Origin of the sequence: Rhizobium sp. WSM1274, from assembly GCF_025200775.1 — a bacterium.
Classification (GTDB): domain Bacteria; phylum Pseudomonadota; class Alphaproteobacteria; order Rhizobiales; family Rhizobiaceae; genus Rhizobium; species Rhizobium leguminosarum_I.
Window position 1 is genome coordinate 745359 of sequence record NZ_CP104139.1, and the last position, 434754, is coordinate 1180112.

The 434754-nt window shown below is 60.4% G+C and carries 390 protein-coding genes and 34 pseudogenes (1 of these 424 cut by a window edge); 233 read left to right on the forward strand and 191 right to left on the reverse strand.

Annotated features, from left to right (window positions below; all coding sequences use genetic code 11):
* Both N2600_RS27680 and N2600_RS27685 read left to right on the forward strand, forming a co-directional pair.
* On the forward strand, positions 1-408 hold the 3' portion of the coding sequence (locus N2600_RS27680) for an alpha/beta fold hydrolase (protein WP_222281984.1). The gene continues 351 nt to the left of window position 1, outside the view; only the last 408 of its 759 coding nucleotides appear in the window; its start codon lies beyond the left edge, outside the window; the stop codon is at positions 406-408.
* Positions 409-720: 312 nt separating this feature from the next.
* The gene (locus N2600_RS27685) at positions 721-1110 is read left to right on the forward strand and encodes a RidA family protein (protein WP_260298970.1); all 390 of its coding nucleotides are present in this window, start codon (positions 721-723) and stop codon (positions 1108-1110) included.
* 394 nt (positions 1111-1504) lie between these two features.
* Here the strand turns inward: N2600_RS27685 and N2600_RS27690 are convergent, their stop codons facing one another.
* Complete coding sequence (locus N2600_RS27690) at positions 1505-2533, reverse strand: SDR family oxidoreductase (protein WP_260298971.1); 1029 nt, start codon at positions 2531-2533, stop codon at positions 1505-1507.
* Positions 2534-2684: 151 nt separating this feature from the next.
* On the opposite strand from N2600_RS27690, the gene N2600_RS27695 reads away from it, so the two are divergent.
* Positions 2685-3245, forward strand: coding sequence for a cupin domain-containing protein (locus N2600_RS27695; protein ID WP_260299462.1), 561 nt, complete (start codon positions 2685-2687; stop codon positions 3243-3245).
* A pseudogene (locus tag N2600_RS27700) lies at positions 3191-3477 on the forward strand (glycosyl hydrolase family 5); the annotation flags it as partial. The gene N2600_RS27695 and the pseudogene N2600_RS27700, both read left to right, overlap by 55 nt.
* A 78-nt stretch (positions 3478-3555) precedes the next feature.
* On the opposite strand, the gene N2600_RS27705 reads toward N2600_RS27700, so the two are convergent.
* The 5 genes from N2600_RS27705 to N2600_RS34675 form a co-directional block, all read right to left on the reverse strand.
* Positions 3556-4842: an ABC transporter substrate-binding protein gene (locus N2600_RS27705; protein ID WP_260298972.1), complete on the reverse strand. Its 1287-nt coding sequence runs from the start codon at positions 4840-4842 to the stop codon at positions 3556-3558.
* Positions 4843-5036: 194 nt separating this feature from the next.
* Positions 5037-5321, reverse strand: coding sequence for a hypothetical protein (locus N2600_RS27710; protein ID WP_260298973.1), 285 nt, complete (start codon positions 5319-5321; stop codon positions 5037-5039).
* Between the two features lie 525 nt (positions 5322-5846).
* On the reverse strand, positions 5847-6209 hold the full coding sequence (locus N2600_RS27715; protein ID WP_260298974.1) for a response regulator: 363 nt from the start codon (positions 6207-6209) through the stop codon (positions 5847-5849).
* A complete protein-coding gene (locus N2600_RS27720; protein ID WP_260298975.1) occupies positions 6206-8605 on the reverse strand; it encodes a PAS domain-containing sensor histidine kinase in 2400 nt (799 codons plus the stop codon). Before N2600_RS27720 ends, N2600_RS27715 begins: the two co-directional genes overlap by 4 nt.
* A 496-nt stretch (positions 8606-9101) precedes the next feature.
* Entirely contained in the window at positions 9102-9437 is a 336-nt protein-coding gene (locus tag N2600_RS34675; RefSeq protein WP_445944946.1) for a hypothetical protein, read from the reverse strand.
* 182 nt (positions 9438-9619) lie between these two features.
* On the opposite strand from N2600_RS34675, the gene N2600_RS27730 reads away from it, so the two are divergent.
* Positions 9620-10300 (forward strand): response regulator transcription factor, encoded by a 681-nt coding sequence (locus tag N2600_RS27730; RefSeq protein WP_260298976.1) that lies wholly within the window; start codon positions 9620-9622, stop codon positions 10298-10300.
* A 533-nt stretch (positions 10301-10833) separates the two neighbouring features.
* Positions 10834-11766, forward strand: coding sequence for a LysR family transcriptional regulator (locus tag N2600_RS27735; RefSeq protein WP_260298977.1), 933 nt, complete (start codon positions 10834-10836; stop codon positions 11764-11766).
* 287 nt (positions 11767-12053) lie between these two features.
* On the opposite strand, the gene N2600_RS27740 is transcribed toward N2600_RS27735, so the two are convergent.
* Complete coding sequence (locus N2600_RS27740; RefSeq protein WP_260299463.1) at positions 12054-12722, reverse strand: VOC family protein; 669 nt, start codon at positions 12720-12722, stop codon at positions 12054-12056.
* Between the two features lie 210 nt (positions 12723-12932).
* Here N2600_RS27740 and N2600_RS27745 point away from each other — a divergent pair, with 210 nt between their 5' ends.
* Genes N2600_RS27745 through N2600_RS27760 form a run of 4 tightly spaced genes read left to right on the forward strand, consistent with a single transcriptional unit; the run spans position 12933 to position 16765 of the window.
* On the forward strand, positions 12933-14219 hold the full coding sequence (locus N2600_RS27745; RefSeq protein WP_260298978.1) for an epoxide hydrolase family protein: 1287 nt from the start codon (positions 12933-12935) through the stop codon (positions 14217-14219).
* Between the two features lie 35 nt (positions 14220-14254).
* Entirely contained in the window at positions 14255-15064 is an 810-nt protein-coding gene (locus tag N2600_RS27750; RefSeq protein ID WP_260298979.1) for an SDR family NAD(P)-dependent oxidoreductase, read from the forward strand.
* A 36-nt stretch (positions 15065-15100) separates the two neighbouring features.
* Positions 15101-16129 (forward strand): D-cysteine desulfhydrase family protein, encoded by a 1029-nt coding sequence (locus N2600_RS27755; protein WP_260298980.1) that lies wholly within the window; start codon positions 15101-15103, stop codon positions 16127-16129.
* A gap of 42 nt (positions 16130-16171) precedes the next feature.
* Entirely contained in the window at positions 16172-16765 is a 594-nt protein-coding gene (locus tag N2600_RS27760; protein WP_260298981.1) for an NADPH-dependent FMN reductase, read from the forward strand.
* 73 nt (positions 16766-16838) lie between these two features.
* Here the strand turns inward: N2600_RS27760 and N2600_RS27765 are convergent, their stop codons facing one another.
* The 6 genes from N2600_RS27765 to N2600_RS27790 all read right to left on the reverse strand — a co-directional run bounded on the left by N2600_RS27765 (position 16839) and on the right by N2600_RS27790 (position 22166).
* The gene (locus N2600_RS27765) at positions 16839-18368 is read right to left on the reverse strand and encodes an aldehyde dehydrogenase (NADP(+)) (RefSeq protein ID WP_260298982.1); all 1530 of its coding nucleotides are present in this window, start codon (positions 18366-18368) and stop codon (positions 16839-16841) included.
* Positions 18369-18580: 212 nt separating this feature from the next.
* Positions 18581-19216 (reverse strand): isochorismatase family cysteine hydrolase, encoded by a 636-nt coding sequence (locus N2600_RS27770; protein ID WP_260298983.1) that lies wholly within the window; start codon positions 19214-19216, stop codon positions 18581-18583.
* Between the two features lie 18 nt (positions 19217-19234).
* On the reverse strand, positions 19235-19783 hold the full coding sequence (locus N2600_RS27775; protein WP_170256084.1) for a hypothetical protein: 549 nt from the start codon (positions 19781-19783) through the stop codon (positions 19235-19237).
* Between the two features lie 148 nt (positions 19784-19931).
* Positions 19932-20936: an enoyl-CoA hydratase/isomerase family protein gene (locus N2600_RS27780; RefSeq protein ID WP_260298984.1), complete on the reverse strand. Its 1005-nt coding sequence runs from the start codon at positions 20934-20936 to the stop codon at positions 19932-19934.
* A 40-nt stretch (positions 20937-20976) separates the two neighbouring features.
* Positions 20977-21447 carry a RidA family protein gene (locus tag N2600_RS27785; RefSeq protein ID WP_170256086.1) on the reverse strand — a complete coding sequence of 157 codons (471 nt, stop codon included), beginning with the start codon at positions 21445-21447 and terminating at the stop codon, positions 20977-20979.
* The gene (locus N2600_RS27790; RefSeq protein WP_170258123.1) at positions 21441-22166 is read right to left on the reverse strand and encodes an SDR family NAD(P)-dependent oxidoreductase; all 726 of its coding nucleotides are present in this window, start codon (positions 22164-22166) and stop codon (positions 21441-21443) included. The genes N2600_RS27785 and N2600_RS27790 overlap by 7 nt, the downstream gene beginning before the upstream one ends.
* A 287-nt stretch (positions 22167-22453) precedes the next feature.
* Between N2600_RS27790 and N2600_RS27795 the strand changes: the two genes are divergently transcribed.
* From N2600_RS27795 to N2600_RS27805, 3 genes are all read left to right on the forward strand, one after another.
* Entirely contained in the window at positions 22454-23539 is a 1086-nt protein-coding gene (locus N2600_RS27795; RefSeq protein ID WP_222282244.1) for an NAD(P)H-dependent flavin oxidoreductase, read from the forward strand.
* Between the two features lie 152 nt (positions 23540-23691).
* Positions 23692-24918 (forward strand): YbfB/YjiJ family MFS transporter, encoded by a 1227-nt coding sequence (locus N2600_RS27800; RefSeq protein ID WP_260298985.1) that lies wholly within the window; start codon positions 23692-23694, stop codon positions 24916-24918.
* 210 nt (positions 24919-25128) lie between these two features.
* Positions 25129-25590, forward strand: a complete 462-nt coding sequence (locus N2600_RS27805) for a YybH family protein (RefSeq protein WP_130680085.1) — start codon at positions 25129-25131, stop codon at positions 25588-25590.
* Between the two features lie 49 nt (positions 25591-25639).
* Here the strand turns inward: N2600_RS27805 and N2600_RS27810 are convergent, their stop codons facing one another.
* Positions 25640-26677 (reverse strand): LLM class flavin-dependent oxidoreductase, encoded by a 1038-nt coding sequence (locus N2600_RS27810; protein WP_222282243.1) that lies wholly within the window; start codon positions 26675-26677, stop codon positions 25640-25642.
* A gap of 184 nt (positions 26678-26861) precedes the next feature.
* Positions 26862-27898: pseudogene (locus N2600_RS27815) on the reverse strand (alpha/beta fold hydrolase).
* A 1186-nt stretch (positions 27899-29084) separates the two neighbouring features.
* Here N2600_RS27815 and N2600_RS27820 point away from each other — a divergent pair.
* The 3 genes from N2600_RS27820 (at position 29085) to N2600_RS27830 (ending at position 30774) form a co-directional block, all read left to right on the forward strand.
* Entirely contained in the window at positions 29085-29795 is a 711-nt protein-coding gene (locus N2600_RS27820; RefSeq protein WP_025398041.1) for an SDR family NAD(P)-dependent oxidoreductase, read from the forward strand.
* Positions 29796-29868: 73 nt separating this feature from the next.
* Positions 29869-30501, forward strand: coding sequence for a DsbA family protein (locus tag N2600_RS27825; protein WP_170276954.1), 633 nt, complete (start codon positions 29869-29871; stop codon positions 30499-30501).
* Positions 30502-30537: 36 nt separating this feature from the next.
* On the forward strand, positions 30538-30774 hold the full coding sequence (locus tag N2600_RS27830; RefSeq protein WP_170256093.1) for a tautomerase family protein: 237 nt from the start codon (positions 30538-30540) through the stop codon (positions 30772-30774).
* Between the two features lie 122 nt (positions 30775-30896).
* Here N2600_RS27830 and N2600_RS27835 read toward each other — a convergent pair whose 3' ends face one another.
* The 3 genes from N2600_RS27835 to N2600_RS27845 all read right to left on the reverse strand — a co-directional run bounded on the left by N2600_RS27835 (position 30897) and on the right by N2600_RS27845 (position 34717).
* Positions 30897-33005: an ATP-binding protein gene (locus N2600_RS27835; protein WP_260298987.1), complete on the reverse strand. Its 2109-nt coding sequence runs from the start codon at positions 33003-33005 to the stop codon at positions 30897-30899.
* A 433-nt stretch (positions 33006-33438) separates the two neighbouring features.
* Positions 33439-33651: a hypothetical protein gene (locus N2600_RS27840; protein ID WP_222282240.1), complete on the reverse strand. Its 213-nt coding sequence runs from the start codon at positions 33649-33651 to the stop codon at positions 33439-33441.
* Positions 33652-34087: 436 nt separating this feature from the next.
* Positions 34088-34717, reverse strand: a complete 630-nt coding sequence (locus N2600_RS27845; RefSeq protein ID WP_222282239.1) for a hypothetical protein — start codon at positions 34715-34717, stop codon at positions 34088-34090.
* Between the two features lie 332 nt (positions 34718-35049).
* Here N2600_RS27845 and N2600_RS27850 point away from each other — a divergent pair, with 332 nt between their 5' ends.
* The 3 genes from N2600_RS27850 to N2600_RS27860 all read left to right on the forward strand — a co-directional run bounded on the left by N2600_RS27850 (position 35050) and on the right by N2600_RS27860 (position 38503).
* Positions 35050-37389 carry a PAS domain-containing sensor histidine kinase gene (locus N2600_RS27850; RefSeq protein ID WP_260298988.1) on the forward strand — a complete coding sequence of 780 codons (2340 nt, stop codon included), beginning with the start codon at positions 35050-35052 and terminating at the stop codon, positions 37387-37389.
* Positions 37370-38026 carry a response regulator transcription factor gene (locus tag N2600_RS27855; RefSeq protein WP_170256097.1) on the forward strand — a complete coding sequence of 219 codons (657 nt, stop codon included), beginning with the start codon at positions 37370-37372 and terminating at the stop codon, positions 38024-38026. Before N2600_RS27850 ends, N2600_RS27855 begins: the two co-directional genes overlap by 20 nt.
* An 81-nt stretch (positions 38027-38107) precedes the next feature.
* Positions 38108-38503, forward strand: coding sequence for a response regulator transcription factor (locus N2600_RS27860; RefSeq protein WP_222295886.1), 396 nt, complete (start codon positions 38108-38110; stop codon positions 38501-38503).
* A gap of 851 nt (positions 38504-39354) precedes the next feature.
* On the opposite strand, the gene N2600_RS27865 is transcribed toward N2600_RS27860, so the two are convergent.
* Both N2600_RS27865 and N2600_RS27870 read right to left on the reverse strand, forming a co-directional pair.
* Positions 39355-40128, reverse strand: coding sequence for an alpha/beta fold hydrolase (locus N2600_RS27865; protein WP_222282236.1), 774 nt, complete (start codon positions 40126-40128; stop codon positions 39355-39357).
* 253 nt (positions 40129-40381) lie between these two features.
* Positions 40382-41194 (reverse strand): response regulator, encoded by an 813-nt coding sequence (locus N2600_RS27870; RefSeq protein ID WP_260298989.1) that lies wholly within the window; start codon positions 41192-41194, stop codon positions 40382-40384.
* Positions 41195-41562: 368 nt separating this feature from the next.
* Here N2600_RS27870 and N2600_RS27875 point away from each other — a divergent pair, with 368 nt between their 5' ends.
* The 4 genes and pseudogenes from N2600_RS27875 (at position 41563) to N2600_RS27890 (ending at position 44787) form a co-directional block, all read left to right on the forward strand.
* A complete protein-coding gene (locus tag N2600_RS27875) occupies positions 41563-42552 on the forward strand; it encodes an alpha/beta fold hydrolase (protein ID WP_260298990.1) in 990 nt (329 codons plus the stop codon).
* A gap of 79 nt (positions 42553-42631) precedes the next feature.
* Positions 42632-43599: pseudogene (locus N2600_RS27880) on the forward strand (MBL fold metallo-hydrolase).
* A gap of 56 nt (positions 43600-43655) precedes the next feature.
* Positions 43656-44288: a pyridoxamine 5'-phosphate oxidase family protein gene (locus N2600_RS27885; protein WP_260298991.1), complete on the forward strand. Its 633-nt coding sequence runs from the start codon at positions 43656-43658 to the stop codon at positions 44286-44288.
* Positions 44289-44322: 34 nt separating this feature from the next.
* A complete protein-coding gene (locus N2600_RS27890) occupies positions 44323-44787 on the forward strand; it encodes a nuclear transport factor 2 family protein (protein WP_260298992.1) in 465 nt (154 codons plus the stop codon).
* 108 nt (positions 44788-44895) lie between these two features.
* On the opposite strand, the gene N2600_RS27895 is transcribed toward N2600_RS27890, so the two are convergent.
* Positions 44896-47214 (reverse strand): PAS domain S-box protein, encoded by a 2319-nt coding sequence (locus tag N2600_RS27895; protein WP_260298993.1) that lies wholly within the window; start codon positions 47212-47214, stop codon positions 44896-44898.
* A gap of 291 nt (positions 47215-47505) precedes the next feature.
* Here N2600_RS27895 and N2600_RS27900 point away from each other — a divergent pair, with 291 nt between their 5' ends.
* From N2600_RS27900 to N2600_RS27935, 7 genes and pseudogenes are all read left to right on the forward strand, one after another.
* Complete coding sequence (locus N2600_RS27900; protein WP_222282230.1) at positions 47506-48258, forward strand: SDR family NAD(P)-dependent oxidoreductase; 753 nt, start codon at positions 47506-47508, stop codon at positions 48256-48258.
* A gap of 329 nt (positions 48259-48587) precedes the next feature.
* Positions 48588-48788 (forward strand): annotated as a pseudogene (locus N2600_RS27910) (SMC-Scp complex subunit ScpB); the annotation flags it as partial.
* 90 nt (positions 48789-48878) lie between these two features.
* A protein-coding gene (locus N2600_RS27915) for an IS630 family transposase (protein WP_260298995.1) occupies positions 48879-49827 on the forward strand; the annotation gives its coding sequence in 2 pieces (ribosomal slippage) (positions 48879-49220 and positions 49222-49827; 948 coding nt in all).
* Positions 49828-50110: 283 nt separating this feature from the next.
* Positions 50111-50725: a methyl-accepting chemotaxis protein gene (locus N2600_RS27920; RefSeq protein ID WP_445944947.1), complete on the forward strand. Its 615-nt coding sequence runs from the start codon at positions 50111-50113 to the stop codon at positions 50723-50725.
* A gap of 240 nt (positions 50726-50965) precedes the next feature.
* Positions 50966-51436 (forward strand): DUF1515 domain-containing protein, encoded by a 471-nt coding sequence (locus N2600_RS27925; RefSeq protein ID WP_260298996.1) that lies wholly within the window; start codon positions 50966-50968, stop codon positions 51434-51436.
* Between the two features lie 459 nt (positions 51437-51895).
* A complete protein-coding gene (locus tag N2600_RS27930; RefSeq protein ID WP_260298997.1) occupies positions 51896-52048 on the forward strand; it encodes a hypothetical protein in 153 nt (50 codons plus the stop codon).
* Positions 52049-52065: 17 nt separating this feature from the next.
* Positions 52066-52242, forward strand: coding sequence for a DUF2934 domain-containing protein (locus N2600_RS27935; protein ID WP_222282133.1), 177 nt, complete (start codon positions 52066-52068; stop codon positions 52240-52242).
* 38 nt (positions 52243-52280) lie between these two features.
* Here the strand turns inward: N2600_RS27935 and N2600_RS27940 are convergent.
* The 4 genes and pseudogenes from N2600_RS27940 to N2600_RS27955 all read right to left on the reverse strand — a co-directional run bounded on the left by N2600_RS27940 (position 52281) and on the right by N2600_RS27955 (position 54278).
* A pseudogene (locus N2600_RS27940) lies at positions 52281-52646 on the reverse strand (thermonuclease family protein).
* A gap of 16 nt (positions 52647-52662) precedes the next feature.
* Positions 52663-53433, reverse strand: a complete 771-nt coding sequence (locus N2600_RS27945; RefSeq protein WP_260299464.1) for an SOS response-associated peptidase — start codon at positions 53431-53433, stop codon at positions 52663-52665.
* 321 nt (positions 53434-53754) lie between these two features.
* Positions 53755-54075, reverse strand: a complete 321-nt coding sequence (locus N2600_RS27950) for a hypothetical protein (RefSeq protein WP_222282134.1) — start codon at positions 54073-54075, stop codon at positions 53755-53757.
* Between the two features lie 2 nt (positions 54076-54077).
* Entirely contained in the window at positions 54078-54278 is a 201-nt protein-coding gene (locus tag N2600_RS27955; protein WP_222282135.1) for a hypothetical protein, read from the reverse strand.
* A gap of 133 nt (positions 54279-54411) precedes the next feature.
* Between N2600_RS27955 and N2600_RS27960 the strand changes: the two are divergent.
* A pseudogene (locus tag N2600_RS27960) lies at positions 54412-54966 on the forward strand (ATP-dependent DNA ligase); the annotation flags it as partial.
* 1208 nt (positions 54967-56174) lie between these two features.
* Here the strand turns inward: N2600_RS27960 and N2600_RS27965 are convergent.
* Together N2600_RS27965 and N2600_RS27970 are read right to left on the reverse strand one after the other, a co-directional pair.
* Positions 56175-56475 (reverse strand): annotated as a pseudogene (locus N2600_RS27965) (acetylxylan esterase); the annotation flags it as partial.
* Positions 56476-56563: 88 nt separating this feature from the next.
* Positions 56564-57184: an NAD(P)H-dependent oxidoreductase gene (locus N2600_RS27970; RefSeq protein WP_222282136.1), complete on the reverse strand. Its 621-nt coding sequence runs from the start codon at positions 57182-57184 to the stop codon at positions 56564-56566.
* Between the two features lie 93 nt (positions 57185-57277).
* Between N2600_RS27970 and N2600_RS27975 the strand changes: the two genes are divergently transcribed.
* From N2600_RS27975 to N2600_RS34525, 3 genes and pseudogenes are all read left to right on the forward strand, one after another.
* Positions 57278-57943, forward strand: a complete 666-nt coding sequence (locus N2600_RS27975) for a TetR/AcrR family transcriptional regulator (RefSeq protein WP_222282137.1) — start codon at positions 57278-57280, stop codon at positions 57941-57943.
* 9 nt (positions 57944-57952) lie between these two features.
* A pseudogene (locus tag N2600_RS34520) lies at positions 57953-58135 on the forward strand (isochorismatase family protein); the annotation flags it as partial.
* Positions 58124-58375 (forward strand): twin-arginine translocation signal domain-containing protein, encoded by a 252-nt coding sequence (locus tag N2600_RS34525; protein ID WP_311319309.1) that lies wholly within the window; start codon positions 58124-58126, stop codon positions 58373-58375. The pseudogene N2600_RS34520 and the gene N2600_RS34525, both read left to right, overlap by 12 nt.
* A gap of 22 nt (positions 58376-58397) precedes the next feature.
* Here N2600_RS34525 and N2600_RS27985 read toward each other — a convergent pair.
* Positions 58398-58639, reverse strand: a pseudogene (locus N2600_RS27985) (integrase core domain-containing protein); the annotation flags it as partial.
* Between the two features lie 722 nt (positions 58640-59361).
* Here N2600_RS27985 and N2600_RS27990 point away from each other — a divergent pair.
* Together N2600_RS27990 and N2600_RS27995 are read left to right on the forward strand one after the other, a co-directional pair.
* On the forward strand, positions 59362-59670 hold the full coding sequence (locus N2600_RS27990) for a type II toxin-antitoxin system RelB/DinJ family antitoxin (RefSeq protein ID WP_130728018.1): 309 nt from the start codon (positions 59362-59364) through the stop codon (positions 59668-59670).
* Positions 59667-59969: pseudogene (locus N2600_RS27995) on the forward strand (type II toxin-antitoxin system RelE/ParE family toxin). The gene N2600_RS27990 and the pseudogene N2600_RS27995 overlap by 4 nt, the downstream one beginning before the upstream one ends.
* Positions 59970-60534: 565 nt before the next feature.
* On the opposite strand, the gene N2600_RS28000 reads toward N2600_RS27995, so the two are convergent.
* The 6 genes from N2600_RS28000 to N2600_RS28025 all read right to left on the reverse strand — a co-directional run bounded on the left by N2600_RS28000 (position 60535) and on the right by N2600_RS28025 (position 65696).
* Complete coding sequence (locus N2600_RS28000) at positions 60535-61017, reverse strand: MarR family winged helix-turn-helix transcriptional regulator (RefSeq protein ID WP_260299465.1); 483 nt, start codon at positions 61015-61017, stop codon at positions 60535-60537.
* A 128-nt stretch (positions 61018-61145) separates the two neighbouring features.
* Positions 61146-62180 carry a hypothetical protein gene (locus N2600_RS28005; RefSeq protein ID WP_012759952.1) on the reverse strand — a complete coding sequence of 345 codons (1035 nt, stop codon included), beginning with the start codon at positions 62178-62180 and terminating at the stop codon, positions 61146-61148.
* A 45-nt stretch (positions 62181-62225) separates the two neighbouring features.
* The gene (locus N2600_RS28010; RefSeq protein ID WP_164023532.1) at positions 62226-62867 is read right to left on the reverse strand and encodes an N-carbamoylsarcosine amidohydrolase; all 642 of its coding nucleotides are present in this window, start codon (positions 62865-62867) and stop codon (positions 62226-62228) included.
* 55 nt (positions 62868-62922) lie between these two features.
* Positions 62923-63675, reverse strand: a complete 753-nt coding sequence (locus N2600_RS28015) for a maleate cis-trans isomerase family protein (RefSeq protein WP_311319304.1) — start codon at positions 63673-63675, stop codon at positions 62923-62925.
* Between the two features lie 90 nt (positions 63676-63765).
* Complete coding sequence (locus N2600_RS28020; RefSeq protein ID WP_222282138.1) at positions 63766-64563, reverse strand: alpha/beta fold hydrolase; 798 nt, start codon at positions 64561-64563, stop codon at positions 63766-63768.
* The gene (locus N2600_RS28025; RefSeq protein ID WP_222282139.1) at positions 64560-65696 is read right to left on the reverse strand and encodes an FAD-dependent monooxygenase; all 1137 of its coding nucleotides are present in this window, start codon (positions 65694-65696) and stop codon (positions 64560-64562) included. Before N2600_RS28025 ends, N2600_RS28020 begins: the two co-directional genes overlap by 4 nt.
* 352 nt (positions 65697-66048) lie before the next feature.
* On the opposite strand from N2600_RS28025, the gene N2600_RS28030 reads away from it, so the two are divergent.
* From N2600_RS28030 to N2600_RS28110, 17 genes and pseudogenes are all read left to right on the forward strand, one after another.
* The gene (locus N2600_RS28030) at positions 66049-66573 is read left to right on the forward strand and encodes a (2Fe-2S)-binding protein (RefSeq protein ID WP_222282140.1); all 525 of its coding nucleotides are present in this window, start codon (positions 66049-66051) and stop codon (positions 66571-66573) included.
* Entirely contained in the window at positions 66570-70109 is a 3540-nt protein-coding gene (locus N2600_RS28035) for a molybdopterin cofactor-binding domain-containing protein (RefSeq protein WP_222282141.1), read from the forward strand. Before N2600_RS28030 ends, N2600_RS28035 begins: the two co-directional genes overlap by 4 nt.
* Before the next feature lie 11 nt (positions 70110-70120).
* Positions 70121-72805, forward strand: a complete 2685-nt coding sequence (locus N2600_RS28040; RefSeq protein ID WP_222282142.1) for a carbohydrate-binding protein — start codon at positions 70121-70123, stop codon at positions 72803-72805.
* Positions 72806-72822: 17 nt separating this feature from the next.
* On the forward strand, positions 72823-75060 hold the full coding sequence (locus tag N2600_RS28045; RefSeq protein ID WP_222282143.1) for an MGH1-like glycoside hydrolase domain-containing protein: 2238 nt from the start codon (positions 72823-72825) through the stop codon (positions 75058-75060).
* Positions 75061-75424: 364 nt separating this feature from the next.
* Positions 75425-76501: an ABC transporter substrate-binding protein gene (locus tag N2600_RS28050; protein ID WP_222282144.1), complete on the forward strand. Its 1077-nt coding sequence runs from the start codon at positions 75425-75427 to the stop codon at positions 76499-76501.
* Complete coding sequence (locus N2600_RS28055) at positions 76491-77405, forward strand: ABC transporter permease (RefSeq protein ID WP_222282145.1); 915 nt, start codon at positions 76491-76493, stop codon at positions 77403-77405. Before N2600_RS28050 ends, N2600_RS28055 begins: the two co-directional genes overlap by 11 nt.
* A gap of 10 nt (positions 77406-77415) precedes the next feature.
* Positions 77416-78195 (forward strand): ABC transporter permease, encoded by a 780-nt coding sequence (locus N2600_RS28060; RefSeq protein WP_170282501.1) that lies wholly within the window; start codon positions 77416-77418, stop codon positions 78193-78195.
* Entirely contained in the window at positions 78182-79231 is a 1050-nt protein-coding gene (locus N2600_RS28065) for an ABC transporter ATP-binding protein (protein WP_170282502.1), read from the forward strand. Before N2600_RS28060 ends, N2600_RS28065 begins: the two co-directional genes overlap by 14 nt.
* Positions 79231-79830 (forward strand): cysteine hydrolase family protein, encoded by a 600-nt coding sequence (locus tag N2600_RS28070; protein WP_222282146.1) that lies wholly within the window; start codon positions 79231-79233, stop codon positions 79828-79830. Before N2600_RS28065 ends, N2600_RS28070 begins: the two co-directional genes overlap by 1 nt.
* Before the next feature lie 54 nt (positions 79831-79884).
* Positions 79885-80364, forward strand: a complete 480-nt coding sequence (locus N2600_RS28075) for a MarR family winged helix-turn-helix transcriptional regulator (RefSeq protein WP_170282504.1) — start codon at positions 79885-79887, stop codon at positions 80362-80364.
* A gap of 31 nt (positions 80365-80395) precedes the next feature.
* The gene (locus N2600_RS28080) at positions 80396-82738 is read left to right on the forward strand and encodes a beta-glucosidase family protein (RefSeq protein ID WP_222282147.1); all 2343 of its coding nucleotides are present in this window, start codon (positions 80396-80398) and stop codon (positions 82736-82738) included.
* Between the two features lie 16 nt (positions 82739-82754).
* The gene (locus N2600_RS28085) at positions 82755-83084 is read left to right on the forward strand and encodes an XdhC family protein (RefSeq protein ID WP_170282506.1); all 330 of its coding nucleotides are present in this window, start codon (positions 82755-82757) and stop codon (positions 83082-83084) included.
* Positions 83084-83779, forward strand: coding sequence for an XdhC family protein (locus N2600_RS28090; RefSeq protein ID WP_260298999.1), 696 nt, complete (start codon positions 83084-83086; stop codon positions 83777-83779). Before N2600_RS28085 ends, N2600_RS28090 begins: the two co-directional genes overlap by 1 nt.
* Before the next feature lie 189 nt (positions 83780-83968).
* Positions 83969-84592 carry a nucleotidyltransferase family protein gene (locus N2600_RS28095; protein WP_260299000.1) on the forward strand — a complete coding sequence of 208 codons (624 nt, stop codon included), beginning with the start codon at positions 83969-83971 and terminating at the stop codon, positions 84590-84592.
* 194 nt (positions 84593-84786) lie between these two features.
* Positions 84787-85152: pseudogene (locus N2600_RS28100) on the forward strand (Fic/DOC family N-terminal domain-containing protein); the annotation flags it as partial.
* Positions 85134-85256 (forward strand): annotated as a pseudogene (locus N2600_RS28105) (NADP-dependent oxidoreductase); the annotation flags it as partial. The pseudogenes N2600_RS28100 and N2600_RS28105, both read left to right, overlap by 19 nt.
* A gap of 121 nt (positions 85257-85377) precedes the next feature.
* Positions 85378-85835 (forward strand): annotated as a pseudogene (locus tag N2600_RS28110) (autotransporter outer membrane beta-barrel domain-containing protein); the annotation flags it as partial.
* Positions 85836-86052: 217 nt separating this feature from the next.
* On the opposite strand, the gene N2600_RS28115 reads toward N2600_RS28110, so the two are convergent.
* Positions 86053-86256: a cold-shock protein gene (locus tag N2600_RS28115; RefSeq protein ID WP_260299001.1), complete on the reverse strand. Its 204-nt coding sequence runs from the start codon at positions 86254-86256 to the stop codon at positions 86053-86055.
* Between the two features lie 444 nt (positions 86257-86700).
* Here N2600_RS28115 and N2600_RS28120 point away from each other — a divergent pair, with 444 nt between their 5' ends.
* Positions 86701-87363, forward strand: a complete 663-nt coding sequence (locus N2600_RS28120; protein ID WP_260299002.1) for an adenylate/guanylate cyclase domain-containing protein — start codon at positions 86701-86703, stop codon at positions 87361-87363.
* Between the two features lie 16 nt (positions 87364-87379).
* Positions 87380-87616 (forward strand): hypothetical protein, encoded by a 237-nt coding sequence (locus N2600_RS28125; RefSeq protein WP_260299003.1) that lies wholly within the window; start codon positions 87380-87382, stop codon positions 87614-87616.
* Positions 87617-88383: 767 nt separating this feature from the next.
* On the opposite strand, the gene N2600_RS28130 is transcribed toward N2600_RS28125, so the two are convergent.
* From N2600_RS28130 to N2600_RS28140, 3 genes are all read right to left on the reverse strand, one after another.
* Positions 88384-88722, reverse strand: coding sequence for a hypothetical protein (locus N2600_RS28130; protein ID WP_260299004.1), 339 nt, complete (start codon positions 88720-88722; stop codon positions 88384-88386).
* A gap of 94 nt (positions 88723-88816) precedes the next feature.
* On the reverse strand, positions 88817-89059 hold the full coding sequence (locus N2600_RS28135; RefSeq protein ID WP_260299005.1) for a hypothetical protein: 243 nt from the start codon (positions 89057-89059) through the stop codon (positions 88817-88819).
* Positions 89060-89651: 592 nt separating this feature from the next.
* Complete coding sequence (locus tag N2600_RS28140) at positions 89652-90014, reverse strand: hypothetical protein (protein WP_260299006.1); 363 nt, start codon at positions 90012-90014, stop codon at positions 89652-89654.
* Positions 90015-90155: 141 nt separating this feature from the next.
* Between N2600_RS28140 and N2600_RS28145 the strand changes: the two genes are divergently transcribed.
* Complete coding sequence (locus tag N2600_RS28145; protein ID WP_260299007.1) at positions 90156-90677, forward strand: CYTH domain-containing protein; 522 nt, start codon at positions 90156-90158, stop codon at positions 90675-90677.
* A 105-nt stretch (positions 90678-90782) separates the two neighbouring features.
* Here the strand turns inward: N2600_RS28145 and N2600_RS28150 are convergent.
* Positions 90783-91160, reverse strand: a pseudogene (locus N2600_RS28150) (transposase); the annotation flags it as partial.
* Positions 91161-91373: 213 nt separating this feature from the next.
* Between N2600_RS28150 and N2600_RS28155 the strand changes: the two are divergent.
* Positions 91374-92252 (forward strand): SDR family NAD(P)-dependent oxidoreductase, encoded by an 879-nt coding sequence (locus N2600_RS28155; protein WP_260299008.1) that lies wholly within the window; start codon positions 91374-91376, stop codon positions 92250-92252.
* Between the two features lie 179 nt (positions 92253-92431).
* On the opposite strand, the gene N2600_RS28160 is transcribed toward N2600_RS28155, so the two are convergent.
* From N2600_RS28160 to N2600_RS28175, 4 genes are all read right to left on the reverse strand, one after another.
* On the reverse strand, positions 92432-92890 hold the full coding sequence (locus N2600_RS28160; protein WP_260299009.1) for a DUF305 domain-containing protein: 459 nt from the start codon (positions 92888-92890) through the stop codon (positions 92432-92434).
* Between the two features lie 289 nt (positions 92891-93179).
* Positions 93180-93599 carry a GNAT family N-acetyltransferase gene (locus N2600_RS28165; RefSeq protein WP_260299010.1) on the reverse strand — a complete coding sequence of 140 codons (420 nt, stop codon included), beginning with the start codon at positions 93597-93599 and terminating at the stop codon, positions 93180-93182.
* Between the two features lie 493 nt (positions 93600-94092).
* The gene (locus N2600_RS28170) at positions 94093-95016 is read right to left on the reverse strand and encodes a helix-turn-helix transcriptional regulator (protein WP_260299011.1); all 924 of its coding nucleotides are present in this window, start codon (positions 95014-95016) and stop codon (positions 94093-94095) included.
* The gene (locus N2600_RS28175) at positions 95013-95240 is read right to left on the reverse strand and encodes a CopG family transcriptional regulator (protein WP_206120837.1); all 228 of its coding nucleotides are present in this window, start codon (positions 95238-95240) and stop codon (positions 95013-95015) included. Before N2600_RS28175 ends, N2600_RS28170 begins: the two co-directional genes overlap by 4 nt.
* 275 nt (positions 95241-95515) lie before the next feature.
* On the opposite strand from N2600_RS28175, the gene N2600_RS28180 reads away from it, so the two are divergent.
* Positions 95516-95770, forward strand: a complete 255-nt coding sequence (locus N2600_RS28180; RefSeq protein WP_170283097.1) for a FitA-like ribbon-helix-helix domain-containing protein — start codon at positions 95516-95518, stop codon at positions 95768-95770.
* On the forward strand, positions 95767-96186 hold the full coding sequence (locus N2600_RS28185; RefSeq protein WP_260299012.1) for a type II toxin-antitoxin system VapC family toxin: 420 nt from the start codon (positions 95767-95769) through the stop codon (positions 96184-96186). The genes N2600_RS28180 and N2600_RS28185 overlap by 4 nt, the downstream gene beginning before the upstream one ends.
* A 427-nt stretch (positions 96187-96613) precedes the next feature.
* On the opposite strand, the pseudogene N2600_RS28190 reads toward N2600_RS28185, so the two are convergent.
* Positions 96614-96742, reverse strand: a pseudogene (locus N2600_RS28190) (IS256 family transposase); the annotation flags it as partial.
* A gap of 371 nt (positions 96743-97113) precedes the next feature.
* On the opposite strand from N2600_RS28190, the gene N2600_RS28195 reads away from it, so the two are divergent.
* The gene (locus N2600_RS28195; RefSeq protein WP_260299013.1) at positions 97114-98262 is read left to right on the forward strand and encodes a hypothetical protein; all 1149 of its coding nucleotides are present in this window, start codon (positions 97114-97116) and stop codon (positions 98260-98262) included.
* Between the two features lie 300 nt (positions 98263-98562).
* Here the strand turns inward: N2600_RS28195 and N2600_RS28200 are convergent, their stop codons facing one another.
* The gene (locus N2600_RS28200) at positions 98563-99819 is read right to left on the reverse strand and encodes a cation:proton antiporter (protein ID WP_170283095.1); all 1257 of its coding nucleotides are present in this window, start codon (positions 99817-99819) and stop codon (positions 98563-98565) included.
* Positions 99820-99869: 50 nt separating this feature from the next.
* Positions 99870-101771: a potassium transporter Kup gene (locus tag N2600_RS28205; protein ID WP_260299014.1), complete on the reverse strand. Its 1902-nt coding sequence runs from the start codon at positions 101769-101771 to the stop codon at positions 99870-99872.
* A gap of 241 nt (positions 101772-102012) precedes the next feature.
* Here N2600_RS28205 and N2600_RS28210 point away from each other — a divergent pair.
* A pseudogene (locus N2600_RS28210) lies at positions 102013-102219 on the forward strand (hypothetical protein).
* A gap of 29 nt (positions 102220-102248) precedes the next feature.
* Here N2600_RS28210 and N2600_RS28215 read toward each other — a convergent pair.
* On the reverse strand, positions 102249-103013 hold the full coding sequence (locus tag N2600_RS28215; RefSeq protein ID WP_260299015.1) for a Crp/Fnr family transcriptional regulator: 765 nt from the start codon (positions 103011-103013) through the stop codon (positions 102249-102251).
* Positions 103014-103122: 109 nt separating this feature from the next.
* Positions 103123-103353, reverse strand: a complete 231-nt coding sequence (locus N2600_RS28220) for a DUF6894 family protein (protein ID WP_445944948.1) — start codon at positions 103351-103353, stop codon at positions 103123-103125.
* A 592-nt stretch (positions 103354-103945) separates the two neighbouring features.
* On the opposite strand from N2600_RS28220, the pseudogene N2600_RS28225 reads away from it, so the two are divergent.
* The 3 genes and pseudogenes from N2600_RS28225 to N2600_RS28235 form a co-directional block, all read left to right on the forward strand.
* Positions 103946-104125, forward strand: a pseudogene (locus N2600_RS28225) (DUF1515 domain-containing protein); the annotation flags it as partial.
* A gap of 561 nt (positions 104126-104686) precedes the next feature.
* Entirely contained in the window at positions 104687-105088 is a 402-nt protein-coding gene (locus tag N2600_RS28230) for a hypothetical protein (protein ID WP_409518817.1), read from the forward strand.
* 143 nt (positions 105089-105231) lie between these two features.
* Entirely contained in the window at positions 105232-105426 is a 195-nt protein-coding gene (locus N2600_RS28235; RefSeq protein WP_260299495.1) for a hypothetical protein, read from the forward strand.
* A gap of 104 nt (positions 105427-105530) precedes the next feature.
* On the opposite strand, the pseudogene N2600_RS28240 reads toward N2600_RS28235, so the two are convergent.
* Positions 105531-105952: pseudogene (locus tag N2600_RS28240) on the reverse strand (transposase); the annotation flags it as partial.
* A 327-nt stretch (positions 105953-106279) separates the two neighbouring features.
* On the opposite strand from N2600_RS28240, the gene N2600_RS28245 reads away from it, so the two are divergent.
* The 3 genes from N2600_RS28245 to N2600_RS28255 all read left to right on the forward strand — a co-directional run bounded on the left by N2600_RS28245 (position 106280) and on the right by N2600_RS28255 (position 109572).
* A complete protein-coding gene (locus tag N2600_RS28245) occupies positions 106280-106576 on the forward strand; it encodes a type II toxin-antitoxin system TacA family antitoxin (protein WP_222282267.1) in 297 nt (98 codons plus the stop codon).
* Positions 106573-107070: a GNAT family N-acetyltransferase gene (locus N2600_RS28250; protein ID WP_222351353.1), complete on the forward strand. Its 498-nt coding sequence runs from the start codon at positions 106573-106575 to the stop codon at positions 107068-107070. The genes N2600_RS28245 and N2600_RS28250 overlap by 4 nt, the downstream gene beginning before the upstream one ends.
* 333 nt (positions 107071-107403) lie before the next feature.
* A complete protein-coding gene (locus N2600_RS28255; protein WP_260299016.1) occupies positions 107404-109572 on the forward strand; it encodes a putative bifunctional diguanylate cyclase/phosphodiesterase in 2169 nt (722 codons plus the stop codon).
* A gap of 812 nt (positions 109573-110384) precedes the next feature.
* Here N2600_RS28255 and N2600_RS28260 read toward each other — a convergent pair.
* Positions 110385-110612, reverse strand: coding sequence for a hypothetical protein (locus N2600_RS28260; RefSeq protein ID WP_260299017.1), 228 nt, complete (start codon positions 110610-110612; stop codon positions 110385-110387).
* A gap of 314 nt (positions 110613-110926) precedes the next feature.
* Between N2600_RS28260 and N2600_RS28265 the strand changes: the two are divergent.
* Positions 110927-111144 (forward strand): annotated as a pseudogene (locus N2600_RS28265) (helix-turn-helix domain-containing protein).
* 295 nt (positions 111145-111439) lie between these two features.
* Here the strand turns inward: N2600_RS28265 and N2600_RS28270 are convergent.
* Both N2600_RS28270 and N2600_RS28275 read right to left on the reverse strand, forming a co-directional pair.
* A pseudogene (locus tag N2600_RS28270) lies at positions 111440-111747 on the reverse strand (hypothetical protein).
* A gap of 329 nt (positions 111748-112076) precedes the next feature.
* Positions 112077-112979, reverse strand: a complete 903-nt coding sequence (locus N2600_RS28275; protein ID WP_260299018.1) for a LysR family transcriptional regulator — start codon at positions 112977-112979, stop codon at positions 112077-112079.
* 91 nt (positions 112980-113070) lie between these two features.
* Between N2600_RS28275 and N2600_RS28280 the strand changes: the two genes are divergently transcribed.
* The 5 genes and pseudogenes from N2600_RS28280 to N2600_RS28300 all read left to right on the forward strand — a co-directional run.
* Positions 113071-114087, forward strand: a complete 1017-nt coding sequence (locus N2600_RS28280) for an NADP-dependent oxidoreductase (RefSeq protein ID WP_260299019.1) — start codon at positions 113071-113073, stop codon at positions 114085-114087.
* A gap of 72 nt (positions 114088-114159) precedes the next feature.
* The gene (locus tag N2600_RS28285) at positions 114160-114462 is read left to right on the forward strand and encodes a putative quinol monooxygenase (RefSeq protein ID WP_260299020.1); all 303 of its coding nucleotides are present in this window, start codon (positions 114160-114162) and stop codon (positions 114460-114462) included.
* Positions 114463-114652: 190 nt separating this feature from the next.
* The gene (locus N2600_RS28290) at positions 114653-115357 is read left to right on the forward strand and encodes a carbonic anhydrase (RefSeq protein WP_026154458.1); all 705 of its coding nucleotides are present in this window, start codon (positions 114653-114655) and stop codon (positions 115355-115357) included.
* A 4-nt stretch (positions 115358-115361) separates the two neighbouring features.
* Positions 115362-116888 carry a SulP family inorganic anion transporter gene (locus N2600_RS28295; RefSeq protein WP_260299021.1) on the forward strand — a complete coding sequence of 509 codons (1527 nt, stop codon included), beginning with the start codon at positions 115362-115364 and terminating at the stop codon, positions 116886-116888.
* Between the two features lie 262 nt (positions 116889-117150).
* Positions 117151-117395: pseudogene (locus tag N2600_RS28300) on the forward strand (DUF983 domain-containing protein); the annotation flags it as partial.
* A 235-nt stretch (positions 117396-117630) separates the two neighbouring features.
* On the opposite strand, the gene N2600_RS28305 reads toward N2600_RS28300, so the two are convergent.
* The 3 genes from N2600_RS28305 to N2600_RS28315 all read right to left on the reverse strand — a co-directional run bounded on the left by N2600_RS28305 (position 117631) and on the right by N2600_RS28315 (position 119496).
* On the reverse strand, positions 117631-118590 hold the full coding sequence (locus tag N2600_RS28305) for an EamA family transporter (protein ID WP_260299022.1): 960 nt from the start codon (positions 118588-118590) through the stop codon (positions 117631-117633).
* 238 nt (positions 118591-118828) lie between these two features.
* Positions 118829-119272, reverse strand: a complete 444-nt coding sequence (locus N2600_RS28310; protein WP_025397970.1) for a TA system VapC family ribonuclease toxin — start codon at positions 119270-119272, stop codon at positions 118829-118831.
* Complete coding sequence (locus N2600_RS28315; protein ID WP_206120837.1) at positions 119269-119496, reverse strand: CopG family transcriptional regulator; 228 nt, start codon at positions 119494-119496, stop codon at positions 119269-119271. The genes N2600_RS28310 and N2600_RS28315 overlap by 4 nt, the downstream gene beginning before the upstream one ends.
* 357 nt (positions 119497-119853) lie before the next feature.
* Here N2600_RS28315 and N2600_RS28320 point away from each other — a divergent pair, with 357 nt between their 5' ends.
* From N2600_RS28320 to N2600_RS28345, 6 genes are all read left to right on the forward strand, one after another.
* The gene (locus N2600_RS28320; protein WP_222350819.1) at positions 119854-120825 is read left to right on the forward strand and encodes an AraC family transcriptional regulator; all 972 of its coding nucleotides are present in this window, start codon (positions 119854-119856) and stop codon (positions 120823-120825) included.
* 95 nt (positions 120826-120920) lie between these two features.
* Positions 120921-121574: a nitroreductase family protein gene (locus N2600_RS28325; protein WP_260299023.1), complete on the forward strand. Its 654-nt coding sequence runs from the start codon at positions 120921-120923 to the stop codon at positions 121572-121574.
* A gap of 32 nt (positions 121575-121606) precedes the next feature.
* On the forward strand, positions 121607-122152 hold the full coding sequence (locus tag N2600_RS28330; RefSeq protein ID WP_128439468.1) for a carboxymuconolactone decarboxylase family protein: 546 nt from the start codon (positions 121607-121609) through the stop codon (positions 122150-122152).
* 42 nt (positions 122153-122194) lie between these two features.
* Positions 122195-122902 (forward strand): FMN-dependent NADH-azoreductase, encoded by a 708-nt coding sequence (locus tag N2600_RS28335; RefSeq protein WP_170283067.1) that lies wholly within the window; start codon positions 122195-122197, stop codon positions 122900-122902.
* A gap of 74 nt (positions 122903-122976) precedes the next feature.
* The gene (locus N2600_RS28340; protein WP_260299466.1) at positions 122977-123444 is read left to right on the forward strand and encodes a DUF3788 domain-containing protein; all 468 of its coding nucleotides are present in this window, start codon (positions 122977-122979) and stop codon (positions 123442-123444) included.
* Positions 123445-123603: 159 nt separating this feature from the next.
* Positions 123604-124521 (forward strand): NADP-dependent oxidoreductase, encoded by a 918-nt coding sequence (locus N2600_RS28345; protein ID WP_260299024.1) that lies wholly within the window; start codon positions 123604-123606, stop codon positions 124519-124521.
* Between the two features lie 296 nt (positions 124522-124817).
* On the opposite strand, the pseudogene N2600_RS28350 reads toward N2600_RS28345, so the two are convergent.
* The 3 genes and pseudogenes from N2600_RS28350 to N2600_RS28360 all read right to left on the reverse strand — a co-directional run.
* Positions 124818-124949, reverse strand: a pseudogene (locus tag N2600_RS28350) (type II toxin-antitoxin system VapC family toxin); the annotation flags it as partial.
* Entirely contained in the window at positions 124946-125146 is a 201-nt protein-coding gene (locus N2600_RS28355; protein WP_162116190.1) for a type II toxin-antitoxin system VapB family antitoxin, read from the reverse strand. The pseudogene N2600_RS28350 and the gene N2600_RS28355, both read right to left, overlap by 4 nt.
* 6 nt (positions 125147-125152) lie before the next feature.
* Positions 125153-125323, reverse strand: coding sequence for a hypothetical protein (locus N2600_RS28360; RefSeq protein ID WP_168724709.1), 171 nt, complete (start codon positions 125321-125323; stop codon positions 125153-125155).
* 381 nt (positions 125324-125704) lie between these two features.
* Here N2600_RS28360 and N2600_RS28365 point away from each other — a divergent pair, with 381 nt between their 5' ends.
* The 3 genes from N2600_RS28365 to N2600_RS28375 all read left to right on the forward strand — a co-directional run bounded on the left by N2600_RS28365 (position 125705) and on the right by N2600_RS28375 (position 128666).
* A complete protein-coding gene (locus N2600_RS28365; protein WP_222350953.1) occupies positions 125705-126355 on the forward strand; it encodes a transcriptional regulator in 651 nt (216 codons plus the stop codon).
* A gap of 131 nt (positions 126356-126486) precedes the next feature.
* The gene (locus N2600_RS28370) at positions 126487-127029 is read left to right on the forward strand and encodes a hypothetical protein (RefSeq protein ID WP_260299025.1); all 543 of its coding nucleotides are present in this window, start codon (positions 126487-126489) and stop codon (positions 127027-127029) included.
* Positions 127030-127745: 716 nt separating this feature from the next.
* Complete coding sequence (locus N2600_RS28375; protein WP_162116192.1) at positions 127746-128666, forward strand: ArdC family protein; 921 nt, start codon at positions 127746-127748, stop codon at positions 128664-128666.
* 241 nt (positions 128667-128907) lie between these two features.
* Here N2600_RS28375 and N2600_RS28380 read toward each other — a convergent pair whose 3' ends face one another.
* The gene (locus tag N2600_RS28380; protein ID WP_170283132.1) at positions 128908-130098 is read right to left on the reverse strand and encodes a DUF1173 domain-containing protein; all 1191 of its coding nucleotides are present in this window, start codon (positions 130096-130098) and stop codon (positions 128908-128910) included.
* A 148-nt stretch (positions 130099-130246) separates the two neighbouring features.
* Between N2600_RS28380 and N2600_RS28385 the strand changes: the two are divergent.
* Positions 130247-130369: pseudogene (locus tag N2600_RS28385) on the forward strand (DNA primase); the annotation flags it as partial.
* A gap of 449 nt (positions 130370-130818) precedes the next feature.
* Here N2600_RS28385 and N2600_RS28390 read toward each other — a convergent pair.
* Entirely contained in the window at positions 130819-131103 is a 285-nt protein-coding gene (locus N2600_RS28390) for a WGR domain-containing protein (protein ID WP_260299027.1), read from the reverse strand.
* A gap of 630 nt (positions 131104-131733) precedes the next feature.
* On the opposite strand from N2600_RS28390, the gene N2600_RS28395 reads away from it, so the two are divergent.
* The 5 genes and pseudogenes from N2600_RS28395 to N2600_RS28415 form a co-directional block, all read left to right on the forward strand.
* Positions 131734-132057: a DUF736 domain-containing protein gene (locus tag N2600_RS28395; protein WP_162116195.1), complete on the forward strand. Its 324-nt coding sequence runs from the start codon at positions 131734-131736 to the stop codon at positions 132055-132057.
* Positions 132058-132397: 340 nt separating this feature from the next.
* The gene (locus N2600_RS28400) at positions 132398-132565 is read left to right on the forward strand and encodes a hypothetical protein (protein ID WP_170281847.1); all 168 of its coding nucleotides are present in this window, start codon (positions 132398-132400) and stop codon (positions 132563-132565) included.
* A 318-nt stretch (positions 132566-132883) separates the two neighbouring features.
* A complete protein-coding gene (locus N2600_RS28405; RefSeq protein WP_260299028.1) occupies positions 132884-133366 on the forward strand; it encodes a hypothetical protein in 483 nt (160 codons plus the stop codon).
* A gap of 132 nt (positions 133367-133498) precedes the next feature.
* On the forward strand, positions 133499-133768 hold the full coding sequence (locus N2600_RS28410) for a type II toxin-antitoxin system prevent-host-death family antitoxin (RefSeq protein ID WP_162116387.1): 270 nt from the start codon (positions 133499-133501) through the stop codon (positions 133766-133768).
* Positions 133765-134165 (forward strand): annotated as a pseudogene (locus N2600_RS28415) (hypothetical protein); the annotation flags it as partial. The gene N2600_RS28410 and the pseudogene N2600_RS28415, both read left to right, overlap by 4 nt.
* 210 nt (positions 134166-134375) lie before the next feature.
* On the opposite strand, the gene traG reads toward N2600_RS28415, so the two are convergent.
* From traG to N2600_RS28430, 3 genes are read right to left on the reverse strand one after another with little or no spacing between them, the layout of a single operon-like run.
* Positions 134376-136295, reverse strand: coding sequence for a Ti-type conjugative transfer system protein TraG (gene traG, locus N2600_RS28420; protein WP_260299029.1), 1920 nt, complete (start codon positions 136293-136295; stop codon positions 134376-134378).
* A complete protein-coding gene (locus N2600_RS28425) occupies positions 136286-136525 on the reverse strand; it encodes a conjugal transfer protein TraD (protein ID WP_162116198.1) in 240 nt (79 codons plus the stop codon). Before N2600_RS28425 ends, traG begins: the two co-directional genes overlap by 10 nt.
* The gene (locus tag N2600_RS28430; protein ID WP_162116199.1) at positions 136515-136802 is read right to left on the reverse strand and encodes a TraC family protein; all 288 of its coding nucleotides are present in this window, start codon (positions 136800-136802) and stop codon (positions 136515-136517) included. Before N2600_RS28430 ends, N2600_RS28425 begins: the two co-directional genes overlap by 11 nt.
* A gap of 223 nt (positions 136803-137025) precedes the next feature.
* Here N2600_RS28430 and traA point away from each other — a divergent pair, with 223 nt between their 5' ends.
* Entirely contained in the window at positions 137026-141657 is a 4632-nt protein-coding gene (gene traA / locus N2600_RS28435) for a Ti-type conjugative transfer relaxase TraA (protein WP_260299030.1), read from the forward strand.
* Here the strand turns inward: traA and N2600_RS28440 are convergent.
* Positions 141635-141949: pseudogene (locus N2600_RS28440) on the reverse strand (hypothetical protein). The gene traA and the pseudogene N2600_RS28440 sit on opposite strands and share 23 nt — an antisense overlap.
* Positions 141924-142166, reverse strand: coding sequence for a hypothetical protein (locus N2600_RS28445; RefSeq protein ID WP_246709652.1), 243 nt, complete (start codon positions 142164-142166; stop codon positions 141924-141926). The pseudogene N2600_RS28440 and the gene N2600_RS28445 overlap by 26 nt, the downstream one beginning before the upstream one ends.
* 308 nt (positions 142167-142474) lie before the next feature.
* On the opposite strand from N2600_RS28445, the gene N2600_RS28450 reads away from it, so the two are divergent.
* Together N2600_RS28450 and N2600_RS28455 are read left to right on the forward strand one after the other, a co-directional pair.
* The gene (locus N2600_RS28450; protein ID WP_162116202.1) at positions 142475-143158 is read left to right on the forward strand and encodes a winged helix-turn-helix transcriptional regulator; all 684 of its coding nucleotides are present in this window, start codon (positions 142475-142477) and stop codon (positions 143156-143158) included.
* A 123-nt stretch (positions 143159-143281) separates the two neighbouring features.
* Positions 143282-144523: an 8-amino-7-oxononanoate synthase family protein gene (locus N2600_RS28455; RefSeq protein WP_260299031.1), complete on the forward strand. Its 1242-nt coding sequence runs from the start codon at positions 143282-143284 to the stop codon at positions 144521-144523.
* 48 nt (positions 144524-144571) lie between these two features.
* Here N2600_RS28455 and N2600_RS28460 read toward each other — a convergent pair whose 3' ends face one another.
* The 4 genes from N2600_RS28460 to N2600_RS28475 all read right to left on the reverse strand — a co-directional run bounded on the left by N2600_RS28460 (position 144572) and on the right by N2600_RS28475 (position 148522).
* Positions 144572-145627 (reverse strand): extracellular solute-binding protein, encoded by a 1056-nt coding sequence (locus N2600_RS28460; protein ID WP_260299467.1) that lies wholly within the window; start codon positions 145625-145627, stop codon positions 144572-144574.
* A gap of 34 nt (positions 145628-145661) precedes the next feature.
* Positions 145662-146432, reverse strand: coding sequence for an ABC transporter permease (locus tag N2600_RS28465; RefSeq protein WP_260299468.1), 771 nt, complete (start codon positions 146430-146432; stop codon positions 145662-145664).
* A gap of 70 nt (positions 146433-146502) precedes the next feature.
* On the reverse strand, positions 146503-147411 hold the full coding sequence (locus tag N2600_RS28470; RefSeq protein ID WP_162116204.1) for an ABC transporter permease: 909 nt from the start codon (positions 147409-147411) through the stop codon (positions 146503-146505).
* A 1-nt stretch (position 147412) separates the two neighbouring features.
* A complete protein-coding gene (locus tag N2600_RS28475; protein WP_222281698.1) occupies positions 147413-148522 on the reverse strand; it encodes an ABC transporter ATP-binding protein in 1110 nt (369 codons plus the stop codon).
* Positions 148523-148764: 242 nt separating this feature from the next.
* On the opposite strand from N2600_RS28475, the gene N2600_RS28480 reads away from it, so the two are divergent.
* From N2600_RS28480 to N2600_RS28500, 5 genes are all read left to right on the forward strand, one after another.
* Positions 148765-149463, forward strand: a complete 699-nt coding sequence (locus N2600_RS28480) for a GntR family transcriptional regulator (protein ID WP_260299032.1) — start codon at positions 148765-148767, stop codon at positions 149461-149463.
* A gap of 106 nt (positions 149464-149569) precedes the next feature.
* Complete coding sequence (locus N2600_RS28485) at positions 149570-150931, forward strand: aspartate aminotransferase family protein (protein WP_162116390.1); 1362 nt, start codon at positions 149570-149572, stop codon at positions 150929-150931.
* A 2-nt stretch (positions 150932-150933) separates the two neighbouring features.
* The gene (locus N2600_RS28490) at positions 150934-152643 is read left to right on the forward strand and encodes an acetolactate synthase catalytic subunit (RefSeq protein ID WP_260299033.1); all 1710 of its coding nucleotides are present in this window, start codon (positions 150934-150936) and stop codon (positions 152641-152643) included.
* On the forward strand, positions 152640-153416 hold the full coding sequence (gene fabG, locus N2600_RS28495; RefSeq protein WP_222350832.1) for a 3-oxoacyl-ACP reductase FabG: 777 nt from the start codon (positions 152640-152642) through the stop codon (positions 153414-153416). Before N2600_RS28490 ends, fabG begins: the two co-directional genes overlap by 4 nt.
* A 35-nt stretch (positions 153417-153451) precedes the next feature.
* The gene (locus N2600_RS28500) at positions 153452-154123 is read left to right on the forward strand and encodes a winged helix-turn-helix transcriptional regulator (RefSeq protein ID WP_260299034.1); all 672 of its coding nucleotides are present in this window, start codon (positions 153452-153454) and stop codon (positions 154121-154123) included.
* Between the two features lie 12 nt (positions 154124-154135).
* Here the strand turns inward: N2600_RS28500 and N2600_RS28505 are convergent.
* From N2600_RS28505 to N2600_RS28565, 13 genes and pseudogenes are all read right to left on the reverse strand, one after another.
* Positions 154136-154344 (reverse strand): annotated as a pseudogene (locus tag N2600_RS28505) (transposase); the annotation flags it as partial.
* A 141-nt stretch (positions 154345-154485) separates the two neighbouring features.
* Positions 154486-155199 carry an RNA polymerase sigma factor gene (locus N2600_RS28510; RefSeq protein WP_170279547.1) on the reverse strand — a complete coding sequence of 238 codons (714 nt, stop codon included), beginning with the start codon at positions 155197-155199 and terminating at the stop codon, positions 154486-154488.
* Positions 155200-155243: 44 nt separating this feature from the next.
* Positions 155244-155564 (reverse strand): cupredoxin domain-containing protein, encoded by a 321-nt coding sequence (locus N2600_RS28515; protein WP_260299035.1) that lies wholly within the window; start codon positions 155562-155564, stop codon positions 155244-155246.
* A 9-nt stretch (positions 155565-155573) separates the two neighbouring features.
* Positions 155574-156095, reverse strand: coding sequence for a DUF4142 domain-containing protein (locus tag N2600_RS28520; protein WP_162116211.1), 522 nt, complete (start codon positions 156093-156095; stop codon positions 155574-155576).
* Between the two features lie 152 nt (positions 156096-156247).
* A complete protein-coding gene (locus tag N2600_RS28525; RefSeq protein ID WP_162116391.1) occupies positions 156248-156595 on the reverse strand; it encodes a DUF488 domain-containing protein in 348 nt (115 codons plus the stop codon).
* A 248-nt stretch (positions 156596-156843) separates the two neighbouring features.
* Complete coding sequence (locus tag N2600_RS28530) at positions 156844-158289, reverse strand: aldehyde dehydrogenase (protein WP_162116212.1); 1446 nt, start codon at positions 158287-158289, stop codon at positions 156844-156846.
* 23 nt (positions 158290-158312) lie between these two features.
* Complete coding sequence (locus tag N2600_RS28535) at positions 158313-159098, reverse strand: coniferyl-alcohol dehydrogenase (RefSeq protein WP_222350834.1); 786 nt, start codon at positions 159096-159098, stop codon at positions 158313-158315.
* 40 nt (positions 159099-159138) lie between these two features.
* The gene (locus N2600_RS28540; RefSeq protein ID WP_170279551.1) at positions 159139-160176 is read right to left on the reverse strand and encodes a branched-chain amino acid ABC transporter permease; all 1038 of its coding nucleotides are present in this window, start codon (positions 160174-160176) and stop codon (positions 159139-159141) included.
* Positions 160173-161087: a branched-chain amino acid ABC transporter permease gene (locus N2600_RS28545; RefSeq protein WP_162116215.1), complete on the reverse strand. Its 915-nt coding sequence runs from the start codon at positions 161085-161087 to the stop codon at positions 160173-160175. The genes N2600_RS28540 and N2600_RS28545 overlap by 4 nt, the downstream gene beginning before the upstream one ends.
* Entirely contained in the window at positions 161084-161812 is a 729-nt protein-coding gene (locus tag N2600_RS28550) for an ABC transporter ATP-binding protein (protein ID WP_170279552.1), read from the reverse strand. Before N2600_RS28550 ends, N2600_RS28545 begins: the two co-directional genes overlap by 4 nt.
* Entirely contained in the window at positions 161809-162564 is a 756-nt protein-coding gene (locus tag N2600_RS28555; protein WP_170279553.1) for an ABC transporter ATP-binding protein, read from the reverse strand. Before N2600_RS28555 ends, N2600_RS28550 begins: the two co-directional genes overlap by 4 nt.
* 6 nt (positions 162565-162570) lie before the next feature.
* Positions 162571-163887 carry an ABC transporter substrate-binding protein gene (locus N2600_RS28560; protein ID WP_222281709.1) on the reverse strand — a complete coding sequence of 439 codons (1317 nt, stop codon included), beginning with the start codon at positions 163885-163887 and terminating at the stop codon, positions 162571-162573.
* Positions 163888-163953: 66 nt separating this feature from the next.
* The gene (locus N2600_RS28565) at positions 163954-165417 is read right to left on the reverse strand and encodes an aldehyde dehydrogenase (RefSeq protein WP_260299469.1); all 1464 of its coding nucleotides are present in this window, start codon (positions 165415-165417) and stop codon (positions 163954-163956) included.
* 262 nt (positions 165418-165679) lie between these two features.
* On the opposite strand from N2600_RS28565, the gene N2600_RS28570 reads away from it, so the two are divergent.
* On the forward strand, positions 165680-166579 hold the full coding sequence (locus tag N2600_RS28570; RefSeq protein ID WP_170279555.1) for a helix-turn-helix transcriptional regulator: 900 nt from the start codon (positions 165680-165682) through the stop codon (positions 166577-166579).
* 321 nt (positions 166580-166900) lie between these two features.
* Here the strand turns inward: N2600_RS28570 and N2600_RS28575 are convergent, their stop codons facing one another.
* Together N2600_RS28575 and N2600_RS28580 are read right to left on the reverse strand one after the other, a co-directional pair.
* Complete coding sequence (locus tag N2600_RS28575; RefSeq protein ID WP_018486467.1) at positions 166901-167524, reverse strand: response regulator transcription factor; 624 nt, start codon at positions 167522-167524, stop codon at positions 166901-166903.
* A complete protein-coding gene (locus tag N2600_RS28580) occupies positions 167514-169421 on the reverse strand; it encodes a PAS domain-containing sensor histidine kinase (RefSeq protein ID WP_260299036.1) in 1908 nt (635 codons plus the stop codon). The genes N2600_RS28575 and N2600_RS28580 overlap by 11 nt, the downstream gene beginning before the upstream one ends.
* A gap of 444 nt (positions 169422-169865) precedes the next feature.
* Here N2600_RS28580 and N2600_RS28585 point away from each other — a divergent pair, with 444 nt between their 5' ends.
* The 4 genes and pseudogenes from N2600_RS28585 (at position 169866) to N2600_RS28600 (ending at position 172695) form a co-directional block, all read left to right on the forward strand.
* The gene (locus tag N2600_RS28585; RefSeq protein WP_170279727.1) at positions 169866-170840 is read left to right on the forward strand and encodes an alpha/beta fold hydrolase; all 975 of its coding nucleotides are present in this window, start codon (positions 169866-169868) and stop codon (positions 170838-170840) included.
* 98 nt (positions 170841-170938) lie between these two features.
* On the forward strand, positions 170939-171565 hold the full coding sequence (locus N2600_RS28590; protein WP_260299037.1) for a pyridoxamine 5'-phosphate oxidase family protein: 627 nt from the start codon (positions 170939-170941) through the stop codon (positions 171563-171565).
* A 34-nt stretch (positions 171566-171599) separates the two neighbouring features.
* Positions 171600-171827, forward strand: coding sequence for a DUF1348 family protein (locus tag N2600_RS34680; protein WP_441005723.1), 228 nt, complete (start codon positions 171600-171602; stop codon positions 171825-171827).
* 51 nt (positions 171828-171878) lie between these two features.
* Positions 171879-172695 (forward strand): annotated as a pseudogene (locus N2600_RS28600) (GNAT family N-acetyltransferase).
* 390 nt (positions 172696-173085) lie between these two features.
* Here the strand turns inward: N2600_RS28600 and N2600_RS28605 are convergent.
* On the reverse strand, positions 173086-174492 hold the full coding sequence (locus tag N2600_RS28605; protein ID WP_222387470.1) for an adenylate/guanylate cyclase domain-containing protein: 1407 nt from the start codon (positions 174490-174492) through the stop codon (positions 173086-173088).
* A 123-nt stretch (positions 174493-174615) separates the two neighbouring features.
* Positions 174616-175101, reverse strand: a complete 486-nt coding sequence (locus N2600_RS28610) for a MarR family winged helix-turn-helix transcriptional regulator (protein ID WP_162116223.1) — start codon at positions 175099-175101, stop codon at positions 174616-174618.
* 200 nt (positions 175102-175301) lie between these two features.
* On the opposite strand from N2600_RS28610, the gene N2600_RS28615 reads away from it, so the two are divergent.
* The 7 genes from N2600_RS28615 (at position 175302) to N2600_RS28645 (ending at position 185211) form a co-directional block, all read left to right on the forward strand.
* On the forward strand, positions 175302-176888 hold the full coding sequence (locus N2600_RS28615) for an AMP-binding protein (protein WP_260299038.1): 1587 nt from the start codon (positions 175302-175304) through the stop codon (positions 176886-176888).
* Between the two features lie 57 nt (positions 176889-176945).
* A complete protein-coding gene (locus N2600_RS28620; protein WP_162116395.1) occupies positions 176946-177770 on the forward strand; it encodes a p-hydroxycinnamoyl CoA hydratase/lyase in 825 nt (274 codons plus the stop codon).
* Positions 177771-177827: 57 nt separating this feature from the next.
* Positions 177828-178934, forward strand: coding sequence for an NAD(P)-dependent alcohol dehydrogenase (locus N2600_RS28625; protein WP_170259535.1), 1107 nt, complete (start codon positions 177828-177830; stop codon positions 178932-178934).
* Between the two features lie 21 nt (positions 178935-178955).
* Positions 178956-180395 (forward strand): coniferyl aldehyde dehydrogenase, encoded by a 1440-nt coding sequence (locus N2600_RS28630; protein ID WP_260299039.1) that lies wholly within the window; start codon positions 178956-178958, stop codon positions 180393-180395.
* Positions 180396-180626: 231 nt separating this feature from the next.
* Positions 180627-182555, forward strand: coding sequence for a diguanylate cyclase (locus N2600_RS28635; RefSeq protein WP_222350838.1), 1929 nt, complete (start codon positions 180627-180629; stop codon positions 182553-182555).
* An 80-nt stretch (positions 182556-182635) separates the two neighbouring features.
* Positions 182636-184930, forward strand: a complete 2295-nt coding sequence (locus N2600_RS28640) for an FdhF/YdeP family oxidoreductase (protein ID WP_222350839.1) — start codon at positions 182636-182638, stop codon at positions 184928-184930.
* On the forward strand, positions 184927-185211 hold the full coding sequence (locus N2600_RS28645; protein WP_170279563.1) for a hypothetical protein: 285 nt from the start codon (positions 184927-184929) through the stop codon (positions 185209-185211). Before N2600_RS28640 ends, N2600_RS28645 begins: the two co-directional genes overlap by 4 nt.
* A gap of 51 nt (positions 185212-185262) precedes the next feature.
* On the opposite strand, the gene N2600_RS28650 is transcribed toward N2600_RS28645, so the two are convergent.
* From N2600_RS28650 to N2600_RS28675, 6 genes are all read right to left on the reverse strand, one after another.
* Complete coding sequence (locus N2600_RS28650) at positions 185263-186264, reverse strand: AraC family transcriptional regulator (RefSeq protein WP_260111175.1); 1002 nt, start codon at positions 186262-186264, stop codon at positions 185263-185265.
* Positions 186265-187374: 1110 nt separating this feature from the next.
* Positions 187375-188454 carry a quaternary amine ABC transporter ATP-binding protein gene (locus tag N2600_RS28655; protein ID WP_170279565.1) on the reverse strand — a complete coding sequence of 360 codons (1080 nt, stop codon included), beginning with the start codon at positions 188452-188454 and terminating at the stop codon, positions 187375-187377.
* Positions 188447-189334 carry an ABC transporter permease gene (locus tag N2600_RS28660; RefSeq protein ID WP_170256650.1) on the reverse strand — a complete coding sequence of 296 codons (888 nt, stop codon included), beginning with the start codon at positions 189332-189334 and terminating at the stop codon, positions 188447-188449. The genes N2600_RS28655 and N2600_RS28660 overlap by 8 nt, the downstream gene beginning before the upstream one ends.
* A 207-nt stretch (positions 189335-189541) precedes the next feature.
* Entirely contained in the window at positions 189542-190543 is a 1002-nt protein-coding gene (locus N2600_RS28665) for an ABC transporter substrate-binding protein (protein ID WP_170259543.1), read from the reverse strand.
* Positions 190544-190610: 67 nt separating this feature from the next.
* On the reverse strand, positions 190611-191405 hold the full coding sequence (locus N2600_RS28670) for a pyrroline-5-carboxylate reductase family protein (RefSeq protein WP_170276055.1): 795 nt from the start codon (positions 191403-191405) through the stop codon (positions 190611-190613).
* Positions 191406-191416: 11 nt separating this feature from the next.
* The gene (locus tag N2600_RS28675; protein WP_011649280.1) at positions 191417-192046 is read right to left on the reverse strand and encodes a TetR/AcrR family transcriptional regulator; all 630 of its coding nucleotides are present in this window, start codon (positions 192044-192046) and stop codon (positions 191417-191419) included.
* A 146-nt stretch (positions 192047-192192) separates the two neighbouring features.
* Here N2600_RS28675 and N2600_RS28680 point away from each other — a divergent pair, with 146 nt between their 5' ends.
* The 10 genes and pseudogenes from N2600_RS28680 (at position 192193) to N2600_RS28725 (ending at position 201348) form a co-directional block, all read left to right on the forward strand.
* Complete coding sequence (locus tag N2600_RS28680; protein WP_222281721.1) at positions 192193-194229, forward strand: NADH:flavin oxidoreductase; 2037 nt, start codon at positions 192193-192195, stop codon at positions 194227-194229.
* Positions 194230-194277: 48 nt separating this feature from the next.
* On the forward strand, positions 194278-194880 hold the full coding sequence (locus tag N2600_RS28685) for a dimethylsulfoniopropionate lyase (RefSeq protein ID WP_260299040.1): 603 nt from the start codon (positions 194278-194280) through the stop codon (positions 194878-194880).
* Between the two features lie 34 nt (positions 194881-194914).
* Positions 194915-195664, forward strand: a complete 750-nt coding sequence (locus N2600_RS28690; protein WP_260299041.1) for an electron transfer flavoprotein subunit beta/FixA family protein — start codon at positions 194915-194917, stop codon at positions 195662-195664.
* 25 nt (positions 195665-195689) lie between these two features.
* Positions 195690-196619 carry an electron transfer flavoprotein subunit alpha/FixB family protein gene (locus N2600_RS28695; protein ID WP_260299042.1) on the forward strand — a complete coding sequence of 310 codons (930 nt, stop codon included), beginning with the start codon at positions 195690-195692 and terminating at the stop codon, positions 196617-196619.
* A gap of 14 nt (positions 196620-196633) precedes the next feature.
* On the forward strand, positions 196634-197329 hold the full coding sequence (locus N2600_RS28700; protein WP_170259549.1) for a dimethylsulfonioproprionate lyase family protein: 696 nt from the start codon (positions 196634-196636) through the stop codon (positions 197327-197329).
* A gap of 148 nt (positions 197330-197477) precedes the next feature.
* On the forward strand, positions 197478-198605 hold the full coding sequence (locus N2600_RS28705; RefSeq protein WP_222281726.1) for an S-(hydroxymethyl)glutathione dehydrogenase/class III alcohol dehydrogenase: 1128 nt from the start codon (positions 197478-197480) through the stop codon (positions 198603-198605).
* 3 nt (positions 198606-198608) lie between these two features.
* The gene (gene fghA, locus N2600_RS28710; protein ID WP_222281727.1) at positions 198609-199445 is read left to right on the forward strand and encodes an S-formylglutathione hydrolase; all 837 of its coding nucleotides are present in this window, start codon (positions 198609-198611) and stop codon (positions 199443-199445) included.
* A 54-nt stretch (positions 199446-199499) separates the two neighbouring features.
* Complete coding sequence (gene gfa / locus N2600_RS28715; protein WP_222350848.1) at positions 199500-200072, forward strand: S-(hydroxymethyl)glutathione synthase; 573 nt, start codon at positions 199500-199502, stop codon at positions 200070-200072.
* 93 nt (positions 200073-200165) lie between these two features.
* Positions 200166-200324 (forward strand): annotated as a pseudogene (locus N2600_RS28720) (proline racemase family protein); the annotation flags it as partial.
* Positions 200325-200334: 10 nt separating this feature from the next.
* The gene (locus N2600_RS28725) at positions 200335-201348 is read left to right on the forward strand and encodes a GlxA family transcriptional regulator (RefSeq protein WP_260299043.1); all 1014 of its coding nucleotides are present in this window, start codon (positions 200335-200337) and stop codon (positions 201346-201348) included.
* 47 nt (positions 201349-201395) lie between these two features.
* On the opposite strand, the gene N2600_RS28730 is transcribed toward N2600_RS28725, so the two are convergent.
* Complete coding sequence (locus tag N2600_RS28730; protein ID WP_260299044.1) at positions 201396-202466, reverse strand: hybrid-cluster NAD(P)-dependent oxidoreductase; 1071 nt, start codon at positions 202464-202466, stop codon at positions 201396-201398.
* 10 nt (positions 202467-202476) lie between these two features.
* Positions 202477-203730, reverse strand: a complete 1254-nt coding sequence (locus tag N2600_RS28735) for an aromatic ring-hydroxylating oxygenase subunit alpha (protein ID WP_222385510.1) — start codon at positions 203728-203730, stop codon at positions 202477-202479.
* Positions 203731-203840: 110 nt separating this feature from the next.
* On the opposite strand from N2600_RS28735, the gene N2600_RS28740 reads away from it, so the two are divergent.
* Positions 203841-204728, forward strand: a complete 888-nt coding sequence (locus tag N2600_RS28740) for a LysR substrate-binding domain-containing protein (protein WP_222281754.1) — start codon at positions 203841-203843, stop codon at positions 204726-204728.
* Positions 204729-204739: 11 nt separating this feature from the next.
* Here N2600_RS28740 and N2600_RS28745 read toward each other — a convergent pair whose 3' ends face one another.
* Together N2600_RS28745 and N2600_RS28750 are read right to left on the reverse strand one after the other, a co-directional pair.
* Positions 204740-206392: an acyltransferase gene (locus N2600_RS28745; RefSeq protein WP_260299045.1), complete on the reverse strand. Its 1653-nt coding sequence runs from the start codon at positions 206390-206392 to the stop codon at positions 204740-204742.
* Between the two features lie 329 nt (positions 206393-206721).
* A complete protein-coding gene (locus N2600_RS28750; RefSeq protein WP_170279582.1) occupies positions 206722-208719 on the reverse strand; it encodes a putative bifunctional diguanylate cyclase/phosphodiesterase in 1998 nt (665 codons plus the stop codon).
* Positions 208720-208899: 180 nt separating this feature from the next.
* Between N2600_RS28750 and N2600_RS28755 the strand changes: the two genes are divergently transcribed.
* Entirely contained in the window at positions 208900-209937 is a 1038-nt protein-coding gene (locus N2600_RS28755; RefSeq protein ID WP_260299046.1) for a class I SAM-dependent methyltransferase, read from the forward strand.
* 137 nt (positions 209938-210074) lie between these two features.
* On the opposite strand, the gene N2600_RS28760 is transcribed toward N2600_RS28755, so the two are convergent.
* From N2600_RS28760 to N2600_RS28770, 3 genes are read right to left on the reverse strand one after another with little or no spacing between them, the layout of a single operon-like run.
* On the reverse strand, positions 210075-210545 hold the full coding sequence (locus N2600_RS28760; RefSeq protein WP_222281734.1) for a cyclophilin-like fold protein: 471 nt from the start codon (positions 210543-210545) through the stop codon (positions 210075-210077).
* Between the two features lie 13 nt (positions 210546-210558).
* Positions 210559-211305, reverse strand: a complete 747-nt coding sequence (locus N2600_RS28765) for an SDR family oxidoreductase (RefSeq protein ID WP_222295822.1) — start codon at positions 211303-211305, stop codon at positions 210559-210561.
* Between the two features lie 32 nt (positions 211306-211337).
* Positions 211338-212525, reverse strand: coding sequence for an MFS transporter (locus tag N2600_RS28770; RefSeq protein ID WP_222385505.1), 1188 nt, complete (start codon positions 212523-212525; stop codon positions 211338-211340).
* A gap of 94 nt (positions 212526-212619) precedes the next feature.
* Between N2600_RS28770 and N2600_RS28775 the strand changes: the two genes are divergently transcribed.
* Positions 212620-213516, forward strand: coding sequence for a LysR family transcriptional regulator (locus tag N2600_RS28775; protein WP_260299047.1), 897 nt, complete (start codon positions 212620-212622; stop codon positions 213514-213516).
* Positions 213517-213571: 55 nt separating this feature from the next.
* Here the strand turns inward: N2600_RS28775 and N2600_RS28780 are convergent, their stop codons facing one another.
* Positions 213572-214066 (reverse strand): Lrp/AsnC family transcriptional regulator, encoded by a 495-nt coding sequence (locus N2600_RS28780; RefSeq protein ID WP_170256631.1) that lies wholly within the window; start codon positions 214064-214066, stop codon positions 213572-213574.
* Between the two features lie 172 nt (positions 214067-214238).
* Here N2600_RS28780 and N2600_RS28785 point away from each other — a divergent pair, with 172 nt between their 5' ends.
* A complete protein-coding gene (locus N2600_RS28785) occupies positions 214239-214445 on the forward strand; it encodes a hypothetical protein (RefSeq protein ID WP_170279587.1) in 207 nt (68 codons plus the stop codon).
* 27 nt (positions 214446-214472) lie between these two features.
* Positions 214473-218180: a trifunctional transcriptional regulator/proline dehydrogenase/L-glutamate gamma-semialdehyde dehydrogenase gene (putA, locus tag N2600_RS28790; protein ID WP_260299048.1), complete on the forward strand. Its 3708-nt coding sequence runs from the start codon at positions 214473-214475 to the stop codon at positions 218178-218180.
* A 154-nt stretch (positions 218181-218334) separates the two neighbouring features.
* On the opposite strand, the gene N2600_RS28795 is transcribed toward putA, so the two are convergent.
* The 4 genes from N2600_RS28795 to N2600_RS28810 all read right to left on the reverse strand — a co-directional run bounded on the left by N2600_RS28795 (position 218335) and on the right by N2600_RS28810 (position 222910).
* Positions 218335-219534 carry a mandelate racemase/muconate lactonizing enzyme family protein gene (locus tag N2600_RS28795; RefSeq protein ID WP_222295809.1) on the reverse strand — a complete coding sequence of 400 codons (1200 nt, stop codon included), beginning with the start codon at positions 219532-219534 and terminating at the stop codon, positions 218335-218337.
* A 16-nt stretch (positions 219535-219550) separates the two neighbouring features.
* Positions 219551-220912, reverse strand: coding sequence for a mandelate racemase/muconate lactonizing enzyme family protein (locus tag N2600_RS28800; RefSeq protein WP_260299049.1), 1362 nt, complete (start codon positions 220910-220912; stop codon positions 219551-219553).
* 67 nt (positions 220913-220979) lie between these two features.
* Complete coding sequence (locus N2600_RS28805) at positions 220980-222146, reverse strand: mandelate racemase/muconate lactonizing enzyme family protein (protein WP_222350857.1); 1167 nt, start codon at positions 222144-222146, stop codon at positions 220980-220982.
* A 53-nt stretch (positions 222147-222199) separates the two neighbouring features.
* Complete coding sequence (locus tag N2600_RS28810; RefSeq protein WP_026154502.1) at positions 222200-222910, reverse strand: GntR family transcriptional regulator; 711 nt, start codon at positions 222908-222910, stop codon at positions 222200-222202.
* Positions 222911-223116: 206 nt separating this feature from the next.
* Here N2600_RS28810 and N2600_RS28815 point away from each other — a divergent pair, with 206 nt between their 5' ends.
* The 13 genes from N2600_RS28815 (at position 223117) to N2600_RS28875 (ending at position 238889) form a co-directional block, all read left to right on the forward strand.
* Entirely contained in the window at positions 223117-224595 is a 1479-nt protein-coding gene (locus N2600_RS28815) for an ABC transporter substrate-binding protein (protein ID WP_017967552.1), read from the forward strand.
* 73 nt (positions 224596-224668) lie between these two features.
* On the forward strand, positions 224669-225628 hold the full coding sequence (locus N2600_RS28820; protein WP_260299050.1) for a carbohydrate ABC transporter permease: 960 nt from the start codon (positions 224669-224671) through the stop codon (positions 225626-225628).
* Positions 225625-226515 (forward strand): carbohydrate ABC transporter permease, encoded by an 891-nt coding sequence (locus tag N2600_RS28825; protein ID WP_260299051.1) that lies wholly within the window; start codon positions 225625-225627, stop codon positions 226513-226515. Before N2600_RS28820 ends, N2600_RS28825 begins: the two co-directional genes overlap by 4 nt.
* An 11-nt stretch (positions 226516-226526) precedes the next feature.
* Positions 226527-227624, forward strand: a complete 1098-nt coding sequence (locus tag N2600_RS28830) for an ABC transporter ATP-binding protein (protein WP_222350859.1) — start codon at positions 226527-226529, stop codon at positions 227622-227624.
* Between the two features lie 33 nt (positions 227625-227657).
* Positions 227658-228821, forward strand: a complete 1164-nt coding sequence (locus tag N2600_RS28835) for a mandelate racemase/muconate lactonizing enzyme family protein (protein WP_260299052.1) — start codon at positions 227658-227660, stop codon at positions 228819-228821.
* Between the two features lie 21 nt (positions 228822-228842).
* Positions 228843-229592 (forward strand): ribonuclease activity regulator RraA, encoded by a 750-nt coding sequence (locus N2600_RS28840; RefSeq protein WP_170279594.1) that lies wholly within the window; start codon positions 228843-228845, stop codon positions 229590-229592.
* A gap of 182 nt (positions 229593-229774) precedes the next feature.
* Positions 229775-230785 carry a LacI family DNA-binding transcriptional regulator gene (locus N2600_RS28845; RefSeq protein WP_170279595.1) on the forward strand — a complete coding sequence of 337 codons (1011 nt, stop codon included), beginning with the start codon at positions 229775-229777 and terminating at the stop codon, positions 230783-230785.
* Positions 230786-230829: 44 nt separating this feature from the next.
* A complete protein-coding gene (locus N2600_RS28850; protein ID WP_260299470.1) occupies positions 230830-232122 on the forward strand; it encodes an ABC transporter substrate-binding protein in 1293 nt (430 codons plus the stop codon).
* Positions 232123-232193: 71 nt separating this feature from the next.
* Entirely contained in the window at positions 232194-233126 is a 933-nt protein-coding gene (locus N2600_RS28855; RefSeq protein WP_170259581.1) for a carbohydrate ABC transporter permease, read from the forward strand.
* Positions 233119-234012 carry a carbohydrate ABC transporter permease gene (locus N2600_RS28860; RefSeq protein ID WP_033183394.1) on the forward strand — a complete coding sequence of 298 codons (894 nt, stop codon included), beginning with the start codon at positions 233119-233121 and terminating at the stop codon, positions 234010-234012. The genes N2600_RS28855 and N2600_RS28860 overlap by 8 nt, the downstream gene beginning before the upstream one ends.
* A 2-nt stretch (positions 234013-234014) precedes the next feature.
* Positions 234015-235721 (forward strand): glycoside hydrolase family 32 protein, encoded by a 1707-nt coding sequence (locus N2600_RS28865; RefSeq protein WP_260299053.1) that lies wholly within the window; start codon positions 234015-234017, stop codon positions 235719-235721.
* A gap of 13 nt (positions 235722-235734) precedes the next feature.
* Positions 235735-236781 (forward strand): ABC transporter ATP-binding protein, encoded by a 1047-nt coding sequence (locus N2600_RS28870; RefSeq protein WP_260299054.1) that lies wholly within the window; start codon positions 235735-235737, stop codon positions 236779-236781.
* A 401-nt stretch (positions 236782-237182) separates the two neighbouring features.
* Positions 237183-238889: an adenylate/guanylate cyclase domain-containing protein gene (locus N2600_RS28875; protein ID WP_170279598.1), complete on the forward strand. Its 1707-nt coding sequence runs from the start codon at positions 237183-237185 to the stop codon at positions 238887-238889.
* A 488-nt stretch (positions 238890-239377) separates the two neighbouring features.
* On the opposite strand, the gene N2600_RS28880 is transcribed toward N2600_RS28875, so the two are convergent.
* On the reverse strand, positions 239378-240046 hold the full coding sequence (locus N2600_RS28880; protein ID WP_222281748.1) for a hypothetical protein: 669 nt from the start codon (positions 240044-240046) through the stop codon (positions 239378-239380).
* Between the two features lie 24 nt (positions 240047-240070).
* Positions 240071-241471, reverse strand: a complete 1401-nt coding sequence (locus N2600_RS28885; protein WP_260299055.1) for a selenium-binding family protein — start codon at positions 241469-241471, stop codon at positions 240071-240073.
* A 354-nt stretch (positions 241472-241825) separates the two neighbouring features.
* Here N2600_RS28885 and N2600_RS28890 point away from each other — a divergent pair, with 354 nt between their 5' ends.
* Positions 241826-242074: a hypothetical protein gene (locus N2600_RS28890; RefSeq protein ID WP_260299056.1), complete on the forward strand. Its 249-nt coding sequence runs from the start codon at positions 241826-241828 to the stop codon at positions 242072-242074.
* A gap of 485 nt (positions 242075-242559) precedes the next feature.
* Here N2600_RS28890 and zwf read toward each other — a convergent pair whose 3' ends face one another.
* On the reverse strand, positions 242560-244026 hold the full coding sequence (gene zwf, locus N2600_RS28895) for a glucose-6-phosphate dehydrogenase (RefSeq protein WP_170279601.1): 1467 nt from the start codon (positions 244024-244026) through the stop codon (positions 242560-242562).
* Positions 244027-244639: 613 nt separating this feature from the next.
* A complete protein-coding gene (locus N2600_RS28900) occupies positions 244640-245965 on the reverse strand; it encodes an NAD(P)/FAD-dependent oxidoreductase (protein ID WP_170279602.1) in 1326 nt (441 codons plus the stop codon).
* 234 nt (positions 245966-246199) lie between these two features.
* On the opposite strand from N2600_RS28900, the gene N2600_RS28905 reads away from it, so the two are divergent.
* Entirely contained in the window at positions 246200-246676 is a 477-nt protein-coding gene (locus N2600_RS28905) for an Lrp/AsnC family transcriptional regulator (RefSeq protein WP_003562931.1), read from the forward strand.
* A gap of 268 nt (positions 246677-246944) precedes the next feature.
* Here the strand turns inward: N2600_RS28905 and N2600_RS28910 are convergent, their stop codons facing one another.
* From N2600_RS28910 to N2600_RS28960, 11 genes are all read right to left on the reverse strand, one after another.
* Entirely contained in the window at positions 246945-248600 is a 1656-nt protein-coding gene (locus tag N2600_RS28910; protein ID WP_260299057.1) for an ABC transporter ATP-binding protein, read from the reverse strand.
* Entirely contained in the window at positions 248597-249463 is an 867-nt protein-coding gene (locus N2600_RS28915; protein WP_017967530.1) for an ABC transporter permease, read from the reverse strand. The genes N2600_RS28910 and N2600_RS28915 overlap by 4 nt, the downstream gene beginning before the upstream one ends.
* On the reverse strand, positions 249460-250410 hold the full coding sequence (locus N2600_RS28920; protein WP_260299058.1) for an ABC transporter permease: 951 nt from the start codon (positions 250408-250410) through the stop codon (positions 249460-249462). Before N2600_RS28920 ends, N2600_RS28915 begins: the two co-directional genes overlap by 4 nt.
* Positions 250411-250499: 89 nt before the next feature.
* Complete coding sequence (locus N2600_RS28925) at positions 250500-252110, reverse strand: ABC transporter substrate-binding protein (protein ID WP_170259587.1); 1611 nt, start codon at positions 252108-252110, stop codon at positions 250500-250502.
* A gap of 63 nt (positions 252111-252173) precedes the next feature.
* On the reverse strand, positions 252174-252887 hold the full coding sequence (locus N2600_RS28930; RefSeq protein ID WP_260299059.1) for an HAD-IA family hydrolase: 714 nt from the start codon (positions 252885-252887) through the stop codon (positions 252174-252176).
* Positions 252888-253110: 223 nt separating this feature from the next.
* Complete coding sequence (locus N2600_RS28935) at positions 253111-254487, reverse strand: aspartate aminotransferase family protein (protein ID WP_260299060.1); 1377 nt, start codon at positions 254485-254487, stop codon at positions 253111-253113.
* A 13-nt stretch (positions 254488-254500) separates the two neighbouring features.
* The gene (locus N2600_RS28940; RefSeq protein ID WP_260299061.1) at positions 254501-255337 is read right to left on the reverse strand and encodes a GNAT family N-acetyltransferase; all 837 of its coding nucleotides are present in this window, start codon (positions 255335-255337) and stop codon (positions 254501-254503) included.
* Between the two features lie 154 nt (positions 255338-255491).
* On the reverse strand, positions 255492-256772 hold the full coding sequence (otnK, locus tag N2600_RS28945; protein WP_260299062.1) for a 3-oxo-tetronate kinase: 1281 nt from the start codon (positions 256770-256772) through the stop codon (positions 255492-255494).
* A 3-nt stretch (positions 256773-256775) separates the two neighbouring features.
* The gene (gene otnI / locus N2600_RS28950) at positions 256776-257552 is read right to left on the reverse strand and encodes a 2-oxo-tetronate isomerase (RefSeq protein ID WP_222350874.1); all 777 of its coding nucleotides are present in this window, start codon (positions 257550-257552) and stop codon (positions 256776-256778) included.
* A 14-nt stretch (positions 257553-257566) separates the two neighbouring features.
* The gene (gene ltnD / locus N2600_RS28955; protein WP_170259593.1) at positions 257567-258511 is read right to left on the reverse strand and encodes an L-threonate dehydrogenase; all 945 of its coding nucleotides are present in this window, start codon (positions 258509-258511) and stop codon (positions 257567-257569) included.
* 68 nt (positions 258512-258579) lie between these two features.
* Positions 258580-259896 (reverse strand): MFS transporter, encoded by a 1317-nt coding sequence (locus N2600_RS28960; protein WP_260111210.1) that lies wholly within the window; start codon positions 259894-259896, stop codon positions 258580-258582.
* 239 nt (positions 259897-260135) lie between these two features.
* Between N2600_RS28960 and N2600_RS28965 the strand changes: the two genes are divergently transcribed.
* The 4 genes from N2600_RS28965 (at position 260136) to N2600_RS28980 (ending at position 263953) form a co-directional block, all read left to right on the forward strand.
* Positions 260136-261134 (forward strand): LacI family DNA-binding transcriptional regulator, encoded by a 999-nt coding sequence (locus N2600_RS28965; RefSeq protein WP_260299064.1) that lies wholly within the window; start codon positions 260136-260138, stop codon positions 261132-261134.
* 16 nt (positions 261135-261150) lie between these two features.
* Positions 261151-261825, forward strand: coding sequence for a 3-oxo-tetronate 4-phosphate decarboxylase (gene otnC, locus N2600_RS28970; protein WP_260299065.1), 675 nt, complete (start codon positions 261151-261153; stop codon positions 261823-261825).
* A 171-nt stretch (positions 261826-261996) separates the two neighbouring features.
* Complete coding sequence (locus N2600_RS28975) at positions 261997-262665, forward strand: haloacid dehalogenase type II (RefSeq protein WP_260299066.1); 669 nt, start codon at positions 261997-261999, stop codon at positions 262663-262665.
* Between the two features lie 13 nt (positions 262666-262678).
* Positions 262679-263953 (forward strand): NAD(P)/FAD-dependent oxidoreductase, encoded by a 1275-nt coding sequence (locus N2600_RS28980; protein ID WP_260299067.1) that lies wholly within the window; start codon positions 262679-262681, stop codon positions 263951-263953.
* 100 nt (positions 263954-264053) lie between these two features.
* Here the strand turns inward: N2600_RS28980 and N2600_RS28985 are convergent, their stop codons facing one another.
* Positions 264054-264992 carry a LysR family transcriptional regulator gene (locus tag N2600_RS28985; protein ID WP_105008978.1) on the reverse strand — a complete coding sequence of 313 codons (939 nt, stop codon included), beginning with the start codon at positions 264990-264992 and terminating at the stop codon, positions 264054-264056.
* A 127-nt stretch (positions 264993-265119) separates the two neighbouring features.
* On the opposite strand from N2600_RS28985, the gene N2600_RS28990 reads away from it, so the two are divergent.
* The 5 genes from N2600_RS28990 to speB are packed head-to-tail and all read left to right on the forward strand — an operon-like array spanning position 265120 to position 269038.
* Positions 265120-265965, forward strand: a complete 846-nt coding sequence (locus N2600_RS28990; protein WP_260299069.1) for a transporter substrate-binding domain-containing protein — start codon at positions 265120-265122, stop codon at positions 265963-265965.
* Positions 265966-265986: 21 nt separating this feature from the next.
* The gene (locus tag N2600_RS28995; protein WP_105008980.1) at positions 265987-266640 is read left to right on the forward strand and encodes an amino acid ABC transporter permease; all 654 of its coding nucleotides are present in this window, start codon (positions 265987-265989) and stop codon (positions 266638-266640) included.
* On the forward strand, positions 266637-267284 hold the full coding sequence (locus N2600_RS29000; RefSeq protein ID WP_260299070.1) for an amino acid ABC transporter permease: 648 nt from the start codon (positions 266637-266639) through the stop codon (positions 267282-267284). Before N2600_RS28995 ends, N2600_RS29000 begins: the two co-directional genes overlap by 4 nt.
* Position 267285: 1 nt before the next feature.
* Positions 267286-268068: an amino acid ABC transporter ATP-binding protein gene (locus tag N2600_RS29005; RefSeq protein WP_105008982.1), complete on the forward strand. Its 783-nt coding sequence runs from the start codon at positions 267286-267288 to the stop codon at positions 268066-268068.
* Positions 268069-268087: 19 nt separating this feature from the next.
* Positions 268088-269038: an agmatinase gene (speB, locus tag N2600_RS29010; protein WP_105008983.1), complete on the forward strand. Its 951-nt coding sequence runs from the start codon at positions 268088-268090 to the stop codon at positions 269036-269038.
* A 144-nt stretch (positions 269039-269182) separates the two neighbouring features.
* Here speB and N2600_RS29015 read toward each other — a convergent pair whose 3' ends face one another.
* The 6 genes from N2600_RS29015 to argE form a co-directional block, all read right to left on the reverse strand.
* A complete protein-coding gene (locus N2600_RS29015; protein WP_260299071.1) occupies positions 269183-270640 on the reverse strand; it encodes an NAD-dependent succinate-semialdehyde dehydrogenase in 1458 nt (485 codons plus the stop codon).
* Between the two features lie 15 nt (positions 270641-270655).
* The gene (locus N2600_RS29020) at positions 270656-271699 is read right to left on the reverse strand and encodes a tartrate dehydrogenase (protein ID WP_170259599.1); all 1044 of its coding nucleotides are present in this window, start codon (positions 271697-271699) and stop codon (positions 270656-270658) included.
* The gene (locus N2600_RS29025; RefSeq protein ID WP_170259600.1) at positions 271696-273171 is read right to left on the reverse strand and encodes an aldehyde dehydrogenase family protein; all 1476 of its coding nucleotides are present in this window, start codon (positions 273169-273171) and stop codon (positions 271696-271698) included. Before N2600_RS29025 ends, N2600_RS29020 begins: the two co-directional genes overlap by 4 nt.
* Positions 273172-273300: 129 nt before the next feature.
* The gene (locus tag N2600_RS29030) at positions 273301-273654 is read right to left on the reverse strand and encodes a cupin domain-containing protein (RefSeq protein ID WP_170259601.1); all 354 of its coding nucleotides are present in this window, start codon (positions 273652-273654) and stop codon (positions 273301-273303) included.
* 25 nt (positions 273655-273679) lie between these two features.
* Positions 273680-274603, reverse strand: a complete 924-nt coding sequence (locus N2600_RS29035) for a 2-hydroxyacid dehydrogenase (RefSeq protein ID WP_170259602.1) — start codon at positions 274601-274603, stop codon at positions 273680-273682.
* A 21-nt stretch (positions 274604-274624) separates the two neighbouring features.
* Entirely contained in the window at positions 274625-275749 is a 1125-nt protein-coding gene (gene argE, locus N2600_RS29040) for an acetylornithine deacetylase (RefSeq protein ID WP_260299072.1), read from the reverse strand.
* Between the two features lie 260 nt (positions 275750-276009).
* On the opposite strand from argE, the gene N2600_RS29045 reads away from it, so the two are divergent.
* Positions 276010-276930 (forward strand): GNAT family N-acetyltransferase, encoded by a 921-nt coding sequence (locus tag N2600_RS29045; RefSeq protein WP_170259733.1) that lies wholly within the window; start codon positions 276010-276012, stop codon positions 276928-276930.
* Between the two features lie 43 nt (positions 276931-276973).
* Here N2600_RS29045 and N2600_RS29050 read toward each other — a convergent pair.
* A pseudogene (locus N2600_RS29050) lies at positions 276974-277179 on the reverse strand (hypothetical protein).
* Positions 277180-277203: 24 nt separating this feature from the next.
* A complete protein-coding gene (locus tag N2600_RS29055) occupies positions 277204-277908 on the reverse strand; it encodes a 5-formyltetrahydrofolate cyclo-ligase (protein WP_170259604.1) in 705 nt (234 codons plus the stop codon).
* 255 nt (positions 277909-278163) lie between these two features.
* Here N2600_RS29055 and N2600_RS29060 point away from each other — a divergent pair, with 255 nt between their 5' ends.
* Positions 278164-278442, forward strand: a complete 279-nt coding sequence (locus tag N2600_RS29060) for a hypothetical protein (RefSeq protein ID WP_162116293.1) — start codon at positions 278164-278166, stop codon at positions 278440-278442.
* Here N2600_RS29060 and N2600_RS29065 read toward each other — a convergent pair.
* The gene (locus N2600_RS29065) at positions 278415-278726 is read right to left on the reverse strand and encodes a hypothetical protein (protein WP_170259605.1); all 312 of its coding nucleotides are present in this window, start codon (positions 278724-278726) and stop codon (positions 278415-278417) included. The two genes, N2600_RS29060 and N2600_RS29065, sit on opposite strands and share 28 nt — an antisense overlap.
* Before the next feature lie 266 nt (positions 278727-278992).
* Between N2600_RS29065 and N2600_RS29070 the strand changes: the two genes are divergently transcribed.
* Genes N2600_RS29070 through N2600_RS29080 form a run of 3 tightly spaced genes read left to right on the forward strand, consistent with a single transcriptional unit; the run spans position 278993 to position 281398 of the window.
* A complete protein-coding gene (locus N2600_RS29070) occupies positions 278993-279898 on the forward strand; it encodes a LysR family transcriptional regulator (protein WP_170259606.1) in 906 nt (301 codons plus the stop codon).
* A gap of 55 nt (positions 279899-279953) precedes the next feature.
* Entirely contained in the window at positions 279954-281084 is a 1131-nt protein-coding gene (locus N2600_RS29075; RefSeq protein ID WP_170259607.1) for an HPP family protein, read from the forward strand.
* A 35-nt stretch (positions 281085-281119) separates the two neighbouring features.
* Positions 281120-281398 carry a DUF6522 family protein gene (locus tag N2600_RS29080; RefSeq protein ID WP_170279623.1) on the forward strand — a complete coding sequence of 93 codons (279 nt, stop codon included), beginning with the start codon at positions 281120-281122 and terminating at the stop codon, positions 281396-281398.
* A gap of 56 nt (positions 281399-281454) precedes the next feature.
* On the opposite strand, the gene N2600_RS29085 is transcribed toward N2600_RS29080, so the two are convergent.
* The 3 genes from N2600_RS29085 to N2600_RS29095 all read right to left on the reverse strand — a co-directional run bounded on the left by N2600_RS29085 (position 281455) and on the right by N2600_RS29095 (position 283833).
* Positions 281455-281691 carry a hypothetical protein gene (locus N2600_RS29085; protein ID WP_170259609.1) on the reverse strand — a complete coding sequence of 79 codons (237 nt, stop codon included), beginning with the start codon at positions 281689-281691 and terminating at the stop codon, positions 281455-281457.
* Between the two features lie 54 nt (positions 281692-281745).
* Positions 281746-283374 (reverse strand): chaperonin GroEL, encoded by a 1629-nt coding sequence (gene groL / locus N2600_RS29090; protein ID WP_260299073.1) that lies wholly within the window; start codon positions 283372-283374, stop codon positions 281746-281748.
* A 144-nt stretch (positions 283375-283518) separates the two neighbouring features.
* A complete protein-coding gene (locus N2600_RS29095; protein ID WP_170259611.1) occupies positions 283519-283833 on the reverse strand; it encodes a co-chaperone GroES in 315 nt (104 codons plus the stop codon).
* Between the two features lie 324 nt (positions 283834-284157).
* On the opposite strand from N2600_RS29095, the gene N2600_RS29100 reads away from it, so the two are divergent.
* From N2600_RS29100 to N2600_RS29115, 4 genes are all read left to right on the forward strand, one after another.
* Positions 284158-284448, forward strand: a complete 291-nt coding sequence (locus N2600_RS29100; protein ID WP_164578840.1) for a hypothetical protein — start codon at positions 284158-284160, stop codon at positions 284446-284448.
* A 108-nt stretch (positions 284449-284556) separates the two neighbouring features.
* On the forward strand, positions 284557-284913 hold the full coding sequence (locus N2600_RS29105) for a hypothetical protein (protein ID WP_170259612.1): 357 nt from the start codon (positions 284557-284559) through the stop codon (positions 284911-284913).
* A 46-nt stretch (positions 284914-284959) separates the two neighbouring features.
* A complete protein-coding gene (locus tag N2600_RS29110; RefSeq protein WP_170259613.1) occupies positions 284960-285286 on the forward strand; it encodes a DUF2934 domain-containing protein in 327 nt (108 codons plus the stop codon).
* A 5-nt stretch (positions 285287-285291) separates the two neighbouring features.
* Positions 285292-285711, forward strand: coding sequence for an HD domain-containing protein (locus tag N2600_RS29115; RefSeq protein WP_170259734.1), 420 nt, complete (start codon positions 285292-285294; stop codon positions 285709-285711).
* Between the two features lie 128 nt (positions 285712-285839).
* Here the strand turns inward: N2600_RS29115 and N2600_RS29120 are convergent, their stop codons facing one another.
* Positions 285840-286109 (reverse strand): cyclase, encoded by a 270-nt coding sequence (locus N2600_RS29120; RefSeq protein ID WP_170259614.1) that lies wholly within the window; start codon positions 286107-286109, stop codon positions 285840-285842.
* Between the two features lie 44 nt (positions 286110-286153).
* Complete coding sequence (locus tag N2600_RS29125; RefSeq protein ID WP_260299074.1) at positions 286154-286417, reverse strand: hypothetical protein; 264 nt, start codon at positions 286415-286417, stop codon at positions 286154-286156.
* 248 nt (positions 286418-286665) lie between these two features.
* Here N2600_RS29125 and N2600_RS29130 point away from each other — a divergent pair, with 248 nt between their 5' ends.
* Positions 286666-287172, forward strand: a complete 507-nt coding sequence (locus N2600_RS29130) for an HIT family protein (RefSeq protein WP_260299075.1) — start codon at positions 286666-286668, stop codon at positions 287170-287172.
* Between the two features lie 40 nt (positions 287173-287212).
* On the opposite strand, the gene N2600_RS29135 is transcribed toward N2600_RS29130, so the two are convergent.
* The 7 genes from N2600_RS29135 to N2600_RS29165 all read right to left on the reverse strand — a co-directional run bounded on the left by N2600_RS29135 (position 287213) and on the right by N2600_RS29165 (position 295321).
* On the reverse strand, positions 287213-289063 hold the full coding sequence (locus N2600_RS29135) for a DUF2264 domain-containing protein (protein WP_260299076.1): 1851 nt from the start codon (positions 289061-289063) through the stop codon (positions 287213-287215).
* Positions 289064-289139: 76 nt separating this feature from the next.
* A complete protein-coding gene (locus N2600_RS29140) occupies positions 289140-290414 on the reverse strand; it encodes an ABC transporter substrate-binding protein (RefSeq protein ID WP_222350890.1) in 1275 nt (424 codons plus the stop codon).
* Positions 290415-290454: 40 nt separating this feature from the next.
* Entirely contained in the window at positions 290455-291180 is a 726-nt protein-coding gene (locus N2600_RS29145; RefSeq protein ID WP_222350891.1) for a YesL family protein, read from the reverse strand.
* Positions 291181-291200: 20 nt separating this feature from the next.
* Entirely contained in the window at positions 291201-292310 is a 1110-nt protein-coding gene (locus N2600_RS29150) for an ABC transporter ATP-binding protein (protein WP_170279629.1), read from the reverse strand.
* Between the two features lie 15 nt (positions 292311-292325).
* Positions 292326-293498: a glycoside hydrolase family 88 protein gene (locus N2600_RS29155; RefSeq protein WP_170279630.1), complete on the reverse strand. Its 1173-nt coding sequence runs from the start codon at positions 293496-293498 to the stop codon at positions 292326-292328.
* 3 nt (positions 293499-293501) lie between these two features.
* The gene (locus N2600_RS29160; RefSeq protein ID WP_017967489.1) at positions 293502-294338 is read right to left on the reverse strand and encodes a carbohydrate ABC transporter permease; all 837 of its coding nucleotides are present in this window, start codon (positions 294336-294338) and stop codon (positions 293502-293504) included.
* A complete protein-coding gene (locus N2600_RS29165; protein ID WP_260299077.1) occupies positions 294335-295321 on the reverse strand; it encodes a carbohydrate ABC transporter permease in 987 nt (328 codons plus the stop codon). The genes N2600_RS29160 and N2600_RS29165 overlap by 4 nt, the downstream gene beginning before the upstream one ends.
* Positions 295322-295452: 131 nt before the next feature.
* On the opposite strand from N2600_RS29165, the gene N2600_RS29170 reads away from it, so the two are divergent.
* A complete protein-coding gene (locus N2600_RS29170; protein ID WP_260299078.1) occupies positions 295453-297249 on the forward strand; it encodes a heparinase II/III-family protein in 1797 nt (598 codons plus the stop codon).
* A gap of 124 nt (positions 297250-297373) precedes the next feature.
* The gene (locus N2600_RS29175; protein ID WP_170259622.1) at positions 297374-298201 is read left to right on the forward strand and encodes a carbohydrate-binding protein; all 828 of its coding nucleotides are present in this window, start codon (positions 297374-297376) and stop codon (positions 298199-298201) included.
* Here N2600_RS29175 and N2600_RS29180 read toward each other — a convergent pair.
* Both N2600_RS29180 and N2600_RS29185 read right to left on the reverse strand, forming a co-directional pair.
* Positions 298196-299206 carry a GlxA family transcriptional regulator gene (locus N2600_RS29180; protein WP_260299079.1) on the reverse strand — a complete coding sequence of 337 codons (1011 nt, stop codon included), beginning with the start codon at positions 299204-299206 and terminating at the stop codon, positions 298196-298198. The two genes, N2600_RS29175 and N2600_RS29180, sit on opposite strands and share 6 nt — an antisense overlap.
* Entirely contained in the window at positions 299203-299781 is a 579-nt protein-coding gene (locus N2600_RS29185; protein WP_222280728.1) for an isochorismatase family protein, read from the reverse strand. Before N2600_RS29185 ends, N2600_RS29180 begins: the two co-directional genes overlap by 4 nt.
* Before the next feature lie 157 nt (positions 299782-299938).
* Between N2600_RS29185 and N2600_RS29190 the strand changes: the two genes are divergently transcribed.
* Positions 299939-300607, forward strand: a complete 669-nt coding sequence (locus N2600_RS29190; RefSeq protein ID WP_162116311.1) for a response regulator — start codon at positions 299939-299941, stop codon at positions 300605-300607.
* Entirely contained in the window at positions 300597-301997 is a 1401-nt protein-coding gene (locus N2600_RS29195; protein WP_260299080.1) for a sensor histidine kinase, read from the forward strand. Before N2600_RS29190 ends, N2600_RS29195 begins: the two co-directional genes overlap by 11 nt.
* Positions 301998-302191: 194 nt before the next feature.
* Here the strand turns inward: N2600_RS29195 and N2600_RS29200 are convergent, their stop codons facing one another.
* The 5 genes from N2600_RS29200 to N2600_RS29220 form a co-directional block, all read right to left on the reverse strand.
* Positions 302192-303073 (reverse strand): ABC transporter permease, encoded by an 882-nt coding sequence (locus N2600_RS29200; RefSeq protein ID WP_162116313.1) that lies wholly within the window; start codon positions 303071-303073, stop codon positions 302192-302194.
* A gap of 11 nt (positions 303074-303084) precedes the next feature.
* Positions 303085-303900 carry an ABC transporter ATP-binding protein gene (locus N2600_RS29205; protein ID WP_170256585.1) on the reverse strand — a complete coding sequence of 272 codons (816 nt, stop codon included), beginning with the start codon at positions 303898-303900 and terminating at the stop codon, positions 303085-303087.
* A gap of 78 nt (positions 303901-303978) precedes the next feature.
* The gene (locus N2600_RS29210) at positions 303979-304998 is read right to left on the reverse strand and encodes an ABC transporter substrate-binding protein (protein WP_017967479.1); all 1020 of its coding nucleotides are present in this window, start codon (positions 304996-304998) and stop codon (positions 303979-303981) included.
* Between the two features lie 299 nt (positions 304999-305297).
* Positions 305298-306020, reverse strand: a complete 723-nt coding sequence (locus N2600_RS29215; RefSeq protein ID WP_260299081.1) for a FadR/GntR family transcriptional regulator — start codon at positions 306018-306020, stop codon at positions 305298-305300.
* A 414-nt stretch (positions 306021-306434) separates the two neighbouring features.
* Positions 306435-307442, reverse strand: coding sequence for a LacI family DNA-binding transcriptional regulator (locus tag N2600_RS29220; RefSeq protein ID WP_260299082.1), 1008 nt, complete (start codon positions 307440-307442; stop codon positions 306435-306437).
* Between the two features lie 205 nt (positions 307443-307647).
* Here N2600_RS29220 and N2600_RS29225 point away from each other — a divergent pair, with 205 nt between their 5' ends.
* The 6 genes from N2600_RS29225 (at position 307648) to N2600_RS29250 (ending at position 315466) form a co-directional block, all read left to right on the forward strand.
* A complete protein-coding gene (locus tag N2600_RS29225; protein ID WP_260299083.1) occupies positions 307648-308970 on the forward strand; it encodes an alpha-L-fucosidase in 1323 nt (440 codons plus the stop codon).
* A gap of 51 nt (positions 308971-309021) precedes the next feature.
* Complete coding sequence (locus N2600_RS29230; RefSeq protein ID WP_260299084.1) at positions 309022-310245, forward strand: ABC transporter substrate-binding protein; 1224 nt, start codon at positions 309022-309024, stop codon at positions 310243-310245.
* Positions 310246-310326: 81 nt separating this feature from the next.
* Positions 310327-311301 carry a carbohydrate ABC transporter permease gene (locus N2600_RS29235; RefSeq protein WP_260111445.1) on the forward strand — a complete coding sequence of 325 codons (975 nt, stop codon included), beginning with the start codon at positions 310327-310329 and terminating at the stop codon, positions 311299-311301.
* Positions 311291-312175 carry a carbohydrate ABC transporter permease gene (locus N2600_RS29240; RefSeq protein WP_260111239.1) on the forward strand — a complete coding sequence of 295 codons (885 nt, stop codon included), beginning with the start codon at positions 311291-311293 and terminating at the stop codon, positions 312173-312175. Before N2600_RS29235 ends, N2600_RS29240 begins: the two co-directional genes overlap by 11 nt.
* Positions 312176-312375: 200 nt before the next feature.
* Complete coding sequence (locus N2600_RS29245; protein ID WP_170256578.1) at positions 312376-313305, forward strand: substrate-binding domain-containing protein; 930 nt, start codon at positions 312376-312378, stop codon at positions 313303-313305.
* Between the two features lie 16 nt (positions 313306-313321).
* Positions 313322-315466: a methyl-accepting chemotaxis protein gene (locus N2600_RS29250; protein ID WP_260299086.1), complete on the forward strand. Its 2145-nt coding sequence runs from the start codon at positions 313322-313324 to the stop codon at positions 315464-315466.
* Between the two features lie 69 nt (positions 315467-315535).
* On the opposite strand, the gene N2600_RS29255 is transcribed toward N2600_RS29250, so the two are convergent.
* The 3 genes from N2600_RS29255 to N2600_RS29265 all read right to left on the reverse strand — a co-directional run bounded on the left by N2600_RS29255 (position 315536) and on the right by N2600_RS29265 (position 319839).
* A complete protein-coding gene (locus N2600_RS29255; RefSeq protein WP_162116322.1) occupies positions 315536-316798 on the reverse strand; it encodes a DUF3422 domain-containing protein in 1263 nt (420 codons plus the stop codon).
* Positions 316799-316991: 193 nt separating this feature from the next.
* Complete coding sequence (locus tag N2600_RS29260; protein WP_222350902.1) at positions 316992-318353, reverse strand: MFS transporter; 1362 nt, start codon at positions 318351-318353, stop codon at positions 316992-316994.
* A 202-nt stretch (positions 318354-318555) separates the two neighbouring features.
* Positions 318556-319839: an ABC transporter substrate-binding protein gene (locus tag N2600_RS29265; protein WP_170279645.1), complete on the reverse strand. Its 1284-nt coding sequence runs from the start codon at positions 319837-319839 to the stop codon at positions 318556-318558.
* 191 nt (positions 319840-320030) lie between these two features.
* Here N2600_RS29265 and N2600_RS29270 point away from each other — a divergent pair, with 191 nt between their 5' ends.
* Genes N2600_RS29270 through N2600_RS29295 form a run of 6 tightly spaced genes read left to right on the forward strand, consistent with a single transcriptional unit; the run spans position 320031 to position 328165 of the window.
* Positions 320031-322553, forward strand: coding sequence for a hypothetical protein (locus N2600_RS29270; RefSeq protein ID WP_222295488.1), 2523 nt, complete (start codon positions 320031-320033; stop codon positions 322551-322553).
* 16 nt (positions 322554-322569) lie between these two features.
* Complete coding sequence (gene bglB / locus N2600_RS29275; RefSeq protein ID WP_222331881.1) at positions 322570-323664, forward strand: beta-galactosidase BglB; 1095 nt, start codon at positions 322570-322572, stop codon at positions 323662-323664.
* Positions 323661-325025, forward strand: coding sequence for a polygalacturonase PglB (gene pglB, locus N2600_RS29280; protein ID WP_260299087.1), 1365 nt, complete (start codon positions 323661-323663; stop codon positions 325023-325025). The genes bglB and pglB overlap by 4 nt, the downstream gene beginning before the upstream one ends.
* The gene (locus N2600_RS29285; RefSeq protein WP_260111244.1) at positions 325013-326119 is read left to right on the forward strand and encodes an ABC transporter ATP-binding protein; all 1107 of its coding nucleotides are present in this window, start codon (positions 325013-325015) and stop codon (positions 326117-326119) included. Before pglB ends, N2600_RS29285 begins: the two co-directional genes overlap by 13 nt.
* 2 nt (positions 326120-326121) lie before the next feature.
* Positions 326122-327117 (forward strand): carbohydrate ABC transporter permease, encoded by a 996-nt coding sequence (locus N2600_RS29290; RefSeq protein ID WP_260299088.1) that lies wholly within the window; start codon positions 326122-326124, stop codon positions 327115-327117.
* Between the two features lies 1 nt (position 327118).
* A complete protein-coding gene (locus N2600_RS29295; protein WP_260111245.1) occupies positions 327119-328165 on the forward strand; it encodes a carbohydrate ABC transporter permease in 1047 nt (348 codons plus the stop codon).
* 131 nt (positions 328166-328296) lie between these two features.
* On the opposite strand, the gene N2600_RS29300 is transcribed toward N2600_RS29295, so the two are convergent.
* Positions 328297-329448 (reverse strand): ROK family transcriptional regulator, encoded by a 1152-nt coding sequence (locus tag N2600_RS29300; RefSeq protein WP_260111447.1) that lies wholly within the window; start codon positions 329446-329448, stop codon positions 328297-328299.
* A 163-nt stretch (positions 329449-329611) separates the two neighbouring features.
* Between N2600_RS29300 and N2600_RS29305 the strand changes: the two genes are divergently transcribed.
* Entirely contained in the window at positions 329612-330634 is a 1023-nt protein-coding gene (locus N2600_RS29305) for an AraC family transcriptional regulator (protein ID WP_260299089.1), read from the forward strand.
* Positions 330635-330680: 46 nt separating this feature from the next.
* Here N2600_RS29305 and N2600_RS29310 read toward each other — a convergent pair whose 3' ends face one another.
* Complete coding sequence (locus N2600_RS29310) at positions 330681-331760, reverse strand: LacI family DNA-binding transcriptional regulator (protein ID WP_260111246.1); 1080 nt, start codon at positions 331758-331760, stop codon at positions 330681-330683.
* 75 nt (positions 331761-331835) lie between these two features.
* Positions 331836-332522, reverse strand: coding sequence for a TetR/AcrR family transcriptional regulator (locus N2600_RS29315; RefSeq protein WP_260299090.1), 687 nt, complete (start codon positions 332520-332522; stop codon positions 331836-331838).
* A gap of 56 nt (positions 332523-332578) precedes the next feature.
* On the opposite strand from N2600_RS29315, the gene N2600_RS29320 reads away from it, so the two are divergent.
* The 7 genes from N2600_RS29320 to N2600_RS29350 all read left to right on the forward strand — a co-directional run bounded on the left by N2600_RS29320 (position 332579) and on the right by N2600_RS29350 (position 342084).
* Positions 332579-333652, forward strand: a complete 1074-nt coding sequence (locus tag N2600_RS29320) for an efflux RND transporter periplasmic adaptor subunit (protein WP_170279654.1) — start codon at positions 332579-332581, stop codon at positions 333650-333652.
* Positions 333649-334734 carry an efflux RND transporter periplasmic adaptor subunit gene (locus N2600_RS29325; protein WP_162116333.1) on the forward strand — a complete coding sequence of 362 codons (1086 nt, stop codon included), beginning with the start codon at positions 333649-333651 and terminating at the stop codon, positions 334732-334734. Before N2600_RS29320 ends, N2600_RS29325 begins: the two co-directional genes overlap by 4 nt.
* Positions 334731-337805, forward strand: coding sequence for an efflux RND transporter permease subunit (locus N2600_RS29330; RefSeq protein WP_170279655.1), 3075 nt, complete (start codon positions 334731-334733; stop codon positions 337803-337805). Before N2600_RS29325 ends, N2600_RS29330 begins: the two co-directional genes overlap by 4 nt.
* A gap of 271 nt (positions 337806-338076) precedes the next feature.
* Complete coding sequence (locus N2600_RS29335; RefSeq protein ID WP_246709669.1) at positions 338077-339162, forward strand: alpha/beta hydrolase; 1086 nt, start codon at positions 338077-338079, stop codon at positions 339160-339162.
* A 151-nt stretch (positions 339163-339313) separates the two neighbouring features.
* Positions 339314-340765, forward strand: a complete 1452-nt coding sequence (locus tag N2600_RS29340; RefSeq protein WP_222385444.1) for an NCS1 family nucleobase:cation symporter-1 — start codon at positions 339314-339316, stop codon at positions 340763-340765.
* 38 nt (positions 340766-340803) lie between these two features.
* A complete protein-coding gene (locus N2600_RS29345; protein WP_162116336.1) occupies positions 340804-340974 on the forward strand; it encodes a hypothetical protein in 171 nt (56 codons plus the stop codon).
* Positions 340975-341040: 66 nt separating this feature from the next.
* A complete protein-coding gene (locus N2600_RS29350) occupies positions 341041-342084 on the forward strand; it encodes a magnesium and cobalt transport protein CorA (RefSeq protein WP_162116337.1) in 1044 nt (347 codons plus the stop codon).
* 45 nt (positions 342085-342129) lie between these two features.
* Here the strand turns inward: N2600_RS29350 and N2600_RS29355 are convergent, their stop codons facing one another.
* The gene (locus N2600_RS29355) at positions 342130-342900 is read right to left on the reverse strand and encodes a phosphotransferase enzyme family protein (protein WP_260299091.1); all 771 of its coding nucleotides are present in this window, start codon (positions 342898-342900) and stop codon (positions 342130-342132) included.
* A gap of 21 nt (positions 342901-342921) precedes the next feature.
* Positions 342922-343803 (reverse strand): MBL fold metallo-hydrolase, encoded by an 882-nt coding sequence (locus N2600_RS29360; protein WP_162116339.1) that lies wholly within the window; start codon positions 343801-343803, stop codon positions 342922-342924.
* 325 nt (positions 343804-344128) lie between these two features.
* On the opposite strand from N2600_RS29360, the gene N2600_RS29365 reads away from it, so the two are divergent.
* The 3 genes from N2600_RS29365 to glgB are packed head-to-tail and all read left to right on the forward strand — an operon-like array spanning position 344129 to position 352848.
* Positions 344129-347359, forward strand: coding sequence for an alpha-1,4-glucan--maltose-1-phosphate maltosyltransferase (locus tag N2600_RS29365; protein ID WP_260299092.1), 3231 nt, complete (start codon positions 344129-344131; stop codon positions 347357-347359).
* Complete coding sequence (treS, locus tag N2600_RS29370; protein WP_260299093.1) at positions 347360-350641, forward strand: maltose alpha-D-glucosyltransferase; 3282 nt, start codon at positions 347360-347362, stop codon at positions 350639-350641.
* Entirely contained in the window at positions 350638-352848 is a 2211-nt protein-coding gene (gene glgB, locus N2600_RS29375; RefSeq protein WP_260299094.1) for a 1,4-alpha-glucan branching protein GlgB, read from the forward strand. The genes treS and glgB overlap by 4 nt, the downstream gene beginning before the upstream one ends.
* A 19-nt stretch (positions 352849-352867) precedes the next feature.
* Here the strand turns inward: glgB and N2600_RS29380 are convergent, their stop codons facing one another.
* Entirely contained in the window at positions 352868-354496 is a 1629-nt protein-coding gene (locus N2600_RS29380; RefSeq protein ID WP_260299095.1) for a thiamine pyrophosphate-dependent enzyme, read from the reverse strand.
* Positions 354497-354521: 25 nt separating this feature from the next.
* Positions 354522-355700 (reverse strand): amino acid aminotransferase, encoded by a 1179-nt coding sequence (locus N2600_RS29385; protein WP_260299096.1) that lies wholly within the window; start codon positions 355698-355700, stop codon positions 354522-354524.
* A gap of 155 nt (positions 355701-355855) precedes the next feature.
* Here N2600_RS29385 and N2600_RS29390 point away from each other — a divergent pair, with 155 nt between their 5' ends.
* On the forward strand, positions 355856-356323 hold the full coding sequence (locus tag N2600_RS29390) for an Lrp/AsnC family transcriptional regulator (protein WP_017967443.1): 468 nt from the start codon (positions 355856-355858) through the stop codon (positions 356321-356323).
* A gap of 12 nt (positions 356324-356335) precedes the next feature.
* Here the strand turns inward: N2600_RS29390 and N2600_RS29395 are convergent, their stop codons facing one another.
* The 6 genes from N2600_RS29395 to N2600_RS29420 form a co-directional block, all read right to left on the reverse strand.
* Positions 356336-357097, reverse strand: a complete 762-nt coding sequence (locus N2600_RS29395) for an ABC transporter ATP-binding protein (RefSeq protein WP_260299097.1) — start codon at positions 357095-357097, stop codon at positions 356336-356338.
* Complete coding sequence (locus N2600_RS29400; protein WP_260299098.1) at positions 357094-358134, reverse strand: FecCD family ABC transporter permease; 1041 nt, start codon at positions 358132-358134, stop codon at positions 357094-357096. The genes N2600_RS29395 and N2600_RS29400 overlap by 4 nt, the downstream gene beginning before the upstream one ends.
* A complete protein-coding gene (locus N2600_RS29405) occupies positions 358131-359156 on the reverse strand; it encodes an ABC transporter substrate-binding protein (RefSeq protein WP_260299099.1) in 1026 nt (341 codons plus the stop codon). Before N2600_RS29405 ends, N2600_RS29400 begins: the two co-directional genes overlap by 4 nt.
* A 155-nt stretch (positions 359157-359311) precedes the next feature.
* The gene (locus tag N2600_RS29410; RefSeq protein WP_162116348.1) at positions 359312-360175 is read right to left on the reverse strand and encodes an alpha/beta fold hydrolase; all 864 of its coding nucleotides are present in this window, start codon (positions 360173-360175) and stop codon (positions 359312-359314) included.
* Between the two features lie 2 nt (positions 360176-360177).
* Positions 360178-360459, reverse strand: a complete 282-nt coding sequence (locus N2600_RS29415; protein ID WP_162116349.1) for a hypothetical protein — start codon at positions 360457-360459, stop codon at positions 360178-360180.
* A gap of 25 nt (positions 360460-360484) precedes the next feature.
* Entirely contained in the window at positions 360485-360937 is a 453-nt protein-coding gene (locus tag N2600_RS29420) for a hypothetical protein (RefSeq protein ID WP_222385436.1), read from the reverse strand.
* A 167-nt stretch (positions 360938-361104) separates the two neighbouring features.
* Between N2600_RS29420 and N2600_RS29425 the strand changes: the two are divergent.
* The 16 genes and pseudogenes from N2600_RS29425 to N2600_RS29500 form a co-directional block, all read left to right on the forward strand.
* Positions 361105-362083: pseudogene (locus tag N2600_RS29425) on the forward strand (HAMP domain-containing protein); the annotation flags it as partial.
* Position 362084: 1 nt separating this feature from the next.
* Positions 362085-362378 (forward strand): annotated as a pseudogene (locus tag N2600_RS29430) (response regulator); the annotation flags it as partial.
* A gap of 112 nt (positions 362379-362490) precedes the next feature.
* Complete coding sequence (locus N2600_RS29435) at positions 362491-362748, forward strand: type II toxin-antitoxin system ParD family antitoxin (protein ID WP_020486220.1); 258 nt, start codon at positions 362491-362493, stop codon at positions 362746-362748.
* A pseudogene (locus N2600_RS29440) lies at positions 362741-363032 on the forward strand (type II toxin-antitoxin system RelE/ParE family toxin). The gene N2600_RS29435 and the pseudogene N2600_RS29440 overlap by 8 nt, the downstream one beginning before the upstream one ends.
* A 132-nt stretch (positions 363033-363164) precedes the next feature.
* Positions 363165-364925, forward strand: a complete 1761-nt coding sequence (treZ, locus tag N2600_RS29445; RefSeq protein ID WP_260299471.1) for a malto-oligosyltrehalose trehalohydrolase — start codon at positions 363165-363167, stop codon at positions 364923-364925.
* A gap of 29 nt (positions 364926-364954) precedes the next feature.
* Positions 364955-366862, forward strand: a complete 1908-nt coding sequence (gene malQ / locus N2600_RS29450; RefSeq protein WP_260299100.1) for a 4-alpha-glucanotransferase — start codon at positions 364955-364957, stop codon at positions 366860-366862.
* The gene (locus N2600_RS29455) at positions 366859-367074 is read left to right on the forward strand and encodes a hypothetical protein (RefSeq protein ID WP_260299101.1); all 216 of its coding nucleotides are present in this window, start codon (positions 366859-366861) and stop codon (positions 367072-367074) included. The genes malQ and N2600_RS29455 overlap by 4 nt, the downstream gene beginning before the upstream one ends.
* Before the next feature lie 91 nt (positions 367075-367165).
* Positions 367166-367381, forward strand: a complete 216-nt coding sequence (locus N2600_RS29460; protein WP_017967432.1) for a hypothetical protein — start codon at positions 367166-367168, stop codon at positions 367379-367381.
* Positions 367382-367391: 10 nt separating this feature from the next.
* Positions 367392-367577: a hypothetical protein gene (locus N2600_RS29465; RefSeq protein WP_017967431.1), complete on the forward strand. Its 186-nt coding sequence runs from the start codon at positions 367392-367394 to the stop codon at positions 367575-367577.
* 9 nt (positions 367578-367586) lie between these two features.
* Positions 367587-367775 carry a hypothetical protein gene (locus N2600_RS29470; protein ID WP_080635731.1) on the forward strand — a complete coding sequence of 63 codons (189 nt, stop codon included), beginning with the start codon at positions 367587-367589 and terminating at the stop codon, positions 367773-367775.
* 84 nt (positions 367776-367859) lie between these two features.
* Positions 367860-368021, forward strand: coding sequence for a hypothetical protein (locus N2600_RS29475; RefSeq protein WP_017967429.1), 162 nt, complete (start codon positions 367860-367862; stop codon positions 368019-368021).
* Between the two features lie 372 nt (positions 368022-368393).
* A complete protein-coding gene (locus N2600_RS29480) occupies positions 368394-368684 on the forward strand; it encodes a hypothetical protein (RefSeq protein ID WP_026154491.1) in 291 nt (96 codons plus the stop codon).
* Positions 368685-368724: 40 nt separating this feature from the next.
* Complete coding sequence (locus N2600_RS29485; RefSeq protein ID WP_260111450.1) at positions 368725-369147, forward strand: hypothetical protein; 423 nt, start codon at positions 368725-368727, stop codon at positions 369145-369147.
* 63 nt (positions 369148-369210) lie between these two features.
* Positions 369211-369459 (forward strand): hypothetical protein, encoded by a 249-nt coding sequence (locus N2600_RS29490; RefSeq protein WP_026154490.1) that lies wholly within the window; start codon positions 369211-369213, stop codon positions 369457-369459.
* Positions 369460-369637: 178 nt separating this feature from the next.
* Positions 369638-369868: a hypothetical protein gene (locus N2600_RS29495; protein ID WP_222280698.1), complete on the forward strand. Its 231-nt coding sequence runs from the start codon at positions 369638-369640 to the stop codon at positions 369866-369868.
* 134 nt (positions 369869-370002) lie between these two features.
* The gene (locus N2600_RS29500) at positions 370003-370266 is read left to right on the forward strand and encodes a hypothetical protein (protein ID WP_017967425.1); all 264 of its coding nucleotides are present in this window, start codon (positions 370003-370005) and stop codon (positions 370264-370266) included.
* Positions 370267-370274: 8 nt separating this feature from the next.
* Here the strand turns inward: N2600_RS29500 and N2600_RS29505 are convergent, their stop codons facing one another.
* The gene (locus N2600_RS29505) at positions 370275-371345 is read right to left on the reverse strand and encodes a LacI family DNA-binding transcriptional regulator (RefSeq protein ID WP_162116355.1); all 1071 of its coding nucleotides are present in this window, start codon (positions 371343-371345) and stop codon (positions 370275-370277) included.
* Positions 371346-371528: 183 nt separating this feature from the next.
* Here N2600_RS29505 and N2600_RS29510 point away from each other — a divergent pair, with 183 nt between their 5' ends.
* The 4 genes from N2600_RS29510 to N2600_RS29530 all read left to right on the forward strand — a co-directional run bounded on the left by N2600_RS29510 (position 371529) and on the right by N2600_RS29530 (position 375790).
* On the forward strand, positions 371529-372356 hold the full coding sequence (locus tag N2600_RS29510) for an ABC transporter substrate-binding protein (RefSeq protein ID WP_260299102.1): 828 nt from the start codon (positions 371529-371531) through the stop codon (positions 372354-372356).
* Positions 372357-372446: 90 nt separating this feature from the next.
* Complete coding sequence (locus N2600_RS34540; RefSeq protein WP_311319307.1) at positions 372447-373982, forward strand: amino acid ABC transporter permease/ATP-binding protein; 1536 nt, start codon at positions 372447-372449, stop codon at positions 373980-373982.
* Positions 373983-374072: 90 nt separating this feature from the next.
* The gene (locus N2600_RS29525) at positions 374073-375209 is read left to right on the forward strand and encodes an NAD(P)/FAD-dependent oxidoreductase (protein WP_170259668.1); all 1137 of its coding nucleotides are present in this window, start codon (positions 374073-374075) and stop codon (positions 375207-375209) included.
* 74 nt (positions 375210-375283) lie between these two features.
* Positions 375284-375790 carry a hypothetical protein gene (locus tag N2600_RS29530; protein WP_260299103.1) on the forward strand — a complete coding sequence of 169 codons (507 nt, stop codon included), beginning with the start codon at positions 375284-375286 and terminating at the stop codon, positions 375788-375790.
* A gap of 21 nt (positions 375791-375811) precedes the next feature.
* Here the strand turns inward: N2600_RS29530 and N2600_RS29535 are convergent, their stop codons facing one another.
* The gene (locus N2600_RS29535; protein ID WP_170256693.1) at positions 375812-376540 is read right to left on the reverse strand and encodes an endonuclease/exonuclease/phosphatase family protein; all 729 of its coding nucleotides are present in this window, start codon (positions 376538-376540) and stop codon (positions 375812-375814) included.
* A 171-nt stretch (positions 376541-376711) separates the two neighbouring features.
* On the opposite strand from N2600_RS29535, the gene N2600_RS29540 reads away from it, so the two are divergent.
* The gene (locus N2600_RS29540; protein ID WP_162116360.1) at positions 376712-377674 is read left to right on the forward strand and encodes a lysylphosphatidylglycerol synthase domain-containing protein; all 963 of its coding nucleotides are present in this window, start codon (positions 376712-376714) and stop codon (positions 377672-377674) included.
* Here the strand turns inward: N2600_RS29540 and N2600_RS29545 are convergent.
* Positions 377621-379126: a phospholipase D-like domain-containing protein gene (locus N2600_RS29545; RefSeq protein ID WP_260299104.1), complete on the reverse strand. Its 1506-nt coding sequence runs from the start codon at positions 379124-379126 to the stop codon at positions 377621-377623. The genes N2600_RS29540 and N2600_RS29545 overlap by 54 nt on opposite strands.
* Before the next feature lie 115 nt (positions 379127-379241).
* On the opposite strand from N2600_RS29545, the gene N2600_RS29550 reads away from it, so the two are divergent.
* Positions 379242-380492, forward strand: coding sequence for a DUF763 domain-containing protein (locus N2600_RS29550; RefSeq protein ID WP_260299105.1), 1251 nt, complete (start codon positions 379242-379244; stop codon positions 380490-380492).
* Positions 380493-380575: 83 nt separating this feature from the next.
* Here the strand turns inward: N2600_RS29550 and N2600_RS29555 are convergent, their stop codons facing one another.
* Both N2600_RS29555 and N2600_RS29560 read right to left on the reverse strand, forming a co-directional pair.
* Positions 380576-381493, reverse strand: coding sequence for a DMT family transporter (locus N2600_RS29555; protein WP_260299106.1), 918 nt, complete (start codon positions 381491-381493; stop codon positions 380576-380578).
* A gap of 246 nt (positions 381494-381739) precedes the next feature.
* Positions 381740-382441: an SDR family oxidoreductase gene (locus N2600_RS29560; RefSeq protein WP_260299107.1), complete on the reverse strand. Its 702-nt coding sequence runs from the start codon at positions 382439-382441 to the stop codon at positions 381740-381742.
* Between the two features lie 109 nt (positions 382442-382550).
* Between N2600_RS29560 and N2600_RS29565 the strand changes: the two genes are divergently transcribed.
* Positions 382551-383489 carry an AraC family transcriptional regulator gene (locus tag N2600_RS29565; RefSeq protein ID WP_017967413.1) on the forward strand — a complete coding sequence of 313 codons (939 nt, stop codon included), beginning with the start codon at positions 382551-382553 and terminating at the stop codon, positions 383487-383489.
* Between the two features lie 205 nt (positions 383490-383694).
* On the opposite strand, the pseudogene N2600_RS29570 reads toward N2600_RS29565, so the two are convergent.
* A pseudogene (locus N2600_RS29570) lies at positions 383695-384617 on the reverse strand (LysR family transcriptional regulator).
* A 104-nt stretch (positions 384618-384721) separates the two neighbouring features.
* Here N2600_RS29570 and N2600_RS29575 point away from each other — a divergent pair.
* A complete protein-coding gene (locus N2600_RS29575; RefSeq protein WP_260299108.1) occupies positions 384722-385747 on the forward strand; it encodes a YeiH family protein in 1026 nt (341 codons plus the stop codon).
* 119 nt (positions 385748-385866) lie between these two features.
* On the forward strand, positions 385867-386052 hold the full coding sequence (locus N2600_RS29580) for a hypothetical protein (RefSeq protein WP_017967410.1): 186 nt from the start codon (positions 385867-385869) through the stop codon (positions 386050-386052).
* 193 nt (positions 386053-386245) lie between these two features.
* Here N2600_RS29580 and N2600_RS29585 read toward each other — a convergent pair whose 3' ends face one another.
* Positions 386246-386449, reverse strand: coding sequence for a cold-shock protein (locus N2600_RS29585; RefSeq protein ID WP_017967409.1), 204 nt, complete (start codon positions 386447-386449; stop codon positions 386246-386248).
* Between the two features lie 112 nt (positions 386450-386561).
* Positions 386562-387107, reverse strand: coding sequence for a hypothetical protein (locus N2600_RS29590; RefSeq protein WP_246726484.1), 546 nt, complete (start codon positions 387105-387107; stop codon positions 386562-386564).
* A 310-nt stretch (positions 387108-387417) separates the two neighbouring features.
* Here N2600_RS29590 and N2600_RS29595 point away from each other — a divergent pair, with 310 nt between their 5' ends.
* Together N2600_RS29595 and N2600_RS29600 are read left to right on the forward strand one after the other, a co-directional pair.
* Positions 387418-388512, forward strand: coding sequence for a hypothetical protein (locus tag N2600_RS29595; RefSeq protein ID WP_170279675.1), 1095 nt, complete (start codon positions 387418-387420; stop codon positions 388510-388512).
* 289 nt (positions 388513-388801) lie between these two features.
* A complete protein-coding gene (locus tag N2600_RS29600) occupies positions 388802-389248 on the forward strand; it encodes a GNAT family N-acetyltransferase (protein WP_170279676.1) in 447 nt (148 codons plus the stop codon).
* 14 nt (positions 389249-389262) lie between these two features.
* Here the strand turns inward: N2600_RS29600 and N2600_RS29605 are convergent, their stop codons facing one another.
* From N2600_RS29605 to N2600_RS29645, 9 genes are read right to left on the reverse strand one after another with little or no spacing between them, the layout of a single operon-like run.
* The gene (locus N2600_RS29605) at positions 389263-390006 is read right to left on the reverse strand and encodes an ABC transporter ATP-binding protein (RefSeq protein ID WP_170279677.1); all 744 of its coding nucleotides are present in this window, start codon (positions 390004-390006) and stop codon (positions 389263-389265) included.
* Positions 390003-390857 (reverse strand): ABC transporter ATP-binding protein, encoded by an 855-nt coding sequence (locus N2600_RS29610; protein WP_170279678.1) that lies wholly within the window; start codon positions 390855-390857, stop codon positions 390003-390005. The genes N2600_RS29605 and N2600_RS29610 overlap by 4 nt, the downstream gene beginning before the upstream one ends.
* Positions 390854-391789, reverse strand: coding sequence for an ABC transporter permease (locus N2600_RS29615; RefSeq protein WP_260299109.1), 936 nt, complete (start codon positions 391787-391789; stop codon positions 390854-390856). Before N2600_RS29615 ends, N2600_RS29610 begins: the two co-directional genes overlap by 4 nt.
* Before the next feature lie 4 nt (positions 391790-391793).
* A complete protein-coding gene (locus N2600_RS29620; protein ID WP_170279680.1) occupies positions 391794-392891 on the reverse strand; it encodes an ABC transporter permease in 1098 nt (365 codons plus the stop codon).
* Positions 392892-392897: 6 nt separating this feature from the next.
* Positions 392898-394484, reverse strand: a complete 1587-nt coding sequence (locus N2600_RS29625) for an ABC transporter substrate-binding protein (protein WP_260299110.1) — start codon at positions 394482-394484, stop codon at positions 392898-392900.
* 42 nt (positions 394485-394526) lie between these two features.
* Complete coding sequence (locus tag N2600_RS29630; RefSeq protein ID WP_260299111.1) at positions 394527-395477, reverse strand: dihydrodipicolinate synthase family protein; 951 nt, start codon at positions 395475-395477, stop codon at positions 394527-394529.
* 36 nt (positions 395478-395513) lie between these two features.
* On the reverse strand, positions 395514-396389 hold the full coding sequence (locus N2600_RS29635; RefSeq protein ID WP_260299112.1) for an SMP-30/gluconolactonase/LRE family protein: 876 nt from the start codon (positions 396387-396389) through the stop codon (positions 395514-395516).
* On the reverse strand, positions 396386-397216 hold the full coding sequence (locus N2600_RS29640; protein WP_260299113.1) for an NAD-dependent epimerase/dehydratase family protein: 831 nt from the start codon (positions 397214-397216) through the stop codon (positions 396386-396388). Before N2600_RS29640 ends, N2600_RS29635 begins: the two co-directional genes overlap by 4 nt.
* 14 nt (positions 397217-397230) lie before the next feature.
* A complete protein-coding gene (locus tag N2600_RS29645) occupies positions 397231-397950 on the reverse strand; it encodes a FadR/GntR family transcriptional regulator (protein WP_260299114.1) in 720 nt (239 codons plus the stop codon).
* Positions 397951-398251: 301 nt separating this feature from the next.
* Between N2600_RS29645 and N2600_RS29650 the strand changes: the two genes are divergently transcribed.
* The 6 genes from N2600_RS29650 to N2600_RS29675 all read left to right on the forward strand — a co-directional run bounded on the left by N2600_RS29650 (position 398252) and on the right by N2600_RS29675 (position 406569).
* A complete protein-coding gene (locus N2600_RS29650; protein ID WP_260299115.1) occupies positions 398252-400192 on the forward strand; it encodes an ABC transporter substrate-binding protein in 1941 nt (646 codons plus the stop codon).
* A gap of 123 nt (positions 400193-400315) precedes the next feature.
* On the forward strand, positions 400316-401302 hold the full coding sequence (locus N2600_RS29655; RefSeq protein ID WP_017967396.1) for an ABC transporter permease: 987 nt from the start codon (positions 400316-400318) through the stop codon (positions 401300-401302).
* Between the two features lie 8 nt (positions 401303-401310).
* A complete protein-coding gene (locus N2600_RS29660) occupies positions 401311-402432 on the forward strand; it encodes an ABC transporter permease (RefSeq protein ID WP_017967395.1) in 1122 nt (373 codons plus the stop codon).
* 7 nt (positions 402433-402439) lie between these two features.
* Positions 402440-404161: an ABC transporter ATP-binding protein gene (locus N2600_RS29665; protein ID WP_222280689.1), complete on the forward strand. Its 1722-nt coding sequence runs from the start codon at positions 402440-402442 to the stop codon at positions 404159-404161.
* Entirely contained in the window at positions 404158-405369 is a 1212-nt protein-coding gene (locus N2600_RS29670) for a mandelate racemase/muconate lactonizing enzyme family protein (protein ID WP_260299116.1), read from the forward strand. Before N2600_RS29665 ends, N2600_RS29670 begins: the two co-directional genes overlap by 4 nt.
* A 12-nt stretch (positions 405370-405381) precedes the next feature.
* A complete protein-coding gene (locus N2600_RS29675) occupies positions 405382-406569 on the forward strand; it encodes a galactarate dehydratase (RefSeq protein WP_162116379.1) in 1188 nt (395 codons plus the stop codon).
* Between the two features lie 183 nt (positions 406570-406752).
* Here N2600_RS29675 and N2600_RS29680 read toward each other — a convergent pair whose 3' ends face one another.
* Entirely contained in the window at positions 406753-407325 is a 573-nt protein-coding gene (locus N2600_RS29680) for an NADPH-dependent FMN reductase (RefSeq protein ID WP_222280687.1), read from the reverse strand.
* A gap of 85 nt (positions 407326-407410) precedes the next feature.
* The gene (locus N2600_RS29685; RefSeq protein ID WP_162116408.1) at positions 407411-408076 is read right to left on the reverse strand and encodes a nitroreductase; all 666 of its coding nucleotides are present in this window, start codon (positions 408074-408076) and stop codon (positions 407411-407413) included.
* Between the two features lie 448 nt (positions 408077-408524).
* On the opposite strand from N2600_RS29685, the gene istA reads away from it, so the two are divergent.
* Positions 408525-409811: an IS21 family transposase gene (gene istA / locus N2600_RS29690; RefSeq protein WP_260297571.1), complete on the forward strand. Its 1287-nt coding sequence runs from the start codon at positions 408525-408527 to the stop codon at positions 409809-409811.
* Positions 409811-410611: an IS21-like element ISSme2 family helper ATPase IstB gene (gene istB / locus N2600_RS29695; protein ID WP_162119685.1), complete on the forward strand. Its 801-nt coding sequence runs from the start codon at positions 409811-409813 to the stop codon at positions 410609-410611. Before istA ends, istB begins: the two co-directional genes overlap by 1 nt.
* A gap of 89 nt (positions 410612-410700) precedes the next feature.
* On the opposite strand, the gene N2600_RS29700 is transcribed toward istB, so the two are convergent.
* The 5 genes from N2600_RS29700 to N2600_RS29720 all read right to left on the reverse strand — a co-directional run bounded on the left by N2600_RS29700 (position 410701) and on the right by N2600_RS29720 (position 416593).
* Positions 410701-411054 carry an ArsR/SmtB family transcription factor gene (locus N2600_RS29700; RefSeq protein WP_162116409.1) on the reverse strand — a complete coding sequence of 118 codons (354 nt, stop codon included), beginning with the start codon at positions 411052-411054 and terminating at the stop codon, positions 410701-410703.
* Between the two features lie 191 nt (positions 411055-411245).
* A complete protein-coding gene (locus tag N2600_RS29705; protein ID WP_170279689.1) occupies positions 411246-411938 on the reverse strand; it encodes a response regulator transcription factor in 693 nt (230 codons plus the stop codon).
* A 1-nt stretch (position 411939) separates the two neighbouring features.
* A complete protein-coding gene (locus N2600_RS29710) occupies positions 411940-412317 on the reverse strand; it encodes a response regulator (RefSeq protein WP_162116410.1) in 378 nt (125 codons plus the stop codon).
* A 2-nt stretch (positions 412318-412319) separates the two neighbouring features.
* A complete protein-coding gene (locus N2600_RS29715) occupies positions 412320-412961 on the reverse strand; it encodes a response regulator transcription factor (protein ID WP_162116382.1) in 642 nt (213 codons plus the stop codon).
* Positions 412958-416593, reverse strand: coding sequence for a PAS domain-containing protein (locus N2600_RS29720; RefSeq protein WP_170279690.1), 3636 nt, complete (start codon positions 416591-416593; stop codon positions 412958-412960). Before N2600_RS29720 ends, N2600_RS29715 begins: the two co-directional genes overlap by 4 nt.
* A gap of 412 nt (positions 416594-417005) precedes the next feature.
* Between N2600_RS29720 and N2600_RS29725 the strand changes: the two genes are divergently transcribed.
* Positions 417006-417752: an SDR family oxidoreductase gene (locus N2600_RS29725; RefSeq protein ID WP_260299117.1), complete on the forward strand. Its 747-nt coding sequence runs from the start codon at positions 417006-417008 to the stop codon at positions 417750-417752.
* Positions 417753-418065: 313 nt separating this feature from the next.
* Positions 418066-418836: an alpha/beta fold hydrolase gene (locus tag N2600_RS29730; RefSeq protein WP_017967385.1), complete on the forward strand. Its 771-nt coding sequence runs from the start codon at positions 418066-418068 to the stop codon at positions 418834-418836.
* A 134-nt stretch (positions 418837-418970) separates the two neighbouring features.
* Here the strand turns inward: N2600_RS29730 and N2600_RS29735 are convergent.
* Positions 418971-419789: pseudogene (locus N2600_RS29735) on the reverse strand (glycosyl transferase); the annotation flags it as partial.
* A 1253-nt stretch (positions 419790-421042) separates the two neighbouring features.
* Between N2600_RS29735 and N2600_RS29740 the strand changes: the two are divergent.
* Entirely contained in the window at positions 421043-422032 is a 990-nt protein-coding gene (locus N2600_RS29740; protein WP_162115625.1) for a potassium channel beta subunit family protein, read from the forward strand.
* Between the two features lie 188 nt (positions 422033-422220).
* Here N2600_RS29740 and N2600_RS29745 read toward each other — a convergent pair whose 3' ends face one another.
* Positions 422221-423171, reverse strand: coding sequence for a LysR family transcriptional regulator (locus N2600_RS29745; protein ID WP_162115626.1), 951 nt, complete (start codon positions 423169-423171; stop codon positions 422221-422223).
* Positions 423172-423259: 88 nt separating this feature from the next.
* Here N2600_RS29745 and N2600_RS29750 point away from each other — a divergent pair, with 88 nt between their 5' ends.
* Genes N2600_RS29750 through N2600_RS29790 form a run of 9 tightly spaced genes read left to right on the forward strand, consistent with a single transcriptional unit; the run spans position 423260 to position 432632 of the window.
* Positions 423260-424138, forward strand: a complete 879-nt coding sequence (locus tag N2600_RS29750; protein WP_222280684.1) for a dioxygenase family protein — start codon at positions 423260-423262, stop codon at positions 424136-424138.
* Complete coding sequence (locus N2600_RS29755) at positions 424135-425196, forward strand: maleylacetate reductase (RefSeq protein ID WP_170279692.1); 1062 nt, start codon at positions 424135-424137, stop codon at positions 425194-425196. The genes N2600_RS29750 and N2600_RS29755 overlap by 4 nt, the downstream gene beginning before the upstream one ends.
* 56 nt (positions 425197-425252) lie before the next feature.
* Positions 425253-426533, forward strand: coding sequence for an ABC transporter substrate-binding protein (locus tag N2600_RS29760; RefSeq protein WP_170279693.1), 1281 nt, complete (start codon positions 425253-425255; stop codon positions 426531-426533).
* Positions 426534-426587: 54 nt separating this feature from the next.
* Positions 426588-427307 carry an ABC transporter ATP-binding protein gene (locus N2600_RS29765; RefSeq protein ID WP_170279694.1) on the forward strand — a complete coding sequence of 240 codons (720 nt, stop codon included), beginning with the start codon at positions 426588-426590 and terminating at the stop codon, positions 427305-427307.
* Complete coding sequence (locus tag N2600_RS29770) at positions 427307-428032, forward strand: ABC transporter ATP-binding protein (protein ID WP_170279695.1); 726 nt, start codon at positions 427307-427309, stop codon at positions 428030-428032. Before N2600_RS29765 ends, N2600_RS29770 begins: the two co-directional genes overlap by 1 nt.
* Complete coding sequence (locus N2600_RS29775; protein ID WP_260299118.1) at positions 428019-428882, forward strand: branched-chain amino acid ABC transporter permease; 864 nt, start codon at positions 428019-428021, stop codon at positions 428880-428882. The genes N2600_RS29770 and N2600_RS29775 overlap by 14 nt, the downstream gene beginning before the upstream one ends.
* 9 nt (positions 428883-428891) lie before the next feature.
* Positions 428892-429998 carry a branched-chain amino acid ABC transporter permease gene (locus N2600_RS29780; protein WP_222280682.1) on the forward strand — a complete coding sequence of 369 codons (1107 nt, stop codon included), beginning with the start codon at positions 428892-428894 and terminating at the stop codon, positions 429996-429998.
* Positions 429991-431745, forward strand: coding sequence for an FAD-dependent oxidoreductase (locus tag N2600_RS29785; protein WP_260299119.1), 1755 nt, complete (start codon positions 429991-429993; stop codon positions 431743-431745). Before N2600_RS29780 ends, N2600_RS29785 begins: the two co-directional genes overlap by 8 nt.
* An 8-nt stretch (positions 431746-431753) precedes the next feature.
* Positions 431754-432632, forward strand: a complete 879-nt coding sequence (locus N2600_RS29790) for an intradiol ring-cleavage dioxygenase (protein ID WP_260299120.1) — start codon at positions 431754-431756, stop codon at positions 432630-432632.
* Positions 432633-432719: 87 nt separating this feature from the next.
* Here the strand turns inward: N2600_RS29790 and N2600_RS34545 are convergent, their stop codons facing one another.
* Positions 432720-432932, reverse strand: coding sequence for a hypothetical protein (locus N2600_RS34545; protein WP_018493339.1), 213 nt, complete (start codon positions 432930-432932; stop codon positions 432720-432722).
* A 235-nt stretch (positions 432933-433167) separates the two neighbouring features.
* On the opposite strand from N2600_RS34545, the gene N2600_RS29795 reads away from it, so the two are divergent.
* Positions 433168-434481 (forward strand): hypothetical protein, encoded by a 1314-nt coding sequence (locus tag N2600_RS29795; RefSeq protein WP_260299473.1) that lies wholly within the window; start codon positions 433168-433170, stop codon positions 434479-434481.
* The last annotated feature ends 273 nt before the right edge of the window (positions 434482-434754 follow it).

Here is a 434754-nt window from a genome sequence, read left to right on the forward strand (position 1 = left end):
CAACCGGAACAGGGCGAAAGCACCGCACAACTGCTCCAGTCGATGCCTTCACCGACCAATGATATCAAGCCGACCAAAGATGGCTTCCTGCTTATCGACCCGGCAAAGTTCGCAGCTGACTTCGGCGCGGATCTGCCCAAGGATCAAGCCGAGTTCATGGCCCGGTCTCAGATGCCTGTCGCCGTCGTCGCCACCGATGCGCAGGTTTCGGTTGCAGCGTGGCACGAGAAGCCTAGCTACGCAATTGTAGCGAAGGACGATATGACGATAAACCCCGACTTGGAGCGCTGGATGTACAGGCGTGCCGGTGCAACGGTGACAGAGGTAGAGGGCAGCCACGCTATCTACATCTCGCAGGCCGCTGCAGTCGCAAAAGTTATCGAGGAAGCGGCCAAAGCTGCCAAGTAGCTGCGGCATGCATTCTGCCTAAGGCGCCTGTCTCAATGAACTTGCTAGCTGCGTCACTCTGGGAACGTGACGCGGCTATTTTGAGACATGTACCTGAGCTTGGGAACGAGCGTGCAAAACGCCTTGTGAGGTTCGTCACCATTTTGAGCCGCGTGATAAACCCCCGCGATCTTGATGGCAGAGATACAGGTGTCACTCCGGCGGGCTGTCCGACATCGCTGGCCGTTTCAACTTTTTCATCCAGCGGTGCTTGAAAATTCGCGACGCTTGTATCAGTGCCGCTAGCAGCCAGCAACGATTGCGAGGACCACTATGGATCGAGAGATCATCATACCCGACGAGATGCAGGAGATCGTCAGCCGAGCAGGCTATGCTCCCGCGGTTAAAGTTGGAGACACAATTTACGTCGTCGGCCAAGTCGGGCGCACCAAGGATCTGAAAATTATTCACGATCCTTCAGAGCAATTCAGAGCTATGTGGGACAATTTACGGGTTGTCCTCGAAGCCGCTCATTGCACGTTCGATGACATCGTGGAAATGACAAGCTATCACGTCGAAATGTCCAAGCACATGGACGTGTTCCGGACTGTCAAAAACGAGGCGTTCCCGAAGGGAACCTATGCGTGGACCCGGATAGGTGTCTCTGAGCTCGCGCACCAGGGACTCCTCGCTGAGGTGAAATGTGTTGCCGTAAAGCGATGATGGACCCGTGTGTCGCGAACCAACCTTTCCACGCTGAGCATGTATCGGAGGCGGTGGACTTTGGTTCGATTCCCTTCAAGGCGCGCAAGGCTGGCTCGCTTTCTCAAGCGCCAAATTGGAAATGAAGATTAGCTGGCTGAACGTGGGCTTGGCGCCCGTCATGTCGATCGTTCAGGCATTTCGGAACGGGGCGTTAAGCTACCGTTCGCCATGGCGAGCAGATAGAGCCCCCAACGGCGGATTGCGTTGAAAAGTCGGCGTTGCTGTCGGTGGGAAGTTCTGATTCAGTCTTTCCAGAAATTGGGAGGACCTGGCGACGATGGGCGCTCGAGGCTGGCGAGACCGCAGGATGGGTCCGATCCCGTTCCCCCCGTCTCGGGCCATAGGGGCGCTCTCAGACGTTGACTATGCCGACCTCGATCATGCTCCGCGCGGCCGCCTCGATCGCCTCGGCGGGCGGTCGCGGTTGCCATCCCAAAAGACGCCAGGCCTTGGCGCCGCTGGCCGACAGATCAATGCCAAGAAGCGGAAGAAGCGCTCTCACCTTGGCATCGGTCTCGGCTGCGGCCTTCATGTCTGCGTCCGACACCTCTTTGGTGGATACCTTTCGCGCCTGCTCGCCGAGGCGTTCCTTGAGAATCCTGGCTACATCGACGAGCCATAGCGCGTCACCAGAGGTCGCGAGAAAGCGTTCGCCCGCGGCGGCCGGATCAGTCATTGCCAGCAAGTGAAGGTCAGCCACATCGCGAACGTCAACAAAACAGGACTGGATCCGAGGCTGCCCGGGCTGGCCCTCGATCATGCCCTTCAGCATCATCAGCGAATGCGAGGTGTCCGGGCCAAGAGCCGGGCCCATGACGGCGGTCGGATTTATCGTTGCCAGTTCCATCTGACCGCGTCCATCGGAGATGAACTCCCAGGCGGCGCGCTCCGCCAACGTCTTCGATTTCTGATAAGGCGCGATAGGACCGTCGAGATCACTCCAATCTTCCTCGGTGAAGGGGCGGCCGGGACTGGCCTTGCCGGCGCCAATGGCCCCGAAGGCGGAGGTCAGCACCACTCGTTTCACCCCAGCGTCGCGGGCCGCACGGAGCAGCCGAAGGTTGCCGTCGACGGCGGGCCGGATCCAGTCTTCTTCGCTCGCATAGTTTCCTGAGGGCGTGGAGGACGCGCTATGAATGGCATAGACGCAACCTTGCGCGGCGTCGGCCCATCCCTCGTCCTTGAGCAGGTCGGTCTCGACGAAGCTTAGTCGGTCCCCCGACTCGGCGCCGCCATGGGCCAGACAGGCACGGACCTCTTCTTCCCGGTCGAGCGATCGAATCGCGGCCCGTACCCGGAAACCGGCGGCAAGCGCCGCGATGATCGTGTGCTGCCCGATAAATCCGGTTCCCCCGGTGATTAGGACTGTGTCGTCTGCCATAAATGCTCCGAAAGCGGTTAATGTCTTCAACCGTAAAATAGCCGGTCAAGTCGGATTGAGAATGCTTGAACGTCTAAGATACATACGCGATAGTCCAAAGATGACTTCTGACGCACTCTCCGAAATTCTCCATCTCACAACCGTGGAATCGATGGTAACCGGTGGCTTTGACGCAGGGGGGCAATGGGCCCTCCGGTTTCCGGCCCCGAAGTCGATCAAGTTTTTCGCCCTGACTCAGGGCGCATGCTGGACGCAGATCGATGGCGAAGCGCCTGTGCGCTTCGAAGAAGGGGATGTCGGTCTTCTGACGGCGCAGCGCCCCTACACAGTATCGAGCGATCCGTCGGTGACGCCGCTCGACGCGATGGCGCTGTTTTCCGGGCGCGGCCGCTCGTTCGTCACCCTAGGCGATGGAGCGGATTGCAGTTATCTGGGAGGGCATGTCTTGCTCGATCCGACCAGCGGAACGCTTCTGTCGGAAGCCCTGCCGCCGTGGCTGCGCATCGACGGTACGACCGAGCAGGCCGGGCGGTTTCGGTGGTTGCTCCACGAGCTGGTGACCGAGCGAACGCAGCGCCTTCCGGGAAACGCCCTTGTCGCATCACAGCTGGCGCAATTGCTGTTCGTTCAGATTTTGCGGGCACAGATGAATGGCAACAGCCGCATTACGAGCTTGCCTACAAGGAGCACCGGACGTTCTCGGAAGCGCTGAAGCAGGAGTATGATCTCGTCGCGGTTACGGAAAGCCGATCTGGGTGGCGGAGCTCGGCTATGAAGGTGGCGACGCCTATATCAGGCCGTGGATCGAAACTGCCACGTTGAAGCAGAGCGCCTTCCCGAATCTGCAGGAAGTCGTCTATTTCAACGACCGGGATGTGCAAGCATGGCCGTTCGATCTCGGCCGGCCGGATTGGCGCGTGGTCGAAAACCTGGGCAGCAACTGATAGTCTGGAAAACAGAGGCCTGAAAAACAGAGAGGCCCGCCGGGGTGTTGCGGGCCTCTCCTCATGTCGGGCGACCGATCATCCCTTGATCGTTGCCTTACCCTCTTCGATGAGCCGGGTCGCCGCATCGGCGGGCGAAATCCGTTCGAAGGCGAGTTCGTCGCAAATCGGGCGCAGCACGCGCTGGTCGAATTGGGTTGCTCCCATCGGCACCGGCGGCGGATACTCACCGACCTGATCCTTGAGCAGGTTCACGTATTTGACCGTTTCCTGCTCTGTCGGGTTGAGTTGCGGCAGGATGGCTTCGCGTACGGCAGGCGACATTGGCACACCGCGTTCGACACCCAGAATCTTGCCGGCTTCGGGATCGTTGACAAAGAAGCTGATGAATTTCGCAGCAGCTTCGCCCTGCTTGGTCGTGGCGCCCACACTCCAGATCAGTGCCGGACGGTAATAATGGCCGGATGGACCGCCCTTCTTTTCGCGCGGCAGCATTGTGATGCCGAGCTTGTTCTTGATGATCAGCTGATAGCCGATCATCTGGTTGGAATAGGCCATGCCGATCGCCGATTTGCCAAGACCAAAACAATTCTTGTCGATTGTGTTCTGATCGAGCGTTTGCACGTCGGCAGCAATGGTGCCGCCCGCCTTGCGGAGTTTCTCCCAGTAGTCGAACCATTCCCTGGCATCGTCGGCCGTGAAGCCCAGCCCAACGCTCTCCTTCGCAAAGAGGCTTTTGCCGCGCTGGCGCAGCCAGGCATCGAACACATAGGCGTAGCGCGCCGCATAGGGGCCGCCGCCCTTGCCGGAAGACTTGGCGAGTTCGACGGCGAGCTTGGCGTACTCATCCCAGGTGAGGTCGGGCGTCGGCAACGGGATGCTTGCCTTTTCGAATTCGACGGTGTCGAAGAACATCGAGAAGGAGTTGAGGCCGAGGCCAACACCATAGAGCTTGCCGTCTATGGTGGTCAGCTTCAGCATGTCGGCGCCAAAGGACTGAACGTCCAGTGCGGAGGGGACGAATTCATCGAGCGGCAGGCAGGCGCCGCGCTTCGAATAGTCTGAAATCGTTCCCGGCTCGAGTTGGAAGATGTCGGCGATCGAGCGGCCAGCCATCTGCGTTGCGAGCTTCGTCCAGTAACCGTCGCCCGAAATCGATTCACCGACGATAGTGACGCCAGGCGTTTTCGACTGATAGAGCTTGGCAACCTCGAGCGTGCGCTTGGCGCGATCGTTGGATCCCCACCACATGGCGCGCAGTTGAGCCCCTTCGGCAAAGGCCGGAATGGCGCTTCCGGCGCCGAGAGCGAGGCCGGCGGCCGCACCGGCTGAACCCATCAGAAATGAACGGCGATTGACCTGCATGCTAATCCTCCTTGTCCCAATTGCCCGCTGCCATCCTCCAATGGCGTTATCGGGCACTTCGGCAAACAGATTACGCAAAAAAATTCGGTGGAAGCAAATGTAGATTCCCGGAGCAATAGGACGTTAATGGCCACATCCAGAGGCTGGGGAGTATGGTCATGCGCTTTTATGCGTAGCGATGTGATTTCATTGTCTCAAGTCCAATTGCTCGAGACAAGCGGCCGCAGCGGCTTGAATTCCACCGCCTGCACAGCGCCCGACGAGGTTATCATCTTCGCCCGCTTTTTGGCGAGATTCGCCCACCACTTCGAGGTCGTCCGGATCTGATCAATGCCATCAAGTACACGAAGCATGTGCCGGGCTTCCGCAGCCTCCATTGTTACGAGTGGTATGCCATCCAGTCGTGCCGGTGCATCAGTTGCATTGTCGATTATGGCCCAACTGGTATCACTTGCTTTCAAACGATAATTGCTCGCCATTTCGTCCCTCCGGTCGAATGGCAAGATTGATGCAAAATTCCCGATGCGCACATCTGGCAAAAGGGATTGGCTTCACCACCAAAAGGTGAATTCGGCTGTTTGAACGTTAAATCGCCGGTCCAGCAGAGTCGTCTCCGCTATCATTGTCTGGCGACGCCTGCGGCTTTGGAACAGTTGCGAAGAACTCGAATTCGGAGAGAACTGAAATCTCGGAGATCCTTCCGTTCAGACATACAGGGTAAAACCAGACGTCGGAGGTCTCGCGAGTCATGCGTACGCTCCGATCTGAGGCATTTCAAGAACCTCCGCACGGCAATCTTCTGCTGCGGCGCCTGCGGCGCCGGCGGCGCCGCTCTACGGACGCGATCACCTCGATTGGATGCTTCGTCATATGACTACTCCTAGTGTTGCCACTGGACTGGCAGTCAGCAGCCCATCATCGCAATACGGCCTTCACCGTGGGCTTACAGTCCTTCTGATGACGCATCAATTTCAGCAAAGCCGACGCACGGCAGAGGAAAGGCCTTAGTTGAACACCTTCTGCAAAGCTTCCTGAAGCGCCACATCGCTGAATGGCTTGAATAAACAGGCAACCGCTCCGCCTTGAAGAAGCGGCAGTCGTTCATTTTCATCCTTATGCGCCGTGATGAATATGACTGGAATTTTTTCACCCCGTCTGAGCAATTCTTCCTGGAGTTCAGGTCCAGACATCCCTGGCATTGCGATGTCGAGTATCAGGCAATCGGTTTTCGACATCCATTCGGATTCCAGGAACTCGATGGCGGAAGAGAACGCTCGTACCTCGAAGCCAAATATCCGTATCAAGTCAGGGAGCGCCTCCCTGACGGATTCGTCGTCGTCAACGATCGAAATGAGTGCTTTCTTCATGGATGATCTGCCTCGGAAGCGGCAGCGCGGTTATCGCTCGAGTCCTGAATCGGTATTGAAAATCCGAAGATCGCGCCACCCGCAGGATTCGCCTCGGCCCAGATTTCCCCGCCGTGCCCTTCGACGATTGAACGGCTGACGGAGAGGCCGATGCCGATGCCATCGAGTTTTGTCGTATGGAACTCGTCGAACAGCCGTGTAATGTCGCTGGCTTCGAGACCTGCGCCAGTATCCTCCACCGTCAGGCGCACCTCTTTAGTGCCCACGGGCGCTGTGCGCACGACAATGTTTCGCGATGCTTGATGGACGCCGGCCATAGCGTCGATCGAATTGCGTAGCAAGTTCATTATGACTTGCTGAAGTTGTACACGGTCTCCTGCGACAAGGGGCATCGCCGCCGAAAGTTCAACAACTAGAGAGATCCGTCCGCGTTGCATATCGTTCGAAAGAAGGCTGATGACCTCGCGAGCCGCGTCGTTGAGGTTTACCGGTTCAACGGCGGTAACGCCTCGTCTGAATAATCTCCTCAGCCGCGCAATCACCTCAGCGGCACGGTTGGCGTCGCGAATAGTTCGTCTCGCCGTCTCAATCGCTCCTTGGATATTGGGCGGAGTTACGGACAGCATGCGAAGAGATGTGTTGGCATTGGTAATAATTCCGGACAGTGGTTGGTTGACTTCGTGCGCAATGGACGCTGCCATCCTGCCCAGGCTCATGACCCTCGCGAGTTGCGCCAGTTCGGTGCGCAGCTTGTCCCGCGCAAGCTCGGCCACACGCTGTGCCGAAACGTCCTGGATGGCTCCTATGCATTCGGTGGTGTCGTCCAAAAGCCGAACAATTCGACCGACCACCCTGACATATTTGACTTGGCCGTCCACAAACAGCCTGATTTCGTAGTCCGGATTGTCTGCTCCCTGCCGAACGTCGGCTATCTTTTTGGCCAGTAGAGGAAGATCCTCTTCAAAAACCCTCTCCGTGATCTTGTTGAAGTCGACCACCGTATCGGGTTCGAATCCGAATATCCTATTGAGTTCCTCGGAGAAGCTGATTTCGTCAGTATCGACTTTCCAGGAAAACGTCCCCGTACGACTAATCCGCTGCCCTTCCGCCAACAGGACCTCGCTTCGCCGGAGCCGCTCCTCGGCGATCTTCCGGTCGGTTATGTCGGAAACGGCGCCGATGAACTCCGGATCCGCGGGATCCGATCCGATGTTCTGCAGGACGACGTGGACGTATTTCACTTTCCCCTCGGGCATGAGCAGCCGATGCTCAAGTTCCATGTCCTCGCCATCCTGCATGGCCCGCATGACTAGACTGCTTACCAGCGGCAGATCTTCTGGATGGCAACGGCCGAGCATCAAATCAACGGTGGGAGTTTGTGTGGCGGGATGGCCCGCGACACGATAGGCCTCGTCGGACCAGAGGATTTCTTCTGTCGCTGGCCTCCACCATACGCTGCCTGTTTCTGTCAGCCGTTGGCCCTGTGCCAGGAACGCCGCGCTGCGCCGCAAGTCCTCTTCGGCACGCTTGCGATCGTCGATGTCGGTATTGGTTCCGTACCACCGAACAATGGAGGCATCGTTCGTGAAAAGAGGTTTCGCGCGGAAGAGAAACCACCTGTATTCCCCGTCCCATCGGCGTAGGCGGGCTTCGGCTTCGCCTGCTCGTCCCAATGCCAACATTTCAATCCACACCGCCTTCAGACTTTCCGCGTCATCTGGATGAAGGGCAGCGGCCCATCCCCATCCGGACGCTTGCTCGGTCGTAACGCCGAGGTATGACAGGAAGTGCCCATTGAAGAAATCCGCGCTGCCATCTGGAAGAGTGGACCACGCCATCACCGGGATCGCGTCAACAATCCTGTTGTGCGCCTTTACATCCACTCCCGAAGCGTCATCACCAAGCCGAAGTACTTCGTTCAGAACGCCAGCGGCCTGATTCGCGGCTACATGAAGAATGAGTCTGTCCTGCTCGCTCGGAAAGGAGGACTTGCGGGACCCCGCTACGAGTACGCCGATGCAATGATTGATGCCGAGGTGCTGCTGAACGGTGACATAGTCGGCGTTGTCACACCGTAGCTTCGCAGTCTGCGGCCACTCGGAGTCCACGTCGCCCAATAGCTGGGACAGAAAGCCGCTTAGTTCCGCCGTATGGCTGCGGTCTCCGTCGGGGCGGATTCGAGCGATTTCGACTTTCGGCTGGCCGTTCTGCGGTATTATTCTTAGGAAAAGAAAATCAACATCGACGATCTCGGCCAGAACGTTCAGGAGGGAATTGCAGATGTCAATCGCACTCTTTCCTTTCCAGGTTTCTGGAAGAGTTGTGATCGTCAGTAGATCGTCCATGCAGCGTCGGAGTGCGTCGTTCTCCGACGCCGCTTTAAGCAAGTCGGACATGTGAGCCGCTGCCCTTTGCAGTAGGCCTGTTGCTCAACCGCTCCACCAAGTGAGTCGGTCGAATGTGAAACGGGTTTTTCTGTATCGTGTCGCCGGTGGCAACGAGCGGCTGCGTCCGTGTGCCCCCGATGGTATCGCCGCCGAACGTGATCGCGGCCTTGAAGACGAGCAGACGGGTTTCGTAAATCGAGTCCGTGCCGATCCTATCGCAGCCAAGGTGAGGCAGATGGGGTCGAGTTAAGTCGGGGCAGACTAGCGGAGCCAAATTTTTGTAGCACCCGCTGACGTGTCTGGGCCGCCTCGGACCGAGACCCGCTAAGCGGATGTCTTCAAATCGCTCGTTCGTTAACAAATACCATCTCGACAAGGACTGCCCGATTTTGCTGGAGTATCACTGCGATCATCGATCGCAATACGCTGGGCTCACTTGCCCGTCGCGCACGACAATGCCCCATGCACGGCGGTCGGCCTATTGTACTAAGGTGTTGGCAATGGGTTAAAGAAGCCCACGTCGGGGGCGCGAAACCGCCATCGAGGGCAGCTTCACTTTGGCGAGCGAGTGGCCATAACGCTTTATCCACGAACGAAACGCCCGTCGCAGAACACCTTCGCCTGTTCCTACGGCAAAGCGATCGTCCTTAGCGACTTGTTGAAATCGATCAGCTTCGGATACCGTCCAACTTCTCGGCGCCGCACAGATCTCATCTGGAAGGACGCTGATGGCGAGGTTATCTTGACGTTCTTGAACACGAAGAACGCGAGCTTGATCTCCCAGTGAAGACGGGCCGATGAGACGGAAGTGTTCGCAACTCCGGATGGCGTGGTCGATCATCCATTTTGCCTTCAGGTCTGACCGTCGATACCATTGTACAATGGACTTCCAGGAAGTCCGGTGCATTCTCGCTCGGCGGCTCGCCGAAGGACTGGTTGTAAAAAGCGCTGTCGTCGACATTCCGTTCCGGTGGAGCTACGTTTTGGACGACGACTTTGGCGTCTTCTTCGCGGAGGAAGCACATGTATCGGATAATTTCAGCAATGATTGATGCTAGTGCCACATCTCGTGACGCAATCGGGTTACCGACCGTCTTTGTAGTCGACGACGATGTCTCGGTCAGAGAGTCTCTTGAGCTGTTGATCACCTCAGCAGGCTGGCAGCCGCTTTTGTTCGAGTCGGCGCAGTCCTTCCTTGACGCGCCTCCCACATCGGTGCCGAGTTGCCTCGTTCTCGATGTCAACATGCCCGGTTTGAATGGTCTCGACCTCCAGAGCATGATCAGTGTCAGCGGGAAGAAGATGCCAATAATATTCGTTTCCGGGTTCGGAGACGTTCCCATGACCGTCAGAGCTCTTAAAGGCGGCGCATTGGATTTTCTCACGAAACCGATCGACTCCGCCGCGCTTTTGGAAGCCATACGATCTGCGCTCTCACGAAGCGAGGCTCTTTTGCGCGAAGGCGAAGAGTTACGTCGACTGCAGCGTTGTTACGGTGCGCTCACGGGGCGCGAGCGCGATGTGATGAGGCGCGTCGTCAAGGGTCTTTTGAACAAACAAGTCGCCTTCGAACTCAATATCAGCGAGATTACGGTCAAGGCGCATCGCGGCCAGGTCATGCGGAAGATGGCCGCTCGGTCACTTGCGGAGCTTGTGAACATGGCCGCAAGGCTTCGTATTGAGGACGACCCCCAAATCCGCTAGCGCACCTCATGTCGACGACGGCTTCGTTCCGCTGGGAACAGTATGATCATCAATAGGAATATTGTCGCGCCGACGACGAGGGTGCTGGCAATGCCCAGTACCAAAACAACTTCGGCCTCAATGCTGTCTCATGACTCAAAGATCGCTCCGACGGCGGGGCTCCCATGATCTGTCCGATTGCGAACACCGCCGTGAGGATCCCATCTACCGAGCGTGATGGGTGGATCGAATCCTCCTTACCGATCGCGTAGCCAAGCCCGTGCGGGTAGAAGTACGAGAGCTGTTCGTAGGCGTGGGACACGTCGGTGGACAGACGTTCCGGTTCGCAACGGTGGCGAGAAGTGTTCTGCGGACTGACTGGGTTTGCAAGGCGCGATCACCTGATTGGAAACCTGATGTGCCGGAACCTCCCATTCCAGAGGCGCGCGATCTATTACACTAAGGTGTCGCCTGCACCTTTGGACCCTGTCCGGGATTGTCCTGGCGCATGCTGTGAAGGTACTCGGCGACAAGTGGGATTAAGGGAGTGGATGATGGATCGTATCGACGCAATGAAGGTCTTTGTCACGGCCGTGGAGGAAGGAAGCCTTGCAGGCGCCGCGCGTAGGCTTAAACGATCCCCGACTGCGATAAGCCGGGCATTGGGCCTGCTCGAACAACATGTTGGCGTAGAACTCCTTCACCGCACGACGCGAAGTCTGAAGCTTAGCGAAGCAGGCCAGCGGTACGTCGAAGCCTGCCGGAGGGTATTGGTCGATCTCGATGAGGCCGATATGGTCGCGGGTTCAGAGAGATCCTCGCCTCGTGGGATGCTGACCATATCCGCACCGCCCATTTTGGGAGAAGAGGTGCTGCGGCCCATTGTCGACGCCTTCCTAAGGGATCATTCAAGCGTCTCGGTTCGGCTTCTGATGCTCGATCGCTTCGTGAACTTGGTCGATGAAGGCGTGGACGCTGCGCTTCGAATCGGCAACCTCGCGGACTCGTCGCACATCGCCACCCGCATCGGTGGCGATGTGCGACGCGTGGTAGTGGCCGCCCCGCAATACCTGGAAAGTCATCCCGCAATCGATGAGCTTTCCGATCTATCCAAACACGACCTCATCGCCTTCTCAAATTTCGGTCTCGAATCCTGGAGCTTTGCGCCAGCCGAGGGCTCTTCCGTCCCCAGAACCGTCCATTTCGCTCCCCGTTACCTTGTCAACAGTGTTCGGGCCGCCGCGGCATCGGCGGCGGAGGGGATGGGCGTGACGCGGCTCTATTCCTACCATGTCGCCGAATACGTCCGCGCCGGCCATCTAAAGATCATTCTTTCGCACGCCGAGCCACCCGCGCTGCCCGTTCATATCCTGACTCCTCAGGGCCGTGCAGCCGTTCCCAAGGTGCGAACGTTCATTGACTTTGCTGTACCGCGTCTGCGGGCAGAACTTGGACGCATCGCGGCGGAATCCGGCAGCCTTGCGTGACGCGGCGGAATCCGGCAGCCTTGCGTGACTATGCCGAATAGCGGTTGGGTGTCTCCAGGGAAGTGACAATTCTCCATAGCGACGAACGCGTCTAAATCTCTCAACCGCGATGACCTTGTTGTTGGCCGGGTATCGACGTCGACGGCGGACCAAACGAGTGTCGCCGGTAGCGAGCGTCAACGTCGGTCAGATCGGACCGGCGTTCTTGCGCAATTCATGGGCGGGGAGGCGCCTAGGCTTTCAGACCGGCCAAGCAGTCCGAACGCGTCCAGGGGAGCGCTGGGGAATCAGGTCGGTAGGGTTTGGCCCGCCTGCTCCTTGACGAGATAGTCGGCGTACCATTCCGGCCAGTTGTCGTCATGCTTGCCGCCGTCGCGCTTCTCGTGCTCGCCGTGGGCGGCAGCGACCCTGCGCAGGGCGGCCGCAATATCGCTGGCCGACGTGAACGCAGCACCTTTCGCGTCGATACGGCCGGGAAGTCGCGACGTGACCTCCTGCAATAGCCACCCGTTGCCATCGGGATCGGAAAAAGACGCGAACGATCCGTAGCTCGACCGGGATGGATGCGGTCCGGGCAGGCGCTGGTCGGCTCCCTTGTGATGGAAGACGCCGCCGGCATCGTGGAACACGCCGCTCATCTCGGCGCCGCGCGAGCCAAGCGCTGCATGCGCCCGCTCGATGTCCGAGACGACGAGTTGCAGTCCTTGTGCGGAACCAGGTACCGCGGCCGTCACGTTCGATCCGAAGATGACGGCGCAGGGGGAACCGGGCGGAGTGACTTGGACGACGCGGAAGCCGTCCTTCCCGGCTACGTCGGCGTCGAGCCGCCAGCCCAGGCCCGTGTAGAAGGACTTGGCCCGATCCACGTCAGAAACGGGGATGACGACGACTTCGAGCTTCATGTCGATGTGCTCGACGTGCGCGGACGTCGGTGAGTTTGGTTCTTGGACAGCCATCTCGATCTCCCTGAAATTGGAATTCGCGCACGGCAGTTCCACCGCGCTTGGGAACGATGCGCCGTTTCCAAGGTCGGCGTCCATTGTTCGAAGGTGTCGATCCGTCGATCACCCCGCAACTAATCCATAAGTATCGCCGATACCTAAGCACAATATCATTGGCAGCGTTGCCAGGCGATCCCTATGACGAATTCAACCACGGAGGACGTCATGTCAGCAGAAGTCGAAACCAGGGCCGCACTCTCGTCGACGAGGCGCGAACTGCTCGCCGCCACGGCCGCCACAGCGGCCCTAAGCATTCTCCCGAGGTCTGCCCGAGCGGCGACGGCAGGCGACGCGGTGCGTCCGTTCAAATGCGCGATCCCGCAGAGGGACGTCGACGAGCTCCGACGCCGAGTTCGCGCCACCCGCTGGCCCAGCAAGGAAACGGTTGCTGACCGTTCGCAAGGCGCCCAGCTTCTGAAATTGAAGCCGCTCGTCGACTACTGGGGCACCGAATACGATTGGCGACGGGGCGAGAAGAAACTGAACGAGCACGCTCAGTTCATGACCAAAATCGACGGTCTCGACATTCACTTCATCCACGTCAAGTCCAAACACGAAAACGCGCTGCCGCTGATCATGACGCACGGCTGGCCGGGCTCCGTGCTAGAACTCGTCAAGACGATCGGGCCACTTACCGATCCGACTGCGCATGGTGGCGCCGCCGAGGACGCCTTCCACGTCGTCATTCCTTCCATGCCGGGTTACGGTTTTTCCGAAGTCCCGACCGAGACCGGCTGGGGGCCGGACCGCATAGGCCGCGCTTGGCATGTGCTGATGAAGCGGCTTGGCTACAACCGATACGTCTCGCAAGGCGGCGACTGGGGTGCCGTGGTATCCGACAAGATGGCGGCCCAAGCGCCGGAGGGCCTCCTCGGCATTCACACAAACATGCCCGCGACCGTCCCTCCTGATATCGCCAAGGCGCTGGCCGATGGCGAACCTGCTCCGGCCGGGCTCACCGTAGACGAGAAGGCCGCATATGAGCAGATGAACGCTCTCTACACGAAAGGGGCTGGCTACGCCCTGATGATGGTGACGCGGCCGCAGACGTTGGGCTATGCGTTGACGGATTCACCCGTCGGTCTTGCCGCCTGGTACTACGACAAGTTCGCGGACTGGACATATAGCGGCGGAGACCCTGAGAAGTCTTTGACGAAGGACGAGATGCTCGACGACATCTCGCTCTACTGGTTCACCGGAACAGCAACCTCTGGCGCGCGACTCTACTGGGAAAACAACGCCAACAACTTCAACGCGGTCGACATCAAGATTCCTGCGGCGATCACCGTGTTTCCCGGCGAGATCTACCAGGCGCCGAGGAGCTGGGCCGAGAAAGCCTACCACGAGCTCATCTATTACAACAAAGTCGACAAGGGCGGCCATTTCGCCGCCTGGGAAGAGCCGGAACTCTTCACATCGGAGCTGCGTGCGGCGTTCAAGACGCTGCGCTGACGGGCGCTCAATTTCCTCATACAAGGAGCAACACCATGACGAACTTTACACGAGGCACCGCGCTGATCACAGGCGCGTCGTCGGGCATTGGGGCCCTCTATGCCGACAGGCTCGCGCGACGCGGATATGACCTCATACTCGTGGCGCGAAGTCAGGATTCGCTAACCCGTGTCGGCAAGGAAATCGCGCAGGCGACGGGTCGAACCGTGAAGACTGTCCGAGCCGATCTCGGCCAGCGGGACGACCTTATGAAGATCGAAGGAATCCTTCGCAGCGACCCATCGATAACGATGTTGGTCAACAACGCCGGCGTCGGTGCAGTGGAGCCGCTTCTCACGTCGGACGTGGAGGCAATGGAGCGGATGATCCAGGTCAACGTCATCGCGCTCACACGTCTCGTATATGCCGTCGCGCCGTCATTTGTAGCCCGCGAGCACGGCACTATCGTCAACATGGCGTCCGCATTGGGCATCGCGCCCGAAATTCTCAACGGCGTTTACGGCGCGACGAAAGCATTCGTCATCGCCCTGACGTTCTCGCTGCAGAAGGAACTTGCCGAGAAGAACATCCGCATCCAGGCAGTCCTTCCCGGCGCGGTCGAAACTCCGTTCTGGGAAGCGTCGGGAGGTTCGTTGGACCGTCTGCCCGACCAGATCGTCATGAAGGCGGGAGACGCTGTCGATGCAGCGCTCGCCGGTCTCGACATGGGCGAGCTGATCACACTTCCTTCGGTGCCTGACATTGGTGACTGGAACGCCTACGAGGCAGCTCGCCAGAAGCTGATGCCGAACCTTTCGCGCAATGTCCCGGCGGCTCGCTACGGGGTGCCGGCGCTGGCGTCCTGATAAGCCGCACGACAACACACAAAGCGAGATCAGAGAATGTCCCGCAGCGATCTATTGAATCGGTTCCCCCGCGTACGCCTGATGAGCGGGCCGACGCCGGTCCAGCGGCTGAACCGTCTGGAGCGGGTGATCGGCGAGCGACGAAGAGGCGCCTCCATCTGGGTGAAGCGAGACGACCTCATGGAGCTGGGTGGCGGCGGCAACAAGCTCCGCAAGCTTGAGTTTCTGCTCGGGCAGGCGATCGCCGAAGGCTGCGATACCGTAATCGTGACAGGCGGAGTGCAGTCGAACTTCGCCAGATTGGCCGCCGCCGCCTGCGCCAGAACCGGACTTGCGTGCGAACTGGTGCTTACGCAGATGGTCCCCCGCCAGAGCGAGATCTATCAGGGTAACGGCAACGTGCTGCTAGACCGGCTGTTTGGTGCAATCCTTCATGTTCTGACAGAGGGAGACGACGCCGGCAGCTTCGCACACCACCGAGCTTCCGAGATCGCAGCATCGGGCGGAAAGGCGTTCGTTGCCACCCTCGGCGGTTCGACGCCGGTCGGGGCTCTGGGATATGTCGACTGCGCGATCGAGATTGCGGCGCAGTCCGTCGAAATGGGTATCGCGTTCCAGCGGGTCGTCATTCCCAATGGCAGCGGCGGCATGCACGCCGGCCTGGTGGCGGGAGCGGCTGTGGCCGGGAAAGATCCTTCCCGAATAATGGCCTACACCGTCCTGTCGTCAGTGGACGCATGCGTCGCCGCGACGGTCGACAAGATCAACGCGGTCTTCGAGCTCCTTGGGAAAGAAGACCGCGTTCAAGCGGAAGACCTGACGATAAGCGGCACGCAGCTCGGTCGCGGCTACGGCATGCCGACCTCCGAGATGGTCGAAGCGGTCCGGGTCGTCGGCCGGTCGGAAGGCCTGCTGCTCGATCCCGTTTACGGAGGGAAGGCCTTTGCCGGTCTGCTGTCCGATATCGAAAACGAAGTCATCGCGCCAGGATCGAACGTCCTGTTCGTCATGACCGGAGGTTCCCCTGGGCTCTATGCATACGCAGACGCCCTGAACAGCAACTGATCCTCTCTTCCAAGGGTAATCTTATCAACTACGAGGAATACCATGGCTACCAAACCAAAGATCGCCATCATCATCGGCTCCACGCGGCCTACTCGTTTCGCCGACAAGCCGGCGCAGTGGATACTGAAGCAGGCGCAGGCCCGCAACGACATCGACGTCGAAGTGGTCGATCTGCGCGACCATCCCCTGCCGTTCTTCGACGAGGTCGCGTCGAACGCCTATGCGCCCAGCCAGAACGCTGAGGCCGTCCGCTGGCAGGAGACAGTCGGTCGCTACGACGGCTACATCTTCGTCGTTGCGGAGTACAACCGCTCTATCACCGGGGTGCTCAAGAACGCCCTCGACCAGTCCTACACCGAATGGGCTCGCAAGCCGTTCACCGCGATCGCATACGGCACTGCTGGCGGTTCGCGCGCACTCGAACATCTGCGTGGGATCGGGGTCGAACTGCAGATGGTCTCTACCCACGCAGCCGTCCATATCGGCGGTAGCGACTTCTTTACAGTCTTCTCAATGGGCGGCAACAAGGCGATCGAGGAGATCGAAGCCAATCTCTTGCCATCGGCAAAGACTGCGCTCGACGAGCTGGTCTGGTGGGCGAAGGCGACAATGGCCGCCAAGGCTGCAGAGGTCTGACCTCGGCAATTACATGTCGTGGGGGCGTGAAACGCCCCCACGACATCGTTCTTTCTGAGGCGGTCACGGCCGCCTAGAAATTTTTGAGTGGTGCCGGAAGCAGGTCGACCGGAAAGTCCTGATAGGAGACCGGGCGTAGGAAGCGATAGATCGCCAAGGTCCCGACCGAGGTCGATCGTCCGTCCGATGTGGCTGGATAGGGTCCGCCATGGACCATCGCCGGGGATACCTCGACCCCCGTTCCGAAGCCGTTGACGAGAAGTCGGCCGGCCAGAAGCTCCAACTGCGAGATCATCGGCGAGGCGGCCCCGAAATCTCCGGCGTCCACGTGCAGGGCGATGGTCAACTGACCTTCCAGGGACCCCACAACCCTTCGCAACTCCTCATCGTCACGGCAGCGGACGATCAGTCCTGAGGCGCCGAAAACCTCTTCTTGAAATTCCGGATTCGCGAGGAACGCAGCCGCGGTCGTCTCAAAGAGCGCCGCCGCGGCCTGATGGGGCGTCCCCTCCTTTCCAACGGCCACTTGCGAAACGGAAGACGATGACGACAGCCTTGCGACGCCATTGCGATATGCATCACAGATGCCACCAGTCAGCATTGTTTGAGCCTGCGATTCCGAAAGCGCTGCGGCGGCACTCCCGATGAAGGCATCGAGGCCCGCACCCTCGACGGCGATGATCAGGCCAGGATTGGTGCAGAACTGACCAGCGCCGAGGATCAGAGAGGATGCGAACGATTTTCCGATCTCGGCTCCTCTGCTGCGAAGCGCGTTGGGATAGAGGATGACAGGGTTGATGCTGCTCATTTCGGCGTAGACAGGTATCGGCTGCTTCCGCTCCGAGGCAATCTTCATCAGCGCGGTGCCGCCGCGGCGCGAGCCCGTGAAGCCGACGGCGCGTATGCGGTGGTCGGCGACGAGGGTCTGGCCCACCTCGAATCCCGCGTCGAACAAAAGCCCAAACGTCCCCGGCGGAAGGCCGCATGCTGCGACCGCGTCCGCGACGGCTCTGCCGACCAGCTCGGACGTGCCGGGATGGGCGGAGTGCGCCTTGACGATAACCGGGCAGCCGGCGGCGAGGGCGGAGGCGGTGTCACCGCCAGCGACAGAGAAAGCGAGGGGAAAATTCGATGCCCCGAACACCGCGACAGGGCCGAGAGCAACGTTTCGCAGCCGAAGGTCCGGCTTTGCAACTGGCCTGCGCTCCGTATCAGCCGGATCGAAGCGAAGTTCCTGAAACCTGCCGTCGCGAACCTCCTTGGCGAACAGGCGAAGCTGGCCGACGGTCCTGGCGCGCTCTCCCTCGATACGGCCGCGTGGCAGGCCAGTCTCGTCAACCGCTCGCAGGACGAGATCGTCGCCGATTGCGACGACGCCTTCGGCGATCGCTTCCAGGAACCGAGCCCGATCATCGAGCGACGTCTCCTTGTAGATCGGGAAGGCGTCCCACGCCAAACTCGTGGCCGCTTCCACCTGCTCCTTCGTCGCGCCGGCAAAGCGCGGTTCCATCGGGTTGCCGGTGGCGGGATTGATTGCGGAGAATGCGGCGGCCGCGCCGCGCACGTTCGCGCCACCGATAAGAAGGTCGCCGGAGAATGTCATCGTGGATCCTTTCGAAATGTGGAGCCATGACCGTCTTCCCACCTAGAATGAGAAGATCGACGTGAACCGTCGGCGGATGGCTGTCGCGCTGAGATAAGCTTCATCGAAGGGGCATTCCAACCCTTTGCATGCGAAAAGTATTACTTTTCAGCATGAGAATCCGGCAGGCGCGTGGTCGCCCGCCGGATGTTTGTTTCCGATTGGAATCCAGCCTAGGCCGCTTGGGCAAGGGCGATCGCCGCGATCGTTTCCTTTGTGTCGACGATCGCGCTGGCATAGCTCGGAAGGTTTACCTCCAACGCCGCATGCATCATTTCTGGCGAGTAGTCCGCGATCGCGTCCTTCACGACCGTCACGTCGTAACCAAGTTCCGCGGCGTAGCGGACCGTGGCCTCGATGCAGGTGTGGGCGACGAGCCCGATCACGATGACTCTTTGAACCCCATGCCGTTTCAGCTCGAGATCGAGATCGGTGTTGGCAAATCCGCTCGAGCACCAGTGCTCCGAGGCAACGACCTCGCCGGCCACGGGCACGAATTCCGCACGAAACTCACCGCCCCAGGTCCCAAACTCGAAGCTCTTGCGGTGCCAGGCCGCACGCTGGATCGGCGCCACGAACTTCCAGTTCTCGTAGTCGCCCTCCCGATAGCGGTGGTGCATTGCAAAGAAGACCCGAAGCTTCGCCTCGCGAGCGGCGGTCAGCACTTCGAGCATGTGCGGGACGCAGTTGTTCGCCTCCGCGACCTCCTTGATCCGGGGCCAGATCTTGCCGCCCTCGGAAATGAAGTCGTTGTATGCATCGACCACCAGCAAACCTGTGTTGCTTCGATCGAAGGATAGTTCTGTCATGGTGTTCTCCTTCGACGATTAGGCCGCCTTCGTAGCCGTGCTCTGTAGAGCCGCGCGCTCGATGCTCGCCGCGAACAACGGCGTCTCGCCCTTGTTGTGCGCGATGGACATTGGCTGGCGCTGGGTGCGGAAGAGCTCGAACGGAATGCCTTGGCGATCGAGGAACGCCATCATTTCGTCCGTCGCGTAGGACCTGACGCGGTTCGTGAATTCGCAGTGGTTCGCATCGACCTTCTTCACGCTCAGCTCCCAGGTGACATGGATGGTGACGCGGCCGTTCGGCGTGAACACGTCGGAGTCCGAGTCGAGGATCAGATGATCCTTTTCGCCCAAGGTCTCCAGGTAGTGTTGGACCATCAGGCTTCCGCCGATCGTTTCGACGTTGATCGACATCCGGGTACCGTCGGGCGCAGTGGTGAATCCTGCGGCAATGTGCGCCGGTGAGCATCCCTGGTATTCCTTTTCGGGCAGGTTGAAGCACCACTTCGGGATGTCGACCTTCTCGATCGGTGCATTGATAACGGCCGAAAAGCTGGAATCGACGATTTGGTTTTCGAGGCTGTGCATCTGAAGTCTCCATTGTTTGTTTGGTTGGCTGAGGCGACCTTAATCCGTCTTCGAGGAGGAGCGAGAAGGAGCTCCTGAGTGCAGATCGACAGTTCAATGCCCGGTGCCCGCGTGACCTGCCGAGTCACTGCGCGGGCACCGTCTCGGCCTACTTGTCGGCCAGAGTTTGCGTGTAGTGTCCTAGTCTTGCTTCGACGTCCGGGTCTTTCTGCAGGCCCATTTCCATGAGGCGGCCGATATTCTTCTGCGCGACTGGGCGCTGGACCGATGTTATGAAGGCGTCCCATCTTGCGGCGATCTCGGGATCGCTCGGAAGGCTTGCGAAGTCGACGAGGCGTTTGGTGTCGGCGATCGCCTGGCGGTCGAAGCCGGAGATCCGGGCCGCCAGGGCGTCGACGAATGGATCGAGCTTGTCGTCGTCGAACGACCGGTTGACGTAGCCGTACTCCTCCGCGAGATCGCCGTTGATGTCGTCGGATCCAAGGAGGACTTCGAGCGCGCGGCCACGACCCATCAGCCTGGGAAGCCTTGCCATCGGGCCGCCACCAGGGACGAGGGCCGCGCCGACCTCCCATTGCGACAGGATCGCCTTCTGGCGGCTGGCGAACCGCATGTCGCTAGCCAGAGCAAGCTCGCTGCCGACCCCCGTCGCCCGGCCGCGGATCAGGGCGATCGATACGACCGGCGCCTTGCTCAATCGCACCAGCATGTCGGGAAGCGGATGAAGGCCGGTGCGCCCTGAGGGAAGGCTCGTCGACTCCTCCAGAGGCGGCGTGAAATTGTAATGGGTCAGGAAAAAGCCTGGCACGTCGCTGTCGAACACGACGACCCTGAGGTTCGGATCGGTCTCGATGTCGGCGATAACCTTCTCGAGTTGCGGAATGGTCTCCGGACCGAAAATATTGAACGGAGGGTTGTCGAATGTCACCCGCCAATAGGCCGGCGTCCGCCTGTCCACTTTGATCTGGGATTCGTGCGCCGTTTCGGACGCGGGTTTTGCTTGTGCCGTGCTGTCCGGCTTGACCGGCGACTGGCCGGAGAGCGCAAGCGCCGGCAGCATCAGGACCGCCGAGGCTGTCAGAAACGTGGATGACGCGGCGACGACAGAAAGAGCAAGCCGGGACCGCAACCTTTTCGATGATGTCAGTGTCATGATTGTCTCCATGTCTGGGGTTGGTCAGCGAAATCCTTCGCTAGGGCTCGATTTCAAGAATGAGTTCGATTTCGACGGGCATTCCGAGCGGGATGCTGGTGACGCCGAGAACGATGCGCGGCGGAATCCTTTCTGCTCCGAAGATGTCGAGCAGAAGCTCGGAGGCGCCGTCTGCCACCTTCGGATGTTCGCGGAACGTGTGGGATGTCGCGATATAGACGCCGAGCTTGGAAATGCGACGAACGGAGTTCAACGATCCCAGGTGCGACCTCGCGGCCGCGATGCCGCTGAGGCAGGCGGTGCGAGCGGCATCATAGCCTTGAAGGGTCGAAAGCTCCTCGCCGACCCGCCCGAAGTAGACGGGATCGTGGCCGACCACCGGAAGCATGCCGCTCAGGAACAGCAGCGGCCCTGACTGGATCGCCTCGACATAGGCGCCGAAAGGCGTCGGCGGGGGAGGCAGCACGATCCCCAGTTCCTGCAGGCGCCCCTCCGGGTCGCGGCCTACCATTTTCCCAAATGTGCGCCGTTGTCGACGTGCAGCACCTCCCCGGTGATATTCGCTGACTCGGTCAGATAGACGACACCGTCGACGATCTCCTGGACGGCCGTGATCGTTCCCATCGGCGAAAGCGATTTGAGATAATCTTTTGGGTTCGTCGCATGCAGCGGCGTATCGACCACACCCGGCGACACCGCATTGACCCGGATGTTATCTCTGGCAAATTCCAGCGCCAGGCTCTTGGTGATGGCATTGAGGCCGCCTTTCGTGATCATCGGCACGGACGCCGTCACGCCGGCGATCGGATGATCCGTCAACGACGACGTGATGGTGACGACGCTTCCTCCCGACTTCTGGCGAAGCATCTGCCTGACAGCGGACTTGGTGAAGTGAAGGAAGCCTTCGACGTTGGTCGCTGTGAGGCGCCGAAAGTCATCGATCGTGTAGTCGAGGAAAGGCTTGGTGACGAAGATGCCGGCGTTATTGACCAGCGCGTCGATCGACCCGAACCGCTCGACGGCCCGCTGCGCCACACGCTCGGCGGTCTCCGGATCGGCGACATCGCCGTCGATCAACGCCAGCCTGTCATTGCGCTCCAACGCGCTCGTCTCGCTGATGCGTCTCGACGTCCCGACGACATTGTATCCCTTATCGAGGAAGGTCTTCACGAGGCCGGCGCCAATCCCTTGGGATGCGCCGGTGATCACCACTGTCTTGTGCAGGCTCATTTCCGCCTCCGTTCTGGCGACGCGTTAGCGTTCCGCCGCCAAATGGCGAGCGTCGCCCTGGTCTTCGAGTGATGCGTGGGCCGGCCATTGACCGGGAGCTTGTCCGACGGTCGCGCCGTCTTCCGCTCTGCCGAGACCATCGCGCCGAAAAACGAGCAGCGATATTGTACCAAGGTGTCTCCGATACCTTCGGATCGGGTCGTTGCGCCAGCACACTAAGGTCCAATAGACGTGGAGGGTGGCCGGACGTATCAGCATTGCAACGTCAAGCACGATAAGGAGTTCACATGACCCGCTGGCCGGATTGTCGAATTCTCGACCTGTTCGGAATCGAACTTCCCATCATCCAGGCGCCGATGGCCGGCGCGACGACGGTCGACATGGTCGTCGCCTCGGCCAAGGCCGGCGGTCTGGGTTCTCTTCCAAGCGCACAGTTAAACGCCGAGGGACTGCGCCAGGCCTTGACCGAAATTCGGACCGCGACAAAATCTCCGGTCAACGTTAACTTCTTCTCGCATGTTCCACCACCGGGCGACCCGGCTGCCCAGATGCGATGGAGAGCTTTGCTTGCGCCCTATTTTGTAGAGGTAGGACTCGACCCCGCCGCGCCGATCGCGGCGGCAGGGCGCGCACCTTTCGACTCTTCGTTTTGCACGGTGGTGGAGGAGTTGAAGCCCGAGGTCGTGAGCTTTCATTTCGGGCTACCCGAAAAGGCACTGGTCCATCGAGTGAAGGCGACAGGCGCAAGGATCATATCATCCGCGACGACCGTGGCCGAAGCCGTCTGGCTCGAAGCAAACGGTGTCGACGCAGTCATCGCCATGGGTTTCGAAGCCGGTGGACATCGTGGAAACTTTTTGACTCAGGAGATGACAACGCAGGTCGGAACAATGGCGCTCGTTCCCCAGGTGGTCGACGCGGTGCGGGTTCCTGTCATCGCGGCCGGCGGCATCGCCGACGGGCGAGGGGTGGCCGCCGCCCTGATGCTCGGCGCTTCCGCCGTCCAGGTTGGAACGGCATACTTGTTTTGCCCGGAGGCGAAGATTCCCGCAGTTCAGGCCGAGGCGCTAGCTTCTGCACGGGACGATAGCACTGCGATAACGAATGTTTTCACCGGCCATCCGGCGAGGGGCGTCGTGAACCGTCTGATGCGCGAGCTAGGACCGATTTCGGAAAGCGTGCCGGCATTTCCAACTGCCGGAGGAGCTCTCGTTCCCATCAGAGCGATGGCCGAGGCGGAGTCGCGAAACGATTTCACGAACCTCTGGTCGGGTCAGGCCGCCAGTCTCGCCTTGAGGGTTGGGGCCGAGGAACTGACGCGAAAGCTCTATCAATCGGCCTTGGACGTCATCGCACGCCGCAGCGCCACGTAACGGCATCTTCGCCGATCGTTGCGGATTGCGGCGGACAGCCTGTCGCCGGCCAACCGTTCACTGAGACGTCGGCCACCACTATGTGGAGGCTCGATGGCGCGCGCCTCTCTCAGGGTGTCGACATATTTTCCAACTAAACGAAGGACAGCGTGATGTCTAAACACAGCCCTAGTCCCTATGTGGTCGTGCTCGCAGGATCAGCGTCGCTCGCCATCGCCATGGGCGTCGGTCGGTTCGCCTTCACTCCGATCCTGCCGATGATGCTGCACGACAGCGTGCTCGACCTTTCGCGAGCCGGAGAACTCGCCACCGCAAACTACGTCGGCTACTTGGTCGGTGCTGTGACTGCGATGGCAGTACCCAGAAGGTGGGACCATACCTTCGTCATCCGCCTGACACTGGTTTCCACAATCCTGCTCACGGCTCTCATGTCTGCACCCTATGCCGAGGCCTGGGTCGCTCTTCGGTTCCTGGCGGGGGTGGCTTCCGCGGTCGGATTCGTCTTCACCTCCGGGTGGTGTCTTGCTCAGCTTTCGGGAACCGGCAGCTCGATCGGAAGCGCCATATTCACAGGGCCCGGCGCGGGCATCGCAGTATCCGGACTGACCGCCAGCGGAATGACCGTGCTCGGGCTGTGCGGCAGCACGGCCTGGCTGGTATTCGCGGCGATCTCCGCCATCATCAGCGGGATTATCTGGAAAACCTTCGGGAAGAGCTCGAAACCGTCCGACGCCTATTCGGTCGGTGCACCGACAAGCGCCTCCGGCAAGGTGCCGAAATCGGAAATGCCTTTGTTCGCGATCGCCTACGGGCTGGCGGGCTTCGGCTACATCGTCACGGCAACGTATCTCCCGGTGATCGCGAAGAACAGCATCCCTGGCTCGCCTCTCCTCACGGTCTTCTGGCCACTTCTCGGACTGGCGGCTGTCGTCGGATCGCTGCTGGCGGCACGCGTGAAGCACGGCGCCGACGTAAGGCTTCATCTTACCGGCGCGTACTTAGTGCAGGCGGTGGGAGTTGCACTGTCAGTCGTATGGCACGACGCTTTCGGTCTTGCCATTAGCAGCATCCTCGTCGGCCTGCCGTTCACCGCGATCAGCTTCTTCGCGATGAATGAAGTAAGACGGATCAGATCGAGCCACCACTCTCGCTACATGGGGCTGCTGACGGCGGTGTTCGCCATCGGGCAGATCCTGGGGCCGCCGACTGTCGGAGCGATCATGGGTCGCGTGGCCGACGTCGATGCGGGGTTCGATCTTGCTCTCGCCGCTGCCAGTATCGCACTGGTGGTGGGCGCAGCGATATACGTGCTCATGATCCTGCTTTTTCCGGGCGAGCGGAGCGCCAGAAGGGTAGGACGACCGGCCGGTCAAACTTGAAGGGTCACGCGCCTCGATCTTCCGCGATGCGATCGCCTGCATCTGCAAAGATACCGACGACACTATCGTACAATAGAAGCCCTGGTCTCTCTTCAGCATGCTGCCGGGGGTGAAGACGGGCCGTATCAGGTCTGGCCAGCCCGACGAGGGTTACATGCTCTCGCAACGTTAAATCAGGCAGCCTTCGAGCAACGTACGAGGAGAATACCAATGAACCGGCATCTCACAGAAGTGAACGGCGGCGAGAGAAAGCGAGGCGATGGAAGCTCCCTGGATGCGTTGATCGAATTCTACCGGGCCTTCAACGCTGGCGATCTGGCGGGGTTGGAAGAGGTCTGGCTCGGCGGTTCGGAGCCCAGCATGGACAACCCTATCGGTGGCATCCGCCGCGGATGGGACCAGATCGTCGACGGGTATTCGAAACTCTTCAAAGGTCAGGCGAAGGTTCACGTGACCTTCCACGACTTCACGAGCCAGGGCGCCGACGACTGGCATCTGTTCGTCGGTCGCGAACGCGGTGTGTGCAGGACGGCAAAGGAGACGCTCGACGTCGCCTTCCGGACAACCCGGTGGTTCGTGCGCAGAGACGGCGGCTGGCGACAGCTACACCATCACGGGTCGGTCGAGGATCCGAAAATGCTGGCTGACTACCAAAGATTGATCTTCGGATAAAGAGAATGGGCGTCGGCCGCTGCCGGCGCCCACAGCAGAGGTGCTCCCGCTAGTTGCGAAGTTCACGCCGCACCAAAGGCGCAACGTCGGTTCCCAGCAGTTCGATCGAACGTCGCATCGCTTTCGCTTCGAGGGCGGCGGTGCTCATCTGGAAGGTGATGCGAGAGATCCCTCCTAACGACCTGTTAACATGCGATATCTTCGCAGCCACAGTTTGCGGGCTGCCGACCAGAAACGCGCCATCCGGCCCGCACATATGCTCGAACTGAGCTTGCGTCGGTGGCGGCCAGCCGCGCTCCCTTCCGGCGTCTGTGAACATCTGGAACCAGCCGGGGAAGAACGCTTCCTTGGCAGCGTTGTCGGTGTCCCCAACAAAGCCAAGAGCGTGCACGCCGATCCTCTGGTTCTTTGCCGGATGACCGGCGGCAAGCCATGCGCGACGATAGAGTTCGACCAACGGCAGGAAACGCTCGAAACTTCCGCCGATGATGGCGACCATCAGTGGCAGACCGAGCGTTCCGGCGCGGACGAAGGATTCGGGCGTCCCGCCGACGCCCAGCCAGATGGGCAAGACCGGCTGGTGCGGGCGCGGAAAAACACCCTCGCCATTGATCGCAGGGCGAAAACGGCCCGTCCACTTAATGTTGGACTGCGCTCTGACCTTCAGCAACAGGTCCAGCTTCTCCGCAAAGAGCGCATCGTAGTCCCGCAGGTCGAATCCGAACAATGGGTAGGCCTCCACGGAGGAGCCGCGACCAACCACGATTTCCGCGCGTCCGCGGGAAATCAGATCCAGTGTGGCGAACTCCTGGAAGAGCCGCACGGGGTCGGCGGCGCTCAGGACGGCGACGGCGCTCGTCAGCCTGATCGACTTCGTGCGCGCGGCAGCAGCGGCAAGGATCACCGCGGGCGCGGAATCAAGCGCGTTCTCTCGGTGATGTTCACCCATTCCGAAGACATCGAGTCCGACTTGATCCGCCAACTCGACTTCGGCCAGCACGCTCTCAATGCGATCGAGGGCCGACTGAAACCGACCTGTAGCCGGGTCGGTCAGGAGCATTGCAAAACTATCGATACCGATTTCCAATGATCAATCCTTTTGAGGCGACGAAAGCAAACGCGCCTGCGTAGTCGAGCGACGCTGACGAGAACACGCCACCCATCACACGGCTGGCGAGCGCGGCGCCAGCCTGTTTTTTATGATGGATATCATCGAAATATTCGATAATCGTGCAGCGGCGACAGAGCGTTGGTTGACCATTCCTGATCTTTCACGCCCAGGAATCGACATCCCCTACCGCCTTGGCGAAGGTCTCGGGGGCTTCCTGCGGGAGGTTGTGGCCAACTCCGCCAGTTAACAGACGGTGTTCGTACTTCCCTTTGAACTTCCCGGCGTAGGCCTTCGGATCCGGATGGGGGGCTCCGTTTGCGTCACCTTCCATCGTGATCGTGGGAACGTGGATTTCGGGAGCGGAAGCGAGCTTGGTTTCGAACTCGTCGAACCGCGTCTCGCCTTCCGTCAGACCAAGCCGCCAGCGATAGTTATCGACGACGATCGCGACGTGGTCGGGATTGGCAAACGCTGCGGCGCTCCGTTCGAACGTCGGGTCGTCGAACTTCCAACGCGGGGAGGCGAGCTGCCAGATCAGCTTGGCGAAGTCGTTCGTGTATTTTTCATAGCCGTCGCGGCCGCGGTCCGTCGCGAAGTAGAACTGGTACCACCACTGAAGCTCCGCAGAGGGCGGCAAGGGCGCCTTTCCAGCAGTCTGGTTTCCGATCAAATAGCCGCTGACGGACACAAGGCCTTTGCATCGTTCCGGCCACAGCGCGGCGACGATGTCGGCGGTGCGCGCACCCCAGTCGAACCCCGCCAGGGTGGCCTCGTCGATCTTCAGAGCATCCATCAGCTTGACAGCGTCGACGGCAAGAGCCGATTGCTGGCCGTTGCGCAAGGTGCTGTCGGACAGGAACGTCGTGCTGCCGTATCCGCGCAGATGCGGTACGATCACGCGATGACCCTGGTCGGCCAGCAACGGGGCCACCTCGGCAAAGGCGTTGATGTCGTAGGGCCAGCCATGAAAAAGGATGACTGGTGACCCATTGCGGGGACCTAGGTCGGCGTATCCGACATTGAGGTCTCCGGCGTCGATGCGTCCGTCGGCGACCAACCATGGCTGTTCTGGCGAACGGCTTTTTCCCTCTGATCCGCCCCCGCGGTGCGTCCTGCGAGGATTCCGGCGACCGTCAGCCCAAGAGCGACCCCGCCGAGGGACCGACGTGTGAGGTTTCCAGTTTCAAGATTGGGCATGACTGCTTCTCCGGTCATAGACGATGAATGGCTGCCGCTCGAGATCCTCGAGAGTGGCGTTGGCCAGCGAAGTTTGAGACTGGCGGGTCGGATCCGCTAGTGGACTAAGGTGTCGGGCATACGAAGGTATCGTCGATACCTAGGTGCAACAGCCACGGTTTACGGTTCGACATATTGATTTCCTGACCGCGGTGGTGTGCCGACAACGCTTCAGGAGATGACGATGCGTTACAGAGACGACGAGCCGAAGGGCACCATTTTTCCCGGCGTGGTACTCCTTCTCGCGATGGCAGGTCTTGTCGGCGCGTTGGTTTCGATGAGGCAATCGACGGCACCGGTCCGGGTCTGGGTGCCCGTTCAGTCGACGGGCTCCCCCGCAGGGAAGTCTACGGCGACCTGCTCCCCCGCTTGGGCGGTCTGCAATTCGAGGGACTCGATTTGATATCCTGAACCAAAGGCAAAACCGATGAAGCGGCAGGTTGACATGTGCGGGGCGCTACTGTGGCCGGAGGATGTAGCGATGATACGCGGCCTGGTCAGGGAGTACTGTGAAAGCCGACGATGCGAGACACAAGGCGCCGAAGCCGAGGACACGGCCAGGCGCCTCCTACGGTGGTTCCAGAGTGGAGTAACAGATAGGGAAAACCTTCGTCGCCTTCTCCCGCCGATCTGAGTGTCCGGACGCGAACGCCCATCGCCCCGCGTCGTATGAGGGTGTCGCGCGCGGCAAGGACGTCGGACACCACGAAATGCATGCCTCGAGCGGAACTGGGCGCCGCAGTGGTGATGTCCTGGCCGAACAATACAGTGCTTCCGGAGCCGGGCGGGGTTAACTGGAGGATGCGATAGTCGTAGGGCGTGGCGCGGTCCATGTCCGCCGCCAGCCAGGCTTTCATAGAGCTTTCTGGCACGATCCCGGCGGCGGCCTGATGCTACCGAGGGGGGTCAGAACCGATATCGTCCGACGGAACGCCCGAAACCTCGCGTCCGTCCTCGCCTACGATCGGAAATCTTAGGCGAGCGCCGATCGATACGAGCGACAAGACATTATCCCGAAAAACGGTGGAGTGAATACCGCTTCTCAGTAATTCTCCCGATGATCGTGAGCGCTTAAATCCATTGCACCGACGCCGAGGGCGTAGGGCGGCCCGAACAAGGACCGCTGCAATTGAAAGGATGTAATATCATGAGCAATCAGCAGAAGGTCGCCATCATCACCGGTGCGTCTCAGGGCATCGGCGCGGGTCTGGTCCGCGCCTATCGTGAGCGGAACTATCGCGTCGTCGCCACCTCGCGTTCGATCAAACAGGGGTCGGACGACGGCGTGCATGCCGTGGCGGGCGACATCTCCAATTCCGAGACCGCAGAGCGCGTCGTCCGCGAGGCGATTCAACGCTTCGGCCGGATCGACACGTTGGTCAACAACGCGGGCGTATTCACCGCAAAGCCCTTCGTCGACTTCACGCAGGAAGACTACGACCTGAACTTCGGCGTGAACGTTTCGGGCTTCTTCCACATCACGCAGCGGGCTGCGAGGGAAATGCTCAAGCAAGGTTCCGGACACATCGTCAGCATCACGACGAGCCTCGTAGACCAGCCGGTGTCGAGCGTTCCCACGGCTCTCGCTTCGCTCACCAAGGGCGGTCTGAACGCCGTCACGAAGGAACTGGCCATCGAGTTCGCCAAGACGGGCGTCCGCGTCAACGCCGTGTCTCCTGGCGTCATCAAGACCCCGATGCACGCTCCCGAGACTCACGAGTTCCTGTCCGCTCTGCATCCGGTCGGGCACATGGGCGAGATCAGCGACATCGTCGACGCCGTGATCTACCTAGAGAGCGCAAGCTTCGTCACGGGAGAGATCCTACACGTCGACGGTGGCCAGAACGCCGGCCGCTAGTAGGCCTCAAACAGGACGCGGGCTCGTGGCGTGGCTACGCCGCGCGCCCTGCAAGCGAGTGAAAGGAAAGACAATGGAACTTGTACTGGCCGCAGATCCCATGTGCTCGTGGTGTTATGGATTCGGCAAGCAGATGGAGCTGCTGCTTGAGCGGCGTCCGGACGCCTCGTTGAAGATCGTCCTCGGTGGGCTCCGGGCGGGCGCGACGGACATTCTTGACGACGCGGGCAAGCAGTTCAGACTACATCATTGGGCGAAGGTCGAGGAAGCCAGCGGCGTATCGTTCAACCGAGAAGGCCTGCTTGCAAGAACTGGCTTCGTCTATGACACCGAGCCCGTATGCCGTGGGGTCGTGACCGCCCGGATTCTTTATCCGGAAGCGGATCTTCTGAAGGTCTTCCGCGCATTCCAACACGCCTTCTACGTCGATGCGCTCGATACTACGAACGGCCTGGTCTTGGCGGAAGTCGGATCCCGTGCTCTTGAGGAAGTTGGTCATCCCGTCAGCGTTGACGAATTTCTCGAGACCTACAAGAAGCGGAGCACCATCGATGAGGCCGCGACAGACTTCGCGACGTCTCGTCTCATGGGCGTTTCGAGCTTCCCCACGCTGTTCCTTAAGAAGGGTGGAACTCTTCGAAGGGTCGGCGCTGGATATGCGCATGTCGATGAACTTGAGAAGCACCTTGCGGCAATGGCCGCCTAGCAGATCGATCCAGATCTTGAACGAGGAGACTACGAAATGCCCATAGTGACCGTACAGGTAACCCGTGAAGGCACGGCACCTGATCGCAGCTCGGTTACCGCCGAAGAGAAAGCCGCAATCATCGCCGGCGTCAGCAAGGTCATGCTCGACGTCCTCAACAAGCCGCTGGAATCGACTTACGTGGTGATCGAGGAGATCGACCTGGACAACTGGGGCTGGGGCGGCCTTCCAACAGTTCAGTATCGGAAGAAGAAGGCTGAGGGAAAAGCATGACCTCAGGTTAATCCACGAAACCTGCTGGCCTCAGGTGACCACCTGCGGCTTGTGCGTGCGCCAGGCATCGCGTGGTGTGAGAACACCGTTTGGCCGGGGTGGTAATCCTATCGAACTGGAACTTATTGGGGTGGGCTCTGAAGTGGTATCGAAAACGAGACGGTCGCGCCCGGCCCGTCGTTCGGTTCTGCCCACATTATCCCACCGTGGTTTTCGATGATCGAGCGGCTGATAGCGAGACCGATTCCCATGCCGTCCTGCTTTGTGGTGAAGAAAGCTTCGAACATCTGGTCAGCATTCTCCAGCGGAAATCCTATGCCCACATCGGTAATCGACAAGACTGCCGATTCTTCAATGTCCACGTGCGTGCTCACGGTCAGGATTCTTGGTCGCCTTTCGATATCGCCCATTGCGTCCCTCGCGTTCAACAGCATGTTTAGGATGACTTGTTGCAACTGGACGCGATCCCCCATGATCAGAAGTGCTTTGGGCTCTAGTTGAGCGGTCACACTGATCGATTTCTGATGCATATCTCTTGCAGACAAAATGATGACCTCGCGGGCAAGGTCGTTTAGGTCGGTATACTCCATTGTAGATGGCTGGCGCGCGAACATTGCCCGGAGCCGCTTGATTATCTCCGTAGCGCGCATTGTATCGCGAATGGTCCTTCGCGCCGTTTCGGAGGCGGCTTGGATATTGGGGGGGCTGAGGGCCAGCAGGCGCAGACATGCATTGGCATTAGTTAGAATCCCAGCCAATGGCTGGCTGACCTCATGTGCGATCGATGCTGTTAGCGCGCTCATCGTCATGACGCGGGAGACGTAGGCCAAGTCTTCGCGGGCTTTGACTAGAGCTTCCTCTCCGCGCTGAAGTGCTTCCTGTGCGTTTTTGAAATCAGTAATGTCCTGAACGGTCCCCACCAAAACCGGACTATCACCGACGTGATAGGAAATCTTTGCCAACCCTCTTAGGAATTTGAGAGCGGCGTGTGAAGTCACGATCCTGAATGTGACGTCAATGCTTTGCCCAGAAAGCGCGCGCTGTAATTCTCTGTTGAACTTTTCGAGATCGTCGCGATAGACTCGCTTCCGAACGTCGTGGATGTCGGGTTCGAGGGACGGGTCGATATCGAATATCCGGTACAGTTCTTCAGACCACACGCATTCATTTTTCTGGATGTCGAACGTGAAGCTTCCTGTCGAGCTGATGCGTTGGGCAGCAAGAAGCTGAGCTTGACTCCTGCGAACCTGGGTCTCCCGCCTCACCAAAGCTTCTTCGTGACGGGTTCTATCGATCGAGATACCGATGATGTTTGTCGCTCGATCGACCACCTGTTGCTCAAATAGTGAGAAGGCGGCATATCGCTGACGATATATGGTGAAGACACCGGCCGTGTTTCCATACGGAGAAAGTATCGGCTTGGCGTGGCAGACATTGAAGCCGTTGAGGAGCATGAGCCTCCCCTCGGCGGATCCTGCCAGCGCGTCAGAAGCACAGTCGACAACCTCGACGGGACGCCGGCTGGATGCAGCAAGGCCACAAGGTCCGAGTCCGGCGGCGACCTCACTTCCGTCGAAAACACCGTTGAATTCACCCGGCAGCCTAGGTGCTGCACCAAAACGGAAATGTCGGCGATCCAGAGACAGCTCCAGAATGCAGCAAAAGCAATCGTCGATTAGTTCCTCGACGAGACGGCAGACCTTGTCGAAAACCTCCGCTGTTGCCGTCCCTCTCGCGACCATTTCGAGTATCTCGGTCTCACTGGCAATGAGATGGCCGCCCTGCCATGAATCGTCGACCCTTTGCATGATGAAATTGTCGCCAACACGCTTGTTGCGTTCGACGGCAACCCAACAGTATTTGAGAGCGGCACCGTCGTCCCACGTCGAGGCCGACAACGCAAACCAGCAATACTCACCGCTCAACCGTCGAAGCCGCACATCGGTTTTTACGTCTAATCCTTCTCTACGAGCGTTCACGATTTTAACAGGCAGTGTGATCGCATCATCTGGATGCAACGCGTTAAGTCCATCGGAAGCATGACCTTCTGAGCCGAAATAGGCTCTGAAGCGGCTGTTGCCATAAATAGTTAAGCCTGCCTCGTCCGTTGTCCAAACGATTGCAGGAATTTGCTCGCATATCTCTGACAAGCTAAGTTTTGACAGAAATGCTGCCCCATCGAAAGAAAATGTACCGCCTTTAAGTTGCCTCACCTGATAAGTGCTTCCCACTATTCAAGCTCCAGCAGAAAGTACATATCATTCCGGTCATGAAGGCTGAAGAGTTTTTTTGCTCTCTTAGTTCTCGTTGAAGCGCCTTCGCGAGGCGCTCGACTCGATCCTGACCCTGCCGACGATGAAGGCCCGCTGTCGAGGAACCCGCTAACATGACAGGGCGCCGACAGGACGAGACCAGCTCAGTCGAAGTCGCCGATCTTCCCGATCTGGAAGACTACGATGGGATCGCCTTCCTCGCCCACAGGGTGTCCCTCCCGTTTTACGACGAGTGCGCCCGCGTGCGACCTTGCAGCAGCCTTAGCTTCTTCGACGGCCTCCGCCTCTCCTCCGTCGTAGACCGTTTTCCAAGCCCGGACCGGCTATCCGCGATCATCGAGATCGAATGCCAGTATGCTGATGGAAGTGAACGCTCCGGGAATCGGCGAACTCATGCGGTGCCGCGCTGGGGCTTCTCGACCTGCTCGTCGATTTCCGGCTTCACCTTCTTTCGGGCGTCGCCTTCGAACTTCGCGCGGATGCGTTCCGCTTCCTGGTCGGTCGCCTCAATGGGTTGACCGGAATCGTCCGGAAGGCCGGGACCGCTTTGGGCGATGGTGGAATCCTTCGGGCGGTCATTGAGGCCGTCTGTGATCTTGGACATGGGGAACTCCTTTCGGAGCCTAACGACTATGAGGACTGATTGTTCGGTGAATCGCGAAAAGCTTGCCGAAATCCGGTTCGAGGAAGAGAGGTAGACAACTGAAACCGCAGATTCCGCGCTTCACCGGAAGGGCTTCGAACTCATGACCGGGATACCCTCGAACGACGGGCCGGGTGCTCTGCGTTAAGGGCAATAAAAAAGGCCGGGGCGAAACCGCACCGACCTTTCCAACATCGCTCTCAACACCAGTGCCAGTACATCCGTGGTCAAAAGTAAAAAAGCGACTTCGGCAGTCGCGAACGCTCTCGTGGAGCACTCACCAGCAACGCCGATGACCTGAAGATAGTCGACCACTGCGTCCGTTTCAAGGCCCGCCTTACGAAGCGGGCCGGAGATGCCTTGCTGTAGAACCGCTGGATCCCCGCGATCCGCATGCTTAGCGAAGCAATCCGTCGCGTCCGAACTCCTCCCAGCCCGCCAGTTCCGCGCGAGGGGCTTCGTCGTGCCCGGCGAAGTCATCCGCCTTGACGGTCCTGCCCTTCTTCAATGACCGCGTCAGCTTCGCCTTATATGCTGCCCGCCGTCGGTTCTCCGAGGCCGCGGCCGCATCCTCTTCGCGCCATTCTTCGACGGCGCCTCGATCGAGCAGGTCTTCCACGACGCGCGGGTCGAAGACGTGGAACGTGATCTTCCGCGCGCGGCCGCGCAGTTTCACCGTGCGCGTCCCGGCACTCGGCAGGCGACCGTCCTTCAGCCAGCGATGACGCTCGCTCGTCTTGATCGACAGGATATCCTGGATCTCGCGCGGGATTACAGGCAGGCTTTCGATGTCTTGCAGGGTACTGGCGACAACAGACGCCGCGGCATGGAATTCTGCCTTGGCACTCGCAGGCATCGACAGCGTCAGTTCTCCTTGCTCGATATCGAGCGACTTCTTCGAAGCGACCGGGAGACGTGCACGTAGTTCGAGAAGAATTCCCTTCGCCCGGATCGAAGATCCCAGGGTCGCTGCTGGCGGCAGCACCCATGTCCTGACCAGCTCGACGTTCTTTTCGTCTTTCGGCATGCCGCTTAGATGGGGTCACCAGCGTTCCTCGTCAACGAGTAGGAATTCGCAGGAGCCAGGCGCCACCGATCCGTTCTCGCTGCTCACCGAGTTCCTGGGCAAGCCTATTCCCAGAGGCCGCCAGCTCGAATTCCGCACATGCTGCACTACTGCAGTTGATCGTCCGGGCAGAACTGGGCCTACTCCTCGGACGGGCGGTTGAATATGTCGTTGAGCGAATCGTCGCATGGAAGGGGTTGCACCCCATGGGATACGCTTGACCGCGTTCATAACTAGCTTTCGTCGGCCCTCAGGAATAGCATCCCGGCATGTGATCGCGGAGCAGGGCACCGATGAACGACGTCTCGCATACTGAAGCCCTAGGAATGTCGCACATCGATGCCGCCGAAAAGCACGATCTGGAACAGTTCCTGATATCGGCGTTGCACGCGGCTGGAGCGGACAGGACGTTTATAGTGACGGCCGGCGACGATGGCCTTCTAGTCGCCGCCAAGGCCGCAGCAGGAGATGTCTCATCTGTGGCTGTTCACGAACTGGATGAGATCATCATTGGCGAAGTGATCGGCTCCGGGAAACGAAGAGCGATCTCGGGTCCACACCGATCAATCGCATGCGTTCCGATCAGTTTTCCCGACCGTACCAAGGCAGCGGTTTATCTGGAGATCGAGGGAGATCAAGTCTCCGAACGGCGGTTAGAAAATATCGAGTGGATGGCGACGACATTCGCCACCTCGCTCGCAAAGAGAAAGGCCGACGAGGATCTGCGCTCTGTTAGGGAGGAAGCAGCCAGCGTGGTCCGGGAGCTACGGCTGAACCTCGACATGATCCCCGCCCTTACATGGATCGGTGGCCCCGACGGCGAGCTCGAAGATGCGAGCAGGCAGTGGCACGAATACACGGGCATAAAGCGGCAAGACGCCCTCGGGATGGGGTTCCTGGCGTCGTTCCATCCCGACGATGTTCAGAAAGTCATCGCCGCCTGGACCGACCTTCTCATCGCGGGAAAGGCCGGCGGCGTCGACGCCCGCATCCTTCGACACGACGGCGAGGCACGGTATTTCATGCTCAGAGCCGTGCCATTCGTGGGAGACGATGGCAAGGTCCGGAAGTGGTACGGGATCAACACGGATATCGACGATCTGAAACGTGCGGAGTTCGAACTGGCGAAAAGCCAGGCCGTAATGGCCGAAGCGCAACGTATCATCGAGACCGGCAGTTGGTCGTGGGACATGATGTCGGACGTCTTCACCTGCTCGGCCGAGTGCACGAACATCGTCGGCCTCCCGAGTAACGAGATCACCTTCGAAACCCTCATGGAAAGGGTACATCCAGATGATCGTGAAATGGTCGCGGAAGCGCATGGCCGCGCACTTCAGGGCGACGAACTGAACGTCAAGCACCGTTTCGTCCTGCCGGGCGGCACTGTGAAATTCATCCATGCTCGAGGCCGCTTGATCTACGAGAGAAGCCATCCACTTGCCTACATCGGCACGATCGTCGACGTCACCGACGCAAGGCGCGCCGAAGACCGGATACGCAGTTCGCTTGCCGAAGCCCAACGAGCGCAGGCCTCGCTCGCCGAAGCACAAAAGCTCAGCCACGTCGGCAGCTTCCAGCTCAGACCGTCGACCGGCGAGATCATCTGGTCGGAGGAGATGTACAACATCTACGGTCTCGACCCGGCCCAACCATTGACAGCCGAGGCGATCGTTGAGCGCACGCATCCCGATGATCGAGAGCGGATCAATGCAATTCATGCAACGGGGATCCGCGACCGCAGGCCGTGGGAGGCGGAGCACCGGCTTCTGATGCCGGACGGCTCGATCAGGCACGTGCACTGTGTCACTCGCATGGAGACTGACCCAGAAGAGGAACCTGAGGTGTTCGGGGCGATCATCGATCTGACGGATCGTGTGAACAGCGAGGAGGCGCTCAGGAAAGCCCAAGCCGACGTCGTCAGAATGAACCGCCTGACTGCGATGGGCGCCGTGACCGTCAGTATTGCCCACGAAATGAACCAGCCGCTCATGGCCATCGTCATGAACGCGGCCACATGTCTAAGCTGGCTCGACCGTCCGGAACCGGATCTGGGTGAAGCAAAGATGGCGGCCGAACGGATCGTCAAGGAAGGGAGGCGGGCAGGGGACGTTCTGCTGAACGTCAGAAACATGGCGCGCAATTCGCGTCCACCCATCGCGATAGTTCATATCAACGAAGTCGTCGCCGACGTGCTGACGATGATGCGGAGTGAACTTCGCAGCCGCCAGATCAATGCGTCCGTTTCGTTGTCGCCTACCGTAAATCCGGTCCGGGGCGACAAGGTCCAGCTTCAGCAGGTTCTTCTTAACCTCATTCTCAATGCGGCCGAAGCGATGACTGGAAAGGAGGATGGCCGGATCATCAGTGTGATAAGCGAGGACCGCGGCTCCCATTCCGTGGTCGTCCGCGTCGAGGACAACGGCAGTGGTCTCGACCCCATTGCATCAGAACGTATTTTCGAAGCATTCTTCTCCACCAAGCCGGAGGGGACCGGCATGGGTCTGGCGATCTGCAGGTCTATCGTAGAGGCGCATAGCGGGACGCTGTCCGCGCGAACTCGGGCGTCGGGAGGATCGGTCTTCGAATTCGCGATACCATATGCAAGGGGGGCAGATGAACCAGAAGCAGCGTGAGGACACCTCCGCGCAGGTCGTCGTAATCGAGGACGACGCCGGTGTCCGCGAGTCGCTCGTCGGCCTGCTGCGCTCCATGAAGTTTAACGTGACCTCATTTTCCTCGGCGACCGAGTTCTCGTCGAAAGGCCAATTGGGGTCTGTCGGCTGCATGATCCTGGACGTCCGGCTCCCTGGGCAGAGCGGAATCGAATTTTACGAAGAGGCACGGACCCGTGGTTTCCACCGCCCGGTAATCTTCATGAGCGGTCATGCCGACGTCCCGATCGCCGTTCGAGCGATGAAGGCAGGCGCGGTAGAGTTCCTGACGAAACCGGTGCGCGAGCAGGATCTCCTGGACGCTGTCCACGCCGCGATGAAGCGGGAGAGCCGCTCGACGATGAAGGAGGAGGAGGCAGCGAGCGCCCGAGCCGACTTCGAGACGCTGACGAAACGTGAGCAAGAGGTTCTAATTCGGGTGGTGGAGGGCCAGCGCAACAGGCAGATCTCCACAGCCTTAGGGATTACCGAGGCGACGGTGAAGTTGCACCGAGGGAACGTCATGCAGAAGATGCATGTCCACTCCCTTCCGGAGTTGGTTCGTCATTACGATTTGCTGGAGCTGGGCGAGCCGGCTAACACCTCTACCAAAGGCTAGTTTTCATTTGAAATTTTGTGACGTTAGTCGCATTGCGAGCGTGCAACCCCGGTCTTAGAATCACCATGATAGGATCGATTAATGGTTGATGCCTCGAAGACTTCCCTGGTGATTTGCGTCGAGGATGACGAGCCCGTCCGTGATGCGCTGAGAGGACTGCTGCGCGCCAAAGGCATGCGGGTCGCAGCCTTTGCGTCGGCAGAAGAATTCCTCGCTTCCACGGAGTTGCAGACCGCGGCCTGCCTCGTCACCGACATCCAGCTCGGCGGGATTTCGGGACTGGACTTGCTGGACAAGCTTTCCGGTATGAACAGAAGGATTCCGTCAATTCTTATCACCGCCCACTCCGACGTCGCGGTGGGTGACCGTGCCAGGAATTCAGGGGCGTCGCGTATCTTCCTGAAGCCCGTCAGTCCGACGGACTTGCTGGAGGCGATCAGGACGGCTCTGGCGAGTGATTCTGCTCCCACGGCATAGGAGTGCTCGTCACTTGCCGCTCCACCAGACCAAATCGTCGCTCATGACAACTAACTCGACTTCAACCTGATCACGGCCGAGACGGTCATGCTTTTTCGTCCCCGAGAAGAAATAGTTTGAAGGACTCGAGCTCCCAGGGCGATCGCACGCGGAACGGGCCATGCCCGCAGCCTGCCCCTCTCAGGCCGCGATCTCCGGAGAACATCCCCTCGGATTCCGTCGCGAGGGGATGTTCCTTTTGTGCGCAGGGGAGGTTACCATGGGCTTATACCGCAAAGCTCGAACCCGCAGCCGAATAGAATCACTTGGGCTTCACTCGCCGTAGATGCCAATTCCAATGGTGGCAGTGGCGACGTAGACGCAGAATCCAACGGCTACTCCAGCAAAAACTCCAGCAGCCAAGCTTGTCCTCTGGGTGATAACGATGGCGGCCGCAAGTGGTCCAAGCAGCAAACCGAGCGTTTGCGCAACACCTAGCGCTCCATAGTTCATATTGTGGACTGACTGCTGGACAACATAAATCCAGACAAATATGCCGCCGAAGACGATTAAGCCGGCACAGGCTCCCAAAATCCAGCCATGCCGTCTCCAAACATTCCGTAATTCCCAAAGAGCGGGAGGCAGCGCAAACGCCCACGGTATAAGATCACTTATTGTCCACATTTACGAAACTTCACATGAAGATGTTTCTAGTCTGTGAACCAACCGCTCGAAGACATGGCCTGGGAACACCGTTTACGGTGAATGTGTCGACATCGCGAAACCTTGCCCGAGGTCACCTTTATGGCGACACCGGTCTGCATCCGGCTGCTCCTCATGAAAGGGCGCGATTTGAGTTGATGGCTGTGGCGTTATTTGTCAGCGGCGGCCCGCTCGATCATTGCAGACACCAGTTCGGGATGTGAGATCATCACAACATGGGACGCGCCCTTTACGCCGACCGTTTCCTTTGCGCCCGCTCGCTTCGCCATGAACTCATGGAGTTCGCTCGGAATATTCTTGTCGGCGGTGCCGTAGATGAAATGGGAAGGCAGCTTCTTCCAGGATGGATCGCCGGAAGGATCGTTCAGGGCCTCGGCCGTCACCGGACGCTGCTCCGCACCCATGAGTGCCGCCTGCTGCTCCGTGACGTCCGCAGCGAACTGCTTCCAGAACTTGCTCTGCAGGATGTAGAGATCGTGCTTTCCGTCGGGCTGGATGACGGGTGGTGCCAGCGCGTCGCCGAGCGTGCCCGTCGGGAACTTCTTGCCAAGGCTGCCAGCGCTTTCTCCGTTGTCCGGCGCGAGGCCCGCGACGAAGACGAGGGACTTGACGTTGGTTCCTTCGACCGCGACGTCGGTGATAACCGAGCCGCCATATGAATGGCCGACTAGCACGACCGGCCCGTCGATGGACTTTATGACTGCGGAAACATAGTCGGAGTCGTACTTCAGTCCCCGGAGCGGGTTCGCCACCGCGACGACTGGATATCCGTCCTTCACCAGTTTGGCGGCGACTCCGTCCCAGCTCGCCGACTCCGCGAAGGCGCCGTGGACGAGGACGATTGTCGGCTTAGAGGCCGCCATCGCGTTCTGTCCCAGGATTAGCGCTGTGATCAATGCTGAACTAGACAACCAATTACTCATGCGAAGAACCTCACACTGTGGCGCGCCTGACGCTTTGTGCATGCGCGCTCGATTTACGTTCTCCGGAGGCTACTACGCGGCGCCGTCCAAAGGCGTGAGTTGTCGAGAGGGCGTGTGAGATCCAGTTGGCCGCGGATTCTGCGGCCGGTGTCGATCAGGAATATGGAAAAGGTCAAGATCGGCGCCACAACGGATAAAGGCGGCACTCGGGCCGCCTTCCATTAAGCGTCAATGCTCCGTCGCGCCTGTGCGGTTATGCGTTTATTGCCATATCCACCGCGGTTAGCAGATCCTGATGCCGCACCGGCTTTGTCAAAAACTCAAACGCGCCTGCCTTCATGGCCCGGACGGACATCTGAATATCCGCATGACCGCTTATGAAGATGATCGGGTAGCGCATGCCAGTCTTCAGGAGGTCGGCCTGGAAGTCCAAGCCGCTCCTTCCGGGCAGGCAGACGTCGAGGATGAGGCAGTCGGGCTGATCCGCGTGTCCGCTCTCCTGATATTCCTTGACCGATTCAAAAGCGGCGATGTCGAGGCCGACCGATCGTAACAGTGTCGATATCGAGCGCCTAACGCTCTCGTCGTCTTCGATCAGGACGATGTGCGGCGTGGCAGCTTTGGTTGCTACGGAAGTGGCGATCGACCGCATCGCGTCGAACCGCGGCTCGTTTTCGCACACCATGTCGTCCCTGATCAGCATATAGCCTCTCCGGACGATCGTCTTGATCAAGTTGCCGTGGCTGCCCAACGCCCGCCTCAATGATTTGACTTGGAAGCGAAGATTGCATTCCTCGACCACCATCGACGGCCACACTTCGTTCAGGATTTCGTCCTTGCTTACGATCCTTCCCTTGGACTTCAAAAGGACCATCAGAAGGTCGAACGCCCGCCCACCAATCTCTTGCGGTCGCCCATCCAGCAAGAGCTGACGGGAATGCGGAACCGCACGGAAACGCCCAAAGCGTATGGCATCGTCAAAAGATCCACGCGTTGCCTCTCTCGGTGGCGGGTAGGCGTCTGATGAGGTTGGTTGATCGAGCGCGTCGTCGAATTGGACCTGCATGGCTGACTTGCCCCCTCGGCTGCAATTGTTCACCCCACTCCTGAGATCGATTTGTACAAATCTATGCCCAGTGCGAAGTGCGATCTGCAAGTGCGTGCGATTGAGGTGAAAGCCTAGCTCCCTCCATGCACGCAAGCAATCCGACCAATGGTCAGTCCGGCCCCGACAACGTCGTGAAAAACTAGACCAAGGTCTAGGAGTTCGAAGGACTTGGCGAAGTTGCCTGGCATCACGTCTCACGGAAACTCACGGCCCCTTACGACAACTAGCTCGTCGTTTCCGCCCATCGAGCGTAGCAATGATTGGGAAATCAGCGACGCGACGAGCGGTCGCCATCACGTTCCTAATTCATTGAACCGGAGGCTGAAATGAACAGATCGATCATCAGCAAGACTGCATTGGCCATAGCAATCGCATTGTCCGCATCGACGGCCCTGCCGGCCACGTCCTACGCGGCCAAGAAAGTCGCCGCCACGCATAAGCTGGTCGTCCCGCAGGTCACTTATCACACTGTGGACGTCGACGGCACCCAGGTCTTCTACCGCGAAGCGGGTCCCGCCGACGCCCCAGTCGTGCTTCTGCTCCACGGGTTCCCGACGTCATCGCACATGTTCCGGAACCTGATCCCGATCCTGGCCGACAAATATCACGTCATCGCGCCGGACTACCCTGGCTTCGGCCAGAGCGACGCGCCCGACCACACTAAGTTCGCCTACACGTTCCAGCACTACGCGGACATCGTCGACAGCCTTCTCGGCAAGCTGGATGTCAAGCAATACTCGATGTACGTGATGGACTATGGCGCTCCGGTCGGATACCGGCTGGCGCTCAAGCACCCCGACCGCGTTTCGGCGCTGATCGTCCAGAACGGCAACGCCTATGAGGAAGGCCTAAAGGAGTTCTGGGATCCGATCAAGGTATACTGGAAGAGCGACACGCCCGCCAACCGCGAGGCCTTGTCGGTGCTCGTCGCCCCTGAAACGACGAAGTTCCAGTATACCGACGGCATGAGCGATATCGTTCACATCGACCCCGACAACTGGGGCCACGACCAGCCCTTGCTCGACCGTCCCGGCAACAAAGATATCCAGCTCGACCTTTTCCACGACTACGGAACGAACGTCCCTCTCTATCCGAAATTCCAGGAATTCTTCCGGGACCAGAAGCCGCCGACCCTGATCGTTTGGGGGAAGAACGACAAGATCTTCCCGGCCGACGGCGCGTCGCCCTATCTGCGCGACCTACCGCACGCCGAGATGCATCTGCTCGACACTGGCCACTTCGCGCTCGAAGACAAACTGCCGGAGATGGCTCCGATAATTCATGATTTCCTCGATCGAAAACTTAGCCGGAACTAGATCGAGGCGGCCACCACGTACGCCTCCCAGCGTGGTGGCACCCTTTCATCGCGCCTGTCGCAACACGATGGAGCAGGAAATGAACAAGCACGATTACGCGCTCTCGAGACGTGGTTTCTGCCTCTGCTGCCTCGGCGGCGCTACCTTCGCGGCCACGGGCGGCTGGCTGACTCCGGCCGAGGTTTTCGCCGCTGCTAAAAGTCTTGTCGTCCAGATCCGCGAAGCTGCCGCCGCAGCCGACATCACAACGACCAAGTTGCGGGGCGGCGTCAGTGCGTTGTCCGGTTCCGGAGGGAACATGGGCGTCCTGGTCGGCGACGATGGACAGCTTATCGTCGATGCCGGAATTACGGCAACCCGCCCGCGCATCGAGAAGGCGCTCGCGGATCTCGGTCCGCAGCCTGTTGGGCATCTAATCAACTCACATTGGCATTTCGATCATTCAGACGGCAACGAATGGCTGAATTCTGAGGGAGCCATGATCATGGCTCATCCGAACACGCTGAAACATTTGACGGCAGCCACCCGCGTGGAGGACTGGGATTTCGACTTCCCGCCTTCGCCGAAGGGCGCGCTGCCGACGATGCTGATGAAGGACGACGAGGAGACGCTGAAGCTGAACGGCCAGACGATTGCGCTGAAGTACTACGGTCCCGCCCATACGACAGCGACATCTCGGTCTTCTTCCAGGAAGTGAACGTCGTCCATGTGGGCGACACCTTCTGGAACGGCGTCTATCCTTTCATCGACTATTCGACGGGCGGCAGCATCGAAGGGCAGATCAATGCAGCCGAGGCCAATGTCAAGATGGTGGATGACCAGACGATCGTGGTTCCCGGCCACGGCGAAATCGGCAACAAGAAAGACCTCATCGCCTGGCGGGACATGCTTATAGGCATCCGGGAAAACGTCGCCAAGCTGAAAAAGGATGGACGTAGTGCGGAGGATGCGGTCGCCGCCAAGCCCACGGAGCAGTGGGACTCCGTCTTCGGGAAATGGGCGATCTCGCCGGCGCTGTTCACCCGCCTTGTGTACGAAGGCGTCTGAGCGGAAACTCCCCGCGGCGGCGCCGGGCCGCGAATCCATAAGAAGGGCAGGCGACCGTGGATACTCAAAAGCATATTTCGAGCGACGTCGCGTTTTCCTCGTCGGTGAAGGAGATCCAGACAAGGAAGGGCTCGCGCCGGTCCTATGCCCGTGTCGAAGAGCGTGGCGGATGGGCGACGGCGATCACGCCGGATCTGAAGGATTTCATCGAGAAGCAGATCAGTATTTTCATGGCAACCGCCAACAAGAATTGCCAGCCTTATATCCAGCACCGGGGCGGCCCGCCTGGATTCCTCCGCGTCATCGACGAGACCACGTTGGGATTCGCGGACTACGTCGGCAACCGCCAATACATCACTCAGGGAAACCTGGTCGACAACGACAAGGCGCAGCTCTTCCTGATCGACTATGGCAGTCGTTCTCGAGTGAAGATCTGGGGAAGGGCAAGCGTGGTCGAAGGCAATACGGCGCTTATAGATCAGTTGATGCCGAAAGATTACCAGGCCAGGCCCGAGCAGGTCATCCTCTTCCATGTCGAGGCCTGGGACGCCAACTGCCCGCAGCACATTCCGCTGCGGTTCGAGGCTGACGAAGTCTTGAAGTCGATCGAAAGCAGGGACGCGCGGATAAAAGAACTGGAGGCGGAGATCGCGACGCTTAAGTCCGCGAAATCTTCCGTCGTCCAATAGTCTCGCTCAAAGGATTCAAGAAAGGATTCATGACATGACCCGCCCTCCATTGCCTCCCTTCACCTTCCAATCCGCTATCGAGAAAGTACGGCTGGCGGAGGATGGCTGGAATTCGCGCGATCCAGTGAAGGTCGCGCTCGCGTATACCGTCGACAGCCACTGGCGGAACCGTGCGGAGTTCGTCGTCGGGCGCACGGCCATCGAATCCTTCCTTACGCGCAAGTGGGCGAAGGAACTTGACTATCGCTTGATCAAGGAACTGTGGGCGTTTTCCGGGAACCGGATCGCTGTGCGCTTCGCCTACGAGCATCACGACGACAGCGGCACCTGGTTTCGGGCGTATGGCAACGAAAATTGGGAATTCGACGCCGACGGGCTTATGAAATACCGGCACGCGTCAATCAACGAGCACCCCATCAAGCCTGAAGAACGTGCCTTCAATTGGCCGCTCGGAAGAAGGCCAGACGAGCATTGGGGCCTAAGCCACTTCGGATTCTGAGCATTGGTCGCATCATACGCGATCTCACAAGCTCTCATCCGAACTTGCTCGTGTCCGCCGCTAAAGCTGGGATCCATCTCTCCTACACGAGCTTCGAGCCTCGCCCGGCTATTCTTCAGGAGTTGCGGATCGCTCTTGCAAGGACGGTGGAGGCGGCAGGGTAAAGCTGAACGTGCTTCCAATGCCCTTCTCAGTCGTAACCCAGATATGGCCGCCGTGCGCCTCGATGATGGACCGACAGATGGAGAGACCCATGCCTATGCCAGTCGACTTGGTGGTGAAGAACGCCTCGAACGCCCGATCGGCTGTATCGGGATCGAGCCCGATGCCGTTGTCCGACACGCTCACCTGGGTAAGCCCGTCGCTAGACCGTTTAGTGGCGACATGGAGCACCCTCCCGTCTTCCAGCGGCGTCATCGCTTCCGCGCCGTTCATGACCAGGTTGATAAGGACCTGCTGGAGCTGGATGCGATCGCCAGTGACCGCGTCGGCGGCGTTGTCATGAACGGTCTCGACAACGACGCCTCGCTGACGAAGTTCGCTCTTCGTCGACTGCAGAACTTCCTCTATTACGCCCCGGACGTTCAACGGCTCGAACTTCGGGCGAGAATTTCTCGCCAGCGCGAGTATTCCGCTCAGAACCTCTCCCGCGCGATGTCCATCTCGGAGCACCCAGCCGATCGCCTGCGTCGCCTCTTCGATGTTTGGGGGCTTGCCTTCGAGCCAACTCATGGAGGCAGCCGCGTTGGTGACGATCGCCATCAGGGGCTGGTTCATCTCATGTGCGACCGAGACCGCCAGCTCGCCGATTGCAGTCAGACGGCTCATGCGCGCAAGGTCCTCCTTGGATTTGCGCAGGGCGTCTGCCGTTTCGTTTCGCTGGGTCATGTCCCGGAATACCAGGACCGCGCCCTTCATATCGCCACGAGAGTCGATGATGGGCGCGCCCGACACGTCGATTATAAGCTCCGAGCCTGCCTTTGACCGAAGTGCGTATTGGATCCCGATAAGCGGGTCGACTTCCCTTGCGAGGACTTCCGAGACTGGGTCGCCGACGAGCTCACGCGTTTCGTCGATCAACTGAAACACTTCACTGACCGGTTTCTCCGCTGCGTCTATCTGGGTCCAGCCCGTAAGCTTTTCCGCTACCGGATTGATGAACATGAGGCGACCTTTGTCGTCGGTCGATATGACCGCGTCACCAATGCTCGAAAGTGTCGCGGCGTACCGCCTCTCGCTTTCCTGGATTCTGTCCTGCGCCAGCTTTGACTCTGTTATATCTCGCACGGTCCCGACGTATTCGACCACGTTGCCCGCCGGGTCGCGTACGATGCGGGTCCGGCTTTCGACGAAGGTGATGGTCCCGTCAGATACGACGATCCGCATCTCGTTCTGCGTGTCCCCCGGCGATGACTCCGGAGAGGCGTCGGTCGGCTCGATCGCCGTCCTATCGTCCGGGTGCACGCGCTCGAGCATCGCGGCGAAGGTCGGCTGTCGTTCGTTTGGGTCCATGCCGAAGATCCGGGCGCATTCGTCGGACCACGAGAAAGAGTCCGTGCCGGACCGCCAGGACCAGCTGCCGGTCCGGCTCATCTTCTGACCTTCCGCCAGGGCGGCAGCCGTCCTGGCGATTTCCCGCTCGGCGTCCTTCAAATCTTCGACGTCGATGTTGATGCCGTACCACCGAATGACTTTGCCGTTCTCGTCGCGGATCGGAACGGTGCGAATAAGGAAAACGCGGGCCTCGCCATCCGCGCGCATCATTCGCGTCTCGACCTCTCCGGGCACTTCCTGAGAGAGGGACCGCATCCACACGTCCATGACCTTTTGCAGGTCATCGGGATGGAACACCCGCGTATAGCCGAACCCCGATGATTCTTCTTCCGTTAGGCCGAAGTAGCCTGACCATTCCCGATTCACGGCCTCGAGGGTTCCGTCTGGTCTCGTGTGCCAAGCGTGGGCGGGAAGCATGTCCCAGGATAGCCGCAGCTCTCGCTCGGCGAGCCGCGCTCGCTCGCGGGCTTGATCGAGATCCGCCTGCACCCCCGCCCTGTCGATACGTAAGGCGCCGAACCCAGCAAGCGTCTCGAAGTTCTCGCGGTATTGGTCGTCGTCCGCCCGGTGCCCGGCGATTTCAAGATTCAATATGGCAAGGAGGCGGTCGCCACAAGACAATGGCACCAAGAAGCGTGCCGCGTCCGCCGTGGCGCCTGTCGTCATCAAAACCGACTGCTGGTTTCGGCGCAATTCAGACATCGTCTCGGAGGGGACGCCGAGAGCTGAATGTTCATCCGAAGGGAAAACCACCTCGGCGCTGGCTACGCCGACCTGCTGAAGGCACGCTGCAACCAGGGCATCGGCGATCCTGTCGCGGTCCGCATCGAAGGACAGCGCTCGGAGCATTCGCAGGCCTGTCGTTGTGTCCATCGCGAAGCTCCCAAGGAGGTGCGTCCGACCGGCAGAGTAGCAGGCAGCGAGATATCGGCAAGCGGTCCACCGATTTCGTTAAAGTACGATTGCCGCGCATCAGGGATGACGTGCAAGCGGGGCCGGGCGATCGGCCCCGCAACGCCTAGGGGGTTGCCTCTCTGCCATCGCAGTCACACTAGCGGGACTTTCTAACGCAAACTCACAACCTCTTCCTGCAACTCCTTAGCCTGAGATAACGACCAGGAGTACCGTCTGGTCATCATCACGAATTTCACGTTGCCATAGGAGATGAACATGCGCCTCCAAGGAAAAATTGCCGTCGTTACGGGTGCCAACAGCGGCATCGGTCTTGCGACCGCCAAGCGATTTGCGGAGGAGGGCGCTCGTGTCTTCATGACCGGCCGGCGCAGGGAGCAGCTTGACGCCGCCGTCCGCGAAGTTGGCGGGAACGCCCGAGGCGTCCAGGGCGATATCGCAGACCTCGCTGATCTTGATCGTCTCTACGAAATCGTGAAAGCCGAAGCCGGCCATCTGGACATCGTGTTCGCCAATGCAGGGGGCGGGGAGTTCGCACCGCTCGGCGCAATAACCGAGGAGCACTACGATCGAACCTTCGACATCAACGTGAAGGGCACGCTCTTCACCGTCCAGAAGGCCTTGCCGCTCCTTAAGGACGGCGGTTCCGTGATCTTGACGGGTTCGACGGCGGCGTCGACGGGCATTCCTGCCTTCAGTGTCTACGGTGCGACGAAAGCAGCCATCCGCAGTTTCGCCCGCAACTGGATTCTTGATCTCGCACCCCGCGGCATCCGGGTGAATGTTATCGCGCCCGGTGCGACATCGACGCCTGGTTGGCATGATCTGGCGACGTCGGAGGAAATGAAGAAGGAGATGATGCGCCTGACCTTGGCGAGCATCCCCCTTGGGCGCATGGGCGACCCCCGCGAAATCGCCAACGCGGCACTCTTCCTTGCCTCCGACGAAAGCAGTTTCGTCAATGGATGCGAGCTCTTTGCGGACGGCGGATCGGCGCAGATCTAATGCGCGCCGATCTCATTTACTAACTCCTGAAAACGACCGAGGAGTTTCACTCTACACGTCCGACCGCGGTGATTTGACGGCTTTTGCCGACGCTTCCGACGTGGGTGAGCTCGTCGCCATTGCGGTCGGCGACCGCCATATTCTTGGCCATACCAGATGCATATTCGACAATATGTTCTGTCGCATTTCCGGCCACCCAAATAGTCTCTCTGCTTGAAAGTTGCATCGTGAACGAGACCGGAAGGTTTGTTCTCGGATTGACCGCGAGCTGACGGGGGGCGGCCGACGTTCCTGCTCTATGGACCGCAAACAATGGCACGACGCGCGCGATCACCGAATCCATCGTCACCGAACTCGAAGAGCTGCCGCCGGAGCTGCGCTGGCGCGAATGGATGGGGGGCGCGTCGAGGCGGTTAATCTTCTCCTCGTCGGAGCCCGTATCGCGCGAGACGCTGGCACGGCTGGTCTGGCGGAACTGCAGCATTGATCTTTTGATCGACGACATCTGTGCCGAGCTGTGCGATCGTCCCTAGAGCGGTTCATCGCTTCTCGGAATCGCTAGATTCTCGAATCAGCAAATATGTGATTCCTGATGGGTACTGGAAAGGAGGCCAGTATCCATGACACGACCATATTTCAATGATCTTCGTGAAAGAGTTGTCGCTGCAGTTGCGGCCGGTCAGAGCTGCCGGGTGGTGGCGGATCGGTTCGATATAGCTGTTTCCTCTGTGGTGAAGTGGTCGCAGCGTTATCGAACGACGGGCAGCGTTACGCCTGGGAAGATGGGCGGCCATCGCCGGCGGGTGCTGGAGCCGCATCGTGCCTTCATCATCGAGCGGATTGAGCAGACCTCGCATCTGACGCTGCATCGTCTGAAGGACGAACTGGCGGCGCACGGCGTGACAGTCTCCCACAACGCCATCTGGCAGTTCATGCGTCGCGAAGGCTTCAGCTTTAAAAAGAACACTATTCGCCCTTGAGCAAGGCCGTGCCGATATCGCCCGGCACCGCAGGCGCTGGAAAGCCTGGCAAAGCCGTTTCGACCCGAGTCGTTTGGTCTTTATCGACGAAACTTGGATCAGAACCAACATGACGCCGTTGCGGGGCTGGGGGCCAAAGGGCAAAAGGCTGCACGGCTTTGCCCCGCATGGCCGCTGGCGAACGCTGACCTTCCTCGGCGCGCTCCGCTGCGATCGGCTAACCGCGCCCTGCGTCTTCGACGGTCTAATCAACGGCGAGTGCTTCCGCGCCTATGTGAGCCAGCAACTGATTCCGACCCTCAAATCCGGCGACATTGTCATCGCCGACAATCTCGGTTCTCACAAATCCAAAGCAATCCAGGATGCCATCAAGGCGGTCGGGGCAAGGCTGTGGTTCCTGCCGAAATACTCGCCCGACCTCAATCCGATCGAACAGACATTCGCCAAAATCAAGCATTGGATGCGCGAAGCTCAAAAGCGAACCAGCGAGGATACATGGCGCCATCTCGGGCACCTCGTCGAAACCATCAAACCAGACGAATGCGAAAACTACTTCCGCAATGCAGGATACGCTTCAGTCAAAACATGAACCGCTCTAGGAGCTCGTCTCGATTGCCGGCGGCTGGGATCACCGGACTCGCACATCCTTCGCCAACGCGATCCGTACCGTGACGGGCGTCGAGCAGCAGGGACCAATCTGTCGCAGGCCGACCTGCAGTTATGTCGATCGTCGCCGATCACCAGCCGATCACGCGCGGGGAATATCGAAGATCACCAGCTGGAAGTCAGCCGGGACACGATCGCGCACCTCCGCTCTCGGTTTGGTTTCCTCCGGTCCGGGCAGCCTGCAGCCGGGCGGGCCCTACACGCTGGTGACGACCAAGGCCTTCCTGTCGCATCGGTCTCGAGAGCTTGCGCGATCTACCGGGTTTCAACGCGCATCGAGGTGCCGGCTGCTCAGCGAGGGCACCTTCTTTGCCAAAGAAATTGGGAAAGGCTTTGCGGTCGTCGCCCAGGAGGTACGCGAACTTGCGCAGCGTTCTGCTCGCGCTGCCAAGGACATCAAGGATCTCATTACGCGCTCTGGCAGCGAAGTGCAGACCGGCGTGAGACTTGTGACTGCCACAGGCGAAGCACTGAGCCTGATTCAAGGTCAGGTAACAAAGATCAGCGAACACGTTCAGTCGATCGCCACTGCAGCAAAAGAGCAGACGATCGGTCTCTCGGAGGTCAATACGGCAGTCAATCAGATGGATCAGGTCACCCAACAGAATGCGGCGATGGTCGAGGAAGCCACCGCAAGCACCGACCGACTGGCAGAAGAAGTCGTTTCTCTTTCCCGCTTGATTTCGCGGTTCAAGGTGCAGGCAGACGGGCGCCCTGCCATTTCGCTTGCCGGAACTGTCAGCCGTCAGCCGACCTCGCCCTCTCCAGCGCGTGCGCTGCGTGAGACGCTCGCAAACGCGGTGCGCGCCAAGGCCGTCTGACCATGAAGAGCACCAGGAGAGTGTTCGTTGCTTCCGGTCGGCCCGCCGCTTCCACTGCCAGCATTCCTGCAGGGCGAGACCCGTTTAGCCATATGCCAGCGCTAGATGGCATCCGAGGTATTCGATCGACTCAAGGCAGAGCAGAACTGCGGAACCTGAACTGGCGCCGGCCGAAGCGCTGCGCCTAGTCTTCCTCGGCATACTTTTGTCTTGTGAGGTGAGATGTCATGTAGCCCCTGTTTGCTGTTTGCGTTCCGCCTGCGGGCAATTATCTTCGCCTCTTATATGCTGCCATCGAACGAGCTCCTCTTTGGTGCGGGCAAAACCAATCTTTTGCCGGGCTACTTGTTGCCAAGGCGGAACACACCGGAGGATGTCAGCGACGAGAAGGACAACGCTCACGAAAGCCGATCGGTGATCCATCGGCGCTTGGACAAGCAAGCGAGGCAGATCCATCTGCTCGACATGACCGTAACCGTCAGCAGCAACGTCGATAGCCAGATCCGAGAGGAAATCAAAACCCTCAAGGAAACCGTCGACAAGAATCATGATGTGGTTGCCGCCACTCTCGAGGAGTGGAAAAAGATGAAAACCCTCGGCTACGGCATCTCAGGGCTGATCGCATTTGCCGGCCTCACCATCGGCGGGATTGTCGCCTATATGAGCGATGGAGCCGTGCTGTGGGTGAGGCACTGGCTGAAGATCAATTGAGTATCATCCGGAAAAGAGCCCCGCCAAAGGCGAGGCTAGTTGGGGGAAGTTAGCCGCGCGGTGACTGACGTGGCATCATGTTCCGCGCAGCCGATCCTCGTACTCTAAGCTTCCGCGTTTGTTCCCCCCGGGCAGAGAATTGGCTTGCACCGAGCGTTCTGAGGCTTTGAGCTATCTCTGGAATGGCGCGATCAACCGCTACTTCACGCAGGGTTGCGCCCTCTTCGGTGCAAACGGATATTCCGAGCGGGATCCTTGCAATTCTAGATAAAGCGTTCATCACTTCCGAAAGCCAACTTGCCTGCTACGATAAAGTTCCAAAAATATATAATAAGTATTTCTCTTGGATTGTCGCCTGATGGTTTGACTTCCCTGCATTTATGGCGCGCTGTGTCTCAAGTATTACGGCTGAGTAGACGTCTTAATACAAGCCTGCTGCCTGATGATGAGGATGATGAGATGTTGACTACCTACGCACGTCGCTTCCAGTCGGAAAAAATAATTCGCGCCGTCTGCGACTACCCTCTCAAATCCTTTGCGATCAAAATAGCGGTTTTGGCAGGAATGGCAGTCTCGGTAGCCATAGTCATTCATATGTTTATCGGCGCCTAAGACCAGGAGACACGACGATGCAATTCAATGACGAAGAGCAGCTTCGCCGTCGCGCGTACGCGATTTGGGAACGTCAAGGTTGTCCCGAGGGGAAGGACGCCGAGATCTGGGATCTGGCCGTGAAGGAGATGAACGGCCAACAACCGCCGCAATCTCGGAATGTGCCTTCTCGCACACAACAGGGCCAACCTTAGATACATAGAGGATAGCGGCCAAATGATCGGTACTGCGATCAGGCGCACCAGTCGTTTCGCCGCTTCGGGCTCCAAGTCCTGGCGTGGCCTTCCCGAAGAAGTGTCTTTCCGATTTCTTCACCATTCGATGTTGATTAGCGGCCGGTGAGTAGGTGTCTTGTCCACCGCGCCGCTGAACACAACGCGCAAACCTTTTCAGCCAAAAGGTCTTTCAGCCTTCCCTTGGCGATCAGCGCCAGTTTCCGTTCCTTCATGCACTTCGCGTGTGATCCGATCTCCGGCGTATCGATGCCCGAGACGAACGGAACACCTTCTCCCAGCAGTCGCATATTCTGCCCGTCGCATTTCACCGTGTCGCCGTCGACGACGGTAAGAGACGCGCAGATAATCAGTCCAGCTATCATTGAGTTCGATCGACCTTTAAAGCAGCGTTGTTTGCGCCGGCTCCCCGCCCGTGTCGATGATGCTCGAGCCATAGGCCTCGCGCGATATCACCATGATTGCGTCGTTCGGCAGCGGGCGGGCGAGCGCCTTTGCCTCGTCCCAAGGGGCGCGCATCCACACGTCGACTTCCTCTTGCGTCAGCAGCAAGACCGGCATCGCCTTTCCATGGATCGGCTTGACGACGTCGTTCGGATCGGTCGTCAAGAAGGCGTAGAGGTCGTCTGTGGTCAGGCCATCTTTGACTTTCCGGACGCTTTGCCACTGCGGAACGTGCACGCCCGCGAAGAACATCAGTGGTTTGCTTTCGTCGCGGGCGAACCAAGCGTTCGGCGTATTGCCACCCTCTTCCTTGCTGGCAGGGTCAGGCTCGGCAAAACTGGTTACTGGCACGATGCAACGGCTCTGCACACCGAACCATTTCTTCCAGTGGGGAACATTGAGGTTCCGGATGTTGGTAACGCCCTTGTCCGGCTCCATCCGGATGAGCATGTCCATGTCGACGGGCTTGCCCTTCTGCCGCAATTTCTCCGCACGGGCGTCAGCCGCCTGCTTGATCACGAAAAACGGCGACGGCAGCCCCCATCTCGCATGAGCAAGCTGCTTGCGGCCGTCAGCAGTGTTGCGGAGAATTGGCCCCGCCTGGTCAGGGTTCATCTGGTAGGCCGGCATCAAGTTGATCAAACTCTCAACGTCTTGCGCCCACTTGTTGACCCAATCCTTCGCGTCCATGCGATAGAGATTGCACACATCGCCCTCCCTCGGCGTCCACGTACCTTTTCGGCTGACTTCGTCCGTGTCGATAAATTGACCGTTCCACCGATCCCTGAATTGCTGCGCAGCTTCGCGGCTGCTGAAGCAAAAGACAAGATATTCATCCCATTCGATCGAAGCAAAATAGGACTTCGAAGTTTGGTCAAGCGCAAGCGCAGAGGTGAGAACGTCACCCCTTCCCGGGGGGTGTAAGCAGAATCGTCGCTCTGATAGTTGCCCCACCAAATTATGACATGGTGCGGCAGGTGGCTGTCGAGCCGCCAGCGCGCAAGCGGATTCTCGCGTTGATCTGCCATCTTATAAAACCCCGTCTTCCCATATCGGCTTTTTGACCGTGGTAAACCTGACCAGGCGGCGCACTGGAAGCTTGCCGAATTCGGAGCCCCAGATTTGAAGCACTTTTAGGCTCATGTAGTCTCCTCGGTCGCAACGCTCGCAGCGGAAGCGACATGCCAGGCGGTCGAGGCCGACGTTAGTCGTCAGCTTCAGCAGGTCGCTCGGAAAAAAGCGATAAGTCGTTCTGCAGAATTGGCATGTGACCTCCAGCAACTGACCCGCCTCGGCTGCGTCGCGCAGACTCCACCCACGCAACTTCTTGGCATTGTTCATTTCCGGCATTGTCAGTCTCGATCGTAGCTCGGCCGCCAGCCGCGTGCCATGCCGAGGCTCATGGCGCCTTCCGTCAATGCAAGCTGCCGTCGGAGGTGGCGAATATCCTCCAGCGGGGTATCTATTGCTGCGTGGGTATCGCCCCTGTGGTAGGCAATCACCTTGTCACGCTCATCGTCTTCCACGGCTTCGCCGATCGGCTGCTCTCGCATATCCGTGCTCCATGCTTCAGTTTTCAGATTGGCGGCCGCCGCGCCGATGTTCTTATTATGTTCACGTGCCCGATGGAGTCAATAATCAATCTGGGTCAATTGCTTTTTGAGACGTTGCTGATGGGATGGAGGCATGACAAAGCCGCCGAAACCAAAGCCGCTCCTTCAGGATGCTGACAAGCCGGTTCGATCCCGGCCGCGCACGCCGCGAAATCCCGCGCAGCCGAACCTTCCCCTCGACCCAATGCCCGATCGAATAGAGCCCCGCCTCGCTCTCCTGAAGCCGAAGCCGCCCAAAGGCCCACAATGGGCGTTCGAGGTGAAGTGGGACGGATACCGCCTGGCAGTCCACATCGCGCCGTCTAAAGTGCGCATCCTGACGCGCGGCGGTCACGACTGGACCTATCGCTTCCCAGCAATCGCCGCCGAAGCAAGGCGCCTTCCGGTGGCCACAGCCATTCTGGACGGCGAAGCGGTTGTGTTCGACGCGCATGGCCGGTCGGACTTTGGCAGGCTTCAGCAATCGCTCGGCGGCCGCAGTGGCAAGAGGATGTCTCGTGAGGCGGTCCTGATGGCGTTCGACCTCCTCTATTTCGACGGCCGTGACCTTACGGGAACCGAGCTCACGGCCCGGCGCCATCTCCTCGAGGGCTTGGTAACCTGTGGCGGCGAGGAAGCCATCCGGCTACGCGCGTGATACGGCGTGATACAAAATCAAAACTATGGATGTGGGGAACGGCCGCCAGCGTCAGGGTAGCTTCACCATTGGGCATTAAACACGCCAGGCGGCCTCCCAATGCAATCTCGCGGGAACTCAAAGCGCTGATACCAAACGTGCTCTGATCGATACGCGCCTTCTGTTTCGAACTCCAGGCCCCGGGGGTCCGCAACCAGCAACCCGCCGCGTTGAAGAGATTTAAGAAGATGGTCGCCACCCAGTTCAGGTGTGCCGAACCTTCGAAGAACGCGCTTTTAGAGCGTTGATGAGTTCAGCGACCAATCGATTGAAGTCGCCTCGGTAACGGCCCTTTCAAACGCCCCGCGATTCCTTCGCATTCTTCTGCGGAGAGGGAACGGAGGTTCGATCTGATTGCGCTGTAGTCGGACGTTCCGTCCGATGGAGCGGTTGATGACGAAGCACTCCGCTTTTCCGTCATCAAGCACGGTCTCTCGAGCTGCGAGTGGCATATCCATTAAAGCCTCCTTGCATCGTTTCTCGCGCGACGTTCAGGTGTAAATCGGTGTCAGTCCGCAGGGCCGCGAGGGCGTCGACTTCAACGTCCGGCTTGATCCCGTGGCCCTCGAAAGGCCGCATATCCGGGAAGAACTGGCGTTTGGCTCCGACAGTGAACAAAATGTCGGGGTGCGGGCGTTCGACATACGGCTGTCCGCTACTCCCGGCCGTCATTTCTCCAATGATCGTGGCTCGCTAGGTCACAGCAAAAGGCATAATGAAGTCCTCGGTGGCGGACTTCCAGCCGAGATCGACGAGGATCGCGAGCCCGGGATAGGGCTCCTCACACGGTCGCTTCAAACCGGTCGACCACGTTACCGTCGTCCGCGGTGTTTGTCCGATCGGGAACTGGCCTTCGTGACGCCAAATGCTTCGGTGAGCTCTAGTCCCGTGCGGCTGGGGGAAGAATCGATCCAACCCGGATAGGGCCGATCCATCAAGGCTTCGATGAGGGCTTTTGGGGTGTCGCCACCGCCGTTTCCGCGAACATCTATGATCAGATATCTTTTTTTCCAAACCTCCGAACCAATGAGACCGCTTCCCCTTCAAACGAGGGGTCGTCAAAAGCGGGGATGCGGATCAACGCGTGATCCTCGAACTCGGCAGCTGTCACGTTGATTTGCATTCCGCACGAGAGAGGTTGACGGCGAACCTCGAAGCTAACCGTGTCCCACGACGAGGCCGCGCCGCACCTCTCCCTGACGTGGCAGGATGAGCCAGCCACCGATCCTGAATGAACCGGTCGAGATATAGACGAGATCAAGCACATGCCTGTCGGGATGGGCGATCTTGCTCCGCCGCAGCACCGGCTGCGGATCGACCGCCAGCGCCTTGAGATACCGTGGCCTTCCAGAAATCATCGAAGCCGGCAGGCGCCTCGGGCGGCTCGACCGCGAGAAGTTCTTCGAGCTGCATTCCGTAGGTCGGATCGAAATCGAAGGGATGTGTCGTCGGAATACTCATCCAAGCTTGTCTCGTTAAAAAGCCGGCGGCGCAAGACTCTGCCCGCGCCAGCCAGCAAAACCGCGCCGTCGGATCTCGCGCTACATCGTTACGCCGCGTCGGCCGCCTTGCGCTGCCGGGAGGCATCAAAAAGCCTACTGCCGATGACGCGCGCAGCCTCCAGATGAGCGGTAGCAAGGTCCGGTCCGGCTTCGAACAGCACCTCGGATGTCACGACGCGGGCGCCGCAATAGTCGAAGATCCCGTGATCGACCTGCGTCTTCATCGCGCCGAAATAGCCGTGCCGCGTATAGGTCCCCGCATCGGCGCCGCCGAGGCCGACCAGATGCACCGGCAGGCGGCCAAGCAGTTTCACCAGCCCGGCATCCGCGCGATCGTCGTAAGCCCAGCCATTCGTGAACACCCGGTCGACCCATCCCTTGAGCAGCCCCGGCATCGACCACCAGTAGACGGGATAGACGAGCACCAGCGCATCGGCGCGGTCGATCCTTGCCTGCTCGGCGGCAACGTCGGCGGGCAGCACCCCTTTCCTCAGATGCAGAGCGATATCGGCCGCGGTGAACCGGGGATCGAAGCCCTCGGCCGCGAGATAGGCAAACTCGACGGAATGACCGGTATCGGACAGTGTGACACCTTCGGCAAGATGGGCGGCGACGCCGTGGGTGAGCGACTGGGGATCGGGATGCGCGACGACGATGAGCGCGTGCATGCAGAAAACTCCTGTTGAATGATTGCGGACGGAAGTCGCGGGCTGTATACCTTTGGTAAGCTACTTTCAGTAAGTTACTTTTGGTATATAGTGATGTCAAGCGCCGAAGGTCAGCCGACCAATCCGCAACCGCGCCGCCGCCTGTCGCGGCAGGATCGGCATCGCCAGTTGCTCGACGTCGCTTGGCAAATCGCCCGTGACGAAGGAACGGAAGCGCTGACCCTCGGTCGGCTTTCCGAGTTGGCGGGCGTAACGAAACCCGTGGTCTATGATCATTTCGAAACCCGCCCCGGCCTGCTCGCAGCGCTCTACCGCGAATTCGACGCCCGCCAGACGGCTGTGATGGACGCAGCCCTTGCGGCAAGCCAGCCGTCGCTCGCCGACCGGGCCACAGTCATCGCCACCTCCTATGTCGACTGCGTGCTTCTTCAGGGCCGCGAAATCCCCGGTGTGATCGCAGCACTTGCCGGCTCGCCGGAACTCGAAAGGATCAAGCGCGAATACGAAGCGGCCTTCATCGAGAAATGCCGCATTGCCCTTTCGCCCTTCGCCGGCGCCGGCACGATCGCTGCAGCCGGCCTCTGGGCCCTGCTCGGTGCTGCCGAAGCCCTCTCCTATGCCGCTGCGTCAGGCGATATCACTGCCGTCGAGGCGAAGGACGAACTCTTCGAAACCATCGTCGCGATGGTGGCGAGAAGTATGGGCGGCGGCACGCATCCCGATCACCTGCGCAATACGACCGGCCTCGCATCGAGATGATCCGGCGGGAATACCTGTATCGAATCCACCGCCCGCTTCGCCATGGAACTCGGTTATTTCGCGACCTTGGTGAGCGACGCGACGGCCGCCTTCTCTCACCTAATGATGCATGCTGCGCACAAGCTGAACCGCCCGACCTACGCCCATGCTATTCTGACGACGGCCGAACTCATCGAAGTCTTGCCCAAGGCGTCTGCTTCAAGGAGACAATGCCATGACCATGCTCTTCAAAATGCTCACAAGTGCGGCTCGGAATCCCCGAACTGCGACCGGCGCAGGTTCCTGACCACCGCGGCGATCGGGATCGCCGCCGCGGGCGCGACCAGCCTGTTTCCGTCTATCTGGCATCGGCTGCCACGGGAGATGCGATCCGCCGTTTCGCGTCACTCCGGCACGACGACAAACAAGCCGGATTCTGCGACCGCCTGCTAATAAAAATGTAAATCGTTAGCGACTAGCTGTTTAGTCCCGGCATTTGATGGATTGGATTGATGATGAGTCGATCCGGCTCCAAAATCCATCGTTTTGCAGATGAATTCGTAGGGCGTTAGGCCCTTTAGCGTCTTGAGCCTGCGGCCGAAATGTAGGCTTCAATGAAGTCGGCCAGATGCTTTTTCAGTTGTGCGTGATCTCGTAATGGATGCGCTTGACAGTCGCTTCCTTGATCGTCCGGTTCATCCGCTCGACCTGTCCGTTGGGGATGATCTGACACAGTGCAGCGCCGTAAGAGCGGAGCTTGTCCGTGACGATATTCGTGACCTATTGGCACTGCTTATCCCCGTCGGAAATCTCATGGGGCAGGCCGTACAAGACAAACGATATCCTGAGCCAATTGACGAAAAGACTTTCAAGCGGACTTCCAGTCTTTCCTCCGAGCGAACGCTGCCATCGGAAGCGAGCTTGAGGTCCAAGGGCACGTCGCGGGCGGCAGAGTCGATCTCACGTTTCGAGGCATCAGGATCGAGCTCAAATCTGAGCGCTACAAGCGCCTTCTGCCGGATTGCAAACAGTTCGCTGAGCAAGCAGCGAGTTACGCCGTCGGAGGTGGCCGTCGCGTCGCATTGTTGTGCGTGCTGGATTCGAGCGTCAAGTCGCAAGCTCCGTTCCCGGTAACCGACGACTTGACATTTATTAGTGTCGACACTGGGATGGTCCCTGTCTACGTCGTCAGTTGCTTGCTTCAGGGAGGCCTTCCCAGACCCAGCGATTTGTCCCCATGATTAGCAATGGCTACACGAGCAGCGCCCAGTTCCATAAATGAGCTTTACGCCGCACACAACAGATTTAAATTGCGCTCGTCGCTTCAGATACATTCAAGAGCAACCAGAGGAACGAGAACGGGCGAAGGCGGTCCTAAAAACCACTATGGCGTTTGTCATTCATTTGCATTATCATGTCGCCGAAAAGTGGAGAACGCTATGGCTGCAAATGCACTGGTACAAACTCGTATCGATGCCGAGGTTCGGGATCGTGCCTCCGAAGTGCTTGGAAATATGGGGCTGACCGTATCTGATGCGGTTCGTATCTTACTCACCCGAACGGCCAACGAAGGTGCGCTGCCGCTGGAGCTTCTTTCAGGCAGCGAGGCCCATGACGCTTGGTTTCGCACCAAGGTACTTGAAGCGCTGAACGATATTCGACCGGACGTATCAGATGATGAAGTCGAGGCGCATTTCGCTGAACGTCGAGCGGCAGCCCGCCTTAACGCGGGTGCGCGCAAGTCGTGAAGCTTACCTGGTCTGCGTTCGCGTTATCGGATCGCGATGCCTTTTTCACATACATAGAAGCAGAAAATCCGTGAGCCGCCATACTGGTCGACGAGCGGATCGTTGCTGCCGTCCGTCGGTTAGTAGATTTTCCTGCGAGCGGTCGTGTTGGCAGAATTGCCGGCACCCGCGAACTGGTGATTAACGGCACGCCGTACGTCGCGGCATATGCAATTTCCGAAACAGCGGTTCGTATTCTTCGCATCCTCCATGGCGCGCAGGAATGGGCAGACACTTTGCCAAAGCGCGAGGCCTTGTAATCGTGCTGAGTATCAACGGGTCGGTGGTTCGAATCTTTTCAAGGCGAGACATAGGCCGCCCGCAGGCAAATTTTTTTGGCTAGCCAGGGAGCAACAACAGCGGCGATGAGCGGAGCACTGGAACCGCAGTCGGTGATCTGCTCCGACGCCGTCCAGGGGTACCAGAAACTGGCTGAGGCGACAGGCAGCGCCCACCACGTCTTCATTCCGAAAAAACCGACTCCAGAGGAGAAGGCAGTAGGCCTACCAATCGGTCGCGAAGGAGCTTTGGGACTCGGCCGGATCAACTCCTGGCACGAGTTGATGGAGACACGCTTCAATCGAACGCATCGAGGCGTGTCGACCGCTCGCCTCCCCAGCTACCTCACTATGTTAGTCAGCATTCACGGGGAACGACTTCAACCAGAAGGCGCGATGAAACGCGTTATGGAGCGCCTTGTCGCTCCAAAGCAAAGATCGTCACCAACACCTATATGGAATTGAGCCTAAAGTCTTGCCGCGACCATCAGCAACTCCTGAGGCATTTGGGCGACCAGGCCGGTGCATCGGTCGGGCGCCAAGCTCGTCACCGCTCTCCAACCTCATCGTCCGCGATTTTGCGAAGAAGATACAGCAGCGCAATTCTCTCCGCCGGATTGAGGGGAGAGACGGTTTTTTCGCTGATGAGATATGCACGCGGGTACATGTCCTGAAGGAGCGCCTCTCCCTTGGGCAGGAGAGAAATCACGACCTTGCGGGCGTCGGCTTTGTCTTTGGACAAATCGATCAATCCACGTGCTTTCAGACGCTCGACGATGCCGCGGATGGTCGCCTGATCGACCGAGGTGGCCTTCACCAATTCGACCTGCGAGCTCGGGCCGAGATCGTGTAGCGCGCAGAGCGTGACGAACTGGATGGATGTCAGGTCTGGGTCACTGGCGTTGGCCTGGAAGATCGAGAGATGCCGCTGATAGGCTTTGCGCAGCAAGTGGCCCACTTGCTCGGTAACATCATAGACGGTTTCAGACACCGCGGCTTCGCGTGGGCGTTCGGTGTCTTTGACAGTCATGTTAGCGGGTCCATCGGTTGCGGCGTCGAGTGCGTCCATGCAGGAAACACCACAGCATGTTTCACCGGTCAAGGCATACGAGGCTCGAGCTGCTTGGCGTGTTTTCACGCCAAGCAGGTGGGTTGTGATCAGGATTTGACGGTGTGTTTCATTTCCTTGACGGCGATATCGCCGTTCAGGACCATCGGCTCATCGTCGAGAAAGAGCGAGCAATTACGCATCGGGATATCGAGATGGCAGGCCGTGTCGTTCGGGCCGCCCAGTTCATTGTTCGGGCCGGTCGAGAACATGACATTGCCGTAGAACGAGCGGGCTTCCATGCCCATGCCACCCGGAAATTCGCCGGGCACCATGCGATGCCACTTGGCGTTCTGATTAAGACCCCAGCCGACATGGCTCATGCCCATGCCACGCGGATCGTTGAAACCGTCCATGTAGGATTTGACCAGTTCGGCGTCGAGGCCGCCGCGAATGTCGGTGATCCAACCGTTTTCAATGGTGTAGTAGATCGGATCGCGCACGTAAATGTTCTGCGGCAGCAGAATATCGCCCGGAGCAACGACGATCGTACCGTCGACGCCGTCATCGTCACCACCGGTGAAGACAAAACCGGATGGCCAATGATCCCAGCGGCCCGGCTCGTCGGTGCACGCATATTCCGTGACGGCCGGATAGGTGTTGAGTTTGTAGGTGACATCCGTGCCATGGTCCGAGGTGATCCGCATCACCTTCGCCTTGGAGAGCAGGTCTCCGGCAAATTCCACGCGCTCGCGTAGTTCCTTTGTCGGCAACATGCGGGCAAGAATTTCCGGCGGTTCGACGGCGGTCAGGATGCGCGTTCCGGCCGCCTGGATGGCCATCTGTTCCGGGCTGAACAGCAGGAAGATGCAATCGATCAGCATGTCGGCGGCCTTCAGGGCCTCGACCGCGTCAGGCATGGCCGCAAGGCCCGTCTGGCCGACGGCCCATGCACCCGCCGGTGGCACCGGCGGCAAACGCATGTGATACATCTTGGCCCCAAGACGCATGCCCGCCGCCATGAAGGCGTCGGCATAATCGAGGCGCTCGTTGCCCTGGGTCAGGACGATGAGTTTTTCGCCCTCGTGGACGCCCGACATCTTCAACTGATGCAGGCAGATTTCGGTGAAGCTGAATTGATCCATGCTCGTTCCCCTATCTTACGTGAAGGCTTGGCTGTTTTTGCAAAGTTACGGACAGTCGGACTTGATCTTGGCGATTTCGGCGATGGCATCCTCCCTCGAAACGACATCGCCATACTTGCTGTCGATATCGAAGAGGTTGGCATTGTGCGGATCGGGGTGCCGGTCGCCGACGCAATCGCGCACGACGATGGTCCGGAACCCGTGCTGGACGGCATCCACCGCACTTGCGCGAATGCAGCCGCTTGTCGAGCATCCGGCAAGAATGACGGTATCGATACCCTGGGTGTGAAGCAGAGAGGCAAGGCTGGTGCCGAAAAAGGCGCTGGCATATTGCTTGACGATGACCAGCTCGCCCTTTTCCGGCTCGACACCATCGCAGAATTCGGCCAGCACGTTGCCCTCGACCATGGCCTTCATGACCGGAGCCTTCTTCACCCACATGCCGCCATCGGCGCAGTTCTCGGCGAGATAGAGAATGCGGGTGTGGATGACGGGAATGCCTGCGGCGCGCGCCACAGCCAGAAGTGCTGGTGTTTGTGCGACGGCATCGACGACACCCGGCGCATAGAGCGGCGCACCTTCCACCGTGTAGGCCTTCAGGAAGTCGATCACCAGAAGGGCCGGCCGCCGGCCGAAACCGATGCGGTTGCCCCAAACGCCCTGATAGTTGGTTTCAGCACTCTGCATGGGGCACTCCTTGTTTTCCTCCGCCGCAATGCGGCCGGAAACGACAAATTCAGGTTTAATAAGCGCCGGACAGGAGCGCGCCGGCACCCGGCACGACGGCTTCCAGTCCCAGTGATTTCAGCATGCAATAGGTGGTCGCCACGGCGGCGGTGAGCACCGGTTTGCCGGTCATGGCCTCGACCTTGGCGATGACGGGCAGCGACGGCATCTGCACGCAGGCCGAAAGCACGATGACATCGACATCGGAAAGATCGAGCGTCTGGACGATGGCCGGCAGGTTTTCCGGATCGTGGCGGGCAACATCCAGATTGTCGGGAATTTCAAGCGCCCGCCAATCCATCACTTCGAAGCCTTCCTCGCGAATATAGTTCACGACGAGTTCGGTCAGCGGCTTCATATAGGGCGCGACGACGGCGATCTTCTTCGCCTTCATCACCTTCAGGCCCTCGATCAGGGCGCCGGCGCTGGTGACGACCGGGATGTTCGTGTCGTTTTCCTGCGTGCGGCCGGTCAGTCGCTTTTCCGACTGGCGATGGTAGCCGAGGCCCATCGCCATGATGGCGACGAGGCAGGCATATCCCAACACGTCGACGCGGGCATCGGACAGTTCGATGGCGCACCGATCGGATTCGGCGTCCATGGCGGCCAGTTCTTCCTTGACCACCTTCTTCATGCGCATGCGGCTGGAATGGAAGGTGAAGCGCTCCGGGCGGATCAGCTGGCGAGCCATCAGCATCGCCGGAATTTCCGTCTCCATCGTCGTGTTGGAACTTGGCACGATCTGGCCGATAAGATAGGGTTTCTGCACGGACGGCTCCTTTGATGAGTGAGCGGGCGCACGTTGGGCGCTCTCGCTGCGGCAATAAAAAATGGCGGGCCAAAGACCCGCCATTGGCGTTTATCGAGAGAGGAAATCTCCAAGCGCCTCGAAGAAGCCGTCGAGATCGTCCCAAGGGATCATGTGGCCGGCATTCGGGACGCGGCTGATCTCGATAGCGGGATTGAGCCCACGGATTTCCGCTTCATCTTCCGGCGCAATCACCCCGCCACGTCCCGCGACCATCAACATCGACGGCTGCTTCAGTGTGGCGAAATCCGGGAAGATGTCGTCCTTGTGGAAGTCCTCGAAGGCGGTGACGATGGCAGGCTCGAAGCAGGTGTGCAGCCATTCGGCGCGCAACTGCAGCTGGCTTTCCGTCCATGTCGGGCAAAACGCCTTCATGCCCTCGGCATCGATGCCTGCCAGCGCGAGGCGAATGCTATCGACATACCAGGGCAGCTTGCTCGGATAAGGCCGGCGGCCCGGCCCGGAGACTGGGGGATCGATAAGGGCGAGGCGGGAGAACTCGCCCCCGGTATTTGCCGCCCGCATGGCGATGCGCGCACCCATCGAATGGCCAAGCAGCGCAGGAGCGCCAACACCGAGCGCCTGGGCAAGGCCGATGACGTCGGCGGCCATGGCATCGAGACCGTAGTCGAGATCCGGACCGGTCGAGGAGAGGCCGCGGCCCCTGACATCGAGAACGTAGACGTCATGGCGTTCGGCAAGGCGTTCGGCAACGAAGCCCCAGGTGATCGCCGGGCTGGTGATGCCGGGAGTGAGGATGACCGGCCGACCCTTGCCGCCATAGCGGAGGTAATGCTGGCGAATGCCGTTGGCAGAGACATTCGCGCCGTAGAGAAGGGCCGCGCTCATGCGACGCTCTTGTCGAGGATAGGCTCGGCATAGACGTCGTAGCCGTAGACCCATGAAGGATCTTCCTGCGTCTGCAGGAACGTATTGGCGTTGGACACGGTCTGAACCTGCGTCGCGCGATCGCGTCGGCTGGCCTCATAGAGGCGGAAGGCGGTCGCGTAATCCTGCGATCCGGTTTCCTCCAGGCATCGTGCCAGCATGGCCGCATCCTCGATCGCCATGGCGGCACCCTGAGCCATATGCGGCTTCATCGGGTGGCAGGCATCGCCGAGCAGGACCATGCGGCCCTGGCTCCAGAGCGGTAGCGGGTTACGGTTGAACAGCGGCCACTTGGTGACGTCGTCGGTGGCTTCGATCAGCGCCTGGATGACCGGATGGTATCCGGCAAAGGCTTCCGACATTTCTTCGCGGCTGCTCTGCACGAAAGCGCCGTCGAATTCCCAGGCGGGGTGCGGGACGCCGGTCACGTAGTAATATTCGTCGCGGCGGCTGGTGGTGTAATAGACCATCATGTGGCGATCCGGCCCCCACCACTTGACGCAATCCTCGAAGGTCAGGTCGAACTTCTTCAGCTTTTCCGCCGAGATCATCGCGCGATGACCGACCCAGCCGCTATAGTGCGGCTTTTCGGCGCCCAGCAATGTCTCGCGGACGCGCGAATTGATGCCGTCGGCACCGATCACGATCGTGGCACGCGCCGAGGTGCCGTCCTGGAATTCGAGGTAGACATTCGAGCCATTGTCTTCGAGACGGGTCAATCGCTTGTTGAACTGGACGGTGCCGGGAGTCATGGTGTCCATCTGCAAGGCAGAGAGATCGCCGCGATGGACGGTACAATAGGTCGCTCCATAACCTTCGAGCGGAATGCGGGAGAGATAGTCTCCCGTCAGGCCATCCCGGCTGAACCAATAGGCCGGCGTGCTGCTGATATCGATCAGCTTCTGGTCCATGCCGATGCGCTGGAAGATCTTCAGGACATTCGGTCCCATGTGGATGCCGGCGCCGAGGCGGGAAAAGCTCGGGGCCTGTTCAAAGATCTGGACGTTGAAGCCGGCATGCTGGAGCAGCGCCCCCGCTGCCGCGCCGCCGAGACCGGCACCGATGATCGCGATTTTCTCATTTCCCGTGGACATGGCGACCCCTTTTTTCCGTTTTTCAACGTATCGCTCTGGCGATAGGCGAATTGGCTTACTTATAGCGTATACGCTTTAAAATGTAACAGCGAGACAAGCATTCGTGGCCGGCTGGCCTAGATGGATACCCCAGCGTAACGCGTTTTTCCACGTTTGCAACAACGAAATTCGACTTGCCAGCTCTCCATATGAAGCGTATACGCTATTTATATAAAAATGAGGGGCAGTAGATGCGTGATGTCGGTGACAGTCGCATCGTTATGATGCGCACGCGCCGCCAAGGCGCCCGCCGTATAGCGATCCGTCCAGTAGCAAAAGGCTTGGCTATTTGCGCGATGCTGGAGGAGTTCCCGTGAAGCCTCCCGTTTCCGTTTCACTGAATGTCAACGACGCTCTTTGGCGCGTTAGCGCGAAACCGGAAACACCGCTTCTTTACATCTTGCGTAACGACCTGTGCCTGAATGGACCGAAATATGGCTGTGGCCTGGGCGAATGCGGCGCCTGCGCGGTTCTGGTTGACGGCCGTCCGGTGCGGTCTTGTACTGTGCCGCTTGGCGCGATCGGCAAACGACGCGTGATCACGCTCGAGGGGCTGGCGGTGGATGGGCTTCTGCACCCGGTACAGCAGGCTTTCATCGAAGAGGCGGCGGCGCAATGCGGGTATTGCCTCAACGGCATGATCATCGCCACGGTTGGACTGCTTCAGCGAAATACGGATCCCGACGAGAGCGATATTCGCGATGCTCTGCGGCACCATCTCTGCCGGTGCGGAACGCATGTTGAGATACTGGCCGCTGTGCGGCGCGCCGTAACCCTTACCAAAGCCGGCCGGCCAGTCGATTCGATGACCAACGACATGACGGAGGTTTCGCGATGAACCACCGCGAAGCACCCAAGTCCGCCTACATGGCAGCCGCGAGCACGCTTCTGATTGTCAATGACGCGTCGATGGGCGACGCCGCCGAGCTTTATATCGCTGTCGGGGCTGATAGCCGGGTGACAGCGTTCAACGGCCACGTCGATCTCGGGACAGGCATCCGCACGTCGCTGGCGCAAATCGTCGCCGAAGAGCTCAGCGTGCCGTTCGAACAGGTGGACATGGTGCTCGGCACGACGACCGCCGCGCCCAACCAGGGGGCGACCATTGCCAGCGAAACCATCCAGATCACCGCGATACCGCTGCGCCAGGCCGCCGCCACCGCCCGCCACCATCTGCTCGTCAAGGCCGCCGAGAAGGTCGGCGTGCCGATTGAGCGGCTGCGGCTGGAGGACGGCATCATCCGTGCCGACGGCGGCGAGAACTGGCAGCTGAACTTCGGCGATGTTGTCGTCGGCAGCCATGTCAGGCTGTCGATCGAAAGCAATGCGGCGCTGAAGCCGGCGTCGGACTATAAACTGGTTGGCTCGTCGCGCCCGCGCGTCGATATTCCCGAGAAGGCAACCGGGCGCTGGACCTATGTCCACGATGTGCGCGTGCCTGGCATGCTGCATGGCCGCGTTATTCGCCCGCCATATGCCGGATTCGATCACGGTGAGCATGTCGGAAACAGCCTGATCTCGATCGACGAGACCTCGGTCGCGCATATCGACGGGCTGGTCGGCGTCGTCGCCATCGGTGATTTCGTCGGTGTTGTCGCGACCCGCGAGGAAATCGCCATCGAGGCGTCCGGGAGCCTGAAGGTCGTGTGGCGCGCGCCGCCCGAGTGGCCGGATCTGAACATGCCGGAGAAGGCGCTGCGTGCCAATCCGTCGACGCCACGCAAGCTTGCCGATCGCGGCAATGTCGACATGGCATTGGCCGGCAGCGCCCAGCCGATGAACCGCACCTATGTCTGGCCTTACCAGATGCACGGCTCGATCGGGCCGTCCTGCGCGGTGGCCGATTACAATGACGCCGGGCTGACCGTCTGGTCGGGAACCCAGAACCCTTATCCCATGCGCCGCGATCTGGCGCTGCTGCTCGACATGCCGGAAGAGCAGATTAGAGTCGAGCGGCTGGAGGCGGCCGGCTGTTACGGCCGCAACTGCGCCGATGACGTAACAGCCGATGCGGCGCTGCTGTCGCGGGCCGTTAAGGCACCCGTCCGGGTCCAGCTGACGCGCGACCAGGAACATGCCTGGGAGCCGAAGGGCGCCGCCCAGATCATGGATGTGCGCGGCGGTCTCGACCTGGAGGGCGGTCCGTCCGCCTATGATTTCGAAACGCGCTATCCCTCCAATCTGGCGCCAACCCTTCCCCTGATCCTCACCGGCAAGCTGCCGCCCGTTTCCGACGTCGTGCAGATGGGCGATCGTACCGCCATCCCACCCTATGCCTACGGCAACCTGCGCGTAACCGTGCACGACATGCCGCCGATCGCGCGCGCCTCCTGGTTCCGTGGCGTGTCGGCGATGCCGAATACATTCGCCCACGAATGCTACGTCGACGAGCTGGCCGCCGCCGCCGGCGTCGATCCGGTCGAGTACCGGCTCCGTTATCTCCACGACCCACGCGCCGTCGACCTGGTGCACGCGCTTGCCGAACGGGCGAAGTGGGTGCCGCATACGACGTGGGGCACGCTCGGCGGCGAAGGCGATCTGCTCTACGGCCGTGGATTTGCCTATGCCGTCTACGTCCACGGGCCGTTTCCGGGCAAGGCCGCCGCCTGGGCTGCATGGGTTGCCGATGTCGCCGTCAACAAGAAGACCGGCGAGATCGCGGTTACCAAGGTGACATGCGCGCAGGACTCGGGAATGATGATCAATCCCGACGGTGTGCGCCACCAGATCCACGGCAACATCATTCAGTCCACCAGCCGGGTGCTGAAGGAAAAGGTCGAATTTTCCTCGACTGCGGTGCAGTCGAAGGAATGGGGCGGCTATCCGCTGATTACCTTCCCCGAGGTACCTGATATCGACGTGCTGATGGTGCCGCGGCAGGACGAGCCGCCGCTCGGCGTCGGAGAGTCCGCCTCCGTTCCCAGCGCCTCGGCCATCGCCAATGCCGTCTACGATGCCACCGGCATTCGTTTCCGCGAACTGCCGCTGACGCCGGAACTGGTCCTTGCCGCGCTGAACGGCAAGACGGACGAAACGCCGGCCACCCCGGTCGCAAAAAAGCAGAGGTGGTGGAACGTCGGCCTGTCGGCGATCGGTGCCGTCGCCGCTCTGTCCGGTATCGTGACCATGGCATCGCCATGGCGCCCGGCGATCGGCACCATCCAGAAGCCGGACGCCAATGTCTACAGCGCCGCCACCATCGAGCGCGGCCGGCTGGCGGCGGCGGCCGGCGCCTGCAATGTCTGCCATGTCGGAAACGACGGAACACCCTTTGCCGGTGGCCGGCGCTTCGACACGCCATTTGGCGCAGTTTATGCCACCAACATTACGCCCGATGTCCAAAGCGGCATCGGCGCCTGGTCCTACCCGGCCTTCGAACGTGCCATGCGCGAGGGCATCAGCCGCGACGGCCATCACCTCTATCCCGCGCACCCCTACACCTCATTCGCCGGCGCCGAGGATGCCGATCTTCAGGCGCTCTACGCCTACATGATGACGCAGGCGCCGGGCGCCGAAAAGGCGCCTGAGACGAAGCTCAAATTCCCCTACAGCATCCGCGCGATGATGGCGGGCTGGAACGCGCTGTTCCTGAAGGCGCAGCCGTTCAAATATGTCGAGACCCGCGATGCGCAGTGGAACAGGGGGGCCTATCTCGTCGAGACCTTGGGCCACTGCTCGGCCTGCCACACGGACCGAAATGCGCTCGGCGCGGAAAAGAGCGGCAGCGCCCGGCTTTCCGGCGGCTTTGCCGATGGCTGGGAGGCGCCGGCCCTGAATGCGTTCGCCAACGGCCCGGTCGGCTGGACGGCAGACGCCTTCTATGACTACCTGCGCACCGGACATTCGCGCGATCACGGCAGTGCCGCTGGCCCGATGGCGCATGTCGTCGAGGTCATGCAGCCGCTGCCGGACAGCGATATCCGCGCCATGGCCACATATCTCTCAAGCCTCAACGGGGGCCTGGCCGATAGCAAGGCGCAGAGCGAGGCGGCCATTGCCGCGAGTGAAGCGGCCAAGGCTTCCGCCGCGCGCATATCGCCGAAGGGCGAGCGGCTGTTTAGTGGCGCCTGCGCCACATGCCACACTGGAAACACGATCCTGTCGTCGCTGGCGCTCAACAGCAACCTTCATGCGGCGACCCCTGACAATCTTATCCAGGCAATACTGAACGGTGTCGAGGCGCCGGCAATCCTGGCGCAGACGACCGGCCGCCAAGCCCCGGAGGTGATGTCGATGCCGGCTTTCCGCCAGACGCTGAACGACGGCCAGATCAAGGATCTCGCTGATTATCTGAGAGCGCGCTTCGCCCCCGACAAGCCGGCCTGGACGGAAACGACCAAAGCCATGCAACGCGTGACGGCAGCAAGCCACTAGGGAGAGACGAGTTGGAGCAGATCCGAACCGGACAGGATATCGGCGGCCGCGACTTGTTCGAGAACCCGACAGCCGCGTTTCGCCCGTCGGCCTATTGGTTCTGGCATTTGATTCCGACAGAGGATGTTTGCCACGCGCAGCTCGCCGATTTCAAACAGAAGGGGATCGGCACGATCCTGATCCAGGCCCGTCTCGCAATGTCGCGCGATGACTACCTGTCGCCGGCCTATCTGGACGCCTATCGTGTTGCGGCTGAGATTGCCGGCAAGCTGGGCCTGAAGCTCGGAATCTACGACGATTACAACTGGATCAGCGGTCACGCCGGCGGCCGGACGGTCGTGGACCGCGACGACCTGCGCGAGCGCCACCTGTTCTGGTCGTCCTCGGGAGGGGCGCAGGGCGAGATCAGCGGCGTCCATCCGCCGTTCACCCGCAAGATGGGCGCCGATATCGTCGCGTGGCAGTATGAGGGCAGCATCGTCGAGTGGTGCCAGTGGACCGTCGAGGCAGCGCTGCTGCATCCGTCGGTCGGCATCGACAGCCTCGACCAGGTGGTCGACGTCACGGCGCGGACATTCGTCGTCGAAAGCGACCGAACGTCGTGCACCTACCTGTTCGACGGTGTACCCGCCGAGGGGCAGATGCTCACGGTGTTCGTCAGCGCCCGGTCGACGACCTCGCGGCTGATCAATTATCTCCTGCCAGAGGCAGCGGAGCGGTTCATCGAGGTCGGGCTCGACCCGTTGGTCGAGGTGCTCGGTGATCTCGTGCCAGACCCCGTCGGCTTCGTGTTCTACGACCAGCCGGCGGCGGGTTTCTACAAATGGGACCAATTATCAGGTCACCTCGGCAACAGCCTGCTCTTTGCGCCAACCCTGCCGGACGCCGTGTCGCGCGGCACAGGCGAGACCTTCGCCAGGGGCCTGCTGGCTCTAGTGCGTGACGTCGGGCCTGAAACCCTGCGGCTGCGTGCGCAATTCTACGCCGCATATTCGGCGCTGATGAACGAGGCCTTTTCCGGCACGTTGCGCCGATGGGCCGAGGGCAGGGGGATTGTCCTCACCGGGCACGAGATCCTGCCGCATATCAGTTCGTGGTCGCTGAACGGCGGTTTTACCAGCATCGACCCCAGGGTGGCGCTTGCCGTGGATTTCTTCGGCATCGATGCCTACCGGCACGAGACGGTGGTCGATTCCAACAATTTCGTGGCGCAGCTGGCGCCGAAGCTCGGCGATTCCGTTGCCCGTTCGAATGGTCGCAGCCGATGCGTCGTCGAAACCTATGCCAGCGCCGAGCGAACGCCCGTGCGTGCCGCCGGGCAATGGGAACTGACGCTGGAGACGATGCGGGCGCAGGCCATCCGGCTTCACTGCCTCGGGACCCGGCAATTCCTCTGGCACGGCGTCTACCAGACGGACGGGCGCGACAACGATCCGACGCCGTTTTCCAATCCACGTTTCGATTTCGGGCCAGGCATCAATTTCGAGCCATGGTGGAGCTACCACGATCTGTTTGCCGAGGAGACGGCACGGATTTCCGCCTTCATAGAGCCGGCCACGCCCCACACCCCAGTGGCGATCCTTTATCCGCTTCAGACCGCCTTCGCGGAGGGGCCGCGCCACAGCCACGCCACCCATATCGGCGCATGGTGTGAAGGGCTTCTGGCCAGGCGCTCCGACTTCATGTTCGTCAGCGAGGCCGACGTGGCGAAGGCGAGGACCGAGGGCGGCCGCATGCTGGTCTGCGGGCTTGCTTTCGATGCGGTGATCCTGCCATCGGTGACTGTGCTGGAGACAGGGGAAACGCTGCGGGCGCTGGAGGCGTTCCGCGCCGCCGGCGGCGTGGTCTGGTCCTCCGGCGATCGCCTATCGACCGTCTGCGATGCGGCCGATCGCGTGAATGAGGTGGCGTCCACGCATATCGACCGGATGCCGGGCGGCAGCGATATCGACGCGCTGCTGGCGCGGGTTGCGCCGTCTGGCCCTGTCATCACCGGCCAATCCGCCGACAGGCCGTGGCAATGGGTCGGATACGATGCCGATGGCTGGTGGCGGATCGTTCTCTTCAACGATGGGGCAACGCCGCTGGAAAACGAAATTTCCTTCGGTGACGGATTTGACTGCGAAGTGTGGTCCGCCACGACGGGCACGGTGACGGGGGCCGTTGTCTTCAGCCACCTGGCGGTCACGCTCGACCCGCAGGAAGCGCGCTGCATCCGCCTGCGTCAGACGGCGCAGCAGGGCGCGGGAAAGGGCCGTCTCATGACCCGGCCGCCACTTGACGCCGCGCGCGCCGTCCCGCTTGTCGATGGTTGGCGTTTCGCGCCGGGAGCCGATGCGACATTCGTGCCGATCTCGGTCGAGACCGGATGGGAGACGCAGGGATTTGCCGATTTCTCCGGGACCGGTATCTACCGGCTGGCGCTGGAGATCGGCGACGAGGCCGACTGGTTTTTAGAGTTGCCTGAGGTCGCAACCGTGGTCACCGCCCGCCTCGATGGCCGGCAGATCGACCGGCGCGGCTGGCGGCCCTATCGTTTCGCGCTGGGGCGGTTGCGGCCCGGCGTCCATTCGCTGGAGCTGCGCGTCGCCAACACGGCGGCAAACCGCTACTACACCAACACGCCATATCTCGGGGACGCCGCCGACAAGGGCGGCCTGTCCGCCGCACCGAAACTCATCCCGTTGAGACACTGACTGGAAGTTACTGAGCCATGCCACAACATTCGACGATCCCCCTGATGCGTGCCTGGAATAGCTGGTCCAACCGGCCGGCCGAAATGGTCTTCCTGCCGCTCGGCGTGCGGATCACACCGGTTCTCTATTCGACCCGAAGCAAGACGACCTCCGCGATCGAGCCGCGACGCGATATGGTTCGCCTCGGCCGTCACACCATCGACGGCTCGCTGATCGAGCTGGAGACCGAGCTCAGCGGCACGACGATCGCCTTTTCTACGACGAAGACAGACCCCTTCGCCATCCGCGGCAGTTGGAACGGCAAGGTATCGGCCGAGTGGGGACTGCGATTCTGGCTGACGCTGGCAATCTCCTCAGATGGCGGCGAGGTGGTGGTCCATGACGCGGGCCGCAATATTACGCTGCTGAAGGTCGGAACGCGCTTCGTGGCGGTCGCGACCGCCGAGGCGCCGGTGCACGTCACCGGTCATGAGACGATCGAGGCGCTACGGGCCGACTTCGAGGAAAACGGCTATTTTTATACCGCCACCCGCAGGAGCGAAGCGCCGTTGATTGCCCTGCGTTTCAATCTCGAGATGATGCGCCAGGGCGCCTATGCCGCAGGCGTCGCCGACAGTGCCGAACTGGCGATCGCCAAGGCGCAGGCATGCCTTGCCGCCGACGCGCCGGCTGAGATCGCCGATGCGCAGACCGGCGTGTTCGAGGGCGCACTCGACGCGATGCGCGACGTCGTCGCCTGGAACACCATCTGGGACGAAACCAACGCGCGTTCCTACACGGCGGTCACCCGGATCTGGAACCTCGGGAAATTCGCCGTCTGGTTCAACGACCAGATTTTCGCTGCCCTTCTTGCGGGCGTGTTCGACGCCGATCTGGCGCGCGAGAACATGGCGACCGCGATGGCCGGCGCGACCCCGCAGGGCAATATCGCCTGCATCGTCACCTCCAACGATGCCTGGGTCGATCGCACCCAGCTGCCGTTCGGCGCGTTGGTCGTCTGGCAGCTCTACCAGCGGACGGGCGAGCGGTCGATGATCCAGTCAAGTTACGAGGCGCTGGTGCGCAATCGGCGCTGGTGGCAGGACAACCGCGATCCGGACGGTTTCGGCCTGCTGTCCTGCGGCACCTCCGACGTGGGCGAGGGCCTCTACAAGGGGACGGCCTTTGCCGCGCGCAACGAGACCGGAATGGACAATTCCGCGACCCATGACGAGGCGATCTACGATCCCGTCACCCGGACGCTGTCGACCTTCGATCTCGGCCTTAACTGCGCGGCCGCTCTCGATGCCGAGATGCTTTCGAAAATGGCCGCCGTGCTCGGCAAGCATGACGATGCCCGCGAATTCGCCGCTCTGGCCGAGCGTCAGCGGACGCTGATCTCGCAGACGCTCTGGGACGAGAGCCGCGGCATCTTCGCCAATCGCCAGCGGCGCGGCGGTTTCGTGCGCTCGCTGTCGCCGACCAGCTTCTACCCGCTGCTGTGCGGCGCCGCGACGCCGGCGCAGGCGGAGCGTCTGCTCGAGCATCTGAGCGACGACACGACCTTCGGCGGTGATTTCGTGCTGCCGAACGCAACGCGAGACGATCCGGCCTTCGCCGACAACGTATACTGGCGCGGCCGCATCTGGCCGAACGTCAACTACATGGTCTGGCTCGGCCTGCGGCGCTACGGCTTCGTGGCGGCGGCGAGCAAGCTGGCAAGCCAGAGCTACGACCTGTTCATGAAGAATTGGCGCGAGCATCGTATCGCATCCGAAAACTACAATGCCGTCACCGGCGAGGCGATGGACCAGGGCGATACCGATCCATTCTACATCTGGGCCGCCATGCTACCGCTGATGGCTGCCAGTGAGATCGTTGACTTCGATCCGTGGACCGGATGGACGATGCGCCATGCGGGCCGGGATGTGGTGCTCGGACCTATGGTCTCGCCGTCGGGAACGCTCGAGCTGGTCGTCAAGTCCGGAACCCTGGTGATGACATTGAACGGGCGCGCAGCACTGAAGACAGATCTGCACACTACGCTGTCGCGCATCGTCTTCGCCAACGGGCGGGTGGCCTGCACGATTGCTCCGGTCTCCGAGGCAGGTTTCATCGAGTTGCCAGGCTTGGCATTGGGCGATGTTCTTGCCGCCCGTATCAACGGGCAGGACATCAACTATGTGTCGGGCGGCGACGGAATACGCGTCATGATTGCTGACCACGCGGAGGATCGCCGGCTCGACGTCTATTTTTCATCGTCAAGCGCTCACTAAAGCAAGGCAGTGCTTGACAGGTCTCGATTCCTCATCGATAGTTTGTGTACATATAAAATAAAAGACTGATGCTAAAGTCAGAGGGTTGAACGAACAGCTTGCAGGAGATCCGTGGATTCATGCCGGCCGCTCAATGAAGTGATGTGCTTTTCTTACAAAGTGGTGTGCCGCTGCGTCGCAGCGCGCGCTTCATTTCGCCGAGATGTCAGCGCCCCACGGACAATGCCCATCTGCTTTTAGTGTGTATACAAATGATTAAGCGCGCTTTGGCACGTTGTTTGTTTTCAAGCTAGCCGATCCGTTGAGGTCGATGACCGCGGGTCATGATGGTCCATAACTGTGTATCTTCAAGAGGGGTGCCACAATGACTGAACTCACCAGACGCAACACAATGAAGTTGATGTCCGCAGCACTGATTGCTGGCGTCAGCATCTCCACCATGCCGCGCAAAGCCTTTTCGGCCGGATCCATCACGGTCCTCAACTGGCAGGGCTACGGCACCGACGAAGCTTGGTCGCTGAAGGCTTTCACCGAAAAGACGGGCATCACAGTCGTCCATGACTACTACAGCTCGGAATCGGAAATGCTGACCAAGATGCGCACGAATCCGGGCGCCTACGATCTTGTTATCCTCAACGCTGCGCGTTGCGCCCAGGCGGTTGCCGAAGACCTGCTGCAGCCGATCGATTTCAGCAAGGTTCCAAACGCGTCAACAGTCGACGAGACCCTGCGCGCCAACCCGAACTTCAGCAAGGACGGCAAGGGTTATGCCGTTCCGTGGGTCTGGGGCATGACCTCGCTTGCCATCCGTGAAGGCATGACCGTTCCCGACAGTTACGCGGTGCTCGCCGACCCGGCCTATAAGGGCCGTGTTGCCATGGACGACGACGCCATCATCAATGTCGGCGTTGGCGCGCTGATGAGCGGGCAGGACATCAACGATCCCAAGGATCTGGCTGCTGTTAAGGCCGCGCTGAAATCGATCAAGCCGAACGTCAGGTTGCTGTGGTCGACTGAAGATCAGTGGAACAAGTCGTTCGCCGCCAAGGAATTCGACCTGTCGCTGTTCTGGTCGGGCGGCTCGGTGCGATCCAAGCGCGTTTCTAAACTTCCGGTTCAGTTCGTAGTGCCTAAGGAAGGCGGCGTCGGTTGGGTCGATGGTCTCGGTGTTCCGACATCGGCTCCGAATCCAGAAGGTGCTCTTGCATTCGTCAACTGGATGATCGATCCGACATTCTATGTCGAATGGGCAACCAAGATTGGGGCCCCCGCTTCTTCAAATTCGGCAGCCCTTTCAGCACTTCCTGCTGACGATCTCACCCGCCTGGTACACAAGACCGAATATTTGAAGACGACGTCCTTTGTATCGGGCATTCCCGATGACCGGCGCGAAGCCTTCAACAATATCTGGCAGGAAGTGAAAGCCTTCTATGCAGAATGATCGTCTGGCATCAGCGTCAGAGCGCGGACCTTCGGGTCCGCGCAGCCGGCGCCCACTCCCGCCATGGGTTTCGACGACGGCGCTGCTGCTGCCGACCTATGGGTGGCTGACACTTGCCGTCTTTCTGCCGCTGCTGACCATGTTCGTGTTCAGCTTCATGTCGGCGACACCGATGGGCAAGGCCCCGATCGTCTTTACGCTGAAGCAGTACCGCGCGTTCATCGATCAACCCTATCTGGTCGGGATCGGCATCACGTCGCTGCTGATCGGCTTCTGGACGACGCTGTTCTGCGCGGTGCTTGGTTTCCTGGCGGCCGTGGCACTGGTCCGCTCGACCTTCGGCAAGACGCGCGAGATGTTGTTGATCCTCATTCTCCTGCCATTCTGGACCAACGGTCTTGTGCGCGTCTTTTCGTGGACCATGGTGCTGCGCGAAAACGGCTTTCTCGACAGTCTGCTGCATATGATTGCTCCGGACGCGGGTTCCATCGGCTTTCTCTACACGCGCTATGCCGTGGTGGTTGGTCTTGTTCACGGCTACCTGCCGTACATGATCCTGACCTGCTACATAGCGCTGGTGGCCATCGACGACGCGATCATTGAGGCTGCTTCAAGTCTCGGCGCGCGCTGGTGGACCATCCTGTTCAAGATTTTGGTGCCGCTTGCGGCTCCCGGGCTGATCTCCGGCGCCGTTTTGATCTTCATTCCGGTCATCGGTTCATTCATGGAACCGCGCATTCTGGGCGGTCGTGTCGGCGTGACCATGGGAACGGTGATCGAGGATCAGTTCACCCAGGCCTTCAACTGGCCTTTGGGCGCATCGTTGTCCTTTACGCTGCTGGCTGTCGTGCTCGCAATTTTCGCAACCTTCTCCGGTGTCCTGCGCCGCGGAACGGTCGCTTGAGGAAGGGATCATGAAAACGCTCGGTCCAATCTATCTCATCGCCATCCTCATCTTCCTCTACACGCCCATTCTCGTGATGATGGCGATGGGGTTCAACGCTTCGCCACTTTACGAACTGCCATTCCATTTCTCGCTGCAATGGTACAACGCGCTCTGGGACAACAGCATCCTTCTGACGGCGGGCCTGAACAGCCTGGTGATCGCCAGTATCACCGCGGTTCTGGCGACGGCTTTGGGTACCATGGCGTCCGTTGCGCTGTCGCGCCGGACCTTTCGCGGCAGAAGTCTCCTGCAACTGATGCTGCTGCCGCCGATTGCCATTCCCTGGCTGATCACCGGCACGGCCATGCTGATCTTCTTTTATTGGACCGGTATCGGGCGCGGCATGCACGCCCTGTTGATCGGCCACGTGGCGCTCGCCATCCCCTACGTTGTTCTGGTCGTTGGCACGGGCTTCAAGACAATCCGAGCCGACCTTGAAGAAGCCGCGATGAGCCTTGGTTCGACACCGGTTCACGCCTTCTTCTCGGTGACGCTACCGCTGCTTTATCCGAGCATCCTTGGCGCCGCGCTCTTCGCCTTCGCCGTGTCGCTCGACCAGTTCGTGATTTCCTACTTCCTCGCAACGCCCGGATACACCACCCTGCCGGTGCAGATCTACTCCTCGATCCGCAAGGGCTTCACCCCTGAAATCAACGCGATCTCCACCGTGCTTCTGCTCGGCTCGATGACGATCATCCTGATTTTTGCGCGCTTCGCCAAGCCCGGAGACACAAGTGACAAACGTTAAAGTCAATTCCGTCGCCAAGACCTATGGCACGACGCCGGTCCTGTCCGATATCACCACCGAGTTCCCCGAAGGCTCTTTCACCAGCCTTCTCGGCCCATCCGGCTCCGGCAAGACCACTCTCCTGCGCATCATCGCGGGCTTTATCAAGCCGGATCAGGGCGCTGTCACGATCGGCAATAACGATGTCACCCACATCCCGGTCTGGGGCCGCAACATCGGCATGATGTTCCAGTCTTACGCATTGTTCCCGCACATGACGATCGCGCAGAACGTCGCCTTCGGTCTCGAGCGCCGGGGCATCAAGGGCGCCGCCGCCCGCAAGGAAGTCGATCGTGCTCTCGAAATGGTTCGTCTTCCCGGCTTCGGCGACCGCACGCCGAAGCAGTTGTCCGGCGGCCAGCAACAGCGCGTCGCACTGGCCCGCGCCATCGTCATCAAGCCGAGCGTGCTGCTCCTCGACGAGCCGTTGTCGGCGCTCGATCGACGCCTGCGCCAGGAAATGCAGGTCGAGCTTTTGCGCATACAGCGTGAGAGTGGCCTGACCACCATCTTCGTGACGCATGACCAGGAAGAGGCGCTGACGCTGTCCGATAAAGTAGCGATCCTCGACAAGGGCCGCATCGTCCAGATTGGCGAGCCGGAAACCGTCTATGAGCGACCGCTGACGCGCTTTGCCGCCGAATTCCTCGGCGACTCCAACTTCCTCACAGGCACCGTGGAGAACGGCGCTGTGCGTCTCGCCGATGGGACGGTAGTTCAGACCACCGCCACGTTGCCCGCAAGCGGTTCGAACGTCACGCTCGCCGTGCGCCCGGAGAAGATGTCGATCGCATCGGGTCCGACGGACGGCAACGGCCTGACGGCACGCATTACCACCGTCATCTACGCAGGTCCCGTGCTGTCCTATCTGCTGGAAACCGCAGACGGTCTGCCGCTGAAGCTGTTTGCACAGAACCGCGATGGCAAAGTCCTGAGTGATGGCGACACCATCACCCTGACCTGGGCCGCGGAACACACCGTGCCCGTGGCCGACTGATGATGGCACCCGCGCCACTCTCCAGGAATGCGTTGCATGTCGTCATCGACATGCAACGCCTCTTCGCTGAGCAAACGGCGTGGTATACGCCAGCGATTGAAGGCATCCTTGCCAAGGTGGTGGCGCTCAGCAAAGCGCGGCCCGCTGAGACTGTCTTTGCTCGCTTCATGGTGCCCCAAAGTGCCGAAGATGCTACGGGTCGCTGGAAGACCTACTATCGTCGCTGGCCATCGGTGACGCTGGATGAACTCGATATCGCCATGCTGGATCTGGTGGCGCCGCTTACAGCGATTGCCGATCCAGGCTCCATCGTCGACAAGGAGACCTACTCGGTCTTTGGCTCGCCCGGGTTTACTGCGCGTTTGCAAGGATCGGCAACGGACACGCTGATTTTCTCTGGCGTCGAGACCGACGTCTGCGTCTACGCCAGCGTTCTTGATGCGGTCGACGCCGGCTACCGGGTCATTCTGGCCAAGGATGCGGTGGCAAGCGGCGACATGAAGGCACATGCCATGATCATCGAGATCCTGGCGCCAAGGCTTTCGGAGCAGATTGAAATTCTAACGACAGAAGCCATTCTGAATTTATGGCGAGAGTGAATACGGCAGCGCCATGCCGGTCATCACGAGGAACAGGCAGATTTGAGAGATCCGATGGACGTTCCGTTCAAAGAAAAAGACGGTCGACAAAAGACCGCAGCGACCGAAGGGCCCGGCCAGCAGGCCCAGTATACACTTGGCGAGCAGATCGGCTTCTATCTTCGCCAGGCCAACCAGCGGCACGTGGCGATCTTTGCGAGCCTGATGGCGGAGAAGCTGACCACCACCCAATGGGCGGCGCTCGTCAGGCTGAAGGACCTGCAGCCCTGTTCGCAGGGCAATCTCGGCCGCGAGACCGCCATGGATATGGCGACCATCAAGGGCGTTGTCGATCGACTGGTGAAGCGTGGCCTGGTTCACACCGCCCCCGACGCGACCGACGCGCGTCGGCTGGTGCTGACGCTGACGCCGGAAGGCGAGGCGACAGTGGCCCGCAACCTGTCGGTCGCGCTGCAGATCTCGCAGGAAACGCTGAGCACGCTGACGATTGCCGAGCGGATGATGCTGATGGAACTCCTTCAGAAGATCTGTTGACGCACGCCTGATCCCTTAGAGGAGACCATTCATGTTCCAGCCGAGCGACGCCGAAATTCGAGCCCTTGTCGATCAGATGACGCTGGCCGAAAAGGTCGATCTGTTGAGCGGGCGTGGCCTGTGGAAGACGGCATCGATCGAAAGGCTCGGTGTTCCTTCGATCGTCATGACCGATGGGGCCTACGGAGTGCGCTACTCGACCACCCAGATCGACGCTGGCGATAACGACGAAGACAGTCTGCGGGCGTTCCTCGATCTCGTCGGGCAACACGGCGACGAATCGGGCGGCATGTTCGGTGCCACCCGTCCAGCCACATGCTTTCCCAACGGCAATCTGCTCGGCTGTTCCTGGGATATCGATCTTGCCTATCGCATGGGCGCTGCGCTGGCCGCCGAGTGCCAGGATTTCGGGGTTCATCTGCTTTTAGGCCCCGGCATCAACATAAGGCGCACGCCACTGGCTGGGCGGGCCTACGAGTATTATTCCGAGGATCCTGTTATCAGCGGCGACATGGCGGCGGCCGTCATCTGCGGATTGCAGAATAACGGCGTCGGCGCCTCGCTCAAGCACTTCGCCTGCAATAATTCCGAAATCGAGCGAACCACGACCAGTTCCGATGTCGATGAGCGCACCCTGCGCGAAATATACTTGGCAGGCTTCGAGCGGGCCATCGAAAAGAGCGCGCCGTGGACCGTGATGAGCGCTTATAATCCGCTGAACGGCATCCAGGCCGCCGAACATCATTGGCTGTTGCGAACCGTGCTGCGCGATGAATGGGGCTATGACGGGCTTGTCCTGTCAGACTGGCACGCGATCAAGGATCGTGCCGCAGCACTCGATGCCGGCACCGAACTCGACATGCCGGAAAGCAAGCCCCGAAAGGCGCGTCTCCATGCGGCGATCAACGCCGGCGACGTGGCGCCCGAGGTGATCGATGCGGCTTGCGCTAAAGTTCTGGCGTTCGTGCGCAAATGCAAGTCGAGCGAGCGGCGCGGCACGCCGGCGGATTTCGAGGCGCATCATACGCTGGCGCGCGACATCGCGGCGGAATCGATCGTGCTGCTGCGCAATGAGGGCCAGGCGCTGCCGCTCGATCCCGGCCGGCCGGGTGAGCTTCTCATTGTCGGCGACGGCGCCGTCACTCCTGTTATCCAAGGCTCCGGCTCGGCCACCACCAATCCCTATCGCGTCGACAGTCCGTTCGTTCAGATTGCCGCGCGGGCAGGAGACAGCCTGAAGGTCCGGCATCTGCCCTTCTCGCCGGTCGCGCAGCCCGACGTAACGGCGTCGATCGAGGCGATCGTCGAAGCCGCGGAGCGTGCCGATGTCGTTGTCGTGTTTGCGGAAAACGAGAAGAGCCGGCACGGCGAGGGCAACGACCGCGACACACTGAAACTCGCCGCCAGCCACGATGCACTCATCACGGCGTTGGCGGCGACAGGTCGCAAGCTCGTCGTCGTGCTCTCGATGCCAGACACGGTCGAGATGCCATGGATCGGGGATGTCGACGCCGTGCTGGCCAGCTTCTATGCCGGGCAGGGCGGTGGCGAAGCACTGGCCCGCATCCTGTTTGGCGAGCAGAACCCGTGCGGCAAGCTCTCCGCCAGCATGCCGGTTCGCATGCGGGATATTCCGGGCTGGCACACCTATCCGGGCGAGCATGGCCGGCATGTCTATAGCGAGGGCATTTTCGTCGGTTACCGGTTCTACGATCTGAAGGCGATGACGCCAGCCTTTCCGTTCGGACATGGGCTCAGCTACACCACGTTCGCCTATGAGGATCTCAGGCTCGATACGCAGGCGATCACGCCCGGCGCCGGCTGCACCGCCGCCCTTACCATACGCAACACAGGTACGGTTGCCGGCAAGGAAATCGTGCAACTCTATGTCCGGCCGATTAAGCCGGGTCTCAAACGACCAGTCCGTGAGCTTAAGGCCTTCACCAAGCTTCATCTGGCGCCAGGAGAAGCGAAGAGGGTAACGCTTGGGCTGTCGCTGCGAGACTTCCAGTATTTCGACACGTCGCGTTCGGCTTGGGTTCTCGATGCCGAGGCTTTTGTAATCGAAGCGGCTGCATCCTCCAGAGACATCCGCTTGTCGATCACCTTGCCATGCAGGTCGGAGGCTCCGGCCCTGCCGACGATTTCGGCCAACTCTCCGACAGCGCTTGTATTTGCCCACCCGAACACCGAGCCCGCTCTCGTTCGTTTCTTCGTCAGCAGGCTTTCGATCTCCGCCGCCGACGCCATGGCCCTTCTTGCCAAGACAAAGGGCTCCTTTCTCGGCTTCTACGACACTTTGAGCTGGTATGTCGGAGACAGCGTCAAAGAGGCGGATATTGCCGAAGTCTTTTCAGAACTGAACCAACACTAGATTGAGGCCCGCAGGAATGACCATCCAGACGAACCTGACCGACCCGCTGCTGACGGCCGAGCTTTGGATGGAAGCGGGCCGAGCTGTTGCGATTGCGACGGTGATCGAGACGTGGGGTTCGGCGCCGCGTCCGGTTGGCAGTCATCTGGTGGTCGATGGTGATGGCAACTTCGAGGGTTCGGTTTCCGGTGGCTGCGTCGAGGGTGCGGTGATTGCCGCCGCTGCCGAGGTAATTGCCGCCGGCAAGGCGCAGATGCTGGAATTCGGCGTTGCGGACGAGACCGCCTGGCGCGCCGGGCTGTCGTGCGGCGGGCGCATCCGTGTCTTTGTCGAAAGGCTCGGCTGATGCTCCGCGACAGCCTGCAGCGTTTAAACGCCGCGCGCCGGAAACGTCTCGCCGTCGTGCTGCTGACAGATTTTCGGGGAAAAGAGCATATCTTCCTGGACGGGGATCCAGTCGAGCCGCCATTTGCCGCGCTCGTCGAAGGCGCCTTTCGGTCTGGCCGCTCGATGGCTTTCGAAACGATAGATGCCAGCGGCTTCCTCAATGTCTACATACCTGCCCCCCGCATCGCCGTCATCGGCGCCGTCCATATCAGCCAGTATCTGACGCCGATGGCAAGGTCGGCCGGCTTCGATGTGCGCATCATCGATCCGCGCACAGCCTTTGCGACGCGTGATCGCTTTCCCGATGTGCAGATATGCACCGATTGGCCCGTCGATGCATTGATGGCGGATCCACTCGACCGCTATACCGCCTTAGTCGCACTCACCCACGATCCCAAGATCGATGATTTTCCGCTAGCCGAGGCATTGCGCACCGGCTGCTTCTATATCGGCGCGCTCGGCAGCCGAAAGACCCACGCAGCGCGGACGGGCCGCCTTGCCGCATACGGCTTCGGTGCCGATGCGCTTTCAACGATCCACGCGCCGATCGGGCTCGACATCGGCGCATCCAATACAGCTGAGATCTCCGTAGCGATCCTTGCTCAGGTCATCAAAGCGCTTCGCACGAGCAGCCGCCAGACGATGCCTGCGTAGCGCCTACGGAGAGACTCACCCTTCAGGGATGACGCAGATGGAAAATAGCTCGCCTGGACGCTAAGCTGCTGCAAGGCGTCGTTTCGAAAACGCATTGCTGCCGAGGTAAAAGCCGCTGCACGTTCGCGACCTCGCAACCTGGAGTTTGTCGACGGAGGACGCTGCGGCGTTGGTGGGATCGGGAAAGAGATGGGAGCAAAGCCGAATGTATCAATCGTCGTGCTGGCGGCTGGCTTGGCAACGCGCATGGGCTCGAATGGCGGGCACAAGCTGTTGGCCATGTTTGACGGAATGCCGCTCGTGCGTCGCTCGGCTTTGGTCGCCAACGCCAGTGCCGCCCTTTCCATTATCGTCGTCGTCGGCCATCGGCAGGACGATATCCGCGACGTTCTCACAGGCCTGCCCGTGCATCTTATCGTCAATCCAGACTACGGAGCGGGTATGTCGAGTTCACTGGCGACCGGATTTTCCGCTGCTGTAGCCGACGGCGCCGATGGTGTTCTGATTTTGCTTGCCGATATGCCAGGCATTTCTACAGTCAATCTGAATCAGCTGATTGACGCGTTCCAAGTCGCGGACGGCGCCGCAATCGTTTGCGCCGCGTCTGAGGGTATGCGAGGCAACCCGGTAATCTTACCACGGTCCCTTAACGACAGCGTTCTCCGCTTGAGGGGCGATATCGGTGCCCGCGACCTGATCAGAACATCGGGGCTGCAGGTCGTTGAAGTCGAGATAGGAACCGCGGCGCTAACCGATGTCGATACCGCCGAGGCGATTATCGCTGCCGGTGGCATTCCTGTTGAGGACTGCTAGACTATCGGACCGCGCAGCGCCAGTTCCATAAATATGGCTTATCCAACTCGAACCGATGATGAGGTCTGCCAGTCGAATTCTTTGAAGGCGCTCGACTGGGGCGTACGCTTATTTAAGAGCGCTTACCTTACCTGCTTCGTTATTTAAGCGAATGCCCGCTTGCTTAAATAGCAGGTGAAAATCATAATCAGCCCGTGTCTGACTCCGAACTAAATCAGCGATTCGGCCGCTTTGTCGAAACAGCCGTTGCTGGCGAAACCGTGCGGGCATTCGTACCTCCGCCATTGCCGCCTATGCCTGCCATTGATGTTCTTTCACTTCTGGAGCGTCTCAGCTTGGCAGAGCGAGCTCTCGGACGGCTAGATGGTATCACGATGCTTCTCACTCGTCAGGAGCTCTTTCTTTACATGTATGTCAGGAAGGAGGCTGTTCTTTCTTCACAGATCGAAGGAACACAGTCGACGCTCTCCGATCTTCTACGTTTTGAAACGGAAGCGCAGGCGGGACAACCTGTCGACGATACCCGCGAAGTTTCGAACTACGTCGACGCCATGATGTACTGCTGACGAACATCGGCAAGGTTTCAAGTCTGGACGATGCGGTCGCCACCTTCAATTCCACGGAGCGACGCGCGGGAAAGACGGTCATTCGCATTCTCCCGTGAGCACGACACGGCACTCCCTGGAAGGATTCCCCCAGGGGTGCGCATTGCACGGTTTCCTAAGCCTGCCGTTCATCATCGCTTCGGCGGATGGCCAGCTCGGGTGGAATTCCGACTGGCGGCAAGCGCGGAAGCCGGACAGAATATCGCTCTGACGAGCCAATGGTCGCTGACGCCGCAGGCGCAACTCGCCTATTCCTCCGTGCGCTTCGACAGCTTCACCGATGCCTATGGCGCCGATGTCTCGCTTGACGACGGTGACAGCCTGACCGGCCGCCTCGGCGTCTCGGCCGATTTTGACAGCGATTGGAAGGATGCCTCAGGAAAGACCAGCCGCTCTACGCTCTACGGCATCGCCAATCTCTATTACGACTTCCTAGACGGCTCGGATGTCGACGTCTCCGGAACCAGCGTCGTGAGTGAGAACCAGGCGCTTTGGGGCGGTCTGGGCCTGGGCGGTTCACTCAGTTGGTCTGATGAGCGTTATGCAGCCCACGGTGAAGCGTTTGCCCGCACCAGCCTCAAGGACTTCGGCGCCAGCAGCGCCATCGGCGCCAAGTCGGATTCAGTGTGAAGTGGTAGCGGGCTAGAAGTAGCGGTCGCGCAGAGGCGCTGGTGGGAAGTGGACCAATGATCTTGCCTCTGCGCGGCTCCGATAGATCGCCAAGTACCATGGCAATCGGAGAAGTAACTTCTTTCGAAGGCACCAGTTCCGGTGCTGAACCGTACGGAACTGACACCGCCGATTGCCGCTGCATTATCCTGTCAGTTCCGGCCATGGAACTGCTCCCCGGACCCGCTAGATCGCGCGGACGTTTTCCGCCCTCGACCTCCCCGTCCCGCGATCCTGGCCGATCTCGTAGGCCACCTTCTGGCCCTCGCGCAGTAGGGTCGACCCCTCTACGCTGCTCACGTGGACGAACACGTCCTGGCCGCCATCGTCCGGCGTGATGAACCCGAAACCCTTGTCCTGATTGAAAAACTTAACCGTGCCGTTCGCCAATCGAATTCCCCCCGTGTCCTTGTTGGTGACGCCTCGACTCATAGGCAGCGCATCCGCGTTTCGCAACTGCATCCGCTCGGTAGAACGTCAGTGAGGCTGTGCCGAGCAGCGGCCGGTCGCAGCAATCTTCCTGAATGAATTGGAGCACTGTCGTTCGACGCAGAGGCAGCAAGTCGCTGGTCAAGCGGCGCTCTCACATATTGGAAAAATGGCGCTAATCCATCGATTTCACACCGCCATCGCGTACGGCGTGTCTTCTATCTCGTCTACAGGTTCCGTCAGCACGACTTCCTCCGGAAGCGGCGTCATGCCCGTGCGGATTTCTTCCGCGAGCCACCACATCGCAGCTCGTTTCGACAAGGATTTTCGCAGGTTGCTTGGGAAGCGAACGCGAGCGAGAATGCGGCGTTGCTGGGGTCAAATCTTCGGGCCATGGAGGCGGATGTGAGGCAGCGAGAGAATATAGCGAGCGCGCCGGCTACCGTTGCGTTCATAGATATCGCGGGATTCAGCGCGATCTCGGACGTTTACGGAGACGCGGCCGCGCTTGACGTGCTTGAAATATTCGAGAGCATGGTCGGCGACGCGCTCAGCGACTACGAGCCGCCGATCAAATGGATCGGCGACGAGGCAATGCTATCGTTTCCTGAACCGGGTACGGCGATCCAGGTACTCGGACCGCTGCTGCAGGCCTGCCGGAAGGAGCCGCGGCTGCCGCTCACCCGGACCGGGCTGAACCACGGGCCGGTCGTCCGCAGAGCAGGCGATCTCTTTGGATCGACGGTCAACGTTGCAGCACGAATCGCCGCGCTCGCGTCACCCGGCCAGTTGCTCGCCACCCAGCCCGTTGCCGAGGCGGCCGCCGCCAGAGGCATCCTGGTGCGGGATCTCGGAATGGTGGAGCTTAGGTCAGTAGCAGGGGAAGTCGCTCTCTATGAGATCGAGCTTGCTCCGTCTGCGGACCCCGCCTGGATCGACCCGGTGTGCAAGATGCATGCGCCGTACTCGTCGTACAGGCGGGCCGCCCCCGAAGGACCGTGGTTTTGCTCGCCGCAGTGTGAAGAAGCGTATCGCCGCTCGCCGCAGACTTACACGTTGCCGCGGTGACGGTGACATCGTCAACATGGGCGTCGGGAAGGAATTCGTCACCATTTGCCCCATCACCGTCGCGACTCCGGGACTGAAGGCCGAAGTCGAACAGGGGGTCACGCCGGCGGCGGCGGGTCTGGAACTTCGCGAGAACGACATGCATGTCGTGGACCTGGGCCGTTGCGCGAGTCCTCACAAGAAGGCGCTCCTCGCAACAACCCGGCGCGATAGTTTCAGGAACGATTTCTCGCGCTCGCTCTTCAGCGAATAATTCAACAGTCATTTCGATGGCGAGATGATAGGAAGCACATCGTCAGTTGGATAGCGCTCAAACATCAAGACAAGACACGAGGAAACACGTTTCAATTCGCCGGGTCCATCGACCAAGAGCTTCTCCGCTAGACGGCACCTTTCGGATCAGTGCGTGATTGCTTAAAGTTGCGCCGCGGTGATTGGGCGAGCGTCGATGAACGAGAGCGACGAAATTTCCGACATGGGGGAAATGATTTGAACGACACTCAACAACTGTGGGAATGGCGCGAGAAGATCGCAAATCTCTACTACGAGGTACGTTCTAGGCCGGACGTGGTTGCTGCTTGGGGCTTTGGTGCGCCACCCGTTCGACCCTGTTTCGCGACCATCCTCAGTCGCCAATTGACCCGGAGGACCGCAAGGCGTTCGAAGGGCCGACGACATTTTCTTATGATCCCTCGTTGCGCTTGACGATACAGCTTGCAGCTGCAAGGTACTCGGCACCTACACCTATCGCAAGTCCGGGCGGAACTGGCCCCCTCCATGTCACGGTCCATGCTCTTGATGTCGCCGAGATCGACGACGATTTTCCGGAGAGCGCGCAGCGCCGGCGGAAATGGGTGCCTCTGACGGAGGCCGCACGCCATGTCCATCAGCCAGGGCCGAAGGATGTGCTTCGCGACCTTCGCTCGCAGCCAGCGAAACTGCCTTTTGCTTAGAATCCTAGGCGTTGGAGCATGATGTCGGTGGAAAACCGACCATGCTTTTCGTCATCCTGGAAAGGCTCTAGCCGATGTTCTTGTCGGTCGATGGATTGGCGAGCCCGGCCTGCCACATTGTCATCGGCAGCGACCAGAACATTCGCGCCATCGACAGAGACTGGCTCCACAAGATCAACGACAGGCTGGCCGCCGAGAAAACCGCGTTTGTGACATCTGCGGGATCGGCCTGCCAGCTCACTGCATTTTCGGATTGATCTGCGGTTTGACGGGCTTGCGTCGAGGGTTCGACATCGCGGCGCAGGTCTTCTACCAATGTTGCCGCTTCTGCGCGATCGACCACATTCGTTTCTGGAGTCAAAACCGCCTGCTTTGCCGGCGGGGCGCTCTTGCGATCATCTGACATAGCATCTTCCTTTGCTGGTGGACCTTTCGCTTAAGTCCGTCATCGGCAGAAGGTTGCGTGACAGAACAATGAAATTCCATGCCGACGAGGCCCGTCAGTCCTGCAGCTCGTCATCGTTCATGCGCTGGGTGATCGCGAAATTCTGCAGCGCCGTCGCCTTTTCAGGTTCCCGATCGGCGTTAGCGATCAGTGCATAGAACGCAGCCCGGACGATCTCCTTCTTCGTCGCCTCCGGATGCGCTTTTCGCACTGCTTTGATGAGTTGTTTGGGTGTGATATCGGACCGCGTCTCCTTGAGGATCGCCTCGCCCAGTTCTTTGAGATCACTCTCCTTCATCGCTGCTCCCGCTGAATGATTTCTTTTCGAATGGCCGCCTTCAATTCCAGCGAAAGAGGCGGCGGATCTTCGACCTGCGACATACAAAACACCTCACATTCTACATAAAGGACATTTTCATATATTTTTATGGGCGTTTAACATCGGACTTGCCAGAGCGGCCTTGCAGAACTTCTGTGAGCAATCTCGTTGCAGCAGCGTAGCCCTTCCTCCTGGCCTCGCATGATTGTTCATGCGGTCGGCGAGGTGCGTGGGCCGGGAGAGCGGCTTCCGAAGACCATTGACGCTGGGCCGGCCCGCCTTCACCTCCCGCGGGTGATCAGTGGAACCGAATGCCGAGCTTGTCTGCTTTCGAGCCTGGAATGCGCCTGTAGCTGAGAACTCAGCTCTCTCCATCCGACCAGACCCGCTCGACCAGTGCCGGCGAGCAGAAGTTCTGCGGCTACCATTGGATGCTTTTTGATTAACAACACCACCATGCGGGCCAAGGCGGCGACCGCGACCTTCTCGAAACCGCTACGCGCAAATTTACGCGTCGCATAGTTTTCGAGGAAGCTTGCATCCGAAACCGAATCGAGAACGGGCGCGAGCGTCAGTGCGTCGCGCCCCGGCGAGGGCGGCTATGGTCGTCCTCCCGTGCCTTCTTTGGCAGGTGGTCGCGAGCATTGGCTCTGATGACATCCATTGCAGCATCCGTCGCTTCGCTTATCGCAGAACCGGCAATACCGACTGCTCGCTTGCCTTTGCTCGCTCCCTTGCCCGCCGCGCTGGCGACCTCGCCGGGTTCGTCGAGCAGTACGGCTGCTCCGGCACCAGCCGCCGCCGTCAGGGCATTTGCCAATACGCCGCGACCGATATCGCTAGACAGCAATGCTTTCAGCATCGGCGACTTCCGGATTGCTTTCGGAATTTTGTAACCTGCGACCTTCCTGGGAATCCTGTTTTTCTTCGCCATAACTCAAACCTCCTTTAGTGGGGCTTAACATGCGCGCGCGCTCTTGGTTCCGATGGCGGATGCTGCTTGTCGTCCCTGCTGGATTGGAACCTCAAAACCCCTCGAATGTTTCGTCAGAAGTGAGAAAGGGTTCAGGGTAAAATGGCATCCGAGATCGAGCGAAAATTCCTGGTCGTCGATGAAGGCTGGCGGGATAATGTCGGCTCTCGTTTCGAAATCGCTGATCATCTGATCGCGCGTTTCGACAACGGCAAGGCGAGGATTCGCTTCTGCGGTGAACAGCCGATGCTGACGATCAAAGGGGCCAGACGCGGCCTGAAGCGCAGCGAGTATCATATTCCTTTGGCGGACGAGGACGCGCGAGCGATAGTCAAAGAATTCAGCAGCGGCCCAGCGCTGGAAAAGATTCGGAACGAAGTCGATGTCTGCGGTCTCATATGGCAGGTGGATGAATATCTGGGTTTACTTTCTGGCTTGGTCACAGCAGATGTCGAACTACCCGACGAGGACTACCCGCTTGTTCTGCCCGATTGGGCCGGTCCAGAAATTACCGCAGACCCAAGGTTCAGCTCAGGTTTTCTTGCCGATGCTGCTGCATCGGGGGGACTTGCGGCTCGAAATCTTGCTGAGTGCGAGACGGGACGGAATATCTCGAACCACTGATCTCAAGGTGCTGTGAGCTGAAGTCCGCACATGGCCAAGCGGCTGGTCCAAACGGCGGCGGAGAATGATAACGCCTAATGACGGGTCGCCGGTTCAATCCCAACAGAAGTCCTGCCAGGCCGCGCGGCTCTCGCGGCTGGCCATCTTGACGGACAGGATTTGCCGCCGGGCGTCCCAATCGATGCCGACGGCGATCAACACCGCCTGGCTCCTGACGACGCCGGCCTCTCTGACCTTCTCATAACGGGCATCGAGGATAGAAAGGGCTCTTGAAGCGGGCGGCAGGCAAAGGCCTTCACGCTTTCATCGAGCCGCTTGTTGATCGCCGAGATCGATGTGGCCGAGAACGCGTGCCCACACAGTTCTTCGGTGATTGCCTTGACCTTGCGCGTCGACACCCCCTGCACATACATCTCGACTAGCGCGCTCCGAGCGCTGGTAGTGTTCGAACAGCTCGGTGGAGAAGTGCCCCGAGCGGTCCTGTTGTCGCTCTGCGCGAGAACTCAATGGAGCGGGATGTTGATGTGTCATCGATACGGTGCGGGACTGGTGCTCACAGCATCATTGCACCATCCGCAGCCGTTCCAGGTGGATGATGAGGTCCACAAGTTGCGCGAAGACATGAACGTTCGAATTTTCTGGGGAACATCGATAGGACCCGGAGGTTCGACGAGAGTTTCACAAGGAGATCTGATCATGGCTGGAAGACTTGAAGGTAAGGTTGCAATCATCACCGGTGCAGGTGCGGGCATTGGAGAGGCGATCGCCCATAAATTCGCAAGCGAAGGTGCAAGACTCGTTCTTGCCGGGCTGCCGAACGATCCGGTTGAAGACGTCGTTTCTGCCGTTTCGCGGCACAATGGCGAGGCGGTCGCTTGTACCGGCGATCTCTCCGAGGAGGCTCATGCCCGATCCTGCGTCGAGCAGGCGGTGCGGCAATATGGAAAGCTCGACATCCTCGTCAACAATGCCGGTATGTTCCTCGAGGTCGCGGAATGCCAGGACTATTCTATCGAGAATTTCGACCTGACGGTCGCCAACAATATCCGCTCCGTTTTCCTGATGACGAAATTCGCGCTTCCCCACCTGCAGAAAAGTCGCGGCGTGGTCTTGTCGGCCGGCTCTGAGGCTGGCGAAGTCGGTGAGCCGAACAATGCGCCTTATGGCGGCACAAAAGCATTCGTTCATGCCTTCATGCGTGGCGTTGCCTTCGAGCAGGGTAAATACGGTGTCCGAGCCAATTGCGTCTGCCCCGGACCAATCGATACGGCTTGGACCCACAAGGAAACGGGGCCGATGGACGAGCAGATGGAGGAGATGACACTCGCCGGAACGGTTCTTGGCCGTCGCGGCACACCCGAAGAGATCGCCAATGTCTATGCGTTCCTGGCCTCCAACGAGGCAAGTTATGTGACCGGCGCGCTCTGGTTCGTCGACGGCGGGACCACGATCGCAAAAGGCGGGCCCGGCCGGCAGGTGCAGGATTTCGTCAAGGTGCAGCCGACGCCGACGCTCGATCTTTCGCACAGCCACGATGGTCTCAAGAACAAGCAGACCATAAACCGTCTGCAGTGATCTAATTTTGTAAGCGAATGGCGGAGGAATATATGCCTGGAGCCTCGCGACGGTGAGCAAGAAAGTCGAAGAATTCGTCGCGTGGTGGATTAGGACGCCCTGACAATCAATTCAGGAAGCTGCGACCATTATGCCGAAGTCCATCTCTTCATCCAGCCGCTTAGCGCCGCACTGAAGTCTCAGCCCCGATCGTTCAGGCGAGCTTGGATCGCATTCATCTGTTCGATCTCCTCGCGCTGACCACGCGAAATTTGCGAGCAAAGAGCGACGAGTTCCTGATCCTTGAGATCCGCATCCGCGCACATGAGGATCGCGCCTGAATGATGAGGGATCATCGAGGCGAGGAACTGCCTGTCTCCTATGAAAGCCTGGATGCGCGTCGCCGCGAAGCCGGCCGCGAACAGGATCACCAAGCCGACATGTATAAGCGCGTTCAACCTCTTGTTCCGGTACATGCCGCCCATGGTCGCAAGCATGATGATGCCCATCGGCGCAACCATCGTCAGCGCCATATAGCGCATGTTGAGGTTATTTCGGAAGTCGCTCAATCCGTCGATCATCGAGAACATCACGAAGTACATGACAAAGAGGCTGAGGAGCATGTTGACGGCGAACATCGCGTATGGATGCTTGCTCATTCCCTCATGTTCCCTACCGTCGTGATGTTGCATGACTGGCTTGCCTTGGCTTCAGATGCTGCATGATGGGAAAATTTCCGGCGCTGCATCGCTGAAAAATGAGTTCTCTTAACTTTACAGGCGCGGTTTGGTTCCCGGTCGCCGGAGCCGGTCTTCGGCGAATCTCGCGAACTCAGATCGTCATTAGGGGATCTGATGCTTTCCGGCCAACTCCCGGCCATGGGCGGATATCCCTCTCATACACATCAATTTCACCGGGTATTGGCGCCGCGGCACGACGCGGTACTCTTTACAAGTGCTTTGAAAGAAAGATCCGAGAGTGCGCCGCAACTCCGAAGTCTATCCGACCGAATTCTTCATAGCCTTGATTTGCATAAAAGCCCGGCGCCTGAAAACTGCTCGTCTCAACAACAGCGCGGTGGCAGCAGCGCCTCTTGGCCTCCTCTTCCACAACGGCAAGGAGCCGCGCTCCATAGCCACTTCCGCGCAGGCAGTGCGGCAGAAAAAACATGTCGAGAAACAAGAGGCCCAGCTCGGTGCGGCCCCAAAGTCCACCCAAAATCTTTCCGGCAGGATCGCAAACTTCCGCTCCGATCGGAGCGCGATCGTCAATTCCAGTTGCTTCCGTATTGTGCCGATACAGCGCTTCGGCCGCCCAGGCCTTTGCCTGTTGGCTGTGGGAGAGTTTGATTTTAAGATCGCCCGTCATAGGCATCACGAATCCTCAAGCGCCGACAGAAACCCTTTCAGACTGGGGCTTCGCGTTATCGTCCCCATTCAAGGAATGCGAGCTGTTGGCGACGAAAAGCTTCACCGCCGCCTAAGGTGCACAGCCGATCCAAGCACCAGGCTATCGCGCGACAAACCGATATCTGCTGGTTCATATAGGCTGTGTGATGGCGAGTGCCAGATCACCAGATGATCCGTAACTTCCGATGACTGCGCGCCATGTTTGACCAGGTAGCGCACGTTAAGCGCGCGCGCCGCATCCGCGAGCACTACGGGCTTGCTCTTGTAAGCGAAGACAGAATCGCGGGCGATAAAATCGATGCCCGAAAGCTGAGTGTGTCCAGCCGCGGCAGCCGATCGCAGATCTGCGATAACGGAGGGCGTATCGAGAAAGTGCTGCTCAAGCCGGAGTCCGGCCGCTTTGAACGGCTTACATTCCGAAGTTCCCCACCTTGCCGGGAGAGACTCAAGGCTCATCGCTGGAGGGACATGACCGCCTTGACAAGGGTAGCCCGTCGTGAGGCACCAGTCTTGCCGAATATCGAGGACAGATGCGTCTTGACAGTGCTGGGCGCGACTCCCAAAGCGTCCGCCATCTTTGCCACCGAGTCGAGTTCCAGCGTTGCCTGCAGGACCCTCGCTTCTGCAGGCGTGAGCGCGTAAAGCTTGGCGGCGGCTTCAACACTCGATGCTGTTACTGGTTCTACGCGCCGAACGAAAAGGACAGCCTGCGCGGATCGCCCGACCTGACTAAAGGCAGCCTGCGTTTGTGAGTGTAGCTGCAGCGGCATTAGGCAGCCGAGCCATTCGATACCTTCGCTGTCCGTCATCTTGATGAGGGCCGGTGTTGGCGTAAGCAGTTTTTCTGGTTTTTCGCGGGGGGCCGCCAAGCCCTCTCGCAGCAATCGGTCGGCGTTTGGGCCGGCAAGGCCGAGCCCGAGAACGCTGTTGCGAACGAGGTCGCCACGCGCAAGTAGAGTGTTGGCCACGTCATTGGTCCAGAACGGGCGTCCTGTCGCGTCCAGAATAAACACGCCGGCTTCGACCTGATTGAGCGCCGCCTCGAGTGACTGTGATCGCAATCGCTGCCTGTCCATCTCCCGACTAATTAGGACGGCGCGCTGAAGATGCGGGGCCAGGAGTTGCAGCCTGGTGCGCAGTTCGTGATCCACCAGGCCGTAATCCCTTCCGGTGATTATGGTGAAGGCGGCTGCACTTGCATGGTAACGCTGAATGTTAAAGATCGCCGCGTCGAAAAAACCCTGTGGTGCGACCCACTCCCTGAAGAATCCACTGGCTTGACCTCTCGCCGCGAACCATTCGTGCGCATCATCATGGGCTACATGGCCCGGATCGATTAAGGCAATCAGCACATTGACGTCGAGCAGGAAAGTCACGGCACTTCGTCACGCATGGCGTTCACGATTTCGAGCGTCACTGGCGGCGTATCCGGCCGTGTTGACAGGAGAGGAATGCCGTTGCGCTCGCCGCTGCTCGGCGGTCGGCGCAGAGAACGTCTCGCCAGCTCAGAAATGACCTCGCCGACGCTCCGGTGCTGCTGGGTTGCCATCGCTTTTGCTGCGGTCAGCACATCGTCGTCGATTGCCAAGGTCGTTCTCATCTCCGCCTCATCGCGCATCAATCATCACGCATCATATAAAGAAGGTGGTCGGCCTTCTCAAGGTGGGTACCGAAAGAACGCACCACTACGCCAATCTGTTCACCTGCGAAAACGGTTGAAATCACGTTCTCAAATGTGCGCAAATCACGGGTCCGGTTCGAACCTGCTCAAGGCGGGATATCGGGATGTTCGTCCTCGTTAATGAACGTCTTGAAAAGTTGGGTCATTTCTGTATTTTTGATATCAAAGCCATCATTCTTATGGAGGTGATATCAATGCCGGCAGTCACCATTCGAAACCTTTCTGACGAAACACATCGCGCTCTGCGCGTTCGAGCGGCTCATCATGGCCGGAGCACCGAGGCCGAGATCCGCGACATTATTGAAGCCGCTGTCCGTCCTCCTGAACGTATAAAGCTCGGTTCCTTGCTGACTGCCATTGGTCGCGACGCCGGGCTTTCCGACAGCGACGTTGAAGCCATACAGAAAAGTCGCGACAAGACACCTGCTGAACCGATGACCTTCGAATGATCTTGCTGGACACCAACGTTATATCCGAGCCTTGGAAACCGGTACCTGATGAGGCAGTAATCGCCTGGTTGGACGCCCAAGCAATCGAAACGCTTTTCCTTTCCGCAATAACGATTGCTGAACTTCGCTCCGGGATCGCTGCTATGCCTTCAGGGAAACGGCAAACCATCCTTCGCGACCGCCTTGAGGGCGAAGTGCTGCCCCACTTTTCCGAGCGCATCCTGTCCTTCGACCTGGCTGCTTCTCAGTTTTATTCCGAACTGATGGCACGCGCTCGAGTATCTGGGAGAGCGATTGGCACGGCTGATGGCTACATTGCAGCCACAGCGGCAGCAAACGGTCTCGCGATCGCCACACGTGACACAAGCCCATTCGAGGCTGCTAGGCTGAAAGTTATTAATCCCTGGTCCAGATAACTACGTGTGCATGTAGGTGTCGTGAGTTCGGATCCCTTCAAGACCTGCATCTGAACACATGCGCGCACTGGGCCGGCCACTCTATTGATTTCACGTCATAACGGATGATTCCAACCATCGATCAAGCTCCTTCTTGGCGAACCGTGATCCCGCGCGGGCCAAGTTCCATCGCGACCGCATGGGTGAGATTGTTGATCGCCGCCTTCATGTGGAGCCACCTGAGGTTGTGAGAGCCCTTGACGACCTTCGCCCCCGGCACACGCCGCTGGATCAGCTCGCTGGAGGTCGGCTCACACTTGTCGAGGACTTCATCGTTGCCGAATGCGGGATAGTAGTTCGTCTGGTCGAGTACGACCTTGTCCGCGAACTTGTGGGCGGGCAGATGCTCGGAGGCCGCGATCGGGACCGAGAGCGTGATGATGTCGCCAGCACCGGTCGCACTGCCGACCTCCAGCTCCATCAGCCGCTCGGCCGCAAAGCCGATCATCTCACGCAATAAATCTGGATCCGCGCTCTTCTCGACAAGCGAGCGCACCTTCATCATATCGTCGGTCATCGGTGGTCTTTCCATCAGGCTGGTCTTGAACAACCCGACCCTACCGGAAAACACTGGTGACCACCGCTATCGAGCTACACCACTCCCTGTGACGTCATCCCCAGCTCCCCAGCCGGGCCTGCGGACGCTGTTGTCGCGGCTCGAGACCGTTGACATAGAGGTTCGGTTTCGGCAAATCGCTAGCGCTGGTTCTCAAATCCCGACGCGATATTGTGTATCGACATGCGTATCGGGATCAAGCGCCTGCATCAGGCGACCGGCACGTCCAGTCTATGTCACGCATGAGCAGATCGAGGCGATACGCTGGCGACCAAAAAGAGCTGAGCCAAATGCTACCGCAAGTGTGCAAGCGTTTGTGACCGGGTGTATTCATGAACCGAATGATCATTTTCTTGGTTATTGCCCTTGCGACCGGCACCGCGCATGCGAGCGGGCTTCCGTTTTTCCCCAACTCGAATGTTCCAGACTACACCGCGAAGCTGGTTGTGCGCGACACATTAGATGGGAAGGACAACTGGCGGCTCGTGCAGCATCACAACGGCTGGACGCATGTTGAGGAGACACAAGGTGACGAGACACATATCTGGTATGGGCACTTCTTTCAGAATATTTTTTTGTCAACAGTCAAGAAAGATGGAGAGGAGATCAAGCGCTTCAGTATCAGGCAAGTCGAGCCAGCGTATGACTACCTCGGCATCAAGCAAGTCAAGGAAACGAACGATGTGGAGACAGTGGGCGGCGAGGAGTGTCGCTGGCTTCAAATAGTTCGACACGATCCGCCAAGCCCTATTTGGATGACCTGCTTGACCAGCGACGGAATAGAGGTCGCAACCAAGGTTCTCTTTTCCAAGGGTAAATTGATGTCCGAGTCGCGTCTGACCGAGATCAAGCGAGGTCCGGTCCCGGAGGCCGAAGTGTTGCCGCCAAGACAGCTTTTTGACGCAAGCACGTGGCTCAAGCCGCTGCGTACCTACCCGGATCACCCTCCAAGTGCTGTCGACTTCGAGGCGAAGTTGGTTACGAGGGCGTCAGACAATCCGTCGATAGACAAGTCTTCTGAGGTGAGGCTGTTGCGACATTATCCATGGTGGTTTCGTCGGCGTGAGGGCAAGGACGGGTCAATCCGGATCGAGGTTTGGAACGAGCTTGAGAACCAGGGTGTTGTCTATTCGTCGTCGAAGATGGAACGCAGAATTGTCGGTGGTCGCTCTTCGCTGGATGCGAAGCGTCCCTTCTCTCGATTCAGCAGCCAAACAGGAATGGAAAATCTGGGTGAGCAAGGCCAGTTTCTTGGCGAAAATTGCATATGGTATAACCTAACGCCGAATACGGCCAGTTCAAGTCACAAGCAGTGCATCACGTCCGACGGTATTCCGTTGAAGGACGAGCAGTGGTACGGCAGGAGCGCAGTGGAGAGCTTCGACACAGTGTGGTTTACGCGTCGACCCGTCGACATCGGCGAAATGCAGCCGCCTCGCGAATACCTCGATCCCTCAGCGTGGGGATTTGTGCTGCACTAGCGCGGGCAGCAGTAGCCAGGCCAACAGGTACGGCGGCGTCGACATGCCAAAGGATGACTGCGTGCGGCGGCTGGATACCGAATTCCGGGACGGGAAGTGGATGGAGCTGGACCGCAAGGGGGGCCCCATTGGAACCCTCTTACCCCTGAGCATTAAAGTACTCAAAGGTTACTATTCAAACTTGGAAGCCCATCCAAACCTGCTGCCGGGTTGAAGGGCATATGAGCATTTTTCGACGCGAAGAAAGGCCGTTTTTTGCGGGATATTCATTTTGTCGTCCAGTCAAGCTACTGATGTTCTCTACAGTGAAGGGCCGGACGGCCGCAACGAGCGGCTGGCGACTTTCCCGAGCGTCAGTCCCTGCACCACGATCGTGAAGATCACGACGGCATAAGTGGCGGCAAGCAGAGCCGCCTTGAAAGGCGTTTCCGGAAGGGACAGCGCCAAGGCGATCGATATGCCGCCCCTGAGACCCCCCCATACGAGAACGATCACGGTCCCGCGAACGAAGTCGTACTGTCTGCGGAGCAGGGTCACGGGGATAATGGTCGACGCGAAGCGGGCCGCGAGTGCCACAGGTATCGCGGCGAGGGCGAGCGGCAGGATCGACGCCTCGTAGCGAAGAACAAGGACCTCAAGTCCGATTAGGAGGAAGAGCACCGAGTTTAGGATCTGGTCGACCAACGTCCAGAAGCCGAAGAGATATCGCTGCGTTACGTCGCTGAGCGCGTCCTTCGGACCCCTGTTGCCAACCAGGATTCCGGCAACCACGACGGCGATCGGGCCGCTCATATGCAGCGCGGAGGCGAGGGAATAGCATCCCATCGCCAGCGCGATGGAAATCAACACCTCGACGGGATAGTCGTCTATCGCCCTCATCGCCCGGTATGCGGCATAACCAGATATCAGGCCGACCACTGCCCCTCCCAGTGCCTCGACGACGAAGAGTTCCGCGACCTGCGCCGTGCCAACATCGGCGCCGCCGCTCGCCAGCGCCAGCAATGCGGTGAATACGACGACCCCGACGCCGTCGTTGAACAGCGACTCGCCCGCCATGTCGGTCTCGAGCGCTTGCGGAACCTTGATGGCCTTGAGCGTCGAAAGAACCGCCACCGGATCCGTGGGACTGATCAACGCGCCGAACACCAGCGCCCACAGGAATGGCAGCTCCATGCCAAGCAGGGTTGCCAGGCCCCACATCGCGACGCCCACGAGCACCGTTGAAAGGAGCACGCCCATGGTCGCCATCACACCCACGACCGCGACTCGTGAGCGAAGGGCGGAAAAGTCGACGTGGAGCGAGCCGGCAAACAGAAGGAAGGCGAGAAGCCCGTTCATGACGGTCGTCTGAAAGTCGACCTGCCGCACAAGAGCTGCGACGTCCGCGTAGATGGAGACGTCTGGAACGGAAAGCTCCAGCAGGACGAGCAAAGCTGAGGCCGCAAGTCCCATCACGAGGATCCCGATCGAGGGGGGAAGCCTCAAACAGCGATGGTTGACCCAGGAGAACCCCGCTGTGAGAACCAGGAGCAGCGAGATGAGATCGAAGACAGACAAGATCGGAGTTCCTCGCAATATGACGGAAGATCGGCGCTCATCGGCAGCCGTTAGATGGTTGTCTGGAGCCCGAGTTCGACCACTCGCCCCGACGGCAGGCCGAAATAATCTGTCGCATTGCTGGCATTCTGCGCAAGCGAGATGAACAGCCGGTCCTGCCAGAACGGCATGCCGCCTTTCTTCGACGGCAGGATCGTTCGCCGGGACAGAAAGAACGAGGTCGACATGATGTCGAACTTCAGGCCGAGCTTACGGGCGAGGACGAGCGCACGAGGGATGTTGGGCGTCTCCATGTAGCCGAATGTAATCACCAGCCGGCTGAAGTGGCGATTGAAGCTCTCAAGGAAGATTTTCTCATCGTCCGGGACGAACGGCGTCGTCGCGGTCACGACGCTGAGAATAACGTTCTGCTCGTGGAGCACCTTGTAGTGCTTCAGGCTGTGGAGGAGTGCGGTCGGCGCACCTTCGATTTCGCTCGTCAAAAATATTGCCGTGCCAGGCACCGTCGGCGGCTTCTTCCGTGCCAGGTTATCGATGATCGCTGCGAGCGGGATTTCGTCGGCCTTCGTGCGGGCAGCAAGCAACCGACGCCCCGCCGTCCATGTCTGCATGATGAGCGCCATCGTTGTAGCCACCGCAACTGGAACCCATCCGCCATTTGCGAACTTCGCGATGTTGGCGGCTAGAAATCCGGCGTCGATCAGCGCCATCGGTATGATGACGGCAAGAGCCGTCGCCAGCTTCCAGCTCCAGATCCGCCGCATCACGATGAACAGGAGGATTGAAGTGATGAACATTTCGCCTGTCACGGCGATGCCATAGGCAGCGGAAAGGCCGCTCGAGTTTTTGAAGAAGAGCACCAGAGCAGCGACGAAGATGAACAGCAAGTTGTTCACCTTCGGCATGAAGATTTGCCCTGATTGCGTTTCGGAGGTGTGGAGGATGCGCAGGCGCGGAAGCAGGTTGAGGTGCATCGCCTGACGGACGAGGGAATAAGCGCCGGAGATCACGGCCTGGCTGGCGATGACCGTTGCTGCGGTCGCCAGACAGACCATTGGGATTCTCGCCCAGTCCGGATGCATACTGAAAAAGGGCTGGGCCGCCATCTGCGGGTTCGCGAGCACGAAGGCTCCCTGTCCGAAGTAATTCAGAAGCAGACTGGGGAAGACCAGCGAAAACCACGCGGTGACGATCGGGCGGCGTCCGAAATGGCCAAGGTCGACATAGAGGGCCTCGGCGCCGGTCACGGCAAGGAAGACCGCCCCAAGCACGGCGGCGGCCGAGCCAATGTTGTTGGCGACATACCGGATCGCATGGATCGGATTGACCGCGCCTAACACCGACGGGTCGTCAAAGATGTGGATGGCTCCGCTGAGGCCAAGGACGATAAACCACAGAGCTGTTACGGGACCGAACACCGACGCCACACCGCTCGTCCCGAACCGCTGGACAAAAAACAGCACGGCGATAATCGTGAGAGTGATCGGCACGACCCAGTTGGACAACGCCGGTGCGACCACCTCGATGCCCTCGACCGCAGATAGGACTGAGATCGCCGGCGTGATGATCGCGTCACCGAGGAACAGCGAAGCGCCGATCACGCCCAGGATGAGCACCCACTTGGGGCGCCCGGTCAGACTTTCGCGAGCGAGTGTCATGAGAGAAAGCGTGCCGCCTTCGCCCCGGTTGTCCGCCTTCAGCACGAACGTCACGTATTTCAAGGTGACGATGATCGTGAGCGCCCAGACGATCAGCGACAGGATCCCAAGCACATTCGCGTGATGCGCTCCGGATCCACCGGTAGCATGCAGGGCTTCCCTGAAAGCGTAGAGCGGGCTTGTTCCGATGTCGCCATAGACGACGCCGAGGGCAGCTAGAACGAGCGATGGCAGTCCTCGCCGGTTCTGGTGTTCCACTTCCGGATCCGCTGATCGCAGCTTTTCGTAGGTCAAATGGGCTGTCCTATAGTATGCACGGTGAATGCTGGAAGTTGCCACCGGCTCGGTCTGATGGCAACGCGGAGGTATGCTCAGCGGTTGCATCCACCTTTCGAAACACTCGACGACGCGAGCCTCAACTTCCGTAGGCACGCGCGGAAATTGCCGACTCATCGGAACTGTCCGAGGCTCTTCGGAATTACCATGATCGCTGCTTGCCAGCACAAGGAAGCTTCGGCAGAGCCATGAGGACGACATGACAGAGAGAGATGCACTCCGCGGCCAGATTTAGCGGCTTGCCGCGGCGGCCGAGGCCGACCCAGAAACAACGTCGAACTTGAAGTCGCTGGCCGTACAGCTTTGGGCGAATTTCAACGAGTTCACGGTCGAGGAGCTGGAAGATATTCTGAGGGCCGAATGGAGGACGCGCGGCCTGCCGTTCAACGACAACGCAGAAATATAGTGATTGCGCGAGACAACAGAGCTTCCGATCTAGCTTAGGACGATGGCATCATGTCCGTTTAGGCACGCGGCGGGATTGACCGACCGCGGCCCCTCGATCAGCCGCTCGTACTCCTGCTCGGGGACGCCGTAGGAGCCGCCTGCAATTTCGATCAGCTTGTTGCGATCCAGAATGCGAACGTTGCCGCGCGTCGACTTGATGGCGTGCATGCCTTCAAGAATGTGCAGCTCATTGGTTACGCCAGCTCGCCTGATGCCTAGCATCAATGCCAGGAAATCATGCGTCAGCGGCAGATGATTTCCATCGATGCGGACGTGGCACATGAGCAGCCAGCGGGCCAGCCGCTGATGCACGTTGAATTTGGCGGCTGCCAGCGCGCTGTGGGCAAGCTGCAGTTCGCAGGTATGCACATAGCGCAGCAGCAGTTGCCGCACCTCGGGATGGTCAAGGATCGGAAGAAAATCCTCCGTAGCCACCTGAAGCCCGTGACCCGGCACCTGCATGAAGGTCTTGTTCGGCGTTCGGTCGACGCCGAGGACGACTGGGTAGCCGGCTATGCCCTCGCGTCCGATGTGGCGTATCTCGACGCTCTTTCCGTCGGCGCTTTCCGCAACCATCGAGGCGAGGCCGCTCTCGATAAAGCAGACATGCTCGATCGCCTGGCGCGGTCGCACGAGCGAATGGTTGACGGGAAGCTCGATGGGCTGGAGGAGCGGCGCGAGAAGCTCGAAGGCGTCCTCCGGAAATCGCCGCAACAACCTGTTGTTCACCTGCCTCTGCTGCAATTCTGTCATGGGGTCGCCCTCGTCGAACGGGAGATGATATTCCTATCGTTCGGGAGCTTCAGGCTCTGTGCGATTTTGACATTATGGGCTTCTGAGCGCCTGCGCCCAAGGCGCTAGGTCAACTGAACCGCCGACCGGAAGGGAACCTCGCGACCAACGTGGCGTCTTCCGTCATGATCTCAAACACGTCTCCGTCGACGGGATTGCCCATGCGGATCCGCTCCGCGACGATTTCGCGGGCGGCGGCGGTTGCTTCCTCGCGTGCAAGTTCAGGTGAGGCCAGGTCGATGCCCTCCAGATCTTCCTCGAAGACATCGTTTCTGCGGACGTGGAAAAAATACTTCGGCATGATTTGCTCCATAATAAATGGCTGCCCAACCTCCTTGGCGGCGAGTTGTTCCTCCCAGCTCTCGATTCCTTCTTCGCTTGCTTGAGCAACTTCTTCTTCTTCCTAGCGATCAGGTTTGACAGGCCCTACGGTCGGCTCTGCGACCATCGACGGAAATCAATGCTGGTCCGCCGCTTGATCGCTTTTCCACGAGCGGAAGGGCGGCCTCAGGCTGCCTTAGATCTATTCGTAGTAGCGATCCCTCGGACCTGATCGCGTCTCCGAACCGCGCGTCCAAGAACTGCCTTCGTCTCGAGGCGCGAGCACGACCGCGCGTTCGCGCCGTCAAATCAAGCTTCGATATCCTCACAGCTTTCAGTGCTTCATGGCGTTCCGGATGACCAGAATTGGCTTATGGCGGACGGGATCGCCAGGTGAAAAGATGAGGCGCTTCGATCAAAACCACCGCTGAGCTGTTCCCGGTCTCAAAGGCGCGTTGGCGTCTGGCACTACTGCTCGAATACTCCGACGGATGCTTATTAGAGAGTCGTGAAATATGTCGCAAAGTCATGTATGATGTCCAAACGAACTCAGAGATGCGGAATTATGTAGCAATGAGACCGTCGAAAAGTAGCACGGTGCGGTCGCCCCCGCTCTTGAGGAGTGAAAAAATAGATACCCTGGGCTACGGCATCTCAGGGCTCATCGCCTTCGCCGGCTCACGATCGGCGGCATGATTGCTTATGCGACCGACGGCGCAGTGGCGGCGCTTCGGCACTGCCTCAAAATGAACGTCTATATATATATATATATTGCTTCCGCGGCGCTCGATCAAAAAACCCCCGCCGAAGCGGGGGCAAGTTTGTTGACAAAGAAAGGATCGCACAGGAGGAACGTCCGTGCTCTCCTGCCAATATAACAAAAAGGGACTGGTTAGGTTCCAGTTGCGCTTCGCGTGCCGAAATAAACGAGCAATTGTACGTTTTCGCTCTGAAAAACGACTTCAATCTACGGTGACGTTTTGGTATTAGACAGTAAGCCGCTTAGGGATTACTTGCTAGCCCAAGCATATTGTCTCCTGTACGCTGGGCTGCCTCCAATTGCTCGCGATCAGTCACACCAATCATTCCGCCATCTTGGGATCCACCTCCGGGCGAATCCTTCCCGACGCAGCGTCTTTGATGCACTTTCGCTGTGGCATTTGTTCATTCGTGGTTCATTCGGTGGGTGGCACCGTTCGCGCTGTAAATTAACCAGGGAGAGTGTCATGGGTTTCGTTGCATCGACCAAGTCATATAGCACCACGCACAAACTGCTTCTCTCCGCCGCCGGCTCGGTGGTTGCTGCTTTCCTCATGTCGTCGCCGGCGCATGCGTTGACGATGAAAGAGTGCAGCACCAAGTACCAAGCCGCCAAGGCCGACGGCTCCGCCAAAGACGTGAAGTGGAACGATTTCCGCGCAAAGTTCTGTGGCGCCGACGCCGCTGCTGCCGACAAAGCGGACGAAGCGGACGTCACCGCTACCAGCGAGAAGGAACCGGCAAAGCCGACCACCGCGGCGCCGAAGAACGTCAAGTTCCCGAAGGCGATCGATAAGAAATATTCCACTGAAACGCCTGGCAAGGCCCGCTTGCACACATGCGTCGACTCCTACCATGCCGCCAAGGATGCCGGCACGCTCGGCGATCTGAAGTGGATCCAGAAGGGCGGCGGCTATTGGAGCCTCTGCAACACGAGCATTAAGGCTGCAGGCTGAACGAAGCCCCCATAGATCCCAAAAAATACGAAAGGCCGTCCTCAGAGGCGGCTTTCTCGTTTCAGAAGCGAGATGAAAGAGCCGGGCCTGAATTCGCGCACCGTCGCCTCCAACTTCATCAAATGAAGGCAAAGGAGAAACCCATGTCTGAATTCACAGTGACGATCGAACCCTATTACTCCAATTGGCAAGGAAATGGCGAGCGTCCGATTTGGCATACCCACCTAGAGGCGTCATCGACTGACGAAGCGGTCGAATTCGGAAAGAAGTTGCGCGATGCGAACGGACATGCATTGCATCGGGCCGTAAAGATGACAGCCGATCCTCGGTTTATGTGAACTGCGACGAATTTAATACGAAACGGCTTCGCTACGTGAACTGATGAATCGCACCAAACATTTCGTCGCTTCGGGCTCCACGTCTTCGCAAAGCCTTCGCGAAGCAAAGTTTTGCCGACCTCTTGCCCGTTGCGGTAGATGTGTCCAGGCAGAGGAATTGACCCACCATCGATCACGCCCGCAGACGGCGAGGCTTCCCGGCCTTCCAATTCACGCGCCTCCATCACAAGATGATGGTTGATCCGACCCCATAACCCTGTCGCTCGCCATTCATAGAAATAGGACTGCACAGTTGTAAAAGGCGGAAAATAAAATCCTTGGGCATCATCCGCCATTGGCACCCAGTCGTGGCGATGTAAAGCAACGCATTCACGACCTCGCGAAGATCGGTGCTGCGCGGCCTGCCCAGCCGCCTCGGTTCGGGCAGGCAAGGCGAGATCAATCCCCATTCCCGGTCCGTCAGATCGCTTGCATACCGCATTGCGCGTCGGGCATATTGCCGACGGGTGAAATCAGTCCAGCCCATTGTGGTCTCCGTTCGTCCTAAGCAAACAAACAGAATCACGACCGGCTGATTTCACTCAACTCTTTTTCGGCCAGGCTCTGAGTCTGAGAGCCTGACCGAAAAAGAGAATAACTGAACGTATGCGAAATTAGATTGAGTTAGTGGATTTGGTCTGACCGAAGCCCCGCAGAATTTCATCTCTAAATCAGATATCTAATCTGTTGGACTGCGTCGCGACCGGTTCGAGTCCCTTCAAGCGCTGAGAATGAACGCGTAACGACATCATCCTAACGAACTTGTAAAGATGGTGTCGTTACGCTATATGGTCCTACTTGACAGGAGCTTCCCATGCCGACCTCGCACCCAAGCAAACGCCCGGACGCAAGCGTGGCGCTGAATATGCGCATTAAGCCTGCTACGCGCAACTTGATTGACCGCGCCGCTGAAATGCTAGGCAAGACACGCACAGACTTCATGCTGGAAGCTTCCGAGCGCCGTGCCGAGGAAGTTCTACTTGACCGGACGATCTTCACTGTCAGCGCAGAAGTCTACGCAGAGTATCTGGCCCGGCTTGATGCGCCAACACAGCCCAATGAGCGTCTTAAACGCACCATGTCGACCAAAGCGCCGTGGGATGAGGCGTGACCTTAAGCGTACCCGCGCCACTTGCTGACCATCACGAGCTAGCCGAATTCCATTCTGGTGTCCCTGAGCTTGACGATTGGCTGCGTCTCCGCGCCCGCGCCAATCAGGCGAGCGGCGCATCGCGTACCTTCGTCGTGTGTGAGGCCAGCCGCGTCATCGCCTACTACGCCCTCGCTTCCGGCGCGGTAAGACAATCGGAAGCGCCGGGACGTTTCCGGCGGAACATGCCTGATCCGATACCAGTCGCCGTGCTTGGACGCCTTGCCATTGATCAAACTTATCAGGGACGCGGTTTCGGCAGGGCGTTAGTGCGCGACGCAGGTCTGCGCTTGATCAATGCCGCCGAGATACTTGGGATTCGCGGCGTTTTGGTCCATGCGATTTCGGATGACGCACGAGCCTTCTACCAAGCGGTTGGCTTCCTGCCTTCCCCCTCCGACCCCATGATGCTGCTGGTCGGGTTGCATGACCTCAACAACGCGCTGACCTCCTGACCAAGCTGATTGCTAAATCGCTGAAATCAAATCACGGACTTCGGCGCAAGGAATGAGCTGCCGAGGGTTCCGGTCCATTCAAGGCGAACGTTCCCCCCGGAGGAGGGTCTCGCCAGTGGGATCGCCCTTAGAGCCCATGCGGAGATTTGGCCGCATTTCCGTCCACGTAACGGGCAACGGACATTCCCCACCTTTCTCAGCGCCAGCCAGAGGTAAATATGTCAGCAGCAGCGCACCCAAAGCGAATCTGAAAGGAAATGCTAACCAATCCCTTTCCGCGTGCTTTAACGCTCCCTGTTTTACGCTCTGCGAACATAAAAGGACGTAATGCAGATGAACAGGCAGGCGCGGTGGCAATGGGTTTTGAAATGGATTCTCCCGGCAGCCACGTCATTAATCATAGGGTGCGTTCTTTTAGGCACCCTCCACTGGGCCGCAGCAAACACAGATATAGTAGCCCAGACTCGTCAGCGGGATCTCGCCAGGCTGATCGTCTCAAAGATGCAGGTCAGCGTCGCTCATGATCAGGAAAGCGCGACCGTCTGGGACGATGCCGTTCGGAACACTAGCGCGCGGGATTTGGGTTGGCTTAACTCAAACCTCGGCGACTGGATGCACACTTATTTTGGGCATGACGCGGCCATCGTCCTTTCCGCCGACCTTAGCCCGATTTACGAGTTCATAGCGCCCTCGAATTCATCGTCGTCGGACGATATGCGCGTCGCTTACATGCCGCTGGCGGTTGCATTGCAGAAACGACTTGCTGCCAGCGACACCGAAGGCGTCACGGACCGGGTGCTCTCAATCGGCGAAAGCGACCTTGCATACGTCGGGCGACGACCGGCGATTGTGAGCGTCAAGCCAATCGTCTCAGACACCGGCGATATCGAGCAACAGCCAGGCGAGCAAAATCTCCATGTGGCTGTGAGGTTCCTCGACGAAAGTTTCGTATCCGAGATCGGAAAGGAATACCAGTTTGCTGAAATGCAGTTCGCGGAGGACGCTCCAACGGACGCTGAGCACTCATTTGTTCCCTTAACGGATCGTTCAGGCGCGGCGATCGGCTGCTTCACCTGGCGCCCATTTCGTCCCGGTGCGAGCGTGATGAAAGCGACCCTGCCGGCGGTCGGCCTCGCAGCCTTTGCCATTTTCCTCGCGGCGAGCGTGTGTGGGCATGCGATCTGGAGACGTTCAGCTCGGCTCGCCTCAAGTCGTGAGGAGCTCCAGCATCTCGCGTCGCGCGACCCGCTGACTGGCCTTTCCAACCGCGCTCATTTCAACAAGGGACTCACCGCTCGGCTCGGGGCAGCTTCCCAGAACCAGAGCCACTGTGTGCTGTTCATCGACCTCGATCGGTTCAAGGCAGTCAACGATACTTTCGGGCACGCGACGGGAGACAAGCTCATCTCACTCGTGGCCCAGCGGATGAATGAGATCATGCCGGCGGCGCTGATCGGCCGCATCGGGGGTGACGAATTTACCGTCCTGCTCGAAGAAGCCGACGACAAAGTGGCCGCCGCTTGCGCTAAGATCGTGCAGCGCCTGCGGGAGCCTTTCGAGATCAATGGCGCCCATATTGTCATCGGCGCGAGTGTCGGAGCTGCGGTTGCTGCCGGCCCCGCGGATCCGTCGGAACTCACCCGTCAGGCCGACATCGCCCTCTATCACGCGAAGGCTGCGGGTCGAAACACTTTCGCGATCTTCGGCGGCCATATGGACGAGTTGCTGCGCAGCCGTCGGAAGCTTGAACACGACCTTCGGCTGGCGCTCGAAACCAGGTCTCAAATTGAGGTCTTTTATCAGCCGGTGTATTCGGCGGAGCACAAGGGCCTGTCATCGATGGAAGCGCTTGCCCGCTGGAAGCATCCCGAAGAAGGCTTTGTCGCTCCCGACGTTTTTATCCCCATTGCCGAGGAAATCGGCCTTATCCAAGAGGTCGGCGCCATCGTGCTCGAGGATGCCTGCAGTGTCATGGCGGACCTTCCTTCCATCTCTATGGCGATCAACGCGTCGACACTGGAGCTCTGTTCCGACGGTTATCCTCTTCGTGTGTTGTCCAGATTGGCGAAATGGAACATCGATCCAAAGAGACTGGAGATAGAAATCACCGAGTCTTTGGCTTTGGGTGGAGAAGGCCATAGCGATCGGAACATTGCTATGCTCCGAAATGCGGGTGTGCGCATCGCCATCGACGACTTCGGAACCGGATACTCCTCCTTCTCGCGAGTGCAGAACCTCGCGGTCGACAGGATCAAGATCGACAAGTCGTTCATCGATGCAGTGCAGGGAGAGAGCAAGCCCCTCATTGAGGCGATGATCAAAATGGCGCGGGCGAAAGGTCTTAAGACCACGGCTGAAGGGGTGGAAACGGATGAACAGAGCGACGCGCTGGTGGCACTCGGGTGCGACAGCCTCCAAGGGTTCCTGATCTCGCGGCCCCTTGCCCGGGCGGCCGTTGTCGATTTGTACAATGGAGCTGGGAAGCAACCATGCACCGCTTGAAGCGACGCCCCCCAGTCCGCCTGTTTCGCTGAATAAGCATTTGGCTAGATTGGAATTCAGCCGTTTTGCCTTGAAGTCCCAACGGCGCCTTGCTTCCCTCCACCGAGGCTTCGACCGTTGATGGATCATCTGATGGCCTCGTCCCGTGGACATAAAACTTAAAAGGGTCCTGCGACCCGACACTGGCGCCGGCGTGCGGCAAGGCATTCTGCCCCCGGCTTAAGGTTCGATTGATGAGAGGAGTTCTGTCAAAGCTCCAAAGTGCTCTCGCGCCCTCCTTAGGACGTCGGCGCTTGCGATAGGAAGGTCGATGACGGCTTCAAGAGAACGAACCACCCTGCGGGCAGCACCCCGGATTTCACGAGAAGACATGTCGGACCTCAGGATCTCCGTCGCCAGGGTGAATTTGGCGCGATAGCTTAGAGCGTCTTGGGCAGAGAGCTGCCATTGGCGGTACATCTGTTGCATTGCGCGTTAACGCGTCAGCTGCCGAAAGCGTCGCTCATCATCTGCAAACAAAGTGAACAGCATTTTAATTAAAACTTAAGCGTAAGTTAGTGGATCCTTATTAAACCTGTTGCTCTCATGACTGGTGCCCGCGTGCCGAACGCGACCCTTGTCAGGAACAAGCGCTTTAGCTTTGGCGTTGCCGCATCACGGCCTCATCTGGCGCCGTCATTCGATGGCAGCTAGATCGCGCGGACGTTTTCCGTCTTGGGTTTTTCTTGCGATCCTGTCCAACGTCGTAGGAGACCTTCGAACCTCAACGTGCTTTCCGGCTTGCGAAGTCCCCCGGTCCAGATGCCTAGCATTCATTCGGCGGCGTGACGCATAAAGTATTCAGCCGGACGTTCGATCTTTGCGATTATTTCGAAGTCCCCGGGCATGTGGTGCAGGTCCGAGCCGGGTACCATCAACGTCCAAAATTCAGGCTCTTCGCCGAAAATCGCAGAGACTCGAACGACCGTGCTCTTGCCGCCTTCGCCCTTGATGGGCCTGGCCCAATAAAATTCGTCCGGAACTAAACGCTCTACCGACATAGCATCGACTCCCACTCGGAGGGAAAATAGCAGAAATTCTTGATTTTGGAACATTCGTCATGCCGGCATCCCCAAGTGGAAAGTACGGTTGAGAATGCGGTCATGTCGGTCGGTCCTGTTTCCGCTGAACGGGCACTGCCGCAACCAAGGCCATGCACTCCTTCGCCAGGCCAGACCTGTACTCCATCGCATAAACTGATAGAACGAGCGCCCGCGGAAATCGGAGAAATCGTCCGCTGCAGGACGCGGCCGGCAGCGGTGGAACTAGAAAACGGTCTGCACGTTTTCCGGCCGCCAAAAGGAAGCTCAACGACATGAACATGGCCTCGAAGATTGCTAAATCCCCTGCTGTCCCATCCATCGCGCACTTCTCGCCGAGGCCCGCCAGGCTCGCGGCTCTCCGTTGGACGACGTCGCAGAAACCACTGGTCTGACTGTGGCAGAGGTGACAGCTCTGGAGAACGACGCGGATTTCGACGCGTCGCGGATCCGAAGAACAGCAGCCGCTCTAGGGGTTTTAGACAAGATTTGAGACTGGAACCGGCTTTAACGAGCCTTCGGCGAACTCCGGGTGTAGATGCACAAGATTGTCGGCGGGGCGCTGTCGATGCTGGACGGAAGCGGAATGCGGTCTTCGTCTCGCGCTCATGCCGCCGAGAAGGTACATGGCGATCAAGGCGGCCAAATCGACTGCCATTGTTCTGCGCATGTCGTTACGGTCCAAACATCATCCGATAACATGGAGCCTATCCGACTGATAAAAGCTGCTCCAGCCATGAAGGTTCCTTTACACGAGCCGCCGGCCGTCCTGAAATCCCGCGACGAAGCTACCGCGCGACAATGGCATGATTTCCATTAGAGCGCCTAGCAGGATGAACCACCTGCAACCCTTTGCCTTCGATCAGTCGTTCGTATTCCTCCTCCCTGCAACGCCATAGCAGCCACCTGCGATCTCGATCAGCTTGTTGCGGTCCGTGATGTGGACGTTGCCGCGTGTCGATCTGATGGCGTGCATGCTTTCAAGAATGTGCAGCTCATCGGTGACGCCAGCCCGCCGGATGCCCAGCAGCAGCGCTTCTGACTGGAGGATCCGGCAGTTTTTTCCGAGAAGTTCCTCGGCGGTGTAGCCGGTCAGATTGAGAAAGGCGTCATTCGCGAGCACGATGGGCAATCAAGTTCCCGTGCATCTGAGGCTACCATCGGCATCCTTATGCGCTGGAAGGCGAAAGCGGCGAGCTATCTGCGGTCACCATTCCTTGTTTCGTCGCCGCGGCAGGATTGTCGGCATTAATGTCGGATGGTTGTGAACGAGACAATGTTGACCTCAAAACCCTTCGCTAGCGCCGTCCCGAAATTGTTCTGTATGACGGACACAAGGCCCCTGGTGAGTTGGCACAATGCTTCTCGCCGTCGAAGGCGATGGACCAGTCCTGAAGGGTAGCGGCTTCAGACGAGCACCCGCAGCTAGGCCAGTTCGATCAACATGTTCAGGAAGGCGCGAACGGACGGGTTGGTTCGGCGGCTCTCCGGCCAGACGGCCGTAATGTTATGGCGGTCCACTGAAAACTCGGACAGAACCGGGGTCAACTCGCCGCGCTTGATCCACGGCGCAGCCGTAAAACTCGTGCCCATTCCTACGCCTGCGCCCGCAGCAATTGCAGCAATAACAGCTTCGCTTGCATCGACGACAATACCGGAAGAAGGCACGATCTCGATCTCCCGTTCGCCAATCCGGAAAGGCCACCGAAACAGTTGGCCCGTGCTTTGGTAGCGCATATTGACCGTCTCGTGCCCCTCAAGGTCATCGGGATGCTCCGGGGTGCCTCGCGTAGCAAGATATTCGGGCGACGCGTAGCAACAGAGCCGATGCGGCGAAAGCCGGCGTGACAGAAGGCGCGAGTCACCGAGCTCACCGATACGGACAGCCAGATCGATACCCTCTTCGATGAGGTCGACCATTTGGTCGCTCAGCCGCAAATCGATCGTCACCTTCGGGTGCAGTTTCCGGAATGCGGCAAGCGCAGGCGCAATGACATGCAGGCCGATCGGCAGCGACGCTGCAATTCGCAGGGTGCCGGAGGGCTCTGCCCGCGCCGTCTTGGCCACCTGCTCGATCTCTTCCGCATCGCGCAACAGGCGCAAGGCGCGCTCATGCAGGTCGCGCCCCTCGGCGGTCAAGGTCAGCGAGCGCGTCGTCCGCATGAACAGCGAGACGCCGAGATGCTGCTCAAGCCGCTGAACGCTCTTGCTGATCGCCGAGGGAGAGATAGAAAGCGATCGAGCGGCCGCTGTGTAGCTCCCCAGAGACCCTGCTTTCGCGAACGCAATAAGGCCGGCCAGCCTCTCCAAACCCATTTGTTCCTTCATGGCACTATTAAAGCGAACAACACCGCAATTATCAACGGTGTGGCGCGGGGTTATCTTCTGATTGAACAGTGAACCCTAAAGTGAGGCTATGATGACCGAGACGATGAAAGCAATTCAGCTGCACGAGTTTGGTGGCCCGGAAGTCTTGCGCTACCAGAATGCGCCGCGACCCACACCGGCAAGGGGTGAGGTCCTGGTTCGCGTTCATGCGGCAAGCCTCAATCCACCGGATCTCTACCTGCGTGAAGGGTATCGCGCGCTGCCGCCTGAATGGCAACCCGATCCTGTGTTTCCTTTGATCCTTGGTACCGATGTGTCGGGGGTGGTCGCGGCAGTTGGCGAAGACGTCTCGGGATTCAAAGTCGGCGACGAGGTCTTTGCGATGGTGCGTTTCCCGGAAGACGTCATGAAAGGCAGCGGCGCCTATGCTGAGTATGTCCGCGTGTCCGCATCGGAAATGGCAATCAAGCCGTCGGGCATCGAACACATCCAGGCAGCCGGTGCGCCGATGTCCCTGCTCACCGCCTGGCAGTTTCTGGTCGAACTCGGTCACGATGCCCCGAACCCGTTCCAGTCGTTCCCTCATGCGCCAATCCCGCTCGATCGCAAGATCGTTGTGATCAACGGTGCCGGTGGCGGCGTCGGGCACCTGGCGGTTCAGGTCGCGAAGTGGAAAGGGGCGCGCGTGATCGCTGTCGCCTCCGGCAAGCACGAGGCGCTTCTGCGCGAGCTGGGCGCTGATCAGTTCATCGACTACACCACGACGTCCGTTGAGGCGGCCGTACAGGATGTGGATCTCGTAATCGACGCTGTCGGCGGCCCTAACATGGAGCGCTTTTTGAGGGTCCTGAAGCGGGGCGGAGCGCTATATCTCGTCAACCCTCTGGGCTTTTCCGGTCATGAGGAAGCGGCAAGGCGCGAGATAACGGTGTCGTCGACACAGGTTCGCTCGAACGGCGCGCATCTGGCCGAGGCCGGTCGATTGCTCGACGACGGCACCATTCGCGTCGTGATCGACAGCGTCTATCCGTTAGCGGAAGCGTCAGCTGCGCATCAGCGCGCGTCTCACGGAAGAATTCAGGGAAAAATTGTGCTCTCGGTTGTTTAACGAACGCAAGTCCCGCCGGTCAAATCCACATCAGTCGGCTGTCGGAGGGCGGCGGCAGCAGAAGGAGGCGTCATGCTCATTATAGCCGGACACATACACGTCGATCCCGCTGACGTGGTGCAATTTCTCGCCGACCTAAAGCAGCTTGCGATTACCACGCGAAAGCGTCCCGGCAACATTGCTTATGACGCCGCGGTGGACGATCTACAGGCCGGAAGGTTGCTCATATCGGAACGATGGGCAGACCAGACAGCGCTCAGCGCTCATCTCGATGCCGCCGATACCGTCTCGTTTGTTGGTCGGTGGCAGGGCCGCATGCAAGGGGATGTCCGCAAGTTCGACGCTTCGAACGAACGTGGGCTGATGGACAGTTAAGCCTCGCTTCTATAGTCACCCTAGCGGGCGACCGGATCACTTCTCATTCAAAAATTGTTGCGGTGCAAAAATGGCAGACCCTCTTTCATTGGGTTCTCACCAACTCTTATTGTGCACGTGCGAACAGATCGCTTCTGCAACCCGCCGGACGAGAGATATTCCAACGTCCGGCCAGAAAGAGGATCCAGATATGGGTGATCTCCTGAAAGGCATCTCCAGTTTTCGCGGCGCCGTGTTCCCGACCCACTCGGCGCTCTACCGCAAACTCGCGCGCGAAGGCCAGCAGCCCCATGCGCTGATGATATCTTGCGCCGACAGCCGCGTGATGCCGGAAACGATAACGCAGTCCGGCCCCGGCGATCTCTTCGTCTGCCGCAATGCAGGCAATATCGTTCCCCCCTTCTCGACCCTCAACGGCGGCGTCTCGTCCGCAATCGAATACGCCATCCTGGCGCTCGGCGTCAGTGACATTGTCGTCTGCGGTCACTCCGATTGCGGGGCGATGAAAGGGCTGTGCCACCCACAAATGCTGGAACCAATGCCAAACGTCTCAGCCTGGTTGCGGCACAGCCACGCGGCCTATTCGATTGTTTGCCAAGCCTATCCCGACGACCTTTCCGACGCTGAGCGTGTACGTGCGGTAGCGATGGAAAATGTTGTCGTGCAGATTGACCACCTGAAGACCCATCCATCAGTGGCGGCAAAGCTCGCGACCAACGAAATCACACTCCACGGCTGGTTCTTCGACATCGAGACGGGTGAGGTCCAGGTCTATGACGGGGTTCTGGCAAGGTTTACGGAGGTACAGGAGGGGGAGCAGCTGCCGGTGGCCTTCACGGGACGAGGCCATCCGCATGTCATGCCGCGGATTGCCGCAGCGCTCGCAGGGGAGTAGTGCCATGACAAACACCGGCTCTGTTTCACGCGACCTCGCTTCGTCTCTCGTGGTTTTCCTTGTTGCTATTCCGCTTTGCCTCGGCATTGCGATCGCATCGGGGGTGCCCGCGGCCATGGGGCTGATCTCCGGTATCGTAGGTGGCATCGTTGTCGGCCTGCTCGCGGGGTCGCCTCTACAGGTCTCCGGGCCTGCCGCCGGTCTTGCCGTGATCGTCTTCGGCTTCGTCGAACAGCATGGCATTGCCATGCTCGGTCCTGTGCTCCTCGTTGTCGGACTTCTGCAGATCGTGGCGGGTTTCCTGAGAATTGGCTCGTGGTTCAGAGCGATTTCTCCGGCGGTGGTTCATGGCATGCTCGCCGGCATCGGCATTTTGATCATCCTGGGACAGATCCATGTTCTCATGGGTGCCAAACCCGCCGCAGGCGGCATAGAGAATGTCACCGCCATCGACGAGAGCGTCAGCCGGTTAACGGGCACCAGTGTCACCAACGAGGCCATTGCACTGTTGGTCGGCCTTATCGCTCTCCTTGCAATGGTGTGTTGGGAGAAATTCCGCCCGAAATCACTGTCGCTCGTCCCGGGAGCTCTTGTCGGTGTTGCTGCCGCTACAATCTTGACAATCACGCTTGAACTCCCGATCGCCCGCGTGGACGTGCCCGCCTCTCTTATTGACAGCATATCCTTTCCGACGCCCGGGAATTTCGCCCAGCTAGTGCAGCCCGGCATTATTTTAGCGACGTTGATGATTGCCGTCATTGCAAGCGCCGAAACGCTTCTTTCCGCGGCCGCCGTCGACCGAATGCACGATGGAGAACGTACCCGTTTCAACAAGGAACTATTCGCCCAAGGCGTCGGTAATGGCCTTTGTGGATTGCTCGGGGCATTGCCGATCACGGGTGTCATTGTTCGTTCATCGGCCAATATCCAGGCCGGAGCTCGCACGCGCACCTCGGCAATATTACATGGCGTTTGGATCCTGGGGTTGGTTGCGCTTTTGCCGGTGATACTGGCAATGGTGCCCTTGACGGCGCTAGCCGCTGTACTGCTCGTCACGGGCTGGCGGCTGATCAGCCTTCACCATGTCCGCCACTTGTTCGAACACCATGGTTTTGTACCGGTCGGAATCTGGGCAGTGACGGTGGCAATGGTTGTCCTTCAGGATTTGCTGGTTGGCGTGGCGCTCGGCCTTGCGCTGTCGATACTGGAAATTCTCCCCTATCTGCGCCGAAAGCTTGTAATCAGGCATGCTGAGATCGACGACGAAATTCATGTCCGTTTGCGCGGAGCGGTCACCTGCAAAGACGTGCCGGCGCTACTCAGCACTTTCGAAGGGCTACCCGACGGCCGCAAAGTCAATATCATCGGCAAACATCTGTTTTACATGGATCACACCAGCGCTGAGACGATTAGCGAATGGCTCCGGCGCGAGACGAAATCTGGGCGAATCGTTGAGATCCATCCGCCCCGGACCGCCCGTCATCCCCGCCTTAAGCCGCTGTTTGACCGATTCTCAGCCGAAGCCGCCTGAACCTGGGAGGGAGAGCAGCTCCATTGCTCTCCCGTCGCTCGTCTCTAAATGCAAACGTCGTCGCGGGACAAATTGTCGGAGGGTAATTGGATGGTCGCAAACGACGCTGTACATTCTCCTGCGGATATTTGACGGCGGTTCGAACGATGCGGAACCGCTATCGGCAATCACCTGGCGCACTAGAAGTGCCTCCTGGATGCTCCATCATCGGCAAACCCTGGAAGCAGCGCTGGCATCGTAGGCAACGACCGCACCATAAGCCTACTCGTTCGCGGATCCGGCGGACGGGCCAGCGTTCCGTGCCATGAGCATCGTCTCGATTCCCGCGCTTGCCTTTGCTTTATGGCTTCAGTTCACGTTCGACGTTCACCTCTGGGTCCATCTGGTCCCGACGGTTCCACCGACCGGCCGGCATGCATATTGTTGTTGAGGCCCCTGAAAGGATGGCTGGTCTGCTCGCGTTACTTCCACAAAGCTGAAGAGGGTCGAATCAATCGAGGGGGATGAAGGCGAGCACGATCCCGAACTGAAGGGCGCCGTCGCAAGCTCGGAGTGGGCGCTCGCCATCTCCGCAATCCTCCTCATCGCCTTGGCGGGTTGGACCCTACGGAGACTGCACACAGCGGCCGCACCTGCGAACAGGTTCCTTCTGTTCGCCCACCCTGGACATGTCCTGTCACGAGCACTGCCGTGCTCATCGATCTGCTGGCTGGGGAAGACCAAGAGGAAATCGACTACGAGGTCAGCAGTGGCCGGAAGATACTCGATGCTCGCACGAAGATGATAGTTCATCATTCCTGATTGACTTGCCGCGACTGAGCAGGAGCCCGGCTACCGAGGTGATGATCATGGCCGCGCCGGCGAGTACCGGCAATGTCGGGCTTTCACCAAGGAAAGCCCAGCAGAGGAAAACGGCAATGATAGGGTTTACAAAGGTGTAGGTTGCGACCAGTGCGGGCGACACCCGCTTTAGGAGCCATATGTAGGCGGCAAAAGCGATCACGGTACCGGCGAAGGTCAGGTAGGCCCAGCCACCGAGTGAGACGGCGGAGATTTCGGTCAATCGCAAGGTTGTCAGTTCGCCAGACACCGCGCTGATCGCCAGCAAGGCAGCGCCGCCGGCGAGCAACTCAAGGCCGGCGAGGGCCGTCGACGCGAATTCGGCGGAATGACGCTCCGAGACAAATGTTCCGATGGCCCAAGATAGGGACGCCCCAAGCAGGAGAAATAAGTCACCGAGACGTAGCGCGTGCCCGCCGGAAGTCATTTCCTGCCATGCAATGAGTGCGACGCCACCAATGCCGGGGACCAGGAGTGCGATGGCCATGCCTGTTGGACGGTCGCCGCCCGGAACGAGTGACTGCAGGAGCGCGATCCACAGTGGGATCGTCGCCAACATCAGCGCCGCGAGACCCGTGGGAACCCGCTGTTGCGCCTCCGCCAAGACACCATGGCACCCGACAAAGAAGAGCAGGCCGCAAAGCCCCGCGACGGTCCACATTCTGGCTGAGGGCGATGCGGCGCCTCTTATTCTCGCATAGCCATAAAGAATAGCGCCACCGACCAGGCAGCGCACGGACATCAGAAGAAACGGTGGCATGGTTCGCAGTCCAAGCGCAAGAGCAAGATAGGTCGAGCCCCAAATAAGGTAGATCGCTGCAAACCCCGCGCCGATCCCAACATGTGATCTGGAAAGCGTCATGATGGTGATAACCTGCTAGATGTTATAACCACAACATAAAGGGGAATTGGAAGTTCCGTGAACGCAGCCGGGAATTTGAGGGCGAAGACCATCGCGCCAAAGTGGATCTTAGCGATCCGGTTTGAATACCGTAGCGTGGCGCTTGCGCACGGCTGCCAAGACGGCTTCCGAAAGCGCACGCGTTTCTAAGCTGGCAGGCCGCCAGCGAGGTTTGAGATGAACAAGGATCGACGGGAACTCACGATCTACTCGTGGTGATCAGGTGCAAGGCAGAATTGCCCCTTGTAACCGCTGCTGCTGACAGCTTGCGATCGAATGTCGCCAGCTGGCCCCCACGCGCCTTGGCTAGCGCAAGCAGGTAGGTGTCAGTTACCTGCCCCGACGTTAGAATTTTCGTGGGAGCGATATCACCTGACCCGACAAGGCTCACATCGTCCGGCCAAAAACTGTGACCGGGGAGCGACCGCAATTTGCGGACAATTTCCATCACGAGTGACGGTGAACCGGGAGAGTTGGGATATTTGGGGTTGCCGACAATCCGGATGACACCATTTTCGGTAATGGGGCAGCTAGCCCACGCGCTCTGACCTATCGCCGCGAACCATTCGTGCGCATCATCATGGGCTACATGGCCCGGATCGATTAAGGCAATCAGGACATTGACGTCGAGCAGGAAAGTCACGGCACTTCGTCACGCATGGCGTTCACGATTTCGAGCGTCACTGGCGGCGTATCCGGCCGTGTTGACAGGAGAGGAATGCCGTTGCGCTCGCCGCTGCTCGGCGGTCGGCGCAGAGAACGTCTCGCCAGCTCAGAAATGACCTCGCCGACGCTCCGGTGCTGCTGGGTTGCCATCGCTTTTGCTGCGGTCAGCACATCGTCGTCGATTGCCAAGGTCGTTCTCATCTCCGCCTCATCGCGCATCAATCATCACGCATCATATAAAGAAGGTGGTCGGCTTTCTCAAGGTGGGTACCGAAAGAACGCACCACTACGCCAATCTGTTCACCTGCGAAAACGGTTGAAATCACGTTCTCAAATGTGCGCAAATCACGGGTCCGGTTCGAACCTGCTCAAGGCGTGCATCGCTGGTTTTCGCAATGGCGGCTGAAACAATGTCAAACGAAGCCTCTGCACCCTCATTGAGCAGTGACATCACTCTCGCCTTGCCTGAAAGCTGTGATCGGCTGACCAAGCCATGCCGGTAAGTGGAACGAGCGCACAATTGCGGTAAGATGTTTCGTTTCCGGTTCTTGAGGTCCAATGTCTGAAGTCGATTGGTTAAGCCATCTCCTGCAAATCGTCACGGTAACCGGTCAGCTCGAGGTGCGCTGTGCCTATGGTGCGCCGTGGCGTCTGACGTGGGGCCGGGCGGCGGCGAACGAAATTCCCTACCACGTCATCGTCAAGGGCCGGGCCATCTTCGAGGATCCGGAGACGCGAACAGCAAGGGAACTGGTGAGCGGGGATATCGTGCTGCTTCCTCACGGTGCGGCGCACGTGCTTCACGACGGTAGCGGACAAACGCCAATCCCCACCCAGCAGCGCAAAGGCTCTGCCGGATGGATGTTGAGCGAGAACGACAGTCAGGGCGAGCAACTCGATTTGTTGTGTGGGCGATTTTTCATTGCACCGCCCCACGATCGGCTGATCCGCAATTACCTGCCTACGAACCTTGTGGCGCGAACGGGAGACGACGTCGGAAAAGACGGTATCGGATCGGCTGCCGATCAACTGGCCAGCCTGGTGGGACTGATGCGGATGGAGTCTGCCGGCGACCGCGCAGGAGGACGCGCCGTTCTCAACGCCCTTTCTTCGGCCCTGTTCACGCTGGTGCTGCGAGCGGCGAGCGAATCCGACAAAGCTCCCGAAGGCTTGTTAGCCCTGGCCGGCCACCCGCGATTGGCTCCGGCAATTGCCGCCATGCTCGCCGATCCGGCCCAGCCATGGAAACTGCCCGATCTGGCGGACTTGTGTGGCATGTCACGCGCCACATTCATGCGGCACTTTCAGGACAGGTTGGGTTGCTCCGCGCTCGACCTGTTGACCGATCTCCGCATGAGTTTGGCCGCCAACGAGCTAAAGAAGCCAGCAATCAGCACCGAGGCTGTGGCCGAAACGGTCGGCTATCAATCTGTCTCGGCATTCCGTCGTGTATTTACTGAGAGAATGGGAATGACCCCCGGGGAATGGCGCCGACAAGCGCATTCCGGGCGGGCGCGTTCCGGGGAATGATCCTTTCGCGCATTATATTGAGGTAATGCAGTCTCGATATTCTCACTGACGACCGTAAATTGGGCTCCGTAATCACTTGATGAGGGAGCCACCCAATGAACTACATCAGCAACGCAGCCAACGAACTGACGCCGACGAACGCCGTCATCGAAACCATCCTGAGCCGTAGTGCTGCCAAGTACTATGACCGCGCCGCCACCCTGAGCGACGATGAGATCCGCGACCTGGTGCGGATCGGCACGTCCGCACCGACATCGTTCCACCTGCAGAACTGGCGGTTTATCGCCGTCCGTACGCCTGACGCCAAGGCACGGCTCCATCCGATCGCCTGGAAGCAGCCCGCGATCCTCGACGCCGCCGTTACTTTCATCATCGTCGGCCAGTTGGCCGATGCCAGCACGGTCCCCCCGCGCCTGGCGCCGGTCGTGGAAGCCGGCATCATGCCGGCCCATCTGGTGCCGGAATGGGAAATCCCCGCCCGCGGTCTGTATGACCACCAGCCGCAGCGCCAGCGTGACGAGGCGGTGCGCTCCGCTACTTTCGGCGCGGCCGCGATCATCTATGCAGCTCGCTCGCTCGGCCTGGGTTCGACACCGATGATCGGCTTCGACGCCGAGGCGGTGCATCTCGAGTTCGGCCTGGCCGAAGACGAAATCCCGGTGATGCTGCTGACGATAGGGCCGGAGCGGGCCGGCAACTGGCCGCAGAAGCCGCGCATGCCGGTGGCCGACGTCCTGTCCTTCGCCTGATTACCAATCCAATCAAACAATAGGAGATTACAATGTCCAGAACCGTTGTTCTGACGCCGGAACAGGTGCCGGCTGAGTCGAAACAGACGCTCGACACGTTCACCAGGAACATCGGGTTCACGCCGAACATGATGGCGGCTTTCGCGCAGAGCCCCATTGCGTTCAACGCCTGGGCCACCCTGCTCGGCTCCCTGAGCAAAACGCTCGACGTGAGGACACGCGACAGCATCGGCCTCGCGGTTTCCGAAGTGAACGGTTGCAACTATTGCCTGACGGTTCACAGCTTCACCGCCGAACATATGGCCAAACTGCCGGCCGATGACATCATTCTCGCCCGAAGGGGCCATGCCAAAGACCCGAAGCGGGACGCGGCTGTGCAGTTTGCGCGAAACGTCATCGAAACCCGCGGCAACGTCAGCGACGCCCACCTGAAAGAGGTCCGGGATGTCGGCTACACCGACGCCAACATCATCGAGATCATCGCACTGGTGGCGATGTATTCGCTGACGAACTTCTTCAACAACGTCTTCGATCCCGAGAAGGACTTCCCTCTCGTCACTCCAGCTGGCTCGATCTGAGCCTTCGACTGCGCAACCTTTTGAAGCTTTGGGATCATTGACATGAATATTCTCCATATCGATAGCAGCCCGAGGCTGGGATCGCACAGCCGTCAGCTTTCGGCGGCGATCATCGAAAAGCTTCTTGAGGTTGCGCCTGGCGCGAGCATCATTCGACGTGACCTGGGGGCTGAACCCCTGCCACAAACCGAAGCCCTCTACGCCGTTGCGTTGGCGTCGCCGGCAACGTTGGCCGCCCCGCCGATGGGTTCTCTTGATCTTTCCGAAGCGCTTATTCGGGAAGTCGAAGCGGCCGACGTGATTGTCATCGGAACGCCGATGCACAATTTGACGATACCCTCGGTCCTCAAGGCGTGGATCGACCAGATCCTCCGCGTCGGCCGCACGATGAAGTCAACGCCATCAGGCAAGGTTGGAATGCTCCGGGACCGTCCGGTCTATATCGGCGTGGCTTCCGGTGGCTTCTTCACCGGCGAGCGCGCCAACCAGCCGGATTTTCTCACACCCTATCTGTCGCTGGCACTCAGCTCGATTGGGCTGAAAACGCAACAATTTCTCCCGCTTCAAGGGACCGCTTTCCTGGATCGGAGTCAGGCGCCGTTAGCGAGGGACAAAGCGCTCGCCGCTCTCGATCTGACCGCCGCTGAGCATTTTCGAGAATTCCACGATCGTCCTGCAATGCTCACAAGCGGTAGCAGACCGTATCGCGATGTCCTCTCGCTCCGGCAAGCGTCACCAGGAGTGTCCTGAGAGCGCGCCCAAGCTTTTGGCGCCCGCATCCAAACCCCTCCGGCCTCCGCCGGACCATGAACACGAGGCTTCAGATGATTTTACCAAAAAATACTTCCTCCCAAATCGGCGACAGGATCACCAGCAAATCAGCACCGCCTGATGACAGCGCCGTTCGGGATTGGCTCGGACCAGAGGCATTCGGCCATTGGACCGGCTTGCGGACCTGGATTGACGAATTCTATCCGGGAGTTTTCGCGCCAGACTGGCTCTACGGCGGCAAGAACCGCGGTTGGTCCTTGCGCTATAAGAAAACGAAGGCGTTCACTACCTTGGTGCCGGGATACCGACGGTTTTCGGCCATGGTCGTCATGGGCGGAGCAGAGCGAGAGAAGTTCGAGGAGCGGCGTTATATCTGGCGGACGCAACTGGTCAAGCTTTATGATGAAGCCAAAACATATATCGACGGAAAATGGCTGACGCTTGCCATCTCATCAGCAGACGATCTGCATGATGTGAGGGACCTTCTGACGATGAAGCGCCCGCCACCGGCGCGCAGTTGAAGCCGAATAAGCCGGGCTGCCGCGCGGTATCACACAGCAACACGATAACAAGGCCTTCGCGAAAGGCGTCGAGCCCACAAAGAGTTGCGCGAGAGATCGAAAAGACCTCCCACACCTGCAATTTCACCGAACCAACAAATATCCGAGGAGACAATTCCCATGAAAGCGATCGTAGTGACCGACCAGGCTGCGGGAGCAGCCGGAATCAAGCTGCTGGAGCGGCCCGAGCCGCAGGCCGCGATAAACGACGTCGTTGTTGAGGTCCATGCCGCGGGGTTCGTCAACACCGAACTGGATTGGCCTTCGACCTGGACCGATCGGACCTTTCACGATCGGACGCCATCGATCCTCGGCCACGAGCTGGCCGGTGTGATTACCGCGCTCGGCTATGGCACCACGGGGCTGTCGATCGGTCAGCGGGTGTTCGGCCTGTCTGACTGGTATCGCGACGGCACACTCGCCGAGTACGTCGCGGTCGAGGCCCGCAACCTCGCGCCGCTGCCGGGCGACGTCGACTTCACAGTTGGCGCAAGCCTGCCGATATCTGGCCTGACCGCGTGGCAGGGGCTGTTTCAACACGGCCGCTTTCAAGCGGGGCAGAGCGTGCTAGCACACGGCGCGGCTGGCGCCGTCGGCTCAATCGTGACGCAGCTTGCGCGGGAAGCCGGCGCCTATGTCATCGGTACCGGACGCGCAGCTGACCGCCAGAAGGCCCTGGACTTCGGTGCAAATGAATTCGTCGATCTTGGAAACGACACCTTAGAAGACGTGGGTGGCGTCGATCTGGTGTTCGACGTTATCGGCGGCGATGTTCAGAGGCGGTCCGCAGCGCTGATCCGGTCCGGGGGAACGCTTGTGACAGCCGTCGGACCGACGGATATTCGACCTGCCGATGGCCTGGCGATTGACTTCGTCGTCGAGGCTGATCGTGCCCAGCTATCCGAGATTATTCAGCGGGTCCGGGACGGAAGATTGCGGACGAACATCGGCAAGGTTTCAAGCTTGGACGATGCGGTCGCCAACTTCAATTCGACGGAACGGCGCGCGGGAAAGACGGTCATCCGCGTTCTCCCGTGAGCACGCCCCGCGCACTCCTTGGACGGGGGTCCTCCAGGGGGTGCGCATTGCACACAAGCTTCGCATATCGCCTTAGATTCGCTTATGCGCCTTCATTCCGGCCTTTCGGGCAGTGTTGGCGATATCTTAAGCGCTGCCGTTCGTCATCGGTTCCGCGGTTGACCTGATCGGGTGGATTTCCGACTGACGGTAAGCGCGGATCGGTGGTATCTTACTTTACTGCCGAAAAGGCTGTCGGTGATACCACAGCTGGTTAGAGCTATTGGAGACGATTTGCGCCCCCGCGCTCTGACTCAAAGGCTGCTAAGCGCCAGTTCGCCAGCCACAGCCGGATGGCAGAGTAGACGATCGTCCTCAATGATCGTCCGAAGCTCTGCATCAGCATGGCGGAAATGATCAATCCATATAGAAGTGTCTGCCAGTATCACTTGGCAGCTGCGCTTCGGCAACGTGGAGCTGCCTCTGCATCGGGCATGGTTCCGCCGAGCGCGATGAGGCGTTTTCCGGACTCTACTCGGACGAGCATCTCCAACCCCTGGCGGACTAGAGCAGCAGTTTCATTTGTGCCGGTAAGGGACCTGGCCCTTTCCATGAGAGTGTCGTCGAGATTGATAGTCGATCGCATCGTTTCCTATCCTTGTCCCCGTTTTGGCAACGAGGTTGCGTAAGCAGCAGCTTCGCCGGGGTAGGGGAAATCGTCCCCGAGCTGACGGTCCCCATCGTAGACTTTGAAGCTAGGCCCTTCAACTTGAACGATCTTATAGCCATTCACGTATTCGATCTTCGGTGTTTTCCAGCCCATCAAAAGCTCTCCAGTCCAGTCCGAGGGTTGTCTCTGAACATGGCGCCAAAGACCTCATACCCGGGGGTCTATGACCTATCAGGTACCTCACGATTAGCCAACGCTGGTTCGATCCTTTTCAAGGCGGGAATTGACCGTTCGGTTGCTCGATTACTCAGTGGCTCATGCGGCCGCCGCTTATGCCCTCGCGGCTGAATGCGATCTAGCCAGTGCTAGATCGCACGGGTGACCCGTGGCGCAACCGAGCAATCCGGAATCGTGTTCGGGGCCTGGTATCATCAGGGGTATGGACCGCCGGGATGATAGTGGTTATCTGCAGGCCTTGCTGCGATGCTGAAAACGTCGCCGAAACATCACCGCAGACACCCAAGGCTTCTCAAAGTGAAACAAGTGCGGCGCAGCTTTGCCGTCGAATACAAATCTGGACGCCGAAAACTCAGTTCCAATTCGAGTTCGATCTGGGGAGACATGGATCTCAAGTCCGTTGCGAAAGATCTGCAAGACGAGACAATGCCATTTCTTTCGGCAGCGCCTCGCGCTAGCAGCGGCGAGATGCTTCTATCCGGAGAGCAGGCCGGGCCATTGTTGACACTGCCGATGGAGCAGGAGACAAATGCATCGGCTTTACAGGAGACCACAATGGCCGACAAAAACGACACGACGACCAATGCTGACACGCCGGCCGCCGCGGCGCCTGATGTACCGAAGAAGGTGCGCAAACCTCGCGCCAGGAAGGCGGTGCCTGAAACGGCCTCAGCAGGCGTTTCTGTGCAGCCGACAGCGGCTTCGAATGCCACAGCTGGAAGGCAGAAGAGAGGACGCAAGGCAAAGTCCGACGAAGGTGCAGCAAGCGCCACGCGTGCGCCTGTCAAACGTGCTCCGAGGGGGACGACCGTACCGTTGGTGGCGGCAGTTGACGAGTTTGCGGATCTGCTGCAGCTGGAAGAGGAAAACCAAAGACTGCGCAAGCTGCTGGCGGAGAAGCTCCGTGCAGAAAATGCCGATCTGCGAAAGCGACTCAACCTGGCTTGATCGGCAGCAGACGGCCAAGCGCTGGCCGCATTCTCATGCTTATTGATGTGAATATTTTGGCGGCGGTTCGTTCTGCCGCCGACGCTTTTTCTCGCAGTTTCCACACGGGATAGAAGTCGAGGTCGAATAAAATGGCGTCTCCATGGAAACTTCTTGCTCGGCTGGTGTCGCCGCGACGGCGGCAGAGGCAAGAATACGGCTCGACCATTGACGTGAAGCCGGACTTATTGGCCATCGCCAACCCGACTGAAACTGCAGCCAACGAGTCAGACGCCATAGACCGTCCGGCAGACCAAAAGCCAGTTCTCCAGGGTTATTCCTCGGCGGTGTCAGTCGCCCCGGATCGTGCCGAACAGGCAAGCAGTGTTGATGACACGACAGATGTCAAAAGCTCCTCGCTCGAGAAAGCGGCTGATCCGGCCCCCTCCAATGGGGCCGATATAGCTGCGCACGTCGCACAAAAGGCCTTGCAGATTGACAAAGGGGCAGCGCGAAAGCGCAGCAGACAGGCCAAGAAAGCTGTCGATTCGCAACCTTCTCCACGCAGTTCGATCGTTTCTGACGATGTAATCAGCCTGGATGGCGAAATCAGGCTGCTCCGGGATCAGTTGGCGAGGAAGCTCCGACTTCAAAACGCACAATTGAACAGGATGCTGGAACGGTTCGACAGCTAAGATATCCATTTCCCGCATCTCGGGCCAATCTGCCTTAATTCCGAAAGGGTATGCTACGTTGCCGGCGCAGGCATCGTCTATCCGGCCTGCTGCCAAATGAAAGCTAGCAACTGGGTTTGTACGGCTGTGCTCAATGCCGACGCTACTTGCCTCTACTGAGATGCCTTGGCCGTCCCCGTCTCCACCATCAGCCCGACGGAGCGGTTGGCCGTGACATGAAGTCATCCTGGTCAGTTTGCCCGACCAGCCTCGCTCGAACATCGCGCAACGTGACGACAATTGCAAAGCCCAGCTCGTGCTCATCGACGACATCGCTGAGAGATTTGAAGCGACATACCTCCAACTTTGCTTGCCTCGCGGGCGATCGACGGTTGCCAGCCGGCATTTGAGCCCATTCTCGCGCCACGCCCGGGATGTTCACCACTCAGGATGAAGATCTTGATTGCGCGTGTGCATCGCCCACTCCTCATCCGCGACGAGAGGGATGGGATACCGGCTCGCGGATTTGCTATGCCCACCTCCGTCTAACCTTCCACTTGAATTGCGGCCATAGCGTCCTGCCCGGCTTTTGGTCCTGCCAGGCTCGCGCCGCCGGCAACGGCTTTGCCGTCCTCCACTGCGTTGCGGCCCTGCGGGTGCAGGCAGCGCTTGCAGCCCGGCTTTCGGACTGCCGTAGCAGGTCGCGATGGCCGCGACCTCGAAACGGAGGTTCAGACATGAGCACGCAGCAATCCAATCAACGATCCGATATTTACAGCCGCATCACCGCCAGGATCATCGCCGATCTCGAACAGGGCGTGCGGCCATGGACCAAGCCCTGGACGACGGGACATGCGGCAAGTGAAGTCAGCCGGCCACTGCGCCACAACGGCCAACCCTATACCGGGATCAACGTCCTGCTTCTCTGGTCCGAAGCCATCGCCCGCGGCTTTGCCTCGTCGAGGTGGATGACGTTTCGCCAGGCAATCGAACTCGGCGGTGCCGTTCGCAAGGGCGAAACCGGCACGACCGTCGTCTTCGCCAGTTCGTTCATCCGCACCGAGACCACCGAGACGGGCACCGAGGTCGAACAGGACATTCCGTTCCTCAAAGCCTACACGGTGTTCAACACCGATCAGATCGCCGGACTTAATGGCCGCTTTGACGACGTCGCAACTGTCCAGGATCCGATGAGCCGCATCGGCAATGCCGGCCGCTTCTTTGCCAATACCGGCGCGCTGATCCGGCACGGAGGATCGGCGGCCTATTATGCCGCTCAGCGTGACTACATCCAGATGCCGTGCCTGGACGCCTTCAGGGACGACGCCGCCTATGTCGCCGTCCTCAGCCACGAGATGACGCATTGGACCGGCGCACCGCGACGGCTTGATCGCGATCTCAGCCGCTACGCGAAAGACCGGAGCGATCGCGCCCGCGAAGAGCTCATTGCCGAACTCGGCAGCGCGTTTCTCTGCGCCGATCTCGGCATCGTCCCAGAGCTCGAACCACGCCCCGACCACGCACGCTATCTCGATAGCTGGCTGAAGGTTCTGGGCAACGACAAACGCGCCATCTTTTCCGCAGCAGCACATGCGCAGCGCGCCGTCGACTACTTGCATTGCTTGCAGCCGGAACTCGACGAGGAGGAGGCGGCGTGAGCCGTCTCTTCCTTGGCTGATAAAATGCCTGAATGACCAGGCCGTCCCCGGCCTTGCAAGCTCTCCGCAGTGAAAGCCTACGCCGCTCTATGTCGACACAGCACCAAATGGAAAAGTATTATTTGTCACTGCAGCTATGAGCCAAGGCCAGCCACACAATACCGACACGGGCGGAGCTTAGTGAATTGATGATCTCGTTCGATTCGCCCGCATAGGCCAATCGACGCAAAGCTGGTGGCGATCACGGAAGCCGCGGCATTTCCTCCCGCGCGACACGCCAGATCCATGCTGTGATATCCGGTCTTTCTTCGATCATCTCAGCCAGCATTTTGTCGTAGTCTTCGCCGGCGCCGGGAGGCACAATGAACATAGCGACGGGAGCCGGGCGCTGTTCCGGCAGGGTGACCGATACCACCGGCTGCTCTCGGGAGAGATTAAAGCGCAGGCCTTTCACGCTCTTTCTCTTCAGCCTTGAAAGCCGTTCCAGGAGATGTTCCTCATGGATGCTCTCGAACGGAATCCAGTTCTCGTTGACCACCATCATGGCTATTTCCTCGATGGAAGCGATCCCCGCGCCTGATATCCCGAAGGTCGCAATCATGATCAGATGGAAGTCTACTCTTGACCGCCACAGTTCGAGCTCCGTCTCGTATCTGGCACTCAACCGCTTCCATGCCCCTTCCTCGATCATAAACGGGAGGGGAAGGTGACGTATGGCGATTTTCTGGCCGCCGCGGGCCGCCGCGAACTCCTTGACCTCCGCCACGGTCATCATGAGTTTCCGCGCTCCGGCACCGGAAGTATAGGCAGGAGCCAAGGCCGCCGCTCGGCGGATGGCTATTCCCTCCCGGTCCTCCTGATGAAACACTTCCGGCACGAACAGAATGTCGCTCAACGGTCCGCCGCGTACGGTCATCTGCGAGGCCGCGTTCATGAGGCTTGAGCGGACTCGGCCCCAGCCACGTTTGCCGGTCCACGATGAGCGCCATTCCGTCAGTTCCCCTGCTTCCCAGAGATAGTGCAGGACGGCGCGCAACGAGAGCTTCTTTGACTCGCTGCGTAGAGCCGCCTCAGACGCCTCCGTTGATGATGCTATTGTGCTGCGAGCCCCGTTCTTCGTCAGGGGAAAATCGAGCTTCAGGGCGGCCTTTCCACTCTCATCGATCCGGATCCCATTGCCGATCAAGGACCCCAGGCCTGATAATTCGTAGGGCGGTTCGTAGGACGGGCATGCGGGGGCATGGTCCCGTCCGGAAAGCGGCATGCGCTTGATGACATAGAGCTCATCGACGCGCGCAATGTACATGGGAAGCGGCGGGTTTTTGCATCGGCAAAGTGGCCGCAGCTTCTGCGCGTAAGCCTGTTCGAGGCGAGTCGGAAGCTCGGGAGCGTCTTCATCGAACGTCTGCTCGCCAATCAAAAACTGTCGCACATCGCTTCCTTGATCATCTCGCCGGACCGGCTCACCAAATCACGGCAAAAGTAGCACGGGCTTCCACGATTATACTAGCGCAAAATAGGCAGTATGTTGCTGGAGCAGGTGCATCAGACCGGCCTTGGCGTCGCACGCTCGATGCCGAGGCGATCTGCTCGATCTCGTGCGCGAAACCTGCGGGCTGATCGACTTCCGCGACCTCGCCGACGAGGCACAGCATTTCCTCGGTCTTCCTTCAACCGAACCGGCGCAGCCCCGCTCGCGCGGCACCCTTAACCCTCCGCCAGGGGTAGTTTCCTCGAGGGAAATCACGGTGAAGTTGCGGATCGGGAGCTCGATCCGGACATACGAGCTCCTAAAGGTCCTGCCAGATCAGGGATTTGATAGGCTCGATATTGCCGACGCATATCTGATTGCACTTGGAAGGCTTCCGCCCCATCATCGAAATCCGACCATCGCCTCATGGCGCAGGCGGTCGCGGTGGGAGCGCATTTCGTTTCGGAGGACCAGAATGTGCCGCTTTACGGCATGGCGTTGCTGACCTGTTCGGGTCCTTCAACTTCCCGTGGTCCGACTTGGTAATAGATTTGTATGCGCATCCGGCCTATTCGCTGGAATGGGCTCTATTTCGCCCACGAGTGGCTCACTGCGCTGCAGTCTTTGCGTGAGGCGTGACGATCTCTTGCGCGGCAGCGCGCGCCATTACCTGCCCAGTGATCACGTCGGGTCGCGGACGGCAGACGCAACCTTGGTCGGCCTGTAGCCCTTCCGATGCTTCCGGCGAGCAAGATCGAGAACATGCGCGACGGCTTCCTGTTCGGTTCCGAACACGTCGGTCCTCTCGCCGCCACGTCTGCCGATCCGTCCCCAACTGCGCAAGACCGCGGTTTCGCCGAACAACGTCGGCTCGATTGCAAGCGTATAATAGCGCGCCATGTTGCGGCTGGCATCGATGCGCCGGCAGTGGAGGTGGAACGACATTCGGGTCATGCCGGAAATCATTCCCGTGGGGACCGACCCTGTCCAACGAGAGTTTTGAATCCTTTGCAGCCGATGGATTCCGTTTTGTGATGTATTGGCACGTCACGGGCCTGCGAAGAACGCTCGACGAAGCCGGTCTCGGTCGCTCGAGGTTGCCGGTGTGCCAACGACTGGATGTCCGCCGGAACACTGGTCGAATCTGTCAATTGGGTGCCGGGGCGAGTCCGCGAAGGATCACATGTTCGATCCCCGAGCTGGCAGTTCCACCCGACATTCACACGGTTTGCAGTTGCCGATGCGGTCGCCGCGTCGGTCCCGCTGAGCGACAAAGTATGATGGGGCAGCAGTGAGCGACTCTCTTGCAATGGCCAGGAGCGGCGACGTCTTAGCGCCGAATGGTGGCGAGGCATTCCAACAGCCCGTAGTCACATCCCGCGCAGATCCGGACCCGGGGGCCATAATGGTTTGTCCTGCCCTGGGTTGCAATCTGGGGCCGTCCCGTACTTCATGCCGCCTTTTTAAGGGACCGGCCGCCATCAGCGTCAACCCGCAAGGGGTTCCCCTACGCTTGCGCTCCGGTGACGCCTGCGGCTCGGCCCCTTCTTCGGGCGCCATCGGGAATGGTCCCGAGCAACCGAAGGAGACAATACCATGGCCACCACGATCGCAATCCTCACCGCAAAGAGCGACGGCACCCTCGAAGGCATCTTCGCTACCATCCGGGTCAACGCCCCGATCGCCATCGTCCCGAACGCCAGCAAGGCGAGCGAGGAAGCTCCCGACTACCGCATCATCCACCGCAAGACCGGCTTCGAGATCGGCGCGGGCTGGAACCGCATCGCCCGCTTGACCGGCGAGGAATATCTTGCAGTGAAGCTGGAGGCTCCTGAAATCGGCGTGATCTTCGGCAATCTCGCACAAGCCCCCGGCGGCGAGCCGAACCGCAAGGTCATCCTCTGGAACAACCCGAACTGAACGACAGACAGTCGGCCTCGAGCGATCGAGGCCGACTTTCAGAATGCCTCTGCCGCGAGCCTTGTTGCTATTCGAGCCGTCAAGGGCATCGAGCCCGTTGCCGGCTTTTCCGGTGCCATACCGAGAGGGAAGGTCTGCTCAGTCCCTCCGAGGGTGCCATGGCGACATGCAGGCCTCAAGGACGAGCGGTGCCCCCAATTTTGTCTCCGCTCCGGTCCCCTCCGCTTTGGCAAAATCGGCTCCCCCACTCGCCGGCTCCGCCGGTTGCTTCGCAATCCCTGACCCCTGCATACCGCCATGACCGCAGGCGTCGTCTTTCACAAACGTCAAGGAGACGACAATGACCACTTGCATCGACGAAATCATCGCGCTGCTGCAGGCTGAGCTTCGGAACGCCGATACGGCCGAGCGTCGGCAGATCGAGAACGAGCTCGAACTGGCGCTGGCCGAACGTGAGGTGATCTGGGCCGAGCAGGACGGCCGCATCAAGGCTGAGCCTCCGTTCTGACGGAAGCTTAACGCCGTGCCCGTGAGCCACGCCGGCCGGATCGACCGGCCGCCAGGCTATCGTGGGTTTCACCCCTCGACACTCCCCGCCGGCTGATGCCGGAAACGGTCGCGTCCCCTTTGGGGCCGCGGGCCTCTTCTCTCTCTGACGTCCTATTTTACTCCAGCAAATCCGGCGTCAAGGACGGCGCGGTCTCCCCCAATTTTGCCGCAAGCGACAAAATCGGTTCCCCCGCTTGCGAGCCGCGTTCCGCGGTCCTTGACCCCTCTTTGCCGAGGAGTGGCCGATCTCCGTCATCAAGATGAAGGAGATCACATTATGACATCCGACCAGAACCTCATACTCTACAGCAAGCTTGCCGGTTTCCGGCTCGTCGTCCTCGCAAATCGCTTCGGCTGCGACACCGATTTCTCGCGAAAACTTCACGACCGTCTGATTGAAGGACTCGAGGCGGCAATCGCTCGAATCCAGATGATGATGGCATTGGAACGACGTGTTCTCACCGGAAAGGATGAAATCGCCGAATATCAGCTGCAGGGCGAGACGGAGATATTCGGGCGCTTCACCATCAATCTGCTGGACGACCTCGAAATCGATTTCGACACGCATGAATACCGCATCAATGGCAGCGAGTGGATCAACGCTTTGACGGCGGATGACGGCGGGGTCGATATCGCCTATCCGGAGCTGGTCGCGCTGCCCGAGATGCAGCTGAGCTCGCTGGCGCCGATCGTAAAGGAAATCACGCAGGAAACTGGAATTCTGGTTCATGCGGTGCGCGCCGTTCAATCCTCGTGGTAACGGCGCTTCGGATGCAGAGAGGCGGCGGACGCCGCCGCCTCCTACTGCCGATGCTCAGACATTGTGTCCAAAATTGCAGCATTGTTGCAAATATTGTATATTACAACAAATACAGCAAAAAAGGAAAACCACATGTCTAAATCAACTGGTTCCTATTCCACCAGCGATCTCTCGCGTAAGTCTGGCGACATCATCGCCGAGGCCCTGCGCCATCCAGTGACCATCACCCAGCGGAATAAACCCCGGCTGGTTCTCCTGAATATCGAAGACTACCAGCGGCTGATGAAGCAATCGGACCGGCGCACCGTCGGGATCATCGAAACGATGCCCGATGAACTGTTTGCCGAGTTCGAAAACGCCGTCGAGGCCTGCGCCGGCAAGGATGAGGCAGGCCGCTCATGAACTACGAGCTGATCCAGACCGCAAGCGTCATACGCTATCCTTACCTATGGGCGCGACAGGCTGGGCGTGGGGACGCAAGGAGCGGCCGGTCGTCGTGGGTGTGAGAATGCCGCGGCGGGACGGTGATCTGGCTCCCTTCTTTCCCGTCACTACCAAATAGCCGGAGGCGTCGCGGTTTGCTGTGGAAGTGCCAGCGACCGAAAAGCGCCGCGCCGGCCTCGATGCCGATCGCAGGCTTTGGATCATCTTCGATGAGTTCAATACCGACATCGTTGGAAACTCATTCTATCTTGAGCCCGAGCCGCCGACCGGACGCTTCAGCAAAGCCTTCTTCCCGCCGCTGCTGCACGAATTCATCAGTCGCCGCAAGTCGGCCACGGAGGTCAGCCGATTCCGCTGGCCTTTGGCGCGTGATAGCCTCGTTACCGCTTGGCCTGCTGCAGCTGTCGCAAATAGTCTCCGCCGCTCGGCGCGTCGACTTTTCGAGCTTCTCCTACCCGTTGGCTCCGATCCGCCCCAGCTACGCACCAGCGATACCTTCCACTATCGTCGGCAGGATCGATAAAGGCGCCAGCCTGCAAGGACGAGGTGCAGGATCAACCGTCACTCACGGCCCCGGTTTGACGAAACGGTTCGCCTTGGCTGCTGCATTCATGTCCTTCCGCCGGAAGTAGATCGCCCGTCCGCAGCGGATCGGGGGATGGCCCTGCACGATGATGATCTGCTCGTCCTTGCGCATCGATTGGGTGATCTCGTGCGGCATGATCAACGGCCGGCGCTGGAAATTGACACTCTCGGACTTGCGCGTGCCGCCGTTTTTTGTGTCCCAGCCGATGTTGCGGGATCGGCCCTGAACCTCGACGGTCATTTCCCCGCATTGGGCAGAGACGTTCCGGGCGGTATCAAGCGCCTTGATCGCAGCGTAGCTGGCAAAGGCGCAGCCATCGATCCACGAGGTGGCGCCGTCTTTTCCAAAATGCCGCTCCATCTGGCCGACCGATTGATACATCAACATCATCGTGATCCCGTACTTGCGGCCGCGGTCCCGCGCCTCCTCCAGAATGCGCATGTAGCCGAGCAGATCGACCTCATCGAGCATGAAGAGTGCCCGGCGGCTGAAGGCGCCGTCGGCCTGGATCATGGCGTTGATCAGAGAGCCGATGATGACGCGCCCGATGCCCGGATAGGAGCGCAGGATCGATGCCGGGATATTGAGGAATACGTCCGTCCCGCCAGCGACGATATCGCTCGACCTGAAGGCATTGCCGCAGACGAGCGCGGCGTAACTATCCAATGAGAGCCATTGCGTGTCCTTCGACGCCGTCGAATAGACACCCGAGAAGGTCTGTTCGGTCATGTTGGTGAAGACGCCGAGCGTTTCGCGGATGAAGGCAGATTCCGAGTGTTCTTGAATGTCGCGCAGCATGGCGAGCACCGACGGCTCCGGCTCGGAAACGATCTGGCGCAGGCTACGCAGGTTCCGCCGGCCGGCATATTCCGGCGACAACATGACGTGGGCGAGCAGACCGGTCAGGAGATTGTGCGCCTGGTTCTGGAAGTAGGAGCCGGTCGAGGATTCGAAGCGCAGGCTTTCGGATAGAAGCATGTGGGCGATGCCGACGATATCCTCCTCCTTTTGTTTCGATGCCTCGATGCCGTCCAGCACGTTGAAGCCCATGATCGGATTGGTCGGATCGAGCACCATGACCTCGCGTCCGAGGGTGCGGGTGCGGTGTTCGAGCACCATCGGTGCGACTTCGGTGGAAGGGTCGAGGCAGATCAGAGGACCGGTATAACGCAGCGCGGTCGGCAGGACGTTGCTGGTCGTTTTGTATCCGCCCGATCCGGCAAAAAACAGCATATGGGTGGAATCGAAGTCTTGGCTGTAGGTCAGCAACGGCGCCTTGCCGCCCTGTCCCCACGTGTTGCGATCGTTCGGATCGAACGGCAGCTCATGGACGATTTCCTTGTCAACGCGATAGCGTTCGCCGACGACGATTTCGCCATCGGGCGGAAAGAGCTTTGCCACCGCCGACATCGAAAGCCAATCCGCATCGCCGAATGTTCCGCCCTTTGCACGCCTGACCTGCTCGGGCACGACGACAGAGATACGGGCGGCGACCGCCACGGTCATGAAGCCCGCCAGCGCGCCGATGACTGCAACGAAATCCAGATAGGAAAGCGCCCGATCCCATGAGACCGTGCCGCTCTCCACCGATGGCGCGAGACGTCCATATTCCCGCAAAACATAGAAGCTGGACATGACGAGAAAGCACAGGAGACTGGCGACGGCTATCGACCGCCGGCGATGCAGCGGCAACGCCCAGACGATCAGAAGACCAGCGAGCGGCCCGAACAGAAGCGCCGGCACCGGTGCGGCCCGCATGAACCAATATTCGGATTTGCCAGAAAGGCCGTGGGCCAGTGCCGGCCATCGCCACCCGGTGATATAGACAGCTATGGCGGTGACCGCGACCGGCACGAGAACGAGCAGCAGGCCCGGATGCAAGCGGCACTTCAGCGCCATCCGGAGTTCTCCTCGACGCATGGCGAAGAAGGATCGAACAAAGGGGCCTTGAAAGCCTCTTCGCCGATATCGCGCAACCGCCTATGTTCCGCTGAACCCGGTATTACTCTCGCCAGCTCGGTGAGGCCGCCGAGCAGAAATGCCCGGTCGGCCTTTGACAGGCCGGCTTTGACGACGATACCGCCAAGCAGGAATTTCTCGCGCGCTTGCCTCTTCCGGTCAGCCGTCATGTGAAACCTCCGACTGCGTTCCAGTCCCATCATCTGCCGGTCGACGTGTTTGAGGAGGTGCGCCATCAGGCTCTCTCTTTTCCTCTTTGCGAAATCGCGCAGCGATCTCTTCGAAAATCGGGTCGATCTCCTCGTCGGCGATCTCCATTTCCGCCAGCCCGGACTTCATCGCCGCACGGGCAAACCGCTCGGCGGATTTAACGATCAAACTTCTCCTGCGTTCTCTGAGCTTCTCGATCTGGGCATCGAGATCAGAAATCGATGACTTGACGACCACTGTTGGACTCTCCCTTCCTCAAAATCACCTGAGCAATACGATTATACTAACTAGAATTAAGCAGTTAAATAGCCTATTTTGCACCAACCCGAAAATGTCGGGGCTGGAATTCCGGCTGATGATCGTGCCCCGGCAAAAGCGGCATCGGCCTTGGCAGGCCGATCGGTTTGAGGGCGCAATATACGTCGCTGGCGCGACGTGCGCGCATGAGGTGGAGACGGCAGTGGCGATCATGTTCGTCAGAGCGCAGGTGATCGGCAGGGGAGGGGGACGCAGCATCGTCTCGGCTGCCGCCTATCGTCATCGCACTCGGATGATGGACGAACAGGCTGGAACGTCGTTCAGCTATCGGGGCGGGGCGTCCGAGCTGGTGCATGAAGAGCTGGCGCTACCGGACCAGACGCCGGATTGGCTGCGCGCGGCCATCGACGGTCGCACCGTTGCAGCGGCGAGCGAGGCGCTGTGGAACGCAGTCGATGCTTTCGAGAAACGGGCGGACGCGCAGCTCGCTCGCGAGCTGATTATCGCCTTGCCGGAGGAACTGACGCGGGCGGAAAACATCGCACTGGTGCGCGAGTTCGTGAGGGATAATCTCACCTCAAAGGGCATGGTTGCGGACTGGGTGTTTCACGACAAGGACGGCAATCCGCACATCCATCTGATGACGACGCTAAGACCGCTGACGGAAGAGGGATTTGGACGCAAGAAGGTGCCGGTCACCGGCGAAGACGGCACGCCGCTGCGGGTCGTCACGCCGGATCGTCCGAACGGCAGGATCGTCTACAAGCTATGGGCCGGCGACAAGGAAACCATGAAGGCCTGGAAGATCGCCTGGGCGGAAACGGCCAACCGGCATCTGGCGCTTGCCGGCCATGAGATCCGGCTCGACGGACGCTCCTATGCCGAGCAGGGGCTGGACGGCATCGCTCAAAAACATCTCGGTCCGGAAAAGGCAGCATTGGCCAGGAAGGGCAGGGAACTCTACTTCGCGCCGGCCGATCTCGCCCGTCGCCAGGAGATGGCCGACCGGCTGCTGGCCGAACCGGAGCTTCTGCTGAAGCAGCTCGGCAACGAACGCTCCACCTTCGATGAGCGCGATATCGCCAAGGCGCTGCATCGATACGTCGACGATCCCTTGGTCTTCGCCAATATCCGCGCGCGGCTGATGGCATCGGACGATCTCATCATGCTGAAGCCGCAGCAGATCGACGCCGAAACGGGTAAGGCGAGCGAACCCGCCGTCTTCACCACGCGCGAGATCCTGCGCATCGAATATGACATGGCGCGGTCGGCGCAGGTTTTATCGGAACGTCGCGGTTTTGCCGTTTCGTCACGGCATGTCGCGGCCGCCGTCAGACACGTCGAGACCGGCGATCCCGAAAAGCCTTTCAAGCTCGATGCAGAACAGGTCGACGCCATTCGTCATGTCACCGGCGACAATGGCATTGCCGCGGTGGTCGGCCTTGCCGGCGCCGGCAAGTCGACCCTGCTTGCCGGCGCCCGTGTTGCCTGGGAACACGATGGCCGCCGGGTGATCGGTGCAGCACTTGCGGGGAAGGCGGCGGAAGGACTGGAGGATAGTTCCGGCATCAGGTCGCGAACACTCGCCTCCTGGGAACTCATCTGGGCCAATGGACACGAGACGCTTCACCGCGGCGATGTGCTGGTTATCGACGAGGCCGGCATGGTGTCGTCGCAGCAAATGGCGCGTGTGTTGAAGATTGCCGAAGAAGCCGGCACGAAAGTCGTGCTGGTCGGCGATGCGATGCAGCTCCAGCCGATCCAAGCGGGTGCGGCGTTCCGGGCGATCACCGAGCGGATCGGTTTTGCCGAACTCGCCGGCGTGCGCCGCCAGCGCGACGATTGGGCGCGCGAGGCCTCGCGACTGTTCGCCCGTGGCGAGGTCGAGAAAGGTCTCGACGCCTATGCGCAGCAGGGTCACCTTGTCGAGGCGGCGACGCGCGACGAAATCATCGGGCGGATTGTTTCCGACTGGACGGATGCCCGTCGCGCGCTCGTTCGGGAAACTGCCGAAGGCGCAAACACGACCCGCCTTCGCGGCGACGAACTGCTTGTGCTTGCCCATACCAATCAAGACGTGAAGCGTCTGAACGAAGCGCTGCGATTGGTGATGACGGACGAGGGCGCGCTGGGTGAGAGCCGCTCATTCCGGACCGAACGCGGGGCGCGGGAATTTGCCGCCGGCGACCGCATCATCTTCCTGGAGAATGCCCGTTTCCTCGAGCCCCGTGCTCCCCGTCTTGGTCCGCAATATGTCAAGAACGGCATGCTCGGCACGGTCGTGTCCACCGGCGACAAACGTGGCGACACATTGCTTTCGGTGCGTCTCGACAATGGTCGTGATGTCGTCATCAGCGAGAACAGCTATCGCAATGTCGATCATGGCTACGCCGCGACCATCCACAAATCACAAGGGGTCACCGTCGAGCGAACCTTCGTGCTTGCCACCGGCATGATGGACCAACATTTGACCTATGTGTCGATGACCCGCCATCGCGACCGGGCCGATCTCTATGCCGCAAAGGACGACTTTGAAGCGAGGCCGGAATGGGGCAGGAAACCACGTGTCGATCATGCCGCCGGCGTCACCGGTGCGCTTGTCGAAACCGGACAAGCCAAATTCCGACCGAATGATGAGGATGCCGACGACAGTCCCTATGCCGACGTGAAGGCGGATGACGGAACCCTTCATCGTCTCTGGGGTGTGAGCCTGCCGAAGGCGCTCGAAGAAGGTGGGGTCTCGCAAGGCGATACAGTGACCCTGCGCAAGGACGGTGTCGAGAAGGTCAAGGTTCAGGTTCAGATCGTTGACGAGCAAACCGGCCAGAAACGGTTCGAGGAAAAAGAAGTCGATCGCAATGTCTGGACTGCCAAGCAGATCGAAACCGCCGAAGCTCGCCTGGAGCGCATCGAGCGGGAAAGCCATCGGCCGGAAGTGTTCAAACAACTCGTCCTGCGGCTGTCGCGCTCCGGCGCCAAGACGACGACGCTCGATTTTGAGAGCGAGGCCGGTTATCGCGCCCATGCTGACGACTTTGCCCGACGCCGTGGTCTCGATCATCTTTCTCAAGCTGCCGCCGGGATGGAGGAAAGCCTTTCCCGGCAGTGGGCGTGGATTGCGGAAAAGAGGGAGCAGGTGGCTGAGCTCTGGGAGCGGGCCAGCATGGCGCTCGGTTTTGCGATCGAGCGGGAGCGGCGCGTCTCCTACAATGAGGAGCGAATTGAAACGCAAACCGTCTCGGATGCCGATGCTGACCGTGCGCGGCATCTGATCGCGCCCACCACGGTCTTTGCCAGGAGCGTGGAGGAAGACGCTCGGCTGGCACAGCTTTCGTCGCCGGCGTGGAAAGAGCGGGAGGCGATCCTGCGGCCGTTGCTGGAGAAGATCTATCGTGACCCGGATGCGGCGCTGTCAGCGCTGAACGCGCTTTCATCGGATATGAGCATCGAACCTCGCAGGCTTGCCGACGATCTTGCCGCAGCACCGGATCGGCTTGGCCGGCTGCGGGGTTCTGATCTCATCGTCGACGGTCGTGCCGCCCGCGACGAACGAAATGCCGCGATCACCGCCTTGACGGACCTGCTGCCACTCGCACGCGCCCATGCCACCGAGTTCCGAAGAAACGCCGAGCGGTTCGAAAGCCGCGAGCAACAGCGTCGCACCCATATGTCATTGCCGATCCCGGCGCTCTCGAAGACAGCGATGACACGTCTTGCGGAAATCGAGGCGGTGCGCAGGCAAGGTGGTGACGATGCCTACAAGACCGCCTTTGCGCTTGCCGCCGAAGATCGCTCGTTCGTCCAGGAGGTCAAGGCGGTCAGCGAGGCGCTGAGCGCCCGCTTCGGCTGGAGCGCCTTTACCTCGAAGACCGATGCAGTTGCCGAACGCAACATGATCGAGCGCATGCCGGAGGACCTTGCGAGCATCAGCGGCGAGAAGCTGATTCGGTTGTTCGAGGCCGTGAAGCGCTTTGCCGACGAGCAGCATCAGGTCGAGCGGCGGGATCGTTCGAAGATCGTTGCGGCGGCCAGTGCCGATCAGGGGATGGAGGCCGACAAGGAGAATGCCGCCGTGCTGCCCATGCTTGCCGCTATCACCGAGTTCAAGAACCCGCTCGACGAGGAGGCGCGCTCGCGTCTGCTCTCAGACCCTCTCTATCGCCAGCAGCGTGCCGCGCTGGCGGCCGTGGCATCAACGATCTGGCGCGATCCGGCCGACGCTGTCGGCAAGATCGAAGACCTGCTTGCCAAAGGATTTGCTGGCGAGCGCATCGCCGCTGCGGTGACCAATGACCCGGCCGCCTATGGTGCCTTGCGCGGTTCCGATCGCCTGATGGACCGGATGCTGGCCGCCGGCCGCGAGCGGAAAGAGGCGGTGCAGGCCGTGCCTGAAGCCGCCGCCCGCCTGCGCGCGCTCGGTTCGGCCTACGTCAATGTGCTCGATGCCGAACGCCAGGCTGTTGCCGAAGAGCGGCGGCGCATGGCGGTCGCCATTCCCGGCCTGTCGAAGGCGGCCGAAGAGGCGCTCATGCGGCTGACCGCCGAGGCGAGGAACAACGGTCGCAAGCTGAATGCATCGGCCGCTTCTCTCGATCCCGACATTCACCGGGAATTCGCCGCCGTCAGCAGGGCGCTCGATGAGCGCTTCGGCCGCAATGCCATCATTCGCGGCGAGAAGGATCTCATCCACCGCGTGCCACAGATGCAGCGCAATGTCTTCGAGGCGATGCAGGAAAAGTTGAAGGTTCTGCAGCAGGCGGTCCGCAGGGAAAGCAGCGAGCAGATCATCTCAGAACGGCGTCAGCGGGCCGTCAGCCGTGGTCGGGAAATTTAAAGTCCATCGAACGATAGACTATGCGGTCACCTGGAGCTTTGCCGCGAGCACGGGCTCGTAGGCTATCGAAATAGGCGGCATCAACCGGCTCAGTCGTCTCGGTTGAAGGACCTTCAAGCAGGAGATCACGCAAGTGCAGCCGATCTTTGTCATGACGGATCAACTCGCGGACGTATTCCCTGCCCGTGCCATAGCCTCACCCGGCGATCTGCAGCTCGGCGAACTTCTTCAGGTCATCCAGCACGAAATATTCATAGCGGTCACGTTCATTTCCAAGCTTCCTCGATCTCATCGGCGCCCAGAAGTTTGAAAACGCGTACCCAAAAGGTGAAATCACCTGAGCGGCCGTCGTGGCGCGCGCATAGTGCGCACCAGGCGGCCGCCGTTTTCGCATGTTGTCCGTAAAGCGATCGGGTAGCAGTACTGATGTCCCCTACATCTGCATCACTCCAAAAATCCGGTGTCGCCGCAGCGCTGCCGGTTGAGAACCTTTTGAACGTTTCGCGCATTAAAAGCCCCGTTACCGTCCGGAAACAGGCCATCAAATTATGCCGGACGTCGATCCCACTGGGCCACGATCACGTGCCGTCCCTGGCAAATATGCGCTACGGCGCGAGATTCTCGCGCTCTCAACATTATGTTGTAACAAAACAGAAAGGCAAGTTATAAAATACCCGTAATGATAGCGCTCTGCGATTCTGTTGCGCATATTTTACAAGCCGAGGCGTGAGGTTTCAATCAAAATGAGGCAGTTCTCTGGCAGTTTTGTCGTATCAAAATCGATCGCGCTAAGGTCAGCAATTGGCGGGGCGAGACAATGAACGAACTTCTGGCGATCGTATCCCAAGACGCTGACTACTATTTGATGCTGTCATACATCTTGAAGGGCGCCGGATACAGGACGATGCTCGTCGATATTCCGATCGAGGCCGTGGCTACTGCCGAGGAGCGTGACGCTGCAGCCATCATCGTCGACTGCCAGCCGGGTTCACAAATTCTGGCTGATATCGCGTCGGGTCTGAAGGAAAGGGGACTTGCCAGCGACGTCACGCTGATAGCGCTCGTTGCCGAAAAGGCCGCCTATCTCGACATCCTGAAAGCCAACGTGGATGAGAGCTTTACAAGGCCAATGCCGCCGGAACGGCTTCTGTCTTACCTTCACGGTGCAATAGGCAATTCGGCTGCCGAAGCGGCTAGCCGCCTTGCTCCGATATTTGACGATGTGAAGCTTGACGTCAGCAGCCGGCGTGTTTTGGTGCGAGGCACGCCGGTCAATCTGAGCCCGATCGAGTTTCGTCTATTGAGTGCCCTTATGGGTGACGCGGGGCGCGTTCTCAGCCGTGCGGAACTGATAACCGTGGCCTGGCCACAGACAGTATTCGTGGAGCCGCGAACAGTCGATGTTCATATCGGCCGCCTCCGGCGCGCATTGAAGCGGGTCCTTGGCCGCGACGTGATCCGCACCGTGCCAAAGGAGGGATACGCATTCGACATCTCCTAAGGCATGTGAATTTCCGCGCGTTCACATCTTCACCGAAACGTCCCAAAAATTTGCTGTCGCCTTCGTTGCATAAACAATGAGCACGCGCATAGCGTGAAGACCATTGAACATTTGGAGCACAACATGCAAGAGGCAGCTTCGGGCGCCGGATCGGCGAAAGCATCCCACAGAAACACCGCGGGCCTGATCCGCCAAGCCGGTCCCCATTTCGCCGCCGCTCATCTCGACGGCCTGATGGCACTCTATGTCCATCCGTCTGACGGGCGAGCGGTGGAACTGCCGGTTGCAGAGGGCAAATCGGAGCGCGTCATTGACTTCGTTCGCTGCTCGTATCTCGGGCTCGACAATCATCCCTCAATCATCGAAGGCGCAATCGAGACCGTTCGACGCTACGGGACTCTGCATTGGTCGTGTGCCCGCACGAGGCTCAATTTTGCAGCCCTCGGAGACCTCGAAGATGCTCTTTCTGATCTCTTCGGCGCGAGAGTGATTACCTACACAACTGTGCTTGCCGCCAACTTGAGCGCGCTTCCGCTGATTGCGTCGGGAGACCTTACCGGCGGCACAAAACCGGTCATGGTATTCGACCGGCTTGCACATGCGACGCTTGCCTTCAATAAGCCCGTCGTTGCCGAAGAATGCGAGGTCCGCACGATCGGCCACAACGATCTTCAGGCGCTTGAAGATATTTGCCGCCAGAACGTTACGGTTGCCTATGTTTGCGACGGTGTGTATTCCATGGGCGGCTGTGCCCCGATCAAGGAGTTGCGCGAGCTTCAGGCGCGATACGGCATTTTCCTTTACATCGATGATGCTCACGGCATATCGATCTTCGGAGAAAGAGGCGAGGGCTTTGCGCGTTCGCAAATGCCCGAGGGTCTCGGCGAGCGGACGATCATCGCAGCCTCGCTCGGCAAGGGCTTCGGAGCCTCAGGCGGCATGCTGATGGTCTCAACCGAGTTTCAGGAAGAGATCTTCCGGCGCTTTGCTCTCGCGCACGCCTTCTCGGCCTCAATCAATGTTGCCGCGATTGGTGCAGCTCTCGCCTCCCAGATGATCCATCGCACACCGGAGCTAGGCGTGCGGCAAAAGGTGCTCGCAGAACACATTTCTCTTTTCGACGAACTGGTGCCGACCGTACAGGCGGGATCCCGACTGCCGATCAGAACGATCGTGATCGGTGACGAGCTTGCGGCAATCGGCGCTGCCAGACTGGTGCTTGATTCCGGCTACTATACATCGGCCATTTTCTTCCCTACCGTGGCCAAGGGAAGGGCAGGACTGCGAATATGTCCGACTGCCGGCCACACGGCTGCCGAGGTGCACGACGTCGCAATTGCCATCAACCGTGCTCTCAAGAGGTAGAGATCCGTCTCGGCCCCCGGACAGCAGCGCCGGCCCGGGGGCGGATCGTCATCGGATCCAGGCATTCCAACGCTCGAGCATCATCGAGGCGTTGTCGTTGATCCATTTGGCGTCCGGGATGACGATGTAATCCCGGATATCATTCTCGCTGGGAAGTGCCGCGCGTGCAGCCGGAGACATCAAGTCGATCGCCTTCCGGCTCGGTGGCGTGCAAAGGAGTTCCTCGCACACCCTGGCCTGCGCCTCGGGATGATCAAGCCAGTAGGCGATCAACTTCAAGGCGTTCGCGCGATTCGGCGCATCCTTGATAATCGTCAATCGGTCGCCGACGAGGAACGAGGCCTGCTTGGACCAAGCGATCTGACGTCCTTCCGCCTTCAGAGTATTTGCGCGCGTCAGCCAAATCTGCCCAATGCTGTAATCGCCGTTTCGAAAGCCCTGAATGCTCTGGTCACCGGTCTTCCACCAAAGCGATATCGCCGGGCGAATCTCGTCGAGCTTGTTGAGGGCGCGATCGATGTCGAGCGGGAAGAGTCTATCGCGCGGAACACCATCGGCGAGGAGCGCTGCAGCCATCACCCGCCACGGATCGTCGAAATTTGGAAACGAGCGACCACCGGGAAATTTTGTCTGGTTCCACATATCGGCCCAGCTCAACGGATCCCCATCCTTGAAGGCAGTCGGATCGTAGGCCATCAGCGTTGCGGTCGAAAAAAGCCGGGCCCCGGCACTGACGCAGGCATCCTCGACCAGATCTGGCCGGCCCTGGAAAGACGTGCAAAACTCCGTCAGGTCTTCAGATGTCAGCCGATGCGCGTCAGCGCTCGCCTGGATTTCGCCGTCCGGGTACAGGTCCCAGGTCACGTTGCCGGTCTTGACCATGGCCACAGCTTTCGCCCGCATCTCGGCATTCGTTGCGGCGACTGAAATAACCTTGATGCCAGTCTTTTCGGTGAACGGATCGAACCAGAATTTTCTAAGTGCGTTATCGTAGGCGCCCCCGGTGGTCGCAATGATGACCTGCTCCTCGGCTTGCGCCGCCCCCACTCCAGCAAGCATGAGGCAAGCCGCAAGCATTGGCTTGATCTTCGTCCGCTTTTTCATCGCGTGTTCCTTTGTCCCGACGAATGTGGCCACGTTAATCCTCCCCGCGGCCGGTAAGGAGATGAATGGTCCCCATGAGCAGCATCGATACCGCGACGAGCAGCGTCGAAACCGCCGCGATGACTGGCGTGAGATTGAAATCCATGTCCTCGAACATCTTACGGCTGATCGTTTTTCCGCCGGTATCGGAAATGAAGAAGGCAACTGTCGCCTCATCGAACGACGCTAGAAACGCAAAGACTGAAGCCGCAGCCACCGCCGGCGCGATGTTAGGAAGCACAATACTGAAAAAGGCGCGGCTCCGGCTTGCCCCGCAATTCAGTGCGGCAAGCTCGAGTGACGTGTCGAAGCGCTCGAGTGCCGCCGATACTGTGATGATCACGTAGGGAACCGCAATCACGGTGTGGGCGATAAGGAAGCCGAGAAAGTTGCCGGTCAGGCTGAGCGGTGAAAAAACCAGATAAAGGGCAACGCCAAAGACAACATGGGGAACGATCATTGGCCCCAGCGAAAATGCCTGCAGAAGGGTCTTCCCCGGCAGATTGCCGCGAACGAGCCCGATGGCGGCCAATGTCCCGATGACCGTCGAGGCAATTGTTGTCGCCAGCGCAATCTTCAGACTAAATATCGTTGCCGCGCGCCAGTCCGGATCGGATAGAAAGTCGATATACCAGCGAAGCGTGAAGCCCTTCGGCGGGAGCTCGATATAGCTGCTGTCGTTCAGGGAAATCGGGATGACGAGCAGCGTCGGCAGCACCAAAAAGAACAGGATTGCTCCGATAAGGAAACCTCCAATGAGCCGCAATGCCACTTTGCCGTAAGGTCGATGGGTGCTGTTGACACGAGGGGCGGCGAATGGGGCGATGGCTGCGGGTTCAGTTGACACTGTTCATTCCTTTGCTAACGGAAAGCGCCTTGCGGAACACAAGGACAAAGACCAGAGTGGTAGTCAGAAGGACGGTCGCGAGCGCTGCGGCAAATGGCCAGTCAAGCAGGACGGTGGTTTGCTGGCCGATCAGCGTTGCCATCATCAATGCTCCAGGCCCGCCGACGAGTGCCGGCGTGATATAAAAGCCGATCGCCAGGATGAAGCACATGACGCACCCGGCAAAGATTCCAGGCAAGCTGAGCGGCAAGGTCACGCGCAGGAAGGCGCCGATCGGCCCGGCGCCGAGATTGCGAGCGGCTTGGGCGTACTCGGCAGGAATAGTGCGAAGTGCGTTATGGATCGGCAGGATCATGAAGGGCATGAGAACATGCGTCATCGCAAGGATCACTGCACCTTCCGTATAGATGAGCTTCAACGGACTGCTAATGAGGCCGCTCTCGATCAGCAGGCCGTTAACGATGCCGTTTCGCTGCAACAGCACGATCCAGGCGTAGGATCGTACCAGCACCGAGGTCCATAGTGGCACGAAAACCGCGGCCGCTACGATCATCGCGATCTTGCCTTTGGCACGCGCCATGAGAAAGGCAACCGGATATCCAAGCAGCAGGCTCGCCACTGTTACGATTGCGCCCGTCTGCAACGTGCGAAGCAGGACTTCCATGTAGAGTGGCTCGGCGACGATCCGCTCGTAATGCTCCAGCGTGAATCCCGGCGTCATTAGGCTCAAAGAGACGAGCCGCCCGATTGGATAGATGAAGCCGACAGTCAGTAAGAGCATCAACGGCGCAATCAGCAGGAACGTCAGTGCGTGCGAATACTGCCGCGCCGAGTGTGAGAAAAACCAGCTTGCTGGGTGGGTTGGCGCAAGGGGTAAATTGTCGACCGTCATTGTCATTTCATGCCTCCGCGACCGAAAAGAGCCGTAGGCCGTCGCCTTCGGCAATGACGTCCACGAGGCCCCCCATTGCAAAGGGCACCCTCTTTCCATCAGCAGGGATCTGCACTTGAATGATCTCTCCGCTTCCGAAGTCGGAGCGAACGAGATGAAGGTCGAAAGAGCCCGCAAATACCGACGTTTCGATCCGGCCGGGGAGGGCGTTCTGTCCCCCTGCGCCGCGCGGTGCAAGACCAAGGCGCTCCGGCCGTAGCGCGAGCCGAACGCGATCACCTATCTTTGCCGAATCCTTGAAACCATGGGCAGCACCGGGCGCATCAATGAGCACGTTGTCACCCAGTCTGATCGTATAGCGGCCAGCGGCCTCGCCCAGGAATTCTCCGGTCAGGAAGTTCATCTTGCCGATGAAATCGGCGACAAAGGCACTCTGCGGATTACAGTAGAGGTCCGCCGGGGTTCCGAGCTGCGCCAGTTGCCCCTTTGCCATGACAGCAATCCGGTCGGACATCGTCAACGCCTCCTCCTGATCGTGCGTCACATAAATGACCGTGGCACCGAGGCGTCGCTGAAGCTGCTTGATCTCGATCTGCATGGATTCGCGCAGCTTCTTGTCCAGTGCCCCAAGTGGCTCGTCCATCAAGAGAACAGGCGGTTCGGACACGATTGCTCGCGCGACCGCCACCCGCTGCTGCTGGCCGCCGGAAAGTTCATGGGGATAGCGTTTGGCATAGTCCGGAAGTTGGACGAGGTCGAGCGCACGGCCAACCCGCTCTGCTCTAAGGTCCTTGCGGATGCCGCGCATCTTCAGGGGAAACGCAATATTTTCGGCGACGGTCAAATGCGGGAACAAGGCATACCGCTGGAAGACCATCCCGATATTGCGACGATCGGGTGATACGGCGGTGACATCCCGCCCGTCGATGATGATGCGTCCGGCAGACGGGGTTTCGAAACCGGCGATCATTGTCAGAAGCGTCGTCTTACCCGACCCGGACGGACCGAGGACAGACAGGAATTCGCCTGCCGGAACATCCAGGGTCACTGCGCCAACGGCAGTCTGGCTGCCGTAGGTCTTGCCTATGCGATCGATAAAAACAGGCGCACCAATCAAAATGAAATCTCCTTATTTGCGTGCTTTGCCACGCATTGACCCCTCCCGGCTCCGCTCGTGCGGCGCCAGGTGCTTTGAGTGTCATGCCGGCAAGGCCGGCAGGTGTTCGGGCATGGCCTTCTCGGCCAACGCGTTGCTAATATTCGCGATGACGTTATGCTGTCACATTACGTCTCCGGTTTTTACGCAATTCCTTTTTGTTGCAACAAAAATGTGAAGATGTCAACGCACAGGGGTCAAGCTTGAACGAAAATACAACTGAAGAGGAATCGGCGGCGCCGGATTTGCAGTCTGGGCGCCTCAGCGACTTCGCTTATTCATCACTCAAGGAGCAACTCATACGCGGTGTTTACAAGCCCGGTCACAAGCTTCCGATCCGTTCGGTTGCCGAAATGCTGAGCGTTGGTGCTACGCCGGCACGCGAGGCGATCAACCGGCTGGTCTTCGAAGGCGCGCTCGTCATGGTAGGCCCTAAAACCGTCATCGTCCCGCATCTCGATCTTGCGGCGCTCTACGAAGTCACGCAGATGCGGCTTGCGCTTGAAGGCTTGGCGACGGAAAAAGGCGCGCTTCGCGCGACGACTGATGTAATCGATAAGCTATTGGCATTACAGGAGAAAATCACGCTGTCGCTCGGGGAAAAGCGCTACTCCGACGCGCTTCACGATAACAAGGAGTTCCACTTTACGATTTATCGGTTGTGCGAGATGCCACACCTCCTTTCGACCATCGAGGCGCTGTGGTTAAGGGTAGGCGCCTCGTTCCACGACCTCTATCCTGAGTTTGCTGAAGCAAAATACGGCGTCCACAACCATTTGGCCGCAATAGAGGGCCTGGTGGATAAAGACCCATCTGCGGTCAGGGCCGCAATGGAAAACGATATTCGAGACGGCTACCGGCGCCTGAAGAAGGCCGCGCAGGAGCGGTTCAAGCGACAATAGCGGCAACGGCGGATTTTTTTGTTGCAACTTCTTCGAGTTCATGATGTTTGTGATAACAAAATTATGAAGGGTTGCACCGCGACCCGCGTTGGCCGGAGAAGATCAAATGTTTCACCCTAATGTCCTTCGCACCGGCCGGGGATTTTCCCGGTCGAGGTCCGAACACTTCTTTAGAAAGGGTCGCCGCGTGTTTCCAACGGGGATCACGCGCGTCACCGTCGATCACGAGCCCAGCCCGCTCTACATTTCGCGCGGGGAGGGAGCCTATCTCATCGACGTCGACGGCAACCGCCTACTCGACCTAAACAATAATTTCACGACGCTGATACACGGCCACGGCTTCCTTCCAGTAGCCGACGCGGTTGCAGATTTGCTTCATCGCGGAACCTGTTTTTCCAATCCGACCGAGCATGAGATCACGCTGGCAGAGCTATTGATCGAGCGCATTCCGGCGATCGAACATATTCGTTTCGTCAACAGCGGGACCGAGGCGGTGATGTTTGCGATCAAAGCCGCCCGCGCCTTCACCTGCCGACCGGGCATCGCGCGGATAGAAGGCGCCTATCACGGCGCTTACGACTGGGCGGAAACGGGGCAGGCGGTGTCGCCGGCAATATGGAACGACCCACTGCGGTCGCCCGCTGTACCCGCCTACTGCGGAATGCCGTCTTCGGTAGGCGAGGAGGTGACCGTTATCCGCTTCAATGACATCGCGGATCTGGAGCGCCGGATTGCTTCGGCAGCCCCTTCGCTGGCCTGTATCTTAATCGATCCGATGCCGAGCCGAGCCGGGCTGATAGCTCCCGAACCGAGTTTTTTTGCCGCTGTCGAGGCGATTGCGAAGCAATACGGGATTCTCATCGTTGCCGATGAGGTTCTCAATCTGCGGCAGTCGTATACGGGGGCTTCGGCGCGCTATGGCCTGCAGCCTGATCTAATTGCCGCCGGCAAGATCATCGGCGGAGGTTTTCCTGTTGGGGCGATCGGTGGGCGCAAGGAGGTGATGCGTGTCTTCGCAAGTGACAGCGGCAAACCGCTGCTGCCGCAAGGCGGCACGTTTTCCGCAAATCCCGTATCGATGGTCGCTGGCAGGGTCGCTATGGAAGCGATGACGGATGGCGCTTTCGCTTCACTCGAGAGCCTTGGCGATCGCATCCGAGCCGGGCTTAGAAAAGAAATCGAGCGCTATGGTGCAAGCTTCAGTGTGACAGGAGCCGCATCCCTGTTTCGCATCCATCCGAAAGGAAAGCAGCCAACGGACTTCCGCGAGGCGTATCTGGCCCCGGAAGAGGCCGAGTTGATGGGCCGGCTCTCCGGGCACTTCCTCAATTGTGGCATCCTGCTTCCCAATGGCGCTGCGGCGTGCCTTTCGACGGCGATGACAACTGCCGACGGTGACGCGGTCATATCAGCCTTTGCAGACTTCCTTTCAATCCTCGAAGCAAATCCAACCGAAGCAGGCATGTAACCATGGCAACCGACATTTTAACCGTCGCCGGGCGTATCGCCCTTTCCCTCAAGAGGCACGACGTCACCCACATCTTTGCGCAGAGCCTGCCTTCGGCGGTTATCCTTGCGGCCGAAGCAATCGGCATCCGGCAAATCGCCTACCGACAGGAAAATATGGGAGGGACCATGGCAGACGGGTATGCGCGGTTGTCCGGCAAGGTCGGCGTGGTAGCAGCGCAGAACGGACCTGCCGCAACGCTTCTCGTTCCGCCGCTGGCCGAAGCGCTAAAGGCTAGCGTTCCGGTTGTTGCTCTCGTCCAGGATGTCGAACGAGACCAGGCTGATCGCAATGCATTCCAGGAACTCGATCATCTCGTCCTATTTCAATCCTGCACGAAGTGGGTGCGCAAGGTCCTCGTTGCTGAGCGCATCGATGACTATGTCGATGCGGCCTTCACGGCAGCCGCCTCGGGTCGGCCAGGACCGACAGCTCTCCTGCTCCCCGCCGACCTCTTGCGGGAGCAGATAGCACCTTCGCCCTTTCGTCGTGAGGCCGTGCTTGGCCACTGGCCACTCGATCGGTTGCGTCCGCGCGATAGCGACATCGAACGCGCGGCCTCGATGATCGCTGCAGCCCAGGCACCCATCGTCATCGCCGGAGGAGGCGTCCATGCGAGCCATGCCGCCGGCGAGCTTTCGGAGCTACAGGTCGAAGCCTCGCTCCCCGTGCTGACGACCAATATGGGAAAAGGCGCAGTCGACGAATACCACCCGCTGTCAGCTGGCGTTCTCGGTGCACTCGTGGGGCCGCGATCGCTCGGACGGCACACGCTTGCCCTTGTCGAAGAGGCCGATCTCGTCATTTTGGTCGGGACGCGAACCAATCAGAACGGCACTGACAGTTGGCGCCAAATCCCTCGGTCCGCATCAGTCATCCACATCGATGTCGATCCCACCGAAATTGGTCGCACATATGAGGCGCTCAGGTTGACGGGCGACGCGGCCGAGACCATCAGGGCGCTTCGAGGCGCACTTGCCCGACGCGATCTCTCTTACCGCGCATCGCAGTGCGATAAGTTGACGGCCAGGATCGCTGGATTCTGGCGCGCGTTTGACACTGAGCGACGATCTGTCGCTCGCTCGGAGAACAGTCCGATCCGTCCCGAGCGAGTCATGTCCGAGCTGCAGCAAATGCTGACGGCAGATACGACCGTTGTTTCCGATGCGAGCTACTCCTCAATGTGGATAGCCGGCCAGTTGCGGGCCCTTTCTCCCGGTATGCGCTTCCTGTCGCCGCGGGGCCTTGCTGGACTGGGGTGGGGCCTGCCACTCGCGCTCGGTGCGAAGGCGGCAAAACCCGACAAACCAGTTGTTGTCATCGTAGGGGACGGCGGTTTCGCGCATAGCTGGGCGGAGCTCGAGACCATGGTGCGAAGCAAGCTTCCGGTACTGATTATCGTGTTGAACAACGGGATCCTTGGCTTCCAACGTGATGCGGAAACTGTCAAGTTCGGCAGCTTCACGACTGCTTGCAGCTTCGCGGACGTCGATCATCGGCGGATTGCGGAAGCCTGCGGCTGCTCTGCAGTCCGCATCTCCGATCCCGCCGATCTTCCTGAATACCTTGAACGCGGTCTCTCTGGAGAAGGACCCTTGCTGATTGAGGTAATAACAGAGGCGGGCGCCCGTCCTCCCCTTTCGCTGTTTGCTGCTATGGATCACGCGGCATGAGCGCTGACCGCAGCCCACATGTTGCGGTTATCAGCGGTGGCACCACCGGGATCGGTCTTGCCACCGCGTTTCGCCTGCTGAAGGCGGGTCATCGGGTTGCCGTCTTTAGCCATGGTAAGGCAAGCGTCATGGCGGCAGGCGCCGCGCTTGCTGAGGCTTTTGGGCCAGAGCGCTTCCTCGCGAGAAGGGTTGATATCCGCGAACCGCCGGCAATTAGCGCCTTTTTCGGCGAAGTCGCCCGTGACTTGGGCGTGCCTGGAATCCTCGTCTGCAACGCGGGGATATCACCGAAAGGCCCCGAAGGCCCTCGTCACGTCGGCGACCTTCCGATTGAAGAATGGAACGACGTGCTCGCGGTCAACCTGACGGGGACGATGCTGTGTTGCCAGGCGGTTCTGCCAGCCATGAAGGAAATGAGTTATGGACGCGTTATATTCGTCGGTTCTCTTGCCGGCCGGACGAGACCACGGATCGCTGGCGCGAGTTATGCGACGTCTAAAGCAGCACTTTCAGGATTGTCCCGCGTGTTGGTCTCTCAATATGGTCCTTATGGCATAACATCGAATGTCGTGGCGCCAGGTCGCGTCCTGACGCCACTGACAGGCTCCCCGCAAAGCAAGATCAACATCGACGCGCTAGCCCGTATTCCGGCCGGTCGGCTAGGAGCTCCGGACGACGTCGCCGCAGTGATCGCGTTTCTGGCATCGGAGGATGCCGGGTTCGTCAATGGAGCCATTATAGATGTCAACGGTGGCGAGTTCGCGCCGAGCTGAGCTCGGTTCATCAGGCGAGAAAAAAGGCAATCGACATGGCTCCCGTCATTCTGGTTTGCTCGCAGAACGCCGAGCTTTATCTACTCCTTGCGCACATTCTGCGTAGCGAAGGTTTTGAAGCTCGTCTAGCAGCAAGTGACGACGATGTGGCGGGCGCCCGTACATCAGCAGAGCTTTCCGCCGTGATCCTGGATTGTGCGGGCTGGCCGAGCGATGTTGCGCCTCTATGCATGCTCCTGAAGAGCGCAGGGCTACCGGTGGGTGCACTCATCGGCGGCGATATGCGTGCAGAGCACCTGCAATTGATCAAGGCGGGCCTCGAAGCCATCACGCGTCCTTTGTCGCCTTCAAAGCTTCTCGCGTTTCTGCACGGCATAAAACCCCTGCCGCAGGCTGGAACCCTACCAAACTTTGCCGGTGCCGCCGAGATTGCCTTTGGGCCGCACGCGGTCGTGGTTTCAGGCAAGAGGGTAGCGCTTGCGCCTATGGAGATGAGAATCCTCAGGTTTCTGTTAGAAAGGCAGGGGCAGATCAGTACCCGCGAGCAACTCATTGAGGGCGTTTGGCGCGATCCGCACGCTGTAGAAAGTCGGACGGTCGACGTGCATATCGGCCGGCTGCGAAAAGCGTTTGCAGGACTCCGGGGCCTGCGAATTCGCACGATATATGGGGCGGGCTACGCTCTCGAGACCACCAGCATGTCTTAGAGCGGGATTGTTTTAGGTTTGTTCATATCCGGCTTCCTTGAAGTAGTTTTGGCATTCTTTCGGCGAGACGGTTTGAAGGGGAGCTGCCAGCGCGTCGTCGATGGCCTGTCGGGTTCGGGCCTGCGCCTACGCAGCTCGTGCTTGATCTTGGCAAGGAGCTTTTCGATCGGGTTGAGATCCGGAGAGCATTGCGGCAGGAAGAACAATCGGGCGCCGGCCTTCTAGCCTATGACAGGCTACCGCGGGACAGGCGACTGGATCTACAGGCAGGGTCCGAGCGGATCAGCGATAACAGGGAGCTGTCGGTATCTGCACGAATTGTTGCGCTTCCCGGCAAGCCGCATCGACTTTAATATGAGGAATCATAAGATTTTGTGACGAAGCGCAGCGATGACGCGATCGGCCATGAATGCGCAACGGGCACCATCGAATGGGAACAGGGCCGAGAAAGCTCCCGAGAGCTTCTTCTCGATCGACTGGCGCATCATCTTGCGCGCCCGGTGCAGCCGGGTCTTGGCTGTTTCTGGTCTTATGCCGAGATAAGATGCGGCCTCATCCGTACTCATGCCCTCGACGTCCCGCAGCACGAAGACCGCGCGAAAATCGTCCGGAAGTTCGTCGACCGCATTTTCGAGGAGATGCCGCGCCTGGCTCCGAGACAGCTCGCTTTCCGGGTCGGTTGCGGATAGTGAGGATGGAAACTGTAACACTTCGCCACCCGGCGCCATCGTCTGCATGTCGATTTCCTCGAGGCCGGTGGTGTTCTTTCGGGCCCGCACACGGCCGAGCGCCTCGTTGAGCGTAATGCGGGTCAGCCACGTCGAGAGTTGCGCCTCGCCGCGGAATGCCGCGAGATTGGTGAAAGCCTTGGTGTAGGCCGCCTGGACGACATCTTCAGCTTCCCAATCGTTGCGGATGACCGCGCGCGCGGTGCGGAACAGGCGCTGATTGTGCCGCTGCACGATGGTTCGGATGGCGGACTCGTCGCCCATCTTCGCCAGCAGCACCAGATCGGCGTTGGACAATGTCGACGTCTGCGGCCGATGTTGCCCCGCCGGAACTGGAATGGCTGCCATGGAAATTCTCCGCCTGCTCGCCTGTCTTTCGATAGAAGCTCGGCCTACGGCCGAACCTCCAGTTTGCCCGTCATCGCGGGATGAAAACGACAATAGAAATCGATGGCTCCCGCTTCGCCGATCGTCATTCGGCTTTCCGATTTCGGCGGCAGGTCGATATCGAAGCTCTTGTCACGAGCGGTTGCCGTGTGCCGGAATATATCATCGTTTCGCCAGACGATCACGTCGCCGACATGCAGGTCAGCAGTCGGCGAGGCGAATTTCATGCCCGCGATGGTGATCTGATACTCGGTCGCCGAGGCAAACCCGTTGCTAGCCCAAAGCAGCGCGGCCAGCAGCAGGAGCGATTTCATGAGCGAGCCCATCCCTCCTGCCTATTTGATCATCGAAGCCAGATGCTCGGCATGCATCTGATGCTCCTTGAACAGGGTCAGGCCCGTTTCCAGCAGTGATTTGAGCTCTTTATTCTGCGCAGAAGGGATCAAGGTGTTGGCAAGCGCGTCGTTGACCGACTTGTGATAGGCAATTTCGTTTTCGACATAAGCTTTGTCGAATGCTGCACCGTTGAGTGTCTCCAGCGTCTTCAGTTCCTTATTCGCCTGTGTCGACAGGGATTGGCTGACCGGGTTGTCTTCGGGTGTCACTTTCAGCTTCTTGACGAGGGCGAGCGCCTGGTCATTGACGGCCTTGTGGTCGCGCTCCATGGTCTTGGCGAATGCAATCACTTCGGCATTCTTGCTCTTCTTCAACGCCTGCTCTGCGGCGGTGACATCGATCTGCCCTGCCGTATAGGCGATGTGGGCGATCTGAGGATCGGTCGGTTTGGCGTCGGCGGCGATCGAAGCCGTGCCCAGCGACGCCGCCATCAGGGTGGCACCGAGAATTCGTTTGAACATGATCTGTCTCCCTTGTGTCGTGACCGAATGTCCTCCGGTGGCAACGGTGGTGCGCCTTCGGAAGCGAACATTGGATGTAGGTTTGTCGAAAAGGTTCCCGAAATTTCCGACACAAAAAGGCCGCGTGTCATCGATTGCCAGTCGCCGACGCGTCAGCCTTCGCCGACGAAGTGCTGAAGAACGATAGCGTGATTGTGGTGCAGGTCTTTCGCAGCGTAGAGAAGCGTCGCGTCCGCTTGCCCGATCTCGCGTTTCAGTTCCTCGACGGTCGATGGATTCTTTTCCAGTTCGTCTCGATAGCGGCGCTGGAACTCTGTCCATTTGGCGGGGTCGTGGCCGAACCAACGGCGTAGCGCCGGGCTTGGCGCGATATCCTTCAACCAAATATCGACTGCCGCATCCTGTTTGTTCAACCCGCGCGGCCATAGCCTGTCGACCAGGATGCGCATGCCGTCCTTGTCGTCTTTCGGCTCGTAGATTCGTTTGATGTGCAAGGCCATTTGCTCGCCCGCCATAAGATCGAAAGCCATTCGAGAACGAATACGTGTGACAAGTTTTGGTTCCGGACTGGAACCCGAGAACAGGTCCTGGAACCTTTTCAATCAGGCACGGCGCTATTTCGCGGCCCACGCATACCGAAGCACTGAAGCATCTTCCTAAGGGCGGTGCGAAATCCCTTTGCGGTCTGTGCATAGGCCGTGCCACGACCGCAATGGCGTCGTGGCACGATGGCGACTATCAAACCAGCTCAGAAAGGATAGTGCTGGGCGGAATCCTCGACCGTGATCCAGCGCAGGTCGGTGAATTCGGCGATCGCCGCCTTGCCGCCGAAACGGCCATAACCGCTGCCCTTGACGCCGCCGAAGGGCATTTGCGCCTCGTCGTGCACCGTCGGGCCATTGATGTGGCAGATGCCGGATTCGATCCGTGCCGCAACCGCCATTGCCCGCTGGACATTCCGGCTGAAGACGGCCGACGATAGGCCGTATTCGGTGTCATTGGCGATGCGGACGGCTTCTTCCTCGCCGGAGACGCGAATGATCGGCTTGACCGGACCGAACGATTCTTCCGCATAGACGCGCATCTCGGAGGTCACGTGATCGAGCAGCGTCGCCTCGACCACGGTGCCCGAGCGCTTGCCGCCGGCCACGAGTTTTGCCCCCTTGGCCGTCGCATCGGCAATCAGCTCTTCCATTTTCTTCGCTGCGTCGAGGCTGATCAGCGAACCGAGAACGACGTGGCCGCGCGGGTCGCCGGCCGGGAGCTGGCTGGCGCGGGCGGCGAGTTTGGCGACGAACTGATCGGCGATCGTCTCGTCGACGATGATCCGCTCCGTCGACATGCAGATCTGGCCCTGATGCATGAAGGCGCCGAAAATGGCGGCGTCGACGGCACCGTCGATATCCGCATCGTCGAGGATAACCAGCGGCGCCTTGCCGCCGAGTTCGAGAAGGGCAGGCTTGAGATATTTGCCGCAGGTCTCGGCGATGATCTTGCCGACCTTGGTCGAGCCGGTGAAGTTCACGCGCTTGACGGCCGGATGAGCAATCAGCGCGGTGACGACCTCAGGCGCATCCTCCGGCGCGTTGGTGAGGACGTTGATGACGCCAGCCGGTAGGCCGGCCTCGGTCAGCACTGTCGCAATCAGCCGGTGCGTGCCGGGGCATTGTTCGGATGCCTTGAGGACGACGGTATTGCCGCAGGCGATCGGCATGGCGATGGCGCGGGTGGCGAGGATGACCGGCGCATTCCAGGGAGCAATCGCCAAGCAGACGCCCGCGGCCTGGCGAACGCCCATGGCGAGCGTGCCGGGTTTGTCGGAAGGAATGATTTCGCCTGCGATCTGCGTCGTCATAGCGCCGGCCTCGCGCAGGATATTGGCGGCGAGCATGACATTGAAGCCGGCCCAGGGCGCAGTTGCGCCCGTCTCCTCGATCATCAGCCGGGTAAACTCGGCGACTTTCGAATCCATGATATCGGCAGCCTTCATCAGTATCGCGCGGCGCTGCCCGGGGCCGGTCTTCGACCAGGCGCCGAAGGCGGCGGCGGCGGCCTCGACGGCCGCGGCAACATCGTCCAGGCCTGCTGCGGCGGCCCGGCTTGCGAGCTTTTCGGTGAAGGGATCGAGGCGATCAAAGGTTCGGCCGGCCGAGGCTGCGCGGTCGGCGCCGTTGATGAGGAGGGAAATATTCATCGGAGGTCTCCTTGGGACAAGAACTAGAAGCCGAGGACTTCGGCGTTGATGGAAGCTTCGAGGCCGCCGTCGACGGCAAGATTGGCACCGTTGATCCAGCGCGCGCCATCCGAGCAGAGGAAGAGCACGGCAGGCGCAATATCGGCGGCGGTGCCGGCGCGGCCGACGCGGGTGATGTCGCTATCAACCCTGGCATCGCCGAGCACGGCGCGAAATTGCTTGAGGATCGGCGTTTCAACCGGCCCTGGGCTGACGGCATTGACCCGGATGCCGCGGTTCTTGAACAATGGCTGGTGGGCTGCCCGCATCGTCCAGAGCAGCAGCAGCTCCTTGGAGAGCGGGTAACCTTCCTCATCCTTGAGACCGTGTTCGGCGACAACCGCCGCCACGTCGGGAAAGCCTTCGATTGATGTCAGCGACTTTGCCCGCTCGAGATTGGCGCGCCAGCTATAGCCGGCGATCGAGGCGACGTTGACGATGGCGCCGCCTTCACGCAGGCGGGGGGCCACGGCTTCCGACAGGGCGCGAAGCCCGTAGAAATTGACGGCAAGCGTCGAGGCGACGCCCGTGCTGCCGGAAAGGCCGGCAACATTGGCGAGCGCGTCGAGGCGGGCTGGAAGCCGTGCCGCGATCTCGGCAACGCCTGATGCTGTGGAGAGGTCACCCTTGATGAAGGCGACACTTCCACTGGCAGGCTCGCGCACATCGACGCCGATGACCTCGGCGCCCATCTGCCCGGCGAGTTCCGCCGTGCGGGCGCCGATGCCGGAAGCGACGCCGGTCACCAGGATTGTTTTACCAAAAAGCATGAATGTCACCTTTCGCGAGAGAATCCGGAAGCAAGCCGGCTCATTCTTTCCCTTGGATCTTGGTCGGACCGGGCAATTTCAGTCGGTAGCCGACGGGCAGAAGTTGAAAATCGAAGCGGCGCTCGATTTCGCCCCAAAGGCCGCGCGGCAGGTAGAGCGAGAATATCAAAGCCGTGGCGCCGAGCCCGATCAGGTACCAGACGCCGGCAGCGCCGAAGACGGTCTCGATCACGAAGAACAGGATGGCGCCGAGGATCGCGCCTTCGAACTTGCCGATCCCGCCGACCAGCACCATGAAGATCATATAGGCCGTCCATTGAACGCTGAAATAGGTCTTCGGCTGGAAGGTCGTGGCGGTCGCCAGCCACAGGCCGCCGGCGATCGCGATGCCGAAGGCGGCGAGCACGAAGAGCAGCCTCTTGGTTGCGATCACCCGCACGCCGACCGAGGTCGCCGCCTCCTCATTGTCGCGGATCGCCTGCATGGCCGCACCGGCGCGGCTGCGCATCAGCATGAAGAGCGCGCCGAGCAGGGCCGCCATGGCCGTCAAGGCGAGCCAATAGATCGTCGCCCGCCGCGTGCCGCTATCATAGACGTTGAGCGAGATCAGCGAGGTTCCCGTTTCTCCTTGGATGAGCCGGTCGAGGTTGACCAGCAGATGGGCGAGCTCTGATATCACCCACATGCCGATCGCGAACTCGCCGCCCTTCAGGCGCAGCATGAACAGCGAAAGCGGGATCGACAGCGCGCCGGTCACGATCGCAGCGGCAAAGACGGCGACGAAGGGATTGAGCCCTGCATCCGCAAGCCGAATGGTGAAATAGGCGCCGAGGCCGAAGAATACCTGCTGGCCGACCGAGACCAGGCCGCCGAAGCCGGCAAGCGCATTCCACATGGCGGCAAGGATCACATAGATGAACAGCGCAGTCATCCGGTCGATCGCGCCGGCGCCGAGCGCAGCGGGGGCAAACATCAGCAGGGCAAGCACCGCAGCCATGCAGCCAAGCGCCACCCGCGACGACTTCGTCCAGCGTCCTATGGATATTCCGTTGGAGGCAAGGGTAGCGTTGGGGCTCATGTCGGGCTCCGGAGACGGGTGCGCAGTTTGAAACGTGCGCCGAGTTTGTCGAAGATCGGCATTCCGGACCGTGACAGCCTGACGAAAAGCACCAGCAGAAACACGGCATGGCCGCCGATCAGGAAGCCTTGCGGATGCAATTGCGCGCCGAGCGATTGGGCAAGACCGAGAACGATGCCGCCGGCAAGCGTGCCCCATAGTGATCCCGCTCCGCCGATGACGGCCGCCTCGAAGGCGAAGAGAAGCTGCGGGCCGCCGGCATAGGGGCTGAAGGTTGCCCGCATCCCGAGGAACGCACCGGCGATCCCGACCGTTACCATGGTGATCGCGGTGGCGACGGCGTTGACCCTGCGGGCGTCGATGCCGACCAGCCCCGCAGTGTCGGGATCTTCCGCCGTGGCGCGGATCGCGCGGCCAAGCGCAAAGCGGCTCAGGAACAACTGCAGCCCGCCGAGAATAAGGACTGCCGTCACCATCATCATGATGGCAAGCTTTCCGACGTAGATGTGGCCCGGCAGTTGCCATGATGCATAGGACAGGTTGCCGATGAACGGCGCGAGCGAGCGGGTGTCGGCGCCGAACTGCTCGAACAGCAGGTTGTCGATGACGATCGACAGGCCGAAGGTCGTAAGAATCGGCAGGAGCGTGCCCCCGCGGGCGCTGCGTTCTAGAATGAAGCGCTGCAGCAGCCAGCCGGCGGCCGCCATGACCGGCAGCACGATCAGCAGGCCGGCGAAGGGCGGAATGCCGGCTTTGGCGGCCAGCAGCCACAGCCCGTAAGCGGCTGCGACCGCCAGACTGCCATGCGCGAGATTGATGATCCGCATGACCGAGAACATGAAGGACAGTCCACAGGCGATAACGGCGTAGTAGCCGCCGAGCAGAATGCCCTGGAGCAGGGTGTTGATCACGATGCGCTCCTTTCGCCGGCTGCCCGGTGCAATCCGAAATAGGCTTGGGTGACGGCCGCACGCGTGACGTCGGCGGCCGGCCGGTCGAGGACGATACGCCCTTCCAGCATGCAGATGACACGGCTTGCGACGCTCATGGCGCGGGCGAGATCCTGTTCGACGAGCACGATGGTCGTTCCTGAGGTGAGCAAGGCCTGCAATTGGGCGTAGACGCGATCGACGACCAGAGGCGAAAGCCCGAGCGAGACCTCGTCCAGGAGAAGAATATCGGGATTGCTCATCAGCGCCCGGCCGATGGCGGTCGCCTGCTGTTCCCCGCCCGAGAGATGTCCTGTCTTGGCGTGACGGCGGGGTTTCAGGTTCGGAAAGGCGTCGAGGACGCGGTCGATGCTCCACTCGCCCTTGCGGCCGGAGCTCTTTCCGAGGAGCAGATTTTCCTCCACCGTCATCTGCGAAAACAGGCGCCGGCCTTCCGGCACCAGCGCGATGCCCTTGGCGATCCGCTTGTGGGAAGGGATGGCTGCCAGATCTTCGTCGTTGAGAAGGACGCGGCCGGAGGATGGCAGATGGGCGCCGGCGATCGATCTGAGCAGCGTCGTCTTGCCGGCGCCGTTCGCGCCGACCAGCGCCAGCACATCGCCCTTGGCAAGATCGAAACTGACGCCGCGTACCGCCTGGAGCAGGCCGTGGCGGACGTCGAGGTCGCGGATGGAGAGAAGGCTCATGCGGGTGTCCCTCCGAGATAGGCCTTGACCACCTCCGCGTCGTTCATGACCGTTTTCGGTTCGCCATCGGCGATGATCCTGCCGGCATCCATGCAGATCAGCCGCTCCGCCACCTGCAGGAGGATATGAACGATATGCTCGATCCAGACGATGCCGATGCCGCGGCGGCGCAATTCGAGGATGGTCTCCACCAGTTCGCTCGCCTCGCCATCGGTCAGGCCGCCGCCGATCTCGTCGAGCAGCATCAGCCTCGGCTGCGTGGCAAGCGCACGGGCAAGCTCCAGACGTTTGCGATCGAGCAGGCCAAGGGTATCCGCAGGGCGGTTGGCGACTCCAAGCATGCCGCAGAGCGAAAGCGAATCCACCACCCGCTCATAGGCCTCGTCGCGGCTTGCGGCATTGCCGTGCGATGCGGCGACGAAGACATTTTCGAAGGTCGTCATGCCGCCGAAGGGCTTCGGAATTTGATGGGTCCGGACAAGCCCGGAGCGGCAGCGCTCCGCCGCCGTCCGGCGCGTGACGTCAGCACCGTCGAAGGTGATGCTTCCCTCATTCGGCGGGAAGGCGCCAGCGAGCACGCTGAGCAGGGTCGTCTTGCCAGCGCCGTTCGGCCCGACAATGCCGATCGCCTCGCCATCGCCCATGGAAAAATCCAGATTCTCCAGCACCACCAGCGAGCCGAACCGCTTGTGGATCCCCTTGGCCGAGAGAAAGGCTTCCCCTGGCCGTCTTTGAGCTTCCCGCTGCAGCACTGTTCGTTATCCGTTATAAGCGGTGAGCTTGGCGCCGACCGGGACGTTGGGGTCGGTGGCGTTTTCGGTGACGACGTAGTCGAGCGCGAATTTCGAGCCCTCCGGCGCCTTCACCCATTGCGTGCCGATGATCGGCCCGGGAGAGACGTTGGCGACGGGACCGCTGGTGAAATCGACCTTGCCGGCGATCGTGGTGGTCTTCAGCGCGCTGATCGCCTCGGCCACGGCCTCTTTGCTCTTGACGTCCGTGCTGGCCTTCAGCGCATCGAAGCCGGCGTCGAGAAGTGCCAGGCTGGCGCCGAGCTGCTGCGTCCACTGCTTTCCGCTGGCCGTCTCATAACCGTCGGCGAGTTCGGTTCCGGAAACGCCGGTCAGCGTGGATTTGTAGGGGAAGGCCTTGTGCCAGTAGGCGGCGCTGCCGATGTTTAGTCCGAGATCGCCGAGCGCCTCGATGTCGGACGGAAACAGGCCGGTCTTGGCGATCTGGCAGATCTTGATCTGCTGGGTAAGGCCTTGCTGTGCGGCCTGACGCCAGAAGGCGGCGAAGTCAGGCGGTATCGGGAACGAATTGAAGATCTCCACGCCCTCCTGTCTGAAGAGAGCGATCTGCGCGGAAAAGTCGGTGGTTCCAGTTTCATAGGCTCCGGGATCGACGATGGTGAAGCCCTCCTTGGCGAGCGCCGGCGCCAGATGCGTGCGGATCGCATTGCCGTCGGCGTCGTTGGGATACATGACGCCGACCTTCTTGTTGGTCTCGATCAGGTTCCACTGCGAAACATAGGCCTTGTGGAACTCTTCGACGCCGAAGCCGAAATGATAGGTCCACTTGAACGGCGAGGGTGCGCCCGGCTTGGCGCCGCGGCCGAAATACCAGGCTTCCCAGGGCATGACCGTCGAGAGGCAGGGAATGCCGGCCGCTTCGCAGGCGTCGGCCACCGGATTGATGGTCTCGGGCGTCGAGACGGCGAGCATCAGGTCGATCGCCTGGTTGTTGATCAGGTCCTTCGCCAATTGGCCGGCGCGCGAGGGATCGGACTGGGTGTCCTGGTCGAGAATCTCCACCTTCCAGGTCTTGCCGCCCGCCTGCAGGCCGTCCGCCAGCGCCTTGCGCGCCAGTTCGAGCACATAGCCGTCCGTTTCGCCGAAGCCGCCGAGAGGGCCGGTGCGCGGGCTGATAAAGCCGACCTTCAACGTATCGCCGCTTGCAGCGAAGGCCGTGCGGCCGGAAAGCGCTAGCGCCGCGCTGCCCGCCACGGCCGATGCGATGAAAGAGCGGCGGCTCAGCGGTGCCGCGTTGATACCGTTGCGGAAAATGCCGTTCATGAAATCATTCCTCCCTCTTGATCGGGCCTCCCAGCCCGTTCCCAGTGTTCATTTCGGCCGATCTATTCAGATCGGGTAGTGCCGTTTTCCCGAGGCCATGGTGATCCATCTGAGCTCGGTGAATTCATCGATCGCTGCCTTGCCGCCGAAGCGGCCGTAGCCGCTTGATTTGACGCCGCCGAAGGGCATTTGCGGCTCGTCGGAAACTGTCGCCTCGTTGATGTGGCAGATGCCGGATTCGAGCCGCATGGCGACGGCAAGCGCTGCATTGACGTCGGCGCTGAAGACGGCGGCCGACAGCCCGTATTCATTGTCGTTGGCAACCGTGACGGCCTCGTCGACGCTGCCGACCCGGACGATCGCCGCGACCGGTCCAAAGCTCTCCTCGCGGTAGATCCGCATGGCAGGCGTCACGTGATCGATGACGGTCGCGTCCATCAGCGTGCCGTTGGCCTGGCCGCCGCAGACGAGGACTGCGCCCTTCTGCAGGGCATCGTCGATGAGCGATCGGACGCGCCTGATGGCTTCGGTGTTGATCAGCGTGCCGAGCGGCGTGTTGCCGTCCCTGGGATTGCCGGCAATGAGGGTTGCGGCTTTCGTCCGGAACTTGCCGACGAAGCCATCGGCGATCTCGTCCATCAGGATGATCCGTTCGGTCGACATGCAGATCTGACCCTGGTTCATGAAGGCGCCGAAGGCGCCAGCACGTACGGCCTCATCGATATCGGCGTCGGCAAGAACGATGAACGGCGCCTTGCCGCCGAGTTCGAGCAGGCAGCGCTTGAGATGCCTTGCCGCGGATTCGGCAATGATCCGGCCGACACGGGTGGAGCCGGTGAAGTTGATGCGGCGGACGGCCGGATGGGCGATCAGCGCATCTACGACGGCGGCGGCATCGATCGGCGCATTGGAAACGACATTGACGACGCCGCGCGGAAAGCCGGCGTCACACAGGATGTCGCCGATCAGGCCATGGGTCTTCGGGCAAAGTTCTGAGGCCTTGAGGACGACGGTGTTGCCGCAGGCAAGCGGCATGGCGACCGCGCGGGTGCCGAGGATAATTGGCGCATTCCAGGGGGCAATGCCGACGCAGACGCCTGCCGGCTGGCGGACCGCCATGGCGAGGCTTCCCGGAATGCCGGAAGGAATGATCTCGCCGGATATCTGCGTGGTCATCGCCGCCGCCTCGCGAAGAATATCCGCGCCAAGGCCGCAATTGACCGCCGCCCATTGTGTCGTGGCGCCGGTTTCGCCAGTCATGGCGGCAACGAGTTCGGCTGTGCGGGCCTCCAGGATGCCGGCTGCGGCATTCAGAAGCCTGCGCCGTTCGCCCGGGCCGGTCTGCGACCAGTCCGGAAAGGCTGCTGCTGCCGCGTTGGCTGCCCGCGCCATGTCGGCAACGGATCCTGCCGAGGCAATCGTTGCGACGTCGCCGGTCAACGGATCGATGCGTTCGAAGGTGGCCCCTTCGGAGGCATTCATCGCCTGGTTGTTGATCATCAGCTGTGCCGAAAACACTGTTTCACCCAATTCGCCATGTGTTGGTGCCACACATTGGCGCCAGGTGTTGGCGCCGAATGTCGGTTTGCGTTGTTGCCATGGGAGAAGACGAGCGGACGCGGCGCCACGAGGGCTGCCCGACTGTTCCTGCATCTGTTGATGTGCCTCCTCCCAAAGGCTGATGGAGAAAAGGTTACGCCGATCTGGTGCAGATGGAATGCGATTTATTGGGTTAATATTGTAATTATCCGGCGATTGCGGCATTGTTTGACATGGGAGCGGAGGGGAAGCGTTGGCGACGAACGGCGGGATTCATCATTATGCCAGGGGCGAATGGCACGCTCCGTCGCTGTCGCACCGGCGCATCCGTCTTCAAAAAGGGCTGAACACCGATTTCCATCACTTCCTTCTGCTCGGGGAGGGCAGTGGGGAGCTTCACTTCGACAATGGCGAACATCGGCCGCTGCACGGACCGCTGCTTGCCTTCCTGCCGCCGCAGGCGCGGTGCGACCTGTCGATATCAGCCGGAACCGCGGCTCATCTGGTCGGCGCTTCGCCGCAGATCATGGTCGATGCGATTGGCGACAAGGTGGAATCCTATTCGTTGCGCATCTTCACAGAGCAGCGCAAGCTGGTCGAGGCATTGGATCCCTTGGCGGTGGCCGAAATCAGCCCGCTGATTTCTGGCTTCGTGCGGGAACTCAGCGATCCCTCCCGCTCCTCCTGGATGGTCGCATCCGCCTATATCAGGCTCATCTTGATGGCGCTGTGGCGCGGCTCCGATGGCGAGAGAAGCGAGCAGCGCGGGCAGGGCGAAGTGGGATCGATCCTGCAGCGATACCGGCAACTGGTCGAGGCCGGTTTCCGCCAGCACCGGCCGATCAGCGATTATGCCGCGGAATTGGGCGTCACGGCCGACAGGCTGCATTCCACCTGCCAAAGAGCGCTCGGCCGCTCGCCGATCCAGCTCCTGCACGAGCGCGTGGTGCAGGAGGCGAAGCTCAGATTGGAGCGATCGGCCCGCAATATCCAGGAAATCTCCGACAGCCTCGGCTTTCGCGACCCGACCTATTTCAGCCATTTCTTCAAGCGCAAGACCGGGCTTTCACCCGCCGGCTACCGCGAAATCGCCCGCGCTTCGGCCGGCTCGGAAAATAGCATGCTGTCTTCGGGTTATGCGGATTGGCCTTAGATTAGGCTCTGGGCTCGTTGGTCAACGCTAGAATTTGCCGGTCTTGGATCGCGATGATGCTGACATGAAATCCCAAGCTGGCGGAGAACTGCAATGCGCCAATAGCCTTCATTGCGCGCTGCAATCGGCAATGGCCGACATGGGGCCGGTAGCGGACTGGTAGCTCCCGGTGTCCTTCACTTCTGTAGAAGACGGTCAGATCGCAGCGCGAAGTTTTCAGGTCCGGACTATGGCGCACAGGCAAAAGGCTCAATCACCATCGGCCGGTGTGGGACCCTCAGCTCTTGCAAGGGATCGAACGCTTCCTCCAAATCGCTGCTTTCAGCCCTTCAGAATGCCCGCAATCCTAACCAAATCCGCAACTGACGATGCTTGCATTTTTCGCATCATGTGACCGCGGTGAAGCTTCACGGTGGCCTCAGCGAGCTGAACTTCAGCCGCAATTTGTTTGTTCAGCTTCCCGGCGACAACCAATGCCATAATCTGCCGCTCGCGCTCGGTAAGTTTGGAATACATTAGGCGCAATGCCGCCGTTTGACGTGCCTCTTCGCGTCGAGCGCTATCACTTGCCAAAGCCCGATTCACCGCTTCGAGCAGGTCCTGCTCGCGCACAGGCTTGGTAAGAACATCGATAGCACCTGCCTTCATGGCGCGGACAGCCATCGCCACATCGACATGGGCACTGATCAGCACCACCGACCTTGGATGCCGGCTTTTCGCGAGTGCCTCCTGAAACTCCAGGCCGCTTTGACCTGGCAAGCGAATATCAAGCACAATACAGCCGGCACGATCAGGATCATCCGCGGCAAGAAACTCTGCCACCGAACCATGGGTTTCAGCGACAAGTCCGACTGACTGGAACAATCCTCTCAAAGCTTCGCGGACACTTTCGTCGTCATCGATGACAATAACTGTGGGCTGCCCTCTCTTGCGATCATCTATCATGGACGACAGCGCCCTCCGCCATTGGCAACGTGAACGTAAATATGGCCCCGTCCCCGTTCTCCCCCAATGAAGCCCAAATACGGCCACCATGGGCTTCGACGATGGAACGGCATATCGATAAGCCCATTCCGATACCGTCGGCCTTCGTGCTGTAGAATGCTTCGAAAACGCGCTCCAATTCGTGGATAGGTACCCCGCGACCCGTGTCAGAAACGCTCACGCTGACAAGCTGCTCCTCCACAGCGCATCTGATGTTGATGTGTTTTGCTGTTGAAGAAGCTGTCATCGCTTCGGCGCTGTTCATAACCAAGTTGAGAACAACCTGTTGCAGTTGCGTTCGGTCTCCTACGACTTCGATGGGCGTTGCTGCCATATCAAGACTGAGCTCTATTCCACGCCGTTGAAGTTCGCCCGTCAACAGATCCAGCACCTCGCGGACGGCAGGTTTGAAGTCAGTTAGCTCAATCCTGGCAGGCAACTTCTGAGCCATCGCCCGGATACTGGTGATGATATCGCCGGCGCGATGCCCGTCCCGGACGATCCTTTCGGCGGCCACACGCGCCTGCTCCAGGTCGGTGTGGCCCGGCTGTAGCCACCGCAGACATGTGCCGGCATTCGTGACGATTGCCATCAGCGGCTGGTTGACTTCATGGGCAATTGAAACGGCAAGCTCACCTGTGGCCGTCATCCGCGTCACATGCGCGAGGTCACTCTGGCTTTGCCGCAAGGACTCTTCCGCCCGTTTGCGATCCTCGATATCCACGACGACGCCGTACCATCTCACAACATTTCCATCGGGATCCAGAAGGGGGCTTTGTCGAAGGTTGAACCATCGATATTCGCCATCGGCGCGTCTGATGCGGGCGTCTACAGGACGACTTTTTTTTGAGGCTACGATATCGTCCCAAGCCATACGCATCGGCTCGACATCATCAGGATGAAACATACGATAAAAACCGAAGCCGACGATCTCTTCAGAAGGTAGACCAACATAGTCGATCAAGTTTCGATTGAAATATTCAAGCCGGCCATCCGAGGTGCAGGACCAGGCCATGGCGGGTATCGTGTTGATGATAAGATTAAGCTTGTGTTCACTTTCCCTGAGCGCAGCTTCGCTTTCCCGAAGAGCATTCTCCGCACGTTGCAGGTCTTCGATATCGATGTTAACACCGAACCAACGAACGACGCCGTTGGCATCGACCAGCTTTCGCCCTGAGAAGTAAAACCAACGATATTTGCCGTCTGCTCCGCGAATGCGTCCTTTCAAAACAGTGTGGTCGGAATGCTCGAGGTCTCTCTTCCAGATGTCCACCATGCCTGGAATGTCGTCAGGATGGTAAAGGTCCAGAAAGCCCCACTCGAGGATTTGATCAGCAGGACGACCTGCATAGTCCAACCAGCTTTTATTGACAAAATCGGCGCTGCCATCCGGTCGCGCTGACCATACGAGAACAGGCAGCGAATTGATGATAAGGCTGAGGTTTTCCTCGCTGGCCGCAAGCGCAGTCTTCGTTTCCTTCAATGCATTTTCGGCCTGTTTGCGGTCTTCTATATCGAGGACCACACCGTACCACCTGACGACATTTCCTTCGGTATCGAGCCGCGGCTTCTGCCGAAGCGTGCACCAACGATATTGGCCATCTGCGCGCCTGAGCCTGCCCACGACCTCTCTGGCATGTTTCGAGGCCATGATGTCGTGCCATTCCGAAGCGAGATGTGACATGTCGTCGGGATGAAATAGCTTGTAGAATCCCACTCCGGAGATTTCCTCAAGCGGCGCCCCGATAAACTCGAGAAAATGCTGGTTGGCAAAATCCAACATGCCTTCCGACGTTGCGGACCACACCATGGCGGGGATCAGATCGATAATGGGATCGGTTTCCGGCTCTCGTTCCACCGCACCCTCCGTTCAGTGTTTGAGACGTTACAGAGCCCAGACGTACCGACTCCATGTCAGGAAATGTCGAAAGATGGCCGATCGTCCGTCGGAAATAGTTACGGGATTTCTGTGACTTGGGTAAGGGAAAATCGATATACGAAGGTCTATGGTTGCAATGCCATCGTCTAGTTGCGCGTGACCTAGATCGCAATTGAGCGAGGCCATAAACCGGCTTACTCCTAAACATCGAAGTCTTTGATGAACGGTGACCTAACGGATCCCTCGTCGCCTTCACATCGACCATTCACGTGCAACGAATTTCTACATCGCTGCCATTTCCTGACCTGAGGCAACAGCCTCCGGTGAGGTTGTTAACCGCCACGGCGCTTGCGCGGTCCGAACGACCGACAGCAGCCCTCATTCGAAATCATTCCTTTCATCTCAACTTTTAGGGAGACCTTCATGCGTAGCTTGATTATGTGCTTGATGCTGGCGACCGCCAGCATGACTGCAGCAACAGTGGCGTCAGCGCTTCCCGCGCAGGCCACGACGGACGTTCGCGAGGCTCCGGTTCCCGTCCACTACCGAACCGCAAAGATCGAGGGTCTCGATATCTTCTACCGGGAAGCCGGGCCGGCCGACGCTCCGGTCGTGCTGCTGCTTCATGGTTTTCCGACGTCATCCCACATGTTCCGGAATCTGATCCCGCTGCTTGCAGATCGATACCACGTCATCGCGCCGGACTATCCGGGTTACGGGCAAAGCGCATCTCCCGATCATAGCAAATTTGCCTATACGTTTGGCGGGGTCGCCAATATCGTCGACAAGTTGCTGGATCATCTGGCCGTCAAAAGCTACACCATGTACGTCATGGATTATGGTGCACCGGTGGGATACCGCCTGGCGCTGAAACATCCCGAGCGGGTCAGTGCGCTGATCATCCAGAATGGCAATGCCTATGATGAAGGGCTGAAGGAATTCTGGGATCCCATCAAGACCTACTGGTCCGATGGATCGCAGAAGAGCCGTGAGGCGCTCTCCGGTCTGGTCACGCTCGAAACGACCAAGTTTCAGTACACCGACGGGATGGAAGACGTGTCGCGCATCAGCCCCGACAACTGGGTTCACGACCAGGCTCTCCTGGACCGACCAGGGAACAAAGACATCCAGCTCGACATGTTGTATGACTATCGCACCAACGTGCCGCTTTACCCTGACTTCCAAAACTTCTTTCGTGAGCGTAAACCTCCCACGCTCATCGTCTGGGGCAAGAACGACTATATTTTTCCTGAGGCCGGCGCTCATCCTTATCTCAAGGACCTCCCAGATGCCGAAATTCATGTCTTGAATTCGGGTCATTTCCTGCTCGAAGAAAAACTTGACGTCGCTGCTCCTCTAATCAACGACTTCCTGGATCGCCACGTCGCGAAGAAGTGACCATCAGACATGGTCACCGGCGGTGTGACCAAGGTTCCGCAAACCGAGGTCACACCGCTGAACGGCGGTTACTAAATTCCAGATTTTGGAGATCTCCCGTGCCGTACCATTTTTTGGAAGTTGCAATCACTCCGAATGTGCGGCTGGCCCAGACTGAAATGGGTGCCGATCAGATATGGTTGGGCGATCACCATCGAGAGTCGGATAGTTTAACCGACAGCGAGCGCGCCTTCATCGCTGCTCGGGACAGCTTCTATGTTGCGTCTGTGTCGGAAACCGACTGGCCTTATGTGCAGCATCGCGGCGGGCCGCAGGGCTTTCTCAAGATCGTTGACAACAAGACACTGGCATTCGCCGACTACCGGGGTAACCGCCAATACATCAGTACCGGTAACTTCGCCGCAAACGATCGGGCCTGTCTCTTTCTGGTTGATTACCCGCGGCGAGCCCGCCTCAAAATCTACGTGCATGTCGAGAAGCTTGCACTCGATGCCGACCCGGCACTGACCGATCTTGTTTTGGATGCCGGCTACCGAGCAAAGGCTGAGCGGATTTTCCGGCTGCGGCTGGAAGCCTTCGATTGGAATTGCCCTCAGCATATTACACCGCGTTACACCGAACACGAGGTGGAGAAAGCGGTAGCACCGTTGCGTGAACGCTTGGCCGAACTGGAGTCGGAGAATGCGGAATTGCGTACTCGGCTCGAAGCCTGGGGAGGAAAATAATGGACGCCACAAGACCCCCATTGCCGCCCTTTTCATGGGCTTCCGCAACAGAAAAGGTTCAGCTTGCGAAGGATGGCTGGAACAGCCGCAATCCCGAAAGGTAGCGCTGGCCTATAGCCATGACAGCCGGTGGCGCAACCGTTCCGAGTGCATAAACGGCGGCGAGGCGATCATCGCTTTTTCACGCGGAAATCGCCATCGCAATGGCCGACTTCCTGACTTAATCGCGCTCGCAACCTCAGCCTGCTTCCACCGTTGCTGACTTCGCTGCGGTGAAGCCTGTTTGGCTTGTTGATAGCTTAAGGACACTGCCATGGATCGCCCGTCAGCATCGCGCCAAGCGGTGCCGGAAGAAGATATCACCGAAGCGAAAGCATTTATCGGCCTGTTCATGATCGCGCCCCAGACGCTCGCCGACAGGGCTGAGTTTCGCTGCATGCAATTGGCTGCAGGTTGCGCAATATCGCTGCCCAGCGCGCCCGCCATCGGTCTCAATCGCGTGCTCGGCATTGCAGCACTTGAAGATCTTGACCCGGCCTTTGAGTGGATGAGCAAAAAGGCAGGCCGCCGCTACTTGCAAATGAACGCTGCCAGCGCTCCTCAACAGACACACGATTGGATAAGGAAACGGGGTCTTGTTCCCCAAGGTAACGGTTGGGCAAAGCTATGGCGAACAGCGCCTTCTACGCCACTCATTCATTCTGGAGAGGTCGCTACCCGGCAGGTCAAAGTCACCGAGGCCGAAATCTTCGGCGCGATGATGTGCGCCGGATTTAACTTTCCAGCAAACCTGACACCGCTTTGGTCATCGATCGTCGGGAAGGACGGTTGGACCTGCTTTTTCGCGGAATTGGACGGCAGACCGATTGCGACCGGCGCAATGTATGCGGCAGACGGCCGTGCGTGGCTTGATGGTGGCGCGACGGTTCCCGAGTTTCGCAATCGAGGGGCACAGAAGGCCCTCATCACCGCGCGTCTGAATCAAGGCATCAGTCAGAGCGTTTCAGACATTCGTCGTCGAAACGGCCCAGCCTTCTGCCGCGGAGCCAAATATCTCTCACGCCAATCTCATGGCCGGATTCGAGCAGATTTATGCTAGAATGAATTACCGGTTTCCGGACGATTCATAAGGGACACCAGACACCTTAGGTCTGCGACTCGAGCTGTTGCGTTCTTTCCAGTGTCGCGCTTGCCGGATCGGTACCTGAAACTCTTAGAGAATGTCATCTGTTTCTGTGTCAGCCTGCAAACCCACTCCATCCTCCACCACCTATTAATACGCGCGTTGAACGAGGTTCGTCTTCGATCCATCGCCGACGACATCAAGTGGGCCGTGGAAAGCACTATGGCACTCAGCTCTCGCCGATCCCCTGAATGTCCGCTTTCGGGGTGCGGCTAGGATGCGCTCTACGGCCGCCATGGGGCGCAAAGCAGCCATATCCTTCGATAACGAAAAAGTCCGCTCCGGGCCGGCAGTGGAAACCGCTCAAGTTGACTTGACCTCGAAGAGAAGACCAAACTCACGACAGCGCAAAAATCCTTACCTCTCTCCCGATGCCCTGAAGCTCCGCCATTCGGGAAGCCGAGGTGATGCCGCTGTCGCGGAGGATCTCTGAAACTTGGGCATCCCCAACGATCGCTTCCGTTGTCATGATCACATTCGGATCGGCAAGGCCCTGGACGCGGGAGGCGATATTGACGGTTTGGCCGAAATAGTCCTGCCGGTCGTTCAGGTTGACGGCGAGGCATGGTCCCTCATGGATGCCGATCTTCAGCAGAAGATCGTCGCTGCCGTGTTCGGCATTTAGCCGAAGCATCGCCTCGCGCATGCTGAGTGCCGCCGCCACCGCGCGGTCCGGGCTCGGGAAGGTCGCCATCACGGCATCGCCTATGGTCTTGACGACTGCTCCGGCCTCTGTGGCGACGATCTCGTGAAGAACCCGGAAATGCGCTCGCACCAGATCGAAAGCAGCAAGATCTCCGACGCGCTCGTAAAGCGCGGTCGAGCCCCTCAAGTCGGTGAAGAGGAAGGTCAGGCTGGTGATCTTGAGGCGCTGGTCGACGTCGAGTGTGTCTGTCCGATAGATGTCCCGGAAGCTCTGGTTCGTCAGCAGGCGCTTGGCCGTCAGGAAAGGCCGCCTGCGGCCCAAGAGGTCGTGCAGGTCATCGCCTGCGATGCAGACGTTCGGCACCACCCTGCGATCGGTGTGGTTCTCGAGGGTCAGCCGCAGTGAGCCAGGACGCAGGGTCAGCGTTTCGTTCAGCGCATGCGTCCGGCTGATGATCATCGAGAGGTTCTGACGTTCGTCGGTGGGCTCTCCTTGCACGTCGATGAACTGCGCCGAGTGTGTCACCGCATCGAAGATGATGACGAATTGCGCCGGCAGTTGCAGCGAGACGAAGGCCTTCTCGCCCGGATCCAGCTCGATCATCTCCAGCTGGATGCGCGCCAGCCTCGCTTCAAGATCGTCAGGCAGGTCGACGCCGGAGCTGAAGAAGATCTGGCGGTAGTACTCGAGCGGGGACAACCGATCGGGATCGTGGGCGGCAATCCTGCGCACGCGCGGACTGACCGTAAACGTGACCTCGACCATCTCGTCGAGGGTCGGCTCGTATCCGGCCGCGCAAAGCGCGCAATGGTACGTCTCGTGGACGACGGTTTTGAGGGTTGCACCGCTGTCGAGGACGCCGCCGCATCCCGGGCAAAGGACATTCCAGGTCATCTCGAATGCGCCTATGCGGGCTGCATGGAGAAACGCGGCGATGGTTTTTTCTTCATCGAGATGGTGTGTATCGGCGAAAGCGAGCGCATTGATGCGATTGAGCTCGCGATCCGAGCCATTCATGACGACATTTTCGATGCACTCCACCGTCTGCGGGTCAGCCGCCTGTCGCAGGGAGGCAAAAAGGACGTCCACTTCGCTCATGAGACAAGTCTCCGTGTGCAGAACCCACGGCGGACAACGCCAGGACCGGGATCATAACACGGGAGTGTCCCAATAGAAATCTACAGGCTCGGATGCTGCTCGCTTCCCAAGCGAAGGCGGGCTTCAGCTCCCCTTGTATATCCGCTTCAGCGCCGTCAGCAGCGCATCCAGTTCCTCGCGCGAAAACAGCTCGATGAAGCGCTGCTCATGCCTATCGATCAGTTCACGCGCCCGGGCGAGCATTGCGCCTCCCGCCGTCGTCAGATGAAGCTCCTGGCGACGGCGGTCGGCCGCGGAGGGCCGGCGCTCGATCAGGTCGCGGGCGGCCAGCCGATTGACGAGGGCCATCATCGTCGCCCGGTCGGTGCCGAGCGTATTGGCAAGATCGATCTGCGATGCGCCCGGATTGCCGGCGACGAGTTCCATCACCGCCAGCTGCTTCTGCGTCAGCGCCAGAGCCGCCATGGTTTCGGCGAAGTCGCGATAGACTGCGACATGCGCCATGCGCAGATGAAATCCCAGCAGATCGCCAAGCCGGCCGACGTCGAGGCCCGGCGTCGCGGGAGCATCGTCGCCCTCGAAATCGTCCTGCGGTGGTTTGGTGCTCATCGTTCGCTCTCGCCTCATCCATCATCATAACCATCAAAATCAGCAGGTTAGTCAATATCCGTCGTGCGGATTTCCGCGCGCCATTCGAGCGATTCGAATTTGCCTTAAACAGCCTCTTGCATCATGGGAAAAAGATATTAGTATGTGTTACATACAAATTTGATGCCTGCCGCGGGGAGCGGTGGGCATGGGAGGAGAACATGGCGCATTCCTTTTCCGGGGTGGCTTCGTCGGCGGATTGCGGACTGGTGACGGATGATCCGATCCTTTACCGCGCCCGGGTCGCACCGGACCGTCCGGCTCTGTTCGAGATCGCCACCGGCCGGCAGCTCACCTATGCCGAGCTCGATGCGCGGATCGCCCGCTGCGCCGGCTTACTGAGCGATTTGCTCGAAGCGCGCCGCGACGGGGCGCGTGTCGCCATGCTGGCGCGCAACTCCATCGATTCGATCGTGCTTGCCTTTGCCTGCCAGCGTGCCGGCGCCATCTACGTGCCGCTCAACTGGCGCCTCAACGCCGCCGAGCTTCGGCCGATCCTTGCCGATTGCGCGCCGGCTCTGCTCGTTCACGACGAGGAGTTCGCGGCAACCGTCGCCAACGTCACGAGCACCGATCCTGAGATGGCGGTGATATCGACGGCCGACGGTCCGGCCGGGCTGGCCGCGCGGATCGAGGCGAGCCTTCCGGCCGCTCCGGTGACCGCCGATGCCGACGCACCTTGCGTCCTTCTCTACACCTCGGGCACGACGGGACAGCCGAAGGGCGTCGTCATCACCCGCCGCAACGCCTTCTTTGCAGCGATCAATTTTTCGGTCGTCGGAGAAATCGGGCCAAAATCCGTCGCCCTGTGCGACCTGCCGTTCTTCCACACGATCGGGCTGATCGCGGTGGCGCGCACCACATTGATGCTGGGCGGCACGCTCGTCGTCTCCGACCGCTTCACGCCGGCGCGCACACTCGCAGCCCTTGCCGACCGGCAGCGCGCCATCACCCATTATTTCGCCGTGCCGCAGATCGCGCTCGCCTTGCGTGGCGATGCCGCCTATAGCGCCGCGGCGCTCGCCGGCCTGCATGCGCTTTTCGTCGGCGGCGCGCCGCTGACGCAGGCGCTGATCGAAAGTTATCTCGATGACGGCGTGGCGCTGGTCAACGGTTACGGCATGAGCGAGGCGGGAACGGTGCTGCACGTGCCGATCGACCGGCGCGCCGTACAGGACAATCCCGGCAGCGTCGGTCTTCCCGCGCCATTGCTCGACATTCGCATCGTCGGCGAGGACGGCCGGGAGGTTGATGAAGGTGAGATCGGCGAACTCTGGCTGCGCGGGCCGGCAGTGACGCCGGGCTATTGGAACAAGCCTCAGGAAACCGCTTCCGCCTTCACCGACGGCTGGTACCGCACCGGCGATCTCGGCCGGCGTGAAGCGAACGGCTTCTATCGCATCGTCGACCGGCTGAAGGACATGTATATCAGCGGCGGGGAGAATGTTTATCCCGCCGAGATCGAAGCAGCGCTCGCAAGTCATCCCGATATCCTCGACGTCGCGGTCGTCGGCATTCCCGACATCCGATGGGGCGAATGCGGTGTTGCCTATGTGGTGCTGCGGCCGGGTGCCGTGGCAACGGGCGATGAGATCGCCGGCCATTGCGCGGCAAGGCTCGCCGCTTTCAAGCGCCCCGCGCGCATCCTCTTCGTCAAGGCCATTCCCCGCACCGCCTCCGGCAAGGTGCAGAAACATGTCCTGCGCCAGTTCCATTCCGACGAAACCCTTCAACGACAGGCCCTGTGAAGCGGCCCCCGGCACTCACGCCGAAACCCATGGAGTAACCTCATGACTGAAGAGAACATGACTGACAGGCAATCGCCGGTTCTGGTCGAATTCGATAACGGCATCGCCTTCGTCACCCTCAACCGCCCGGAAAAGCGCAATGCGATGAATCCGGCCCTGAATGCTCGGATGCTCGAGGTGCTCGACGAGCTCGAGGGCGACGAACGCTGCGGCGTCCTCGTCCTGCGCGGCGCCGGCGAATCCTGGTCGGCCGGCATGGATCTGAAGGAATATTTCCGCGACAATGACGACAAGCCTCGCAGCGCGACGCTGAAGGCGCGGCGCCAATCCGGCGGCTGGTGGAGCCGGCTGATGTATTTCGAAAAGCCGACGATCGCCATGGTCAACGGCTGGTGCTTCGGCGGCGCCTTCACGCCGCTCGTTTCCTGCGATCTCGCCATCGCTGCCGAGGAGGCGAATTTCGGCCTTTCCGAGATCAACTGGGGCATTCTGCCGGGCGGCAACGTCACCCGCGCGGTCGCCGAAGTGATGCGCCATCGTGACGCTCTCTATTACATCATGACCGGCGAACTGTTCGGCGGGCGCAAGGCCGCCGATATGGGTCTCGTCAACGAGGCCGTGCCGCTGGCGGAACTGGAAACCCGGGTCCGCAAGATCTGCGCCAGCCTGCTCGAAAAAAACCCGGTGACGCTGAAGGCCGCCAAGGACACCTACAAGCGCGTGCGAGACCTGCCTTGGGATCTCGCCGACGATTACATCTACGCCAAGCTGGAACAGATGCTGTTTCTCGACAAGACCAAGGGGCGTGACGAGGGGCTGAAACAGTTCCTCGACGACAAGACCTATCAGCCGGGGCTCGGCGCCTACAAGCGCGGCCGTTGATGGCGAGCCCGGCTCGCCGGGCGGGTTGACGAGCCGATCATCGGGAGGAGGAAAGCAATGAAGATCCATGCTGCGGTGGCGCGTGCGCCGCATACGCCGTTTTCGCTGGAAAGGCTCGATCTGGAGGAGCCGCGCGACGGTGAAATCCTGGTTCGCGTCGTGGCAACAGGGGTTTGCCACACCGATATCGTCATGCGTGACCAGCATCTGCCGGTGCCGCAGCCGGTGGTGCTCGGCCATGAGGGCGCTGGAATCGTCGAGCGTGTCGGACCGGGCGTCGCCAAGGTCAAGCCCGGCGATCACGTGGTCATGACCTTCAATTCCTGCGGTCATTGCCCCAGCTGCAACGATAACGAGGAGACCTATTGCCACGAATTCTTCCCGCGCAATTTCTTCGGTGCGCGCGCCGATGGTTCGAGCGGGCTCTCATGCGAGGGAGAGCGGGTTCACGGCAATATTTTCGGGCAATCCTCCTTCGCCAGCCACGCGCTGTGCCATGAGCGCAATATCGTGAAAGTGCCTGGGGATGTGGATCTGGCGCTGCTCGGGCCGCTTGCCTGCGGTATCCAGACCGGCGCCGGCGCGGTCATGAACGCGCTGAAGGTCGAGCCGGGAAAAGTGCTGGCAGTTTTCGGCATGGGCTCCGTCGGCCTTGCCGCCGTGATGGCGGCGCGGATCGTCGGCGCTTCACGGATCATCGCCGTCGACGTCAACGAGAGGCGGTTGGCGCTTGCAGCGGAACTCGGCGCCACCGACATCGTCAACGGCAAGGCAAGCGACGCGGTTGCCGCGATCATGGCGCTGACCGGCGCCGGCGTCGATTATTCGATCGATGCTTCCGGCGTGCCCGCCGTCATCGACCAGTGCGTGCGGGTGCTGGCGCCGCGCGGCACCTGCGGCATCGTTGGGGCCTCGCCGCATGGTGCGACGCTGACGCTCGACCTCACCCATATCCTGTCCGGCGGGCGCCGGGTCCGCGGCATCGTCGAGGGCGATTCCAATCCCGACGTGCTGATCCCGTTGTTGATCGAGCTGCATCGGCAGGGCCGCTTCCCCTTCGACAGGCTCATCACCTTCTATGATTTCGCCGACATCAACCAGGCGGTGGAGGATTCGGAAAAGGGCATCGTGCTGAAACCGGTCGTGCGTCAGCCGGCCGCCTGAACCCGTTCAAGGGAGGAAACAATGAACACCGTCACCCCAATTGCCACCGATACCAGCCCCGATGTCATGAAGGCGCTGCTTGACCGGCAAAGGGCGTCTTTCCTGAGGGAAGGGCCGCCAGAAATTGAGACCCGCCTCGATCGCATCGACCGCGTCATCGCCCTTCTCGTCGACCATAAGGATGCGATTGCCGCTGCCCTGTCGGACGATTTCGGCAGCCGCAGTGTCGGAGCGAGCCTGCTTCTCGACGTCTTTACCTGCGTCGGATCGCTCAAATATGCCAAGGCCCATCTTGCCGAATGGCTGAAGCCCGAGCAGCACGAGGCATTGTTCCCGGACGCAGTGGCCGAAGTGGTCTATCAGCCGAAGGGGGTTATCGGAATCCTGAGCCCGTGGAATTTTCCTTATCAGCTCGCCCTTGCGCCGCTTGCCGGAATTCTCGCCGCTGGCAACCGCGCCATGATCAAGCCGTCGGAGGTGACGCCGGCCTCGGCCGCCTTGATGGCGGAACTCATCGCCGGCGCTTTCGACGAAACGGAAATATCAGTCGTTCAGGGCGGACCGGCGACGGGCACGGCCTTTACATCACTTGCCTTCGACCATCTGATCTTCACCGGCGGAACCGCGATCGCCCATCATGTCATGCGCGCGGCGGCGGAAAACCTGACGCCGCTGACGCTCGAGCTCGGCGGTAAGTCGCCGGTCATCATCGGCCGCTCGGCCGATCTCGCCGACGCGGCGCGGCGCGTCATGACCGTCAAGACGCTGAATGCCGGCCAGATCTGCCTTGCGCCTGATCATGTTTATGTGCCGGAGGAAAGCGTCGAGGCCTTTGCCGGGCACGCGGTCGCGGCTGTCGGCGCGATGTATCCGGCGCTGAAGGAAAATCCTGATTACACCTCGATCGTCAATGCCCGCCATCACGCCCGCATCCAGGGCCTGATCGACGATGCCAGGGCCAAGGGCGCCCGTGTCGTCGAGATCAACCCGGCGGCAGAGAATTTTTCCCAGCAATCGGCCCACCGCATGCCTCCGACCCTGATCCTCGATCCGACGGAAGAGATGCGCGTGCTGCAGGAGGAAATCTTCGGACCCGTGCTGCCGGTTCTTCCCTATCGGGATGTCGCCGACGTCATCGATCGTATCAATGCCAAGCCGCGCCCGCTGGCGCTCTATTATTTCAGCCAGGATCAGCAAGAGGAGGCCCGCGTCCTCGACAATACGACCTCCGGCGGGGTGACGGTCAACGACTGCATGAGCCACGTCACGGCGGAAGGCCTGCCCTTCGGCGGCGTCGGCCATTCGGGCATGGGAGCCTATCACGGCAAGTTCGGCTTCCTCACCTTCTCGCATCCACGCGCCGTCTATCACCAGAGCCGGATGGTCGAAGCGGAATACATGATGCGGCCGCCTTATGGCGAGGCGATGCGCGGCTTCTTGGCAGCGGCGATCTGCAAGTAGAAGAGAAGTGGCGGACGATGCCGTCGGCAGCGCGGCTGCTGACGGCATGGGTGGCTGCTTGCGAGTGATCTCCTGTCGTCAAATTTGGCAGCAGGGCCTGCGTGCCATATCGTCGCCGCGGACGCCGCTTTCCTATCGCCGTATTGCTGCCGACCGACCTGCAGACGCAACTACTGACGATTATAGGCTGACAGTCCTGCGACTTAACGAAGCTCAAACCAGTATTGCCTTATGATTGGTTCGGATGACGTATTGGAAGGTGGATCCAACGCAGTGAATGGCATCTGGACGCAATTTGGTGGCAACCTGTCATTCGTGTGCCTGGCGATTTCGCTCTGGGCGCATTTCTCGATCCAATTTCAGCGTCGTTCGGTCACACAGGAAAAAATCGCCTTCGGAATTGTGGCCGGCTGCGCTTCCGTCGGATCGATATTGTTGGCCGTCGAAGTCAATCCCGGCATCTATATCGACATGCGCTTCTCGCCGCTTGCTTTGGCAGGCATGTTTGGCGGACCGGTCGCAGCGGCTTTTGCGGCGGCGCTGGCGTTGGCTTTCCGCTTCTGTGTGGGCGGCACGGCAATGATCGATGGCCTGATCGCAATTGCTGTCGCGACCGGGATCGGCCTGGCTGCCAATGTCTGGATCCGGAAGAGATCCCCCGAGCTTATGGACGTTGCGATGCTGAGCCTCGCGCTCGGCGCCGCACTGATCGTCTTGATGGCGGTGCTTCCCACACTGGTGCATGCCCGCGTATTGGCCATCATCGGTCTGCCGATGACGGTATTGAATTGCCTGGCGACGGCGCTGTGTGGTTTCGTTCTGTTGAAGACGCAGCAATGGGAGCTGGAGCGAAGCATATTGGTGACCGCGTTTTCGCAGTCGCCCGACTATCTCTACGTGAAGGACCGAAACAGCCGGTTCATCACCGTCAATGAAAATATGATCCGCCTTTTTCGTTTCAAAACCACGGCGGAGATGACCGGATTGTCGGATTTCAATCTTCTGTCGCGGCCGCGCGCCGAAGAATTTTATTATCTCGAACAGCAGGTCATGGACACCGGGGTGCCCCTGATCGACTCCGTCGAGCGTGTCGAAGACAGATACCTGCTCGCCTCCAAGGTGCCGCTGAAGGATAGGCAGGGACGGGTGATCGGCCTTGCCGGCGTCACGCGTGACGTGACGGAGCGGACTGCTCTGGAGCGGGAATTGCGCAAGAGCAAGAACCTGCTGTCACATGCGATGGCCGGCATGTCCGATGGCATCGCCATGTACGACAGCAAGGGTTTTCTCGTTTTTTGCAACGACCAGTATCGCGCCGCCTTTCCGCTATCCGGAGACGCCCGCGTGGTTGGCGCTCATATCAGCGACATCCTTCGCCGCGTTGCCGAAACCGGCGAGCGCACGGGTATCCCGGATAATGACCGCGAAGAGTGGATCAGGTCCGTCAGTGCTACGTTGCACAGCAACAAGGACGAAGAGGTTCAGCTTCACAATGGCGACTGGCGCAGCATCCGGACAAGGCTAGCGGAAGACGGCACGGCGATGGCGGTTGTCTCAGACATCACAGCGACCAAGCAGGCGGAAATCGCGCTCAGGCTGTCGGCGGAACAGCTGAAGAACCTCGCTGAGACAGATGGGCTCACCGGCATGGTCAATCGCCGGGCCTTCGACGAAGCTTTCGCGCGCGAAACCGCAGGCAGCGCCAGGAAAAACACGCCGTTCAGCCTTCTGATGGTCGATATCGACCGCTTCAAGGCCTATAACGATACCTATGGTCATCCCGCCGGAGACCAATGCCTGCGTGTCGTCAGCAGGTGCCTGCGCCAGTCGGTCAGCCGCCCGGCAGATATCGTCGCGCGCTACGGCGGAGAAGAATTCGTGGTTCTGCTCCCCGCAACCAGTGCGAAAGGCGCAATGATCGTTGCCGAGCAATTCGCGCGTCTCCTCAGCCAGGAGAATATCGTTCATTCCGGCAGCGAATTCGGCCGGGTGACCGCCAGCATCGGCATATCCTGCGCGACGGGGGCCACCTTGAGGATCAACCCGAACCGCCTCCTGACCGAGGCCGATGCCGCGCTCTACGACGCCAAGACGCAAGGCCGCAATCGCATCCTGGCACATTCGCCCGACGAACGGCATGCCATGAAGGACGTCGGTTAGCCAAACCTTTGATAGGTTTTTCCTATCGAACCATCGATCATCCGACCTTGATGTTTCCCCCGCTTCGACAATAAGGGCGCATGGACACAAAATTCATCGGTAAGAAATCGGCGGCAGCCGGTGGCTGGGGCGCTTTGAAGAGCTGCGGCAAGCGTTTGCTGCAAAGCGGCATGCCCATTTCAGGGGCGCGGACGATGCTGAAGGCGAACCAGCCGGATGGATTCGATTGCCCGGGCTGCGCCTGGGGCGATCCGGAGCACGGATCGTCGTTCGAGTTCTGCGAGAACGGCGTAAAGGCCGTCGCCTGGGAGGCAACGGAGAAACGGGCAACTCCGGCCTTCTTCGCGGAGAATACGGTATCGCAGCTTCGCCAGCTGACGGACTATGAACTGGAACTCAACGGCCGCCTCACGCATCCGATGCGCTACGATGCGGCGAGCGACCGTTACCTGCCGGTCGCGTGGGAAGATGCCTTTGCCGAGATCGGCAGTATTCTGACAGGCCTCGATAATCCCAACCGGGCGGAATTCTACACGTCGGGCCGGGCGAGCAACGAGGCCGCCTTCCTCTACCAACTGTTCGTGCGCGTCTACGGCACCAACAATTTTCCCGATTGCTCCAATATGTGCCACGAGGCAAGCGGCATCGCCATGCGCCAGGCGGTCGGTGCGGGCAAGGGTACCGTGCTGCTGGAGGATTTCGAAGAGGCCGACGCGATCTTCGTGATCGGACAGAACCCGGGCACCAACCATCCGAGGATGCTCGGCGACTTGCGCCGGGCGGCGATCCGCGGCGCGCGCGTCGTCGTCTTCAATCCCATCCGCGAACGTGGGCTGGAGCGCTTCTCCGACCCGCAGGACAAGGTCGAGATGCTGCGCGGCGGTTCGACCGATATCGCCAGCCTTTATCTGCAGCCGCAACTCGGCGGCGACATGGCCGCGGTGCGCGGGATGGCAAAGGCCGTTCTGGCCGCGGAAGAAGCAGCCGTCGCCGCCGGCCTGCCTTCCGTTCTCGACCACGCATTTCTCGCCGAACATTGCGATGGTTTTGCAGAATACCGGGCAGCGGTCGAGGCGACTTGCTGGGCTGACATTGAGGACCAATCGGGACTGAGCCGGCAGGACATCGAACGGTCGGCCGATGTCTATATCAACGCCGAGCGGGTCATCTGCACCTGGGCGATGGGCGTGACCCAGCACCTGCATTCCGTCGCGACGATCCGCGAGATCGCCAATTTCATGTTCCTGCGCGGCAATATCGGCAAGCCCGGTGCCGGCCTTTGCCCCGTTCGCGGCCATTCCAACGTGCAGGGCGACCGCACCGTCGGCATCAATGAAAGGCCGGCGGATGATTTCCTCGATGCGCTGGAGGAGCACTTCCGCTTCACCGTTCCCCGCGAACAAGGCCACAATGTCCTTGCCGCGATCGGCGCAATGCTCGACGGCTCGGCGGAAGCCTTCATCGGGCTTGGCGGCAATTTCGCCCGCGCCACGCCCGACAGCGCCCTGGTTGAAAAGGCGCTGCGGCGGCTGAAACTGACGGTGCACATCGCGACCAAACCCAATCATTCGCATCTCATGCCCGGCGAGACGGCCTTCATCCTGCCGTGCCTCGGACGCACCGAGATGGATCTGAACGCGGCGGGCAACTCACAGCTCATAAGCGTCGAGGATTCGATGAGCATGGTGCACGGTTCCGCCGGCATCAATCGCCCGGCCTCGCCGCATCTCCTCTCGGAAGTCGCCATCATTGCCGGCATTGCACAAGCGACGGTCGGCTCCGCCGTGGTCGACTGGTCAGAGCTTGCCGACGACCACGACCGCATCCGCGATCATATCGAGGCGACCATCCCAGGCTTCGAAAATTACAATAGGCGCCTGCGCAAGCCGCGCGGTTTCCACCTGCGCAACCCGGCCGCCCATCGGGAGTGGGATACGCCGACAGGCAAGGCATCATTTTCTTCCGAGGCGCTTCCCGACGAGACGGTGCATCAGCGGGCGCGAAAGGGCGAGGGGCGTTTCGCCCTGCAGACGTTCCGGTCACACGATCAATACAATACGACGGTGTATGGTCTCGATGACCGATACCGCGGCGTCTACGGGGAGCGGCAGGTCATCTTCATTCATCCGGCCGACCTGACGGCGATAAATGCCAAGGCCGGTGACCGGGTCGACGTGGTCGGCGAGCATGAGGACGGTATCGAGCGCATCGCTGAGAATTTCCGCTTTGTGCCCTATGATATTCCGCGGGGAAGCATAGCGGGTTATTATCCCGAACTGAACGTGCTCGTGCCGCTCGGCAGCTCCGGCAGGGAAAGCGATACGCCGACCTCAAAATCCATCATGGTTTCCTTCCGCCGGCGAAAAGCTGCGTGAGCGAGGAGGCGTCAGAGGCCGATCGTTTTCTTGCCCTCGTCGCTGCGGCGCAAGACAGGGATATCAGGCTGACATCCATACAGGCCGGTCTCCTTGTCGCCGCGGAACTCGGGATTGCCCGTGACAGTCGCGCCTTTGCGCGCAAGCTGGGGATCGCGCATTCTCTCGTGCTCAGGGAACTCAACGGCCTGGCGGAGCGCAAAGGCCTGCTGCAGATCGTGAAGCGGGATCCGAGGACCATGAGAGTGCACTACACGTTGCCGCCGCGGGACGAGACATAAATACACTGTGTCAGCGCCGGCCACCTGCGTACTCGCCGCAAGCTGAGGCCATTATCGACCGATCAGGCGTTTCCTGGTGTCGGAGGGGTATTCTCCATATGTGGCTTTATAGACTGCCGAAAACCGGCCGAAATGAAAGAAGCCCCATTTGAGGCAGATGGCCTTCATGGTCTCCTTGCTCTCGGGATCGATGAGATCCTGGCGCGCGGCGCGCAGCCGAAGCGTCAGCAGATAGGCGGCGGGAGAGGTTCCTCTGAATGCACGAAAACCGGTTTCGAGCGCCCGGCTGGATACGCCGGCCGCTTCGGCCACCTTCAGCATTGTGATCGGCTGATCGATATTGGCGTGCATGAATTCGATCGCCCTGCGGACGTGCCGGGGGGCGATCAGGGACGGGCCATTCTCCAGGAAATGCGATAGCCGGTGAGGCACTAGGCGCACGACCAGATCGGCCAGCGCCTGCGTCATATGCGCCATGGCGATCGGCGACTGCAGCAAGGGGCCATCGTCGCGCATGCCTAAGATAATCGTTTCCGTGAGGTTGCCGATCAACCGCCCGGCGGGCTTGGACAGATCCAGTTCCGGCAGTAGGTCGAGGGAGCCGCTGAACGGCATCTCGAATGTCTGGCCGATCGTCTGGAGGATGACAGGCCAGTTGATCAGCAACTCGTCGATGACGTTTGATTGCCCATGCATGATGACGCTGTCGGGTTCGAAATTGTTATAGAGAAGCAATTTTCCTTGCCCGGCCTCGGCGATGCGGGACGATCCATAGGTTACCCCCATGCCGCCGCTGCGCGGCACTACAATCGACAGATACTCCGACGTATCGACGGTCGGCTCGATATTGAACTGAAACTCCGCCTCATGATAACCCGTCAGCAGAACGGCCTTGTCACAGACGGAGAAATCCAGTCCCCAATGGAAGTCCTGGGCGCGGCCGACAGGCTCGGCATCAAAGGCGCCAAAAGCACCCCCCAGCGTTTCGACCATGTTGTCGAAGGACGAACCGCTAAATCGAAATGAGAATGGGGCAGTGCTATTTTCTGTCATGCTGCTCCCATTGTTCGATGTGGCTGTTTCGACATGCCCTTCTTGACCGCTCTGAGATGCCAGTGTGATGCGCGATCCGCGCGGGCGCCGGATCGGCGCGCCTACCTCTGCCAGTCTTGCCGGTCGTCATGCATGCGCCGTCGCGGGACTTCATCAGGGCCAGCAGCCGGTGTGGATGGGCGGAGCTCGCCTGTATATTAGACGATTGTAACTTATAGTGAAGCTGCTTGCCGCGGAGCAGGTGGATTTCCGCATGGTCGGTCTCGGATCAGCGGCTTTCGGCAGCCGATCCAGCCCGAATTCGGGCGTGGCAAGCGTCAGAAAGACCAACCCTTTACATGCACCATCGATCGTTCCGGCAGAGCTCAGATGTTTTTGCGAGACGGCAGGAACTGACAGAACATGCGGCGATTGGCAAGATTTGCGCTACCGGTTATGACGGCAGTCCGCTGGTAAATCGATTGCGCTGAAGACGCGATCTTGCAGCTGCAGCTGCAGCTGCCATGCCACAGGTTCAACTGCCGCGACCTTGCCGAGACGCTCATCATCTGAAGTTTGTAGGAATGTCCATCCGAGAGCCGCGCAGTCGCCTGCCGAAGGTTTTATAGTGGACCGTTTAAGGAGCCTTCGGCAGGCAGACAGGCATGCAAGCATACGCACGGGATGGGGTGCGTATGTATGATCCCTTCCATCCTTCTGGGGGCGACGGATGGACGGGCCTTTTGGCTTAGAGACCGCAAACCATCATGGTCTTGGTCAGGATTGATCTTATTATTCTCCAGCCATGGAGCAATTGTCAGGCGCCGATATTGTCGGCCGATCGGCTTTTCGCTACGCAGTCTGGACTGCTCCTGCGCAAAATGTATACGCAAGCACTCGCCTCAAGCCGTATCTTCCGCGGTGCGGCCTGCCGGCCGCCGCGCTCGGAAGGGATCGGGCGAGAGAATCGTCATCAGTTGCTCATCTTCAGCGAGCTTCCAGGCGGTTGCGCAGCCGCGCCAGCCCTCGTTCAGCCCCAATCATCAGACGGCCGACTCCAGGTTCCGGAGATGGCGACCTGCCAGATATCGGTGTCGCCAACGAAACGGAGAGACAGCCGCAAGCGCAGCTTCAGAGCGCGATCGAGAGGGCGCTATCGCGTTGGGGAGCCACCTCCTGCGAGTTCACCATCGCACCCGCGAGCTGGCGGAAGGTGACAAGGCCCAATGCTTCCCCGGATGGCGAAATCACCCTCGCATCGTTGTCCTGCGCCGATGCCAACATCCGGACGGCCTCTTCGACGGTCGTTCCTGATGCAATCGTCAATCCGCCTGGCACCGCACCGGAATGCAAGGATGTCATGACGGCATCGACCTGGATGACCCGGCCGCGATTGACCTCCTTGACGAAGTTGGCGATGTAGGCGTCGGCCGGACGCAGAACGATGTCCTGGCTGGTGCCCTGCTGGATGACTTCGCCATCGCGCAGGATCGCAATCTGATCGCCCAGCCGAAGGGCTTCGTCGAGATCGTGGGTGATGAAGACGATGGTCTTCTTGATCTCCTTCTGAATGTCGAGAAGGACTGTCTGCATATCCGTACGGATCAAAGGGTCGAGTGCCGAATAGGCTTCGTCCATCAGCAGAACCGGCGCATCGTTCGAGAGGGCTCGTGCCAGCCCGACGCGCTGCTGCATGCCGCCCGATAGCTGGTTGGGATATTTGCTCTCGAAGCCCTTCAGGCCGACCCGCTCCAGCCAGCCCATGGCGACGTCGGCGGCTTTCGAGCGCTCCATGCCCTGCACTTCGAGGCCGAAGATGGTATTGTCGAGAACATTGCGGTGCGGCAGAAGCGCAAACTTCTGAAACACCATTGCCGTCTGGTGCCGGCGAAACGCCCGCAATTCGGTCTCGTTCATTTTCACCACATCGACGCCGTCGACAAGCACTTCTCCGGCGGTTGGATCGATCAGGCGATTGATGTGGCGGATGAGCGTCGACTTGCCCGAACCCGAAAGGCCCATGATGACCTGGATGCGGCCCGAGGGTATCTCGACATTGATATCTTTCAGGCCGAGCACGTGGCCGTGCTTTTCGTTGAGCTCGGTCTTCGACAATCCCTTTTGGACGGCATCGACATGAGCGGCAGGGTTGGGACCGAAGATCTTGTAGAGGTGGCGGATCTTGATGCCGCCGAAACGTTGATCAGCCATGGACGATCTCCCGATGCTTCTGGAGCCGTTTGCCATACGCCTGGCTGACCCGGTCGAAGATGATGGCAATGCCGACAATGGCAAGGCCGTTGAAAATACCCAGGGTGAAGTACTGGTTGGCGATGGCCTTCAGAACCGGCTGGCCAAGGCCCTGGACGCCGATCATCGAGGCAACGACCACCATGGCGAGCGCCATCATGATGGTCTGGTTGATGCCGGCCATGATGGTGGGAAGCGCCAGCGGCAATTGGACCTTGAACAGCTTCTGCGCGCTCGATGTTCCGAAGGCATCGGCTGCCTCGAGCACGTCCTTGTCGACCAGGCGGATGCCGAGGTCGGTCAGCCTTATCATCGGCGGAATGGCGTAGATGACGACGGCGATCAGTCCCGGCACCTTGCCGATGCCGAGCAGCATGACCACAGGGATGAGATAGACGAAGCTCGGCATGGTCTGCATAACGTCGAGGATCGGATTGATAACGCGCTGCAGCCGGTCGGAACGCGCCATCAATATCCCCATCGGGATGCCGATGGCGATGGAGAGCACGGTACAGACGAAGATCATCGACACCGTCCGCATCGTATCGTCCCACATGTCGAAATAGCCGATCAGCAGCAGTGTCACGAGACAGCCGAAGACGATCTTCAGGCTGCGGCTCGCAAACCATGCGATGACAAGGATGATTGCCGTAATGATCGGCCACGGCGTCTGCGTCATGAAGCGGTCGGCGGCGATCAGGAAATGCTGCAGCGGGGAGAAGAGGTTTTCGATCGCGTCGCCATAGCTGCGGGTAAATGCGCGAAAGCCGTCATCGATCGCCTTCTTCAGATTGCGAAGGGCATCGTCATCCATATGCGGGAATTTATAAAACCATTCCATTCGGTTCCCCTTTTTCTTCAAAGAGCCGTGGCAGTCTTTTTGATTTTATCGGCAGCGAAAGGCGGTGCGCATTAAGCGCACCGCAGTTGTCGGCGTTAGAGCATGATGCCGAAAACTGTGAGCGGCTTTCGCAGACATCATGCTCTGACTATTTAATTTAGAACAGCATTCAGATTTTAGGCCGATCCGGCCTGAAATCATCCTGTCCTAGAGCGCAGCTTCGATCTTCGTGGCTGCCTCAGGCGAAACCCACTTGGTCCAGAGGTCCTTGTTTTCTTTGAGGAAGTGCTTGGCACCGTCCTCGCCGGTTGCCTGGTTGTCGGTCATCCACGCCATCAGCTTGTTGACCGTGTCGTTGCTCCAGGAGCGCTTGGTCAGGTAGTCCATCACCTCGGGCCCGGCCTTTTCCGAGAAAGGCTTTGCAACGAGGGTGACGATCTTGTCGACCGGCCATGCGTTCGGCTTCGGATCGGGGCAGTCGGCGACGGTATTGCAGCGCTTCCATTCGGCGGGGTCGTTCGGCACGCCGGCTTCCAGCTTGACCATCTGATACTTGCCGAGCAGCGCGGTCGGCGCCCAGTAGTAGCCGGCCCAGCCTTCCTTGCGTTCGTAAGCCTTGGAGATCGAGCCATCAAGGCCGGCAGCCGAGCCGGTATCAACGAGGGTGAAGCCGGCCTTGTCGGCTTCGAAGGCCTTGTAGAGCTGCGTGGTCACCACGGTGCCGCCCCAGCCCTGCGGTCCGTTGTAGATGGCGCCCTTCTTCGGGTCCTCGGGAGCGGGGAAGAGTTCTGGATGCTTCAGCACGTCGCCGATGGTCTTGATGTCGGGATGGGCGTCGGCCAGATATTTGGGAATCCACCAGCCTTGGACGCCGCCATCGGGCAGCGGAGAGCCGACCTGGACGATCCGGCCTTCTTCCGTTCCCTTCTTGACGACGTCGGGCAGCAGGTCGATCCAGGCTTCCGGCGCGATATCCGGCTGGCCCTTTTCAGCCATCGAGGTGATCGTCGGAACGGTATCGCCGACGGTGATTTCCGCTTGGCAGCCGTAACCTTCGTTCAGGATGAACTTGTCGAGGTTGGAGAGAACCTCGGCACTCTGCCAGTTCATGCTGGCGATGGTGACAGTGCCGCATTCGGCGGCGCTGGCGAAAGACGCCCCGCCGATCAGGCCGAACGTCAGACATGTCGATGCGAGTAGTTTTTTCATTCTCGTTCCCTCTGTTTAGCGGCCGGTTTTGCTAAGCGGGGCGCCGCAGGACCCGCTCCAACGGTTGTCAGGAAGCGTCTCCCATACTCACCGATTTCTTGAATGCCGCCGATAGTCCCTTCGCGACCGAAGCGTCGAACCCGGCAGCGCGCATGGCTTCGATGGCCGCTGCAGTGGTGCCGCGATAGCCGAGAAAGGTTTGAACGACGTCATCGGGACATTCGTCGCGGCGCTCCAGCAGGCGGCCGGCGCCCGTGATCACCGTGTTGACGGCGCGGCGCGCAATCTCCCCCGGCAGGCCGTTTGCGACGGCGTCGCGCATCATGGCGGCGGCGAGCAGCGCAGGGAATGCCGGTCCGGACCCGGAAAGGCCGGTGAGGTAATCGATGTCGCTTTCCCTTGCGACCTCGTCCTCAGATCCGCATGCCTGAAAAATCGCGTGGACGAGCGCCCGGTCGTCTTCGGTGACAGCGCTCGCGCCAATCCACGGCGTATAGGATTTGGCGACTTCGGCGGCGGCGTTCGGCAAAGCGCGGACGACGCGACCGGTGTTGTGGCGCTCGGAAAGTGCGTCCAGGCGGATGCCCGCCATGACCGAGATGACCAGCTTGCCACCGGCATCGACATCAAGAGCATGCCAGTCATCAGGACGGACGGAGAGAAGGATCACGTCCGAACGGTCGGCAAGCGCCTGATTGTCGGTGGTCAGGAAAGAATTCGGGAAGCGGCGCGGCTGCTCGCTGCGATAAGAGAGGGAGAGGTTTCGAGGTTCGACCAGGCCGGCACCAAGGATCGAGCCGGCGATTGCTCCGCCAAGCCAGCCACCGCCACCAATGATCCCGATTCTCAAGAAAGCGCTCATCCCGGCCTTCCCTAACCCGGCCTATAGCCATGCCGGGAGAAGAAGCGATCGAGCTCCCTCTGCTGCGGCACTTCGCCGGTGTAGATCGCGATATATTCGGGAATCCGTTTCATGCGGACGGCGAGTTCCTCCTTGGCTTGCATAGAGATGTATCCGATCTGCACGAGGTACGTTGTTCGCGCTCGGACATCCGATGTCGCTTCTGGTAGCCCGAACCGGATAAACATCCGCTTGAGCGCATCGAGCCGGAGCTGATCGGCTTGCCGGACCTCGGCAAGAATCTCGTCGGACTGCAGCGCCCAGCTGCGCACGGCGAATTCGAACCTGGCGTCGAACAGATCATTGTTGAGCCAGCAATCGAAGACGTTGAGCATCGCCTCGGCGAGCGATTCCGCGTAGGCTTCGGACTGTTTGACGATGTTGCCGGTGTTTTTGTCGCGCCACCGCGCCACGAGCCCGGCCAGCAGTTCCTCCCGGTCCTTGAAGAACCAGTAGAAGCTCGTGCGCGAGAGGTTGAGCTTCTTCGCCAGCGGCAGAATTTTCACCGAATCCACGCCGGAATCCAGCAGCGAGTGGTATGCTGCTTCCAGCCATCCCTCCTGTGATCCGCGCCAGCCTGTATCATTCAAAGCCTGATCCATGGATGATCTCCTATCAGATTATCAAGCCACGCACAAGAAAAATGTACATCAGTGTCTAAATCGACGACCAAGCTGTTTTCAATGTTGACACATATGTACATTGTGCTTAGCGTCTCCTCTGACGTTTTAATCCGGAACCGCCGCCCATGTCGAACGATCCCCTTCTTCAGCCTTACCAGCTCAAGCATTTGACGCTACGCAACCGTATCATCGTGACCTCCCACGAGCCGGCTTATCCGGAGGACGGCATGCCAAAGGAGAGGTATCGCGCCTATACGGTGGAGCGGGCAAAGGGCGGCGTGGCCTTGACGATGACGGCTGGCTCGGCCGCGGTTTCCAGGGACAGCCCGCCGGTCTTCAACAACCTGCTCGCCTATAAGGACGAGATCGTGCCCTGGGTTAGGGAAATGACCGACGCCGTGCATGAAGAGGGTGCGGCGATCATGATCCAGCTCACTCATCTCGGCCGGCGCACGCGCTGGGACAAGGGCGACTGGCTGCCGGTCGTGGCGCCATCGCATCATCGCGAGGCGTCCCACCGCTCCTTCCCGAAGAAGATGGAAGATTGGGACATCGAGCGCATCATCAAGGATTTCGCCGACGCTGCGGAGCGCATGAAGGCAGGCGGCATGGACGGTGTCGAACTGGAAGCCTACGGCCACCTGATCGATCAGTTCACGTCTCCGCTCACCAACGAGCTCGATGGTCCCTATGGCGGCTCCCTCGACAACCGTTTGCGCTTCTGCTTCGATGTCTTCAAGGCGATCCGGCAAAGGGTGGGGAACGACTTCATTCTCGGCGTGCGCTATACTGCCGACGAATGTCTTCCCGGCGGCACCGGCAAGGGCGACGGGATCGAAATTTCCAAGCGCCTGAAGGCAAGTGGCCTGATCGATTACCTCAACGTGATCCGCGGTCACATCGATACCGATGCGGGTCTGACCGACGTGATCCCGATCCAGGGCATGGCGAATTCACCGCATCTCGATTTCGCCGGCGAAATTCGCGCCGCAACCGATTTCCCGACCTTCCATGCGGCGAAAATCCCTGACGTCGCCACCGCGCGCCACGCGATCGCCTCCGGCAAGGTCGACATGATCGGCATGACACGCGCTCACATGACGGACCCCCATATCGTCCGCAAGATCATGGAAAAGCGCGAAGACGATATTCGTCCTTGCGTCGGCGCCAATTACTGTCTCGATCGCATCTACCAGGGCGGGGCCGCCTTCTGTATCCACAATGCCGCCACCGGCCGCGAACTGACCATGCCGCATATCGTGGCGAAGGCCGACGCCAGGAAAAAGGTCGTCATCGTCGGCGCCGGCCCGGCCGGTCTGGAAGCGGCGCGCGTCGCCGGAGAACGCGGCCACCAGGTCGTGGTTTTCGAAGCGGCGAACAATCCCGGCGGTCAGATCCGGCTCACCGCCCAAAGCGAGCGCCGCAGGGAGATGAGCAGCATCATCGACTGGCGCATGAGCCAGTGCGAGAAATACGACGTCACCTTCCACTTCAACACATGGGCGGAAGCGGACACCATCGGAGCCGAGAATCCCGATGTGGTCATCATCGCGACCGGCGGCTTGCCGCATACCGAGGTTCTCGCCAGCGGCAACGAGCTGGTGGTCTCGTCATGGGACATCATCTCCGGCGACGTGAAGCCTGGAACCAACGTGCTGATCTTCGACGATGCCGGCGACCATGCCGGCCTCCAGGCAGCTGAGTTCCTCGCCAAGGCGGGCGCCAAGGTCGAGATCATGACGCCGGACCGCTCCTTCGCGCCCGAGGTCATGGCCATGAACCTGGTGCCCTATATGCGGTCTCTCCAGAAGCACGACGTGACCTTCACCGTCACCTATCGTCTCGAGGCCGTCGAGAAGAGCGGCAACCAGCTCGTCGCCCATGTCGGCAGCGATTACGGCGGGATTGCCAGGCAGCAGAGCTTCGACCAGATCGTCGTCAATCATGGGACCATTCCGCTCGACGAGCTCTATTTCGAACTGAAACCCAGCTCGAGCAATCTCGGCGAAATGTCGCACGACCAGCTTCTTTCCGGAGAGCCGCAGTCCGTGATCCGCAATCCTGATGGCAAGTTTCAGCTGTTCCGGATCGGCGACGCGGTCGCCGCACGCAACACCCATGCCGCCGTCTATGACGGCCTGCGCATCGCGAAAGATATCTAATCGCTACAGTGGACCGCTTGCCGGTCGATCGTCTCGGGAGGTGATGACATGAGGTTACGCAATGAAAGCCTCCAGATCTTCCTGGATGCGGCTTTCGCGGCTTTCGACCAGTTCGCGAAGGCCCCAGAGGCCCGCCGTTCGGTCCGTCAGATTTTTGCGGCGCTGGAGCGCCCAGGGATCGCGCGTACGGGGCCGGGAAGCCGATTGCCCGTGTGTGCTCAGCTTGATGTGGCGCTTTCCTTCGATACGTCCTATCCTTCGCTGACACGTTTGATCGAGGGGTTCAAAGGCGTCGAGCCAATGCTTGAATGGCATCGGCGCACCAAGTATGACCACACGGCCAGCGACAATTTTGTCGATGGGCATGCCAATGCCATGATTATCGGCCCGGGAGGATTGGAAGAGCGGAGCGATCTGTGGATCGGTGTGACGTTGATGGCGCCTCACGTGCGCTATCCGGATCATGATCATGCGCCCGAGGAAGTCTATCTCGTGCTTTCCGATGGAGAGTTCCAGCAAGGAGAGGGAGACTGGTTCTCGCCAGGTATCGGTGGGTCGTTCTACAATGTCCCTGACATCCGACATGCCATGAGGTCGCTCGACACGCCGCTCTTCGCCTTCTGGGCATTGCTTGCCGAACGGCCGAACTGACGGCCAGCAGTTTAGAAATAAAGGGGAGTTGCCCATGAAGATTCTCGTCCCAGTCAAACGGGTTGTCGACTACAACGTGAAGATCCGGGTGAAGCCGGATGACACGGGTGTCGAGCTAACCAATGTGAAGATGTCGATGAACCCGTTCGACGAGATCTCGGTGGAAGAGGCGCTGCGGCTGAGGGAAGCCGGCAAGTGCGAGCAAGTGGTGGTCGTCTCGATCGGTCCGGCCAAGGCCGAGGAGACGCTGAGGACCGCCCTTGCGATGGGCGCCGATCGGGCGATCCTGGTTGAGACCGACGATCAAATCGAGCCGCTCACTGTCGCCAAGATCTTGAAGGCTGTTGCCGATGCCGAACAGCCGGGGCTGATCATCGTTGGCAAGCAGGCGATCGACGACGATTCGAACCAGACCGGCCAGATGCTGGCAGCACTGATGGGAATCGCCCAAGCGACCTTCGCCTCGAAGATCGAGATCGGTGATGGCAAAGCAACTGTCACCCGCGAAGTCGATGGCGGCCTGCAGACGATCGAGATCAAGCTGCCGGCGGTCGTCACATCAGATCTGCGCTTGAACGAACCGCGTTATGCCTCGCTGCCGAATATCATGAAGGCGAAGAAGAAGCCGCTCGACAAGAAGAGCCCTGCCGATTTCGGCGTCTCCACTACGCCGCGCCTCAAAGTGTTGAAGACCGAGGAACCGTCGGGCCGCAAGGCCGGCGTCAAGGTCAAGTCGGTCGCCGAACTGATCGACAAGCTCAAAAACGAAGCCGGCGTGCTGTAATCAGCTGGGAACAGGAGCCATCATCATGACCATTCTTCTTCTGGCTGACCACGACAATGCCAGCCTGTCCGATCAGACCGCCAAGGCGCTGACGGCCGCCACTAAGATCGGCGGCGATGTTCATATTCTCGTCGCCGGCAAGGCTGCCAAGCCCGCTGCCGATGCCGCCGCCAAGCTTGCCGGCGTCTCCAAGGTGCTGCTGGCCGAAAGCGACGAACTCGCCAACAATCTGGCCGAGCCGCTGGCCGATCTGATCGTCTCGCTGGCCGGAAGCTACGACACGATCATCTCGGCTGCCACCTCGGTCGGCAAGAATGTGCTGCCGCGCGTCGCCGCTCTTCTCGACGTCGCCCAGGTCTCCGAAATCATCGAGGTGATCTCGTCCGACACCTTCAAGCGGCCGATCTATGCCGGCAATGCCATCCAGACGGTGCAGGCAACGGACGCCAAGAAGGTGATCACCGTGCGCACCGCATCCTTTGCCTCCGCGCCGGAGGGTGGCTCGGCAACGATCGACGCAATCCCGGCGGTTTCCGACCCGGGGCTGTCGACCTTCATCGGAGACGCGCTGTCGGCCTCAGACCGGCCGGAACTGACCTCGGCGAAGATCATCATCTCCGGCGGCCGGGCACTCGGCTCGGCGGAAAAGTTCAGGGAAGTCATCCTGCCGCTCGCCGACAAGCTCGGTGCTGCCGTCGGCGCATCCAGAGCCGCCGTCGATGCCGGTTATGCGCCGAACGACTGGCAGGTCGGCCAGACCGGCAAGGTGGTGGCGCCGCAGCTCTATATTGCATGTGGCATTTCAGGCGCCATTCAGCATCTGGCCGGCATGAAGGATTCGAAGGTGATCGTCGCCATCAACAAGGACGAGGAGGCGCCGATCTTCCAGGTCGCCGACTACGGATTGGTCGCCGATCTCTTCGATGTCTTACCGGAATTGCAAAAGGCGCTCTAGCGGGGAGACCGAACGTGGCGCGCGTCGTGGGACGTCCAATCAAACCTGGTGCCGACCTTCTTCTCAACGATGACGAGAAGCCGGCATATATACGGCTGCACGACATCGGCAGGGAGAGGCGCTCTCGGCCGCTGCAGGAATTCCTCAATGACATCGGCGGGCTGATGTTGTCGGCCGAGGCTCCTGCCGTCGCCAGTTTCGTCGCGGGCAAGGTCCTCCAGAGGCTGCTCAAGACCGGCAAGGTGCGTCCGGAGGGCGGGCCTCTTCCCGGCGCGCCGGAAGGGCTGGACGACGCCATCGGCCATCTTGCAAAATCGGGACGGAAATACGAGGCGATCGCCAGCCAGTTCCGTAGTCTCGCCGACCAGCTGCTCTGGAGACGCGGCCGCTCGGGTCCGTTTGCAAGCCTGAATTTCGGCGATACGCATTCCCATGCGGTCTTGGTCGGTCCCGGCGGCATGGAGGAGCGCGCCGATCTCAGGGTCGGCGTGATCTACATGGATCGCTATACAAGATTTCCCGATCATGTTCAGACGCAGCCCCGCGCCTTCATTCTGCTTTCGCCGGGTGAAATCCGCCTTGGCGATTCCGAGTGGTTCTCTGCCGCTATCGGGACGGTCTTTGCGAACGACGCCGGCCAATCTTTCGCGATAAGATGCACAGCCCGGCCGCTGCTGGCGGTCTGGTGCCAGATTGAGCGGGAGAGGTGATAGGGTCCTTGGCAACAGCGAGCCTGAGATGAACGAAAAGCCGAACGCGAGAGCGTGAAGTCTCGCGGTGAACCAGCAGCAGATCGGCGAGAGCTGGCCCCTTCGAATATGCAGCATCATAATTCAATTTGACAGGAAGGATATCAAAATGGACGTTCGCGCCGCCGTGGCCACACAGGCCGGAAAACCGCTCGAAGTGATGACCGTGCAGCTGGAGGGGCCGCGAGCCGGCGAAGTGCTGGTCGAGGTCAAGGCGACGGGCATCTGCCACACCGATGATTTCACCCTGTCGGGCGCCGATCCCGAAGGCCTCTTCCCGGCCATCCTCGGCCATGAGGGTGCCGGCATCGTCGTCGATGTCGGCCCCGGCGTCACCTCGGTGAAGAAGGGCGACCACGTCATTCCGCTCTACACCCCGGAATGCCGCGAATGCTATTCCTGCCTTTCCCGCAGGACCAATCTCTGCACCTCGATCCGCGCGACCCAGGGCCAGGGCGTGATGCCGGACGGCACCTCGCGCTTTTCGATCGGCAAGGACAAGATCCATCACTATATGGGTTGCTCGACCTTTTCGAACTTCACCGTGCTGCCGGAGATCGCCCTTGCCAAGGTCAACCCGGACGCCCCCTTCGACAAGATCTGCTACATCGGCTGCGGTGTCACGACCGGCATCGGTGCGGTCATCAACACCGCCAAGGTCGAGATCGGCTCGACGGCGATCGTCTTCGGCCTTGGCGGCATCGGCCTCAACGTGCTCCAGGGTCTGAAGCTTGCTGGTGCCGACATGATCATCGGCGTCGATATCAACCCTGACCGCAAGGCCTGGGGCGAAAAGTTCGGCATGACCCACTTCGTCAATCCGAAGGAGGTCGGCGACGACATCGTGCCCTATCTCGTCAACCTGACGAAGCGCCACGGCGACCTGATCGGCGGCGCCGACTACACCTTCGACTGCACCGGCAACACCAAGGTGATGCGTCAGGCGTTGGAGGCCTCGCATCGCGGCTGGGGCAAGTCGATTATCATCGGCGTTGCCGGCGCCGGCCAGGAAATCTCCACCCGTCCGTTCCAGTTGGTCACCGGCCGCAACTGGATGGGCACCGCTTTCGGCGGCGCGCGCGGCCGCACCGACGTGCCGAAGATCGTCGACTGGTACATGCAAGGCAAGATCCAGATCGATCCGATGATCACCCACACCATGCCGCTCGAAGACATCAACAAGGGCTTCGAGCTGATGCACAAGGGCGAAAGCATCCGCGGCGTGGTCGTGTACTGAGCCATGAAGACCATCTCGACCGAAAAATCTCATGGCGGCACCCAGGGCGTTTACGTCAATCGCTCGGATGTCTGTGACTGCGACATGACCTTTGGGGTATTCCTGCCGCCGCAGGCCAAAGCACGGAAGCTGCCGGTTCTCTGGTACCTGTCCGGCCTGACGTGCACGCACGCCAATGTCATGGACAAGGGCGAATATCGGCGGCTTGCGGCCGAGCTTGGTCTCGTCATCGTCTGCCCCGACACCAGCCCGCGGGGCGAAGCCGTCCCGGACGAACCGGATAATTGGCAGTTTGGCAAGGGCGCCGGCTTTTATGTCGATGCCACCGAGCCGCCGTTTGCACAGAACTATCGGATGTACAGCTACATCGTCGACGAATTGCCGAAGCTTATCGCGGCCGAGTTTCCGGTCGACATGACGCGACAGGGAATCTTCGGTCACTCGATGGGGGGGCATGGCGCGATCACGATCGCGCTCAAGAACCCCGAACGTTTCGGCAGCTGCTCGGCCTTCGCGCCGATCAGCCATCCCACGGTCTCCGGCTGGTCAAAGCCGGCATTCCGAAAATATCTCGGAGCGGATGAAGCGCGCTGGCGGGCGTATGATGCCTGCTCGCTGATCGAAGACGGGCACCGGTTCCCGGAATTCCTCGTCGATCAAGGGACGGCGGATAGCTTCCTGGAGGATGGATTGCGCCCCGACGAGCTCAGGCAAGCCTGTGAGACGGCCGGCATCAGCCTGCGGCTTCGCATGCAGGAAGGCTACGGCCACTCCTACTTCTTCATTTCGACATTCATGGAAGACCATCTGCGCTGGCACGCGCGAAGATTGGGAGACTGATTGCAGAGCTTGGCCGGGCATATCGCAAACGGCCCAGAAGGGGAGGAGAAACCCATGACCAGCATAGCCATACATCCGGCAGTGGATTCAGGCTTTCGGGCGACTGACGCTGCTTTCGCAGGCGGGACGCTCGTCTGCAAGTGCACAAGCAATCCCGTGAAGGTCAGGATCAAAGGTGATATCGCCCACAATCACGCCTGCGGCTGCACGAAGTGCTGGAAGCCCGACGGTGCCGTCTTTTCGGTCGTGGCCGTCGCGCCAACCGAAAGCGTCGAAGTCCAGGAGAATGGCGATAAGCTCGCCGTCGTCGATTCCACAGCCTTGATCCAGCGCCACGCCTGCAAGGAATGCGGCGTTCATATGTATGGGCCGGTCATGCGCGAACATCCGTTCCAGGGATTGTCGTTCGTCCATCCGGAGCGCTTTCAGGAAAGCGGCTGGGCGAAGCCGGGCTTTGCGGCCTTTGTGTCGTCGATCATCGAAAGCGGCTTCGACCCCGCCAAGATGGACGCCGTCAGAGCGCAGCTGAAGGCATCGGGCCTCGAGCCCTACGACTGCCTGAACCCGGGACTTATGGACTATATGGCAACCTGGACCGCGAAGAAGAGCGGCGTCCTGGCCGCGTGACGAGATCGGGGAGCGCCGCAGCGGCGCTCCCCGGCGATATCCGGATATCGGGATATTCCGGATGGCTGCGCACGGCTTTTCGACGGCCAGGTTGGCCGGGTCCAAGCCGAAGCACGCATTGGACCCTACAGCGGCATTCTTCCAAGCATCGGAGGCTGGGCGCGCGTCATCGGCCACAACACCATTTTCGTTGACGATCGTGATCCGCTGGCGCACGGTTTTCAGATTCGTGAATGCATTCAGAAACGGTGATGAGATGACCATGCGACCCGGACAGCATCGGCAGGCAGACGGCGCCGCGAAGCCCGCTGCCCGGCTCAAGGTGGGGTTCGTTCTGGCGCGATCGTTCACGCTGTCCGCCTTCGCGCTCTTCGTGGACACACTGCGGCTTGCCAGCGACGAGCAGGATCGTTCCGGAAGGATTCTTGCCGACTGGCAGGTGATCGGCAGCACGCGGCATCTGATCACCGCGAGCTGCGGCGTCCAGGTCGCTCCGACGTCCGATTTTGTCGATCCGTCACGCTTCGATTACATTGTGGTCGTCGGCGGTCTTCTGACGGTGGAGAACCCTGTCGACCAGGCGACCATCGCTTTTCTCAAGCAGGCGGACGCCAAGAAGGTGCCGCTGATCGGCGTGTGCACGGGCTCGTTCATTCTCGCTGCGGCCGGCCTGATGAAGCGGCATGACTCCTGTGTGAGCTGGCTGCACTACAAGGAGTTCCGGGAGCGGTTTCCTGACCTCAGCGTTCGTTCCGACCGGCTCTTCAATCTCGACCGCCAGCGTGGGTCTTGCGCCGGCGGCAGCAGTTCAGCCGACATGGCGGCGCTGTTGGTCAGGAAATACATCAGCCGCGACGCCGAACGAAACGCGCTGGAGGTGCTGCAGATCGAGAGAGCCCGCGCACCTGCGGACGTCCAGCCCCGGCGTCCGCTTTACGACGATTATGACGATGCCCGCGTCAAGGCGGCGATGATCACGATGGAGCAGTTCGTCGACGGCAGCATGTCGATCGAGAAGCTTGCCGGCACGGTTGGACTCTCGCGACGGCAGTTGGAGAGAATCTTCATCGACAAGACGGGCATGTCTCCTGCCAAGGCCTATAGTCGTGTTCGTATGGAGCGGGCGAAGTCGATCCTTGCCCAATCGAAGGCGCCTCTGATCGAGATCGCGCTTGATGTTGGCTTCGAAAACGCCTCGCAGTTTACGAGAACGTTCAAGCGCACATTCGGGCAAACGCCTTCGCAGCATCGCGCGGCAGCTTTGAGAGCGCACTGAACGCGCAATCCCGCAACATCTTCCTCGGGTGGTGCGGTACCCGGCGTTCAGCGCTCGATGACCAGATCGCTCAGCGGCTTGGAGCAGCAGGGCAGGAAGAAGCCGGCGTCGATTTCCCTCTGGCGGATTCCGCCATTGTGGTTCATGTCGACCGTGCCTGACGTAAGCTTCGACTTGCAGGTGCCGCAGACGCCATTCGCACAGGACGACGGGATCCTGACGCCTGACTTCTTCGCACAAGAAAGCACGCTCTGGTCGCCTGTTACCTCGATGCTGCGGGCCTGCTTCGAGAAGGTGACCTGAAAGACTTTGGCGGCTGCCTCCTGAATCGCAGGGATTTCGGGTTCGTCAATGACCGCTGCGTCGAAGCTTTCTTCCAGATAATTTGAGGCGGGCACGCCGAGTTCGGCTGCAATGCCGCGCGCGGCGGCCATGAACGGTGCGGGGCCGCAGCACATCACGATCCGCTCGGCGATATCGGGAACCGCAAGCCTAATATAGTCTTTCGAAATGCGACCGGTCAGACCGGGCCAGGACGGCTCGCCGGCCACGGTCTCCGGGAGGAAATGCAGGCGAAGGCCTTTCAGCCTGCGGGCGATGCAGGCCAGTTCGTCGCGAAAGATCAGGTCCTGCGGCGTCCGTCCAGCATGCATGAAGACGACGTCGGCAGGTTCGCAACTGTCGGCGAGTTCCCGCAGAATGGACATGACGGGGGTGATGCCGGAGCCGCCCGACAGCAGCAGAAGCTTACGTCGCGACCGCTCGGGCCTGATGAAATGGCCAAGTGGGCCGTTCGCCTTGACGGTCGCCCCGGGAACCAGTGTGTCGTGAAGCCAGTTGGAGATCTTTCCGCCGGGCACGCGCTTCACCGTCACGGAGAAAGCGTTCGTCCGATGCGGCGAGGAGGAGATGCTGTAGCACCTGTTTTCAGCCTCTCCATTGTGTTCCAGGTCGAACAGAAAATACTGGCCGGCCTTGAACGCGAACCGCTTGCCGTCGCGCGAAGCGAAGGTGAAGGTCTTGACGTCATGGGTCTCCTGCTGGACGTCAAGGCAGACGAGCGCGTCGTCTTCTTCCGGGTTCCAGACGTCGTGAAGGGCGGCCCTGGCTACGGGCATCTGCGGGCTCCTAGTATCCATGGGCGCGCATCCGATCGATGTACCAGCTGGCGAACTTGTCGAGGTTCGTCTCGGAAAACCGGGAGTAGGGGCCTGGCTGATATGCTGGGTCGAGAGTGCCGGCATGGGAGCGCGCGACGAGATCGGCGTCCTGGTCCGTCGTCGCGACCCAGACATCCGTCAGCTTGTCGAGATCGTAATCCACGCCTTCGACGGCGTCCTTGTGGACCAGCCACTTGGTCCTCACAAGCGTCTTGCCGGCGGAGAGCGGAATGACGGTTGCCACCACGGCATGGTCGCCCATGAAGTGGTTCCAGCTGTTGTGGCCCCAAAGATGCGTGTCGCCGAGATCCTTGCGGGTCATGTGACCGAGAAGCTTGGAGGATGCGGCGGTGGCGTCGTGGGTCTGGGATTCGCCGGCGCCTGCGATGATCAGCCGCTGGGTGCGGAAGTTGGTGGCGCAATCGGCGAGCTGCTCGACGGCAGCCGAGGGAAAGCCGTCGGACTCCCACGCCTTCGTCCGCTCTTCATACAGCCTGAAATGCTCCTCGGCCTGTTCGCGATCCTCCGGGCTCAGCGTCTCGGGGTCGAAGCCGAAGTCGAGATCGACGAAGGAGACGCAGAGCTCCGGGTGGTTCGCGGAGCAATGGTAGCATTCACGATTGTTTTCCATCGTCAGCTTCCAGTTGCCGTCCTCGATGACATCCGTTTGGAAGGCAACCTTTGCGTTCCGGATATCGTAGGGGGCGAGGCGCTCGGTCATGGCCTGTTCGAGGATGGCAATATCCTCGGGCGGATTGTCGGAAAGACAGACATAAATCAGTCCGCCGATCGACTTGAAAGTGACGGGCTTGAGGCTCCGACACTCCTTGTCGAAGTCCTTGCCCATGTGAGGCGCGTAGCTGAGCTCACCGGTCAGTTCGTATGTCCAGGTGTGATAGGGACAGACGAGTTTCGAGACGATCGTCTTGCCCGGATCGAGAAGGCGGGAGCCGCGATGGCGGCAGACATTGTGCAGGACGCGAATTTCTCCGTCGTCGTCGCGCAGAAGGATCAGGCTCGTCTTGCCGATATCGATGACCGTGGCGTCGCCGGGTTCGGGAACATCGCAATCGAGACCGACACAGATCCAGTGATTGTGGAAGAAGACGTCGATGTCTGCTTCGAACACGTCTTCTCTGACGTAAAGGCCGGCCGGCAGAGAGTGACCGTTGGCACGAGCGTCGAGAAGAGCCGAAATGGACGATGGGAGCTTGTTTAGCATCAGAACCTCTTATGCGAGAGTTTCCCCAGATTGCCCTTGCAGTTCCGATGTTTCAACGGCATAAAAAATTAGCTTCGCATAAGTTTTTATCATGCGATGAGGGTTCTGTGATGCACTTTAGAAGACGGATCCCGTCGCTGACGGCCCTGGTGACCCTGGAGGCGGTGCTCAGAAAGAAGAGCTTCACCACCGCTGCGGCCGAATTGGGCGTCACCCAGGCGGCGGTCAGCAGGCAGATTGCATTGCTGGAGGAGGAATTCGGCCAGCCCTTATTCGTGCGCAAGCATCGAGCGATCGAGCCGACGGCGGCATGCATCAACCTCGGAGCCACCCTGGCCAAGAGCTTTGCCGATATTGCCGAGGGCGTGGAAGCGCTCCAGTCGCGCAGCCAGGACGTGTTGACCATAGGGGCGACCGTTGCGTTCTCCTCTTTCTGGCTGCTGCCGCGGCTGGCCGAATTCCGCCGGGCGAACCCGGGTATTCTGGTGCGGGTGATATCCCAGGACAGCCCGCTCGCTCTCGACGACGGCGAAGTCGATGTGGCAATTCGATATGGTGTGCCTCCGTTCAGCGATAGCACCGTCATCGCCTCGCGCGGCGACGTCATTTGCCCCGTCTGCTCTCCCGACTATCTCAGGCGACGAGGAGATGGTCCGCTCGGCTCCAGTGACGAATTCATCGAGACTGACGTCCTTGATCGATCCTGGTATAGCTGGGCCCAGTGGTTTTCGCTGACCGGCGCCAACCTCAATGTAAAGCCGTCGCTTCGGTTCAACCACTATACCGAAACCATCGCTGCCGCGCGCGCGGGGCAAGGCATTGCCTTGGGATGGCGTATGCTGGTCGGCACCTTTCTGGAGGATGGAACCTTGATGCAGATCGGCGGCGGCGAGCTTGCGGCGGAGGATCGTTACAATGTGATCGTGCCTATCAAATCCAAGCGAAGCAATGCGCGCGACCTTGCCGCTGCTTGGCTGACGGCATCACTGCACGGTTGATCGAAGCGTGGTCACATGCCCAGCCCCACCGTTGCCGTCCGGTGAACGCCTCTAGGGACGAATGCGAAGCAATCTGCCAGTCCTAGGAAGTCGGCCGCCAGGTGAATGACGGAAAGCCACATTTCCGTTCCCTGCAAGCTCGGTTCACCACCGTCGGCAAACGGGAATCCCTCGCCATCCCGCCATCTATCCAACGCCCTCGATATGAGCTTGCGGGCGATCGCCTCCCCGTCGGCCCGCCTGTAGTCGGTCTGCCGGGCAATCAGCAACAGTGGATGAATCGTATCGAGCAGGTTGCACGCATTGTATTTTGCACCAACGAAGCCCTTGTGGTTGCGATAGTTGAGGTGAACCGTTTCGAGTGAGGCATGCGGATGCGGAAGTGCCACGCCGAACTGGGCGTAGGTGCCGCGCGTCAGGCGATAAAAGCCGTTCACCGGTTGAAGCCATCCTTCCGCCGCGGTCGGTTCACCCCAGAGCCCCGAAACGCTGTTGGCATTGTGGCTCAGCCACTCGAAGAGCGCCTGCCGTGAATGCCTGATGCGAAAATACCTCGCGTTGAAGTACATGGCGGTGCCGATCGCATCGACCACGCTTCCGGCGTGCCATGCCCGGGTCGACCAGGGCAGGGCGCTCAGCCATTCTTCCAGCTCCCCGGCGCCGAGCTCGACCGCATGGACAGGTTGGCGTGGACCGGAACCAAGCAGTTCAAGCGCATAGCCAACCGCAAGGACGTTATAGAGCGCCTTTGGATCATCCCTGAGGGGCTTGCCATGCATTCGCGAATGCTCTTCCGGGAAAAGGCCGGTCTCTCGGTCCTGCAGACCTTGGAGAAGCTCGACAGTCTCCGCCGGATGGAGGTCGGGCGGCAGCTGGCCGAAGCCGGCAGCGATCTCGATTGCGTCGCAGAGATGCCGGATCGCCGGTCTGCGGACGCCGTCTGCTTCCAGCGATTGATAGGTCCCTTGCGTTTTCCAGCGTGCCAGAATGTCCGGCCACTGGTCTTTCGCTTTCTGACCGAGCCTGACCAACTGATCTTCGACGTCGCCATTGCCTGTTTTCCGGGGTGCCGAGCCTCGGCTCCGCAGCACCCGGGCGGGCACGCCACCGGCAATCGCCATGGCGGGAATGTCTCCCGTGACCACCGCTCCGGCGGCGATCACCGCACCGTTTCCAATCGTGGCGCCATCGAGGATCACGCAGTTGGCGCCGATCCAGACATCGTCGCCGATCGAAATGCCGATGCTGACGACGCCTTGACGGTGTATGGGAATAGTCGGATCGTCGAAGCCATGATTGAAGCCGACGATCGAGGCATGCGAAGCAATCCGAACGCCATTGCCGCACGTTACCGTGCCGGAAACACAGGCATAGGGATTGATGGTGCAATCGTCGCCGAGAATCACATGGCCACGAACGAGAGCGTGCCCTGCGATCCAGGACCGCTCGCCCATCGTCAGGCTTTCGGTGAAGATTGCGGCTTGCTCGGCGATGTAGGACGTCTCGGCCAGCTCCGCACCGCATGATCGCCGGAGTTCCGCCCTGCGGGCGAGGTGAGCGGGATGACGAAGGTCAGACGCAATGTGTTCCCAGGTCAGGTATTGAAGCCTGCGCGCTTCCCTCTCTTCGTTCACTGACGATTGCGGGCTGCTGGCGTGATCCATCTCGATCCTCATTCTCAGGTCAACCGCCGAATATTCGTCTGCCTTCGGCGATCCGTTGCCTCGCTGCATAAGACGGCCTGATTCGTCCAAAAGCAAGACTTCCGACAATGGCGGCGCAGCCCTCGTTGAAATGGCTCCAATTGCTTTGATCGGGTCCGGCCTCCCGGCGACCGATGTGATCGCAAGTGCCCGTAGGATGGCCCCTCATAGCGGTTTGCCATGCGGGCGGTCGATGCGGCTCCTGTCCGAATTCGCGATTTGCAGAGACGTGATGCACGCGCACCGATTATCGGCCGCGCGCTGAGCCATCTGGAAACCTCGATGTCGAGCTATGCCGCGTTCAGAAGTTCAGCGCTCACCGGCATTCCCATATGAAAGCCCTGGGCGCGGTCGATGCGAAGATCCTTGAGAAGGGAAAACTGTGCTGCCGTTTCGACGCCTTCTACCAGGATCGTATTCCCGCGATTGCGGATGAGAGCAATCATGTCCTGAAGCATCGTCAAACCGCGTGGGTTCGAGCAGTCATGCAGGAAGGTTCTATCGACCTTGACCGTCTGAAACTCGATTGCCCTCAGCCAAGAGAGGCCCGCGAAGCCGGAGCCGAAGTCGTCAAGCCAGATTTCGACGCCGAGTGCGCGCAGATCGGCAATGCATTTGAGCACCTCCGACTGCATATCCATGTCCAGGCCCTCGGTGACTTCCAAGGCTAATCGCGACCCGCAGACCCCGCACCGAATAAGAATATCAGCGACACTAGTGGCAAAGCCGGGGGAGCGCAGCTGTATCGGCGACACGTTGACGCTGACGGTCGCCATGCGATCGGTCATCAGTATATCTCGGCATGCCGTCTCGATCGCCCACCTGCCCAGTTCGAGGATAGCGCCGCTTCGTTCTGCAACCGGGATGAATGTCTTCGGCGAAACCGCCGTGCCATCAGGCATCCTGAGGCGCATCAAAGCCTCGACAGCCCTTGCTTTCCCGTTCGTCACGTCGAAAATCGGTTGGTACACGAGCGAGACCAGTTTGCGATCGATGGCTGCCGCGAGCAGGGGCACGAGTTTACCGGCATAATCGTCGGGGCGAGGCAGCAGCGGATCAAAACTGCGAATGCAGTTTCGGCCGCTTGCTTTGGCATTGTAGAGAGCGAGGTCGGCTTCACGGACTATTCGTTCAACTTTCTCTCCGACTTTCTCGCGGGTGAAGGCGACGCCGATGCTGACGGTTACGGTCGATATATCGTCTGGTCGCTCGTCGTGAGCAATCGCAAGAGACTCGACTTCCATTCTGATCTTCTCGGCGAGAGTCATCGCAACCTTGGGAAGGGCCGCCGGCATGACCACGATAAACTCCTCGCCACCATACCTGCCGATCATGCCATCGGACGACTCTACAACCGCCTTCAGCGCATTGGCGATGACAGTCAGGCATCGGTCTCCTTCCTGATGTCCGTAGCGATCATTGAAGCGTTTGAAAAAGTCGACGTCGATCAGGAACACGGAGAAGTCGCGGCGTTCGTCTTTCCAAGCGGCCCAGCATTCATCGAGCCGCCGATCCAGCGCGCGTCTGTTGCTTATGCCTGTCAGGTAGTCGGTATGTGAAAGCTCGAGCAGTGACCTTCCTCGTTCGGACGCTTCCCAGTGCTGGTGGCGAGCCTCCGCCGCGTTCAGCAACACGTTTCGGCGCTCAACATTCAATCGCCAATTGACGAAAGACGTGAAAGCAAAGCACGAAATGTAGAACAGCCCGAAAGCGAGCTTATAGGTTTGGCTGGAAGGAAAAAGTTCCTCGATCGTAATGAAAAACGCGCAGAGAACGAGCCCGGAGGTGATCACCGAAAGCCGAAACGGAAAACTGAAAAACAGGTTGGCGCCCATCATGAAGATGGCGCCGAATATCATGTAGTAGGACATAGCAGTGACGTCGTGGGTGGCAATCGCCGGGTAAAGCCAGCCTACATAGCCCACAAGCAGTGCAGTGGCGCACGTAATGTCAAGCCAGGCGGTTTTCGCATTTGCCAGCCGCAAGATTTCGAACGCCAGCAGGGCGATCGTCGCGACAGCGAATCGAGCGGCGATCGTCGCAGGCGCAACGTCGGGGATCAGCCAACGGTCGGGAAGTGCGAAGGCCACATAGACGGCAACCGCCATCCAAAGACCGTGCCGCGAGCTCTGCCTTCGGACAGCATCATTTTCAATTTTCAGAGACTTGAGGGCCTCGGCGAATGAAATGCCGGCGGTTGGTTCGTCCCGCTGGACATTATCGCAAGCCGCGATCATGCAACGACGCCGACCCGAAAGCCATCTAAAGTATGTTGAAAAGTAAGCCATACTTCGGCGCCCTCCAAAATCGCATTCGGCAACTTGCAACCGGTTTGTCTTATTGCTTGGCTTTGTTAGAGGGGTAGCATCGGACCCGCAAGAGTAGAATTACCCTTATCCCGTGTAGATTCTAGTCGCATCCTATTCCGAGGTTGATTATGCTTAACGCTATGTCAAGAGGATCTCGAAATGGAACAAAGTCTGGTATTCGACGGTGAAAGTCTTGTTGCGCCTGGCGAAATTCGGCGGGTGGCAAGGAGGGTTGCTGCCCCGGATCCCGGCGATCTTATCGTTGCCCAGGCCGAGCTTGCCCTCAGCCTTGACGTGTCGATCCGTCAGTTCAAATCCGGCGTCGAGCCTCATGTGATCATCGAGCGTCTTACCGATGCCTTGCATCAGATGCGGCGGCGCTTTCATCCAGAGGTGTGGGACGTCATCGTTCCGATCGCGCAATCTCATCCCGTTGCTTACTATCTTCATCAAGATCCATTGACCCGCTGGTCGTTTGAAAAGCCGCGCGGCTATTCCGGCGACGCACGTCTTCTCGATTTCATCTACGGCAGACCTGAGATTGAGGAAGCCGTCGCATCAGCGAGCGACTTGGGACGCTCGATCTACGGCTACACTCGAAATGCTTCGTCATCCGTCGCGGTAAGGGAGCGTCGAGACATTCTGGCTCGCCGCGCAGACGAAATTGCTTCGACCCGACCTGGCGCCACTGAAGTCCTTGCCATCGCCGCCGGGCATCTCCGCGAGGGGCCGTTGTCGCACGCTCTGAGCGCCGGCGCGATCAGACGCTGGGTAGCTTTGGATCAAGACCCGATCAGCGTTGGAACCGTCGCCCGCGATTTCGCCGGCACCTCCGTCGAAGCGGTGAACGGGTCGGTCAAATCCCTGCTCGGTGGAAGGCATGCGTTGGGAATGTTCGATTTCGTCTATGCCGCGGGTCTCTATGACTATTTGCCTGACGCGGTAGCCGTAAGGCTGACCAGGAAGTGCATCAGCATGCTTAAGCCTGGCGGCACATTCCTATTCGCCAACTTCTCTCCGGAGACGGACGTCGATGGCTATATGGAGACATTCATGAACTGGGCCCTGCTGTTGCGGTCGGAACGAGAGATGGGCTTGATCGCCGGCGAAAGCACGACTGGGGCTGATATGAAGGTTTCTGTTTGGTCCGGCTCAAACCGGAGCATTGTCTACTGTGAAATTCAAAGACCGCGTTAGGTCGCACGTTGGCTCGGCCTGAAAAAAAGAGTCCGCCTGGAAAGGGGGCGTTGCTCCTATTTGCGGAAATTTATAATCATTGGGTTCTTCATGCTTGGGAGGAAAGCGATTTCAGGTTTCCACCCAAAACGCCCTTGTCAGATGCGTTCAATGCGGACCGGATACGCGCCGCGCACCAGCAACGGACCGAAGCCATCGTCGAAGCGGCCGAGCCGGATCAACCCGTCCCAGCGGTAATCCGCGTAGAACAGGGCCAGGTTACCCCACGGTTTGAAGTAGCAAAGGTCGCCCGCCTGCTCGTTTCCGAAAGCACCACTGCCTTCTTCGGTCAACTTACGCGGCAGATAGACGATCTTTTCGTTCCTGCCGTAGTCCTCGATCTTGAGGTTTAGGGGCAGCATGGAAGCAAGATCGCGCGCCGACGGATTATCGAAGAGTGTCGCCGTCAGGGGAAGCTTGTTGAAGTCAATCCTGATCCTGACATCTGACACCTTGTGAGTGGTCGAGCTGTGCCCGTCCTGCCCTTGCGCCACGAGAGGGAGGGCGGCGGCCGCCAAGGCTCCGCCCAAAATCGCGCGACGGCTCATGAACGTGGATGTCATCGACATAGCGCGCCTCGCGTCAGACAGGTTGAGCCGTGGGCCGGAACAAGATTTCGTTGATGTCGACATCGTCTGGTTCGTTCACCGCGAAGGCGACCGTTCGGGCGAAGGTGTCCGCGCTGATGGCGATCCTGCTGACGAACTCCTTGGTGCCCGCCTGGATGTCCTTTTCGCTGATGTGTTCGAGCAGTTCGGTACTCACTGCGCCGGGTGAAATGATCGTGGTGCGGATATTGTATGGCTTCACCTCCTTCCGCAGCCCCTCGGAGAGGGCGCGCACGGCGAATTTCGTCGCGCAGTAGACGGTGGCACCCGGATCGACCACATGACCGTAGACGGAGGACACGTTGATGATGTGCCCGGACTTCTGCGCCTTCATGTGCGGAAGCGCTGCTGCGATGCCGTAGAGCACCCCTTTGATATTCACGTCGATCATGCGATCCCACTCGTCGACCTTGAGCCGTTCGAGCGGCGCCAACGGCATCAGGCCGGCATTGTTCAGCATCACGTCGATGCGGCCGAACGCGTTGACGGCGGTGTCGACGAGCTTCTTGACTTGATGTTGATCCGTGACGTCGGTTTGGGCTGCCTTGGCTCTATAGCCTTTGGCGGCCAGCTCCTCAGCCAGCGTAGCGATACGGTCACTACGCCGCGCGCCGAGGACGACGGACGCGCCGCGCTCAGCAAGGTGACGCGCGGTGGCTTCGCCAAGCCCGCTGCTTGCGCCGGTGATGACGACCACTTTGTTTTCGATTCCTTGTGACATGGTGATCTCCATTTTTGAGGTTTCGGAAGGTTTCAGGCGCGGCGGCCGGCGAGTGCGGCGAGGACAGCCGAACCGGCGAGAAGGCAGGCGGCCAGAAGGAAGGTGCTCCACCATCCCGCGGTGTCGAACAGTACGCCGCCAGCGAAAGCGCCGCCGGCAATGGCAAGTTGGATCAGCGCCACCTGCAGCCCACCTGCGGCTTCCAACTCACCGGGGACGATGGCGGCCATCCAGGTGTTCCAGGCAACCGGAATCGGGGTTGAGAAAAATCCCCACATGACGAGCAGGGATGCCGTAACCGCGGCGAACGGCCCGAGAACGATCAGCAGCAGGGCAATGAGCGCAAGAGCACCCGGCAGGCCTACGAGAACGAGGCGGAGGTGCCGCCGGGCGACGAAGCCAATGACGGAGGTTCCAGCCAGTCCACCGACGCCAAGGCCGAGAAGCACCATGGACAGAACATTCAATTCGAGGCCCGTGACGCCTTCGAGGAATGGACGAAGATATATGGACAGCGCGTTCTGGCCGATGAAGGCGAGAGCGGTCGCCGCCATTCCAATCGCGAATGTGCGATTGCGCAGCAGCCCGAATATTCTGGCCACCGAGACGGTTGATGCCGCCGGCATCCTCGGCAGGACGACCAGTTGCCAGACGAGCGCGGCAATTCCGATTGGCACCGTGATGAAGAAGGTTCCGCGCCATCCGATCAACCCGCCAAGAAAACTGCCGAGCGGTGCGGCAAGGACGAGCGCGAATGCGGTGCCACCTTGCAGAAGGGCAATCGCCTTGGGCAGGTCACGGTCCGAAGCCAGGCGTGCCAGAATAGCTGTCGACAGCGACCAGAAGCCGCCGATCGAAACGCCGACCAGGGACCGCCCGACGAGAAAGACTAGGAAGTTGGGTGCAAGGGCAACCGCCAAACTCGATACAACAAGAACTGCCGTATAGAGCAGGACGACAGACTTGCGGTCGATCCTCGCCAGGAATGCATTGCCGAAAAGACTGGTGATAACCGCAAAGACTCCCGACACGGTGATCGCCAATCCGGCTTGCCCCTCTGACACCGAGAGATCCGTGGCGATTGGAGTCAGAAGGCTCACAGGGAGAAATTCCAGCCCCACCAGCAGGAAAGTGAGAAGCGAGAGACAGGTCACAGCAGACCATGAGGTCGCCGTGTCGTCCGTGAGTGAGGTCTCATCCAATGTCAACTCGACGGTCATGCATGTTCTCCTGTCCGTTGCCAGATAGATAGCCGGACTGGTTTTGGGCGACTAGAAGCTATAATCTGAATGTCGTGATGAAGGAGATTCAACAATGCGGCGCGACGAGTTCACGGAAATGCGTGCGTTTCTGGAGGTGGCTCAGGAGCGGAGTTTCACGCGCGCTGCATCAAAATTGGGAGTCACGCGCTCGGCGTTGAGCCATACGATCAGCGCGCTCGAGGCCCGGCTCGGCGTCCGGCTTCTCTCCCGCACGACGCGGGACGTGGCTCCCACGGCGGCTGGTGCGCGTCTCGTGGAAAGCATCCAACCGCATTTCGAGAGCATCGCCGCCGGGATCAGTGCCCTCGGCGCGTTGCGCGACAAGCCCTCAGGCCAGGTCCGCCTCGTATGTCCCGATGATGCCGTGGAGCTGGTCTTCCGTTCGAGGCTGCCGGCATTTTTACGGGATTACCCCGATATCACCGTGGAACTCATCGTCGACAACGGTTTCACAAATATCGTGGAGCGCCAATTCGATGCCGGCGTGCGGCTCGGCGAAGCGATTGCGCGCGACATGGTGGCCGTTCGCATTGGATCCGATATTTCTTACGCCGTGGTCGGATCACCCGAATATTTTGCGGCCCGTCCTGTGCCTTCGACCCCGCATGACTTGACGAACCACAATTGCGTCAACCTGCGTCTGCCGACGTCAGGCGCTCTTTATGCCTGGGAGTTTGAAAAGGATGGTCGCGAGTTCAGCGTTCGCGTGGAAGGCCAGCTCGTGATGAGCAACATCGGGCCGGCGATCAATGCCGCTCTCGATGGGGCGGGGCTATCTTATGTGCCGAGGGAGCTCGTCCGGCAATATTGTGACAGCGGTCAACTGAAGGAAGTGCTGGCGGATTGGGCACCCACGTTCCAAGGATATCATCTCTATTACCCCAGCCGGCGCCATCCGTCCCCGGCTTTTTCCGCCTTCGTCGAAGCCTTTCGCTACCGGCATCGGTAACCAATGATGGACTCTGCGGCAACTCAGCGGCGGGTGGTCACCCCAAGGATCACATTCACGAAAAACTCGAACCGGACCTGTCCCAGCCTTCCTTGACCGTTTCCATCGCGACATTCGTCGATGTGCTGGCGACGTGGGGCAGTGTCGAGATGCGCTCGCCGAGGACGCGGCGGTAGCGGCCGATATCGCGGGTGCGGATCTTCAGGAGATAGTCGAACCTGCCGGCGATCATATGGCATTCTTCGACTTCGCTGATCTTCTTGATGGCATCGTTGAAGCTTTTTAGCGCGTTCTCGCGGGTATCGGAGAGCTTCACCTCGACGAAAGCAATGTGGTCGAGCTGCATTTTCGACGGATTGAGGACGGCCTTGAAGCCTTCGATATAGCCTTCGCTGATCAGCCTTTTGAAGCGGAGCTGGCACGGCGTCTTCGAGAGGCCGACACGCGCCGCGAGATCGGTGATCGACAGTCTGCCGTCCTCGGCAAGAGCCGCGAGGATTTTTCTGTCGAATTGGTCCAATTCACTAAAGATATCGGGTTCGCCAGCCATTTGAACTCTCAAGAGTGCTTTAATAAGTTCATACAGGCTAATATCTGCAAAAATCAAGTGAGATCGAGATCTGCGATCTGTGATACTTTGTGCGTCGGCAATGGGATGGAAGGCGCAGGCGCTGACGGATCGCCAGGATCGCATCGGCGCCGCACGCAAAATGGGGTCATGCATGCGCAAGGAAGAACCGGATGACGATCAGAAGCCGGACCTGCTCGCTCACTACCGACCGGTGGCGATAAGAGCGGTTGCTGAGGCGCTCACCCTCAAGCGCAACAATCCGGATGCGCGTCCGCTTCGCGAGACGGAATATTCCGGCCCGGCCGCCTCGGACGACGCTGATTGGGACGATGAACCCGGCGTCTCATTTATCCGTTAAACTAGATATCGACTGATGGGGACCTTCATGTTGAATGCAGCGATCGAGACTACTCAATCCAAAGACGCCGCCGACGGCGCGCCGTTTTTCGGCTTTGCGCCACCGATCCGACCGCAATCCGAACTTCGCCAGGCCATCACGGCAGCCTATCGCCGGCCGGAAACCGAATGCCTGCCGCCGCTCGTTGCCGCAGCGCGTGTCTCCGAGGCAAAACGTTATGACATTCGCAGTACGGCCCGCAGCCTGATCGAAGCGTTGCGCACCAAGCACAAGGGGACCGGTGTCGAAGGGCTGGTGCAGGAATACTCGCTCTCCAGCCAGGAAGGCGTGGCGCTCATGTGCCTCGCCGAAGCGCTGCTGCGCATTCCCGATACCGAAACGCGGGACGCGCTGATCCGCGACAAGATCGCCGAGGGCAACTGGACCTCCCACATCGGCGGCGGAAAATCCATGTTCGTCAACGCCGCAACCTGGGGCCTCGTCGTTACCGGCAAGCTGACGTCGACGGTCAACGACCGAAGCCTGTCGGCAGCGCTGACGCGGCTGATCGCGCGCGCCGGCGAGCCGGTCATCCGCCGCGGCGTCGATATGGCGATGCGCATGATGGGCGAGCAGTTCGTCACCGGCGAAACGATTGCGGAGGCGCTGAAACGCGCCCGGCCGGTGGAAGCGCGCGGCTTCCGCTATTCCTACGACATGCTGGGCGAGGCCGCCACGACGGGCACCGATGCCGAGCGTTATTACCGGGATTACGAAAAGGCGATCCACGCCATCGGCAAGGCGTCGGAGGGGCGCGGCATCTATGACGGCCCGGGCATATCGATCAAGCTTTCGGCCCTGCATCCGCGTTACGCAAGGTCGCAAGCCGGACGGGTAATGAGCGAGTTGCTGCCGAAGGTGAAGAAGCTCGCCGCTCTCGCCAAGACCTATGATATCGGCCTCAATATCGACGCAGAGGAAGCCGATCGGCTGGAACTTTCGCTCGATCTCCTCGAGGAGCTTTGCTTCGCCGCTGAGCTTGCCGGATGGAATGGGCTCGGCTTCGTCGTACAAGCCTATGGCAAGCGCTGCCCCTTCGTCCTCGACTACATCGTCGATCTCGCGCGCCGTTCCGCGCGCCGGATCATGGTTCGTCTCGTCAAGGGCGCCTACTGGGATGCCGAGATCAAGCGCGCCCAGTTGGATGGTCTCGAGGATTATCCGGTCTATACCCGCAAGATCTACACCGATGTCGCCTACGTTGCCTCCGCGCGCAAGCTGCTCGATGCTCCGGATGCGGTCTTCCCGCAATTTGCCACCCATAACGCGCAGACGCTCGCCACGATCTATCGTCTGGCCGGTCCTGATTTCACCGTCGGCAAATACGAGTTCCAATGCCTGCACGGCATGGGCGAACCGCTCTACGACGAGGTCGTCGGGAAGGAAAAACTGGACCGGCCCTGCCGCATTTATGCGCCTGTGGGAACACATGAGACGCTGCTCGCCTACCTGGTTCGGCGCCTTCTGGAAAATGGCGCCAATTCCTCCTTCGTGCACCGCATCTCCGATCCGAATGTCTCGGTCGAAGCCCTGATCGCCGATCCTGCCGAAATCGTCGCAGCCATGCCTGTCGTTGGCGCGCCCCACGCGCAGATCGCCTCGCCGAAGGCTCTTTACGGCAACGCTCGGGTAAATTCCGATGGTCTCGATCTCTCGAACGAGGCCACCCTTCTGGATTTGGCTGAGGCGCTCACTTCTACGGCTGCTGCGCCGTGGCATGCGCTTCCCATTCTTGCGGATGGCTCTACGGATGGGGTAACACGCGATGTTCTCAATCCTGCCGATCACCGGGATGTCGTCGGCACGGTGACCGAGGTGAAGGTCGAGGACGCCACGCGCATCGTTTGCATGGCTGCGGAGTACGCGCCGCAATGGGCCGCCGTACCGCCGGCCGAGCGCGCGGCCTGCCTGGAACGGGCCGCCGACATCATGCAGGCCCGCATCAAGGTGCTGATGGGCATCGTTATGCGCGAGGCCGGAAAGTCTGCGGCCAATGCCGTCGGCGAAGTGCGTGAGGCGATCGACTTCCTGCGGTATTACGCCGAGCAGGCGCGCAAGACGCTCGGCCCCTCGCATGCGCCTCTCGGCCCGATCGTCTGCATCAGCCCGTGGAATTTCCCGCTGGCGATTTTCACCGGACAGGTCGCCGCAGCCTTGGTGGCCGGCAATCCCGTGCTTGCGAAACCGGCCGGGGTCACGCCCATCATCGCTTCGGAGAGCGTGAAGATCCTTCACGAGGCGGGCGTGCCGGTCGGTGCCTTGCAGTTCGTGCCTGGCAGCGGCCGTCTTGGCGCCGGCATGGTCGGGGCTCAGGAGACGGCAGGCGTCATGTTTACCGGGTCGACAGAAGTTGCCCGCCTGATCCAGGCGCAGCTGGCGGAACGGTTGTCGGCGAGCGGCAAGCCTATTCCGCTGATCGCCGAAACCGGCGGTCAGAACGGCATGATCGTCGACTCCTCGGCATTGGCCGAGCAGGTGGTGGCCGATGTCATTGCCTCTGCCTTCGACAGCGCCGGTCAGCGCTGCTCGGCCCTCAGGGTTCTCTGCCTTCAGGACGATGTCGCCGACAGAACGCTCAATATGCTGAAGGGCGCCTTCCGCGAACTGACGATCGGCCGTACGGATCGACTGAGCGTTGATGTCGGTCCTGTCATCAACGATAGCGCAAAGGCGGAGATCGAGCAGCATATCGAGCATATGAGAGGCTTAGGTCGCAAGGTGGATCAGCTGCCGCTGCCGGAAAGTGCTGCCGCTGGAACCTTCATTTCGCCGACAATCATCGAAATCCAGTCGCTGTCGGACCTGACGAGGGAAGTCTTCGGACCGGTGCTGCATGTCATCCGTTTCAAGCGAAACGGGCTCGACCGACTGATCGACGACATCAACGCATCGGGTTATGGTCTGACATTCGGGCTTCACACCCGGCTGGATGAAACGATCGCGCATGTGACCAGCCGCATCAAGGCTGGAAACCTTTACGTCAACCGGAACATCATCGGCGCCGTCGTCGGCGTGCAGCCGTTCGGCGGCCGAGGCCTGTCGGGAACGGGACCGAAGGCCGGCGGTCCGCTCTATATCGGCCGGCTGGTGCAGCGTGCGCCCGTGCCGCCGCAGCAGGATTCCGTTCATACGGACCTTGCCCTTCGTGACTACATCGTCTGGCTCGACAAGAAGGGTTTATCGGGCGAGGGAGAAGCGGCGCGTGGATATGCAAGCCGCTCGGCGCTCGGTCTCGAACGTGAACTCACCGGTCCGGTCGGCGAGCTCAATCTCTACGCGCTCCATCCCCGCGGCCGTATTCTCATCGTGCCGCAGACGGAAGGCGGGCTTCATCGTCAGATCGCCGCAGCCCTATCGACCGGCAACCACATCGTCGTGGACGCCGGCTCCCTATCGAAGTCAGTCCTGGCGGATCTTCCGGCGGCAGTCGCCAGCCGGATTTCCTGGACATCCGATTGGGAAAAGGACGGGCCGTTTTCCGGTGCCCTCGTCGAAGGGGATCGCGACAGGGTCCTGGCCGTCAATCAGAAGATCGCCCACCTGCCTGGTCCGCTTCTGTTGGTCCAGGCCGCAACGACCGAGGAATTGGCGAGCGATCCCGAAGCCTATTGCCTGAATTGGCTGCTGGAGGAGGTGTCGACGTCGATCAACACTGCAGCTGCCGGCGGCAATGCAAGCCTCATGGCCATCGGCTGAGTAAGTGACGAGGGCGTTGAAAATATGATCATCGTCGGCATCCATCGCCGATCAAACTCAAGATGGGAAGAAGGCCTCTGAGCGCTGCATGACGCGAAGCGTGTCATTCCAGTCATTTGCGTAGACGATTCACGTCATGCCGGTGAAGGGAGGTTCAGTCGAAGAAGCCCGCATCCTCTTCCCTGAGATATCTCCTGGCCGCTTCGGCGTCGATATCGAGGCCCAGCCCCGGCGCGTCCAGCAGGTCCACCATGCTGTCCTTCACGATCTGCGGCGGCAAGCCGACGACCAGATCCTCCCACCAGGGGTCGGTGGCGCTCGGATATTCGAACGCGACGTAATTTGCCGGCAAGGTGGCGCAGACATTGATCAACGCGCCGAGCCCCAGCAGGCCGTTGGCGGTGCCGTGCGGCGCCATCAGGATCGAGTGCATGTAGGCGTGCTCGGCGACCCATTTGAGCTCGGCAATACCGCCAATATCGGCCGGATCAGGGCCGATGACGCGCACCGCCTGCGTCTCGATCAGTTCCTTGAAATTGTGCCGCAGGTAGATCTGCTCACCGGTGTGGATCGGCGTCGAGGTGGAGGTTGTCAGTTCCCGATAGGCTTGCGGATTGACCCACGGCACGTAGTCGCCAGTCAGCATGTCCTCGAGCCACATCAAATTGTACTTCTCGACCGCGCGAGCGAACCTGATCGCATCGGGCAGCATCCAGCCCGGCCCGCAGTCGAGCGCCAGGCTGACTTTGTCACCCAGCACTTCCTTCATCGCGATCACGCAGTCGAGCATGTGATTGAAACCCCGTTCGCTGATTGCGCCCTGATCCATGGCACCGTGATAGCCTGCCTTATTCTGCGTCACGCCGTAGTGGAAGTCCTCGATGGTGTCTTTCATGTTGGAGTGGAACGAGATTCCTTGCTTGACCATGAAGAAGTTCTGCGGCTGCTCCATCATCCATTTGACGTCGGCGGCGTAATCCTCCGGCCGGTCGCCCGTGCGTTTCTGGCGGATCGAGCCGTTGTAGACGCGCACCTTGTCACGCACCTTGCCGCCGAGCAGTTTATAGGCGGGCACGCCCGCGGCCTTGCCGGCAATATCCCACAGCGCATGCTCAATAGCGCTCACCGCCGCGCCGTACGGCTTGAAAGAGCCGCGTTGGCGGATCTTCAGCATCACTCTCTCGACGTCGGTCGGGTCCTCGCCGATCAGCGCCTCGCGGAAATGCAGCACAAAGGGCTTGAGGTAGGTCTTGGTGAATTCGACTTCGCCCAGGCCATAGAGGCCCTCGTCCGTCACGATGCGGACAATCGGGTGTTTGCCGATAACGGCACAGCGGAGATCGGTGATCTTCATCTTCGGTTCTTTCGCCTCAGCTCCAGGTGCGATCCCAGGAATACTCATCGTCCCAGCGATCCGTAGGCTGCCAAATGCCGGTGACGCCCGGCTGCAGGTGCTGCGAGATCACCTCGTCGACGACATCGTCAATCCCCAGGCCGGGCTTGTCCGGAACGGTGATAAAGCCGTCCTTCACGAGTGGCTTGGGAAGGCCGGTGACGATATCGTCCCACCAGTCGACATCGACAGAGTGGTATTCGAGCGCCATGAAGTTTTCAGTCGCGGTCGCGACATGGGCCGCGGCCATGGCGGCGATTGGACTTTCTGCCATGTGGATGGCCATGGCGACGCCATGGTCCTGCGCCATATCGCCGATCTTTTTGGTCTCGAGAATGCCGCCGCTGGTGAGCAGGTCCGGGTGGATAATGGAGAGGCCGCCGCTCTTGAGCAGAGGCCCGAAGCCCTCCTTGAGATATATGTCCTCGCCGGTGCAGATCGGCACCGTAGTGGCGTCCTGCAGTTGTCGGTATTGCTCAGTATACTGCCATGGGATCACATCCTCGAGCCAGGCTGGCACGTATTTTTCAATTCGCCTGGCAAGGCGAATGCCGTTCTGCACTGAGATGTGGCCGATGTGGTCGATGGCGAGCGGAATATCCATGCCGATGACTTCACGGACCTCGGCGATGTATTGTTCAAGGAAGTCGAGACCCTTGTCGGAAAAGTGGAGGCCGGTAAACGGGTGCGGGACGTTATGCAGATCGTACGCAGCGTTGCGGGCACGCCGCTCTTCAATAGTCTTCAGCGGCCCGCGACTGGGACCGTTGCGGTATCCTTCTAGTGAGCCGGCAGGAAACACGACCGCACCGGGCACATCAGCGATCTGCATCAGCCCCAGATCCATCTTGAGGAAGGTGAATCCGAGCTCCATGCGCTGCTTGAGGCGCCTGCCGGTCTCGGTACCGCTCGGCACGTTGGCATCAGTATCGCAGTAGACGCGCACTTTCTCCCGAATCCGGCCGCCGAGCATCTGGTAGATGGGGACGCCATAGGCCTTGCCGGCAAGATCCCACAACGCGATTTCAACCGCCGATACGCCGCCGCCTTGCCGACCGTGCCCGCCGAACTGCTTGATCCGGCGAAACAGGCGGTCGATGTCGCAAGGATTCTCGCCAAGCAACCGGCTCTTCAGCATCAGCGCGTAGGTGGCGCTGGCGCCGTCGCGCACCTCGCCAAGCCCGACGATGCCCTGGTTGGTATAAATCTTGAGCAGTACTGAGGTGAAGGGCGCGCCGATGATTTCGGCGACCCGCATGTCCGTGATGCGAAGGTCGGACGGCCTGGAATGCGTGTTCACTCGATTAAGCGCCTCGTCGGCTCCATCTGCCTCTAGCATGATTTAATCCTCATTCTGATCGGCCGGGTTCGCCGCCGCGCACGCTGGTGGCGGCGTAGATTGTTGGCTAGGCCAGTTCAATCTCGTGATTTTGAAGGTAGTCGCGGTTCATTTCGACGCCGAGACCGGGCTTGGGCGAAAGCTTGAGGCTGCCGTTCGAAACATCGAGTGGTCTGTCGATGAGGTGATCGTATTTGCCCAGGTTCCACTCCGACGTTTCCAGTTTGTAGAAGTTGGGAACGGTCATCATCACCTGCGCTCCCGCAACCACGTTGATCGGCCCTGCGGCGTCATGCGGCGAGACCGGGATGTAGTAGGCCTCGCATAGGGCAGAAATTTTCTTGAGTTCAGTAATGCCGCCGGTCCAGGTAACGTCAGGCATGATGTAGTCGGCGAGCCTGTTTTCGAGCACCGGCACGAAATCCCATTTCGTGTGGCCGCGCTCGCCCCACGAGATAGCGGCGTTGACCTTTTCGCGCACCTGCCTGAGAGCGTTGAGGCTCTCCGGTGGACAAGGCTCCTCGAACCAGTCGATCTGACCGGCTTCCTCGAGGCTCCGACAAAGGCGAATGGCGGTGGGAACGTCGAAGCGGCCGTGCGCATCGATGAGGATGTCGACATCAGAGCCCGCCGTTTCGCGGATCAGAGCCGTAAGTTCGGCGGCTTCGCGCTCGTCCTTGCGGGTCATGCTGCCATCGAGGTAGCCGTCCCGCTGTTCGCGAGGCAGTCCATCGGCGGTGCGGCCTTGGTAGGGGAAAGGATCGAACTTGAGCGCCGTGTGGCCGGACTCGACGATGTCTCGAATTTCCCGGACCACAGCCTCCTTGCTGGTAAATTTGGCCTGGTTGGGATGGGTGTAGAGCGCAATTTCATCGCGGACCGGTCCGCCCAACAGCTCGTAAATTGGCTTGCCCAAGACTTTGCCTCGGATGTCCCAAAGGGCTATGTCAATGGCGCTTACACATTCGACTGCGGCGCCGCGACTGCCCATGTAGGTGAAGCTGCGGAATATCTTGTGCCACAGATATTCGATACGCGCCGGGTCCTCGCCTGTCACCGCAGCGCCGATCTGTCGCAGGATCGTGCAGAGCGCGCGATTGGCGAGCCTTGTCGTGGTGGTGATCTCTCCCCACCCGCTCACCCCCTCATCGGTCGTCACTTCGACGAACAGAAACTCTCCCCAATAAGAAGCATCGGACTTGATCAGCCACGGCCGAACGCTGGTGATTTTCATCTCAACTGCCTTTACTGAAATGGTCGGGATAACGATATTCCAGGCTATCTATTCTATCCTGCCCGAGCGGCATTACGCGCACGCATGTGTTCGAGGATGTGCCGGCCGGAGCCCTCGACATGGCGTGCAATGAGTTCGGCTGCCTCGTTCGCATTTCCCGCTTTTACATGCGCGATGAGCTCGCGATGCTCGTTAAGGATCGCGGCACGCCGGGCGAGCGTGAAGTTGAAACGCCGGCTCACGGCTCGAAGCACTTCGCGATGCTTCCACCAAAGCTCGGCGGCATGGCGGTTGTAGTGCTTTTGGTACATTACGGTGTGAAAGGCGGTGTCCAGCTCGCTGTGCCTGAACGTGTCGTCGAAGTTATTGTCTTCGATCAGGCCTTGGATGCGTTCGAGTTCGGCAATGTCCTCGACGGTGGCCATATTCACGAACCATCGCGTCAGTGCCGGCTCGATCAAGACTCCGATCTCATAGATGTCCCGAACAAAATCCTGATCTATAGGCCGGACGCGCGCTCCGCGGTTGGGAACGAGGGTGACAAAGCCTTCTCCGCGCAACAGTTGCAGAGCCTCGCGCACGGGGTTGGTTGAGGTGCCGTGGCGCCGGGCGAGATCAGTGACCACAAGCCGCTCGTTGGCAGCGAGCCGCCCTTCGATAATGTCATCCCTGATCAGTTGATAAAGCGAGGCGCCCTCGCTGGAGGCCCCGATTGCGTCGATCCCTTCGGGTGGCTTTGCTTTAAAATCGCTTGTTCCGGCCAAGACGGTCCCCAATCAATACACATATTGCTCGGATATCACGCAAGGCTTCCGTAAACAATGTACGATTTCTTTGATTGACAGACAATCTTCAATCTGAAAACGTATGATTAGGTCAAAGGGATACATTTGTGGATAGTCCCGCGACCGGGGAGCAAAGACCGCTCGCCTCGAAGCAGAGCGGCATGGGAGAACCTGGAGGATACCTTATGACGAGGATTTCACTCGGCGGTGCCGTCCTGCGCGGCGCTGTCTCCACTGCTTTGATGGTATCGTTGATGTCCGCATCGGCGCTGGGTGCGCCGGTCGACTTGAGCAAGTGGTCGCCGCAATATGTGCGCTCCATTGCCGGCACAGAGGATTTTGACACGGCGGCCGATTGCGCCAAGGTCACGCCCCTCGACTACAAGGGGCGACTGACGTTCTGGTATCAGGGCGTCTTCGAGGGCGACCCCGACCTCCTGCGTCAGTATTACAAGGAGTTCTTCGAGACCTTCCGCAAGACCTATCCAAATATCCAGCTTGAGGAACAAGCCCTCACCTATAACGACCTGCTGGACAAGTTCCGGACGGCGCTCCTCGGCAATGCAGCGCCCATGGCGGTCCGCCTGCAAATCCTGGGCGGCACCGAGTTCGCCTCAAAGGGCTATTTGCAGCCGCTCAAACCCGAGGATGTAGGGTATTCGACCGAGGATTTCTGGCCCGGCGCAATGAAGGCTGTAACCTGGGACGGCGTGACCTACGGCATTCCCACCAACAACGAGACGATGGCGTTCATCTGGAACGCCGACGTCTTCAAACGTGCAGGCCTCGATCCGGACAAGGCTCCGGCAACCTGGGATGACGTCGTCAAGGATTCCCAGCAGATCCACGACAAGCTCGGCATTGCCGGCTACGGCCTCGTGGCTCGCAAGAATGCCGGCAATACGCCGTACCGCTTCATGCCGCAGCTGTGGGCCTATGGCGGCGGCGTCTTCGACGAAGCGACCGCCAACCCGACCTATAAGCAGGTCGAGCTCAATAGCCCGCAAAGCAAGGCGGCATTGCAAGCCTCCTACGATATGTATGTTCGCGACAAGTCGGTTCCGGTTTCGGCGCTCACCAACCAGCAGGCCGACAACCAGCCCCTCTTCCTCGCTGGTCAGCTCGGCATGATGATCTCGCACCCGTCCGACTACAACGTCATGCTCGACCTGCAGAAGAAGGCGACGGGTACCGACAAGGATAAGGCGCAGACCGTGATCGACAACATGCGCTACGGTCTGATCCCGACTGGCCCCGACGGCAAGCGCGCCGTCGTGTTTGGCGGCTCCAACATTCACATCCTGAAGCCCGAATATGTCGAGGGCGGCAAGGTAGACGAGCCGGCCGCAAAGGCTATCATCTGCATGTGGACGAGCCCTGAATGGTCGCTGAAGATGGCCTATGCCGGCTCGAACCCGGGAAACCTTAACGGCTTCAAGACCAAATGGATGAAGGAACGTCTGGACAACATCAAGTTCCTCGATGTCACAACTTCGATGCTGCCATACGGTATCCCGTTCCCTGCGCTGCCGCAGTCCCCCGAGATCATGAATATCATCATCCCGGACATGCTGCAGAATGCCCTGACCGGAGCCATGACCGTCGACCAAGCAGCGGACGACGCAGCCAAGAAGGTGAAAGACCTGATGGACGGCGGACTCTAGTCCAAGCCTGACGATCTGACCGGCTGCGCCTCGATTGCAGCCGGTTTGTTCCCAAGAACAAGGGCAGGGCACAGTGACGATCTTGACTGGCAAGGCCGAGGCTCGCCGAAGACTGCAACCCGACGGGTCCAGTGTGCTGCGAAAGATTTGGGAGCATCGCGCTGACTACGCGTACGTGCTTCCTGCGATCGCCGTGATGCTCATCGTTATAGCCTATCCGATCTATTATACGATCGAGCTGTCGTTCTTCAATACGCCGCCGGGCCTGCAGCTCCGGGACAAGACTTTCATCGGCCTCGGCAACTACACCGCCATCCTCGCAAGTCCGGTGTTCTGGACAGTCACCTCGAACACTCTTATCTGGACACTGGGATCTACTTTCATCTCATTTGTCCTGGGGTTTGCCAGCGCGCTCGCGCTCCATCGCGACTTTGTCGGCCGTGGCATCTTGCGCGCCGTCCTGATCATTCCCTGGGTCATCAGCGCGGTCGCCGCCTCCTATATCTGGAAGTGGATCTACCATTCGGACTTCGGGATCATCGGCGCGGTGCTGGTCGGCCTCGGATTGGCCGACAGGCCGCCGAATTTCATCGACAGCGTCAGCACTGTGCTGCCTTCCCTGATCGTCGTCAATATCTGGCGGGAGTTTCCGTTTGCCATGATCATGATGATGGCTGGCCTGCAGACAGTCCCGGACCAGTTGCTGCGCGCGGCAAAAGTCGACGGAGCCAATGCATGGCAGCGGTTCTGGCACGTCACCTTCCCGCATTTGAGAAATGTCTCGACGGTGACGATCCTTCTGCTGGCAGTGGCCAACTTCAATTCATTCATCATCCCTTGGATCATGACCGGCGGCGGGCCGTCGAACGCATCGCATATCTGGATCACCCACATCTACGAGCTCGCCTTCGGCCGCCAGCGCTGGGGGGTGGCATCGGCTTATTCGGTGCTGCTGTTCCTGATCCTGATGTCGCTCGGCTACTTCTACGTCCGTGCGCTAAGCGGCAACGAGCGGAAGGATGGGAGCGCATGAGCACGATTGCCGAGCCTGTTTCTCAAGGCAAGGCCGGTCGCCGTATGCGCATCGACGGATGGCGGTGGGGCGGACGCATCTTCCTGGTGTTCATGCTGCTTTACACCGCGTTGCCGATGATCTGGATGCTGATCACCTCGATCAAGTCCGGCTTCGCGGCCATGCAATTCCCGCCGCAATGGTGGCCTGACCAACCCACCCTCGCCAGCTACCAGAAGCTGCTCGATCCGCAAAACAGCGTCGGCCAGGACTTCCTGCGCTTCTTCTGGAACAGCCTTTTCGTCTCCACCGCCACGACCATCCTTTCGGTTATCGTGGCAGTTCCTGCGGCCTACGCGTTTTCGCGCTTCACCTTCCCGGGCCGAAACTTTCTGTTCTTCGCCGTCTTGCTTCGCAACATGTTCCCGGCCGTAATCTTTCTCGTGCCACTCTTCATCCTGATGCGCGCGATCGGGCTGGTGAACACGCATGCGTCGCTCATCCTCACCTACCTCACATTCGGCCTGCCGCTGGCAATCTGGCTCCTCAAGGGCTTCTATGACAACATCCCGGTGCAGCTCGAGCAGGCGGCGCGAATCGACGGGGCAACGCGGTTCCAGGCCTTTGTCCTGATCGTGATGCCGCTCTCGGCGCCAGGAATCATCGCTACGGCGATCTATGCCTTCATCGGCGCGTGGAACGAGTACATCTACGCCTACACCTTCCTCTCCAAGAACGACCAATTGACGCTGCCGGTCGGCATCCAGCGTTTCTTCTCGGAAAATACGACGGACTTTCCGGGCCTGATGGCGGCCAGCTTTATGATGAGCGTGCCTGTCGTGGTCCTGTTCCTCGTCCTGCAACGATACTTCGTCCGCGCCCTTACGGAAGGCGCAGTCAAGCACTAGAGGAGTTACCGGTGGCCCACGTGGTCCTCAAAGATCTGGTCAAGACCTATGGCAGCTTCAAAGCTGTCAACAATGTTTCGCTGACGGTCAATGACGGCGAATTCGTTGCGCTCGTCGGCCCTTCAGGCTGCGGCAAGACGACCACGCTCAATCTTGTGGCGGGGCTGATCCCCATCACATCGGGCGACATCGTCATCGGCGACCGGGTGGTCAACGACCTCGACCCCAAGGACCGGGACATCGCAATGGTGTTCCAGAACTACGCGCTCTATCCGCAGAAATCGGTCTACAAAAACTTGGCGTTCCCGCTGCAGATGCGCAAACTGCCAAAGGACGAGATCGACAGGAAGGTCAAGGAAGCAGCGCGAGTGCTCGACATGACCCAGCTGCTCGAGCGCAAGCCGCGCGAACTTTCGGGCGGGCAACAGCAGCGCGTGGCGCTCGGCCGTGCCCTCGTTCGAGATCCGGCGGTTTTCCTGATGGATGAACCACTCTCCAACCTCGACGCGAAGCTGCGCGTGCAGATGCGCTCAGAGATCAAACGCTTCCACCAGGACCTCAAGGCAACGATCATCTATGTGACGCACGACCAGCTCGAAGCCGTGACCATGGCCGACAGGATGGCGGTGATGAACGGCGGCTACCTGCAGCAATACGATTCACCGGCGCAGGTCTTTGCCCATCCGGTGAACATGTTCGTCGCCAGCTTCGTCGGCAGCCCGGCAATGAGCCTTGTCCCGCTGGAGGCGTCGATTGCAGGCGGCAACACGGTGTTGACCAGCGCGGAGGGCTGGCGCCTCGAGCTCTCGCCAGCCAACGCCCGGAAGGTTGAGAGGGCAACAACCAGGAAAGTGGTGCTCGGCGCACGCCACTCGACGATCAAGCTGCACAAGAGTGCGGTGCCAGGAAGCCTTCCTGCCAAGGCCTACACTGTCGAGCCGACCGGAGACGTCACCTTCGTACAGGCGTTCCTGTCTGGCGCCATCGTCAACGTCAGCGTGCCGCCGACCATTGCCGTCGCGCCCGACGAGCCTATTTGGCTCGAGTTCGACCAGGAGCGGATGCATCTGTTCGACGGCGAAACAGAAATGGCTCTCAGGGCCAACTGAGACAGAGCCGATGCGTCTGGAACGAGGGTGTGGATGACTACGAAGCTTAAAATCACCGCGATCAAGCCCTATCCGGTATGGGTAGGAACCCGCAACCAGATGCTGGTCAAGGTCGAGACCGACAACGGCATCTTCGGATGGGGCGAGAGCGGCTTGAGCGGTCGCGAGAAGGCCGTGGTTGGCGCGATCGAGCACTATCGCGAATTTCTCATCGGCCGCGACCCGATGCAGATTGGTCGGATCTGGCAAGAAGTTTATCGAAGCCAGTACTTCGAAGGCGGGCGCGTTCTGCAGGCGGCGATTTCCGCCATCGACATCGCCCTTCACGACATCAAGGGAAAAGCGCTGGGGGTGCCGGTCTACGACCTGCTGGGCGGCAAGCAGCGCGATCGCATTCCTACCTTCGCCTCGACCGGTGACGAGGCCGAGGGCGACGTTGCGATCGAACGAGCCGGCGAACTACGCGCACAGGGATGGCAGGCGATCCGCTTCTTTCCCATCGGGCAAAACAGCAAGGATATCTTTGAGCCGCGCCAGTCGATCGGCGCGACCGCAGCCATGCTAAACAAGGCGCGCGAGGCGCTGGGCGACGACGTCGTCCTCGGCATCGACTATCACCATCGGCTGTCGGTCGCAGAGGCGGCGAGCTTCTGCAACAAGCTCGGCCGTGGCGTGCTTGATTTCCTCGAGGAGCCGATACGAGACGAGACACCGGAGGCCTACGAATCCCTGCGCACGATGACCGACATCCCGTTCGCCATCGGCGAGGAATTTGCCAGCAAGTGGCAGTTCCTGCCCTACATCGAGCGCGGCATCCATCAGTTCAACCGGCTCGATGTTTGCAATGTTGGCGGGCTAACCGAAGCGATGAAGGTGGCTGGCTGGAGCGAGGCGCACTATGTGGACCTGATGCCGCACAATCCCCTCGGCCCAGTCTGCACGGCCGCGACCATCCATCTCGCCGCCGCGGTACCGAATTTCGCCTGGCTCGAGACCAGGGCGCCCGAAGCAAAGCTCGGCTTCGACAATTCCGACTTCTTCCCCGTGCAACCACGGCTCGACGGCCCCGACTATCCGGTCAGCGATCTACCGGGGCTCGGCATCGAGGTCAACGAAGAGGCGGTCAACGCGGAAAGCTTTCGGTTCTGGGAAGCGCCTCACCTGAAGCGCCGCGACGGTTCTGTTACGAACTGGTAGTCCATCCAACGGAGTCTAAAAATGACGCATACTCCCGACATTATGCGGCCGCCCAAAGATATGATCGACGCGCTGAAGGAAATCGGCGCCGCGACGGTTGCCGGCACGCTTGGCCACATGGGCTTCCGCAATCCCCACATGGTCGGTCCCGTGCCGCAGAACCGCGGGAAGTCGATCGTCGGGCCGGCGCTGACGCTCCAGTTCATGCCACAGCGGCCGGACCTCTTCACCGAGGGAGAATATGCCGATCCGGAGACGCAGTTGCACCGGCACGTGCTCTATCACGCGCAGGAGGGCGATGTGGTCGTGGTTGACGCGCGCGGCGACATGAGCTCGGGCGTCTTTGGCGATATGATGTCGACCTATTTCAAAGGCAGAGGTGGCGCTGGCATCGTAATCGACGGGTGCATGCGCGATCGGCCCAATGTCGAGAAGCTGGATCTGCCCCTATGGCTGCGTGGCTGGACTCCCAACTACCATGTGCAGACCAGCATCTATCCGAACGCCGTCAACGTTCCGATTGCCTGCGGCGGTGTCACGGTCATCCCCGGCGATATCATCGTCGCCGACGACGACGGGGTGGTGGTGCTTCCAGTCGCAATGGCCTCGAAGGTCATCGAAGAGTCGCAAAAGCATCACGATTGGGAGGAGTTCTCGCGAGTGAAGCTTATGGAGGGCGGGTCGTTGCAGCGCTACTATCCGCTGCATGACGATGCCCGCGGAGAGTACGACGAGTGGCGCAAAACAAACCACTTGGGGAGCCGAAGCTAGCCTGTCGATTACCCCAGGCGGGCGGCGACCTGCCGCGCCAATTTGCGCACAGTTGAGAAAGGCGTAGCTGGCGGTCTCCATCAAATGCCAGCGGCAACCTGATTGGCATGTGCAGTGCGTCTAAAATCCCCTTGACAAAACGTGCCCGCTGCCACTATTGGGTAATCGATAACCCAAGGAGGATGGTGAAGATCGTGGCAGTATCACTTTCTGACATCGCGGAACGTGCGGGCGTCTCGGTAAAGACAGTTTCCGGCGCCTTGCACGGCGGCTCCGCCCGCATGTCGGACGATACGCGCCAGAAGATCAAGGCCATTGCGGAAGAATTCGGCTACGTCACCAACCTGGCGGCGCGCGGCGTGCGTCAGGGCTGGCTGCCGCTGGTCGGCGTCGTCTCCGACGGCCTCATCACTTCGCCCTTCGCCACCGAGATCGTGCGTGGCCTCGACGGGGCGGCCCGCAGCGCCGGCATGGCGGTTTTTGCGGTCAACCACAGAAGCGGCCAGTCTATCGGTTCGGTGCTCGACGAGGTGCAGCAGTTCCGGCCGCGCGCCGTTGCATATGCCGCCATGTACCACAAGCATGTCGCCCTGCCGGACAGGTTGGCGGGCGCCGTCGGCGTGATGATCAACTGCCGCGAGGCTGCCGGCCGCGTGACCGCGCTGGTGCCGGACGAAGAGGGCGGCGCGCGGGAGATCGTGCGTTATCTGCTTGTCGCCGGCCGCCGGCGCATTGCCTTCATCAACCTGCCGGGCATTCTCGCCGGCACGCTACGCGAGATGGGGTTTCGTGCGGCGCTTGAGGAGGGGGGCATCGACCCCGTCGGCGTGTTGCCGGCGGTGCGACGCAGCGTCTACAGCGACCGTGCGCCAAGCCTTGTTGCCTCTCATGTGGAGGCGCTTCTGAAATCCGGTCAACGGCCGGACGCCATCCTGTGCGGCAATGACCGCGTGGCGATGGAAGTCTATGCGGCGCTTGCCCGCGCCGGCCTTCGCATTCCGGATGATATCGCGGTGGCAAGCTTCGACAACCAGGTCGAGCTTGCCTCGCGGCTGGACCCGCCGTTGACGACGATGGCCCTGCCGCACCGCGCCATGGGCCGCCTTGCCATGGAGATCCTCCTGGCCGAGCAGCCCCAACCGCCGCATCTGCGGAAATTGCCGTTCCATCTGGTCGAACGGGCATCCGTCTGAAACATCGAGTGTCTAACAGGAGGAGAATATCAATGAGCACTTCAATGGGTAATCGATTACTTTACGCATTCCTGGCTTCCGCCACGCTGGTCGCGACCGCCGGTTTCGCCGAGGCGAAGACCGTCATCCACGTCATGCACCAGGGCGATCCCGGCTGGGTGAAGGCCTATGGCGATGTTGCCGCCCGCTTTGAGGCAGCCAATCCCGATTTCGACATCGAGATGATCTACGCGCCGCACGATGCCTATAACGAAAAGTTCAGCGCCGCCGTCATGGCCAAGCAGCTGCCCGATATCATGGAGCTCGATGCTCCGTTCCTCGCCAATTATGTCTGGTCCGGCTATCTGCAGGCCGTCAAGCCGCTCATTGACAAGGACCTGCTCGATGACATGACGGATTCGAATATTGCCCAGGGCACCTATCCGATCGACAAGGACCTTTATGCGATCGGCCTCACCGACTCCTCGGTCGTGCTCTACGGCAATAAGAAATATCTTGAAGCCATTGGCGCCCGCATTCCGAAATCGGTCGACGATGCCTGGACCCGCGAGGAATTCGAAGGCTATCTCGAAAAGCTTTCCAAGGTTGAAGGCGTGAAGTGGCCGATCGACACCTTCCGGGGTTACGGCATCAAGACCGAGTGGATCACCTATGCCTACGGCCCGCTGCTCGAGAGCGCCGGCTGCGACCTGATCGACCGCAAGACCTGGAAGGCCAGCGGCACGCTTGATGGCGAGGTCTGCGTCAAGGCGCTGACGATGATGCAGGACTGGGTGAAGAAGGGCTGGGTCGTACCGACTTCGTCGGGCACCAACCAGTTCTACGCCGAGGGACAGCCGGCCGCGCTCGCCATGGGCGGACACTGGTTCTACGCGGAGGCATCGGCAGCGATGAAGGACAATATCGTCGTCATGCCGCTGCCCAAGATCGGCGACAAGGGCGTGAGCCCGAACGGAACCTGGATCTGGGGCATTTCCGCGACCTCGGAAAACCCTGAGATCGCCGGCAAGTTCCTGAGCTTCCTGCTGAAGGAGAAGGACTATCGGGAGTACGCCAAGACCCAGTCCGCCTATCCGGGCCTGAAGAGCTTCGCCGCCGCATCCCCGCTCTATGCGGAAGGCGGTCCGCTCGCCATCGCCTTTGAGCAGGCTTCCAAGACCGCGATCGCCCGTCCGCCGCACCCGGCCTATCCGACGATCACCTCGGCCTTCATGCAGGCCGTCGACAAGATCTTCAACGGTGGTGACGCGCAGGAAGCGCTGACGGCCGCTGCCAAGAAGATCGACGAGGATATCGAGGACAACGCCGGCTACCCGCCCTTCGACGAACAGCAGTAGGGGGTGGTTTTGACGGGGCCGGTTCTCCGGCCCTGGACCATCTCGGGAGGATGACCGATGAGGAGGAAACAATGACTTTGCAACAGACCTCCACGCCCGCTTTGCGGCGTCCGGCGAAACGCCGCGACAACAAGCGGCTCTGGCAGGAAATGGCGATGATCGCGCCTGCCTTTCTGCTTATGGCGATATTCCTGATCACGCCGTTCCTCTTGTCCTTCTGGACGGCGATGACCAACCAGCCGCTCGTGCCGCGCCCGACGCCGGTGCGCTTCGTCGGTCTGCTGAATTTCGAGCGCGTCTTCACCGATCCGCTGTTCTGGACCTCGCTGTGGAACGTCACGCGCTTCACCGTCTGGGTGCTGCCGCTGCAGTGCGGCCTCGCCTTCCTGACCGCGCTACTCTTGCATCAGAAGCTGCCGATGCAAAACCTGCTGCGCGGCCTGTTCTTCCTGCCGGCGATCACCTCCATGGTGGTGGTCTGCGTCATCTGGGGCACGCTGTTCCAGTATCCGAGCGGTCCGCTCAACCAGATCGTCGGTTTTCTTTCCGGCGGCGCGATTCAGCCGATCGACTGGCTCGGCGACCCCAACTGGGCGATGTTTTCCATCGTGCTGCTTTCAGCCTGGCAGGCCTATGGGTTTCAGATGATCATCTATCTCGCCGGCCTGCAGGGCATTCCCGAAGAACTTTACGATGCCGCCCGCATCGACGGGGCAAGCGCGCTGCGCCGCTTCTGGCACGTCACCATGCCCGGCCTTCGCCCGACCCATGTCTTCGTGCTGGTCATCACCACTATCCAGGCCTTCAAGCTCTATACGCAGGTGGCGATCCTAACCCAGGGCGGCCCGAACGAAAGCACCGAAACCGTCGTCCACTACATGGTGCGCGCCGGCTTCGAGGAGCAGAAACTCGGCTACGCATCGGCCGTTTCCGTCATCCTCTTCGTCATCGTTCTTCTGATCGCGCTCCTGCAACGCAAACTCCTGAGGCGCTTCGATGTCTGATCTCGCTTTGACCCAGCCCGTCCCGCTGGCAATCGCACGGGGCAACGGCAAGAGAAGCCTGCGCATCGTGCAGAGCCTCTGCATCCTGGTCATCGCGCTGGTGATGATCTCACCGCTGTTCATGCTGCTGATCGCCAGCCTGAAGGACGACCGCTTCCGCATCCTCGCCGACATGGGCAGCTTCCGCGCCTTCTGGGTCAGCGACCCGACGCTGTCGAACTATAAGGAGATCGCCCATTTCTCCGGCGAGCTGGCCTATGGCCGATATCTCTTCAATTCGCTGGCGATCCTCGTCGCCACAGTCGTCTCGGGACTGGTCATCAATTCCATGGCGGGCTTCGTTCTCGCCTGGGGTTCGCTGCGCGGCAAGGCGGCGCTCTTGGCGCTGGTCGTCGCGCTCTATGTCATCCCGCAGGAAAGCATCATCATGCCGCTCGTCGTCATGATGTCGCGGGCTGGGCTGACGGATACATTCGCGGTGCAGATCCTGCCCTGGGTGGCAAGCCCGCTCTATGTTTTCCTTTTCTACCAGTTCTTCGCGCAGCTGCCGAAGGAACTTTATGAAGCGGCGGAAATGGACGGCGCATCGGCCTTCCGCATCTACCGATCGATCTACATGCCGCTCAGCCTGCCGGCACTCGCCACGGTCTCGATCCTCATGGGCATCGAAAGCTGGAACCAGTATCTCTGGCCGACGCTGGTCACCCAGACCGACTATGCTCGGCCGATTGCCGTCGCCATCGCCACCTTCTTCGGACAGGACAGCATCTACTGGGACCGCGCCATGGCCGCCTCGGTGCTGATGATGATCCCGGTCCTCATTCTCTATCTGGCTTTCCAGCGCTGGTTCGTCAGTTCATTCGTCGGCTCCGCCGTGAAAGGTTGATCATGTCTCTGCAGGCAAAATCCGAAACGTCCGCACCTGAAACCATTGAAGCGGAACTGCCCGAAGGCACGGTGCTGCATCTCTGGCTGAAGGCGCGCCATGCCGGCGGCGAGGCGAAGCTCTTCGTCGCCGTTAATGGCAACGACATCGGCGAGCCCTCGACCCGCCGCACGGGGGAATTTGAGTTCTTCGCTGTGACGCTCGCGAAAGGCGGTCGTTCCACGCTGTCCTATGATGCAACAACCACAGCGCTCTCCGTCGCTTACGCCTTCCGGCCGGAAACCGTGATGAAGGAGGGCATCCGCGTCCTGTACAGCGATGCCCGCACCGCCGCCCCCGAGGTGCCCGACAGCTACCATTTCCGCCCGCCCTTCGGCTGGATGAACGATCCGAACGGTTTTGGACGGTTCGGCGGAAACGCTCACCTCTTCTACCAGCATTATCCTCATGAGCCGCGCTGGAACACGATGCACTGGGGACATGCCGTCTCGAAGGATTTCGTCCGCTGGAGGCATCTGCCCATGTTCCTCTTTCCGGCAGCGCATCTGTCGGAAAAGGACGATGGCCGCGGCGGCGCCTTCTCCGGCTCGGCGATCCCCGGCTCCGGCCCGGAAGGCGAGGAGATCCGGGTCTTCTACACCGAGCATGTTCGTGACCGGCAACCGGAAGAGCAAATCCAGCTTTCCGCGGTCAGCCGCGACGGCATCGTCGCCGGGCCATCAGAAATCGTGATGCCGCTGCGCCCGGAAGGCTTGAACCTCACCACCGATTTCCGCGACCCCTATGTCTTCAAAGGCCCGGACGGGCGCTGGAAGATGCTGCTCGGCAGCCGCGACAGGCAGGGCGGCGTCGTACTGCTCTATGAAACTGCAGACGCGCAAGGCGCCGATGGCTGGACCTTCCTCGGCATCCTCCATCGCGAGGACGGTTTCGGCATGACGGCGGCGGAATGCCCCTGCATGGTGCCGCTTTCCGGCAAAAACGCAGAACCCCGCTGGGCGCTGATCTTCGGTCTGCTCACCAGCCGCGACCCGGCCACCGGCCGCCGCAATCTCACCTCCGTGACCGTCGGCGGTTTCGATGGCCGCACCTTCACTGCGGAGTTCGAGCAGGAGTTGGATTTCGGTTCGGATGCCTATGCCTTCCAGGCCTTCGTTGATGGCGACGAGCCGGTCGGCATCGCCTGGCTCGCCAACTGGTCGGATTTTTCCAAGAAGGATGATTTCCCGACGGCCATGACCCTGCCGCGCCGCGTGATTCTCGACGGCGACAGCGTGCTGACCCCGCCGGTCGCAGCCGTCGAAAGCCTGCGCCATCAGTTGCTTGATGACACCGCGCTTGCCGCCGGCAAGACCGTGCCGCTCGGCACCGGCGCCGTCGAGATCCTGCTTGATCTCACCGAGCCTGGCGCCGCCTTCGATCTCACCTTCGATCATCCGGATGTCGATCTAGCCGTGAAACTCGATGCCGATGGTCTGGCGATTGTCTTCGACGCTCGCACCGGTAAAACGCCGCCACGTTACGTCGCCGCGCGCGCAAAACCGTCGAGCCTGCGCATCTTCCTCGATGCCGGTTCCATCGAGGTGTTCGCTGACAACGGCCGCTGGACGGGGTCCAAACGGATTCCGGGCTTTGCCGCCGCACGTTCGGCAACGCTCGCCGGCGCCGGCGCCGTCGCCGCGGCCGGCGTCTGGCAATTGAAACTGTGAGGGAGGACAGACAATGGCATCGGTAGCAATCGATCGGGTTCTGAAGCAATACGGCGCGGCCTCCGTTATCCACGGGGTTTCCGCGGATATCGCAGACGGTGAGTTCGTCACGCTCGTCGGGCCGTCCGGCTGCGGCAAGTCCACGCTTCTGCGCATGCTGGCGGGGCTGGAGGATATCAGCGGCGGTGAAATCCGCATCAACGGCCGCGTCGTCAACGACGTCGCGCCGAAGGAGCGCGATATCGCCATGGTGTTCCAGTCCTACGCGCTCTATCCGCACATGACGGTGCGCGAAAATATGGGCTTTGCCCTGAAGCTGCAGGGGCGCGATAAGGCGACAATCGACAAGCTGGTGAGCGAAGCCGCCGCCATTCTCGCACTCGAACCCCTGCTGGAGCGCCTGCCGAAACAGCTTTCCGGCGGCCAGCGCCAGCGCGTCGCCATGGGCCGCGCCATCGTACGCCATCCGAAAGTGTTCCTCTTTGACGAGCCGCTGTCCAACCTCGACGCCAAGCTGCGGGTGACCATGCGCAGCGAGATCAAGGAGCTGCATCAGCGCCTTGGCACGACCATCGTTTACGTCACTCACGACCAGATCGAGGCGATGACCATGGCCGACAAGATCGTCGTCATGCGCGCCGGCCGCATCGAGCAGATCGGCAAGCCGCTCGATCTCTACGACCGCCCAGATAACACCTTCGTTGCCGCCTTCATCGGCTCGCCGTCGATGAACCTTTTCGAGGGCGGCGTCAGCGACGGCGGCTTCCGTATCGAAGGTGGTGTTTCCCTGCCGCTTCCGCCGCAATTGAGCCAAAGCGCGGCGCGCACCTACGGCATCCGTCCGGAAGACCTCGACATTGCGGAGACGGGCATTCCGGCCACCGTGCTGACTGTTGAGCCGACCGGTGCGGAGACCCATCTTTCGGTGCGTGTCGGCACGCAGACGGCAACCATCGTGCTGCACCGACGGGTGGATTTAAAACCTGACCAGCAAATCCACCTCGCGCCCAAATCCGAGAAAATCCACCTCTTCTCCGCCGAAGGCAATCGGCTGGGCTGATCCCCCGGCGCCTCCCGCTGAGCCGCGTCCGTCATTTGACGGGCGTGGTTCGGTGCCGGTGCCATCCAGGCTTTGCGACATCTTAGTTTTGGGTGTTCGGCCCTTCAGTTGATCGAATTAGCCAATTGCACGGCGATCTGTTGCCACGCGCCTGCCAAACGTGCTCCGCGGGCGGTGCAGGCAGCAGCGACCGGACCGTCCCGCCCATCACCAGACGTTCAAGAACCGTCCGCTTTTCGTGGATACTCATTTCCGTGTCGTCCACCTCGACGCCGTCGGTCACAAAGAAGGATTACGGCTCGATGGAGGTGGAGATCGCCTGGATATTACCTCTTACGATTTGTTGACTTACCTGCGGTTGAACAATAACTTGCTAATTTGGTCATTAGGCTTGTCCTCACATGACGGACCAATCTATTCAGCGTCGCCTTGCCGCCATCGTCGTTGCCGATGTGGTGGGTTATACACGCCTGATGGAGGCTGATGAAGTCGCAACGCTGGCGAACCTCAGAGAACTCCGTTCTGGCGTTATCGAGCCGGCTGTAAAGCGCCACAAGGGTCGCATCTTCAAGGTCATGGGCGACGGATTCTTAATCGAATTCGGTAGCGCGGTCGACGCGGTCGCAGCAGCATTGGAAATGCAACGGGCCACCACTGCTGTTGAGGCTTCCGGAGACCGGCGCCTGCTTTTGCGTATAGGCGTTAATCTGGGAGATGTCATTGACGACGGTTCAGACATCCTCGGCGACGGCGTCAATGTCGCGGCGCGACTCGAGACGCAGGCCGCACCGGGAGGTATATGCATTTCAGCCAAAGTTCACGGCGAGATCGTCGGCAAGATCGGCGACCGGTTCTTTGATGCAGGCGAACGTTACCTAAAGAACCTGACTCGCCCGGTCCGCGTGTGGCATTGGCCGGATGCGCTGCAGAGCACATTGCCGCTGCCCGAATGTCCCTCGATCGCTGTATTGCCGTTCACGAATATGAGTGGGGATGAAGCGGACGCGCCTTTCGTCGACGGCTTGACCGAAGACCTGATCACCGACCTTTCCCGTACGGCTGGCCTGTTCGTCATCGCGCGCAATTCCGTGTATCGCTACAAGGGCAAGCCGGTCGACGTGCGGCTGGTCGCCCAGGAACTCGGCGTCCGCTACGTCCTGGAGGGGAGCGCCAGACGCGCAATGGGCCGTGTCCGCATCAATGCCCAATTGATCGACGCGCTTGGCGGCCAGCACTTGTGGGCCGACCGGTTTGACAGGACGGTGGAAGATGTTTTCGAATTACAGGATGAAGTTAACGCCAAGATTGTTGAAGCCCTCGTCGGCCGGCTGACCATCCCGAAGCAGCGCAATCGGCCGAAGAACCTTGAGGCGTACGATCTGTGTGTGCGCGCTCGCCTCCTGACGGAAGAGTCGCCGCAAACTGAGCGTGAGGCCTATGTGCTGCTCCAACGCGCGGTTAAGCTCGAGCCATCATATGCCGAGGCGCTCGGTCTGCTCGCCTATAACCGTTGGCTTGCCTGGACTCATTTCGGCGAGCCCGAAGATCCTAACCGTCGGATGGCGGTGACGTTCGCGCAGAAGGCGGTCGACCTAGATCCCAACGATGCCGGCTGCCGTTACGTTCTGGGGACCATTTTGGCTTATGAGCGGCGATGGGAGGAATCGGACGCCGCCTTCGCCAAGGCCCTGGAGCTGGACCCCAACCACGCCGACACCTGGGCCGCCATGTCGGACATGTCCGTGCTGGACGGCAGGATTGCCGACGGACTAGCGCAAATCGAAAAAGCTCTGCGGCTCAATCCCCATCCAACCTGCTGGTATCTTTGTCATCTTGGGCAGGCGCAGTACGCCGCGCGTGACTATGAGGCGGCAGCCGCGACACTCCGCAGGGAAGACACGTATCGTACCAACTCACGCAAATTCCTGGCTGCTACGCTTGCGCAGTTGGGCCACCTTGAGGAGGCGCGGCGAGAAGCAGAATTGTTCCTGATCGCTCACCCTCATTTCACGATCGGCCATTGGCTCAGCTCCCAGCCGCTGCGCGATGCATCTGTACGAGACCACTTTGTCGACGGCTTTCGAAAGGCCGGCCTGCCGGAGATGTGACAGCGGGTGGGGACAATCGCGAGGCGTTCGAGGACTTTATCAACGGATATGCGCTGCGCGAGAACGGTGGTCTGGATCGCAGTGCCAAGCTTCGTCAGACGCTCCACCAAACGCGTCAACCAGCCCGAGTCTCGCATGACTTTTCCGCTGGACCGCTTGCATCCGCTAATCATTAGGTCCTGAGCCTAAAGAACTCGAACAGTGAAACGTCTGCTCCGCTCTCTTGTCCAGGAGCCGCTGAACATACGCTTTGCGTTTTGCCGTGATCATCGTGATCTGGCCATTTGAAAAGACCCCTCGCCTAGATTGATCAGCATACGGAGCGCGACCGCAACGAAGGTCGGCCCCCCATAAGTCTGGCGAGAAATAACGATTAATCCTGCAGCTGCCGCCAAGAAAAGGAGGGCTGGCATCAGCGCCTTTTAAGGCGAGGACAACCGCGATCGAAAGCGGAGCAATGCTTGTCGTTACCATCGAGGGCCTCAGGCCTACTGAGTGAATCCGAGACTCGCGATCCCAATTCCCCCCACCAGGATCAGGCTCGCGGCCCACACGATATCGAGATTGAACCAGCTTTGTGAGATGAACTTGGGTCCGAGCCATCGATAGACGGCAAAGGCGATAACGCCGCCACTTACAATCATGGCGGCCGCGTGGACCACGGAGACGGCGGTAGCTGTGATCAGATTACCAGTCATGAGCGTGGCAGCCGCTCGGTGTCCGACATCCGGATCCCCGGCCAAGCACAGGCCCAGATAAATCGGCACCAGCATCAGCGCGGCGCCATGCGCGGTGGCAGCCGCGAAGGACCACAACGCCAGTTGCGCCGGCGGGATACGGGCAAGAACACGCGGGTGGCGCCGGTTGATCAAGAGATAGATTCCGGCTGCGATCACGATCAACCCGGCTGCGATGCGGATCTGTCGTTCCCAGACAATCAGCGTCAGCATCGCGCCGAAGGGCAGCAGGATGCCAATCATCGCCACAAAGTGGCCCATTGCCAAAAGGCCGAGCGCCCGGAACAATTCGCTGGCACGTCTGTCCAACAGTCCGGCCGAGACGGCCAACGGCCAGCCCATGCCGGGGTTGACGCCATGATAAATGCCGCTGGCGATGACGGCCAACCAGAGAGACCCGGCAGTCGTCCACTCGCTCATCGCTTCATTGATCCGAGCAGTCCGTTACACCGATGGATAGCAAAATGAATCCGTTGAGCAATCGCCGCCTTCCAAACGAATCTGGTGCGAGCGATACCCCTCGGGGAACTTGACAAAAAAGTCCTTGTCCAGGGTGATTCCACCGTTCTCGCCGACACTGGCCTTGACCATGGCTGCCCGGATGCCATCGGGATAGAATTGGTCATCCCAGGTCGAATACAGGGAGTTGGTCCAGTAAACGCGTTTGCCGTCGCGGCTGATCTCGACCATCTGCGGTCCGCCCCTGTAGTCGCCGCCGCCGGGATGCTTGGTCTTGCGCGTGATGCCGCCAATATGGACGGACCCTGCAAGCTTAGGCTTCATAGGATCGGTGACGTCATATTGGCGCATCTCACCGGTCCCCCAGCAGGATACGTAGAGGAAGCGGTCATCGAGCGATAGGTCTATGTCGGTTACCAGCGGCGGGACCGCCTCGAAGCCCTGCAAAAGCGGGGGAAGGTCATCTTTCGCGGCTGCCTCGGGCGGGATAGTCGCCGTCTTTTCGCAATGAAATTTGCCGTCCTCGCGCCACCATGTCCAGATCGATCCCTCAAGGTTTGTCGTGTCAACGACCACTCCAAGGAAACCGTATTCTTTTACCGGGTCATGGGCGGGGCGGACTTCCAGTGCCATCTGGTGATTGGCTCCCAGATCAATGGTCTGCACGTTCCTGCGTTCGCGCAAATCCCAGAAATGCACCCGGTGTCCATATTTGTTCGACAGGAGATCTTCCGGGACGATGCCCTTCTCGAACTGCGGCGGAAGTGCCCACTCGCTCGATACCATGTAGTCGCGTGGCAGGTTCCACCAGAAATCATACTGCTTGTCCTGTGGCCCACGATCGATCTCATAGCGCCCGATGACATCGAACGTCTCGCAATCCATGACAAAGATGCCGGGAGGTCCGTCGGTGCCCTCAGGGCCACCGCCCCCAAGCGTCGAGACATAAATACCTTCCGGACCGCAGTGAATCGTATGAGGCCTAGAATAGCCCGTCTTGGCAAACACTTCTTCTGGCTCGATGACCTTGTGGATTTTGGCTTTGGTCGGTCCGCCCTTGGTGTCTATTACGTAGATGCGCGAAGATCGAATACCGGGAATGATCAGAAACCGGCGCTCGAGAAACGGGTGACCGTTCAGCGGCGAAAGGGCCGAAGAGCACGCGTTCCAGCCGAAGTGGTGAAACTCGTCGCCCTTGTTTGGCATTATCACGCTATGGACGACCTTGCCGTAGTCCTTTGACTTCGGGTCTACGTCAACTATTGCTAATCCATCAGGCCGAGAGAAGTCGGGACTCAGCATCAAAGTGTACGCAAAATTTTCGACTGGCGCCTGCATTGCGAGCTTGGCAGTCGCGTGGAAAGTCCGGTCTGGCCGTACAGTCATCGTCGTCCTCCCTTGGCGGGTTAAGCAGCCCGTCAGACAATCAGGGCACGACCTGCGTTTGGACGCCCGCCGAAAACGTCGAGACGCTTTGTTGTTCGCACGCTATTTTCATCCGACTTTGGAGAATCTCACGGATTCTAGAGAACTACAATCTCGTTTGCACCGGAAGAGGAATCAGTGACATGGACTACAGATTCTACGAGGAGCTTGGTTGGCTTCAAAAAATCGATGCCCGGCGGCCATGCGAAGCCATCGTTACGAGTGATACTGTTATCCCAACATTGAGCGGCCGGCGAATTCAGCATTGCCAACATGCGCACACAAGGGTGGCGAGATCATCGAGGTGGCCGCTAGATGAACGCGGATATGATAGCCGCCTGGGCGGTGGAAAATGGTTTCCATGCGATGGATTCGGGGAATTATCGTCGCCATGACAATACAGGCGTGATCACGATCGAGATAAAGAGGATGTCATTCCTCCTCATTGATGAGAGGCAAGGATTGCGGCCGCGCCTCATATCGCGGTTGTTCAAAGGCATATCCCTCACAAGCGGAAGCGGCCGCTTGCAGGGTCTTCTTCGTGACCGCAATCCCAATCATTGAATCCTGACGCGATTACCACAGCCCAGCCAATTTACCCAGGCGGCCGACGGGCGGTATCAAGTTGCCATGCCAATCAGCAAGGCAATAGCGATCCTACGGGACGGGTGGGCATTCGCACGATCCGGCCTGGATCGAAGCTCTGGAGCGAGCACTTGCCAGGACGACGTTGCAGCGGGGTGCATAGCTCGTTCGCCGCTCAGCAAACAGAGGCTGTGATCGGCTGCAATACTGAACCGAACACCCGCCGCGGACGCCCGAAATCCGCTCGCTGCAAGGTACCGACGGCGGCGACGAAATAAACGATGTATCAAAAGACCAAAAACTGCACAAATGCAGGTCCGCGCACCAATGCCACTCCGGAACTGAGCATTAGCGGTCGAAATTCGGTTTCCTGCACATCTCTGCCAACGTCATTTTATTGGGATTTTTCGCAATTGGTCGGCGCCATTCCGACCGCCGACATCGATCCAACTTTTGACCGTCAATCATCCTTTTGCCGCATCCCTCCAGGCGCGTTCGAACGGCAGGCGCCAGGCGTGCGGGGCAATGAGTTGATGGATCGACTTCGGCCCCCAGCCGCCCTGGTCGTAGAGGCGTACGGGCGGCGGGTTATCGAGGAGAGGTTGGGAAACCTCCCAGAGACGCTCAATACCCTCGGCCGTAGTGAAGAGCGTGTGGTCACCGCGCATGGCGTCGAGGATCAGACGCTCGTAGGCCTCCAGAACTTCGCCAATCAGGCCTGTTTCGCTCATGGCGAATTGCAACGAGAGCTTGTCGAGCCGGAAGCCCGGGCCAGGGCGCTTGCCATAGAAGGAAAGCGAGACCTTGGAGGCATCAGCGAGGTCGAAAGTGAGGTGGTCAGGGCCCTGTGCCCCCACGCCAGATCCCGCAGGGAACATCGATTTCGGGGGCTCGCGGAACGCGATCGAAATAATGCGCTGCCCCTCGGCCATGCGCTTGCCTGTACGCAGGTAGAAGGGCACTCCGGCCCAGCGCCAGTTGTCGATGGCGCATTTTAGGGCGATGAAGGTGTCAGTGTCGCTTTCGGGATCGACGCCAGGCTCATTACGGTAGCCAATGTATTGACCGCGCACCACGTCGCGCGGCTCAATCGGCAACATGGAGCGGAACACCTTGTTCTTCTCTTCCGAGATTGGCGCAGGCTCAAGAGCAGTGGGCGGCTCCATCGCCATGAAGCCGAGGATCTGGAAGAGGTGGGTCACCACCATGTCACGATAGGCGCCGGTGGTCTCGTAAAAGGCGGCGCGGGTGGAAAGGCCGAGCGTCTCCGGGACGTCGATCTGCACATGGTCGATGAAGTTCCGGTTCCAGATTGGTTCGAAAAGGCCATTGGCAAATCGGAAGGCCAGGATGTTTTGTGCCGGCTCCTTCCCGAGGAAATGGTCGATGCGGAAGATCTGCTTCTCGTCGAACACTTCGTGCAGCTTCTTGTTTAGTGCAACGGCACTGGCAAGGTCTGTGCCGAAGGGCTTTTCCATAATGATTCGGGAGCGTTCAGTCAGCTCAGCCTGGGCGAGAAGTTGCACGGCCAGAAGGGCGGCACTTGGTGGCACGGATAAATAGTGCACGCGCCGCGTCTCGGCGCCCAGCGCTGCCTCGGCCCTGTCGACCGCTTCCTTGAGAGCATTGGCGCCGGCAGCGAGCGGGACGTAGTCGAGCGATGCGGCAAACGCTTCCCATTCGGACTGCGAGAACTTGCGAGTCAAGAACTTGTCCAGCGAGTCACGGGCAATAGTGCGGAAGGCATCCGCGTCGATGTCGTCGAGCGAGACGCCGATAATGCGGCAGCCTGGAATGAAGCCCGCATTCGTCAGGTGGAACAGCCCGGTCAGTAGCTTGCGTCGTGAGAGATCGCCTGTCGCGCCGACAAGCACAACGACCTGTGGATAGCCGGGGCCAACCCGAGTTGAATTCTTGCGCAAAACACTCATCCTCAAGTCTTCCGTTGTCCCTTGGGGATGGAGGTCGACCCCAGCTCCGAGCTGCCGCGAAGCGGCGATCTTCGTGCGTGATGCCATGACGTTGAAGCTCACCCCTCAAAGGTTAAATAGACGCATGGATTGCGTAGCGGAGCAAGGGGGGCGGCGATACCGTCACGAAGTGCCGCGTCTTAGCGACTTCGGTCGCTCGTTTGGCGACTTTCTCGATACCAAGGTCTTAAGCACCTCATTTTTCCACCAGCCCATTGCAGGTCGGCACCGTTGAACGAAAGAATCTTCCACTTTCAGACCGCCGATATCCGCAAGACATCGCCCGCCGCCCGCCCGCCGATGTCCCTGGTCTCCTGAAGGGATGCTTCGAAATCTCCCCGATGTGCCAGGGAACCTGGGGGCCCCATAAGTTGAGTCGCCATCGATAGAGGTCCTTCGATGCTGATCCGCCCCGATGCCTGTGTGGCTTGGTGAGGAGAGCAGCGCGGACGGATTGGAGGAAGCGCACGGCCGCTGGTTCACGACAACACGGGATGACGGGGCTATGCTGCGATCCGGACAGTAATCATATCTGCGGCAGCCCGAGGTTCGAGTGGGGCTGGCCTAGCCGCACTTAAAAATCGGCAACTTTGCCCCAAGCGGATGTCCCGAAGCGGTCGGGGTGGTAGGGCCTGGGATCGACGATCGGCTCATCGCCGGTGACGATATCGGCGATCAGATGACCGGCGCCCGGCCCGATGCCGAAGCCGTGGCCGCTGAAGCCGGCCGCGAGGATGAAACCGGGCAAGGTGGCTATCTCGCCGATCCCCGGCACGCCGTCGGGCGTGCTATCGACATAGCCCGCCCAGGCCGCGCTGATGGCGGTCTTCTTCAAGGCGGGCAGAAGCTCGAGCGCCCGCGCATGGGTGAGGGCAATGGTGGCCTTGTCGACGGTCGGATCGAGGATACGCATGTGCTCCATCGGCGTCGGCCTGTCGAGCCGCCAACGGGCCAGAGATTCGTGGCCGGAACGAAACCCTTCCAACCCGCCTGGTGCGAGACTGCGCCAGCGCCGGGCGAACATCGGCAGGAACTGCCGCGCGAAGCGGAACTGCTGTGGCGTCGGATCGACGCGGGCGCGGCCGCTGATCGCCAGCGTGTGGCCGCCATCGCGGCGTCGCGTCACCGAAACGGCGGATGTATGCAGCGCATCCGGAAGGCTACCTGCGCCCGCAGATACGGAGAGGATCGAGGAGCGTATCGAGGCTTGCGGAAATCGAATGCCGAGCTGGCGACAGAAGGAGGAGGCCCAGGCGCCACCGGCCAGGATCGCGATTTTCGTGCGGATCGTGCCATGCTCGGTGACGACGCCCGAGAGCCTGCCGCCTTCGACGTCAAGGCCGCGGGCCGCACAGGACTGATGCACCGTGCCGCCGAGTTTGAGGATCGCACGCGCGACGGCCGGCGCAGCGCTCGCCGGGTCGGCGGTGCCGTCGGTCGGCGAAAACACCCCGCCTTTCCAAGAGGTGCCGGTGGCATGCCCGCGTTCGGTTGCCTCGGCGCTGCTCAGCATATGTGTCGTGACGCCAACCGAGCGGGCGAAATCGCGCCAGCGCGCCCAGCCGGACAGTTCCGCGTCGCTATTGCTGAGATAGAAGAGGCCGCAACGACGAAAGCCGGTGTCCTCGCTGGTCTCAGTGGCGAAGCGTTCCCACAGATCGAGGCTCTTCGTCGACATCGGCAGTTCGCGGGCGTCGCGGTTCTGCTGGCGGCACCAGCCCCAGTTGCGGCTCGATTGCTCGGCGCCGATCAGGCCCTTCTCCACGAGGGCGACCTTCAATCCGCGCCTGGTGAGATAATAGGCCGCAAAAACGCCGACGATGCCGCCGCCGATGACCACGGCATCAGCGGTGGAAGGCAGTTCAGGCGTGGTGTCGACGCGATTGAGCGGTGCGGGCATGGGAGAGTCTCCGTTTTAACGGCAGTGTAGCGGATCCGACGCCACGGCTTTGCCGGAGATCGGTTCGTGGCAGCAGAAGATTCCGCGTTGGGGGGATGCCAGCAGCCGTTTGTGCTTCGGCCTATCTCGCAACGCGATCGACAGGCCGACGTCATGTGCTAAGGTTGGTGTTGGGGAACAAGCAGCATAATCTGCTGCGTCATTGGCGATCTCCAACAAGTGAGGGCGTGTGAGATGAAACTCGACCGGATCGACGTAAAAATCCTTTACGAACTGCAGAAGAATGGCCGCGTCACGAATGTGGAACTTGCCGAACTGGTCAATCTCTCGCCGAGCCCCTGCCTGATGCGGGTGAAGAAGCTGCAGTCGGAGGGCTATATCGAAGGCTATTCGGCCCAGATCAACGTCAGCAAACTGGGGCAGACGCTGACCGTGTTCACCGAGATCACCCTGAAAAACCACCGGCAGATCGATTTCGCCCGTTTCCTGGCGGCGATCGAGAAGGTCGACCAGGTGATCGAATGCCATCTGGTTTCCGGCGGCTACGATTATATGCTGAAATTCGTCACCGCCGGCATCGACGAATACCAGACGATCATGGAGCGGCTGACCGACCTGGACGTCGGCATCGACAAATATTTCAGTTTCGTCGTCCTGAAGTCGCCGATCATCAAGGCCCACATGCCGCTGACCACCTTGTTTCCGCATTAGCCGGCGAGAAAGACTGCGGCCGGGGCCTCCTTCTGAACCGCATCTCCCCGACCCGTCGGTCCTGCGCAGATGCCGGTTTCTTTCTGTCGCAGGTTGTTCTCCCTATAATTGTTAGCTTCATACTGGTTGGAAGGACTTGCGACAGAATTTCGGGCTTGCTTTCCAAAGCAAATGTTGCTGCCACTTGCAGATCTCCTGCCGTGGATCCCAGGCGTTTCAACACGACCGGAGCCGGTGCGCGCCGGATCTGGCAAGCTTGAATCGGCGCTCAGTGCCGGCAATAGGTCCGGACCAGTTCCGGATCCTGCTGGAGCCCGTCGAGCCAGGCCGGATCGAGCGTCGGCACCGATGAGAACAGCAGTTGCGAATAGGGGTGTTGCGGCGCCTTCACCGTCGAGGAGGTGATTTCCTCGACCTTCCGGCCTCCATACATCACGACGATCTCATCACAGATCGCCTCCACCACCGAGAGGTCGTGGCTGATGAAGATGTAGGAGAGACCGAGTTCGCGCTGCAATTCCTTGAGCAGGTCGATGACGGCGGCGGCGACCACCGTGTCGAGCGCCGAGGTGATCTCATCGCAGAGGATCAGCTTCGGGTCGGCGGCGAGCGCCCTGGCGAAGTTGACACGCTGCTTCTGGCCGCCCGAGAGTTCGCCCGGCCGGCGATGGCGCAGGTTGCGGGGCAGGCGCACCATGTCGAGCAGCTGATCGATCCGGGCGTTCCGCGCCTTTCGATCCATGGCGTGGTAAAAGACCAGAGGCCTGTCGAGGATGTCCTCCACCGATTTGGCCGGGTTGAGTGCGGTATCGGCATATTGGAAGACGATCTGCATCTCGCGCAACTCATCGCGCGAACGCTCGCGCGCGTTGCGATGCAGTTCCGTGCCGTCGAAGACGATCTTGCCGACCGCGGCCGGCAGGATGCCGGCGATGGTGCAGGCGAGCGTCGACTTGCCGCAACCGGATTCGCCGATAATGCCGAGATTACGGCCTTTCTCCACCTTCAGGCTCACATGCTCGACCGCGCGAACGAGTGGCAGGCCATCAGCCTGGCGCTGTCCATAGCCCGCGACCAGATCCTCGATGCTCAGCAGGGGAGCCGTCGCGGGTTCGGCGGGGCCAGTTGCGCCACGCGGTTTCGGTTCGAAGGCTGCGAGCAGCTCCCTGGTATAGGGATGCTTGGCATTGTTGAGAATCTCGTCGGTGGTGCCGGTTTCCTGGGTCTCTCCGCCTTTCAACACCACGATGCGGTCGGCGATCTGGGCGACGACGGCAAGGTCGTGCGAGACATATACGCCGGCGATACCACCCTTCTTCATCACCGACTTGAAAGCGCGCAGCACCTCGATCTGGGTTGTGACGTCGAGCGCCGTGGTCGGCTCGTCGAAGATAACGAGGGTCGGGTCGCCGATCAGCGCCATGGCGGCAGCCAGACGCTGCAACTGGCCGCCGGAAACCTGGTGCGGATAACGCCTGCCGATCGTCTCGGGTTCCGGCAGGGACAGCGCCCGGAAGAGCTCGACTGCCCGGGCACGCGCCTCATCCGGCGACATCAGGTGGTGAATACGCGTGACTTCGATCACCTGGTCCATGATCGATGTGGCTGGGTTGAAGGCGGCAGCTGCCGATTGCGGGACATAGGCGACTTCCGTGCCGCGCACCTTGGCGCGCTGCTTCTCGCTGAGCGTGACCATGTCCTTGCCGCCGACCGAAACGCTGCCGCCGGAGATGCGACAGCCCGTACGGGTATGGCCCATCAGGGTCAGGGCGATCGTTGTCTTGCCCGAGCCACTCTCGCCGATCAGCGCGACAATTTCGCCCTCGGCAACATCGAGGCTGACGCCCTTGATGATCTCGACGCGGCGACCGGAATCGGTGGTGGCTTCGACCTTCAGGTCACGGATTTCAATGAAATTGTTCATGACATGCTCCGGTCGCGGATTTTCTGCGGCAGGTTGTCGATCAGCAGGTTGACGCTGATCGTCAGGCTGGCAATGGCAAGCGAGGGGAACATCACCGCCGGCGCACCAAACGGCAGGCCGCCGATATTCTCGCGCACCAGCGCACCCCAATCGGCATAGGGCGGCTGGACGCCAAGGCCGAGGAAGGAAAGCCCGGAAAGGAGCAGAACGATGAAGACGAAGCGGATGCCGAGATCGGCAAGCACCGGCCCGACGATGTTCGGCAGGATTTCCGAGCGAATGAGATAGAGGGTGCTTTCGCCGCGGATGCGCGCGACGGTGATGAAATCCATCGCATTGATGTTGACGGCGAGCGCCCGGGCGAAGCGGTAAGCGCCGGGGATGTAGATCACCGACAGCGTCAGGATCAGCACCGGGACCGAGGAGCCGACGGCAGCGACAACCACCAGGCCGAACAACTTGCTCGGGATGGAGTTGAGAGCATCGAGGAAACGGCTGAGGATCGTGTCCAGCCAGCCTCCGGCGACCGCTGCGATCATGCCGAGCACCACGCCGCTGAAGCAGGCGATCGTCACCGCCGCCAGCGAGATGCCGACCGTATAGCGCGCGCCCATCAGAATCCGCGAGAGCATGTCGCGGCCGAGATAATCGGAGCCGAACCAGAGTTCCCGGCTCATCGGGCCGAAATAGTCGAGATCGATGATCTCGCCGACGGGGTAGGGGATGACCCACGGCGCGAAGATCGCGACGAGCGCCCATGAGAGGATGACAGTGAAGCCAATCGCGCCGACGATGTTGAAGCGATAGCCAAACCGGGTTCCGGACAGCCGGCCGGAGGTGGTTTCGGAACTGGTCATGGTCATCGGAGCCTCGGATTGGAAAGGATGGCGATGATATCGGCGATGGTGATCAGGAGCAGATAGCCCAGGCAGAAAATCATCGCGCAGCTCTGGATCAGCGGCAGGTCGCGGGTTGCGACGGCATCCAGCATCAGCTTGGCGATACCGGGATAGTTGAAAATGGTCTCGACGATGATGACGCCTCCGAGCAGATAGGACAGCGACAGCGCAACGGCATTGACGATCGGGCCCAGCGCATTCGGCAGTACATGGCGAAAGACGATGCGCGGCCGCGAGGCGCCCTTGAGCAATGCCATCTCGACATAAGGTGTGTTGAGCGTCTCGATGACAGCCGCGCGCGTCATGCGGATCATCTGAGCCGAGACGACGAAGGTGAGGGTGATCACCGGCATGGCATAGACACGCAACAGGTCGGTCAGGCTGTGGACCTCATTGGCGAAGGACAGCGCTGGCAGCCATTTCAGATAGACGGCGAAGATGAGGGCGGCGGAGGTCGCAACCATGAACTCCGGCACGGAGATGACGCCGATGGTGATCACTGTGACGATCCGGTCGTAGAGCGTGCCGCGCAGCATCGCCGCAGTGATCCCGAGCGTCAGTGCGATCGGTACGGAGAAAAGCGCAGTGACGCCGGCAAGTTTCAGCGTGTTGACAAAGCGGCCGGCGATGAGAGCGGCGATGGGCATTTGGTTGGCATAGGACGTGCCGAGATCACCCTGCAACAGCCCGACTAACCAGCGCAGGAAACGAAACAGCGCCGGCTCGTCGAGATGCATGGCCTTGCGCAGGCCTTCGACCGCTTCTGGCGTGGCGGCTTGGCCGAGCAGGATCGTCGCCGTATCTCCAGGCAACAGCGTTGTCGCGAAGAAGACGGCGAAGGAGACGATCACCAGGGTGATCACGGCGACGAACAATCTGCTCAATACAAGGGATAAGACCTGGCGGTTCACGGGCGTCTTCCCTTTGCGTTCGAGTTGAGTTCCATCAATGCAGATGGAGGAACTGGGGCGCGGCTGCAGCCCCAGTCTGCTTTGCTGTATCAGGCTTCAAGCCAGACATATTCCGCGAAAGCGTATCCCATCTGGCCGCCGAGCGGGTTGGCTTCCAGGCCCTTGAGCTTGGCGGTCGTGGCATCGACGTTCGAGATATAGGCCGGAATGATTGTACCAGCTTCCTGGGCGACCATGCCCTGCATCTCGTTGTAGATCGTCTTGCGCTTCTCTTGATCGAGAGAACCGCGCGCCTCGATCAGCATCTTGTCGAATTTCTCCGATTTGTAGTGGCTTTCGTTCCACGGTGCGTCCGAGGTGTAGAGCAGGGAGAAGAGGATGTCAGGGGTCGGCCGCGGGTTGATATTGCCGAAGTGGATCGGCGCCTTGAGCCAGTAATTGTCCCAGTAACCATCGGATGGCACTCGCTGGACATCGAGCTTCATGCCGATTTCGGCGCCGGCGGCCTGGATGATCATGGCCATGTCGATCGAGGAACTCGCCGCATCGGAGGCGATGATCGGGATGGATTGTCCGAGAACGCCGGCCTTGTCGAAATGGAACTTCGCCTTGTCGGGATCGAAGGTCCGCGCTTTCAGCTCTGTGTCATGATAGAAGTTCGCCGGTGAAACGGGTTGATCGTTGCCGACTTCACCGAGGCCGCGCAGCGCCGATTTGACGATCTGTTCGCGGTTGACGAGATACTTCATGCCCTCGATGAAATCCCGCTTGTTGCCAGGCTCCATATCCAGTCGCATGTTGAGGTTGGTATAGTTGCCGGACGTCGTCTTAGACAAGGTGAAGCCGTCGCCCTGGGCCTCGACGAGGCGCATAGAGCGCGGATTGATCGTGGCTGCGAGATGGATGTCGCCCGCAAGCAGTGCGTTGACGCGGGCGTTGTCGTCGCTGATGGCGAAATATTCGAAGGAATCGACGTTCGGGCCGGATTTCCAGTAATTCTTGTTCTTGACCCCGACCGAGCGAACGCCCGGCTCGAAGACTTCCTTGACGAACGCGCCGGTGCCGTTGGCTTTGGTGAAATCGGTCGTGCCGTCGGAAACGATCATGAAATGATGCATCGACAGAATGGTCGGCAGGTCGGCATTCGGGCTGGCGAGCGTGATCTCGACGGTTTGTTTGTCGATCGCCTTGAAGCCGGTCATCTGGGCAGCGATCTTGGCGACCTTCGAGCCGACGGCCGGGTCGAGATGGCGCTTCAGCGAGAAAACCACGTCATCGGCGGTCAACGGCTTGCCGTCGTGGAAAGTAACGCCGTTCTTCAGCTTGACCGTCCAGGTCTTCGCATCCTTGGATTCGATCGCTTCGGCAAGCTCCATCTGCGGGGTGCCTGATTTGTCGAGGAAAGTCAGGCGATTATAGAAGGAGCAGCACCGGACATAGTCGGTGGAGAGCGACGCCTTGGCGGGGTCGAGCGTATCGGCCGTGGAGGACGACCAGCCGGCCGCCTTGAGCGCGCCGCCGGAAACGGGCGCGGCGGCGAGCGCCTTGCCGGCGCGGCCAAGCACGAGCCCGCCGGCAGACAGCGCCACGCCGCCCGCAAGCATCATATGCAGCAATTCGCGACGAGTGGCGCCACGACGGATGGCGCTTTCGACCATGGCGTCGTCGGATCTGGTCCAATTGGTGATCTTGTCGTTCATCTCATTCCCCTTTTCTTCTGTGGCGGGCTGCTCGTTGCGGGCAGGCCCGATCTGCTTTCAAAGTCAGGCGCGCGCGGCGGCCACGGCATCGGCAAGGCCGGCCATGGAGGTGAAATGGTAATCGGGTTTGGTGAACTCGGCCGGTTCGATCGTGCCGCCGTAGCCCTTCTCGGCATGTCGCCGCTCGATCCAGCAATTGGTCAGCCCGAGTTTCCTGGAAATCCCGATGTCGTGGTACTGGCTCTGGGCGATATGCAGGATGTCGTCCTTCGAATGTCCTTCCGAGGCGACGTAGTCGAATACCGTCTCGAAGAAGGCGGGATCGGGTTTCTCGGTCCCAGTATCATCCGCGGTGAAGACGGCATAAAAGGGATTGCCGAGTTCTTTCTCGAAGAAATCGAAGGCCCAGCGGCGGGCGTTGGTCACGGCCACGAGACGGCAATCCTTCGCAAGACTGGCCAGCGCCGCGGCGCTGTCTGCGAAACCCTTCCAGCTCTTTGCCGAATCCCGCAGCTGTTCGCCATATTTTCGCTCGGCGGGCAGGCCGAGCTTCGGCGCGATCGCGAGGTAGACGCGAACGAGGTCGTCGGGAAAGAGATCGGCGTCTTCGGAGTAGCGGGCTGCACGGTAAAGGCTAAGCGCCTGCTCGCCGTCGATTTCAGTCCCCGCCTCGGTCGCGATCTCGGCGAGGCAGGTCTTGAGGCCGCCTTCGAAGTCGATGAGCGTGCCGACGACGTCGAAAGTCATATATTTGAATTCCGAAAGGCTTTTGCTCACGTGAATTCCCCAGTGTTCGGCTCCGGTGGGAGCGCGGCTTCTCGAAGAAGAAAATTCTGTTCCGCTGGCGGGGTCATTGTCCCGCTCTTGTATAGGAAGGCCCGCATCTGTCGGGATCCAGGCCTTTCGTTGACTTCAGTTTGTCACCTGCACTGCGCCGGATTCGCCGAATAGGCGTCACAAGGCGGCACAAAATACCGAATCTGGCCGTTTCCCGATATTCTCAGGCCTGCAACGCCCGACGCACATCCGGGTCCTCCAGCGTCTCGTCCAGCGTGATGCGGGTGCGCTCGACGATCGCGTCTATCTCCGTTTCAGTGCAACAGAGTGGCGGAGCATAGCCGAGCACACCATTGCCGAAGGCGCGGATGACGAGGCCGTTCTCCCAGGCGCGATCGAAGATGCGGCGGGAGGGTTCGGCGGATGCCGGCAATGGCGTCTTGTTCACCTTGTCGACCACCAGCTCGACGGCGGCCAGCATGCCGCGGCCGCGGACATCGCCGACGAGCGGATGATCCCTCAGCGACTCCAGGCCCTGCATCAGCCGCGCACCGGCCCTGACGCCGTTTTCGAGAAGGCCGTTTTCATAAAGCTTCAGGACTTCGAGGCCGACGGCGGCGCTGACTGGATGGGCCGAATAGGTATAGCCATGGCCGACGGCGGCAGCACCCGCGCCCTCGGCGATCGTTTGATAGACGTGATCGGCCATCAAGACGGCGCCCATGGGGACGTAGCCGGAGGTGAGACCCTTGGCGGTCGTCATGAAGTCGGGCACGACTTCATCTTCGGTGCAAGCAAAAAGCGGGCCGGTGCGGCCAAAGCCGGTGATCACTTCGTCCGCCACGAAAAGGATGTCGTGCGCGCGGCAGAATTCGCGCATGGCTTTCATCCAGCCTTTCGGCGGCACCAGAACGCCGCCCGAGCCCTGGATCGGCTCGACGTAGAAAGCGGCAACGCGTTCCGGCCCGATCGCCTCGACCTTGCTTTTCAGCGCCGCAAGCGAGGCTTCGATGATCGCCTGCGAATTGTCGCCCACCGGGTTGCGATAGGCATAGTGAGACGGAATCTTATGCTGCCAATCGAAGGGAATGCCGAAGCCGGCATGGAAGGCAGGCAGCGCGGTCAAACCCGCTCCAACCGTCGAGGAGCCATGATAGCCCTGTTCGACCGAGATGAACTGATCGCGCTGAGGCTGCCCACGGGCATTCCAATAGTAGCGTATGAAGCGGACCGTGCTGTCCACCGCATCGGAGCCACCGAGGGTGAAATAGACGTGGTTGAGGTCGCCCGGTGCGCGGTCGGCGAGTTCGCCGGCAAGCCGGATCGCGGGTTCGGAGCCGAGGCCGAAATAGGCGGTCGCATAGGGAAGCTCGCGCATCTGCCGGGCCGCCGCCTCGACGATGCTTTCGTGGCCGTAACCGGCATTGACGCACCAGAGGCCGGCGAAGCCGTCGATCAGTTGCTTGCCCGATGCGTCGGTGACCGTCGCGCCCTTGGCCGAGGCCAGCACGCGCACGCCGAGCTTTTCATGGCCGCGGTAGGAGGCGACCGGATGAATGAGGTGGGCGCGATCGAGTTCGATGAGGGAATTGCTGTACATGGAGATCTCCGGATCAGCCGAGCGCCTGGCTGGCGAGGGCGAAGGTGGAGGCGGTCGGATCGGCGGCGTCGCGAATCAACGGCTTTGTCATCGTGACTCCGCCCCCGACATGGGCGAGCCCCTGTTCGGCGAGCCATGGGGAAAGCCCGGTCTCATCAGTGGTATCGACCCTGAGGAACCGCCCGGGCCGTCTGGCGATGAAATGTTCGATGAGTGTCCTCGCCTGCCCGAGGTCGGCGGCCACCACCGGGCCGATCACTTCGCCGCGGCCGAAGGGGCGCAGGCAAGCGAACCCGGAAATGTGGCCGTCGCGGCGAATGACGGCGAATTCGCCGATCTTGGTGAAATAAGAGAGCAGCCCTTCGCGGTCGGCGCCAAAGGCAAGGCGGTCGAGTGCCGCGATAGCAGGGAGGTCGGTGTCGGTAGCGGCCCCCGTTTCCGCCGGCGCGGCGATGTCTCCGGCAAGGCCCTGGTGCTGCAGCACCGTTCCCGTCTCGCGGAAGCCAAGCCGTTGGTAGAGCGGCAGACCTTCCGTCGTCGCCACCAGCCTCAGCGGCCGGTCTCCCGCGGTCAGCAGTGCGGCGTCCATCAGTTTGCGGCCGAGGCCGCGGCCGCGCATCGTCTCGTCAACGATGACCATGTTGATGGTCGCGCAATCTTCCTTGTAAGGCGTAACGAGGACGGTGCCGACCACCTTGCCGTCCTCGACCGCGACCATCCCGTCGCTCAAGGCGAGCGCCAGTTGCCAGTCTTCCGTCCGATGCGGCCAGCCCGCCTGTCTTGAGAGCGCAACGGCGGCTTCCAGATGATCGGGGCCGAACGGGACGATTTCGATCTGACTTGCTTGCATGGGGGCGTCCTTCATGTCGTGCCGCCAGTCTGCCGGAGCACCGGCGGGCAGATCGTCTGAAGGCCATGGTTGAAGCAGTATCTTATGGCGCTGCTGTCATGGGGCGCCGCATCTTATGCTAGAACCGATCGATATTCATCGGATCCAAGCCCTGTCAGTGCATCATCGCCAGCGCTGCGGTAAAGAAATCCTCGCCTCCGAAGTTTCCTGATTTCAACGCCAGAAGCATATCGCCCTGCGCATTGCCGACCGTGCGCAGCACCGGCACACCGGGCGCAATCTCCGGGCCGATCAGAAATGCCGGAATGGCGAGCCTGTCGACCGCCGCTCCTGAGGTTTCGCCGCCTGCGACCACAAGGCGGCGCACGCCTCTCTCCACCAGTTCGGCTGTGATGATCGACGTCGCGGTCTCGATCGTGTGGCCGGAGGCCTCTCGTCCATAGAGCGATTGCAGCCGGGATACGGTTTCAGGCGCAGCGCTCGCGGCGACGACGACGGGACCGGCGGAGATGCGGTCTCCAGCCCAGGAAATCGCCGCGGCGATCTCATCGGGACCGGCAAGCAGCCGCTCCGGGTCGAGCCGCAGGACGGGCATCGACCGTTCGGCGATGTCGAGCTGGTGGAGCGTCGCCTTGGAGCAACTGCCGGCAACGATCGCGGAAAGCCCGCCCACCGGGCGAATGGCGTCCGTCGTCGTTGCTCCGCCGGAGGATATCCGGCCGGAGCGGACGAGCGCGCGGGCAAGGCCGAGGCCGAGGCCGGACGCACCGGTGGACACCGGCGTTTCGAGAGCGACCTCGCCGAGCGTTTCAAGATCGCGTTCAAAAATCGCATCGGCGATAACCGTGGAGACGCCTGCCGTGCGCAGGGCATCGAGCCTCGCCTTGACGGCGCCGGGTCCGGCCGCGATGGCTGCGAGATCGATCAGTCCGACGGCATTGCGCGATTGTCGGGTGAGAACCCGCACGAGACTGGCGTCATGCATCGGATTGAGGGGGTGGTCCTTGAGCGGGCTCTCGTTCAGCGGCTGGCCGCCGACGAAGAGATGACCGAGATAGACGGTGCGTCCCGTTTCCGGAAAGGCGGGTGTCACCAGCACGGAGCCGCCGCCGGCCGCGTCGCTCAATGCTTCGGTGACCGGGCCGATATTGCCGGCATCGGTGGAATCGAAGGTCGAGCAGATCTTGTAAAGCACGTGGCCGGCACCCCGCCGGCGCAGCCATCGCTCGGCGCTCGCCGCCGCCGCCACGGCGTCCGAGGCAGGGACAGAGCGGATCTTCAGGGAAACCACCACGGCGTCGACATCCGGTAGTGCCAGCGACGGATCGGGGATGCCGACCGTCTGCACCGTGCGCAGACCGTTCTTCGTCAGCGTGTTGGCGAGGTCGGAGGCGCCCGTGTAGTCGTCAGCGATTGATCCGAGCAAAATAGCCATCGTCTAGCTCCGTGCAAAAGGTTTGAACCAGCCAAGACCGTCCAGTGTGTGGCCGCGCGGGATGTATTCGCAGCCGATGAAACCGTCATACCCAAGTCGGTCGATTTCGCCGAACAGATAGGGGTAGTTCAGTTCCTCCCCATCCGGTTCGTTGCGTGACGGCACGCTGGCGATCTGGATATGGCCGGCAATCGGCAGGAGGTGTCGCAAGGCCATAGTGACGTCGCCGTGGATGATCTGGCGGTGATAGATGTCGAACTGCAGCTTCAGGTTCGGCAGGCCGCATTCGGCAATCAGCCGCTCGGCGGCGGCGAAGTCGTTGAGGAAATATCCAGGCATGTTGCGCCCGTTGATCGGCTCGAGCAGGAGATCGATGCCTTTTTCAGCAAGCCGCCCGGCAGCATAGGTGACGGCGCGCCGGTAACAGGAGGAGGCGTCTTCGTCATGACGATCGGCGATGCCTGCCATCAGGTGCAACCGTCTGACGCCCGTCGCCGCCGCATAGTCCAGGGCCCGCTCGACATCGGCTTTCAGTGCATCGAAGCGTCCGGGAAGCGCGGCGATACCACGCTCGCCTGCTGCCCAGTCGCCCGGCGGCAGGTTGAACAGGGCCTGCTGCAGATTGTTGCGGGCAAGCCGTTCGGCGATCGCCTCCGGCGCGGCTTCATAGGGAAAGAGGTATTCGACCGCAGCAAAGCCGGCCTCGGCTGCGGCGTCGAAGCGGTCGAGGAACGCCCATTCGTTGAACATCATCGTCAGGTTGGCCGCGAAAACGGGCATGTCTAGCGTTCCTTTTACAGGCTCTGCGGCTCTTTGGTCGAGCTGGGCAATTCAGCGCCGGAAAGTTTGGCATAGAGCCGCGCGAGCGAGGAATCGTCGTCACGGCCCATGCCGGCCCCGGAGGCGGCCAGATACATCTGCAGGGCCGCTGCCGCGAGCGGTACCGGATAGCGCTCGGAGCGGGCCATGTCCTGGACGATACCGAGATCCTTGACGAAAATCTCGATGCTGCTGAGCGGAGTATAGTCTCCGGCCAGCACATGCGGCACGCGGTTTTCGAACATCCAGGAATTGCCGGCCGACGCGGTGATCACCTCGTAGACCTTGTCGAGGTCGAGGCCCTGCTTGGCGGCAAAGGTTATGGCCTCACAGGCGGCTGCGATGTGCACGCCGGCGAGAAGCTGGTTGATCATCTTGAAGGCAGCACCTTTTCCGGCCTCGTCGCCGAGCTCATAGACCTTGGCGGCCATGGCGTCGAGACCCGGGCGCGCCGTATCGAAGGCCTGTCTGGAGCCGGACGCCATGATCGTCAGTTCGCCACGCGCCGCCTTGGCCGCGCCGCCCGAAATCGGCGCGTCGAGGTAATGCAGGCCGAGAGCTTCCACCCGCCCGGCCAGATCGCGCGCGACGGCTGGATCCATGGTGGCCGACGAAATGAAGACGGCGCCGGGCTTCATTGTGCTCGCGACGCCGTGAGGCCCGAACAGCACGGCCTCGGTCTGCGCGCCGTTGACAACTACGGAGACGACGATGTCGGCATCCTTTGCCGCAGCGGCTGGGGTCGCCGCGCCCCGTCCGCCGTCGGCGATGAAGCGGTCCACTGCCGCCGGCGTGACATCATATCCAACGACGTCGAGACCTGCGCGCTTCATCGACAGGGCCATTCCAAGCCCCATGGAACCAAGACCGATGACGGCCGCGACAACGGCCGAGCCCGAGTTTTCAGCAAGCGGTGACATGAGGAGGTTCTCCAGTCTTGTGAGGAAGGTCTGCGCCCCGCCGGGTGCCATCCCGGAGGGGCTGTGTTTTAGCGATTGACGCTTTTCGCCGGAACCGTCAACACGGCCAGCGAACCAACGACCAAGGCAGCCGCCAGCAGATACATGCCGGCGCTGTTGGTGCCGGTGAAGTCTTTGAGATAGCCTACCAGAAACGGCCCGAGAAACCCGGCGAGATTGCCGACCGAATTGATCCAGGCGATGCCGGCCGCAGCGCCCGTGCCGGCGAGAAACGCTGTCGGAAGCGACCAGAACAGCGGCGCGCAACTGATGGCGCCAGCAGCAGCCAGCGAGAGGCAGACAATCGAGACCGCCGTGCTCGTCGCCATCGTCGCCGCGGCAAAGCCACCGGCGGCGATGAGTGCCGGGACCACGAGGTGCCAGCGGCGTTCGCGCAGCCTGTCGGCGGAACGTCCGAGCGCCAGCATCACGACGAATGTGCAGATATAGGGGATCGCCGAAATCAGGCCGATATTGAGGTTTCCGTTGACGCCGGAGGCCTTGACGATCGTCGGCATCCAGAAATTTAGGCCATATTGCCCGAGCACGAAGCAGAAATAGATCAGGCACATCAGCCAGACGCGACGGTCGCTCAGTGTTGCGGCGATGCTGTGCGGGCTTGCCGTCTTGGCCCGGTTCTCCGCCTCGATATTGGCCGTCAGCACGCGCTTTTCCTCATCGTTCAGCCATTTTGCGCCCTGGATCGTATCATCAAGGTAGAAGAACGTCGCAACGCCGAAAAGAATGGCCGGAATGGCTTCGATCAGGAACATCCACTGCCAGCCGGAAAGTCCGTGCGTGCCGTGGAAACTGTCCATCAGGAGACCCGAAAGCGGATTGCCGAAAATGGCGGATATAGGGATCGCCGACATGAAGGTAGTGATGATCCTGGCGCGGCGGTGGGCCGGATACCACGCGGTCAGATAAAGAATAATGCCGGGGAAAAATCCGGCTTCGGCAACGCCCAGCAGGAAACGCAGGATATAGAAGACGGTTTCCGACGAGGTGAACATGAAGGCGGCTGAAATGATGCCCCAGGTGAGCATGATGCGGGCGATCCACACCCGTGCGCCAACCTTGTTCATGATGATGTTGCTCGGCACTTCAAACAGAAAATAGCCGATGAAGAAAATGCCGGCGCCGATGCCATAGGCGGCTTCCGAGAGGCCGAGCTCGCTCGACATCTGCAGCTTGGCGAAACCGACATTGACGCGGTCGAGATAGGCCACCACGTAGCACAGCATTAAGAACGGTACGATGCGCCAGAATACCTTGCCATAGGCACAGTCTTCGAGCGTCTGGACGGGATGTGCGCCAATGACTGGCGCTTGCGTCTGCAGCGTCATGATTTACTCCTCCGATTGTTGCCGCGGTCTCCTGTCGATCCTCCCGCGGCGCGCCGAGCCACTTTTGGCAGCGCTGCCATTTTCAATAAGCCATTTTGGCAGCGCTGCCAACAAGAAATTGGTAGCGCTGCCAAAAAAATCTTGCTTCTTCGCTGGAGCGGTGAAAAATGGTGCCAACGCGGTGGGCATCGGGCGGGAAGGCCAGGCAACCACCTCAACAGTCGGGTTCAAACGCAACGATGGAATTCAAACATCAGGCGACGGTGACGCTTGCCGAGGTCGCGGAAGCGGCCGGTGTCGGCGAGAGCACGGTGTCGCGCGTCCTGCGCAACCACGGTTCGTTTTCCGGCAAGACGCGCGAGCGGGTAATGGCCGCCGTCGAGCGGTTGGGCTATGTGCCGAACCGGATTGCGGGAACGCTGGCCTCCACCGGTTCGCGTCTTGTCGCCTTCGTCATTCCCTCTTTGTCCAACATCGTTTTTCCCGATGTGCTGCGCGGCGCCAGTGCCGTTCTGGAGGAAAACCGGTATCAGGCAGTTTTCTCGGTGACCGATTATGATCCGGGCAAGGAGGAAGCGCTCGCCGCCGCGATGCTCGCCTGGCGGCCGGCGGCGGTCATGCTGGCCGGATGCGAGCATACCGAGGGTACGGTGAAGATGCTGCGCGCCAGCGGGTGCCGGGTCGTCGAACTGCTTGATCTCGACGGCGATGCACTCGATATCGCGGTCGGCTTCTCGAACCGCGCAGCCGGGCGGGAGAGCGCTGCCTTCCTGCTCAAGCGGGGTTATCGCCGGATCGGCTATGTCGGTCACGACCTGAACCGCGATACCCGTGCCGGCAAGCGGTTTTCCAGCTTCTGCGAAACGCTCGGCGCGCATGACGCCCCGCTCGTCGCCCGCGAAATTCTCGCCGGCGCTTCGTCCGTGGAAAACGGCAGGTTGGGGCTGGAGCGGCTGCTTGCCCAGACGACCGATCTCGATGCGGTTTATTTCTCCAACGACGACATGGCGCTGGGCGGCTATTTTCATTGTCTGGCCGAGGGGATCGCGATCCCCTCGAAGCTCGCCGTTTTCGGCTATAACGGCCTCGATATCGGCCGGGCAACCCCACAGCCGTTGTCGACCATCCGAACGCCGCGCGTGGCGACCGGGGAGATAGCCGCGCAGTTGGTCGTCGCTAATGCGCCGCCGCAGTCCGTCGATCTCGGCTTTGAACTGATCGAAGGGGCAACCGCGTAATATTGGAGGAACTGTCATGTCCGACGCGCGCCTGCGTGAGGAAATCTGCCGATACGGCCGCTCGCTATTCGAGCGCGGGCTGACGCCCGGTTCGTCGGGCAACATATCGTTGCGGCTGGAGGATGGCGGCTGGCTGGTTACGCCGACCAACGCCTCGCTCGGCTTTCTCGACCCGGCGCGGATCTCCAGACTCAATGCCGAGGGCCGGCTCCTGTCCGGCGACAAGCCGACCAAGGAAATTCCGCTGCACAGGGCCCTTTACGATACGCGCGGCAGCGCCCGCGCCATCGTCCATCTTCACTCCACCCACGCGGTGGCACTGACCATGCTGCCGGAGATCGATCCGCGCGCCGCCCTGCCGCCGATGACGCCGTATTATCTGATGCGCGCCGGCGAAACCGCGCTGGTGCCCTATTATCGTCCCGGCGATCCGGCGGTGGCCGACGCCATCCGCGGACTGGCGGGCAAGTATTCGTCAGTGCTTCTGGCCAATCACGGACCTGTTGTCGCCGGCGACAGCCTGGAGGCGGCGGTCTTTGCGACCGAGGAACTGGAGGAAACGGCGAAGCTCTATCTGCTGTTGCGCAACCTCAATCCTCGTTTCCTCAGCCCGGCGCAGGTGGCCGATCTCGTCAACACCTTCGGCCTGGACCTTCCATCGCATCACGATCACGATCACGACGGCGATTGAAGGCGTCATTCCGCCGGCCACTGACCGCGGGCAAGCGCGCAACCTTCTGCCAAACCCTGCTTTCGATACGATAGATTCTGCTTCCGATGCCGCCAATTCAGGCGAGCTCTGGGTGAAGCGGTGCCTATGATTGTGACACGTCCCCAGTTCCGATCGCTCAAGGATACTCAAATGACGACGTTCCGTCCGAAATATATCACCTTCGACTGCTACGGCACGCTGACCAACTTTCAGATGGCGGAGGCGGCACGCGATCTCTACGGCGAAGAGCTCGACGAGCCACGCATGGCGGAGTTCATCAAGAATTTCGCTGCCTATCGCCTCGACGAGATCATGGGCGACTGGAAACCCTATGCCGAGGTGGTGCACAATTCGCTCGAGCGGACATGCAAGCGCAACGGCGTGACATTTCGCGACGAAGGCGCCCGGATGATCTATGAGCGGGTTCCGACCTGGGGGCCGCATTCGGATGTCCGGGCCGGTCTCGCCAAGGTCGCCAAGGAAATCCCTTTGGTCATCCTCTCCAACGCCATGAATTCGCAGATCATGTCGAATGTCGAAAAACTGGGCGCGCCCTTCCATGCGGTCTATACCGCCGAGCAGGCGCAGTCCTATAAGCCACGCTTCAGGGGCTTTGAATATATGCTCGATATGCTGGGCTGCGGGCCGGAAGACGTGCTGCATTGCTCGTCCTCGTTCCGCTACGATCTGATGTCGGCCCACGATCTCGGCATCAAGAACAAGGTCTGGGTCAATCGCGGCCATGAGCCGGCCAATCCTTATTACGGTTATGTCGAAATTCCTGACATCTCGGGCCTGCCTGGCGTCGTCGGGCTCTGACGGAGACACGCGGATGCAGTTCGAATCCTACTGGCACGACACGGCACCAGTCTTTGCCGGCGGCGCAGAAGGCCCTGTCGAAGGACATTATGACGTCGCCGTCATCGGCGCCGGCTTCACCGGGCTTGCCGCGGCGCGCCAGCTTGCTAAAGTCGGCGTCAAGGTCGTCGTGTTGGAGGCCGAACGGGTCGGCTGGGGAGCGTCGGGACGCAATGGCGGCCACCTTAACAATGGGCTCGCCCATAGTTTCCTCTCAGCCAAGTCCGCACTCGGCGTGGAGCGCGCCGTCGCCCTCTACAAGGCGTTCGACGATTCCATCGATACGATCGAGGCGATCATTGCCGAAGAGGGAATCGACTGCAATTTCCGCCGCGCCGGCAAGCTGAAGCTCGCTTCCAAGCCGCAGCATTTCGATGCCATTGCGCGCAATTTCGAGGCGGTGCATAAAGAGGTCGATCCGCAGACGGCGCTTCTTTCGGCGGGTGACTTGAAGAGCGAGGTCGGCTCGCCCTTCCATGGTGCCATGCTCTCGAAGAAGAGCGCGATGATGCATATGGGCCGCTATGTCGGCGGGCTCGCCACTGCGGCCGCCCGTCACGGTGCCGTCATCTTCGAAAAGGCGGCGGTGACCGCGCACCGGCAGGGCAACGGTCGCCATAGCCTAATGACGGCACTCGGCACCGTCGCCGCAGATCACGTGCTGGTCGCGACGGGCGCCTATACGCCGTCGCTCTTCAGCTATTTTCGCCGCCGGATCGTTTCCGTCGGCAGCTTCCTGATCGCCACCCGTCCGCTGACCGACGCCGAAATCGCCGCTACGATGCCGGGCAACCGGACCTGTGTGACGTCGATGAACATCGGCAACTATTTCCGGCTGTCGCCGGACAAGCGGCTGATCTTCGGCGGTCGTGCCCGGTTTTCCGCGACGTCCGATCAACGATCAGACGCAAGGAGCGGCGACATTCTCCGCGCCAGCCTGGCTGAAATCTTCCCACAGCTTGCCGGCGTCGAGATCGACTATTGCTGGGGCGGGCTGGTCGATATGACCAAGGACCGCTATCCGCGCGCCGGCTATGTCGATGGTGTCTGGTATGCCATGGGCTATTCCGGCCACGGCGCCCAGCTCTCCACCCATCTCGGCATGATCATGGCCGACGCCATCCTCGGCAAGGCCGATCGTAACCCGATCAAGGGGCTCGACTGGCCGGCCGTCCCGGGCCATTTCGGAAAGCCGTGGTTCCTGCCGCTCGTCGGGCTCTATTACAAGACGCTCGATCGCTTCCAGTAGGCCTGATCGATCCAAAGCTGCGGGGCGACAGCTGTGTCTGCGAAACCGTGAACAACCTATCGCCAATCCTTAACCGGGGGATTGGGCGTAAACCCTATAGCTACACCACGCTCCCCGCAGCAGGGGATTGCCTCTTGTGCAAGGATTCGGAGGCAATGCCTGCCAGTTCGCGGATGAAGAAGTCGAGGATGGTCGAGGGTTTTTCTGCGGAGCGCGTGGCTATGACGAATGTGGAGTGAATTCGAGTTTCGTCCGGCATAAGTGGCCGGAAGGAACCCTTCTGAACCCAGTCGCGTGCATAGTGGTCCGGCAAGTAACCGAGATAGTGTCCCGACATGATGAACATGGCTTGGGCCTCCATATTGGAGGCTGCAGAGCGAGCTCGTGCCTGCGGAAAGAATTGCAATTCACGCATGTTGGCGTATGGCCGCACAACGAAATCGAAAGATTCGATGTGTTCTATCGTCAACCCGGCCTCCACTTGCTTGAAGAGTGGGTGACCTCGAGCGCAGTAGAGTGAATGGATTTCCTCCCGAAATCGGGAGAGCTTCAGACCCTGATAGGGTTGCGTTTCCGGCAGAAGCGCGATGTCGAGTCCGCCGTTGGCGATTTCGGAAAGCAATGCATCCGGAGAGTCGATTGCCAGTTCAATGCGGGCTTCCGGGGCCCTCTCACTAATGCGAGCGATCACCCGGTGGATCGGCAGGTCGCTGTCAGTGATGGTGTTGTCGACCAGGCCAAGCCTCAGTGTGCCGGTGATCCGGTTTTTGAGCGTGCCAATGTCGCTCTCGAAGGCATTAAGAGCCAGAAAAAGCCCTTTCGATCGCTCGTGTACGATGACGCCACGATCCGTCAGCTCGAAACCTGAGCGGCCGCGTCGGCACAGCTTGAAACCCAAGCGATCTTCCAGAGCCTTGATGTGGAAGCTGATGGCGGACTGGCTGACGCCGAGCGCGATTTGTGCGCCGAGAAAACTCTTATGCTCCACGACTGAGCGAAACACCGTCAAGGAGCGGAGGTCGGATTGAGCCAGTAGCATCTGCTTTCCTTACATTAATAATTCTGATGTAAACTCCATTAATTTCCTATTTTTCTGCGCTATTGTCCATGCTTTCCTCTTCGTCGGAGATCACGAAGCGATCCCGAAGAAACAGGGGAACGAGACTATGAAAGCCATTCGGAATTCGAAAATTCTTCTGGTGGGCGCCGTGCTTGCTATCGCCATGGCTGCGCCAGTCGCGCACGCGGCCGACCTGCTCGACAAAATCAAGGCCGCGAAGGTTTTCACCGTTGCCACCGAGGCACGTTTTGCGCCGTTCGAATTTGTCGAAGACGGGAAGATCGTTGGCTATTCCGCCGACATCATGGACGAAGTCATGAAAGAGCTGCCAGGAGTCGAGCTGAAGCGACTCGATCTGCCCTGGCAGGGTATCCTGCCTGGTCTTGCTGCTAGCCGCTTCGATTTCGTCGTCACCTCGGTCACGGTCACGCCGGAGCGAATGAAGGCTTATCATCTTTCTGTACCGATCGCGGATGCCACGATGGCTGTCCTAAAACGAAAGGGCGATGCCGAGATCGCCAAGCCGGTAGATATTGCCGGTAAACCAGTCGGTTCACAGGCGGGTTCCGCCCAACTCGCGGCGCTTGAGGCACTCGCGACGGAACTGAAAGCTGCCGGTAAGGGCGATGTAACCGTTTCAACCTATACCGACTTCTCCGAAGCCTATGCGGACCTTGCCGCGGGTCGCATCCACGCCGTCGTCAACTCATTGCCAAACCTGCTTGAAGCGGCGCGTCAGCGGCCGGATATCTTCGAAGTCGTGCTGCCCACCTTCGGACCGAAGACCTATTTCTCATGGGCCGGCCGCAACGACGCCGACAGCGCCTCGCTCAACACGCTGATCGATGCGGAACTCCTCAAGCTCAACAAATCCGGCAAGCTTGCCGAACTGCAGAAAAAGTGGTTTGGCGCCCCGATGGAACTGCCGGAAGCGCTTCCCGCCACTGAGTGAAGGGTAAGGGGAGAACCGGTCATGGACAGGATACTGGCGGACGTCTGGCCGGCTCTTCTCAATGGTCTCTTCACCACGGTCACGGTCAGCTTTTCGGCGCTTCTGCTCGGCGGGCCGCTGGCTGTGCTGCTTGCAGCCGCCTCGCGCGGCGGTCGGCTGCCGCGTGCCGTAGCGGGGCTGTATGTCTCGTTCTGGCGTGGCACGCCGATTCTCGTCCAGCTTCTCGTTGTCTTCTATCTGCTGCCGTTTCTCGGCCTGGAACTGGAGCCACCAGTCGCCTCCACCTTGGCGCTGGCGCTTAACACCGCGGCTTTCCAATCGGAAATCTACCGTGCCGGGCTGCTGGCGGTGCCGAGAGGTGAGATTGAGGCGGCCAAAATGCTTGGCTTGACGGCGGCTCAAACCTTCTTGCGCATCGAGGTGCCGCAAGCTGTGCGCAAGATGCTGCCGGCGCTTGTCGGAGAAATGCAGGCGCTGGTGAAGAATTCGTCCCTGGTTTCAGTTATCGCGGTTATGGACGTCACCCGCAGGGCACAACAAGTCGCGGCTTCTACGTTCCGTCCGTTGGAGGCCTATGCCTCCGCTCTCCTGCTGTATGTGGGAATTGGCGCGGTTCTGGCCGGTATTGGTCTTCTGGTGGAGCGCCGCCTGACCCAAGGGGCCAGACAACGATGATCGGCTTTTTCAATGATCTTCCGTTTTATCTCTCCGGTCTTGCAACCACGACCGCCGTTTCGGTTCTCGGAATTTGCATTGCCGTTCTGGTCGGCGTCTTGCTGGCATTGTCCCTTCGCAGCCGCTTGCGGTTCCTGTCCCTGACGGTCAGGGTCTATGTCGAATTCGCCCGTGGCGCACCTCTGGCACTGGTGCTCTTCCTTCTATACTACGGCGGCCCGCAATTCGGTTTGGTGCTCAGTCCCTATGTCACCGGCATTGTCGGTCTCGGTCTTTATGGCGCGGGGCCCTTCGCGGAAATTTTCCGGGCTGGGCTCGATGCGGTGCCGAAGGGCGAATGCGAGGCGGCCGCTATGCTCGGCCTCACACCCGGCCAGGCGCTCCTGCATGTGGAACTGCCGCAGGCGATAAAATTGACGCTTCCGCCCTCCGTCGGGCAGGCGATCAATCTGGTGAAGGAATCTGCTGTTCTGTCCGTCATCACACTCGGTGAACTGACAAAGGTTGCAGGAACAATCAGTTCCATCAGTTTCGCGGTCGTCACTCCCTACCTCACCGTCGCTCTGCTTTATTGGGCGCTCGTCGAAACCATTGCGCGGCTCGGCTTAAACGCAGAGCGCCGCCTTGCAGCGAAAGGCTCCTGACATGACGGCAAGACCGGCGGCGATATCGGTTCGCGGACTTGAGAAACGCTTCGGCGAAAAAACGGTACTGAACGGTATCGATCTTGATATTCATGCCGGCGATGTCGCTTGCATCATCGGTCCCTCCGGCTCGGGCAAGAGCACGCTCCTGCGTTCCATCGCCTTTCTTGATCCTTACGACGCCGGCGAGGTGAATGTGTTCGGCCGGATGATGGGCTGGCGGGAAACGCCCCTGGCGCGTGAACGTGCCGGCGCGAAGGAGCTAGCCGACGTCCGACGTCCACTTGGCATGGTATTCCAGCATTTCCATCTCTGGCCGCATATGAACGTGCTCGACAACGTGACACTTGCGCTCCGGCTCGTCCACCGCGTCCCTCGCGCCGAGGCAGAAGAAACCGGACATGCGGCGCTAGCCAAGGTGGGGCTCGCAGCTTTCGCCGACCGTCGTCCCGAAAGTCTTTCCGGTGGGCAGAAGCAGCGCGTGGCAATCGCCCGAGCGCTTGCCGTGAAACCGAAAGTGATGTTGTTCGACGAGCCGACCTCGGCGCTGGACCCGGAACTGGTGGGCGAGGTGCTCTCGGTCATGAGAGCGCTCGCTGCCGAAGGCATGACCATGCTCATCGTCACGCATGAAATGGGATTTGCCGCTCACGCGGCCAACCGCGTCGTCTTCATGGATGGCGGACGCATTGTTGAGGAAGGCTCGCCGCAAACGCTTTTCGCAGCGCCAAAGAGCGAGCGCCTTTCGCAATTCCTGCAAACCTGGCGCGAACGCGCATTTTGATATCTTGAAAGGAAGACCCATGGCTGCTCACGGTTACAACACCGGCCGGCTGAATCTACCATTCGTCGGCATTTCCACCTTCGCCAAGAGTCCCTATGTCGAGAACTGGGACGCGATCGACGCCGATGTCGCAATCCTCGGAGCGCCCTTCGACTTCGGTACGCAATGGCGCTCCGGCGCCCGCTTCGGGCCGCGCGGCATCCGGGAGGCTTCCACATTGTTTTCTTTCGGCCATGCCGGAGCCTACGATCACGAAGATGACGTCACCTATCTCGAAAATGTCAGGATCGTAGACATAGGCGACGCCGACATCGTGCACACCGACACGATGACGAGCCACGCGAATATCGAGTTCGGTGTTCGCAAGATCCTTGTGGCGGGGGCGCTCCCCGTCGTACTCGGCGGTGACCACTCCATCAACATTCCCTGTATCAATGCTTTCAGCGATCAGGAGCCCATTCATTTGGTGCAGTTCGATGCCCATCTCGATTTCGTCGATGAGCGTCACGGCGTCCGCTATGGTCATGGCAGCCCGATGCGCCGTGCCTCGGAAAAGCCGTGGGTTACAGGCATGACGCAACTCGGGATCCGCAACGTCTCCTCCACCGCTAAGGAAGGCTATGACTATGCCCGAGCGCATGGATCGGAAATCCTCTCCGTTCGGCAAATCCGCAAGCTCGGCGTGGAAAATGTGCTGGAGCGCATTCCTGCGGGAAAGCGCTATTATCTCTCCATCGACATCGATGGTTTCGATCCTTCAATCGCGCCTGGCACCGGCACGCCGAGCCACGGCGGCTTCATCTACTACGAGGTTCTGGAACTGATCGCAGGGTTAGCGAAGCGCGGCAAGATCGTCGGCATCGATCTGGTCGAAGTCGCGCCCGACTACGACCATACCGGCTCGACGGCTATCCTCGCCGCCCAGATTCTGCTCAATACCATCGGTCGCATCTTCGCGGTTAGCAGTTAAGCTCAGCAGTGAATGCCGCTTTGCGAAACTCCTGTCTTTTCAGTGTGCGTAGCGGCAAGCTCCCATTCATATGGCAAAAATTGTAGCTTCGAGCCGACTGGGCTTAGTAGCGGGCGGCCGCCTTGTCGGCTCTCCTCTCCTCTCTTAGGCGAGCCCGCCGATGTGGAAGCTCTTCATTTCCAGATATTCATCGATGCCGCATTGGGCGCCTTCGCGGCCGAGGCCGGACTGCTTGACGCCGCCGAAGGGAGCGACCTCGGTCGAAATGGCCCCCGTGTTCAGGCCGAGCATCCCGAATTCGAGCGCTTCGGCGACCCGCCAGGAGCGTTTCAAGCTCTCGGTGTAGAAATAGGCCGCAAGGCCGAAGGGCGTGGCGTTGGCGATGCGGATCGCCTCTTCCTCGTTGTCGAAACGGAAAAGCGGGGCAACGGGTCCGAAGGTCTCTTCGCTGGCAAGCTGCATCTCGGTCGTCGCGCCGCCGAGCACCATCGGCACCGCATATTGATCGCCTTCAGGCACGGAACCCGCGGTTGCGAGGATGCTTGCTCCCTTTTCCACCGCATCGTCGACATGACGCTTGATCTTCTCGATCGCCGCCTTGTTGATCATCGGCCCGATATCGGTGCCGGCATCCGTGCCGGCCCCGACCTTCATGGCCGATACGCGTGCGGAAAGTTTGGCGGCAAAGGCCTCGTAGACGCCGGACTGGACGAGAAGGCGATTGGCGCAGACACAGGTCTGCCCGCCATTGCGGAATTTCGAGGCGATTGCGCCTTCCACGGCAAGATCGAGATCGGCATCGTCGAAGACGATGAACGGCGCGTTGCCGCCGAGTTCGAGACTGAGCCGCTTGACGCTGTCGGCCGCGCCGCGCATCAGCAGCGAGCCGACCCGGGTGGAGCCGGTGAAAGAGATCTTGCGGACGATCTGGTTTGCCATCAGTTCGTCGCCGATGCCGGCCGGCATGCCGGTGACGATATTGATCACCCCCTTGGGGATGCCGGCGCGATCCGCCAAGACGCCGAGCGCCAGCGCCGAAAAGGGGGTCAGGTCCGATGGTTTGACGACGACGGTGCAGCCTGCGGCGAGCGCCGGCCCGACCTTGCGGGTGATCATCGCATTCGGAAAATTCCACGGCGTGATGATCGCCGACACGCCGACGGGCTCCTTCAGAACGACGATCCGCCGGTCCGCCGTCGGCGAGGGAATGGTCGTTCCGCCGATGCGGCGCGCCTCCTCGGAAAACCATTTGATGAACGAGGCGCCGTAGCGGATTTCGCCGCGCGCTTCCATCAGCGGCTTGCCCTGCTCACGGGTGAGGATCAGTGCCAGATCCTCGATATTGTCGAGCAGCAGATCGTGCCAGATTTCCAGCAACGCGCCGCGCTCGGCATTGGTCTTTGCGCGCCATGGGCCGAAGGCCATTTCCGCCGCCGCGATTGCCGCTCTGGTATCGGCTCCGTCCATGTCGGGCACCGTGCCGAGCACATGCTGGGTCGCCGGATCGATCACCTCGATCGTACGTCCGGCTGCTGCCCCAAGCCATTCTCCGTCGATCAGCCCTTGCTGACGAAACAGGCCGCAATCCCTTAATCCGTTCATTCTGTTCTCCATTGATCAGCCAAGTGCCGAAAGCACCGATGCCGTGATCGCTTCGGTCTTGTCTTTGCCGGGAATTGCGCCGATGCGGCGTGCCGTCGTCGCCTCGATTGATGCCATCACCCTTTCGGCGGCAGCCGTTTCTCCCAAATGCTTCAGCATCATCGCGCCCGACCAGATCGCGGCGATCGGATTGGCGATGCCGAGATGAGCGATATCTGGCGCCGAGCCGTGGACCGGTTCGAACATCGATGGCGCCGAGCGATCGGGATTGATATTGGCGGAGGCTGCAAAGCCAAGCCCGCCCTGGATGGCGGCGCCGAGGTCGGTCAGGATGTCGCCGAACAGGTTGGAGGCGACCACGACGTCGAGACTATCAGGCGCCATGACCATGCGGGCGGCCATGGCGTCGATATGGTAGCTGGTCACCTCGACATCGGGGTATTCGGCTGCAAGCCTCTGGGTGATCTCGTCCCAGAAGACCATCGAATATTTCTGCGCGTTGGACTTCGTCACCGAGGCGAGCTTGTTGCGTCGCGCCCGTGCTTGCTCAAAGCCGAAGCGCAGAATGCGCTCGACTCCCTTGCGGGTGAAAATCGAGGTCTCCACAGCCACTTCATTATCGGTTCCCTGGTGGACGCGACCACCGGCGCCGGAATATTCGCCCTCGGTATTTTCACGAATGCACAGGATGTCGAAGCCGTCAGCTCTTAGCGGCCCCTGCACACCCGGTAGCAGCCGGTGCGGGCGGATATTGGCATATTGCACGAAGGCCTTGCGGATCGGCAGCAGAAGCCCATGCAGCGAGACGGAATCCGGCACTTTACGAGGCCAGCCGACGGCGCCGAGCAGGATGGCATCGAAGGATCTGAGCGTTTCGATGCCATCGGCGGGCATCATGCTGCCGTTCTCCAGATAGTAGTCGCAGGACCAGGGATAGATGGTCGCACCAAGAGAAAATCCGTTCAGGCCGGCTGCCTTTTCGAGTACGGCCCAGGCTGCAGCGGTCACGTCAGGGCCGATGCCGTCTCCGGGCAGAAGGGCGATCTTGTAGGTCTTCATCGCAGGTCCTCCAGGCTGATGAGCACACTCTTGCTCTTGCGGTTGGCGAGATAGGCGTCGCGACCGAGATCCTTGCCGATGCCGGACTGCTTGTAGCCGCCGGTCGGCAGGATATGGTCGCGCGAGCGGCCGTAACGGTTGACCCAGACGGTGCCGGCCGGCAGGCGGCGCGTCACGCGGATGGCACGCGAGAGATCGCGGGTAAAGAGGCCGGCGGCGAGCCCGTAGGCCGGATGGTCGGCGAGCCCCAGCGCCTCCTCCTCGTCCTCGAAGGTCTGAATGGTCAGCACCGGTCCAAAGATTTCTTCCAGAACCGCCGGCGATGTTGCGGTCACCCCCGAAATCAGGGTCGGTGCGTAGAAATAACCTTCGCGGTCGAGGCGTCGGCCACCGGTGAGGCATTCGGCGCCGTCGTCGATGGCGGCGCGGATGATACCGTCCATGCGGGCGATCTGGCGTTCGGAGATGACCGGCGAATAATCGGTCGCCTCATCCCAGGTGGGGCCGGGGCGGATCGCCGCCAGCCTCTCGACGAGTGCGGCCGCGACCGCGTCCGCCACCTTCGCCTCGACGATCAGGCGGGATCCGCAGACGCAGGCCTGCCCGGCGTTGGAGAGAATGCTGCCGGCGATTGCGCCCGCCGCAAGCTCGAGATCGGCATCGGCGAAGACCAGTTGCGGGCTTTTACCGCCGAGTTCGAGCGTCATCGGCTTGACGCCGGTGCGGGCGATATTGGTCATGATTGCCGCGCCGGCCGCAGTCGAGCCGGTGAAGCTGACCTTGGCGATGCCCGGATGTCCGGTGATCGCATTTCCGGTGGTTGGGCCGTCGCCGAGCACGATGTTGACGAGACCGGCCGGCAGGCCGGCCCGCACCGAAAGTTCGGCGAGATAGAGCGTCGAAAACGGCGTCATTTCCGATGGTTTCAGCACCACCGCATTGCCCGCCGCCAGCGCCGGGCCGAGCTTCCAGCCGGCCATCGACAAGGGAAAATTCCAGGGCGTGATGGCGCCGACGACGCCATAGGGTTCGGTCATGATCATGCCGAAATTGGCATCGTCTGTCGGCACAAGGTCGCCGCCTTCCTTGTCGGCGAACTCGCCAAAGAAGCGTATTTGCTCGGCGGTGACGGCGATGTCGCCGGCGACGAGATGACCGATGGGCCGTGTCGAGGAGAGCGCCTCGAGCCTGGCGAGGGTTTCCGCCTCGGCTTCGATCAGGTCCGCCCAGCGCTGCAGCGCCACGGTGCGCTCACGCGGCCGCACACCACCCCAATTGCTCGTCTTCAACGCTTCTTTGGCGGTTTCGATGGCCTGGTCGACAAGGGCTTCGTCGGCCAGCGGGCAGCCGGCATAGGCCGTGCCGTCGGATGGGCGATGCATGTCGATGACGGCCTCGGCCGGAACCAGCCGGCCGCCGATGAAATGTCCGACGGGCAGGGAAATCGTGTTCGGATCGAAGCTGAGTGTCATCGCATGTCCTCGGGATGGGCTGAGACAAGCCTAACTGGAGAACGCGAGCAGCATGCGTCGACCGGCGATGCCGCGGCGGCGAAAAATTGCGTTTTCGCCGCCGCCGCAGTCAAATCTACGGCGTCGGCGTCACGACACGGTGACGTAGATCTTGCGTACCGTCTCGATCGTCTTCCAGACGCCAACGAAACCCGGCTTCATGACGAAGCTGTCGCCGGCCTTGTAAACAACCGATTCGCCACCTTCCGGCGTGAGTTCGATCAGCCCGGAAAGAATATGGCAGAACTCGAACGTCTCGCCCTTGATCGAGCGCGTCTCGCCGGGTGTCGCTTCCCACACGCCGCTATGAACCGTCTCGCCGCGGGCAACGTCCTGTGCCCAGGTCTTAAAGGCGGGATTCCCCGAGATCATCCGTTCGGGGAGCGGTCCGGACTCGCGCGGCGCGAAGGTCGGATTGGTGTCGATCGTCTTGAGGAGGGACATGATTTTGCTTTCCTGGGTTGAGAACTCAGTAGCCGCGGCTGCGATCGATCAGCCCGATCGGATCAAGGCCCGCCTGGTGCCGTTTGATGTTGCCGATCACGGCAGCCGCGGCGGTTTCAGCTTGGGTGGCACTCGCAATGTGCGGCGTCAGCAGGATCTTCGGATGGTTCCAGAAGGCGTGATCCGCGGGCAGCGGTTCCGGCTCGGTGACGTCGACGACGGCGCCGGAGAGATGTCCGGCGTCGAGCGCACCGACAAGCGCCTGATGGTCGAGCTGAGCGCCGCGGCCGACATGGACGAGCGCAGCGTCAGCCGGCAATCCGGCGAAGAGCTCGGCATTCAGGAAGCCGCGCGTCTCATCCGTCAGCGGCAACAGGCAGACGAGAATGTCGGTGGTTGCAAGCAGAGTATCGAGGCCGTCGCGGCCGCTCAGGCATCGGATGCCGTCGATCTCGCGCGGGCTGCGGCTCCAGCCGGAAAGCTGAAAGCCGAAGGGTTGCAGACGTTCGAGCACCGCACTTCCAAGCATGCCGAGCCCGAGTACGCCGATGCGGCGTTCCGAGGCTTGCACCGCCGCGATCGCCTGCCAGGCCCGGCGCCGCTGCTGGTCGAGATAGGTCGGCAGGTCGCGATGGAGCGCAAGGACCGCCAGCGTCACATATTCCTGCATCATCCTGATGATGCCGTCCTCGACCATGCGCACCAGCTTGACCGATGCCGGCACGGCATCGATGCGGAACTGGTCGATACCGGCGCCGATCGAAAAGAGGATTTCGAGATTGCGATAGCGCGCGAGATCCTCGGGTACGGTCCAGGTGATCAGGTAGCGCACGGCGTCCGGTTCGACCGACTCGGGATCCATGGAGAAGGCAATGTCCGGCAGTTCCCGCGCGAAGGCATCGGCAAATATGGCGCCGCGCTTCGCATCGGAATTGAAGAGAAAGGTCATCGAATAGGCTCCTCGATCATGTCAGGCGGCGCAATGGCGGCCGAGTGCCTCGACCATCGCCTGGCAAGCCGAAAGTTCACTGGCGAGGATGAATTCGTCCGGCTTGTGGGCGCGGCCGATGTCGCCCGGTCCGCAGATGATCGCATCGATGCCGGCGCGCTGAAAAAGCCCGGCCTCCGTGCCGTAGCTGACGGCGGCGAGCGGCTCGGCGCCGGTCAGTCCGCCAAGCAGTGCTGCAAGCGGCGCATCGGCGGCCAGCGAAAGCGCCGGATAGGCGCTGAGCTCGCGCCATTCCACCTGAAAGCCGCGCTGCGACAACCCCTCGGCCGCCGTGCGGAGCGGCGCTAGCAACGCGGCGGGATCGACGCCGGAAATGGCCCGCGCTTCGAACTCTGCCTCGCAACTGTCTGGAATGATGTTGACCGCCTGGCCGCCCTTCAGCGTGCCGACCTGAAGCGAGGAGTAGGGCGGTTCGAAGACAGGATCGAACGGGCCGCAGGCGAGCCGTTCGGCTTCGGCGCGGGCGCGAGCCAGAACATCGGTAATGGCATGGATTGCGTTCAGTCCCTGGTCCGGACGCGAGGAGTGGCCGGAGCGGCCCCTGACTGTCAGCCGGGCGGCGGCCTTGCCCTTGTGGGCGCGGATTGCCCGCATGCCGCTCGGCTCACCGATGATCGCGCCAAGCGGAGTGGCGCAGAGCTCGGGCAGGCGGGCGATCATGTGGGGTACGCCGCGGCAGCCCGCCTCCTCGTCATAGGAAAGGGCAAGGTGGACGGGCTGGCGAAGCGGTGTTTCCGCCAGCGCCGGAACGGCCGCAAGAACGGCGGCCAGGAAACCCTTCATGTCGGTAGCGCCGCGACCGTAAAAGCGGTCTGCTTCGGCCCGCAAGCGGAAAGGGTCGCTGGTCCAGCCGCTTTCGGCGGCGGGGACCACGTCCATATGGCCTGAGAGGATATAGCCCGGCGTTTCCTTCGGGCCGATCGTGGCAAAGAGATTCGACCGATCGCCCTCAGGGCCGGGGAGCTCCGTGACGACAGCGCCGTGGCTTTGCAGATAGTGCCGGATCCACGCCACGATCTCGCCGTTCGGCGTGCCGACGACGGAGGGGAAACCAACGAGCCTTTCGAGAATTTCAATTGCCTGCATGGGATTCCTCACAGTGCGGGGATCTTCGAGGTGCCTGCAACTGGGCTGACGGGAGACGGCATTTCCGGGCTCTTAAGGTGAACGGCGACAGCGGCCGATTGGCCTAGTCAATGACTTTAGAGGACGCTCCAGGCTTTATTTGCCGAAAGTGTAGCGGATTTGGTCGATTGTTGTGTTTGCGCCGGCCTCACCAGTGAATTGTATCGAACGATCTGTTCTAGTCTTGGCAGAGGTTTCCAGATGCCGGCTTGGCCAGAAAAATGCGGCAGGGGGTGGGAGTGAGTGAACTGACATCCGAATCCAGGTTCGTCGATAGTTTCGAGACACATATCGCCGGGATCGACAGCGTTGCCCTCGACAAGTTGCATGCGCTGTCGATGACCGTCGCCTGGCCGCATCGTGGCGAAGACTGGCAGTTCTTGCGGGAATTCGGCCAGGGTATCGTGGCGATCGATGAAATCGGCCGCATCCTGGGCTCTGCGATGTGGTTTCCCTACGATGCCCAATTTGCCACGATCGGTATGGTCATCACCTCGCCGCGTCTTCAAACCAATGGCGCCGGGCAATGGCTCATGGGCCACGCGCTGGAGCAGGTCGCCGGGCGGAACCTCGGGCTGAATGCGACGCGCGCAGCGCGACGTCTCTATCATTCCCTGAACTTTGTTCACGAGGCGCTCGTCTTTCAATGCCAGGGAGAAGCGATATCGCCGCCGGGTGTGGAGCTGCCGCCCGGTGCCGCAATACGGGCAGTTGAGGCCAGCGATCTGGAAGCGATCGCCGAACTGGATTGCGTGGCCTTCGGCACCGATCGTAAGCTGCTCTTGGCCAGGCTGATGGCAAACTCCAAAGGCATCGTATTGACCCGCGCCGGCTGGATCGAGGCTTTCTCGCTTTGCCGGCGGTTCGGGCGTGGCCATGTCATCGGTCCCATTGTTGCGTGCAGTGACGCGGACGCGATCGCCGTCGTCCGCCCGCATGCGGCCGAGCATGCAGGGGCGTTCCTGCGCCTCGACACACGCGAGCAGGGCGGAAGTTTTTCCGATTTCCTCTCCCGCTGCGGACTTCCTGTCCACGATATCGTGACGACCATGTCGCTCGGCGGCCCCTGGCTCCCGGTTCCGGGACATCAAGCGGGGCACGAGCCGAGGACCTATGCGCTCGTCAGCCAGGCACTCGGTTGACGCAGGCCGGATAGGCGCCGACGCAACCGGCCTTCGCCATGCATCAAGCGCAGGGACAGAGGTGGAGGCAGGTCAAAACCTGCTGACGTTCGAATTCGGGCCGGAGCGAGTGGTATTCTCAGAACGCTACCGGGCTCTCCCAGCGGTACACGGTCTCGAGCGAGAACACTGAGGCATCGATCGGCAAGACAGGATGCCACCCATACCACTGCGACCAGATCTTTCTTACAGATCCCCGTCCATGATCATCGCTCGTCTGCTCATATCCATCAGCTAACCCTCGAACATCCGCGAGGCAAGGGAGCCAACGCCTTGGCGAAATCGGATTTCGACGTCGGTTACGATCGCATCCATGGGGATGTCGTGGTCCTGAGGACGGATGGTGTCGATCTCCTGGAAGTCGAAACCGACGCCGATCGCGAAAGGCCGGGGATGGAGAGAGGCCAGCGTTCGATCGAAATAGCCGCCTCCGAATCCGAGCCGATAACATTGCGCGTCGAATCCGACGACCGGCGCGACGACGATATCGGGCAAGCGCTCTTCGCCGCGAAGCGGAACCGGGATGTTCAGGATGCCGCGTGTCAGTTCCTCGCCGACGCTCCACGAGCGGAAGCTGAGGGGTGTCCTTTTTTCCGTCACCACTGGCAACAGGCAGGTGGCGCCGCAAGCTGCCGCCGACTGCATCCAGCCGCGAAGGTCCGGCTCACCCAGAAACGGCCAGTACAGGCTGACGTTGCGGCCGGCGATCTTCGGCAAAAGCCGATCCAGATGATGGCGGATCAGAGATGTTCGCTGCTCCCGCTCATTCGCGCCGAGCAGCGTCCGGCGCTCTATCAGACGACGGCGTTCAGCCTTCCGCCACTTCCGGACAGCTTCCGGGTGCGACTCAAACCCCATGTAAACCGGATCGACCTCGTGCATGAAGCAGGCCGGTGAGGCGTAGCCATCGGCAATGATTTTCCTGACATCGTCACTCATGGAGCGTTTCTTTTCTGTTCGTCGTCCTCATTTCATATTCAATTAGAGAATAACAGCGCGATACCATTCTTCAATAGAGATCGGTGTTCGCGTGACCTGAAATCTCTTTTGTCAGTGGGACGGGCTTCAGGCGCCGAAATCCAAGAGGGTTGCTTTCCCCGCGCCCAAACCTTCGGCTTCCACTCAAGGCATCTTGAAAGTATATCGTAATACGATATATTATCAACATGCACCGATTGTTGAGGAGCGAACTTCATGGAAAACCGACTGCATCCCGCGTTGCGCCGCCTTGCGCCCTTTCCTCGTGATGAGGCGTTCGAAAAGCTGCGGCAAAGAGTCCGCGCCTTGCTTGAGAATGGGGAAGCAAGTCGTTGGGAGCTTCTGCGCGCGGAATGGCTGTACGATGTGGCGTTGCTGACGAATGACTTTCGTCTCTGGATGCAGCATCTCGATAAGGGCTTCGGCACCGCCAACAAGACGGCATTATCCCCTGGAAGTGGGATGGCTCAGCTAATCGAACGCAGCCCGAGATAGGCCGCCAAACTGACGGCGGAGAGGGCGATTGTCAGCCTGGGTCTCGCATCGTCGAACATGACCGCCAGCGAAAGGCCGAGCATCAGGATGGCAGATTTTGCCCAGAGATTCTGATCGGAGACGGTGAAAGCGATTGCCGCCAGAAAGACGGCGCTCGCGACGATGGTCACTGCGGCGGATTTCTCGGCGAGATCGCCATCTGAGAAATACGGCAGCAGAAAACGGCGCATGCTCAAGCCAGAAGCGACGCTCAGAAGAAGACAGGTCAAGACAAGGTGCAACATGTGGTCGTCGCCGATCGATCTGCAGATCGTCCGGAAGACGCAAACCGCATGCCAGCCTCAAACCCGCAAATGCTCATCCGACGGAGGCAATGTCGCCGCCTGCATGGCTATTTCCTCGGCGTCGCGATCCTTTTTTCGGCAATCGCTTGCCTGTCCGGTCCGCGGATGGCGTTTTTCGTTCAACGCCGAAACCGGCTTGAGTTGGCATGATGATTTTTATATAGAGAATTATCTATCGTCTTAATTTCGGAAACGAGATCTTTTCATTGGACCTTTCGTCGATCGAGATATTCCTCGCCGTTGCCAGCGACCGCAGCGTGACCAAGGCTGCCAAGGCTGTAGGGCGGGTGCCGTCGAATGTGACGACGCGCATCCAGCAATTGGAGGAGGACCTCGGCGTTTCCCTCTTCAGCCGTGACAGCAAGAAGATGACGCTGACACGGGAGGGCGAGACGTTTCTTGCCTATGCGAACCGGCTTATGGCGCTTGCGCTCGAAGCGCGCCAGGCCGTGCGGCCTCTCGCCCCATCGGGAATATTGCGGGTCGGCACCATGGAGAGCACGGCGGCAAGCAGACTGCCGTCGGCGCTGACGCAATTCAATCAGATGTGGCCTGATGTGTCACTTCATCTGACGATGGGGGCCTCCCGCGATCTTGCCCGCGACGTTCTCTCCGATGTGCTGGATTGCGCGCTGATTGCCCGCCCACCCAAGACGATGCGCGAGGAGGATTCAGGTTTCGATGCTGAACTCAAGGCGCTGGAGATGGAGCCGATCTTCGTCGAAGAGCTGCTGATTGTGTTGCCATCCGGGCATCCCTCCATCAAATCCGCCGCAGACCTGCGTGTCGGATCACTCGCCGCTCTAGAGCCTGGCTGCACCTATCGCAGGATCGCCGAAAACTGGGCGCGCAAATCGAGCGCGCTGCCGACGAGCGAGCTCGGTTCCTACCACGCGATCCTGGCGAGCGTTGCGACCGGGAATACGGCGGGTGTCATGCCGCGATCCGTCCTTGACCTCATGCACTGGCCGACGCCTGTCCAGACCCATCAATTGGGGCTCGTTGAGACGCTGCTCGTCTATCGCAGGAATGATCGCCCCAGCGCGTTCAACGCATTCCACGAAGTCCTCAGCGCGACCAAAGGCAGAGGTCCCCGGTTGACAACAAACTAGTCCGCACACCTTTCTCCTTCGCCGCCAGATAATCCTCGCTTAAAATTGTCTTGTCATGCAGTATCCCGTTTCCCCAAAGCTGGGACCGAGCCGCTTCCGCCGCTTCCGTTTGTTCTCACCTATTCTGGCCGGTGCGACCTTACGAGAGCGATTGATTGCATGTCTCGGCGCTTTGCTGGCCATCGGTTTCACCGGCGTCATCAGCGGCTATCTGTTCGGACAGGGACCGCATCTTCCCTTGATCGTCGCGCCGATGGGGGCGTCCGCGGTGCTTCTTTTCGCGGTGCCGGCAAGCCCGCTGGCGCAGCCATGGTCGATCATCGGCGGCAATACGATTTCGGCTCTGATGGGAATCATTGCCGCCTATTTCATTCGTGATCCGATCATCGCGACCGGCGTCGGCGTTTCGCTTGCCATCGGCGCGATGTCCTTCACGCGGTGCCTTCATCCGCCAGGAGGTGCCGCCGCACTGACCGCCGTGCTCGGCGGCCCTGTCGTTGCCGGCTGGGGGTTCCTCTTTCCCTTCGTGCCCGTCGCTTTGAACTCCTGCATTCTCGTCGGTCTTGGCCTGCTGTTCCACAGGCTGTCGAAGCGGAATTATCCGCACGTCGTTCCAAAGCCGGCGGAGAACACCCATCAGACGATCGACCTGCCGTCTGCGGTGCGTGTGGGTTTCCGCGAGGAAGATGTCGATGCGGCCCTCGAAGCGCTTGACGAGACTTTCGATATCGACCGGGCAGACCTCGGCCGGCTGCTGCAGCAGGTCGAACTGCAAGCGGCCATCCGCTCAAACGGCAAGATCAGCTGTGCCGATATCATGTCGCGCGACGTGATCGCCATTGGGGAGGCTTCGGAACCGGATGCCGCTCGGCACCTTCTGCTCAAGCATAATATCCGTACACTGCCGGTGAAGGATCCAGAAGGCCGTCTCGTCGGCGCTGTCGGTTTACGGGAGTTGTCGATGAGCACTGAGACCATCGCCCATGCGATCTCGAGGCCGGCGGTGGCTAGACCGTTGGATCCTGCTCTGTCGCTATTGCCCGTTCTGACGGACGGGCGCACGCATGCCGTTATCATTGTCGATGGCGATTACCGCATTCTTGGCCTGATATCGCAGACGGATCTCCTGAGCGCAGTGGCGCGGCTGCTGCCAAAGGAGGACAATGCTATTGCGGCGGTGGCCTGAGGCGTGGACGTGGAGCTTAGCTGGAGAAGAAGTCGGTGCTGATCGAGCGCGATTCAAATGGCGATTTTATCCTGGAATCATCGGAACTGGCGGAGCGGTTCGGATTGTCGCTGGCCGATCTTCGCCGCCACATGCGCCATGGTTCCGTCGTCAGCTCCGTGGAAATCGGCACAGCTGAACACGAGGGGACGAAACGGGTGTCGCTTCGGCTCGGCAACAGGCTTTGGCAAGCTGTTTTGAACGATGAAAATGAAGTGCAGCAGGAGCAGATGACCGTTCTTCGGGGTAAATCCTCCGGACGGCATCCACGCTGACATCATCGTTATGTGTGATCCCGCGCGGTGCTTATGACCTGCAGGCACCGCATTTCCTACCGATCGCTCGTTTCGAAGAGGCCGCGGGCCGCCTCGACCATCGACTGCAGGTGATTGGGGTCGCGCACACCCTGCCGGTAGAGTTCGATGACGATGCTCGCCATTCGTTCGGCTTCGTCGCTGTCCTTTGCCACCTGGTAATCGGATCTGATCTTGTCGAAGACCTGCTGGCAGATGTCGAGATCGCGGGAGTCCAGCGGTACCTGCGATCGGCTTTTGATCGTTTGAACCATCTCTATTCCCTTAGACATGGCCCGCCCGGGGGTGCGGGCGGGCCGGCAGCCTTTTTAGAAATCCATGCCGGCACCGGGAGGCATTGGCGGAGTGGCGTCCTTCTTGGGTTTTTCGGCGATCATGGCCTCCGTCGTGACGAGCAGACCGGCGATGGAGGACGCATCCTGAAGCGCGGTGCGCACCACTTTCGCCGGATCGATGACGCCCTGGGCATAGAGGTCGCCATATTCGCCCGTCTGAGCGTTCCAGCCATAGGAGAATTCGCTTTTCTCCCGCAGCTTGCCAACCACGATCGAGCCTTCTGCACCGGCGTTTTCGGCGATCTGGCGAGCCGGCGCCTCGACCGCGCGGCGGACGATCTCCACACCAACGCGCTGGTCCTGGTTGGCCGTATTGAGATTATCGAGCGCCTTGACGGCGCGCAGCAGCGCTACGCCGCCGCCGGGCAAGATGCCCTCTTCGACGGCGGCACGGGTTGCATGAAGCGCGTCGTCGACGCGATCCTTCTTCTCCTTCACCTCGACTTCGGTCGAGCCGCCGACGCGGATGACGGCAACGCCGCCGGCGAGCTTGGCAAGACGTTCCTGCAGCTTCTCGCGGTCGTAGTCGGAGGTGGTTTCCTCGATCTGGGCGCGGATCTGGGCAATACGGCCTTCGATGTCGGTCTTGGCGCCTGACCCATCGACGATTGTGGTGTTTTCCTTCTCGATCGAAACCTTCTTGGCACGGCCGAGCATGTCGAGCGTCACGGATTCGAGCTTGATGCCGAGATCTTCGGAGATGACGGTGCCGGCGGTCAGGATGGCGATGTCTTCGAGCATGGCCTTGCGGCGGTCGCCGAAGCCAGGCGCCTTGACGGCGGCAATCTTCAGGCCGCCGCGCAGCTTGTTGACGACGAGGGTAGCAAGCGCTTCGCCTTCGACGTCTTCAGCGATGATGAGGAGCGGCTTGCTGGATTGGACGACGGCTTCGAGAACCGGCAGCATCGACTGCAGGTTGGAGAGCTTTTTCTCGTGGATGAGAATATAAGGGTCTTCGAACTCGACCCGCATCTTGTCGGCATTTGTCACGAAATAGGGGCTGAGATAGCCGCGGTCGAACTGCATGCCTTCGACGACTTCGAGTTCGGTTTCGGCGGTCTTGGCTTCTTCGACCGTGATGACGCCATCATTGCCGACCCTTTCCATGGCATCCGCCAAAAAGCGGCCAATTTCGGCATCGCCGTTGGCGGAGATTGTGCCGACCTGGGCAATCTCCGAGTTATTCGAGATCTTGCGGGCGTTGGCCTTCAGTTCCGCGACGATGGCCGCGACCGCTAGATCGATGCCGCGCTTCAGGTCCATCGGGTTCATGCCCGACGTAACGGCCTTGGCGCCTTCCTTGACGATTGCCTGGGCCAGCACCGTTGCGGTCGTGGTGCCGTCGCCGGCGATGTCGCTGGTCTTCGAAGCAACTTCGCGGACCATCTGGGCGCCCATGTTTTCGAACTTGTCTTCGAGTTCGATTTCCTTGGCGACCGAAACGCCGTCCTTTGTGATGCGCGGCGCGCCGAACGACCTGTCGATCACGACGTTGCGGCCCTTCGGGCCGAGGGTCGCCTTCACGGCGTTGGCCAGGATGTCGACGCCACGCAGCATCTTCTCGCGGGCTTCGGTGCTGAATTTGATTTCTTTAGCAGCCATGTCCTCACTCCTTCATAGCCAGCCAGAGCAATTCCAGGAAAAGTGCGTTTTCGCTCGGAATTGCGTAAAATAAAAGCTTGGAACGGTTCTGCGTTTCCATGAAAAGCTGAAGCGCTCCAGCATCGACCGATGTCAGCCGGGACCTCAGGCGGCCTGCTTCTTTTCGCCTTGGGCCTCGATGATGCCCATCACGTCGCTTTCCTTCATGATCAGCAGGTCTTCGCCATTGATTTTGATCTCGGTGCCGGACCATTTGCCGAACAGGATGCGATCGCCGACCTTAACGTCGAGCGACTGGATCTGGCCGGCTTCGTTGCGCGCGCCGGGGCCGACGGCGATGACCTCGCCTTCCTGCGGCTTCTCCTTGGCGGTGTCTGGAATGATGATGCCGCCCTTTGTCTTTTCTTGTGAATCGACCCGGCGGACGAGAATGCGGTCATGAAGCGGTCGGAACGACATATCTTCCTCCATCGACAAACAATGATGACGTTGTTCCCGCGGCCGGACCGGATAACCGATCCGGGCGGGTGCAGGTTCGCGCGCGCGCCTTGCGCGAATGATCTGGTTCGAGGGTTCAGCAATTTCAAGAGGCGACGAAAGAAAAATTAGCACTCTCCGCCGGAGACTGCTAACGCCCGACAGGGAACAGACAATCCGCTCCTGCGTTCGAATAAAAAGGCGAATGGCATTGAGGCTTGAATCCGGATTTCGCCATTCCTAGTTCTGTGGTGGCCGAGGCTTGATGAGCTCGGCCACCGTCCCACGTCTTTAGGAGTGAGTGACATGGAAGAGAACACCAAACTGATCAAAGACCTCAGTATCGAGGAACGCGAGGAAATCTTCGTCGATATCGCTCGTACGCTGGAGGACACGGCGCGTGAGGCCCTTGTCGAAGGCAATACGCATTTTGCGGCACTTTCCAACAACATGGCCGAAGCGATCCGCGTCAACGCCGACGAACTCGCCCGTGACGATCCGGAAAATGCCGAGCTGGTATTGCAGCAGGCAACGGCGATGATCTCACAATTCGAAGCCGTGCACCCCTATCGGATGGTGAGCATGGCCGTGCATTGATCGCGCCCCGGGCGATGCGGCTCGCCACCCGCCCAATCATTCTCTAAACGCGCGCGGAACTCTCCTCGTTTGCAGAGGTTATTGGATCACAACATCGAAAGGTGACCCATGACGACTTCTAGATCCAACGTGCCGCCAGAGAGCGGCACGGACGATGCCCGGTCCGCCGATACCGAACGGGCCGAGATCGATCGCCAAAGGGCATTGGCAAACGCCCTGCGCAACGCGAGGTCGGCATCAGATCGCGATAGCGGCACCGGAACCCCAAGCCTGAAGCTTGCAATGGACTATCTTAGCCTCGGTGGCCACCGCCGATCCATGATCGACGACAATATCACCGACGTTCGCCAGTGGGATGAGGATCCGCCGGAGGCGGAACGGTTCTGGAAGGAACGGGTGGAAACGCTTCCAAAGGATCAACGCAAACAGGTGGAGGATTTCCTTCCAACCATCAACACGCCTTGAAGAGTCGCTCTTCGGACGGCTCATCCCAATGCGCTTGGAGAAGGCCATGGCTATAGACAAGCACGAGCAGATTCGCCAGCGCGCCTACGAAATCTGGGAGGCCGAGGGCCGCCCGGAGGGCGCCGACAAGCGCCATTGGCTGCAAGCCTGCGACGAACTGGCCGGTGAGGATGAGCACGAGACGCTGCAGGACCTGCTCGATGAAGACGACAGGGATGATGCGGCCCTGCTTCAGGGCGCCGGTGAAAGCGGCGATTTCGATCGGCCAAGAACGAGGCCTGTTCAGGCCGCCAAGGCTCCGGTGCCTGACATCGAGATGACGACGGGCGAAAGACCTTCCACGCGGAAGATCAGGAAGACCGAAGGGCCGTGATCGTCATGCAGCATCTCGACCATGCCATCCAGATCGCACTTACGGCCCATGAAGGTCAGTCAGACAAGACCGGCCAGCCGTTCTTCGAGCACTGCCAGCGGGTAGCCCTTCTCGTTTCCGGCGACGAGCCACGAACGGTTGCCTACCTTCATGACGTCGTCGAGAAGGGAAACGGCTGGACGCTCGACAGGCTGAGGGAGGAAGGCTTTCCGCCGGCGATCATCTCCGCGGTAAATGCTCTGACACGGCGGCCGGACGAGCCGGACGACGACTTCGTCAGGCGTGCGGCATCAAACCCGCTGTCCTTGCCCGTCAAACGGGCCGATCTCGAAGACAATCTCCGGCAGGCCGAACAGGCCGGCAAGAAAACGGAAAAATACCAGCGCGGACTGGATCTCCTGCGCGACATAACGAGCGGATCATAATTTTACGCAGTTCGCCGGCACTGTCACCAAGGTCGGCAATCGGGCAAGCGTCCACTACCCGCCTTCATGTCATGCATCGAACGCCGGCGGCCTCCGTGGCACAGCGGCGGAGGCCATTTTGGCCCATTTCATGCTTTGTTGGCAAACCACACCGTCGGCGCGCCGAGCACGCCTGCCGTACGCATCGCCGTCTTCAGCTCGTCCAGCTTGCTGAATGCCTGCGCCGCTTCAAACGTGGCGAACTCGTGGGTGACGGTAATATCGTTCGGATTGTCGATGGCGCGATATACGGCCTGCGCCGTCACCCCGTTGGCCTTCTGCACCTGATGAAACGCATCATATGTCTTGCGCCAAGTGGCGTAGTCGGAAACCTCGTGCCTCACGAATAATGTCGTCATATCATCCTCCCGCGTTGCGTTTTCAAGTTCGGTTCAGACGCGTGTTACGATTGCACGAGGAACGTCATGGTCTCGGGCAAGACGCCGTCACTCGCCATCGCATCGGCCGCCGCCTTGGTCTGCATGAAGGCCATCAACTTATCCGTATCAGCAACGTCCATGACCAGGCCGACATGGTTGGACGTCTGAGGATCCGTAAACGTGCGAATGTTCGTGACGCCGATCGGTTCGAATATCTGTTTGCGCATCGGTGAAGCGAGCCAGTGTTTCGTGTCCTTGACATTGTGATGGACCATTATGGTTGGCATTGCATCCTCCTCTGGCCTTGAAAAATGAAAGGCCAGTACATCCCTACGCTTTGCCCAGCTGTAGTTCAACAATATTACGATGAACGGATATTTTGCTATTTTATCGAAGATATAAATATAATTACTTGGAGTAATCCGAAAATATTACGGTTGGCAACCGGTCTTGGCGCGTGTTATTTTCGCGACGATGGCTTTTGCAATAGTTCCGGCGTCCGGGACCGCCGCGCGTGAGACGACAGAGGCTCAGAATGACCGAACGCCAACCATTTGATCTCAAGGCTTATGGGCACGACATTAGAAAAAGGCCATGCTTTATCTGCGGCTTGGTCAGGAACGACCCTGACTTCTTTCACCATCGCGTTTTTGAAGACGACGAGACGATCATTTTCCTGAGCAAATATCCCACTCTATCGGGTTATTGCATCGTCTGTCCGAGGGAGCACCGTGAGGATCTGGCGCGGGACATGTCGACGGATGAATATCTTCGATTACAGGAGAAGGTGCATGTCTTGGCGCGCGCCCTCAAGAGCGTGTTCGACGCCGAGCGAATTTATGTGCTTTCGCTCGGCAGCCAACAAGCCAATAGCCACCTGCATTTTCATGTCGTTCCCTTGCCTTCAGGTGTACCTCTTGAAGAGCAGCAATATTATGCACTGATGGCGGAATACGGGGTTTTGCAGATACCTGACGATCAAATGGCACAGTTGGCGCAGCGCATCTCTGAAGCATACCGTTCCGAGCTGACCGCACGATAATCAATCTCCTGGCTCCCGGTTGAACCCGAATGCCCCCAAGCTACGTCCCGAGGGCGAATGCCGGCACCGGGGTGCCTTTTTCGCGAAAGAGCCGTTCCACCTCGTCGAGGCGGGGACAGGCCGGCGGATTATCGAGCGCCTTTGCCCAGTTTTCACGGCTGGGCAGGGCCATCGCGGCGGTCACCAGCACGGTGGTGCCTGGGCCGCTTTCGCCGCGTAGCTGCGGCAGCAGGGTCTTGGCGTGGATGAGATTGGTGTTCGGGATCGGGCTCATCGCATGGCCGGCCCTCGGATTGGGCGATAGATCGACGATGGCGCTGACGTCGGTCCGTCCGTACCAGACGGCCCGGCCATCGCTTGCATCGGAGCGATCGGCATTGAAATCCGCGCGTTCGATCGCAAAGCCGCCCTCGATGGTCAGCAGGATGCGCGGCGTGGCGATGCGGTGGATGCGTATGTGCCACGGGTTTTCGGGAAGCAGCCAGGTCTCGATGGTGACATCGCTCCAGGGGCGCCAGCGCGAATAGAGCAGGTCACCTGTTATCAACGCCTCTTCGAGGCTTTCCCGCATGCGGAAATGGACGCCGTCATCGGAGAGGCCGAGCATGCCGTCAAAGCTTGCGGCGGAGAAATTCCGGTCGTTGGCTTCGATGTTGAAGGCGTAGCGTGTGGAATAGACGAATTTCGAATATTTCTCGTTTGCGCCAAGCATCTTGTCGTGCTGCTGCCCTGAGGAGAGTACGACCACGTTTCCCGGCGTGTGCATGGCGACCATTCCCGCTGGCGTCAACGGAACCGGTTCCGGAAATTCCGGCTGCGGTGCCTCTTCGGCGGTCCAGAACGGATGACCCTGCGGAAGAGCGAGCGGCAGGAAGAATTTCAGGGCCCAATAGGGTGAACCGGGAGAGTTGTAGCTCTCGCTCATGAAGAGGTTCGGATAGCCGTAGCCGACCGAAAGAACGCCGTCGCGATCGGCAATCGGCATGGCGGACCACCAGCGGATATGGCGCATGTAATAGCCCTTGATCTCAGCCCAGGGCAGCGCCTCGACGCCGGCAAAGGCAAGCGCGCCCCAAAAGCCGCCCGCCGCAAAGCGGTAGGTCTGGCTGCGGCCGAAGGCTAGGGCTGCGCCATCCGGGCCGAACCAGTGGCGAATATCCCTGGCGAAGATCTCGGCGCGACCCCGGAAGCGATCCTTGCGCGCCTCGTCGCCCTTGGCCAGCACGGCATAGATCAGGCCGTAGAAATGCATGGCGAAGGGAATGTAATGATCGACCCGCCGAACCGGCCCGTCGCGATACCAGCCGTACCCGAGGTCGAAGGCCTCCAATTCGTCGAGATAGGCGAGGGTTTTCCGGTGATCGAACGCCACGCTCACGCGTTCCAGCCCGAGATCGATGAGCACACGGAAAAATTTCCAGTTGTTATCGATGAATTCCAACTCGCGCGCCCTGAGAAGATAGGCAGAGACCGTTTTCTTCTCGCTGTCGTCAAGCGGTTCCCAGATGTGCTCGGGAACGAGCGACAGGGCGAAGCCGACGGCGGCGAGCTCGACCAGCCGCTGATTGCGGTCGGCAAGATCGCCCCAATATTCGGGGTGAGCAGGATTGGTGCCGTTTGCCAGGCCGCGGCGATAGAGATCCCAATGCGGAAACGTGCCTCCGCCGGCAACGAGCGGAACGATCCCCCAGAGCGGCCGTGCAAATCCCTCCAGATCCGCCGCCGCCCGATCGAAGGTCGCGCCGGCTGCGCCGAGGCGCACACGGGCGCCGCCTTCGGAAAAATACGGCAGCAGCGGCTCGAAGAGATCGGTGACGGCCTTGGCCAGGTCGTCGCGTGTCCTCAGGGGATTGCCGAAAAGCGGATTGGCCCTTGCGGGATCATAGATCATCGTCAGCTCGAAATTCCTCAAACCAAATCGGCCGCGGGCCAGATGCCGGTCCGCGGCCAGGGCAATCTTGCGAGGCTTACTTGATGGCCTTCACGCCTTCGGTCATTTCCTTCAATCCGTCGTCGATGGAGGTATTGTCGGTCATCATCGCGTCATGCACGCGATTGAGCACGACCTCGATCTTGGCGGCGTTCGGATTGACTGCCATTTCCAGATAGGCTTTCGACGGTATCAGCGCCTCCTTGCTGGCTGCGTCCTCAGGAAAGCCGGGTGTTGCCGCGATCTTTGCGCTGACATCGGCGGTCTTGAGCGCTGGGAAGGTGCCCGTCGATGCGATGACGGCAGCGCCCTCAGGACCGGTGACGAACTTGATAAAGTCGAGGGCTGCATCCTTGTGCCCGGAATTGGTGTTGACCGCCAGACCCGAAATCTGTGCAGCCGTCGTGCCGGCTGCAACGCCGTCCGGATGCGGGAACTTCACGATGCCCCAGTTCTTGCTCTTCGATTCACCCGATTTCACCTTGGCGATCTGGGTGCCGACGAACCAGGTGCCCATCGGCAGCATGCCGATCGTGCCGTTGAAGAAGAGCGCCGAATAATGCGTGTTCGACGTCTTGAGGAAGGCGTAGGAGGGAATGGCGCCGTCCTTCTGCAGGGTCAGCGCCCGCTCGTACCAGGGCTTCAGGAAGGCGTAGTCGCCATCGACGAGCGTGTGTTTTCCGTCAAGGATGCCGGGCAGCTGGACGGTCGAACGCCAGGTGTGCAGCAGCGCGCCATAGGTCTTGTTGGTGCCCATGCCGCCCGTAAGCTTCTCGGCGGTCGCGTCGAACTGCGCCCAGGTCATGTCATTGGTGGGGTAGGGGACGCCGGCTTTGTCGAAGATGTCCTTGTTGTAATAGACGATCCAGAAGTCGGAGCGGAACGGCAGCGAATAGATCTTGCCGTCGATGGTCAGCTCTTCGATCAGGCCGCCATAAGGCGCCGGATCGATCTTCTGATCCTTCATGAAGCCGCTGAGATCGGCGATGTTGCCGGCGCGCACCAGGTTGGTGTAGCCCGGCACATCCTTGACGGTGACGATGTCGATGTCCTTGGAGCCGCCGGTCAGTTGCGTCGAGATCATCTGCTGGTAGTCTTGCGAGCCGAGGTCCATCGGCTCGAACTTCACGTTGGGGTGCTTGGCTTGATAGGCCTCGATCAGCGGCTTGTAGTAGGCGGTCTTGTCCCAGTCCCACAAAGCCCATTTGAGCGTCACGGCGTCCTGAGCAAGCGCTGCGCCGGCCGTCATCGCCGCCAAGGTGAAACCCGCCACGGCAAGTTTCACCGTCCCCCCGAATTTTTCCAAATACATTCCCGTTCTCCTTCCCTGGATCATCTCTGGATCAGTTATTTTATGAAGCGTCTCGTCTATGCGGTTCCCGGTGCGGCTGTGTTGCGTTTGGCAGGTGTAAAACCGTCACCGCCGCCCGATGGACGCCGAATGCGACGGCGAACATTCCGAGTGAAAAATTGAAGATTGCCGGCATGAACACCGAAACCGGATAGAAGAGGATGTGAGCCAGCCAGAGGCTGGCGGTAAAGGCGAGCGCTGCAAGCGCCGGGAAAGGACGGCCAATGGAGGCGAGGGCGGCGAGGCGCAGCAGCATGAGAGCCGGCAGATCGCGCATCACCATCAAAACGAAGAGATGGCAGGCGAGGACCGCGACGAAGGCGGTGGCGACGAAGGCGATCGTCAGCGGTGCGCTTAGCAACAGATTGTCGCGTGCGCCTGCGGCATAGGTGACGATCGCATAAAGACCGATTGCGAGGGCGCCACCCAACGCCAGGCCCCAGGCGGTGGCGCGCCAGAAGTAGCGCAGAAAGGCTTCCGTGAAGTCCCGCAGCAGATAGGAGTTGCGGTCTTCCACGAGGGCGACCGAGACCCGGGCCATGGCGGCGAGCGCTGCCGGCAGCGTTACGACGAAGAGGCCGGCCAGGATGAACAACATGTTCAGCTTGACCATCTCCCACCATTCGCGGGCGAGGATCTCGGCGAACAGCGCAAGGCCGGTCCTCTTCGGCGCATCCTTCGGAATGCCCGGTCCCTCCCTCGTCCACATGTCCCGCAACCACTGCATAGCCGTCTCCCGCAGGCGTCTCAGTATAGAATCGAGCGTTCCGTTTCCGTGTCGAACAGCTGCGCATTGGTCATATCGGCGACCAGCGCCGCCTCCTCGCCGATCTCGGGCCGGTAGCGCGGCGAGACGCGGGCGATGAGATTGCGACCGCCTGCCACCATGTTCAGGTGCACTTCCGAGCCCATCGGTTCGGCAAGTTCGACGATCGCCTTGAGGGGCGCCAGGTTCTCGGGCGCGATGTCGGCCGGCGGCAGCTCGTGGAAATTCTCCGGACGGATGCCGAGCATCAGCTCGCGGCCCTCGTAGGGCGCGATCCTGCGCTTGTCGAAATGGGCGGGAAGCGGCAGTTCCCGGCCATCGAAGACAGCGACGTAGCCGTCGCCCCGTCGCAGAATGGTCGAGGGCAGCATGTTCATCTGCGGCGCGCCGATGAAGCCGGCGACGAACATATTGACGGGGCGGTCATAGAGGTTCTGCGGCGTATCCACCTGCTGGATGTGCCCGTCCTTCATGACGACGATCCGGTCCGCCATGGTCATGGCCTCGACCTGGTCATGGGTGACGTAGATGAAGGTGGCGTTGAGGCGCTTGTGCAGCTTGGTGATTTCCGAACGCATCGTGCCGCGCAGCTTGGCGTCGAGGTTGGAAAGCGGCTCGTCGAGAAGGAAGACCGCCGGATTGCGCACCATGGCGCGGCCGAGCGCGACGCGCTGGCGCTGCCCGCCCGAAAGCGCCTTCGGCTTGCGGTTCAGGAGATGAGAGATGTCGAGGATCCTGGCGGCGTCCTGCACCTGGGCATCGATGAAGTCGCGCGACACCTTCCTGAGCTGCAGGCCGAACGCCATGTTCTTGTAGACGGTCATATGCGGGTAGAGCGCGTAATTCTGGAAGACCATGGCGATATCCCGATCTTTGGAAGGGACGTCGTTCATGACGTCGCCGCCGATCTTGAGCTCTCCTCCGGATATTTCTTCGAGGCCGGCGATCATCCGCAGCGTGGTCGATTTGCCGCAGCCGGAGGGGCCGACCAGAATGATGAATTCCTTGTCTGCGATCTCGAGGTCGATGTCGTGGACGACGGTGAGCGCACCGTAGCTCTTGTTCAACTCTTTAAGTGAAATGCTGGCCATCGGGTTCTCCTGAATTCACCAATAGGAAGACCAGCTGCGCGAAAGGCGCGTCAAAGCTTCCATGTAATAATAATCTCCCCAGGAGACGCATTCATCGACACCCTCGCCGCGGCAGGTGTTGAACGGCGATTTCTTCGAATAGGTGGCGTGCAGCACCAGGCCGTTGGAGGCTGTGGGATCCTTGACCGCATAGTGATCCGCAAGGCTCTTCATCATGCGCCGCGCCAGCGTGCGATAGCGTGCTGCCGGTTCCGGCTCGGCGAGATCGGCCATCTCCAGAAGGCCGCAGGCGGCGATCGAGGCCGACGAACTGTCGCGCGGCTCGCCGTCGCCGTCCGAAAAGACGAGGTCCCAATAGGGCACCATGTCGCCCGGCAGCCGGTTGAGATAGAAGGCGAGCAGCCGGTCGAAGGTTTGGCGATATTCCTCGACCCGCTCATAGCGATAGGAGAGGGCCATTCCAGCGATTGCCCAGGCCTGTCCGCGCGCCCAGGCGCTGTCGTCTTTGTAACCCTGTTTGGTGGCGCCGCGCACCGGCGCTCCGGTGACCGGGTCCATATAGAAGGTGTGATAGGTGGAATCATCCGGCCGAACCGAGTTGGCAAGCGTGGTGCGGGCGTGAATGAGCGCGATCTCGCGGTATTTCGGATCGCCAGTCTCGCGGCTTGCCCAGTAGAGCAGCGGCAGGTTCAAGAGGCAGTCGATGATATAGCGGTATTCTTCCGGCTTGCCTTTACGACCCCAGGCCTGGATGAACTGACCGATCGGCTGGAAGCGCTCGATCAGCTGGTCGGCGGCAAGGATCGCGGCTCTGCGGCCATCCTCGTCGCCGACGAGTTTCCAGGCGGCGATGCAGGAGGGCGAATAGAGAAAGCCCATATCGTGATGATCGGTCTCGACGCGATTGACGATCCGATGCAGGAACGATTGGACCTGAATTTGTGCCGCATCCCGGAAAGCCGCGTCGCCGCTGTGTTCGAATGCAAGCCACAGCTCGCCGGGCCAGAAGCCGGCGGTCCACTGATCGTTCGCCACGGGGGGATAGAAATTCTTGATGCTCGAATGGTTCTGCGCGGCGTGGGTGAATTCTGGAAGGTTGCGCCTGACCTGCTCGACGGCGATATCGAGCGCGGCCTTCACTTCCTCATCGGTAATCGGCTGCGGGGCGACGGATGAAACGGCGTTCACGGCTTAACCCTTCAATCCAGTCGAGGCGATGCCCTCGACAAAGAAGCGCTGGAGAACAAGGAAGACGACAAGGACCGGAATGAGGGCGACGACGGAGGCTGCCATGATGAGCCCGTATTCGGCCGAATATTGCGAGATGAACATGCGCAGGCCGATCTGGACGGTCTTCAGCTCGGTCTTTGTGAGATAGATCATCGGCCCGAGAAAATCGTTCCAAGTGGTGACGAAGGTGAAGATCGTCAGCGTCGAGAGCGCGGGTTTCGACAGCGGCAGCATGATGCGCGCCCAGATCTGGTACTCGTTCATGCCGTCGATGCGAGCCGCCTCGCAGAGCTCGGTCGGGATCGACATGTAGAACTGCCGCATCAGGAAGACGCCGAAGGCGGTGAAGGCCTGCAGGCAGATCAGCGCCAGATGGGTGTTGTTGAGCCCGAATTCACGCATCAGCAGGAATTGCGGCACCATATAGACCTGCCAGGGCATGGCGATGGTGGCGATGTAGCCGAGGAACAGGGTGTTCTTGTAGGGGAAATTCAGCTTGGCGAAGGCGTAGGCGGCAAAGCTGGAGGTCAAAAGCTGCAGCAGCGTGACGATGATCGTCAGCTTCGACGTGTTGTAGATGAACAAGGCGAGCGGGATCTTCGTCCAGATATCGACGTAGTTATGCCATTGCGGCTCGGACGGTATCCATTCGATCGGGAAGGCGAACACGTCGCGGCTGAGCTTCAAGGATGCCGAAAGCATCCAGGCAAAGGGCATCAACATGATGAGCGTGACGGCGATGACGATGGCGTAGATCGCGACCGATCTGACGGTCACCTTGCGTCCGGCGATCCTCATGCCTCGTCCTCCCTCTGGCGCCGGAACTGAAAGACGGTGACGGCAAGCACGAGGAAGAACAACACCAGCGAAACCATGCTGGAATAGCCGAGATCCCAGGAAATGAAGGCCTCGTTGTAGATGTGGTAGACGAGGACGAGTGTCGAGGTGCCAGGCCCGCCCTGGGTGATCATGTAGATCTGGTCGAACACCTTGAAGGACTGGATCGTCAGCATCACGGTGACGAAGAAGGTCGTCGGCCCGAGCTGCGGCACGGTGACATGGATGAACTTCTGCCAGGAATTGGCGCCATCGAGATCGGCGGCCTCATAGAGTTCGGAATTGATGCCCTGCAGGCCGGCCAGATAGATGACCATGTAATAGCCCATGTTCTTCCAGATGCCGAAGAGGATCACCGTCACCATCGCCCAGTGGCGATCGGCCGCCCATCCCGGCATGTTCTTGGGATCGAGGCCGAGCGTATAGAGGATCATGTTCACCGGTCCCATCTCGGGATTGAAGATCATGTTCCAGACGACGGCGACGGCCACCAGCGAGGCGACATAGGGGAAGAACATCGCCGTGCGGAAGAAGTCGCGCCCTGCGATCTTCTGGTTGAGGAGAACGGCAAGGCCGAGCGCGCAGATGAGCGTCGCCGGCACGGAGGCGACCGTATAGATCACCGTGTTCCAGAACGCCGCGATGAAGGCCTTGTCCTCGAAGAGCCGCCAGAAATTATCCAGCCCGGCGAATGTGATCGCATTCGAGCCGTCCCAATGCATGAAGGCGAGCACGAAGGCGAACAGGATCGGGCCGAGCGTGAAGACGGCAAAGCCGATGAAATTCGGGGCAATGAAGGAATAGGCGACGAGCGCGCTGCGTATCCTGCGCTGGCGCTTGGACAAGACCGCAGCCTTCCGGCGAGAAGTTGCCGGAGCGCCATCCGTCGCGATGACTGAATTCGATATGGACACCGATGTCTCCTCTTCCTCCTGCAACCACATAGCACATATCCGGTATTGGTCAAACAAGTTCTAAATAGATCATACGAATTTCATGGAAAGCGCAAAAGACATATGATAGGTGAGCATGCAGACCAAACGCCCATCGATGCTTTTCCGGTACGGGGAGAGACATGTTCAGCGAGATTTCAGAGGATCTGCCCGATGTGCTGGGAGATTTCACGCCCGGGGCCGTGGGCTCTGATCGCCCCAGATGGAACTCCGTGCCGCAGGCGGTACGGGAACTGGTCGTTGGCGAGGCCGAAGAGACGCTTGCGCGCGCCTTTCCGCTGATTACGGCGTCGGACTACCGGGAGTACACCGAAACCGGCAACCGCGCGCGCTTCGAGGAGCTTTATTTCAGACGGCGCCGGATGCTCAACAATCTGGTGCTCGGCGAACTCGTCGAAGGCGGCGCGCGCTTCCTGCCGAAGATCGTCGACGGCATTTTCCTGATCGCGGAGGAGAGCGGTTGGCAGCTTCCGGCGCATAACGCCTATGAACGAAGCGGCGCACGCTTGCCGCTTCCCGACAATTCGCAGCCTGTCATCGATCTCTTCGCCGCCGAAACGGCCGCCCTGCTTGCCACCATCGTCGCATTGTTTCGCGACGAGCTCGACGGCATCAGCCCCGAGATTACGGCACGCGTCGAGCGCGAGATCGAGATCCGCATCCTCTCGCCCTATCTCGGCCGGCATTTCTGGTGGATGGGCCGCGGCGAAGAGCGGATGAACAACTGGACGGCATGGATAAGCCAGAATGTCCTGTTGACGGCCTTCTCCCTGAACACAGATCAGCCCACGCGTCACGCCGTCGCCAAGAAGGCGCTCGGCAGCCTCGGTGCCTTCCTGAAGGATTATGCCGAGGACGGCGCCTGCGAGGAGGGCGTGCTCTATTACCGCCACGCCGCGCTCTGCCTGCATGGTGCGTTGACTATCCTGGATGCCGTGGCGCCCGGCCTGTTCGCCGGGCTCTGGCAGCAGCCGAAGATCCGCAACATGGCCGAATATATTGTCCATATGCATGTGGCCGGCCGCTACTATTTCAATTTCGCGGATTCCTCCGCTGTGGTCGAACCCTGCAACGCGCGGGAATACCTGTTCGGACAGGCGGTCGGCTCTGAGATGCTGGCTGAGTTCGCTGCGGCCGACAGGGCCGCTTCCGGCAATCCGCACCTGCCCGGGGAATGGAACCTCTGGTATCGCGTGCAGGAACTGCTGGCCGGCCCGACGCTTCCCCCAGCCGCCAAACCTCATCCCGCATCCCAGCGCGATATCTTCTATCCCGGCATCGGCCTGTTCATCGCCCGCGACGAGCAGTTTTCGCTTGCCGTCAAGGGCGGCAACAATGGCGAGGGCCACAATCATAACGATGTCGGAAGCGTGACGCTTTACAAGAACGGACGTCCGTTGCTGATCGACGTCGGCGTCGAGACCTATACCGCAAAGACCTTTTCGGCGCGGCGCTACGAGATATGGACGATGCAGTCGGCGTTCCACAACCTGCCGACATTTGCGGGCGTCATGCAGTCGGCCGGCGAAGCTTTTGGCGCGCGCGATGTCGAGGTCGGGTTTGACGAGGGGAGCGCGCGCATATCGCTCGATATTTCAGGCGCCTATCCGTCCGAAGCGCAACTGCACAGCTATCGGCGCGTCGTTTCGCTGCTGCGCGGACGCCATGTCGAGATCGTCGACACCTATGACGGCGGCAAGCCGGCGGTCCTGTCGCTGATGACATGCCTGCCGCCGACCGTCGGCCCGAACAGGATCGACCTAGCCGACCTCGGCAGCATGTTCGTTGAGGGCGCCGGCGAGATCGAAATCGACGAGATCGTGGTGGAGGACGCCCGGCTAAGATCGGCTTGGCCCGAGAAAATCTACCGGCTGCGCGTGCCGTTTGCCGGCAGGCTCCTGAGATTGCGGATCGTCTAGAACTGGATGATTGTAGGCCGGGTCGGCCTAGGATCTGAATCCTGTTCTTAATTAAAGAGTTAGAGCATGATGTCGTCCGAAAATCGCTCACAGTTTTCGGCATCATGCTCTGGGGAGGGCGAGCATGGAATTGACGCTGAAGATCGTGGATGCCGATGGGGCGGTGCTGGCGAGTTCCACAGGCCGGGACGAGGCGTTCCTGGTCTATCGCCAGAACTATCTTGAAGGCGATCGCGTCGTCGTGGAGGTTTCCGAGCCTGGGCACGTCTACCTCTCCCTGGATGGCGCGATCCAACCCAGCCTGGTCTATATGACGGAATGCGCCTATTCGCTGGCCGTACCCTTCGGCGACAAGCGCAAGCCCTATTCGCCGAATGCCTTCAGGGGCGATATACACCGGCTTTCAGCGCGAAGCACGCGGCCAGACGAGATCGCTCACCGGCGCAATCTCGCCCTCAACCCCTGGGACGATCACGCCAACCGGGCTCTGTTTCCGCATGCGCGCGCCAATGTCGAGACCCGCGGCGAAGCGGTCTTTGCCGCGCGTAACGCGATCGACGGCGAAAAGGCCAACGATGATCACGGCTTCTGGCCCTATACGAGTTGGGGCATCAATCGCGATCCGCAGGCGGCCCTGACGGTGGAATTCGGCAGGCCGGTCAGGATCGACGAGATCGTTTTTTATCTTCGGGCTGACTTCCCGCATGATTCCTGGTGGGAAAAGGCCAGCGTCACCTTCTCCAACGGCAGGACCTGCTGCTTTCCGCTGGTGAAATCGGGCGTCGCCCAGGCCTTTCCGATAGAGCCCTGTGTCGTCGAGTGGGTGGAACTGCACGGCCTGATCAAGGCTGAGGACGCCTCGCCCTATCCGGCGCTGACCCAGATCGAAATATGGGGAACCGAGGTACAGGAAGCCGGGCTCAACCCGTCCGCCCTTCCTCTCGCGTTATGAGCCTGTAGGCAGCCTCGACCGTGCCGCGCTCGGCGGGCCGTCATTCAGGCGGTTCCAGGCGCGGCGTAGCTGCCGTGCCGAGCCGAAGCCGGCGCGCATGGCGACGGCCTCCATGTCCAGTCGCGAACCGGCGAGCATCTCGCGGGCAAGAGCCACGCGCATGCGGTTGACGAAATCCGTAACGCTCATGCCCGTCTGCTCGTTGAACAGCCGTGAAAGGTTGCGCGGGCTGGCGCCGCTGAGGCGGGCGAGCGACGCCACCGACCAATCCTCAGACGGGCTGGCGGCCACTGCATCCTGTGCACGGTGAATGACCGGGTGGATATGGTTGCGACCTTCGAGCCAGGGCGAAAGCTGCGGATCCGAGCCGCCGCGCCTGAGATAGACGACAAGATATCGCGCCACCGCAAGCGCACAGGCATGTCCCGCCGCTTCGGCAACGATATGCAACATGAGGTCTATGCCGGCAGTGATGCCAGCACTGGTGAGGCGATCTCCATCCTCGACATAGAGCCGGTTGTCCCGGACGCGCGCGGTGGGCGCGAGCCTTACAAGATCCTCTATGCAGCCATGATGGGTGGTGCAATCGCGGCCGTCGAGCATGCCTGCTTCGGCAGCGAGCAATGCGCCCGAGCAGATCGAGACCAGACGAATTCCCGGAAGAATGGTGCGCTTCAGCCATGCGACAATGGCAGCCTGGTCGGCGCGCTCCTGTTCGTTCCCTGGGGCGCTGTTTTCCATCGGGGCATCGGCGCTGCCGGCGATGATGACAAGCGCGGTATCGGGCAAGCGTTCCGGCAATGCGGCGACGCCCGTAACGGCAAGGCCGATCGAGCTGCCGACCGTCGCCGATGGACCGATATAGGTGACGGTAAAGCGCACCGTGCGCTGTTCGAGGTTCGCCTTGCGCAGCACTTCGATCGGGCCGGCGACGTCGAGCAGCAGCACGCGCGGCGGCACGACGACAAAGACCGGGATATCGAAGGGCTGCGTGGCGTCCGTCATGCGGCGAGTGACTTTCCACGCCCTGCCAGGGCCTGGTCTACGGTCGCGATCCGAGCGAAACGGCCTGACAGGACCAGTTCGGTCCGGTCCCGAATTTCCCTCGCGCTCCAGGTGCGTCCCGCGGCGTCGGTCATCGGGAAGGTCAGGGTCGCCTCGCCGACATAGTCGACTTGATAGCCGAGATCGGAGGCGTGGCGGGTGGTCGTCTCGCAGCACTGTTCGGTGCGAATGCCGGAGACGAGGATACGACGGACGCCATTTTCGGTCAGCCACACGTCGAGACCGGAACCGACCAGGGCGCTATGCCGCCTCTTCCTGAACGTCGCCCTGGGCACGATCCTGAGCGGGGCGAGTGTGCTGACAAACCCGGATTCTTCCGAAAACGGCCCGGTTTTATCAACATGGAAGATCTGGATAATGGGTATTCCATCGGCTTCCGCGCCGTCGATCAGAGCCTGCTGACGATCGATATAAGCGGAGGCGAGGTTTTCATCCCAATAATCGCGGTGTCGGAAGGACTCTTGAGCGTCGATAACGAGAAGGATAGTTTCATGGCCGGACATTTTTTGCTCCATCCAGGTTGATCATGAAGTCATATTCGGCGATTTGAAGACAGAGGAAAATGCGCGCGCCGGACAAATAACGGACAATTCGCGCCATCGATGGCAGACATCGGCGGTGGAAGCCGTGTCACGCTTCCACCAGACGGTCCGCACATGCTAAGGAAGTCGGATGCGACTGCTTGTGGTGGAGGACAACAAGGATCTGGCGGCCTGGCTGGGTAAAGCCCTGCGACAGGCGCAATATGCGATCGACATTGCCCACGACGGCGAGGACGCGGAGCATATGCTCAAGGTGGCGGAGTATTCCGCGATGATCCTCGACCTGGCGCTGCCGAAGCTTGACGGATTGACGCTCTTGAAGCGACTGCGACAGTCCGGAAACAAGCTGCCGGTCATCATCTTGACCGCGAATGCGAGCCTGGACGGCCGTGTTGCAGGGCTTGACAGCGGTGCCGACGACTATCTCGCCAAGCCCTTCGAAATCGCCGAACTCGAAGCGAGGATCCGTGCGGTGGTCCGCCGTGGCCAGGACCGGGCATCGTCTGAAATCACCGTCGGCAACCTGCGCTTCTCCGGTGGGACGCGGCAGTTTTTCGTCGCAGGCGAGCCGCTGCAACTGACGCCGCGCGAATATGCCGTGCTTGAGCAACTCGTCATGAAGCTTGGCAACACAGTCTCGAAAGCCGCCCTTTCTGAAAGCGTGTTCGGTTTTGACGACGAGGCGGATCCGAGCGCCATCGAAATCTACGTCCACAGACTGCGAAAGAAGCTCGAGAGCAGTTCGGTTCAGATTGCGACGTTGCGCGGGCTCGGCTATCTCCTCAGACATGTCCATTAGTCTCGTCACCAAGGTGGGCGCAACGATCGCGCGGCTCAGCCAGAGCCTGAGGGTGCAGTTGCTCTGCTGGGTGCTGCTGACCCTGTTCGGCGCGATCGGCTTCAATCTCTACGACAGCTTCTGGATGGCCGACGCGACGGCAAAGCTGGTGACGGATCGAACACTTCTGGCCTCGGCTCGCGTCATTGCCGAGGCCGTTCGCGTCGATGAGGACGGCAATGTTCAGGTGGATGTGCCGCCTTCCGCGCTGGAGATGTTTGATACAGGCTTCGGCGACCGGGTATTTTACCAGGTGATCACCGCGTGGGGCAGTCTGGTGAGCGGTCTTCCCGACCTGCCGTTGCCGGCCGTCCAGCGGGCAGCGGAGGATCGCGCGTTCCATGGTGCCGATGTGCGCGTCATGATGCTCGACCATCCTGTCGTCGGCCTTCCCGATGACAGCGCGATCTCCGTCACCGTCGCCGTGACGCATAACAGCCAGTATGCGATGCGAAGGCAATTGTGGCTCTCAGACTTTTCGAAGCAGTTCGTGCTCGTCTTCGTCGCCAGCCTGGTGACCATCCTTGGGCTCCAACGGGGCTTGGCGCCTGCGCTGAGACTGCGGGACGCCGTGCGCCAGCGCGGCCGCAATCGTCTTGATCCGCTGCCGCCCGGGATGGTGCAGAGCGAGTTGCAGCCGCTCGTCCATGCCCTGAACGACCATATGGAGCGCGTCCAGAACCAGATGGCTGCGCAGCGACGGTTCGTATCCAATGCCGCGCATCAGCTCCGAACACCGCTGGCGTTGATTTCGACCCAGGCGAGCGTGGCGGCCCGCGAAGCCGATGCGGCTCGCCGCGATGAGGCGCTTGTCGCTCTTCGCACCAGCACGAAGCAGATTTCGCGTCTTGCCAGCCAGCTCCTGACCTTGTCGCGGGCCGAGCCCGGAAGCCGGCGCCCGCGCAGCGATGCGGCCGACCTTAGCAAGGGTGCCCGCGAAATCCTCGAAGCGCATGCCGAAGAGGCGCTCAGGCGCAACATCGACGTCGGCCTGGAAGCGGTCCGCCCGGTCATTGTCGAAGGCGACGCGACGATGTTGCGCGAAATGTTGGTCAACCTCATAGACAACGCGATCCGCTATACCCGCCCGAATGGACGGGTGACCGTCGCCGTCGGGCAGGCGGACGGCAACGCCGTCGTAACCGTCGAGGACGATGGTCCGGGTATCCCCGATGCGGAGCGCGAACAGGTTTTCGAACGATTCTACCGGGTCATGGGAACCGAAGCTGAGGGGAGCGGTCTGGGGCTCTCGATCGTTCGGGAGGTCGTCGAAGGTGCGGGAGGTTCGGTCTCGCTCGACGATGCGGAAGGCGGTGGTCTCGTCGTTACCGTACGGATTCCGCTGACGTGAACCTGAGCTCGAAGAAATCCTCGTTTCAAGATTGATCCGCATCAAATGAAATAAGGCCGGGCATGATGCCCGACCTTCCGTCGATCTGCCTTACAGCGCCGTGCGTCTTTTGAGACGCGCAAAGGACGCTGTAAATTCTATCCCTAAATCGATTCCGATTTAAGGAATTATGCAGGTGGAGGAGGTCGATTTCATCACTGGGTATCAAGGTGCTGTTGCGGACGCCATTTTGCGAGACGCTTCTCGATCTGCGTCATGATGAACTCGGCAATCAGGGTGACGATCATGACGAGAACGATGGCAGCGTACATTCCGGCCGCGTCGAACGTGCCCTTGGCGATAGAGATCAACTGGCCGATGCCGAAACGGGCGCCGACGAACTCGCCGACGATGGCCCCGATGATGGCAAAGCCGAAGGAGACATGGAGGCTGGCGAAGATCCAGCTCATGGCGGAGGGGATGACGACAGTGCGCGTCACTTGCCAGTTGGACGCACCGAGGATGCGTGCATTGGCGATCATGTTGCGGTCGGCCTCGCGCACGCCCTGAAAGGCATTCGCGAACACGACGAAGAATACCATGATAAAAGCGAGCGCGACCTTCGAGGCAAGGCCGAGGCCCATGATCATGATGAAGATAGGCGCAAGGACGACGCGCGGAATGGAATTGATCGCCTTGATGTAGACAGAGAAGACGTCGGCGAGAAACAGGTTCCGGCCGAGGCTGATGCCGACGATCACGCCGGTAAAGGACCCCGCGAAAAAGCCGATCAGCGCCTCTTCCATCGTGACCCAGAGATTGTACCAGAGCGAGCCTTCACTGGTCCCGTTGACAGCCCAATCGTAGAGGCGATAAACGATCTCGCTCGGGCTGGAATAGAAGAATGCGTCGATCCACATCAGGTTGGACGTAATTTCCCAAAGTGCCAGCACGGCAACCAGAATGCCGACCTGCAGGCATAGCACATGCTGTTTGCGTCTCTTGATCGCGCGGGTCGCAACGGCTTCGATTTCCGCATCGGAGGTTCCCGGGCGGAAAAGCGGGGCCATCGTGGTGTCGGTAAGTGTATCGGCCATCGTTATTCTCCTTACGCTGCCTCGGTGGAACGCCGGTATCCGGCATCCACCTCCTGCCGAAGATCCTCCCAGATGGTTCGGCAGTAATCGATGAATTGCGGTTCATAGCGGATTTCCGACACGACGCGGGGCCGTGGCAGATCGATCTTGTAGACCGATCTGACGGTCGCCGGTCCCGCTGTCAGCACATATACCTTGTCGGCCAGCGCAACGGCCTCCTCGAGATCATGGGTGACGAAGACCACCGATGCCTTGCGTTCCGCCCATAGCCGCAGCAATTCCTCGTGCATGACGGTGCGGGTCTGAACGTCGAGCGCGGAGAACGGCTCGTCCATCAGCAGAATTTCGGGCTCGTTGATGAAGGTCTGTGCCAGCGAGACGCGCTTGCGCATGCCGCCCGAGAGCTGATGCGGATAGTGATGCAGGAATTTCGACAGTCCGACCCGGGCAAGCCAATTCTTGGCGCTGGCTTCCGCCTGGGCTCTGGCTGCGCCGCGAAACAGCGGCCCCGCCATCACATTGTCGATGACGTTTTTCCACGGGAAAAGGGCATCCGTCTGAAAAACAAAACCGACGCGTGGGTCGATGCCGTTGACCGGACCGCCCATCAGCCGGACTTCGCCCGCGCTTGGTCGGGCGAGACCTGTCACGAGGTTGAGTGTGGTGGATTTTCCGCAGCCGGTCGGGCCGACGACCGCGACGAATTCACCTTTTTCCACCGACATGGTGAAATCGCGTAGCGCCGTCAGCGACTTGCCGGTCGGCGAGACGAAACGCCGGCTGACATTGAGGAGCTCGATGGCGGCCCCCTGACTATGATTGGACATGTTTTTTCCTCAAAGAGTAGAAACAGGCGTACAGGTCGGTAACCCGTCACCCCACGGCAGCGGGTGACGGGTCAGCGCTTACATTGCCTGGGCGTGCTTCACGTATTCCGTCGTATAAGTCTTCGACAAATCGATCTGCTTGCCCTGCATATTCTTGGAGAAAGCGGACAACACGGCCAGAACCGTCTTCGGGCCATCTTCTGGCATGATGCCATCAGCGGTAAACATGCCCTTGCCGGCATCGAGGGCCTTGATGTAGCCCTCCTTGTCGCCGACGTAGAAATCCTTCGGCATCTTTTCGGCAATTTCAGCGCCGGTATGCGTATTGATGAAATGCAGCGTCTTGACGAAGGCGTTGGCGAGCTTCTGAGTCTCTTCCTTGTGTGCCTCTGTCCACGCCGTTTCCATGTAGAGTGAGGCTGCCGGATAGGTTCCGCCGAGCGCCTTGCGCGATCCTTCGATGGTGCGCATGTCCACCAGTACCGAAGCTTCCTTGGTCTTCAGCAGGCGTGAAACAGTTGGTTCGGTCGTCATGCCAACCTGGATGGCGTCCTGCTGCAGGGCGGCGATGAAGGTCGTTCCGGCACCGACCGGGACCGATGTGACATCCCCGCCCTTCAGACCGGCCTTTGCGACCATGTATTGGGTGAGGAAATTGGTAGAAGAGCCCAGGCCGGTTACGCCAGCGCTGTGTCCCTTGAAGTCAGCGACCGACTTGATCTCGGGATGCTTCGACGACACCAGTTCGACTTCGCCCGGCGCTTGGCTGAACTGCACGATGGATTCGACGAACTTGCCCTTCGCCTGCAGATCCACACAATGATCGTAGAAGCCGACAACGCCCTGAACGGCGCCAGCCAGAAGCTGGTTTTCGGCGTCGACACCGGCAGGTTCGTTCAGGAGTTCGACGTCGAGACCCTCATCCTTGAAGTAACCGAGCGATTCGGCAAGCTTGGCGGGCAGATAGATCTGCTTCTCATAACCGCCGACCATGATGGTGATCTTATCGGCCGCATGTGCGGCGCTGGTCGCGAAAGATGATGCGGCGAGAAGCGTGGAAAAAGCGACGGTGTGAAAAAGGCTGCGTGAATAACGCATAGAAATCTCCTCCTTGTGGTTGCGTGCATCGTCGTCTCGCCACCTTGACCGTGTCTCCTCCACGATGCCGCCCCTTTCTATGACGTCGAAGCTTTCAACTAGCTTTCAGCCGCAGACGGGCAGGCAGCCCGTCCAATCCCGTCCATGCATCAATGACAGCGCCAGCATTTTTCCGAGCGCATCGGCAGCGTTCAGCGCTCGCGCTAACCGCTTCAACATGAAAATCGTGAGACGTCTTGTCCGCGCCGTTAAGGTCACCTGATGACCGGCTGGAACGTGTGAGCTCTTGGGATCAGATGTCAGCTCGTAAAGCTTCGCAGATCCCTCAGGAGATTGCGGTATCTCGCCTGGCTGCCGACCAGATGGTCGCGCATGGCGTTGCGGGCAGCTTGATCATCCCTGTCCGAGATGGCGACGACGATCGCCTGGTGCTCCTTGTGGATCAGCTTTCGATAGGCGGTCTGTTCGGCCGTCCTCGTTTCCGGAACGAGCCTCGACTGCGGGATGATCGCCGAACCCTGGGACTCCAGGAACTGCCTGAACAGCGGATTGTTCGTGGCTTCCGCGATCGCGGCATGGAGCTCGAGATCCGCATCGCGAATGGATTGATCACTCTCGATGCACCGGAGGATTTTCCGGTGGCATTCGAATATCGCTTCCTCCTGTGCCGGCGAGCGGCGTAGGGCTGCAAGGCCCGCTGCCTCGATTTCGACAGGTGTTCTGATCTCAAGTACCTCAAGATCGGAGGCGACGCGGGCCTTGTCGACTTTCCGCGCGGAGAGCGCCGGATCGGCACCGAGTACGAAAATACCCGCTCCCTGGCGCACCTCGACAAGCCCGTCGGAGCGAAGTGCTGCCACCGCCTCACGCACGACGGTCCGGCTGACGCCGTGTGTTTCGGTCAACTCATGTTCACTCGGAAGCTTGTCGCCGGCGGAATATTGGCCGCTCAATATGGCTTGCCGGAGGCTTTCGCCGACCTGTGTGACCAGCGACCCCGAGCCTTTGCTGCGATCCTTCATCTGCATAGCCACGCCTGACCCCCGCATCGGCTTTGATCCGAGTGCCATTCAAACGCGCGGCACCCGAAATTCACGATTCATCACACATGTATGACAAATTTGGTGGTCTTTCAATGGATGAACCGCGCTTGTCGCTTGCCGGTATCGCCGACAACGGCGGTACGTTGCAGATGATCTGTTGGGTCTTGGCGCGGCAGCCTCCCAGGTGACTCATCCCGAGGTGCGTAGCCCATAGGGCGAAGCCTCGAAGGACATGCCGCAACTTTGCTCCTTGCATTCAGCACCGCCGGCGTGCCCGCCTCGCCCTTCGAGGCCCCTTGCGGGGCACCTCAGGATGAGGCTCTCTTGAGCTTTATCGTGGCATCCTTCCGCGCGCCTCTTCCTTTGCCTCGGTGATGGAACTCAGATAAGCACTCACAACCGCCTGGTCGACTCCCCGCGCACGAATCTCGGCGTCAGGATAAAATCCTGCGGCGGTGCTGCGGCGCCCTCCGGGCTTGCTATTCTTGCCAGCAGACGTTGTGCCGTCAGCTCGCCGAGCTTCTGCGCATCCTGCACCACCATGGTGATGCGTGGCGTGATGACGTTGCTCCAGGGCACGTCGTCGACCATCGCCAGCGACACGTCGTCAGGGCAGCGGAAACCCATCTCCTGCATGACCTGAAGCGCTGCGAGACCCGTCATGTTGTTGGCGCCGATGATGGCGGTCGGCCGATCGCGGCGGGTGAGCAGGCGCATTGCCTGCGCATGGCCGCCGGTTCTGGTGTAGCCGCCTTCGACCACCAGCGAAGGATCAAGGTCCACGCCGGCGCCGGCCATCGTATCCATGAAGCCCTTCAGGCGCTCGTCGGCGGTGTGCAGGCCGCTCGGCCCGGAGATGAAGCCGATGCGCCTATGGCCGAGCTGCAACAAATGTTCCGTCAGGATGGTGGTGGTCAGCGGATTGTCGGAACCGACAAAATCGCGCTCGGCGCCCTCCACCTTCTGGTCGAACATCACGATCGGGGTTTTGAAGTCGCGCAGGAAGGTGGCGTACTCCTCACCGCGCCCGTTTGCCGCCAGCGCAATGCCGGCAATCTTCTGCGCCTCCAGCCGCTCCAGCAGCGCCCGTTCGAGATCGGCCCTGCCGGAGGAGTCGGCGATCAGGACAAAATACCCGTTATCGAGCGCCTGGTGCTCGATCTCGCGGCGGATGTCGCCGAAGAACATGTTGCCGAGATTGGCCGAGACGAAACCGATCAGCGAGCTGCGTCCGCGCGCCAGCGTCTGGGCCACCGGGTCGATGCGATAACCGGTCGATTTTATCGCCTGCTGGATGCGGTCGAGCGTCTCGGCGCCGACCCGCTTCGGGCTGTTGAGCGCGAGCGAGACGGTCGAGATTGAAACCCCCGCAAGGCGCGCGACATCTCGTATGGTTGTCATGGTTATCGAACCGGTTCTAATGTCTTGTTATGTCCGATATTATTGGTCTGCGCAACGTTCGTGCTGCAAAACACGTGTTTGCAGGGCTTCCTTTCTGAACTTGTGATCGCGAATTTCGGCTTGACAGACATCGGATCAGGCGAGATGATCGTTTACCGAACCGGTTCGATATGATGTTGAGCCGGAAAACAGGGAGGAGAAACCTGTGACGAGTTCGGAACGCCAGCCGGAAAATCCGGCATCTGGAGGGGCGGAGAAACACGCCTGGTTCAGCCAGGATCGCCTGGGCATGTTCATCCATTGGGGCCTCTATGCCCTAGGAGCCCGGCACGAATGGTTGAAGAACCGGGAAGAGCTGACCGACGACCATTACCAGCGCTATTTCGACAATTTCGATCCCGATCTCTATGATCCCAAGGAGTGGGCGCGGCGGGCACGTCTTGCCGGCATGAACTATGTCGTGGTGACGACCAAGCATCATGAGGGCTTCTGCCTCTGGGACAGCAAGGTGACGGACTACAAGGCGCCGAACACGCCCTGCGGCAAAGATCTGCTCACGCCGCTGGTCGAAGCTTTCCGCGCCGAAGGGCTGAAGATCGGCTTCTACTATTCGCTGCTTGACTGGCACCATCCCGATTTCCCGATCGACGTTCACCATCCGCTACGCAACCATCCCGACGCCAAGGCGCTGAATGCCGGCCGTAACATCGCCAACTACGCTGCCTATATGCGCGAACAGGTGCGCGAGCTTCTGACCGGCTTCGGCCGCATCGACATCATCTGGTTCGATTTCAGCTACCCGCGGCGCGAATATCGCGGCCTGCCCGGCAAAGGGCGGGCCGACTGGGAAAGCGAGCGCCTGGTCGAGCTGGTGCGCGAGCTGCAGCCCGGCATCATCGTAAACAACCGCCTCGATCTGCCGCCCGGCAACCTGCCCGACGTGACGACTCCGGAGCAATATACGCCGCGCGTGGCACCCGCTATCGCCAGCCAGGGGGTGCGCTGGGAAGCCTGCCATACCTTCAGCGGCTCCTGGGGCTATCATCGTGACGAGGATACCTGGAAGAGCCCGGAACAGATCATCCAGCTGCTCATCGATTCCGTCGCGCTCGGCGGCAACCTTCTGATGAATGTCGGCCCGACCGGCCGGGGCACGCTCGACGCGCGCGCCATCGCCGCGCTCGAGGTCTACCAAAATTGGATGGCCGTGAATGCGCGCTCCATTTACGGGGCAGGACCGTCCGATTATCCAGCGCCGGCCGGCTGCCGCTATACGCAGCGCGACAACCGCCTCTATCTGCATGTTTACAACTGGCCTTACCGCCACATCCACATCGAGGGCATCGCCGACAGGATCGCCTATGCGCAGTTCTTGCACGACGCCAGCGAGGTCCGCTGGCTCGCCCAGACCAGGGATGTGGATTCCAATGTCGGCGTGATGGTGCCGGAAGGCATGATCACGCTCGAACTGCCGGTCCGGCGCCCGGATGTTACCGTGCCGGTGATCGAGATCGTACTCAAGGCGTGATCTCGGTCGCACCCCGCGTGTCCTTTGCGTTCATGGAGGGAGGAGAAACCCATGAAGGTTTTGAAGAAAGCGCTTTTGCTCGCCGCGGTCGGCAGCAGCCTCTATGCCACCGCCGCATCGGCCGAGCAGGTCAACTTGACCTGGCAGATGTGGACCGGCTCCGAAACCGACACCAAGAGCTGGCAGCACCTAGCCGAGATGGTGACCGCCAAGTATCCCGATATCAAGGTGACGCTGACGACGACGGGCTGGGTCGACTACTGGACGCGGCTGCCGGTGCTGGCGGCATCGGGACAGCTCGCCGACATCGTTTCCATGCAGTCGCTGCGCATGCCGAACTTCTATTCGCTGCTCGAGCCTCTGAATGACCGGATCGAGGCCGACAAATTCGACGTCGGCGCCTTCACACCCTCGATTATCGGCGGCATGTCGGTCGACAAGCAGCTCTACGGTCTGCCTTACGACGTTGGGCCGTGGGTCATCTATTATAACCAGGACGCGCTCGAAGCCGCCGGCGTTCCGCTGCCGAAGCCGGGCTGGACGCTTGCCGAGTTCACCGATGCCGCCAAGAAGCTGACGAAGGACGGCAAGTACGGCTTCGGCATTACACCGACGAACTACTCGGTCCTGGCCGCGGCCTGGGGCGATAAATACGTCAACGACGCCGGTGCGCTTGACTTGACCAGTGCAAGCGCAGTTGCCGCCGCCGACAGGCTGATCGGCTTTGCCGCCAAGGATAAGGTCGCGCCGCTGGTCCCCTCGGGTGGCGCGGATCCCGGTGATGTCGTCCAGGGCCGGTTCAATTCGGGCAACGTCGCCATGTATATCGACGGCCCCTGGTCGATCATCGGCATGAAGGACCAGGCGAAGTTCAAGATCGGCCTCACCACCCTGCCGCGCGATGAGGGCGAACTTTCGGCCGTCACCGCAGGCTCCGGTTTCGGCATTTCCACGACGAGCAAGAACATGGACGCGGCCTGGAAGGCGATCCAGGTGCTGACCAGCTCGGAAGCCTTGTCCTATCTCGCCAAACAGGGCCGTGCCTTGCCGGCGCGCACGGCGTCGCAATCGGCCTGGTACAAGGTGGCGGCCAAGGACATCACCAATGGCGGCGAGGCCATCGACTATTCCCTGGCGCACTCCGTACCCTACGTGATCACCAACAACTGGGCAGCGGTGGAAAACCTCTTCAACCAGTATTTCCCGCCGGCTTTTGCCGGCAGCGCCGATGCCAAGCAGACGATGGAGTCCATCCAGAGCCTTGCGCAGCAATAGAGCCAGCGCGTCCGACAGGACGCGCCGTCGCCTGAAATCTGCGCATGATCCTTTCGGAAAATGGATTCCGATTTTCGGGTCATGCGCCAGCTCTCGCTGCGGCAGGACCTGCCGCGCATGGAGGAAGACATGTCGCAAAGCGCTGTTGCCGAAGTTGCCTTGCAGCCCGCTCAGCCACGGCGCTTCCTGAAGCCGGAGACCCAGACAGCCATGCTGTTCCTGCTGCCGAGCTTTCTCGGCTTCATGGTCTTCATGGCCGTGCCGATCCTGGCATCGCTGGCGCTCAGCTTTACCAACTGGCAGCTGATCTCGACGCCATCCTTCGTCGGCTTTCAGAATTATATCAGGCTCTTCACTGTCGATCCGGCCTTCTACACCGTACTCCGCAACACGCTGTTCTTCGCCATCGAGTATCTGGCGCTGAATATCATCGTCTCGCTGACGCTGGCGGTCTGGATATCGAGCCTGAAGCGCGGCAAGGCGATCTTCCGGGTGATCTTCTTCCTGCCGACCTTCACACCGACCATTGCGGCGTCGGTGGTCTGGCTGCTGATCTTCACGCCGGACGGGCTGGCCGACACCATCATCCGAGCGCTCGGCCTCGGCCTGCCGAATTTCCTGCTGAGCTCGACTTGGGCCATGCAGGCTGTCGTGCTCGTCACGCTGTGGGCGAATGTCGGCTACAACGTCGTGATGTTCAACGCCGCTCTCGACCTCGTGCCGAAGCACTATCTCGAGGCAGCGACGATCGACGGCGCCAATGCCTGGCAGCGCTTCTGGCGCATCCGCCTGCCGCTCATCTCGCCGACCATCTTCTTTGGCACCGTGATGACGGCGATTACCTCGCTGCAGGTCTTCGACGAGATATTCGCGATGACGCGCGGCGGCCCGGGCTCGGCAACGGCGACGCTCGGTTTTGCGATCTACCAGAAGGGCTTCACCAACTTCCAGATGGGCTATGCCTCAGCTCTCGCCTGGGTGATGTTCGTCATGATCATGGCGCTCACCATCCTGCAATTCCACATGCAGCGCAAATGGGTGCATTATGACGATTGACCCGGCCTCACGGCATCCGCATTCCGTGTCTCAGCATCGTCACCGTATATTGCGGCGTGTCGGCACCTTCGTCAGCTACGCGGGACTTTCGCTGATCGCGCTGCTTTTCCTCTTCCCCTTCTTCTGGATGGTGTCGAACGCGGTGCGCTCCAATGCCGAGGTGATGGCCGTGCCGGTCCGCATCTTCCCCGAGGAGTATCATTGGGGAACATTCGTCGAAGCCTTGGTTTCCCTGCCGTTCGGAACCTTCCTGTTGAATTCCTTCGTGGTCGCCTGCGGCGTGACGGCGATCGTGATTGCGGTATCCTGCCTTTCCGCCTACGCCTTCGCCCGGCTGAAGTTTCCCGGCCGGGAAGGGCTGCTGCTTACTTATCTCAGCACGCTGATGATCCCTCAGGTGATGCTGGTCATCCCGCTCTTCCTCATCGTCAGCAAGCTCGGCTGGATCAACACCTATCACGGCATGATCCTGCCGGTCGCCTTCAGCTCCTTCGGCACCTTTCTGCTGCGGCAGTTCATCCTCGGCATTCCCAAGGATCTCGACGAGGCGGCGATGATGGACGGGGCTTCCCGCCTGCGCATCCTGGTCACGGTCATCGTTCCACTTGCCATGCCAGCCATCGGCCTCTTGTCGCTGTTCACCTTCATTGCACAGTGGAAGAGCTTCCTCTGGCCGCTGATCGCCACCAGCGGCGTCGAAAAGGCCACGCTGCCGCTCGGCCTCACCCTGTTCCAGACACAGCAGGGCACCGCCTGGAACTACATCATGGCCGGTGCGACCATCTCCATGCTGCCGGGTGTCGTCCTGGCCATCGTGCTGCAGAGGGTGATCTACAAGGGTATCACCGTCAGCTCCGGATTCGGTGGACGCTAATCTTCACAAGAACAAAGATCTGAGTGCATTGCATCAAATTTGGTGTGATGCCCTTCAAGCCCGGTCGATTGCAATCGAAGAAGGCGCTCCTGCCGCCGCAAGATCACAGCCTCGCGCTTAACTTTTGCTTCCGGAAGAAAGGTAAAATTTAACCAAAATTTGAAATAACGCATTCATATCCGAATTGTGCAGGGGAATTCATGAAAACCGCCACGCTTGCATCCATCGCCTTGGCGATATCGATCTCTGCTGCCCATGCCCAGACGATCGGGGTTTCGATGTCAGGTCTCGACAAATTCAGGACGGCGCTTCTCAACGGCGTCGTCTCGCATGGGCAGACGATATCCGGCCTCAAACTCGTCACCGAGAACGCCAATGGCGACAAGGAGCTCCAGAAGCAGCAGGTGCAGAAGCTCATTGCCGACAAGGTCGACGCGATCATTCTTGCCGTCTCCGATGGCGACCTCGGGCCGCAAATGACCAAGATGGCGGCAGATGCCGGCATTCCGCTGGTCTACATCAACAACGTTCCTTCCAACCTGCTGGACCTGCCGGACAATCAGGTGGTGGTCGCCTCCAATGAGAAGGAATCCGGAACGCTGGAGACCAAGCAGGTCTGCGCGCTCCTTAAAGGCAAAGGTCGCGTCGTCGTGCTGATGGGCGAACCCTTCCACGCCGCTGCCCGTGCCCGCACCCAGGATATATCAGACGTCATCGCCACCCCGGATTGCAAGGGCCTTCAGATCGTCGAGCGGCAGGCCGCCTATTGGTCGAGCGATTATGCCGACCAGCAGATGCAGGAATGGCTGTCGGCCGGCGTCAAGTTCGACGCGGTCATCGCCAATAATGACGAGATGGCGCTCGGCGCGATCCGGGCCATGAAGAAGGCCGGCATGCCGATGAAAGATGTCGTCGTCGCCGGCGTCGACGCGACCGACGACGCGCTCGCCGCCATGGTGGCCGGTGATCTCGACGTGACCATTCTCCAGAGCGCCGTCGGACAGGGCGCCGCCGCTGTCGACGCCGCCACGAAGTTGATCCGCAAAGAGAAGGTGCCGCGCGAAAACGACGTTCCCTTCGAACTCGTCACACCTGAGAACATTGCCACCTATCTGCCGAAGAGCCAGTGAGCATAAGAGGATTATGATGTTGCATTTCTGGAATAAATTCGGCATTCGCGCGCAGATCACCTCCGGCTTCGTGCCGCTGATCCTGTTGATGAGCCTGCTCACGGTCAGCGCGATCTCCGGCATGAACGGACTCGCCTCGATCTTTGCGTCTTATCGTGCCACGGCCGGCCAAAGTCTCGCCATCTCGGACTACAGCGACCAGCTGCACGAGATTCAGATGTCGGCGGAAGCCTTCCGCTCTACCCCGACGCAAGATGTCGTCGATCGCTTCCGAGCCGGCGTGAAGGCGTTCGACGCCGACGATCCGCGTTTCGCCGGCAACAAGGACCTGCAGTCCGGCCTTGCGGCGATCCGCCGGGACATTGCCGCCTATGGTAAGGCTTTCGAAGAGATCGTTGCCCTTCAGGCCAGGCGTGACGCCTTGATCTCCAAGGTCACCGAATTCGGCCCCTGGACCAGCATCGCGCTCAACGACGTCGTGCGCAGCGCCTGGCGCCAGAACGATGTGGCCCTGCTGCAGAAGACGGCGGCGACGCTGGAGGCTCTGAACCGCAGCCTTTATTTCTCCGAGCGCTTCGTGCATTCCAACGATTTCGCCGCCTATGACACGGCGCAGGCGGCACTGGCCGAATCGCTCACGCTCAACGAAGCCGCTGCCAAGGCCGCGAAGAACGAACTGCAAAAGAAGCGCCTGATGGGCGCCGGCCAACTGATGCAGAATTACACTGCCCGTCTCGGCGACATGAAGGACGTTCTGCAGGCCTCGGGCAACATCCGCCAGACGCAGCTCAGCGTGCTCGCGCCGAAAATCTCAGGCGGCTTCAAGGATCTGCAGGCAACTGTTACCGGTGCGCAGAAGACCCTGGACGGTTCGGTGGACGCAACGATTGCCTCCGCGACCAGTGCGACGCTCGTCATCAGCGGGCTGCTGATCGTCATCGGCCTCGTACTTTCCTATTTCGTCGGCCGGCTGATTTCCTCGGCGGTGCGCAACATGGCCCAGTCCATGGAGCAGCTTGCCCGTGGTGAGGAAGGAATCGTGATCACGGGCGTCGAACATCGCCACGAGTTGGGAGCCATGGCGCGTTCGCTGAAGGTATTCCAGGAAACGGGGCGCGCCAAGCTGATCGCGGAAGCCAATGCCGAACGCGCCCGCCTGGCGGCCGAAGAAGAGCGGCTGCGCCAGGAGGCCGAGCGGCTCAGCGACGCGCAGGTGATGGAACATGCCTTCCGCCAGATCTCCGTCGGGCTGGACGCGCTGTCGAAGGGCGATCTCACCGTCCGCGTCGGCGAAGTCGACCATCGCTATGTCAGGATCCGGGATCATTTCAACAATTCGGTCGCGAGCCTCGAAGAGGCGGTTGACGCCGTCATTCGCGCGGTCGGCACCATCCGCTCCGGCCTTGCGGAAATCTCCACCGCCTCCAACGATCTCGCCCGCCGCACCGAGCAGCAGGCAGCCTCGCTGGAGGAGACCGTCGCAGCGTTGGGTGAGGTGACCCGCGGCGTCAATGGAACGGCCGAGGGCGCAAGCCGCGCCCAGGGAGTCGTGGCGACCGCCCGCACCAATGCCGAAAAGGGCGGCGAGATCGTTGCCCGCGCGATCGATGCGATGACGGAAATTCAAAATTCGTCGTCCAAGATCGGCAACATCATCAGCGTCATCGATGAGATCGCCTTCCAGACCAACCTGCTGGCGCTGAATGCTGGCGTGGAAGCGGCTCGCGCCGGCGAAGCAGGCAAGGGCTTTGCCGTCGTCGCCCAGGAAGTCCGCGAGCTCGCCCAGCGCTCCGCCAACGCGGCAAGGGAGATCAAGCAGCTGATCTCTACCTCCTCGGCGCAGGTCAAGACCGGCGTCCAGCTGGTGGGTGAATCCGGCCTGTCGCTCGAACAGATCGTCGAGCAGGTCACCGCCATGAATGCGACCGTGGCCGAGATCGCCGTTGCCGCCCGCGAACAGGCGACGAGCCTGCGCGAGGTCTCCGCCGCCGGCGACCAGATGGATAAGGTGACGCAGCAGAACGCCGCGATGGTCGAAGAGACCACGGCCGCCGCCCAGAGCTTGACGCATGAAACCGAAAGCCTTGCCGAGCTGCTGCGGCGCTTCAGGACGAGCAGCGGCCGGGGATCGGAGCATCGGCATTACGCGCTGGCATCCTGACGTCCTGTCGATACGAGCAAACGCCGCCGCCCGAAATGGCGGCGGCGTTTGCTCGTGTCTGGTGTCGTATCAATGGCTCCCGGATGCCGGAGCGTGCGGTGCGCCGGCAATGCTCTTGCGAACGTGACGAATTGCCGTCCAGACGGCGAAAAGCACGACCGGGATGGCTCCGAGGACGGCGAGCTTCGCCATGTGCGGATCAACGCCCAGTTCGGAAATGCTTTCCAGGCAGATCTTCGCCAGCCCGACGGTGTAGTAGGTGATGGCGATGACGGAGAAGCCTTCGACCGCCTGCTGGATATGCACCTGGATCCGCGCCCTCTCTTCCATCGAGGTCAGTAGCGAGGCGTTCTGATCTTCGAGCTGAACCTGCACGGTCGTCCGGAGAAGGTCTCCGGCCAGGCTCACACGTTCGGCCAGTTCGTCGAGGCGGCGTTCGGCGGCTTCGACCGAGCGGACGGCTGGTTGAAACCGCCGGTCGATGAAGGTGCCGATCCTCTGACGCTGCTCGACGCGCACCTCGCGAAGCTCCGACGTTCTGCTTGCGACGATCTCGGCATAGGCTTTCGTCGCGCCGAAGCGGTGGCGAGCGAGCGCTGAGAAGTTGAGCACATCCGACGAGAGCTTGGTGACCTCGGAAAGCAGGGCTTTGTCGACCTTGACCGCGCTTTGCATGTGCGCGATCAGCAGGTCGAGGCGCCGGTCGAAGACGGAAAGCTTCGACACCGTCTCGCGCGCCATCGGCAACGCCAGCAACGCCATCATCCGGTATGTCTCGATCTCCAGGAAACGCCTGACCATGCGGCCGGTGCGATAGGCATTGAGGTTGCGGTTGAAGAACAGGAATTCCACGAAGCCGCTGTCTGTCAGGCGGAAATTCGAATGCACTTCCGCATCGCCGCCGCCGACTTGCGAGGCGACATAATCAAGCTTCGGTTTTTCCGGACGCTGCCCGTCCTTCTCGTCGCGCACCAGCACCCGGACGGCCGCGATGACCTTCCCGTCGATCTGACGGCAGCATGTCTGAAAGGCTTCCGGCGGGTTGCTGCCGGGTTCGGCCGATGCCGGAACGACGAAGGTGAGGGTCAGGAACTCGGTATGCGCCTCCCACTTCAGCCGGCCGTCGCCGATGCGGCCGATGCCGTGGTTGCCTTCGCGGGTCGTGGAGACATCCTCCAGTCCCGGCAGGGAATTCGGTATCTGAGGAGGGGCATTCACGCCGACGATGGCGACGTGCCACACATCCGTGTCGCCATCGAAGTAAAGCGACGGCCGCGCGTGGAGCTCGTTGTGAAGCTCTCTTCGCAGCGGATGCTCGGAGCCCATCGGCATGGAAATGCACCTCTATACGGTAGGCAGTCGCCGGGTCGCCTGATGTAACCGGGTTGCCGGCATGTGTGAATTGACCATGGCGCCTGCGAGCCGGCGAAGGCCGACAACGCCTATAGCCTCTCCCGAACCGCGTGTCACCATGCCTTCACCATCGGGTGGCGGCACTGCGCATGCCTTCGCACCGACCGTTCATTTAGAGCAAGCGCCAGCCGATGAAGCTTCCAAGCAGTTGCACACTACCGCCGGCCGACATCGCGATGATGAAGGCGGTTTCGGCTTCGCCGAGGAAGGCGAAGACCGCGCCCAGTATGGCGACGCCGATCGTCGCTCCCACCATGCGGGCGACGTTGATCAAGGCGCTCGCCGTGCCGGCGCGATCTGATGTCACGGTGGAGACGGCCACCGCCGTCAGCGGTCCTGTCGCCATGCCCATACCGACGCCAGTCAGCAGCAGCCCGATCTCTTCGGCAATGAACCAGTTCGCCAGAAAGGCGGCGCCGAGCAGCAGATTGCCGAGACCCATCAAGGCGAGCCCTGCGGATATGGCCTTCTTCTTCCCCAGGCGCTCCGAGATCGCGCCGGAGAAGGGAGAGATCGCGATGAAGCTGATCGCCATCGGCAGCAGCGATAGCCCGACCTCGACCGACGCCAGCCGGCCGAGGCCGAGGGAGGCGAGCGGAAAGAGGAAGAGCGTGCCGTACATGCCGAAAGTCATCGCCGCCGTTCCCAGCATCGCGCCGCGGAACTGGCTGCCGGAGAACATCGAGATTGGAACCAGCGCCGTCTGTTCCAGCCGCCGCTCGACCCTGACGAAGAGCAAGAGAAACAGCCCGCCGGCAATGGCCAGCAGGGACGTCCAGAGGGGCGGCAGGTGCGACGATTCGATCGCGGCGAGCGTCATGACCATGAGGGCAGCGATCCCCAGCAACTGACCGAGCATGTCGAAGGATCGGCCCTGCCGATCCGCGCTCTCGGGAACGAAGAGCCGCGCTCCGGCCGCCGCAGTCAGTCCGATGGGGATGACGACGAAGAAGACGGATCGCCAACCGAAATCACGGATGAGGAAGCCCCCGAGGCTCGGGCCGATCGCCAGCGACATGCCGTTGCAGCCGGCCCAGATTCCGAGCGCTCGGGCACGGATTTTCTCATCCCGGTAGATGACCCGGATTAACGAAAGCGAAGCGGGCAGGAGCAGGGCGGAGCCGAAGCCGGTTAAGGCTCTCGCCGCGATGAGGATGGCAATGGTCGAGGCGAATGCACAGCCAAGGCTCGCCAAGGCAAAGACAGCGCAGCCGATCATGAACATTAGACGTCGGCCGTAAAGATCGGCGAACAAGCCGCCGCTGATGAGAAGTGCTGCGTAGACGAGATTGTAGGCGTCAACGACCCATTGCAGTTCAGTGACGGAGGCCTTGAGGTCGAGTCCTATTGGCTGAACCGCCAGATTGACGACCGATGTATCGACCTGCGCCACGATCACGCCAAGGCACAAAATGGCAAGAGCGGCGGGCCTCAACTGCGAGTGAGCCCCAGTGTTTTGTTCGATCGAATTCATGACGCTGCCTTTCCCCTACAGCGCCGCACGTCTTTTCAGAGGCCTAAAGGACGCTGTAACAATTTGAAGGGAGACGTAGCGTGATTCAGGCTATCGACAATTCGAAACTAGTCGAAGTGTCTGTGGGAAAGAAAAAGCCACGGCCCTGTTGCGAGGCCGTGGCTGCTGCATGCGCGCATGATGCGGGACGACGCGTGACCGGTTACTTGGCGGCGAGCGCCACGTTGACCTTGTCGACGTCGGCACTCATTGCCTTGAAGGTCTCGTCGAGGGAAAGCTCGCCGACGATCAGCTGGCTCATCCTCTGAACGATGAGCTGATAGATGGCGGAGGATCCCTTGAGACGTTCCAGGTCCCGGGCTGCCTGCGGCACGCTATTGCGGCTTGCGAGGAAGACGGCCATCGCCTCCTTGGCATTCTTGCTTTCGAGCTTGTATTGCGGGTCCTTGATGTCGGCGCCCGTCAGGATGACGTAGTTTTCAGCGATTTCACGCTGGACCTTTTCAGAGCCGAGAAACTCGATGAACGCGGCCACGGCCTCCGGAGATTTGGTGCGCTTGAAGCCGACGATCGCGGTGCCGCCAGGCATCGCATAGCAGCCGGCATCGCCGCACGGCGCGCTGATTGCCGTCCAGTCGAATGCGTCGCCGATCTTCTTCTGGAACGGATTGACCATCCAGTTGCCGGCGAGATAGGTCACGACGTTGCCGTTGACGAACTCGTCGCCCATGTTCTTGTACTGGGTTCCGCCGGCAGCCCCCCACATTTCCTTGGGGAAGGAGCCGTCCTTCGTCCAGCCGTAGAGATCCGTGACATAACGCTTGGCGGCATCGTCGGGGAAGAAGAACTTGCCGTCCTTCACGTAGTTCGAGCCGTAGGAGAATGCCGCGCCGGAAAAGCGGTGGCCCGAGCGATCCATCGTGAAGGGTATCTGAGCGCCGGTCGCCTTGGCGACGCGCGCGGAGGCTTCGACGATATCCTTCAGCGTGGCGGTGGGCTTCGGAAGCGGTTCGCCGGCCTGTTCGAACAGCGTCTTGTTGACGAAGGGCAAGTTGAAGGTTTGCGACGCGATATAGCCGTTGATCGACTGCGGGTCGTTGACGCCGGGGAAGCGAAGCGTGTTCAGGCTGTCGCCGTGCAGCTTGGCGAAACCGTCCGGGTCCTTCATGTAAGGACGCAAGTCGAGGTAATAGGGCGCCAGCTGCCAGTCGGTGATCTTGGCAATGTCAGGGCCTTCGCCGACGGCAAGCTGTACCGGCAACTGCTTGGCGACCGCATCATAGCCCGACGAGACGAAATTGACCTTGACGTCGGGATGCGCCGTCTCGAATTCTTTGCTGAGCGCTTCCATCCGCTCGACGTAAGCCTGGTCATCGTCGGTGAACAGAAAGGTGATCGTCTTGGTTTCCGCCATGGCCGCGCCGGTCCATGCGAAAGAAACGGTAGCCAGCGCCAGTGCGAGGGCTCCTGAGAGATAGGTTTTCATTTTCATCCTCCCATGAAAATATTTTCATCAATCGCGGCTTCAGCCATCGATAAACGAATTTCATATACTTGACATTCGTTCGGTCAAGCTATTTTCTGCGGCACTAGTGAATGTTTTTGAGCAATTTGCAAAAATAGCCCGCAAAAAGACATAATGAAAATATTTTCATAGAATTGCGGAGGAGGCGGTCTGTGAAAACGGAATCCAGCAAACAGCCGGGCGAGATGACGCCGGCATACAGCGTGGCCGAGGGCCAGACGATCACGGCATGGGCCGTTTCCGGCCTCATCGCCAGCTATTTTCCCGGCGAGCCCGCGCCAGCCGAAGACCGCGTGAACTATCGTTTCATCAACGGTTTCGTCGATGTCGGCGACTTGCCCTGCCGCAAGGCTTTCTGGTCGACCATGGTCGGGCGGCCGCTGCTGCCCGACACAGCCTGGCCGACCGAAAGCCTCAATCTTCCCGGCGCAAACCGCCGCGTCGAGTTCACCGGTTTCTGGCACGTGCCGACGCATCTCAGGCGATGGCTGAAGGGCACGTTCAGGACGGAGACCGCGCGAACGCTCAATCTCAGGCTGAGAACCTGCGGCGGCGTTCGCATATGGGTCAACGGACAGGAGGAAGTGCGCTTCGAACCCTTCAAGCGCAACACCGAGAGCGCAACCGACATAAGCCTGCCGCTTAAAGCCGGCGACAACCAGATTCTCGTCCATACCGAAGACCTCGCCGAGCGCGACACGACATGGTTCTTCGAACTCGAGATGCTGGACGAGGAGCCGCTCTGCGTGCTGCTGCCCGTATCGCTTGATCAGGATGAGGTCCGCGAGCTGGAAGCCCTTGCGCGCGGCGTGCGCCCGGCCCGCGACGTCTTCGTCAATCAGCCGCTGGAGATCATCTTCGGCACTGCGCCCGAACGCGATCTGCCGGTAGAGATCGAGGTCGTCGGTCATGGGCACGAACGGCCCGTTCTCGCGCACTCCCGATTGACGCTCAAGGCTCATCAGAGCAGCCTCACGGCCGACGACGTCTGCGGCATTGCGGATGGTTATCACGGCATGCATATGACGATCGGCAGCGGCACGGGTTCGGTTACGCGCGTCATCGATGCCGCCTTCATGAGCAGCATTTCGCCGGTGCCATCAGAGACGTCGCTCGCCGCCCGCAAGCGGCAGGCGCTGGAATACAGCGCCCGCTTCGGCGCCAACCGCGTCGGGCGCCTGATCGCCATGATGGAAACCGGTCACCACGACCAGGAAAGCTTCGACCGCATCATCGACGCGACGCTCGCGTCCATCGATGCGCGGGAGGATTGCTCGGATTTCATCATGGTGCCGCTGTTATGGCTGATCGGCGCCTATGGCGACCGGATGCCCAGGGCCACCATCGACCGCATCCGGCATTCTGTCCGTTCCTATCGTTACTGGGTCGACGAGCCGGGCAATGACGCGATGTGGTTCTGGAGCGAGAACCATGTGCTCTGCTTTCATACGAGCCAATTGCTGGCGGGACTTCTCCTGCCCGACGAGGTGTTTTCAGCCTCGGGCAGGACGGGGCGGCAGCAAGCGGAACTCGCGCGCCAGCGCCTCGGTCGCTGGTTCGACAGCGTCGAAGCCCATGGGTTGGCGGAGTGGAACTCGGCCGCCTATTACCCGATCGACTTCATCGGTCTGCTCGCGCTGGAGCGGTGGGCCGAGACGGCGATGTCAGCGCGTGCCAGCGCCCAGATCGATCTCATCTTCCGGATGATTGCCCTTCATACGCTCGCAGGCGTTCCGGCCGGATCGCAGGGCCGCGCTTACGACAAGGAGTTGCGCGCCGGCCCGCTGACCGAGCTTGCGCCCTTCGCCCAGGTCGCTTTTGGAACCGGCTGGCTGAACAATGGTGTCGCGGCATTGACGATGTTCTGCGCCGGCGGCTACGAGCCGCCGGCCGAGCTGGCCGAGCTTGCGGCGCTCACCCCGTCAAGAAGCGTCGAGGCGCGTTACAGCCAGGGGCTCGAGAGCGGAAGACTCGTGCTGTTCAAGAACGAGGCGGCGCAGCTTTCGACGGTCGTCGATCACAAGACCGGCCAGAAGGGGCACCAGCAGCATGTCCTCGACATCAGGTTGGCCGGCCATCCGATGGCGAGGCTGTGGGTCAATCATCCCGGTGAGGACGATCCCTGGGGCAATCAACGGCCGTCCTATTGGGCCGGCAACGGCATCCTGCCGCGCGTTGCCCAGCATCGCGACGTCGCCCTGCTGATCCAGGACACAAGCGACGCACGGCACGCATGGACGCACGCCTATATCGGCCGCGACGGGCTAGACGACCTCATTATCGAAGACAAATGGCTGATTGTCCGATCAGGCAGAGGATTTTCCGCCCTCTGGGCGTCGAACGGCCTGGAGCTGATCACCGATGGCCCGACGGCCGGCCGCGAGGTGCGCTCCTACGGGCCGCTGTGCGGCTGGGCTGGTATCGTCGGATGCGGCAACGACGCCGCCTTCAAGACGTTCATCGAACGCCTGGGCCAGACGACGGTTTCCTTCGATCCCGGGCTTCGGCGTCTCTCCCTGACACCGCCCGGCGGCTCGGCGATCGACCTCTTCTATGCCGACGGACTTTCGATCGGCGGCAAGGCGAAGCCCTTCATCCACGATCAGCCGCATCCGATCCTCACCTACGACAGTGCAGCCTCCGGCGCCGGCACTGACGGGCCGTTCTACTCCTGAAACATAGGTCTCCAGCATGAACACAACATCTGTCGATAACGCCGCCCTCCTGACGACGATCGATCGCGTGGCAATGGCGTTCAGCCGGCTCCGGGGCATCAAGGAAGGTCTCGTGACCGGAAATTCCGCCTCAGGAATCCAGTTCGACGAATGGGACTGGGAAGTCGGTGTCGGCCTTTACGGCTTCCTGCGTCGCGCCATTTCCACCAATGATCAGAAAGCGCTGCAGGAGCTCGTCGCCTGGTATGCCGTCCAGATCGAACGCGGCCTGCCTCCGCGCCAGATCAACAGCACCGCGCCGATGCTGCCGCTTGCGATCCTCGTCCAGCATGTCGACCGTCCCGATTTTCGCGCTCTCGTCGAGGACTGGGCCGAATGGCTCGTCAAGGAACTGCCGAAGACCGAGGACGGCGGCTTTCAGCACGTCGTCAAGGAGCGCCTCAACGACGGTGAATTGTGGGACGATACGCTGTTCATGGCCTGCCTGTTCCTCGCCCGGGCCGGCGTACTCTGCCAGCGCAGCGAGTGGATCGACGAGGCCGTCTATCAATTCGTGATCCACACCCGCTATCTCTCCGATCCGGTCAGCGGGCTCTGGTATCACGGCTGGACCTTCCACGGGCGGCACAATTTCGCCAATGCCTTCTGGGCGCGCGGCAATGCCTGGATCACCGTCGCCATCCCCGAGCTCTTCGATCTCGTCCCGACGCTCGGCGAGAAGGACCGGCGTTTTCTGTCGAACGTTCTCATCAGCCAGGTGCGCTCGCTGAAGGAATGCCAGCGGCCGGACGGGATGTTCACGACGCTTCTGGACGATCCGTCCTCGCCGCTGGAAACCTCAGCCACGGCAGGCATTGCCTATGGCATATTGCGCGCCATCGATGCCGGCATTCTCGACAAAGACGACAGGGCCTATGCGGAGCGCGCGTTTGCGGCGGTGCTGGCGCAGATCGACGAAGAAGGTGTCGTCCACGGCGTCTCGGACGGCACGCCGATGGGCCATGACCTCGATTTCTACAGGCGCATCCCCAACGTGCCGACGCCTTATGGCCAGGCGCTGACCATGCTGCTCCTGACGGAAGTCTTTCTCGAGAACGGCGAGCGCCAATGAGCCCCGTGTCACTTGTCGCGATCGAGCCGGCGGAGGGCGACGATACGATCCGCCTGCAGGCGGCCATCGACGGCCTGTCGGCTTCGGGCGGCGGACGCGTGGAGCTCAAGGCCGGCATCCATGTCTGCCGCGGGCTCCAGCTCAGATGCGGCGTCGACCTTCATCTGGCCGCCGGCGCGATCCTGCGTCCCGTCCCGGACTACGAGGCCTATGCGCATACGAGTGTTTCGGTGATCGCTGAAAAGTCGGACCGCGGCATGGTCGTCGCCAAGGATGCACGGCGGATCAGCCTGACGGGGGCGGGGCGCATCGAAGCCGGTTGTGACAGCTTCATTGTGGGAGACGACGAGACGGTGGGAACCTTCATCCCGGCCGAATTTCGTCCTCGTGTCGTGGTGTTCGAAGGCTGCGACGAGGTCGAGATCAGCTCCGTCCATATTTGCCGCTCGCCAATGTGGACGCTGCATTTCGTCAACTGCACCGATGTCACAGTCAGGGATGTGACCATCGACAACGACCGCCGCCTTCCCAATACCGACGGCATCGTGCTGGATGCCTGCCGCGGCGCCGTCATCGAGGACTGCGGGATATCGACGGCCGACGACGGCATATGCCTGAAGACGAGCATCGGGCCTAATCGTGTCGCCATCGGACGATGCGAAAACATTCTTGTCCGCCGCTGCTCCGTTCGGAGCCTCAGCTGTGCGCTGAAGATCGGCACGGAAACGCATGGCGACGTCACCAATGTCGTTTTCGAGGATTGCAACGTCTCATCCTCCAACAGGGCGCTCGGCATATTTTCCCGCGACGGCGGCCGGATATCGAATGTGAGGTTTTCGAGAATTGCGGTGGAGTGCCGCGAGACCCCCGACGGTTTCTGGGGCTCGGGGGAGGCGCTGACCGTCAATGTGGTTGACCGTGTCGCGGAGCGCACGGCAGGCGCCATCGAAAATCTCATCGTCGAGGACATAACCGGCCGGATGGAGGGGGCGATCACGATCATTTCGACCTCGTCGGCCGGTATCAGGAACGCATCGCTTGCGCGCATCGCCATCGATCAGCAGCCTGGGCAGCTCGGTACGGCGCGGTCCTACGACCTGCGTCCGACGAACGCGGACCTTTCCCCGAAAGCCGATGGCGGCGGCCGTGCGAATGCCTGGACCCGCGGGTCTGACGGTCGGGTGATCGGTCTTGAGCACTATCCGGGGGGAATGCCGGCCGTCTACGTGGCTGATGTCGTCGGGATCTTGATAAACGAGGTGCGGATCACAAGACCGACACCGCTGCCGCAAGGCTGGAACAAAAACAACGCCGTCTTCGAAACGGCGGCACCTGATGGGAGTGGGGCATGGCAGAACTGAAACTTTCCAACGTCAACAAGTCGTATGGCTCAGTCAAAGTCCTGCATGACGTCGAACTCGATATCCAAGACGGCGAGTTCGTCGTCTTCGTCGGTCCGTCGGGATGCGGCAAGTCGACCCTGCTGCGTGTCATCGCCGGCCTCGAAGAGGTCACGGAGGGCGCAATCGCGATCGGGGGGCGCGACGTCAGCGCGCTCTCGCCTGCCGAGCGCAAGATCGCAATGGTCTTCCAGTCCTACGCGCTCTATCCGCATATGAGCGTTCGCAAGAACCTCGCTTTCGGCCTGGAGAACCTGAAGTTCAAGCGCGCCGAGATCGAGGCGCGGATTGCCGAAGCCGCCAGGATGCTGGCGATCGAACCTTATCTGGACCGGCGCCCGAAGCAGCTTTCGGGCGGCCAGCGCCAACGCGTGGCAATCGGCCGGGCCATTGTGCGCGAACCGGACATTTTCCTCTTCGACGAGCCGCTGTCGAATCTCGACGCCGCCTTGCGCGTCCAGACCCGCGCCGAGATCACCAAGCTCCACCGCGAGATCAAGACGACGATGATCTACGTCACGCATGACCAGGTCGAGGCGATGACGATGGCCGACAAGATCGTCGTGCTGCGCGCCGGGCGGGTCGAGCAGGTCGGCGCGCCGCTGGACCTGTTCGATAGCCCGCGCAATCTCTTCGTCGCCGGCTTCCTCGGCTCGCCGCGCATGAATATCATCGAGGGCAAGGTATCGGGCGTCAGCGAAAGCGGCGTCACCATCGATGTCGGCAACGGCGGCAGCATCGTCAGCGATGTCGACCTCGCCGGCATTGCGGTCGGACAGGCCGTTCTCGCCGGCATCCGGCCCGCGCATTTTTCACGTTCCAGCGAGCGAGGCCTGCCGTTCATCGTCCAGTATCATGAGGGCCTCGGGACCGAGACCTATGTCTACGGCAACCTTGCAGGTCAGGACGAGCAGATGATCATTCATGAGGCCGGCCATTTCGCGCCGGCCCCTGGTGATCACATCCTGATCGATGCCGCCCCGGGGCGGGTTCATCTGTTCGATCCCGAAAGCGGCCTGGCTTTTGCCCGGCGGCCCGGACAGGGGAGGCGCTGAACATGGCGGCGCTCAAGGCAGGTGCATTGCTGACCCAGACAGGGGAAACGGCGATGAGAGTGGTCGAAGCCCCGATAAATCTGATCGAGCGCATCTTCGGCCGCAAGCGTATGCCATGGCTGTTCCTGGCCCCGAACCTCGTACTGTTTGCTATCTTCACGTTCCTTCCGATCGCGATCGCGATCGGTTACGCCTTTACCGGCGGCACAAACCTTTTCGTGTCGGAGCGTCCCTTCATCGGCCTGGACAATTTCCGCACGCTGCTTTCCTGCGGCAATTATCTGCAGCCGGGAACCTGTCAGGAATCGCTGTTCTGGACGGCCGTGTGGAACACGCTCTGGTTCGTAGCCTTCAATGTCGTCGCCACATTGCTCGTGGCGCTGATCACGGCGCTGATCCTCAATCGGGCGATCGTCGCGCGCGGCTTCTTCAGGGCGATGTTCTTCTATCCCGTCTTGCTGTCTCCCGTCGTCATCGGTCTCATCTGGAAATGGTTCCTCGATCGTAACGGGCTCCTGAACGCCTTCTTCCAGATGATCGGCGTCCCCCCTGAAATCTTCCTGCTTGATGTCGGCTGGTCGCGCTTCTTCGTCGTTGCGGTGTCGGTATGGTTTCACATGGGTTTTTATACCCTGATCCTGCTTGCCGGCCTCCAGGCTATCCCGAAGGAGCTCTACGAGGCTGCCTCCATCGATGCCGCTTCGCCGCGCCGCACGCTGTTCAGGATCACGCTTCCGTTGCTCGCTCCGAACCTCTTGGTCGTGTTCATTCTTTTGATGATCAAGTCCGTCCAGATCTTCGACGAGGCCTGGGTCTTGACCAATGGCGGAGGCCCCGGCACGGCCAACAGCTTCATCGTCCAATATATCTACCAGATGGCATTCGGCAGCGATCTTCGCCTCTTCGGACTGGCCTCCGCCGCATCGGTTCTCATGGGGCTGGTGCTTCTGGTTCTCACCCTCATACAGCTGCGCATCGGCAAGCGAATGGAGTCCTGAGATGAACCAGATCAGCTTTTTCACGCGCACACGCCGAGCCGGACGCATTGATATAACCGACATATTGTCGTGGGTCTGGCTGGTTGGCGGAACCTTCGTGGTGTTGCTTCCGGTCCTCTGGGCGGGCCTCTCCTCGCTGAAGCCGGCGGCTGAGATCACCCGGTTTCCGCCGACGCTGCTTCCCCGGGCCGCCGTCGAACAGACCGTGCCCGGCTTCGACAAGCCGCTCAGCCTCTGGCAGGTTACCGTCGACGGCCAGATGCGCGAAATGGCCATGGTTCGCCGCATCGGCCTCAAGGCCCAGATGGTCGATCCGGCAAATCCGGGATCACCGGTCAGCGTCGACGTCAAGGGGCTGACGCCGGTGCAGAAGCTGACGGTCGCCAGGCAGAATTACACCGATCCGCTGACCCGATTCAACTTCCTGACCTTTCTGAAGAATTCAGTGTTCGTCACCTTCGTCGCAACGCTGCTGACGCTGATCGTCAACGCCATGGCGGCTTTCGCCCTGTCGAAATACAAATTTCCCGGTGATACGACGGTCTTCGTCATCATCATTTCGACGCTGATGATCCCGCTCGCCGTCGTCATGGTGCCGGCCTATCTCGTCATCGTCGGGGTCGGGCTTGCCGACAACCTCTGGGGCGTCATCCTGCCGACGGTCGCCTCTCCGACCGCCGTTTTCCTGCTGCGGCAATATATGCTGACCATACCCGACGAGCTGATAGAGGCGGCGCGCGTCGACGCGGCGAGCGAATTCTGCATCTTCTGGCGCATCATCCTGCCGCTGACGGCGCCGGCTCTGGCGGTGCTGGCGATCTTTTCGGTGCTCTGGCGCTGGAACGACTTCCTCTGGCCTCTCATCGTCCTCAACAGCCGCGAGAATTTCACGCTGCAGGTCGGCCTGAACGCATTCCAGGGAGAGTTCTCGGTGCAGTGGCACTATATCCTGGCGATGACGTTCCTCAGCCTGCTGCCCGTCACCGTCGTCTTCCTGTTTCTGCAGAAGTACATCACCACGGGCATCGCCGGAACAGGGATGAAGTAAGTGGGCCTGCATTGAGAGAGATCTCCTCGCAACCGTCGAAGAACCCAAACCACGCCGACCTCCGGCTGAGGCGCGTCGTATAGAACTCGGTTCATGCGGCGCGCTTCGGCGGTCGATACCTCCTGCGCATATCACAAAACGGTTTCGAAGAGCGGGATCAAGGCCGCGCCGATGGCACCGGGGGCATCGATGATCTGTGCCACGGCAAGGCGTGGGACGTCACGCAGCACGCCATGCCGAGGCAGATTATTGAACTCGGTCCGTTCGATAAGCATTCTCGCGAGCGAATGCGGAAGCTCGCCGCCAAGCACGATCAAGGCCGGGTCGAATACTGCGCAGATCGCATTGATGGCTTTGTTGTGGGCCGGCGCGATGCGGTCGACCCACTCCGCAACGCCATCCCAATCCACCAGGTTTTCGTTCTTCAGGTCCCTGAGGGTCAAGTTCGAGCGTCCCTTGGCATGAAGGTGTTGAAGCAAGAGGCTGAGTGCAGGGCGATCGTCGTATTCCTCACGCCCGAAGAGAACGGAATATTCGCCGGCATTTCCGAAACTGCCGCGAAACGGCATGCCTCCGGAAACGAGGCCGCCCCCGTATCCGTGAAGGTGGGCGATATAGGCGAAATCAGCGACGTCGCGGCCGACACCGAAAATTGCTTCCGCCAAGGCGGCGGTCCTGGCGACATTGTCTGCCCAGACCGGTAGGCCGAGCTGCTCTCCGAGCAAAGGCGCCAAATCGATCAATGACCAATGAGCGAGCGGCAGAGGACAGTTGAAGGCCGTCTCCAGCATATGGTGGCCAGAGACTGCCAGACCGATGCCGAGGACGTCGCGCCGCTCGGCTCCTCGCCGGGCAAGGAGCTCTTCGACCGCCGCTTCGATCCGCTCCATCTCCGCGGCGAGTGACGATCCCTCCTGCGGAATTTCCATGTGGTCCAAAGGTTCTCCGAAACCCATGAGGCAGAGGCCGATCGAACCGACGTTCACGGCGATGCCGAGCGTCAGACACCAGTCTCTGCAAAGAGTAAGGCCAGGGCTGGAGGGCCCGGGCCGCCGGCTTTCCGAATGGGAAAAGACGATCATTCCTCGCTCATGAAGCCGCGCGACGATCCTGTGCAGCGATTGCTGGGTGAGATCGAGCGGCTCGGTTAGGTCGGAGCGCTCAATGCCCGGAGACTTCCAGATCAGCCGCAGCAGGTCGCGTTCGTTGCGGGAAGCGACGCGCACAGCTTGCGTGTCTCGCAAAAAATGCGCGGCGATGTGGTCTAGCGGATCATACTTCATTTTGGGTTCGGTTTGATTTACACTGTGAGTGTGAACCACATTGGGAGGGCGTTTTGCTTCTGTCAAACAAGGAATTCGAGCCCCGGTTTGCCGGCCCTGCTTACTCCATTGAGATTGGCCAAGCCAGCCGGGATCACAATTCACGAACGCAGAGGGGATATCGTTGAGATCCGAGAGCACGGCGCGCGCTCCTGAGCGTGAGACATATGGGTTTGCGCCGACGCATGAAGGCAGGGACTTCGAGTCGATGGTGCAAGCCTATTTGGCAGGCTACGGAGCCTTTAGCGCCAAGCCGCTGAGCAAAGATCGGGCTTTTGCTTGGGCAGCGGACCTGAGAACAAGCGGGCCATTTACGGCGCTTCATTCGGTTTATCAGAGTTCCTGGACGATTCGAACGCTCGAGGAGACGCCGCAACACCTCGCGTTTTACATCCCGCACACCGGATCCTTTCGACTGTCCATTGGAAAAAGGGTGGTTGAAAGTGAGGCGGGTCATCTTCTCATGGCCAACAACCATCAGGCCGGCGATCGTTTCGTCCAGGGCGGCCCGCACCGCTCGGATGCGCTGTTCCTGGACTGGAAAATTGTGAGACGAATGCTCGTTTCACTGGTGGAAACGCCGATCCTCGATTCGCTTGACCTAGAACCCGTTCTGGATCTCGCAACACCATCGGGCCAGCTTATCGGCAGCCTCGCGCAGACGATCGTGCGGGGCATGCTCAATGACGGTCCGCTTCTGTCTTCACCGCTTGCCATGGCAGGAATGAGCGAAACCCTTGCCAATCTCGTGATCCGATTTGGCTCTCACCGTTTTTCCGGCTATCTGGAAAAAAACAAAGTGTCGTTGGTCGCGCCTTGGCATGTCCGACGTGCTATCGACTATATGCACGCCAATATCGCAGAGCCCCTCACCATGACGATGATTGCGGATGACGTCGGTGTTTCACTTCGGGCGCTGCAAACGGGCTTCAAGGCCTTCAGGGGAACTTCACCGGGCGGTTACTTGCGCACGATCAGGCTGCAGGCAGCCCGCGACCAGTTGCGGGATCCGATGAATCAGCGATCCGTCCGGGAGATCTGCGCGATGTGGGGTTTTTCTCATGCCGGCAGGTTTTCCAGTGTCTACCGCAGCGCCTTTGGAGAAAGCCCGCGCGATACGCGCCTGCGGGCCGAGCGCTTGCGCTAATGCAGGATGCCGAAACGTGTGAACGGTTTTCGGACGACATCCTGTTCTAGGAGCGCGGCGGCGCGATGCTGCCCCTCAAGACGAGATGGCAACCGAGTTCCAGGCGATGGGCCGGCCGCTGCGGGTCGTTGGCGATCAGCCGCTGTTCGATGAGCGCCAAAGCGGCCGCGCCGAGCCTGTCTGTGGGAACGCTGATCGTCGACAACGGCGGGCGGCTGAATTCGCCGGGGACGATGTCGTCGAACCCCAGCACTGATATCGCTTCGGGCACGCGGATGTCGCGATCGGCCAATGCCTTCAGGCATCCGAGCGCTAGATTGTCGGCCGCGCAGAAGACGGCGGTCGCGCCTTTCATCGTGGCATCGCGGTCGAGCAGCGCATTGATCGCAGCCTCGCCGTGCCTGGGCTCATACCCCTCGGCCTCGACGATCATATCGTCGGGCACCGGAAGCTGCGCGGCGAAATAGGCATCGGAAAAGCCGTCATATCGGCGCTGGATCGTCGTGCGGCCCTTCCAGGTCAGGTGCAGGATGCGGCGATGCCCCAGCCCCAGCAGGTGCTCGATGCCGAGCCTTGCCCCAAAACGGTTTTCGGGCGTGACCGTATCGACCAGCATGGCCGGGTCTTCGCCGTTGACGATGACAACAGGCATATCAGGAGAGGCGAGGCTTCGGATCAATTCCGGCTGATCGTCGTTCAGGACCACGATGCCGTCGGCGCGCTCCGACAGCGCGATCTGCCTGACCCGAGCGCCGTCGATACGGCGGCCGGTGCTAACGAAGGGTACGATCCTGATGCCGCGGCGTTCGCACTCCCTGCGAAGACCGTTGAGGATCGTCCAACTCACCAGATTGAGGTCGCTCTCCGGCGCGGCATCGTCGGGAATGGCGAGAAGCAGGACGCGTAAGGTCGCGATCGTCGCCTTCTTCCGCCGGCGGTCGAGGTAACCCAGGCGTTTTGCCGAATCCAGAACCCTCTCGCGTACCTCGATCGTCAGCGGTGCGGTTCCGTTCAGCGCGTGCGAGGCCGTGCTCAGCGATACGTCAGCATCGCGCGCGACATCCTTGAGATTGACTTTGCGTTCCACTTTTTCCGTCACGAATTGAGGTCGTGCCTTCGAAGGCATAGCTAACTCGATGTTTTTACATAAAAACTTCAAAAAAGCTACGTGTTTGGCACGGAATTATTCGTCGTTCGGCCATCAGTGAGGTTTGGCAAGCAGGCCGTTGAGCAGCAGGTCGAAATAGGCCCGCAGGAAGGCCTCCTTGTTGGGAGTGGGCACGCGGCGGTCGTCGAATATCAGCCGCAGAACTGTCGTCGTCAGGATGGGCGCGACCACGATGTCGGAGAATTCCACCGGAACTTCGCGAAACTCCCCTGACGCCACACCCTCGAGAATAAGAGCGTCGACCTTGGCGATGATCGGTTCAATGAACTGATCGTGGTGGCGGTCGATTAGGTCGGGGAATCGATGCCCTTCGGCAATGACGAGCCGCGTCAGCTCGCGGGTCGTGCGATCCTCGGCGATTTGTTCGTAGAGCAGTGCGAGAATGGAAATCAGCCGGTCGGCGGCGCTGCCGCTGAGACTCTCGGTGATCCCCAGCAGCTCCTGAAACGGCACGGAGAAGTGGTGGATCATGGCTTCGAAAAGCTTCTCCTTCGTCTCGAAGTAGACGTACACCGTACCCTTGGTGACGCCGACCCTGTCGGCGATGTCTTCGACGCGTGTGCCCGCGAAACCGCTTCTCACGAATTCCTCGAAGGCGGCATCCAGGATCTGGATGGGCCGCAGCGCCTTCTGTTCCGCCCGCGTGATCTTCTTCTGAGCTGCCGTTTGCCTCGCCTCCCTTATTGCGCACGCCCTCGTCCCCGCGACGCAAAGTTTCATTGACTAATACGTCAGTCAATTATATAGAAGCTGCCGTTGAGAGCAAGAGGTCAACTATGAGAACCATTCTGGTCGCCACGGCGATCGCATGCGCCATCGGTCTCGGATCATGCAGCGATGCGGGCGAGCCGACTAAGCCAACCGCACGGCAGGTCGGCATCGTCGTCGCCAGGCCTGAGCCGCTGGTCCGAGGTGGCGCGGTCACCGGCGAAGTCCGCGCCCGTGTCCAGACCGATCTGTCCTTCCGCGTCAGCGGCAAGATCGTCGAGCGGCTGGTGGAAGTCGGACAGTCCGTGAAGGCGGGGCAGCTCCTCGCGCGGATCGATCCGGAAGAGCAGAGGGCCGATCTGGATGTGGCGGCTGCCAACCTTCAGTCGGCTGAGGCGCAGCAAACCCAGGCGCAGCTCGCATACGACCGCCAGCAGAGCCTGTTTCGAACGCAGGTGACGACGCGTGCGGCACTCGATCAGGCGCAGGAGGCGCTCCTGACCGCGCAGGCATCGACGAAGTCAGCGCAAGCGCTGTTGGAGACCGCTCAGGACACTCTGTCCTACACCGAGCTGAAGGCGGACGCCGACGGAATGATCACCGCCCGCAATGCCGAGGTCGGGCAAGTGGCGCAGGCCGCCCAGGTCGTGTTCACGCTTGCCCATGACGGCGACCGGGATGCCGTCTTTGAAGTGGTCGAGAGCGCGTTCCTGCGCCCGATCGACGGCGACGGGACCGTGACCCTTCTGGCGAACTCCTCGCAGAAGATTACGGCGAAGGTTCGCGAGATTTCGCCGACGATCGATCCCTCCACCGGAACCATTAAGGTCAAGGTCGCGATATCGAGCGACGCTCCGATCCCCCTCGGCGCTCCCGTCGTCGGAAGATTCAATTATGTCTCGCAGGACGTCATCCAGCTTCCCTGGTCCGCCATGACATCCAAGGACGGCAAGCCGGCCGTCTGGATTGTCGATCCCGCATCATCTGCGGTTTCGGCAAGGGCGGTGGATGTCTCCGGCTACGAGACCGGCAGCTTCATCGTCAAGTCAGGTGTGTCTGAAGGAGAGGTCGTGGTGGCCGACGGAACCAAGTTCCTCAGGCCGGGTGAAATCGTGTCTTATGTCAAGGAAGCTTCCAAGTGATTATTCGTCCCAAGATAGTCGCACTGATGATGGCTACGGCCCTGATCTCCTCCTGTACGCCGCAGGAGGAAAGCAAGGAGGAAGCCCCTCGTCCCGTGCTGTCGATGACAGCCAAGCCAACGTCGTCTTCGAGCTTGAGCCTGACCGGCACGATCGAACCGACGATCGAGACTGAACTCGGCTTCCGGATTCTCGGGCGGATGATCGCCCGCAACGTCAATGTCGGCGATCTCGTTAAGAAGGATGATGTCGTTGCCGCCATCGATCCGCTGGCGTTGGAGCTTGCCGTGCGCAACGCGCAGTCGGACGTAGAGAACAGCGACGCCCAGCTCAGGAACGCGGTGACCACAGAACAGCGCCAGCGCACGTTGCTGGAGTCGCGCTCAGGCACCGAAGCCTCGCTCGAAGAGGCCGAACAGGCAAGGCGGACGGCCGCGGCCGCCGTCGCCAAGGCGCAGGCCAATCTCGACAAGGCCACGGAGCAACTCGGCTACGCGCAGCTTCGGGCGGAATTCGACGGGGTGGTGACCGCGACCTCGGCCGAGGTCGGACAGGTGGTGTCGGCCGGCCAGACGGTCGTGACCATCGCACGGCCGGACAAGCGCGATGCCGTGGTCGACGTGCCCCAGGCAGCCGCCCAGAAACTGAAGATCGGCGCGCCCTTCGAGGTGACGCTGCAGCTCGATCCGACCATCCGCACGTCCGGGATCGTGCGTGAAATAGCACCGGAGGCGGAGACGTCCACCCGCACGAGCAGGACCAAGATCGCACTGAGCGATCCCCCCGCCACCTTCCGGCTGGGCTCCGTCATATCCGCCTCGGCAACCATTGCAGCCGATTCGCAGATCGTCCTGCCTTCCTCTGCAATCCTTGTCGGCAGCGACGGCCCGAGCGTCTGGATCGTCGATGCGCCAGCCAGGAAGGTATCGCTTCGCCGCGTGAAGATCGACGGTGACATCGAAGATGGCGGCACCGCCCGCGTCAGCGAAGGGATCGCCCCCGGAGAAAGGGTGGTCGTGGCAGGCGTGCATAAACTTGAAGATGGCCAGACCATCAGGATCGACCAGGAGATCAGCCAGTGAAGTCCTTCAATCTTTCCGACTGGGCGCTCGAACACCGTTCGCTCGTCTGGTACTTCATGATCGTCTTCATTCTCGCCGGCGCCTTCTCCTACGTGAAGCTCGGCCGCGAGGAAGACCCGAACTTCACGATCAAGACGATGGTGATCACCGCCCAGTGGCCCGGCGCCTCCGCCGAAGAGGTGACGCGGCAGGTGACCGACAGGATCGAGAAAAAGCTTCAGGAACTGGAATCGCTTGATTACACCAAGAGCGAGACCGTTGCGGGCCAGACGACCGTCTTTGTCGAGCTGTTGCCGACGACCAAGGCGAAGGATGTTGCGCCGACCTGGCTGCGCATCCGCAACATGATTGCCGACATCAAGGGCGATTTCCCCACCGGGGTCGTCGGTCCTTTCTTCAACGATCGCTTCGGCGACGTCTTCGGAAACATCTACGCCTTCACCAGCGACGGGCTTACTCAGCGCCAACTTCGTGATCTCGTGGAAGATGCCCGTTCCAAGGTTCTGACCGTGCCCAACGTTGGCAAGGTCGATGTGGTCGGCGCCCAGGACGAGGCGATCTATCTCGAATTCTCCACACGCCAGATCGCCGCACTCGGGATCGACCAACAGTCGGTCATTCAGACCCTGCAGGCGCAGAATGCCGTCACGCAGTCCGGCTTTGTTGACGCCGGGCCGGAGCGCATCGCCCTGCGGGTCAGCGGACAGTTCACGTCCGAGGACAGCCTGAGATCGATCAATCTTCGGATCAACGACCGCTTCTTTCCGCTGAGCGATGTCGCCACGATCAAACGCGGCTACGTGGATCCGCCCTCGTCGCTGTTCCGGTTCAACGGCCAGCCGGCGATCGGGCTTGCGATCGGCATGAAGCAGGGCGCCAATCTTCTGGAGTTCGGCGAGGGGCTCGACGCGCAGATGAAACGTGTCGTCGCTGACCTTCCGATCGGCGTGGACGTCCACCGCGTTTCCGATCAGCCGGCCGTCGTCGACGAAGCGGTGTCGGGATTTACCCGCGCGCTCTTCGAAGCGATCGTCATCGTCCTGATTATCAGCTTCATCAGCCTTGGTCTTCGCGCCGGCATGGTGGTGGCGATCTCCATTCCGCTCGTCCTGGCGATCACCTTCGTGGTGATGGAATATTCCGGCATTTCGCTTCAGCGCATCTCGCTTGGCGCACTCATCATCGCGCTCGGGCTGCTTGTCGACGATGCCATGATCGCCGTCGAGATGATGGTGGCCCGCCTGGAGGCGGGCGACGATCTCAGGAAAGCCGCCACCCACGTTTATACATCGACCGCCTTTCCGATGCTGACGGGGACGCTCGTCACCGTTGCCGGTTTCATCCCGGTCGGTCTCAACAACAGTGCTGCCGGTGAGTTCACCTTCACGCTTTTCGTGGTCATCGCAGTTTCGCTGATCGTTTCCTGGGTGGTGGCGGTGCTGTTCACGCCGCTTCTCGGCGTCACGATCCTGCCGAAGACGATGAAATCGCATCACGAGAAGAAGGGCCGCTTCGCCTCGGTCTTCTCATGGCTCCTGGGGCTGGCGATGCGCTGGCGCTGGGTCACCATCATCCTCACGGTCGGTGTCTTTGCACTTTCGATCGGCGGCATGGGGCTGGTGCAGCAACAGTTCTTCCCCAACTCGGACAGAACCGAGCTGGTCATCGACTGGAATCTCCCCAACAACAGTTCGATCGCCGAAACCAACAGGCAGATGGCCAAGTTCGAAAAGGAGATGCTGGCCGATAACAAGGATGTCGACCATTGGACGACCTATGTCGGCCAGGGTGCGCCACGCTTCATCTTGTCCTTTGACGTGCAGACGCCCGACGTGTCGTTCGGGCAGACGATCATCGTCACCAAAGGGCTCGACGTGCGCGACAAGGTGCGGGCGGAACTGCAGGACTATCTGACGAAAACCTTCCCCGGCACCGACGCCTTCGTCAAGCTTCTCGACATCGGCCCGCCGGTGGGCAAGCCGGTCCAGTACCGGATCAGCGGTCCCGATGTTCAAAAGGTCCGCGACCTCTCGCAGCAGTTCGCCGGCGTCATGGGATCGCACCCGCTTCTGGCGAACATGGTCCTGGACTGGAATGAGCCGTCCCGCGTGGTGAAGGTCGATGTCCTGCAGGACAAGGCGCGCCAGCTCGGCGTATCCTCCGAAGACATCGCCACTGCCCTCAACGGCATCGTCGAAGGCTCGACGGCCACCCAGGTTCGAGACGACATCTACCTGGTCAACGTCATCGGCCGCGCCAGGGCAGCCGAGCGCGATTCCATCCAGACGCTTGAGAATCTGCAGCTCTCCACCTCCAACGGCAAGGTCGTGCCGCTGTCTGCCGTGGCGAATTTCCGCTACGAGCTCGAGCAGCCGACGATCTGGCGTCGCGACAGGCAACCCACCATAACGGTCAAGGCGGCCGTCGTCGGTCCGACGCAACCCGCCACGATCGTCGAACAGCTCAAGCCGAAGGTCGAAGAATTCCAGAAAAACCTTCCCGTAGGATACAAGGTGGAAGTGGGCGGCGCGGTCGAATCCAGTGCAGATGCCCAGGGGCCGATCGCGGCAGTCGCTCCGCTGATGCTGTTTGTGATGGCGACGATCCTGATGATCCAGCTGCAGAGCTTCAGCCGCCTCTTCCTGGTGTTCGCGGTTGCGCCGACCGCCCTGATCGGCGTCGTCGCAGCACTGCTGCTCAGCAACGCACCCATGGGCTTCGTCGCGATCCTCGGCGTGCTTGCGCTCATCGGCATTCTGATCCGCAACTCCGTCATCCTGGTCGTTCAGATCGAGCACCTACGCAGCGAAGGAATGGCGCCCTGGCAGGCGGTCATCGAGGCCACTGAACACCGCATGCGGCCGATCATGCTGACGGCCGCGGCGGCCACGCTGGCGCTGATCCCGATCTCGCGCGAGATCTTCTGGGGGCCGATGGCCTACGCCATGATGGGCGGCATCGTCGTCGGAACCGCGCTCACCCTGCTGTTCCTGCCTGCGCTCTACGTCGCGTGGTTCAGGATTCCCAGGGATGAAGGCGTTCAGGCCGGAGCCGCGGCTGCAGAGGTATGACGCAGTCTTCGACGGCCATCGCCCACGGCCGCCGCGGCGGCCGCTGCAACACCGGCCGCGATAATATGTGTGGGGTGGCGCAGGCGATGCCATCCCACGCGGGAAGGAACGACATATCGTATGACGAGATTGGCTGATCCATGCGCCCGAGAGCCTTGATTCCAGGGGAAATTTATCGATGACGGAATGGTATTCTCCGGAATCCTCGAAGGCAGATCACCGAGAGCTCCTGAAGACCGGGCCGGCCATCGTTGCCGCGATCGGCCTGGCTATGCTTGCAGGCTGTGCGACGAGGCCATCGCCGGACGTATTGAAGCCAGTTCATCTGAGTCAACTGACTCATGCCGAAGAGGCTCCGGTCAGCGTGAACGTTCTCGTGGCGACCAATAGAACCCCCGATAGCATACGGGGCGGGTTCGGCAGCGCATGGGCTGACAAGCTCACCTATGAGCAGTATGGGTTTTCGGTCCCTCCCGGCCGGAAGGACACCGCGATCACATATCCGACCGAGAGGCCGGATCCCGAACGCCAATTTGCCGTTATCGGGCGCAAGCAGCTTGCAAAGGATGCCTTCGTGGAGGAGGTGCTCCGCTCTACGCAGAACGAGGGCACCGTCGGCATCTTTGTCCACGGCTACAACTATAGCTATCAGGAAGCGCTGTTTCGCACCGCGCAGATCGCTGCGGACGCTAACATTCCGGGTTCTCCGATTCTGTTTTCGTGGCCTTCCGCCGCAGCCGTCGCCGGCTATGTCGCCGACCGCGATGCGGCGCTCTCCTCGCGCAGCGACCTCGACTCGCTTGTCACGTCGCTCTCGGCTTCAGGAAGGGTGAAACGCATCATCCTTTTCGGACACAGCATGGGCGGATTCCTGGTCATGGAAACGGTGCGCCAGCTCAAACTGCAGCATCGCGACGACGTCATCGGCAAACTGGCGGTGATCCTTGCCGCCCCTGACATCGACATCGATGTTTTCCGGTCCCAGCTGAACGATATCGGGCGAATGCCGGCCCCGATATCTCTTCTCGTGTCGAAGGACGACCGTGCGCTGGTGGCTTCGAGCTTCATCGCGGGTGAGCGGGCGCGCGTCGGACGCCTCGATATCGACGATCCCGTCATCAGAGATGCCGCCTTGAAGGAAAGGCTTCGGGTCATCGACATCACGTCGATCCGGGCGTCCGACGGGCTGGGGCATGACCGCTACGCGTCGCTTGCCAAGTTCGGCGCGCAGCTTGCATCCTTCGAAAGCGGGAAGCGGTCGAGCGCCGGGGACGTTGGCGCCTATGTCTTCGATGCCGCCGGTGCCGCAGTCGCAAGTCCGTTTCGTCTGGCTGGACGTGTCGTCGGATCGAACTGACTAGAATTCGTGTACCGGGCGAGCCCCATGGCTAATCCTGAGGCATCGCCAAGAGATGTGTACAATGTGACTATTAAATTGTCAGCTGCACAAATGAAGAGCAAACTTCCGCCTGTGGCCGATTTGGCCTCAAGGACATGGGAGGGCATTCATGAGCGTACAAAATCCGTCTCCCTCGTTATACAACGAGGACCTTGCACCCGCCGAGGAGCGCAAATGGGGTGCATTCAGCATTTTCAACGTCTGGACATCAGACGTCCACAGCCTGTGGGGCTACTATCTGGCGGCGAGCCTGTTCCTGCTGTGCGGCAGCTTCGTCAATTTCGTCATCGCCATCGGCATTGGATCTCTGGTCATCTTCTGCCTGATGAGCCTGGTCGGCAATGCCGGCGTGCGCACAGGCGTACCCTTTCCGGTTCTGGCGCGCGCCTCCTTCGGCACGTTCGGGGCGAACGTGCCGGCACTCGTCCGAGCGGTGGTCGCCTGCTTCTGGTACGGGGCGCAGACCGCCGCCGCATCCGGCGCGATCGTCGCCTTGCTGATCCGCAACGACAGCCTGCTCGCCTTTCACCAGAACAGTCACTTTCTCGGTCATTCAACCCTCGAGGTCATCTGCTACGTCATCGTCTGGGCGCTGCAGCTGCTGATCATTCAGCGCGGGATGGAAACGGTTCGCAAGTTCCAGGATTGGGCCGGTCCGGCCGTCTGGATCATGATGCTGGTGCTCTCGGTTTATCTGGTCGTCAAGTCCGGCACCTTCTCATTCGGGTCCGAAATCCCGCGCGACGTGCTGATCGAAAAGACCAAGGATGCGGGCGTGCCGGGTGAGCCTGGTTCGATTGCAGCGCTAGCTGCCGTGGCCGCCACCTGGATCACCTATTTCGCAGCACTTTACCTGAATTTCTGCGATTTTTCGCGCTACGCAACGAATGAAAAGGCGCTCAGGAAAGGCAACCTCTGGGGGCTTCCGATCAACCTGCTGGCGTTCTGCCTCGTCGCAGGCGTGACGACCACCGCTGCCTTCACCGTCTACGGAGAGGTGCTGCTGCATCCGGAAATGATATCGGCGAAATTCGACAGCTGGTTCCTGGCGCTGCTGGCCGCGCTAACATTCGCGATCGCAACGCTCGGCATCAACGTCGTGGCGAATTTCGTGTCGCCGGCCTTCGACTTTGCCAATGTTTTCCCGCGCCAGATCAATTTCAAGCGCGGGGGATATATCGCCGCATTGATCGCTCTTGTGCTTTACCCGTTTGCTCCCTGGGAGACGGGTGCGGCGCATTTCGTCAATTTTATCGGATCGACGATGGGGCCGATCTTCGGCATCATGATGGTGGACTATTATCTCATCCGGAAGAGCCAACTGAACGTCGAAGCGCTTTATCATGAGGATGGCGAGTTCCGGTTCCAGAACGGATGGCACGGCAATGCCTTCATCGCATTTGTGGTGGGCGCGCTGTTCTCCTCGATCCTGCCGACCTTCACCACCATCCTGCCGGACTGGTGGGGCACCTACGGCTGGTTCTTCGGCGTCGCCATCGGCGGGGCGATCTATTTCGCATTGAGAATGGGCGCGCGGCGCAATCCGGCCTTCGCGTCCTGAGCAAATGAAAGCCGCCCGGCAATTGCCGGGCGGCTTACATGTCGGATTTCCTGCTGTCGCCTGTTTCAGCGGCGAGCGGCAACCGTTTGCAGGGCTCTGCACGAGCTGGAAGGCGCCGCCCGCCGCCTGACCACGACGAAGGCGGCTGGTCGGACCCCGCACCGATGCGGATGATGCATGTTTTACGAAATAGCATTATGATCGGCTGAGCGCCTGACCGGCGGAGGGGCTGCTGCGGATATACGATCCGTGCAGGAATGAGAGGACGGCAGGATTTGGAACGGCTGAAGGATCTGGACAGTATTCCCGCGCAGGGGGCTAGCGGTTCCACATCGCCTCCCTATGAACGGCCTGGCGTCGTGGCTGCCGCCGTTTACCAGCACGGGCAACGTATTCGCGACATCAGGATAGAGGAGGCCGGCGAATGGCGGGGCCGGGAGAATGCGATCGTCTGGATCGGCCTGCACGAGCCGGATGAGGTGCTGCTAAGCCAAGTCCAGGCGCAGTTCAATCTCCATCCGCTGGCGATCGAGGATGCAGCGCAGCCCCACCAGCGCCCGAAACTGGAGATCTACGGGGAGGCGATGTTCATCGTCGCCCGGACCGCGCACATGAAGGACGGCGAAATCATCTTCGGCGAAACGCACCTGTTCGTCGGTCGCGGTTATGTCGTCTCCGTTCGTCACGGCGACTCGTCCTCCTATCTGGCGGTGCGGCAGCGATGCGAGGCGACGCCGGCGGCCCTTGCCCACGGCGAGAACTACATCCTCTATTCCATCCTCGATTTCATCGTCGACAACTACATGCCTGTCATCGAGGTCGTGCAGGACGAGGTCGAAAATATCGAGGATCTGGTGCTGCGCGAACAGTTGACAAAGTCCGATATCGAGCGGCTTTACCTGTTGAGGCGCAGGCTGCTGCGGCTGCGCAACGCCGTGGTGCCGCTTGTCGACGTCTGCCGGCGATACGAGCACACGGATCTTCCCGGCATGGATCCGACGCTGCAATCGCTGTTTCGCGATGTCACGGACCATGTGCGCCGCGTTCAGGAAGATATCGACGCGCTGCGCGAGGTGCTGGCCTTCGCCTTCGAGGCGAGCGTGATGATCGGCCAGTCGGAGCAGACGGCGATTGCCCGCAAGCTCGCCGCCTGGGCGGCGATCCTTGCCGTCCCCACCGCGATCGCCGGCATCTACGGGATGAATTTCAGCGATATGCCGGAGCTGAAAACCCAATATGGCTATTTCGTCGTGCTTGGTGTCATAGCCATCTTGTGCCTTGGCCTTTTCGGCTTCTTCCGACGGAGGAAATGGCTGTAGGGGTGGGCATGCGGCAGTCGGGACATTCGAGTTGGCAAAGGTGCGTCAGCACAGGGCCTTCAGCAGCCGATCCCGATGGCTTCGAACATACTGCATATCGCTGAGATACAGCCGGGCGTCTCCTCTCGCCACATGCTCCACGAATGTCTCATCTCCGGCCGCTGCACTTGGCAAAATGTAGTCGACGAGCGCCTGAAGCCGTCGGCAGATCATCTCGGGGAGTTGGAGCCGTTCTTGCATCGTCGCCCCATATGCCGTGCAGAAAATCTCCGCCCGCTGCAGCTGTTCGTCTAGGCCGAAGGTCACATCAGGATTGACAGGATCGGAGAGCGGCGCCCAGCGGTAAACCGAATAGGCCAGATCCCATAGGCGGGGTGCGGGATGGGCGGTGTCGAAATCGATGATCCCGACAGCCTCATGACCGGCTGTGGCGATATTGTAGGGTGCATAATCTCCGTGGCATATGATCTCGTACGGTTCCTGCGGCGGCAGCATCCATGCCTGGACCTCGCGATCCGATTCCAGAAACCCATGAGATGCCGAATGAAATTCGCGCAGTAGCTTGGCTGCGGAAAGCAGCATGCGCTCCGACCCGACAAACTGGTCGCTCAAGTCTTCGCAGACGCGCCCGGCAACATAACTGACGACTTCCTGGTTCCCGGTTATTTCAATGGGATGAGGCGCTCCCGGAAAGCCTCTGCTTCTCAGATGGCGCAAAAACCGGTGCACCGTCGGCGTCCATGCGCCGGACGGCCTGATCACGGTGTCGCCGTCACGCCAGATCTGCCCGGTTCGTCCGCCCTCCAACGGTTTCATTTTCCGGTCTCCAGACGTCCTCTATGCGGATTTCAGCTTGTCGATGTGGGCCTGAACCGTCGCGCCAAGGTTTGTCTCATGGCAGTTCCGGTAGAACGCCACCACGTCGGAAGGCATTCCCTCGGGGATGGCGACGAAGTCTTCAAGCCGCAGGCCGCTTGAACCGCCGAGTTGCGGCTCCGCCAATTGGCTCTCGCTCAAACTGCCGACACGATCGGCCAGGGCTTGGAAATAGGCGAGGTTGTCATGCACCGCCGAAGGAGAGTGCGTCCGGCCGTGCGCCGGGATGACCAGTCTTGCATTGAGGTCACGTATCCGCTCGAGCGAGGAACGGATCAAGCGCAGGTCGCCTGCATTTTTGCTCCAGACTTCGGGGATGGGGTATTCCACCGCGTCGACGGCCAGGCAGATGCGAAGTTCGGGAATCCATACGGCGACATGGTCGGGCGTATGTCCCGGCGTATGAATGAGCTCCAGCGTCAGATCGCCGCCGTTGACGGTCATCGAGCCGGAGAACGTGATGTCGGGACCGATGAGGTCGACGTCCCGAAACCTCGACTCCTGGCTCGCCTTGTCTCTCAGGACTTCCCGCGCGGAAGGGTCGCGTAAACGGTCGAGCGCGGCGGCATGCGCGATAATCGGAGCGCGCCGCGCAATGGCGGCATTCCCCCAGAAATGATCCCAATCCATGTGCGAATTGATGACGATCAGCGGACGAGCGTTTATCTGTTCCCCGAGCATGCCCAGCGCCGTCAGGCACAGCTCGGGCGTTCCGAGCGTATCGATCAGCACATTGAACCTTTCGGTCCGGATAAACACGCCATCAACCTCGTCGCCCGCCCTGACGATCACGATTCGATCATCGAGTTCGGGATATGAACATAATTCCACCGATGGGTTCACGTCTGGCTGCCTCTATTGCAATCGCAGTGATTTCATTCGGACACATCAAGTCTCGTTCGGGCGCTGATCTTTCAAAACGGAGCGGGGCCCTCCGTTAGCAGCCAAATGGGTCATCGTCTCAGACAGCCCGAGACTATTCACTTATATCGCGAACCTTCAAGGTCCGTCCGCGCAGTTCAAGGCTTTTCAGGTGCATGTCGAGCGCCTCCCATCGGTCCCGCGCCGGTGCGGCCGGCGATGCCTGGCGCCACCTGAATTGAAACTTTCGGTGGAACAACGTCCGGCAACAGAAGTTTGCCTTCAAACCAAACTCGAGCGGCGGCCGATGTCATTCTCTCCAAACCAGGGTGTGTTGAGCACCCCACCCCGGATCTATTATGTCAATCCACTCCTTCTTCAGGGTATCGATGCATGGCGCGAGGTTTTCGACCATGCTGCGGAAACCGGTTTCGACCGTGTGCTGACAGCACCGCTCTTTGATCGGGGCGGGGCGCGCAGCATTTTTTCCTTCCAGGATGTGAATCGACTCGATCCTCAACTGTCGCTCGGAAGTGCAGTCGAGGATGGGGTGGGTCGCATGGTGGAGGCCGCCCGCAGGAGCGGCGTCACCCTGATGATGGACCTGATGCTCGACGGCAAAGCCCTGGATACCAAGGCAGGCTTTCGCCCTGTCGACCCAAGACGCTCACCACTGGATCCAGCAGGGCCGATGACTGAGATGGACGCGGAGTCTCAATCCCGGCTGTTGGAAGAATGGGCCGAACGGCTGCGGGGGCTGGCCGGTCTCGGCCTCTGCGGCTACCGCGCGCTCGGGATTGATCGCATTGCGCCGGCGGCGTTCAAATCGCTGATTTCCGCCGTGCGCGAGAAGGCGGACGCGCAATTCCTCGCCTGGACGCCGGGCACTGATTTTGGGGCGAGGAGCGCGGTCCAGAATACAGGCTTCGATGGATGTTTTTCATCTATGGCTTGGTGGGATTTCGACGAGAGATGGTTCATCGAAGAACACCGGGTTCAGAAGCCGCTTGGCTGGCAGATCGCTTTTCCGGAGCCGCCATTCGGCAGGCGGATCGCGCACGGAACCCAGAGCCGCGAAATCCTCGAACGACGGGCTATCAGGGCGCTGCGCCTTGCCGCCTCGCTCGGTGGCGGCCTGATGGTTCCGATGGGTTTCGAATATGGGGCCGCCACGCCGCTCGATCCGACCCATGGGAACGGGACGGGCTTGCGGGCTCTGCGCCATGATCTCGCTTTCGATATTTCTTCCGAAATTCGCCTTGCGAACAGCGAAATCGGCAAAGTCAGTTATGCGCCAGGCTCATCACTGCGGCTCATCCGCAACGCCAACGGACCGGTCTCGGCGCTGCTGCAATCGGCGGCGGAAGACTTGCGCAGCGCCGAGAATGTGCGCTTCATCCTGCTCAACAGGGACCTGCGGAAAAGTGCGCCAGCTCCGCTAACGGCACTGCGCGAAGCGGCTTCCGGTTTTCTTCCGGTTGCAGCCGACGGCACCCCTCTGCGGCTGCGGCTGCGGGCAGGGGAAACCCTGGTGATCGAAGGCAGGGCGCCGGCGCCGATCACGTCCCGGCCTATGCTGGACATCGCGCAGGCGACGGCGTCGCCGCGGCTCGCCATTGAAAACATCATGCCGCGAGTCGATGACGGGCGTTTTCCCATCAAGCGAGTGGTCGGCGATGTCGTCAGTGTCGAGGCGGATATATTCGCGGACGGGCACGACCCGATCGCCGCGGTCCTGCTGTGGCGGCCGCTCGATGCGGCGGATTGGACCGAGACGGAGATGCAACTGGTCGAAAACGATCGCTGGCGCGCCGAATTCCTGCTGGAGCGCATCGGACGCTATGAGTTCGCCGTCGAGGCATGGAAGAACCCGTTTGCGATCTTTCGCTACGAACTGACGAAGAAGAGCGATGCGAGACTGGACCTGAAGCTTGAACTCCAGGAGGGGTTGAACCTGGTTCGTTCGGCTGCGACGCCTGCCGATGCAGCGCTCGGCGCCGACTTGAAGGTTCTCGTCAGCAGTCTCGAAAGCGCCTCGGATGCCGAGCGCACGGCGATCCTGCTCGATGCCCGAACATCGGAATTGATGAACAAGGCGGACAAGCGGCCGTTTCGGCTTCGCTCGACGGCAAGCGCCGTCGATGCCGAACGCAAGGCGGCTGCCTTTGCCAGCTGGTACCAGATCTTCCCGCGCTCGCAGAGCGGCGATCCGAACCGACATGGCACCTTCGACGACGTCATCCCGAGGTTGCACTCCATCCGTGACATGGGATTCGACGTGCTCTATTTCCCGCCGATTCATCCGATCGGTTCGACCAACCGGAAAGGCCGCAACAACAGCCTGAAAGCCGGGCCAGATGACCCCGGAAGCCCCTATGCCATCGGCTCCGAGGACGGCGGCCACGATGCCATCCATCCCGAGCTCGGCGATTTCGAGGACTTCCGCCAGCTGGTGGAGGAGGCAGGCCGGCACGGCCTGGAGATCGCTCTCGACCTCGCGATCCAGGCGTCGCCGGATCATCCATGGCTGAAGGAGCATCCCGGCTGGTTCGACTGGCGTCCCGACGGAACGATCAAATATGCCGAGAACCCGCCGAAGAAATACGAGGACATCGTCAACGTCGATTTTTATACAAAAGATGCGTTGCCCTCCCTGTGGGTGGAGCTCAGGGATATCGTCCAGCTTTGGGTGGACCAGGGCGTCAAGCTGTTTCGCGTCGACAATCCGCACACCAAGCCCTTTCCGTTCTGGGAGTGGCTGATCGGCGATATCAGGGCGCGTCACCCCGATGTGATCTTCCTGTCGGAAGCTTTCACCAAGCCGAAAGTCATGTACCGGCTGGCAAAGATCGGCTTCTCACAGTCCTATACCTACTTCACCTGGCGCAATGCCAAGTGGGAGCTCGAGCAATATATGGGGGAACTCACGGAGACAGCGCCGAAGGAATTCTTCCGCCCGCATTTCTTCGTCAACACCCATGATATCAATCCGGATTTCCTGCAGAACGCGCCACGTTCCGCCTTCCTGATACGGGCGGCGTTGGCCGCCACGCTGTCTGGGCTTTGGGGCGTCTATAACGGTTTCGAACTTTGCGAGGGGCGTCCCGATGCCAAGCGCAAGGAATATGCCGACAGCGAGAAGTATGAGATCCGCGCCTGGGACTACGACCGCCCGGGCAATATCATCGCCGAGATCAGGATGCTCAACCGCATCCGGAACGAAAATCTTGCCCTGCATTCCCATCTCGGGCTGACACTGCTGAACGCCTGGAACGACAACATCTTGTTCTTCGAAAAGGCGAGCCGCGCCCGCGACAATGTCTTGTTGATCGCCATCAGTCTCGATCCGCACAACTTCCAGGAAAGCGACGTCGAGCTGCCGCTCTGGAAGTGGTCGCTCGGAGACGGTGGAGCGCTCGACGCCGAGGATCTGGTCGCTGGGCATCGGTTCAGATGGAATGGCAAATGGCAGAGAGTGAGCTTCAACCCTCAGATCCTGCCCTTTGCGATCTGGCGCGTTCGCGCAGCGGAGGCATGAATGGACACGTTGAATCCCGACGGTATGAACCAGCCGCTCTGGTACAAAGACGCGATCATCTATCAGCTGCACATCAAGTCGTTCTACGACGCCAATGGTGACGGGGTAGGCGATTTCGCCGGCTTGCACCAGAAGCTCGATCACATCGCAGCCCTTGGCGTCAACGCCATTTGGCTGCTGCCGTTCTTTCCCTCGCCGCGCCGAGACGACGGTTACGACATCGCCGACTACGGCAATGTCAGCCCCGACTACGGGACAAAGGAGGATTTCCGGGCGTTCGTCGACGCCGCCCATCTGCGCAATATTCGCGTCATCATCGAGCTCGTCATCAATCACACGTCCGACCAGCATCCCTGGTTCCAGCGCGCTCGCCACGCCCCGGTGAGGTCGCCGGAGCGCGAATTCTATGTCTGGTCGGACAGCGACCAAAAATTTCCTGAAACCCGCATCATCTTCCTCGACACCGAAAAATCCAACTGGACGTGGGATGCGGTTGCCGGCGCTTACTATTGGCACCGCTTCTATTCCCACCAGCCCGATCTCAATTTCGACAGCCCACTCGTTATGGAGGAACTGCTGAAGGTGATGCGCTTGTGGCTGGAAACCGGTATCGACGGGTTCCGTCTCGACGCGATTCCCTACCTTGTCGAACGCGAGGGAACGATCAACGAAAATCTTCCCGAGACCCACGCGATCCTCAAACGGATCCGCGCCGCTCTCGACGCCACTCATCCCGGCGTCATGCTGCTTGCAGAGGCCAATCAATGGCCGGAGGACACGCGCGAATATTTCGGTGAGGGCGACGAATGCCACATGGCCTTCCACTTCCCGCTAATGCCGCGCATGTATATGGCGATCGCCAAGGAAGACCGGTTCCCGATTACCGACATCCTGCGCCAGACGCCCGAAATCCCCGAGAATTGCCAATGGGCGATCTTCCTGCGCAATCACGACGAGCTGACCCTCGAAATGGTGACCGACGCCGAGCGGGACTATCTCTGGGAGACCTATGCATCCGACAAACGCGCCCGCATTAACCTCGGCATCAGGCGGCGTCTGGCGCCGCTGATGGAACGCGACCGCCGGCGCATCGAACTGATGAACGCACTTCTGCTCTCGATGCCCGGAACGCCTGTCATCTATTACGGCGACGAGATCGGCATGGGCGACAACATCTATCTCGGCGACCGGGACGGGGTGCGGACGCCGATGCAATGGTCGCCGGACCGCAATGGCGGCTTCTCCCGCACGGACCCGGCTCGTCTCGTCCTCCCGTTGATTGCCGATCCGCTCTATGGTTACGAGGCAGTCAACGTCGAGGCCCAGAGCACCGATGCCCATTCGCTGCTCAATTGGACGCGAAAGATGCTGGCGCTGCGCGGCAGGCATCCGGCCTTCGGGCGCGGCTCGTTGCGGTTCCTCTCGCCTGAGAACCGAAAGATTCTCGCTTATCTCAGGGAATATGACGGCGAGACGCTGATGTGCGTCGCAAACCTTTCCCGGCTGCCTCAGGCGGTCGAGCTCGACCTCTCGGCTTTCGAGGGCCGTGTGCCGATCGAGCTGACCGGCATGTCGCCCTTTCCGCCGATCGGTCAGCTGACCTATCTCCTGACATTGCCGCCCTACGGCTTCTTCTGGTTCCAGCTGGAGGCCGATGCCGATCCGCCGGCATGGCGCACCGCGCCGCCCGAGCAATTGCCCGACCTCACGACGATGGTCATTCGCCGCGGCCTGCTCGATCTCGTCGATGAGCCGCGGCTGGGACGCGTCCTCAGCAACGAAATCCTGCCTGCTTACCTCGCCAGGCGCCGCTGGTTCGGGGCGAAGGACCAGCCGCTCCAGGCGGCGCGGCTGATCTCGGCAACGCCGATCCCCTTTGCTGATGGTGTCGTTCTCGGCGAATTGGAAGCGGTGCTGCCGGATCACACCGAATCCTATCAGCTGCCGCTCGCGATCGCCTGGGACGACGCGCAACCCTCTGCTTTGACGCAGCAGCTTGCTCTGGGGCGGGTTCGCCAGGGCAGGCGGGTCGGCTTCCTGACGGACGGGTTTGCCGTAGAGCCGATGGCGCGCGGGGTCCTGCGCGGGCTTGCCGACCGCTCCATCATCACCGGGCGTACCGGCACGCTGGAATTCCTTGGCACCGAGCGGCTCGACCGGCTTGATGTTACCGACGATATGCCGATCCATTGGCTTTCCGCCGAACAATCCAACAGTTCGATGATCGTCGGTGACGTCGCGATGATCAAGCTGATCAGGCATATTTTCCCCGGCGTCCATCCGGAGGTCGAGATGACGCGGTTTCTCACCCGCGCCGGCTACGACCACACCGCGCCGCTGCTTGGCGAGGTCGCGCACACTGATTCCAGCGGGCGTCGCTCGACTTTGATCATCGTTCAGGGAGCGATCCGCAACCAGGGCGACGCCTGGAACTGGATGTTGAGCAATTTGCGCCGCGCGGCAGACGAGCTCGTGCTGAATGACCCGGCGCTGGAACCAGGCGATGATGTCTTCCAGTCACTGATCAGCTTCGTTGCAATGGTGGGCCTGAGGCTCGGCGAATTGCATGTCGTCCTCTCGGGGGAGAACGCGGACGAGGCGTTCAGCCCTCTGATCGCCGGTGGCGGTGAGGTTGAGGCGATCAAGAAGGCGGTGGCGGGCGAAATCGCTTATGCGATGTCGAAGCTTGCCGAACGCGAGGAAAGTGCCGATCCCGCGGTCGATCTGCTCGCTCGCCCGCTTCTGGAGCGCCGCGCCGATCTCGTCGAGCTTGGCGCAAACCTGGCGGAGAGCACTCGCGGCATGTTGATGACGCGTACGCATGGCGATTTCCATCTAGGCCAGATTCTGGTCAGCGAAGGCGATGCCGTCATCATCGACTTCGAAGGCGAGCCCGCGAAAAATCTCGCCGAGCGCCGCGCCAAGACCGTTCCGCTCCGCGACGTCGCCGGGCTTTTAAGATCGTTGAACTATCTCGTCGCCACCGCGCAGCTCGACAATGATGCGGTTACCGAACACGAGAACGAGGTGCGACGGGACGCCATCGCCCGCTTCGGGCGCAGTGCCGAGGAGGCCTTTCTCGATGCCTATTGGCAGGCGGTCTCCGCATCGAAGACGCTCGCTATGCCGCCCGAGCAACGACGGAGGGTCCTCGATGCCTTTCTTCTCGAAAAGGCCGCCTATGAAATCGCCTATGAAGCGCGTAACCGGCCGAAGTGGCTGCCGATCCCGCTCGCCGGCCTTACCGAAATCGCATCGCGCTTAGCGGGGGTAACGGCATGAATGTTGAACGAATGGAACTTCTCGCAGGCATCGGACAGGATGCGCTTTGGGCTCTGATAGAGGGCCGCCACGGCGATCCCTTTTCGATCCTCGGTCCCCACGAAAGCGGCGGCATGACGATCGTGCGGGTGTACTTGCCCGGCGCGGAAGCGGTCGATCTGATCGACGCGACGAGCGGTCGTGAGGTGACGCCGTTCAGCATCGTCCACCCGTCCGGCCTGTTTGCGGCGGCCGCCGCTTCGAGGACGGGATACCGGCTGCGGATCACTTGGCCGGATGCAGTCCAACTGACCGAGGACCCCTACAGCTTCGGTCTGCTGCTCGGGGAACTCGACCTCCATCTGATATCGGAGGGCACTCACTATAGTCTCAGCCGGACGCTCGGCGCGGTTGAGATGTCGATCGACGGTATATCAGGCGTTCGTTTCGCCGTGTGGGCTCCGAATGCGCGCCGCGTCTCGGTCGTCGGGGACTTCAACGCCTGGGATGGACGGCGAAACCCAATGCGGCTGAGACAGTCGGCAGGCGTCTGGGAGCTGTTTATCCCCCGGCTGGCTCCGGGTGAAAGATACAAGTTCGAGATCATCGATGCGCAGGGGACCTGCCTGCCGCAGAAAGCCGATCCGGTGGCGAGGGCGAGCGAGGCCGCCCCATCCACCGCCTCCATCGTCGCATCGTCGACGCCGTTTCGATGGAGGGATGAGGGCTGGATGAAGAGCCGGTCCCGGCAAGACAGGCTGGAGGGCGCGCTCTCCGTCTATGAAGTGCATGCCGGCTCCTGGCTTCGCGACCAAAAGGACGGCAGCAGATCGCTCGACTGGGCCGAGCTCAGCCAGCGGCTCGTTCCCTATGCCAGCGATATGGGATTTACGCATATCGAGCTGCTGCCGATTATGGAGCATCCGTTCGGCGGGTCCTGGGGGTATCAGCCGCTTGGCCTCTTCGCTCCAACTGGCCGATATGGGACGCCTGAAGATCTCGCTTATTTCGTCGACCGCTGCCATGGCGCCGGGCTCGGCGTCATCCTCGACTGGGTGCCAGCCCATTTTCCGACAGACGTTTGGGGGCTTGCCCGCTTCGACGGCAGCGCGCTCTACGAGCACGAAGATCCGCGCGAGGGCTTTCACCGCGACTGGAACACGCTGATCTACAATCTCGGCCGCAAAGAGGTGAAAGGGTTCCTGATCGCCAGCGCGCTGGAATGGCTGGAGCGCTACCACATAGACGGTTTGCGGGTCGACGCCGTGGCATCGATGCTCTACCGCGACTACAGCCGCAACGAGGGCGAATGGATTCCCAACCAATATGGCGGTCGCGAGAATCTGGAAGCGGTCGAATTCTTCAAGCACCTGAACAGCATCATTCACGAGCGCTGCCCGCACGCGATGACGATCGCCGAGGAATCGACGGCCTGGCCCGGCGTGACGAAGCCACCGGAGCAGGGGGGGCTGGGGTTCGACATCAAATGGAACATGGGCTGGATGCATGACAGCCTGAGCTACATCGAGAAGGATCCGGTATACCGGAGCTATCACCACGGCACGATGACCTTCGGCATGCTCTATGCCTATTCCGAGCGCTTCATTCTGCCGATTTCACATGACGAGGTCGTCTACGGAAAGGGTTCGCTGCTGACGAAGATGCCGGGCGACGAATGGCAGAAATTCGCCAATCTGCGCAGCTATCTCGCCTTCATGTGGGGCCATCCCGGCAAGAAGCTCCTGTTCATGGGCAGCGAAGTCGCCCAGCCGGACGAGTGGAATCATGACGGCTCGGTGAGCTGGGATGTGCTTGACCGGCCTCAGCATGTGGGGATTCAGCGGCTGGTGAAGGATCTGAACGGCCTTTACGGGGACGAGCCGGCATTGCAGTTCGGTGACTTTCATCCCGAGGGTTTCGAATGGGCGGCAGCCGACGACGCCGTCAATTCCGTCCTCGGCATGCTCCGTTATGCGCCCGATCACGCTTCGACGGTCCTGGTCATGTCGAACTTCACGCCGGTGCCGCGTTACGGCTACAGGATCGGTGTGCCGAGAGACGGCGTGTGGGTCGAGCGGATGACCACGGATGCGCGGGAATATGGCGGCTCCGGCCTTGTCAATGGCGCGGTGTCGACTGAACCCGTGCCCGCCCACGGCAGGTCCGTCTCCCTGTCGCTGACGCTCCCGCCGCTGTCGACGATCTTTCTGCAAGGGCCGTCACCATAAGATTTTAGCCCTTGCATATTCATTCGGTGTGCGGAGCCGGATGAATGAAAGGCCAAGGGCTCGCCTCGGATCCCTTCTCGATGGGAACCTCGATGAGAACAGGTTCGTCGAGAGAGAGGGCTTTCTCGATCGCGTGTTTCAATTCTCCAGGGCTCGTCACCTTGAATGCTCGAATGCCGAAGCTCTCGCCAAGCGCGACAAAGTCGGGATTGGTGAGCTCCGAGCCAAGATAACGGCCTTTATACGCCTGCTTCTGGTCACGCAGTACGTTGCCATAAGCCGAATTGTTGAAGACGATGGCGATGACATTGATCTTATGCTGGACGGCGGTAGCAAGTTCCTGAACCCCGAACATGAAGCCGCCATCGCCGGAAACAGAAATAACGGCTTTGTCGGGATTGGCGACTTTCACGCCCAAGGCCGTGTTGAAGCCGAAACCCAGATTGTCCTGATAACCGCATGTCACGTACTGACGAGGGGCATAGACCGGGAATGCAAATCGGGCGGTAAAGCCCATCTGGCAGATTTCCTCGACGAAGAAGCCGTCCCTTGGCAGGGCTTGGCGAATGGCATCGAGATAGGCGAGCTGCGGCTGCACTGCCGAGAAGCGAGACCTTGCCTCTTCATTGCGTTCGGCAAATTCGCGCGTGCGATCCGTGCGGCTCGAACCTGCCAGGGCATCGAGAAGAGCCTGCGTTCCAGCTTTGGCATCGGCGACCACCGCAACGTTCGGCTTGAGACGTACCATCTCGGTCGGATCGATATCGATGCGGATCACCTTGAGATCCTTGGGAAGCCACTTCCATCGCATGAACTGCAATTCCAGCCGGCTGCCGATCCCGATCAGGAGGTCCGTCTTCCGCCAGTATTCATAGGCCGAGACGAAATTCAGGTAGTTGGGGTGGTCGTCGGCGACGATGCCCTTGCCGGAGCGATGGGACGTGACGGGCGACTGCAGCAATTCCGCAAGAGCAGCGACTTCCGCTCCGGCATCCACCGCGCCGCCACCAACCATGATCATCGGGTTGCTCGCACCTGAGATCAGTGCCGCCGCGGCAGCGACCTGATCAGGGTCGACGGCCGGATGAGGTGCTCTCGCGCCGACCGGCAGATCGGTTTCTGGGCCGAATTGCCCGAACACGTCCCATGGCGCTTCGACTGCTCCTGGACCCTGGCGGCCGGAGAGCATTTTAGCGACGACCCCGGCCGTGACAGGACCGGTTTCGGACTGGTGATTGATCCGCTCCGCCGTTTTCGTAATTCCGCGCATCGTCGCGAGCTGATCCGGCAGTTCGTGCAACTGTCCTCTGCCTTGACCGATCAGGTGGGACATGATGTTGCCGGTGATGCACAGGACCGGGGTATTGGCGCCGTAAGCGGTGCAGAGAGCCGCGCCGGAATTGAGGACGCCTGGGCCTGGAACGACAGTATAGGCGCCGATCTGGCCGGTGGACTTGGCATAGCCATAGGCCATGTAACCGGCGCCCTGCTCGTGCCGGGTGTGAATGAACCGGATTTTATCGCCGGCATCATAAAGGGCGTCGTTGAAATCATACATATGGGCGCCCGGGATGCCGAAGACCGTGTCGATCCCATGGGCGACAAGCGAACGGGTGATCGCCTGGCCGGTCGTTTCTTTCCTGCTCATTCGGAGCCTCCAATGCTGCGTTCGGTTACGATCTCAGGCAGCCTTCGGCCCGGAGCGCCGCGACGATGGCGCCGGCATCGGCCGGCTGCATGCCGGCAAGGTTCATGCGCCCGGAATCTGCCATGTAGATGCCGTGGTTTGCCCTGAGCGCGACCGCCGTTTCCTTGCGCATGGAGAGATTGGAAAACAGCCCGCGTTGCCGGCTGATGAAGGCCAGCTCGGGAGAGGCAGCGGCCAGCGCCGCGCGATTGCCGTTGACGCGCTCGCACATTTCTCCGAGTTCGGTGCGCCACATTGCCGTCATTTCGGGGCTTTCGAGAATGGTCTTGACGACGACCGCTCCATGATCCGGCGGCATGGACCAGTTGACACGGGCGAGGGCCGCCATATTGCTTTCGGCCTTTGCAACGTCGTCGGCATTGCGGGCCACGACATAGAGCGCGCCGACGCGCTCGCGATAGAGGCCGAAGTTCTTGTCGCAGGAATAGGCGATCAGCGCTTCCTCGACCGCATCGAGGATCATGCGGGTGGGCGCGGCATCCTGTTCGAGACCGTCGCCCAGGCCCTGATAGGCAAGATCGATGAACGGCACCAGCCTGTGCGCAACGAGGAGATCGGTAATCTCTCGCCACTGCTCCATGGTGAAATCGATACCCGTGGGATTATGGCAGCAACCATGAAGCAGCACGACGTCGCCCGCGTTGGCAGAAGACAAGGTGTCCACCACGCTTTCGAATTTCACATGCTGTGAAGTCAGGTTGACGAAGGCATATTCCTTCACGGTCAGCCGCGCCGAAGAGAAGATCGGCGCATGATTGGGCCAGCTCGGCGTCCCCAAGAGAACCTTCGCCGATGGATTTGCCGTTTGGATGAGTTCTGCGCCGAGTCGGAGCGCGCCGCTTCCACCCGGCGTCTGAATGCCGGTGAGGCGGTCGGCGATTTTCGGGGAGTTTCCGAAGATGATGGGCTCAAGCAGGCGCACGAATTGCAGGTCGCCTTCGGGGCCTAGATATTTCTTGCTGTCCTGAGTCTCAAGAAGAAGCCGCTCCGCCGCCTTGACGGCACGCATGACGGGCGTGCGTCCCATGGCGTCGCGATAAACACCGACGCCGAGGTCTATCTTTCCGGAGCGCTCGTCCGCCTGAAAAGCCTTGATGAGTGCAAGCAGGCTGTCGGCCGGCCGGTTCTTCAGTTCCTCAAACACAGGTCCACCTCTTTTTTGATGTCATTGGCCGGAGATTAGCGGAACTTTCGCGACGAATTTCTGCGATTATCTCCTTTTATAGTCGCGTCAATGCAGACAATCGGCGAATTGCGGGTATATTACGCAGAAATTCCCCTTATATGAGAGGGCAGGCCATGCTCGACCAGTTCGATATCAAATTGCTTGCCGCCCTCCAGCAAAACAGCGAGGTGACGCAGGGCGAGCTGTCCCAGAAGGTCAACCTGTCCGCCACTCAATGCGCACGTCGTTTGGAAAGACTGCGCAAGGAGCAATATATTCAGAGCGTTGTCGCCATCCTCAATCCGGTGAGGCTGGGTTTCACCGTCGTTGCGCATACGCTTGTCAGCCTGCGCGCGCATACGGAAGGCGGAAACGAGCGGCTCCATCGTTTCATCGAGACCGCGCCGGAGATCCTGGAATGCTACTCGCAGACGGGCGACGCCGACTTTCTGATGAAGGTCATGACGCGCGACCTCGACCATCTCAGTCAGTTTCTCGAAAGAATGATCCGGGTCACCGATAATCTGGCATCGGTCAAATCGAGCATTGTCCTCAAGACACTGAAAAAGACGACCGCTTTGCCGCTGCAGATCGTGACGTGAGAGCGGCCGCTGTCACCTGAGATAGTGGATGTGCGGGCGCGAATGATGGGGCGAGGCTTCGATGCGGGCCTCGACGGAAAAGACCTCGCGCAGAAGGTCTTCGCTCAACACCTCCTGCGGTGCGCCGGAGGCGACAATCCTGCCCTGCTGCATGATAACAAGCTCGTCGCAGAACATGGCTGCATGGTTGAGATCGTGCAGGGCGACGATGCTGGTGATCGGCAGGCCGGAGACGAGCCGCATCAGGCCGATCTGGTGCTGGATGTCGAGATGGTTCGTCGGCTCGTCGAGGATCAGCTCCTGGGGCGACTGGGCGAGCGCCCTGGCGATATGGGTGCGCTGCTTTTCGCCGCCCGACAGGCTCTGCCAGCGATCGTCGCGCTTCTCCGCCATGCCGGCGCGCGCCAGCGCCTCTTCGACCGCCTCTTCGTCCGCCTTCGTCCAGCCTGAAAACATCGACCGGTGCGGAAACCGGCCGAGCTTGACGACGTCGACGACCCTGAGATTGGCATTTGTCGTGGCGTGCTGCTCGACGAAGGCAATCCTTCGGGCGATCGAGCGGCGGCTGATCGTGCCGATGTCGCTCCGGTCGAGCGTGACGCGGCCGGAATGCGGCCGCTTCAGGCCGGCCAGAAGCCGCAGCAGCGAGGTCTTGCCCGAGCCGTTCGGCCCGAGCAGGCCGAGCATCCGGCCGGGCTGCGCCTCCATGGAAACGCCGTCGAGAATGGTTTTCCTGCCAATTTTCCAGGTGAGGTTGTCGGCCTTGATACTCATGATGCGCGCTGGAATCGGTAAAGGATGATCGAGAAGAAGGGGACGCCCACCAGGGCCGTGACGACACCGATCGGCAGGATCTGGTTCGGAATGAGGGCGCGTGCGGCGATGTCGGCGAGCACCATGAAGATCGCCCCTGTCATGGCACAGGCCGGCAGCAGACGGACATGCAGCGGCCCGACGACAAAGCGGGCGACATGCGGCACGACGAGGCCGACGAAGCCGATCGACCCCACCATGCTGACGATCGTCGCCGTCATCATGGCCGTCAGCGCGAAGAGCACCATCCGAGCGCGGCCGACATTGACGCCGAGCGAGGATGCCGCCTCGTCGCCGAAGGCGAAGGCGTCGAGCACGCGGGCGTAAAACAGGCAGCCGACCAGGCCGATGCCGACGACGATCGAGACCAGCGCGAATTCCGGCCAGCGCACGCCGCCGAAGCTGCCGAGCAGCCAGAACATGACGTCGCGGGCCTGCTGCGCATTGGCCGAGGTGGTGACGATATAGGAGGTCGTGGCGTTGAAAAGCTGTGACGCGGCGACACCGGCAAGGATGGTGCGATCCGCTCCGCCGCGCGTGCCGTTCGACAGCAGGGCGACGAAGAAGAAGGCTGCGAAGGCACCAGCAAAGGCGCCGGCGGAAAGCGAGACCGCGCCGGAGCCGACGCCCAGGATGACGATCGCGACGGCGCCGGTGGAGGCGCCGGCGGAGATGCCGAGAACATAGGGTTCGGCGAGCGGATTGCGCAGCAGCGACTGCATGATCGCGCCCGACAGCGCAAGGCCCGCGCCGCAGAAGGCGGCGACGAGCGCCCGGCTGAGACGATAATCCCAGATCACCGTCTCATGGATGCGGTTCAGTTCGACCGCGGTCCATCCCAGCCGGTTGGTGACGGCCGAAAACGTGGTTGCAAGCGGGATCGGCAGGTCGCCGATCCCGACGCTGACGCCAATGGCGATAGCGATGAGGCAGAAAGAGGCGACGAGCAGTGCGAGGACGGCTCCCAGCTGCCGGAAGATGCGGCCCGCTTCCGTCACTTCAACAGACCGAGAGCCTTCAGCTGGCCGGCCACCTGCTCGGCGCCGTAGACCGTGCGGACGGTCGGGTTCATGGCCTGGCCGTCCATGATCACCATCGCCTTGTTCTTCACGGCAGGGATCTGGCTGACGGCCGGATCGGTGTTCAGGAAATTGATCTTGGCCTCCGGCTTGTCGAGCTCCCAGCGGTTGCGGTCGAGACTGGCGACGACAATGACGTCGGGATTGGAGGCGATGATGCCTTCCCAGCCGAGCGTCGGCCATTCCGCTTCCGCTGATATCGCATTGTGTCCGCCGAGCAGGTCGGCGATGAAGCCGGACGCGCTGTTCTTGCCGCCGAGATAGGCGTCGGCCGACGGGCTGGGGCTGGAGAACCAGAAGACGTAGGAAAGGTTCTTGCCGTCCTTCGAAACGCTCCCGCGAAGCGTGGCTTCGCGCGCCTTGAAATCGGCGATCAGCGCCTGACCGCGATCGGCGACGTCGAAAATCTCAGAGAGTTCGTCGATCTCCTTGTAGAGAAGATCCATGTTCCACAGCTCGGGGCGGCTGCCATACTGGCCCTTGACGTCCTTGGTGCTGAGGCAGGTGCTGGGCGAGAGATAGGTGGCGACGCCGACCTTGTCGAAATCTTCGCGCTTGGCAATCTTGCTGTTCGGCCCGACCAGGCTCGGCAGGGCCACTGCGACGAAATCAGGATTTTCGGCGAGCATCGATTCGAAGGTCGGCATCTCTACGGTCAGAAGCTTGACCTTGGCATTGGCTTCCGCGAGCTGCGGCAGAACCTTGCTTGGCCAGAAGGCCGTGCCGGCCATCTTGTCCTGAAGGCCGAGCAGCAGCAGGATTTCAGCGCTGTTCTGGCCGAGGCCGATCGCCCGTTCGGGCGCCTTCTCGAACGTCACCTGCGCGCCGCAGTTTTCCAGGGTCAGCGGGTAGGTCGTCGAACCGGCCAAAGACGGATTTGCGGTAAGGCCGATCATGGTTGAGAGGCCGCAGGCGGCCAGAAGTGGTTTGAGGTTAGTCACGAAAGAAATCCCGGTGCGTGTACATATGCGGCCGGGGTATAGCCACAGGAGTGGGACTAAAACAAGAGAGGAAAGATCAACTTATAGCGAAAACTGACAACGCTGCGCACGTAGCGGGATGGCGACACTACCGGAGTGCGTCTTGAGCTCAGGTGCTATCCGTGCTCGAGAAACTCCTGGATCGCCTGGGAGAGCGCTCCAGGATTCTCCTCGGCCACGTGATGGCCGCTGTCTATGCCGAAGCCGCGCACGTCATCCGCCCAGTTCCGCCAGACGGCGACCGGATCGCCGTAGATCTGTTCCATGTCGTCGCGCAGCGACCAGAGACAGAGCATGGGGCAGGTCACTCTTCGGCCGGCGTCGCGGTCCTCGCGGTCGTGGAGATGGTCGATGCGGATGCCGGCGCGGTAGTCCTCGATCATCCCATGGATCGCTGCTGGATCGTGGATGATGTCGACGAGGTCGTCATAGGCCTGCTTTCCCATGAGTGCCGGCGAGAGTTTGTCGTACCATGCCAGGGGAGCGGCCAAGATTGCCCGTTCCGGCTTTTCCGGCTGAGCGAAGAAGAACCAGTGGTACCAGTCTCTGGCAAATTTCCAGTCGGCGCGTTCCAGATGCTCTATGACGGGGATGCCGTCGGCGATGATGAGTTTCTGCACGCGTTCGGGATAATCCATCGCCATGCGGAAGGCAGCCAAGCTTCCGCGGTCGTGGCCGGCCACCGCGAAGTTCTCGTGTCCCAGCCTCAGCATCAGTTCAACCAGGGCTCCCGCCTTTGCGCGCTTCGAAGAGTTGCGGCTGTCGGGAGTATCGAGCGGCAGGTAGGAGCGGCCGAAACCAGGCAGGTCGGGGCAGACGATCGTGAGGTAGGGCGACAGCAGATCGGCCACCTTGCCCCAAGTCATATGTGTCCTAGGATGGCCGTGGAGAAGCAGAACGGCCGGTCCCGTTCCGCCGTGACGGACGCGAAACGCCCCCGGCCCAACGTCGACGGTCTCGAGAGAAAAGTCTTCGAACATGCTCAGCTGAGCTTCCCGACGCGCTTGGCGTATTCAGAAAACGTGGCCCCTTCGCCCTTGCGACCGGCTTCGCCGGCAAGCCGCAGCACGCGGATCGGAAACAGGATCGCTGCCAGATTGGCGCCGGACAGCTCGTGGTCGTCATCCTCCTCGATCGCTTTTTGAGCCTTTGAAAGCGCGGCGTCAACTTCCCCGCGCGTGAGCAGTTCCTTCTCGACGATTGCGTCACATAGCGAGGCCATCGCCATGATCAGGCCCTTGAGCTGCAGATTGGCGGTATTCATGAGAACTCCCAGGTGAAGAAGGATTTTAGTCTGTCTCGACCGGCCGGATCGTGTCGACAGAGACCGTGCCATTGAGGATACCTCGCTTTATATCACTTCTGTCCCGACCGATCTCGATCACTGTGTAGAGCTTGTCGTCGCGAAAGGCGCTGGCATTCGCCGTGGTGACGTCCTCGGCGGGCGCAGCATCGACTTCCATGAAATCGAGTTCACGCGCCGCGGCGACGATCCTGGCGTCGCCGGGCGTCCTCGCGGCAACGACGATGACGCCGTGGTTGGGAGCATTGTCCCACCGGGGATCGTCAGGTTTGGCGATGGGTTCCAGCCGATAGATATTGAGGACCTCGCCGCCGGTTTCGGGCGATGCCTCCGCAGCGGCATCCTGCATCTGCGCCTGACTCTCGACCGACCTTCCGAAGGTCGTCGAGCTCGTTGCATTGTTGATCTCTTCTTTGCCTGTCCTTGAGACGTTCGACATGTCACTCTCCTTGTCTTGCCGGAAACGACGGTCGAGCGGAAACTGTTCCCGCGCGGGCAAAGTTTGGCCGTTGATCTTGGGTTTGGCTTCTCTCTGCAACCCTATGGACGCCCATCGCCTTTTTCCGGCGGAGCACTAAATTAGGTTTGTTCGAACAGGGGGATTCCGTGAGCACACAAACGAGTGGATTTTCGCGCGAAGAGGCTGCGGATGAGGGCTTCAACGGGCAGGACCATAAAACTATGGCATTTGACGATGCCAGCGCCCTTTTTAGAGGTGCTGGTTGCGGTCAGGCGAGGCGACTTTTCGGTACGGATGCGTTCCGACCTGACCGGCATTGCCGGCAAGGTTGCCGACGCTCTAAATGACATCATCGCCGCCAATCAACGCATGGCCCAGCAGCTCGAGCATGTCGGGCAGGTGGTCGGCCGGGACGGGCGAACGAGCACGCGCGTACGCTTCGGCCTGTCGGACGGCTCCTGGTCCGAAATGGAAGGATCGATCAACGGTTTGATCGACGATCTTCTATGGCCGACGACCGCCGTCACGCGCACAATCACCGCGGTCGCCAAGGGAGATCTGCTGCAGACCGTGCCGCTCGATGTCGACGGGCGGGCGCTCAAAGGTGAGTTCCTGCGCTCCGCCGATATCGTCAATACGATGATCAAGCAGCTGAGTGTCTTCACGTCGGAAGTGACGCGCGTCGCGCGCGAGGTCGGCACGGACGGAAAACTCGGCGGTCAATCGCAGGTGCCGGAAGTAACCGGCGTCTGGAAGGACCTCACCGAAAGCGTGAACTCGATGGCCTCGAACCTGACGGCGCAGGTGCGCAATATCGCCGACGTCACGATCGCTGTTGCGAATGGCGATCTTTCCAAGAAGATCACCGTCGACGTGCGCGGCGAAATCCTGCAGCTCAAGGGAGCGATCAACACCACGGTCGACCAGCTCAGGTCCTTCGCCTCGGAAGTGACGCGAGTCGCCAGCGAGGTCGGCACCGAAGGCAAGCTCGGCGGGCAGGCTCTGGTGCCTGGGGTGGCAGGCACCTGGAAGGACCTGACCGATTCCGTCAACGCCATGTGCGGCAACCTCACGGCCCAGGTCCGTAATATCGCCCAGGTGACCACGGCCGTGGCACGCGGCAATGCACCTACCGCAAGAGGCATCTTCCGCTTCCCAGGCTTTGGAATTCTTTGCCGACGGACAGGGTTGCGATCTCGTCATCACCGATCATGCCATGCCGGGCATGACGGGCGCTGAGCTTGCGCGCCACCTTCGCTCCTCCTTTCCAGGCCTGCCCATCATCCTTGCCTCGGGCTATGCCGAGTTTTCCGAAGACCATGGCCTCGGCCGGATGCTGCGGATGAAGAAACCATTCACGCAGGAACAGCTTCAGGCGGCGATGGATCAGGCTCTCTCGGGCAAAGTCGCGGCGGCCTGACAGTCGAAGTGCCGGCGCCGCAATTTCGGGTCGCAGTCAAGGCGGTTGACGGGAGTTTTATTTGTCCGGGTTATCAAAAACTGATAACATGGCTTCGATGAAAGGTATTGCCATGCCCTCCAGCTATAATATCGGGCCTCGCTATGAAGGCTTTGTCCGTGAGCTTGTTGAAAGTGGACGCTATGCCAGCGCCAGCGAAGTCATGCGTGATAGCCTCCGCTTGCTGGAACAGCGGGAGGAAATTCGCGCGCTTGAACTGGAAAAACTCAAGCGGGAATATGCCGAAGGTAAAGCCAGCGGCGAACCCGAAGAGATTGACCCTGCGGCCTTCCTGCAAGAACTGAAAGCAGAACGCGCAGTTCGTGGCTAAATATAAGTTGTCTCCGCGTGCCCAGACGCCAGATGCGCGATATCTGGCGCAATATCGCCGTTCACAATGAACTGGCTGCCGACAGGCTCCTGCAAAAACTTTTTGAAAAGTTCGAACTGGTCGCCGCTCATCCCGAAATGGGACCTGCGCGCCCGGAAATCAGCCCCGCGGCCCGCTTACTTGTCGAGGGGCGCTACATCGCCGTCTATGAGCCGACCAGTTACGGCGCCGAAATTGTCGTGGTCGTACATGGAATGCGCGAGCCAGCGACCTGGCTCGACTGACCCAGACTTCTATGTTTCGGTGAATGGTGACAGCGGCCGCCTTCGCGCGTCCGCTTGCTGACGAAACTTTTTGCTCCCGCAAAAGTTACCCAAATCCAATCTCACTTCATCGAAGGCTTTCCCTTGACCAAAATGAAGTTCGGCCCCGCATTCACCGAAGAGGGCATTTTGTTTCGCCTCTGGGCTCCCTTGCATGAAAGCGTGTCGCTGAAACTCGAAGGCGCTGATCCGCGGCCGATGCAGGCGGTCGGAAACGGCTGGCACCACTATACGGTCGCGGATGCCAGTGTCGGTACCCGCTATCGCTTCGTCCTGCCGGACGGTCTCGAAATTCCCGATCCCGCCTCGCGGTTTCAGCCGCAGGATGTGCACGGGCCGAGCGAAGTGGTCGACCTTTCCTTCTATCGCTGGAAGACGATCGACTGGGCGGGTCGGCCTTGGGAAGAGATGGTCATCTACGAGATGCATATCGGCTGCTTCACGCCGGAGGGTACTTTCAAGGCGGCAATCGAGCATCTCGACTATCTGCAGCAGCTGGGCGTCACGGCACTGCAGATCATGCCGCTTAGTGAATTCCCCGGACGTTACAGCTGGGGTTATGATGGCGTGCTTCCCTATGCTCCGGACCGCAGCTACGGCCGGCCGGAAGATTTCATGGCGCTGGTGGATGCAGCACATCAGCGCGGCATCTCGGTTTTTCTGGACGTGGTCTACAATCACTTCGGGCCGGCCGGCAATTATATCCCGGCCTATGCGCCACTCTTTACCGATCATCACAAGACGCCCTGGGGCAACGGCATCAACTACGACGGCGACGGATCCGAGATGATCCGCGAGTTCATCATCGAGAACGCCATTTATTGGATCACCGAGTTCAGGCTCGACGGTTTCCGCTTCGATGCTGTCCACGCCATCAAGGACGACAGCGCCGAGCATCTGCTTCACGCGCTTGCCCGGCGTGTCAGGGCGGCGGCGTGCAGCCGGCATGTGCACCTGATCGTCGAAAACGAGGAAAACGACAGCGACCTGTTGCAGCGTGACGAAAACGGGGAAGTGAGGCTGTTCACCGCCCAGTGGAACGACGATGTCCACCATGTGCTGCATATCACCGCCACGGGCGAAACCTTCGGCTATTATGCCGATTACGCCGGTGACGCCGGCAAGCTCGGCCGGGCGCTGGCGGAAGGCTTCGTGTTTCAGGGGGAACACATGCCCTACCGCGGTGGAAGCCGCGGCAGGCCGAGCGGCCACCTCCCGCCCACCGCTTTCATCTCCTTCATCCAGAACCATGACCAGATCGGCAACAGGGCGCTGGGGGACCGGATACTTGCTTCGAGCCCTGCCGATGTCGTCAAGGCCGTCGTCGCCATCTACCTGCTGGCGCCGGAGATCCCGATGCTGTTCATGGGCGAGGAATGGGGCGCCAAAGAGCCTTTCCCTTTCTTCTGCGATTTCGACCAGGACTTGAACGAGAAGGTCAGGAAGGGCCGTCGCGAGGAGCTCTCCCGTTTGCCGGGATTCGACGCCAACGATCTTCTCGACCCGACGGCGCCATCGACCTTCGCCACCGCCAAGCTGGACTGGTCGAAACTCACCTCTTCCGAGATCCTTGATTTTTACAGGACGCTTCTCGACCTCCGGCACCGCAGGATCGTGCCTTTGCTCAAAGGCGCCGGCGCCGGAAACGCGGTCTATCGCTCGGCGGGAAGCGCGCTCGCGGTGGATTGGAGCCTGGCGCAAAACCGACGTCTTCATCTGCACGCCAACCTCGGCGCCGAGGCGGCGCCGCTCGTCTCGGAGCGAGACGACGGCGAGACGATCTTCCGTCTCGGCGGCAGCGATGGTGGCAATCTCGCGCCCTGGACGGTGATCTGGAGCATCAGCGAGGCTTGATGGCGCGCTGACAGGAAGGCGATCGAACGATGAAATCTGCTGACCTCGACAAGCTCGCCCGCCGGCACGGCATCGGCCTGACCAGGCCCAGTCCCGACAATCAGGAGGTGGCGATATCAGGCGAGACCAAACGCAAGATCCTTCAGGCACTGAAGGTCGACTTGGCGGGAGCGGCTGATCACGAGATCGGTGCGCCGCGGCGGCAGCCTGCGGCCAAGAAGATCGCCAGGTCATTTCTGCCGGATTTCCTTTCCAAAACGCCGGTCTGGGGCATAAGCCTGGAGCTTTACGAACTCCGTTCGGCACGTAACTGGGGCATAGGAGACTTCGAGGATCTCTCGGATATGGCGGATCTCGCGGGATCGCTGGGCGCCGATTTCATCGGCCTCACCCCGCTTCACGCGCCGTTTCTCGCCGATCCCGAGCGTTGCAGTCCCTACGAGCCCTCGAGCCGCCAGCATCTCAACCCACTCTATGTCGCGGTCGACCGGTTGCCGGGTTTTGCCTGTGACCCGGAACTCGAACGGAAATTGGCAAGCCTTCGCCAAACCGATCTCGTCGACTACGTCGGCGTCGCAGAGATCAAGCTGAAGGCTCTTCGCGATCTCTGGCCGGTCTGGCGAAGGCGCAGCGTGATCGACGAGGCTTATGATCCGGCTGATTTCGATGCCTTCGTCGCGCAAGGAGGAAACAGCTTGCGTCTGCACGCGCTTTTCGAATGCCTGTCGTTTTCCATGGTCGAGCGGGGGGCGGGCGCTGGCTGGCAACGGTGGCCGGCCGATTTCCAGCGCTTTGACAGCGCAGCCGTCGCCGAATTCGAGCGTGGACACGCGGACGATGTGCGCTTCCACATGTGGTTGCAATGGCTCGCCCATCGGCAGCTGATGCAGGCAGCGGACCGGGCGCGGAAGACCGGCCTGCGGATCGGACTCTATCTCGATCTTGCCGTCGGGGAGGCGGTCGACGGCTCGGCGACATGGAGCGAGCCGTATATCTATCTCTCGAAGGCCACGATCGGCAGCCCACCCGATCCCTTCGCCATAGATGGACAGGACTGGCACCTCGCTGGGTACCTGCCTTCCGCGATCGCGGCAGGAGAAATGTCGCCTTTCCGGCGCATGGTGGGCGCTGCCATGCGCTATGCGGGCGCCATTCGTATCGACCACGCCGCAGCGCTTCGCCGCCTCTTCCTGGTGCCATTGGGCAGCAAACCAGACGACGGCGCTTATGTCCGCTATCCCCAGGATCGGCTCCTGCAGATCCTCGCAGAAGTGTCCGCCGAGCATCGGTGCCTCGTCATCGGAGAAGACCTTGGACTGATCCCCAAGGGATTGCAGGACGATCTGGCGGCAGCCCACATTCTCTCCTACCGCATCCTTTCCTATGAACAGGACGAGAAGGGCTTCAAGCCGGCGGACACCTATCCCGTGCTCGCTTTGGCCTGCATTTCGACGCACGACCACCGGACCCTTGCCGGTTGGTGGCGCGGCGCCGACATTCAGGACCGGTGCGATCACGGCATCGTGCCGCCGGATCTTACCGAAAGACATCTCGAACACCGTAAGCGCGAGCGGAGAAGCCTGAAGGCGGCGCTCAAGGCGGCCGGCCTCGACCTGCCCGCCGGGCTTACCGCGCGGGCAAGTCGGGAGGCGCTGCGGGAACTGACCGTCAGCGCCTATCGCTTCATTGCCAGGACTCCATCGCTTCTCGTCGCAGTGCGTCTTGCAGATCTCACCGAGGAGAAAAAGCCGACCAATATTCCAGGCACGAGCGACAGCTATCCGAACTGGAGGCCGAAGCTATCGGTGTTGCTCGAGGATATGACGTCGAGCCCGCTACTCAAGCGCGTAACGGCGGCGACGGGAGAAGAAAGGCCGCAAAATCGAGGGGCGAGGGAACGAATAGCAGATGGGCCGATTCTGAATAGGCAAGGATGAGGATCCTCGAGATGATTTCTAAGAAACAGCTGGTCGAAGTCGCCGTAGATACCGAAGAAGGGCGAATTGCGCTGGGCATCATGAACGACAAACAGGCGCTCGCGCTTCCTGATGAACTCGATGTGGAGGTTTCACATCCCGATCATGAGCCGGGCAAAACCGATCACTTCATCCATAAGGACGAACTGCGCCGGCATCTGGACAAATCGTAGGAACACCCGCCCTTGCTGTCGCGATTTGTTTTTCAGGCGGAACCTCCGCGGGTTTTGATTGTTTGACCTGATAACCGAAGGGAGAAAGACTATGGCAAATGCCGACCGAAAACATATTGGCGCCGGAGCGAAGGGGAAGGGCGACGGCAGCGGCGCGATGACCAATCTCGACGAGGAGCAGCTTCCCGAAAACATGGTCCTTTCCAACCGCGACAAGGCCCGGCACTCCAAGGAGCGCGGCCTCGACAGCAAGACGGTCCAGACTGAGCAATATTCAGATCACAGCGCCAATCGAGATCCTGAATGAGGAGACGTTGATGAGCAGCAGGTTACCCCCCGTTCCAGCCGAGAATGTCAGCGGCAAGGGCGTCGCTGGCAAGCGAGCAAGGACCAGTGCTGACGATGCCGAAATGGCAAGCAGCGCTGAAAACCCCGACAAGAAGGGGCAGCAAGGCAATAGCAAGATCAATACGACCCATCAGGGTAACCAGCAGGACCGGTAGGAGGCATCGATGTCTACATCGAAGAAGAGCCCGTCGACCATCCGTCAGGGTGGCCCCGGCGCATCGCATGAAAACGCAAAGGCTCCGCTCGAAATACCCAAGCCGGCGGCAGAGCCGGACAGGCGCACGCAAAGCAAGGTCTCAGGCGGTGGCGGTGAGCATGATCGCCATCACAGCCACGACCCGCAGCGAAAGTGAGCGGCAGCCGCAGCGGTGGAAACTGATCGGCGGAAGGCACGAGGTCCTTCCGCACAACATGACCAATATGATGGAACACAGACCATGACGACCGCATTCATTCTTGTTGCATTGGCTCTCATCGTCATCTTCGCCGGCCCGACATTGCTGTTTATCTGTGTCGGCTATGCCGACTATATGCTTGAGCGGCGCAAACATCTGATTGCGCTGAAGCACGCAGTGAAGCGTCGCAGCGATGAGCTGTAGCGGCAGCGGCGTCCGCCGCTGCCGACTCGTCCTTGCGCCGGCACCGCTGGGACGCTGATGCTGCGTTCGGGTTGTTCTTAGTCTCTCGTGCAAATCCTATTCTTTCATCAGCGCGATTCCTGATTTAATACCGCTGACAAGTCCCAGCGCCTTGGCGCCCTTACGATTGTCGATTGGCTGCGCCAGTCAGCAATCCGCAACAGCGTATCTCCTTTGCTGACCAAGCTACGCGATGACGGGGTTGTTCCGGTTCAATCGGGAGCCTCGCCTGTCTCATGTCTCAGGCAAATTCTGGAACAAATGTCCCTCAAGCCTGGTTACCTTGGCGAAAGACGAGCAACACTCGGGGGACAGGAAGAAGTGAAGGTTCCGATGCAGCTAAGGATAGGATTTGCGCTGGTTTTCGCCCTTATGCTGACAAGCTGCACGACGAGTGTAGGCGGTTATTCGTCGTCAGGCCTCGCTCCCATTCCTGGCAGCATCACTTATGGTGGCCAGCCCCGCACCAAGTTGACGAAGTCGCCCGCAGGTTCATCCTTCCCGCACACCTTCACCGATCAATGGGGACGCGAGGTTGAGGAAATCTACGTCATCCGACCCGACAGGAGCTTGCTTATCGCGGAGCGCCATTACCGCCCGGTTTTCTCGCTCGACGACGACTAAAACGAGCAGTTGCCTTGAGAGATTAGGAAGGAGAATGATCATGCCGCCCCGCAAGAGCACAGCAACGAAAACACTCGACACCACGGGAGCCAAAATTGGCGAGCCCGTGCCAAAAGCCATCATTGATACGAATACCGCCTCCGTCGGAGTTCCAAGGCAGGCAGAGTCTGATCTGCAGGAAGACCTGAGCGCGCTGCGAAAACAAATCGACGCGCTCCAGCAGCGGGTGGCCAACGCCGCCCAATCGGCCAAGGGGAATGCCGGCGACGCAATGCGGCAGACGCAGGCGGCCGTGAAGCGTCATCCGGTCTCGACATTGGTCGTGGTGGCGGCTGTATGTGGCGCGTTAGCGCTTATCTTCACCGGACGTCGTGCAGAGCCGCCGCGGCGCTATCGCTATCGCTATCGGCCGGCACTCGACGAATTGCGCGAGCTCTATGACTCTGTCCGCGACCGGCTCTAACAAGATTTCAGGATTGCGAAAATCATCGATATGCCCGACGCTCCATCATCAGCGAGGGATTACATGTTCGATATTATCGTGAGAAGTGCACTTGATATCGTTGGGCAGACGGAGCGTCTGATCGAGGCGATGCGGCGGATGCTGCAGAGTGAAGAGTTTGACGAGGTAGAAGTGTACGAGCTCGACTATGAGATTGAGCGACTCGGAGACATTGTTTTCAATGTGGACGAGGCCGTCCGCTCGCTGGTCCGCTCGGTTGAATATTCGCTGAAAGGTGCCCACGTGCACGCAATCTGCAGAACGGTGCACTGACGGCTCATCGCCAGGCTTCCGACCGACGGCTACGAGACCCGCGGCCCGCATTTGATTATCTCGATTCTGCATGTCACGCCGATGTCACGCGACCGTCGCAGCAATATGTGCTTGATAGGCGCCGTTGGGCTCAGACCATCGGTCGGGCCGAAATGTCTATTGTTGCTGAGGCATCGCGATGACCTTGAAAACCACCGGGCTGGAAATTAGCCCCGATGAATTCATTTTTCCGGTTCACACCCGAACGATCGCACAGATCAGGTACGATATTCTCAATCAGGTCATGACCGTAGTCTATTACGACGGTCGTTCGCGCACGACCAGTGGCATACAAGGCCCCGCAATGCTGAGGATTCTTGCCCAGCGTCCAGTGGAGCGCTCGCCGTTTCTATTGCAGACCGTCATCTGACGCGGGAAAGACGTCGTCGACCGTTTTCGGTTGGGTACGAACCGGCTTCCGCGGGTTAAATCACCATAGTCGTGCATCCATTTCCCGCGACCTGCGTTCATCCTCCAACTGCCATACACATGGAGGGAACGCCGATGAACTTTCCATCACCGAAGACCGAATTCCCCGCGCAGCGCTTCGAAGAGGCGACCGCTGCCGCACGCGACGCTTTGGAAAGGGTGATCGCAGCTGCCAATGAAGCCGGATGGGGCACCGAAGAAATCACCGCGGCATTGCTTAAGGCCGCGCAGTTTATGAGCGATGCCAACAAGAGAGATCCCGATCCGGCCGACGATCCCTCGATCAGCGACACACCAGCCAGACAGGCGCAGATCGGTCACGGCGAGCTCTATGATTAGCCGCGATCTCACCGGTCGATCGTCGCGACAGAACCGCGCACGACGAGGTTCGTGCTGACGCGCAGATGTTCGACGGCAAGGGGGGTGCGTTCGATGCGGGCGACGAGCCGTTCGCCGGCAAGCTTGCCCATCTCATAGACGCGCTGGTCGACGATGGTGATCGGCGGAACGGTGACGCTGGTCCAGTCCGCGTCGAGAAACGAAATCATCGAGACGTCCTTGGGGATCGACAGGCCGAGCGACTGCAGCGATTTGAAGATGCGCAAACCGACGAGGCTGTCTGAAGCTAGCAGCGCCGTTGGCGGCGATCCATCCGAGAGTAGGCGTTTGATCACGGCGTCCGTCTGATGCTGGTCGGTAGCGCCAAGCCTGACATAATGAAGAGGGCTCGACAAACCCGCCTCGGTCAGCACGCTGACAAAACCCTCCACGCGTTCGCGCACGGCGGAATTCGAGATCCACCCAATATCGGTGAGCCCACCGTCGCCGGCATCCATGGCAGAGACGTAGGCGAGGCGGCGATGTCCTCGCCCGATCAGGTACCGGGTCGCGGTGATGGCCGCATTCCGGTCGTCGCCGGTCACGGCGTCGACTTCGAGTTCCGGGATGGCCCGGTCGAACAGAACCAATGGCACGCCGGCGCGGCGGACGTGCTGGAGATGATCGACGCTGTCGCAACGGGCAGGCGTGACGATCAGGCCATCGACGCGTTTGCCGATCAGGAGGTCGACGGCTGATTTTTCCGCATCCAGCTCTTCGCCCGAATTCGCGATGATGACGTTGAAGCCCGCAAGACGGGCCGCATCGCTGATGCCGCGCACCGCCAGGCTGAAGAAAGCGTTCTCGATATCGCCGACCACGACCCCGATGATGCCGGATCTTCCGGTGCTCATGCTTCGGGCGAGCTCGTTCGGGCGGTATTCGAGGGCGGCGGCAGCCGCCATCACCTGATCTGTGACCTTGGCGCTGACCACGCCGTAGCCGCCGAGAACGCGGGCGGCCGTCGCCTTCGAGACCTTTGCGGCCTTCGCGACGTCGGCGACCGTGACTGAACGTTTCGGATGAGCGGAATCTTCCATGAGCTGAGGACTACAAGAGTTGTTGACTACCGGTCAATTGACGGATATCAAATATGTTATGAGACCGGTCTCTTTATACGGGAGACCGGTATCTTGTCCAGGAAGCCTTTAGCCGCATATGTGGCGGGGCAGGGCGACCCGACGATGCCGACAAGAGCATTCCTTTCAGAGCGGAGAACGAACATGAAGCCTTTTGAATCATTCGTGGCCACCCTCGCCCCATTGCGCGCTGGCCTTTTAACATGCCTTCTTGCGATGGGCGCAGGCTCCGCAGCGGCGGCTGACAATCCCTATAACCTGATCGAGCCAGGGACCATCAGCGTTGGCACGATGGGCGATTCCAAGCCCTATACGTTTGCGACTGCGGACGGCCAGTTCACCGGTTTCGATATCGAACTGTTTCTCAACGTCGTCTCCCGCCTCGGCTTTCCAAAAGACAAGGTGACGTTCACGGGCCAGGAATTTTCTGCACTCCTGCCGTCGGTCGCAAACGAAAGGTTCGACGTTGCCGTTGCAGCGATCGGAACCACCGAAGCCCGCAAGAAGACCGTCGACTTTTCCGACGGCTATCTCGCCGGTTATCTCTCCGTCCTGACCCCGGATGCCGGTATCAAGGATGCCGATGGCCTCAAGGGCAAGCGTCTCGGCGTCGTGCAGGGAACCTTGCAGGAAGTCTATGCAGCCAAGAATTTCGGGCGAACTGATCTGGTGAAATTCCCCGACAACAATTCCGGCGTGGCCGCGCTCAACAACGGAATGGTCGATGCGCATTTTCTCGACTACGAGGCTGCCAAGCAATATGGCGAGCGCTATCCCGCACTGAAGGTTGCGGTAAACATCCCGTCCTTCGATGCGCCGGCAGGCTTCGTGGTCCGAAAAGGAAATGATGCCTTCCGGACGGCGTTGAACGGCGCGCTTCACGACGCGATGCAGGATGGCACCTGGAAGACCCTTTACGAAAAGTGGTTCCCCGGCTCACCGATGCCGGAACAATATCTTCCCAAGAAGTGACGCCGCAAGCCGCCCGCTCATGGTGGGCGGCTTACCAAGGCTCTGCCGGACGGCGGCGTCTGCGCCGGGTAAGAATTCATGGGGATCTGAATGAACTGGCTTGAAAATCTCCGCCGCAGCTTCCTGGACTGGGACGCCATGGCGGACGTTCTGCCGAGCATGATCAGCGTCGGCCTCAAGAACACGCTGATCCTGGCCGCCGCCTCTACCGTGCTCGGCGTCATCATCGGGATGGCGCTTGCTGTGATGGGCATCTCGCAATCCCGCTGCCTGCGGCTGCCGGCGCGCATCTACACCGATATCTTCCGCGGGCTGCCCGCGATCGTCACGATCCTGATCATCGGCCAGGGTTTTGCCCGTATCGGGCGCGAGATCTTCGGTCCGTCTCCATTTCCGCTCGGCATCCTGGCGCTCAGCCTGATTGCCGGAGCCTATATAGGCGAAATCTTCCGGTCCGGCATTCAAAGCGTCGAGCGCGGCCAGATGGAAGCCTGCCGGGCGCTCAGCATGAGCCACGGCCAAGGCATGCGCCTGATCGTCATTCCACAAGGCATCAGGCGCGTTCTGCCGGCGCTGGTCAATCAATTCATCGGAAACGTCAAGGATTCCAGCCTTGTCTACTTCCTGGGATTGCTCGCCTCCGAGCGGGAAATCTTCCGTGTTGGGCAAGATCAGGCGGTGGTCACGGGCAATCTGTCACCGCTGCTGTTGGCGGGCGTCTTCTATCTCGTCATCACCGTGCCGCTGACCCACTTTGTCAATTATATTGATGCGAGACTGCGCCTCGGAAAACAAGGCCGCGGCTCGGGTGCTGCGAGCGGATTGGTCGAGGTAAGCGAATTGCGGGCCGCTGCCGGCCCCCACCCCACGGGCACGGCCGAGGAGAGGACACCGCGCTTCAAAGGCGGCGTCCTGAACATCCGCGACCTCACCATGGCCTATGGCGATTTCGACGTGCTCAAGGGTGTCGATCTCGACATCGCCGCCGGCACCGTCACCTGCATCATCGGCCCTTCCGGCTCGGGCAAATCGACGCTGCTGCGCTGCATGAACAGGCTTGTCGAACCGAAAAGCGGCGACATCCTGCTTGATGGCGAGAGCATCCTGGCGATGAAGCAAGAGAGGCTGCGCCGGCGCGTGGGGATGGTGTTCCAGCACTTCAACCTGTTTCCCGACCACACGGCACTTGAAAACGTCATGCTTTCGCTGACCAAGATCAAGAAGATGCCGAGGCAGGAGGCGCGGCGCATCGCCGAGGCACGTCTGGCCGAGGTCGGTCTCGCAGAACGCAGGGATCATCGGCCGGCAGGTCTGTCGGGTGGGCAGCAGCAGCGCGTCGCCATCGCACGCGCGCTGGCCATGGATCCGGAGATCATGCTGTTTGACGAAGTGACGAGTGCGCTCGATCCCGAACTGGTGAAAGGTGTGCTTGACCTGATGGCCGCTCTCGGCCGCCAGGCCATGACGATGGCCGTGGTGACGCATGAGATGGGATTTGCGCGCAGGGTGGCCGATCAGGTCGTCTTCATGGATGAGGGCCGCATCGTCGAGGCGGGCTGCCCGCAGCAGATCTTCGACAATCCCCGAAGCGAGCGGCTGAAGCGCTTCCTTGCTGAAGTTCTCTGAAGCGCCTGAGGCAACGCATGGTGCTCCCGGTCGTCCTCACGCCGGCGTGCCGGATTTCATCTAGTAAGAGCAGAAAACAAGGTTATCGACATGAACGCTTCCATCAAGCCTTCCAAGGTCGTCGTCATCGGTGGCGGCATCTTTGGCGTCTCGACCGCTGTCCATCTGGCACGGCTCGGGGTCCGCACCGTGCTCGTCAATGACGGCCCGCTTGCCAATGGCGCCTCCGGCCGTTCGCTCGCCTGGCTCAACTCGGCACGCAAACGCACCGAGGCCTATCACCGGCTGCGGTTGGCCGGCATAGATCGCTACCGCACGCTGGCTGTCCGGAATCCCGACGCGCCGTGGCTGCGCTTCAACGGCGGCTTGACCTGGGATGCGGACGATGCCAGCAACGAGATCGCCGAGGTCTTCGACTATGAGCGTGAGCTAGGCTATCACGCGCAATGGCTCTCCCCGGAAAGAATTGCTGGGGTAACGCCAGGTGTGGACGCGAGTACTGTGACGCGCCAAGGCGCGATCTTCAATCCCGGGGAGGGCTGGGTCGATCTTCCGTCCTTGATCGGCGTGCTGGCGCAGGAATACCGCACGTTGGGGGGCGAGATCATCACGGACGCGGGTCGCGCGACGGTAGACGTCGAAAGCGGGCGTGCCCGTGGCGTGATCACGGCAGACGGCATGCGCCGCGATGCGGATGCCGTGCTGCTCGCTGCCGGCGGCGACGTCCCCGCAATCGTGGCCGAGGTCGGCCAGCATATCGGCGATGCAACGCCCGTCGCGCTTCTCGTCCGGACCAAGCCGATCCGCCACCCGCTGAAGGCCGTGCTCAACACCCCTCGCGTCGCCATCCGGCCGACGCCCAACGGTGGCTTCGCGCTCGATTCCGCCTGGTCCGAGGAAGAGGTGAGTGTCAGGCCCGACGGCAGCTACGAAATCAGACAATCGACGCTGGAGGGGCTGCTGCGCGAGGCCTCCAGGGTTCTCGAAGGCAATCCGGCGCTGGAGGTCGAAGATTATGGGGTCGGGCCGAAGCCCATTCCGGGCGACGGCGAGCCCGTCTTCGGCGAACTGCCATCGATCCCGGGTTATTTCGTCGCTTTCAGCCATAGCGGCGCCACCCTCGGCCTAATTGCCGGCGAACTGCTGGCGGACGAGATCGGCACTGGACGCCGCCATCAGCTGCTGGCGGACTTTCGGCCGGAGCGTTTCAGCGCCTCGCGAAGATGAAGGCAGGAGCGGAGGCCGATGCATCCTTCTGAGCCCTCGAGCGTTCTATCGCCAGGAACAACTGGAGACGCATCATGTTCAAGGACGAACTCGGGGACACCGGCACAAACAAGGATATGCACGACGGTGTGGAAATCGCGCCGGCCTCCTTTGAAGAGGCGAGCATCAACCCTGATCTTATTAGACGTGAGGGTTTCGCCAGCGAGGCCGAATATCGGGCATATATTGCGACGCTCGGTGGTTATGCTTCCGTTGGAGACACCGTCGAGGAGCCCCTCCCGATCTACGAAGGTCATGTCTTGGAAGGCCGTTTGCAAGAACTGAGAGAAGAACTCGAAAACCTACGGGCTCGCCTTCACGTGATCAAACATCAGGCCGCGACCGTTGTTACGGAGAACGTCCGATGGGCCGATGCCAGCGCCCATGCGCAGCTCGGCAATCAGCCCTGGCTCAAGCTGGCAGGTGCTATGGCGGCGGCCTTCGTCGTCACGCGCGGCATCATGAGGTTGCCTCTGGCAGCCGTGGCGACGACGGCGCTGCCGTTGGTGGCGGCGGTGATGAACCGGAAGCTCGCCCGCTAAAGTCATCAATGCCGATGACTATCAGGCGAAGCCGATTTCGGCGAGCAGGGGCAGGTGGTCCGATGCGATCCTTGTCAGGCGGCTTTCCAAGACCGCCGCCTGTTTGACGATGAGATCGTCAGTGACGAAGATGTGGTCGAGGCGCATCAGCGGGTAGCGCGACGGAAAGGTCGCTTTCGGCGCGGCGCCGCCTGCCAGCTGGGCGTCTTTCAATGACCGCGCGGCAAGTCGGTAGGTCGCCGAGGACGGAATGGCGTTGAAATCGCCGCAGAGAATGGTTGGAAGAGGCTCATCCGCCGTGCCGCGCAGCCAGCCGGGGTTCAGCAATGTCGTCATCTGCCGGATGCGCTCGCGGCCACGAAGGCCGAGATGGGTGTTGACGACCAGCAGTTTTCTGTCGCCGACCAGTATTTCGACAGACAAAGCGCCGCGCTGTTCGCCAATGGATGGCAGCGGGCCGGCCTTGACCGCGCCTGTCGGCAGCGCCGTGATGATCGCATCGCCATACTGCTCCTCGGCAATCGACAGCGCCGGATGGAAATGAGCCTGCATCTTCAAAAGCGAGGCGATCGCATGGGCCTGGTCAACACCGCCGGTCCTGCGCCGGAGAACATCGACCTCCTGAAGAGCGACGATATCAGCCTTCGCCTCGGCGATGACAGAAGCGATGCGGCCGGGATCGAGCTTCCGGTCGCCGCCGATGCAGCTGTGCACATTATAGGTCAGGAGTTTGATTGATTGATCCGGCATCGGCCCCGCTGAAAGCTCGTTCCCCCAGGACATGGAAATTGTCCTTCGGGGGAACACAGAACTCGTTTGATCGTTCCAGATGATCGACGTAACGCCTTCGTGCTTTCTTCGAAGGCAGGGGGAAGCGCTCGCCCGCAAAATCTGCGCATCGCGCTTCGGAATGGATAATAGATGAGCCTGAAAAGCATAATCTGGAATGGATTATTAATTGCCGCCCTTTGTCTTGCGGTCTTCCTTCTCTATCGGATCTTCCAACAGTACAGCCTGGATGAGATCGTCCAATCGGTTCGCAGCATTCCATTCTTGACCTTCTGCACAGCGCTTCTGTTTACGGCGGCATCTTATCTCTGCCTCAGTTGCTTCGACCTCCTGGCGATCCGCTCGCTCGGCAAATCCTTGCCATACCGGAACATTCTACTCGCCTCGTTCGTCAGCCTTTCGCTCGGCCACAATATCGGGTTTGCCGGACTAAGCAGCGGCGCCTTCCGCTATCGGTACTATTCGCGTTGGGGGCTGACGACGGAAGACGTGGCGAAAGTCATCTTGTTTTGCGGTGTCACTGTGGGGCTCGGGCTCATCGCGCTCGGCGGCCTCGCCATGATTATCAATCCCGGCGATGCCGGGCGCCTGTTGCGCATCGATCCTGCAAGCGCCCGTGTCTTCGGTTCACTGGCGCTGATGGTGCCGGTCGTCTATGCGTCTCTGGCGCTTTTCGTCCGCGGCACGTTGCGGCTGTGGCGCTGGTCGTTTCAGCTGCCGCGATTTTCGATCGCGGTTGCGCAGGTCGGAATTGGGACGATCAACTTCATGTTCGTCTCCGCCTGTCTGCATCAGATGCTTTCCACCTTCGGCGACGTTGCCTTCTTCAGATCGGTAACGGCTTACGTGCTCGCCAATTCGGCGATCATCGCAACGCATGTTCCGGGCGGTCTCGGCGTGCTCGAGGCAACTGTCTCCTACGCGGTGCCGAAGGAGGCGTCGATCGGCGCGCTGATTGCATTCCGCTGTGCCTATTTCTTCATTCCGCTGGCGCTCGGTACCATGCTCCTTGTAATCAGCGAGGTAATCTTCCGGCGGAAATCACGCGGGGCGGATGAGGAGGCGGACGAGCGCCCCGAGGCCCAGTCGGTCTAGGGGTGCGAAAGGCCGAGCCGGATCGAAGAGGCCAGTACCCCGAATCGGCGAAATGCTGCCCGACAGGTCGACGGCGAATTCCCGCAAACCTCGCGGCCCGTCGTTGAGTGCGTCGATTGCCTGGACCACCGAGCCGCTTCTCATGAAGGCTGCGGCAAAAGTCTCCGGGGCGGTGCCGAGATATTCCGCCAGAAGCCGGCTACGCAGATCAGCGATCGCGCGGCGGTGTTCGCCGCTGTCGGCCTCGAACAGCATGTCGCATTCGTAATCCAGCCCTTCCGAGCGATTGTTGAGATTGGAGGAACCGATGCGGATCAGCTCATCATCGGCAATCATCAGCTTGGAGTGGATGAGCACCTCCACCTCGTTGTCCTTTTTCTGCACTGGCCCGGGCACGACGGGATAGTAGACGCGCAGGCGGGCTGCGCGATCGGCGCGTTTGAGGCGGCGGATGACGCGGTCGCGATTGCCGCCCATGACGATTTTTTCGATCAGGCCGTGAGAGCTCCGCGTGCAGATGATGATGACCTCGGGCCCGTCCTCCTCCTGCAGCCGCGCGGCAATGGCGTCGGCGACACGGAAGGAGGCGAGGTATTGCGCCTCGACGTAGAGCTGCCGCCGCGCCCGGGCGATGACGTCCAATGTCATGGCGATGCCATCGCTGATGCCGTTGCGAAAAGCGGTCGACGGTTCGGTCAGCGCCAAGGTGACCGGGATCTCCTGCATGGAAACGGCGAGATTGGCGGGCCATGTGAAGGGAACGCTCTCAGTCAACGGCAGGTGGCGTTCGCTGGTGGCGTTTTCCCAGCGCCGCCTGGCGATGTCGCCGATCATCCGGGCGGCATCGCCAGTGGTCATCGCCTGAACGTCATGCAGAGGATCGTAGGGCTCGCCACCAGGGTCGCGCCGCCACCTGTCCATGACGCGATGGCGCCTTGTGTCCCATCGCCGCGACGTCAGATCGATGCCGCCGATGAAGGCGACGGCATCGTCAATGCAGACGAGCTTTTGATGATGGCAGCCGCGTACTGTACCTGGAAGGTCGAAGCGCAGATCGATCCTGTCATCCTTTGGAAAATCCTTCTTCCGAAGCAACTGGATTGATTTGTCCGAATAGATCGGCCCCAGCGCCCAAACGAGGATGCGTATTTCGAGGTCGGGGTTCGCCGCTACTACGGAATGCAGCAGGTCGGCCAAGGTTTCGTCGGATTTTTCGGGCTCGATCCGAATATCGGGATGGAAATCCCACCCAATGATCCACACTCTGCGTCGCGCCTGCCGCAACGCACGCGCCAGTTCTGAGAAATAGCGGTTACCATTGATCAGGAAAGCAGCCTTTTCCGCATATCCTTGCAGGCGCCGTGCCGTGCTTTCTTGTTTTTCGCCGCACGGATGTTGCGCTTTCGTTCGGGTCAGGTACGATTGATCGGACATGGTTTCAAATGCGGTCATGTTTGCCTCGGCCTCTCGACTGAGAACAAACGCCTGGAATTTCACCGGGTTCCCGATCGCAGGACGCGGCTGTTGCAATGGTCGGCGGCCCGCCATAGAGGATTGACACAGCGAAATGTCACAACGAGCAGGCAGCGCCGATCTTCCCCTTCACGGAGGACGCGTGCCGCATTGGCTAGGCGACCGGATGACGCGGCTCGGGACGCTGATCACCGAGGCGGTCGTCCATCACTATGGCCGCGACGAATTCCTGCGCAGGCTGGCGCATCCCTTCTGGTTCCAGTCCTTCGGCGCGGTCATGGGCATGGACTGGCATTCCTCCGGCATCACGACCAGCGTTCTCGGCGCGCTGAAACGCGGGCTGAAGCCGCGTGCCGGCGAGCTCGGCCTGCATGTTTGCGGCGGCCGCGGCGCGCATTCGCGCAAGACGCCGCTGGAGCTCGTCTCGATTGGCGAGCGTGTCGGTCTCGACGGCGAGGGGCTTGCGACCACGAGCCGTCTTATAGCCAAGGTCGACAGCGCCGCCCTTCAGGACGGGTTCGATCTTTATCTGCACGGGTTCATCGTCGCCGATGACGGCCATTGGGTGGTCGTGCAGCAGGGCATGAACGGCGACAAGCGGCAGGCCCGGCGCTATCACTGGTTGTCCGAAGGCTTGGAGAGCTTCGTGGATTCGCCGCATGCGGCAATCGAGGGAAGGAGCCAGGGTGAAATCGTCAATCTTGCCGACCGGCGAGCGGAACGCTCGCGACGCGGTCAGCTCGATCTGCTGGCGACCCTCGGTCCCGACCGGATCATCCGCGAGGCCGCTGCCTTGCTGCGTGCCGAAGAGGCGGCGCCCGAACCTGCGGCACAGCCGATGCTGCCGCACCTGATCATGCCTGCCCATCACGATGTCCGCGAGAGCGACGTCAACATGCGGCGGCTGCATGGAAACCTGGCTGCCGCTGCCGACCGCGGCCCGGCGGATTTCGAAGAGCTGCTACTCGTTCCAGGCGTGGGCGCCCGCACGGTGGAGGCGTTGGCGATGGTGGCGGAAGTCGTCCACGGCGCGCCATTCCGTTTTTCCGATCCGGCGCGCTTCTCGATCGCCCATGGCGGCAAGGATCGCCATCCTTTTCCGGTCCCGCTCAAGGTTTATGATGAGACGATCGCCGTGATGAAAACGGCGGTGCAGAAGGGCAGGCTCGGACGCGAGGAGGAGTTGCAGGCGCTCAAGCGCCTGGACGACCAATCCAGGCAGATGGAACGCTATGTGACGGGTCCAGACCTCAAGGAAATCATCGCCGGCGAATTCCGCCAATCCGCCGATTTCGGCGGTCGGAGCGTCTTCGGCTGGGAGGAGCCGCCCGCGGATGAGAGCTAAAACATCTCCGTCTTTCCGAGTGACGAAAATGCCCTAGCCCTTTATAAAACCGCTTCGCGCCTTTGCTGCGATTGCACCAGTTCTCAATGACCGTCGGGCGGGACGGCTTCGGCCGGAACCATCTCTTTCAAATTCTTCCGATGGAAGATGAAGAGCCCCGCAACGACGATGATTGCGGCACCGACGATGATCTGCGTATCGGGAATATCATTGAAGAAGAGGTAGCCGAGGACAATCGCCCAGAGCAGCAGCGTATATTGCAGCGGCGCGAGCAGCGATGCCGGTGCGAGCTTCAGCGAGCGGGTGATGAGCAGATGCGCGCAGGAGGCGACGACGCCGAGCAGCAGCATGCCGGACCAATCGATGAGCGCCGCCGGCTGCCAATGACCGATGCTCAGGACGATGCCGGTGACGAGCGCCGCGACCGTCTGCCATGTCACGAGCGTCGTGTCGCTGGTCGAGCGCAGATAGCGGCTCATCACCAGCGACAGCGCAAAGGCAAGACTGCCGGCAAGCCCGAAGAGCGATGGAAGCGACAGCATCGCCGTGGACGGACGCAGCGCGATGACGACGCCTGCGAAGCCGGTCAGAACGGCGAGCCAACGGCGCCAGCCGATCTTTTCTCCGAGAAAGAAATGCGAGAGCGCCGCAACGTAGATCGGCCCGGCCATATAGAAGGTCATCACATCTGCGAGCGGCAGATAGGCGACGGCAGCGTAGAACAAGGCGACATCGACAGTCGCCATGAAGACCCGGATGAACTGGAGGCCCTTCTGCTCGACGCGGAACAACGCCATCGGCCCTTGCCGGAGGATCATTGGTCCGAGCACGATGAAGGCGCCGACCGAGCGGATCACCAGCACTTGGCCGACGGCAAAGCTGGCGACCAGCCACTTGCCCATTGCATCGTTCAGCGCAAAGAGCAGATCGCCGAGCAGCATCAGCACGACGCCTGTTATGATCAGGTTTCCGGCATCGGCTAAGCCAGTCTTGGTCGTCATCTCTCGCATCCTCGCAAAAACGGCCGCGCATGCGCGGCCGAGTGCGGCTTCTGCCTTAACACTGCCGATGTCAATGGTCAGTTTGAAGCGGCTGTACTCGAATTTGCCATAGGCGAATGGCGAGCGACCGTTCTCGTTCACGTTGACCGACAGCTTACCTGTCTGATCGAGGCGCCGTGACGTACAGTCGTGGAATCAGCGATTAAATTGGGCGCACCGCCGCCCGCCCCAAATATTAAGTCAGGCTCACCAAGGCAGCGTGCCCTTGTCATTGATGAAGGCACCCGTCTGGCCGTCGTTCGCGACTGCAAGCTGGACGATGATCTCAGCCGCCTGCTCGACCGTCCGATAGCCTGTATTGCCGTTAAAATCGGTCTTCGTGTATCCGGGATCCGCGCTGTTGACCCTGATGCCGAACGACGCGAGGGCCTTGGAAAACGATACGGTCACTGCGTTGAGGGCGGTCTTCGAGCTGTTGTAGCCCAGGCTGTTCACACCAAAGAATTCGCTCTCCGGGTCTGTCAGGGCGCCAAGCGAACCGAGTTCGCTGCTGACGTTGACGACATTGGCGGAACTCGCTGCTTTGAGCAGAGGCAGGAAAGCTTGCGTAATTCGGATTGGCCCGAATACGTTGATCTCGTAGACCTGACGGATGTCGTCTACGGTCTGATCTGCCGGGTCGATGAATGCTCCGGGTATGCCCGCATTGTTGACCAGTGCGTCGAGCTTGCCGTCTTCCTGTCTGACACGATCCGCGGCTGCCTTCACACTTGCGTCGTCCTCGACGGCAATTTCAAGGAAGCGCACATCGTGACCCTGAGCTCGCAGAGTTTCCGCCGCACTCTCACCGCGCCCCGCATCGCGGGCACCAAGCCAAACACGATAACCCATTCCCCCGAGCCGTCGAGCGGTTTCAAATCCGATGCTTTTGTTGGCGCCGGTGATCAATGCATTCTTCGAGTAGGCGCTTTTCCGGCCGCGTGCCAAATTCTACTGAACTCTTGCCTAATCCTGCCGAAAGACTTGCGCGCGTTGGAGGAGGGTGCAATTTAACAGCATGGACAATGTGGGCGAAGAACTAAGGTCCCTGATCGAGAGGCACTCGCGTGGCGGTCGTACGACGACCGCCATTCCACGCGTCGGTTTGCTAAGAGCAGAACGCACGACTGAGCCGACGGCAGGCATGACGGAGCTTGTCATATGCTTGGTGTTACAAGGCGCCAAGGCAATCACTTGCGGCGAGAACGTATTACACCATGGAGCGGGCAGCTACTTCGTGGCCTCGGTCGAGGTTCCTGTCTTTGGCAGAATATCCGAAGCGAGCCTTCAGAAGCCATTTCTTGGCGTCGGGTTCAGCTTTGATGCCAGTAACATCGCCGATCTTCTGATTGAGATGCCTGATGTGCACGATCCGGAATTCTTGTGTGGCCTGGGCGTGAGCCCGACCGATACTCAGCTCGAGGAAGCGTTTCTACGTATGATGCGACTTCTCGATAGGCCAAACGAAATTTCCGTCATGGCACCAATGATTGAGCGGGAAATCCTGTTCCGCCTATTGCGGGGACCGCAGGGAGCGAAGCTGCGGCAGATCGCACAGATCGACGGCCGCCAGTCTCAGGTCAGGCGGGCGCTCGCCTGGATTCGCGAAAACTTCACGGAATCTTTCAAGGTCGAAGATCTGGCGCGGATGACCGGAATGAGTGCTTCGGTGTTCCACCGTCATTTCAAGGCGGCAACGACCATGACGCCCATTCAGTATCAGAAGCGGTTCCGTCTCCACGAGGCACGCCGTCTGTTGCTCGAGACTCGGGGCGACGCCGCCCGTGTCGCTTTCGCCGTCGGCTATGAAAGCGCCTCCCAATTTAGCCGGGAATACGGGCGGCTGTTCGGACTTCCGCCCGCCCGCGACGCAAGCCGGCTTCGCGCGAAGCCTATTGCGGTGGTGACGTCGGACGCATCAGACGATGCGGTGACAAGTTTTGGACGCGCAATTTAGCGAGCCTGGTGACAGAAGCCCGCTCGCTGATCAAGGAGCACCGATGCCAGCAAGTGGGCATCCCCATGCTGAAAATGTCACGACATCGTCGTGCGTGGCGACCACCAAAATGCCATGAAGCAGGCCAAACCTTCCCGGGGGGTGGAAGAGTACCGCTGACGCGCCCTGAGCAGCAACGACAAAGACCGTCGGCGGCTTGGATCAGCTAGAGCGCCCAATCATCCCAATTTTGGACTTCGGCAGCTTTGTCCTCTCGGCAAATCGTTTCCAGCGCCAGCGAGGCACGACTGGCGTGCCTTTGTTTATGCCGCAGAATTGCAAATTGGCGGGACGGCAGGGGGAAGCGCGCCTTGACCAGCAGACCTTGGGTCAAGAGCGGCGCGGCCACGGCTCCCGAAGCGATTGTGGCGCAGAGACCTTCTCTTGCTGCCGATATGACCGCCTCGTTCGACGGCAGTTGAAGCGCGACAGCCAGATCTCCAGGGTCTATGCCGAGATTGGAAATCGTCGCCTCGAAGGCCGACCGGGTTCCGGACCCTTTTTCCCGCATGACCCATTTCGTGCCCGAAACCAACTCTGCCGGAGCAATTGGTTTGCCACGCGCCCAGGGATGGCGCGGACCGACGACGACAAGCAGCTCGTCCTCGGCAAGCGGCTGAACATGCAGCGCCGGCTCATCAACGCTGCCTTCGACGAACCCGACTTCGGCCAATCCATCGAGGACTGCTTTTGCGGCGGTGGTCGTGTTGCCAATCATCAGCTTCAGGTCAATGCCTGGGTAGCGAATCTTGAAACGCATCAGCATCGCCGGTAGCCAGTAGCTGGCGATCGTCTGGCTCGCAAAACCACCAGTTCACCCTTTTGCAAGCCGCCGAGATCGGACAGCATGAGCGCTGCCGCCTTTGCGCGTGCCAGCGTCGCTCTTGCCTCCCCCAGAAACACCCGTCCCTCATATGTCAGTTCTATGCGGCGTCCGACGCGGTGGAAAAGCTCGACGCCATAGGAGGTCTCGAGATTGCGGATAGCCGAGCTGACGGCCGAGGGCGTCAGCCCGATCGCAAAGGCGGCATTGGTCAGATGCTCGCGTTCCGCAACCGCAACAAAAATGGAAAGCTGTTCAAACGTCATTGATCTAAATCGTTCGATTTTGTCGAATGAACTTTTGCTATACTATTCAATGGAAGGCGACAATCGAGTGTGGGAAAATTACGGTCCTCTGCAAGGTCTTGCCGATGATCGTTTCCGCCTCCCGTTCCCTGTCGCTTCCTGCCGTCCTCCCGGGACTCGTCCTGTGTGCGGCGGTCACGCTCTCTGCCTATCTCGTTGAACAGCTGCAGATGATGGTTTCCGGCTCGCATTTGATCGAGAACCTCGTGCTCGCCATTTTGATCGGCATTGCCGTGCGCTCCTCGGTCTGCCTGCCGCAGACCTTCATTCCCGGCATCCAATTCGCCGCCAAGACCTTGCTCGAGATTGCGGTCGTGTTGCTCGGCGCCTCGCTCAGCACGGCTGCCATCAGTCAGGCTGGACTGCCGCTGGTCGGCGGAATTGCCGTTCTGGTTGCTCTGTCTTTGGCCGGCAGCTTTGCTATCGGCCGGCTCTTCGGGCTGTCGGCCAGCCTGGCGACATTGGTTGCTTGCGGCAATTCGATCTGCGGCAATTCTGCAATTGCCGCTGCAGCACCGGTAATCGGCGCCAAACCGGACGACTTTGCGGCCTCGATAGCCTTTACCGCAGTGCTCGGCATCGGCGCGGTTCTGACGCTGCCTCTGCTTCACCTGCTTTTTGGTCTCAGCGCCGTACAATATGGCGTTTTCGCAGGACTGACGGCCTATGCCGTTCCGCAGGTCCTGGCGGCCACGGCCTCTGCCGGGGCCGTTAGCACTCAGGTGGGCACGCTCGTCAAACTGATCCGCGTGATGATGCTCGGACCCGTCATCCTCGTGCTCAGCGCAGTTCATGGCCGCGGTCCTGGCGGTTCGCCAGTCAAGCTCCGCCATGCTCTTCCGTGGTTCATCCTCGGTTTTGCTGCCATGGCGACGCTTCGTTCGCTCGACGCAATCCCGGCGCCGCTGCTGCCCGGGATGGCGGCTGTCTCCGCCGCCTTCACCGTCACCGCGATGGCCGCTTTAGGCCTCTCGGTCGATGTCAGGTCGGTCGCGCATACCGGCGGTCGTGTCCTCGCCGCGGCAACGCTGTCGCTGTTGGCGTTGGGGGCTCTCGGGCTTTGCCTGATTGGGCTGCTGAATATCGTCTGATCGATCATCTTTCAATATGATACCCCGCAAGCAATCTTGCGCATCCCGTCAATGAATTTGTCGAGAGTATCTTCCGTCCCGACCGAGCCACAAAAAGGTTGAGCTTGATTGCCGTATCGATGATCATGACCACCGCGCTGGAACCGTCTAGCGCCGATGCCGAGATCGCCGCCGACGCCACGGTTCACGACGCCTTGGCGCTCATCCTCTCCGGTGAGATGCCGGGACTGCATGTCAGAGCCGCCGATGGGACGCTTGCGGGATATTTGTCTCGTGACACCTTATTGCGTGCCAATCGGCTGTAGAGCAACTCCGGCATATTGCGGAGCGGTCTTGCGCCCGGAACTGCGCAGAACAAAAAGATAGAGCGTTTTCGTGACACGGGGACAGGCGAAAACGCTCCGGCTGGAGTCGTTTGCGGAAGAGGGCGACATCGCAGGTCGCCATGACGACGAGCCCAACCTGCTCAACGCAGGCTGGGCCATCTTCGGTTTTCGATCAGATGGTCGAGACGTTCTCAGCCTTCGATTTTCCGGTCTTGCGATCCTGTCCGATTTCGAAGCTGACCTTGTCGCCTTCGCGGAGCGACCCGCCGCTTTGCAGCGCAGACACGTGAACAAAAACGTCCTGCCCGCCACCCTCAGGGGTGATGAAGCCGAAGCCCTTGTCGTCATTGAAGAATTTAACGGTACCTGTCGGCATGAGATAACTATTTCCTTGTGTCGTTCAGCGATTTGCGAAGGCGAAACTATAGCTTCGGGGCTTCTCTATCAACCCTTTAGCACACTGGCGGCTTTTTGAACGCAAAAAGATATCAGCTCCGACGTAGCTCAATGCGGCTCGTAACAACCGATCGACCTGTCGCGGGGTCGGTATCGACGGTTGTGAGGCGCATGCCCGATGCCCCGGTTTTTTCGATCGTCATCTGCGCAAGTCGATCGCCATTGACTTCTTTCGCCCATCTGATCGCGAGGCTTATGGCATTGCCAGCGCGTTTTCCGCCAAGACCCGCAGTGCCAGTGCCCGCGCCCACGTAGGAGCCGGTGTAGGTGTCACCGCTAGCCTTGAGGTTAGCGCTGATGACACGGGAAAAAAGCACGAGACTGGTGCAGCGCCCATTGAGTGCGAGGGAGCTTGCATTCGCGTCTGACTTGAAACGGCAAGTGACTGTCATGGTGGGGGCATTTGTCCGCACTTTCACCGTACCCTTACCGCTCCAATTTCCCGCCAGTGTTTTCAGGAACGCGGATTCGTCGGCCTTGGCGTCGCCGGCCACGACTATCGACGCCGTCGCAACGGCGATGGCGCACGCAAGGACCTTCATCAGCTGAGTAACTTTCGGACCGCGTAACATCTGCATAACGACGCTCGGCTGATCGGGAGGGTCTGATATAACCGCTTTGCGGTGAATTGGTTCCGTATGGGAAGCATTCGACCACGTTCGCAGCCATCACCATCTTAATTCATGTGTCTCGCAGCGCCGAGGAGACGAGTCGTCGACATTCGAGAGCAACTCGCTCGCCACAGCGTGCAGGTTTTCAACAGATCAAGATACCAATGCTACCTTCGGACCCTAAGAGGGATTGCCGATCGCCCACCTGAGGCTTTAGATCGATTTTACACAATCAGATTGTGGAAGCCAGCGCTGTCACACGAGGAGTTCGACGCCATTGCCTTCGCTTGTTCTTCCTAGTCGCCCGATCTCGTTGGCGCGCAACGTCATCTCCACGCCGAACGCTTATTTCTGGTCAACGCCCATCATCCTGGCACTCGCCATCTTTCTATTCGTCTCGCAAGCACCAGGCGTGTTCCGCGATTTCCAGATCAGCCAGAACCCCGTGACGCTCGAAAATGGGGACGTGCAGAACGGGCGATGCACGACACGCAGGGCAGTCTTTACCGATTGCGAGGCACGCCTGGTCTACAGCTACGGTGGACGAGACTACGATACCGAAGTCGAGGTCATGTTCGTCGATTTCCATACCGGCGACTATGAAACGGATCTGGTGATTTCAGCCGATCACCCGGAACTTGCGACGATGAGCCTGGGTTTGGACATGCTCTGGAACCGGATCGTCACGCTTGCAGTGTTCGCCGTCCTGCTTGGCGGCATGGGCCTGGGGATGATTTTTTTCTCTATGCGCATTTGGCGGGTTAAGGGCCAATTGCTCCGGCCTGCCATGCTGACCCCTGTTCCGGTCGAGATCACCGCATTCGACCGCAAACGCGGCGTCCTTTCGATTACCTACAACGACAAGATTGCCAACGACAAAACCGGGCGATCCGCTTACACGCGCATGAAGAGTGGAGAGGAGCCTCTGATCGTCGGTGAAGCCAAGGGCAAGGCGATCGGACTGGCAGTCAGGCACGGCAATACAGCCCTGCCGGTGCTTCTCGACGATCGCCTGCAGCGTGTGGAGCTTACGGACGATGAGCGCACCGCAGCTCTTGCGCCCTTTGCGTATCAGCAAGAAAGCGATCGCGATGCGCCGGTTTTGATTGAAGAACAAAAAAAGACGGTGTCGATCTGGAAGCGGCTGCAGCTTTTCTTCGGTGTGTTGCTTCTGATCGTCGTCGGTGTGGTCGGCTTCTGGCTTTGGTACGTCACGACCTCACCGACAGCATTCCAATCGCCTGGCATGGACATCAACAATCTCATGCCGGCGCCATTGAATGAGTGGGGATGCGAGCAGCTCAAGAAGCGGTTTGGACAGGAACGCGCGCCGTTCGGTTGCGTCGCCGACGATTATACGAGCTGGAAATAGAGGTTGGATGCGCTGTTTTATCGCGTTGCCCGGTCTGCCATGAACCAGGATGCTCGATCTGCCCAGCATTCACCGGACGGTTCTGAATCGGGTGCGTTAACTGGCATCCGCCTCGAGTTTGCCGAAAAGAAGTGATGCTGTCTGCTCTCGACGAGTTCCCTCCAGCCCCGCCCGCGATCTTTGCTCTTTAGGAAAAAGTTCGGCGAAAAACCTGCGGATGCAGGCAACTCACCATTGCGAAACCAACAGCCTTCGGCGAATGTCACCTGACGTGGCGTGAGGCGAGTTTATGTCATTTCGGATCGAGCGTCTGGTTGAAAAACACATTAGCGGTGCGGCCGTCGTATTGGTAAATGCCTATGCCCTGCCTCCGTGGAATGAGAGCTGGTCCCTTGAAGCGGCTGCAGAAAATGTGACCTATGTGCTTGAAACTCCAAGGTCAATTGCACTTGCGGCAGTTGACGGAAGCAAGGTGCTCGGCATTGCGCTCGGGATACGACAGCGGCGCCATACCGGCCCGGTCATTTATCTGGACGAGCTTTCAGTGCAGCCCGATGCACAGGGTAAGGGAATTGGGACCGCTCTACTTTCTGCAATGTTCGAAACAGCCACAGCTGAAGGATGTAGCAGCTTGTGGCTGATCTCGAAGCGAGGAGGGGCGCTGTCGGAGTTCTATCAGCGTTGCGAATTTGCGATGATAGGCGACCTTGGCCTGTACTCTAGATCGAGCGAATAAGGCCAGATTGGGAATTACGCCTTTCCATACATCCGGCTCGCCCGCAGCAGGCGTTGCGAATAAGGATGTTCGACCGCACCTCTTCGCAAGGCACCGACATCGACCTGTTCGACGATCTCGCCCGCTTCCATGATGGCGACGCGGCTGCACATGTGCGAGACGACGGCGAGATCATGGCTGACGAGCAGATAGGTCAGGCCGCGATTGGTTCGCAGATCCTGGAGGAGATTGAGGATTTCGGCCTGAACGGACACATCGAGCGCCGATGTCGGTTCGTCGAGAAGCAGAACGTCCGGATCCAGCGTCAAGGCACGGGCGATCGCCACGCGCTGCCGCTGGCCCCCAGACAGCTGGTGCGGAAATCTGTAGCTCAGCGCCGGGTCAAGGCCGACCGATCTCAGGACGGCGTTCATGTCGACGGAATTCGTATCCAGGCCCTGGTTGCGCAGCGGTTCCTTCAGCTGCGAGCGGATGGTCTTGCGGGGATGGAGCGATCCATAAGGGTCCTGGAACACCATCTGCACCCGGCGAAAGAACGGCCGGCTGCGCTGTCGGTCCAGCGTCTCTCCGTGGAGCTCGATCCGGCCGTCATAATTGGCGTTGAGGCCGGAAAGCGCCCTCAGGACAGTGGACTTTCCGCAGCCGGATTCGCCGACCAGGCCGAAAGCAGTTCCCTTTTCGATGGCGAAGCTTACGTCTCGGACGACAGGCCGCTGCCCGGGTCCGAAACGGACCGTAAGATTGTCGATTTTAATCACCGCGGCGGCTCCAATGCGAATTCTTCAAGCCAGGCCGGATCTCGTTTCAGGATCGGTAGCCGGGCAGGTGGATCTTCGATCGTCGGCAATGATGCCAGCAACCCTTGCGTATAGGGATGTCTGGCCCTGTCGAGATCGCGCGCTTCGAGCACTTCAACGACCCGCCCCGCATACATGATGAGGACGCGATCACAGAAATTCCGGATGAGATTGAGATCGTGACTGATGAAGATCAGCCCAAGATTGCGGCGCAAGACGAGCTCGTCGAGCAGAGCCAGGATCTCGAGCCTCACCGTCACATCGAGTGCTGATGTCGGTTCGTCGGCGATCAGCACTTCTGGTTCGGCAATCAACATCATGGCGATCATCGCCCGCTGGCCCATCCCGCCCGAGATTTCGTGCGGATAAAGGCGGGCCACACGCTCCGGATCGCGGATCTGAACGGCCTCGAGCATATCGAGAGCCTGCTGCCAGGTCTTTGCCCTGCTCGTCCTCGGATGATGGAAGCGGTAGGTCTCGGCAATCTGTTCGCCGATCCGCATGACGGGATTGAGCGAATATTTCGGATCCTGCAGGATCAGGCCGATCCGCCGTCCCCTGATCGTCATCATCGTTTTTTCATTCGCCTTGAGCAGGTCGACGTCGCAAAAGCGCATCCGCTCGGCATTGACGATCGCGGTCGGTGGCAGCAGCTTCATGATCGCGCGGCCAACGGTCGACTTTCCCGATCCGGATTCACCGACGATCCCGAGCTTTTCCTGTCCAAGCGAAAAGCTGACGCCGCGAACGGCTCGCACCTGTCCGCCGCCGAAGGCGATTTCGAGGTTCTGAATATCGATCAGGTCAGTCATTCCGAACCTCGGGGATCGAGAACATCGCGAAGCGCATCGCCGACAAGGTTGAAGGCGAGGCTGACCAGCGCAATGGCAATACCGGGTGCCGCGATGACCCAGGGGCTGTCGAGCATGAATTCACGTCCGCTGGCGGCCATCGAACCCCATTCCGGCCATGGCGGCTGCGCGCCGAGGCCGAGGAAGCCGAGGCCGGCGGCGGTGATGATGATGCCGGCCATATTGAGGGTGACGCGGACGATCACCGAGGGAATGCACATCGGCAGGATGTGACGGGTGATGATCGCAATTGATGTCGCGCCCTGCAGGCGTACGGCGGCGATGTAGTCCGCCTTGCGGAGGCTGAGCGTCTCGGCGCGTGCAAGACGCGCGATCGGCGGCCAGGCCGTCAGCGAAATCGCGATGATCGCATTTGTGATGCCTGGACCGAGCGCTGCGGCAAAACCCAGCGCCAGCACGAGACCGGGGAAGGAGAGAAAAATATCGGTGATGCGCATCAGGATTTCATCGACGATGCCGCCGAAATAGCCTGAGACAGTGCCGATCAGCAGGCCGAGCGGTGCGACGATGACCGTGACAAGCATGATGATGTAGAGCGTGGTGCGAGCGCCATAGATCACCCGGGAGAAGACGTCACGGCCGAAATTGTCGGTGCCGAGCCAATGGCGGGCGGATGGCGGAGCAAGCCGCCCGGCCATGTCCTGAACGATCGGATCATAACTCGTCAGCAGGGGCGCCGCCGTCGCCACGACGATCAGCACGACAATGATGGCAAGTCCGGCAAGTCCAAGCGGGTGCAGGCTGAATTTCCGCCAGCCCTGATGAATTTGCTGCGCGGATGACTGGAACCAGCCTCGCGGTTCCGGCGCGAGCAGCCAGTTGCGAAGGCCGCCAGTGTTAGCGCTGTCCGCGTGCTCAGAGGAGATCGTCATGGCGTCACCGTGTCCTCGGATCAAGAATGCGATAAAGGAAGTCCGACAGGATGTTGATCGTCAGGAAGACGGCACCAATCGTCAGGACGGAACCCATGACCACGTTCATGTCGTTCATCTGCAGCCCCCGGGTCAGGTATTGGCCGAGCCCCGGCCACCCGAAGACGGTCTCGATGAGCACCGCGCCTTCGAGCAGCCCGCCGAAGGTCAGCGCCATGATCGTCAGGAGCTGTACGCGGATGTTCTTGAATGCATGGCGCCAGACCACCTTGCGGGTGCCGAGCCCCTTGGCCCGGGCGGTGATGATGTATTCCTGGCTGAGCTGCTCCAGCATGAAGCTCCGCGACATGCGGCTGATATAGGCGACGGAATAGTAGCCGAGGATTGCCGCCGGCAGGATGATGTGGCCAAGGGCGTTGTAAAACACGTCCCATTGGCCCTGAATCGCCGCGTCGATCAGGAGGAAGCCCGTCATCGGCGTGACGAGGCCTTCATAGAAGACATCGATCCGGCCCGAGGCCCCGACGAGCTTCAGCTTCGCATAAAAGACGAAGAGCGCCATCAGTCCGGTCCAGAAAATCGGGATGGAGTGGCCGGCAAGGGCGACGATCCGCGCGATGTGGTCGATAATGGTCCCGCGCCTGACCGCAGCAGTGATCCCTAAAGGAATGCCGACGATCGCCCCGATGATCATGGCGATGATCGCAAGTTCGATCGTCGCGGGAAAGATCGTCATCAGATCGGTGAGGATCGGCTGGCCCGTCGTCGCCGACATGCCGAGATCGCCTGTGGCGATCTTGCCGACGTAGGAGAGGAACTGCATCCAGATCGGCTGCCCAAGACCCAGCTCGTTGTAGACGCGATCGTAAACCTCCTTGCTGACCTCCGCCCCGGTGACGGCGAGCACCGGGTCGGCGGGCAGCAGGCGACCCATCGAGAAGGTCAGGAAGAGCAGGCCTAGCAGCGTCGTCACGACGGCTATGACGCGTCCCGCCAGGCGCCGCAGCAGGCTCAGTGCCGGGTGCGGGGTCGCCTCGGCGAACCCGCCTTCCGTAGAACCACGGCTGCTCTCCCGCTTCGATGTCAGATCGGCGCTCGCCACGGCATTCTACTCCTTGGTCACGTCATGCCAGCGCGTCGACCATGTCGTATGCCCGTGATAGCCCTTGACGTTGGCGCGCATGACATAGGGGTCGGTTCGTTGGAAGAAGATGACCAGCGGCGAAGCCATGCCGGCATAGATGCCATCCATCTTCTTGAAGATGTCGGTGCGCTTTTCCGTGTCGCGCTCCTTCATCGACTGGTCGATGAGCGTGTTGAGCTCGTCCACCTTCATGCCCGTGCGCCAGAGGTAATAGCTGCCGAGGCGCGCCTCGTCGCTATTGTCGGGGTTGAAGGCATATTGCGTGGCGACCGCGAAGGGATCGGGCAGGCGGGCGCCGGAATTGCCGAGCAGCACTTCGAATTTGCGCTCGCGGAAGGCGGGCGTGAACTCGCCGGGCACGAGATCGAGATCGATGCCGGCGGCGCGGGCACTCGCCTGCAGCGCTTCGGCAAAGGGCAGGGTCGGGGCTCCCGACGGATTGAGCACCTTCTTCAGGCCGTTGGGATATCCGGCCTCCGCCAGCAACTGTTTGGCCTTGGCGGGATCGTAATCGTAGTGCGAGGCAGATTCCTCAGGGGCGCCGATCATGCCGCGCGGGATCATCGACTGCCAGGGAAAGCCCGTATAGCGCATTATGTTGCCGGAGATCGCTTTCCAATCGAAGGCATGCTGGAAGGCCTCGCGAACCTTCGGCTTCTGCAGATCCGGGTCCTTCTGGTTGAGGGCGATGTAGTAGAAGCCGAGACCAGGGACATTCTCGATGACCATGTCCTTCTTGCTGGCGAGCGCATCGAGGTCGCCGCTTGCCACATACTGCCCGACATCGACGTCGCCGGCTTCGAGTTGAAGCCGGAGATTGCCGGATTCCGGGATATGACGAGCGACGACGCGCGCCATGGCCGGCTTGCCGTCCCAATATTTCGGCTGCGCATTGAAGATCGCGACATCGTTCGGCCGCCACTGGGCCAGACTAAATGGGCCGCTGCCGGCGGAATTGGCGGATAACCAGGCACCGCCGAAATCGCCGTTCGCCTCGTGCGACAGCACCGTCTTTTTGTCGACGATGCCGATCGACGAGCCCGCCAGCGAATAGAGCACCAGATCGGTATTGACCGACTGCGGCAGCTCGATCTCGAGCGTGTGTTCGTCTTTTGCGCGAACGAGCTTTTCGACGTTTTCAGGCGTGAAGCCCCACAGCGCGATGTCGGTGGAGCCGACCTGTCCCATCTTGATGACGCGCTGGATCGACCAGGCTGCATCCTCGGCGGTCACCTTGTTGCCGCTCTGGAAGACCGCATCGTCGCGTAGTGTCAAGGTGATGATCTTGCCGTCCGCCGAGACGCTCCATTGCGTCGCGAGCATCGGCTTCAGCGTTTTAAGATCGTCCGGCGACAGCTGCACGAGGTTGTCGTAGAGGTTAGAGATCAGCTCGGATACCGTGCGGGCATTGTTCTGGGCCGGATCGAGCGTCCTTATGCCGGTGAGATTGGTGCCGATCACCAGCATGTTGGGCGGCGACGCCGCGAAGCTGGGCTGCGCCGTCGTCAGGGCGCCGGCAATTGCGATCGTTGTCAGTACTTGTCTCAGCATCTCAAGACCTCCCAATCCTGTTGTTCGTGGATAGTGTCGAAATCAGCCGGCCGCCTTGACGGCCGGCTGGTCTGAATGAGTTTGAATGTCGCCTTCGGCCTCCCAGCCTTGAAGGAGCCAATGAAGCTCCTCGCGGTCATGCTGGTCGAGCTGCGGCAATCCCGGCACACGCACGGGACCGACATCGAGACCGGAATAGGTGACGGCTTCCTTGACGACGGTCACGTTCGCGCCATTGCGGAATTTGGTCCGCATCCGCTCGAATGGCTCGAGCTTGTTGACGATCGCCCTGGCGGCGGCAAAATCGCCTTTTTCAAGCGCAGCGTGGACCGCAAGCGAGAGCTTCGGCGCGACATTGACGAGGCCGGACGTGAAGCCGCGGGCGCCGGCTGCGGTAAATGTCGGCGCCCAGCTCTCCGCCAGGCCGCAGACGAACAGCGCGCCGCCGGGGCTCGCCGCCGGGATCGCTCTCGACAACAACATCAGATCGGTCGTGGCGAATTTGATGCCGGCAACATTGCCGTGATTTGCAAGGCGGACGATATCGGCGACGGCGAAACCATCCGCCCTGACATAGGCGATGAGCGGCAGGGCGGAAGCATCCGCAAGATTGCAGAAATAGTCGATCTGGGCCGCAGGTGCTGCGAAGGGATCGACGGGCTGATGCGACATGACGGCGGATGCGCCGATCACCGCCGCATCTTTCGCCATGCCGATCGCCTCTCGCAGCGACCGGCCGATTGCGGCCGTCACCGGCGCCTTGCCGTCGACGCCTGAAACCGCCGCCTCATGGACGATCCTGATTTCCTGCGGCGTGAGCGCATAGAATTCCCCGGTATTGCCGGCAGCGACGATGTTGTGAATACCCGCTGCCGCCACCCGCTCATAGACTTTCGCCGTAATCCGAGGTTCGACTTCGCCTCTCCCGTCATAGGCCGTGACGGGAACACCCGAAACGCCCGTAAGCGCCTTGCGCATGATCGCGATGCTCATTTTTTCTTCCCCGTTCGCTTTCCATCCTAATGGTCGTTATCCGAAGCGGTAGGGCGCCAAGCCCTCCGCATTCACATCGAAGGCAATGACAGTGCCTGCCTCGAAATGTCCGGTGCGGTCCGTCGACAGGCTCGTGACGTAGAGGGTGCGCAGATCCGGCCCTCCGAAACACGGCATCGTCGGTGCGGGAACCGGCAGAATGTAGATTTCGACGATGTCGCCTGCGGGCGAAATCCGGTTGAGGCGACCGGCGGAAACGCCGGCACTCCAGTAGAACCCGTCACGATCGGTTGTCGCGCCGTCGGGCCGACCCTCGTCTTCCGTGAAGCTGCGAAGCCGGCGCCCATCGCCGAGCTCGCCCGTATCAGGATCGAAGTCGAACGCCTGCAGGAAGCATTGCCGGCTGTCGGAGTGATACATCCGCCGGCCGTCCGGCGACCAGGCGAGACCGTTGGAGCTAGTCAGTCCGGTTGCAACGGTCCGCGTGCGGCCATCGGCGCCCACGCGGTAAAGGGCGGCCTCATCGGTCTGCGGCTTGGCTTCGCTGAACGAGCCGATCCAGAAGTGCCCGTCGGGGCCGACCTTTCCGTCATTGAGGCGGCAGTTGATGTGGCGCCCGACTGGATCCGACACAAACTCGAAATCTCCCGAAACAGGATCGAAGAGATGGACGCCCGTTTGGAGCCCCACGACGATCCTGTGATCGCGGCAGAGCCCGAGCGCGCCGATTGCGGCCGGCATCTCGAAGCGGTAGACCTTACCTGAAGGCGAAAGCCGGACGAGCGCCGGCGCCAGAATATCGACGAACCACAGACTGCCGGTCTCTTCGTCCCATACCGGCGATTCACCGACCGTCAGCGGTTGCTGGATAACGGAACGGACGTCCGGGCGGATGACCCGAGGCGCCGTCATTCAACCGTCTCCGAGCTCTTGGCCAAGCCATCGGCGTCGCGCATGCGGATGGTGCCGTCGTGATTGATCTCACAGAAGCCGCCACCCTGGAATGCCAGCGCGACTGGACCTTCGGATCCCTCTTCGATCAGTGCGTAATCGCGCGGCCGGTCCTGCGGCTGGTAGCCCAATCGTGCCGCCAGCTCGTTGTCCCACCATTGCGTGTCCGTATCGGAAACGCCGTAGACGACTGTTGCAGCGATCTGTGGGTGAGTGAGCCCAATCCGCACCAGTTGCGCCAGATCCCGCGCGCTGATCCAGATTGCCACCGATCGCTCGCTGTTGGGATAGGTGCCGGCATTGCCGATGCGGATGGAAAGGGAGCGAATGCCCGACGTGTCGTAGTAGAGCCCCGCCACCAGTTCGCCCCAGCATTTGGAAAGCCCGTAGGGGCTGTCGGGACGCATCGGATCGAGCGGCGATATGACTTCGCCGCGCGGATAGAAGCCGGTGGCATGGTTGCTGGAAGCATAGACGACCCGCTGGACCTTGTTGATCCGTGCCGCTTCGTAGAGATTGTAGGTTCCAAGTACATTCGCGTGCAGAATGGCGTTCATGTCGATGCCGCTGGCGATGCCGGCGAGATGAACGACGCCGTCGACATCCTTCAGCGCTGCCGTTGCCTCGTCGAGCTTTGTAAGGTCTGCTCTTACGAAAGTCTCGTTTTCGCCAAGCTCAGCCGGTTCCTGCAGGTCGATCAGGTGGACGTGCTCGAAATAAGCGTGAAGGTGAGGGCGCAGCAGCGTTCCGACACGGCCGGCAGCGCCCGTCACAGCGATCCGTTTCATTATTCTTCCTTCCATTATCGCTCAACCCCCTGAAACATGCGGGCGCGGGCGTTCAGTATGTGTTTCTTCATCGCATCGTGTGCTTCGGTTTCCCGCCGTGCGAAGATCGCCTCGACGATCACCGCATGCTCATCCTGGACGCTGCGAATCTGCTCCAGGGTCCGTTTCAAGCTCAGGCTTCGCGTGACGGAATGCCCGATGGCGAAATGCGGCCTGAACCATTCGCGAACGGTGATGTGGAACTGGTTGCCGGTCGCCATGGCGATGGCATCATGCAGAACCTGATCCTCCTCGGCACCGAGCTCTCCGTTGCGCAGACATTGCTCGATCGAAAGAAGCGCTGCCGTAATCCTCTCCTTGTCGGTCGGCTGCCAGTTTCGCGCTGCAAGCTCCGCCGCCTCGGCCTCGAGCCCGGCGCGGAATTCAAAAAACCGCTGGACATCGGCGAGCGATCCGACCGGCACCATTTTCAGCATCGACGAATCCGGTCTTTGCCGGACATAGGAGCCCGAGCCCTTGCGCGAAACGACCAGGCCGTCGGCTCTCAGGCGTTCGAGCGCTTCGCGCACGACGGGTCTCGAAGCGCCGAAATCGGCGGCGAGCTTCGTCTCCGACGGCAGCCGTTCGTTCACCGGAAAATTGCCGTCGGCGATCATCCCCACGATCTTCTCGTAGATGATGTCGCTGAAGCGCGTTGCGCCCCTGTTCGAAACGGCATCGACCGCGAATGTCATTATGGTGCTTTTCTCCGAACGATTTGGGCTCTTGCAGTTGCCGACCGAACGTCTGCGTGGAAGTGTACAGCTTCTAACAGATCTCTGTCTTGGATGCGTTTTTGCCTTGTTATTGGCGCGCGAGAACCGGGTTCTGTTGCTGCATCGCTACAAAATTTGTAATTATCTGTCAACTCTTGTAATCATTTGGGAACGTGTCTATGGTTCGGTCCCAGCGCCGAGGAGGGTGCGAGCGGCAGGTCGGGAGCCTGCCGCATCAGCCGGTTCAAAAGGTGCGCCGGCTTAGAAAGGGAGGAACTCGATGCCCAATGAAATTCTGTCGCGCGGCGTTACCCGCCGCACTGTGCTTGGTGGCATGGCGGGCGTCGCAGCCTTGTCCATTTCCGGTCGCGTCTCTGCCGCCGCAGGCGGCGAAGCACCCGCACTTGCACAGCTTGTGAAGGACGGAAAACTGCCGCCGCTCGCCGAGCGCCTGCCGAAGAAGCCGATGGTCGTCAAGCCGTTCGAGAAAGTCGGCACCTATGGCGGCTCGCTGCGACGCGGCCTTCGCGGTTCATCCGACCACAACGGCATCCTGCGCATGGTCGGCAACCAGAGTCTCGTGCGCTGGAACCTCGAATTTACCGCTGTGGAGCCGAATCTTGCCGAGCGCTGGGAAGTCAGCGACGACGCGACGCAATTCACCTTCCATCTGATCGAGGGCGTGCGCTGGTCGGACGGTCATCCCTTTACCGCCGACGACGTGGTTTTTGCGATCGAAGACTGCGTCAAGAACACCGAACTCTACAGCTCGACACCGGCGCAGCTTGCCGTCGCCGGCAAGCCGGTCACCGTCGAGAAGATCGACGATCATACGGTGAAGTTCACCTTTGCGGCGGCCAACGCGCTTTACCTGGAAAATCTCGCTACGCCGCTCGGTCAGCATCCGACGCTCTTTCCGAAGCATTACTGCAGCCAGTTCCTGCCGAAATATAACCCCAATATCGAGGCCGATGCGAAGAAAGCCGGCGTCACCAGCTGGACGGAACTATTCCGCAGCCGCTGCGGCGACATCGAGATCCCGTCGCGCTGGGGCAATGTCGACAAGCCGACGCTCGATCCATGGGTGGTCAAGGAGCCCTATGCCGGTGGTGCGACGCGTGTCGTCATGACCCGCAATCCCTATTTCTGGCAGGTCGACACTGAGGGCAATCAGCTTCCCTACATCGATGAGATCAACTTCGGCATTTCGCAGGATGTGGAATCGCTGATGCTGAATGTCATCTCGGGAAAGATCGATATCCAGGAACGCCACATCAGCGTGCTTGCCAACAAGCCGACGCTGTCGAAGAACATGGAAAAAGGCGATTATCGTCTGCTGACGCTCGTGCCTTCGGCCTCGCAGCAGTGCCAGATCTACTTCAACATCACTCACAAAGATCCGGCGATGCGCAAGATGTTTGCGGACAAGGCATTCAGGCAAGCGCTCTCGATCGGCATCAACCGCCCGGAACTCATCGATATCGTCTATTTCGGCCAGAGCGAGCCCTACCAGGCCGGGCCGCGTCCGACCCATCCGTGGTACAACGAGAAATACGCCCGCCAGTTCACCGAATTTGACGCCGACAAGGCAGGCGCGATGCTCGATGAGGCCGGCTACAAGAAAGGCGGCGATGGTTTCCGCCTCCGGCCGGATGGCCAGAAGGTGTTCTTCTCGATCGACGTCATTCCGACGCTCTATCCCGACCTCGTCGACGCGCTCGAACTGGTCAAGACCCACTGGGCGCAGATCGGCATCGACATGAAGGTCAACACGATCGAGCGGGCGCTCTATTACACCCGAGGCGACGACAATGCCCATGATGCGCAGGTATGGCCTGGCCCCGGCGGCCTCGATCCGATGCTCGATCCGCGCGATTTCTTCGCCTTTCATCCGCAAGGGTCGCGTTACGCCATTCCGTGGACGCTTTGGTACACTTCCAACGGTGCACGCGGCGAAGAGCCACCGGAAAGCCAGAAGAAGCGTATGAAGCTGTTCGACGAGGCGCGTTCGACGGCCGATCTCGACCAGCGCGGTGCGATCATGAAGCAGATATTCGATATCGCGGCGGAAGAATTCGAGACTGTCGGGCTTTGCCTTGCCGTCGGCGGCTTCGGCATCATCCGCAACAATCTGCGCAATGTTCCCGAAAAGCAGCCGGATAGCTGGTCCTGGCCCAATCCGGGGCCGGCAATGCCGCAGCAGTTCACCTTCACGAGCTGATTTGGACCTCCGGCGCCGTGCCTGACGGTACGGCGCTTTCTTTCAGTTCGCCCTCCGAGATGCCTTGCCGGCCATGGCGGCCGACAAGGTCCGGAAGGCGGCGTTCAATGCAAGAGGCGCCCCATGCTGGTCTTCATCGCCAAACGCCTGCTATGGATGATTCCATCGCTTTTTGCCGTCAGCTTCCTCGCTTTCGTGCTGATCCAGCTGCCGCCGGGCGATTACGTCACCACCTATATCGCGACGCTGGCCGCCTCCAACGAGATCGTCGATCAGAACACGGCGGCGCAATTGCGCGAACGCTTCGGTCTCGGCGATCCGATGTTGATCCAATATTTCAAATGGATATGGGGTATACTTTCGCGCGGCGATTTCGGCATTTCCTTCGAATGGCAGCAGCCGGTCTCGGATCTGATCTGGGAACGCATGGCGCTGACGCTTGTTCTGGCTCTGTCGACATTGATCGCCACCTGGGCGATCGCGCTGCCGATCGGCGTCTTTTCCGCCGTGCGCAAATATTCGATCGGCGACTATTTCTTCACTGCCTTCACCTTCTTCGGCTTGGCCGTTCCGTCCTTCCTGCTGGCGCTGGTGCTGATGTATGTCGCGGCTGTCGAATTCGGCCAGGACGTCGGCGGGCTCTTTTCGCCGGAATATGAGAACGCGGCCTGGAGCTTCGCCAAGATGGGCGATCTTTTCTCGCATCTCTGGCTTCCCGTCATCATTCTTGCCGTCTCCTCGACGGCGAGCCTCATCCGCGTCATGCGCGCCAACATGCTCGATGAGCTGCCGAAGCCTTACGTGACCACGGCACGGGCAAAAGGTCTCTCCGAGTTCCGGCTGCTGGTGAAATATCCTCTGATGATCGCGCTCAATCCGTTCATCTCGACGATTGCCTGGCTGCTGCCTAATCTGATCTCCGGCTCGGTCGTCGTGGCCATCGTCCTCAATCTGCCGACGGCTGCTCCTTTGTTGCTGCAGGCGCTGATGGCCCAGGACATGTATCTCGCCGGCGCCTTCGTTCTGCTGATCTGCGCGCTGACGCTGATAGGCTCTCTGATCAGCGATATCCTGCTTGCGCTGGTCGATCCCCGCATCCGGTTGGAATAGGAGCCGATATGGCCGACATCACCGTTACGAACATTCCGCCGGATCGCGCCGCCGTCGCATCGCAGTGGCAGCTCATCTGGTGGGCTTTCCGCCGGCATCGGCTGGCCATGGTCGCGCTCGTCGTCACCGTGCTGATGTATATCGTCGCCCTGCTTCCCGGCTTCTTCGCCATCAACGATCCGAATCTGCAAAATGCGCGGGCGACTTTTCACCCGCCGCAGAGATTGCATCTGATCGATACGCAGAACGGGTTCTCATTTGGTCCGCATTATTATCCGATGAAGCTGACCCGCGATCCGGAAACGCTGGCCGCCATCTTCAAGGAAGACACGACAAAACGTGTCGACGTCCAATTCTTCGGGCGCGGCTATGAATATTCCGTGTTCGGCCTGTTCAGGACCAACATCCATCTGATCGCCTCGCCCGACAAGACGACGCCGCTGCTTCTGTTCGGCGCCGACAGGCTTGGGCGCGATGTTTTCAGCCGAACGGTGCAGGGCTCCCAGATCTCGTTGTCGATCGGCCTCGTTGGTGTCTTCTTCTCGCTCATGCTCGGCATCGTGCTCGGCGGCATCTCGGGATATTACGGCGGCCGCATCGATTTCTTCCTGCAGCGGGTGATCGATTTCGTGCTGTCGCTGCCGACGATCCCGATCTGGCTCGCAATGGCCGCGGCCCTGCCGCAGGACTGGCCTGCGACGCTGCAATATATGATGATCACGATCATCCTTTCGCTGACCGGCTGGGCGCAGCTCGCCCGCGTCGTTCGCGGCCGCTTCCTGTCTTTGCGCACCGAGGAATTCGTCGCTGCCGCCAGGCTCGACGGTGTTCGCGAAAGACGCATCATCTTTCGCCATATGCTGCCGAGTTTCGCCAGCCATATCATCGCCTCGATCACGCTTGCGGTGCCGGCGATGATCCTTGCCGAAACCTCTCTCTCCTTCCTGGGGCTCGGTCTGCAGCCGCCGACCATCTCCTGGGGCGTGCTTCTGCGCGAGGCCCAGAACATTCGCTCGATCGCCACTGCGCCATGGCTCTTCATGCCGGGCTGTGCCGTCGTGGTCGCCGTGATGGCGCTCAACCTTCTCGGCGACGGCCTGCGCGATGCGGCCGATCCTTACAACAAATGAGGCCGGCATGACCGATATCCTTCCCATTGCCGGCAGGCCGCTGCTCCAGGTGAAAAATCTGACGGTTGAGTTCCCCCTGCGCACCGGCGTCTTTCGCGCGGTCAGCGATCTGTCTTTCTCGATCGAGCCGGGCAAGACGCTCTGTGTCGTCGGCGAAAGCGGATCCGGCAAATCGGTGACGGCGCGTTCGATCCTGCAGATCGTCGACGCGCCCGGCCGCATATCCGGCGGATCGATCACACTGAACGATCAGAACGGCGGCTCGATCGACCTGACCAGCCTCAATCCGCGCGGGCGCCAGATCCGAGCGATCCGCGGACGCGACATCGCCATGATCTTCCAGGAGCCGATGTCGTCGCTGTCACCGATCCACACGGTCGGCAACCAGATCGTCGAGGCGCTTCGCCTTCACACCAGGATGAGCAAGGCAGAGGCGCGTGCTGAGGCCATATCGCTGCTCAAGCAGGTCGAGATTCCCTCACCTGATAAAGCGCTGGACCGATATGCCTTTCAATATTCCGGCGGGATGCGCCAGCGCGCGATGATTGCCATGGCGCTCGCCTGCAAACCGCAGCTGCTGATCGCTGACGAGCCGACCACGGCCCTCGACGTGACGACTCAGGCCGAAATTCTCGACCTGATCGCCCGGCTGCAGAAGGCCAAGGGCATGGCCGTGCTCTTCATCACGCATGACATGGGCGTCGTGGCGCAGATCGCCGACGATGTGCTCGTTATGCACAACGGCGTCGCCAAGGAATATGCGCCGGTCGAGCAGATCTTTCATGCGCCGAAAGACGACTATACCCGGATGCTGATCGGCTCGGTGCTGAAGCTGGAAGCGAAGGCCGAAATCCGGCTGGCGCGCGGCCCGCTCGACACGACGGCGCCACCGATCCTCGAACTCCGCAATGTATCGATGGATTTCGGCGAGGTGAAAGCGCTGGACGATGTTTCCATTTCGCTTCTGCCGGGCGAAACACTCGGCATCGTCGGCGAGAGCGGATCCGGCAAGACGACGATGGGTCGCTCGATCATGCGGCTGATCGATCCCACGTCAGGCGAAATCCTCTATCGCCGTGCCGACGGCGACATCATTGATCTGGCAACGGCAAAAGGTCAGACGCTCGCCGCCGCACGGCGGGAATTGCGTATGGTGTTTCAGGATCCTTTCGGCTCCCTCAACCCGCGCATGACCGTCTCCCAGATCATCGGCGAGCCGCTGCTCGTCAATGGTGTCGCAAAGGGGCGGGCGCTGGAAGAGCGGGTTTGCCATCTTATGGAGCAGGTTGGTCTCGACCCGAGGGCACGCGAGCGCTATCCACACGCATTCTCCGGCGGCCAGCGTCAACGCATCGGCATTGCCCGCGCCATCACTCTCAATCCGCGCGTCATCGTTGCCGATGAGGCAACTTCGGCGCTCGACGTCTCCGTGCGCTCGCAGGTGCTCGATCTGCTGATGCGCCTGCAGGACGAACTCGGCCTCGCCTATATCTTCATCAGTCATGACATCGGCGTTATCCGCTACATGTGCGACCGTGTCGGGGTGATGTACAAAGGCCAGCTCGTCGAGATCGGCGATGCGGAGAAGGTCTGCCGCACGCCCGAGCACGCCTATACGCAGGCGCTGATATCGGCAATCCCGCGCCCCGATCCGCGTGATCGCGATCATTCGCGGCGTTTCCGCTACGTCGCGCCGGACATTTTGAAGAATGGGAGTTCTCTGCGATGAAAATCACCGGGATCCGCACTTTTCTCATGCGTGTCGGTCAACCAGACCCCTCGAAATGGGCTTCCGACCAACCTGCGGGTGATGGCGCGTCCAAGCACTTCGGTGGCACCAGAAACTGGCTCTTACTGAAAATCGATACCGACGAGGGCATCACCGGCATCGGTGAATGCTCCGGCTGGCCGCGCGTTGTCGAGACGGCGATCCATGATCTGGCCCCACTCCTCGTCGGCGAAGATCCGGCTCATACCGAGCGGCTGTGGCAGAAGATGCATATCGCCATGATGGGCCATGGCATGCTCGGGACGGTCGGCGGCGGTGCTGTGACCGGGATCGACATGGCGCTATGGGACATCAAGGGCAAGGCGCTCGGCGTGCCTGTCTGGATGCTGCTCGGCGGCAAGGTGCGCGACCGGATCCCGATCTATTCGCATGCAAATACACCCGAGCACGCACTTGCCCTCAAGGAGCGCGGCATAAAGGCGATCAAATGCGGCGGTGTCGCCGATCCGGTCCGCAAGGTCGCCGCCCTGCGTGAGGCCGTCGGCGACGACATGGACATCGCCATCGATCTGCATGGGCCGCCATGGCTGACGCCGGCGGATGCCTGCCGGCTGGTCCGGGCGCTCGAACCCTATGAATTGATGTGGGTGGAAGATCCGATCGCGCCGGAGAATATCGACGGCTACCGGCGCATCCGCGACGCAGCGCATGTGCCGCTTGCCGCTGGCGAACGTTCGGCAACCATCTTCGGCGAGCGTGAGCTCATCGAGAAGGAACTGGTCGACGTGATCCAGCCAGACACGGGCCGGGCCGGCGGCATCACCCAGATGAAGAAGATCGCGGCCATGGCCGAGGCGCATCATATCCAGATGGCGCCGCATTCGGGCTCGCTCGGGCCGGTGGCGGAATATGCGGCTTTGCATCTGCTTGCGGCGATCCCGAACGCCCTCATCCTCGAGCGCCTCGACGATGACTGGGAGGGCCGCCGCCAGACGATCGTGCCGCATCCCGAGCAGGTCGACGGCTTGATCGCCGTTCCCAATGGCCCGGGACTTGGCTGCGATATCGACGAGGCCTTCGTGGCGCGCTTCCCCAGCGGCGGCAATGTCTCGGTACCGCAAAGTGCCGGCGCCTACAATCCCGGAACCGACAACGAGCATCTCTACGTGCAGACGCGCCAGTCGCGCCGCAGCTATTTCAATCGCTAGAAGGACAGAAAGATGAAGATCGACCGCATGCGGGTTTTCATGACCCGCGACAAGGACCGTCCCCGCGTGATCGTCGCACTCGACACCGATGACGGACTGACGGGCTGGGGCGAATGCTACAATCACGGCCCCGACAAGGCGCTTCCGCCGCTGCTCGATTATCTCTACGAATTTTTGTCCGGCCAGGATCCGACACGCGTCGACTATCTCGTCAATCTGTTGATCCAGCAAAGCCGGTTCCCGCCGGGCGCGCTTGGCCTTGCCGCGATCTCCGCGCTCGATCACTGCCTGTGGGACCTTGCCGCCAAGGCGGCGAACGTCCCGGTCTACAAGCTGCTGGGCGGCGAAGTACGCGACCGCATCAAGGTCTATGCCGGAGTATACACTGCACCGGATGCGCCGGCGGCCCGCGACGAGTTCGATCGTCTGAAGGAGGGGTGGGGTTTTACCGCCTTCAAGCTCAGCCCCTGGCGGCTCGACATGCACGCACATCGCTGGGGCAATGTCGTCAAAGCCTCGGCGGATTATTTCCGCTCGCTGCGCGAAACGGTCAATGACGAATACGAGATTGCCTTCGACGCCCACGCCAAGATCTTCGAGCCGATCGCCGCAAGGCAACTCGGCAATGCGCTGGCCCCCTACGACCCGCTGTTTTACGAGGAACCGCTGCGGCCCGAGAACATCGAGGCCTGGGGTGATCTGAAACAGGGGCTCAATTGCGTGCTGGCGACAGGTGAGTCGCTCTATAACAGAAACGAGTTCCTGCGCCTGCTACAGGTCAAGGGCGCCGACCTCATCCAGCCGGATATCTGTGTTGTCGGCGGCATCAGTGAAATGCGCCGCATTGCCACGCTCGCCGAAGCCTATTTCGTCGGTGTGGCGCCGCATAACCCGATGGGACCGCTTGCCACCGCGGTCAACGTTCATTTTTCGGCCGCTGTGCAAAATTTCCGCATCCTCGAATACCGGCTGCCAAAGGGACAGGCCTACGTCTATGGCGGCATCGATATCGAGAAGCGGCAGGGAGAAACCCGCTACGTCGTCGATCCCTATCTGCCGAAGGACGGTTATCTCGAATTGCGTCCCGATCGGCCGGGCTGGGGCGTCGAAATTGACGAGAAGGCGATGGAAGAGGAAGGCTACATCCATTGGCAGCGGCGCGTGCCTAAGCGGCCCGACGGCTCCTACGCCTTCGCCTGAGGGCATTGCGCGCTTTCATAACAGGCGCTGGCCGCCCGGATGGACGCGGCCAGCGCCCGCTGGGCGACGCTTCTAGAGCATGATGCCGAAAGGTGTGAGCGGTTTCGGGTGACATCATGCTCTAAGTATTTAATTTAGGACCGGATTCGGATTTTAGGCCGACCGGCCTAAAATCATCCTGTTCTAGGCATCTTTCGGCAGCACTGAGCGAACCCTTGCGATGAAGACATGGAAGTCCTGCATGTAAGTGCGAAGGAAATCAGCGGTTTGGTCGTTCGTGACCTCGCCGTCATCGGTGATCAGCCCCGTTGTGAACTGGATGTATGCTTCCGGGGCATTCATCTGGGGAGAGTTGCAGAAACTGAGCACACTGCGCAAATTCTGCTGGGCGACTGCCGTGCCTATCGCGCCCGGCGACGTGCCGATCACCGCTGATGGCTTGCGTGTGAACGAGTTGGTGCCGTAGGGGCGGCTCGCCCAGTCGATGGCGTTTTTCAGCCCGCCGGGTATGGATCGATTGTATTCGGGCGTGACGAACAGCACCGCGTCGACAGCCGCGATTGCCGCTTTGAATGCCTTGCCAGCCGGAGGGTAGTCGGCGTCATAGTCGTAGCTGTAGAGCGGCAGGTTCTTGAAGGATATCTCCGACATTTCAAGTTCCGGCGGGGCGAGCCGCACCAACGCGTTGGCGAGCTTGCGGTTGATCGAGCCCTTGGCGAGGCTGCCGATGAGATAGCCTACTTTATGCGTGGTCATGGCGTTCTCCAATATCTCGCATGAGAATGGACGTATCATACGCTAGGATCACAGAAGGGGTTTCCTGTCCTTTGATCGCAGGTCACTAATCGCCGAGGAACGTGACCGTCTCGTCGAGCGGGGCGCGGCCTGTACGGGCGTAACTGACCCTGGGATCCTCGTACCCGATCGACATGCCGCAGAAGAGGATCAGCCCGTCCGGGGGCGACAGGACCTCCGCGACCGTCTCGCGAACCTGCGACCACGCCATCTGCGGGCAACTGTGCAGACCTTCGGCGCGGAGCAACAGCATGACGGTCTGCAGATACATGCCGACGTCAGCCCATTGGGGTAGCCCCAGGTCACGGTCGATGTAGCAGAACAGGGCGGCGGGCGCGCCGAAACAGTTCCAGTTGGCGATTGCTGCCCGCTGGCGCGCCTCCCAGTCCTCGCGCGCAATGCCGAGAGCGCTGTAGCGCTCCTTGCCGAAGGCGGACCGGCGCTCCCCATAGGGGGGCTTCAGCTCGTGCGGGTACATCTCGTACTGCCGCTTGTCCCAGGGGTCGCCATGGGCGACGCGCTCGACGGCGGACGTCTTGAGTTCTGCCAGCGATGCGCCCGTCATCACGTAGGTGTTCCACGGCTGGATGTTCGATCCTGACGGCGACCAAGCGGCGGCGGACAGCACACGCTCAAGCACCTCCCTCTGCACAGGCTCGTCTTTAAATCCGCGCACCGACCGTCGACTTTTGACTGCCTCATATACGTCCATGATCGCCTCCGTCCGCCGGCCGTTCGTTACGACCATAGTCATGGCCGTCTCGTGCTGACTGTTCCGTTCCTGATGTGGTTCATTATCTCCATTCGCAATGGAGGCGTAATCACACCGTGGTCTAGGAGGCGTACATCAAACGTACATCAGGGATCGATGCGATCGGGGGCATGTGGGCGAAGGATCGCGAGACTCCCGCGCAACTGCATCCCGGCCTGGAATTACGCCCCGACTTCCAGCTTGGCGCTTACGCTCAAGCCGCAATCATCTCCTTCGAAACCGCGTTCTTCCCCGCTGCGCTGCTCTTCGTTGCCTCGGCGCCGATACTGAGTTGCCTACAAGATCATGCTCGGCAGAATTGGAGGCCAATCATTGTCGGGCGAAATGAAAAACTGACCCCCTAACGAAGCGAAGAACTGACCCCTCGTATCAACACGAGGAGTGATGGATGACGATCGAGATTTCGTTGCATCCTGCATTGTCGCGAACGATGCAGGGCGGGGATATGCTTCAGGCTGATGAGGTGGTGGCAATGTTGCGGCTACATGAGCTCGGTTGGGGTGCCAAACGTTTATCGAAGGAATTTGGATGCGCGCGCAACACGGTTCGCCGATACCTTCGAGAGGGCGGAGCTGCACCGTTTAAAAAGCCTGATCGGCGCAGTGCGTTCGACGGGCTCGATGATTGGCTTCGCGAGCGTTTTTTCCGGCATGACGGCAATGCGGATGTGATCCGCCAAGAGTTGGCGAGCGAGCACGGCATTATCATCGGTCTGCGTTCTGTGGAGCTTCGAGTACGGCAGTGGCGGCGAGAGCTAAAGGCACAAAAGCGGGCGACGGTCCGCTTCGAGACAGCACCCGGCCATCAGATGCAGATCGACTTCGGCGACACGAAGGTGTGGATCGGCGGCGAGCGGGTTCGGATCCACCTGTTCGTAGGAACGCTTGGTTATTCGCGGCGGATGCATACTCGCGCGTCGCTCAGAGAGAGGCAGGCAGATTGGTTTGAAGGCATGGAAGGTGCTTTCCTTCGGTTTGGCGGGGTTCCGGCGGAAGTCTTGATCGACAACGCAAAGGCACTCGTTGAGCATCATGATGCGGTAACGCGGGAAGTGAGGTTCAACGCGCGACTGCATGCCTTTGCCCGATATTGGAGCTTCACGCCGCGGGCCTGCGCACCGTATCGGGCCCGCACGAAAGGAAAGGACGAGCGCGGGGTCGGCTACGTCAAGAAGAACGCGATCGCCGGCCGGCGCTTCGAGAGCTGGGCCGAGTTCGAAGCGCACCTGGATCGATGGACACGCGAAGTTGCCGATCAGCGTGAACACGGCACCACCGGTGTCAAACCGGCGGAACGTTTTGCCGACGAAGCCAAGGCGCTCCGCCCGCTGGCCGGACGGGCACCCTTCGGACAATTGCGGGATCTTGTTCGCAAGGTTCAAGCCGATTGCGCGATTGACCTCGACACCAACAGCTACTCCGTCCCTTGGCGCCTGATCGGCGAAAGCGTTCAGGTCGTGGTGCTGGCCGGCCGCGTGATTATCCGTCACGCCGGCCAGGTCGTCGCCGACCATCCCCTTTGCCGCGGGCGGCGACAACGGATCGAGGATCGGGCGCATTTTGTTGGCGTGGCCGGCTTCGAGGGGCCGGTCCGTAAAGAATCCATCGAGATCGCTCCCGCTGTCTTGCTGCGGCCGCTTGCCGAATATGAGGCGGTGGTCGGAGGAGGCTGGTGATGACGAACGTGGATCATGATTTACTGATCGCAACGCTTGACCGGCTGAAGTTGACGGCAATTCGCGACCAGCTCGACACCTTGCTGGACGAGGCAGCGCGTTCGAAGATGACATTACGTGAGGCTCTCGCCTTCCTGGTGTCGCGCGAGATCGCCCGGCGCGACGAGCGGCGCATCTCCATGTCAAGCAAGCTGGCGCAGTTCCCGTTCGTGCGCGAGCTCGACGGCTTCGACTTCGAGGCGCAGCCGTCGCTGGATCGGGGGCAGATACGAGAATTGGCAACTTGCCGCTGGATCGCTCACGGCGACACGGTCCTGTTCCTCGGCCCGCCCGGAACGGGTAAAACCCATCTGGCCGTAAGTCTGGGACGTGAAGCGATCCGGCAGAATTACAACGTCCAGTTCGTCACGGCGGCCACCCTGGTGGCGATGCTGGCGAAGGCTCACAACGACGGCTCGCTCGACAAGCAGTTGACGATCTTGTCGCGACCAAAACTGCTGATTATTGACGAGTTGGGCTATCTGCCATTCGAGGCCAACGCCGCCCATCTGTTCTTCCAATTGGTCTCGCGGCGTTACGAGAAGGGATCAATCCTGATCACCTCAAATCGCTCCGTGGGCGAATGGGGAAGTGTTTTTGGGGATCCCGTGGTCGCCACGGCGATATTGGACCGCCTGCTTCACCACTCGACGGTGATCACCATCCGGGGCGACAGCTACCGGCTTCGCGAAAAGCGCCGCTCCGGCCTTCTGCAGAAGGCCGGAGCGGCGCTTGAAACCAACGAAACCGCAAACCAATGAAGGGGGTCAGTTCTTCAATTCGGCAAAGGGGTCAATTCTTCGATTCGCTTGACAATCATGAGCCGCAAGGGCAACGGTTCGTCATTTCGTCAGGCGCCTGCGGCTCGGACGCGTTCCCCTTGGGTGCGACGGTGCCATCCGAAGACGTCAGCGAGCGTATCGAGCATCGCCTTGGCCGCGTCGGATTGAAGTGAATAGTAGATCGTCTGGGCAGCCCTTCGCGGCTGCACGAGTTCCTGATCTCGAAGAATTGCCAAATGCTGGGAAGTCGAAGATTGGCTCAATCCGACCTCGTCGGCCAGAACGCCCACGGACATTTCTCCTTCGGCCAGCAGATGCAGAATGTGAAGCCGTTTGGCGTTCCCCATGGCCGACAAGAAGTTTGCTTCGTTGTCGAAGGCGTTGGATTCAGGGGACGGCGCGGCTGACGATTGATTGTTCAAGGCGAGATCTCCTTTGGGGAACCAAAGCCGGGTCATATCCCCGAGCTTTAATTTAGAGATAACGCATGGGTGCGGGGCCGAAACCCATTATCGGCGCCGCATCGTCTTTTCCGGCGCGAATCGGATACGGCGCGCATCAAATGGACAGCGGCGGCAGATCATGTTCGAGGCCGGCATCCTTAGCCTATGCGCTAGCGCGGGCCGACCTGGCGCATTTGTGCTGGCAGTGTTTCCCAGGCCCGGATCAGTTCGCCGATAGAGGCCGCCTCCATCTTGTGCATGACATTGCTGCGATGCAGCTTGACTGTCACTTCGCTGATGCCGAGGTCGAAGGCGATCTGCTTGTTCAGACGTCCGCGCGCCACTTCATGCAGAACTTCGCGTTCACGCTGCGTCAGCGTTTCCAAGCGCTCGATATTGCGCTTGGCGATCGCGGCTTCCGCCCGTCGTTCGGCATCCATCGCAATGGCTGCACTGATGGCGTCGAGCAGCGTCTGGTCCCGCACCGGTTTGGTGAGAAAATCCACGGCACCGGCCTTCATCGCCTGGACGGTCATCGGGATGTCGCCATGCCCGGTCAGGAAGATGATCGGCTTGGAATTGCCATTTTCGGCCAGATGACGCTGCAGGTGGAGGCCGCTTGCCCCCGGCATGCGCACATCGAGGATCAGGCAGCCGGGGCTGCCCAAGATATCGGCGTCAAGCAATTCACGGGTCGAAGCAAAGCTGGTCGACTGGAAACCCGCCGACAGGATCAACTCCGATAGCGCCTCGCGAACCGATGCGTCGTCATCGACGATAATGACAAGCGGCTGGTTCTCTTCATAAGTGCACTGCAGTGATAACGGCGCCGATCTCCGCTGCAACGGCTGGTCAACTCTCATGTCACCCTCCATCTGTCGATTTATGCAAAGCATTGGCGATGGCCGCCAGCAGGGCCTGGGCATCGAAGGGCTTGCGAAAAAATCCGCCCGCGCCTTGAGCGCGTCCCTGATCGGCTATCTCGTGGCGGCCGGTGATCAGGAACACCGGCAGCTCCGGACGTGACTTCCTCACGAGGTCACGAAGTTCGAAGCCATCGATGCCAGGCATTCCGATATCGGTGATGAGCAGGTCGAGGTCCGACAGCCCGTTGACGAGCAGCGAGCCCGCCGACGAGAAGCTGCGGGCCACATAACCCGCAGATTCCAGAAGGTCGCCCATCGATTCCAGCAACCTTGGATCATCATCGACGATTGCCACGACGTGTCTTGTCTTGTTCATGTTCAATTCCCTCCCACTCGGCGCGAGTGGGTTATTGGTATTTCCAATCTCTCCGCGATCCGCACCAGATCGGCGAGCGACGCCGCCGCCATTTTCTGCATCACATTTCTTCTGTGGATTTGCAGCGTTACTTCGCTGATTCCCAATTCGGCTGCCGCCTGCTTGTTGAGAAGGCCGCTGACAACGAGTGGCAGCACCTCGCGCTCGCGCGGCGTCAGATCGAGATAGTGCCGTCTGAGCATGTCGATCTCGGCGCGCTCGGCTCTCTTTTCCCGATCCTGAGCAAGCGCCGCCTGGATTGCCGCCATGAGATCCGCATCGCTGAACGGTTTGGTCAGGAAATCCACGGCGCCATGCTTGATCGCACGCACGGAGGAGGGAATGTCGCCATGTCCCGTAATGAAGACGATCGGCGGATGATCCCTGTCGGCGATCTGCCTCTGCAGATCGAGACCGTTGATGTCAGGCAGCTCGATATCCAGCACGAGGCAGGCGGGCACGTCCGGCTTGTCCGCTCTCACATAGTCGCCGGCCGATTCGAAGGCGATGGCGCGCATGCCGTGCGAGTCCAGCAGCTCGCCGAGCGCTTCCCGAACACGTTCATCATCGTCGACGATGAAGACGATATGGTCGTCAACCGTCATGGCACCGCCTTCGTTTCAATAGGCAATGTGAAGATCAACGTGGCTCCGCGAGGTTCGTTCTTCTCGGCCCACAATCGTCCGCCGTGCAATTCGACGATCGAGCGGCAGATGGCCAGCCCCATGCCCATGCCGTATTCTTTCGTCGTAAAGAACGGCTCAAACATCTTTTCGGGAAAGTCGATGCCCTGTCCGCGATCGCTGATCTCGGTCTGGAGGATATTCCCGATCTGGCGCACGCGGATTTCGATGACGTTGTCACCTGTCGTGGCGTCCATTGCCTCGATGCCGTTGCGGATGAGATTGATCAGAACCTGCTGGATCTGGACGCGGTCGATTGCGATGAGCGGAAGGGTGGCGTCGACCTCCGCCTCTATCCGAACGTGACGACGCCAGGCCTCGTCAGCCATCAGATTGCGCACTTCGTTGACGATACCGGAGAGCGTCGATGGGATCCTCCTGTCCACGGATTGCTTGAACAGAGCGCGAATACGGCTGACGACATCTGCGGCCGAGTTGGCATCCCGGATGATACGCTCGACCGTCCTCTGTGCCCGCTCCATATTCGGCGGCTCGGCCATGAGCCAACGCTGGCAGGCGTGTGAGTTGGCCACGACGGCCGCAAGCGGCTGGTTCACCTCGTGGGCAATGGAGGCTGAAAGCTCGGCCAGGCTCGCCACTTGGCTCGCTCGTGCAAGACCCTCTCGCGCCCGACGCAAATCTTCCTCCGCGTGAACTTCACCGTCGATATCCAGGCATATGACATTCCACTGGACGATGACGCCTTCGGCATTGCGCATCGGTGCCGCGCGCGTCTCGACCCAGCGATATTCACCATCATGGCGCCGCAGACGGTGCCTACGCGCATAGGGCTCGCCAGTGGACAATGAATGGGCATAGTTTTCTTTGACCCCTGCCACATCGTCGGGATGAACACCGGCATCGAGTGTGCCGTCCAGCCGGGTTTTGCCTGTTCCATCCAACTCATCGAGATTATAACCGAGGAAGTCGCGCAGTTGCTGGCTGCGATAGATCGGCTCCCCATCAGGTGCTGCGCAATCGATCATTGCCGGCAGCGTTTCAACGAGCTGCGAGAGCGATCGTTCTCTCTCCCGCAACGCCTCCTCGACGCGTAGTTGATCGTCGATGTCATGCGACAGGCCATACCATTGGACGATACGGCCGCTCTGATCCCGCAGCGGTTCGGCGCTGCCTTTCACCCAGCGGTAGACGCCGTCGGCGCGCCGCAGGCGATACTGCTTCGAAAAGCCCTCGCCGGTGACGAGGGAATGGTTGAGCGCTTCGGCGAGGCTGGCGGCATCATCGGGATGGACGGCGGCTTCGATGAGGGCTGCCAGCCGGCTCAAGCCGGGCTTTTCCATATCGGCGATGCCGAGACCGAGAAAATCGATCAGGCGCTGGTTGAAGAAGGTCGGGGTGCCTTCCGAGTTGAGCCGCCAGAGCAGGCTGGGAACCATATCCACCAGTTGCGAAAGCTCTCGCTCGCGGTCGCGCAGCGCTTCCTGCGCGCGCATCTCGTCGTCGATGTCGACTGAGATCACATACCATTGCATGATTGTGCCGCCTTGATCCCGCAGCGGTTCCGCGCGGCCGTCAACCCAGCGATAGGCACCGTCGAAACGGCGCATGCGGTATTTTATCGAGAAGGGATCGCCGCTGGCGAGTGAATGGTGAACCGTCTCCAGCAACCTCGATGCGTCATCGGGATGGACGAGGGTGTGAATGACCGAGGCGAGGCGGCTCATGTCCGGCCTGTCCATGTCGCCTACGTCGAGACCGAAAAAGTCGATCAGGCGTTTGTTGAAGAAGACCGGCTCGCCTTCGGGCGTCAGGCGCCTGATCTGAGCGGGGACCATGTCGACGAGCTGCGAGAGTTCGCGCTCTCGGTTGCGCAACGCCTCCAGTGCGCGGACCTCATCGTCGATGTCGAGAGAAACGCCATACCATTCCGCGACCGCCCCGTTTTCGTCGCGCCGAGGCTCTACCCGGCACTCCGCCCAGCGGTAGACGTCATCCTTTTCGCGCCAGCGAAATCGCATCGCGGAGCCGTCGCCGGTTTCGAAGCAGTTCCGGAGCGTGCGCTGGATATCGGGAGCGTCTTCGGGATGAACCAGCTGCTGCAGCAGATCGTCGATGCGCGGTTCACCGAGAGCGTCGAAATTGGCGATAACCGAGCGGAAATGGTCCTGATACCGCTTGTTGAAATAGAACGACCCGCCGTTAGGCTCTACACTCCAGATGCGGACCGGCACGGCGTCTATGATCTGCTGAAGCTGTTTTTGGCTGCGACGCACAGCGTCCTCGGCCTGGACCTGATCGTCGATGTCGTGACAAAGACCGTACCACTGGACGATGCGCCCCGCCTGATCCCGCATTGGCTCGGCCCGGCTCGACATCCAGCGATAAATTCCGTCGGCGCGGCGCAAGCGATAGCGGCTGGCGAAGTTCTCGCCCGTGAGAAGACACCTCCGGAGGGCATCACCGAATCCCACTGCATCCTCGGGATGAACAGTGGCGTCCAGGAGCGCCTCCAGCCGACTCATGCCCGGCTTATCGAAATCCACCACATCCAGGTCGAGGAAATCGACCATCCGCCTATTGAAGAATGTCGGCTCGCCATCGGGCGTCAGGCGCCACACATGGCTCGGAACCATATCCACGAGATGCGAAAGCTCCTCCTCCCGTTCCCGCAATGTTTCTATGCTTTGGCGCAAATTGAGCAATGCCAACTGGTGCTGCCGGGAAATGGCGGCCACGATGAGCGCCGAAAATGCCGAGATGGCCAGAAAAAGCTGCAGCATGACCTGCTTGTGCTTCTGGGACTCGGGATCGCCGGCGAACTGGCTGGTCCCCGTTATCGTAAACAGCGCCGTGATCAGGGCGAGGAGAGCCAAGGATACGGCAGCACCTTTGAACTCGAAGCGAACGGCAGCCCAAAGAAGGGGCGGCATGATGATGTATGCGAAGGGGAGGTAGCCGCTCAGAGAAAGAGCGGCAACGCCGAGAAAGATCAATCCCAGGACGCCAGCTTCCACCCATTGCGCGGCTGAGAGTTGGGTCTTGCCGCGCCAGCTATGAAATACAACCAGCGCCAGCGGCGCTACAATCAAGACGCCGGTGGCGTCTCCGATCCACCATAGAGGCCAAGCCGTTGCGAAGGATTGCGATTGCATGCCAAACCATGCCAGGGTCGCACTTCCCACTGTTGCGCTGACGATGGGCGCAATCCCTGCGCACAGTACCACAAATGCCAAAACGTCCTGCAGGGTTTCAAACCGAACTGGCCGCTTCAAAGTCTGGTTGACGAGCCATGCTCCGGCTACCGCTTCAAGGGCGTTGCCGATGTAGATCAGGACGGCCGCAGGCAGGGGGCTGTGGAACCACACGTAATTGCTGAACAATTCAGCCAGGCAGCCCCCCAGTACCCACCAAGGCCAGCTGTAGCGGGGGGCGAGGACAAGTGTCGCGATGAAAAGCCCCGCCGCAGGCCAGATGGAAATGCCGGTTCCAGGGACAACTGCGAGCGACTGCGCGAATCCGCATGCCAGCACATAGGCGACGATGAAAAGCCCCAGATGCAGAGGTTGGGGGCGATGCGACCAGACGCTCATCATCAGTTGCCCCTGTCTGACGGACAAAGCCGGCGGATCGTCGGCGTTTCGCACTGTAGTTCTTCTCGATTTCGGGGCTGGCGAGCTCATGTTCAAACCGTAACCCCGCCACATTACAACCGCAACTCATGGAAACCCATGCATTGCGCGGGGGTGTAGCCGCCGTGCCGGGGTCGGCACTTTTGCGCGAACGATAAATTGGGGACCTGTTCTGCCTTCCTGGTGGGGCATCCTAACCGTTGGGCTGGCTTTCCTAGACCTACGGCTAAAGCGACCGAACCCCTTGGACGATAGATGGCGCCTGGCTTTCCAGTCATTGTCGACCCAATCGATCGCCAGACATTGAAGACGATAGGGAGCCCGTCTGCGATCTCGTCCTCATTCGCGCCGCGCAATGCAACAAAGGGGTGCTGAGATGAAAATCACCGTGGCGGGAGCAACCGGTGTTATCGGAACACGGCTCAGTGAAAACTTGCGCCAGTCCGGTCATCAAGTCGCGGCTGCATCGTTGTCGCTCGACACCATCACCGGAAAAGGCCTTGATACGGCCTTGGCAGGGGCTGAGGTCATTGTTGATGTCACCAACGCGGCGTCCTTCGGCGACCGCGCAGCGCTGGATTTTTTCAGGGCTTCGACCAGGAATTTGCTTGCTGCCGCAGCTGAGGCCGGCGTCAGCCATTATCTTGCACTTTCCGTCGTCGGCACGCCGCGTCTCGTTGAAAGCGATTACTTCCGCGCGAAAATGGTCCAGGAGAATCTCATCAGGGCGTCAAAGCGACCCTATACTATTCTCCGCTCCACACAGTTTTACGAGTTCATCAGCGGATTGATCGACACCGGTGCCGATGGTGATGTGTTTCGATTGGCGCCGGCGTTCATGAAACCGGTCTCAGCCGGAGACGTCGCCGCGTTGCTGGCGGAATTGGCAATGGGAGCGCCGTTGGACGATGTCGCCGAAATCAGCGGCCCGGAGCAATTCGGTATTGATGAAATCGCTCGGATCTATCTCGCCGCGAACGAAGACGAACGGCAGGTGGTAACGGATCCATCCGCCTCCTATTTCGGCGTTGAATTGACTGACGACGCGCTGCTTCCGGGCGCCGGCGCGCGAGTGGCGACCGAGAAGCTCTCCGACTGGCTCTACCAATCGATGGGGGAGTAGGTCGTGCGGCTTTTTGCCGGCAGCTAAGGCATTTAAAATTGACCTGCCGCTGAACTTTCACCTCACTTCGATTGGAGCCCTGGCGCGTTTTGAATACGCCAAATGGCGCGGCCCAGTGGAATTGCAACAGTTTCCTAGAGTAAGAGCCGGACGCGGCGATGGACCGGCATCGTTGCCGGGTCTGGTCCGAGCAATGCGTGCGGCCTCAATGGCTCACCGCAATCGTCAAATCGAGCTGAACGGGAATTCCAGGACTTGTTTTCTGAAAGATTGCGCGCTAAGTAATCGGGTGCGATATAAAAGGAGTTTGACTATGTTGAAGATATTTGTCGCCGCTGTCGCGATCACCGCAGGCGGCCTTTTGAACGCCCATGCGGCCGAAAAGCCGACGGTCGTCCTTGTGCATGGCGCATTTGCCGACGCCTCCAGTTGGAATGGCGTGATCACACGTCTTGAAAAAGATGGATATCCGGTGGTGGCGGTCGCTAATCCCCTTCGAAGCGTAACGTCCGATGGCGATTACGTCGGCAAAGTGGTTGCTGGATTGAAGACCGACGTCGTTCTCGTCGGCCACTCCTACGGTGGCTCAGTGATCAACGAGGCAGCAGCAGGCAGCGCCAATGTCAAATCGCTCGTCTTCGTCGCGGCGTTCGCGCCCGATGTTGGGGAAACGGCCCTCGTGCTTTCGGGCAAGTTTCCCGGAAGCACGCTCGCACCGACCCTCGCGGAACCCGTGCAGTTGGATGGGGGAGTAAAGGACCTGTACATCAAGCAGAGCGCGTTTCACGATCAATTCGCTGCAGATGTATCCAAGGCGGATGGCAAGCTGATGGCCGCAACACAGCGCCCAATCACCGATAAGGCTCTTGGCGAGGCCTCGACCGTGGCGAGCTGGAAGAAGATCCCGTCTTGGTTCGTCTATGGTGACGCGGATAAAAACATACCGCCAAAGGCGCTAGGATGGATGGCGGAACGAGCGGGTTCTAAAGAGACGGTTGTGGTTAAAGGCGCGTCTCACGTCGTGATGGTCTCTCATCCCGATAAAGTCGCGAAGGTCATCGAAGACGCTGCGTCCAATAAATAAACGGCGCATTGTGGTTCTGCGACCGGATCAGCATTGATCCGGTCGTGGTAAGGGAATACGCAATGCGAGATACCGAAGTCTCTTTTCTCTCGAACTGTCCTGTTCCAAGCCGATGGCCGTGAACTGTCTCGATCTCATGGACGGGTGATCCTGTAGACCAGCAAATCATCTGAATCCACAAGCTTGGTTGCGGTCTTGTCCAGATAGTCGATGACACCATCATGATGCTCGACGAATAGCCGGCCCTGCTTGTCGACGGCGTTCTTGGCCGCGCCGAACAGATCCGCGCCTTGCGCGCGCAATTCGTCGAGCTGTGCGATCGCGGTGGCGTCATCCGCGACGAATTTCGACCATTCGACATCGCCTCCGCCAGGCGGGAACAACCAGCCGCGCGCCCTGCTGTAGTAGACTGCGACGGGATCGCCGACCTCGGGCGCGATGGCGACGACGAGGTCGCCCGGTTGCGCCAACCGCGCCAGTTCCTCGCCAAGCAGCTTGTCCTTCATGGCGATTGGCTTCTTCATCGTCCTGACGGGCGGCAATGTCGACCAGGCAAGCCCGACGGCCACGATGCAGATTGAGCGAAGCACAACCGTCGGCGTTAGAATGCCTCGAGATGCAAGCGTTGCCAGAAGCAGCGCGCCGTGGCCGCAGAACATCGCGACCGGCACATGGAAGATGTGGAAGTTCCACACATTGCTGGTGATCTCGCCGGCCGCAGCCAGATAGACGATCATGGCCGCAGCCAGCCACACATAGGGAATGGCCGAAAGGGTGCGTTGCTTCGGGTCTTCGGCGGGGCTAGGCGGCATCCACAAGCCGACCGCCAGCAGCACCAAGAACGGATAGCCGTAGAACCACAAGACCGAGGTGTTCCATAAGGATCTGAAGTAGAATCTGTCCCTGACATATGTCCAGAAGCCGTAATCCCAGATATAGCCGCCGGTCCCGGCGCCGCTATCGGCATTCTGCTGGAAATACAGCCGTTTGGTATCTGACGGCCGGTAAGATAATGAGCGAGCATATATCCATGCTGGATGAACGGCGTTCACCGCGGCATCCTAGATCAGTGCTTCGGGGATGCCCCAAGGTTGACGAAAAGACATCCATTGCCGATCTCTATTTGTGTCAGAAGGTCCGCCCTTACCTCTTCGCCAACAACCGCCTTTAAGTGTCGCCACTTTTGGCCCTTCGGATGTGCCGGCACCGGTACGCCTTCTCGCAAAAACAGCGTTACTTCAGGAGCTTCATCTGATTTGTAGATGCAAATTCTCAACGGCTCAAGTCCTGTTGGCAGCATTTATTGTGCACTGCAAAACAAGAAATGGCAAACATTCATTTGCCGGGTAAGTCAACATTGGGCGGGATTCCGGCGGCTAGCGTTGGAGTGGCAGCGGAAGGTCCAAAGGATTGGTATCGGATTACGCGGGCTTCCAGGCCGCCGCACGGATCGTCGGCGACGCCTCGGTAATGAGTTGACCGCACGCGGGAGTTTATCGGCAACACCGGCCGTCATGCCGTCGGGCTAGCAATGCGCGTGGTAAAGGGCTGGCGGTTGGAGGACGCCTTTCCAACGACTTGGTTGTCGGCGAGAGTGGCGTGTGAACTGGCCCGGCCGAGGGCGCGGTTAAAGGAAGGCGGCGGGCCCTCATGTTGCCCACCGCCCACCCCTCCCGGCGTCCGCCGCCACGGTCGGGAGGAGAAGTGAGCCTATCTGAGCCAAGGCACGGTTTGTATCCAAGCAGACAAACAAAGATGCGGTGTCATTCCACAGTCACATAAGCATTTGTGAGGAGTGGTTTGCCGACAGGCGAATGTCATTGAAGTTGCTGCGATCATTGCAGCGGTGCCTGTGGATAGGCTGTGGATATCCGGTGGATGACAGGATCAATCAGCGCGCGATAACGTCGCAGTTTCCAATCGCATGTTGCCTATCCGTTCCGAATCTCGTCATTCTACCGTTGCTGCTGTCGACTTCCGCCGCAAACGTCGTCGATCGCATGCCACGGGGCGCTCCGACTGATGTCGTGGAGCGCCCTTTTCTTTGGATTCGGCGTCTCGTCACAAAAGAGGGTATGAGAACCGTAGCTGAGCCTCGCATATCGTTGCTCATGCCATAGATTACGCCAATCGGTCGTTGATCAATCGGGCGACACCGACCCCGGTGACCGGCCGCTACCTATTCATAACTTTCGGGAGTTGCATGATGGAATATCGACGTTTGGGAAGGTCGGGCCTGAAGGTGAGCGAGTTCTCTTTCGGCTCATGGGTCACATTCGGCAAACAGGTCAATGGAGGCGACGCCGTCGACCTCATGAAGCTTGCCTACGACAACGGGGTGAACTTCTTCGACAATGCTGAAGGATACGAAAGCGGCAGGTCCGAGATCGTGATGGGCGAGGCGCTCAACCGACTTGGCTGGAGCCGTGACAGCTTCGTCGTCTCCAGCAAGGTCTTCTGGGGAGGCCAGAAGCCCACACAGCGCGGCCTGTCGCGCAAGCATGTGACCGACGCCTGCCATGCAGCGCTCAAGCGGCTTCAGGTCGACTACCTCGACCTTTACTTCTGCCACCGCCCGGATATCGACACGCCGATCGAGGAAACGGTCCGGGCGATGCATGATCTCGTTGCCCAGGGCAAGGTGCTCTATTGGGGCACGTCGGAATGGTCGGCGCAGCAATTGACGGAAGCCTATGCCGTTGCCCGGGATCTGCGCATCACGCCGCCGACCATGGAGCAGCCGCAGTACAACATCTTCGAACGCCAGAAGGTCGAGTCCGACTACTTGCCGCTCTATGACCTGATGGGCCTTGGCACCACGACCTGGTCGCCGCTCGCCTCGGGCGTCCTGACCGGCAAATACAACGACGGTGTTCCGGCCGACAGCCGGATGAACCTGCCGGGCTACGAATGGCTGAAGGAGAAGTGGTCCAGCGATGCCGGCCGCGCCCAGCTCAGACAAGTCGGCGAGCTCGCAAAGCTCGCGGACGAGATCGGCATGTCGATCACGCATCTCGCCCTTTTGTGGTGCCTTGCCAATCGGAACGTCTCGACCGTCATTCTTGGAGCCTCGCGCGCCAGCCAGTTGCAGGACAATCTCGCGGCCCTCTCACACCGACAGAAGATGACGTCTGACGTTCTGGACCGGATCGACACGATCGTCGGAAACAAGCCCGAAGGACCGCGTCGCTTCTAGACGAACAAATCTCCCTCGACGAGCCGGACTAAGGGTTCGTCGAGGGAAAAGCGCCAGCTATGTTACCAGCACCATGGTGCAGCGGACAGCGCTGGGAACGGTCGAGAATGTGAAGTGCCGCGTAGCGACCCGCACATCCCATGTTTCGGTCGTTGGCGAAGCACGTCTTCATCGCAGGCTGCCGCCCGCTAGTTGCCCCAGACGACGGCTTCCTCATGACGCTTGATCAGGTGGCGCAAGGTCTCGAAGCCGGACCTGACAAACTCGGCGAAGTGATCGACCGCTGGAGCGCGAGGAGCATCAGTTCGCGTCAGGATGGCAAGAGCTCGTTCAGGATGCGGAATGTTGACAGGAAGAGCGGTGATCGCCTTCTCCTTTCTCAACGCGAAGACGACGCTGTGCGGCATAACGGTCAAGGCGTCGGCCGCTTTGAGGTAATTGATGACGCCCATAAGCGAGCCGCCGGAGTAGCGTATCTTAATTTCGGTCGCTCCGAAGGACAGAAGAAGCGCCCGAAGATCGGCGAGCAGGGGACTGCCTGGCGGGGGCGCCACCCAGGGGTAGTCGAGAAGCTCGCCCGGCCGCGGGCGCCGTTTCATGAGGAGGGGGTGCGTCGAGCGGCAGGCGATGACATTCCGACCTGGCAGTATCTGCTGGAACTCTAGGCCGGAGCCTTCTTCGAGGATGTCGATCGGGCAGACGGCCAGGTCGATCTGGTCGGCCTTGAGGGCTGCGCGGAGATCGGGAAGATAGCCGTAGCTCTGTTCGACCCGCACGTCGGGATGTGTCTGCTGGAACTCAGCGCAGAACTGCGCGATCAGAGCGTCCATGAAAAAGGGCGTGCCACCGACGCGGACGACGCCGCTCCTCCCCATTCGGAAACTGTCGACGAGGTCGGAGGCTTTTCGAGACGCGGCGAGCATGACCAGGCCGTGCTCCGCCAGCGACAGCCCGAACGGCGTCGCCTGCAGTGGCCTGCGCCCTTTGACGAAAAGAGGTTCGCCCACCCGCTTTTCCAGCATCGAGAGCGCTCGGGACATTGCCGGCTGGGCCAGACCCAGCAAAGCAGCACCTTCCGTGACGCCGCCAGCTTTGACCACGGCCGCAAGCTGAATGAGGTGACGTTCGTCGATCTTCATAACAATCTGTTATACTGATCCTCTGCAAAATCATCAACGCTCGACTTCCATCGTGCTAGGCTTGTCATATGTCGATCGGGAGGAGACGATGATGACAGGGAGTGCCAGGGCGCTCACATTCGACGAGGCCACGTCATCCGAAGCCTTTGCCGAACGCTTCAGCGCGAACCGGAACGGCAAATTGGCCCACCTGATCGCTGCGGCCGTGACGCATGTTCATGACCTCATCAAGGAGTTCCGCCCGAGGCCGGACGAGTGGCGCAAGGTCATCCAGTTTCTGACCGAAGTCGGGCACGCCTCTGACGAGCGCCGTCAGGAATGGGTGCTGCTTTCGGACCTCATCGGCGCTTCCGCGCTGGTGGAAGAAATCAACTCACGTCGACAGAAGGGTGCGACGCCGAATACAATCCGCGGGCCCTTCTATCGGGACGACGCCCCTGAGCGTTCATCCGGAGCCTCGATCTCGGTCGACGGAAAGGGAGAGCCCCTAGGCGTCTCCGTGCGCGTGCAGGATCTCGACGGGCTTCCCATCGGGGGCGCCGAGGTTGTGACGTGGCAGGCCAACGCCGAGGGCTTCTACGAAAACCAGCAACCGGATCTCCAGCCAGAGCACAATTTACGCGGACTGTTCAGGACCGACGCGGAAGGCTGCGTCATGTATCGCTCGGTGATGCCAGCCGGCTACGGCGTGCCGGACGATGGGCCCGTAGGCCGTCTGCTGAAAGGTGCTGGCTATCCGCTGCATCGTCCGGCTCATCTTCAGTTCGTTGTCAGAGCGAAGGGGTTCGAAACGATTACGACGCACATCTACGATTCAAACGATCCACGTCTTGCGGAGGATGCCCTTTTCGGTGTCCGACCGGACCTCGTCGCGCGGTTCGAACCTGCACAGGTCGACGGTCGGCGGGGCAGGTCGGTCGACCTGACCTTTGTGATGGTTCGCGCGAGACCGGGGAGGCAGGGATGACACGGCCGTTCTGCTACGCAGGCAGTCCCGCCCAGATCGTTTTCGGCAACGACAGCATTGGCAGTGTCGGTGCATGGATCGCCAAGGCTGGGCGCAAGCGCGCGCTTGTGCTCTCGACCCCGCACCAAAAGGCGGACGCGGAAGAGCTGGCCAATAAGATTGGCGAACTGGCCTGCGGCGTCTTCTCGGGGGCGGTCATGCACACGCCCGTGGAGGTGACCGAGGCTGCCATGAAGGTGGTGCTCGATACGGCTGCCGACTGCGTCGTCTCGCTCGGTGGGGGATCGACCACCGGGCTTGGCAAGGCGATCGCCTATCGCAACGACATCTTTCAGATCGTCGTGCCGACGACCTATGCCGGGTCGGAGGTGACGCCAATTCTTGGCCAAACCGAAGGCGGTCGGAAGACGACGGTGCGCGACGCGAAGATCTTGCCGGAGATCGTGATCTACGATCCGTCTCTTACCCTGGGGTTGCCTGTCGCGATGAGCGCGACAAGCGGGCTGAACGCAATGGCTCATGCATTGGAAGGTCTCTATGCCCGCGATCGCAATCCGATCTCGACGCTCATGGCGTTTGAAGGCCTGCGGGCCTTCAAACTGAGCCTGCCGAAGATCGTGAAGTCACCGAACGACATGGACGCCCGCAGCGATGCGCTCTACGGCGCCTGGCTTTGCGGCACGGTCCTTGGTGCCGTCGGGATGGCGCTGCATCACAAGATCTGCCACACGCTCGGCGGTTCTTTCGATACGCCGCATGCAGAAACACATGCTGTCCTGCTGCCGCATACCGCAGCTTTCAATGCAGCGGCGGCAGCTGCGGAGCTTTCCCAGGCAGCGGCGATATTCGGCGGCTCGATCGGTGGCGGTCTTTGGGATTTTTCCAAGCAGATCGGTGCGCCGATGTCACTCAAGGATTTCGGAATGACGCAGGCCGATCTAGACCGCGCCGCGTCGATCGCTGTCGAAAATCCGTACTGGAACCCTCGGCCGATAGACCGTCAATCGATCAGGAAGCTTCTTCAGGACGCCTGGGAGGGACGACGTCCCGAAGACTGAATTTTGGCACGCCGGACGGCGCGCTCTTTGGGAGGAGAGGGACAATGGGAGGACGCATGTTCACGAGACGCGATTTTCTGAAAACAACGGCGACCGGCGGGGCCATCATGGCGACGTCCAGCCTTGCCGCTCCGGCAATCGCCCAGAACGCGGCCATCAAGCTTGGCTACGTCAGTCCGCAAACCGGCCCGCTTGCCGCCTTTGGCGAGGCTGACAAATTCGTCATCGATTCGTTCCTGGCGACGACAAAGAAGCTCGGCCTGACCTATGAGGTCGTGGTCAAGGATAGCCAGTCCAATCCCAACCGCGCGGCCGAGGTCGCAAAGGAGCTTATCGTCGACGACCAGGTCAATCTGATGCTGGTTTCTTCCACGCCGGAAACGACCAACCCGGTTTCGACCACCTGCGAAGGCGAGCAAATGCCTTGCATTTCCACGGTGGCTCCTTGGCAGCCGTGGTTCATCGGCCAGCAGGGCAATCCCGGCGATCCCTCATCATGGAAGCCATTTGACTACGCCTACCACTTCTTCTGGGGGCTTGAGGATATCATTGCCGTCTTCACGGGCATGTGGGGTCAGATCGACACCAATAAGAAGGTCGGCGGGCTCTTCCCCAACGACGGCGACGGCAACGCGTGGGGCGATAGGGTGGTGGGGTTTCCGCCAGTCCTGGAAAAACTGGGTTACGGACTGACTGACACCGGCCGCTACCAGAACCTGACGGACGACTTCTCAGCGCAGATCAACGCCTTCAAGCAGGCGGGTACCGACATCCTTACCGGCGTGATGATACCGCCGGATCTCACCACCTTCTGGAACCAGGCGAAACAGCAGGGATTGAAACCGAAAATCGCCTCGATCGGCAAGGCGCTGCTCTTTCCGCAGACGGTCGAAGCGTTGGGCGATGCCGGTCATAACCTGTCCACGGAAGTCTGGTGGACGCCCAGCCACCCCTTCAAATCGTCACTGACAGGCGAGACGGCAGTCACCGTCGCCAACGCATTCACCAAGTCGACCGGCCGCCCATGGACACAACCTATCGGCTTCGCCCACGCGTTGTTCGAGATCGCCGTCGACGTGATGAAGCGAGCGGGAGAGGACGGCGACGGAGACGCTGTTGCCAAGGCCATAGGGGAGACCAAGCTCGATACACTTGTCGGGCCGATCGCGTGGGGCAACGAGAAGCTTCCGCCATTTGCGCAGAAGAATGTTGCCAAGACGCCTCTCGTCGGCGGCCAGTGGCGCCTGAAGTCGGGCGGCGGCTACGATCTCGTCGTCGTCGAAAACGGGCTGGCGCCCAATGTGCCGCTGGGCGGTAAGCTCGAAGTTTTGGCCTAAGGCAAAAGCTCTGCCCGGCGCCCGAGCCGGGCGGAACTGTTCGGAGGAGGACCGATGCCCATTCTCGAACTTAAAAATGTATCGAAGTCCTTCGGCGCGCTTATCGTCGCCGAAGGGGTTTCCTTTTCGGTGGAGCCGGGAGAGGCGCTCGGCGTCATCGGACCGAACGGTGCTGGAAAATCGACACTCTTCAATCTCATCAACGGCAACCTCAAGGTGGCCGGTGGTTCGATCCAATTCGACGGCCGCGATGTGACCCATACGCCCCCGATGCAGCGCTGCCTTGCGGGCATGGGACGCACCTTTCAGATACCGCAGCCTTTCGAGCGCCTGACCGCCTATGAAAATCTATTGGTCGCAGGCGCTTTCGGAACGCGCCAGGCGGAAGCCCATGTCGTCGATCTCTGTGCCGACATCCTGGTGGAGACAGGCCTAATCGCAAAGGCGAATGTCCCCGCAGGCTCCCTTTCCCTTCTTGAGCGCAAACGATTGGAGCTAGCGCGCGCGCTCGCCACGCAGCCCAAGCTTCTGCTTCTCGACGAAATCGCTGGAGGACTGACGGAGGGAGAGTGTCGGCTGCTGGTGGCGACGATCAAACGCGTCCACCAGCGCGGCGTCGCGATCATCTGGATCGAACATGTACTGCACGCCCTGACCGCCGTCGCCGAGCGATTGCTGGTCTTGAACTTCGGTCGCGTGATCGGCATCGGCGCAGTCGATCCGATCATGGCCTCGAGCGACGTCCGCGAAATCTATCTCGGGATGGAGGTCTGATGGCGAGCCTTGTCGAAACACGAGGCCTTACGGCCTTCTATGGCGACTTCCAGGCCGTCTTCGGGGTCGATATCCGGCTCGAGGTCGGCGAGACCATCGCCGTGATCGGCGCCAACGGCGCGGGCAAATCGACCTTGATGCGCTCCCTCGCCGGTGTGATTGCCAACAGCGCGGAGATGGTCCTCCATCGCGGCGAGCCGATCGGTGCGCTGGGAGCTCCGGATGTGGTGCGCCGCGGGATCGCGCTGGTGCCGGAGGGCCGCAGGCTGTTTCCGTCATTGACCGTAGAGGAGAACCTGCTGATCGGCAGCTACGGCCGCCAGGTGGCGGCCGGACCGTGGACCCTGGAAAGCATCTACGGGCTTTTCCCCATTCTGAAAGAGCGGCGACGCAATCCGGCGACGGCCCTCTCTGGTGGCCAGCAGCAGATGGTCGCGATCGGTCGTGCCCTCATGTCGAACCCAGACGTCCTGCTCTGCGACGAACTCAGCCTCGGTCTGGCGCCGGTGGTGATCAAGGATATCTACGCCGCCTTCGCCAAGATCAAGGCATCGGGCGCCGCGATCATCATCGTCGAACAGGACATCGTGCAGGCTCTAAAGGTCGCCGATCGGATCTATTGCATGATGGAAGGCCGCGTCACCCTGACCGGCCGTCCCTCCGAACTCGATCGTGCGGACATCCATGCAGCCTATTTTGGATCGGGGACCCATGAACTGGCTTGATACGCTTCTCCAGGGAATACTGCTCGGCGGACTATATGCCCTATTCGCGGCTGGCTTGAGCCTTGTCTTCGGCATCATGCGGCTCGTCAATCTGGCCCACGGCGACCTGATCGTCCTTGCCGCATTCCTGATAATGCTCATCGGGTCATCTTTTGGGCTCAATCCGTTTGTCGCAGCATTGATAGCGGCGCCATTGATGTTCGGGCTCGGCTGGATCCTCCAGTATCATCTTCTCAATCGCACGCTCGGCAAAGACGTCCTGCCACCGCTGCTGGTGACGTTCGGCCTTTCGATCGTGATCCAGAATGGTCTTTTGGAAGCGTTCACGGCCGACAGCAGGCGAGTTTCGACGGGCTCGCTTGAAACGGCCTCGGTGCAGATCGGAAGTGTCAACGCCGGACTGATGCCGTTGCTGACTTTCGCCTCGGCCGTGCTCGTTATCTTGGCCTTGAATCAGCTGATCTATCGGACCTCTCTTGGCCGGGCATTTCGCGCCACGTCCGACGACGTGGTGACCGCAAGCCTGATGGGCATTCGGCCAAACTCGATCTTCGCCGCCGCTACCGGACTGGCGATGATGATCGTGACCGTTGCTGCGCTCTACCTCGGCATGAGAGCGAACTTCGATCCGACCGCCGGACCCGCCCGATTGATCTATGCCTTCGAAGCGGTGATCATCGGCGGCCTCGGCTCGCTTTGGGGCACGCTCGCGGGCGGTGTGATCCTGGGCCTTGCGCAGACGATCGGCGCTGCGGTCAATCCCGAATGGCAAATTCTTGCCGGGCACGTCGCCTTTCTTCTCGTGCTGCTTTTTCGTCCGCGCGGTCTTTTTCCGCGGGCCGTCGACTGAGGCGCGGCCATGACCACGGGTTTTCAAACCATGACCAATGAACGAACGGCTCGCTGGCGCATCGAGACGAGGACGACTGTCTCCCGAATCTTCACAATATTCCTCTTCCTGGCGGCGGCCCTGATGATCTTCGCTCCTTTCGTCGTCTCGCGTGGCGTCGTACAGGATCTCTTTTTCATCCTGACCATGCTAACGCTGGCCCAAAGTTGGAATCTTCTCGCTGGTTATGCCGGCCTCATTTCGGTCGGACAGCAACTTTTCGTCGGATGTGGTGCCTACGCCTTATTCGGCTTGGTTATCCTGACTGGAATGGATCCAGTTCTGGCGGTCCTGCTTGCCGGCCTCTTCGCAGCCGCCGTCGCGGTGCCGACCGCCTTCTTCGCCTTCCGCCTCTATGGGCCGTACTTTGCGATCGGTACCTGGGTGATTGCCGAAGTCGGGCGGCTGCTCCTTGCGCAATGGAAGACCCTCGGGGGCGGAACTGGGACGTCCATGCCGCGAGATGCGACGCGGGACATGCTGGGCGCCGCCGCACTCAACGACTGGTTCGGCATGCGCTCGTCCGTCGCCGCCGATGCATTGGCCTACTGGATGGCGCTCGTGCTGGCGTCGGCGACGATCATCTTCGTCTACAGGCTGCTTTGCAGCAAGCATGGGCTGGGGCTTGCGGCCGTCCGCGACAACGAGACGGCGGCACGTGCCCTTGGCGTCGACGCACAGCGGCTGAAGACACTGATCTATCTCCTGACGGCCTTCATCACGGGCGTGGTCGGCGCGCTCATCTACCTGCAGAAGGCTCGGATATCGCCCGACGCGGCCTTCTCGCTCACCGACTGGACGGCCTACGTCATCTTCATCGTCGTCATCGGCGGCATCGGCACAATTGAGGGTCCGATCCTGGGTGTGCTTGTCTTCTTCGTATTGCAGAACGCGTTTTCGAGCTTCGGCTCCTGGTATCTTCTGGCGCTCGGTGCACTGGCCATCGTTACCATGCTCTTTGCGCCTCGCGGCGTCTGGGGACTGATATCCGACCGCACTGGTTGGGAACTTTTTCCGGTCCGCCGTCGCCTCAAGGACGGATCTTCAGAATATGAAATGGGAGGGCCACATGGCTGACATCAAAACAGACGTATTGATCATTGGCACAGGCCCGGCCGGTTCGGCGGCAGCCGCGTTGCTCGCGACACACGGCCTCGAACCGCTGGTGATCAACCGCTATCGCTGGCTGGCGAACACGCCGCGCGCGCATATCACCAACCAGCGCACGATGGAAGTGCTGCGCGATCTTGGCCGCGACGTCGAGGACGAAGCTTACATGTTCGCCGCCGAGCAGGATCTGATGGGCGAGAACGTCTTTTGCACCTCGCTGACCGGGGAGGAGATTGGCCGCATGAAAAGCTGGGGCAACCACCCACTGTCCCGCGCCGAACATCTTCTCTCGTCGCCGAGCCGGATGAACGACCTGCCTCAGACATACATGGAGCCGTTGCTATTCAAGACCGCCTGTTCTCGCGGCGCGCAGCCGCGAATGTCGACCGAATACAAAAGCCATGTTCAAGACGCCGATGGGGTCACGACGACCTGCGTCGATAGATTGACAGGCAGGGAGCTGACCATTCACTCCAAATTCCTGATCGGCGCGGATGGCGGGAACTCCAAGGTCGCCGAACATGCCGGCCTGAGATTCGAAGGCAAGATGGGCGTCGCGGGATCGATGAACATCCTGTTCGAGGCCGATCTGTCGCGCTACGTCGCCCATCGCCCTTCCGTGCTCTATTGGGTATTGCAGCCAGGCGCCGACGTGGGGGGCATCGGCATGGGTCTCGTGCGCATGGTTCGCCCGTGGAACGAGTGGCTGATCGTCTGGGGATACGATATCAACCAGCCCGCACCGCAGGTCGACGACGCCTTCGCCACGAAGGTCGTGCGCGAGCTCGTGGGCGTCGAGGACATCGAGCCGAAGATAAAGTCGGTCTCGACGTGGACCGTCAACAATATGTACGCGACGACGATATCGAACGGCCGCGTCTTCTGCATGGGCGACGCAACGCATCGACATCCGCCGTCAAACGGCCTGGGTTCCAACACCTCGATTCAGGACGCGTTCAATCTTTCATGGAAGCTTGCGATGGTGCTGAAAGGTCAAGCTGGTCCTCAGCTCCTCGACAGCTACCAGGCCGAGCGGGCGCCAGTCGCCAAGCAAATCGTCACCCGCGCCAACAAGTCGATCGAAGAATTCGGCCCTATTTTCAAGGCGCTCGGCCTGCTTGACTCGGTTGATCCGGTGAAGATGCAGCAGAACATGGACGCGCGCTGCAATGACACGGCAGCATCCGAAGCGCAGCGCGCGGCAATCCGGACCGCGATCGCGAACAAGGTCTACGAATTCGACGCGCACGGCGTCGAGATGAACCACCGCTACGCCTCGAACGCCGTGGTGAAGGATGGTCAACCGGAACCCGCCTTCGAGAGAGACCCTGAGCTGCACTTCCAGCCGACGACTTGGCCGGGTGCGCGGCTTCCTCATGCCTGGCTCTTCGGTGCCGATGGAAAAAAGGTGTCCAGCCTTGATCTGACGGGCCACGGCGTTTTCACGGTGCTGACGGGCATCGGGGGCGACGGCTGGATTGCAGCGGCAACGACGCTTTCGAAGGAGCTGGGGCTGCCGATCGCCACGCATCGGATCGGACCGCGACAGACGTGGCAGGATCTGAACGGTGACTGGGCGCGGGCCCGCGAAGTCCGGGATTCAGGCGTGTTGCTCGTGCGGCCCGACCATCATGTCGCGTGGCGCGCGGACGCCGTGTCGGCTGATCCGGAAGCGGAGCTACGCCGGATTTTGAAAACAATTCTTTCTCTGTGAGGTGCACTATGAGCTCCGAAGAAAAGGGCTATTTCACCGAAGAAAATTCCGTGGAGGTGGTCACGAGCCGCAACGCTCAAGCCAGGGACGAGCGCCTGAAGCGGGTGATGGAGGTTGTCACGCGCAAGCTACATGAGGCAGTAAAGGAGCTTGAGCCGACGCAGGACGAGTGGATGGAGGCAATCTTCTTTCTCACCCGTACCGGGCAGACGTGCAATGAATGGCGACAGGAGTTTATCCTGTTGTCGGACGTGCTCGGCGTGTCGATGCTGGTCGACGCCATCAACAATCGCAAGCCCTCTGGGGCTTCTGAAAGCACGGTGCTCGGTCCGTTTCACGTTGCCGACGTGCCGGAACTGCCGATGGGCGCCAACATCTGCCTCGACCAGAAAGGCGAGGATATGGTGATCGGAGGGCGGATACTCGACACGGATGGCAGGCCGATTTCCAATGCTGTCATCGACGTTTGGCAGGCCAACGACGAAGGCTTCTACGACGTGCAACAGAAGGGGATACAACCCGACTTCAACCTTCGCGGCGTCTTTCGCACGGGCGCGGACGGCCGCTATTGGTTCCGGGCGGTCAAGCCCAAATATTACCCGATCCCGGACGACGGGCCGGTCGGCAAGCTGCTCGGCGCTCTTGGACGTCATCCCTACAGGCCGGCTCACCTGCATTACATCATAAAGGCCGAGGGCTTCGAGGCGCTGACAACACACATCTTCGATCCGGACGACCCGTACATCCACTCGGACGCCGTCTTCGGCGTGAAGGAGAGCTTGCTTGCCAAGTTTCAGCCCGTAGAAGATCCAGTGCGGGCTAGCGACCTTGAATTCGCGGACAAGTTTTGGCAGGTGGAGCACGATTTCGTGCTGGCGCGGGAGTAGAACCTCTCGTACGGGTCGGGCAACTGTCCGGGCGATGATTTCCGCGCCAGCGGTTATCTCTAAAGCGCCGGATGCTGAGCAGGATCTTCAGATTCCAAGCACGGTCACGAGCGGGGGCGTGAAGTCCTTGAAGCCCAATCTCGGCCAGTCGCACCTTGTGTCAAACCTCGTTTTCGGTTCGTGGCGCTGACATTTCGGGTTGGTCTTGAAGGCGTATCCGGGCAGGGTGACATATCTGGCATTTGCCGTGCAAAGGGCAATCGCGATACACAGCGTCAATGCAGAGCACATGGTTCTCATGGCACACCTCCAGGCGTCGTAGGAACCTTCAAGTGCGGAGAATTTCCGGTCGATAGTTCTCCCACTTTTGCTGGCCCCCCGCCATTCGCCTAATAGGAGGTGGCGTGGCGTCGTGAGTAATCCGTTTAGTGGAGCGTTGGCTAGGCGTTCAAGAAACCTTCATGAAACCCCAGGGTTGAAAAGCACACACCCGGCTCCAAATCCCGTCGGCGGTCATCGAAGCCGGGGAGGGGTAATGGGAAGCGCGCAGTTTCATTGGTTTGGCCGGGGCAGACTAGCCTTGGGCGTCGTTCTCAGTCTTTTTTGCCTTGTGCCCTGCTCCCCTGCGTTGGCGGCGCCCGCCGAAATCGGCGGCCTGACGGTGACCCTGCCCGATGCCGCCACCGGCTGGAGGAAGGCCGGCAAGGGCAATCTGTTTATGCTGCAGAAGGATTTTCCGGAAACGGAGGACGACAAGCCCGGCAATGCTTTGATTCAGATCACCAAGCCGCTCCCGGCAGCGCGCAGTTCCCTGCAGGCCGGCATGAAGACCTTCGTCGCGACGCTGCCCGACATGGCGAAGGAAGATATCCTGGTCAAACATTACGGGGTCACGGTGAACGGCTACGATATCCGCGTGGAAGAACGCTGCTGCGTTCATCAGAAGAATGTCAGCATCAGCCAGATCGTCGTCGGCATCGCCGGCGACAAGACGCAGGCCTATCTGCAGCTCGTGCTGCTGAATGTGAACGGTGACAGAAGCAGTAGCGCCGAGGCCGATTTTGCGACCCTCGTGCGCTCGGTGAAGCTTGATCCTTCCGACAAGGATTTCGATCTCGTGCCGGCGAGCGAAGACGGCGGGCTGGACGGCGTCTTCACCCATCTTGATACCGGTCTCCGGCCGAATGTCTTTGGCGGCATGGATTTTTATTCGGACAGCACGATCACTATGTTCGACCCGAAGGGGCTGTTCAGTACGGAACTGCCGAAGGGCGGCCGGAGCATCACCGAACATTGCAAGGAGACTCCGACCGATTGCGGCCTCTACAAGCTTACCGGCGGCGGATTTTTCTCCTCCGCCGGGGCGATCGAAATGCGTAGCGTCACCTCTGCTTACGGCACGATTGAGATCGAGACGAAACCGTTCTCGAAAAAAGGTGAGGACATAGTGATTGCCGACGCAGACCACCGCGCCGTGCCACCGTTTGATGAGGGCACGACGCTCGACGGCGAATGGGTATCCACCTTCGCCTCCAGCGGGATGACCGCGACCTCATCGGGATCGGTGGCTTCCAGCCATACGCTGAAGCTTCATCGAAACGGCACTTTCGAACGCACAGGCTGGTCGGGCGCCTCGATGACGAATGAAATCGGCGGATCGCAATCGGGCGTCACGACGTCAAGCAACCGGCTGGGCGCCAGCGGACGCTACAAACTTTCCGGCTATCGTCTCGATCTGACAGACGTGAGTGGTAAGACCGAGACCATGAGCATATTCGAGCCGGACAAGGGTTCCGACGGGCTTCTGGTGATCAACGGCAACAACTACCTGAAGGACGATGGGAAATAGAGAGGCAGCGCCAAGCTATTGAATAAACTGAGCTTATACGGCGACGCGATTGACCTCCGGGTCGGCTGGAAAGCCACCGTGGTTATCGGTCACTTCGAGTCATCGGCAATGTGCGAATCACTTGAAATCTGGCTCATGTCGCCAGCCGTCTCGATGGGCTGAAACGGACGGTTTGGTTAAGCATTTGTAAATTGGTAACGAATCGAGGCATATAGTAACTGCGCAACTGAAGCGCTTTCGTTCAAAATTGCGCAGTTACCTGGGAAAAAGATC

Bases quoted from the DNA above. Each gene is read 5' to 3' on its own strand.
- N2600_RS28050 (WP_222282144.1), top strand. From the start codon at position 75,425: ATGACTGAACTCACCAGACGCAACACAATGAAGTTGATGTCCGCAGCA.
- N2600_RS27785 (WP_170256086.1), bottom strand. From the start codon at position 21,447: ATGGTAGGCCGCGACCCGGAGGGGCGCCTGCAGGAACTGGGGATCGTG.
- N2600_RS27860 (WP_222295886.1), top strand. From the start codon at position 38,108: ATGGTTGATGCCTCGAAGACTTCCCTGGTGATTTGCGTCGAGGATGAC.
- N2600_RS28985 (WP_105008978.1), bottom strand. From the start codon at position 264,992: ATGCTACTGGCTCAATCCGACCTCCGCTCCTTGACGGTGTTTCGCTCA.
- N2600_RS28320 (WP_222350819.1), top strand. From the start codon at position 119,854: ATGTCTGAAGTCGATTGGTTAAGCCATCTCCTGCAAATCGTCACGGTA.
- N2600_RS29130 (WP_260299075.1), top strand. From the start codon at position 286,666: ATGACCGAACGCCAACCATTTGATCTCAAGGCTTATGGGCACGACATT.
- N2600_RS28630 (WP_260299039.1), top strand. From the start codon at position 178,956: ATGAACACCGTCACCCCAATTGCCACCGATACCAGCCCCGATGTCATG.
- N2600_RS29055 (WP_170259604.1), bottom strand. From the start codon at position 277,908: ATGAGTGACGATGTCAGGAAAATCATTGCCGATGGCTACGCCTCACCG.
- N2600_RS28485 (WP_162116390.1), top strand. From the start codon at position 149,570: ATGTTTCACCCTAATGTCCTTCGCACCGGCCGGGGATTTTCCCGGTCG.
- N2600_RS27975 (WP_222282137.1), top strand. From the start codon at position 57,278: ATGTCAAGCGCCGAAGGTCAGCCGACCAATCCGCAACCGCGCCGCCGC.
- N2600_RS29465 (WP_017967431.1), top strand. From the start codon at position 367,392: ATGAGCAGCAGGTTACCCCCCGTTCCAGCCGAGAATGTCAGCGGCAAG.
- N2600_RS29660 (WP_017967395.1), top strand. From the start codon at position 401,311: ATGGCCGACATCACCGTTACGAACATTCCGCCGGATCGCGCCGCCGTC.
- N2600_RS28155 (WP_260299008.1), top strand. From the start codon at position 91,374: ATGGCTGGAAGACTTGAAGGTAAGGTTGCAATCATCACCGGTGCAGGT.
- N2600_RS27990 (WP_130728018.1), top strand. From the start codon at position 59,362: ATGGCTGCAAATGCACTGGTACAAACTCGTATCGATGCCGAGGTTCGG.
- otnK (WP_260299062.1), bottom strand. From the start codon at position 256,772: ATGGCTATTTTGCTCGGATCAATCGCTGACGACTACACGGGCGCCTCC.
- N2600_RS27855 (WP_170256097.1), top strand. From the start codon at position 37,370: ATGAACCAGAAGCAGCGTGAGGACACCTCCGCGCAGGTCGTCGTAATC.
- groL (WP_260299073.1), bottom strand. From the start codon at position 283,374: ATGGCTGCTAAAGAAATCAAATTCAGCACCGAAGCCCGCGAGAAGATG.
- N2600_RS27930 (WP_260298997.1), top strand. From the start codon at position 51,896: ATGTTGACTACCTACGCACGTCGCTTCCAGTCGGAAAAAATAATTCGC.
- N2600_RS27695 (WP_260299462.1), top strand. From the start codon at position 2,685: ATGGTAACCGGTGGCTTTGACGCAGGGGGGCAATGGGCCCTCCGGTTT.
- N2600_RS29625 (WP_260299110.1), bottom strand. From the start codon at position 394,484: ATGCTGAGACAAGTACTGACAACGATCGCAATTGCCGGCGCCCTGACG.
- N2600_RS28755 (WP_260299046.1), top strand. From the start codon at position 208,900: ATGGAACAAAGTCTGGTATTCGACGGTGAAAGTCTTGTTGCGCCTGGC.
- N2600_RS29395 (WP_260299097.1), bottom strand. From the start codon at position 357,097: ATGAGTATCAAGGCCGACAACCTCACCTGGAAAATTGGCAGGAAAACC.
- N2600_RS29740 (WP_162115625.1), top strand. From the start codon at position 421,043: ATGGAATATCGACGTTTGGGAAGGTCGGGCCTGAAGGTGAGCGAGTTC.
- N2600_RS28390 (WP_260299027.1), bottom strand. From the start codon at position 131,103: ATGATTTCCGGCATGACCCGAATGTCGTTCCACCTCCACTGCCGGCGC.
- N2600_RS28655 (WP_170279565.1), bottom strand. From the start codon at position 188,454: ATGGCTGATCAACGTTTCGGCGGCATCAAGATCCGCCACCTCTACAAG.
- bglB (WP_222331881.1), top strand. From the start codon at position 322,570: ATGAACACAACATCTGTCGATAACGCCGCCCTCCTGACGACGATCGAT.
- N2600_RS28425 (WP_162116198.1), bottom strand. From the start codon at position 136,525: ATGACGGCTGACCGGAAGAGGCAAGCGCGCGAGAAATTCCTGCTTGGC.
- N2600_RS29235 (WP_260111445.1), top strand. From the start codon at position 310,327: ATGCGCCAGCTCTCGCTGCGGCAGGACCTGCCGCGCATGGAGGAAGAC.
- N2600_RS29300 (WP_260111447.1), bottom strand. From the start codon at position 329,448: ATGAAGTATGATCCGCTAGACCACATCGCCGCGCATTTTTTGCGAGAC.
- N2600_RS29535 (WP_170256693.1), bottom strand. From the start codon at position 376,540: ATGCCGGATCAATCAATCAAACTCCTGACCTATAATGTGCACAGCTGC.
- N2600_RS28185 (WP_260299012.1), top strand. From the start codon at position 95,767: ATGATCTTGCTGGACACCAACGTTATATCCGAGCCTTGGAAACCGGTA.
- N2600_RS28625 (WP_170259535.1), top strand. From the start codon at position 177,828: ATGAAGATCCATGCTGCGGTGGCGCGTGCGCCGCATACGCCGTTTTCG.
- N2600_RS27825 (WP_170276954.1), top strand. From the start codon at position 29,869: ATGGAACTTGTACTGGCCGCAGATCCCATGTGCTCGTGGTGTTATGGA.
- N2600_RS29125 (WP_260299074.1), bottom strand. From the start codon at position 286,417: ATGCCAACCATAATGGTCCATCACAATGTCAAGGACACGAAACACTGG.
- N2600_RS28575 (WP_018486467.1), bottom strand. From the start codon at position 167,524: ATGATAGATGATCGCAAGAGAGGGCAGCCCACAGTTATTGTCATCGAT.
- N2600_RS28510 (WP_170279547.1), bottom strand. From the start codon at position 155,199: ATGGCAGCCATTCCAGTTCCGGCGGGGCAACATCGGCCGCAGACGTCG.
- N2600_RS29365 (WP_260299092.1), top strand. From the start codon at position 344,129: ATGTCATTCTCTCCAAACCAGGGTGTGTTGAGCACCCCACCCCGGATC.
- N2600_RS28260 (WP_260299017.1), bottom strand. From the start codon at position 110,612: ATGTCGGTAGAGCGTTTAGTTCCGGACGAATTTTATTGGGCCAGGCCC.
- putA (WP_260299048.1), top strand. From the start codon at position 214,473: ATGTTGAATGCAGCGATCGAGACTACTCAATCCAAAGACGCCGCCGAC.
- N2600_RS29085 (WP_170259609.1), bottom strand. From the start codon at position 281,691: ATGGTTCAAACGATCAAAAGCCGATCGCAGGTACCGCTGGACTCCCGC.
- N2600_RS27935 (WP_222282133.1), top strand. From the start codon at position 52,066: ATGCAATTCAATGACGAAGAGCAGCTTCGCCGTCGCGCGTACGCGATT.
- N2600_RS29545 (WP_260299104.1), bottom strand. From the start codon at position 379,126: ATGACCGCATTTGAAACCATGTCCGATCAATCGTACCTGACCCGAACG.
- N2600_RS28980 (WP_260299067.1), top strand. From the start codon at position 262,679: ATGCAGTTCGAATCCTACTGGCACGACACGGCACCAGTCTTTGCCGGC.
- N2600_RS29135 (WP_260299076.1), bottom strand. From the start codon at position 289,063: ATGATCTATGATCCCGCAAGGGCCAATCCGCTTTTCGGCAATCCCCTG.
- N2600_RS27900 (WP_222282230.1), top strand. From the start codon at position 47,506: ATGAACATGCGCCTCCAAGGAAAAATTGCCGTCGTTACGGGTGCCAAC.
- N2600_RS28850 (WP_260299470.1), top strand. From the start codon at position 230,830: ATGGGTAATCGATTACTTTACGCATTCCTGGCTTCCGCCACGCTGGTC.
- N2600_RS29540 (WP_162116360.1), top strand. From the start codon at position 376,712: ATGAGCCTGAAAAGCATAATCTGGAATGGATTATTAATTGCCGCCCTT.
- N2600_RS28745 (WP_260299045.1), bottom strand. From the start codon at position 206,392: ATGGATCACGCCAGCAGCCCGCAATCGTCAGTGAACGAAGAGAGGGAA.
- N2600_RS28020 (WP_222282138.1), bottom strand. From the start codon at position 64,563: ATGAGCGCGGCCCTTCTCTACGGCGCGAATGTCTCTGCCAACGGCATT.
- N2600_RS27830 (WP_170256093.1), top strand. From the start codon at position 30,538: ATGCCCATAGTGACCGTACAGGTAACCCGTGAAGGCACGGCACCTGAT.
- N2600_RS29220 (WP_260299082.1), bottom strand. From the start codon at position 307,442: ATGACAACCATACGAGATGTCGCGCGCCTTGCGGGGGTTTCAATCTCG.
- N2600_RS29720 (WP_170279690.1), bottom strand. From the start codon at position 416,593: ATGATGAGCGTCTGGTCGCATCGCCCCCAACCTCTGCATCTGGGGCTT.
- N2600_RS29505 (WP_162116355.1), bottom strand. From the start codon at position 371,345: ATGGAAGATTCCGCTCATCCGAAACGTTCAGTCACGGTCGCCGACGTC.
- N2600_RS28795 (WP_222295809.1), bottom strand. From the start codon at position 219,534: ATGAAGATCACCGATCTCCGCTGTGCCGTTATCGGCAAACACCCGATT.
- fabG (WP_222350832.1), top strand. From the start codon at position 152,640: ATGAGCGCTGACCGCAGCCCACATGTTGCGGTTATCAGCGGTGGCACC.
- N2600_RS28780 (WP_170256631.1), bottom strand. From the start codon at position 214,066: ATGGCTGGCGAACCCGATATCTTTAGTGAATTGGACCAATTCGACAGA.
- N2600_RS28615 (WP_260299038.1), top strand. From the start codon at position 175,302: ATGGCGCATTCCTTTTCCGGGGTGGCTTCGTCGGCGGATTGCGGACTG.
- N2600_RS28275 (WP_260299018.1), bottom strand. From the start codon at position 112,979: ATGAAGGAACAAATGGGTTTGGAGAGGCTGGCCGGCCTTATTGCGTTC.
- N2600_RS28890 (WP_260299056.1), top strand. From the start codon at position 241,826: ATGAACGCGGATATGATAGCCGCCTGGGCGGTGGAAAATGGTTTCCAT.
- N2600_RS27775 (WP_170256084.1), bottom strand. From the start codon at position 19,783: ATGCACAGCCTCGAAAACCAAATCGTCGATTCCAGCTTTTCGGCCGTT.
- treS (WP_260299093.1), top strand. From the start codon at position 347,360: ATGGACACGTTGAATCCCGACGGTATGAACCAGCCGCTCTGGTACAAA.
- N2600_RS29765 (WP_170279694.1), top strand. From the start codon at position 426,588: ATGCCCATTCTCGAACTTAAAAATGTATCGAAGTCCTTCGGCGCGCTT.
- N2600_RS28535 (WP_222350834.1), bottom strand. From the start codon at position 159,098: ATGCTTTTTGGTAAAACAATCCTGGTGACCGGCGTCGCTTCCGGCATC.
- N2600_RS29410 (WP_162116348.1), bottom strand. From the start codon at position 360,175: ATGTTCGAAGACTTTTCTCTCGAGACCGTCGACGTTGGGCCGGGGGCG.
- N2600_RS29015 (WP_260299071.1), bottom strand. From the start codon at position 270,640: ATGAACGGATTAAGGGATTGCGGCCTGTTTCGTCAGCAAGGGCTGATC.
- N2600_RS28785 (WP_170279587.1), top strand. From the start codon at position 214,239: ATGCGCAAGGAAGAACCGGATGACGATCAGAAGCCGGACCTGCTCGCT.
- N2600_RS28460 (WP_260299467.1), bottom strand. From the start codon at position 145,627: ATGAAAAAGCGGACGAAGATCAAGCCAATGCTTGCGGCTTGCCTCATG.
- N2600_RS28905 (WP_003562931.1), top strand. From the start codon at position 246,200: ATGAAACTCGACCGGATCGACGTAAAAATCCTTTACGAACTGCAGAAG.
- N2600_RS28800 (WP_260299049.1), bottom strand. From the start codon at position 220,912: ATGCTAGAGGCAGATGGAGCCGACGAGGCGCTTAATCGAGTGAACACG.
- N2600_RS29615 (WP_260299109.1), bottom strand. From the start codon at position 391,789: ATGACGATCTCCTCTGAGCACGCGGACAGCGCTAACACTGGCGGCCTT.
- N2600_RS29610 (WP_170279678.1), bottom strand. From the start codon at position 390,857: ATGACTGACCTGATCGATATTCAGAACCTCGAAATCGCCTTCGGCGGC.
- N2600_RS29495 (WP_222280698.1), top strand. From the start codon at position 369,638: ATGACCTTGAAAACCACCGGGCTGGAAATTAGCCCCGATGAATTCATT.
- N2600_RS28550 (WP_170279552.1), bottom strand. From the start codon at position 161,812: ATGAGCCTTCTCTCCATCCGCGACCTCGACGTCCGCCACGGCCTGCTC.
- N2600_RS27890 (WP_260298992.1), top strand. From the start codon at position 44,323: ATGACCCGCCCTCCATTGCCTCCCTTCACCTTCCAATCCGCTATCGAG.
- N2600_RS29065 (WP_170259605.1), bottom strand. From the start codon at position 278,726: ATGTTGCACCTTGTCTTGACCTGTCTTCTTCTGAGCGTCGCTTCTGGC.
- N2600_RS28940 (WP_260299061.1), bottom strand. From the start codon at position 255,337: ATGCAAGCAAGTCAGATCGAAATCGTCCCGTTCGGCCCCGATCATCTG.
- N2600_RS28775 (WP_260299047.1), top strand. From the start codon at position 212,620: ATGCGGCGCGACGAGTTCACGGAAATGCGTGCGTTTCTGGAGGTGGCT.
- N2600_RS28760 (WP_222281734.1), bottom strand. From the start codon at position 210,545: ATGTCGATGACATCCACGTTCATGAGCCGTCGCGCGATTTTGGGCGGA.
- N2600_RS28690 (WP_260299041.1), top strand. From the start codon at position 194,915: ATGAAGATTCTCGTCCCAGTCAAACGGGTTGTCGACTACAACGTGAAG.
- N2600_RS27715 (WP_260298974.1), bottom strand. From the start codon at position 6,209: ATGAAGAAAGCACTCATTTCGATCGTTGACGACGACGAATCCGTCAGG.
- N2600_RS28765 (WP_222295822.1), bottom strand. From the start codon at position 211,305: ATGTCACAAGGAATCGAAAACAAAGTGGTCGTCATCACCGGCGCAAGC.
- N2600_RS28135 (WP_260299005.1), bottom strand. From the start codon at position 89,059: ATGAAGGAGAGTGATCTCAAAGAACTGGGCGAGGCGATCCTCAAGGAG.
- N2600_RS28560 (WP_222281709.1), bottom strand. From the start codon at position 163,887: ATGAACGGCATTTTCCGCAACGGTATCAACGCGGCACCGCTGAGCCGC.
- N2600_RS28005 (WP_012759952.1), bottom strand. From the start codon at position 62,180: ATGGATCAATTCAGCTTCACCGAAATCTGCCTGCATCAGTTGAAGATG.
- N2600_RS27765 (WP_260298982.1), bottom strand. From the start codon at position 18,368: ATGACATTCTCCGGCGACCTTCTTATCGGTGGCGCGAACGTGCGCGGC.
- N2600_RS29640 (WP_260299113.1), bottom strand. From the start codon at position 397,216: ATGAAACGGATCGCTGTGACGGGCGCTGCCGGCCGTGTCGGAACGCTG.
- N2600_RS29635 (WP_260299112.1), bottom strand. From the start codon at position 396,389: ATGACGGCGCCTCGGGTCATCCGCCCGGACGTCCGTTCCGTTATCCAG.
- N2600_RS27705 (WP_260298972.1), bottom strand. From the start codon at position 4,842: ATGCAGGTCAATCGCCGTTCATTTCTGATGGGTTCAGCCGGTGCGGCC.
- N2600_RS27820 (WP_025398041.1), top strand. From the start codon at position 29,085: ATGAGCAATCAGCAGAAGGTCGCCATCATCACCGGTGCGTCTCAGGGC.
- N2600_RS28060 (WP_170282501.1), top strand. From the start codon at position 77,416: ATGAAAACGCTCGGTCCAATCTATCTCATCGCCATCCTCATCTTCCTC.
- N2600_RS28295 (WP_260299021.1), top strand. From the start codon at position 115,362: ATGACAAACACCGGCTCTGTTTCACGCGACCTCGCTTCGTCTCTCGTG.
- N2600_RS29380 (WP_260299095.1), bottom strand. From the start codon at position 354,496: ATGAGCAGGAAAGAAACGACCGGCCAGGCGATCACCCGTTCGCTTGTC.
- N2600_RS28160 (WP_260299009.1), bottom strand. From the start codon at position 92,890: ATGAGCAAGCATCCATACGCGATGTTCGCCGTCAACATGCTCCTCAGC.
- N2600_RS28305 (WP_260299022.1), bottom strand. From the start codon at position 118,590: ATGACGCTTTCCAGATCACATGTTGGGATCGGCGCGGGGTTTGCAGCG.
- N2600_RS28670 (WP_170276055.1), bottom strand. From the start codon at position 191,405: ATGAGCGCTTTCTTGAGAATCGGGATCATTGGTGGCGGTGGCTGGCTT.
- N2600_RS28130 (WP_260299004.1), bottom strand. From the start codon at position 88,722: ATGTCAGATGATCGCAAGAGCGCCCCGCCGGCAAAGCAGGCGGTTTTG.
- N2600_RS27760 (WP_260298981.1), top strand. From the start codon at position 16,172: ATGGCTACCAAACCAAAGATCGCCATCATCATCGGCTCCACGCGGCCT.
- N2600_RS28070 (WP_222282146.1), top strand. From the start codon at position 79,231: ATGATGGCACCCGCGCCACTCTCCAGGAATGCGTTGCATGTCGTCATC.
- N2600_RS28395 (WP_162116195.1), top strand. From the start codon at position 131,734: ATGGCCACCACGATCGCAATCCTCACCGCAAAGAGCGACGGCACCCTC.
- N2600_RS28165 (WP_260299010.1), bottom strand. From the start codon at position 93,599: ATGACGGGCGATCTTAAAATCAAACTCTCCCACAGCCAACAGGCAAAG.
- N2600_RS28540 (WP_170279551.1), bottom strand. From the start codon at position 160,176: ATGAGCCCCAACGCTACCCTTGCCTCCAACGGAATATCCATAGGACGC.
- N2600_RS29500 (WP_017967425.1), top strand. From the start codon at position 370,003: ATGAACTTTCCATCACCGAAGACCGAATTCCCCGCGCAGCGCTTCGAA.
- N2600_RS28010 (WP_164023532.1), bottom strand. From the start codon at position 62,867: ATGCAGAGTGCTGAAACCAACTATCAGGGCGTTTGGGGCAACCGCATC.
- N2600_RS29265 (WP_170279645.1), bottom strand. From the start codon at position 319,839: ATGAAAACCTATCTCTCAGGAGCCCTCGCACTGGCGCTGGCTACCGTT.
- N2600_RS28990 (WP_260299069.1), top strand. From the start codon at position 265,120: ATGAAAGCCATTCGGAATTCGAAAATTCTTCTGGTGGGCGCCGTGCTT.
- istA (WP_260297571.1), top strand. From the start codon at position 408,525: ATGACGATCGAGATTTCGTTGCATCCTGCATTGTCGCGAACGATGCAG.
- N2600_RS28220 (WP_445944948.1), bottom strand. From the start codon at position 103,353: ATGCCGAAGTATTTTTTCCACGTCCGCAGAAACGATGTCTTCGAGGAA.
- N2600_RS29420 (WP_222385436.1), bottom strand. From the start codon at position 360,937: ATGTCGAACGTCTCAAGGACAGGCAAAGAAGAGATCAACAATGCAACG.
- N2600_RS27865 (WP_222282236.1), bottom strand. From the start codon at position 40,128: ATGAGTAATTGGTTGTCTAGTTCAGCATTGATCACAGCGCTAATCCTG.
- N2600_RS29510 (WP_260299102.1), top strand. From the start codon at position 371,529: ATGAAGCCTTTTGAATCATTCGTGGCCACCCTCGCCCCATTGCGCGCT.
- N2600_RS28900 (WP_170279602.1), bottom strand. From the start codon at position 245,965: ATGCCCGCACCGCTCAATCGCGTCGACACCACGCCTGAACTGCCTTCC.
- N2600_RS27840 (WP_222282240.1), bottom strand. From the start codon at position 33,651: ATGTCCAAGATCACAGACGGCCTCAATGACCGCCCGAAGGATTCCACC.
- N2600_RS29490 (WP_026154490.1), top strand. From the start codon at position 369,211: ATGTTCGATATTATCGTGAGAAGTGCACTTGATATCGTTGGGCAGACG.
- N2600_RS29290 (WP_260299088.1), top strand. From the start codon at position 326,122: ATGGCGGCGCTCAAGGCAGGTGCATTGCTGACCCAGACAGGGGAAACG.
- N2600_RS29670 (WP_260299116.1), top strand. From the start codon at position 404,158: ATGAAAATCACCGGGATCCGCACTTTTCTCATGCGTGTCGGTCAACCA.
- N2600_RS28145 (WP_260299007.1), top strand. From the start codon at position 90,156: ATGGCATCCGAGATCGAGCGAAAATTCCTGGTCGTCGATGAAGGCTGG.
- N2600_RS29755 (WP_170279692.1), top strand. From the start codon at position 424,135: ATGACACGGCCGTTCTGCTACGCAGGCAGTCCCGCCCAGATCGTTTTC.
- N2600_RS27690 (WP_260298971.1), bottom strand. From the start codon at position 2,533: ATGGCAGACGACACAGTCCTAATCACCGGGGGAACCGGATTTATCGGG.
- N2600_RS28315 (WP_206120837.1), bottom strand. From the start codon at position 119,496: ATGAGAACGACCTTGGCAATCGACGACGATGTGCTGACCGCAGCAAAA.
- N2600_RS34680 (WP_441005723.1), top strand. From the start codon at position 171,600: ATGGGCTTCCGCAACAGAAAAGGTTCAGCTTGCGAAGGATGGCTGGAA.
- N2600_RS27780 (WP_260298984.1), bottom strand. From the start codon at position 20,936: ATGACACTGACATCATCGAAAAGGTTGCGGTCCCGGCTTGCTCTTTCT.
- N2600_RS29075 (WP_170259607.1), top strand. From the start codon at position 279,954: ATGCAGTATCCCGTTTCCCCAAAGCTGGGACCGAGCCGCTTCCGCCGC.
- N2600_RS28610 (WP_162116223.1), bottom strand. From the start codon at position 175,101: ATGAGCACCAAACCACCGCAGGACGATTTCGAGGGCGACGATGCTCCC.
- N2600_RS28470 (WP_162116204.1), bottom strand. From the start codon at position 147,411: ATGACAATGACGGTCGACAATTTACCCCTTGCGCCAACCCACCCAGCA.
- N2600_RS29460 (WP_017967432.1), top strand. From the start codon at position 367,166: ATGGCAAATGCCGACCGAAAACATATTGGCGCCGGAGCGAAGGGGAAG.
- N2600_RS29475 (WP_017967429.1), top strand. From the start codon at position 367,860: ATGACGACCGCATTCATTCTTGTTGCATTGGCTCTCATCGTCATCTTC.
- pglB (WP_260299087.1), top strand. From the start codon at position 323,661: ATGAGCCCCGTGTCACTTGTCGCGATCGAGCCGGCGGAGGGCGACGAT.
- N2600_RS27795 (WP_222282244.1), top strand. From the start codon at position 22,454: ATGACCCGCTGGCCGGATTGTCGAATTCTCGACCTGTTCGGAATCGAA.
- N2600_RS29180 (WP_260299079.1), bottom strand. From the start codon at position 299,206: ATGACGGACGCCACGCAGCCCTTCGATATCCCGGTCTTTGTCGTCGTG.
- N2600_RS28815 (WP_017967552.1), top strand. From the start codon at position 223,117: ATGACGAGGATTTCACTCGGCGGTGCCGTCCTGCGCGGCGCTGTCTCC.
- N2600_RS29680 (WP_222280687.1), bottom strand. From the start codon at position 407,325: ATGACCACGCATAAAGTAGGCTATCTCATCGGCAGCCTCGCCAAGGGC.
- N2600_RS29260 (WP_222350902.1), bottom strand. From the start codon at position 318,353: ATGAATTCGATCGAACAAAACACTGGGGCTCACTCGCAGTTGAGGCCC.
- N2600_RS28230 (WP_409518817.1), top strand. From the start codon at position 104,687: ATGTCGTCGCCGGCGCATGCGTTGACGATGAAAGAGTGCAGCACCAAG.
- N2600_RS29645 (WP_260299114.1), bottom strand. From the start codon at position 397,950: ATGACATTCGCGGTCGATGCCGTTTCGAACAGGGGCGCAACGCGCTTC.
- N2600_RS29550 (WP_260299105.1), top strand. From the start codon at position 379,242: ATGTCACAACGAGCAGGCAGCGCCGATCTTCCCCTTCACGGAGGACGC.
- N2600_RS29240 (WP_260111239.1), top strand. From the start codon at position 311,291: ATGACGATTGACCCGGCCTCACGGCATCCGCATTCCGTGTCTCAGCAT.
- N2600_RS28910 (WP_260299057.1), bottom strand. From the start codon at position 248,600: ATGAACAATTTCATTGAAATCCGTGACCTGAAGGTCGAAGCCACCACC.
- N2600_RS29485 (WP_260111450.1), top strand. From the start codon at position 368,725: ATGCCGCCCCGCAAGAGCACAGCAACGAAAACACTCGACACCACGGGA.
- N2600_RS28325 (WP_260299023.1), top strand. From the start codon at position 120,921: ATGAACTACATCAGCAACGCAGCCAACGAACTGACGCCGACGAACGCC.
- N2600_RS28035 (WP_222282141.1), top strand. From the start codon at position 66,570: ATGAACCACCGCGAAGCACCCAAGTCCGCCTACATGGCAGCCGCGAGC.
- ltnD (WP_170259593.1), bottom strand. From the start codon at position 258,511: ATGTCACCGCTTGCTGAAAACTCGGGCTCGGCCGTTGTCGCGGCCGTC.
- N2600_RS28095 (WP_260299000.1), top strand. From the start codon at position 83,969: ATGGGAGCAAAGCCGAATGTATCAATCGTCGTGCTGGCGGCTGGCTTG.
- N2600_RS29795 (WP_260299473.1), top strand. From the start codon at position 433,168: ATGGGAAGCGCGCAGTTTCATTGGTTTGGCCGGGGCAGACTAGCCTTG.
- N2600_RS28500 (WP_260299034.1), top strand. From the start codon at position 153,452: ATGGCTCCCGTCATTCTGGTTTGCTCGCAGAACGCCGAGCTTTATCTA.
- N2600_RS28730 (WP_260299044.1), bottom strand. From the start codon at position 202,466: ATGCCCGTAGCCAGGGCCGCCCTTCACGACGTCTGGAACCCGGAAGAA.
- N2600_RS29705 (WP_170279689.1), bottom strand. From the start codon at position 411,938: ATGAGAGTTGACCAGCCGTTGCAGCGGAGATCGGCGCCGTTATCACTG.
- N2600_RS29630 (WP_260299111.1), bottom strand. From the start codon at position 395,477: ATGAGCATCGCGATCATGCGCAAGGCGCTTACGGGCGTTTCGGGTGTT.
- N2600_RS29650 (WP_260299115.1), top strand. From the start codon at position 398,252: ATGCCCAATGAAATTCTGTCGCGCGGCGTTACCCGCCGCACTGTGCTT.
- N2600_RS28845 (WP_170279595.1), top strand. From the start codon at position 229,775: ATGGTGAAGATCGTGGCAGTATCACTTTCTGACATCGCGGAACGTGCG.
- N2600_RS27770 (WP_260298983.1), bottom strand. From the start codon at position 19,216: ATGACAGAACTATCCTTCGATCGAAGCAACACAGGTTTGCTGGTGGTC.
- N2600_RS28025 (WP_222282139.1), bottom strand. From the start codon at position 65,696: ATGTCCACGGGAAATGAGAAAATCGCGATCATCGGTGCCGGTCTCGGC.
- N2600_RS29005 (WP_105008982.1), top strand. From the start codon at position 267,286: ATGACGGCAAGACCGGCGGCGATATCGGTTCGCGGACTTGAGAAACGC.
- N2600_RS29320 (WP_170279654.1), top strand. From the start codon at position 332,579: ATGAGAACCATTCTGGTCGCCACGGCGATCGCATGCGCCATCGGTCTC.
- N2600_RS29145 (WP_222350891.1), bottom strand. From the start codon at position 291,180: ATGCAGTGGTTGCGGGACATGTGGACGAGGGAGGGACCGGGCATTCCG.
- traG (WP_260299029.1), bottom strand. From the start codon at position 136,295: ATGGCGCTGAAGTGCCGCTTGCATCCGGGCCTGCTGCTCGTTCTCGTG.
- N2600_RS29205 (WP_170256585.1), bottom strand. From the start codon at position 303,900: ATGTCCAATCATAGTCAGGGGGCCGCCATCGAGCTCCTCAATGTCAGC.
- N2600_RS29165 (WP_260299077.1), bottom strand. From the start codon at position 295,321: ATGTGGTTGCAGGAGGAAGAGGAGACATCGGTGTCCATATCGAATTCA.
- N2600_RS29770 (WP_170279695.1), top strand. From the start codon at position 427,307: ATGGCGAGCCTTGTCGAAACACGAGGCCTTACGGCCTTCTATGGCGAC.
- N2600_RS29195 (WP_260299080.1), top strand. From the start codon at position 300,597: ATGTCCATTAGTCTCGTCACCAAGGTGGGCGCAACGATCGCGCGGCTC.
- argE (WP_260299072.1), bottom strand. From the start codon at position 275,749: ATGCAGGCAATTGAAATTCTCGAAAGGCTCGTTGGTTTCCCCTCCGTC.
- N2600_RS28445 (WP_246709652.1), bottom strand. From the start codon at position 142,166: ATGCGCGAAACGTTCAAAAGGTTCTCAACCGGCAGCGCTGCGGCGACA.
- N2600_RS29715 (WP_162116382.1), bottom strand. From the start codon at position 412,961: ATGACGGTTGACGACCATATCGTCTTCATCGTCGACGATGATGAACGT.
- N2600_RS29295 (WP_260111245.1), top strand. From the start codon at position 327,119: ATGAACCAGATCAGCTTTTTCACGCGCACACGCCGAGCCGGACGCATT.
- N2600_RS27720 (WP_260298975.1), bottom strand. From the start codon at position 8,605: ATGTCCGACTTGCTTAAAGCGGCGTCGGAGAACGACGCACTCCGACGC.
- N2600_RS28075 (WP_170282504.1), top strand. From the start codon at position 79,885: ATGGACGTTCCGTTCAAAGAAAAAGACGGTCGACAAAAGACCGCAGCG.
- N2600_RS29060 (WP_162116293.1), top strand. From the start codon at position 278,164: ATGGAAAACCGACTGCATCCCGCGTTGCGCCGCCTTGCGCCCTTTCCT.
- N2600_RS27755 (WP_260298980.1), top strand. From the start codon at position 15,101: ATGTCCCGCAGCGATCTATTGAATCGGTTCCCCCGCGTACGCCTGATG.
- N2600_RS28965 (WP_260299064.1), top strand. From the start codon at position 260,136: ATGGAATTCAAACATCAGGCGACGGTGACGCTTGCCGAGGTCGCGGAA.
- N2600_RS29255 (WP_162116322.1), bottom strand. From the start codon at position 316,798: ATGCCGATGGGCTCCGAGCATCCGCTGCGAAGAGAGCTTCACAACGAG.
- speB (WP_105008983.1), top strand. From the start codon at position 268,088: ATGGCTGCTCACGGTTACAACACCGGCCGGCTGAATCTACCATTCGTC.
- N2600_RS29785 (WP_260299119.1), top strand. From the start codon at position 429,991: ATGGCTGACATCAAAACAGACGTATTGATCATTGGCACAGGCCCGGCC.
- N2600_RS28855 (WP_170259581.1), top strand. From the start codon at position 232,194: ATGACTTTGCAACAGACCTCCACGCCCGCTTTGCGGCGTCCGGCGAAA.
- N2600_RS29760 (WP_170279693.1), top strand. From the start codon at position 425,253: ATGTTCACGAGACGCGATTTTCTGAAAACAACGGCGACCGGCGGGGCC.
- N2600_RS28640 (WP_222350839.1), top strand. From the start codon at position 182,636: ATGGACACAAAATTCATCGGTAAGAAATCGGCGGCAGCCGGTGGCTGG.
- fghA (WP_222281727.1), top strand. From the start codon at position 198,609: ATGAAGACCATCTCGACCGAAAAATCTCATGGCGGCACCCAGGGCGTT.
- N2600_RS29215 (WP_260299081.1), bottom strand. From the start codon at position 306,020: ATGAAGGATCGCAGCAAAGGCTCGGGGTCGCTGGTCACACAGGTCGGC.
- N2600_RS28840 (WP_170279594.1), top strand. From the start codon at position 228,843: ATGACGCATACTCCCGACATTATGCGGCCGCCCAAAGATATGATCGAC.
- N2600_RS29555 (WP_260299106.1), bottom strand. From the start codon at position 381,493: ATGACGACCAAGACTGGCTTAGCCGATGCCGGAAACCTGATCATAACA.
- N2600_RS29415 (WP_162116349.1), bottom strand. From the start codon at position 360,459: ATGAATACCGCCAATCTGCAGCTCAAGGGCCTGATCATGGCGATGGCC.
- N2600_RS27850 (WP_260298988.1), top strand. From the start codon at position 35,050: ATGAACGACGTCTCGCATACTGAAGCCCTAGGAATGTCGCACATCGAT.
- N2600_RS28245 (WP_222282267.1), top strand. From the start codon at position 106,280: ATGCCGACCTCGCACCCAAGCAAACGCCCGGACGCAAGCGTGGCGCTG.
- N2600_RS29100 (WP_164578840.1), top strand. From the start codon at position 284,158: ATGGAAGAGAACACCAAACTGATCAAAGACCTCAGTATCGAGGAACGC.
- N2600_RS29140 (WP_222350890.1), bottom strand. From the start codon at position 290,414: ATGTATTTGGAAAAATTCGGGGGGACGGTGAAACTTGCCGTGGCGGGT.
- N2600_RS28915 (WP_017967530.1), bottom strand. From the start codon at position 249,463: ATGACCATGACCAGTTCCGAAACCACCTCCGGCCGGCTGTCCGGAACC.
- N2600_RS29095 (WP_170259611.1), bottom strand. From the start codon at position 283,833: ATGTCGTTCCGACCGCTTCATGACCGCATTCTCGTCCGCCGGGTCGAT.
- malQ (WP_260299100.1), top strand. From the start codon at position 364,955: ATGAAATCTGCTGACCTCGACAAGCTCGCCCGCCGGCACGGCATCGGC.
- N2600_RS29730 (WP_017967385.1), top strand. From the start codon at position 418,066: ATGTTGAAGATATTTGTCGCCGCTGTCGCGATCACCGCAGGCGGCCTT.
- N2600_RS29310 (WP_260111246.1), bottom strand. From the start codon at position 331,760: ATGCCTTCGAAGGCACGACCTCAATTCGTGACGGAAAAAGTGGAACGC.
- N2600_RS28865 (WP_260299053.1), top strand. From the start codon at position 234,015: ATGTCTCTGCAGGCAAAATCCGAAACGTCCGCACCTGAAACCATTGAA.
- N2600_RS29020 (WP_170259599.1), bottom strand. From the start codon at position 271,699: ATGAAGACCTACAAGATCGCCCTTCTGCCCGGAGACGGCATCGGCCCT.
- N2600_RS28530 (WP_162116212.1), bottom strand. From the start codon at position 158,289: ATGAATATTTCCCTCCTCATCAACGGCGCCGACCGCGCAGCCTCGGCC.
- N2600_RS28885 (WP_260299055.1), bottom strand. From the start codon at position 241,471: ATGACTGTACGGCCAGACCGGACTTTCCACGCGACTGCCAAGCTCGCA.
- N2600_RS28620 (WP_162116395.1), top strand. From the start codon at position 176,946: ATGACTGACAGGCAATCGCCGGTTCTGGTCGAATTCGATAACGGCATC.
- N2600_RS29775 (WP_260299118.1), top strand. From the start codon at position 428,019: ATGAACTGGCTTGATACGCTTCTCCAGGGAATACTGCTCGGCGGACTA.
- N2600_RS29110 (WP_170259613.1), top strand. From the start codon at position 284,960: ATGGCTATAGACAAGCACGAGCAGATTCGCCAGCGCGCCTACGAAATC.
- N2600_RS28585 (WP_170279727.1), top strand. From the start codon at position 169,866: ATGCGTAGCTTGATTATGTGCTTGATGCTGGCGACCGCCAGCATGACT.
- N2600_RS28080 (WP_222282147.1), top strand. From the start codon at position 80,396: ATGTTCCAGCCGAGCGACGCCGAAATTCGAGCCCTTGTCGATCAGATG.
- N2600_RS28740 (WP_222281754.1), top strand. From the start codon at position 203,841: ATGCACTTTAGAAGACGGATCCCGTCGCTGACGGCCCTGGTGACCCTG.
- N2600_RS29200 (WP_162116313.1), bottom strand. From the start codon at position 303,073: ATGGCCGATACACTTACCGACACCACGATGGCCCCGCTTTTCCGCCCG.
- N2600_RS28455 (WP_260299031.1), top strand. From the start codon at position 143,282: ATGCAAGAGGCAGCTTCGGGCGCCGGATCGGCGAAAGCATCCCACAGA.
- N2600_RS29525 (WP_170259668.1), top strand. From the start codon at position 374,073: ATGAACGCTTCCATCAAGCCTTCCAAGGTCGTCGTCATCGGTGGCGGC.
- zwf (WP_170279601.1), bottom strand. From the start codon at position 244,026: ATGAGTGTTTTGCGCAAGAATTCAACTCGGGTTGGCCCCGGCTATCCA.
- N2600_RS28235 (WP_260299495.1), top strand. From the start codon at position 105,232: ATGTCTGAATTCACAGTGACGATCGAACCCTATTACTCCAATTGGCAA.
- N2600_RS28880 (WP_222281748.1), bottom strand. From the start codon at position 240,046: ATGAGCGAGTGGACGACTGCCGGGTCTCTCTGGTTGGCCGTCATCGCC.
- N2600_RS29150 (WP_170279629.1), bottom strand. From the start codon at position 292,310: ATGGCCAGCATTTCACTTAAAGAGTTGAACAAGAGCTACGGTGCGCTC.
- N2600_RS29745 (WP_162115626.1), bottom strand. From the start codon at position 423,171: ATGAAGATCGACGAACGTCACCTCATTCAGCTTGCGGCCGTGGTCAAA.
- glgB (WP_260299094.1), top strand. From the start codon at position 350,638: ATGAATGTTGAACGAATGGAACTTCTCGCAGGCATCGGACAGGATGCG.
- N2600_RS27895 (WP_260298993.1), bottom strand. From the start codon at position 47,214: ATGGACACAACGACAGGCCTGCGAATGCTCCGAGCGCTGTCCTTCGAT.
- N2600_RS29160 (WP_017967489.1), bottom strand. From the start codon at position 294,338: ATGAGGATCGCCGGACGCAAGGTGACCGTCAGATCGGTCGCGATCTAC.
- N2600_RS29035 (WP_170259602.1), bottom strand. From the start codon at position 274,603: ATGACCTTTCTCTTCAATTCCGATGCGAAGCGCGGCGCCATATTTGCC.
- N2600_RS28860 (WP_033183394.1), top strand. From the start codon at position 233,119: ATGTCTGATCTCGCTTTGACCCAGCCCGTCCCGCTGGCAATCGCACGG.
- N2600_RS29790 (WP_260299120.1), top strand. From the start codon at position 431,754: ATGAGCTCCGAAGAAAAGGGCTATTTCACCGAAGAAAATTCCGTGGAG.
- N2600_RS28825 (WP_260299051.1), top strand. From the start codon at position 225,625: ATGAGCACGATTGCCGAGCCTGTTTCTCAAGGCAAGGCCGGTCGCCGT.
- N2600_RS29285 (WP_260111244.1), top strand. From the start codon at position 325,013: ATGGCAGAACTGAAACTTTCCAACGTCAACAAGTCGTATGGCTCAGTC.
- N2600_RS28680 (WP_222281721.1), top strand. From the start codon at position 192,193: ATGTCGAACGATCCCCTTCTTCAGCCTTACCAGCTCAAGCATTTGACG.
- N2600_RS29675 (WP_162116379.1), top strand. From the start codon at position 405,382: ATGAAGATCGACCGCATGCGGGTTTTCATGACCCGCGACAAGGACCGT.
- N2600_RS29685 (WP_162116408.1), bottom strand. From the start codon at position 408,076: ATGGACGTATATGAGGCAGTCAAAAGTCGACGGTCGGTGCGCGGATTT.
- N2600_RS28140 (WP_260299006.1), bottom strand. From the start codon at position 90,014: ATGGCGAAGAAAAACAGGATTCCCAGGAAGGTCGCAGGTTACAAAATT.
- N2600_RS29335 (WP_246709669.1), top strand. From the start codon at position 338,077: ATGCTTGCAGGCTGTGCGACGAGGCCATCGCCGGACGTATTGAAGCCA.
- N2600_RS27955 (WP_222282135.1), bottom strand. From the start codon at position 54,278: ATGCGAGAGCAGCCGATCGGCGAAGCCGTGGAAGACGATGAGCGTGAC.
- N2600_RS29045 (WP_170259733.1), top strand. From the start codon at position 276,010: ATGCGGCAGGGGGTGGGAGTGAGTGAACTGACATCCGAATCCAGGTTC.
- N2600_RS29355 (WP_260299091.1), bottom strand. From the start codon at position 342,900: ATGAAACCGTTGGAGGGCGGACGAACCGGGCAGATCTGGCGTGACGGC.
- N2600_RS28870 (WP_260299054.1), top strand. From the start codon at position 235,735: ATGGCATCGGTAGCAATCGATCGGGTTCTGAAGCAATACGGCGCGGCC.
- N2600_RS28400 (WP_170281847.1), top strand. From the start codon at position 132,398: ATGACCACTTGCATCGACGAAATCATCGCGCTGCTGCAGGCTGAGCTT.
- N2600_RS29780 (WP_222280682.1), top strand. From the start codon at position 428,892: ATGACCACGGGTTTTCAAACCATGACCAATGAACGAACGGCTCGCTGG.
- N2600_RS29710 (WP_162116410.1), bottom strand. From the start codon at position 412,317: ATGAACAAGACAAGACACGTCGTGGCAATCGTCGATGATGATCCAAGG.
- N2600_RS29390 (WP_017967443.1), top strand. From the start codon at position 355,856: ATGCTCGACCAGTTCGATATCAAATTGCTTGCCGCCCTCCAGCAAAAC.
- N2600_RS29190 (WP_162116311.1), top strand. From the start codon at position 299,939: ATGCGACTGCTTGTGGTGGAGGACAACAAGGATCTGGCGGCCTGGCTG.
- N2600_RS29590 (WP_246726484.1), bottom strand. From the start codon at position 387,107: ATGCAGATGTTACGCGGTCCGAAAGTTACTCAGCTGATGAAGGTCCTT.
- N2600_RS29565 (WP_017967413.1), top strand. From the start codon at position 382,551: ATGGACAATGTGGGCGAAGAACTAAGGTCCCTGATCGAGAGGCACTCG.
- N2600_RS29185 (WP_222280728.1), bottom strand. From the start codon at position 299,781: ATGGAGCAAAAAATGTCCGGCCATGAAACTATCCTTCTCGTTATCGAC.
- N2600_RS27750 (WP_260298979.1), top strand. From the start codon at position 14,255: ATGACGAACTTTACACGAGGCACCGCGCTGATCACAGGCGCGTCGTCG.
- N2600_RS29210 (WP_017967479.1), bottom strand. From the start codon at position 304,998: ATGCGTTATTCACGCAGCCTTTTTCACACCGTCGCTTTTTCCACGCTT.
- N2600_RS29115 (WP_170259734.1), top strand. From the start codon at position 285,292: ATGCAGCATCTCGACCATGCCATCCAGATCGCACTTACGGCCCATGAA.
- N2600_RS29585 (WP_017967409.1), bottom strand. From the start codon at position 386,449: ATGCCGACAGGTACCGTTAAATTCTTCAATGACGACAAGGGCTTCGGC.
- otnC (WP_260299065.1), top strand. From the start codon at position 261,151: ATGTCCGACGCGCGCCTGCGTGAGGAAATCTGCCGATACGGCCGCTCG.
- N2600_RS29470 (WP_080635731.1), top strand. From the start codon at position 367,587: ATGTCTACATCGAAGAAGAGCCCGTCGACCATCCGTCAGGGTGGCCCC.
- N2600_RS28925 (WP_170259587.1), bottom strand. From the start codon at position 252,110: ATGAACGACAAGATCACCAATTGGACCAGATCCGACGACGCCATGGTC.
- N2600_RS28675 (WP_011649280.1), bottom strand. From the start codon at position 192,046: ATGGATCAGGCTTTGAATGATACAGGCTGGCGCGGATCACAGGAGGGA.
- N2600_RS28125 (WP_260299003.1), top strand. From the start codon at position 87,380: ATGGGCGTCGGGAAGGAATTCGTCACCATTTGCCCCATCACCGTCGCG.
- N2600_RS29725 (WP_260299117.1), top strand. From the start codon at position 417,006: ATGAAAATCACCGTGGCGGGAGCAACCGGTGTTATCGGAACACGGCTC.
- N2600_RS28520 (WP_162116211.1), bottom strand. From the start codon at position 156,095: ATGTTCAAACGAATTCTCGGTGCCACCCTGATGGCGGCGTCGCTGGGC.
- N2600_RS28175 (WP_206120837.1), bottom strand. From the start codon at position 95,240: ATGAGAACGACCTTGGCAATCGACGACGATGTGCTGACCGCAGCAAAA.
- N2600_RS28975 (WP_260299066.1), top strand. From the start codon at position 261,997: ATGACGACGTTCCGTCCGAAATATATCACCTTCGACTGCTACGGCACG.
- N2600_RS28215 (WP_260299015.1), bottom strand. From the start codon at position 103,013: ATGACAGAATTGCAGCAGAGGCAGGTGAACAACAGGTTGTTGCGGCGA.
- N2600_RS28360 (WP_168724709.1), bottom strand. From the start codon at position 125,323: ATGGGCTGGAAAACACCGAAGATCGAATACGTGAATGGCTATAAGATC.
- N2600_RS28370 (WP_260299025.1), top strand. From the start codon at position 126,487: ATGGCGTCTCCATGGAAACTTCTTGCTCGGCTGGTGTCGCCGCGACGG.
- N2600_RS28750 (WP_170279582.1), bottom strand. From the start codon at position 208,719: ATGGCTTACTTTTCAACATACTTTAGATGGCTTTCGGGTCGGCGTCGT.
- N2600_RS29480 (WP_026154491.1), top strand. From the start codon at position 368,394: ATGCAGCTAAGGATAGGATTTGCGCTGGTTTTCGCCCTTATGCTGACA.
- N2600_RS29580 (WP_017967410.1), top strand. From the start codon at position 385,867: ATGATCATGACCACCGCGCTGGAACCGTCTAGCGCCGATGCCGAGATC.
- N2600_RS29530 (WP_260299103.1), top strand. From the start codon at position 375,284: ATGTTCAAGGACGAACTCGGGGACACCGGCACAAACAAGGATATGCAC.
- N2600_RS34675 (WP_445944946.1), bottom strand. From the start codon at position 9,437: ATGATCGACCACGCCATCCGGAGTTGCGAACACTTCCGTCTCATCGGC.
- N2600_RS29665 (WP_222280689.1), top strand. From the start codon at position 402,440: ATGACCGATATCCTTCCCATTGCCGGCAGGCCGCTGCTCCAGGTGAAA.
- istB (WP_162119685.1), top strand. From the start codon at position 409,811: ATGACGAACGTGGATCATGATTTACTGATCGCAACGCTTGACCGGCTG.
- N2600_RS28960 (WP_260111210.1), bottom strand. From the start codon at position 259,896: ATGACGCTGCAGACGCAAGCGCCAGTCATTGGCGCACATCCCGTCCAG.
- N2600_RS29750 (WP_222280684.1), top strand. From the start codon at position 423,260: ATGATGACAGGGAGTGCCAGGGCGCTCACATTCGACGAGGCCACGTCA.
- N2600_RS34545 (WP_018493339.1), bottom strand. From the start codon at position 432,932: ATGAGAACCATGTGCTCTGCATTGACGCTGTGTATCGCGATTGCCCTT.
- N2600_RS27800 (WP_260298985.1), top strand. From the start codon at position 23,692: ATGTCTAAACACAGCCCTAGTCCCTATGTGGTCGTGCTCGCAGGATCA.
- N2600_RS27685 (WP_260298970.1), top strand. From the start codon at position 721: ATGGATCGAGAGATCATCATACCCGACGAGATGCAGGAGATCGTCAGC.
- N2600_RS28335 (WP_170283067.1), top strand. From the start codon at position 122,195: ATGAATATTCTCCATATCGATAGCAGCCCGAGGCTGGGATCGCACAGC.
- N2600_RS28290 (WP_026154458.1), top strand. From the start codon at position 114,653: ATGGGTGATCTCCTGAAAGGCATCTCCAGTTTTCGCGGCGCCGTGTTC.
- N2600_RS28665 (WP_170259543.1), bottom strand. From the start codon at position 190,543: ATGAAAAAACTACTCGCATCGACATGTCTGACGTTCGGCCTGATCGGC.
- N2600_RS29230 (WP_260299084.1), top strand. From the start codon at position 309,022: ATGAAGGTTTTGAAGAAAGCGCTTTTGCTCGCCGCGGTCGGCAGCAGC.
- N2600_RS28410 (WP_162116387.1), top strand. From the start codon at position 133,499: ATGTCTAAATCAACTGGTTCCTATTCCACCAGCGATCTCTCGCGTAAG.
- N2600_RS27735 (WP_260298977.1), top strand. From the start codon at position 10,834: ATGGATCGTATCGACGCAATGAAGGTCTTTGTCACGGCCGTGGAGGAA.
- N2600_RS29455 (WP_260299101.1), top strand. From the start codon at position 366,859: ATGAGGATCCTCGAGATGATTTCTAAGAAACAGCTGGTCGAAGTCGCC.
- N2600_RS28450 (WP_162116202.1), top strand. From the start codon at position 142,475: ATGAACGAACTTCTGGCGATCGTATCCCAAGACGCTGACTACTATTTG.
- N2600_RS28685 (WP_260299040.1), top strand. From the start codon at position 194,278: ATGAGGTTACGCAATGAAAGCCTCCAGATCTTCCTGGATGCGGCTTTC.
- N2600_RS27745 (WP_260298978.1), top strand. From the start codon at position 12,933: ATGTCAGCAGAAGTCGAAACCAGGGCCGCACTCTCGTCGACGAGGCGC.
- N2600_RS34540 (WP_311319307.1), top strand. From the start codon at position 372,447: ATGAACTGGCTTGAAAATCTCCGCCGCAGCTTCCTGGACTGGGACGCC.
- N2600_RS28280 (WP_260299019.1), top strand. From the start codon at position 113,071: ATGACCGAGACGATGAAAGCAATTCAGCTGCACGAGTTTGGTGGCCCG.
- N2600_RS29105 (WP_170259612.1), top strand. From the start codon at position 284,557: ATGACGACTTCTAGATCCAACGTGCCGCCAGAGAGCGGCACGGACGAT.
- N2600_RS29340 (WP_222385444.1), top strand. From the start codon at position 339,314: ATGAGCGTACAAAATCCGTCTCCCTCGTTATACAACGAGGACCTTGCA.
- N2600_RS28650 (WP_260111175.1), bottom strand. From the start codon at position 186,264: ATGACAGAAAATAGCACTGCCCCATTCTCATTTCGATTTAGCGGTTCG.
- N2600_RS27875 (WP_260298990.1), top strand. From the start codon at position 41,563: ATGAACAGATCGATCATCAGCAAGACTGCATTGGCCATAGCAATCGCA.
- N2600_RS29030 (WP_170259601.1), bottom strand. From the start codon at position 273,654: ATGTCCCTCCTCAAGACGATCGACACCAATCCGACCTTCGCGCCGCGC.
- N2600_RS29345 (WP_162116336.1), top strand. From the start codon at position 340,804: ATGTCGGATTTCCTGCTGTCGCCTGTTTCAGCGGCGAGCGGCAACCGT.
- N2600_RS28375 (WP_162116192.1), top strand. From the start codon at position 127,746: ATGAGCACGCAGCAATCCAATCAACGATCCGATATTTACAGCCGCATC.
- N2600_RS29000 (WP_260299070.1), top strand. From the start codon at position 266,637: ATGATCGGCTTTTTCAATGATCTTCCGTTTTATCTCTCCGGTCTTGCA.
- N2600_RS29435 (WP_020486220.1), top strand. From the start codon at position 362,491: ATGCCCTCCAGCTATAATATCGGGCCTCGCTATGAAGGCTTTGTCCGT.
- N2600_RS29175 (WP_170259622.1), top strand. From the start codon at position 297,374: ATGGAATTGACGCTGAAGATCGTGGATGCCGATGGGGCGGTGCTGGCG.
- N2600_RS29600 (WP_170279676.1), top strand. From the start codon at position 388,802: ATGTCATTTCGGATCGAGCGTCTGGTTGAAAAACACATTAGCGGTGCG.
- N2600_RS28935 (WP_260299060.1), bottom strand. From the start codon at position 254,487: ATGTACAGCAATTCCCTCATCGAACTCGATCGCGCCCACCTCATTCAT.
- N2600_RS28255 (WP_260299016.1), top strand. From the start codon at position 107,404: ATGAACAGGCAGGCGCGGTGGCAATGGGTTTTGAAATGGATTCTCCCG.
- N2600_RS28055 (WP_222282145.1), top strand. From the start codon at position 76,491: ATGCAGAATGATCGTCTGGCATCAGCGTCAGAGCGCGGACCTTCGGGT.
- N2600_RS28085 (WP_170282506.1), top strand. From the start codon at position 82,755: ATGACCATCCAGACGAACCTGACCGACCCGCTGCTGACGGCCGAGCTT.
- N2600_RS28490 (WP_260299033.1), top strand. From the start codon at position 150,934: ATGGCAACCGACATTTTAACCGTCGCCGGGCGTATCGCCCTTTCCCTC.
- N2600_RS27870 (WP_260298989.1), bottom strand. From the start codon at position 41,194: ATGCAGGTCCAATTCGACGACGCGCTCGATCAACCAACCTCATCAGAC.
- N2600_RS28345 (WP_260299024.1), top strand. From the start codon at position 123,604: ATGAAAGCGATCGTAGTGACCGACCAGGCTGCGGGAGCAGCCGGAATC.
- N2600_RS28340 (WP_260299466.1), top strand. From the start codon at position 122,977: ATGATTTTACCAAAAAATACTTCCTCCCAAATCGGCGACAGGATCACC.
- N2600_RS28875 (WP_170279598.1), top strand. From the start codon at position 237,183: ATGACGGACCAATCTATTCAGCGTCGCCTTGCCGCCATCGTCGTTGCC.
- N2600_RS27710 (WP_260298973.1), bottom strand. From the start codon at position 5,321: ATGGCGAGCAATTATCGTTTGAAAGCAAGTGATACCAGTTGGGCCATA.
- treZ (WP_260299471.1), top strand. From the start codon at position 363,165: ATGAAGTTCGGCCCCGCATTCACCGAAGAGGGCATTTTGTTTCGCCTC.
- N2600_RS27790 (WP_170258123.1), bottom strand. From the start codon at position 22,166: ATGAGCCTGCACAAGACAGTGGTGATCACCGGCGCATCCCAAGGGATT.
- N2600_RS28735 (WP_222385510.1), bottom strand. From the start codon at position 203,730: ATGCTAAACAAGCTCCCATCGTCCATTTCGGCTCTTCTCGACGCTCGT.
- N2600_RS29120 (WP_170259614.1), bottom strand. From the start codon at position 286,109: ATGACGACATTATTCGTGAGGCACGAGGTTTCCGACTACGCCACTTGG.
- N2600_RS27845 (WP_222282239.1), bottom strand. From the start codon at position 34,717: ATGCCGAAAGACGAAAAGAACGTCGAGCTGGTCAGGACATGGGTGCTG.
- N2600_RS28605 (WP_222387470.1), bottom strand. From the start codon at position 174,492: ATGAGCGAAGTGGACGTCCTTTTTGCCTCCCTGCGACAGGCGGCTGAC.
- N2600_RS27740 (WP_260299463.1), bottom strand. From the start codon at position 12,722: ATGGCTGTCCAAGAACCAAACTCACCGACGTCCGCGCACGTCGAGCAC.
- N2600_RS28705 (WP_222281726.1), top strand. From the start codon at position 197,478: ATGGACGTTCGCGCCGCCGTGGCCACACAGGCCGGAAAACCGCTCGAA.
- N2600_RS29025 (WP_170259600.1), bottom strand. From the start codon at position 273,171: ATGACACTCAGCTTCGATCCGAACACGATTTCCCTGCCCGTCGGACAT.
- N2600_RS28195 (WP_260299013.1), top strand. From the start codon at position 97,114: ATGAACCGAATGATCATTTTCTTGGTTATTGCCCTTGCGACCGGCACC.
- N2600_RS29245 (WP_170256578.1), top strand. From the start codon at position 312,376: ATGAAAACCGCCACGCTTGCATCCATCGCCTTGGCGATATCGATCTCT.
- gfa (WP_222350848.1), top strand. From the start codon at position 199,500: ATGACCAGCATAGCCATACATCCGGCAGTGGATTCAGGCTTTCGGGCG.
- N2600_RS28180 (WP_170283097.1), top strand. From the start codon at position 95,516: ATGCCGGCAGTCACCATTCGAAACCTTTCTGACGAAACACATCGCGCT.
- N2600_RS27730 (WP_260298976.1), top strand. From the start codon at position 9,620: ATGTATCGGATAATTTCAGCAATGATTGATGCTAGTGCCACATCTCGT.
- N2600_RS28090 (WP_260298999.1), top strand. From the start codon at position 83,084: ATGCTCCGCGACAGCCTGCAGCGTTTAAACGCCGCGCGCCGGAAACGT.
- N2600_RS27805 (WP_130680085.1), top strand. From the start codon at position 25,129: ATGAACCGGCATCTCACAGAAGTGAACGGCGGCGAGAGAAAGCGAGGC.
- N2600_RS27950 (WP_222282134.1), bottom strand. From the start codon at position 54,075: ATGCCGGAAATGAACAATGCCAAGAAGTTGCGTGGGTGGAGTCTGCGC.
- N2600_RS28515 (WP_260299035.1), bottom strand. From the start codon at position 155,564: ATGGGCTCGCTCATGAAATCGCTCCTGCTGCTGGCCGCGCTGCTTTGG.
- N2600_RS28405 (WP_260299028.1), top strand. From the start codon at position 132,884: ATGACATCCGACCAGAACCTCATACTCTACAGCAAGCTTGCCGGTTTC.
- N2600_RS28995 (WP_105008980.1), top strand. From the start codon at position 265,987: ATGGACAGGATACTGGCGGACGTCTGGCCGGCTCTTCTCAATGGTCTC.
- N2600_RS28695 (WP_260299042.1), top strand. From the start codon at position 195,690: ATGACCATTCTTCTTCTGGCTGACCACGACAATGCCAGCCTGTCCGAT.
- N2600_RS27970 (WP_222282136.1), bottom strand. From the start codon at position 57,184: ATGCACGCGCTCATCGTCGTCGCGCATCCCGATCCCCAGTCGCTCACC.
- N2600_RS28355 (WP_162116190.1), bottom strand. From the start codon at position 125,146: ATGCGATCGACTATCAATCTCGACGACACTCTCATGGAAAGGGCCAGG.
- N2600_RS28285 (WP_260299020.1), top strand. From the start codon at position 114,160: ATGCTCATTATAGCCGGACACATACACGTCGATCCCGCTGACGTGGTG.
- N2600_RS29250 (WP_260299086.1), top strand. From the start codon at position 313,322: ATGTTGCATTTCTGGAATAAATTCGGCATTCGCGCGCAGATCACCTCC.
- N2600_RS28045 (WP_222282143.1), top strand. From the start codon at position 72,823: ATGCCACAACATTCGACGATCCCCCTGATGCGTGCCTGGAATAGCTGG.
- N2600_RS28635 (WP_222350838.1), top strand. From the start codon at position 180,627: ATGATTGGTTCGGATGACGTATTGGAAGGTGGATCCAACGCAGTGAAT.
- N2600_RS29575 (WP_260299108.1), top strand. From the start codon at position 384,722: ATGATCGTTTCCGCCTCCCGTTCCCTGTCGCTTCCTGCCGTCCTCCCG.
- N2600_RS28330 (WP_128439468.1), top strand. From the start codon at position 121,607: ATGTCCAGAACCGTTGTTCTGACGCCGGAACAGGTGCCGGCTGAGTCG.
- N2600_RS29315 (WP_260299090.1), bottom strand. From the start codon at position 332,522: ATGAAACTTTGCGTCGCGGGGACGAGGGCGTGCGCAATAAGGGAGGCG.
- N2600_RS29655 (WP_017967396.1), top strand. From the start codon at position 400,316: ATGCTGGTCTTCATCGCCAAACGCCTGCTATGGATGATTCCATCGCTT.
- N2600_RS28770 (WP_222385505.1), bottom strand. From the start codon at position 212,525: ATGACCGTCGAGTTGACATTGGATGAGACCTCACTCACGGACGACACG.
- N2600_RS29170 (WP_260299078.1), top strand. From the start codon at position 295,453: ATGTTCAGCGAGATTTCAGAGGATCTGCCCGATGTGCTGGGAGATTTC.
- N2600_RS28725 (WP_260299043.1), top strand. From the start codon at position 200,335: ATGCGACCCGGACAGCATCGGCAGGCAGACGGCGCCGCGAAGCCCGCT.
- otnI (WP_222350874.1), bottom strand. From the start codon at position 257,552: ATGCCCGTTTTCGCGGCCAACCTGACGATGATGTTCAACGAATGGGCG.
- N2600_RS28000 (WP_260299465.1), bottom strand. From the start codon at position 61,017: ATGACTGTCAAAGACACCGAACGCCCACGCGAAGCCGCGGTGTCTGAA.
- N2600_RS28660 (WP_170256650.1), bottom strand. From the start codon at position 189,334: ATGGAATGGTTTTATAAATTCCCGCATATGGATGACGATGCCCTTCGC.
- N2600_RS28525 (WP_162116391.1), bottom strand. From the start codon at position 156,595: ATGGCCTTGCACATCAAACGAATCTACGAGCCGAAAGACGACAAGGAC.
- N2600_RS28835 (WP_260299052.1), top strand. From the start codon at position 227,658: ATGACTACGAAGCTTAAAATCACCGCGATCAAGCCCTATCCGGTATGG.
- N2600_RS28805 (WP_222350857.1), bottom strand. From the start codon at position 222,146: ATGAAAATCACCAGCGTTCGGCCGTGGCTGATCAAGTCCGATGCTTCT.